Source organism: Bauldia litoralis (genome assembly GCF_900104485.1).
GTDB lineage: Bacteria > Pseudomonadota > Alphaproteobacteria > Rhizobiales > Kaistiaceae > Bauldia > Bauldia litoralis.
The window spans coordinates 165,379-620,250 of sequence record NZ_FMXQ01000001.1 but is presented as its reverse complement, the minus strand read 5'-3'; the positions used below and the strand labels follow the sequence as shown (position 1 = coordinate 620,250).

The following is a 454,872-nucleotide window of genomic DNA, read 5'->3' as shown; positions in this document are numbered from 1 at the left end:
GCAGTGCAATCTATGGGGCAAACTTGTGTCCCTGTAGCGCATCACGGTTGCGGTCTGCGTCTCCCTGGTCCAGTGCCGGTCAAGACTTGCGTCGAGTCCTTCCGCCTGCCGTCGACATTCGGAAGAAACACGGTGAGCAGGCCGACGGCCGGCAGGAACGAGCAGACCTTGAACACGAACGCGATGCTCGTGTGATCGGCAAGGATGCCGAGCGCCGCCGCGCCGAGGCCGCCGATACCGAAGGCGAGGCCGAAGAATAGTCCTGAAATCAAGCCGATCCGCGTCGGCACCAGTGTGTGGCCCATGACGACGATCGCCGAGAAGGCGGAGGCGAGGATGACGCCGATGATCATCGACAGCGCCACCGTCCAGTAAAAATCCGCATAAGGCAGGGCGAGGGTGAAGGGCAGGGTGCCGAAGATCGAGAACCAGATGACGATCTTGCGGCCGTAGCGGTCGCCGACGAATCCGCCAGCCACCGTTCCCGCCGCGACCGCGAAGAGGAAGACGAAAAGCAGCACCTGCGACTGCTGCACGGATACGTCGAAACGGTCGATGAGGTAAAACGTGTAGTAGCTGGTCAGGCTGCTCAGGTAGACGAATTTCGAGAAGATCAGCGTCGTCAGGATGACCAGGGCGAAAACGATGCGGCGGTTGGGCAATGCGATCGCCGCCACCGACGTCGCCAGCGGGGCATCGCTCCTGGCGGCGGTGATCTCCGGGATGCGGTGGCGATACCATGTGCCGACATTGAACAGGAGGATCATGCCCAGCAGCGCTGCGACCGAGAACCAGGCGAGGCTCGACTGGCCGAAGGGCACGACGATCAGCGCCGCCAGCAGCGGGCCGACGGCGCTGCCGACATTGCCGCCGACCTGGAAGACCGACTGGGCGACGCCGTAGCGGCCGCCGGACGCCAGCCGGGCGACACGCGACGATTCCGGGTGGAAGATCGCCGAGCCGAGCCCGACCAGCACCGCGCCGAGGAGGATGACCGCATAGGTCGGTGCCATCGACAGGAGCAGCAACCCGACCAGCGTGATGCCCATGCCGCAGGTCAGCGAATAGGGCTTCGGCCAACGATCGGTATAGAGGCCGATCACCGGCTGCAGCAACGAGGCGGTGACCTGGAAGGCGAGGGTGATCAGGCCGATCTGCGCGAAGTCGAGGTGAAAGGAGTCCTTGAGCAGCGGATAGATCGCCGCCAGCAACGACTGGATCATGTCGTTGAGGAAATGGGCGAAGCTGATCGCCGCCAGGGTCGCGACGGCGGTGATCTGGACCGGGGCGGCCAGTTCGGTGTTTTCTGAAGTTGTCATCAGGCGGAATCGCTGGGGCGGGGGTCGCGCAATTGCGGCCGGCCTTTCTTGAGGTTGCAACCTAACCACAGAAAGCCCGGCGCGCCTATCCCGGTCGCTGAAACCAAAAACGGCCGCCAGTGGTGGCGGCCGTCTTCGCAGGTCTCAAAAGGCTGCGCGGCGCCTACATCACGGCGCCGATCTGCCACGGCACGAACTCGTTGTCGCCGTACCCGAATTCCTCGGACTTGGTCTTCTTGCCGGAGGCGACCGCGATGATCTCCTCGAATATCTGCCGGCCCTTCTCCTCGATCGACACGCCGTCGAGGATATCGCCGCAGTTGATGTCCATGTCCTCTTCCTGGCGATTATAGGTGTCGCTGTTGGTCGCCAGCTTGATCGACGGCGACGGCTTGAAGCCGAAAGCCGAGCCGCGGCCGGTGGTGAAGACCACGAGGTTGCAGCCCGAGGCGACCTGGCCGGTCACCGAGGCCGGGTCGTAGCCGGGCGAATCCATGAAGACGAAACCGCGTTCAGTCACGGGCTCGCCATAGAGATAGACGCCGCGCAGCGTCGTCGTGCCGCCCTTGGCCGCGGCGCCGAGCGACTTCTCGAGAATGGTGGTCAGGCCGCCGGCCTTGTTGCCGGGCGAGGGGTTGTTGTCCATCTCGCCGCCGTTGCGCGCCGTATAGTCCTCCCACCACTTGATCCGCTCGACCAGCTTCTCGCCGATCTCGCGGGTGCCGGCGCGGCGGGTGAGCAGGTGCTCGGCGCCGTAGATCTCCGGCGTCTCGGCCAGCACGCCGGTGCCGCCCTGTGCGACCAGGAGGTCGGTCGCCAGTCCCAGCGCCGGGTTGGCGGTGATGCCGGAATAGCCATCCGAGCCGCCGCATTGCAGCGCAACCATCAGCTCCGAAACCGGCACCGTCTCGCGCTTCACCGCGGCGACCTTGGGCAGCATCTCGCGGATCATCTCGACGCCGCGTTCGATCGTCTTGCGGGTGCCGCCGGTCGCCTGGATGGTCATGGTGCGGAAGAGGTCGCTTTCCTCGATGCGGTGATCCTCCATCAGGCCGGGGATCTGCATCACCTCGCAGCCGAGCCCGACCATCAGCGCGCCGCCGATATTCGGGTGCTTGGCGTAGCCCCATTCGGTCCGCTGCAGGGTGGCGAAACCCTCCGAGCCCTGGCCGGCCATGCCGCAGCCGGTGCCATGGACGAAGGGCACGACGCCGTCGATCTCGGGATAGTCGTCGAGCACGCCGGAGCGGGTCACCGCCTCGGCCATGAAGCGGGCGACGGAGGCCGAGCAGTTCACGCTGGTCAGGATGCCGATATAGTTGCGGGTGCCGACCCGGCCGCTGGCCCGCTTGAATCCCTCGAAAGTCCGCCGCTGCTCGACGGGCAGGATCTTCTCCTCGACCGCCGCCTCGGCGAACTTGTAGTCGCGCTCGAAGTCGTGGACGCCGCAGTTATGCGAATGGATGTGCTCGCCGACGCGGATCGGCGCCGTGGCGAAGCCGATGATCTGGCCGAATTTCAGCACCGGCGCGCCTTCGGCGATATCGACGATCGCCATCTTGTGCCCCTTGGGTACGCGCGCGACCGCCGTCACCCCTTCGGCAGTCGCGCCGGGCAGGATCGGGTCGATCGAGACCACCAGGTTGTCGTCGGCATGGAGCCTCAGGACGCGCGGGTTCTTGGCGCGTTCGGACATCTGGTTCATCGGCACAACAGTCGAATCGTCGGTTGGCGGGGCCATTTTTTCTTCTTCTCCGGAAAGGCAGGGGTCGCCCTGGCAACGGGCGCAGCTGACATTTTAGTATAATGACGAAGGTTACGCAAAGGCTGAGTTCAGATCGCTGCCTCGATCTCCGCCCGCGTCGGGAAGCTCGGCTGTGCCCCGTGCTTCGTGCAGGCAAGCGAGCCGGCGATCGCCGCCTTGGCCATCGCCGCCTCGAGCGTGGCGCCTTCGTCGAGATAGGCGGCCAGCACGCCGGCAAAGGTGTCGCCGGCCCCGGTGGTGTCGACCGGCGTCACGGCGAGCGCCGGCACGCGGATCAGTCCGTCCGGGCCGCTGGCGACCGCGCCTTCCGGCCCAAGCGTTGCGATGACCGTGCGGTTGAGGCGGCGGGCAAGCGCCGTCACCACCGCCGTTTCGCCGCGAGCGGAAAGGCCGAGATGCCTGGCGAAATCGGCTGCCTCGTGCTCGTTGACGATGACGATCGAGGCGGGGTCCAGTTGTTCCACGTCGATCGGCGAGAAGGGAGCGAGCGACAGGACGACCCGGGCTCCTGCCGCCGCCGCGCGCCTGGCGACCGCGCGGTTTTCGTCATGCGGCACCTCCATCTGCAGGAGCAGCGTATCCTCGGCGGAAAAGCTGTCCGGCGGCACCTGCGTCGCGGAAACCCGCGCATTGGCGCCCGGCGAGACGACGATGGTGTTCTCTCCGGCGTCGTTGACGGTGATGATCGCGACGCCGGTGGTGCCGGCCAGGTGGGCGACGTCGGAGAGATCGACGCCAGCCGGGTCGAGTTCGGTCAGGGCGCGCCCTGCAATGTCGTCGTCGCCGATCGCCCCGACCAACCGCACCTTCGCCCCCGCGCGACGGGCGGCGAGCGCCTGGTTGGCGCCCTTGCCGCCGGCGATCAATTGGTAGTCGGAGCCCATCACCGTCTCGCCGGGCTGCGGCGATTTGGCGACGCGCGAGACGATATCGACGTTGATCGAACCAAAGACGGTGATCATGGGACCTGCCGCACCTTACCGTTCGCTGAAGGGCACGCCGCCCTTGGCCTTGTTGATCTTCGGCGCTTCGACAATCTGCACCGTGACAACCTCGGACTTCACGTTGAAATTCTTGACCATGGCCTCGGTCAGGTCCTGCATCAGGCCCTTCTTCTGCTCCGGCGTGCGGCCTTCGGCGCAGTAGACGATGATTTCCGGCATGGGCGACTCCCCCTGTTTTCTGGCGCTCGTGCACATTGCACGATTGCGGTGGCACTGGACAATTGTCCTTCGGCGCGGGCAAGGTCCGCGCGGCTCGCTTCGCACTTGCACAGGCGGCCTTCGCAGGCGCACAATTGGGCCGATCGGCTGAATTCCAGCCGGTTTCGACGAACCTTCATTCGGGGCAAACCGTGCAGATCAAAAAAATCCTTGTGGCCAACCGGTCGGAAATCGCCATCCGCGTCTTCCGCGCCGCCAATGAGCTCGGCATGAAGACCGTCGCCGTCTTCGCCGAGGAGGACAAACTCGCCCTCCACCGCTTCAAGGCCGACGAGGCCTACCAGATCGGCCGGGGCCTCGGCCCGATCGAGGCGTATCTGTCGATCCCCGAAATCATCCGCGTCGCCCGCGAGTCAAAGGCCGATGCGATCCATCCCGGCTACGGCCTTCTGTCGGAGAATCCGGATTTCGCCGCCGCCTGCGCCGATGCCGGGCTGACCTTCATCGGCCCGTCCCCCGACACCATGCGCCGGCTCGGCGACAAGGTCTCGGCCCGCGAGCTTGCGGTCAAGGTCGGCGTCCCGGTGATGCCGGCGACGGACCCGTTGCCGGAGGATGCCACCGAGATCGCCAGGCAGGCCAAGGAAGTCGGCTATCCGCTGATGCTCAAGGCTTCCTGGGGCGGCGGCGGCCGCGGCATGCGCGTCATTCCCGACGAGGCGACGCTGCTCCACGATATCGACGCCGCCCGGCGCGAGGCCAAGGCCGCCTTCGGCCGCGACGAGGTCTATCTCGAAAAGCTGGTCGAGCGGGCCCGCCATGTCGAGGTGCAGATCCTTGCCGACCAGCACGGCAACATCGTCCATCTCTTCGAGCGCGACTGCACCGTCCAGCGCCGTCACCAGAAGGTCGTCGAGCGCGCGCCCGCCCCCTATCTCGACGATGCCCAGCGCGCCGAGCTAGCCGGCTATGCGGTGACGCTCGCCGAAGGCGCGGATTACTACGGCGCCGGCACCGTCGAATTCCTGATGGATTCCGATACCGGCGCCTTCTATTTTATCGAGGTCAATCCGCGCATCCAGGTCGAGCATACCGTCACCGAAGAGGTGACCGGCATCGACATTGTCAAGGCGCAGATCCATATCGCCGAGGGCAAGACAATCGGCGAGCCGGGGTCCGGCGTGCCGGCCCAGAAGGACATCCGCCTCAACGGCAATGCCCTTCAGTGCCGGATCACCACCGAGGATCCGGAGCAGAATTTCATCCCCGATTACGGCCGCATCACCGCCTATCGCGGGGCCACCGGCTTCGGCATCCGCCTCGATGGCGGCACCGCCTATTCCGGCGCGGTCATCACCCGCTTCTACGACCCGTTGCTGGAAAAGGTCACCGCCTGGGCGCCGACGCCGGAGGAGGCGATTTCGCGCATGGACCGGGCGCTGCGCGAATTCCGCATCCGTGGCGTGGCGACCAACCTCGCCTTCCTCGAAAACGTCATCAGCCACCCCGCCTTCCGCGATTCCAGCTACACCACCCGCTTCATCGACGAGACGCCGGAACTGTTCGAGGCGGTCAAGCGCCGCGACCGGGCGACGAAGCTCCTCACCTATATCGCCGACGTCTCGGTCAACGGCCATCCCGACACCCGCGACCGCATCCGGCCGCCGGAGGAGGGACTCATCGTGCCGGCGCCGCGCTTCGATCAGGCTCCGGCCGACGGCACCCGGCAGCGCCTCGACCGCGACGGTCCGGAAGCCTTCGCCAAGTGGATGCGGGCCGAAAAGCGCGCCCTGGTCACCGACACGACGATGCGCGACGCCCACCAGTCGCTGCTCGCCACCCGGATGCGGACCTTCGACCTTGCCGCCGCCGCCGAGGCCTATGCCAGCGCCCTGCCGGGCCTGCTGTCGCTCGAATGCTGGGGCGGCGCGACCTTCGATGTCGCCATGCGCTTCCAGACCGAGGACCCGTGGGAGCGGCTGTCGCTGATCCGCGAGCGGGCGCCCAACATCCTCCTGCAGATGCTCCTGCGCGGCGCCAACGGTGTCGGCTACACCAACTATCCCGACAATGCGGTCCGCTTCTTCGTCAAGGAAGCCGCCTCCGCCGGCGTCGATCTCTTCCGCGTCTTCGACTGCCTCAACTGGGTGGAGAATATGCGGGTCTCGATGGACGCGGTCTGCGAGGCCGGCAAGCTCTGCGAGGGGGCGCTCTGCTACACCGGCGACATCCTCGATCCCGACCGGGCCAAGTACAGCCTCAACTACTATGTCGATCTTGCCAAGCAGCTCGAGGCGGCCGGCGCCCATATCATCGGCATCAAGGACATGGCCGGCCTGCTCAAGCCGGCGGCGGCGACCAAGCTGGTCCAGGCGCTGCGCGATGCGACCGACCTGCCGATCCATTTCCACACGCACGACACGTCGGGCGTCGCCGCCGCCTCGGTGGTCGCGGCGGTCGCGGCCGGGGTCGACGCCTTCGACGCGGCGATCGATTCGATGTCCGGCCTGACCTCGCAGCCCTGCCTCGGCTCGCTGGTCGAGGCGCTCGACGATACCGATCGGGCGACCGGCCTCGACGTCACGGCGATCCGCCAGATATCCTTCTATTTCGAGGCGGTGCGCGCCCAGTATCGCGCCTTCGAATCCGATCTGCGCTTCGGCGCCTCCGAGGTCTATCTCCACGAGATGCCGGGTGGCCAGTTCACCAATCTCAAGGAGCAGGCCCGCTCGCTCGGCCTCGAGGAGCGCTGGCACGAGGTGGCACGCACCTATGCCGAGGTCAACATGCTGTTCGGCGACATCGTCAAGGTGACGCCGTCGTCCAAGGTGGTCGGCGACCTGGCGCTGATGATGGTCGCCGGCGATCTCACCGTCGAGGATGTCGCCAACCCGGCCAAGGATATCGCCTTCCCGGAATCGGTCGTCCAGATGATGCATGGCGACCTTGGTCAGCCGCCGGGCGGCTGGCCCGCGGCGATCCAGAAGAAGGTGCTGAAGGGCGCCGAGCCGATCGTCGTCCGTCCCGGCTCGCTGATCCCGCCGGCCGACCTCGATGCCGAGCGCGAGGCGGTCGAGGAGAAGATCGGCCGTCCGGTCGAGGATACCGAACTCGCCTCCTACATCATGTATCCCAAGGTCTTCACCGAATTCGCCGCCGCCGCCGACACCTATGGTCCGGTCTCGGTGCTGCCGACGCCGGTCTATTTCTACGGCCTGCCCGTCGGCGAGGAAATACTCGTCGAGATCGAGCGCGGCAAGACGCTGGTGATCCGCAACCAGGCGATCGGCGAAACCGACGAGGACGGCTTCGTCCGCGTCTTCTTCGAGATGAACGGCCAGCCGCGTGTCGCCAAGGTGCCGAACCGCATGGCGAGCGACGTGGTGATCCGGCGCAAGGCCGAGGAGGGCAACGCCCTCCATGTCGCCGCGCCGATGCCCGGCGTCGTCTCGACGCTGGCGGTCAGCACCGGCCAGACCGTCAAGGCCGGCGACGTGCTGCTGTCGATCGAGGCAATGAAGATGGAAACCGCCCTCCACGCAGAGCGCGACGGCACGGTCGGCGAAATCCTCATCCACGCCGGCAGCCAGATCGACGCCAAGGACCTGCTGATCGTCTACGAGGACTGATCCGCGCCTCACATGATCCTGCGAGCAAGGGGCCGCGGCATCGTCGTGGCCCCTTGTCGTTTCAGGCGGTGCGCAAGGTGGCCCGCCGGCTGCCCATGTACTGGAGTTCGGCGAAGACCCCGACCGCCGCCGCCTGGGCGAGGACGAAGGCGACGCCGAGCGCTGTCGGCGACAGGATGCCGCCGGCAAGCACCGCGATGCTGGCGACGACCCACAGCCCATTGCCAATGATGACGATCCAGGTGAGCGTCGCCGGCAGGACCGTCCGGCTGGCGAGATAGCCGACGAACGCCGCATAGGGGACGAGGAAAAGCCCGACACCGCGCAGGAAGCCCGGCGCCATGCCCAGCAGTTCGGCAAGGAGGCCGGCGCCGGCGATCAGCAGCAGCGCCATGGCGCCGCTTGCCAGTGCATCGGCGATGAGCGCCCCGCGCAGCAGGGGAGAGGCACGTAGCGTCGTCATCGCTCAGGCCTCCGCCTGCGCCGCCGGCTCGAAGAAGCCGGTGATCGACTGCAACCTGCCGTCGGCGACGACGCCGAAGTCGATACCGCTGACCATTGGCGGCTCATTGGGAACGGCGAGCGACCAGTTGAACCGGAGGCGGTCATTATGCGCATCGAGGGCGCTTGTCCGCTGGAACGCGTGGTCGGGGTATTTGGCATGGACGCGGCCGACCATCTCGTCGATCCCGTCACGGCCGTCGCCCTTCAGCATCGGGTCGACGTAGGATCCGTCCTCGCTCCAGATTTCGGCGATCAGGGCGGTTCGGCTGGCCGAGTCCTTCTCGTTCCACATTGCGATGTAGCGATCGGCGAGGGCAGTGAGGTCGGTCATCGATTCATCTCCACGGTTTGACCAATTGACCGTGGCAGGATTCTCCGTTTGGTGACGGCGGTCGATTACCTCGCAGGTAATGGCAGCGCCGTTCGTCGCCGCCTAAGGTGGGGCATGGACAACGCACGGCTTGAGATCGGGACCGAGATTCGCGCGTGGCGGCAGCGCCGCCGGATGAGCCAGCTCGACCTGGCGCTCGACACCGAGGTGTCGGCGCGGCACCTGAGCTTTCTCGAAACCGGCCGGTCCCGCCCGTCCCGCGACCTGGTCCTGCGCCTGGCCGAGCGACTGCAGGTCCCGATCCGCGAGCGCAACCGTCTGCTGGTGTCTGCCGGCTTCGCGCCTGTCTTTTCGGAGCGCTCGCTCTCCGACGAGGCCTTTGCCGGGGCGCGGCGGGCCATCGACCGCCTGCTGACGGCACAGGAGCCCTATCCGGCGCTGGCGGTCGATCGTCACTGGACCCTGCTCCAGGCCAATGCCGCCATAGCGCCGCTGCTGGCCGGGGTCGCGCCGTCCCTGCTGGAGGCCCCGGCCAACGTCCTGAGGATCAGCCTTCATCCGGATGGGCTCGCGCCGCGCATCGTCAATCTTGCCGACTGGCGGGCGCATGTCCTCGAGCGGTTGCACCGCCAGGTCGCGGCGACCGCCGACAGCGGGCTCGCGGAACTGCTCGAGGAACTCGCCGCCTATCCGTCGCCGCGCGCGCGGCAGCCGACCGTCGTGACCATGGCTGACGAAATCGCCGTCCCGCTGATGATCGAGACGGAGGCCGGCACGCTCTCCTTCCTGACGACGACCACCATCTTCGGGACGCCGATCGACGTCACCCTCTCCGAGATCGCGATCGAATCCTTCTTCCCGGCTGATTCCAAGACTGCCGAGGCGCTGCGGCGCCTCCAGTCGGGCTGACCGTCGACCGTCCGCCCGGCTACTCCTGCATGTAAATCGTCATTTCGTCGAAGTCGAAGGTCACCGCGTAGGGCCGGAAGAAGTCGTGGCCGACCATCCCGGCGAGGTGAAAGCCGAACATGGTTTCCCACGGGAAGGGCCCGTCATAGAGGCCGGCGACGTCCTCCTCGACAACGTCGCCGAACGAAAGGCGATCGACGACATAGGGCACGATCTTGAGGTCGCCGCCGCCGCCGGCGCCGGTCTCGGCCTTGTCTTCCTCCAGCTTGATGCCGGCGTCCCGGATCACCGATTCCGCCAGTTTGGCGCCGGCGCCGGCAAGGCCCGTGTCGACGAAAAGCAGCGTCGGCGGCAGGGATTCGACCTGGCCCCAGCCGACCATGAAATGGTCGCTGGCGATCCAGAAGGGGATGGCGGTGGCGTTCGCCGCCGATGCCTTGAAGTCGGCGAGGCTCTTCGCGTCCTTGCGGCGCAGCACCAGTTCGCCCTTCTGGAAGTCGAGGGTGGCAAGGAAGTGGTAGAAGAGCGTCGTGCCGACGATGCCGTCGATCCGCTTGGCGTCGAGTCCTTCGGAGAGCTGGCGGAGCGCCAGGGTCGCGACCGGCAGGTTCTTCACCGTCCAGTCACCGAGGGTCAGCGAGTCGATCCGCCCCTGGTGGACCGCGGCCTGCTGCCCGCCGGAAAACGTCCCCTGGATCGCGCCGAAGTCGGGGATGCCGAGTTCCCTGGCGAAGTCGCTGTCGAGGACCACCTCCGAACCGCCGGTGTCGATGAAGAAGGTGACTTCGTCGCCGCCATTGACGCGGACGCTGACCAGCGGCAGCGGGTCGGTCCGCAGGAATTTCACCACCGTGCTCTGGCCGTCGCCCTCCAGTTTATACGGCGTCTGGCCGTGGAAGCTCTCGAGCTTGGCGACATTCAGCGTCGGGTATTGCGACGCAACCAGCTTGTTGCTGGCGACATCGACGCCGTGGAGCGCCGCCGCGGCCTGATCGAAATCGTCCTGCCGGTAATAGGCCTCGGCCAGCATGACTTTCGCGTCGTCATCCGGCTTCAGAGCGATCGCCTTTGTCAGCCACGTCTCGGCCTCGTCGAGCCGGTTGGCGAGCAGGGCGATCCGGCCGAGTTGCAGCGTCGCGTCAAAGTCGTCGGGCTTCCCGGCGACGATCGTTTCGTAGATCGCCCCGGCTTCGGCGAACTTGCCGCTCTCGAATAGTTGCGCCGCGGTGGCGGCCGGCTTCTCGTCGGCCACCGCCTGTGCGGCAAGCCCGCCGGACAGGAACAGGAGGCCGAGCGCGAGGCAGAGTCTGGCGATCGTCATGATCCGAAACTCCACGTGCAATGAGGAGAAACAATCGTGATGATAGCAGCTTGCCGCCGCCGCCGGTACGGGATTTCCGTCAGCGCTCTCACACGTCGAAGAAGTGGTGAAGCGGGCCATGGCCGGAGCCGACGTCGAGGTCGTCGGCCGCCGCCAGCGCGCCGGTCAGGTAGGTCTTGGCCCGGCCGACCGCCTCCAGCCGCGGCATCGACGGCAGCAGCGCGGCGATCGCCGCCGACAGGGTGCAGCCGGTGCCGTGGGTGTTCTTCGTCGCGATCCGCGCGGCGCGAAATGTCTCCATCGTCTCGCCGTCGAAATAGACGTCGATGCTCTCCGGCCCCTCGGCGTGGCCGCCCTTGAGAAAGACCGAGGCGGGCCCGAGGATCTTCAGCGCGCGGGCCATCTCGATGGCCCCGGCAAGGTCGGCCGGCCCCGCCGCATCGAGAAGGGCGGCGGCTTCCGGCAGGTTCGGCGTGACGATCTCGGCCAGCGGCACCAGCCGGTCGCGCACCGCCGCGACCGCGTCTTCCGACAACAGCCGGTCGCCGCTCTTGGCGATCATCACCGGATCGAGGACGACATGCTTCGCCTCGTGGCGTTGAAGCGCCGCGGCAATGGCCTCGGCAATCCCGGCATTGGCGACCATGCCGATCTTCACCGCGTCGACCCGCACGTCGTCGAAGACGGCGTCGATCTGGGCGGTGATGAAGGAGGGCGACAGCGCTTCGAATGCGCGGACGCCCTGCGTGTTCTGGGCGACCACCGCCGTCACCACGCTCATGCCATAGGCGCCGAGCGCCGAGAAGGTCTTGAGGTCGGCCTGGATGCCCGCGCCGCCCGTCGGGTCGGTGCCGGCAATCGAAAGGACGTTGGCGATCATGCCCCGCCTCCCGGTCGGCAATGCCCGACCGTTTCATCCCACTCCAATCCCGCCCAGAACCGGGGAGGGTGGCTGCGGGCGGCGAAGCCGGCCGCAGCCAGGTGGGGTTCGGCAGGCCTGGCACGGTGTCGGATGTGGGAGAGGACCCCACCCACCACCGCTACGCGGCGGTCCCCCCTCCCCGGTCCGGGGAGGGATGGCGGTGACACCGTCGCGCTTTGCCGAGTCAGGTTGGCTATCTTTTGGGTCATGCCACACGTCCCTCCTGTATCGCCGCTCGCAGCTCCGCCGCGGCCGCGCGGGGATCGTCGGCTGCGGCGATCGCCGAGACGACCGCCAGCCCACTGGCCCCGGTCGCAATGATGGCGGCGGCGTTGCCGACGTCGATGCCGCCGATCGCCACCCAGGGCAGGCCGAGCGTCGCGCCGATCGCGCGGGTCCCGTCGAGGCCGAGCGGCGGCGCGGCGTCGGCCTTGGTGGCGGACGCGATCACCGGGCCGAGGCCGACATAGTCGACCACCGCCGGGTCGACGGTGGCGACATCGGCCGGTCCTGTCACCGACAACCCGAGGATCATCTCCGTCCCGATCCGGGCGCGGGCTTCGGCCGGAGACCCGTCCTCCTGGCCGATATGCAGACCCTCGGCCTCCGCCGCGATCGCCACATTGACGCGGTCGTTGACGATCAGCGGCACGCCGAGCGGCGCGAGGCTCTCCCGCAACGCCCGCGCCAGCGCGGTGAGGCTCTCGTCGCTTGCCGTCTTGTCGCGAAGCTGGACGACCGTGACCCCGCCAGCGACGGCGGCGAGCGACGTCTCCACCACCCCGCGCCGCGCCATCATCGCCGCGTCGGTGACCAGCATCAGCGTCAGGTCGGGAAGCCGCCTCATGCCCAGCGCACGCCCTCTTCCAGCGCCGCGTCGTCGAGCCGGTAGAGCGCGTCGATCAGCGCCACCTGGAAGCTCGCCGGCCCTTTGGCCCCGACGATCGCGGTCTCGGCTGCGACGCCGAGCATCGTCAGGCCCGCCGCGCAGGCGTCGAAGGGCGCAAGCCCGGCGCCAAGAAAGGCGCCGACGATCGCCGTCGCCATGCAGCCGGTGCCGGTTACGCGGGCGAGCATCGGGTCGCCATTGGCCAGTCCGACGATCCGCTCGCCGTCGGTGACGTAGTCGACCGCCCCGGTCACCGCGACCACCGCGCCGCTCTGCTGCGATAGTCGTTTCGCCGCGTCTTGCGCCGCGTCGGAGCCTTGCGTCGAGTCGACGCCCCGGGCGCCGCCGGCCTCACCGGCCAGCGACATGATCTCGGAGGCATTGCCGCGGATTATGGTCGGCTTCAGCGCCACCAGCCGGGTCGCCGTCTCGGTCCGGTAGGCGGTGGCGCCGGTTGCGACCGGGTCGAGGATCCACGGCACGCCGGCGGCGTTGGCGGCTTCCGCGGCCTTCTCCATCGCCGCCACCCAGGGCGGCGACAGCGTGCCGATGTTGATCACCAGCGCCTGGGCGATCGGCGCGAAATCGGCGACCTCCGCCTCGGCATGGACCATCGCCGGCGACGCGCCGACGGCCAGCAGCGCATTGGCCGTCGAGTTCATGACGACATAGTTGGTGATGTTGTGGACGAGCGGCCCGCGGGTGCGCAGGCGGTCGATGGCGGATGTCAGGTCGGGTCTGTTCACGGCGTTCCTCGCTTGGGCAGCGGAGCCGCGACCGGCGAGGCGGAAAAACACCGCAAGGCCGGAGGTGACGGCTCCCTGCGCTGGCATTATCCAGATCAGGTTCGGCGGGTATTTTCTCAGCCCCTCCTTGCGGACGAGCACCCCGTATCACCGGGGCCGACCATATGCCGTTGCGGACCTGCGTCAAGCCGTGGCGCGACGCGTGCGTCGCCGCTCAGTCGTCGAGGCCGGCAATGTCGCACCAGCCGCCACGGCCGCCGCCGTCATAGGCGCGGGCGAGGCCGGTGGCGAGCATGTGGGCGCCAAGATCGATTCCGTCGGCCGTCGCCACGTCGGCGATGACGCGGCCGGCATATTTGTCGTTTTCGACGGCGGTCAGCACTACCGGCCGCGCGTCGGCGAGGTCGGCCAGCGCCGCGCGCGCTGCCTCGGCCATCGCCTTTTCGCGTCGGCAATCGCCGCGAAGCTCCGGCGTGTCAATGCCGCGAATCCGGGCGCTGACGGTGATGCGCTGGCCGATCCAGATCGTCGCCTCGACGGTCAGCGTGTCGCCGTCGACAACCCGCAGCACGGTGGCCGCGACCGGCCCCGCGATCCGCTCGGCCGCGCCAGCCGCCGTCGGCAGGCAGAGCGCCAGAACAAGACCGGGCGCCATCGCCCACCGGCGAACCGCCGATGGGGCCTGGGAAAAAGAATCCGTGCAATGCGCGATCACGGGCGAATCCGGAGCGAATAGGAATAAATTCTCTATCGCAACGGCGAGGGACAGGCAAGGGGAGGCGTGCGTTTAATCTACTTAGGATTGTTTCGTCAGAAAAAGCACACGCGTCTCGTCAGCCGTTGTTTTTTCGCGCCTCGACCAGATCGTTGACGACGCCCGGATCGGCCAGCGTCGAGGTATCGCCGAGCGTGTCGAACTCGTTGGCAGCGACCTTGCGCAGGATGCGGCGCATGATCTTGCCGGAGCGGGTCTTCGGCAGGCCGGGGGTGAAGTGAATGAGGTCGGGTTGGGCGATCGGGCCGATCTCCTTGCGGACCCACTGCTTCAGTTCCTTCTGCAACTCGTCGCTCGGCTCCTCGCCGACCATCAGCGTCACATAGGCGTAGATGCCCTGGCCCTTGATGTCGTGCGGATAGCCGACCACGGCGGCCTCCGACACCTTGGGATGGGCGACCAGCGCCGATTCGACCTCGGCCGTGCCCATGCGGTGGCCCGAGACGTTGATCACGTCGTCGACCCGGCCGGTGATCCAGTAGTAGCCGTCCTCGTCGCGGCGGCAGCCGTCGCCGGTGAAATAGAGGCCCGCATAGGCGGAGAAATAGGTCTGCACGAAGCGCTCGTGGTCGCCATAGACGCTGCGCATCTGGCCGGGCCAGGAGTCGGTGATGACCAGGTTGCCGGAGCCGGCCCCTTCGATGAACTTGCCGTCGGCGTCGACCAGCGCCGGCTTGACGCCGAAGAAGGGTCGGGTTGCCGAGCCCGCTTTCAGCGCCGTCGCGCCGGGCAGCGGCGTGATCATGATGCCGCCGGTCTCGGTCTGCCACCACGTGTCGACGATCGGGCAACGGCTGTCGCCGACCACCCGGTAATACCACTCCCAGGCCTCCGGGTTGATCGGCTCGCCGACCGAGCCGAGCAGCCGGAGCGAAGCCCGCGAGGTCTTGGTCACATGGTCGTCGCCGGCGCCCATCAGCGCACGCAGCGCCGTCGGCGCGGTATAAAGGATGTTGATCTTGTGCTTGTCGACGACTTCCCAGATCCGCGACGGCGTCGGCCATGTCGGCACGCCTTCGAACATCACGGACAGCGCCCCGTTGGCCAGCGGCCCGTAGACGATGTAGCTGTGGCCGGTCACCCAGCCGACATCGGCGGCGCACCAGTAGATGTCGCCGTCGTGATAGTCGAAGACCATCCGGTGGGTCATCGACGCGTAGAGCAGGTAGCCGCCGGTGGTGTGGAGCACGCCCTTCGGCTTGCCGGTCGAGCCGGAGGTATAGAGGATGAACAGCGGGTCCTCGGCGTTCATCGGCTCCGCCGGGCAGTCGGCCGAGGTGCCGTCGATGACCTCGTGGTACCAGACGTCGCGTCCGTCCTTCATCGCCACGTCGGCGCCGGTATGCTTGACGACGATGACGTGGTTGACCCTGGCGCCGGCGGCCTCGGCGATGGTCACCGCCTCGTCGGTATTGACCTTGAGCGGCACGGTGCGGCCGCCGCGGCGGCCCTCGTCGGCGGTGATGACGTAGCCCGAGCGGCAATCCTCGATACGGCCGGCCAGCGCTTCGGCCGAGAAGCCGGCAAAGACCACCGAATGGATGGCGCCGATCCGGGCGCAGGCCAGCATCGCATAGGCGACTTCCGGGATCATCGGCATGTAGATGGTCACCCGGTCGCCTTTCTGGACGCCGTGCGACTTCAGGACATTGGCGAGGCGGCAGACATTCTCATGCAGCTCGCGATAGGTGATCGTCCGTCCCTCGGTCAACGGATCGTCCGGCTCCCACAGGATCGCGGTCTGGTCGCCGCGGGTGGCGAGATGGCGGTCGGTGCAGTTGGCCGAGACATTGAGCTCGCCATCCTCGAACCACTTGATCGAGACGTCGGGTGCGTCGAAGGAGGTGTTCTTGACCTTGGTGAAGGGCTTGATCCAGTCGAGGCTCTTCGCCTGCTCTGCCCAGAAACCGTCCGGATCGGCGACGGAGCGCTGGTACATTTCCTCGTACCTGGCGTTGTCGACAAAGGCGCGCTTGGCCCATTCGTCCGTCACCGGATGCACGGTCTCGGTCATTTTCAGTCCTCCCCTTCGCCTCCGGCAGCGTCAGGCCATGCCCGGAGCGTTCCTTCCGCCAGAATAAGCCCGGAGCGCCCGCCGGATGCAAGCCCGGCGGCCGCTGCCGAGTGTCGCGGCGGCAATCCGGGGAGACAGGATCGCCAGCCGCGAGGGGAGGGAGATTCTCTCCCGGCTACCCGGGTCGGCCGCCATCGTCGGGCGTCAGGATCGCCACCGCGAACAGGTCCTCCGCGTCGGTCCAGGTCTCGGCGACCGACCAGCCGGCGTCCGCGGCCAGCTTCCGCAAGCCGTCGACCGTGTATTTGTGGCTGCATTCGGTGTGCAGGCTCTCGCCCTTGGAAAAGCCGAACGACTGGCCCCCGAGCCGCACCGTCTGGTTCCGGCGGCTGACCAGGTGCATCTCGATCCGCGACTCGTCGGCATTCCAGCGCGCCTCGTGGCGGAAGGCGTCGCGGTCGAAATCCGCCAGTGCCTCGCGGTTGAGCCGCGCCAGCAGGTTCATGTTGAAGGCGGCGGTAACGCCGGCCGCATCGTCATAGGCCGCGATGAGCCTGCCGGTATCCTTGACCAGGTCGACGCCGAGCACGAAGGCCGAGACATTCGGCCAGTCGCGCAGCCGCGCCAGCAGGTCGCCCGCCTCGCTGCGCTCGAGGTTGCCGATGGTCGAGCCGGGAAAGAACAGGAGCTTCTGTGTCGCGGCCAGCGGTTCGGGCAGCGCGATCGGCGCCATGAAGTCGGCGACGATCGGCGTCACCGCCAGTCGCGGATAATCGGCGGCAAGGTCGTTCGCCGCCTGGGCCAGAAACTCGGCCGAGATATCGAGCGGCACATAGCTCGCCAGTTGCGGCAGCGCGTCGAGCAGGATGCGCGTCTTGACGCTGGCGCCGCTGCCCAGTTCGACAAGTGCCGCGCCTGCCTCCGCATAACCGGCGAGATCGCCGGCGCGGTCCCGCAGGATGCCCGCCTCGGTGCGGGTCGGATAGTATTCCGGCAGTTCGGTGATCACCTCGAACAGGGCGCTGCCGGCGTCGTCGTAGAACCACTTCGGCGACATCCGTTTCGGCGTGGCGGCAAGGCCTTGGAGGGCAGCTTCGAGCAGGTCGGGATTACTGGCGCGGGGACGGTCGAGCATCAGGAAGCATCCTTTGCGAGTCGCAGCCCCAGCATTTGCCAGCGCTGATGCGGATAGAAGAAGGTGCGGTAGGTCGGGCGCATCTGGGCGCGCGGCGTCGCGCAGGAGCCGCCGCGCAACACCAGCTGGTTGATCATGAACTTGCCGTTATATTCGCCGATCGCCCCCTCCGGCGGGCGGAAGCCGGGGTAGGGGGTGAAGGGACTCTGCGTCCATTCCCAGACATCGCCCCAGAAGCCGCCGCCCGGCAGCGGCCGGAAGACATCGCTTTCGAGGAAATTGCCGTCGATCGGCGTGTCGCGCGCCGCGACCTCCCACTCGGCTTCCGTCGGCAGCCGCGCCTCGGCCCAGCGGGCAAAGGCGTCGGCCTCGTAGTAGCTGACATGGACCACCGGCGCGTCGGGATTGACCGGCTGCGGCCCGCGCAGGGTGTAGGTCCACCACGCGTCGTCCTGGCGCCACCAGTAGAGCGGCGCCTCCCAGCCCTCGCGCTGTCGCGCCGCCCAGCCGTCCATCAGCCACAGCGGCGCGGTGTCATAGCCGCCATCGTCGATGAATTCGATCCAGTCGCGGTTGGTCACCGGCCGGTTGGCGAGGCGATAGGGCGCGACGAAGACCTGGTGGCGCGGTCCTTCGCAATCGTAGGAGAACCCCTCGCCGGCGTGGCCGATCTCGCTCACGCCGCCGTCGTGGCTGGTGAAGGCGAGCGGGATCTCCCTGGCGACGGCCACCGGCCCGGGATCGCGGTAGGCCGGCATCAGGGGGTTGAAGGAGAAGCCGTGCAGGAGGTCGGTAACCAGCAGTTCCTGGTGCTGCATCTCGTGGTGGCAGCCGAGTTCGACCAGCGCGGCGATCTCGTCGGCGTCGTCGCGGTCCTCGTTCATCAGGTCGCGGATCGCGTCCTCGACAAACGACCGATAGGCATGGACGTCGTCGACGCCGGGGCGCGACACCAGCCCGCGCTTGTCGCGGGCATGACGCGGTCCGGCCTGGACATAGTAGGAGTTGAACAGGAAGGCGAAGCGATCGTCCGGCGACGCGTAGCCGCCGACGCGCGGCTTGAGGATGAACTCCTCGAAGAACCACGTCGTGTGGGCGAGATGCCATTTGGCCGGGCTGGCATCTTCCATCGACTGCAGCATCATGTCCTCGGGCAGGAGCGGCGCCGTCAGCTTGCGCGTCTGCGTCCGGACCCGATCGAAGAGGACGCCCGTCTGCGAGATGTCCGGGCGGTGGCTTGCCTGCTGTCTCATTGCGCCATCTCCTCGGCGGTTACTTCGCCGGCAAGGAAACCGACGCGGTCGCTCAGCGCGGAGGCGAAGTCATGGGGTGCGGTGCAGCCCCAAGCGATATCGGTCACGATCACTCTCCCGGATTCGTCGCGGAGGTCTAGGGCGGGCGCCTCGCCCTTCAGCGAGCAATGCGACGTGCGGTTCGAGGGCGCGAGGCGCGGCGTCGCATCGGCCTTTGGCAGGTAGAACACCGGCGCGTCGAAACCGGTTCCGACCTCGAGCGGGCGGACGGCGTCGGTCGAATCGCCGATCGTGAAGCCGTCGCGCAGAATCCGGACCCGGTGGTCGACAGGCTTGATCTTCATGAAGGGACGCGGCTCCGCGGGGTGGTGACCAGTATCCCGCACGAGCGTCACAGACGTTGTCAGCATGGTTCCTCCCTCGCGCGCGCGGCGCCGGCCCATTCCTCGAACTTCCCTGTCCCTTCACCTAGTGCGCGATTATTCGCGCCTGAACCGGAAAATCAGCTACACAGTGGATCGATAACGATCCGCCCGGGCGACGGAGCATTGGCTGTGACGATGGATTGGGACGACCTGCGGGTTTTCCTGGCGGTGGCGCGGGCCGGCAGCCTGCGCAACGCCGCCGCACGCCTCAAGGTCAACCACGCCACCGTCAGCCGCGCCATCCAGCGGATCGAGGAGCGGCTGGAAACACGCCTCTTCGACCGGTCGCCGGGCGGGCTCGCGCTCAGCGCCCCCGGCGACCTGCTGCTTCCCCATGCCGAACGGATGGAGCAGCAGGTCTACGACCTGTCGCGCAAGGTCGCCAGCGTCGATTCCCGGCCATCCGGTACCGTCCGCGTCAGCCTGCCGCCTTTCATGGCGCAGGGCTTCATCGCCCCGATCGTCGCCCGCTTCGGCCGCGCCTTTCCCGACATCGAGGTGCAGCTCGAGATCACCAACACGATCGCCGATCTCAGCCGCCAGGAAGCCGATGTGTCGATCCGCGCCGCGCATGAGGTCACCGACAATGTCATCGGCCGGCGGCTGGTTCGCTACCTGATCTGCGCCTATGTTTCGCCGGCTTATCTTGAAGACCTCGGCACGCTGGCCGTCGGCGACGGCACTGGCGCCGCCTGGATCGGCTGGGGCGGTCCGGACGATCTCGCCTGGGTCGCCAACGGGCCGTTCCCCAATGCCGGCATCCGCCACGCCTTTCCCGAGGTGATCCCGCAGCTCGAAGGCGCCGCCGCCGGCCTCGGCATCGCCTGGCTGCCCTGCTTCATCGGTGATCCGGACGCGCGGTTGGTACGCGCCCCCGGCGTTCAGCCGCAGCCCGACCGTTCGATCTGGCTGCTCCTCCACGACGACCTGCGCAAGACCGCCCGCGTTCGCGCCTTCGTCGACTTCGTCTCGGCCGACATCGTGAGAACGATGAAACCCTACATCGCCTGAGCGCCCCGATCAGTGCTGGCGAGCCGGTTGCGCGTCACCACCGCGAGCACCATGACGACGGCTATGCCCTCGATCGCCAGCGGCGCGATCGCCGCCACCAGCGCAGTCAGACATGAAAGGCGGCGTGCTCCTGGACATCTGACGCTGCCCTGTCCTTACGACAAGATCGCGCCGACGACACCGCCGCCGGGCGCCGATCTCGCCCTACTCGAACATGCTCTTCGGCGTCTCGCCCTTCAGGAAGGGTTCGATGAAGCCGAGAAGCAGATCGACCTGGCCGATCACCGCGGTATGCGACGTCGCCGGCAGCACGGCGAGGCGCGAGGCGGGCAACGGCTTGCCCATGTCGCCCATCTCGCCGCCGCCGAGCAGGCGGAACATCGCCACCGAATGCTCGAGCGTCGCCACGTCGGAATCGCCGGTGATGATCAGCACCGGCATCGTCAGGGCCCTGACGTCGTCTTCCCAGGCCATCGGCTCCTTCTCGAGCTGGATCAGTTTCGCGGCCAGCGCCGGGAAGCCGTCGGGATCGGCGGCGAGGGTGCGATAGTCCTCGACGAAGGGCATGCCGACGAGCATGTCGACCGTCATCTGCGGGATGAAGTCGAGAAACGCCGGCTGCCAGCCTTCGACGTCGTAGGCGACGGACGCCGCGACCAGCTTGTCGACCTTTTCGGGGTGGCGGATGGCGAGTTGCAGCCCGGCGGTGGCACCCATCGAGTAGCCGAATATGTCGGCCTTCGCCAGGCCGACCGCGTCCATGAACCCGGCCACGTCGTCGGCGAGATTCTGGTTGGTGATCGGCCGGTCGATGTCGGTGGTGCGGCCATGGCCCTGGAACTCCAGGGCGTAGACCTTATGCGTCTCGGCGAGCTTCGGGATGATGTCGCCCATGGTCGGGATGTTCATGTAGGCGCCGTGCAGGACGACCAGCGGATCGCCTTCGCCGGACACCTCGTAATACATCTCCATGCCATTCACGGGGACGCGGCCGCCGACCGGGTCGGAGGCGGCAAGCGCCGCGCTGTGCGCAAGCAGCGCGGCTGCAACAAGGGTTGTGCGCAACATCGGTATCGCTCCTCTTTCTGGTCCATTCTGGTCGATGCTGACAACAAGACGAGCAAGCCCAGGCGATTTCGACAGGCCGATCCGATTGTCCGACGCGTAACGCCGGGGGCCGGTCCGGCGCGCCGATCGTATCCCCCCGGGAGCCGAAAGGGTGTAGGCTGGCCTCCAACGATCGGGGTGGCGAATTCCGTAGCTCGGGCCTGTCGGATGCAGCCTTTGAAGACGACGCCGACACCCTCGACGACTGCTACACCGAGGCCGGCCCGACGGCGTGCGCCGTCTGCGCCCGGCTGGTCCGCCAGCTTCGGCGCCGGGCCGACAAGAGAGCCTGACGGGAGGTCGCAATGCCGAAGAGTCTCAGCCCCGATCAGATCCGCCGCTACGAGGAGGACGGCTTCGTCTTCCCCGTCGAAGTGCTGTCTCCCGGCGAGGCGCTGGCGTGTCGGGCGCAACTCGAAGCCTATGAGACGGCGACCGGTGGCCCGATCAGCGCCGACCGCCGCCAGAAGGCCCACCTGCTCTTCCCCTGGGCCAACCGGCTCGCCCGCGATCCGCGTATCCTCGATGCCGTCGAGGATATCCTCTGCCCGGATATCCTGCTCTGGGCCTCGACCTTCTTCGTCAAGGAGGCCGGCAGTCCGGCCTTCGTCTCGTGGCACCAGGACGCCACCTATTGGGGCCTGTCCGGCAACGACGTCGTCACAGCCTGGGTGGCGCTGTCCGACGCACCGGTCGAATCGGGGGCGATGAAGTTCTGGCCGGGCAGCCACAAGCAGCCGATCCTCGCCCACGAGGATTCCTTCGCCGAGGACAACCTCCTGTCGCGCGGCCAGGAGATCGCCGTCGACGTGCCGGAAGAGGAAGCCGCGCTCATCCCGCTGAAGGCCGGCCAGATGTCGCTGCACCACGTCCTGCTGGTCCACGGCTCGGAACCCAACCGCACCGACGACCGTCGGATCGGCTTCGCGCTCCGCTATATCCCGACCCGGCTGAAGCAGACCAAGACCGAGGACTTCGCCATGCTGGTGCGCGGCGAGGATCGCTTCGGCCATTTCACGCTGGAGCCGGATCCGATCGACGCCCTCGACGACGCCGCTGTCGCCGCCCATGCCCGCTCGATCGACAGCAACGTCAAGGCGCTCTATTCGGGCACCCAGAAGACGGCCTTCCGCGCCTGAGGCGGCTTGCCTTGACGGACGCCCGGCCGCTGCCTCAAGCTGGCCGTGGTGGGCGTTTCGTTACCGCCACAGCCCGGGCGTCGTTGCATAAGGCAGGGAACAGGCCGTGACCGAAAGACTCTGGCTCGCCGGTCTGGCCGGCGATTGGCGCAACCCGGCCAACTGGACGCCCGCCGGCGTGCCGCAGCCCGGCGATCGTCTCGTCGTCGTCGAGGGCGCTCCGACCATCGATGGCGGCGCGATCCGGTCCGAAACCATCTTCCTCCTCGGGTCCGTTGCGCTCACCGCGATATCGGTCGATTTTGAGCCGGGCCCCTCCGGCATCACCAGGATCATCGTCTCGGGCGGCACCGGCGGCGACCCGACCCGGGCCAGCCTGCTCGTCGAGGGCGAGACCACGCTGCTCAGTTCGATCTATGTCGAGACCATCGGCGGCGGGCTGACGATCGATGCCGACGCCACCTTCACCATCGCCTATGGCGGCTTCCTGCTGGTCAGCCAGGAAAGCTTCCTGTCCTTCACCGGCGACACCATCGTCCATGACGGCCTTCTCAGCGTCGCGGGCGCGGCGACGATCGGGGAAGACGTCGCCTTCCTCGGCCACGGCACGGTCCAGGTCGATGCCGGCGGGCTGCTCGATATCGATGGTACCTTCGGCGACCACGAGATCGCCTTTCTCGGCGGGTCGGCCGAGGTGACGATCGCCGACATCGACACCTTCCAGGGCAGTCTGCGCTTCGCCGGGCTGGGCGGCGTCTCGGTGGTCATCGAGGACGTGCGGGCGAAGTCCGCTTCGCTCGATGGCGACGCGCTCCTGCTCTATGCCGGCAAGAAGCAGAAAGGCGGCGTCGTCGCCGAACTGTCGGTCGGCACCACCAACCCGGCGGGGCTCGCGCCGTCCGGGGTGAAGGCAAGGGACTTCGACCTCAAGGGCGACGGCGAAGGCGGCACGGTGATCACCTACGACCCGGCCGGTCCGACGATGCTGCAGGCGTCGCTGCCGGTCCCGGTCGTCGCGCCGCTCGGCGCCGAGGTGTCGCTGAAGGCGATCTTCAAGTCGGCCTTCGGGACCCGCCATCCGGATTTCCACGGCCTGACGCTGTTGCCGGCGGTGGCGGCGGACCTGTCCGATCCGAACCAGGGATTCTGGGGACAGGAGGCGGTCAACGGGATTCCCGGCGTCGAGAGCGGCTGGGTGGTCAATGGCAAGCTCATCACCCGGCCGACGGAGATCGGAAAGGGCGACACGGTCTCCTTTCTCGCCGGCAACAGCATCGGCTTTCCGCCACAGATCCAGGCGCAGGTGACGTCGAAGGCGAAGGGCGGCAAGGCGGAATATGTCACCTATGACGTCTGGTCGGTCGATCCGGCCGTCACCGGTCTCGTCGCGGCGACGCCGGGCAGCCCGACGCCCGACGATATCCTGGCCTCGGCCGCGGCCTTCCAGGCGGTCTATGGCACGCCCTTCAACAGCAACCTGTGCAACTGGATCGCCGACAATGTCGCGGCGGCCGCCGGCGCGCCGATGCCGCTGCCCGATGCCAATCTCGATCCCGCCGCCAATGTCCCGGGCGGCTTCTGGCGTGTCGCCTATCGCGGCAGCGACACCGACAGCCCGACCGTCGACTGGAACACGCTGGTCGAGCCCGGCGATATCGTCCGCCTCGAATGGGCGCGGGCCGGCACCGGCCATACGACCACCGTGCTGGCGGTCAACGGCGATGGCAGCCTCACGGTCTATGACAACGAGGACAAGGACGCCGCCGGCCACAACGTCATCGGTGCTCATGGCGACGTCGCCTACTGGAGCGAAACCAACCCGGCCGGCATCACCATCTACCGGCTCGATCCCGACCAGCAATACCGGATCGACGGCACCGGCCTCGGCGAATTCATCCAGGGCAGCATCTTCGACGACCTGATCCGCGCCCGGCCGGGGCGGGACAAGGTCAAGGGCTCGGTCGGCGACGACGAGATCCATGGCGGGCGCGGCCGTGACACGATCTTTGGCCAGGACGGCGACGATGTGCTGGTCGGCGGCTATCGCCACGACCGGCTGAAAGGCGGCGAGGGCGACGACGTCTTCGCCTATGCCTCGGTCCGGCAGAGCAAGCCCGAGGGTTCCGATCGCGACGTCATCGCCGACTTCCACCATGGCGACCGCATCGACCTCGCCGCGATCAACCTCAAGCTCGAGGCCAAGGGCAAGGTGCCGTTCCATTTCATCGGCGAGGCGCCCTTCGCCGGCACCGCCGGCGAACTCGTCACCCGGAAGAAGGCGGCCAAGACGCTGATCGTCGAGGGCGATCGCGACGGCGACGGTGTCGCCGACTTCGCCATCAAGGTCCACGGCGTCGCCGAACTCACCGAGGCCGATTTTATTCTCTGAAGCCGGCTGGTCGCGGCCTCAGCGGGTGACCACGACAATGGCTTCGCAGGGCGAATGGCCGGCGCGCCGGTAGCTGTGCGGATGGCCGGAATCGAAATAGATCGAGTCGCCTTCCCCAAGCGTCGTTTCCTCGTCCCCAATAGCGACGACGAGTTCCCCCTTGATCACGTAGATCACCTCGGCGCCGTCATGGGCGTGCGGCTCGGTCGCTTCCTGGGGCCCCTCGAAGGCGGCGAAATAGGCTTCCATCTTGCGGTCGGTTACGGGGAAGTCGAGGCTCTCGAAGAAGTAGGCGGGCGACGTTTCGCCGGGGCGATCCGGCAGCCGCAACCGATCCTCCTTGCGGACCACCGCGATGATCGGCGCCTCGCTGTCGTCGACGAAAAAGTGGTCGAGCCCGACGCCGAAGACCAGCGCGATCTTGAGCAGGGTCGGCAGCGTCGGGAAAAGCTGGCCGCGTTCGATCTTTGACAGCATGCCGGAAGAAATCCCGGTGTGCTCGCCCAACTGGACTAGGCCGAGGTCCTTTTTCTGCCGAAGTGCGCGGATTTTCGGGCCGATCCGATAGCTGGCAAGGCCGTCCGCAAGGGTGTCCGAGAGCATCCCAGGTCCTTTCCGTTTTCGTCCGGTGAAAAGCACGGTAGCTGTATTTTCTCTACAGGACAAACTATATTCCGTTCACGAAAATGTGCGTGGAAGGAAAAGCGATTTGCCCCACATTCACAATCACGGGCGGCAGGTGCCGTCGCGATCGTCCGCCAGAGAGCGGACCAACCTGTGAATGGAGGATACTGAGATGACGTTCGGAATCACGAAAATGGCCGCAGTCGCCGCAACCGTCGTTGGCCTGTCGGTGGCCGGAACCGCCACCACCTATGCCGCCGACATGGATATCGTCGACACGGCGGTCGGTGCCGGCCAGTTCGAAACCCTCGCGGCCGCCCTCGGCGCCGCCGGCCTGGTCGATACGCTGAAGGGCGATGGCCCCTTCACCGTCTTTGCCCCGACCGACGCCGCCTTCGCCAAGCTGCCCGACGGCACCGTCGAGACCCTGCTGAAGCCGGAGAACAAGGACCAGCTCGTCGGAATCCTCACCTACCATGTCGTCCCCGGCAAGGTGATGGCGGCTGACGTGGTCAAGATCACCGAGGCGGAAACCGTCAACGGCGCCGAGATCAAGGTCTCGGTCGATGGCGACACCGTGATGATCAATGACGCGACGGTCACTGCCGCCGATGTCGGTGCGTCGAACGGCGTCATCCACGTCATCGATACCGTCCTGCTGCCGCCGGAGATGTAATCCGGGGCCATCGCACTCATTCGGGCGGGCGTCGTCCCGCCCGGATGCTTCGAGGACCAGTTCGAGGACCAGAGGGAGAAGAAGAATGAACGCCATGCAGAACGCGATGTCGGAGTCCTATCGTGCCGTGATGGATCCGAGCGTCAATCCGCTCCGCCGCCTGCCGCCGATCCGGCGCTTCCAGACGATGCTGTTCCTCAGCATGATGTGGACGCTGATTTTCTGCGTCGGCACGGGCGCCTGGCTCTGGTATGGCGAGCTTGTCGCTTTCCACGTGCTCCTCGCCCTCGGCGTCTTCGTCACCGGCACGACATTCCACCGCGCCGGCCGGACGTCCGAATAAGGCGGGCCGGCGCCGACCCGGGACCAGCCCATGTCCGTCGTCCTCGTCATTGGCGCCAGCAGCGGTATCGGCCTCGAGACCGCGCGCCGGGCGCTGGCGGCCGGTTTCACGGTCCGCGCCATGGCGCGATCGAAGCCGCCGCTGAAGGCGTCGTCCGGCGCGCTTGAGATCGTGTCCGGCGATGCCCTTGATAGCGCGGCCATTGCCGCGGCGCTGACCGGCGTCGACGCGGTCATCCAGACATTGGGGCTGGGTTCGTCGGGCCGCTTTGGCACCGTGACCCTCTTTTCGCAGGCGACGCGCATCCTCATCGCGGCGATGCAGGACCAGTCGATCCGGCGCCTGGTCAGCGTCACCGGCTTCGGCGCCGGCGACAGTCGACGTGCCATGCCCTGGCTTCAACGCGTCCCGTTCGATCTCGTCCTCGGTCGCGCCTATGCCGACAAGAGCGAGCAGGAACGTTTGATCCGCGAGAGCGGCCTCGACTGGACGATCGTCCGGCCGGGGATCCTGATCGGCGACAGCCGCCCCCGCCCCACCGTGGTGCTCGACGACCCGGCGGATTGGCGGGCGGGCGTCATTGCGCGATCCGCCGTCGCCGACTTCCTCGTCGACCAGATCGACGACCGCCGCTATCTCCACAAGGCGCCGGTGCTGGTCGAGCAATGAGCCGGTCCGAAACCCCGACGCTGCCGGGCGACTCCGTCGAAACGACGTTCTCGTCCTTCCCCGAAGGCGGGGTCGCCGTTGTCTTCGGCGCAGGCGGCGGCATCGGAAGCGCCCTGGTCGAGCGGCTGCGCTCAGCCAATCGCTTCACGGAGGTGATCGCCTTCAGCCGTGGCGGCACGCCACCGATCGACCTGGTCGACGAGGCGAGCCTGGCCGAAGCAGCCGCCTTCGCCGCCGGGCACGGCGACATCCGCCTGGCGATCGACGCCACCGGCTTCCTGCATGACGATGCCCAGGGCCCCGAGAAGTCCTGGCGCGAGCTCGACGCGGAAAAACTCGCCCGCGCCTTCGCCCTCAACGCCATCGGCCCGGCGCTCCTGATGAAGCATCTGCTGCCGCGCCTGCCGCGCAGCGGCAAGGCGGTCTTCGCGACGCTGTCGGCCCGCGTCGGCAGCATCGGCGATAATCGTCTCGGCGGGTGGTACGGCTATCGCGCTTCCAAGGCGGCGCTGAACCAGCTGGTCCGCACGGCCTCGGTGGAGCTGTCCCGCCGCTCGGCCGAGGCGCTCTGCGTCGCCCTCCACCCCGGCACCGTCGCCACACCGCTGTCCGCCCCCTTTGCCGCGACCGGCCTTACCGTCCACACCCCGGACCAGTCCGCCGCCCACCTGCTCGCCGTCATCGACGCCCTGCCGCCGGAGGCGACCGGCGGCTTCTTCGACTGGCGCGGGGAGGTTGTGCCTTGGTAGCGCCGACGCGCTGCGCCCCGCGCCGGAAAGGTCTGCCTGTGGTGACGCACGGACCTAACCCACCCCCGCCCATCTTGCAGACCCGTTTCCACTCCGCCGGCTTCTACGATGGGCGGGAGGTGGTGGTGGGTTGGTAGTGGGGCGAGGCTTAATACAGCAACATCAAGGTGCTCTATGCCGGCACGCACCAAGACAACCTTCCGCGCCTGACGCGGCGGATGCGGGCGCGCCCGACCGGCGGACTCCTGTCGGGATCGCGTGGCACCAACGCCGGCCGTCCTTCAAGTCTGCACCTCGGTCGCGCTGTCGCCGGTCAGCGGCGGGGATGGGCTGAGGTCTGCAGTCCCCGCGCCCATGAACCGCGATCGCTTGAACCCGTTGAATGTCAGGTAGAGCCCGAGAAACAATTCCCACACGATTTCCGGGATCGTGAAGACGAAAGAGACCGGCGATACCTGTTCATAGGCGCCAAACAGAACTGCGGTCGCCGACGCGAAAGCGATGCAGCCGGCAACCATTCCCAGAATCGCCCAGGGCTTCGGAACAAGCTCCGAGCGATACATCAGATAGCCGAGCAGGATGCCGTTCCCGAACCCGGCGCAGAAAGCGGGACCGAGCAGGAACGTCCAGTCATGCAGCGCGACGAGCGCCTTGCCTGTCGCCACATAGAGAGCGGAGTTGTCACCGGAGCCGCCGAAGTCCTGCCGCAGCGTAACGATGGCAAGCAGGCTTATTACGCCGACGACGATGACCGTGGATTCGAGAATTCGGGTTGCGACGTAGCCCAGGGCAACGCTCTCGCTCGCCCTCTTGAGGACCGGAAACAGAACGACCGCTGTCGCGATATTCGCGATGGCCGTGAGGATCTCGAGGAAGGCGCCAAGATGGATGCGCGTGTCGGCGCCGTCGCCGACGACGAAGTTGGCGTCGTCCAATATTGGTCCATAAAGGATCAAGGCCGGGATCGAGAATATAAACGTGCCGATAAAGAACAGTCCGGCAAGCAGCGCAGTTCGCCTTGTAGTGTCCATGAAACGCCCCCAACCTCAGCTTCCATCGCTCAGGAAAACAGCGTGTCTGAGCCGCCCTAAACCGCGCCCATCTTGCAGACCCGTTTCCACTCCGCCTCGGTCACCGGCTGCACCGAGAGCCGCGACAGCTTGACCAGCGCCATCTCGGCGAGCTGCTTGTCGGCCTTGACGTCGGCCAGCGTCACCGGGTTCGGCACCGGCTTCACCGCGGCGATGTCGACGCAGTCGAACTTGCCCGTGTCGTCGGTCGAATCCGGGTGCGCTTCCTTGACCACCTCGACGATGCCGACGATCTGTCGTTCGCCGCCGGAGTGGTAGAAGAAGCCGAGGTCGCCCTTCTTCATTTCGCGCATGTTGTTGCGGGCCGTGTAGTTGCGGACGCCGTCCCACTCCTGGCCCTTTTTGCCCTTCTTCACCTGCATCTCCCAGGACCAGGTGTCGGGCTCGGACTTGAACAGCCAGTAGGCCATGGTTTTGCTCCCCGCTTCGGATGGCATTTCTTACGATGGCGGACTGGCAAGCGGAAGAGGCGGCGTCGGCCGTCGTAATCATCCTCAACCGCTCATCCCCGCGAAAGCGGGGATCCAGATGGTCAAAGGACACCTTGCCTCAGGCCGCCTGGATTCCCGCTTTCGCGGGAACGAGCGTGGGAGTGGGAGGCTTCCCCGTTCCCCAACCCCGGCCGGAGGTCGCACGGCCATTCGCCCAACCTCAACCGCTCATCCCCGCGAAAGCGGGGACCCAGATTCAGGCCAGAACTCGGCGGCGAGGTCGTTCCACTCCGGATTCGCCGCCTCGATCAGGTCGAGCTTCCACCTGCGGTTCCATTTCTTGATCTGGCGCTCGCGGGTGAAGGCCGCCTCCCGCGTTTGATGGACCTCGAACCAGACCAGCGTCCTGACACTGTATTTGCGGGTGAACCCGGGAAAGGCGCCCGTCTGGTGCTCCCACATCCGGCGCGCCAGGTCGTCGGTCATCCCGACGTAGAGCGTGCCGTTGCGGCGGCTGGCGAGAAGGTAGGTGCAGAACACCATCGCTGCCTCGTCCCTGGGCGAACGTGGTCTGGATCCCCGCTTTCGCGGGGACGAGCGGCATAGGGTATCGCGCGGGTACCTCGGCGATCATGCCGCTCCTCGGGCTAAGCCTCAACCGCTCATCCCCGCGCACGCGGGGACCCAGATGGTCAAAGGACACTCTGCCTCAGGCTAACTGGATCCCCGCTTTCGCGGGGACGAGCGGCAGGGGGTGCCTAGGCCGATTCCCGCTTCAGCGGCCGCGACATCAGGTTCTCGATCGTCGCGTCGACCGTCGCCTTGCCGGACAGAATCCTGACCACCGCGTCGACGATCGGCATCGAAATCCGGTGACGGCGGGCGAGGTCGCGGGTCACGGTGGCGGTGGCGATGCCTTCGACCAGCGGGTGGGGCGCGTCGAGCGGCAGGCCCTCGCCGAGCATCCGGCCATAGGCGAAATTGCGCGATTGCGTGCTCGAACAGGTCAGCACCAGGTCGCCGAGACCCGACAGGCCCATCAGCGTTTCCGGCTTGGCGCCCAGCGCCTCGCCGAGGCGGCGGAGTTCGGCAAAGCCGCGCGCGGTGAGGGCGGCCAGCGCCGAGGCGCCGAGGCCGCGTCCGTCGACGACGCCGGCGGCGATCGCCAGCACGTTCTTGACCGCGCCGCCGATCTCGACGCCGATCAGGTCGGTCTCGGCATAGGGGCGGAAGGTGCCGCCGCCGAGCGCGTGGCAGAGCGACAGCGCCAGCGGTTCGTTATCGGCGGCGATGGTGACGGCGGTCGGCAGCCCGGCGGCGACATCGGTGGCGAAGCTCGGGCCGGAGAGCACGGCGACTGCCGCGCCCGGCGCCACCTCGGCGACGACCTCGCTCATCCGCTTGGCGGTGCCGCGCTCCAGCCCCTTGGCGCAGATCACCAGCGGGTGGCCTTCGGCGATATAAGGAGCGGCGATGGTGGCGACGGCGCGCACCGATTGCGCCGGCACGGCGAGCAGCACCGCGTCGGCGCGGAGCGCCGCGCCGATGTTGCCGGTCGCCGGAATGTGGTCGAGCCTGATGCCGGGAAGGTAGCGCGGATTCTCGTGGGTCTCGTCGATCGCCGAGACCGTCTCGTGGTCGCGCGCCCATAGCCGCACCTTGCGCCCGGCGCGGCTTGCCACCAGCGCCAGCGCCGTGCCCCATGACCCGCCACCCAGGACCCCGATGGTTTCGATCACGCCTTGGCTCCCTTTGCCCCCGCACCAAGCACGGGAGCGGCCAGTTCATCAAGAGGCCAGCGCGGCCGAGCCGGCGCGTCAAGCGGATCGGTCAGCCCGAGCGCCAGCCGTTCGGCTCCGGCCCAGGCGATCATCACCGCGTTATCGGCGCAAAGCCGCTGCGGCGGCGCCACCAGCCGGAAGCCGTGGTTCGCCGCCTCGTGTGTCAGCGTGTCGCGGATGGCCTGGTTGGCGGCGACGCCGCCGGCGATCACCAGCGCTCGGTCATTCAGGTCTGGATGCTGACTGGCGAAGAGCGCCATCGCTTTCGCAGAGCGGTCGGCAACCGTGTCGGTGACGGCGGCCTGGAAGGAAGCGGCGAGGTCGGCGACATCCTGGTCGGACAGCGGCGCGATCTTTTCGGCGGCGAGCCTGAGCGCCGTCTTCAGTCCTGACAGCGAAAAATTCGGTTCCGGCCGGCCGCGCAGCGGGCGCGGCAGGGCGAAGCGGTCGCCGTCGCCGCTCTTCGCCGCCGCTTCGACCGCCGGTCCGCCGGGGTAGCCGAGGCCGAGGAGCTTGGCCGCCTTGTCGAAGGCCTCGCCGAGCGCATCGTCGATGGTTGTCCCCAGCCGCCGGTAGCGGCCGACCCCCTCGACGGCGACAAACTGGGTGTGGCCACCGGACACCAGAAGCAGGAGATACGGAAAGGCGAGACGGTCGGTGTACCGGGCCGTCAGCGCGTGTCCCTCGAGGTGATTCACCGCAACCAGCGGCCGTCCGGAGGCGACCGCGACTGCTTTTGCGGTGGTCAAACCGACAATCACCCCGCCGATTAGCCCCGGTCCGGCGGTCGCCGCAACCGCGTCAAGATCGCCGAAACCGATGTTTGCGCCAGCCATCGCCGCCTGAATCAGTCCGTCGAGTGCCTCGACATGGGCGCGGGCTGCGATTTCCGGCACGACGCCACCGAAATCGGCATGGTCGGGCTGCGAGAGGATGATATCGGACAGTATCCGCCCGCTGCCGTCCGGCAGCCGTTCCACCACCGCCGCGGCCGTCTCGTCGCAGCTTGTCTCGATGCCGAGGACTTTCATCGGGCGGCTCCAGCCGATATCAAGGCGCCGCAATCGTTCGGCGTGTCGCAGCGCGCCGTCCCATCTCGGCCACGCCTCGCCAGAGGCCCTAACACCCGGACGCGGTCCCTTGCAATCGGCTGAAATCATTATCGGAACCCGCGGCAGCCCGCTGGCGCTCGCCCAGGCCGAGGAGACCCGGGCACGTCTGTCCGTCGCACTCCGTCTTGAGCCCGAGGCGATCGCCATCCTGCCGATCCGCACCACCGGCGACCGGATCACCGACCGGTCGCTGATGGAGGCCGGCGGAAAAGGGCTGTTTACCAAGGAAATCGACGAGGCCCTGCTCTCCGGCGCGATCCATATCGCCGTCCATTCGGCCAAGGATCTGCCGACCCGGCTGCCCGACGAGATCGTCATCGCCGCCTGCCTGGAGCGCGAGGACGTGCGCGACGCCTTCCTGTCTCCGGTGGTGTCCCGTCTCACCGATCTCAAGCAGGGCGCGGTCCTCGGCACCTCCTCGCTCCGCCGCCGCGCCATGGCGCTGAGCCTCCGCCCGGATCTGCGGATCGTCGAGATGCGCGGCAATGTCCAGACCCGCATGAACAAGCTCGCCGAAGGCCATGCGGATGCTACGCTATTGGCCATGGCCGGGCTCAAGCGCCTTGGTCTGGTTGATCATTCCCGGGGCGCCATCGATATCGAAGACTGGCTGCCGGCGGCGGGGCAGGGCGCCATCGCCATCGCCGCCCGGGTCGGCGACACGGCAACGCTGGAGCGGCTTGCCGCCATCGACCACGCGGCGACCTCGACGGCGCTGGCGGCCGAGCGCGCCTATCTGGCGGTGCTCGACGGGTCATGCCGGACGCCGATCGGCGGACTGGCGCGGATCGAGGGCGACGCGCTCGATTTCCGGGGCATCATCGTCCGGCCGGACGGTTCCGAGGCGCATGCGGTGGTGCGGCGCGGCGCGGCGCGTGATGCGGAGCGGATCGGCGCCGAGGCGGGCGCGGAGCTCGCGGCGCGCGGTGGCCCGGCCTTCTTCGCCGAGGCGTGAGATGCGGCTCCTTGTCACCCGTCCACAACCGGACGCCGATGAGACAGCCGCCCGTCTCGAAGCCCTTGGCCATACCGCGATCGTCGAACCCCTGACGACCATCGCCTTCCGCCCGCAGCCGCATTTCGAGACGGCGCCGGCGGCGATCGCCTTCACCAGTTCGAACGGGGTCCGCGCCGCCGCCAAATGGCCGGCAACCGCGGCCTGGCGCGGGCTCCCCGTCTTCGCGGTCGGCGCGAAGACCGGCGCGGAAGCGCGACAGGCGGGGTTCACCGACGTCCGGATCGCCGGCGGCGACCTGACGGGGCTTGTCGAGACGATCGTCGAGGGGTTTCAGCCGGATACCGGCCGTCTCATGCATGTCGCCGGTCACGACCGGTCCGGCGATCTCGAAGGCGAACTCAGGGCGCAGGGGTTCGACGTTGCGACCCTGGAGGCTTATGCGGCGGTGTCGGCAGATGCGTTCGGGCAGGAGACCCGTGACGCAATTTCGAGCGGCGCTGTCGACGGCGCCTTGTTCTTTTCCCGGCGGTCGGCGGCAATATTCGCCGACCTGATCGCTGAGGCCGGTCTGGAGGAGTCCGCGAAAAAGCTGGCTTTTTATTCGATTTCCGAGACGGCGGGCGAACCGCTGCGCCGCTTCGGGGTTGTCCAGATCGCGGCCCATCCCGACGCCGCAGGCCTGATTGCGCTGATCGGTCGTTAGCCCTCTGCAGTGAAATAGCTATATACCTGTTGGAGGGGCGCCGACGGCCTGAGGAGAAGCATGAGCGCGGACGAGGACGACAAGAACGCCAAGGTGTCGAGTGCCGGGCCGCAGGGGCAGCGGAACCGCGAGAAACCGCCGGTTACAATCGACCTGACGGCCGAGAAGAAGGCCGAGAAGAAGGGCGATGCACCGCCGCCGGCCGATAGCGACGAGCCCTCGGCGGCGCAGGACGCCGTGGAGGGACGCACGTCGCCCACGCCTCAGCCGCCACCAGTGCCGCCCCGCGCCCCGCCGCCTGCGAAGGGCGGTTCGGGAGGCGTCGGGATTGTCGGCCTGGTGATTGCCGCCGTCATCGGCGGTGTGATCGCCACCATTCTCGGGATCGCCTATCACGCCAGCGGTGTCGTCCCGACCCGGTCCGAAACCGCGGCGCAGGAGGCCCTGACGAAGGTCGACGGCCTCAGCGCCACCGTCACCGCGCTCGACAAGCGCCTCGCGACCGTCGAAGCCGCGCCGGCCGGTCCCGCGGCGACTGATGTCACCGACCTGACCGACAAGCTGGCGGCGCTCGAAAAGCTCGAAACCGAAAACCGCGCGCGCATCGAGAAGCTCGAAGCGGCCCCGCCGCCCGCTGCCGCAACGCCGGGCGAGAGCGGAGCAAGCACGGCCGCGATCACTGCCTCGCTGGACGATATCAAGACGCGCATCGCCAAGCTGGAGGCGGATGCCGCCTCGGGCGCGGACACCGCGACAGCCTTGTCGGCTCTCACCGAGCGTGTCACCGCGCTGGAGGCGTCGACCAAGGACCTTGGCACGCAGCTCGCTGCCGTTGCCGCTCGCCCGGCTGAAAGCGAACGGGCGGCCCGCGCCGCGGCGGTCGCCATGCTTCAGCAGGCGGTCGAAGCCGGCGGGCCGTTTGCCACCGACCTTGCCATGCTCAAGGCCATGGGCCTCGACGCTGACGATCTCGCCGAACTGGAACCGCTGGCGGCGAAGGATACGCCGAGTGTCGCCGCCCTCAAGCAGCAATTCCCGACGGTTGCCGACGCAATCCTTGTCGCATCGGCGACCGATGACTCCGACGGGGGCTTCCTCGACGGTCTGGCTGCCTTCGGCCGAGGCCTGGTCACGGTCCGACCCACCGGCGCCATTCCCGGCGATACGCCCGAGGCGGTGGTCTCGCGGATGCAGGCAGCGGTCGATTCCGGCGACCTTGCGTCGGCGCTGACCGAACGGGCAAAACTGCCGCCGGAGGGCCAGGCGGCCTCGGCGGATTGGGCACAAGCGGCGGAGGATCGTGTCGCGATCAACCGCCTGGTCGACAAACTGGCGCTGTCGGTGACGGCGCCCGGCAACTGACGGGGCATTGATGCTACGCGTCCTGGTCTTCATTGCGTTCATCTTCCTGGTTTCCGCCGGGCTGGCATGGCTGGCCGAGCGGCCGGGCGACATCGTCCTCAACTGGCAGGGCTACGAGATACGCTCGTCGCTGATGATCGCGGCGCTGGCCGTCGCCATCCTGTTTGCCGCGCTCGCCATCCTGTGGACCGTGATCCGCGCGATCCTGCGGGCGCCCGGGTCGTTCGAGTCCTACCTTGGCCGGCGGCGGCGCGACCGCGGCTACAAGGCGTTGTCTGACGGGATGATTGCCGTTGGCGCCGGTGACGCGCGCTCGGCCCGCAAGGCGGCGAAGGAGAGCCGGACGCTTCTCGGCGCCGAGCCGCTGCCGCTGCTCCTCACCGCCCAGGCCGCGCAGCTGTCCGGCGAAAGCGCTGACGCGCGCACCGCCTTCGAGGCGCTGGCGGCGCGACCCGACACGAAGGTGCTCGGCCTGCACGGCCTGTTCATCGAGGCACGCCGCCAGGACGAGCACGAGGCAGCGAAGCATTTTGCTGAGCAGGCGGCCGAGACGGCGCCGAAGATCGGCTGGGCCGGCGTCGCGCTGTTCGAGTACCAGTCCCGCGATGGCGACTGGCTCGGCGCGATGCGGACGCTCGAGGACGCCGTGCGGGCAGGCGCCGTCGACAAGGCGACCGCGCAGCGGCGCCGGGCGGCGCTGCTGACCGCACGGGCGATGGAACTTGAAGCCGGCGATCCGGCCGAGGCCCGCGCCGCGGCTTTGGAAGCCCATCGCCTGGACCCGGCGCTGGCGCCGGCCGCGGTCATCGGCGCCCGCCTGCTTAGCCGGGCGAGCGACTATCGCCGCGCCGCGCGCGTCCTTGAAACGACCTGGAAGGCGGCGCCGCACCCGGATGTCGCCGATGCCTATGCCGGGGTCCGGCACGGCGATTCCGTCCGCGATCGGCTGAAGCGGATGCGCAAGCTTGCCGAACTCCGCGCCAATCATCCGGACGGGGCGATGGCCGTCGCCCGCGCGGCGATCGACGCCCACGATTTCGCGGCTGCGCGCCAGGCCCTCGAAGGGCAGGTCAAGGCCGGCCCCAGCGAAGCGGTCTGCCTGCTGATGGCCGAGATCGAGGAACGCGAGCACAGCGACGAGGGCAAGGTCCGGATGTGGCTGGCCCGCGCGATCAATGCGCCGCGCAACGCGGTGTGGATGGCCGATGGCCGTATTCTGGACGACTGGGCGCCGGTCTCGCCGGTTTCCGGGGAGGTGGGCGTGGTCGCGTGGACAGTCTCTCCCGAGCCGCCGCCTTCGCGGGTGGCCTTGCAGATCGAGGCCGATCTCGCCGCAGAGCAGCGGATGACCGTCGAACCTTCCGATGCGCCGCGGATCGAGGCGAAACCAGCGCCGGAGCCGGAAATCATCGAGCCGGAACCCGAAGCTCCCGACGCCGGCGAGATCGTGGCCGACGACGCGTCGGTGGTGTCGGCCGACGAACCGCCGCCGGTCGCCGTGGCGCCGGCGCCAGAGCCCGTTCCGGCGCCCGAACCAGTCCCGGAACCGGAACCCGCGCCGCCGCCGCCCCGGCCTGAGCCCGAGCCTGTACCGGAGCCGAAACCTGCACCCGTCACGGCGTCGGCGGTCAGCGCCAAGGCAAGCGAACCTGCCCCCATCGAGGAGCCGCCGGAAGAGCCGGTCATCCCGCCCTCGCCGGACGATCCCGGCCCGATGCCGGACAACGACGAGCCCGACCAGCCGCGCCCACGGCGATTCGGCCTGTTCTGATCGCCGGGGTCCTTGAACCTTGGCGCGCTTATCGGTATCAATCGCCGCGAAAGCCGCTTTAGCTCAGTTGGTAGAGCACATCATTCGTAATGATGGGGTCAGGTGTTCGAGTCACCTAAGCGGCACCACCGCCTTCCCGATAAGACATCCTCAGATCTGTTCCGCGGCGTCGGTCGGCGCCCGGTCCTGCCTGCTCCGCATTGATCGGGGCATCATTCGGTCCTAGCGTGTCCGATGCACGAAGGCGCTCGACCTTTTTCAGGAGTAGTCGGTCGAGCCGGGAGGGGGAGGCCGTATCCGGTTCCGCCAACGGATCGGGCGCGCGGCAGGATCAATCCCGGACAGCGACCGTCGGGCAACGGTGGTTTCGCCGCAACGAGCCGCGAGAAGCGGCCGAACGGGATGGATCAGGGAGAGCAGCAATGAATACCGCAGAAGCACTGGCTGAGCTGGGGGTTTCGGTTGACGACCTCACCGCCGAGCAGCGCCGGTCATTCGACGAGAAGGGCTACTTCATCGTCGCGGACGTCTTCTCGCCGGACGAGGTCGCCGAGATGCGCGACGAAGTCGACCGGCTGGCGGCAATCGAAGGCGAGTTCGGTGGCCACGAGGTGCATATCGAGCCGGGCGCGAGCCGGCTCTCCAACCTGTTCAACAAGTCGCCGGCCTTTGACCGTTGCCTCACCTGCGCGCCAACGCTTGCCGCCGCGCATCTCCTCCTGGGCGAAATTCACGTTGGTTCGCTCAACGAGCGCAGCCCGGGCAAGGGCACCGGCCAGCAGATGCTGCACAGCGACCTGCCGCGCGCCCATGCGGCCGACTGGCGCGGGGTCAACAGCATGGTGATGCTCGACGACATGACCGAGGAGAATGGCCCGACGCGGATCGTTCCCTATTCGCACAAGTGGTCGCCGATCAACGTCCCCGATGTGAATATGGGCGAGATGACGAGCATCGTGATCGACGAAGCGACGCGCCCGAAAGTGCCCGCGGATCCGGTCGCGACCTATCCGGGCGAGGTCCATATCACCGGCAAGGCGGGATCGGTGGCGGTCATCAACGGCTGCCTCTGGCATGGCGGCACGACCAACTTCAGCGGCAAGCCGCGGCGCGTCCTTCATTTGTTCATCGGACGCCGCGACATCGATCAGCAACTCGTCGAGAGGGATCATGTGACACCCGAACTCCTCGCGCGAACCAATGCCGCACAGCGCTACCTGCTCGACATCGAGGGCGCCGAGGCAAAGGTCACTGGCTATCCGCCGATGCCCAAGGAAGCCCGTGTGTGGACGGTCACCGACGGCGGCAAGGGGCACTAGGCCGGGGTCGCTTGCGGCATGGCATCAGCGCCCGGGGGAATGCCGATGCGAGGCCCAAGTTCAGAAGTGCTCCTGAAGGGGCTGTCGGTGCTCAGTTGTTCAGGCCGCCGGTGCCTGTGCCGGCCGGGCCGCGGCAGCCAGGTCGGCAGCGCGTTCGAAAATGACGCGGTCTTCGGCGCAAAATGCCGTGAGACGCGCACGCTCTGACGTCGTGAGGTCCTTGACTTCGACCGGCTCGAATCCCCGGCGCCCCGCGAGGCTCACGCGGCTGTTGGCGATCGGGATCGCTTCCGGCGGTTCCAGTTTCAGCAGGGAAAACACGCGTCGGATGAAGCCGGGCAGATCATCGAAGGTACCCACGACCTCGCAGCCCGCGAGGAATGCGAGGGCGCGATCGGTATTGGCCGGACTGCCTGCACGGAAACCGGGATCGAGCTGTTTGAGGTAATAGCAGCCCAGCCACGCCCCAATTTCCGGATCATCTAGGATTTCTGAGATCGACTTTTCCTTCACCCGCATCAGGATCTCCCGCCCTTACCGCTTCAAATGGTCGGCGGTATAGGACTTCAGGAAATAAATGTGGGAGAGCAGACGGTCCTCGGGTTCGCGAAGGACCGTGCAGACCTGCGCCTTCGCAGCCGATCGGAGGATGTACGCAGCCGTGGTGTGGCCCGATACGATAACGCCGGGCTTGTTGCGAACGTCATTCCAGTCGACATACCCGGACTTGTCGCGCACGGCGAAACGGTCTTCCGGGTAATGAGCCTGCAGGAGTTCGTGAACCGTCGTACCTCCGCACTTCTGCAGATGGAGAAAGACGAACGTCTCTTCGGATACTCCTTTTCGCGGTGCCGTCGCCGTCGGTCGCACGAATGCGGACGGTGGCGGCCGGCGGCCGCAGGCGTCATCAGTTGCCTCGCTTCGCCCGGGCACAAGCGTGTCGGCAGTCTTGTTCAGGACTACGTCTTTCGGCAGGAGGGACCGGATGATACCGACCACGTGTGTCGCGACCATGGTCCGCGTCGCCTTGCCCTTCAGGAGCGGCGCGGCTCGCGCGGGCAGGTCGAGAAGGCCGAGGCGCTCCATCTGCTGGCCCGTCCCGTATCGCTCGGCCGCCCATGCCTGGCGGGACAGATGAAATGCCTGGGCCGGCGCAAAGCCCGCCCTCAATTCGCTCCAGATGTTTTCCGCCGACCGGCGATTATAGGTGCATTTGCCGCTGTAGATCCGGCTTTCCGCCCGGTTGATGTTGGCTTCGGTCAACCAGCCCGGGCCTCCGAAGTGGTCGTAGATGAAGACCGGAAGTCCTGCGGCGAGGCAGTAGTTGACAGTCTTGCCGATCGAGATGACCGCGTCGAAGTCGATGAGCGCGTCCGGCGTTATACGCCGGTAATCGTGTCCGCCGCGCCCGATCACCCGGAATGCGATCCCGTCCCGCGCAGCCAGGCCCTCCAGCGCGGCAATTTCCGGAGGGGCGTGGTTCGACACCACCGCCACGCTTTGAAGCCGGTCGCGCCGCGTCGTCTTCGCGCCCCACCATGGTTCCGGTGCGAGATTCCAGAGGAACCGGATCTTCGGCGTATTCGGGGCTGCCGCCGTTGCCGCCCTCCTGGTCAGGGGGCTGTTGGCAAGCAACGTCAGCGCTTGTTGCCGGATTCCTCCGATGGCGGCAGATGGAAAAGGGAGGGCCTCAATGGGGGCGATCGAAGAAAGCAAGCCATGGATATGCATTCGCGCGCGAAGTCGATGCTGCGTATGGACGGATGCGAAAGTGGTGATCTGGTTCGTCCAGACGAGGTCCCACTCAGGCTCCAGGTCGGCCGAGGACAGCGAGACCGGCTCGATTCCGATCCTGGCAAATTCGCTCGACATCGGATCGCCGAGGACGAAGGCAGCGACGGACACCGCGTGACCCTGCTCAACCAGGAAGCTGGCGAGTTCAAGGGTGTGCAATTCGGAGCCGTTGTAGTTTCGAAGGTGGTTGTTAGAGAGAAGGATCTTCAATCCGACCTCGCGAGGGACACCGATGGTCCGATTTCATCGACATCTACTGATGAATGTCCTGGAGCAGGATTTGATCAGTGCACCCCAACTCCACCTCCCCCCGATCAGCGGAATCCACGCACCATCTTTGCGCCTGGCGCTCGCGACACGCAAGCGCCCAGATGCTCCGGGGGGTGGCTTCTGCGCTGGCCCTGCCGGGGGCAGCGACTAAGCCGTTTCTAGCTTCGGATAGAGGGTCTTCAGGCGCTCGTAGGTCTCGCGCCAGTTGGCGTAGACCTTCGCGTAGCGGGCGCTTTCCTCCGGGCGCGGCGTGAACACCCGGCCGAGCGCGACATAGTCCTCGATCGCCGACCAGTCGGTCAGGGAGCCGGTGCCCATGCCGGCGACGAAGGCGGCGCCGAGGCAGGAGCCGGGGTGCTTGTCGATGCGCCGGACCGGGCGCTCGAGGACATCCGCGGCGATCTGCAGCCACAGGTCGCTCGCCGCGCCGCCGTCGGCCGCCTTGACGTTGGTAACCGCCAGCCCGCGTTCGACGAAGGTATCGACGTGGTGGCGCATGCCGAAGACGATGCCCTCCAGCGCGGCGCGCCAGATATCGGCGACGGTGTGGTGCAGCCCGAGGCCGACCAGCGTGCCGCGGGCATGCGGATCCATCAGCGGGGTCTTCTCGCCCAGGATATAGGGGAGGAAGAGCAGTTCGGACCGGCTGTCGACCGCCGCCTTGTCAAGCCATTGATGGGGCGAGATGCCTGCCTCGCGCGCCTTCGCCGCCTCGACCCCGGCGAAATTCTCGATGATCCAGTTGAGCAGGTTGCCGCCGGCGGCCATGCAGCCGTTGGGGAAATAGAGCCCCGGGACGATGTGGTAGTCCATGAACAGGCGGCGGTCGCGGACCGGGGTGTCGGAAGACAACAGGATATCCGCCGCGCCGCCGAACTTGATCACCAGGTCGCCGTTGTTCGATGCGCCGCAGACGAAGGCGGAGGCGACGTGATCGGCGCAGCCGGCGACGACGGGCACGCCCTCCGGCAAGCCAAGGTGGCTTGCGGCATCCGGCTGCAGGCGACCGACGATGTCCTGGCTCTGGCGGATCGGCGGCAGCAGCGCCGCATCGGTTTCGGACAGCGCCAGCAGGCGGGGATCGTAGGCGCCGGTGGCCAGGTCGACGAAGCCAGATTCCAGTGCCCAGTTGTGCTCGACCTGCAGCGTGCCGGTCAGGCGGAAGGTGATGAAGTCCGACGCGCCGACGACGACACGGGCGCGGCCAAAATTCTCCGGCTCGTGATCGCGGAGCCACATCAGCTTCGGACCGACGAGCTGCTGGCTGTAGCCGGTGCCGGTCAGTTCGAGAAAGTCGTCCTCGGGCATCCCGGCCGCGAAGCGATCGAGTTCGCCGGTGGCGCGGGCATCGTTCTGCTGGATGCTGCGGCGGATGGCGTTGCCATCGTCATCGACGAGGATCACCGCCGGCAGCATGCCGGTGACGCCGATGCCCGACACCTCGGTCGGCGCGATGCCGGCCTCGGTCAGCAATTCGCGCGAGACGGCGCCAACATTGTCCCACCACTGGCCGGCGTCTTCCTCGGCCCAGTTGGCCTTGTCCGAATGCAGCGTCGACGGGCGCTGCGCGGTCGCCAGCGTCCCGCCGCGGTCGTCGATCAGGATGCCGATCGTCGACGTGCTGCCGATATCGAGGCCGAGGAAAACCGGCATGCGTCAGCGCAGTCCCGAGACTTTATCCATGAAGCGCTTCACCCGGTCGCCGTCGACGTTCTTCCAGGTGTCGCCGTCGATCTTGAAGTGGGTGCCGACGATCGCGCCATCGCCGACCGACAGGATGTCCTCGACGCTGCCGAGGTTGACGCCGGTATTGGCGAAGACCGGGGTATCGGGGATCGCTTCCTTGGCCTCGCGGAGGTTGGAGAGTTCCACCGCCTGGCCGGTCATCGGACCGGAGACCAGGACGACATCGGCGAGCGAGGCGAAGACCGCGCTCTTGGCCCGCTGCGCCAGCGTCCGCGAGCCGACCGGCGAGGCAAACTCGGCGTTGATGTTGTACATCACCTTCATGTCGTTGCGGCCGCTGTTGGCGCGCAGCTGCAGCGCGCCAGCGGCATCGGGCACCCACAGGCCCATGTCGGAATCGTAGACGCCGGTGAAGATCTCGCGGACGAAGCGCGCGCCCGAGGCGACGCCGAGCGCGATGCTCGCCACCGGGTCCCAGAGGTAGTTGACGCCGAAGGGGATGGTGATCGAACCGCGCAATTCGCCGACGGCATAGGCGAAGGCGGCGAGCGTCACCGGGGATGCCTTCAGCACGTAGGGGCGGTCGCCCTCGTTGCCGAACATCACGGCATCGACGCCGCCGTCCTGCAGCGCGGCGATGTCCCTGGCGGCGCTGTCGACGATCTTCTGCATGCCGCCATCCGCATCATAGAGCGGTGTGCCGGGCAGCGGCGGCAGGTGGATCATCGCGACAATCGGCTTGGCGACGCCAAAAGTTTCCTTGAGCATGAAGGACTCCGTTCAGGGATGGGCAGGACGCGGGAGAACCCGCGTCGTCTCGGGATCGAAGAGCTGGATTTCGGCCAGGTCGAAATGAAGGGTCAGCGGCTGGCCGATCTTCGCGCGGAAGTCGCGCGGCATGCGGGCGTGAATCTCCGGCCCGGCGCCGGACGCCAGGTTGGCGACGAGAATGACTTCCGGGCCGAGAACCTCGGTGGTGATGGTCACGAGGTCGATCGGCGCGGTCCGGGCGGCGTCGCCGGCGGCGAGGTGGAAATCCTCGGGCCGCAGCCCGACGATCACCGGCTTGCCGGAATGACTCGCATAGGCCGCCTGGAACGCGGTGGGAACCGGCAGCGCGACGCCGTCCATCGCCACCACCAGCGCGCCGGCACCGACGCTTTCGATGCGGCCGGGCAGGAGGTTCATCGGCGGCGTGGCGAGGAAGCTCGCGACGAAGGTATTGGCCGGGTTGCGATAGACCTCCATCGGCTCGCCGACCTGGACGATATCGCCGTCCTTCATGATGCAGATGCGCTCGCCCATGGTCATCGCCTCGACCTGGTCATGGGTGACGTGGACGATGGTCGTGCCAAGCGTGTGGTGGAGCTTGATCAGTTCGGTGCGCATCGAGCTGCGCAGCGTCGCGTCGAGGTTCGACAGCGGCTCGTCGAGCAGGAAGGCCTGCGGCTCGCGGACCAGCGCCCGGCCGAGCGCCACCCGCTGTCGCTGTCCGCCCGACAGTTGCGAGGGCTTGCGCCCAAGCAGCGGCTCGATGCCGAGCAGGGCGGCGACGCGGTTGATGCGGGTCTCGATCTCGCTTGCCGGAACGTGCCGCAGCTTGAGACCGAAGGCCAGGTTCTTGGCGACGGTCATGTGCGGGTAGAGGGCGTAATTCTGGAAGACGATGGCGATGTCGCGATCGGCAGGGTCGACGTCGTTGACCCGCCGTCCGCCGATTAGCATGTCGCCCGACGAGATCGCCTCGAGCCCGGCGATCATCCGCAGCGTTGTCGACTTTCCGCAGCCCGACGGTCCGAGGAGAATCATGAACTCGCCGTCGCGGATGTCGAGCGACACGCCATTCACGGCGGTCACGTCGTTCGGATAGACCTTGGTGATCTTGTCGAGGGTGATGGACGCCATAGTCGCCTTCAGGTCAGCGATCGCATGTAGCGATACAGGTAGACGGTGAGCAGCAGGATGAAACCGAGCAGGATCGCCGACATGGCCGAGGCCTCGCCGACATTGAGGCTGACAAAGGCCGTGCGGTAGATCGAGTAGCTCACCAGGTCGGTGGCGACGCCGGGGCCGCCGCGGGTCATGATGTAGATGAGGTCGTAGGTCTTCACCGCGAAGATCATGCGGATCAGCAGCGTGACGATGATCACGGGCATCATCAGCGGCAGCGTGATGTAGAAGAAGGACTGGTAGACACGGGCGCCGTCGACGCGGGCCGCCTCGTAAGGCTCCTTCGGCATCGCGGACAGCCCGGCGAGCAGAAGCACGATCATGAACGATACCTGGTGCCAGATATCGACCATGATGATGGTCCAGATCGCCATCTGGGTGCTGCCCAGCCAGTTGACTGGCTCGAAGCCGACGACCGTCAGCAGGTAGTTGACGATGCCGAGCGAGGGGTGGAGGAACATCCGCCAGATCAGGCCGACGATGACCGGGTTCATCAGCAGCGGGCAGAGCAGGATGCCGTAATAGATCGGCTTGAAGCGCTCGACGCTGTTGAGCATCAGCGCGACGATGAAGCCGAGCAGGAATTCGAACAGGACGACCGCGGCGACGAAGAAGGCCGTCAGCCCGAGGCTGTGGCGGAACGCCGGGTCCTGGATCGCCGAGATGTAGTTCTCGGCGCCGGTGAAGGTGTCGAAATTCGGCGCGATCAGCGTGTAGTCATGGACGCTGGTGAACAGCGCCCAGAAGACCGGAAAAAGAATGACCGCGAGGAGCAGGGCAAGACTCGGCGCGGACATGAACCAGCCGAAACGGCGGTCGGCCGCTTCCATGGTTTTTGACTGGTTCATGTCGCGCGTCCGGGTCCTGTTGGCTTACTTCTGCTTGCCGTCTTTCTTGGCAAGCTCGTTCATTTCCGCCTCGACGGCGGCCAGTGCATCGGCCGGTGTCGCCTCGTCGGCGACCGCCAGGCTCAGTTCGCGACCAAGCACCTCGACCAACTGCGGCGTGTAGGTGAACACCGGGAAGTTATGGCTGGTCAGCAGCATGTCCTTCATCGCGCCCATGTAATCGAACTTGGCGTTGAGATCGGCATCGTCGAAGACGTCGATGCGGGTCGGCGAACCGCCCTGCATGGCGCGCTCCTTGGCGATCTTCTTGGACTCGACCCACTTCAGGAAGGTCCAGGCGGCCTCCGGATTGGGGCTCGACTTCGGAATCGCCCAGCCCCAGGCACCGTTGAGGCTGGCGCCGACACCCGGCTCCTGGCCCGGCACCGGCATGATCTCGACCTTGCCGGCGACCGTCGACTGCGACGGGTCGTCGATGGCGGTGCGGAAGAAGTTGTAGGTGATGTAGCTGTAGGCCTGACCCTGGGCCATCACGTTGAAGGCCTCGTCGAAGGAGAAGCTGGCCGAACCGAGCGGGCCATACTCGTTGACGTTGGTCTTGTACTGCTCCAGCGCGGCGACGCCGGCCGGGGTGTTCAGGGTCGCGTTCCAGTCGGCGTCATGGAATTCGCCGCCATTGGCGAAGAGGTAGTTGGACCACTCCATCGCGATCGGATCGGGACGCAGGCCCTGGTTGACGACGCCGTGCATGCCGTCCTTGGTGAAGAACTTCACCTGCTCCAGGTACTCGCCCCAGGTCTTCGGCGGCGCGAGTTCCATGCCCGTCGCCTCGAGATAGGCGGCCTTGTTGGCCTCGTCCTCAAGAAGGTCGGTCCGGTAGAGAAGGCCCATGGCGTAGTTGTAGAAGGGCAGCATGTAGGTGACGCCGTCGACCTGGCCGACGAGATCCATCATCTTCGGCACATAGACCGAGGTGTCGAAGTTGTCCGCCTTGATCATGTCGTCGAGTGGCGCGAGCCAACCGGCCTTGGTGAATTCGCCGACCCAGTAGAAGTCGACGACGATGGCCGAGTAGCTTCCCTTCGAGGCCAGCAGCTGCGGCACCAGCTTGGTGTGCATCTCGGCGTAGTTCACGACCTCGAGATTGACCTCGATGCCGGTTTCCTTGGTGAACTCGGGAAGCAGCGTCTTGACGTATTCGGTATCGGGAACACCCTCCATCAGAATGTTCACGGACTCGGCATGGGCAGCGGTCGAAAGGCCGGTGGCCAGTGCCAAGCTCAACAATGACTGTTTCAGCATGTTCATCCCCTTGCTTCGCCTATCCCCATTTGGTCGATCATTTCAGGGCCCCTAGCGACAGGCCCTTGATCAGGTGTTTGCGCAGGAAAGGCAGCAGCGCAAAAACCGGAAGAAGCGACACGACGGTCGCGGCAGCAAGCGGCGCGATTTCCACGCCTGCATGCGTCTCCAGGCTGGCGAGTCCGACCGGCAGCGTCTGCGTACCGGGTCCGGACAGCACCAGGACAAAGAGGAATTCGTTCCAGCTCAGGATGAAGCCGAGGAGGCCGGCGGCGAGGATGCCGGGCGCGGCCACCGGGACGGCGACGAGCAGGAAGGCCTGCCATCGGCTGGCGCCGTCGACGCGCGCCGCTTCCTCGAGGCGCGCCATGTCGCCCTCGAAGAAGGACACCAGCATCCAGGAAAGGAAGGGCAGCGAGATCGACAGGTGGGCGACGATCAGTGACACGCGGCTCTGGGTCAGGCCGACGAAGAGGAAGACGCCGAACAGCGGCAGCACGAGGATGATCGGCGGCAGCATCTGGCTGGCCAGGACGCCAAGCCGGAGCAGGGCGCCGCCGGTGTTGAGGCGGGCGAAGCTGTAGGCCATCGCGGTGGCCAGCGGCAGGGCGATCGCCGTCGAGACGATGGCGATGATGAAGCTGTTGGCGAACCAGGTGACGAAGGGGAAGCGCTCGAAGATGTCGACGTAGTTGTTCAGTCCGAGCGTGCCGATCTCCGGCGGAATCTTGTAGGCGGTGAGCTTGTCGGTAAGGCTGACGCGGACGATCCAGACGAGCGGCATCAGGATGATGAGCGAGAACACCGTAAGGATAATGTGCGGTACGATCTTCTTCGCCAGCCGGTTCATGTCGCGGTCAGTCCATCCTCACGCCGCCGGTGACGTTGAGCGCCTCACCGGTGATGAAGCCGGACAAGTCGCTGGCCAGGAACAGGATGGCCTTGGCGACATCCTCCGGTTCCTCGAGACGGCCCATCGGGGTCTGCGCGATATAGTCCTCGACGACCGCCGTTTCGGTCATGCCACGCAGCGTCGCCTCCCAGGCGACCTCGCGCTCCTGCATTCCGGTGCGGACGAAACCCGGGCAGACGCAGTTGACCCGGATGCCCTTGTCGGCGACTTCGCGGGCCAGCGCCTGGGTGAAGCCCATCACCGCGAACTTGCTCGCCGAATAATGGGCGAGCCACGGTGCGCCCCATTTGGCGGCCAGCGACGCGGTGTTGACGATGACGCCCTCGTTGCCGGTGGCGAGGAAGTGCCGGACCGCCTGCTGGTTGGTCAGGAAGACGCCGCGGGCGTTGACGTCGAAATTGAAGTCCCAGTCCTCGTCGGTCAGGTCGACGACCAGCTTCATGCTGGAGACGCCGGCATTGGCGCAAAGGAGATCGTAGCCGCCGAAGGCGGTCTCGACCGCCGCGAAGCACGATTCGACGCTGTCGCGGTCGCGGACGTCGATCTTGAAGCCCTGGGCGCCCTGGCCGATCGCACCGGCGAGATCGTTCGCGGCACCCTCGTCGAGGTCGGCGACGGCAACGCGGACGCCCTCGGCAGCGAGGGCGCGGCAGATGGCCTGGCCGATGCCGCGTCCGGCGCCTGTCACGATGGCCCGCTTGTCTGAAAGGCCCGGCAGCATACAAGGACTCCGTCTAACGATCGATATCGATCATTATGCGGGATGATGCTGGCCCTATCAAGTCGGTATCTGCTAGGATACAGGAAGAATCTTGACAACCGTAACGATTGGAAACGATCACAAGGTCATTATGGCGGCACGTCAACGCGATCCTGCATCCCGGCAAGCCAAGCTGGTCGGCCAACTCAACACCGCCGGCTTCATGAGCGTCGGCGACCTGGCGGCGGCAACCGGTGTTTCGGAAATCACAGTGCGGCGCGACCTGCTGGTGCTCGAGCGGAGCGGCGCGGTGCGCCGGACCCATGGCGGCGCGCTCGGGCTGAGGCGCGGCGACGCCAATGTCTATGACGCGCAGGAGCCGAGTTTCGAGGCGCGGCGCCGCCGCAACGGGTCGGCCAAGATCCGCATCGCCCGCGCCGCCGAGCGCCTGATCCAGCCCGGCCAGTCGATCGCCATCGATACCGGCACGACGACCTTCGAGCTTGCCCGTCTCGCCAGCGGCATCTCCGACCTGCGCATCGTCACCAACAGCACACGCATCGCCGGGCTTCTCGCCGACAACCCCAATCCGGTCTATCTGCCGGCCGGGCGGGTGCGCGGGCGGGAGCTGTCGATCTTCGGCAGGCGCGCCGTCGAGTCGCTGGAGAGTTTCAGCTTCGATGTCTTCTTTCTTGGCGTCTCCGGCCTCACCGCCGACGGCCTGTTCGACTATTCGCCGGAAGACGCCGAGGTGAAGCGCGCCTTCATGGCCCGCGCGGCCAAAGTGGTGGCGCTTTGCGACTCGGCCAAGTTCAACCGCCAGGCGATGGTGCGGGTTGCCGAGCCGAAGGAAGTCCACATGGTCGTCTGCGACGCCGCGCCGCCGGCGGCGCTGGCAGAGGTGTTGTCCCGGGCCGGGGTCGAACTGGTGGTCGGCTGACCCGTCCCTCGATTGCGCGATTGATCTCCCTCAATGCCGCCAGATCCGGGCGTTCGACACTCATCCCCCTCGGTATACGAGGGGGGAAATCGTGGACGCATCAGGCGGGCTGCCGCCCGTAAGGACGATCGACTCGCGGGCGCCGCTGCGATGGCTGCGCGGCGGCTGGAGCGATCTGGGCAAGGCGCCGGTCCCCTGTCTTCTCTATGGGCTGGGGCTGGCGGCGGTCAGTTTCGGCCTCAGCTACGGGCTGGTCGTCTCCGACGGCGCCTTCTGGGTGGTGGCGCTGACGGTCGGGTTCGTCTTCGTCGCCCCGATGCTGGCGATGGGCCTTTACGAGGCCGGCCGCCTGATCGAACGCGGCGAGACGCCGACGCTGCGGCAGATGCTCTTCGTCCGCGCCGCGATCCGGCAGGACATCGCCTATCTCGGCCTGGCGCTGGTGCTGATCTACCTGCTGTGGGGGCGGATCGCCCAGATCGTCTATGGCCTGTCGACCTACCAGTTGCACCGGACGGTCGATGCCTTTGTCGGCTACGCCGTCGGCACGGCTGACGGCCGCGCCATGCTCCTGGTCGGATCGCTGGTCGGCGGCGCGATGGCCTATGGCGTCTATTGCCTCGTAGTGGTGTCGGCGCCGATGCTGCTCGACCACCGGTCCAACGTCTTCTACGCGACGGCCGCGAGCGTCCGGGCGGTGGTCACCAATTTCGGGCCGATGACCCTGTGGGCGGCGATCATCGCGATCCTCATCCTGCTCAGCGCGGCGACCGGCTTCCTCGCTCTCATCGTCGTCTTCCCCTGGCTCGGCCTGGCGACGTGGCGCGCCTATCGCGACCTCATTCCCGACGCAGAGGCGGTGTAGAAACGCGCGTCGCTCAGTCGGCGCGGGTTGTGCAAACCAACCCGTTAACCGAAAATAACGTCGGACGGTGCTAGTGGACCCTGCGGTCGCTGGCGCTGTCTTTGGCGGATTGCGGCTGTCGGGACGACGAACGCGCCAATACCGGCACGTCCGTGACATCAACAACGCTTCATGCTCTTTCAGGTGGTCGTCGGATGAAACGCTGGTTCATACGGATTGTCGTGATTCTGGCGATTGTCGAAGTGGCATATCTCGCCGTCGTCAACGTCGTCCTCAACCTTCAGGCGACGCAGGACTATGTCAATCAGCTCAAGCCCGAGCGGATCACCTACAAATGGGACCGGGCGTGGAGCTGGTTCCCGTTCCGCGTCCATGCCACCAACCTGGTTCTCAACGGCCAGTCGTGGTCGCAGCAGTTCGAACTGTCGGCGCCAACCGTCTCCCTGTCTGTCGCTATCCTGCCGCTGTTCACGAAGACCGCCCATCTTTACGACGTGACGTCGGCCGATGTTGACGTCCGGTTCCGCCCGCGGCCGATGGCGTCGCGCAAGGACGCCGCGCTTCGCCCCTTCTACCCGACGATCGAGGGGCGCGATCCGACCCTCGAGGCCGACCCGGTGCCGACCCAGTCGCCCGGCTGGATGCTGATCTATGACATTGCCGAGATCAGCGGATCGAACAAGGTCTGGCTCGGGCCGACGCAGATGACGCTTGACGGCGACGTTCGGGTGACGGTCGCCCGCCAGAATCTCAACGGTCCGCTGACGATCAGCAACGGCGACGCCGATGTCGCGATCGAGGGGCTGACCATTGCCGGCCAGAAGGTCACCGACAAGGGATCGATCAAGGGCACCTTCAGCACCGACACCTACATGCCGCAGGACAATCGCGGCTTCAAGGTGCTGGGGTTCCTGACGCTCGACGCCGATATCGAGCTGCCGGTCAACGGGCTCGAATTCCTCGACATCTACCTGAAGGAGGTGAGCGGCCTTAATCTCGGCGGCAATGGCGGCCTGAAGGGCCACATCGCCTTTGCCAACGGCGATCTGGTCGCCGGAACCGATCTCGCCCTCTCCGCCGATACGCTGACCGTCGACCTGGCGCCGTATTCGGTGAAGGGGGGTGGCGTCGTCTCCGTCACGGTCGATGCCGACACGTCCGATACGCTGGACGCGAATTTCAAGCTCTCGACACTGAGCGCCCTGCGCCAGCCCGACAACCAGACGCTGTTCACCGGCACCGACCTCGTCATCGACGTCGAGCGTACGCCCCGCCTGTTGCCCGGGGCGATCAAGGAGAAGGTGCCGCAACGCGTCGCTCTCACCATCCCGAAGGTCACGGTGCCGGACGTCAGCGTCTATCAGCGCTATGTGCCGGAGAAGTGGAAGGCCCAGGTTCTCAGCGGAACCGGCGAGCTTGACGGTCACGCCGAGCTGTCGGCCAACAGCCTCGACTTCGACCTGACGCTTCGGTCGGAGAATGCCGACGTCAAGCTGCGCGAGGATTCCTTCGAGACCGGCCTGGTGCTGGGCATCAAGGCCAAGGGCACGGTCGATGGCAAGACGGCGGAAGTCGATGTCTCCGGCAGCTATCTCGATCTCGACGATTCCCGCGTCACCAACCGCAAGGGCGACTCCGATCCCTGGCAGACGAAGCTGACGATCGGCGAGGGCAAGGCGCAGTTCGACCTGCCGGAGGAATCCGACGCAGCCGCGGGATATGTCGGCTTCTGGAGCCTGTTCCACGACCGCGATTTGAAGGCGATGCTGGCAACCGCGGATGCCAAGCTGAAGGCGACGCTCTTCGTCTCCGACCTCAACTGGGTGAACTTCCTGTTCAAGAATCCCTACTCCCTGGCGATCTACAATTCGGCCGAGGTGACGGCCGATGTGACCGTCGTGAAGGGCGCGCTTGCGGAGGGTTCGACGGTCAAGATGCCGGATCGCGAATTCCGGGTGGAGGTGCTGGATTATGTGGCGGTGGGGCAGGGCGGCTTCGACCTCGTCGTCGAGTCGGGCGGCGAGGAGCCGGATATCCGCCTCGACGCCAATCTCGCCAATGCGTCTTTCCGGCTCCAGGACGAGAAGGCGGCGGTCGTCGAACAGATGACGCTCGCGGTCACCGCCCATGCCAAGGGCGTTTCGCTCAAGGAGGGTGGATCGGTCGAATCCGTGGTGATGAACGTGCCCACCGCGAAGATCACCGACATGACGGCCTATAACGCCTACCTGCCGAAGAGTTCGCCAGTCCGGATTCTGAGTGGCACCGCCAACCTGTCGGCGAAACTCAACATGCAGGAGAACAGCGCTACAGGCTTCGTCAAGATGAAGACCGCGGGGGTCGAGGCCGATGTCGGGGGCGACCGGATTTCCGGCACGATCGGACTCGATGTCGCGATCGGCGGCGGCTCGGCAAAGGAGAAAACCTTCGACATCGGCGGCTCGTCCCTCAGCCTCGATGGCCTCAGGGTGTCCGGCGGGTTGCCGACCGACGGCAACTGGAACGGGCGGATCGATATCAGCAAGGGTCGGGTCGTCTGGAAGCGGCCGATGACCCTCGACGTCACCGCAGGCATCTACATGGCCGACGCCCGGCCCCTGGCGGCCTTCTTCAACGACCATCGCAAGGAACAGAAGTGGCTTGACCGGATCCTGAGCCTCAAGAACATTCGCGGCAACGCCACCATCAAGGTGTCACCGAAGGAGATCGTCATCCCCTATGCGATGGCCAAGGCGGAGCCGGTCGAGGTCGGCGCCAAGGGCATCTTCGCCCAGGGGAACCGGCAGGCGATGTTCTTTGCCCGCTATGGCAAGCTCTCGGGCATTCTCGAAATCGATGGCAGCCACAGGCGTTTCGGGCTATTCGGCGCGGCGCGGAAATTCCAGGACTACGTGCCGGGCGGACCGCTGCCCGGACTGACCGGGTCGTCGCGCACGACGGCCCCGGCCAGCACCCGCAAACCCTTCTCGATCTTCAAGCGCAAGTAACGGACGTCCCCGAAGGGGAGGAGACAACAGGAACCGGCGCGCCCGCCGGGCAACCGGAGGAAGACACTGACGATGAAATACAATGCTTTCGGCAATACCGGCATCAAGGTCTCGCAGCTCTGCTTCGGCACCATGTCCTTCGGCGGTGACGCAGACGAGCAGGAATCCGCCCGCCTCTATGCCGCCTGCCGCGACAGGGGGATCAACTTCTTCGACACCGCGGACGGTTATTCGGGCGGCCGCTCGGAGGAGATCCTCGGTCGCCTGATGGCGAAGGAGCGGGACAACCTGATCGTCTCGTCCAAGTGCTTCAGCCCGATGAGCGACGACATCAACAACCGCGGCACCAACCGGCGGCATATCGCCAGTGCCGTCGAGGCGAGCCTCAAGCGGCTGGGGACCGACCGCCTCGACATCCTGTTCATGCATCAATGGGACTCGAGCGTCGCGCTGGAGGAAATCCTGCGGGCCCTCGAGAAGCTCGTCGCCGACGGCAAGGTACTCTATCTCGGCGCTAGTAATTACGCGGCATGGCAGGTCGCGAAGGCGCTCGGCATCTCCGACCATCGCGGCTGGCCGCGCTTCGATGTCCTCCAGCCGATGTATAATCTGGTCAAGCGCCAGGTCGAGACCGAGATCCTGCCGCTGGCGGCGGCAGAGAATCTCGCAGTCATGCCTTACAGCCCGCTCGGCGGCGGGTTGCTGACCGGCAAGTATGCCGGCGGCGCCGATGCCGCCGCCAGCCGCCTGTCGACCAACAAGATGTATACGAGCCGCTATCGCGAGGAATGGACGCACGAGGTTGCGGCGTCCTTCACCGCCTTCGCCCGGGAGCGTGGCCTCAACCCGATCAGTCTCGCGGTTGCCTGGGTCGGCGCCCATCCGGCCATCACCTGCCCGATCATCGGGGCCCGCAACGTCAAGCAGCTCGGGCCGTCGCTCGATTCGATCGATATCGAGATGACGCCGGAACTGCGTCGCGAGATCTCGGCGCTGTCGCGGACGCCGCCGCCGGCCACCGATCGCCTCGACGAACAGGAAGACGAAGCGCGCTAGCGCGTCCCGTCGCCCGCGCCGGCGGCTCGCCTTTCGAGTTCGGCGAGCTTGTCGACGCGGCGACGGAAATGCTCCTCGGTGCTGAAGTCGGACGCCAGGAAGGTGCGGACGACATCGGCGGCGATCTGGGGGCCGATGATCCAGGCGCCGATGCACAGCGTGTTGATGTTGTCATGCTCGACCGCCTGGCGGGCAACGAAGGTGTCATGCGCAACGGCGGCGCGAATGCCGGGCACCTTGTTGGCGGCGATGCAGGCGCCGGCGCCGGTTCCGCAGACCAGGACCACCCGCTCGACCTTGCCGTCGAGCAGCATCGAAACCGCCTTGTCGGTGACGTCGGGGAAATCGACCGGCTCGGCCGATGTCGCCCCGACATCGATCACCGCCTCGCAATGCTCGGCCAGCAGGTCGGCGATGAATCCCTTCATCGGGAAGCCGGCGTGATCGTTGGCGAGGCAGATCGCGCCGCGCTTCGGCACGGATATCGTGTTGGGCGAACGGGCTTCGTCGGTTGCCATCGGGGCTGTCCATCTGTTGCGTGACCGGCGGCGAAGCTCTCACACTCCGCCGCGACCGCCAAATCCGGTCAGCCGAGTTCGAAACTGGTGATGCCGTAGATTCGCTCGATCGGCAGCGAGGGCGCCGCGCCGCGGTACATGCGCGCCGTCTCGAAGACCGGCTGCAGTCCGAGGCGGCCGGCGAGCGCCACGGCTTCGCCATTCGGCTCAGGCACGTCGATCATCACCGCGCCGCCCCCTTCCGGGCCGACCAGGCCGTTGAACAGCGCCTCGGCAACCGTCGGCGTATCGGCGAAGAGCGGCCCGATCTTGTGGCCCTCCCGGCAGGGGCGGATCGTCCCGTAGCCCCGGATCCGGCCGTCCTCGACATAGCCGAGTGTCCGGCGGTGCTCCGGGTTGACCCAATGCCTGAGGAAGCCGTCGCGCGGCGCCGGCACGAGGTCGGCATCGTAGGCGGACAGGTCTGGCGAGAGGTCGGCGAGTTCGACCAGCGGATGATCGCCGGCCGGCTCGAGGCCGGGCACGCCGGCGAAACGGACATTCCGTTGTGCCAGATTGAATCCCGACCGGGCGTAGTTCGGCTGCTGGTCGACGACGCCGTCGAGGCCGATGGTGCGCTTGCCGAGGCGTTCGATTCCGGCATTCCAGGTCGCAATCCCGTGGCCTTGCCCGCGATGGTCGGGGTGGGCGATGTAGAAGCCGAGAAAGCCGTAGGCGTCGTCATAGGCGACCACCGAGATGCAGGTGACGGGCTTGTCGCCGAGCCAGCCGATGAGGAATCCCTCCGGGTCGGTCGGAAAAAACGCGTCGGCGTCGTGAAGGCCGGGATTCCAGCCTTCGGTGGCGGCCCAGTCGGTCATGGTGGCGAGGTCCTGGCGCGATGCCGGTCGGATCTCGAGATCGCTCATCTCATCTTTCCCGTCTGTCGTTTCCCCTTAGCATACCGGTTTTTCGTCGCCGGGCTTGCTTCCGATTGAGGTCGATGGCGGCAGGGTGCTAGCTTCGCCGGCATGAGCCGAACCGACCTCCCATCCCCCGCCAGGATCGTCTTTCTCGATCGCGAATCGCTGCCAACCGAAACGGTGCTGCGGTCGCCCGATTTTCCGCACGCGTTCGTTGCCTTCGAGCGCAGCGCGCCGGACGAGGTGGCGGAGCGCATCGCCGACGCCGACATCGTCATCACCAACAAGGTGCCGGTCAGGGCCGAGGCCATTGCCGGCGCCGACAGGCTCCGCCTCATCGCAGTCTCGGCGACCGGCACCGACATGGTCGACCTCAAGGCCTGCGCCGCCCATGGAATCGTCGTGTCGAATGTCCGGGACTATGCGTGCACCACCGTGCCCGAACACACCTTCGCGCTGATCTTCGCCCTGCGTCGCAGCCTGCTCGCCTATCACCAGTCGGTGCGGGGCGGCCGCTGGCAGACGGCGAGCCAGTTCTGCTTCCTCGATCATCCGATCGGCGATCTCGCCGGCTCGACCATCGGCATCATCGGCGGCGGGGCGCTCGGCGGTGCGGTCGGCGACATCGCCCGGGCACTCGGCATGACCGTGCTCTTCGCCGGGCGGAAGGGCGCGACGCCGGCGGAGGGCAAGGTGGCCTTCGAGGAGGTGCTGGCCCGCGGCGACGTCATCACGTTGCATGTGCCGCTGACGCCGGAGACCCGTGGGATGATCGGCGCGCCGGAATTCGCCCTGATGGCGCGCCATCCGATCCTGATCAACACGGCGCGCGGCGGGCTGGTCGATGAAACCGCGCTCGGCGCGGCGCTGGCCAGCGGCCAGATCGCCGGCGCCGGCTTCGATGTCGCAAGCGCCGAGCCGCCACCGGCCGATCACCCGCTGATGGCGCTGCTCGACCATCCGAATTTCATCCTGACGCCACATGTCGCCTGGGCGAGTCGCGACGGGGCCCAGGCGCTCGCCGACCAGACCATCGACAACATCGAGGCCTTCCATGCCGGCGCGCCGCGCAACGTTGTCGGCGGCTAGGTCCAGCCGGCCAATTGCCATACAACCTTTGCGCCAACCGACGGTGTCGGTGTATGGATCGTTCAGGACACCCGATCGAACGGTTGGCGCGCCAACCTGCTTCAGAGGACGTCAATGGAAGCCTTCAACGCCGGCGGAATCCTTGCCGCGATCCCGCTTTTCGGCGAGACGCTCGACAAGCGCCAGCTCGCCCATCTTGCCGCGCAATGTCACCTTGTCATCTATCCGCCGCGCTCCGTGCTGCTTGCCGAGGGTGATTTCGGTGACGCGATGTACGCCATCGTCAACGGCGAGGTCACCGTCTCCCTGCAGGACAAGCATGGCGGCGAACATGGTGTGGCGTCGCTCGGCGTCGGCGAGATCGTCGGCGAAATGTCGCTTCTCACCGGCATGCGCCGCAACGCGACGGCGGTGGCGCGAACCGAGGTCTCGGCGCTGGAAATCAGCAAGGTGACCTTCGAGGAGATGTTCAGCCGGGCGCCGGACCTGATCGACCGTTTCAGTGGTGTCCTCGCCAGCCGGCAGACCGAACTGGACCGCATCGCGGCCGGTGCCGATGCCAGCGCCGATGCGATCGGTGCCCGGATCAGGCGCTTCTTTTCGCGCCGCTAGTCGTTCGCCCGCTGTCGTGCTCCTGCGCTATTGCTCCAGCGCGCGTATCTCGTCATTCGCGCGGCGAAGGCGCTCCGAGAAGTCGCGCATCATGTTGCCGAGGATGGTGGTGAACAGCGCCGGGTGGGTCTTGCCGACCTCGCGCAACTGCTCGACGGAAAAGCCGTAGCACACGACCCGCTCGTCGGCGACGACGTCGGCGGAGCGGTAGCCGCCGTCGAGGAGCGCCATCTCGCCGAAGGTGACGCCGGGCCCCATCGAAGCGACGCGGACGAGGCGCTCGCTCTCGTTCTCGCTGTCGAGGCGAAGCTGGATGGTGACCGTGCCGCGCGCCACGACGAAGAAGAGGTTGGCTTCGTCGCCTTCCCTGACGATCGTCTGCCCCGGCTCAAAGACCATCGGCCGGACCAGACCCTCGAGGACCCGCAGGTCGTCGCGATCGAGCCCCTTGAAGATGTCGAGCTGGCCGAGCGAGAACTTGGTCCGGTCACCGCCCTCGTCGAATTCCGCGATCAACTGGTTCTCGCACCATTCGAGGGCCTGGTCGCGATGGTCGAAGACCCGTGCTGCGGTGTCATCATCCGCCGTCATTTCGTCCCGCAGCGAAGCGAGCGGGCCGTCGTCGGGAAGGTGGGCGAAGACCAGGTGGCGGTCCCGCGCCCGGAGCCAGGCCAGCAGGTCGCGCAGGAGGCGCCGCGCCGCCTTGTCGGCGTCGTGGACGCGGCGCAGGTCAAGGACGATGAACTCGGCTTCGGCAGCGATGGCGTCGACCCGCCGAACCAGGCGTTCCGTCGAGCCGAAGAACAGGCCGCCCTGGACCTCGACGACGGAGATCAGATCGCCCTTGTCATCGAGGAGCGAGCGTTCCTGCGGCGAGCGAACACGCTTCGAACGGACGACCGTGCCGCTCAGTTCGCGGCGGATCACGGCGCCGCTGTTGGTGTGGTTGCGGAAGACGTGGAGGCCGAAGGTCTCCGATATCTCGGCGCAGACCCGCACCCCGCGCACGCTGTGGCCATGGGCGTCGAGGCGCGGCGAGAAGACCCCGATGCCGATCTGTCCCGGGATCACCGCGATGATGCCGCCGGCGACGCCGCTCTTGGCCGGCATGCCGATCTCGTAGGACCACTGGCCGGCATAGTTGTACATGCCGCAACTGTTCATCACCGTCAGCACGTCCTGGATATAGTCTCGGTCGAGCGCCGTCTCGCCGGTCAGCGGGTTGACGCCGTCATTGGCGAGCGTCGCTGCCATCACCGCGAGGTCGGTGCAGGAGACGCGGACCGAGCATTGGCGGAAATAGATGTCGAGGATGGTTTCCGGCGCGCTGTGGATCATGCCGGAATTCAGCATCATGTAGGCGATGGCGCGGTTGCGGTGGCCAGTCGCCTGTTCCGATCGCAGCACCGATTCGTCGATATGGAGGCTGCGGCCAGCATGCTTCGACATGGTGCCGAGCATCGTCGCGATCCGGGCTTCGGGCGTGTCGCCCTTGATCAGTTCGGCGGCGGCCATCGCACCGGCATTGACCATCGGGTTGTACGGCCGGTTGTGAACCTCGTCGAGAACGATGGAGTTGAACGCCTCGCCGGTCGGCTCGACCCCGATATGGGAGAGGACGAAGTCGCGGCCATATTCGGCCAGCGTATAGCCGTAGACGAAGGCCTTGGAGATCGACTGGATGGTGAACGGGTGGTCAGCGTCGCCGACGGTGTAGACCCGGCCGTCGACGGTGGCGATGGCAATGCCGAAGGTTTCCGGATCTGCCCGGGCGAGTTCGGGAATGTAGGTGGCGATCTCGCCGTCAGTGACACCGGCGATGCGCTGATGGAGATCGGCAAGGTAATGGTCGATGGGGCCGATCGACGATTGGGCGCCGAGCGGCGATTTGGCTTCCATTCTCTAGACTTGAACCCCGTTCGCTGGCGCGGCGGGCCGCGATTGCTCTGACCGAACCAAGTTCCGTGCCAGACGAACTGCGGCGCCTATCCCGGTGTCGCGTCGGTTCCTTTGCCTATGGAATAAGCAAATGACGTTTTTTGCAGTCATTCTCGGGCATCGGCGGAGGTTTACTTCGCCGGCAAAGCGGCAATCGGTGCCTCTGGCGTCTCGACGTGTTCGGGCCTGACGCCGATGCCGACCAGCCGTCCCATCCGGCGCTGGACAAAGGAGAAGTCGCTGCCCATCCGGACCGGCAGGGGCGGCTGGAAGTCGTCACCCTCGGCCAGGGCCTTCCTGATGATGTTGTCCTGCGCGAGAATCTGGAGACGCTGCGTGAGGCGGGCCGGAAACTGACGACGCTTCTGCACCGCCGCCAGATCGTCGGCGCTGACCGTGCCGGCGGCAAGCGGCGCGGCGAGCCGGTTGGCCGCGGCGACGGCGTCCTGCACCGCCAGATTGACCCCAACGCCGCCGATCGGCGACATGGCGTGGGCGGCGTCACCAATGCACAGCAGCCCCGGCCGCGACCACTGCTCGAGACGGTCGACCCGGACGGTCAGCAGCTTGATCTGATCCCAGCTCGTCAGGCCCCCAGTGCGATCGGCGGCGAAAGGCGCGATCGCCGCCAGCCTGGCGCGGAACGCCGGCAGGCCTTCGGCGACCAGCGCATCATAGCCGCCCTTGGCGATCAGATAGGCGCATTGCCAATAATCGCCGCGGTTGATCAGGACGAGGATTCGTCCGGCCTTGGCGATCAGCGCCGGCTCATCCCCTTCGTTGGCCTCGCGTGGCAGCCGCATCCACAGCACGTCCATCGGCGCGCCAAGGTTTTCGACCGACAACCCGGCGCGCTCCCGGACGATCGAATGCCGGCCATCGGTGCCGGCGACGAGGTCGGCCCGAACCTCGATTTCGCCGTCGGCGCCTGTCGCCCGGACACCGACGACGCGGCCATCCTCCTCGATCAGGTCGGTGACCTCGGTCCCCATCAACAGCCGGAAGCCGGGGTAGCGGCGTCCATGCCCGGCCAGGAAGTTGAGAAAATCCCATTGCGGCATCAGGGCGATGTACTTGCACCGGGTCGGCAGGTGAGAGAAGTCGGCGCTGAGCCGGGTCGTGCCGAGATGCAGATCGAAGCGATGCGCTTCCTGGTGCGGGAGCTTGAGAAAGGCGTCGAGCAACCCGAGTTCATGCATGACCTCCAGCGTCGAGGCATGAATGGTGTCGCCGCGAAAGTCGCGGAAGAAATCGGCGTGTTTCTCCATCACGGTGACATCGACGCCGGCGCGGGCCAGCAGGAAGCCGAGCATGACGCCGGCCGGCCCGCCGCCTACGATGGCGCAGGTCGTCTTGCGTTTCGCGTTGGCCATGACTGATCCCCCCGGGCGCTGACGTCAGGTCGGTTTCGCTACGTCGGATGCATCTTGATGCCTCCGGCGCCGCATCGCCAGCCCTGGTTGCGCGAATACCGGGTTGAATTGGCATCGCTGGCCCGTGATGCTCCGTGGTGTATTCCGGGGTGACAGGATATGTCGGGACTGGTGAATGGCAATGCGCATGAGGCTGGTCTACGCGCTGATGATCGTCGCGGTCCTCGCCGGCACCGTCTGGCTGCGGGTCGCCGATCCGGTTTTCCTGCAGGCGCTTCGATCGCTCGCCTTCGATACCTACCAGCGGCTCCAGCCGTCATCCTATAACGACAACACGGCTGTCCGCATCGTCGCCATCGACGACGAGTCGCTCGATCGCATCGGCCCGTGGCCGTGGCCGGGGGAAGTGATGGCCGCGTTGCTGGCGGACGTCGCCGACAGGGGGGCGGCGATCGTCGCCTTCGATGTTCCTTTTCCGCACGGCGACGACGAAGCCTTCGCGGCAACGGTCGCGGCGTCGCCGTCGGTCCTGCCGGTCGTCCTCACCAATCTGCCGACGGACGATCCGGTGCCGCCGGCCAAGGCGTCGTTCGTCTTTTCGGGCGACGATCCGCTGCCCTACATGCCGTCCTTTGCCAATGTCGCCACCAACGGCCCGGCCCTCGATGCGGCGGCGGCCGGGCTCGGCGCCATTACGCGCCCCACGAGCGGGGACGGTGTCTTTCGCAGGCTGCCATTGGTCTCGCGCATCGGGTCCACCATCCTTCCGGCCCTGGCGCTCGAGGTCATGCGGGTCGCCCAGGGCGCGGGCAGCTACACGCTGACCGCGTCGGCCGACGGCGGCGGCTGGTCCTTCGGCCGGCCGCCTGGCATCACCGGCATCGCGGTCGGCGACGTCGCCGTGCCGACCGATCCCGACGGCGGCATGCGGCTCGACCTGCGCCCGGCCAACCCGGCAGCGCATGTCCCCGCGTGGCAGGTACTGGAGGGGACGGATGACGGCGCGACGATTGCCGGGCGGATTGTCGTCGTCGGCCTGACCGCGGCGGCCCATGCCGACTTCCGATCGACGCCGCTCGAAGCGTCGATCACCCGCGTCGAACTTCAGGCCGAGGCGATCGAGCATATTCTTTCGGGACGAACGGTCACCCGGCCCGGCCATGCCCTCGCGATAGAGATCGGCGTCGTTGTCGTTGTCGGGCTTCTGCTCGCATGGCTACTCCCGCGCCTTCGACTGGTGGCAGGCGTTGCGGCCAGCGTTGTCGCCATCGCCGGCATCGCGGTGGCGGGCTGGTTCGCCTATCGCGATCTCGGCCTGGTCTTCGATCCGACATGGCCGGTCCTGTCGGTCTGGGTTCTGGCGGCGCTGGCGGCGCTTCTGCTGCATCGCCGCCTCGAGGCGCGGCGGGCGGAAATCCGGGCCGCCTTCGGCGGTGCGCTGTCGCCCGCCGCGATCGACGCGGTGATGGTTCGGCCGGACCGGCTGGTGCTTGGCGGCGAGACGCGGGAACTGACCGTGTTGTTCTGCCAGATCCGCAACTTCGCAGCGATCACCGAGCAGCTTGAGCCGCGCGACCTGGTGGCGTTCGTCAATCGCATCTACACCGCGACCAGCGACGCTATCCTCGCCCATCACGGCACCATCGCGCGCAATATGGGCGACTCCCTCCTGGCCTTCTGGAACGCGCCGCTCGACGACGAGGAGCACGCCGCCAATGCCTGCCGCGCGGCGGCGGCGGTGCTGCGCGACATGCGGGGCATCGATGCCGGGTTGGGAGATGGCTCGATCCCCGGCGAGGAGTCGGCCTGGGAGGCGGTCGGTATCGGCGTAGCCACCGGAAACTGTGTTGTTGGCAATCTCGGTGGCGGCGAGCGGTTCGACTACACGGCGATCGGCGACGACGTGGGGCTGGCAGCGCGGCTCGAAAGCCTGTCGCGCTTCTACGGTGTCGGCATGGTCGTCGGCGAGGCGACGGTCGACGCCATGACCGAGCCGCGAGTCCTCGAGCTGGATCTTGTCCGGGTAAGGGGGCGACGACGCCCGTTGCGCCTGTTCACCACGGTCGAGGCGATCGACGCCGATGCGGCAACCCTCGACCAGCTGGCGCCGATCCACGCTGCGATGATCGCCTGTTTTCGCAACCGGGACTGGGACGGCGCGGAGGCGGCCCTGCACGATTGCCGGGCCTTCGGCGTGCGCGGGCTGACGACCTTCTACAGCCTCTACCGAACCCGGATCGCGACCTTCCGGGAGATTGCCCCGTCCAACGATTGGGATGGCGCCGATGCGACGACCTTGCAGTGAGGGGATCGTGTGACCTAGGTCATATCTGCCGCGACGGAACGGTCGCAGGCTCGGTGGCGCGGCGCGCCACCGGTGTGGGAATTTGGGGGTAAGAGTGACGGATCCGTTTATTGCGCTGCTGGTGGTATTCACCATCCTGCAGGTCAAGCATTTCATCTGCGACTACCCGCTGCAGACGCATTATCAACTGAAGAACAAGGGAACATACGGTCACCCGGGAGGGATCCTCCACTCGGGTATCCAGGCGCTGGGAACCATCGCGGCCTTCATCGCGGTACCGCCGACCCTGGGGCTCGGCGTGGCGATCGTCGTCGGCGAATTTCTGGTCCACTATCACGTCGACTGGATCAAGGCGAACGTCATGCGCCGGGCCGGCTACACATCCGATCAAAGCCAGTTCTGGTGGGCGATCGGCGCCGACCAGTTGATCCATCATCTGACCTATGTGGCGATCGGCGGCATTCTCGTCGGGGTGATGATCGGCACCAGCTAGCCGGCAGCCGTGCGAACCCGCCTGGGTGTGGCCGGGGCCTTCGCCTTCGCGCCGGCATACTCGGCGACACTGTCGCGGATGAGGAGCGAGCAGGGCAGGCGGGCGCCCTTCGATTCGACCTGGGCGCCCGACATGCGAAGCACCAGGTTCTCGGCGCCCAGCCGCCCCATCTCGGCGCGCGGCTGGAGCATCGTGGTCAGGGCGGGGTCGTACATGGCCGAGTATTCGATCCCGTCGAAGCCGGCGACCGATACATCTTCGGGCACCCGCAGCCCCGCGTCCTTCACCGTCTTGATGAAGGCGATGGCGAGTTCGTCGCTGGCGGCGAAGACCGCGGTCGGCCGCTCGCATTCGAGGCCGAGGAAGGTGCGCGCCGCCTTGACGCCGGCGGTGAAGTTGAACTTGCCCGGCCAGATCAGGTCGTCGTCGACGGCGATGCCGGCGTCGATCAGCGCATCGCGATAGCCGTTGAGCCGCTCGCCGGTTTCGACATTGGCTATCGGGCCGGTGATGTGGGCGATCCGCCGATGGCCGAGCGAAATCAGGTGCTCGGTCATCGTCCGGGCCGCGGCGTGGTTGTCGACCTCGAAGACCGGCAGTCCGCTCGACGGAATGTCGTTGGAGATGAGGGTGATCGGCACCACGCGGTCGAGTTCGGCAAAGTCGGCGCCGGGCAAGCGGCCGTTGAACAGCAGGACGCCGTCGACCTGGCCGGCGCGGACAATGCGGTCGTAATGCGCTTCCCGTACCGGGTCGCTGCGGGTGTCGCCGAAGATCACGCCGTATCCGGCGCGGGTCAGAACCTCCTCGACCGCGTTGATGATGACATTCCAGAAGGAGTGTCCCAGCCCCGGCAGCAGGCACAGCACGATCTTGGTCGAGCGGGCGCGCAGGTTCCGTGCCGTGGCGTTCGGCGTGTAGCCGGTCTCCGCGATTGCCGCCATCACCCGGCTGCGGGTCGGTTCGGCGACGCGCTCCGGGTCGGTGAGCGCCCGGCTGACGGTCGCCGTCGATACGCTGGCGCGCCTGGCGACGTCGAGAATCGTCGCGCGTCGGGTCGCCCCGCGGGGCTGCGTGCCGTCGGACCTTGCCATGGCGAGCGTGAAAATCCCTGTCTTTTCCCGGCGCGACGCACCGGGACCGGCGCCCCGTATATCATTTTCCGCGGTCCGCGTTGACATCAGTTTGCACGAGGCTAAAATTGATGTAAACGTTTTCACCTTGCGGTGGAGAAAGTGAGTTGGGGAGTTGACATCTTTTCTACTTCCCATAATGTCGATGTAAACGATTACAGGATCGCGCATCTGGGAGGATGTTCCTGTGATCTGATGTTGCAGTGCAATAAGCGCTTGTGCTTTTGCCAAAGGGAGGAACGGAATGAAGACTTTTACGAAAAAGTTGCTCGGAACCATGGCTTTCAGCGCGCTGATGGCCGGGAGCGCAATGGCGACCGAATGCGAGGTCACGCACTGGTGGACGTCCGGCGGCGAAGCCGCTGCCGTGGCTGAATTCGCCAAGGCTTTCGATGCGACCGGCAACAAGTGGGTCGATGGCGCGATCGCCGGTTCCGGTGGCGTCGCCCGCCCGATCATGATCGGCCGCATCACCGGCGGCGATCCGATGTGCGCCACCCAGTTCAACCACGGCCGTCAGGCCGAGGAACTGGTCGAGGCCGGCCTGATGCAGGACCTTACGGAACTCGCCGAGAAGGAAGGCTGGCGCGATGTTGTCCATCCGTCCTCGCTGCTCGACAGCTGCACGCTCGACGGCCGTATCTACTGCGTGCCGGTCAACATCCATTCATGGCAGTGGCTGTGGCTGAGCCGCCAGGCGTTCGAGGATGCCGGCGTCGATGTACCGACCAACTGGGATGAGTTCGTCGCGGCCGCTCCGGCGCTCCAGGCGGCTGGCAAGATTCCGCTGGCGATGGGCAATCAGGCCTGGCAGGCCTCGGGCGCCTTCGGCGTGATCACCGTCGCCCTTGGCGGGATCGACCTGTGGACGAAGATCAACGTCGACAAGGATGGCGATGCGGCAGCCGGTCCGGAAATGGCCAAGGTCTTCAACGCCGCCGCGGCCGCGCGCGAGTTCCGCAAGAACTCGAACGTCCAGGACTGGAACCAGGCCACCAATCTCGTCATCACCGGCAAGGCCGGCGGACAGATCATGGGTGACTGGGCGCAGGGCGAATTCCAGGTTGCCGGCCAGGTGGCCGGTGAAGACTACGAGTGCCTTCCGGGTCTCGGCGTCAACCAGGTGATTTCGACCGGTGGTGACGCCTTCTACTTCCCGAAGCTTGACGATCCGGAGAAGACCAAGGCCCAGCTGGAGCTTGCTTCGCTGATGCTGTCGAAGCCGGTCCAGGTCAACTTCAACCTGAAGAAGGGCTCGCTCCCGGTTCGTGGCGACGTCGATCTGGCCGCCGCCAACGACTGCATGAAGAAGGGTCTCGCGATCCTCGCCGACGGCAACATCCTGCCCGATGGCAACCAGACCCTCTCGCCCGACACGACGGGCCAGATCGAGGATCTGATGACCGAATTCTGGAGTGATGACAGCATCACTGCGGAAGACGCCCAGGCGCGTTACGCGGAAATCATCGCCAACGCCGACTAAGCGCTGGTTCACGAAGCTGTCCGGCGGCCCCCGAAAGAGGGGTCGCCGGGCGACTTCCCCATATTTCCCGCGTCGCATAAGGGGCTGGGCGTGTCGAGACCTGCTGGAAGCCGGCTCTTCCGAAATCTGAGCGCCAAGATCGCCGCCTTGCCGATGATCGCCACGGCCCTGGTCGTGTTTGTCGGCGGCACCGTCTGGACGGTCGTCTATTCCTTCACCGACTCCAAGCTGCTGCCGCGGCTGAACTTTGTCGGTCTGGAGCAGTATGAGCGGCTGTGGGCGACAAACCGCTGGCTGATCTCGATCGAGAATCTGCTGATTTACGGCACGCTGTCGCTGATCTTCTCGCTGGTCATCGGCTTCGTGCTGGCGGCCTTGCTCGACCAGAAGATCCGGTTCGAGAACACGTTTCGCACGATCCTGCTCTATCCCTTCGCGCTCTCCTTCATCGTCACCGGCCTGGTCTGGCAATGGGTGCTCAATCCGGATTTCGGCATTCAGCACATTGTCCGTTCGCTGGGCTGGGAGAGCTTCGCCTTCGACCCGCTCTACAATGCCGATATCGTCATCTACGGCCTGCTGATCGCCGGGCTATGGCAGGGCACGGGGCTGATCATGTGCCTGATGCTCGCCGGGCTGCGCGGCATTGACGAGGATATCTGGAAGGCCGCCCGGGTCGATGGCATTCCGATGTGGCGAACCTACATCTTCATCGTCATTCCGATGATGCGGCCGGTCTTCATCACCACGCTGGTGATCATCGCCTCGGGCATCGTGCGCGTCTACGACCTGGTGGTCGCCCAGACCAGCGGCGGACCGGGGATCGCGTCCGAGGTGCCGGCCAAATACGTCTACGACAAGATGTTCCTCGGCCAGAACCTCGCCCAGGGCTTTGCCGGGTCGACGATGATGCTGCTCGCGGTGCTCGTCGTCATCATCCCCTGGGCCTATCTCGAATTCGGTGGCAAGAGGCGTCCGACGTGAACAATCCCGCAACGCTCTCCGTCGCCGTCGCCTCGGCCGATGTCATCAACGAAAGGTCCGGCGCGTCTGCCGGACCGCGTGGGCCGCGTCCCAAGCGACGCTTCTCGCGGCGCAACATCATCATCTACGGCACGCTGATCGTCGTCGCGCTCTACTACCTGCTGCCGCTCTACGTGATGGTCGTCACGTCGCTGAAGGGCATGCCCGAGATCCGCGTCGGCAATGTCTTCGCTCCGCCGATCGAGATCACCTTCGAGCCATGGGTGAAGGCCTGGGCCGAAGCCTGCACAGGGCTCAATTGCGAGGGCCTCAGCCGTGGCTTCTGGAACTCGGTGCGCATCCTCATTCCGTCGGTCATCCTGTCGATCATTATCGCCTCGATCAACGGCTATGCGCTGGCCAACTGGCGTTTCAAGGGCGCCGATGTCTTCTTCACCATCCTGATCTTCGGCGCCTTCATTCCGTATCAGGTGATGCTCTATCCGATCGTCATCCTGCTGCGCGAACTTGGCCTCTACGGTTCGCTGACCGGCCTGGTCATGGTCCACACTATCTTCGGCATGCCGATTCTCACTCTTCTGTTCCGCAACTATTTCACCTCGCTGCCCCAGGAATTGTTCAAGGCGGCGCGGGTCGATGGCGCGGGATTCTGGGGCATCTACCTGCGGATCATGGTGCCGATGTCGCTGCCAATCTTCGTCGTCGCCATCATTCTGCAGGTGACCGGGATCTGGAACGACTTCCTGTTCGGCGTCGTCTACACGAAGCCGGACCTCTATCCGATGACGGTTCAGCTGAACAACATCGTCAATTCCGTCCAGGGCGTGAAGGAATACAACGTCAACATGGCGGCGACGATCTTGACCGGCGCCGTGCCGCTCATCGTCTACTTCATTTCGGGCAAACTGTTCGTCCGCGGCATCGCCGCCGGCGCGGTCAAGGGTTAGAGCGGTGGCAAGCGTATCGGTTCGCGATCTCGACGTTACCTTCGGTCATCTGAAGGTCCTCGAAAAACTCAATCTCGAAGTCGAGGAGGGCGAGTTCATCGTCCTGCTCGGTCCTTCGGGTTGCGGCAAGTCGACGTTGCTCAATTCGGTCGCCGGTCTGCTCGACATCACCGATGGCGAGATCTGGATCGCCGGCGACAATGTCACCTGGAAGGAGCCGAAGGACCGCCACATCGGCATGGTGTTCCAGTCCTATGCGCTCTATCCGCGGATGACGGTCGAGGGCAATCTGTCCTTCGGTCTGAAGGTGGCGCGGGTTCCCAAGGACGAGATCAAGCGGCGCATCGACGGCGCGGCCAGCTTGTTGCAGATCGAGTCGCTGCTGAAGCGGCGTCCGTCGCAGCTCAGCGGCGGCCAGCGCCAGCGCGTCGCCATCGGTCGTGCTCTGGTCCGCGACGTCAATGTCTTCCTGTTCGACGAGCCGCTGTCCAACCTCGACGCCAAGCTGCGCACCGAGCTTCGTGTCGAGTTGAAGAAGCTCCACCACAAGCTCAATTCGACGATGATCTATGTCACCCACGACCAGATCGAGGCACTGACTCTCGCCGATCGCGTCGCGGTCATGCATGGCGGGGTCATTCAGCAATTGGCGCCGCCGAAGGAGATCTATCGCCGGCCGGTCAATCGTTTTGTCGCCGGCTTTGTCGGTTCGCCAGCGATGAACTTCATCGAAGGGACGCTGGTCGGCGGCAAGGGCGCGCCGGCCTTGCGCCTCCCCGACGGATCGGAGGTCGTTCTCGCCGGTTACGATTTCATCGACGTTCCCGGTGAAGGCCGTCCGGCGGTGCTCGGGGTGCGTCCGGAACAGGTCGAGCTCGCCTCGAGCGAAGCCAATTCCGGCATTTTCAGGATCGAGGTGTCTCTGGTCGATCCGATGGGCGCCGACAGCCTCCTGTGGGGCTCGGTCGGCGCGGATACGGTATCGGTGCGCATCGGGCCGGACGACGACTACAAGGTCGGCGAAACCGTCACCGGGCATTTCTTCCCCGACCACGCATCCGTCTTCGACGCCGCGACCGGCGCTCGACTCTAGCAAAAATCGTTCAACAGATCGGACTGACGATGACGAATTATCGGATTTCGTTCCAGCTTTACAGTGCGCGCAATTTTCCTCCCGTCGATGCCCAGCTCGCTTTCCTCGCGGAGCTCGGCTTCGACGCGGTCGAGCCCTATCGCGGCGCCTATGGCGACGACCCCGCCGGCTTCCGCAAGATGCTTGACGCCGCCGGGCTCGCCTGTCCGACCGCCCATATCGGTCTGGCGGACCTCGACGCGGACCGCACTGCGGTGGTCGGGACGGCGAAGATCCTCGGCCTCGAGACGGTCATCGTGCCGGCGGTGCCGCAGGACCAGCGGTCCAACGATGCCGACGGCTGGAAAGCGCTCGGCCAGAAGCTTCAGGAGCATGCCGCCGCCCTTGGCGAGGCCGGTCTGAAACTCGCCTGGCACAATCACGCCTTCGAGTATGTGACCCTCAGCGACGGGTCGCGGCCGATCGAGCATCTGCTTGCCGGCGCGGACGTCCTCTGGGAGCCGGATCTCGGCTGGATTCTGCGCGGCGATTGCGACATCCCGACCGAGCTCAACAAATTCCTCGGCAAGATCGTCGCCTTCCACATCAAGGATGTGGCGCCCGAGGGCGTGACCGAGGACGATGGCTGGACCAATGTCGGCGCGGGCATCATCGACTGGCCGGCGGTGTGGCCGACCATTCAGTCCGCCGGCACCAATCTTCTGGTTCTCGAGCATGACGCGCCGTCGGACTGGCGCGACTTTGCCGAGAGCTCCTTCAAATTCCTCACCGGTCTCACCGGCAAGTAACAGGGGCGGGACATGGCGCGACGCGCGGCGATCGGCATCATCGGATGCGGAGTGATTTCGGACACCTATTTCAAACTCGCACCGCTGTTCAAGGGTGTCGAGATCGTCGCCTGCGCCGATATCGCGCCGGCCTATGCCAAGGCCAAGGCCGAACAGTTTTCGGTGCGGGCGCTGTCGGTTGACGAGATGCTCGCCGACGCGGGCATCGATGCCGTCATCAACCTGACGGTCCCCGACGCCCATTACGCGGTCAGCCTTGAAGCGCTCACCGCCGGCAAGCATGTCTATTCCGAGAAGCCGCTGGCGCTGACCTACAAGACGGCGAAGAAGCTGGTCACCGAGGCCGACAAGCGTGGCCTCAAGATCGGCGCTGCGCCGGATACGTTTCTCGGCGGTGGCGGGCAGACGGCGCGCAAGCTGATCGACAAGGGCACGATCGGCGAGGTCGTTGGCGGTTCGGCCCATGTGCTCAGCCATGGCATGGAGCACTGGCATCCCAATCCCGGCTTCTTCTTCAAGCCGGGCGCCGGTCCGATGTTCGATATCGGCCCCTATTATCTCACCGCGCTCGTCAACCTGCTCGGTCCGGTCAAGACCGTGGCGGCGATGGCCAAGAAGAGCTTCCCCACCCGCACCGTGTCGGCCGAAGGGCCGATGAAGGGCAAGCAGATCAAGGTGACGACGCCAACGACGATCAACGGCGTCCTCGAATTCCGCTCCGGTGCCCAGGTCACCATCGGCACCAGCTGGGACGTGTGGAAGCACGGTCACGCCAATCCGATCGAGCTATACGGCACGAAGGGCAGCATGCTGGTGCCCGACCCGAACTTCTTCGGCGGCATCGTCTCCTGCTCGGATGGCGACGGCGACTACGTCGAGACAGATACCGCGTCGGTTGCCTTCGGTGCCGGCAACTGGGAAGGCCGGCCCGGAACGCCGAAGCGGTCCAACTACCGGATGCTCGGCGTCGCCGACCTGATCGACGCCGCCAACAAGGGCCGCGAGCCGCGCTGCTCGGGGCGGCTTGCGGCGCATGTCGTCGACATCATGGAATCGGTGCTGGTCTCCGCCGCCGACCGCAGCTTCGTCAAGGTTCGCTCGACCACCGATCGTCCCGCGCCGTTGACCGCTGCCGACGTCAGGCGTATCGCGAAGTAGAGGGGAGGCTTCAACCGGGGAGGCTCAGCCTTTCCCGGAATCCCCGCCGACCAGACGGCGATACCGCTCGCGGCCCTGGACGAGGTGGGTGCGCATGGCGCCGCGCGCCGCCTCGGAGTCGCCATCGGCGATGGCGGCGATCAGCGCTTCGTGTTCCTTATGGATGCCGGCCAGATACGGCGCGAGGTCGCTGGCGCTATGGTCGTCGATCAGCACGGTTCGCCGCGGGATGATGATCCGCCCGATGAAATCGAGAAACGACGAAAAGTAGAGGTTGCCGGTCGCCGCTCCGATCGCCGCATGGAGATCGAAGTCGAGATCGCTCGCCGGGTCGCCCTTGGCGATCTCGCGGGCCATCGCCCGGTTGATCCGCGTCATGCGGGTGATATCGGCCTTCGAGCGTCGCTCGGCGGCGATGCCGGCGGCCTCGACTTCGACGCAGAGCCGCAACTCCATCACGTCCAGCACCTGGCCGATCGAATCGAGTCCCTGCGGGTCGATGCGGAACGGGCGGCTGCGCGCCTCGGCGGCGACAAAGGCGCCGGAGCCCTGGCGGGTTTCGACCAGCCCTTCGGCGCGCAGCGCGGCGATCGCCTCGCGGACCACGGTGCGACTGACGCCATAGGCCTCCATCAGGGCGCGCTCGGTCGGCAGCCGGGTGCGTGGCGGCAGCTTGCCGGCGACGATCTGCTTCGTCAGGCGAGTGGTCAGCGTACTGGTCAGGTTCGGCTGCGAGCGATTGCGCCCCGGTCGGGCCGCGCGTGGTTCGGTCAAAACGATATTCCCGGATATTTCAGGCTTGGGATCCAGAGCGAGAAGACCGGAAAATAGGTCACAAGCATCAGAACCACCAGCATGGCGATCCAGAATGGCCACAAATGCCGCGACGCCTTCTCGATCGGTATCTTGCCGATCGCGCAACCGACGAAGAGAACGGTGCCGACCGGCGGCGTCACCAGGCCGATGCCGAGGTTGAGCATCATGACGATTCCGAAATGCACGGGATCGACGCCAATCGCCTTGATCACCGGCAGCAGGATCGGCGTACAGATGAGGATCAGCGGCGCCATGTCCATGAAGGTGCCGAGCACCAGCAGCATGACGTTGATCATCAACAGCAGCGCATACTTGTTGTCGGACATCGACAACAGCAGTTGCGTGACCTTGGCCGGCACCTGCATCAGCGTCAGCATGTAGCCGAAGCTGGCGGCGAAGCCGATGACGATCATCACCATCGCCACCGTGCGAACGCTGGCCGCCAGCACGGCGGGCAGGGCGCCCCATTCGAGGTCGCGGTAGATGAACATGGTGACGAAGAAGGCCCAGACCACGGCGACCGCGGCGGATTCGGTCGGGGTGAAGACGCCGCCGACCACGCCGCCGACGATGATGACCACGGTCAGCAGCCCGGCCAGCGCCTCCCAGGTGATGCGCAGCGCCTGGCGCATCGTCACCGCTTCGCCCTTGGGATAGTTGTTCTTCTTCGCGACGATGTAGGCAAGCACCATCAGGGCGAGGCCGATCATGATGCCGGGGATGATACCTGCGAGGAAAAGCTGGATGATCGAGACGGTGCCGCCGGTGGCGAAGGCATAGATGATCGCATTGTGGCTCGGCGGGATGATGATGCCCTGCGTCGACGACGTGATGGTAATGTTGACCGAGAAATGGTCCGGGTAGCCCTGCTTCCGCATCATCGGGATCATGATCGATCCGATTGACGAGGTGTCGGCGACGGCCGAGCCGGAAATACCGCCGAAGAACATCGAGGCAAGGATGTTGACCATCGCCAGCCCGCCGCGCATGAAGCCGACGAAGATGTTGGCGAAGGCGACCAGCCGCCGCGCCATGCCGCCTTCCGCCATCAGCACGCCGGCGAAGACGAAGAAGGGGATGGCGAGCAGCGTGAATTCGTCGACGCCGTCGGAAACCTTGAGGAAGATCGCTTCGAGCGGGATACCGCTCCACAGCGCCGCCAGCAGCGCGGCGATGCCGAGGGCATAGGCGACGGGAACGCCGAGCAGCAGCATCACAAGCAGGCTGCCGAGGAGAATAACCGGTCCGAAGGGTCCGCCCATGATCTAGTCCGCCGATTCGCGTGCTTGTTCGATTTCGGTCTGCGCGATGGCGCGCTTCAGTTCCTCCGCCTCCGCGTCGAGCCCCTGCTGGCCGAACAGGAATCGTTCGATGACGAAGAGCAGGAAGATGACGCCGCTGATCGGGATCGCGGCATAGACCGTGCCGACCCGGATGTATTCGAACTCCGGATAGGCCTGGAACCATGTCGTCCGGGCGAGGCTGGTGCCGTAGTAGATCATCGCGACGGCGACCGCGCCGAGCATGAGTTGCACCAGATGGTCGACGAGATAGCCGAGTCTTTCGGGAAGCAGGTTCACCACCACCATCAGCCGGAGATGGGCGTTGGTGCGATAGCAGGCCGCGGCGCCGTACATCGCCAGCTGGACCGCGAAGAAGATCGACATCGGCTCGGCGAACCGCGCGCCGGTCTCGAAGACATAGCGCATCACCACGCCGGTGAAGATCATCAACGTCATCGCCACGATCGCCAGACTGCACCAGGCGACGCACAGCCATTGGAGGCGATCCATCACGCGAATGTAGGAAGCCCGCATCCCCTGCCTCTCGTGTGGGACGAAGCGGCCGCCCGCCCCCGTGTCGGAGCGGACGACCCTCAGTCTTGGCCGATCCCGGGGATCGGCAAATCGTCGGGAATCCCGGCCCGGTCGAGCCGGGCCGGTTCAGAGGTCGGGAGGCCTAGCCGCCCACCGCTTCGGCGCGCTTCAGGATATCGGCGAAGTCCGAGCCGTATTTTTCACGCACCGGCGCCGTGGCCTCGATGAACGGCCCCTTGTCGATGTCGGTGATGACCTCGATCCCGGCCGCCGCCAGCGCGTCCAGCGACTTCTGCTCGCGCGCCTTCCACAGCTCGCGCTCCTTCTGGATGGCAAGCACGGAGGCGTTGCGGATGAGCTGCTGGTCGACGGGCGTCAGCGTATCCCAGACGGTCTTCGAGAAGACGAGGATCTCGGGAACCATCAGATGCTCTGTCAGGGAATAGAAGCCGGCGATCTCGTAATGCTTGCCGGATTCGTAGGACGGCGGGTTGTTCTCCGCGCCGTCGACGACGCCGGTCTGCATCGCCGGGATCAGTTCGTTATAGGCGATCGGCAGGCCGTTGCCGCCCAGCGCGTTGACCATCTCGACGAAGATGTCGTTCTGCATGACGCGCAGTTTCAGGCCCTTGAGGTCCTCGACGGTCCGCACGGGATGGACGGTGTTGTAGAAGGACCGCGATCCGGCATCCATGTAGCCGAGGCCGATCAGCCCGCCCTCGGCGAGCTTCTGAAGCAGCTCCTCGCCGATCTCGCCGTCGACCACGTTGAACATGTGTTCGCGGCTGCGGAAGAAATACGGCAGGTTGAACGCGTTGAAATCCGCGACGATCGGGCCGACGACGCCGACCGAGACGCGGGTCATCTCAAGTGCGCCGAGCTGGACCTGCTCGAGAGCTTCCTTCTCGCCACCAAGCTGCATCGAATGGAAGATGTTCACCGTCAGGCGGCCATTCGTCCATTTGTCGAGAAGCTCGCCCATGTAGTCGACTGCGGCCACGGTCGGATAATCCGGCGGATGGACGTCGCTCGACTTGATCTCGAGGCCGAAGGCGGGTGCGGACGCGAGACCGGCGATCATTGTGGCGCCGGCAATTCCACCAAGGAATCGCGCTGCGGCGCCAGTCAGGTTCAGGCTGTGTAGGGTCATGGCTTTCCTCCCATTGATCAGGCCATACGACTTGTGGCAGGTGTTGGTCCCTGTCCTTGAAGTTGTCGTACAACTTCAATCACCATAACACAGTCGCCGCGCTGGACAATATCGACGTGCATCTAGGTCGGGATTGCGGTCGGCGCGGCCGGGAGGAGTGAAATCGGCATGAAGCGCATCCTGATCACCGGCGCATCCGGCGGAGTCGCCACCCTCATCAGGCCGCTGCTGCGCGCCGACTATCGGCTCAGGCTTTCCGACCGCCTGCCGGTGCCCGACCCGGTCGATGGCGAGGAAGTCGTCGAGGCGGATCTCGGCGATCTGCCAGCGCTGCGGAAAGCCGTTGCCGGCGTCGATGGCATCGTCCATCTCGGCGGCTACTCGGTGGAGGCCGACTGGGAGACGATCCAGGCCGCCAATATCGTCGGCTGCAACAACCTGTTCGAGGCGGCCCGCCTTGAGCGCGTCAAGCGCATCATCTTCGCGTCAAGCAATCATGCCGTCGGTTTCTACCCGCGCTCGCAGACCATCGGTATTGACGCACCGGTCCGTCCCGATACCCGCTACGGCCTGAGCAAGGCCTTCGGCGAGGCGCTGGCCGCGCTCCATGCCTACAAGTATGGGGCCGAGGTGCTCAGCATCCGGATCGGCAATGTCGGCGAGAAGCCACTCGACCGTCGTCGCCTGGCGATCTGGCTCAGTCCCCGCGATCTCGTCCAGCTCATCGGGATCGGGCTGGAGCATCCGGATATCCGTCATGAGATCGTCTTCGGGATGTCGGACAATGACCGTGCCTGGTGGGACAACAGCAATGCGTTGCGCCTTGGCTACAAGCCGCAGGACCGGTCGGAGGATTTTGCCGAGGCGGTGCTGGCGGCGGATGACGGCAAGTCCGGCGACGATCGGGTCGATCTCAACCAGGGCGGCGGCTTCTGTATCGCCGAGAAGATGTGAGGGAGCCGGCCGCGAGGCCGCCCGCGTCTACCAGTTGAAAAGACGGAGGGATTTTCCGCTTGTCGGTCGGGGATGCCTTTTGTAGATTCGAATGCAGGCGGTGATTCGCAACCTGCTTTGGAAGGCGCACCGTCGGCGGCCCCTGATTAGGGGATTTGCGGGGAGTTGGGGAACCTAGTTGTACTGATAGATCTAGTCTCAAGTTATCGGTCCGGCTTTTATGTCCGGGCGAAAGATTCTAAAAGTTCTGCGTTTTATTTTGAAAAAAATCCTGAATGAGACCGCCGGCCACTGGCCGGCGGTTTCGTTTTGGGTGTCTGGTCCTCCAACGGCTCGACGGGCTATTGTCCGCCGGGTGAAGGACAAATCCGAATGATATCCGCTTTCAAGCAGTTCCTGGCCGATCTCACTGGCGACAAGCAGACCGAGGACGTCGGCGAGGACCGCTGTCGTCTCGCCGCTGCTGCGCTGCTGTTCCATGTCATCGCCATCGATGGCGAGGTTTCCGACGAAGAGAAGGCCACGCTGCGCGACCTCCTCAAGCGGCGCTTCGAACTCGACGACGCCGATGTCGACGAGCTGGTGGCCGCGGCGGAAGTCGCCGACAAGGAAGCCGTTGATCTCTATGGCTTCACCAGCGTGCTCAAGCGCCAGCTCGACGAAAAGGACCGTGAACGCATCGTCGCTATGATGTGGGAACTGGTCTTCGCCGATGGCGACGTCCATGAGTTCGAGGACAATCTCGTGTGGCGGGCCGCGGAGCTTCTCGGCGTTTCGTCGCAGGCCCGCATCAGGCTCAAGCAGGCCGCGCGTGCCGATGACGCCGGCTGATCGCTCACGGATTCTCGTTGTCCTCCACCAGGAGCACTCGACGCCGGGCCGGGTCGGCCTGCGGCTGGCGGAGCGCGGCTACCGCCTCGATATCCGTCGCCCGCGCTTCGGCGATCCCCTGCCCGATTCGCTGGCGGATTACGCTGGCGCGGTGATCTTCGGCGGGCCGATGAGCGCCAATGATCCCGACGATTTCATTCAACAGGAAACCGACTGGGTCGACGTGCCGCTACGCGAGGGAGCGCCCTTCCTTGGCTTGTGCCTTGGCGCGCAGATGCTGGCGCGGCATCTCGGCGCCGCGGTGACCGCTCGCGAGGATGGCAGCGTCGAGGTCGGGTATTATCCGATCTGGCCGACCGAGGCCGGCCGTCGGCTGATGGAGTGGCCCGACCGGGTCCATCATTTCCACCGCGAGGGCTTCGATCTTCCGGATGGCGCCGTGCTGCTCGCCGAAGGCGAGAAGTTCCGCAACCAGGCCTTTTCCTATGGTCCGTCGGCCTTCGCCATCCAGTTCCACATCGAACTGACCAACGCGATGGTCGGTCGCTGGACGTTGCGGACAAGCGAGCGCGCGCCGCAACCGGGTGCGCAGGAGGCCGCCGAGCATTTTGCCGGCCGTGCCCTCCATGACTGGAAGACGACGCGGTTTCTCGAGGCTTTTCTCGATCACTGGCTGGCCAGCGATCCGCGACCGGCACGCGGCTAGCCTCCCATGCCGGTCTTTGCAATTTGCGAAAGATTTTCGCAAATTGCGTCGCACGGCTGGTTACCAGAATCCTAACAATTTCAATAGATTGTGATTCAAGTCTGGCCCACCACCAGTCATGGGGTCGGGCGGCTTGGCAGGCCCTTTGCGACAGGGTGGCTACGCTGACCTTCAGGTTCTTGCGTAGTCAGCAACATCTGGCGGGGAAGGTGAGCCGTCGACCCCCGGCTTCGCCTTCCCCGTCCAGTTGCTTCTCTTCCCGCCAATCAGTTTCGCGCCGCGTGGCGGCCTACCAGTCCGGATCGCCGGCGATCGCCGCCTTCAGGTCCTGGTATGCGTCGCATTCGGTGCCGCAGATCGATGCGATCCGCTCGAGTTCGCCCTCGGCGAGGTCGAAGCGTCCCATCATCACGTAGCCCTCGCCGAGATATTCGCGGGTCAGGACATTGTCGGGCTCGATGACCAGGGCCTTCTTGTAGTAGCCGATGCCTTCGTCGACGGCGCCCATCTTGCGCTTCGAATAGCCGATCATCGTCAGCACCATCGCGTCGTCCTGGTTGCGAACCGAGGTCAGGAGATCGAGGGCGCGTTCATATTCGCCGGCGACCGCGAGGGCGCGTCCCTGCGCGTAGAGGTCGCTGTCGAGCGCCGCGTCCTTGCGGACGCACATCTGCTTCGCCTTGTCGTAGACCCAGCCCTCGTTGCACTTCACCTCGTCGTCATTGTCGCTGCCGCCGCTGCTGGCGGCGAGGGATGCGCCGGTTGCAATCATGCCGGCAATGCCGAGTGCCGCGATGGTGGTTCCAACGCGGGCGAAGATTCTGTTCGGTTTCATGCGTTCGTCTCCTCGTGAAAAGGGGTTGCGTCCACAGACTGGTCTTCGTCTAGACTGCGACATGCAAACACCGGCCCCGGCCATTCTATTCACAGCGCCATGAGCAAAAGTCCTCACGATGCCGTGAAGCAGGGGCTCGGCGATCACCTTGCCCGTCTGTGGCGCTATGGGCTTGTGCTGTCCGGCAGCCGCGACATGGCCGAGGACCTTGTCCAGGCGACCTGCCTGAGGGCGCTGGAGCGCGCCCATCAGTTCACGCCGGGAACCCGGCTCGACCGCTGGTTGATGACGATCCTGCACCGGACGTGGCTGAACGAGCTGCGGGCGGCCCGCTATCGGCGTGGCGAGGGGCTGGTCGACGCCGAATCGGTTCTCGTTTTCGACGGCGCCCGGGCGATCGAAGCGAATATTTCGGCGGCTCAGGTGTTGAACCAGGTGCAGGCGCTGCCCGAGGCGCAGCGGGAAACGGTTTTTCTCGTCTATGTCGAAGGCTTTACCTACCGCGAAGCCGCCGAGACGCTGGACGTGCCGATCGGCACGGTGATGAGCCGACTGGCGGCGGCGCGCGCGAAACTGTCGAACCCCGAAAGCAACCCGCAGGTCAGGCGGGTGACATCATGAGTACGCCCGAGACCCCACTGCCGATCGATGTCGAGCTCACAGGCTATCTCGACGGCGAACTCGACGCGGACGCCCGGCACGCGCTGGAGGCGCGGTTGGCGGCGGACGCGTCGCTGCGGGCGCGTCGCGATCGCCTCGCCGCAGGCCGGCCCGACGCGGCGGCTTTCGACCGCCTGCTCGACGACGCGCCGCATGACCGGCTGGCGGCGCTGCTCGCCGCGGCCGAGCCACGGCCGCAGCCGGCGCGCCGGACCGCAAATCCCCTTCTCGCCATCGCGGCGGCGCTTGTCCTCATCGTCGCCGGCGTCGCCGCCGGCTTCGGCATCGCCCGCTTCGCCCTCCCGCCCGAGGTCCAGGTGGTGCACGGCCCGCCGGCAAGCTGGCGCGAGGCGGTGGCCGAGTATCTGGCGCTCTATACGGACGAGACGCTGGCCATCATCCCCGACGATCCCGATCTCCGCCGCACGGAACTCGCCGCCGCCGGCGAGCGCCTCGCCATTGCGCTGACGCCGGATAGCGTGGCGTTGCCGGGGATGACGCTGAAGCGCACCGAACTGCTCGATTTCCGCGGGCTGCCGCTCGCCCAGATCGCCTACCTGTCGCCCGAGGCCGGGCCGGTCGCCTTCTGCATCATCGCCAATGGCAAGCCCGACGCGCCGCTCGCCTTCGAGGAGCGTGACGGCTTCAACGTCGGGTTCTGGACCGTCGGTGGCATCGGCTACATGGTGATCGGCAAAATCCCCCAACCCCGGCTCGAAATGCTGGCGACGAGCCTCGAGAGCCGCGTCTAGCCCCAACGCAGCCGGCGCGGCCTCCCCCCAATCATGCCTTGCAATCGGGGGCCTGCGGGCTACCCTGCCGGCGGCAAAACGGAGGGTGCCCGATGCATATCCTGTCTCGCATGATGGTCTTTCTGGCGCTGACGCTCGGTGCTGCAACCGCGTCCGCTGCCGAGCGCGCCATCATCGTTCTCGACGGGTCTGGCTCGATGTGGGGCCAGATCGACGGCACGGCGAAGATCAGCATCGCGCGCGAGGTGCTGGGCAGCGTGCTTTCGACGATCCCGGCCGACCTGGAACTCGGCCTGCTCGCCTATGGCCATCGCGAGAAGGGCAACTGCTCGGACATCGAATTGATGATCCCGCCGGCGCCCGGCTCAGCCGCCAGCATCGTCGACACCGCCAATGCCATCAGCCCGAAGGGCAAGACGCCTCTCAGCCAGGCGGTCGGCCAGGCGGCGGAGATCCTCAAGTATACCGAGGAGAAGGCCACCGTCATCCTGATCACCGACGGGCTCGAGACCTGCAACGCCGACCCCTGTGCGCTCGCCCGCCAGCTTGAGACCAGTGGTATCGATTTCACCGCCCATGTCGTCGGCTTCGGCCTGTCGGCGGAGGAGGGGCGTCAGGTCGCCTGCCTCGCCGAGGAGACCGGCGGCAAATACATCCAGGCCGACAATGCCGAGGCGCTCAGCGATGCGCTGACCGAGACGGTCGCCGAGGTCGTCGAGCCGCCGCCGCCTCCGGTCGAAGAGCCGGAAGAGGTCGCCGAGTTGCCCGAGGCGAGCCTCGACGCGCCGGACACGATCGAGATCGGCAAGCCCCTCACCGTCACGTGGGACGGACCCGGCGAACGCCGCGACTACATCTATCTCGTCGATCCGGCGGGCAACAATGGCGAAGGCCGCAACCTTCGCGGCCTGCGCGTTATCCATGGCGATATCGACAACAGGCAGGTCCGGATGACCGCGCCGGTCACGCCAGGCGCCTACGAGCTGCAATATCGCTATGACAATCGCGACGTCATCGCCACCCGGCCGATCGAGGTCATCGATGCGCTGGTTTCCCTGTCGGCGCCGGCCAATGCCGAAATCGGCTCGACCGTCACGGTCGAGTGGGTAGGCCCCGGTGGCAATCGCGACGCCATCGAACTGTTCGATCCAGCGGCGAAGCAGGGCGAGGGCGCCGTTGTGCGCGGGAGCCGGCTGGTCCACGGCGATTTCGAGAATCGCACCGTGTCGATCGTCGTGCCGACAGAGCCTGGCTTCTATCAGTTCCGCTACTGGAACGGCGAGGACCGCAAGGTTCTGGCCAGTCGCGAGATCGAGGTGCTGGAGGCCGATGTTTCGGTCTCGGGTCCGGAATCGGTCGACATGGGGCGGACGTTCGAAGTGAGCTGGGTCGGCCCCGGCGCCAATCGCGATGCCATCGAGCTGTACGATCCCGAGGGCAACAACGGAAACGGCAAGGTCGTTACCTCGACCCGGCTGGTCAATGGCGACTTCGATGCCCGCACGGTCACGCTCCTGGCGCCCGTCGAACCCGGCGACTATCAGCTTCGCTACTGGAACGGCGACAGCCGTGCGGTTCTCGCCACAAGTCCGATCGTCGTGGTTGCGACCGCGGTTTCGGTCGCCGGTCCGGAATCGGCCGACATGGGGCGGACGTTCGAAGTGAGCTGGGTTGGCCCCGGCGCGAACCGCGATGCCATCGAGCTCTTCGACCCCGAGGGCAACAACGGCAACGGCAAGGTCGTTGTCTCGCAGCGCGTGCGCAACGGTGATTTCGATGGCCGGACCGTCAAGCTGGTGGCCCCCAACGATCCGGGCGACTTCCAGCTGCGCTATTGGAGCGGCGATGGCCGCGAGGTTCTGGCCACCGCGCCGATCACGGTGGTGGCGACCCAAGTCTCGATTTCCGGGCCGGAGTCGGTCGACATGGGCCGCACCTTCGAGGTCGCCTGGGTGGGACCGGGCTCCAATCGCGATGCGATCGAGATCTTCGACGCGGATGCCAGCAACGGCAACGGCAAGGCCGTGCATTCCATGCGCCTGACCAATGGCGACTACGACGGCCAGACGGTCAGCCTCATCGCCCCGATTGCCGCCAAGACCTACGAGTTGCGCTACTGGGACGGCAATGGCCGCAAGGTCCTGGCCTCCGCGCCGCTGGTGGTGGTCGCCACCGAGGTGACGATCTCGGCACCGGACGTCGTACCGGCGGGCGAGGCGTTCACCGTCGAATGGGTCGGACCCGGCGCCCGCCGCGACTCGATCGACGTCATGTCCGGCGATGCCGAGGACGGCAAGCGGGTTGGTTCGGGCCGCCTGACCAACGGCGACTACGACGGGCAGACGGTGAAGATCAAGGCGCCGAAGGAGCCCGGTTCCTACACGCTCCGCTACTGGAACGGCGACTACGGGGTGATGCTGGCCACGCGCCCGATCACGGTCGAGTAGCAACCGGCCGGACCCCGGCTCAGGCGATCACCCGCCGGCGCGCAGCCATTTCAGCGCGCCGGCTTCCATCCCCTTGAACTTCGGGTGGCCGTCGGCGCGGGCGACCAGCAACCGCTTCGGCGCCAGCCGCCGCTTGACGGCGTGATAGAGCTGCGACTGGGTCTGGTCGGTCCGCACGAGGAAGAGCCCGTCGGCAAGGACGGCGACATCCGGCCCTTCCGCCATTGACGACTGGGTGGGTTCGCCCACCCAGACGACATAAATCTTCGATGTGTCCCCGGCGCTCATCGGGGCGGTAACCGCGTCCGGCGACTTCGGTTCCATTCAGGCTGTCACACACCTGTCGCATTATGTCGGTATGTCTCGACATATGGACGATCAATCAGCGATCGAAGCGCTTGCGGCGCTCGCCCAGCCGACCCGCCTGAACATCTTCCGGCGACTGGTCGCGGCCGGGAATACGGAACTGCCCGCGGGCGAGATCGCGCGGTTTCTCGACGTTCCCCACAACACGCTCTCCACCCACCTGTCGGTGCTTTCGCGGGCCGGGCTCGTGTCGTCGACGCGAGACGGGCGGATCATTCGCTATCGCGCCGAGCTCGACCGGATCCGGTCCCTGGTCGCCTTTCTGACCGACGACTGCTGCGGCGGTCGACCCGAACTTTGCGCGCCGCTGATCGACGACCTGTCGCGGTCGGCGGGCCTCTCCCGAATGCAAGACGAGACCACCGATGGCTGAAATCGACGAACCCCTGAACGTCCTGTTCCTCTGCACCGGCAACTCGGCCCGGTCGATCATCGCCGAGGCCATCCTCAACCGGGCTGGCGCCGGCCGCTTCCGCGCCTTCAGTGCCGGCAGCCAGCCGAAGGGCGAGGTCAATCCCCACGCCATCCAGCTCCTCGAGAAGCTCGATTTCGACGTTGGCAACTTCCGCTCCAAGTCGTGGGAGGAACTGATGCAGCCGGATGCGCCGAAGATGGATTTCCTCTTCACGGTCTGCGACGACGCGGCCGAGACCTGTCCGGTCTTTCCCGGCCAGCCGATGAGCGCCCATTGGGGAATCGAGGATCCCGCCAAAGCCACCGGCACCCCGGCCGAAATCGCCTTCGCCTTCAGCGAAGCCTTCCGCATGCTCAATGCCCGAATCACCGCCTTCATCTCCCTGCCGATGCGGGCGCTCGACAATCTGTCGCTGCAGAACAGGATTCGCGATATCGGCAGGCAGGATGGCGCGACGGAGAAGGCGAAAGGCGGGGTGAAGGACACCGCCTGAGCGCGGCCGTCCTCATCGCCGGGCCGCTGCGGGCATCTCGGCCCACGGAACCGTTCGTCTCCTGATGCCGTCGCCTGCGCTCGCGCCTTATTCGGCGGCCTGGGGAGCGGCCGTGCTTCGGGCGTCCGTCATGGCCCGTTCGGCATCGACGATATAGTCGCGAACGATCGGCACGGCATCCCGCTGGCGCGACAGCAGCAGCTGGAACACCATGTTGGAGCCGTGCAGGAAGCCGAGTTCGACGGCCGACAGGTAGAACTCCCACATCCGGCAGAAGCGCTCGTCATAGAGCTTTGCCGCTTCCGCGCGCCTCGCCGCGAAGCGCTGCCGCCAGTGCCGGATCGTATAGTAATAGTGCAGCCGCAGGATCTCGTTGTCGGCGGCCCACAGGCCGACCCGCTCGAGGGAGGCGAAGACCTCCGACATCGCCGGCACGTAGCCGCCGGGAAAGATGTATTTGCGGATGAAGGGTCCGGTCGTCCCCGGCGGGGTCATCCGGCCGATGGCATGGATCATCGCGAAGCCGTCGTCGGTCAGCATGTCGCGGACCTTGGCGAAATAGGTGTCGAAATAGGCGGTGCCGACATGCTCCATCATGCCGACCGAGACCACCCGGTCGAACCGCCCCTCGATGTCCCGGTAGTCGCGCTCGAAGAAGGTGACGCGGTCGGCGACGCCGGCCGCTTCGACCCGCTGGCGGGAGATGGCGAGCTGTTCCGGCGAGACGTTGATCGCCGTCACCTTCGCCCCGCACTGGCTCGCCAGGTGGATCGCCAGCGACCCCCAGCCGGAGCCGATCTCGGCGACATGCATGCCGGGTTCGAGGCGCAGTTTGGCGGCGATGTGGACCAGTTTGGCCTGCTGGGCATCCTCCAGCGTGTCCGTCTCGGGATCGCGGTAATAGGCGCAGGAATAGTTCAGTCCGTCATCGAGGAAGAGCCGGAAGAGATCCGTCGACAGGTCATAATGGTGGCGGACATTCTTCGCAGCGACCCCGAGCGGGTTGGCCTGCTGCCAGCGTTTGACGCCGCGCCAGGCGCGTCGCAGGAGCTTCTGCGAGCCGGCCGAGGCGAGGCCGGAACGATTGACCGAAAACAGTTCGAGGAAGTCGTGGACGGTGGCGCCGTCCTCGCAGGTCAGCGTGCCGTCCATATAGGCTTCGGCAGCGACGAGTTCCGGGTTGAGCGCCAGCTTGCGGGAGAGCGCCTTGTCGTGCAGCCGGATCGTTACCGTCGGCCCGTCGATGCCGGAACCGAAGTCATGCACCGCGCCGGCGGAATCGTAGACCCGCAGGCGCCCGTTACGAATGAATTTCTTGAGAAGCCCGGACAACAGCCGCATCAACCGCATCCAAATCAGTCGCCATGATTGCAACCGATGTTAGAGCAGTTTCGCGGTGGCTGCTAACCCCCATCAGTGGTCAGGAAGCCTGTTTGCGGCGTTGCCGTTGCTGGCGAAGCCGAACCGCGATTGCTGGCTGCGGAACCGTGCCATGACGTCGTCCTCGGTCCCCGGCGTCGAGCCCGTCAACAGGGCGTCCCTGTCGTCGGGCTTGCGAACCGAACTGTAGACGAGGTGCGGCTTGGCGGCCGGACGCCGCGGGGCCATTGATCCACTGATTCTGTGACGCGGCATCTTCGAAAGTGACATTGAATCGACTCCTCCTGTGCTTGCATCGAAAACGCGCAGAAGGGGTCGACGGTTCCGATCACAAGACGAAAACCGGCGGGACAATTGGGCGCAGTCGGCATGTCTGTGAAGCGGGGCCGAACCGGGTTCAATGGTCCGACACAAGAGCCAGGATCTGGTGCGTCACGAACCTGGCGGACGTCGCACCGCAACGCCGTTGAGGTCGGCAAGGATGGCTTCGGCAATCGCGGGGGGCGTCAGTCCAACTTCGGCATAGAGCTCCGGTCCCGATCCCGAGTAGCCGAAGGTGTCGACGCCGAAGACACGGCCTCGGTCGCCGGTGTAGCGGTGCCAGCCGTGGGAGGAACCGGCCTCGATCACGTAGCGCGGCGCGGAGCCGAGCACCTGGTCCCGGTATGCCTGCGGTTGGCGCTCGAACACCTCGACCGAGGGCATGGAAACGACCGCTGCGTGGATACCGCTCTCAGCCAGGATCGACCGCGCAGCCACGGCGATCTCCACCTCCGAGCCGGTGGCGAGGATGGTGGCGTGTCGTTGGCCGTCCGCCTCGGACAGGACGTAGCCGCCACGCCGCGAGGGGAGGTCCTCGCGCGGGGTCGTCCGTACCGGGACGACTTTCTGCCGCGCGACGACCATGACCGAAGGGCCGGCGTCGGCGACCGCGTCATACCAGCATTCGAGCGCCTCCACCGCGTCTGCCGGGCGATAGACCCGGATGCCCGGCATGGCCCGCAGCGACGCCAGATGCTCGATCGGCTGGTGCGTGGCACCATCCTCTCCGACGCCGATCGAATCGTGGCTGAACAGGAAGATGACCTTGATCCCCATCAGCGCCGCGAGGCGGATGGCGGGCCGCGCATAGTCGCTGAAGACGAAGTAGGTTCCGCCATAGGGGATGAAGCCACCATGCAGCGCCATGCCGTTCATGGCGGCGGCCATGCCATGTTCGCGGATGCCAAAGGGCAGGTGCCGGCCGACGAATGAATCGGTGTCGAGCTGGGCGAGTTCGGCCGGTCGCGTCAGCACGCTCCCGGTCAGGTCGGCCGAGCCGCCGATGAGTTCCGGCATGTGGCTGGCGAGCAGACCGATGGCTGCCTGGCTTCCCTTGCGGATCGGAATCGCTTCCGCCGCCCGGGCCGTTTCATCGGCGGCGCGTTTCACGACGTCCTCGATGCCCGCGGGAAGGGCGCCGGAGATCCGGCGATCGAATTCGGCGCGCTTTTCGGCAGGGATCGCGGCGAGGCGCCCATCCCAGTCATGACGGGCGGCCGCGCCCCGGCTGCCGGCGTCGTGCCAGGCCGAGCGGAGGTCCTCCGGAATGTCGAAGGGTGCGTGCGGCCAGCCGAGCTTCTCGCGCATGCCGCTGATCTCGTCGGCACCGAGCGGCGAACCATGGGCAACCGACTTGCCCTGCTTGGTCGGCGCGCCATAGCCGATATGCGTGCGGGCGGCGATCATCGTTGGCTTGTCTGACTGGCGCGCCAGAGCGAAGGCGCGATCGACGGCGTGCGGGTCGTGACCGTCCACCGCGATCGTTTCCCAGTTCGATGCCTCGAAGCGCTTGCGCTGATCGTCCGATGTGGCGAGCGCGGTGGGACCGTCGATCGTCGTGCCATTGTCGTCGAAAACGACGGTCAGCTTTGCCAGCTTCATGTGTCCGGCAAGGGAGATGGCTTCCTGGCTCAAGCCTTCCATCAGGCAGCCGTCACCGGCGAAGACCCAGGTCCGGTGATCCACCAGCTTGGAGCCGAATTCGGCAGCGAGCAGGCGCTCCGCGATCGCCATGCCGACCGCGGTGGCGATGCCCTGGCCGAGGGGCCCGGTCGTGGTCTCGATCCCGGGCAAATGGCCATATTCGGGGTGCGCGGCGGTCGGCGAACGACTCGTCCGATAGCGCTTCAGCGCGTCGAGGGTTACCTCCTTGTATCCGGTGAGATGCAGCAGTCCGTAGAGGAGCATCGAGCCATGGCCGTTCGACAGGACGAACCGGTCGCGGTCCGGCCAATCCGGCACGGCGGCATCGTATTTCAGGTGCCGGGTGAACAGGACCGAGGCGATGTCGGCCATGCCCAGCGGCATGCCGGGATGTCCTGTCTGCGCCTTCTCGACCGCATCGGCAGCCAGGAAGCGCAGCGCGTTTGCCATCTCGTTGATACGGGCGTCGATGGGGGGCAGGGACAGGTCCGGCACGTGCTTTGATCCTTCCAATGAGTCGTCTCTTTTCCGGGGGTGTACCACACTCTTTCTCCGGTCGATTCTTTCCCGTCAGCGCCTGTGGCCGAGAGTCGCGTTTGCGACGTGAGAGCGGTTTGATCCGCGTCGCATCGGCGAAGCTTCCCGGGGGCCTCGCCCGCTGCCCATGACCTTGCAGAAAAGCCGAGGCACCCGCCATGCGATTGGAAACAATCGGACTATCGGGCGCGGGGCGGGTGCGTATCTTGACTGGGAGCCAAGGGCGTGTCCCACTCGATGACAGGCATGAAGTGCAGGCATCGGAGCCTTGCCCGAGCCAGCAAGGTGTCGATTGCGACGGTCATGCGCGAGCCGCACGATCCTGGTGAGGAGGGCGGCAATTGAGGGAGCATCTCGTGGCGGACGACAAGAGCTCCGGGTGGCGATCCATCATCCCCGGGGTGGAACTCTATTCCGACAGTTGCAACGTCTATGCGGTGAGCCATCCCGGTGGGACGATCTTCATCAACGCCGGGACCGGCTATTGGCTTGACGATTTGCCCGCCCGCTTCCGGCCGCCCTTCACGCTGCTCTGCACCCACTTTTTCCGCGACCATTCCGCTGGCGCTGCGCGCGCCGGCCGCCAGGGCATGCGGGTTTTCGCGCCGGCGGGCGAACTCGAGATCTTCAGCGATCCGGCGCAGCATTTCCGGGAGCGGAAGACCTACATCATTTATGACAATGTCTGGGACACCTTTGCCCCGATCGAACCGACCGCGGCGCTGCCGGCGCATGACTACGAGACGCTCGACGTGGACGGCCTCGCCGTCACGGTGGTCGCGCTTCCCGGCGTCACGCCAAACCACGCTGGCTATGCCCTGACGCTGCCCGATTCGGGCCGCCGGATCGCCTTCTCGGGCGAAGCGATCCATTCGCCCGGCCGCATGGCGCGCATCGCGCCGCTGCAATACGACTACAACGACCTCGGCGGCGCGGTGAACGCCTACTGGTCGGCGGGAGAACTCCGCCGCGGTGCCTACGACGCGTTGATGCCGAGCCTCGGCACGCCAATTCTCGAGACGGTGGATGCGGCCGTTGCGGCATTGGAGACGTCGCTGGAGGCGCTCTGCGCCGGCCGGCCGCTGGAGAGAAAGCTTCTACCGCTGATTGGCGAGGACACGCTCGAGCGGGTCACCGACCATGTCTGGGTCGAACCGCTTGCCGAGGCGTCGAGCTGGTATCTGATCAGCGACGGCGGCAAGGCGCTCGCGATCGACTATGGCTACAAGGGTGGCTTCGGCCTCCGCCCGGTTCCGACAGGCGAGAAGAACTGGCAATGGCCCGCCTATTCCTACCGCGCGCGCCGGCGTGTCCTTCTCCACGGATTGCCAGCCCTGAAGCGCCAGTTCGGCATCGACCGGATCGACGTGGCGCTGATCGGGCACTTCCACGACGATCACGTCGCGGGCGTGCCGCTCCTCCAGCGCATCTCCGACACGCAATGCTGGGTGCCGGAGAATTTCGCGCCCCTGCTCACGCATCCGGAAGCGCACCGCTTCCCCTGTAACTGGCCCGAGCCGGCGCGAATCGATCGTGTCCTCGGTCTCGGTGAGACCTTCACGTGGGAAGAATACACGATCCGCATCGAGCCGATGTCCGGCCACACGCGCTTCTCCGTCGCCATCCTTTTCGAGGCCGACGGCAAGCGCTTCGCCCATACCGGCGACCAGTATTTCTTTCGCGATCGCCGATGGCCGGAACCGGAAGACTGGTCCGCGACGGCGGTCATCCAGAATCACGTCTACCAGAACGGCGCGACGGTCGAGAGCTATCGCGAGAGCGCCCGGATACTGGCGGAATGGCGCCCCGACATCGTCATCACCGGCCACCAACAGCCGATGTACACCGATGACGCCTTCTTCGACATGGTCGATCGCTGGGGTGAGACCTATGCCGAGCTCCACGAAAACGCGATGGTGCTTGGCGCCGACGAGCGGCATTTCGGGCTCGACAGCTGGGGCGGCTGGATCTGGCCGTATCGCAGCCATGTGGCAGAGGGCGAGCCGGTGAACGTCAACGTCACCGTCCGCAACCCCTTGAATGAACCTGCGAAACTGACGGTCCGCCTGGTCGGTCCGCCGGGTTGGTCCGGAACCACGGCATCAGTCGACGCCGGTCCCCGCGCCGAGGTCTCCTGCGACCTTTCCATTCATCCGTCCGGCCCGTGCCGCCGCCAGCCCATCGCGGCGGAGCTTTCGGTGGGCGCGGATCATTTCGGACAGGTGGTGGAAGCGCTTGCGACGGTCGGGGGAAGCCAGTTCTGAAATCAGGGCTCAGACTGGTCGTTTGTGCGGGGCGTTGTGGCCGCGTGGCCTGAGATCAAGGCGCTGATGGGCAGCGTATGCGTTGCGTCGGTTTTCACGTCGCCGCCCAAATTCAGTATTCGTCGCTTGGTCGCGTGTCTCGCAGCGGGAGTGGTGGAGCCGAGGGGAATCGAACCCCTGACCTCTGCATTGCGAACGCAGCGCTCTCCCATCTGAGCTACGGCCCCTCCGGTACGGCGCCATTTACGGTTTGGGCCGCTACCGTGTCAAGGACGCCGATGGCGGAATGCCAAGGGTTGCGGCGCGGGCCCCCGACAGCTACATGACCAGACATCGAACTGTTCCACCAGACAGCGGGAATCTGCGATGATTGAGCTACTGGGCTTCATTTCCTATGTCCTTCAGCTCTATGTCTATGTGCTGATCGCGGCCGCGGTTCTGTCCTGGCTGATCGCCTTTGGCGTGGTCAACACCAGCAACCAGTTCGTCGCCGGCCTGCTCCAGCTTCTCTATGCGATCACCGAGCCTGTGCTCCGGCCGATTCGCAACATGCTGCCCAACCTCGGCGGCATCGACATCTCGCCGGTCGTCGTCATCCTCATCATCATTTTCATCCAGAGCGTCATCCTGCCGAATCTGGCGCGCGCCTTCATCTGACGCGGGTCGTTCCGGTGGCGCGCTGCTTCCGGGTCGAGACAGGCGCCGTGACGGTCGCTGTCCGGCTGACGCCCAAGGCGTCGCGCAATGCCATGGACGGTGTCGCAGCCCTGTCCGATGGCCGTCCGGTGGCCGTCGCAAGGGTGACCACGCCGCCCGCCGACGGCGCCGCCAACAAGGCGCTGTCGCTGCTCCTCGCCAAGACCTTCAAGGTTCCGAAATCGGCGGTTTCCATCGTTTCCGGCCATACATCGCGGCTGAAACAGGTTAGGATCGAGGGCGACCCCGACGCGCTTTCGGAGATCATCGCCGCATGGCCAGTCCTTTCCTGATTCCGCCCCTGTTTCTCGCCATTTCGCTGGCCGTCGCTGCGCCGGCGCTTGCGGAGAATTCCAGCACCTATACCAAGCTGATCCTCGACCAGTGCCAGCAGGAACCCCTTGATCCCGAAGACGAATTGCAGGGCGGCGTGTGGTGGTGCGAGGGCTATGGCGGGATGCCGGTCCGCGTCGCCGAGGGCGACCTGCGGTTCCTCGTCTCCTATGGCGCCAACGCCGCCGAGGAGCTCGCCGCCTCGCAGACCGTGCCGTCGTTCAACACCATCAACGAAACGCTGGAGTGGCGGCTGGACGCGTCAGGCATGCCGATTGCGACGATCCTGCGGTTCTTCACCGACCTGGTGGAGGGGCAGAAGGGCCAGGTGCTGGTCATCACCAAGCTCGGCCCGCCCGGCCAGATCTGCCACGTCGGCTATGTCGACGCCCTGCTCAACCCGGATGCCAACGTTGTCGCCCGCGATGTCGCGGACAATGCGGCGCCGGGGTTTGTCTGCGGTGAGGAAATCGCGCCAGCCTTCGGGCTGACAGGCGACGACGCGCGGGAGTAGCGCCGTCCGCGGCTCAGCGGTCGTTGTTCCAGGCGTAGGCGATCTTCGACAGTTGGACGGTCCCGAACCGTTCGCTGGCGCGGGCCACCTTGCGGCCGCCGGCGTTGCGGTAGAAGCGGCAGGCGCTTTCGTTATCGGCCAGCGCCCAGACGACCGCGGTCTCGAAACCGAAGCGCGACAGTTCCTTGCGGGCCGCGAGAAACAGGCGCGTCCCGAGGCCGACGCCCTGGTACTCGGGCAAGAGGTAGATCTCGTAGACCTCGCCCTTCTGCGCCAGGTTGCGCGCCCGGTTCGGGCCGAAGGTCGCGTAGCCGCAAATCTCGCCGGCAACCTCCATCACCAGGATCGCGGTGCCGCGGCGGATGGCGCGATTCCACCAGCGCGGCCCGCGCCGGGCGATGATCCGCGCCAGCTCCTGCGCCGGGATCACGCCGTCATACGCATAACGCCAGGCCGCGTCATGGACCTTGGTGATCGCGTCAGCATCTGAGTTTTCGGCCCGGCGAACGCCGATGGTGAACGTGCTCATGGAGGTGAGCTTATGACCACCGGCCGGCCCTGCAAAGAGGGCTCGGACATCAGCACGAACAATTTTTGCGACACTGTTGCATGGCTGCTTGTGTCGCCCGCTACTCGCGTGTCGCGGCACGCATGACTGCGCCCTCCGATGTCGCGGACAGGTGTGGTCGAGAGCGCTGGATTTTCAGGACCTTGTCCAGGCTTCGCGAACGGAGCGGTCCCATGCGACGCTTGCCAAGTCCCGATATTGCCGCCACAGTTTGCCGATGATTTGCCCGCGGTTGCCGCGCGCCGCCGACGATGGCGGTGCGGTCACCGCCGACACGGTTCTTGGGGGGAGATGCATATGTTGCGAAGGAAATTCGTGGCGGTCGCCTTGGCTGCGGCTGTCCTGACGATGGGGACGGCTCAGGCCGCCACCATCAGCTTCGGCGACGCGATGTCCGTCATGGCTCGCGACTGCGGCGCCGATGTCGAGAAATACTGCAAGAATCTCAATCTCGGCAACAACCGGATCGCCGATTGCCTCGTCCAGAACCAGGACAAGGTGTCTCCGGTGTGCATCAATACGCTGGTCGCTGTGACCGCCTCGCTGAAGCAGCGCCTGGCGGCGCAGGCGAGCGTGGTCAAGGTCTGTCGCGGCGATGCCGCCCGGCGGTGCACGGGCGTTGTCCAGAAAGACGCCCATATCCTCGATTGCCTCATCAAGGCCCAGCGGCACGTCACCAATAAGTGCAACGCGGCGATCACCGACGCAGGGTGGCGGTGATGCGGAACCGGGGAATCCGCGGCATGGCCGCCAGGCTCGCCGGCGGCGCGGTCGCCGCTGCACTCCTTCTGCTTCCGGCCGGCCAGGCCATGGCGCAGGCACTCACCGCCGAACAGCTGATCGTCGGCCTGCAGGGACCGGGAACCCTGACGGTGGCGGTCGATCCGCGGGCGCTGGCGGCGGAGGTCCAGGCGAATGTCGGCAAGGGTGCTGCGGCGCTGCCGACCTGGAGCAAGCTCAACAGCCTGACGCAGCTCGTCGTCGACATCAATTTCCAGTACGATTCCGTGGCGATCGTCCCCGGGTCCTACCGGACGATCGGGCTGATCGCCGATGCGCTCCATCATCCGCTGCTGCAGCGCTACAAGTTCCTGATCGTCGGTCACACCGACGCCAGGGGCGACCCTGGCTACAACCTCAATCTCAGCCTGAAGCGCGCCGAGGCAATCCGCGAAGCGCTGGCAACGACCTTCGCCGTGGCGCCCGACCGGTTGTTCGCGGTTGGCGTCGGGGAGGAATTGCCCTTTGACCCGGGCAATCCGGATGCCGCCGTGAACCGTCGCGTCCAGCTGGTCAATATCGGGCCGGTGGATTAGCGGCGCTGGCCGCCGCCATCGCATTCGACGGCGATTGCCGGTGAGGGGGCCCGCGCCATGGAAGGCGCGGCCACCCTTCAATCACTCCAGTCGGGCGGATCGTGCCTTTCGCAGGGCGTGAGCCACTACGTCCCTTCCGACGCCGACGCGGCGCTCCGTCAGGCTGCGCCGGCGCGCTCGGCCCGCTTGCGGTCGTTGGGATCGAGGAGCGCCTTGCGCAGGCGGATCGAGTGGGGGGTGATCTCGACCAGTTCGTCGTCGCGGATATAGGCGAGCGAGGCTTCCAGCGAGTGGCGGATCGGCGTCGTCAGGCGTACCGCCTCGTCCTTGCCGGCCGAGCGGATATTGGTGAGCTGCTTGCCCTTGAGGACATTGACCTCGAGATCGTTGCCGCGGTTATGCTCGCCGACGATCATGCCGCGATAGACCTTGACGCCGGGATCGATCAGCATCGGGCCGCGATCCTCGAGGTTCCAAAGCGCATAGGCCACGGCTTCGCCGCTAGCATTGGAGATCAGCACGCCATTGCGCCGACCAGCGATGTCGCCGCGATACGGCGCATATTCGTGGAAGACCCGGTTGAAGATCGCCGTGCCACGGGTGTCCGACAGGAGCTCGGTCTGGTAACCGATCAGGCCGCGGGTCGGGGCGTGGAAAACCAGACGGACGCGGCCGCCGCCGGAAGGTCGCATCTCGAGAAGGTCGGCGCGGCGCTCCGAGAGTTTCTGGACGACGGCGCCGGAATGCTCTTCGTCGACGTCGATGGTCACTTCCTCGATCGGCTCGAGGCGCTGGCCGGTGTCGCTCGTCTTGTAGAGGACCCTCGGCCGGGCCACGCAGAGTTCGAACCCTTCGCGGCGCATGGTCTCGATCAGGATGGCGAGCTGCAACTCACCGCGGCCGGCGACGACGAAAGCGTCGGCTTCCGACGTCTCCTCGATCTTGAGGGCGACATTGCCCTCCGCTTCCCGCATCAGGCGCTCGCGAATGACGCGGCTCTGCACCTTGTCGCCCTCGGTTCCGGACAGCGGCCCGTCATTGACGCGGAAGGTCATCGAAAGCGTCGGCGGATCGATAGGCTGGGCCGCGATCGGCGTTGTGATCTCCGGAGCAGCGAGCGTGTCGGCGACGGTCGCTTCCGCCAGGCCAGCGATGGCGACAATATCGCCGGCGACGCCTTCCTCGATCGGTTGGCGCTCAAGGCCGCGGAAGGCGAGCACCTTGGATATCCTGCCAACCTCGACGACCGAACCGTCGCGGGCCAGCGCCTTGATGGGCATGTTGGCGCGCGCCGTGCCGGACGATATGCGCCCGGTGAGGATCCGGCCGAGATAGGGGTTGGCCTCGATGGTGGTGGCCAACATCCGGAAGGCGCCATCCTCGACGGTCGGCTCCGGCACGCGCACCAAAACCATGTCCAGGAGCGGCCCTGTCGACTCTGTCGGGCCCGCCGGTTCTTGGGCCATCCAACCATGCTTGGCGGAGCCGTAGAGAATCGGGAAGTCGAGCTGCTCCTCGGTGGCGTCGAGGGCGACGAACAGGTCGAAAATCTCGTTCAGGACTTCGACGTGGCGTTCGTCCGGGCGATCGATCTTGTTGATCGCAACAATCGGCTTAAGCCCCCGGCGCAGCGCCTTCTGGAGGACGAACTTGGTCTGCGGCATCGGTCCTTCGGCTGCGTCGACAAGCAGAATGGCGCCATCGACCATCGACAGGATACGCTCCACCTCGCCGCCGAAATCGGCATGGCCGGGCGTGTCGACGATGTTGATGCGGGTGTCCTTCCAGACCAGGGAGGTCACCTTGGCGAGGATGGTGATGCCGCGTTCGCGCTCGAGATCGTTCGAGTCCATGGCGCGTTCCGCGACACGTTCGTTGTCGCGGAAGGCGCCAGACTGGCGCAGGAGCACGTCGATAAGCGTTGTCTTGCCATGATCGACATGGGCGATGATGGCGATGTTGCGCAGGGGCATGGGATGCTTTTTTTCCGGATGAATTCGGGCGCAATATAGGTTGCGCTGCAACAAACACAATCTCTGCGTTGGAATTGCTGCTATTCGCCCGGAGACCTGCTGACTGGACCGGTCGTCGGCATGCGCCTTCAAATCGGGCTTTCTGGGCCACGACTTGGGCTTGCATCCTAGAGCTTGCTGGCCCAAAACTCCACACTTCTAGCCCAGAAGGATCGGCTGAATGCAGCGCGCGCCGCGCAAGCTGACGGTGTTGGCCTCGCTCGATGTCGCCGGTTACTCGCGGCTTGTCGAGCGGGACGAGCGCGACACGCTGGTCGCTTTGGCGCGGATTCGGCGCAGTATCCTCAAGCCGACGGTCGCCAAACACTCCGGTAACCTGTTCAAGACGATGGGCGATGGCGCGCTGGTCGAGTTTCCCAGCGTCGAGGACGGCGTCGAATGGGCGCTCGCCTTCCAGACCGAAATGGCGAAATTCAACGAAGCGCGCTCCGGCGATCCGATCCGCGCCCGCCTCGGGGTCGGGCTCGCGGATGTCTTCGTCCAGGGTGAGGACCGCTTCGGCGCCGCAGTCGGCTTCGTCGTCCGCCTCCAGGAATCGGCACCGCCCGGCGGCATCGCGATTACCCACTCCGTTCGCTGGCAACTGGCGTCATCACTCGCCGCCCGTTTCGCGGTTAGTGAGTGGGTCCAGTTCAAGGGCAAGAAGGACGAGCAGTTCGAGGTCTGGACCTGGGCGGGCGAAGGCCCGGGCGAATCGGCCGCGACGGCCGCGACCGGCATCGGCTACCGACGTCGCGCGAACGCCGACGCACCCTGGCCCGCCGACCCATCCCGGTCGCCTTCGCCCGCGCCGCCTCCGATCAAGGCGATGCCGCGGGCCGATCAGGCGTCGATCGTTGTCCTGCCCTTCGACAACATGTCGGGCGACCCGAGCGTCGATACGATGATCGACGGTATCATCGAGGAGATCACGGCGTCGTTGTCGCGGGTTCGGGACTTCACGGTGATCGCGCGCAATTCCGCCTATGTCTACAAGGGGCGGCCGGTCGACGTCCGCAACATCTCGGCCGAACTCGGCGTCCGCTATGTGCTCGAGGGGAGCCTCCGCAAGTCCGGCAATCGCGTCCGGGTGACCGCGCAGCTCATCGACGCGGTCTCGGGCGTGCATATCTGGGCGGATCGTTTCGAGGGCGTGGTCGCCGACCTTTTCGATTTCGAGGACGAGATCGCGATGCGGGTGACCGGCGCCCTGCGGCCCTCGATCTGGGAAGCGGAGATCGCGCTTGCCCGCCGCAAGCGGCCGGAAAACGTCGCCACCTACGATCTCGTCCTGCGCGCTCTCCCTCATCTGTGGGCGCATCGGAAGGCCGACAACGACGAGGCGATCCGCCTCCTCGACGAGGCAATGACCCTCGATCCGGGTTATGCGCGCGCCAAGGCGATCGCGGCCTGGGCGCGGGCCCAGTCCGCCGTCTACAACTGGACGGATGACCTTGCCGCGATCCGGGCGGAGGGTGACCGGCTCGTGGCGGAAGCCTCGCCTGTCGTCGGCGACGATCCGACAGCGCTGACCGCCCTTGCGACCGCCACGATGCTGTTGTTCGGCGACCTCGATCGGGCCCGCGTCTTTGTCGATCGGGCGCTGGCGCTCGATCCCAACAATGCCTGGGCAATGACTCGCCGCGGCTTTTTGGAAGCCTATGGCGGCGATCCGGCGGAAGCCCAGAAGTGTTTCGAGAAGGCGATCAAGCTGAGCCCGCTCGATCCCTTCAGCTTCAACGGCTATATCGGCCTCGGTTTCGCACGCTTTGCCGCCGGCGATCCGGTCGAGGCGGCGCAATGGGCGCGCCGGGCGCTCGGCGAGAAGGTCGGAATGACCTGGGCCTATCGCGACCTGGCTGTGTTCCTGGCCAGAGCCGGCGACCTCGAAGGGGCGCGGGAGGCGCTCGATCGTTTCGTCGACGCGCGGCCCGAGATCACGGTCACCCACATCGCCGACGCGATGCAGTTCGTCCAGCCTAGAATTCTGGAGATGTACCTCGACGGGCTGCGGCTCGCCGGGCTGCCGGAATAGGCATCCGTCTTCGGCAGCCGCTTTGGTTCACGACGCGTTCAGGCGTGTCGGCTGCCGGTCTTCGCCACTGCCGGTCTCCGTGAAGAAGGTGGCGACGGCATTTGCCGGCAGCGGCGGGCTGAACAGGAAACCCTGGATTTCCGAGCAGCCCTTGCGACGCATGAGATCGAGCTGATCGATCGTTTCGACCCCCGCGGCCGTCGTCTCCATCTCGAGGCTCTTCGCCAGCTCGATGAACCCGCTGACAATGACCATGCTGTCAGGCCGCGAAAGGATGTCCTTCACGAAGGAGCGGTCGATCTTCAACTTGTCGAAGCGGAAATTGCGGAGGAACTGCAGTGCCGAGTCTCCGGTTCCCAGGTCGTCGAGCGCCAGTCGAACGCCGATCTGACGGAGCTGGCGCAGCGTTTCCATTGCGGTCGGATTGTCGCGAAGCGCTGCCTCTGACACCTCCAGCTCAAGCCGGTCGGGGGCAATGCCGGACATGGCCAGCGCGTCAGCGACCTGCCGCGGGAGATCGCGGAACCGGAACTGCGCCGGCGACAGGTTGACCGCGATGCGCACGGTGTCGGCCCATTTGGCTGCTTCGCTGCAGGCCTTGTTCAGCACCCATTGGCCGATCGGAACGATCAGCCCGGTCTTCTCCGCAACCGGCAGGATGTCGTTCGGCATGACCACGCCGCGTGTCGGATGATTCCACCTGAGCAGGGCCTCGAGGCTGCAGATGCGCTGGTCGTCGAGGCTGAGCAGGGGCTGGAAGACGACCTCCAGCTGGCCCGCGGTGAGCGCCAGCCGAAGGTCCATCTCGAACGCCATCCGCAGTTGCGCGGCAGCGCCGAGCGACGGCTCGAAGACCCTGTAGGCGCCGCGGCCGTCCTCCTTCGCCTGGTAGAGCGCGAGGTCGGCGTTCTTCATCAGGGTGCTTGCGGTCTGGCCATCCGTCGGCGCCGTGGCGATGCCGATGCTCGCCCCGATCACCACCTCGTGCCCGTCGATCAGCATGGGTTCCGCCATCAACGCGACCAGCCGCGCCGCCAGCCCCGCGGCGTCCTTGTCGGTCCTGAGCGGACCGTGGAGGATGGCGAATTCGTCGCCGCCGAGACGGGCGACCACGTCGTCCTGGCGGCAGGATTGCCGCAACCGGGATGCGACCCTGACCAGGACCGCGTCGCCGATCGCGTGGCCGTAGATGTCGTTGACCGTCTTGTAGAAGTCGAGGTCGATGAACAAGAGGGCAACCATCTCGCCCCTTGCGATCCGGTTTTCGGCCATCGCCATGCATTCGTTGAACGCCATGCGATTGGGCAGGTCGGTCAGCGCGTCGTGGCGGGCGAGATGGCGGATCCGCGCCTCCGTCCGCCGTTCGTCCGTGATGTCCTGGTGAGTGGACACCCAGCCGCCATCGGCCATCGGATGGTGGAGGACCGAGATGATCTGTCCGTCCTCCATTTCAACCACATCGACCGTGTCGCTCTGTCTCGCCGCGAGCTTGATCCGGCTCTCAAGATAGGCCTCGGCGCCCTCCTTCGGGTGCAGCCCCTTGTCGATACGGTCCTGCAGGATGTCCTCCAGCCGGGTCCTTGGCCTGACAAGATCTGGAGCCGTGCCGTAGAGATCGGCGTAGGGCTTGTTGCAGACGATCAGGCGGCGGTCCTTGTCGAACATGCACAGGCCCTGCGACATGTGGTTGACGGCCGCCTCAAAGCGCATGTTCTGCTGGGCGAGTTCGCGCTCGCGCTGCTGCAGCGCCTGCACCTGGTCTTTCTGCTCCGTCACGTCCTCGTAGGTCGCGACCCAGCACAGGTCGGAGGTCTGGTGGAAACCGACCTTGACGATACGGCCGTTGGCCAGGACCTCCTCGGTGACGAAGGAGCCATCGCCGCTGACGGCGGCGAGGCGGGTCAGGTAGAGTTCATGCAGTTCGGATGCGGATCGTCCCTGGTGGTTGCCGGCCTCGGTGCTGCCCAGCAGAACCTCGAAGAGGCTGGCGCCGATCCAGTCGGCGGTCGGGTCGAGGCCGAGCAGTTCCACGAAGCGCCGGTTGCAGAGCACTAGCTTCAGGTCTTTTCCCCACAGGGAGAAACCGTAGAGCATGCTGTCCAGCGCGGCATCGAGCTGGAGATTTCGCTGGCGCAGCGCCGCTTCCCGCTGCCTGCGGTCGGTGACGTCCTCATGGGTGACGATCCAGCCGAGTACCGGATGACGGGTATGGGTGGTTTCGATCGTCCGGCCGCGGATCGACCGCTCGTCGACGCGCGGCTTGGCCGGGTCCGTGGCCTGCAGCAACCGTTCGCGGTAAGCGGGAAGGAGATCGGCGACCGATGCACCCGGGTGATTGCCCGAGGCGACGATCAGGCCGACCATGTCCTCCAGCGGCATGCCGCGGTGGACCTTGTCGGCGGGCAACCGATAGATGTCGAGATAGCGCCGGTTTGCCAAGATCAGCCGGAACTCGTCGTCCCAGACCGAGAAGCCGCACGGCAAGCTGCTCAGCGCGGCATCGAGATACTCGATAGCGTCATCCTTTTCAGGATGCGTCGACGCACGGCTGGAAAACGTCATTTGCGACTCCGGTGTGTCGCATAAGTTGCATCGACGGCTTAACGTGCGATTAAGCCGGCGGGGGCACGGCGGCCCCCGCGTCGACCATGGTTAACGGCGATTAAGGGCGGCCAGCGTCCGGAGCCGGAGTGCGTTCAGCCGGATGAAGCCCTCGGCGTCCTTCTGGTCGTAGGCGCCGCGGTCGTCCTCGAAGGTGACGAGTTCGTCCGAGTAGAGGGATTTGGCGCTCTTGCGGCCGGAGACGATGACGTTGCCCTTGTAGAGCTTGAGCCGCACCGTGCCTTCGACATGCTCCTGGCTGTTGTCGACCAGCGCCTGCAGCATGTGCCGTTCCGGGGCGAACCAGAAACCGTTGTAAACCAGTTCCGCATAACGCGGCATCAGCTCGTCCTTGAGGTGGGCCGCCTCGCGGTCGAGGGTCAGCGATTCCATCGCCCGGTGAGCGGCAAGCAGGATGGTGCCGCCGGGGGTCTCGTAGATGCCGCGCGACTTCATGCCGACGAAGCGGTTCTCGACCAGGTCGACACGGCCGATGCCGTTGTCGCGGCCGAGCGCGTTGAGACGGGTGAGGATCGTTGCCGGGCTCATCGCCTCGCCGTCGATGGCGACTGGGTCGCCGTGGCTGAACTCGATCTCGACCAGGGTTGCCTCATCGGGCGCGTCCTCGGGCGCGACGGTGCGCTGGAAGACGTAGGGCGGCGGGTCGGTCCACGGGTCTTCCAGCACCTTGCCTTCGGACGACGAGTGCAGAAGGTTGGCATCGACCGAGAAGGGGGCTTCGCCGCGCTTGTCCTTCGGCACCGGGATCTGGTGCTTCTCGGCGAAGTCGATCAGGTCGGTCCGCGACTTGAACTCCCATTCGCGCCACGGCGCGATGACCTTGATCGAGGGGTCGAGCGCATAGGCGGTCAGTTCGAAGCGAACCTGGTCGTTGCCCTTGCCGGTGGCGCCATGGGCGATCGCGTCGGCGCCGGTCGCATGGGCGATCTCGACCAGCCGCTTGGCGATCAGCGGGCGGGCGATCGAGGTGCCGAGCAGGTAGATGCCCTCATAGACGGCATTCATCCGCATCATCGGGAAAACGAAGTCGCGGACGAACTCCTCGCGCAGGTCCTCGATGTGGATATCCTTGATACCCATCAGCTCGGCTTTCTTGCGCGCCGGCTCCAGTTCCTCGCCCTGGCCGAGATCGGCGGTGAAGGTCACCACCTCGGCGCCATAGCTGGTCTGCAGCCACTTGAGAATGATCGAGGTGTCCAGTCCGCCCGAATAGGCGAGAACCACCTTCTTTACGTCAGCCATGTCGTTCGGCGCCCCGGTTTAAATTGGTCGGCGGCTTATAGGACGCGGCGGTCATGCGGGGCAAGCGGGGAGGCCCTCAGGCGTCCGGCGGCCGTCGGCCCTGGAGCCGTTCGCCGAGCCGGGTCAGCCCTGCCTCGAGCCGCTCGTTCGCCAGCCATTCCGGCGGATTGGTAACGATCAGCCGGTAGCCGATGACGACGACGGTGAGCGTCAATCCGACCGAAATCAGCACATCGGAGAGGAAATGCCCGCCAAAGGCGATGCGATTGGCTGAAAGGATGGCTGCGTAGACGCCCGTCGCGACCGCCGTCGGCACCCGCAATCGCCGCGGGACGACGAGGGCCAGCGCCATCAGCCAGAAGGCGGAGGCGGTCTCGCCGGAAACGAAGGAACAGTTGGTGTCGCAATGGTCGGTGATCCGCCAGACGGCGACATACGGGGAATCGCCGCCGAACAGGTCGACCGAGTTCGGCCGCGGCCGACCCCAGTTGTTCTTCAGCACGATATTGACCAGGAGCAGCGGCCCGGCGATCAGGGTCGACAGAAGGAACAGGGTGGTGCTCGGCCGGACGTAACTCGGATGGCCGGGATTGGCGAGCTTGAGCGCGATCTGGACGATCAGCCAGACGACGACCAGGATGACGGCCAGCGATCCGAGGTCGCGCACGACCTTCAGGATGCTGTTGCTGCGCAGGAAAAAGCCCTTCGGTTCCGCGTAGAACAGCCCGCTGAACCAGGTATCGACGCCGGGGAAGGCGAGGAAGAAGGCGGAGACGAGGAGCACGAAGACGACGCATGTCCCGAGCGGATAGGCCGTCGGCAGGCGCGCGGCCTGCCGCCAGATGTCCCCCGGCGTCGTGTTCTGGCTGTGGTCCAAGGCCGTCCGATCCCTCCATCCGCCGGTGCTGGCATGCCCCACCCGCGTTTCGCGACGGCCGGCTACTGCCCAACGGACGCCTGATCGGATAATCTGCCGGCCACCTCACGACAAGGTCTGGCCGAGATGTTTGCCGATTTTGTGCCCGCGCTGCCGGTTCTCGCGGCTTACACCCTTGCGGCGATCGTCCTCGGCATCACGCCGGGCCCGGACATGACGCTGTTCCTCTCCAAGACCGTCGCCCAGTCCCGGGCGGCGGGGCTCGCGGCCTTCGGCGGTGCGACGACCGGGCTGGTCATCCATTCGGTCCTGATCGCCGCCGGGCTTTCGGTGCTGCTGGCCGCGTCGGTGACGGCGTTCACGATCCTCAAGATCGTCGGCGCCGCCTATCTCGCCTACCTTGCCTATGACGCGATCCGCCACGGCTCGGCCCTGTCGCTCGACAAGAAAGGTCGCGTCGAAACGCTGCGGTCGGTCTATCTCAAGGGCCTGATGGTCAACCTGCTCAATCCGAAGATCATCGTCTTCTTCGTGACCTTCCTGCCGCAATTCGTCTCGCCGACGGACCCGGAGGCGGCGAAGAAACTCCTGTTCCTCGGGCTGTTCTTCGCGGTGGTCAACACGCCGATCTGCGTCGGGCTGATCGTGTTTGCCGACCGCATCGCCGGCTTCCTTAAGCGTTCGCCGAAAGCGACCCGGCTGGTCGACTGGGCCTTCGCCACGGTGCTCGGCGCCTTCGCGGTCCGGCTGGTGCTGGCGGAGTCGCGCTAGCGCTTTCTACGGCTCGTTGTCTGGCTCGTTGCCGAATAGCGGCGGGATACCGGCGCCGGCGACACGGCCGGCGACCAGCCAGTAGGCCAACCCTCCGACAAACCCGGCGCCGAGGTAGTAGAGAACGCGTTCGTCGTCGAAGGTTGGCGTCGCCATCTGGTCATTGGCGACGTACCCCGCCAGGCCGATCCCGCCGCCGACCGCCAGCCAGTAGAACACCGAGCGCCATCGGAAGGCTTCGGCAAGCGCGATCGCGACCAGCGCCGGGACAAAGGCGAACCAGGCGGCAAACAGCGCCGTGGCGTAGGCGATGCCGAAGAAGACGACCGATACAGCGACGCTTTGCGACGGGGTGCCGGGCTCCTGGATGAGAATCGCCACGGCGATCGCCCCACCGGCGGCGGCGCAGGCGAGGATGAAGGCGATCGGATCGAGAATGAGGATGCGGAGGAGGGCGCTCAAGACGGCCTTCCCGTCGCCTTCCCCGCACCCAACGTCTCACCGGTCAGGGCAACTCCTGCACCGCCCAGCGATTGCCATCCGGATCGGCGAAAAAGATGAACTTTCCCCACGGGAACTCCTGAATCTCGCCGACGTCGACACCGCGGGCATCGAGTTCGGACCTGGCGACGGTGATGTCGGAGACGACGATTTGCAACCCCTCCACCGAGCCGGGCTTCGCCTCCGTGATTCCCTTGCCGAAGGCGATCGAGCAAGCGGAACCGGGCGGGGTCAGCTGGACAAAGCGGATGTCGTCGCTGACCGCGTGGTCATGGTCGGCAACGAAGCCGATCTTCTCGGTGTAGAAGGCCTTGGCGCGGTCGACATCGGTGACCGGCAGGGCGACCAGTTCGAGTTTCCAGTCCATGGCATTCGTCTCCATCGCGGGTGGGGCATGGATGGAGTCTGGATCACGGTGGTGTCAGATCGTGTCAGGAGAATGCCGAGCGCGGTTCAGCCGGCGATCATCGCTTCGAGCGCCATGCGCTCGCGGATCTTCAGCCGCTCGCTCTCGCTCTTCAACTGGCCGCAGGCGGCGAGGATATCGCGGCCGCGCGGGGTGCGGATCGGCGAGGCATAGCCGGCGCGGTTGACCACGTCGGCAAAGCGCTCGATCTGGTCCCAGTCGGAGCATTCATAGGCGGTGCCCGGCCAGGGATTGAACGGGATCAGGTTGATCTTGGCCGGCATGCCCTTGAGCAGGCGGACGAGGTCCCGCGCCTCGGCGAGCGAGTCGTTGACCCCCTTCAGCATCACATATTCGAAAGTGATGCGGCGGGCGTTGGAGATGCCGGGATAGGTGCGGCAGGCCTCGAGCAACTGGGCCAGCGGGTATTTGCGGTTGAGCGGAACGAGTTCGTCGCGCAGATCGTCGCGCACCGCGTGCAGCGATATGGCCAGCATCACGCCGGTTTCCTCGCCGGTGCGCGGGATCATCGGCACGACGCCGGAAGTCGAGAGGGTGATCCGCCGCCGCGACAGGCCGATGCCCTCGCCGTCGGAGGCAATCAGCAGCGCCTGCTTGACGTTGTCGAAGTTATAGAGTGGCTCACCCATCCCCATCATCACGATGTTGGAGACCAGCCGGCCGGTCTCTGGCACGGCGGCGCCGTCGGTCGCGGTGAGGCCCGGATAGTCGCCGAGCCGGTCGCGGGCCATCATCACCTGGCCGACGATCTCGCCGGCGGTCAGGTTGCGGACCAGTTTCTGGGTGCCGGTGTGGCAGAAGGTGCAGGCCAGCGTGCAGCCGACCTGGCTCGACAGGCAGAGCGTGCCCCGGCCTTCCTCGGGAATGTAGACGGTCTCGACCTCGACCGGCCGGCCGGCGCCGCGCGACGGGAAGCGGAAGAGCCACTTGCGGGTTCCGTCCTCGGACACCTGTTCGCTGACGATTTCGGGCCGGCCGACCGTGTAGTGACGGTCGAGATCGGCGCGGAGCGCCTTCGACATGCTGGTCATCGCGCCGAAATCGGTGGCGCCGCGGACGTAAATCCAGTGCCAGAGCTGCGCGATGCGCATCCGGGTCTGCGCCGCCGGCACACCGATGGCGACCAGCGCCTCGGCCAGTTCCTCGCGCGACAACCCGACGAGCGCCGGCTTTTCCGCCGTGGCGATCGGTTCGGGTCGGGAGAGTGTGGTCAGGTCAGGCATGGCGATCCGCGAAGCGTTGTATCCGGCGATCATATGGGAATGGCGCGGGCAATTGCCCGCGCGCTTGCCGCCGGTCGGTCGCGGTTATAGCAGCAGAATGCCGCTCAGGGGCATTCCTTGGCCATCGCCTCGAGCGCCGCCGTGACGCCCGACAGCGAATAGGTGTCGGTGGTGATCGTGCCGCGCCGCGAGGTGCCTTCGACGATCATCCGGCTGCCCTTGCGCATCGCCGTGATCAGGTCTGCTTCCTGGGCCGGGTTCTCGATCCAGGCGCTGTCCTTGTCGGTGAACATCGTGAACGTTCCGCCGCCGACGATCTCGACCTTCACCTTGCTGTTGTCGGCGAAGGGGTAGCCGATGATCGTCGAGGCTTCGTTGCGGATATTCTTGTTCGGGATGGTGGTGACCATAAAGAAGGCCGGGTCGCGCCCGCTGATGTCCTTCGAGTATTTCTTCTCGGTCGGTTGCGAGGCGACGAAGCACATCTTTCCGCCGTTCTCGGTCGAGGTGTAGGCGCCCCATTGCCTGAAGGTGCCGATGCTCGTCGCGGCCAGCGCGGGCGCAATCGCGGTCAGTCCGACCGACAGCGCCGCGGCCGTGAAAAGGATACGTGCATTCATCGTCCTACCCAGTCTCTTCCTGTCGATAAGCAGATCGGATTCCCCCGTTGACCAACGGCAACCCCGAACCAGAACTGCGGCAAACGAAGTTACTTTTCTATGAACGCAGCGACGTCGCTACGTTGGCCGGGGTCGTCTTCGTCGCGATTGGTGCCGAGAAAAATCGACAACAATGTGGTCAAGCCGCCTGACAGCAGCTCCTGATTCGTCATGCCGAGTTTCACCCGAAAATACCGCGTTTGTCTCGATAAACGGGCAAAAAAATCACTGATACGCGCGAATTGAGACAAACGGAATGCGACTTCGGGCCGCGAGCGACCTTGCTCAGCGCCCGCCGGGCCAGCTCGGTTCCTCGTCGGCGAGGGCGTCGCTGGCGGCCTTGCGGTGCGCCGGAGTGATATGCGCCCGGACGATCGACAAGGCGGCGAGCAGCACGGTTATGTCATCCGTGAAGCCGACGCCGACCAGAAGATCAGGCACCGCGTCGATCGGTAGGACGAAATAGGCGAGGGCGGCGAGAATCGTCCCCTTGACGCGCGGCGGCGTCGCCGGGTCGAGGGCGCAATAATAGGCGGCAACAACCTCGTCAAGGAACGGAATCGCCCGCGCCGCCTTGCGGATGGTCCCCCAGAACTTGCTCCGCACGCGCTTTTCGCGGCGGTCGTCGTCCTCGGGACCCAGGATTTCGCCGTAAAGAACTTCGTTCACCGCGTCGTCTCCCTCGGTTTCACCCACGAGATGGGGCTGCGGCGGCGTTCGTGCAACGGTTCAGGCTCCGGCGAGCCGGTCGATCGTCCCGGCAAGGTCGATGTCGCGGCGGGTCACGCCGCCGGCGTCATGGCTGGTGAGGGAGATTTCGACCCGGTTGTAGCTGTTCGACCAGTCGGGATGATGGTCGATCTTCTCGGCGGCCAGCGCCACCTTGGCCATGAACCCGAAAGCCTCGACGAAATCGCCGAACTTGAAGGTCCGGGCGATGGCCTTGCCGTCGGCGCTCACCGCCCAGCCAATGAGGCCGGCAACCGCTGCGTCGCGTTCGTCAGGCGCTAGCGGCGCGGCCATCGAAGCCTCCGTCATTGGCCGGCGCCTGCCGCATCAGCGGGTAGGCCTCCTCGGCGATATAGGGGCCGCCGCCGATCGAATCGCGCGCCGAGAAGAGGACGAAGCGGGTGACCTCGAAGGGCCGGGAGACCAGGCCGCCGCGCAGGTAGAGATAGTCGGCAAGGTCGCGTCCATTGGCGCCGCGAATCCGGGCCAGCGTGATATGCGGGCTGAACTTCCGCTGCTCGGCCGGCAATCCCAGCCGCTGCATCAGCCTTTCCTGCTCGGCCTGCAATTCGAGAAGCGGCCGGGTCGGCTGGACCCGGGCAACGATCGAATGGGGCTTGCGCGTCCCCAACGAGCCGATGCCGTCGATGGTCAGCGTCAGGGGGTAGCGATCGACGCGCCCGAGCGCCTCGGCGACATCGTTGGCGATCGAATAATCGACATCGCCGATGAAGCGGAGCGTCAGGTGGTAGTTTTCCTTGTCGATCCAGCGGGCGCCCGGAATACCGCCGCGAAGGAGCGCCAGGCGCTCACTGATTTCAGCGGGGATTTCGATGCCGGTAAACAAGCGCGGCATGAGTCACCTCCATCGCGAATCACCTACAGGATCGGTCCTTGTCCGGCTGGCTGTAAAGCCCCTGATTGGGTCGGGGCGCCAATCCGCTCGATCAGTCCCTCGACAGAGGGCAGGATCCGCTCGACGATGATGTCGACGCCCTCGGCGGTCGGGTGAATGCCGTCCGGCTGGTTGAGGTCGGCCTCGGCGGCGACGCCATCAAGGAAGAACGGGTAGAGCAGGGCATCATACTGCTCGGAGAGATCGGCGTAGATCGTGTCAAAGGCCTCGCCATATTCCCGGCCGAGGTTGGGCGGCGCCACCATTCCCGCCAACAGCACTGGCAGGCCGCGCTCATCGAGATTGCGGACCAGTTCGTCGAGCGCCTGGCGGGTTATCGCCGGATCGACGCCGCGAAGCGCATCGTTGGCGCCAAGTTCGACGATCACAGCGTCGGCGTCCGGGCCGATCGACCAGTCGAGCCGGGCAAGGCCGTCGCTGGCGGTGTCGCCGGATACGCCGCCATTGATGATGACCACGTCATGGCCACGCTCCTGCAGCGCCCGTTCGAGGCGCACCGGAAAAGCAGCCTCGGCGTCAAGCCCGTAGCCGGCGGTCAGGCTGTCGCCGAGCGCGACGATCCGCATCGGTTCGGCCGCTGCCGGCGCTGCCGCGGCGATCGAAAGCGCGAGAAGGAAGGGAAAGGGCTGGATCGACACGGTAACTCCACCATATGAGGCACTTGTTCGCGAGGACTGCACAGACATATGGGGCGCGTTGCGTGATGGGAACAGTCATCCTTTGCAAGGATCTGCACATTCGGCTCGGCTCGGGTGCCAGCGAGGTGCACGTCCTCAAGGGGATCGACCTCGAGGTCGAAGCCGGCGAATCGCTGAGCCTTGTCGGGCCCTCCGGCAGCGGCAAGTCGACGCTGCTGATGGCGATGGCCGGTCTTGAGCGGCCGGATTCCGGCCAGGTCGCGATCGAGGGCACCGACATCACCCGGCTTGGCGAGGACGATCTCGCCCGGATCCGCGGCCGATCCGTCGGCATCGTCTTCCAGTCCTTCCACCTGATCCCCAACATGACCGCGCTGGAGAATGTCGCCGTTCCGCTCGAACTGGCCGGCGAGAAGGACGCCTTCGAGCGGGCGGAAGCCGAACTCGCGGATGTCGGCCTCGGCGACCGCATCACCCATTATCCGGCGGAGCTTTCCGGTGGCGAGCAGCAGCGCGTGGCGATTGCCCGCGCCCTGGTGCCACGACCGGCGCTGCTCCTCGCCGACGAGCCGACCGGCAATCTCGATGGCGCCAACGGCAAGATGATCGCCGATCTGCTCTTCGAGGCAGGCGCCCGGCGCGGCACGACCCTGGTGCTGGTGACCCACGACCCGGGACTGGCCGAACGGTCGAGCCGGGTGGTGCGTCTCCAGTCGGGACGCATCGTCGATGACGGCGCCCGCGAGCGGCCGGCGGCCGAACTCGCGATGAGTTCCTGAGCGCATGGCCTCGGCAACGACCGACGCGCTCGCGGCGCAAGGCTCCCTCGCGCGGACCCCGGCCAACCGGCCCGGCCTCCGCGTCGCGTCGCGTTTCGCGGTGCGCGAACTGCGCGGCGGCCTGCGCGGCTTCGGCGTCTTCCTCGCCTGCATCATTCTCGGCGTCGCGACGATCGCCGGGGTCGGCTCGGTCGCCCGTGGCATGACCGATGGCCTCGCCCGCGAGGGGCAGGCCATCCTTGGCGGCGACCTCTCGGTCAGGCTGATCCAGTACCAGGCGACCGAGGAAGAGCGCGCCTATTTCGAAAGTCTCGGTGCGGTCTCGGAAGTGGCGACGCTGCGGGCGATCGCCCGGGGTCTCGACGGCGAGAGTCCGGCGCTGGTCGAACTCAAGGCGATCGACAATGCGTATCCGCTGGTCGGGACGCTCGATGTCGAGGGTGGCGGCGACCTCGCATCGCTGCTGGCAGAGTCCGACGGCATGTTCGGCGCCGTCGCCGAAGCGGAATTCCTCACCCGCGCCGACGTGGCGGTGGGCGACGTGCTGAAGCTCGGCGAGGCCGAGATCGTCCTGCGCGGGGTCATCGCCAAGGAGCCGGACCGGCTGTCGGACGGCTTCTCCTTCGGGCCGCGGCTGATGGTCAGCCAGGATGTCCTCGGGGCGACCGAACTGGTCCAGCCGGGATCGCTCGCCAACTGGAACTACCGCATCCTGCTCTCCGGACGACCCGGTGACGGCGCCGTCACCGAGGCCGCCGAGTCGATCCCGGAGGCTTTCCCCGATGCCGCATGGCGGGTGCGGACCCGCGCCGAGGCGGCACCATCGCTCAACACCAATATCCGCCGTTTCGCCGAGTTCCTGACCCTGATCGGTCTCACGGCGCTGGTCGTCGGCGGGGTCGGTGTCGCCAACGCGGTGTCGAGCTATCTCGAGGGCAAGCGCGACGTCATCGCCACGCTGAAATGCCTTGGCGCCCCGGCCGAGTTGCCGGTCGTCGTCTACCTGATCGAGATCATGATCATCGCCGGTGTCGGTATTGCGGTCGGCTTGGGGCTCGGGGCCGCGATTCCCTTTATTGCCGGCCCCCTCCTGTCCGGCTTCGTCCCTGTCGATATCGCGGGCCTCTATCCAATCGACCTGCTGATGGCAGCGGTTTATGGCTTCCTCACCGCGTTTGCCTTTGCCCTCTACCCGCTCGGCCGGACCCGGCAGGTCAGTCCCAGCGCGCTGTTCCGTGACTCGGTCGCGCCGATCCAGAAGCGGCCGCCGACCGTCTATCTCGTCGCGGTCGCCGTCGCTCTGCTGGTGCTCGCTGGTCTGGCGATCGGCCTCGCCTTTGACCGACGCATCGCCGCGGTCTTCGTCGGCGGCGCGGCGGCGGCTTTTGTCATGCTGCGCTTCGTCGCCCTCGGGGTCACCGCCCTGGCCCGGCGCGCACCGCGGGTCCGCTCGACCTCGGTTCGCCTCGCCATTGGAAACATCCACCGGCCCGGCGCGCTGACACCGGCCATTGTCATGTCGCTGGGGCTCGGGCTGACGCTGCTTGTGTCGCTGGTGCTGATTGACGGCAATTTCCGCCGCGAACTTTTCGGCACCATCCCGAAGACCGCGCCGAGCTTCTTCTTCCTCGACATCCAGGGCCCGGAGGCCGATGCCCTGCGCACATTCGTCGCGGAGAACGAACCGGACGCGGAACTCGAAATGCAGCCGATGCTGCGCGGGCGGATCACCCAACTGGCCGGCATCCCGGCCGAAGAGGCTGAGATCGATCCGGAAGCGCGCTGGGTGCTGCGCGGCGACCGCGGCATCACCTACTCGGCGACCCAGCCGGACAATAACGACCTGACCGCCGGCGAATGGTGGCCGGCCGACTATGACGGGCCGCCACTGGTGTCCTTCGGCGCCGAAATCGCCGAAGAGCTGCGAATCGGGATCGGCGACAGCATCACCGTCAATGTCCTCGGTCGCGAGATCACCGCCGAAATCACCAGTCTCAGGACGATCAACTGGCAGTCGCTGTCGATGAATTCGGTGATGATCTTCTCGCCGAATGCCCTTCGCGGCGCCCCCTTCACCAGTCTCGCCACCCTTGCCTATCCGGACGGCGGCACCGACGAGCAGGAGCTTGCCTTCCTCAAGGGAGTGGTCGACGCGCTGCCGGCGATCACGGTGATCCGGGTCAAGGAAGCGCTGGAAACCGCCACCGATATCGTCAGCCAGATCGGCTGGGCCGTCCGCGGCGCTTCGGCGGTGACGCTGCTTGCCTCGATGCTCGTCCTCGGCGGCGCTTTCGCGGCCGGCAGCCGGCGCCGGGTCCATGATGCGGTGGTGCTCAAGACGCTGGGGGCGACCCGCGGCAAGCTGATCGGGGCCTTTGCCCTCGAATTCCTGCTGCTCGGCGCCGCGACCGCGATTTTCGGCCTTGTCGCCGGCTCGATCGCCGCCTGGTTCGTTCTCGGCGCGATCATGGACGTGCCCTTCGCCTTCCTGCCCGTGCCGGCGCTCGGGGCGGCGGCGCTGGCGCTGGTGCTGACCCTCGTCTTCGGTCTGGCCGGGACGTGGCGGGTGCTTGGCCAGAAAGCCGCGCCCGTCTTGCGGAATTTGTAAGGAAAAGCGTTTACCCGGTTCAGTCGGAGGCTGTCGAAGGGCCCTTGTTTGCCTTTCGCTCTGGCCCCATATTGATTGCCAAGTCTGTAAGGTTCGGGCGTGGCCCGGCCAAGGCTGAGAGAGGAACCGAATTCCATGGCTAATTACGACAACGGGTCGGCACGCTACGGCACGACGACAGTCGACCGAACCGCTGCCGGTATCGACGAGGGCCTTCGGGCCCACATGCTGCGCGTCTACAACTACATGGTCATGGGCCTGGCCCTGACCGGCGTGTTCGCGCTCGGAACGTTTTCACTTGCGGTGACCAATACGCCGACCGCCTATCAGGTCGGCCAGGGCATGTACCTGACGTCGCTCGGTACGGCGATCTTCACCTCGCCGCTGCAGTGGGTGATCATGCTGGCGCCGCTCGGTCTGGTGTTTTTCCTGAGCTTCCGCATCCAGAAGATGAGCGTAGCCGCCGCCCAGATGACCTTCTGGGTCTTCGCGGCGCTGCTCGGCATCTCGCTGTCGTCGATCTTCGTGGTCTACACGGCGACGAGCATCACGCAGGTCTTCTTCATCGCCGCCGGCACCTTTGGCGCGATGAGCTTGTGGGGCTACACCACCAAGCGTGACCTGACCGGGATGGGCTCCTTCCTGATGATGGGCCTGATCGGCCTGATCATCGCGATGGTGGTCAACATCTTCCTGCAGTCCAGCGCGCTCGGCTTCGCCGTCTCGGCGATCGGCGTCCTGATCTTCGTCGGCCTCACCGCCTACGACACGCAGAAGATCAAGGAGATGTACTACGTCAACGACGACGGCACCGTTGCCGGCCGGAAGGCGATCATGGGGGCGCTGCGCCTCTATCTCGACTTCATCAACATCTTCCTGTTCATGCTGCAGCTCTTCGGCAACCGTAACTAGGCCGACAGCGCTTCAGTCCAGGATCAAGGGCGCGGCCTCGGCCGCGCCCTTTTTCGTTTGTCGATCGTTCGGGGGGCTGGTGCGCCAGCGGGCCGGCGCCTTGTCGTCAGGCGACGACCCGCAGCGCCGGCTTGTCGATCACCCGCAGCACATTGGCGAGGTCGTGGCCGCGCTTGAGGATCTGGCCGCTGGCGGCGACCAGCGAATAGGCGCCCTGGCGGCGGGCAAGCTTGGGCTGCTTGACGATCTGGTAGAGCGGCACCTCGGAGGTACGGCGGAAGATCGAGAAGACCGCCCGTTCCCTGAGATGGTCGATGGCGTAGTCCCGCCAGCCGCCGTCGGCGACCTTGCGGCCATAGACCCTGAGGATCTGGTTGAGTTCCCTGCGATCGAAGCTGACCGGCAGGCTGTTCGGGGCGGTGCGTTGCGAAGTCCGGGCGGCGAGAGCGAAAACACTGGCGCCGCCGCTGGAGGACTCGTCGTCGTCCACCTCTCTCATGTTCCCTCCTCCGTCATCCAGCCGTCATGATCGCTCTACCGGCGCATGATGGCAACCCTTCAACGGGCGGCAATTTCCCCGCTTTCCGGCGGATTTCCGCGCGATTCCGCGATTCCGCAGAATTCACGATTTCGCCCATATTCGGCCGTTGACCGGCCATTTTGGGCGGCGATGCTGTCAATGTTACCTCAGACGGTTCGGTTCGGCGGAGGCACCGGTAATTCTCAGCCCCCCAGCCCCCCGGGGTCTCTTGCAGGACCGAACCACCTGGTGTTTGTGTCCCTGAGGTAAAAAATGGCCGGCGCTCGCGTCGGCCATTTTCTTTTTCATCGCCTTGAAACGTGCCGCTCAACCGGCGATATCACCGGCCGACGTTTGTCTTTCGGTATCGGGATTTTCGAAGATGGTTGAGCAAAAGGATCAGGGCGGCGAAACCCTTCGCTTCGAGGCGGAGGTCGCCAAGCTTCTCTCGCTGATGGTGCATTCGGTCTATTCGAACCGCGATGTCTTCCTGCGCGAGTTGATCTCTAACGCCGCCGACGCCTGCGAGAAGCTGCGGATGAAGTCGCTGCAGCAGCCGGACCTGCTCGGCGACGACCCCGACTTCAAGATCGTCCTTTCAGCCGACAAGGATGGTGGCACGCTGTCGATCGCCGACAACGGCATCGGCATGGATCGCACCGAGCTCGTCGAGAATCTCGGCACCATCGCCCGTTCCGGCACCAAGGCCTTCCTCGACGGCATGACCGGCGGCGACGGTTCGGCGCTGATCGGCCAGTTCGGCGTCGGCTTCTACTCCGCCTTCATGGTCGCTTCCTCGGTCGAGGTCGTGTCGCGGCCGGCCGGTTCGGACGAAGCCTGGCGCTGGTGGTCGGATGGCGCCGGCACGTTCCAGCTCGAACCGGTTCCGCTCGAGGAAGCCCCGGCGCGGGGAACGCGGGTTCTCCTGACCCTGACCGACGAGGCCAAGACCTACGCCGAGCAGGCGACCATCGAACGGGTGGTGGCGGAATACTCGGCCCATGTCCCGGTGCCGATCGTCCTGCGCATCGGCGGCGACGGCGTTGGCGAGAAATCGCTGGCCGATGGCAGCGCCCTGTGGCGCAAGGCGAAGTCGGCGGTCGAGACGAGCGAATACAACGAGTTCTACGGCCATGTCAGCGGCCAGTATGACGAGCCGGCCGTCACCATCCACTACAAGGCCGAGGGCCGGCACGAATATTCGGTCCTGCTCTTCGTCCCGTCGATGAAGCCCTTCGACCTCTTCGATCCTGAGCGCCGGGGCCGGGTCAAGCTCTATGTCCGCCGGGTTTACATCACCGACGAGGCCGATATCCTCCCCGGCTGGCTGCGCTTCGTCCGCGGCGTCATCGATTCCGAGGACCTGCCGCTCAACCTGTCCCGCGAGATGCTGCAGAAGAACCCGATCCTCGACGCGATCGGCAAGGGCGTCACGAATCGCATCCTCTCCGACCTCGACAAGCTGGCGGAGAAGGAAGCGGAGACCTTCGAGAAGGTCTGGGAGGCCTTCGGCGCGGTCATCAAGGAAGGCCTCTACGAGGACGCCGAGCGCCGCGACGGCATCTACAAGATCGCCCGCTTCCGCAGTACAAAGGGTGACGGCTGGCGTAGCCTGGCCGACTATGTCGCCGACCTCCGTCCAAACCAGACCGCGATCTACTACGCGCTCGGTGACGATCTCGACGCGATCAAGGCCAGCCCGCAGCTCGAGGGCTTCGCCCGGCGCGGCATCGAGGTTCTGCTGCTTGCCGATCCCGTCGATGCCTTCTGGGTGCGGACTGCGCTCGGCTTCGACGGCAAGCCTTTCCAGTCGGTGACGCAAGGCTCGGCCGAGCTCGACACGATCCCGGTCGCCGAGGGCGAAGCCGAGACCGACGCAGCGAGCGAAAGCGCCATCGGCACGCTGGCGGCGCTCTTCCAGCAGGCGCTCGGCGAGCGCGTCAGCGCCGTCCGCGCCTCGTCACGGCTGACCACCAGCCCGGTCTGCCTCGTCGCCGGCGCCGGCGGCCCGGACCGGCAACTGGAGAAGATCCTGTCGGCGCAGAACCAGACGATGCCGCGCGGCGCGCCGGTTCTCGAACTGAACCCGGGACACGCGTTGATCAAGGGACTGGCGGAGAAAGCCGCTGCCGGCGGTCACGCCGAGGTGCTGGAGGACGCAGCCGTCCTCCTCTACGGCGAGGCCCGCATCCTCGACGGGGAGGCTCCCGAGAACGCCGCCGACCACGTGGCGCGGGTCGGCCGGCTGCTGACGGCGGCATTGGGCTAGGGCAGGCTGGGGGTACGGTCCTCGGACATCCGGTCCGGGGCTTTTCGCCGGTCGGGTCGGGCTACATCGCCGGATAGTCGATGGCGGCGGCGCCCAGGATCGGGCCGGGCAAGCCGTCGGGAAGCTCGGTCTGGAGGATGACGGCGCAGCGCGATACGTCGGCGTGGACCAGTTCGCTCTTCGGCAGCTCGACGGTCATTTCCTCGCCCTTCCACATCGCGATCGGGCGGAGCTTGCGGACGACGTTGGTGTAGGTGATCGACTTGCCGGTATTCTCGCCGCGACCGATCGGCACCGTGACCGGATCGTCATACATCGCCAGCCAGATCATCCCCTTGTCGGGGGTACTGTTGTTTGCCGCGCCAATGGTCACCGTGGTCGCGTCGGACCCGGCTGTCATTGTGATCGGCACGCTGAGCGCGCCGTCCATCGTCGCGATGGCGTTGTCGATCTTGGCCTTGCTGCTGCCGACCATGTGCTCGACGCCGTTGACGATCACCTGGGGCGTATAGACCTGCCGATCGCCACGCGCGGTGGCATAGGCGCGCTGGCGTTCGGTATTCTCGTGGCTGGCAAGCGTGTCCTTCCAGCCGAGATAGTCCCAGTAGTCGACCGGGAAGGACAGCGCGAGAACGTCGTCCCGCGCCGCGTATTCGGCCAGCAATTCGTCGGCCGGCGGGCAGGACGAGCAACCCTGGCTGGTAAACAGCTCGACCACCGCCCGGGTGTCGGCAAAAGCCGGCATCGCACCCGCCGAGAGGCTGGCGCTCAGGATAACGGTCGCAATGGCGCGTGCTGTTGCGGTCATTGTCGGGTTCCGATCGGACAGCCGGGACGGCCGGTCACTCTCTTCATCAGGCGAAGTTATGGACCGGCTGTCTCAATTGCGAGTCACGTTCGGGTGAGATTTTCGTCAAACCCTCACGATCAGGCGGCCAGGCGGCGCAGGACATACTGGAGGATGCCGCCGTTGTTGAAGTATTCGAGCTCGTCGAGCGTGTCGATCCGGCAAAGCAGGGGCGCGACCTTGACCGTACCGTCGGCGAAGGTGATTTCCGCCTCGAGCGTCTGGCGCGGCTTGAGCCCCTCCGAGATCCCGGAGATCGTCACCGTCTCGCTGCCGTCGAGGCCGAGCGACTTCCACGACTGTCCGTCCTGGAAGACCAGCGGCAGGACGCCCATGCCGATCAGGTTCGAGCGATGGATACGCTCGAAGCTTTCGGCAATGACCGCCCGAACGCCGAGGAGCCGCGTGCCCTTCGCCGCCCAGTCGCGGGACGAACCGGTGCCGTATTCCTTGCCGGCGAAGACGACCAGCGGCACGTTGTCGGCCAGGTAGCGCATCGCCGCGTCGTAGATCGGCATGATCTCGCCGTCCGGCTGGTGGACGGTGACGCCGCCTTCGACCCCCGGCACCATCTGGTTCTTGATGCGGATATTGGCGAAGGTGCCGCGCATCATCACCTCGTGGTTGCCGCGGCGGGTGCCGTACTGGTTGAAGTCGGCCGGGCGCACCTGGTGCTCGATCAGGTATTCGCCGGCCGGGCTGTTGGTCTTGATCGCGCCGGCAGGCGAGATGTGGTCGGTGGTGATCGAGTCGGCGAACAGTCCGAGGACACGGGCCCCGGCAATGTCGGCGACCGGCTCCGGCTCCTTGCCCATGCCCTCGAAATAGGGCGGGTTCTGCACATAGGTCGAGCCCATGGTCCAGGCATAGGTCTGGCCGCCCTCGACCTCGATGGTCTGCCAGTGTTCGTCGCCGGTAAAGACGTCCGCGTATTTGGTGCGGAACAGGTCGCTGGTGATGTTTGCCCGGACGAATTCGGCGATCTCCGTGGTCGAGGGCCAGACGTCCTTGAGATAGACCGGCTGCCCGTCGCTGCCCGTGCCGAGCGGCTCGGTCGCCAGGTCGACCTTCATCGAGCCGGCCAGCGCATAGGCGACGACCAGGGGCGGCGAGGCGAGGTAGTTGGCCCGGACGTCCGGGTTGATGCGGCCCTCGAAGTTGCGGTTGCCCGAAAGCACCGACGCGGCGACGAGGTCGCCCTCGGCGATCGCCTCCGAAACCGGCGCCGGCAGCGGCCCCGAGTTGCCGATGCAGGTGGTGCAGCCGAAGCCGATCAGGTTGAAGCCGAGCTTGTCGAGTTCCGGCTGCAGGCCGGAGCGGTTGAGGTATTCGCCGACCACCTGGCTTCCCGGCGCCAGCGAGGTCTTGACCCACGGCTTGACCTTCAGGCCCTTGGCCGCCGCGTTGCGGGCGAGCAGCCCGGCGCCGATCATCACATAGGGGTTCGAGGTGTTGGTGCAGGAAGTAATCGCGGCGATGACCACGTCGCCATGGCCGACGTCATAGTCCTCGCCCTTGACCGGCACCCGGAGGTCGTTGCCGTTGCCCTTCTTGAACTCGGTTTCCAGAGCCGAGGCGAACTTCTGCTTGGCCTCGGACAGGAGGACCCGATCCTGCGGCCGCTTCGGGCCGGCGATCGACGGCAGGACGGTGTCGAGATCGAGCGACAGAGTATCGGAGAAGACCGGCTCGGCCGCACCGGCGTCGCGGAACATGCCCTGGGCCTTGGCGTAGGCCTCGACCAGCGCAATGCGCTCGGGGTCGCGCCCGGTATGCGTCAGGTAGCGCAGCGTTTCGTCGTCGATCGGGAAGATCGCGCAGGTCGCGCCGTATTCCGGCGCCATGTTGCCGATCGTCGCCCGGTCCTCCAGCACCATGTGGTCGAGGCCCGGTCCGTAGAATTCGACGAACTTGCCGACGACGCCCTTCTTGCGCAGCATCTCGGTGACGGTCAGCACGAGGTCGGTCGCGGTGATCCCCTCGCGCAGCTTGCCGGTCAGTCGGAAGCCGACCACCTGCGGGATCAGCATGGAGATCGGCTGGCCGAGCATCACCGCTTCGGCCTCGATGCCGCCGACGCCCCAGCCGAGGACCGATACGCCGTTGACCATGGTGGTGTGGCTGTCGGTGCCGACCAGCGTGTCGGGATAGGCCACCGGCCGCTCGCCATCCTCGTTCACCCACACCGTTTGCGACAGGTATTCGAGATTGACCTGGTGGCAGATGCCGGTGCCCGGAGGCACGACCCGGAAGTTGTGGAACGCCGACTGGCCCCAACGCAGGAAGCGATAGCGCTCACCGTTGCGCTGGTATTCGAGGTCGACATTGTGGGCGAAGGCTTTCGGATTGCCGAAATCGTCGACGATGACCGAGTGATCGATGACGAGGTCGACCGGGACCAGCGGGTTGATCCGCTCCGGGTCGCCGCCAAGCGAGGCCATCGCATCGCGCATGGCTGCAAGGTCGACCACCGCCGGCACGCCAGTGAAGTCCTGCATCAGCACGCGCGCCGGCCGGAAGGCGATCTCGCGGTCGCTCGACCGGTCGGTCAGCCAGGCGGCCATCGCCTGGATGTCGCCGTCGGTGACCGTCCGCCCGTCCTCGTTGCGCAGAAGGTTTTCGAGGAGCACCTTGAGCGAGAAGGGCAGGCTCGCAATCTCCGGCAATCCGTTCTTCTCGGCCTGCGGCAGGCTGAAATAATCATATTCGCGGGCGCCGACGGTCAGGGTGGCGCGGCTCTTGAACGTGTCGAGGGACGGGTTGCTCACGGTGGCTAGGCTCCTAGATTGCGCGCCGGGTTCCATCGACCGGGAGGGGTCGCTCGGACCAGGCTTTGACGGGGGGATTTCCCGCAGGCGACGGCATGGATTACCGGCCTTATAGTGAATTTCATGGAGCTGTTCCAGAATATCGATTCCGGGCCCTGTCTGGCGCCCGGAAACCGCCGGCGGCAGCGGGCAGGGAGCCGGATTTGGCCGCCTTGCGCCTGACCGCCGAAGCCCTTGCCGCGCGCCGTGGCGACCGTACCGTTTTCGAGGACGTATCTTTCTCGATCGGGCCGGGCGACGTGCTGGCTGTTACAGGGCCGAACGGCGCCGGAAAGTCGACCCTGCTTCGGATTGTCGCGGGCCTGCTGGCCCCGGCCAGGGGCTCGATTGTCCTCGACCCGGCGCCGGATGCCGGTCGCGGCGTCGCCGTCCACTATCTCGGCCACCTCGAGGCGCTCAAGCCGGCCTTTACCATCGCGGAGAATCTTGCCTTCTGGCGGCGTCTCTATGGCGGTGCCGGCGACCTTGACGAGGCGCTGGAGGATGTCGGCCTCGGCGGTCTCGCGCATCTGCCGGTCGGTCGCCTGTCCGCCGGCCAGAAGCGCCGGGTCGCCATTGCGCGCCTCCTTGTCATCGATAGACCCATTTGGCTGCTCGACGAGCCCACCACCGCCCTCGACGCCGCGGCCGAGGCGACGCTCGGTCGCCTGATCGAGCGCCATCGCACTTGCGGTGGGCTGGTTCTCGCCGCGATCCACCGGCCACTGCCGGTCGACCCGACCGCCACCATCGTGCTTGGCAAGGCAGCGGCATGAAGCCGGTGTGCGGGTGGCCCCGCTCCCTGCTGCTGCGTGCTTCGAGGCTTGCTGCGCTCGCACCTCAGCATGGCGATGTTGTTTCTTGTGGAGGCAAACTCCTTGGCCATCCTGAGGTGCCCGGGCGAAGCCCGGGCTTCGAAGGACGCAATGCCGAGGGACCAGTTCGATTGCGCGATTGCCCCGCCACCGGAGGCCGGCCATGATCGCCGCGCTTGCCGCCGTCGCCGGGCAGACCGCGCGCCTCCAGCTCAGGACCGGGGGCGGTGCGCTGGTCGGGCTGATCTTCTTCCTCACCGTCGTCACCATCATCCCCTTCGGTGTCGGGCCCGATCTCAACCTGCTGTCGCGCATCGGCCCGGCGATCCTGTGGATCGGCGCGCTGCTGGCGACGCTGCTCGGCCTCGACCGCCTCTTCCAGGACGACCGCAGCGACGGGTCGCTCGACCTCCTGCACCTCTCCGGCCATCCGCTGGAACTGATCGTGTTGGCCAAGGCCGCCGGCCATTGGCTCGCCACCGGCCTGCCGCTGGTCGTTGCCGCGCCGTTCCTCGGCCTTCTGCTGGCGATCGAGCCGGTGGCGCTTGGTGCCGTCACGCTGACCCTGCTTGCCGGCACCCCGGCGCTGACCCTCGTCGGCACCGTCGGCGCGGCGCTGACTACGGCGCTCGGTCGGGGCGGCCTGCTGATCGCCGTGCTGGTCCTGCCCTTCGCGATCCCCGTCCTGATCTTCGGCGTCAGCGCGGCGTCGTCGGTGATCGTCGGCCCGGCGCCGTTCCTGCCGCCCTTCCTCATCCTCGTCGCCCTGTCGCTGGTCAGCGCCGTGGTCGCAGCGGTGGCCGGGGCGGCGGCGCTGCGGTCGGGGCTGGACTAGCGGCTGCCGTCAGGCGAGTTCGGACAGGGGATTGGCCGGTGTCGGGGTCTTCATCGTCCGACGGACATGGCCGGCCAGCAGGATGCTGGCGACGATCGCCGGCATGGTGATCGCCAGGCCGATGCGCAGGCTGCCGCCCCACTCCGCGCCGTAGCCGACAAGCGGCGGCTCGACCAGGAAGCCGGCGAAGGAGATCAGCGACAGCGCCGCGACGTTGACCGAAGCGGGGCGGTCGCCGCGGCTCGCCGCTGCGCTGACCGCCAGCGGCACGGCGACCGAGACGCCGAGCCCGATCGCGGCGAGGCCGACGACCGCCTGCAGGAAGACCGTCGCGGTGACCAGCGCCAGCAACCCGGCAAGGCCGATGATGCCGCAGGTCCGCGCCACCGCCACCGGCCCGAACCGGCCCGCCGCCCAGTCGCCGAGGAACCGGCCGACCGCCATCGCGATGGTGAAGGCGGCGAAGCCTATACCGGCGCCGAAGGGCGTCGTCTCCATCACCGAGCGCATGAACAGCGAACTCCAGTCGAGCGCCGCCGCCTCGACCAGCAGCATGCCGAAGGAGAAGATGCAGAGCGGCAGGAGCGCAAGCGTCGGCAGCGCGACGCTGAAGCGCCGTCGCCTGCCGCTGTCGGCGCCCTCCGCATCGCGCGCCGGCAGGCGCGGCAGCCGCGCGGCGACCGTCAGGGCAATCGGCACGCTGATCACAGCGACGATGGCCAGGTGCCAGCGGATGTCGATCTCGAGGCTGGCGAAGCCGGCGCCCATCAGGCCGCCGAGGATCGAGCCGATGCTCCAGAAGCCGTGGCAGGTGTTCATGATCCGCCGGCCGAGGCTGGCCTCGATCCGGTCGGCCTCGACATTCATGGCGACGTCGACAACGGGGAGAAACAGGCCGCCCAGGAACAGGAAGGCGAACAGGCTCGGCACGCTCCACGCCCAGCCGACCAGGGCATAGCCGAGGCAATAGAAGACGAAGGCGATGAAGATGGAGCGCCGGGGCGACAGCCATTCGATGATCTGACCGGCGAAGGGCAGGGCGACCAGCGTGCCGACGGCGGCGCCCAGCAGCCCGAGGGACAATTCGCCGGTGCTTACGCCGAGCTTCGCCTGCATGTCCGGAATGCGCGGAAACCAGTTGGTCAGGACGAAGGAGTGCAGCGTGAAGATCGTCATGATCAGGCGGGCGGGCGTGAAGAACATCGGGAGCGCTTCCTGATGCCGTGCCGAGGATGGCAGGGCGGCCTTCTGAGGGGGCGTGCGCCGGTGGCGGCGCTTTCGGGCGAGTCTAGTGGGATCGGTGGCGGATTGATATGGCGTCGACGCGCTGCCGTGTCCCATTGCCGCCACCGCGATCCGACCCTAAAACACCACCCATGCCGATCAGCGATCTCGCCAACCCGACCCGCTTTCTCGCCTTTGCCGGCCGGCTGCTGCCATGGCTGTGGGCGGTCACGGCGATTGGCCTGGCGGTCGGGCTCTATCTCGGTCTGTTCGTCGCCCCTGCCGACTTCAAGCAGGGCGACATGGTGCGGATCATGTTCATCCACGTCCCCTTCGCCTGGCTGTCGATGGCCTGCTACGGGGTGATGGCGGTCGCTGCCCTCGGCACGCTGGTCTGGCGCCACCCCTTGGCCGATGTCGCGCAGAAGGCCGCCGCGCCGATCGGCGCCGCCTTCACCTTCCTGGCGCTGGTCACCGGCGCGCTATGGGGCAAGCCGACCTGGGGCACCTACTGGGTGTGGGATGCGCGGCTGACCTCGGTGCTGATCCTGTTCATCATCTACCTCGGCCTGATCGCCCTGTGGCAGTCGGTCGAGGATCCGGGCAAGGCGGCCCGCGCCGCGGCGATCCTGACCCTGGTTGGCACCGTCAACATCCCGATCATCAAGTTCTCGGTCGACTGGTGGAACACCCTCCACCAGCCGGCCAGCGTCTTCCGCCTCGACGGACCGACCATCGACCCGTCGATGCTGTGGCCGCTGATGATCATGGCGGCGGCGATGACCCTGCTTTTCGCCTCGCTCCTCTTGATGGCGATGCGCAACGAGATCCTCCGGCGCCGGGTCCGCGCCATGCAGATCGTCGCCGCGACGGGATGATCGAGCCCGGCATCCATCAGGGCTTCATCCTCGCCGCCTACTTGCTGGCGGCGGTGGTGCTCATCGGCATGGTCGTGTGGATCGTCCTCGACGGGCGCAGCCAGCGCGCGCGTCTCGCCGAGCTTGAGGCCCGCGGCGTCCGCCGTCGTTCGGCCGGGAAGGCCGGGTCATGACGCCAACCGACGACAAGGCCGCGCCGCCCCGGCGTCCGCGCCTCATCATGCTCCTGCCGCTCTTCGTCTTCGTGGCGCTGGCGGCGGTCTTCCTGATCCGGCTGGAGACCGGCGGCAATCCCGACGCCATTCCCTCGGCGCTGATCGGCAGGCCGGCGCCCGATTTCGACCTGCCGCCGCTGGAAGGCATCGCCCGGCCGGGCCTCGCCCGCGCCGATCTCGAGGGCGGCGTCACCGTCGTCAACGTCTTCGCCTCGTGGTGCGGCCCCTGCCGGATCGAACATCCGCAACTGATGGAACTGGCGAAGGATGATCGCTTCCAGGTCGTCGGTATCAACTACAAGGACCAGCCGTCCAACGCCCGCCGTTTCCTCACCGATCTCGGCAATCCCTATGCCCTGATCGGTGTCGACCCCAACGGCCGCGCCGGCATCGACTGGGGCCTCTACGGCGTACCGGAAACCTTCATCGTCGATGCGAAGGGGATTATCCGCTACAAGCATATCGGCCCGATCGGCGTCGACACGCTGTCGGAGGTTATCCTGCCGGAGATCGAGAAGGCGATGCAGCCGGACGGCTGATCCTTACCCGCCCGATTGCCAGGCGAGGATGCCGTCGATCGGGTAGACCAGCATGATGACGTTGAGGGTCAGGTTGTCGCGGATCACCCAGGCGGCGACCAGCTCCAGCACGATCGCCAGCACCACCGTCACCCAGACCGGCAGTCGCGCCGCGAGGTAGAAGCCGACCAGCATCGCCGCCAGGTCGGAGGTCGAGTTGAGCACGGTATCGCCGACATAGTCACCGGACACTGTCACGTCGCGGTAGCGATCGATCACCCAGGGGGTGTTCTCGAGGATCTCCCAGCCGGCCTCGATGACCATGGCGATCAGCGCCCGGACGCCGAGCGACTGCCGGCGCGCCACCAGCCACAGCAGCAGGTAGAACAGGAAGCCATGGATGATATGGGAAAGCGCGTACCAGTCGAGCAGGTGCAGCGAAGTGCCGGCGCCGCTGTCCCACAGCCGGATCGTCCCGTCGGGTGCGATCCACGGCTGGCCCATGGCGGCCAGCACGATGGCGGTGACGACGAAGATCGCCAGCCCGCAAAGGAGCAGTATCAGCCCGCGACGATTGCCGCCGGCCGCCTCGCTCAACTGCCGGCGTCCTTTTCAGGCAGCGTGTAGCGGTTGATCAGCGGCAGCTGGAACAGGGTGAAGACAAAGGTGATCGGCATGATGCCGAAGACCTTGAAGTTCACCCACATGTCGGTCGACACCGAGCGCCAGACGATCTCGTTCAGCGCCGCCAGCACGAAGAAGAACAGCCCCCAGCGCAGCGTCAGTTTTTCCCAGCCCTCGTCGCTCAGCCTGAACACCGAATCGAAGACATAGCCGAGCAGCGACTTGCCGAAGGCGAGGCCGATCAGCAGCGTCGCCCCGAACAGCACGTTGACGATGGTCGGCTTCATCTTGATGAAGGTCTCATCCTGCAGCCACAGCGTCAGCCCGCCGAAGATCAGCACGACGACGCCGGTGATGAGCGGCATGATCGGCAGCCGCCGGGTCAGGATCAGGGAGACCGTCAGGGCGATCAGCGTCGCAACGATGAACAGCGCCGTCGCGACGAAGAGCGGTCCGCCAAGCTGCTCGAGTGCCGGAAACCGCTCGGCCAGCCATTCGCCGCGCGCGTTGGCAAAGAAGAAGACGCCAAGCGGCCCCAGCTCCAGCGCCAGCTTGAGCAACGGGTTGATCGGCTTGCGACCGGCTTCGTTGGGGCCTTTCTCGAATTCCATGGCGACTACTTAGTCAATGAGCCATCGGGAAGCTAGTCCGTGCGTCCTTCGAGGCTCGCTTCGCTCGCACCTGAGGATGGCGGCGCGGTGTTCCTGTCCTCGGGCAAGATTGGATCCGAAGTCCGTCCGTCCTAGCTATCCTGACGTGCTCCGGTCGCGTCTCAGGATTTCGGCGAAGCGTTCCTGTCCCGGGGCAAGATTGGATCCGAAGTCCGTCCATCCTGGCCATCCTGAGGTGCTCCGCGAAGCGGAGCCTCGAAGGACGCACCACTGCCCCCGGTTCACACCAGCCGGCGCGGCGCGGCGGTCTTCGGGTCGCCCGAGTTCGGCGTGCCGGTGGGCTCGATCAGCATGATGTGAACCTCCTCTCGGGCAACTGGCCGATGCTCGACACCCCTGGGGACAACAAATACCTCGCCGGGACCGAGCGTCACCGTGCGGTCGCGCATCTCGATGTCGAGGATGCCCTTGAGGACAAGGAAGAAATCGTCGGTCTCGTCGTGCTTGTGCCAGACGAATGGCCCCTTGAGCTTCGCCACCATCACGTCGTGGCCGTTGAACTCGGCGACCGTGCGCGGCGCATAGTGCTGGTCAAAGCCCGCCAGCTTCTCCGCCAGGTTGGCCTTGTCGGTCATCCCGCCCCTCCGTCGCTCAGATGCCCGAACCGCGCCAGTTCGCCGGTGACGATACGGGTCACCGTTTCGCGACTCTTGGCGTAATGGTTGCTCACCCCCTGGTCCCAGGTCCAGAAGAAGGTGCGGTCGATCAGCCCGAAGGAAACGACGGTCGCGTCGGCGCTATCCTTGACCGACCATTGTTGCGGTGTTCGGCCGGGATTGTCGCGGACGATGGCCAGCCCCGCGACAAGGCGCGGCGCGAGGCTGGCGCAGAGCGCGTCGATCGCCTCGAGCATTGCATCGGCTTCGCGCGTCGACGGTATCGGCAGTGGCTTGTCCGCGCTTGCGCAGTTGTCGGGTGTCGCTTCGGCGGCGGCGGTCACTGCCCGCCCACCATCGCCTGGGCGAAGTCGCCGGCCTCGAAGGGTTCGAGGTCGTCGATGCCTTCGCCGACGCCGATGAAATGCACCGGCAGGCCGTATTTTGCGGCGATGGCGACAAGGATGCCGCCGCGCGCCGTGCCATCGAGCTTGGTCATCACCAGCCCGGTGACGCCGGCCCGCTTGCCGAAGATCTCGACCTGGCTCAGCGCATTCTGGCCAGTCGTCGCGTCGAGCGTCAGCAGCACGCTATGCGGGGCGGTCGGGTCGACCTTGCGGACGACGCGGACGATCTTCTCCAACTCGGCCATCAGTTCGTCGCGGTTCTGCAACCGGCCTGCGGTGTCGATCAAAAGCACGTCGGCCTGCTCGGCCCGCGCCTCGGTCAGCGCGTCAAAGGCAAGGCCGGCGGCGTCCGCCCCGGTGTCCTTCGCCACCACCCGCGAGCCGGTACGCTCGCCCCAGATCTTCAACTGCTCGGTCGCCGCGGCGCGGAAGGTGTCGCCGGCGGCCAGCACCACGCGCTTGCCTTCCGCCGTCAGCTTGGCGGTCAGCTTTCCGATCGTTGTCGTCTTGCCGGTGCCGTTGACCCCGACGATGAGGATGACATGCGGCTTCAGCGCCGGGTCGATGGCCAGCGGCATGGCGACCGGCGCCAGCCGCTTCTCGATCTCCGAGGCCAGCACCGCCTTCACTTCCTCGCCGGAGATTTCCTTGTCGTAGCGGCCCTCGCCGAGCTTCTCGGCGATCGCCATCGCCGTGTCGACGCCGAGGTCGGCCCTGATCAGCATGTCCTCGAATTCTTCCAGCGCCGCCGCGTCGAGCTTGCGCTTGGTGAAGATCGAGGTGATGCCCTCGGACAGCGCGCTGGAGGACCGGGCAAGGCCGCTCTTGAGCTTCTGGAACCACGACCGCTTCGGCTCGGGCGCAGGCGGCTCGGCGACCACCGGCGGGCGCGCGGGCGGTTCAGGTGGGGCGGCCGGCGGGGTCTCCCGGATCGGCGCGTCGGTCGCCGCCTCCGGCGCATCCTGCTTCTCGCTCTCAGCCGGCTTGCCGCCGCCGAAGACCCGGCGGAAAAGACCCTTGCCTTCAGCCATGATGTCGACTCCACGCGGCTGACCGATGTGCGTGCTTCGAGGCCCGCGTATCACGCGGGCACCTCAGCATGGCGATGGGGGTGAGAAACTCAGGGACACGCGACGAGGTCTCCGCTCCGGAAAGCCCCCAACCCGCCATTCTGAGGTGCGAGGCCGCGACAGCGGCCGAGCCTCGAAGAACGCACGACCGCGCCAACACGACCTTTGAGTCGGCGGCCACGGTCACGCCGCCTCGGCGATCAGCGAGCGGCCGGAGTGGCCGGTGATCCGGGCGGCGATAACCTCGCCCGGGCGGCCGGCGTCAATCTCGGCCGGGGTGTAATACTCCGTCCGTCCAACGCCGTTGCGCTCGACAAGCACCTGACGCGCAGCACCCTCCTCCGCCGCGAGATGCGCGGCGAGCACCTGCTCGCCCTTGGCGCGCAGCCGGGCGGCGCGCTCCTTGACCACGGCGCGGTCGAGTTGCGGCATCCGTGCGGCCGGAGTGCCGGGGCGCGGCGAAAACGGAAAGACATGGAGGTGGGTGAGGTCGCAGTCGTCGACGATGGCGAGCGTGTTGTCGAACATCGCCTCGCTCTCGGTCGGGAAGCCGGCGATCAGGTCGGCCCCGAACACCACGTCGGGCCGCAGCCGGCGCACCGTGTCGGCGAAGCGGATCGAGTCGGCCCGGCTATGCCGTCGCTTCATCCGCTTGAGGATCATGTCGTCGCCATGCTGGAGCGACAGGTGGAAGTGCGGCATCAGCCGTTCTTCCTCGGCGATCGCGGTGAGCAGCGCCGTGTCGACCTCGATCGAGTCGATCGACGACAGCCGCAGCCGCTCGAGTGCCGGGACATGCCGCAGGATCGAGCGGGTGAGGGCGCCGAGCTTCGGCTTGCCGGGCAGGTCGCTGCCGTAAGAGGTGATGTCGACGCCGGTCAGCACGATCTCGCGGTAGCCATTGTCGACCAGCCGCCGCACCTGCTCGACCACGGCCCCCATCGGCACCGAGCGGGAATTGCCGCGCCCGTAGGGGATGATGCAGAAGGTGCAGCGATGGTCGCAGCCGTTCTGGATCTCGACGAAGGCGCGCGCGCGTCCGTCCATCCCCTCGATCAGGTGGCCGGCGGTTTCCTGCACCGACATGATGTCGTTGACCCGCACCGGCGCCGTGTCGCCGACGCCGAAATCCGGCGGCCGGTAGCTCTCCGCGATCAGCTTCTCGGCATTGCCGAGGACGAGGTCGACCTCCTCCATGGCGGCGAAGGTCTCGGTTTCGATCTGCGCGGCGCAGCCGGAAACGACGATCGGGGCGTCCGGGTTTTCGCGCCGCGCGCGGCGGATCGCCTGACGGGCCTGGCGCACCGACTCGTTGGTCACGGCGCAGGTGTTGACGAGGATGGCGTCCTCCATCCCGGCCGCGTCGGCCCGCGCCCGCATCACTTCCGATTCCAGCGCGTTCAGCCGGCAGCCGAAGGTGATGACGCGCTCCGCCATTACGCCGCGCCCTTGCGGCTCGCGGACCAGGCAAATGTCTCCGGGTCGATGGTGCCGTCGAATTCGAACTCGATCGCGCCGGTCATCATCACGTGGTCGTCGGCGCGCCAGGCGATGGTCAGCGGGCCGCCGGGCAGCGTCACCGTGACCTCGCGGTCGCAGAACCCCTTGCGCATTGCCGCGACCGCCGAGGCGCAGGCGGCGGTGCCGCAGGCCCGGGTCAGCCCGACGCCGCGCTCCCAGGTCCGGACGGTGAGCGCCGTGCGGCTTTCGACCCTGGCCAGCGAGATGTTGGCGCGCTCGGGAAAGATCGGGTGGTGCTCGAGCAGCGGCCCGAAGCGCTCGAGGTCATAGGCGTCGACGTCGTCGACCCAGAAAATGGCGTGCGGGTTGCCGATGTTGACCGCCGAGGGCGAATGCAGGATCGGGGCATCGATCGGGCCGATCTGCAATTCGATGGCCCGGGTGTCGTGGAACGGTTCGGCCAGGGGAATCTCCTGCCAGCCGAAGCGCGGCTTGCCCATGTCGACGGAGATCATGTCCGGCGTACCGGTGTCGAAGGCCTTGAGCAGGCCGGCGGCGGTCTCGATCGTCGCCGACTTGCCGCCGCTCTCCCCCATCAGGATCCAGCCGACGCAGCGGGTGGCGTTGCCGCAGGCCTCGACCTCGCCGCCGTCGCGATTATGGATGCGCATGCGGGCGTCGACGCCGTTTCGGGACGGCTCGATGGTAATGAGCTGATCGAAGCCGATTCCATCCCGTCCGCCGAGCGTCCGGATGGCGTCCATGGGGAGATTCACCCCCGTTTCACGCGCGTCCAGAATGGCAAACGCGTTGCCGAGGCCGTTCATCTTGCGAAAGCGGATCGCCGGGGCGGACATGGTCTTCAGGCCGTTTGTTGGGTCCCGCGTTATATGGCGGAAAGCCAAACGAATTGCCAGCCGGTCGCAGCCACTGTCATCGCGACTACACGGCCGGATCAACAGGAATTGAGTACTGCGGAGCGACTGACCGGCCTATCGTTTCCACAGACGGCCGAAGGGAAATGATCCCGGCCGGTCAGATCCGTTGGAGGGGTTACCATGGTCGCGCAAAGTCTTTCCGCCCGGTTGCCGGCGCTGTCAATCGCCGTTGTGCTTGGCGCCGGTGTCATCGGCCTCGATCTTCTTTGCCAGAGCATGGGCGCCCATGCCGCCGAGAAGGCGACCCAGATCCCGCCGCCGGCCCTCGACCAGATGGCCGCGGCCGACGGCAAGCTTGCGACGGCCGTCGTCGCCGGCGGGTGTTTCTGGGGCGTCCAGGCGGTGTTCCAGCATGTCGAGGGCGTCACCAACGCCGTCTCGGGCTATGCCGGCGGCGAGTCACCCGACCCGACCTATCCCGAGGTCAGCGCCGGCGTCACCGGCCATGCCGAAGTTGTTGAAATCACGTACGATCCGTCAACGATCAGCTACGGCAAAGTACTCCAGATCTTCTTCTCGGTCGCCCACGATCCGACCCAGTTGAACCGCCAAGGGCCGGACGTCGGCACCCAGTATCGCTCGGCCGTCTACTTCACCGACGAAGAACAGGCGAAGGTGGCGAAGGCCTATGTCGACCAGCTCAACCAGGCGGCCGTCTTCCCGGCGCCGATCGTTACAGAACTGTCTGATCTCGACGTCTTTCACCCGGCCGAGGACTACCATCAGGACTACGCCTTCCACCATCCGAACCAGGCCTACATCGTCTGGAACGACCTGCCGAAGGTCGAGAACCTGCGGACGATGTTCCCCGATGTATGGCGTGCTGAGCCCAAGCTCGTCGGGGCTGGCGGGAACAGCTGATCGAGAGGTCGCAAGCGCCTGACATGAAACGATTTTCTGTCCTGTCAAACCAGTGTCACCAAAGAACGATAGCGACTGACTGAAGGGCATCGCCCTTCTTTCAGCACCAGTGTTCTTCATTACATTCTCTCGCGGTCCGGGATCATATTGTGCCGGACCGCGAGTCTTTTCGCGCTGAGAAGCGCGGTGGCAACCCGTTCCCAAGCGGCCTGCCGGGCCGGTTTGGTTGACTTAGGCGCGCCGGAGCCGTAGAAACCCGCCAACTCTGAGAAGAGCTGCGACTTTCGATACGCCGACCGGGACGGGATCCCGGAGGTCAACGTCCGCCAGCGCGATGCGCCCGCGGGCGCCGAAAGCGCATGTAATTCATGGCTCCGCCGGTTGCGGCAGGGCCGGACGGCGACGACTTTAGGCGACCCGACAACGGTCAACGGCGAAGAAACGATGTTTGATACCCTTTCGGAACGCCTCGGTTCGATTTTCGACAAGCTCACCAAGCGTGGCGCCCTGTCGGAATCCGACGTCAACGAGGCGATGCGCGAGGTGCGCCGCGCCCTGATCGAGGCCGACGTGGCGCTCGATGTCGTCCGATCCTTCACCGACAAGGTGCGCAGCCGCGCTGTCGGCCAGGAAGTGATCCGCTCTGTGACGCCGGGCCAGATGGTCGTCAAGATCGTCAACGACCAGATGGTCGAGATGCTTGGCTCGGACGCCGAGACCATCGATCTCAACGCTGCCGCGCCGGTGCCGATCATGCTGGTCGGCCTTCAGGGCTCGGGCAAGACGACGACCACCGCCAAGATCGCGCGGCGCCTCACCGATCGCGAGAAGCGCAAGGTACTGATCGCCTCGCTCGATACCCGCCGTCCGGCCGCGCAGGAACAGTTGAAGATCCTCGGTGAGCAGGCTGGCATCGACACGCTGCCGATCGTCGCCGGCCAGATGCCGGTCGATATCGGCAAGCGGGCGCTCTCCGCCGCCCGCCTCGGCGGCTACGACGTGGTGATGCTCGACACCGCGGGCCGCACCCACATCGACGAGTCGCTGATGGCCGAGATGGCCGAGATCAGGCGGACGACCAATCCGCACGAGATCCTGCTCGTCGCCGATGCGCTGACCGGCCAGGACGCGGTCAATGTCGCCAAATCCTTCAACGACCGGGTCGGGATCACCGGCATCGTGCTGACCCGCGTCGATGGCGACGGCCGCGGTGGTGCGGCCCTTTCGATGCGGGCGGTGACCGAGAAGCCGATCAAGCTGATCGGTGTCGGCGAGCGGCTCGACGCCCTGGAAGAATTCGACCCGAAGCGGATCGCCGGCCGCATTCTCGGCATGGGCGACGTCGTCGGGCTGGTCGAGAAGGCCGCCGCCAATATCGACGCCGAGCAGGCGGCGAAAGCGGCCGAGCGCATGCGCAAGGGGCAGTTCGACCTCGACGATCTCGCCGAACAGCTTGGCCAGATGGCCAAGATCGGCGGCATGTCCGGGGTGATGGGCATGCTTCCCGGCGTCGGCAAGATGAAGAAGCAGATCGACGCGATGGGCGTCGACGACTCGGTCTTCAAGCGCCAGACCGCGATCATCTCGTCGATGACCAAGCAGGAGCGCAAGAAGCCGGACATCCTCAAGGCGAGCCGCAAGCGGCGCATCGCCGCCGGCTCGGGAACCCGGGTCGAGGAAATCAACAAGCTGCTGAAAATGCATCGCCAAATGGCGGACATGATGAAGCAGATGGGCAAGGGGAAGGGCATGTTCAGCCGGATGGCGGGCATGGCCGGTATGGGTGGCATGCCCGGCGCCGGTGGCGGCGGCATGCCGCCGATGGACCCTGCGACCCTGGAACGCCTGACCAAGGGCGGCGGCCTGCCGGGCGGTCTGCCTGGCGGTTTGCCGGGCCTTCCCGGCATCGGCGGCCCCAAGCTTCCTGGCCTCGGCGGTCTGCCCGGCCTGCCCGGAAAGAAGAAATAGACAGAAACCATCGCCGCGCGGCATTTCGCGACCGGCTCAAACACCTCAACAGGAGTAACCGAATGTCCCTGAAACTTCGCCTTGCCCGTGGTGGCGCCAAGAAGCGTCCCTTCTACCGTATCGTCGTCGCCGACTCGCGCTCGCCGCGCGATGGCCGCTTCATCGAGATCGTCGGCACCTACGATCCGATGCTGCCGAAGACCGACGAGAACCGGGTGGTGATCAAGACCGAGCGGGTCCAGCATTGGCTCGGCGTTGGCGCAACGCCGACCGACCGCGTCCTGCGTTTCCTCGACGCCGCCGGCCTTGCCAAGCGCAAGCCGCGCAACAACCCGAACAAGGCGAAGCCGGGCGAAAAGGCCCAGGAGCGCGCCGCCGCGGCTGAAGAAGCGAAGGTCAAGGCCGCCGAAGCGGCTGCTGCTCCCGCCGAGCCGGCCGAAGAGCCGGCGGCCGAAGCGCCCGCGAGCTGACGATGAGCGCGTCGGCGGCGGACCGGGTCGTCATTGCCCGGATCGGCGCCGCGCACGGCATCAAGGGCGAGGTGCGGGTCAAGGCGTTCACCGCGACGCCGGCCGACATCGCCGCCTATGGACCGCTGGAGGCGCCCGACGGGCGCCTCTTTGAGGTGTTGGCCCTCAGGCCGGCGGCCGGCACCAACCCCGACCTGCTGGTCGTTCGCTTCAAGGGCGTCGCCGACCGCAACCAGGCGGAGACGCTGAACGGCATCGAGCTCAGCGTACCGAAAGAGCGACTGCCGAAGGCCGGCGACGACGAGTTCTATTATGCCGACCTGATCGGCCTGGCCGCGGCGACCGTCGACGGCAGGGCGCTCGGCACCGTGGTCGGCGTCCAGAATTACGGCGCCGGCGATCTCCTCGAGATCGCACCGCCGCGCGGCGATACCCTGCTGGTGCCGTTCAGCCTTGCCGTGGTGCCCGAGGTCGACATTGCCGGTGGGCGAGTCGTCGTCGATCCGCCGGTGGGGCTGCTTGACGACGAATCCGATCAGGACCCGACGCCATGACGTTCGCGGCGACGATCCTCACCCTCTTCCCCGACATGTTTCCGGGACCGCTCGGCCGCAGTCTCGCCGGGCGGGCGCTGGAGGAGGGGATCTGGTCGCTGGAGGTCCGCGACATTCGCGATTCGGCCACCGACAGGCACCGCTCCGTCGACGATTCGCCGGCCGGCGGCGGGCCGGGCATGGTGATGCGGGCCGACGTGGTGGCGGCGGCGATCGATGCCGCTTGCCCCGCAGGCGACGAACGGCCGCGGCTCCTGATGAGCCCGCGCGGCCGTCCCCTCGACCAGGCCCGGGTCCGGACACTTGCCACCGGCGGCGGCGCGGTGATCCTCGCCGGGCGGTTCGAAGGCGTCGACGAACGCGTGATCGCAGGGCGCGGGCTTGAGGAAGTCTCGCTGGGCGACTTCGTGCTGTCGGGCGGTGAAATCGCCGCGATGGCGCTGCTCGACGCGGCGGTACGCCTGCTTCCGGGTGTCATGGGCAATGCGATATCGGCCGAGAGCGAGAGCTTTGCCGATGGGCTGCTGGAATACCCGCAATACACCCGGCCGGCGGACTTCGAGGGCCAGCCGATCCCCGAGGTGCTGACCTCCGGCAATCACGGCCGGATCGCCGAATGGCGACGCAGGGAGGCGCTTCGCCTGACGGCTGAACGCCGGCCCGATCTTATCGCGCTTCGGGAATCGACAAAGCCCGCCGATTAGCGTATGGAACCGCCGGCTTTCATATATTGACCGCGGGGTAAACGGCCGGATCGCACTTTTTGGTGCGCCGCCGCCTGTCGTGAGAAGAGGTTCCGACCATGAACATCATACAGCAGCTCGAGAAAGAGCAGGCCGAATCGATCGCAGCCGTCCGCGCTGTGCCTGAATTCGGCCCCGGCGACACCGTCCGCGTCAACGTCAAGGTGACCGAGGGAACCCGCAGCCGCATCCAGGCCTATGAGGGTGTCTGCATCGGGCGTTCCGGTGGCGGCCTCAACGAGAGCTTCACGGTCCGGAAGATTTCCTACGGTGAAGGCGTCGAGCGCGTCTTCCCGGTCTACTCGCCGGTCATCGATTCGATCGATGTCGTTCGTCGCGGCAAGGTCCGGCGGGCGAAGCTCTATTACCTGCGTGGACGTCGCGGCAAATCGGCGCGTATCGTCGAGAAGCAGGACCGCCGTCCGCCGCGCGCTGCCGCCGCGGCCGAATAGTCCGCACCTCTTTCTTTGCCGGATACCGCCACCCGGCGACGCTCGTCGTCGGGCGTCGGCGTGTGCGCTGCAAGCGGCATGCGCGGACGCGTCGTTTACTATTCCGCGAAAGAGTCGGCCCGGGCGCACGTTTGAGACAAACTCGCCGCCTATCTTTGGCGGATGATGTCACGTCGCTCCTTCCTCAAGCTCACTGGCCTGACCGCGTTGGCGGGCGTCGGCCTGAGTTCCTACGCCCTTGCCATTGAACCGCGCTTCCGCCTCGAGGTGACGCGTTACCGGCTGACGCCGCCCGGCTGGCCGGCGGGTCGCCGGCCGGTGCGCATCGCGGCGATCGCGGATCCCCACATCTGCGATCCGTGGATGCCGATTTCGCGACTGGAGGAGATCGTCGCGGTCACGAACGGGCTGCAGCCGGATGTCATCGTGCTGCTCGGGGACTTCATCGGCAGCATGTCGCGGTTCGGCACCAGCGCGGTGCCCATCGCGGACTGGGCGCGGGTGCTCGGTCGGCTGGAGGCGCCTCTCGGCGTCCGGTCGATCCTCGGAAACCACGACTGGTGGACCGATGTCGACGGAATACGCGCGGCCCTTGTCGATAACGGTATCCCGGTGATGGAGAATACCGTGGAACTCATCCCGGCGACCGACAGTTCGGCATTCTGGCTGGCCGGGCTTGGCGACCAACTCGCCCGCCAGGTTGGCCACAGCCGGTTCGTCGGGGTTGACGACCTGCCGGGGACGCTGGCGCAGGTCACCGACGACCGGCCGGTGGTGCTGCTCGCCCATGAACCGGACATTTTCACGCAGGTCCCCGCGCGGGTCAGCCTGACCCTGTCCGGCCATACCCATGGCGGACAGGTCAATCTCCCCTTCCTCGGGCGTCCGGTCGTTCCTTCGGCCTATGGCGACCGTTTCGCCTACGGCCATATCGTCGAGGAGGGCCGCCACCTGCTTGTTTCCGGCGGCCTCGGTTGCTCGAAGATGCCGATCCGCTTCAGGGTGCCGCCGGAGATCGTTCTGGTCGAACTTGGCGGCGACGCCGTCGCATCCTGACTATTTCGGCTCGACCACGGCGATGATCGGCCCGTAGCCACCATGGCCCGGCGGATCGTCGCGCCCGAGGTCCGGCGCATAGATGCCCGGCGCCGAGCCGCCATCGAGAAACAGGGCGTTGTCGCAGCCAAGGTGGTCGCGGAAGAAGCGGCCGAAATCGTGGAAACTGACGCTGCCTTCGGTGATCGCGAAGCGCACCTCGCCGGGCGTCGGGGCGCAGACCCCGTTGCGCGGCTTGAGGGATGTCGAGCCGGGGATGAAGGCCGGGTGCAGCTTTCCGTCAATCACCAGCATCGGGCCGGACTGAGTGGCGAAGGCGGCCTCCGGTGGTTGCGCGAGGTAGTCGTCGGTCGCCATTACCCCGGCCGCGTCGGCGGTAAGATAGAAGATGCCGTTCGGCTTCTTGTAGAAGTTTGGTTCCGGCCGGATGTCGGAGGTTTCGGTGTTGACGGACCGCAGTTCCTCGCCGCCCTCGACATAAAGGCCGATCGGACTGAGGTCGTCGCCATACATACCGCCGTTCATGGCGAAGGCGAGGGCCAGTCCCTCGGCCTCGAGGCCGGCCGCCAGCGCGGAGAATGTGGCATGGGGCGCGTCGTCGGCGCCGCGCCAGAACAACCGGACATCCGCCTCGGCGAGATCGAAGCCGCAGACGATATAGGCGGCGTCCTCGAAGCTCTGGCGCTCGCAGGCCGCGGCGGCCGGTGTCGCCGAGAGAACGGCGCCTGCGGCCAGGGAGACGGCGACGGCCGCGAATGATTTCCAGTCAAACCGCATTTTTCGACTTTCCCTCCGTGAATCATCCATTCGGCCCACCATATGAACGAGGTATTCCAAACTGATGATGCCTTGCCGTATATAGACCGCATGAACGCAATCGGACACGTGGCGAAAAGCGACGGGAGTGCCGTGATGGCCGGGGTCGGTGTAATCGCCGACCATTTCCGGCTGCCTTGGCGATTCCACGCTCGGATCGTTGCCGCGAGGGGGCCGGGCGACCTTTGACCGCCCGCGTCCGGGCGCGGTGTCCGTGACAGTCCAGCTATTCGGCGATCCATGCGGATCGCGCAGCTTTGCAAGGCATATCCAATGAAGCCGAGAACCCTCTACGACAAGATCTGGGACGACCACGTTGTTCATCAGGACGACGATGGAACCTGCCTGCTCTATGTCGACCGCCACCTCGTCCATGAAGTCACCAGCCCGCAGGCCTTCGAGGGCCTTCGCCTCGCCGGTCGCAAGGTCCGTGCGCCGCAGAAGACGCTCGCGGTCGTCGACCATAACGTGCCGACCACCGACCGCAGCGGCGGGATCGCCAACGAGGAGTCGAAGATCCAGGTCGACGCGCTGGCGAAGAACGCCGAGGATTTCGGGGTCGAGTATTACAACGAACTCGATCACCGGCAGGGCATCGTCCACATCATCGGCCCGGAGCAGGGCTTCACGCTGCCCGGCATGACGATCGTCTGCGGCGACAGCCACACCTCGACGCATGGCGCCTTCGGGGCGCTCGCCCATGGCATCGGCACCTCGGAGGTCGAGCATGTGCTCGCCACCCAGACGCTGATCCAGAAGAAGGCGAAGAACATGCGGATCACCGTCGACGGTACGCCGCCGCCCGGCGTGACGTCGAAGGACATCATCCTGGCGATCATCGGCGAGATCGGCACCGCCGGCGGCACCGGGCACGTGATGGAATATTCCGGCGAGGCCTTCCAGGCGATGTCGATGGAAGGCCGGATGACGGTCTGCAACATGTCGATCGAGGGCGGTGCCCGCGCCGGCCTGATCGCGCCGGACGAGACCACCTACGCCTATATCAAGGGCCGGCCGAAAGCGCCGAAGGACGGGCACTGGGATGCGGCGCTTCGCTACTGGGACACGCTGAAGTCCGACGAAGGCGCCGAATTCGATCGCGAGGTCCGTCTCGATGCGTCGAAGCTGCCGCCGCTGGTGACCTGGGGAACGAGCCCCGAGAACGTCACCACCATCGACGGCAGGGTGCCGGATCCCGCCGATATCGCCGATCCCGACCGCCGTCGCGCGGTCGAGCGGTCGCTGGCCTATATGGGGCTCGCGGCCGGTACGAAGATCACCGAGATCCCGGTCGAGCGGGTCTTTGTCGGCTCTTGCACCAACGGCCGTATCGAGGATTTGCGCGCCGCCGCCAAGATCATCGGCGACAAGCGGGTCCGCGATGGGGTCAGCGCGATGGTTGTTCCCGGCTCGGGGCTGGTGAAGGAGCAGGCGGAGGCGGAAGGCCTCGACAAGATCTTCCTGGCCGCCGGCTTCGAGTGGCGCGAGCCGGGTTGCTCCATGTGCCTTGCGATGAATGACGACCGCCTCAAGCCGGGCGAGCGCTGCGCGTCGACCTCGAACCGGAACTTCGAGGGACGGCAGGGCTTCAAGGGCCGCACCCACCTGGTGTCGCCGGCGATGGCGGTGGCGGCGGCGATCGCCGGGCATTTCGTTGACATCCGGGACTGGAGCTAGGCGACACATGTCGGGAGGGGGCGCGATGCCGCGTGTTAGGGCGGTCAGCCTCTCTCCCGCGCATACCTTCAGCAAGCCCGAGGCTGCCGCAATTCGCCTGCTGGCCGGGCTTGGCGTCGAGGGTGATGCGCATTGCGGCGAGACGGTGAAGCATCGCTCGCGTGTCGCCCGCGATCCGACCCAGCCCAATCTCAGGCAGGTTCACCTGATCCACGCCGAGCTGTTCGACCAACTGCGCGGACGCGGATTCACCGTCACACCCGGTGTCATGGGCGAGAATGTCACGACGGAGGGGATAGACCTGCTCGGACTGCCGGTCGGCGCCCGCCTCGCGCTCGGCGAAACGGCGGTCGTCGAGATCACCGGCCTCCGCAATCCCTGCCATCAACTCAACGACTTCCAGCCCGGACTGATGGCCGCGGTTCTCGACCGCGATGCCGCGGGCAACCTTGTTCTCAAGGCCGGGATCATGGGGGTGGTCGTCGCCGGTGGCGACGTTCGTCCGGGGGACGCGATCGCCGTCGCCCTCCCTGAGGGTCCGCAGCGGCCGCTGGAGCGCGTCTGAGGGGTCTTCGGACGGCTGACAAGCGAACGGCCCCGCGGGGGCGCACGGGGCCGTTCTTTCTACTGGCAGCTTTGGAGGTCGGGGTGGGGGATAAAGCCGCTCAGTGATACTTGCGTCCTTCAGTCGGCCGAGCCGGCATTTCGTCGGCAGGCGCCAGCCTGATGGCGTCGGTGTCCTTGATGAAGGCGACAGGCGTATCCGCGAAGCGGGTCACGCGCTCGGCCGGGGCCGGGAACATGTCATAGGCGCCTTCCTCGAAGAGTGCGGCAGCCGGTCCGATCGGAATCCTGTAGCTCATGGCACCATTTCCCTGTTGGGCTGTATTTCGCCCTTGAACTTATTATGGCGTGTCCCGCCGCGTTCTTCAGTGAAGTCAATCACAGCGGTCTTGAAGACATATGAACGATCACGGTTCACGCAAGGTTCCATTGCGACATAAAACTTCAGGAAAGCGGCTGCGCTAGGGCGCGTCCGTGACCATATCCGGGCAGTTTTGTGGAGATTTTCACCACCTCCGATACGTCGGCTGCCATCGGCACACCTTGCCGGCATAGACCCGATAGGTCACCCATCCGCGGCGTGGCTTCCAGGCGCGGACGGTCCTGAACCGCGGCGTGCACACCTGTCTTTTGGCCGGTACGCGGTACTTTCGCGGGGGTGAACGCGGGTAGAACCGGGGCGGCGGATGGGGCGTGTAGCGCGGCGTGCTCCAGCCGAACCAGACGCCGCCGCCATTGTAATAGCCGGCCGAAGCCGGGGTCGATGCGATGCCGGTCGCGCCTGCGCCAACCATGATGGCGGCGGCACCGGCGATTATCGTTTTCTTCAGCATGCGCGCAATCCTTTCGCCTGTGGACGGGAAAGTCGGTCCGTATCGCGTCGCCCTGATGGTCATTCTGGGCCGTCGCGCTGAACCGCGACTGAGACGCCGGTTCAGCAGCGGTTCAGCTTCGGCTTGACCCGCGCCGCGAAGCGATGAAACTGGCGTCCATGAGCACGATTGACACGACACGACTTTCGATTGGCGACGCCCATGAACTGGCGCCGCTCCTGGCGGCCTGCGCGCAGGAGCGAAACCGCGGCGCCCCGAGGCGGCCCGACGAGTTTTACGCCGAACTGCTGCTCAACGACCGAACCGCGGAAATCCTCGGGGCGCGGCTCGAAGGGCGGCTTGCCGGCTTCGCGGTCTTCTTCGACCTGCCCGACATGATGAACGGCCGGCGGATCGGGCAGCTCAACGAGATGTTCGTGATCCAGGATTCGCGCGAGCAGGGAGTCGAGAAGGCGTTGCTCGACGCGGTCGCCGGCGAGGCCGCCAAGCGCGACTGGGACAACCTGCGCTGGCTCGTGCCGGAGAAGCCGCCAGTCGCGCGGGCGCTTGCCGAGCGGTTCGGTCATCCCGGCGGGTGGGCCGCCTTCTCGGTCGCGATCAGGTGACCGGACCGAGAGGGGAGGCCGTCGGGACTCCTCCTTCAATGTTGTCGACGCGCCAATGAACCTCACCTCCGAGGCGCTGATCGGCAACGGCGCGATGATCGGTCACGCAAGCTATGTGCTGCTGATCGCCTCAATGCTGATGACGCGCATGGTGTGGCTGCGCATCCTGGCCATCGGCTCCGGAGTTCTCGCCGCTGTCTATTCAGCCTACTGGCTGGACGATCCGGTCTCGGTCTTCTGGGAAATGCTGTTCGTGCTGACCAATGTCGGCCAGTTGACCATCACGTCCTATCTCAATAGGCGGACCCGGTTCACGACGGAGGAACGGACATTCTACGAGATCGCCGTGCCGGGGCTTGAGCCCGCCCATGCGCGACAACTGCTTCAGGCCGGCCGCTGGGTCGATGCAGAACCCGGCGCGGTGCTCACCCGTCAGGGCGAGCGGGTATCCGATCTCGTCTTCATCACCAGCGGCGAGGCGCGGGTTGAGGTCGACGGGCAACCGGTCGGCTCCTGCGCGACCGGCGACTTTGTCGGTGAGATCAGCGTTTCGACCGGGATACCCGCGACCGCAACCGTGACGGCGGTGGCGCCGATCCGCTATCTTGCCTTCGAGAGAGGCGTCCTGATGAAGCTTCTCGGCCGTTCGTCCGAGATAGCCCAGGCGGTCGAACTCTCGTACCGGCATGGCCTTCGGGACAAGTTGATCCGGGCGAACATGGCGATGGCGAAAGCGACGGGAGGCTCCGCGCAGTGAGCGGCGATCAGGACAACATCCGACCCTCCGAGCCGCCGGACCAGGTCGAGATCTGGGCCAAGCGGACGGGGCGAACGCTTGGCTTCATCGCCCTCTTCGTCCTCGCCCTCTATCTTCTGGTCACCTACGCGCCATGACCGACAAGTCCACCGCGACGAACTGGGTCAAAGCGCGTGCGCCATCGCTCGACGATCTCGAGATCATGGCCCGCGATGCCTTCGCCGCGCTGCCCGAGACCTTCCGGGCGCTGACCGGCAACCTCCCGATCCAGGTGGCGGACTTTCCGCAGGACGATGTCCTTGACGACCTCGGTATCGAATCCGAGTTCGGCCTGCTCGGCCTCTTCCAGGGTATCGGCCTCGCCCATGCATCCGCGGTGCCGACCACCGGCGAGATGCCGAACATGATCTGGCTCTACCGGCGGCCGATCCTCGACTACTGGGCCGAGCACGACGAGTCGCTGGGGGGTATCGTCACCCATGTCCTCATTCACGAGATCGGCCACCATTTCGGGCTCTCGGACGAAGACATGGAGGCGATCGAGCGGGCGGCGGGCTAGTCCGTGGCGGTCGGCTCGGTCGGCGCGGCATCGCTCCCCGAGAAGATCTCTTCGATCTCGGCCATGTGGGGATATGAAACGCCGGCGTCACGCAAAGCCGCGAAGTCGGTGACGACGACATCTTCCCAGCGCCGGTCCCCGACCATCGTGCCGCGCCGGCCGAGATAGATCGCGTCGGCTTCGGCGATCCTCCCGGACGCCATCAGCGCATGGGCGAGCCTGGTCAGGAAGACGGCCTCGCCCGGCACCAGCGCCAGCGCCTCCCGGGACGCGGCCTCCGAGCGGTCGAGATCGCCGGTGAAGAGGCTGGCCCAGGCGACATTTGCGAAGGCGCCGGCAAGCTTGCGGCCCCGGCCAGGCTCGGCCGGCGCGGCGTCAACCAGCGCACGCCACACGCCGACGCTCTCCTGCCAGGCGGACAAGGCCCCGGCCGCGTCGTCGAGCACCATCTTGAGATGGCCAAGCCGTTCCAGATTGCCGGCAAGCTGCATCCGGTCCCCGTCGCTGTCCGGCACCGCGGCGGTCAGATCGCGGCCCGCTGCAACGATTTCCTCCATCAGCACGATCGCCGCTTCGCCATCGCCGGCCCGCGCCTTGAGGTAGCCCAATCGTTCCAGATCGCCGATCAGCGCCCGCAGCCGGTCCGGGTTGCCGGGGTCGGCCGCGACGAGCGCGCGCCGCAGGTCCAGCGCCTCCCCGTAGGCCTCTTGGGCGCCGGCGTCGTCTCCCTCGAGCTTCAGGTTGCCGATCCTGTCGAGCGTCTCGGCGGCGTCGGCTTGCCAGACCGCATCCCGCGGGTCCGCGGCAAGCAGCATGCGGGCCGCGGCAAGGGCTGTCTCGTAGGATGCAAGCGCACCGTCACGGTCTCCGGTGCGGAGGCGCGTGTCGCCCTCCTTGCCCCGGCAAACCACCACGACGCGCCGGGCAGCATGGTTGTCCCGCCGGTCGGCAAGAACCGTTTCGGCCATGCCGGCGGCTTCCTCATAGGCGCTGATCGCCTCGGCGTCATCGCCGGTGGCCAGGCGGGCATCGCCGAGCCGTTCGAGACCGAACGCGGCCTCCAGTTGCAGCGTCGTGTCCTCGGGATCGAGCGCTGCAAGCCGTTTGAGGATATCGGCGCTTTCGCTGAAGAGGGCCAGCGCGGTGGGGGCGCTGCCATTTGCCATCCGCGCCTCGCCGAGTCTTTGCAGGGCGACTGCCATGTCGTGCTGCCAGACGGCGTTCTCCGGATCGATGGTGGTCAGGCTGCGCGAGATCGTCAGGCTTTCCTCCCAGGCGGCAAGCGCTGCCGCCGCGTCGCCAAGCCGCGTGTCGATGTCGCCGAGGCGCAGGAGGCGCAGCGCCAGGTCCCGCCAACGCAGCACGTTGCCGGGGTCGATGTCGTGCAGCCGGCGGGTGATGGCGAGACTCTCCGCCAGCGTCGCCCGTGCGTCTTCCAGCTCGCCAGTGAGTTCCAGCGCACCGGACATGTTCTCGAGGATCGCGGCGATGTCGCGCTGCCACAGGGTGTTGTCCGGATCGGTGGCTGCCAGTTCGCGGTGAAGGGCGAGGCTCTGTTCCTGCACCTCCAGCGCCCCGGCACCGTCACCTGCCGCCATGCGTGCAAGTCCGATGCGTCCGAGTCCGATCGCCACGTCGCGCTGCCAGGTGGTGTTGTCCGGTTCGAGCGTCGTCAGTTTGCGGGCGGTTGCGAGATACCCCTCGAAGGCCTCGAGCGCCGCCTCGACGTTGTTCCGTTGCAGTTCGATGTCGCCGATCTTCGACAGGTTGACCCCGATATCGGCCAGCCACCGCGTGTTGGCGGGATCGGTGGCGGTCAGCGTCTCGGCAATTTCGAGGCTTTCGCGATAGGCGGCGAGTGCGCTGCCTCGGTCCCCCGCCGCCCGGTAGGTGTCGCCGAACTCGCCGAGCATCGCGCCACGGCTTCGCATGATGTCGGTGTCGTCCGCCGCCGCCTCGGACAGGCGTCCGACGGCTTGCTCGACCCGCTCGAGGATGATGCGGAGGCTCTCGATCCGCATGCCCTCGACCTCGCGCAGGCCCTGGGCAATGTCGAAGACGACATCGTCGACGGTGCCTTTGGCGATGTCGAAATTGCGCGTTGCGCGCTCGGCTTCCGTGGTCGCGATCCAGGCGGCGATGCCGGCGGCGATGCCAAGGCCGGCCACCACGACCACGACTCCGTAGGCGAGGCGGACACTGCGCCGCTGCTGGCGGACCTCCTCCGAATAGAGGTCGGCTTTCTCGACGCTGTGGATCGTCGCGGCCAGGTCGAGCGAGGCGTGGAGGAAGCCCTGGTTGCTCTTGGTCGCCAAGGCCGGGTCGGTGCGGAAGGCGCGGAGGTCGACCCATAGCGGCTCCTCGGCGAAGCGGCCGTGCAGGCTCGGCGGCAGCGGCAGAGCGGCGTCCGACCGGAAGTCATGGATCTCCTCGTCCCATGCCAGTTCGCCGTCGGTCAGCGCGATCAGCAGCCGGTCGATCCCGTTGGCGGCGATGAAATGGGCGACTTCCCGGTCGACCCATTTCGATGCCGCCGCCTCGGGAGAGGCCAGCAGGATCAGGTATCGCGACCGGTCGAGCTTGTCGGCGATCCCCTGCCACAGGCTCGGGGCGGCCGAGAGGCTAGTCGCGTCGAGGAAGACGTTGAGGCTTCGCACCTTCCACCACGGCTTGCCGATCGTCTGGATGACAGTCCGGAGCGCACGGGCGACCGCCTTGTCGCCGCGCTGGCTGTAGGAGATGAAGGCGTCGTAGACCGGCTTGACCGCGCCGGTCGCCGGCGGCGACCCCGCGATGGGGGAAGGGTGCTTCATCAACGGATCATACGTCCCGAGCGCCCGCCCTCAATGGCCATGACACCAGACGAATCGGACGATACTCGGGCGGATCTGTCCTGAGCCATCCTGCGCACGTCTTGACGTCGGAAGCCTTCCGTCGCACATGATGCGGCGGAAAAGGAAGCTCCCCATGCAGAAATTCGACAAACTCACCGCCGTCGCCGCCCCGCTGCCGATGCTCAATGTCGACACCGACATGATCATCCCCAAGGATTACCTGAAAACCATCAAGCGCACCGGGCTCGCCAAGGGTCTTTTCGCGGAAATGCGCTTTCAGGACGATGGCAGCGAGAACCCGGATTTCGTGCTCAACAAGCCGGCATATCGCAAGGCCGAGATCCTGGTAGCCGGCGACAATTTCGGCTGCGGGTCGAGCCGCGAGCATGCGCCGTGGGCGCTGCTCGATTTCGGCATCCGCTGCGTGATTTCGACCAGCTTCGCCGACATCTTCTATAACAACGCCTTCAAGAATGGCGTCCTGCCGATCGTGGTGTCGAAGGAAGATCTCGACAAACTGATGGACGATGCGAGCCGCGGCGCCAACGCCACGATTTCGGTCGACCTGGAAGCGCAGGAAGTGCGCGGCCCGGATGGCGGCGTCGTCAAGTTCGAGATCGACCCGTTCAAGAAGCATTGCCTGCTGAACGGCCTAGACGAGGTCGGCCTTTCGCTTGAGAAGAGCGAACACATCGACCGCCACGAGCAGCGGTTCGCCGAAGAGCGGCCCTGGCACTAAGCAGTTCCGGCGGGCCTTTGGCCCGCGTTCACTCGTCCGGCAGGATCGCGGTCACGGTCTCGATGACCCGGAGCGCCATGCGCTCGTGCATGCGCTCGACCATCTGGCCCTCGACGGCGATCACCGCCTTGCCGTGGTTTTCCGGCCGGTCGAAGGCGGCCAGAACCTTCTCGGCCCATTCAACCTCGTCATTGCTCGGCGCGAAGGCCTCGTTGGCGATCGGCACCTGGCGCGGATGGATCAGGGTCTTGCCGTCCATGCCGAGGTCGCGCCCCTGCTGGCATTCGGTGTCGAAGCCCTTCCAGTCAGTCAGGTCGTTGAAGGTGCCGTCGAGGACGGCGAGTCCGTAGGCGCGGGCGGCGAGGACGCAGTGCGACAAGGCAGGCGTCAGCGCCGCGCGGCCCGGAAGCAGGCGGACCCCCATTTCGCGGGCAAGGTCGTTGGTGCCGATCACCAGCGTATCGAGCGCCGCGCCGGCGCCGTTGTTGGCGGCGGAGGCGATGCCGGCGGCGTTGAGGACGGCGAGCGGGGTCTCGATCATCGCCCAAAGGGCAAGGCCTTCAGGGGCTTGCGCGGCGGCCAGGGCGGCGCGGGCGCGGCGGACATCCTCCATCCGCGAGATCTTCGGGATCAGGATGGCATCCGGCATGGCGGCGACGACGGCGGCGATGTCGCGGGCAATCCACGGGGTGCCCAAGCCATTGACCCGGACCACCACCTCGCGCTTGCCATAAGCATGGACATTCACCGCCGCGGCAACCGCGGCGCGGGCCATTTCCTTGGCTTCCACGGCCACCGCATCCTCGAGATCGAGGATCAGGACGTCAGCCGCGATGGTGCGGCCCTTGTCGAGGGCGCGGGCGTTCGAACCCGGTATGTAAAGTGCACTTCTACGCGGTCGCGGCGCTGCCGCCATGCTAAGTATTCTCCCCCAGGGCCGGCGAGAGACTAGCTTCCCCGGGACGATCCCAAAAGCCCTCTCGTGCCGGATTCGGCACTGTTGCTCCGGGAGCCGGGTCGGACCAGGCGGCGGCAAAGGCGGAACGAAGAAAGTGAAAGCAAAGCAAGCGGTTATCGTCGTCAACAGCCAGGTGGCGCGCGGTTCGGTTGGCGGTCGGGCGGGTGTCTTCGTCCTTCAACGGATGGGATTCCCGGCATGGTGGGTGCCGACGGTCCAGTTCCCGTGGCATCCGGGTCATTCTCCGTCGACACGGATGGCGCCGGAACCGGCGGTTTTCAGGGCTTTTCTGGCAGATCTCGCCACCGCGCCATGGCTTGGCGAGGTCGGGGCGGTGATGAGCGGCTATCTTGGCGATGCCGGCCAGGCCGAGGCGATCGCCGATCTTGTCGACGCGGTCAAGGCGAAAAACCCCGACGCTACATACCTTTGCGACCCGATCATCGGTGACGCCGGGGGGCTTTTCCAGCCGGAGGATGTGGGCGTGGCGATCAGGGAGGTGCTGCTGCCGCGCGCCGACACGGCGACGCCGAACCGTTTCGAACTGGCGTGGCTGTCCGGCAAGTCATTGGAAACGAACGATGAATTGATCGCGGTCGCGCGCGGGATCGGCGTCGGCGAGATGGTGGTCACGTCGGCCTTTGCCGGCGAGGGGGCGATCGGCAACCTCCTGGTCCGACCGGAAAGCGCCAGTCTTTTCAGTCACCTGGCCTATCCGTCGGTGCCGCATGGCAGCGGCGACCTGCTGGCGGCGCTCTACCTCGGCAACCGCCTCGACCGGCTTCTGCCTGAAGTCGCGCTGGAGCGCGCGGTAGCCTCGACTCACGATCTGATCACCCTCGGACGGGCGATGGGCGACGATGAGATGCCGCTGGTCGCCGGTCAGGCGCTGTTTGAATCAGCGCCGGACGGCGTGACCGTCGAGACACTGTCCGATGCGTCTCACATGCTGTCGCAATCGCGATCCGGATAGGCGCCGATGAAGCGATCGGGGATGACGCTGACCTCGACGCTATCGCCTTCCATCGCCGGCCGCTCCTCGATGCGTCCCTCGATCCTGACCAGCACCTCGGCGCCGGCCTCGGGGACGACGGCGAGGTATCCGGATTCGAGCGCGATGTTATCCGCCTCGAAGGAAACCGGGTAACGCTCGCCGGAGGCGCAGTCGCGGAACAGCGCGGCATCGGCGATGTATGAATACATGCCGGCCATCGGCACCGGGGTGCCGAGATCGGCGGCCGGGGCTGCGGTGGAAAAGCCGGCAGCGGCGAGTGTCGCCGCGACCAGGACAATCGGTACCGGGGATGTCATCAGGTCGCCCTCCTCGTCGGTGAGGGAGGAAGACTAGCGGCGATTGACGGCGACAGGGAGGCGGTGCGCCCGCAATGGTGAAGGGGGCGTTGCCGGAGCGGCGCGCCTAGCCTTCGCTCTTCTCGAGGACCGCGATAGTGACGCCGGCATCCGTCAGGAGTTCCAGACGGTTGCCATCCACCACCCAGCGGGAAACGTCCCGCAGGCCCTTGAGCAAGGCGCGCTCGGTGCGGGCGGCTTCCTGGCAATACATGCGGGTGGTCACGATCGGCCCGAAGGCGATCTGCTCGCCGTCGAGGGCGTACACGGCGGCGAGGTTGTTGCAACCGGTGCTGCCGGCGAGGCCGCCGCCGGGCTTGAAGACCAGATGCGCCTCGCGCCGCCCGACCTCGGCGGCGACGCCGCGGACCGAAACCAGTTTCCAGTGCGTATCGAGGATCGCGGTGTCAGGGGCGCTGGCGGCCATGGTGTGTGTCGCGGCGATGAAGGTCAGCCCGATCAGGGCGATCAGCGGTGCAAGAAGCTTCGGCACGGGAACCGTCTCCGTATTCTCATGCCCCCTTGGCCCGGACCCTGACACGGGAATTAAGGCAACACTTGGGGCCGGTGGCGCGCAGGGGGCGGGGCGGCCAACAAGAAGGGCCCCGGCATGACTGCCGGGGCCCTGAGCGCTTTGGGGGCGAGCGCTCCCGGGGAAGGAGCGCTGCCGGTAGACTTGCGAGCCTAGTGAGGGCCGGGCTGCACGACCTGCACCGGCTGGCCATCGATCGCGGTGGCTTCGCCAGCGGCACCGTCGGTCGCGGCGGCCTGTGCGGCGGTGAGCTTCTTGATGTCGTCCTCGCTGAGAACCGGACGGTCGATCTTGAGCGTCAGCTTGTCGAGCCTGGCGGTCAGGGCGAACGGCGGCTTGTAGTCGGCATCGTTAACGCCGGTCAGCGTGTCGGAGCCAATGTCGAAGCTCTCGTCCCATTGCAGGATCATCGGCATGGTGCGCTCCAGCTTCTCGGTACTCACGACCTTGCCGTCGACCGACAACGTGCCGGTTCCGCCACGTCCGAGGCCGCTCATGCTGTTGTAGACGAGCGTCCCGACCCCGAGGCCGTCATACTTGAAGTCGAACTCGATCGTGTGCTTGCCGGGCGCCAGCGCGTCCGGGCCTTCCCACTTCGGCCGCTTCAGGTCGACGAGATTCCACAGGAACACCGGCTTGCTGTCCTTGAGGTAGAAGCCGTAGCCGCCGAAGCGACCGCCAGACGTGACGATCATCCCCTCGGCCCCGCCTTCCGGCACCTCGATCTCCGCGGTGAAGGTGTAGGAGGTGTTGAGGATCGACGGGGAGTCGCCCTGGGGCAGCCCGGTCATCGGGTGGGTATAGGTGAACTCGGTCCGCCCGGCGGTAATGTTGGGGCGGGGCGCGACGATGCGCGCGGCGACCGAAGCATCCATCGGGAAGACTTCGTATTCTTCCGCCTCCCGGATGAACAACTCCTTCATCTCCTGCACCTTGTCAGGATTCTTGTCGGCGATGTTCTGAGACTGGCTGTAGTCCCTGGTCAGGTCGTAAAGTTCCAGCACCTGATTGTTGAGCGGATCGGGGTTGGCCGGGCCGAACGCCTCCCACGGCGCACGGTTGACCTTGGTGCTCAGCAGCCAGCCTTCGTGATAGAGCGCCCATTGGCCCATCATCTCGAAATACTGGGTCTTGTGCCGGGAGGGCTCCTTCTCGTTCTCCTTGTCGAAAGTATAGGCGAAGCTGGTACCTTCGATCGGCGCCTGGGTGATGCCGTCGACGGTTTCCGGAGCCGGGATGCCGGTCACCTCGAGGATGGTCGGCACCACGTCGATGACGTGCATGAACTGGTCGCGGTGTCCGCCCTTGTCCTTGATCCGCGCCGGCCAGGCGACGGCCATGTTCTGGCGGATGCCGCCGAGCTTGGAGGCATTCTGCTTGAACCAGGTGAACGGGGTGTCGAAAGCCCAGGACCAGCCCGCCGACATGTGATTGTACGTCTCTTCGGTGCCCCAGACGTCGTACCATTTCATCTGCACGTCGATCGGCATCTTGCTGATACCGTTGAAGTAGGCGACCTCGTTGGGCGTACCCCACAACCCGCCTTCGGCGCTCGTTCCGTTGTCGCCGTTGATGTAGATGATCAGCGTATCGTCGAGCTTGCCCATGTCCTCGATGGTCTGGATGACCCGCCCGATCTCGTGATCGCTGTAGGCCGCATAGGCGGCGAAGATCTCGACCTGACGGATGAACAGCTTCTTCTGCGTTGCGTCCAGCTTGTCCCAGTCCTCGATCACATCCGAGGGCCATGCCTCGAGCTGCGTGTCCTGAGGGATCACGCCGAGCTTCTTCTGGTTCTCGAAGATCTGTTCGCGCAGCTTGTTATAGCCCTCGTCGAAGAGATGCATGTCGCCGATCTTCTTGACCCACTCCTTGGTCGGGTGGTGCGGCGCATGGGTGGCGCCCGGCGCGTATTTGATGAAGAATTTCTTGTCCGGCTGGGTCTGGTTCACCCGGTTCAGGTAGTCGATGGCGTCGTCCGCCATCGCCGTGACGAGGTTCCAGCCCGGCTTGCCCTCGAACGGGTAGATCTGCGTCGTATTGCGGAACAGGTTGGGCTGCCACTGGTTGGCGTCGCCGCCGACGAAGCCGTAGAAATACTCGAAGCCCATGCCGGTCGGCCACTGGTCGAACGGTCCGACCGAACTGGCGGCGAAAGCCGGGGTGTTGTGATCCTTGCCGAACCACGCGGTGGCATAGCCGTTGTCGAGCAGAACGCGCCCGACCGTCGCCTTGTCCTCCGGAATGATGCTGTTGTAGCCGGGGAAGCCGGTCGACTGTTCGGAGATGACCCCGAAACCGGCCGAATGGTGGTTGCGGCCGGTGATCAGCGCCGCACGGGTCGGCGAACAGAGCGCAGTCGAGTGGATATTGGTGTAGCGCAGGCCCATCTCGGCCACGCGATCGAGCGCCGGGGTCGGAATCACGCCACCGAAGGTGCTCGGGACGCCGAAACCGGCGTCGTCGGTGATGATGAGCAGGATGTTGGGAGCGTCTTCGGGCGGAACGATGCGCGGCGCCCACCATGGCGTCGACTTGAGTGCATCGTTCTCGATCTCGCCGCCAAACTTCGGTTGGGGGGCCGGCAACTGGTCGCCGGGTATCGTGGTCGTGGCGCTTGGCGAGCCGAGCTCGCCCGTGACCGTCTGCGCCGCCGCGGGCGCGATAATGGCCATGCCCAACAGACTGGCGGCGAACAGTGCGACAGTGGATTTCATCAAGTGGCGCTCCCTTTGACGGCTCGATGCGCGCATTCTTGCGCACACGCGATCCAGACCAGTGCCCAGTAATTCCCTTTCCGGGATCAGGCGCCACGTATCGAACGTGGAGTCACGTGGAGACGGCTGGCCGAATGGATCGCGATCCATTATTCAACGAAGCCAACGTGGGCCTGGCGACCATCCATGCGGTTGGATGACGCCGGGATCGACAATCGACCCGGTCCAACCGCTGGTTGCCGGCCGCAAACCATGGCTTGCAAGCGCTGTTAAGATTGGGGAAACCGCAAGCGTGGCAATGTCCGTCGATTCGTTCGACGCCGGAGGGCATCCTATCCGGATGATGGCGCAGTGATCGACCCACCAACGATGTTCATGGCGCTCATCGCTTCGACGATGGCGGCGGTGGTCCTGTTGCTGTGGTGCTACTGGCTCAACGCGAACCAGCGCTGCCTCTTGTGGATCGCCGCCAGCTTCTTCATCGCCTCGGTCGCGACCTTCCTGCTGGGCGGACGCGGCAAGATGCCGGACTGGCTGTCGATCGATGCCGGCGTCGCCCTTCTCCTCTTCGGAATCAGCCTGACCTGGGCGGCGATGCGGGTCTTCAACGGGCGGGCGGTGAAGCCCTGGGTCCTGCTGATCGGTCCCGTCGCCTGGGTGATCGCCTGCCGGGTGCCCGCCTTCTACGATGCCGCCGGCCTGCGCGTGATGATCGGCTCGCTGATGAGCGCCGCCTATTTCGCGGCGGCGGCATGGGAGATCGGCTCGACCAAGGACGGCCTCCGGACGCGATTCGCGGTGGCCGCGATTCTCCTGCTCCATGCCGGATTCGTGTTGATGCGTGCGCCGCTGATCCTGATGGACCAGCCATCGCAGGGCGTCTTTTCAGGCGTGTGGTTCGGCATAGCGACTCTCGAATCCGCGATCTTCATTCAGGTCATCGCCTTCCTGATGGTGTCGATGATCAAGGAGCGGGTCGAGAGCCAGCTCCGCGCGGCGGCGCTGACCGATCCGCTGACCGGTATCGGCAATCGCCGGGCCTTCTTCGAAGCCAGTTCGGCGGTCGTCGCCCACAACGCCCGCCATAGCCGGTCAACGGCGACGATCGTCCTCGATCTCGACCGGTTCAAGGACATCAACGACAGGTTCGGCCATCCTGTCGGCGACGCCGTGATCCAGGCTTTCGCGGCCACAGCGAAGAAGCGGCTTCGGGCCGCCGACGTCATCGGTCGGCTCGGCGGCGAAGAGTTCGCCGTCACCCTGTCGGAAACGACAAGCGAGCAGGCGTCGCTGGTCGCGCAGCAGCTGAACGACGCCTTTGTCGCCGCGGTCAAGGCGATGGCCGTTCCCGGGCTTCGGTGCAGCGCGTCGGCCGGCGTCTCATCGTCGCCGGGAACGACGGTCTCGCTGGAGGACCTTCTGGAACTTGCCGACTGCGCGCTTTACGAGGCCAAGACGCTTGGCGGCGGCAAGGTGTGCTCCGATTTTTCGCGCGAAGGCCTGAAGGCCAGCGCCGCGTGATCCTCAGTCCGGTTGGCGCAGGACGGTGTGGGTCTCCTGAGACGGTGGCGATGCCGTCGCGGTTTCCGGTTCAGGATACGGCGAGGCGAATGCCGTTCCTCGCAAATGCGGTCCGCGCCGTTTCGCTCACCCGCTCGACCTCGGCCGGCAGGGACCCGACGGGCACCGGCCGGGAGAAGAAGTAGCCCTGGATGGCGTCGCAGCCGGCGGCGCAGAGGACCACCACCTCGGCCTCGGTCTCGGCACCCTCGGCGACGATCTGCATGCCGAGGCCCTTGCCGAGGGCGACCATGCCGTTGAGCAGGTTCTTCCTCTGCTCGTCGCTGTCGATATCGGTGACGAAGCTTCGGTCGATCTTGAGCTGGTTGAAGGGCAGCCGGTTGAGATAGCCGAGCGAGGAATAGCCCGTGCCGAAATCATCGAGCGACAGGGAAACGCCGAGTTCGCGCAGCGCCTCGACGGTGCGCAGCACCGTCCGATCGCCATGATTGACGAAAACGCTTTCGGTGACCTCCAGGCAGAGATAGCGGGCCGGCAGGTTCGCGGCCTCCAGCGCCGCGACCACGACCGCCCGAAAATCCGATTGCCGGATCTGTGTCGGCGAAACGTTGACGGAGATCCGTTGAAAGTCGAAGCCGTCGTCGAGCCATTGGCGCGCCACCCGGCAGCTATGGTTGAGCACCACCTTGCCGAGATCGATGATCAGGCCGGATTCCTCGGCGATCGGAATGAACTCCGCCGGGGGGATGTCGCCACGGGTCGCGTGATGCCAGCGGGCCAGCGCCTCGACGCCGAAGAGGCCGAAATCGGCCGACCGGATCTGGGGCTGGAAATGCAGGGTCAGTTCATCCGCATCGATCGCCTCGCGCAGGGCGCGGGTTGTCACCGCGCGGTTGCTGGCGGCTTCGCTCATCTCGTCGGTGAAGAAGCAGTAGCGGCCCCGGCCGCCGGTTTTCGCCTGGTTGAGCGCCAGCTCGGCATTGCGGATCGCGTCCTGCGTCGACCGGGCATTGGCGGGAAGCAGGACGATGCCGATGCTGCAGCCGGTCTGGACTTCAGCCTGCGGCAGGCGGAACGGCTTCGCCATGCGTTGCAGCACGGCGGCGGCGAGGGCCTCGACATCTCCGGCCCCGGTGCGGCCCTCCGTGACAATCGCAAATTCGTTGCCGCCGATGCGGGACAGGGTTTCGCCGGGACGGAGCTCGGCCTTGAGGGCCGCGGCGACCTGCGCCACAAGCGCGTCGCCGGCGGCGTGGCCGAAAGCCTCGTTGACGCCGCGAAAACCGTCGATGTCAACGACCAGCAGGGCCGCCGATGACGGCTCCCCCGCCTCGAAGATCGCGTCGAGGCTGCGCAGGAAGCGCGATCGGTTGAAGACGCCGGTGAGCTGGTCGTAATAGGCCAGCTGCTCGAGCTTGTTCTGCATGGAGACCACTTGGGCCATGCCGGCGGCAAGCGTGCCGATCTCGTCCTTGCGGCCCAGATACGGGACGTCGGCGTCAACCTCGCCGATGGCGACGCGATGGGCGAAGGCGCCGATGGCGCGCAGCGGACGGAAGGCGCGGTAGAGGAGATACGCGCCGATCGTGGTGACGACAAACAGCAGGAGAGCGGTCGAAATCAGGATGTCCGACTGCAGTTCGGTCCGCGCCCGGACCAGATCGTCGACCCAGCCGACGTCGACGGCGAGGGCGCCGACGACCGTCCCGCCGGAATCGAGCATCGGCGTCAGGTAGGCGAGGCGGAAACGGTCGAGGACCCTGACCTCGCCGGTATAGTGGCGGCCGGCAAGCAGCGAGGCGTAGGCGGCGTGCGCCTCGCCGAGCGATGCGTTGCGGGCGAGCGATCCGTCCGGGTTGCGCAGGGTCGTCGCGAAACGATCGAACAGCATGGTCTCGCGGTTGAGGCAGAAGACGTTGGCGCTGCCCTGGTTGGTCGCGGCGATCTCCTCGACAAGCGCGTCGAATTTCGGCGAGGTCTTGAGGAACGCGGCGTCGAGGCCGGGCGACAGGCGGATGGCGAGCGGCGTTCCGGTGTCGTCACGTTCGATCAGGAACATGCCGGCAAAGGTGCCGGCGGTGATCGCCGCGGCCGCCCTGGCGGCTCGATCGATCCGGACCTCGGCGTTGTCCCGGGTGGCCTCGTCGAGCTTGAGATAGCCGACGCAGCCCATCACCACGATCCCGATGCTGACGAAGGTCAGCAGAACCAGGGTGGCGCGCGCCGGAAGCGAGGAAAAGGCCGACCTGATGCGTCCGAGGGTGGTGTTCACGGCCTCGATTGGACCTTTCGTTCAACGGCGAAGTATCGCGTAATTGTTTCACTGAAAGGATTAACGGGCCAGTCCTCGCCGAAGCATGGCGCGGTCGGGTTAAGCGGACATTGCTTCGATAGCCGAGAAAACAGATTTCGCTTTTTTTATCAATGAGTTCAAGACGGGGCGGGGCGAAGCCGCCGGGGTCAGGCGGCCTGGCGCTTCGGCTGGATCAGCTTGCGGTTGATCAGCAGCTCGGCGATCTGGACGGCGTTGGTCGCGGCGCCCTTGCGCAGGTTGTCGGAAACGACCCACATCATCAGGCCATTCTCGACGGTCGAATCCTCGCGGATGCGGCTGATATAGGTGGCGTCCTCGCCGACCGCCTCGATCGGCGTGATGTAGCCGCCGTCCTCGTGCTTGTCGATGACCAGGCAGCCCGGCGACTCGCGCAGGATATTGCGCGCCTCGTCGGCGCTGATCGCCTTTTCGAACTCGATCGCGACCGCCTCGGAATGGCCGACGAAGACCGGCACGCGGACGCAGGTCGCGACCAGCTTGATCTTCGGGTCGAGGATCTTCTTGGTCTCGGCCATCATCTTCCATTCCTCCTTGGTCGAGCCGTCTTCCATGAAGACGTCGATATGGGGAATGACGTTGAAGGCAATGCGCTTGGTGAACTTGGTCGCCTCGATGGGATCGGCGACGAAGACGGCGCGGGTCTGGTTGAACAGCTCGTCCGAGCCCTCCTTGCCGGCGCCGGAGACCGACTGGTAGGTCGAGACGACGACGCGGGTGATGGTGGCGGCGTCGTGGAGGGGCTTCAGGGCGACGACGAGTTGGGCGGTGGAGCAGTTGGGATTGGCGATGATGTTGCGCTGGGTGAAGCCGGCCACGGCGTCGGCATTGACCTCCGGCACGATCAGCGGGACGGCGGAATCATAGCGCCAGGCAGAGGAATTATCGATGACGACACAGCCCTGATCGGCAATGCGCGGCGCCCATTCCTTCGAGACCGAACCGCCGGCCGACATCAGGCAGATGTCGGTGTCGGAGAAATCGTAGGTGTCGAGCGCCTTGACCTTCAACGTCTTGTCGCCGAAGGAGACCTCGGTGCCCTGGCTGCGCCGGGAAGCCAGCGCGACGACCTCTCCTGCGGGGAAGCCGCGCTCTTCGAGAACGGTCAGCATCTCCCGGCCGACGTTGCCGGTGGCGCCCGCTATCGCGATCTTGTAACCCATGATGTCTTGCTCCGGTTCGTTGTCGTCAGGCGTCGACGCTGCTTGTGGAATTCGATCGCGACCCGTCGCTGCCCACCGGCAGACCGACGGAGAAGGCCGGCGGCGGGTGGCTCCGAGTCAGTTGGATTTCGAGCGCGGTTTCGGCATAGGATCGCCGCGGCGGGCATCTGCCGATCCGCAGGGATCAAATATTAACGCCGGGCGCGAGATCATGGGCTCTTCCAGAAATCCGCGCTCCTTCTACGCGAACCCCCGATTGTGTCAATGTTCATGCGTATCGCCCTGTTCTTCCTTGCCTTGATCGCCACCCTCGCTCCGGTGGAGGCTGGCGGCGGCAAGCGCCTGTTCGGCTCCGAAATCCGGCTGGCGCTGAGCGGGGTGACGCTTGACGGCGTCTACAGCGACAGCCTGTTCTTCAGCGAGACCTATTTCGAGGACGGGCTGATCCGCTATCACGACGTCAACGGCGCCGATTCCGGCGAATGGACGATCGAGGACGATACCTTCTGTACCTTCTACGAAAGCCTGAACGGCGCCTGTTTCTTCGTCGAGCGGCATGGCGCGAACTGCTTCAGCTTCTTCGAGGCGCTGGAGGACGATAACGGTCGCATCCGGCCGGCGGCCGACTGGACCTCGCGCGGCTGGAACCGGGACGAGGACCCGACCTGCCCGACGCCGCCCGAGGCGGAGATCTAGTCGAAAGGGCTTCCGCCGCTGAGAACAGGCGCGGAACTTCGGCTCAGCGCGTCGGGATCGGGGTTTCGCCGCTGTAGTCGTAGAAACCGCGACCGGCCTTGCGGCCCAGCCACCCGGCCTCGACATATTTCACCAGCAGCGGGCAGGGCCGGTACTTGGAATCGGCGAGACCTTCGTAGAGCACCTGCATGATCGACAGGCAGGTATCGAGGCCGATGAAGTCGGCAAGCTGCAACGGGCCCATGGGATGGTGGGCGCCAAGCCGCATGGCGGTGTCGATGGCATCGACCGTGCCGACGCCCTCATGCAGCGTGTAGATCGCCTCGTTGATCATCGGCAGCAGGATGCGGTTGACGATGAAGCCGGGGAAATCTTCCGCGACGACGATGGTCTTGCCGAGCCGGGCGACGAATTCGCGGGCGGAATCGAAGGTTGCCTGGTTGGTGGCAATGCCACGGATGACCTCGACCAGCTCCATCACCGGCACCGGATTCATGAAATGGATGCCGATGAAGTGTTCGGGCGAGGTTGTCTCGGCGGCCAGCCGGGTGATCGACAACGATGACGTGTTGCTGGCGAGGATGGCGCTGGGCTTCACGATCGGCTTGAGGTTGGCGAAGATCTCGCGCTTGACCGCCTCTTCCTCGGTGGCGGACTCGATCACCAGGTCGCAGCCGGCGAGCGCGTCCATGTCGGGCGCCGCGGCGATGCGGTCGAGGGCGGCATTTCGATCGGACTCGGTGATCTTCTCGGATGCGGCCTGACGCGCCATGTTGCCGCTGATCGTCGCGAGGCTCGACTTGATGCGGTCCTCGGAAACATCGTTGACCAGGACATCGAAGCCGGCCAGCGAGCAGACATGAGCGATGCCGCTGCCCATCTGTCCCGAGCCGATGATGCCGATCGTCTGAATCTGGTGCGCCATTTATTCCTTGCCGGTCACTCGCGCCGCAATGCAGCAATCGGCATCCCGGCCCTGCTTGTCAAGGAGAGCGCGCCAACATTGCCCCAAAATCGGCCGGCTCGCCACCGTGGGTGGATCAAAGCGCCTTTTCGAGTTCCGGCAACAACTCGAAGATGTCGCCGACGAGGCCGTAATCGGCAACCTGGAAGATCGGCGCTTCCGGATCCTTGTTGATCGCGACGATGACGCGCGAGTCCTTCATGCCGGCGAGGTGCTGGATGGCGCCGGAAATCCCGCAGGCGATGTAGAGTTCCGGGGCGACGACCTTGCCGGTCTGGCCGACCTGCAGGTCGTTGGCGGCATAGCCGGCATCGACGGCGGCGCGCGAGGCGCCAATCGCGGCGCCGAGCTTGTCGGCGAGGGGTTCGAGATAGGCCTTGAAGTTTTCCGCCGACTGGAAGGCGCGGCCGCCGGAAATGATGATCCTGGCCGAAGTCAGTTCCGGTCGCAGCAGTTCCGGAATCTCGGCCGAAACGAAGGTGGAGGCGTCGCCCGAGGCGGCCTCGGTGGCGACGGTCTCGATCGGCGCGGGGCCACCGGCGGGCGCCGGGGCGAAGGCCGAGCCACGGACGGTGACGACTTTCTTCGCGTCGGCCGAGCGGACCGTCTCGATGGCGTTGCCGGCATAGATCGGCCGCACGAAGGTGTCCGGTCCCTCGACCCCGATGATGTCGGAGACCTGGGCGACGTCGAGCAGCGCGGCGACGCGCGGCATGACATTCTTGCCGAAGGTCGTCGCCGGGGCGACCAGCGCATCATACGGACCGGCCATCGCAACGATCAGCGCGGCAAGCGGCTCGGCCAGGCGATGAGCCAGGCTGTCGGCATCGGCGGTCAGCACGCGGGAGACGCCGGCCAGCCCGGCGGCGGCTTCCGCCGCCTTGCCGCAATCCTTGCCGGCGACCAGCACATCGACGTCGCCGCCCATTTCGAGCGCGGCGGTCAGCGTCCGCGCGGTGGCCTCGGTGAGCGTTCGGTTGTCGTGCTCGGCGACCAGAAGCGTCTTCACAGGACCCCTGCCTCGTTCTTCAATTTGTCGACCAGTTCGGCGGGTGATGCGACCCGGACCCCGCCGCCGCGTGCCGGCGGCGCCTCGACCTTCAGCACCTGCAGCCGTGGCGCGAGATCGACGCCGAGCTCCTCGGCGGTCGTCTCGTCGACCGGCTTCTTCTTCGACCGCATGATGTTCGGAAGCGAGGCGTAGCGCGGCTCGTTGAGGCGAAGGTCGGTGGTGACGACCGCCGGCAGGGTCAGCCGCACGGTCTCGAGGCCGCCGTCGATTTCGCGGGTGACGGTCACCGTCTCGCCGTCGATGACGACCTTCGAAGCGAAGGTGCCCTGCGGCCAGCCGAGAAGTGCTGCGAGCATCTGTCCGGTCTGGTTGCAATCGTCGTCGATCGCCTGCTTGCCGAGGATGACGAGCGTCGGCTCCTCCTTCGCCACCACCGCCTTCAACGCCTTGGCAACGCCGAGCGGCTCGACGGGCTGGTCGGCGCGGACGAGGATGCCGCGATCGGCACCCATCGCCAGCGCCGTGCGGATGGTGTCGATCGCCGCGGCAGGGCCGATCGAGACGACGACGATCTCCTCGGCCTGTCCGGCTTCCTTCAGCCGCAGGGCTTCCTCGACGGCGATTTCGTCGAAGGGGTTCATCGCCATCTTGACGTTGTCGAGGTCGACGCCGGAGCCGTCCGGCTTGACCCGGACCTTGACGTTGAAATCGACGACCCGCTTGACGGGAACGAGAATTTTCATTGGAGCAAACGCTTTCGGAATTTGCAGCTGTCGCGAGGGCGCGCGGACCCTATCGGCGGTCCCGGTTATCGTCAATCTTGCCCAAGGGTGCCGGCGCTGGCAGGGCCCGGGCGCGGTCGAACAGCGGCACGCCGCGGCGGCGCAGGAAGACGACGAGGATGGCGCCGGTGATCAAGCCGCCGATATGCGACCACCAGGCGACCTCGTCGCCGGGCTGGGCGACAAGGATCGCGTAGACCTGGAACAGCACCCAGAAGCCGAGGACCCAGAAGGCGCTGAGGCGGAGCGGGACGCGGGCGAGGACCAGCACCCAGACCTTCTGCCGGGGATGCAGCATGAGATAGGCGGCGACAATGCCGGCGACGGCGCCCGATGCGCCGATGACCGGCGCCTGGCTGGTCGGGTCGGTCAGGACATAGGCGTAGCCGGCGCCGATCGCGCACAGCACGTAGAAAATGATGAAGCGGACGTGGCCGAAGGCGTCCTCGACATTGTCGGCGAAGACCCAGAGGAAGACCATGTTGCCGACCAGGTGCCAGAGGCTGCCATGGAGGAAGGCGTAGGTGAGCAGGGTCATCTGGTCGGAAACGACCACGAGATCGTCGGGCAGGACGAAATAGTCGTTGAAGACCCCCGGGATCAGCCCGAAGGACAGCACCGCCGCCTGGCTGACCTCGGTGACGCCGCCGGATTCGACGAAGAAATAGACGAAGACGTTGATCGCGATCAGCGACCAACTGGCGTAAGGCCGACGGATATGGCTGAGAGCCTTGCCGTCATGGAGCGGAAAGATCGCCAGGTCGGCCTCCGCTCACCGTGTCCCGCCGGGAACCCAGAGCACGTCGCCGGCGCCGCCGTCATTGGCGGCGCGGGAAGCGACGAACAGGAAGTCCGACAGCCGGTTGACGTAGGTGACCGCGGCCGGATTGAGCGGCTCGTGGGCGTCGAGCTCGACCATGATGCGCTCGGCCCGCCGCGCGACGGTGCGGGCAAAATGGGTTGCCGCGGCGAGCGGCGAGCCGCCGGGCAGGATGAAGGAGGTCAGCGGCGCGAGGGCGTCGTTGAGTGCGTCGATCTCGGCTTCGAGGCGGGCCACCTGGGTCTCGATGATCCGCAGGCGCTCGCGCTGCTTGGCCTCGTCCTGCGGCACCGCGAGGTCGGCGCCGAGGTCGAACAGGTCGTTCTGGATGCGGGCCAGCATCGGATCGAGCGCGCCGGCCGCCGCATGGACGCGGGCGAGGCCTATGGTGGCGTTGAGTTCGTCGATGGTGCCGATCGCCTGAAAGCGGAGATCGTATTTCGGCCGGCGTTCGCCGGTGCCGAGGGCGGTCGTGCCGTCGTCTCCGGTGCGTGTGTAGATCTTGTTGAGAACGACCATCGGATCTGCCGGGCTAGCGTGTCGAGAAATAGAGCGCGATCATCATTATCACGATGGCGGCGAATTGCAGGATCACGCGCCAGCGCATGAAGGTCTGCGAGCGGTTTCCCGCCTCGCCGCGCGCCATGTTGACGATGCCGAGGATCAGGACGATCAGCACGGCGGCAAGGGCGACATAGGTCGCGATCTGGAAGATATTCTCCATCAGGTCCGCCCGTTGCTGGCCGCGGCGGCGCGGCGAATCCCGGTGTGTTTCATGCGCCTGATATAGAGCCTCTGGCGGTTGCCGGCCATTGACGCAATCGCCACACCGGAAAAAGGCGTTTGGCCGGGCTTGCCGACGGGCGCGGGGCGGCGCAAGCTTGGCGCGAAGCCATGCGGGGGCCGACGATGCGGGGACTGACGGGAAAGCGGGTTCTGATCACCGGGGGATCGACGGGAATCGGCCGGGCGGCCGCGATCCGCTTCGCCGAGGAGGGGGCCAGCGTCGCGGTCAACTTTATCGGCGATCCGGAACCGGCGGAGGACCTGGTCGACGAACTCGGCGAGCTTTGCCCAGAGGGCGAGCACTACCTGGCGCCGGCCGACATTTCCGACGAGGACGCGGTCGATTCCCTGTTCGCCGGGGTGGTGGAGGCCTTTGGCCGACTCGACATCCTCGTCGCCAATGCCGGCATCAAGGTCGTCCACGAGCCGCATGAGGTGCTGATGGCCGACTACGACCGGCTGATGGCGATCAACCTGCGCGGCGCCTTCCTGACGGCGCAGGCGGCGGTCCAGCATTTCCTCGACACAGGCCACCCCGGCGCCATCGTCTTGACCTCCTCGATCCAGGCGCATTTCCCGGTCGAGGACGGGGCGATCGCCTATGTCATGTCGAAGTCGGGGATGACCGGGATGATCAAGGCATTGGCCCTGCGCTATGCGCGCGAGGGGATCCGGGTCAACGGCGTCGGCCCTGGTGCGACGCGAACGCCGATGAATGCCGATTTCGAGGAGGATCCGTCGATCGAGGCGGCGGTGATCCGGATGATCCCGGCGGCGCGGATCGCCGAAGCCGAGGAGATCGCGGCGGCGATCGCCTTCCTGGCCTCGGACGAGGCGTCCTATATCCACGGCCAGACGCTGCTGGTCGACGGCGGCATGGGGATCGGGCGGACCGGGTAGGTCAGGCGGCGCGGCGGCGGGAGCTTCCGGCGATCGCGGCCAGCGACAGCATCGCCTGACCGACGACCTCGGCCGAGATGGCGCTCTTGAGGCGGCTGTCGATCACCGCGCGGTTGAGGATGGCGAGCGCCCGCTCGATGCGCGGCACCGTCCAGATCGACAACTGTCGGGTGACCAGCGGCTTGCGGCGAAAGAAGATCTGCGGGCCGAGGGCGCGGTCGGCCGGCGTGCCGCCATCGACGGCGGCGCGGGCGCGGTGGAGCATGTCGAAATGGCGGAGCGCCGCCCCGGCGACGGCGAAATCGCCGGTGCCGGCGGCAATCAAGCGGCGGAAGAGGCGCGAAAATCCGTCGGCATCGCCGAGCGCCGCCGCGTCGACGGCTTCATCGACGGCGAAGGCTGAGGCATCGCCGACCACGGCGCGGACATCGTCGACGGTGATCTCGCCGTTGCCGGTGGCGTAGAGGCAGAGCTTGGCGATCTCGGAACGGCTGGCGAGGCGGTCGCCGCCGATCAACTCTTTCAGGGCGGTGCGGGCGTCGTTGCCGATACGCAGGCCCGCTGTCTCCGCCTCCTGATCGATGATGCGGTCGAGCGCCCGGGCGTCGTCGGCGTAGCAGACGATGGCGGCGGCATTCTTCGCGGCAGTGAAGAGCTTGCGAAGCGGCGCGGTCTTGCGCAGGTCGCCGGCGGAGATGACGACATAGGCGTCGGTCGGCGGGGCGGCGAGCATCGCCTCGACCGGGGCCAGCGACCAGTTGCCGGAGGCATGGACGCTGATGCAGCGGGTGCCGCCGAAAAGCGGGATCTCGTAGGCTTCGTCGGCGAGGCGCTGGGGATCGGCGGAGAGATCGGAGGAATCGAGGCGGACCTGGCTGAGCGGATCGGCGCCGGGTCCGGCGACACGGGCGGCGAAGGCCGCGGCCCGCTCACTGACAAGGCCGCTGTCGTTGCCGCAGATCAGGACCAGGCGAACAGACGGGTCGGGGCGGGAGAGGAACCGATCGATATCGGCGGCGCGAATCTCGACCACGGCCGCTCCGGCCCCTCAGGAACCCCTGGCGATCGCTGCGGCGACGCGAATGGCGATCGCCTCGGCGACGACGCCGGCGGCGCGATCCTCGGCGTCGATCTTGGCCCGCGAATTGGCGAAGGCCTGGTTGCTGCGGCTGTAGGAGGCCGTGCCACGGGCGGTATGCTTGACGATCGACTCGCCAGTATCGACCTTGGTGACCTCGTAGGTGGCGGCGACCTGGATCTGGTAGATCGGCGAGGCGTCGGTGCTGGTCAGGCCGAGGCCGACCTCCTTCGACGAGACGCTGAGCTTCATGCGGTAGATCGGATCGGAAATCGCGGCGCCGCCGGTCATCTGGAAGATGACCTCGTTCCGCACCTGCTGTCCGACGCGGGTGTTGACCGGCTGGACCGAAATGCGGGTCAGCGTCGCCTGGACGCGGCCGCCGCCGGCCGTCGGGCCGTAAAGCGGCTGCACCGTGCAGGCGGCAAGCCCGAACGTCGCCGCAAGGACGAAAAGGAAACCCCGGACGCCAAAGCGGCGCGACCTGCCGTGGTCAGACGACAACATTGACGATCCTTTTCGGTACGACAACGATCTTTTTAGGATCATTTCCCCCAAGCGCCCGAACGACGAAATCCAGCGCCATAACTGCCCGCTCTACGTCACCTTGTGACGCGTCCGACGAAATTGTCAATTCGCCACGCTTCTTCCCGTTCACCTGCACGGGCAAGACTATCACGTCCTCGACCAGAATCGAGCCGTCAAATTCAGGCCATGGGCTGTCGGCGACAAGATTTTCGTGACCGAGGGTGGCCCAGCACTCCTCAGCCAGATGCGGCATCATCGGCGCCATCATCCGGGTCAGGAGTTCGAGCGCTTCGCGCAAGGCATTGTCCAGCAAGGGGTCTTTGCCGGGCGGCGTGGAGGCTGCGGCGCCGATGGCATTGACCAGTTCGTACATCCGCGCCACCGCGACGTTGAAGCGAAGCAGGCCGATGCTGTCGCCGACCGCGGCAAGCGCCTTGTGGGCGGCCTTGCGCAGGGCGTCGGCGGCGTCGCTCTGACCGGCGGGAGCCTGCGAATCGGCGGCCGGAAGGTGCGGTGCGGTCTCCGCGACCAGCCGCCAGACGCGCTGGACGAAGCGAAAGGCGCCGGCGACACCTTCCTCGGTCCAGATCACGTCGCGGTCCGGCGGGGAATCTGAGAGCATGAACCAGCGGGCGGTATCGGCGCCGTAGCTGTCCATGATGTCGCTCGGATCGACGGTATTGCGCCGCGACTTCGACATCTTCTCGATCGGGCCGATCTCGACGGGTTCGCCGGTCGACAACAGGGTGGCGCTGCGCTTGCCGTCGTGCTCCTCGAGCCGGATTTCGGCCGGCGACAGCCACTTGCCGTTCTGGCCGGTGCCGAGGCGGTAGGTCTCGTGCACCACCATGCCCTGGGTGAACAGGCCGGCGAAGGGTTCGTCGAGGTCGAGATGGCCGGTGGCCTTCATCGCCCGGGTGAAGAAGCGGGAATAGAGCAGGTGCAGGATCGCGTGCTCGATGCCGCCGATATACTGGTCGACCGGCAGCCAGGCATTGGCGGCGTCCGGTTCGGTCGGCGTCTTCGCCCAGGGGGCGGTGAAGCGGGCGAAATACCAGGACGAGTCGACGAAGGTGTCCATGGTGTCGGTTTCGCGGGTCGCCGCGCCACCGCATTTCGGACAGGTGACGTGCTTCCACGTCGGGTGGTGGTCGAGCGGGTTGCCGGGACGACCGAAGGTCACGTCATGCGGGAGTTCGACCGGCAGGTCGGCGTCCGGCACCGGGACGATGTCGCAGGTCGGGCAGTGGATCACCGGGATCGGGCAGCCCCAGTAGCGCTGGCGCGAGATGCCCCAGTCGCGGAGGCGGTAATTGACCTCGCGGACACCCTGGGCATGGCCGTTGAGGGTCATCGCCTCGAGCCGCGCCGCCATCGCTTCCTTGGCGGCGGGGACATCCATGCCGTCGAGGAAATCGGAGTTGATCAGCCGGCCGTCATCGACATAGGCCTCGTCGCCGGTCGAGAACTGCTCGATCCAGGCGGCGAATTCCGCGCCGGTGTCGATCACCTCGAGGGGGGCGACCACCGGCTTGATCGGCAGGTGATACTTGGTGGCGAAATCGAAATCGCGCTGGTCGTGGGCCGGGCAGCCGAAGATCGCGCCGGTGCCGTAGCCCATCAGCACGAAATTGGCGACATAGACCGGCAGCTTCAGATTCTTGTCGATCGGGTGGGCGACGGTCAGGCCGGTGTCGAAGCCATGCTTCTCGGCGGTTTCCAGCGCTTCCTCGCTGGTGCCGGCGCGGTGGCATTCGGCGATGAAGTCGGCCAGGTCCGGCCGGTCGGCGGCAAGCGCCGTGGCCAGCGGGTGATCGGGCGAGACGGCGAGGAAACTGGCGCCGAACAAAGTGTCGTGGCGGGTGGTGAAGACCTCGATATGGTCGAAACCCTCCGGCGGCCGGTCATTGATGGCGAAACGAACGCGCATCCCCTCGGAGCGGCCGATCCAGTTCCGCTGCATGATGCGGACTTTTTCCGGCCAGCGGTCGAGGCCGTCAAGGGCGGCGAGCAGGTCATCATTGAAGGCGGTGATGCGGAAGAACCACTGGGTCAGCTCGCGCTGCTCGACGAGGGCGCCGGAGCGCCAGCCGCGGCCGTCGATCACCTGCTCGTTGGCAAGCACCGTGTTATCGACCGGATCCCAGTTGACCCGCGACTTGCGGCGATAGGCGAGGCCGGCCTTCTGGAGGTCGAGGAAGAGCTTCTGCTGCTGGGCGTAATAGTCGACGTCGCAGGTGGCGAATTCCCGCGTCCAGTCGATCGACAGGCCCATCAGTTTCAACTGATCGCGCATCGCCGCGATGTTCTGGTAGGTCCATTCGCGCGGGTTGATGCTGTTCTGGATCGCCGCGTTCTCGGCCGGCAGGCCAAAGGCGTCCCAGCCCATCGGATGGAGGACGTTGTGGCCGCGGGCGCGCATGTAGCGGGCGACGACATCGCCCATCGCGTAATTGCGGACATGGCCCATGTGAATGCGCCCCGACGGGTAGGGGAACATCTCCAGGACGTAGTATTTCGGCCGCGGATCGTCGTTGCGGGTTTCGTAGATGTGCCGCTCGGCCCAGGTGGACTGCCACCGGGCCTCGGCCTCTTTCGGATTATATCGTTCGCTCGCCATTACCGGAAACGCGTCGAAAACCTTGTTGGCGCGGCAGTTTATGCCAGCCGCGCGCCGGACACTCACCAGAATCGCCGTCGGGGGTCAACCGGAAAGGGGCGAAACAGCCCCATTGGCGGGCGAAAGAGCGTAAACTGGCGGTCGATCGCAGGGAGCCCCGACCATGTCCGACCATGACAGCCACCGCATCGCCGAGATCCACGAGGACCTGCACAGCCACCTGCCGCCGGAGCCGGCGCTGAGGGTCAAGGCGCTGGAAAGCCTGCTGGTCGAGAAGGGGATGCTCGACCCGGCGACGGTGGACGCCTGGATCGAACTCTTCACCGAGGAGATCGGGCCAAAGCGCGGCGCGGCGGTGGTGGCCAGGGCGTGGACCGATCCGGACTACAAGGCGCGCCTGCTGGCAGATGGCACCGCGGCGATCACCGAACTCGGCTTCGAGGGCTGGGCGGGCGGCCACCTGAAGGTGGTCGAGAACACGCCTGACACCCACAACCTCATCGTCTGCACGCTCTGCTCCTGCTACCCGCATTCGGTGCTGGGGATTCCGCCCAACTGGTACAAGACCGCCGCCTACCGGGCCCGCGCCGTGCGCGACCCGCGCGGCGTAATGGCCGAATTCGGCGAGGCGGTGCCGGAGGATGTCGCGATCACGGTCTGGGATTCGACCGCCGAGCTTCGCTACATGGTGCTGCCGCAACGGCCGGCGGGGACGGAAGGCTGGGATGAGGCGGCGCTCGCCGCGCTGGTGACGCGCAACGCGATGATCGGCACGGCGCGCGACCTGACGCCGGGACCGGGAGGGCCGGACTGATGGACGGTATCCACGATCTTGGTGGCAAGCAGGGGTTCGGGCCGATCGACGTCGGCGAGGACGACAACCCGTTTCATGCCGACTGGGAGGCGCGGATGCTCGGCATCGTCCGGGCGATGAGCCGCCCGGTGCCATGGAGCATCGACTGGTTTCGCCATGTCCGCGAACTGATCGGGCCGGTCGATTACCTGACCCGGCCCTATTACGACCAGTGGCTGCAGACCTACGCGGCGATGATGGTCAATTCGGGCGTCGCCACCGTCGACGAGCTGGCGAGCGGCACGTCGGTCGCGGACATCCCGGGGCTGGGGCCGCCGAGCCCGCCATCGGCCGTAGCCGGGGCGATCCGCAACACCGCACGCTTCGACCGGCCGGCGACCGAGCCGCCGCGATTCGCGGCGGGCGATCCGGTCCGCGCCTCGCTCAACGCCAATCCCGGCCATACGCGGCTGCCGCAATATGTGCGCGGCCGCCGGGGCATGGTGACGGCGATGCACGGGGCGCATGTCCTGCCCGACGCAAGCGCGGCCGGTGTCGAGAAAGCAGAGACGCTCTACTCGGTCGCCTTCGCGGCGACAGAGCTCTGGCCCGAGGCGACGGCCGGAGGGGATCGCGTCATCCTCGACCTGTGGGAGCGCTATCTTGAACCCGCGTGACTCCCTGGCGATCGATCCGCGAACGGAGGCGCGCGCCGGCGCCGGGACATTCGCCGAGCCCTGGCACGCGCAGGTGCTGGCCATCGCGAACGGGCTGACGGTGGCCGGGCTGTTTTCGCGCGACGACTGGGCGGCGGCGCTCGGCGCTGCCTTGCGCAAGGCGGAAGCCGCGGGCGAGCCGGACACCGATGCGACCTACTACGCCGCTGCGCTCACGGCGCTGGAAGGGTTGGTGGCGGCACGCGACCCGGCGACCGGCGGGGCCCTGTCGCCGAGGATCGAAGCCTGGCGCCAAGCCTACCTCCATACGCCGCACGGCAAGCCGGTGGTGCTGGGCGCGGGGAGGGGCGGGGCCAGTGACGACGGCGCCGGCTGATCTTCCGCTGCGACCAGCGGCCACTGCCGGGATGATCGCCCGGCGCGGCCGGTTGTCGTAAGAAGGACGGATGACAAACCAGACGATACGGCATGACGGGCTCGACGCGGTGCGCGAGCAGGTGGCGGCGGCGGAAAAGGCGGCCGGCCGGCCGGCCGGTTCGGTGCGCCTGATCGCGGTTTCGAAGACCTTCGACGCGGACGGTATCCGGCCGGTGATCGCCGCCGGCCAGCGGGTGTTCGGCGAGAACCGGGTCCAGGAGGCGCTGGCCAAGTGGCCGGCGCTGAAGGCCGAGACGCCCGACATCGAACTGCACCTGATCGGGCCGCTGCAATCCAACAAGGCGCGCGACGCGGTCGCGTTGTTCGACGCGATCCACACGATCGACCGCGACAAGATCGCTCGCGCGATCGCGGCGGAGATCGCGCGGGCGGGCCGGTCGCCGCGGCTGCTGGTCCAGGTCAACACCGGTGCGGAGCCGCAGAAGGCCGGCGTGTTGCCGGAGGACACCGATGCCTTCGTCGAACGTTGCCGCTCGGTGCACGGCCTCGCCATCGACGGGTTGATGTGCATTCCGCCGGTGGAGGAAGCGCCGGCGCCGCATTTCGCGCTGCTCGCCAAGATCGCGGCGCGGCTTGGCCTCGCATCGCTGTCGATGGGGATGAGCGCCGATTTCGAGACGGCGATCGCCTTCGGCGCCACCGATGTCAGGGTCGGCAGCGCGATCTTCGGGACGCGACCGCCGATCGCCACCTGAGGTTCAGCGGATATCCATCACCGTCGCCGGGCCAGAGCGGGAGAGCAGCCGTCGCATGGCGTCTTCGCTGACGGCGACGCAGCCGGCTGTCGGGGCGTAGCCCGGGGCGGCGAGGTGGAAGAATATGGCGCTGCCGGCGCCACGGCGGGGGCGGATCAGGTTGTAGTCGAGCACCACCAGCAGGTCGTAGAGGTGATCGTCGCGCCACAGTTCTTCATGACTGGCGGGGTAGGGGAGGCGGACCGGGCGGTTGTAGCGGCGGTCGCCGGGGTCGTCGCACCAGCCGGCGTCGGGGCGAATCGGCGCCACGGGCAGCGCGGTGTCGGGCCGGCGCAGGCGATCGGCGCGATAGAGCACGGAAACCAGCGCGAATCGGCCGATCGGGGTGACGCCGTCGCCCTCGCGCTTGAGCCTGCCAATGCCGCCGCGGCCGAGGGCGCAGGGGACAAGAACGCTGCCGGCCCTGACCAGGCCACGGGTTGGCTCGCCGCCGGTCGAGGCGACGACAATGCTGCCGATCGGGGCAATCGAGGCCAAAACGGTCCCTTTCACGAATTTGCCATGCGGGTCGCCTTTGCTTGCGCCGCCATGGGATTGAGGTCTACACCACCTTACTACGCTGATTCCGATGGATTCCGCCGGTTTCGCCTGCAAGCCGGCAAGACGAAAAAGGCGAATGATGCCCGCCCGAAAGATTCTGGTCGTCGACGACGACGAAGTGCTCCGCGATAGTCTGGTCGAACAGCTCTCGCTCTATGAAGAGTTCGACATCGACCATGCCGAAAACGCCACCAAGGGTGTGCAGGCGGCGCGCGCCGGGCGTGTCGACCTGGTGATCATGGATGTCGGGCTGCCGGACATGGACGGTCGCGAGGCGGTCAAGCTCCTGCGCAAGAGCGGCTTCAAGGCGCCGGTGATCATGCTGACCGGGCAGGATTCGGAGTCCGACACGATCCTCGGCCTGGAGGCGGGGGCCAACGACTACGTCACCAAGCCCTTCCGCTTCGCCGTGCTGCTGGCCCGCATCCGGGCGCAGCTTCGCCAGCATGAACAGAGCGAAGACGCGGTGTTTACCATCGGCCGCTATACCTTCCGGCCGAGCGCCAAGATGCTGGTCGACGATCGCGGTCAGAAGATCAGGCTGACCGAAAAGGAAACCGCGATCCTGAAATTCCTCTACCGGGCCGGCGAGAAGGTGATCAGCCGCGACGTGCTGCTGCACGAGGTGTGGGGCTATAACTCCGGAGTGACGACCCATACGCTGGAAACCCACATCTACCGGCTGCGGCAGAAGATCGAGCGGGATCCGTCCAAGGCGGAAATGCTGGTCACCGATGTCGGTGGCTACAAGCTGGTCCCCTGATGGTTCGACGGTGCGGTCGGCAGGCTGAAGCATGAGTCTCGATCGCGACATCTCGCTGCTATCCCGGATTCCGCTGTTCGCCGGGCTGTCGACCGAGCAGTTGCGCCTGCTCGCCTTCAGCGCGGTGCGGCTCGAATTGTCGCCGGGCCAGGTGCTGTTTCGCGAAGGCGCGACGGCGATGTCCGGCTACGTGGTCGCCTATGGCGGTGTCGAGCTGTCGATCGGCCATGCCGGCAAGCGCAAGATCCTGATGACCTGCGAGGCGGGCAGCCTGATCGGCGAGACGGCGCTCTTCATCGAGACGCGCCGGCCGGCGACCGCGACGGCGATCGTCTCCTCCGAGGTGCTGGAGGTCGATCGCAAGCTGATGAGCCGGATGCTCAACGAATATCCGCATGTCGCGCTGAAGCTGCGGGCGACGCTGGCCGGGCGGCTTGTCGCGACGGTCGGCGAACTCGGCAAGGTCGACAAGATGCTCAAGGGCATCGACGACTCGCCGCTCAGGCGGAAAGACTAGGCGGCGCCGATCCGGGCGATGACCGGGACGTGGTCGGACGGGCGCTTCCAGGACCGGGTGGCGCGGATGACCTCGGTGCTTTCCAGGCGGTCGACGAGATGCGGCGTGACCCAGACATGGTCGAGCCGCCGCCCCTTGTTGGCGAGCGCCCAGTTGGCGGCGCGATAACTCCACCAGGTGTAGAGCTTCTCCTCCGGCGGCACGAAACGGCGCATGGCGTCGACCCAGCCGCCGGCGGCGCGGACCTGTTCGAGGCGCTCGGTCTCGATCGGGGTATGGCTGACGATCCTGAGAAGCTGCTTGTGCGACCAGACGTCATTCTCGAGCGGGGCGACGTTGAGGTCGCCGACCAGGATCGAGCGGCGGTCGGTCTCGGGGCCGGTCAGCCAGGTCGTCATCTCGTCGAGGAAGGCGAGCTTGTGGGCGAACTTGTCATTGATCGTCGGATCGGGGATGTCGCCGCCGGCCGGGATGTAGAAGTTGTGGATGAGGATGTCGTCGCCGCCATCGGCGACGGTCACGGCCGCGTGCCGGGCATCGCCCTTCTGGCAGAATCCGCGCTTCGAGGTGGAGAGGAATGGAATCCGCGAGAGGATGGCGACGCCGTGATAGCCCTTCTGGCCATTCAGCAGGACATGCTCGTAGCCGCGACTGCGGAACGGCTTCAGCGGGAAGCGGTCGTCCGGGCACTTGGTTTCCTGCAGGCACAGGATGTCCGGCGCGTAGCGGTCGAGGAACATGCCGACCTGGCGGATGCGGAAGCGGACGGAATTGATGTTCCAGGTCGCGAGGGTGAAGCTCATGAGGCGGGGACGGCTGGTCTGGCGGGAGCGCGGGCAGGTCACCCACATGGATTCCGGGCTTAACCCACGGAGCCCGCCAGGCCAAAAGAAAAAGCGCCCAACCCCGGGGGAGGTTGGGCGCTTTGCGCGTTACTTTGCGCGACACCAAATACACCGGTGTCGGCGGACCGTCCTCGGCGAGACGGGGGGCGCTACCGATATCAGGGCGGCCCGCTCTCTCAATCAGATGGTGCTGGATTCCCGCGTTTCAAGAGGATCGTCGACAAGGCCGTTCAGAGCCGAATCCTGCTTGAATATCAGGATTTTGACGCCAAAACCGCGCGAAACATGGACTATTGGTAATAATTGATATTGAACAGCGCGGGATCGAGACGCTTGCCGGTGGTGGTATTGTAGACGGCAACCGATGTGTTCAGCCCCTGCGCGTCGGTGACGATCCACTGCTTCAATTCGTAGGTCTGGCGGTCGAAGATCAGGGTCAGCTTGCCCTTCACGAAGCGCGAATCCTCGACGATGATCAGGGCGATCAGGTCCGGTTCCTCGCGCACCTCGTTGACCACGCCGGAGGTCAGGTCGATGTTGTCGGCCAGAAGGTAGCGGAGCGGGGTCTTCGACAGCGGGTAGTAGTCCTGCGTCGCCGTCCGGGTGTTGCGCACGGCGACATTGCGGCCGTCGGCGATGACGTCGAGGGTCACCGGCGGGCTGTATTTGAAGCGGATCTTGCCGGGGCGGTCGATGAAGAAGTCGCCTTCCGACTGTTCGCCATGCGGGCCGAACTGGATGAACTGGCCCTCCATCGTCTTGAAGCCGTTGAAATAGGCGTTGATGTTGGACAGCGAGTCGCCGCGGTTTTCGCGTTTGCGGAGCGCTGCGGCGGGCGCCGCCTTGGCCGGCGTCGCGGCGGCGGTGGCGACCGGCGCCGAAGCCGGGCGGGGGCGCGGATCGGGGACCGGGTCGATCGGTGCGCCGGCGACCGCTCCGAGACCGGTGGCGCCAACGATAACGGCAGCGCCGACCGTCCGCAGGACGATCCGCAACACCGACTTCAAACGATCGCCAAGACAGGCCGCAATCAAATCAATCCTCCATCGGATCGGCGGGGACCAGGGGGCCGAACAAGCCGGTCCTGCCGCGTAACCTATCAGCCTATGTGGCGAATTGGCGGCGCGGCGATATCCGAGTCGATGGATGGCACTCTAAAGCAACGCGTCGGCGATTTGAATCGAATGGTTTACGACCGGTTTCGACGTCGTTACGCCCCGCGGACTGGCGCCTAGCGGAATTCCTCGTCTTCTTCCCGGACGAGGATCTCGCGCTTGCCGGCGTGGTTGGCCGCGCCGACGACGCCTTCGTTCTCCATCCGCTCGATGATCGAGGCGGCGCGGTTGTAGCCGATCGACAAGCGACGCTGGATGTAGCTGGTCGAGGCCTTGCGGTCGCGGGCGACGATGGCAACGGCGCGGTCGTAGAGGTCGTTGGATTCGTCATCGCCACCGGCGGCCGCGTCGTAATTCGAGGCGTCGACCTCGTCATCGTCGGCGGTGATCGCGTCGAGATATTCAGGCACCCCTTGCGTCTTCAGGTGGGCGACGACGTCCTCGACTTCCTCGTCGCTGACGAAGGGGCCGTGGACGCGCTGGATGCGGCCGCCACCAGCCATGAACAGCATGTCGCCCATGCCGAGGAGCTGCTCTGCGCCCTGCTCGCCGAGGATTGTACGGCTGTCGATCTTCGAGGTGACCTGGAAGGAGATGCGGGTCGGGAAGTTCGCCTTGATGGTGCCGGTGATGACGTCGACCGAGGGACGCTGGGTCGCCATGACGACATGGATGCCGGCGGCGCGCGCCATCTGGGCGAGGCGCTGGACGGCGCCTTCGATGTCCTTGCCGGCGACCATCATCAGGTCGGCCATCTCGTCGATGATGACGACGATGAAGGGCATCGGCTCGAAGGAGAGTTCCTCATGCTCGTAGATCGCCTCGCCGGTCTCGCGGTCGAAGCCGGTCTGCACGGTGCGCGTCAGGGTCTCGCCCTTGGCCTCGGCCTGGACGACGCGGGCGTTGTAGCCGTCGATATTGCGGACGCCGAGCTTCGACATCTTGCGATAGCGGTCCTCCATCTCCCGGACGGTCCATTTCAGCGCGACGACCGCCTGCTTGGGATCGGTAACGACTGGGGTGAGGAGGTGGGGGATGCCGTCATAGATCGACAGCTCCAGCATCTTCGGGTCGATCATGATCAGACGGCACTGGTCCGGGGTCATGCGGAACAGGATCGACAGGATGAAGGTGTTGATCGACACCGACTTGCCGGAGCCGGTGGTGCCCGCGACCAGCAGATGCGGCATGCGGGCGAGGTCCGCGATGACCGGCTCGCCGCCGATGGTCTTGCCGAGGCAGAGACCGACCTTGGCCTTTGACTTCTCGAAATCCTCCGACGATAGCATCTCGCGGAGATAGACGGTTTCGCGGCGGGCGTTGGGGAGTTCGATGCCGATGGCGTTCTTGCCGGGGATGACGGCGACACGGCAGGCGATGGCGCTCATCGAGCGGGCGATGTCATCGGCAAGGCCGATGACCCGCGCCGACTTGATGCCCGGCGCCGGCTCGAGTTCGTAAAGGGTGACCACCGGGCCGGGGCGGACATTGACGATCTCGCCGCGGACGCCGAAATCCTCCAGCACGCCTTCCAGCAGGCGGGCATTCTGCTCCAGCGCCGCCATGTTGACGTTGGACTTGCGTTCCGACGGCTTGGGCAGGGACAGGAGGTCGAGCGGCGGAAGGATGAAGCTCTCCGGCTCAAGGAAGGACGCCTGGGCTTCGCGCGCGGCGCGCCGGCCGGGCTTCGGCTTCGGCGCGGGCGGGGCGACGCGGGTCGGCTTCCTGGCCGCGGCACGGGGCCGGGCGACCGGGGCTTGCGGCTCGGACTCGGGCTCGGGATCGTAGTCCGGCTCGCCATCGTCGATATCGGGGGCTTGCCAGTCCTCGGTCTCGTCGAGGGCCGGTTCGAGTCGCTCGTCGGCCGGGCCGTCGTCCCAGGGTGCGTCCGGGAAGTCGTCATATTCCGGGGCGAGGCGCGGCGCCTGTCGCCGGGCCATGCCGGCCGGGCGACGGCGCCCGCGAAGACGGCGACGGAGGGCGCTCCACATCCGCAGGCCCGAATGGGTCAGGGCGCCGTAAAGGATGACGCCGCGATTGCCGTCGCGCTCGTCTTCCGCGTCGTCATCGATGTCGAGGTCGCCTTCGTCCTCATCTTCCTCGTCCTCGAAGACCTCCTCGACGACCGGGGCGACCCGCTTGGCCGGGCGAACCCGCGGCACGACCTCTTCCTCGACATCGGCGGCGCGGCGGCGGAAGGCGAAGCCGCAGGCCTTCATCGTCAGGACGACGGCAAGGACGGCGAAGCCGGTGCAGATCGCTGCAGCGGTGACGCCGGTCGGCGTGCCGCCAAGCAGGAAGCCGGGGAGATTGAGCAGGAGGTCGCCGACAACGCCGCCGATCCCGGTCGGCAGCGGCCAGGTGCCGAAGACCGGCAGCGTCGCCAGCGCCAGCGAGGCGGAGAAGATCGACGTTATCCAGGCGGCAAGCGTCCACCAGCCGAACCCGGTCGGGCTGCCGAAGATCAGCCGCCAGGCCCAGACGACCGGCGCCAGCAGCAGGACGACGCCGGCGATGCCGAAAAACTGCATGGCGAGGTCGGAAACGATCGCCCCGGCGAAACCGAGGGCGTTATGCGGTCCGCGCGAGGTGGCGTGGCTGAGGCTCGGGTCATCGACCGTCCACGTCGCCAGGCTCGCCGCGATCGCGGCGATCAGCGCCAGCAGGACCAGTCCCAGGACGGCGCTCAGGTTTCGCTTGAGGAGCCGCCGGACCGTTCCGTCGCCGGAAATGGAGAGAGGTACTGATCGACTAGAACGCATAGGGCCGCCCCTGGCTCGGCAATATCACAGCGGCCGGGGCCGATACCGCCGACCGCCAGCCAGGCCCCGGGCCGGCCGCGATCCTGTCCTGGCGGACGGTCACGGACGTGCGGGGCAGGGGGACCGTAGCCCGGCTTTGGTAAAGCCGGCATTAACCATCGGGGAACCGGCCGGAACGCCGAAAGGCTTGTTCCGGCCGGAGAATGCACGGGCAGAGAGGCTACTGGATCACCTCGCCGTGGAGGTTGATGTCGAGACCCTCGACCTCGACCTCCTTGCTGACCCGCAGGCCGACGATGACATCGACGACCTTGAGGATGATGAAGGAGGCGACGACGCTCCACAGGATGGTCGCCAGGATGCCGTAGATCTGGGTGCCGACCTGGGCGGGGTTGCCCTCGAGCAGGCCGGGGGTGCCGCCGATCGCCTCGACGGCGAAGACGCCGGTGAGAATCGCGCCGACGATGCCGCCGACGGCGTGAACGCCAAAGGCATCGAGAGAGTCGTCATAGCCGATGCGCGGCTTGACCCAGACCACCATCCAGAAGCAGACGATGCCGGCGACGATGCCGATAACCAGGGCGCCGGTCGGCCCGACGAAGCCGGAGGCGGGGGTGATGGCCACCAGTCCGGCGACGGCGCCGGAGATGATGCCGAGGATGCTGGGTTTGCCGCGGCTGACCCATTCCGCGAACATCCAGGCCATTGCCGCAGCCGCGGCGGCGATCTGGGTGACAATCATCGCCATGCCCGCCGTTGAATTGGCGGCTAGCGCCGAGCCGGCGTTGAAGCCGAACCAGCCGACCCACAGCAGCGACGCGCCGATGAGCGCATACGTGAGGTTGTAGGGGGCCATGTTCTCGTGGCCGAAACCGACGCGCTTGCCGAGGACGATGGCGCAGACCAGACCGGCGACGCCGGCGTTGATGTGGACGACCGTGCCGCCGGCGAAGTCGAGAACGCCGGCCTCCGCGAGGAACCCGCCGCCCCAGACCCAATGGGTGATCGGCGCGTAGACGATCAGGCTCCACAGGGCCATGAACCAGAGCATGGCGGAGAATTTCATGCGATCGGCGAAGGCGCCGCAGATCAGCGCCGGTGTGATGATCGCGAAGGTCATCTGGAAGGTGACGAAAACGGTCTCGGGGATGGTGCCGGTGACGCTGTCGACGCCGACATTGGCGAGGAAGAAGTTCGACAGGCCGCCGACATAGTCGTTGACCGAGCCGCCGTCGGAGAAGGCGAGGGAGTAGCCGGCGACCATCCACAGGATGGTCATCAGGCAGGTGATGGCGAAGCTCTGCATGGCGGTGGAGAGGAAGTTCTTCTTGCGCACCATGCCGGCATAGAAGAGGGCGAGGCCCGGGATCGTCATCATCAGGACGAGCGCCGTGGACATCAGCATCCAGGCGGTGTCGCCGGCATCGACCGTCGGCGCCTCATCCTGGGCGAAGGCCGCTGCCGATGCGGCAAGCAGGAGGCCGGCCGCTCCGGCGAACGACCACAGACTGTTCCGTTTCATATTCCCCGTCCTCACTGTGAAGTCAGCACTCAAGCCGGTCGACCGGCGGGCTCTTCGCCTGAAGGCACGGATGCAATCCACGTGCCGCGTGCCGATTAATCGAGCAGTCAGCGAATGCGCCGGGGGGCGGGGTGAAAATATGCCTATGAAGTGTGCAAATTGCCGTTCTGGCTGGCAAGACCGGCGTGGCATACGAAGAAGGGGCCGGCTCTCGCCGACCCCCTGTCTTTGGCTACGAACGATCCCGCCGACCGAGGCGGCGGGATCGTCCGGATCAACCTAGTGCTGGTTGGGTGCGAAGTCGGGGTAGGCCTCGACCCCGATCTCGGCCTTGTCGAGGCCCATGATCTCGTCTTCTTCCGAGACCCGGACGCCGACCGTTGCCTTCAGCACACCCCAGATGATCAGGCTGGCGATGAAGGTGAAGGCGCCAACGGCGGCGATACCGATGATCTGGGTGCCGAAGCTGGTCCCCGGATTGGTGATCGGAACCGCGAGGGTGCCCCAGATGCCGGCGATCAGATGGACCGGAATGGCGCCGACCACATCGTCGATCTTCATGCGGTCGAGGAGCGGGACCGCGATGACGACCAGGATGCCGCCGATGCCGCCGATGATGGCCGACCAGAGGATGGTGGGCATCAGCGGTTCGGCGGTGATCGCAACAAGGCCGCCGAGGGCGCCGTTGAGCACCATCGTGATGTCGACCTTCTTGTAGAGCAACTGGGTCAGGACCATCGCCGCGATGACACCGGCGGCCGCGGCCGTGTTGGTGTTGACGAAGATCTTGGCAACCGACGAGGCGTCGGCCATCGAGCCGAGGGCGAGCTGCGAGCCGCCGTTGAAGCCGAACCAGCCGAGCCACAGGATGAAGGTGCCGAGGGTCGCCAGCGGCATCGAGGAACCCTGGATCGGGTGGACGCTGCCGTCAGGGCCGAACTTGCCCTTGCGCGCACCGAGGATGAGAGCTCCGGCAAGCGCCGCCCAGCCACCAACCGAGTGGACGAGGGTCGAACCGGCGAAGTCGGAGAAGCCCATCTCGGCGAGCCAGCCGCCGCCCCACTGCCAGGAGCCGGTGATCGGATAGAGAACACCGGTGAGGATGGCGATGAAGATCATGAAGGGCCACAGCTTGATGCGCTCGGCAAGGGCGCCGGATACGATCGAGGCCGTGGTGGCACAGAAGACCATCTGGAAGAACCAGTCGGAGGCCGCCGCATAGTCGCCGGGATCGGCATCGGGCGCAGGCAGGACAACCCAGCCGAGGGAGCCGATGAAGCCACCGTCGACGCCGTCATACATGAGGTTGTAGCCGACCAGCCAGAACATCAGGCCGGCGGTCGCATAAAGCGCGACGTTCTTGGTGCACTGCATGGCGACGTTCTTGGAACGCACCATGCCAGCTTCCAGCATAGCGAAACCGGCGGCCATCCACATCACCAGGAAGCCGCAGACGAGGAACAGGAAGGTATTGAAGATGTAGGCGGTGTCCGCAGCAAGTGCGAATTCGGACACCACTTCTTCCGCGACTTCGGCATCCTGGCCGAAGGCTGCGCCGGCGAAGGCGAGCAGGGTTACCGCGGCTGCGCCGACAAGTGTCGACTTGCGGGTCAGGTAGTTCATTTAATCTCTCCTCTGGGAACCACGACGTTCCGTCAGTGCCGGGAGGTTTGGCAGCGCGGATGGCTTCACAGCAGTTCACCGTCTCGGTTCGTTGCACAGCTATTGGGCGGCGAAATCCGCCACTGCCAGAGAGTTTGCAATCGCCATGCCATGCTGCTTGGCAGGGTTATTATGTATTAAATTTCAATTTATTAGTTGGATAAGAGGGATTGCATTCAATCGCTGTGCAGAGGGCAATGCCTAAATGGAGTGCAGCGATTCAGGCGAGTCGGGGCGGTGCCGATACGCGGCTCCGCCCCGCTCCGGGTTCACCCGATGATTTCGGCTTCCGGATTGGCGCCGATCTTGTGGATGGAGAGGTCCGCGCCGCGGCGCTCCTCGTCAGGCGTCAGGCGCAGGCCGATGACCGCGCCGATCACCGAATAGACCACCAGACCGCCCGCAAAGGCCCAGGCGATGCCAACCGCCGAACCGGCCAACTGGGACAGGAAGCTGACGCCGCCGAGACCGCCGAGAGCCTCAAGGCCGAAGATGCCGGCCGCCAGCCCGCCCCACAGGCCGCAGAGGCCATGCAGCGGCCAGACGCCCAGAACGTCGTCGATCTTCAGGCGGGTCTGGCAGATCTCGAAGCCCTTGACGAAGACCAAGCCGGCGATCGCGCCAACGACGAAGCTGCCGGCGGGATGCATGATGTCGGAGCCGGCGCAGACCGCGACCAGCCCGGCGAGCGCGCCGTTATGGACATAGCCCGGATCGGCGCGGCCGATGACCACGGCGGCAAGGATTCCGCCGACCATCGCCATCAGAGAATTGACGGCAACAAGCCCGGATGCGCCGTCGAGCGCCTGGGCAGACATGACGTTGAAGCCGAACCACCCGACGCAGAGCAGCCAGGAGCCCAGCGCCAGCCACGGAATGCTCGACGGCGGGAAGCCGGTGCCGCCGCGCTCGAACCGGCCGAGCCTCGGACCGAGGCGCAGGACGGCGGCAAGCGCCACCCAGCCGCCGACCGCATGGACGACGATCGACCCGGCGAAATCATGGAACGGTGCGCCGAAGGTGGCGGCGAGCCAGTCCTGCCCGCCGTAAGCGCCGCCCCAGGCGAAGGCCTCGAAGAGCGGGTAGAGGAAGGCGACCAGCAGCGCGGTGGCGAGGCATTGCGGCAGGAACTTCATCCGCTCAGCGATACCGCCGGAAATGATCGCCGGGACCGCCGCGGCAAAGGTGGCAAGGAAGAAGAACTTGACCAGGAGGAGCCCCTGCGGCCCGTAATCGGCGCCATTGACCAGCGTCTCGGCGCTCTGGAAGAAGCCGACGCCGTAGGCAAGGGTGTAGCCGATGAGAAAGTAGGCCGTGGTCGAGATGGCGAAATCGACGAGGATCTTCACCAGGGCGTTGACCTGGTTCTTGTGACGCACGGTGCCGACCTCGAGGAAGGCGAAGCCCCCGTGCATGGCGAAGACCAGAATGGCCCCCATCAGAATGAAGAAGAGATCGCCACCGACTGACTGGTCTTCCATTGTCCTGCCTCCCTATTGGGCGTCGTTGCGCCCATTTTGTGCTTTTGGAGGCAGTCACAATTCAATCCGCATGCCAGACAGGCGACATGCCGATTTTTCAGTCGCTACAACGCCTGTGCGCGCGTGAAGTATGGGGGCGAGCCAAAATCTGCCGAGAAATCAGGCAGAAAACATAGGCAAACGCCAAGTTGGTGAGCAGAGTGACGCCTCGGGCGAGGCGTCACTCTGGCTTGGGAGAAGCGGCGGGTCACGGTTCGGCACGTGCGCCGACGGCCCCTTCGCTCCGGAGTTCCCTGCCTGCCGACGCTCAGAGAGCGTCGGAGTCGGTCTCGCCGGTGCGGATACGCACCGCGTGGTCGATGGCGAAGACGAAGATCTTGCCGTCGCCGATCTGGCCGGTCTTGGCGGAGGCGGAGATCGTCTCGACGACCTTGTCCAACTGGTCCTCGGCGACTGCGACCTCGATCTTCAGCTTGGGCAAAAAGCTGACCGCATATTCGGTGCCGCGGTAGATCTCGGTATGACCCTTCTGACGGCCATAGCCCTTGACCTCGGTGACCGTGAGGCCCTGCACACCGACCGTCGTCAGGGCGTCGCGTACCTCGTCGAGTTTGAATGGCTTGATAATGGCCATCACGATTTTCATTGGCGTGGTTCCCGTTTCCATCCGGACTCCGCGATAAACGGACGCGGAATCCTAGTGATCCATGCCGGACCGACGACGGTGTCGCCGATGTCGACTGGCCCCCAACAATCAAGGTCTGTGCCAATTGGCGGGCAAGCTAGGGAAAACGCCAATTTCGCAGGCGATTGGCCGCTTTGCCGACGCAGCGCGGGCGACCAGACGCTGCGATGGCTAACTTTTGGGCAGATTCGGGCGTCGCGCCGGCTCACTGCTCTTCGGTACGAAGCCGGATCAGGCCTTCCTGCGCCACCGACGCGACCAGCGTGCCATCCCGCTTGAACAGGCTGCCGCGGTTGAAGCCGCGGGCGCCGGATGCCGAGGGACTGTCCTCGGCATAGAGCAGCCACTCATCGGCCCGAAAGGGGCGATGGATCCACATCGAATGGTCGAGGCTGGCGACCTGGAGATCCTTGTCGAAGATCATCCGGCCATGGGCGAAGAGCGATGTGTCGAGGAGCGTCATGTCGGAGGCGTAAGCGAGGACGCAGCGGTGGATTTCGGGGTCGTCGGGAAGCGGTCCGGTTGTCTTGATCCAGACCCTCTGGGCGGGCGGGAGCTTCTCGCGACTGACATAGTGGCGAAGATCGACGGGGCGGAGCTCGATCGGCCGCTCGCGCTCCCAGTAGACGCGCACCTTCTCCGGCGCGTCCTTGAGGAACAGAGCCTTGAGGTCGGCTTCGCTCGGCAGGTCTTCCGGCGCCGGCACGTCGGGCATCTCCACCTGGTGATCGAGGCCGGTCTCCTCGATCTGGAAGGACGCGGACATCGAAAAGATCGCCTCGCCGTGCTGGATGGCGACAACGCGGCGGGTGGTGAAGCTCTTGCCGTCGCGGATGCGGTCGACCTCGTAGATGATCGGCACTTCCGGGTCGCCGGGCCGCATGAAATAGCAATGGAGGGAATGGGCGACGCGGCCCTCGACCGTGCGGGCCGCAGCGACCAGCGCCTGGCCGATCACCTGGCCGCCGAACACCCTTTGCCAGCCGACCTTGGGGCTGCGGCCGCGGAACAGGTTGTGTTCGAGCGTCTCGAGGTCGAGAATGGAAATCAGTGTTTCGACGGCGCTCGACATAGGCTTTCCGGCCCCCCTTCAGGTGGTCTGTTCGACCAGTCCGGCGCCAGCCTGTCAAACAAGGGCGACGATCGCAAGAATGGCCAGTCATCCGACACAGACTGTCACGGAAGCCGATGTCCTGATCGCCGGCGGCGGCCATGTCGGGCTGTCGCTGGCCCTGGCGTTGCGCGCCGCCATGCCGTCGCTGCGGGTCGTGCTGGTGGACGCGACGCCGCCCGAGGCCCAGGCCCGCGACACCCGTGCCTCGGCGGTCGCCGCGGCCGGGCGCCGGATGCTGATGCGGCTTGGCGTGTGGGACGAGATCGCGGCCAGCGCGCAAGCGATCAACGACATGGTGGTCACCGACAGCCGCACCGGCGACGTGGCGCGACCGGTGTTCCTGACCTTCGGCGGACGCATCGAGGACGGCCAGCCCTTCGCCCATATGGTGATGAACGCGACAATGATCGGCGCCCTGCGCCGCGGGGCGGAGGACGCCGGCGCGACGATCGTGGCGCCCGACACGGTGCGCGACTTCACCATCGGCGCCAACCGCGTGACGGTGAAGCTCGGCAGCGGCGAGGCCATTGCCGCGCGCCTGCTGGTGGCGGCGGACGGTGTGAAGTCGCGGCTGCGCGATCTCGCCGGCATCACCACCGTCGGCTGGTCCTACGGGCAGTCGGGGATCGTGGTGACGGTGGCCCACGAGCGGCCGCATAAGGGGCGGGCGGTCGAGCATTTCCTGCCCGGCGGTCCCTTCGCCATGCTGCCGCTTCCCGACAACCGCTCGTCGCTGGTGTGGACCGAGCGAACCGAGACCGCCGAGCGGCTGATCAAGGGCGATCCCGATATCTTCCGTTTCGAGCTCGAAAGGCGGTTCGGCCATCAACTCGGTGCGATCGAGCCGGTCGGCAAGCCGCGGGCCTTTCCGCTCGGCCTGACGCTGGCGCGCGACTTCGTCAAGCCGCGGCTGGCGCTTTGCGGCGACGCGGCCCACGGCATCCATCCAATCGCCGGACAGGGGCTCAACCTCGGCTTCCGCGACGTGGCGGCGCTGGCCGAGACGATCGTCGAGGCGGATCGCCTCGGCCTCGATATCGGCTCGATGGCGGTGCTGGAGCGCTACCAGAGCTGGCGGCGGTTTGACACCGTCGAGATGGGCGCGACGACCGATATTCTCAACCGCCTGTTCTCCAACGACAATCCGGTGCTGCGGCTGGGCCGCGACATCGGGCTGGGCCTTGTCGACCGGTTGCCGTCATTGAAGAAGATGTTCATCGGCCAGGCGGCGGGGAATGGCAGCGACCTGCCGAGGCTGCTGCGCGGCGAAGCCATCTGAACGACGGCTCTCAGACCGGCGCAACCAGCTTGCGGGTCTCCGTCGCCATCCGCCAGTGCGACACGTCGCCGAGCATCGCGTCGGCAAGGGCATTGGCTCGCGAGCGCAGGACCGCGAGGTCCGGCCGGTCGCCGCGAAGCGCCTGGCCGATCGCGCCGAGATGGGCGGCGGTACGGGACGAGCGCTCGGCCGCTCCCTCGAAATCGCCGATCAGCCGGATGCCGAAGGTGGCCGAACCGAGCGCGGGCAGCGCCGCGGTGATCCCGACCAGCACGTAATTCCAGCTGAAGGGCAGGTCGATGCCGAGGAGCGCAATGACCAGGGCGACCGCGCCGAGGAGGAGGGTCAGCGCGAACAGGACGTTGCCGATCGTCAGCAGCCGGTGCTCGATGCGGACCATCAGGGCGGCGGTGCCGGTGTGATAGGCGCATTGGCCCTCAACCAGCGCGATCAGCGCCTGGCGCACGGCCTCGAGCCTCGGACGATCGAGGGAACCGGACCACAGGCCGAGGGCGCGGAGATGGGCGCGGGCGTACCATGCCGGCCAGTTCGGCTCGGCGCCCGTCGCGTCCTCCGCGGTCTCGCCGAGCAACCAGAGCGGAATGGCGACGCGCAGGCGCTCGGCGACCTCGCGCGACTCGCGCCAGCGGCCGTGCCAGTCATGCCGGCGGACGATGGCCGTGTTGACGAGGACCAGGGCGACGAGCGCGATCTGCAGGGTGGCAAGCGGCCAATCCTCCCAGTCGAACAGTTGCTGGCCGACCAGCGCGACGGCGGCGACCACCACCGCCAGGGCGGAAAGGAAGAAGGTCGTCACCGAGGCGCCACGGAATTTCTGGGCGTAGCGCATCGCCAAGGCATCGGCTGCGCCGTAAGCGTCCGCGACGGTATCGAAATGGCGGGCATTCGAATCGACGCCGCCGACAGGCGAAGGCGGCACGACCGCATCGACTTCCCGACGAACCACCGCGGGCGCAGGCGCGAGGATGTCGGTCCGGCGGAAACGGCGCAATCCGAACATGGCGAGGGTGAGCGGCATCTCGATCCGCCAGTTGAGCCGCTTCCAGCGATCGTCGAGGAAGCGGACCAGCTTGTCCTGTTCGGCTCGCTCGATCGGCGGCCGGACGATGTTGTCGACCAAGGTGCCGAGAACCTCGGCCGGCGGCGCGCCCGGGATGTCGTCGAGCTTCGCGCCGCTTACCGGGTGATCGGCAAGGCCGGCCCAGAGCAGGCAAGGCGGCTCGGCGTCCGCGGCGTCGACATGGAGGATGGGCAGGTCCATCGCCGCCGCCCGCTCGAGCAGTTCCGTGGTGCCGCCTCGACCGCCCGACGCGCCGCCGTCCCAGACCGCGAGGATGATATCGGCGTGGTCGAGGATCACGTGCCCGACGGGCTCGTAGTCACGGCGGGCGGCGTCATAATTGCCGGGCAGGACGAGGCAGCGGGCGGCCTGGTCGAGCAGGCTCCGATACTCGGCCCGCGAGGCGGCGTCGGCGAAGTCCTTCTCGTAATCGTCGACCGCGAAGGGCAGCGGCACGTCGAGCGACAGGCCGTTGCGAAGGGCCGAGCGGGCGGCCATGCGGTCGGCGCCCTCGGCCAGCGCCGAGATCATGGTCAGCGAGGACGGTGCCTCTGACAGGACGCCGGCATAGCGGGCATGGGCGGCATCCATCGCCTGCCTGAGCGTTGCCAGCAGCGCGTCGATCCGGGCTTCGACCCCGGCGCGCGCCGCCTCCGGCAGCCGGTTGGGGCGGTGGCCGATGACGCCGATCGACAGCGCGAGACGCGGACGTGCAGGCTTAATGGTCATCCGGCGGGGCGCGCTTTTCTTGTCGTCGCCATCCCGGTCCCTTCCTTTTTGGCGTGTCGACGATGATAGGCGGGTTTCGCCTCGCGCAGAAGCATGTCGGCGATGCAGCGCTAGACCACGCCACCGCTGTCCTTGACCGGCGGGTCGGATCGATGACTGTGGAAACGCGGGCTGCGGATGCCGAAGTGGATGACCGCCATCCGCGTCGCGATGGTGCCGATCACCGTCACCACGATGCCCAGCAGGATCTGGTCCGGGTTGAGGTGGTGCGTCTGCCAGATCAGGTAGGCGGACAGGATGCCGCCCCAGACGAAGGCGATCTCCGGGTAGAGCTCGCCGCGCAGCGCGGGGATTTCCGGATCGGAGCGCAGGACGTCGCGAAGAATGCCGCCGCCTGACGATGTCAGCGCGGCGAGCAGCGGCCCCCACAGCCACAGCGGTTGCGAATGGGTGCCGAGGGCGACAACCACGCCGGTCACGGTGAAGGCGCCGAGGCCAATGGCGTCGAATAGCTTGATGAGGAAATTGCCATGGTCGCGGAAGCGGCCGAAGACGGCGAGCAGACGGGAATCCGGACGGTCGCGCTTGATCTCGGTGCCGAGGCGCAGGACCAGGAAGCCGACGATGACCAGCATCATGATGATGATGATGTAGATCGAATTGGACAGGACGCCGACCGTCTCGCGATTGGTGAGCAGGTCGCGGGCAATGCCGCCGCCGACGGCCGGCAGCGATGCCAGCACCAGCGCGCCGAAGATGTCGTAGTCGTATTTGTACGCGATCAAGAGCCCGGAAAGGGCGAAGGCGATGGTGCCGCCGATGTCGATGATCAGGAACCAGCGGGTGTCGAGGGTCTGGGCGAGGAGGATCGGGAACATGTAGTCGAGATTGATCCGGTTGAAGGTGCCGTCGTCGCGGATCGACCGGATCGCCTCGTTGAAGTCCGCCACCACCTCGGGCGAGACCGATGCCTTGCTGAACATCAGGTGGACATCGCGTTCGACCAGCAGCGGATGCTCCTCGACCGCATCCTGCTGGCCGTTCATCCAGACGATTGTCGCCGCGCCGATCCGGTCGGCGAGAAAGCCGTCGATATGGCCGGCGAGGAGGTTGCGGAGAAGGTCCTGCTGCTGCTGGACGACGACGATCTGACCGCCGTTGCCGGGATCGGCGAGGAAGGCCTCGATGGCGGCGCTGGGGAAGGCGATGCCGTCCTGGACTCCGAGCCGGAACCCGGTCTCCTTGAAGCTCGCGACGAGTTCCTCATCGGTCTCGGCAGGGAGTTCGCCGCCGGCGCCGCGCGGCAGGATCAGCGCCATGGTCTCCTTGCGATAGGGCGCCGAGAAGTGCGCGAATTCCTCCCGCTCCGGCGTCCAGGTGGCGGAGGTGGCGAGATCCGTTTCGCCGATTTCGATCCGATGGACATGCTCGTCCCACGGAATGTCCTCGGACTCGATGTGATAGCCGGCGCGCTCCCCGATGACGCGGAGCAGTTCGACATCCAGCCCGGTCCAGATGCTGAAGCCGCGATCCGTCTCGACATAGGAATAGGGTTCGTAGGGGCTCCAGGCGTTGCTGAGCTGGCGGTCGCCGTCCTGCGCTGTCGCAACGGCGACCGGCGAGGTCGCGACGACGAGAAGGGCGAAACGGAGAAGCCCGACGATGCGGCGGATCGGTATCATGCGGCGTGCCTCCAGACCACTGACGGGCGGAAGCCCGCGCAGACGCGAAGGGGTGCGACCAGCGCGTATCCCTGCGTAATCGGCACGCAACACTATCGGACAGGCCGTTGTGGAAAGGTTAGCGTCGGCGCTGGTCAGCAATCCGGAGCAGGTGGTTCAGCGCAGTCCGTTCTGGGCGGCCTGGACTTCGGCCAGCCCGCGGATCGCATCGGGAGAGCCGGTTCCGGCGGCGGCCTGGAAGATCCGCTTGGCGTCGGCGTAGCGCCGCAAATTCAGGTAGGCGAAGCCGCGCAGCACGAGCAGGTCGTTCTGCTCCTGCGCATACTGGTTGCGGGCATCAAGGGCCAGGATGGTTTCGTTGTAGCGGCCTTCGCCATACATCGCCAATGCCTGCTGGGTAAGGATGCTGACGGTGAGTTCGGTCCGCTGCTTCTCCGTCTGCGGTGCCGCGGCGGCCGCCACGGCGGCCTTGTCGGTGACGCCGGAGCGAAGGTTTGCCAGCGAAGCGCCATAGGCGGCGTCGGACCGCGTGCCGGCGTCGGAGGAGCGAAGCGCGATCTCGAAGGCGGCGGCCGCTTCGACCGGGCGGTTGAGATCCATCAGGCACCAGCCGCGCGGGAGAGCCGCCGCGGGCGACAAGGTGTTGACCGGGCCGCTGCCGCCGCATCGGGCGGATGCCGTCGATTTCACCGGCGCAGGCGCGGTGGATCGGCGAACCGGCGCGGCGACAACCTCGCCCTCGCGATCGTAGGTCGGCGCATCGACCACGTAGCGCGGGCCGCGCAGGTCGGCCTTGACCGGCTTGAGGATGTTGGCGATCCGCTCGGAGCGGTCTGACCAGGCGCGGATGATCTCGTTGGCGCCTGCCTTGTCCTTGAGCGCGAGCAGCGTGGTGGCGAGGCCGAAGGCGGCCGGCTCGTAATCCGGCGCCCATTTCAGGACCGTGGCGAACCAGCGCTCGGCGGTCCTGGTCTGGTTGAGATTGTAGGCGTACCAGCCCAACTGCTCGCCAGCTTCGGGGTTGCGCGCCTTGACGACGACCGCGACGATGCGATCGAGAACCGACTCGGAGACCTTGACCGGCGGGTCAATGGAGAGCAACCCGACGACCGATCCAAGATAGGCGGCCAGATTGTCTTCAGAACTCTCTATCCAGTCATAGCCGATGGTCTCGGCTTCGGCGTAACGCTCCAGGTCGTTGAGGGTGAGCGTGTAGCCTTCAGCCGACTTGGCGCTCTCGGGGTCCCTGGCGCGCGCCTTATCGAACCATTCGAGGGCAATGGAGGGCTTTTCGCGGCGATAATAGTACCAGCCAAGGACCTGGGGATCGGCGGCTTCGGAGCCGGTCGTCGCAAGGGCTTCCAGCCGGGTCAGATCGGCGGCGTCCGCTGCGCCTTCCTCGGTTTCGGCGATCTTGCCGACGCGCTGGCGAATGCGGTCGTCGCGAGCCGCCTGGAATTCATTGCCGCGCTCGAAGCTGAAGAGCTTGTCTGCCTCGGCCTGAGGCAGGAGTGCGACGGCCTTCTGTACGGTGGCGACTCGCTCGTTCGGGTTCTCGCAATTGGTCAGGATGTAAGTGTAGACGTCCTCGGCCCGATCGATCCGAGCCGTACTGGCGAACGCTTCGGCCACCCGCCACAGCGCATCGACATAATCACAGGTCAGCAGGCTGGGCGTGCCGGCGGCGATCTCGACAACGGCGTTCCACTGCTTGGCGTCCGAGGCATTGGTCAGCCGAATGCGGGCATCGGCCTGATCGAGCAACTGGACAAGGGCATCGGGCGCCACCCAGTCCGGCTCCTTCGCCCGGCGATCGGCGATGGCGGCACGGACGTCCGCATAGCGGCCATCGGAGAAGAGCGCCCACATCCGGTCGAGTTCCGGATCGGAATAATCCTCCGGCGCCAGCGGATCGCTCGGCGGTTGCCAGTTGGGATAAATGGCTTTGAGGCGCGCGATCTCTGCGTCGAGACGACGGGTGTCGCCCTGGCGGGCAAAGTATCGCAGCGCCGATTCGTCGACCGAGTCGGTGGAGCGGCGCGCAGCCGCGGCGGGGGCGGAAAGCTGGGTCTCGACCGGCAGTTCCTCGGGCATCGCCTGGCTGACCACGATCGGGTCCTGGCGGGCGCGGGGCGGCGGATTGGTGGCGCTGATCGAGCCGGTGGTGATCGCATCGACCGTGGGTTCGCGCGGCGGCGACAACGCCTCCATGACGATGAATGTGGAGACTGCGGCCACCAGGGTCAGTTGTCCGAATGCCTTCACAGACATTGGGGCTGCCTCTCCTTCACGTAGGACATGGCGAGCAGGTAGAGCGTCGACGGGTAGTAGAGCGTCGGCTCGAAACGCAGCAGGTCCTTCGGGATGGGTGTTCCACTGGCGCAGGCAAGTGCCGCATCAAGCATCCGGTAGCCGGGATCGCTCAATTTCTCGAGGGCGCGACCGCTCGGCAGTTCGATGATCGCCGGTCCGATCGTCTGCGCGGCTTTCTCGAAAGGCTCGAGCAGTGGACCGGGCGTGGCACCGGCGCGCAGGAGGTACAGCGGAATCCGGATGGCGTTATAGCCGTAGACTGGCGGGAAATTCGGCGCCGGTGCGAGGCCGGCAGGCGAGATCGCCACCCAGTCGGCGGGAAGATTGGCCGGCCCGAACCGCGCGGCGCCGATCAGTTCGGCCCCCGAGGATGCGAGGGCCTCCCACGGATGGTCGGGGGCGAGCTTCTGAAGAACGGGGAAAGCTTCGAAGATCCAGTAGGACGGATTGACGACCAGCGAACCGTCCTGCTCGGATCGCCGGAACCCTTCGGCGCCCGGGCGCAGGACGACGCGCTCGTTGGCGTCGGTCAAGAGGTTCTTGCCGATCGACACCGCGAGGCTCATCGCCGCGTCGCGGTACCGCGACTCGCCCCATGCCTCGGCGGCCAGCCCAAGAGCGTAGGCGATGAGGACGTCGCCGTCGCTGGCGTTGTTGACGTCGACGATGTGCGGTTTGGCGGCGGCATCCCATTTCCAGGACGCCAGCCCGTCGTCGCGGATCAGGAGTTCGTTGAGGGTGAAGGTCCAGATGCGTTCGAAGGCCGCGCGGTCGCCGGCGGAGAAGGCAAGCAGCAGGCCGTAGCCCTGGCTCTCGCTGTGGCTGATCCCGCCGTTGGCGTCGTCGACCACCCGGCCGTCCTCCTGGACGAACCGGTCACTGTAGGCGATCCAGTCGCTGCTGCTGACGGTGCCCTGAAGCGTAAGGCCGGCGGTCGCCGGGCCCGACAGGCCGGTGGCGAGGGCGACGGTCATCAGCAGGCGCCGGAGTGTCGAGCCGATCAAGAGCGCCTCCCCAGGCGGGCAAGGAGGGCGGCCGTGCAGATTCCGAGAATGGTGCAGAGCAGGACGAGTGCGAAAGCATAGCCGACGATGTTGATCGACAGCCAGTTGGCGGCGACAAGCCGCATATTCTGCAACGAAAAACCGTCACCGAAGATGAATCGCTGGCTGAGTGCGGGCACGTCGGTCACGCCGGTCGCGTCGTCGAAGCTCGATGCGCGTCCGTTGAGGATGGACCAGTATTGCCGGATCGACAGTTCGGTGACGCCTTCGACCAGCGCCTCCTCGGTCGGGCCAGCGACCATGGTCCAAAGGCGATCGGAGGCGGCTGGCGACTGCGCGATGATCGCGGTCGCACGGCCCGGCGGGGAGTAATCGGGTTCCTCCCTGGAGCCGACGTTCAGCGAGGAGAAGGACAGCTCGAAGGTTTCCTCGAGCCAGTTCTCGAACGCGAACCACGTGCCACGCAAGCCGGACGGATTGACGAGTTCGTTCTGCCAGCGGTCGTAGACCCCCTTCGTTCCCGTGGTGACGCCGAAGGTTGCAGGCGGCGACGACAACGGATCGATTTCGAAGGGCGTGCTGCTGAGTTCTCCCGACGACTGGCCGGTCCAGCTGTTGCGCGCCGTTTCCGATATGCCGATCTCGGCGAGGGTCGGCGCGGCAAACTGGTCGAGTGCTCCGATGAAGATCGCGGGAGCATCGCCCAATGCCTGGGTCCGGCCGATGGTGGTGGGGATGACGCCGTCGGATGAAATGGCGAGCCGGGTGAGGAAAGTAGCGGCGGCGGCGTAGACATTGGCGTCGACACGGCCGAGGACAATCTGAACCGGCGTTTCGCTGCGGCCGTAGGGCGCGCCGGCGCCGGCCAGCGCCGCGAGGTTCGGCCAGCGGTCGATGCGGGCGAAATCGGGCATGCTGAACTCGCTGCTGTCGAACAGCGCGAAACGGGCGGGTTCGTCGTTCGAAGCGCCGGGAGCACAGATGTCGTCGGCTTCGGTGTCGAGGACGGCTTCGATCGTCACCCGGTTGACGCCGGGCCGGAAATGCGTGAGCGCCACGCTGATCGGAAGATGCCGGAAGATGTCGCCGGAGGCTGACGTCAGGGGCGTATTGGCGGCGATGAAGCCGTTGACGTAGATGTCGAGGTGACTGCCCGGCCGGACTTTCTCGGTATAGGCGGCATCCAGGTAAATCGTCGCCGTTCCGTAGGCCTCGGCGTAAAAGTCACCCGGCAGCGCGACGTGGAATTCGGCATGCGAGCGACGGCCGGTGAATTCCTCGGTCGGGATGGCGAGATCGGCGAAGGTGATGCTCTGTTCGCCGGTCAGGATCGGCACGGTCGGCAGGAGCCACGGGGTGGTGTTGACCACCGTCGGCGCGGCAGTGGGCGGACGTTCGACGCCGACGGCAAGCTGGGCGATCGCGGCAATGACCGCCGTGCGGTTGGGACCCGAAACCACCAGCATCGGCGAGGGGGCGTCGCCATCGGCGAAGTCGACGACAGCGGATGTCGCGGCCTCGGCCGGAACGCCTGGCAGGGCCGACAGTTCGCTCGTCGTGCCGACGGCGATCTGCAACGTTCCCGGCGGGGTTTCCGGCAGCAGGGTGGAGGCGATCTCGACCTTCTGCTGGCGGTAATTTCCCAGGAGGGCCACCGCCTGAACAAGGCGAAGGAGATCCGCTTCCGCCAGCATCCGGTCGCCGCCCGGGAGGACGACGCGCAGCGTGGTGGTGCCGTTCGGGGACGTCCCGACCGCGCGCAGATCGTCGACCGTGACAAAGCCGTTGCCGGCGCCGCCGTCAAAGACGAAGCCGGTCCCGGCGCTCTCGATATCGGTCCACAACTCATATGTGGATTCGATCGTGCAATCCGTCCGGTGGCGCTGGACAACCTCGAGGGTCACGACATTGATCCCGGCCTTCAGCGTACCGGGCAGGAGGGAGATCGTGGCGCGCTTGTCGTCGCTCTCGGCCGAGAGCGGCTGATCAAGCACGAGCCGGTCGTTGATGCTGATGCGCATCGACGAGTTCTCCGGCGCAACGTAGATCGAGCTGTTGTGGGTGACGGCCAGCGTTGTTGCCCGCGCTGCCTGGGCGGCAGTCAAAGCGATGCCCCAGGAACGACGCCCGCTTTCGCCTTCGAATCGCAAGTTGGCAGCCGGCAGAATGAAGCGGTCGATGTCGCTGGCCGAGGCGGTTCTCTCGGGTGGCGGTTCGGCCGGAACGGGTGCGACGGGCGCAACCGGCTCTTCCGGGGCGATCAGTCTCGGACCCTCCTCCGGGAGGGTGAAAGGAACCGGGGCGGCCGGCAGGAAATCCAGCTTCGGGCCGGCATTGGGCTCCGTGTCGAAGGGCATGACGAAAGCACCATCGGGGCGCTGGTCCCTGACCGTGGGGGCGCTGCCGCCGCGCTCGGGCGACATGTCGAACGGTGTCTGCGCGACGGCCAGTGTCGGCAATGCGAGGACCGAAGCCATGAGCACCATCTTCAGGCGCGGCGTCCGGGTCATTGCCGGACCTCCTCGGCAATAGCCTGGGGCTCGGGAATCGGCGCCTCGCGCAGGGCCCCGATGCGGCGCATCAGGTAGATCATTCCACGACCGCTCTGGATGATTGAAAGCTTCAGGAACCAGAGTGTCCCCTTGATGATGCCGATGTTGACCCGACGCGATTCCTGGAAGTCGCTCCACTGCTTGGAGTTGGCGAAGAGCAGGTCGGCGATCAGTCGGTAGTGGCTGGCATTCGCCGGGCTGAAACGGCCGCCGATGATGAGGGCGTTATCCTCCATGACCGAACTGCGGATGGTCAGCGGCAGGCAGGTCTCGCCGATATCGGACAGGGGTTCGAAGCAGATGCTGCAGGACCGGGTCTTGTCGATATGCGGGATCGCGGTACCGAGAACCTTGATGCGCGCGCCGCCGATCGAAACGTCCTCGATGGAGGCCGGAATGACTTCATCGCCATAGCGGAAGTCGCAGCGGCGCGAGATGACGACACGGTGGCTGCTCTGCGGATTGCGCCTTTCGGACACGACGCCGAGCGCGCAGCCCACCATCAGCAGGTTCATGATATTCCACGCACCGACGACCAGGGCGACATCGGCATCGTAGGGCTGGGTGACGAGCCGCCACACGGTCATCGCGACGCCGGCCAGCAGGATCGCGAAGATGATGTAGAAGGGACCGCCGAGCTCCGAGATGTAGTTGCGATCGAGCTTCTCGTCCTTGGCCGTCACCTTGAAGGTTGGCCGCGCCGGATTCATCAGCACCGAAATCAACGCCGGTAGCAGATAGACCGACTGAATCAGTTCGTAGAGTTCCGATATCCACGGCCAGCGGTAACGGCCGTAGAGGTAGTTCTGCATCATCAGGTTCACGATCATGTACATCAGCGTGTAGGCGGCGAACTCGCCACCCGACGCGACGAAGATCTCGGCGCCGAAGAACAGGTAGAACAGCGGCGAAACGAGGAAGATGATGCGCGGGATCGGGAACAGCCAGAACAGCGTGCTGGACATGTAGGACAGGCGCTGGGACAGCTTGAGGCCGCGCTTGCCGGGCGGGAAGCGGAAGCGCAGGATCTGCATCATCCCCTGCGCCCAGCGCGTGCGCTGGCCGATGAAGCTGGCGAAGGTGGTCGGCTGCAGCCCGGCGATCAGCGGCTTGTCGACATAGACGCTGTGCCAGCCGCGTGCGTGAAGTTCGAGCGCAGTCTCGCAGTCCTCGGTGATGCTGACGCCCGAAAAACCGTTGGTCTCGGCCAGGGCCGTGCGCTTGAGGACGGCGGCCGAGCCGCAGAAGAAAGACGCGTTCCACTTGTCGAGGCCGCGCTGGATGATGCCGTAGAACATCTCGTTCTCCGACGGCATCTTCTCGAAGGTCCGCAGGTTGCGTTCGAGCGGGTCGGGATTGATGAAGAAATGCGGGGTCTGGACGAGGAACAGCTTTTCGTCCTCGGAGAAGTAGCTGACGGTCTCGACGAGAAAGTCGCGCGCCGGCGCGTGATCGGCGTCGAAGACAGCGACCAGTTCGCCGGTCGAATGGTCGAGGCCATTGTTGAGATTGCCGGCCTTGGCGTGCTCGTTGCGCGCCCGGGTCAGGTAGTTGACCTCAAGGTCCTCGCACAGCTTCTGCAACTCGGCGCGCCGCTGCTGCGCCACGACCGCTTCCTCGACCTTGTCGGAGTTGCATTTCTGGTCGGTGCCGCCGTCGTCGAGCAGCCAGATCGTGAACTTGTCGGCCGGGTAGTCCATCCCCTTGGCCGCTGCCAGCGTCGTCGCCAGCAGGTCGGCGCCTTCGTTGTAGGTCGGAACGTAGATGTCGACGGTCGGCAACTCGTCCGGCATCGGCGGCGGCCGGCGGCTCGGCAGCGGCCTTGCGACGACGAAGAGGCTCAGGAAGAGCATGAAGACGTTGTAGAGTTCGGCCCCGTAGAGCAGGGCGCCGGGAACGAAATTCTCGAGCTGGTTGATCGGGGGAATTGTCTGGGTCGTGCGCCAATAGACGTAGCGCAGGACGATCGCGGTCCCGAGCGCCAGCGCCATCAGCCGCCAGATTCCTTCCGGCCGGACGACCTTGAGAGCGATCATCGCCGCGACAACCAGCGAGCCGGCGATCAACTGCGCCTGCAAGCTGATGGGCAGGGTGATCAGGAACAGAGCCGCTGTCGCAGCCACCGCCCAAAGCAATCCCAATCCGATCTTCGTCATACGTCCCTACAACTCCGCCTGCCGCGGTGCCCCGAACCGGTTATCCACCGCAGGTCGTTTTATGTTCGCTAACTCAGGCGAGACCCGGGGCGTAACCGCCCGCGATCCACCGACATGCTTAATAAAGTCTTGATTTTCCTCATCTCCTCAGCTTTCCGGGGGTGGGACCAACGCAAAATCTTCGTAGCGCCCGGACTCGGGGGGCGGCACGATCGGTCCTTCGACGACCGGTGCCTTGACCGGCGGCGCCGGCTTCGGCCGGACCGGGGTCTTGCGCACCGGCGCCTCGACGACCGGCAGCGTCGGCTCATACGGCGCCGACAGTGCGCCAAGGCTCTGGCTGACCTTCGGGGCGTTGCCGTAGGGGTTCCACAAGGGCGAGGGCAGGTATCCGACGATGGTGAAGCCGTACATCACCGACAGGAGTTCCTGCTCGCTGGCATCGGCGTCGCACAGTCTCAGCCGTATGCTGACCGAGCCAGTGGTCGGCAGGACGGTGTCCTGGTGGCGGCCGATGTGCTGCCATGCGTAGAGGCAGCGGTCGCCGGTCCGGGCGGTGCCCAACGCGAAACCGAAGGAGCCGTACTTGTTCTGCGCGTAGAGCTGCGACCGCATCATCGGCACGCCGAGCAGATACCACTGAAACTCCTTGGCAATCTGGGACGGGGTGATCGAGTCCGGGCCGAGGGCGTTGTCCCGGGTCGTGCGGTAGCCGACCGGGCCGCGAATCGTCGCGGTCAGGAAATTCTGGCCGGGAACGCGGGAGTCGGTCGCCAGAATGGTTTCGCGAACGATGGCGTCCTTGTAGCGCTTCTCCAGGATGCTGATCGTTGCGGGACCGCCTGGCGGCAGGGTGACGAAGGACTCCGCGGCTGGCAGTTCACTCTTCACCGACGCGATGCGGGGGCCGGAAACGCACCCGGTGAGGCCAAGTCCGACGATGAGCACGGCGAGCAGCGGTGTCCTGCACCTCGACTGGCGGGCCCGCCGGGCGACAAGCGCTGTTCCTGAGCGGTTAATGTCGGACAAAGGTTAAATCACACGGTTCGGCTCAGTCGCGCGATCTCCGGAGGCGAAAGCGACTGTTTTCCAGCCGTTCGACCGTGTCGAATTATGCTTAACGAAGTGCTAATTCCGGCTTGCCGGGCCCATTCCAGGTGCCGATCCGGGCAAGTATTTCTCGTGTGGCGCAGTCGGTCGCTTATCCGGCCAGCGCAATGCACAAAATACCGACCGCCGGCCCCCGAATCAGGAGGCCGGCCGAATCAGCGGAAACGGGGGAACGGCCTCAGGCCGCAACCAGCGGAACCAGCCGGGGTGGCTTGCCGGAGATGCCGAACAGGTCGAAGGCGAGGTCGACGGTCAACCGGTTGACCCGATCGACCGCTTCGGCCGTGTTCGAGCCGTTATGGGTGCCGAACATCAGCTGCTCGAACTTGCGAAGCGGGCTGTCAGCGGGCAGCGGCTCCGTCTCGAAGACGTCGAGCGCAGCCGTGGCCACCTTGCCGCTTTCGAGCGCCGCGATCAGTGCCTGCTCGTCGACGACCGGACCGCGGGCGACATTGACCAGGCGGACTCCGTCCTTCATGCGCGCGAAGGCCTCGGTCGACAGGAGATGGTAGCTCTCGGGCGTCAGCGCGCAGGTGACGACGACGAAATCACCCCGGGACAGAACCTCGTCAAGGCTGGCCTGTGTCACGCCCTCGCGGGCCAGCAGTGCCGGATCGATCTCCGCCGGATCGTAGCCGATGACCGTCATGCCGAAGGCGTTGAGCCGGCGGCAGGTGGCGCGGCCGATGCCGCCGAGGCCGATCACGCCGACGGTGCGGCCGCTCAGCGACATGCCCTCGACCTTGAGCCAGCCGCCCGATCGGACCGACGCGTTCATCAGGTGCAGGCCGCGAGCCAGGTTGGCGACATAGCCGGCGGCACAATCGGCGACTTCCTCCGAGAAAACGCCCGGGGTGTTGTAGACGGCGATGCCGAGTTCGGCCGCGGCCGGCTTGTCGATGCCGTCGGTTCCGATGCCCCATTTGATGATGGCTTCGAGGCCGCTCGCCTTGCCGGCCTCGAGCACCGGACGGTCGATGACGTCGTCGCCGGCGATCACCAGGCGCTGCCCGACAATCGCCTCGCACATCTCGGCCGAGTCCAGCTGCTGTCCCTTGACGGGAGGAATGCTGACGACGATTCCCTGGGCTTCGAGGTCGGCAGCAAAGCGCTGGTAGTGGCGCACAAGGTGGCCACACGTCACGAGCAAGGTTCGGTTCATGGCTTAAGACGCCCTTCCGCGCGTTCCCGGTAGACAACCTCGGCAATGCGGAAGTTGATCTCTTCGTCGATATCGACCGCTTCCCACGGCGACATTTCAAACATGTAGGGCCGCCGTCCGAGACGATTGCGCGACTCGCGCAAGGTGTCGTCGCCGAAGATGTAGAGGCAGGAATTTTCCTCGTAGAGCGGCGGCAGGTCCTGCGTTCTCAGGAGGATGTTGGCGTTGTGATTGATCGGCCGGCAAAGCTGATCCCACAGCCGGGTCTGGTGAGCGGTCACCGAGAAGAGGCTGTCGTAGTTCGGGTAGTTCTTGAGGAAGGTCTCGACGGCGCTGTCGATGGTCGCCGCGGTGATCAGCGGATTGGTCGAATGGGTCTGCAGGTAGAAGCGCGACGGCACCTGGTCCATGTCATGGAGCAGCACCTCGTTCATCGGCGTGGTGCCGTCGACAAGGTGCGGCGGGCGATCGATCAGGACGACCGACGGGTAGCTCTCGGCGCACTGCTCGGCAATGATCGGCGAGTCCGTGTCGATCACCACCTTCTCGATGGCCTTGCAGGCCAGCAGCACGTCGAGGACGTGCTGGTAGAGCGGCCGACCGTCACCGAAGGCGCGATAGTTCTTTCCCGGCACCCGCTCGGAACTATGCCGCATCGGCATCAAAGCAACGAGTTCGTGTTTCATGCTGAGGTCGACACTTTCGATACGGAAGGAGAAGCGGCCCGGGCCGGCACGGAGGGGGCGCCGTCGTCATACAGGATTCGGGCGCGGGCTTCGTTGGCCACGGTCGTCTCGGTTTCCGGATGACCGTTTGGTGTCCCAACTGCCGGCGGAAAGTAGAAGCGATTCTTGATCTCGCTGGTCACCTCGGTCTGGAAGCGATGGCCGAGATAAGTCCCCCAGAACTGATTGAACCGGAAGAGCAGGATGCCGCCCAACTCCCGGCGCAGCACCTGTTGCCGGGCTGCCTGCCTGGAATCCGCGAAGACCGTGCGCATCGTCAACGTGGCGAAATCGAGAAACGAGAAGCGCAGGCCCGGCTCGATGCTGCGAAGCGCCATGGCTTCGCGGCGGTAACGGTTCCTGACACGGCCCCAGGATTCGTCGTGGACGTGGATCACTTCCGCTTCGTTGGCATAGGTGATCTGCATGCCGCCACGCTTCAACTGCTTCGACCAGGCGATGTCCTCAAGCCCGGTGAGCGTCTCGTCATAGGGGAAGGATTCCCACAGGCTGCGTCGGATGGCGCAATTGGCGTTGTTGCAAAAGTAGCTCGACTGGCGCGGCGCCGGTTCGTCGGGGAACCATTTGACGAAGATCTGGCGCTCCGAAAACTTGGTGATCTCGTTGCCGCGCTGCATGCCGTAGACGAGGCCGACGCGGTCGTCGTCGAAGGGCTCGACCATTCTTTCCAGCCAGTCGACGCGGGCGGGATAAACGTGGGCGCTGACGAAGACGAGGATGTCGCCGCGGGCGGCTTCGCAGCCGATGTTCAGCGAGCGCCCGAAGGAGAATTCCGCCTTCGGAATCTCGATGATCCGAGCGCCATGAGCAACGGCAATGGCGACCGTGTCATCGGTCGACCCGGAATCGACAAGGACGACCTCGAAATCCCGCCGCGACTGAAGCGCCAGACCGGCGAAGAGTCGGCCGATGAAGCGCTCTTCGTTATAGGCCCGCACGACGATCGAAATTTTCGGGCCGGCGTCGGAAACATGATGCAAATCTGACATTTACCCGTCTCTGTCAGTGCGCCCCGTCAGCCTTCCACGCGGCGTCGCGGCTGCCAGCCGCGGGTCCTCGATCCTCAATCCCCCGTCCGTCGTGGTATATCGGAGCGGGGTTCGGCTTGTAAAGCGGCCCGGGTGCCGGCAATCCGGTGCCGCGCACTCGCCGGGGAGCGCCAGAATTCAGGGCTTTTGCCTATGGCGGCGTCCGACTGCTCAACGCTGAATGGCGTGACGTCCGGACAGTCCTGGTGAAAGGACCGCCTCGCCCCGTGAATTCGATTGCCGGGGCTGGTGTCCGCGTGTTCAATGGTCGGAGTATGCGGCGGACAGGCGGCCGGCCGAAGGGGGGGCATTGGGAAAGACCAACGGCATGGCGGAGACCGGGATACCGAAAGCCCAGATCGAGGCTTTCGCTATCATTGACGACGCTCAAGACGTCGACCTCGCGGTCGCCGGGCTTCGCGATTTTTTCAGCGTCGATCACCTCGTCTATCATTCGTCGAAACTCGGTACGAGCCCCTCGGTCGAGCCCTATATCCGGCTGACCTACCCGGCAGACTGGATCAAGCGTTACCTGACGATGAACTACGTCGATGTCGATCCTGTCCTGCATGAGGGATTCAATCGCACGCTGCCGTTCGACTGGAGCGAACTGAAGGTGGAGACGGCGGAGCAGGGGGCCTTTCTCCAGGACGCCCTTGCCCATGGCGTCGGGCCGTTCGGCCTGTCGATCCCCGTCCGGAGCAAGCAGGGCCATCGCGGGCTCTTCTCGATTTCCTTCTCGGGTAGCGAGAAGGATTGGCGAGCCTTTACCGAGGCTCATCTGGAAACCGCCATCGAGGCCGGGAATCGACTTCATCGTCGCGTCATCAAGGAGGTCTTCGGCGAGGACCATCCACACCTCACCCAGCGCGAAATCGAGTGCCTGAAGCTGACCGCGATCGGCAAGGACGCCGGCGACATCGCGACGATCCTCGGGATCTCGCCCCATACGGCGCGCGATTATCTGAAGTCGGTCCGTTTCAAGCTCGACTGCATCACGTCGGCCCAGGCTGTCAGCAAGGCGGTCAAGGCGGGGATCTTCGCTCTCTAGATCGCTAAAATCAGCTCTTTTCCACCCGCCGTTTCTTAACACCCGACACCTAACGATTCCTTCCGTCGAGCGGCCAAAGGTCGATGGGCGGCATGGCGCCGTCCGCAGGCTTTCGGAGTCCGGATCGTCCGACGCTTAGTGAAGGAGTTGAAACGATGCTGGTGGTTATCCAACGACACAATGCCCACGACTATCCGCATTTGCTGGACCAGATGTTCCGGCTGCGGGCGCGGGTGTTCCAGGAAAAATTGAACTGGGACGTTGTCGTGACAGCCGGCCTTGAGCGCGATCGCTACGATGACGAAGATCCGGTCTATGTTCTGATCTGCGACGAGGAAGCAACGCAGGTCCGGGGTTCTCTGCGGCTCCTGCCGACGACGGGACCGACGCTGCTGTCGGAAGTGTTTGGCGAGACATTGCCGGATCCCGCGCTTCTCACCGCGCCGTCGATCTGGGAATGCACGCGGTTCTGCGTCGACGACCGGCTGCTGAAGGGCGAGCCCCGAGCCGCCCTGGTCCATGAGTCCGGCGTGCTGTTCGCCGGTCTTGGCGAGGTCGCGCTGGCGAACGGCATCCGGACCGTTCTCGGCAATTTCGATGCGGGGATGTATCGGCTCTATCGCCGGGCAGGCGTCGAGGTCGAGATCCTCGGAAGTGCGCCGGTCAACGGTCAGGCGATCTACCTCGGCTCGTTTCCCGTCAGCGAGGAAATCCTGCAACGGGTCAAGACACGCCTCGACGACCCCGAACGCCAGCTTGCCCGTGCGGCCGGCAGGCGGCCGCTGGCGGCATGATCGGCGGTCCAGCCCCTCATTTGGGGGATAGTAACGACTCTGGCGCAGTGTCAGCCTTTGACCGGGATGGCGGCAAAAGATGCCGTCACCGACGCGACGGCGGGGACCAGATGTCGAGTTATTCCACAGGTAGACCTGTTCATCCGGCCCCCCGGTATTCCGGGGATGCCGTCGTGGCGGCCACCCCCACACCGACGCTGCCGGTGGGGGTTGCTCTCCTGCTCCTGGTGCCGCCCGGGATCGCCGTCTGGGCGTTTGTCATCGGCCAGGTCACCCGTCTCCTGGGATACTGACCTCCATTTCAACAGGACACGCGCTCGCGGCGGCACGCGTCGCCAGACCGTGGCCTCACGGCTCGATATGCACGCCGATGGAACCAAGATCGCCGTAGTCGACCTCGACCCGGTCGCCCGGCTCGATCTCCAGCGGCACCATGCAGGTTCCGGTCGTCACAAGCTCGCCGCGCCGCGCGCCGATGCCCAGCCCCGAAAGCTCGTTGACCAGCCATGTCAGTGCGATCGCCGGGCCGCCGAGGACGTTGGCGCCGGCCCCTTCGCGATCGTAGCGCCCCGCCACCCGGGCGCTGACCGGCTGCGTCGACAGGTCGAGCGCCCGCCAGTCGGCCGTGACCGCTTCGCCGACCACGAGGTCGCGGGTGCAGGCATTGTCGGCGATCAGCGAGGGGCCGCCGACCAGGGTGAAATCCGTGTAGCGGGAATCGGGAAGCTCGATCGTCAGGTGCAGGTCGGCGACAGCGGCCATCACCTCGGGAATTTCATAGGGGCTGCTCCGCGCCGGCAGGTCGCTGCCAAACCGGAAACCGAATTCGGGTTCGCAGACCCGCATGCGGTTACCGGCGATGGACAGCCGGGCGCCACTCCCGTGCAGCCGCTCGGCGAGAAGTCGTCCGGCGAGGGGGCCATCGACATTGATGTGCTTCTGGCCGGCGGCGCTGGTCGCGGCGATCTTCCATCCGGCAAGCGGCTTCGCGGAGTAGCTCTCGAAATGCGCCTGGATCGCATAGCCGCCTTCCCGCGTCGCAGGAACCAGTTCCGCCGGCAGCGCGTCGAGGACAGCGCCGTCCTGCCAATGGCGCCACAGCATGGCGCAGGCCTTTTCCTGGTTTGAACGCAAAGTCGCTGCCTCCCCTTGCTGGCATGGCTTGGTGTGGGTCATGAAGCTCCACACGAGTATAAGGTCGTAAATCCGACAAGGAGAATGCAGATGAAGGCGGTCCGCGCCCATTCCTTCGGCGGTCCCGAGGTGCTTCAGGTCGACGACGTGGAGGATCCGGTCGCCGGCAAGGGCGAGGTGGCGATCGACGTCCGCGCCGCCGGGGTCAATCCGGCCGACACCTACATGCGCACCGGCGTCTACGCCATCGTTCCGGACCTTCCCTACATTCCCGGCGGAGACGCGGCGGGGGTTGTTTCGGCCGTCGGCGCGGGCGTCAGCGATCTCGCGGTCGGCGACCACGTCATTGTCAGCGCCGGCATGGGTGTCCGAATGACCGGCTGCTATGCCGAGAAGGTGGTGCGGCCGGCGGACCTCGTCGTGCCGCTGCCATCGGGAATCGATTTTGCCGCCGGCGCGGCGATCGGCGTGCCCTATGCGACCGCCCACTACGCGCTCTTCGCCCGCGGCGGCGCGGTCGCAGGGGAGACTGTATTCATCCACGGCGCCAGTGGCGCCGTCGGCACCGCGGCGGTGCAATTGGCCAAGCGCGCCGGCCTGACGATTATCGGCAGCGGCGGATCGCAACGCGGCAGGGACCTGATCCTCGAGCAGGGGGCCGACCACGTCGTCGACCACACGGAAGTGGGATACCTGGACGCGGTGGCGGAACTGACGGGTGGCAAGGGGCCGTCGATCATCCTGGAAATGCTGGCGAACGTGAACCTTGCCGCTGACCTCGAACTGGTCGCCAAACATGGCCGCATCATCATCATCGGCGCCCGCGGGGAGGTAACGGTCAATCCACGTCGGACGATGATGAAGGAACTCGACCTGCGTGGCATCGCGCTGTGGAACGCAGGACGGCCGCTGGTGGGTGAGATCCTGGCCGACATCACGGCGGGACTCGCCGACGGATCGCTGCGCCCGGTCATCGGCAGGGAGATGCCTCTCGAGAATGCGGCGGAGGCCCATGCCGCGATTCTAGAGCCCGGTGCCTACGGCAAAATCGTCCTGACCACCCGATGACCTGCCATCCATGCCTGTGACACCGAGCGGGGACGGGGGCTCGCCTGCCGGCGAGCGGCCGGCAGGTCATGCCATGCCCTTGGACGCGGTGGCGGAACTGACGGGTGGCAAGGGGCCGTCGATCATCCTGGAAATGCTGGCGAACGTGAACCTTGCCGCTGACCTCGAACTGGTCGCCAAACATGGCCGCATCATCATCATCGGCGCCCGCGGGGAGGTAACGGTCAATCCACGTCGGACGATGATGAAGGAACTCGACCTGCGTGGCATCGCGCTGTGGAACGCAGGACGGCCGCTGGTGGGTGAGATCCTGGCCGACATCACGGCGGGACTCGCCGACGGATCGCTGCGCCCGGTCATCGGCAGGGAGATGCCTCTCGAGAATGCGGCGGAGGCCCATGCCGCGATTCTAGAGCCCGGTGCCTACGGCAAAATCGTCCTGACCACCCGATGACCTGCCATCCATGCCTGTGACACCGAGCGGGGACGGGGGCTCGCCTGCCGGCGAGCGGCCGGCAGGTCATGCCATGCCCTTGACCGGCGACAATCCCAGTACGTAAAGTCAAATTTCAAAGTTTACGCGGCGAAAGTTTAAGCCGAATCAAGGGAATGACGATGGAAGGGCCCAAAATCAAGAATATGGAGGAGTTTGCCGCCGCCAGCGGCATCTCCCGGCCGACCGTCTCGAAGTATTTCCACGACATGAACAGCGTCCGGGCGTCGACGCGGCGGAAGATCGAGGAGGCGCTGGAGCAATACGATTATCGCCCGAACATCTACGCCATCAACCAGAACCGCCGGCTGACGAAGAACATCGGGATCGTCGTTCCCTACCTCGCCGATCCGTTCTTTGCCGAGATCGCCCGGAACATCGAGCGCCGCTGCCTCGATCGTGGATTCTGGCCGATCCTGTTCAGCTCACACGGCGAGCCGACGCTGGAAAACGACATCCTCGACAGCCTTCGTTCGCTCAAGCCGGCGGGGGTCCTTCTCGCGCCGCTGGGCCGTGCATCAGACAAGGGTGTGATCGCGAAATTCTGCAACGACGTGCCCACAGTCCTGTTCGACAGCAACGTGGAAGGCGTCGGCAAGGCTTTTATCGGATCGGACAATTCTCAGAGCATTTCGCTGATCGTCGAGTATCTCTGCCGGACCGGCGAGCCGCCGTGCTTCTTCGAAATGCCGCCGATCAACCCCAACGCCAACAAGCGACGCAACGCCTATATCCAGGCGATGGAGCGGCTTGGACACCCTCCCCATGTCATTCACGTCAAGGGCGAAGGCTGGGGATTCGAGGAGGTCGGTTATCGCGAGGGGATCCGCATGATCAAGTCGCGCGAGTTGAGCACGAACACAGTGCTTTGCAGCAATGACCGGCTTGCGATCGGCGTCCTGGCGGCGGCCTACGGGGAGGGCTTGCGCGTCGGGCGCGGCGGTGGCTGCGCCCTGCGGATCGCGGGACACGACGATCACCCCTTCTCCCGGTTCACCTGTCCGCCCCTGACGACCGTCGCCCAGGATTACGCCTCGATTTCGGATCGCAGCGTCGAGACGTTGTTCGATGTTATCGAGAATGGCGGGCCGACGGAGAAGCGCGTCGACACCCTGTTCGAAGGCAAACTGGTGATGCGAGAGTCCGCCTGATCGGACAGAAAAGCCTCCTGTAAATTTACGCGTGTCAAATATCGATTGACATCGCGGCAAAATAGTAATTGTCTGGGGTCGGACATCCAACCAAGGGAGGATACGGATGCACCTCAGAAGCACACTTGTGTCTGCTTCCGTCATGGCGCTTGTCGCCGGCGGGGCTTTGGCCGAGGAACTCACCATCGCGACGGTGAACAACTCCGACATGATCATCATGCAGGAGCTGTCGTCGAAGTGGGAAGAGGCGACCGGCAACACGCTGAACTGGGTCGTTCTTGAAGAGAATGTTCTGCGTCAGCGCGTCACCACTGACATCGCCACCAACGGCGGTTCCTTCGACATCGTCACCATCGGCGCCTATGAGGCACCCATCTGGGGTGCACAGGGCTGGCTTGTGGCGCTCGACGATCTTGGCGACGCCTACAATTACGATGACATTTTCGAGCCTGTCCTGAACGGCTTGTCGGCGGACGGGACGCTTTATGCCGTCCCGTTCTACGCGGAAAGCTCGTTCACCTTCTACCGCAAGGACCTGTTCGACGCAGCTGGCGTCGAGCTGCCCGACGGTCAGATGACCTACGACCAGTTCGCCGAGATCGTCGCCAAGGTCCACGATCCGGACAACGGCGTGTTCGGCACCTGCCAGCGCGGCAAGGCCGGCTGGGGCGAGAACATGGCGTTCGTCGGCCCGCTGGTGAATGCCTTCGGTGGCCGCTGGTTCGACATGGACTGGAAGCCGACCATCGACAGCGACGCGTGGCACAACGCCGTCACCTACTACGTCGACCTGATGAACGAGTTCGGTCCTCCCGGCGCCACGGCGAACGGCCACAACGAGAACCGTGCGCTTTTCGCCGACGGCAAGTGCGCGACCTGGGTCGATGCGACCTCGGCGGCCGGCTACATCTTCAACCCGGACGAATCCTCGGTCGCCGACAAGACCGACTTCTTCCAGGCGCCGAAGCAGGTGACCGACAAGGGAACCGGCTGGTTCTGGGCCTGGGCGCTGGCGATCCCGAAGAGCTCGCAGAAGGCGGATGCAGCGAAGAACTTCCTCGCCTGGTCGACGTCCGAGGACTACGTCAACCTCGTCGGTGAGACCAAGGGCTGGGTCGCCGCACCTCCCGGCACCCGCAAGTCGACCTACGAGAACCAGGCGTATCTCGATGCCGCTCCGTTCGCGAAGACGGTCGAGAACTCGATCCTGGCGGCGAACCCGGCCGACGCAACGCTGGAGCCCGTGCCTTACACCGGCGTCCAGTTTGTCGCGATCCCCGAGTTCCAGGGCATCGGCAACTATGTCGGCCAGCAGATCGCTGCCGCGCTTGCCGGCCAGATGACGGTCGACGAAGCGCTGAAGAACAGCCAGCAGTTCGCCGAGCGCGAAATGGCCAAGGCCGGTTACCCCAAGTAGTCGTCTCCCAAGACGGGTCGGCGCGTCCGCGCGTCGGCCCACCCAACTGATCTTGCCGGTAAGCGCTTGCGGCTGCCTGTCCGGTCGCGCGCTCTTTGAGGAACGGGGAGGGCGTCACTCATGGCTACCCAGCATTCAAGAACGGCTGCACGCCTGATGATCTCGCCAGCGGTGATCCTGCTGCTGGCCTGGATGATCGTCCCGCTGGCCCTGACCATCTATTTCTCGTTCCTGCGCTACAACCTGCTGATGCCGGGCACCGAGGCCTGGACCGGCTGGACCAACTACTACTACTTCGTCACCGATCCGAGCTTCACCGACGCGATCTGGAACACCCTCGCCCTGGTTGGCGGTGTCCTGATCATCACGGTCGGCGGCGGCACCCTGTTCGCCCTTCTCCTCGACCGCCCGATGTGGGGCCAGGGGATCGTCCGGATCCTGGTGATCGCGCCCTTCTTCGTGATGCCGACCGTCTCCGGTCTGGTGTGGAAGAACATGTTCATGAACCCCGTGAATGGCATCTTCGGCCACATCGCGACGAGCTTCGGATTCGAGCCCTTCGACTTCTTTGGCCAGGCGCCGATGGCATCGATCATCTGGATCGTCAGTTGGCAATGGCTTCCCTTTGCGACGCTGATCCTCCTCACCGCCCTTCAGTCGCTCGACAGCGAGCAGCTCGAGGCGGCGGAGATGGACGGGGCCAGCTGGCTGAACCGTTTCTGGTTCATCATGCTGCCGCACTTGGCCCGCGCGATCACCGTCGTCATCCTGATCCAGACGATCTTCCTGCTGTCGATCTTCGCCGAGATCCTCGTCACCACGAATGGCGGACCGGGAACGGCGACGACCAACCTCACCTACCTGATCTACGTCCAGTCGCTGCTGCAATACGACGTGGGAGCCGGCTCCGCCGGTGGCGTCATCGCCATCATCCTCGCCAACATCGTCGCGATCTTCCTGATGCGGATGATCGGCAAGAATCTGGACGCCTGAGGGGGGATCGGACCATGGCACGCGCAGTTTCCAACCGCGAGAAGACCGTCACGACGATCGTCGCCTGGACGCTCGGGATTCTGATGTTCTTTCCGATCCTGTGGATCGCCATCCTGTCGCTGAAGACCGAGGTGGATGCGATCCGCGGGCCGATCGAAGTGCTGACCTCCGGATGGACGACGGAGAGCTACGGCGCCGTGCAGGCGCGCTCCGACTATTTCAAGCACTTCACCAACTCGGTCGTGATTGCCCTCGGCTCAACGCTGCTGGGGCTCCTGATCGCGGTCCCGGCGGCCTGGGCGATGGCCTTCGTGCCGGCCAAGCGGACCAAGAATGTGCTGATGTGGATGCTGTCCACCAAGATGCTGCCGCCGGTCGGCGTGCTGATTCCGATCTACCTGATCTTCCGCGACACCGGACTGCTCGACACGCGGACGGGCCTGGTGATCGTGCTGATGCTGATCAACCTGCCGATCATCATCTGGATGCTCTACACGTATTTCCGCGAGATACCGGGCGAGATCCTCGAGGCGGCCCGGATGGACGGGGCCTCGCTGCGCAAGGAAGTCCTCTATGTCCTCACGCCGATGGCGGTGCCGGGCATTGCCTCGACCGTCCTGTTGAACGTCATCCTGGCATGGAACGAGGCATTCTGGACGCTTAACCTGACGGCGTCGAAGGCCGCGCCGCTGACCGCGTTCATCGCCAGCTATTCCAGCCCCGAGGGGCTTTTCTACGCGAAGCTGAGCGCCGCGAGTGTGATGGCGATCGCGCCGATCCTCATCATCGGCTGGTTCAGCCAGAAACAACTCGTCCGGGGCCTGACCTTCGGCGCAGTGAAATAGGGAGGCGGGTATGGGACGCATCACACTCGAACAGGTCACCAAGAGCTTCGGCGAAGTCGATGTCATTCGACCGCTGGACCTGTCCATTGAAGACGGTGAGTTCGTCGTCTTCGTCGGCCCCTCGGGCTGCGGCAAGTCCACTCTGCTCCGGCTGATCGCCGGACTGGAGGATGTCAGCAGCGGCCGGATCGAGATCGACGGACAGGACGCCACCGAGTTGCCGCCGGCCAAGCGGGGGCTGGCGATGGTGTTCCAGTCCTACGCGCTCTATCCGCATATGTCGGTGCGGAAGAACATCGCCTTCCCTCTCCGGATGGCGAAGATGGACAAGGCGGAGCAGGACCGGAAGGTCGAGCAGGCGGCCGCGGTCCTCAACCTCGGGGACTATCTCGACCGCCGCCCCGGCCAGTTGTCGGGTGGCCAGCGCCAGCGGGTCGCCATCGGCCGCGCCATCGTCCGCGAACCAGCAGCGTTCCTCTTCGACGAGCCGCTGTCCAACCTCGACGCGGCGCTTCGCGTCGGCATGCGGCTCGAGATCAGCGAACTGCACAAGCGGCTGACGACGACCATGGTCTACGTCACCCATGACCAGGTCGAGGCGATGACGATGGCCGACAAGATCGTCGTCCTGCGGGCGGGAAACATCGAGCAGGTCGGCTCGCCGCTCGATCTCTACCGGCGTCCGCTGAACGAGTTTGTCGCCGGCTTCATCGGGTCGCCGAAGATGAATCTCCTCAAGGGCGCGGAGGCCGCAAAGGATAATGCGGCGACGATCGGGATCCGTCCCGAGCACATCGGCATCTCGTCGGACGGCGGGGAATGGGCCGGGAAGGTCGGGGTGTCGGAGCATCTGGGGTCCGACACGTTTTTTCACGTTCATTGCGATGGAATGGCAGAGCCAATCACCGTACGCTCCGGCGGTGAAGTCGATTTCCACCGCGGCGATCAGGTCTATCTGACACCCGATCCGGCGCAGCTTCACAGGTTTGACGACAAGGGGCTGCGTATCGAATGAAACGACTGGAGGGAAAGGTCGCGCTGGTCACCGGCGGCGGCCGGGGAATCGGCCGCGCCATCTGCGAGGCCTATGTGCGAGAAGGCGCGAAGGTTGCCGTCGCCGATATCGGTGGGGCGGAAGAGACGGCCGCGGACCTTGGTCCCAATGCGATGGCGCTGAAGATGGACGTGACCGATCTCGGTTCCATCGCCGACGGCGTGAAAGCGGTCGAGGACGCCTGGGGCGGCATCGACGTACTGGTCAACAACGCTGGCATCTTCACCATGGCCCCGATCGAGGAAGTGACCCACGAGGCCTATCGCCGCCAGTATGACGTCAATGTCGGCGGAACCATCTTCGCCACCCAGGCGGTCGTCCCGGGCATGAAGAAGCGCGGCAAGGGCGGCGTGATCATCAACTTCTCGTCGCAGGCCGGGCGGCGGGGTGAGGCAAACATCGTCCTCTACTGCTCGACCAAGGCGGCGGTGATCTCGATGACCCAGTCGCTGGCGCTCGAACTGGCGAAGGACAAGATCCGTGTCAACGCCATCGCGCCGGGCGTCGTCGACACGCCGATGTGGGATGTCGTCGACTCGCTGTTCGCGAAGTACGAGGACCTGCCGATCGGCGAGAAGAAGCGGCTCGTCGGCGAAGCCGTGCCGCTCGGCTATATGGGCGAGCCCGACGACATCGCCGGACCATGCGTGTTCCTTGCTTCCGACGACGCAAGGTATGTCACGGCGCAGACGCTGAATGTCGACGGCGGCAACTGGATGAGTTGATGCGACTGTCGAACGCCACGCTCGGCGACGTTCCCGCTTCGATACGTGTTCCCGGCTACGACCGGTCGACGCTCACCCCGGGAATCGTCCATATCGGGCTCGGCAATTTTCATCGCGCGCACCAGTCTTGGTATCTGCACCGGCTGATGGATCAGGGGCTCTGCCACGACTGGGCCATCGTCGGTGCCGGGGTTCGGCCGAACGATGCGGCGCAGCGCGAGAAGCTTTTGGCGCAGGACTGCCTGACCACCCTGATCGAACTCGATCCCACCGGCTCCTCGGCAGAAATCGTCGGTTCGATGATCGACTATCTGCCGGTCGAGGACGGCAACGGGGCGCTCATCCGCCAGATGGCCGATCCGGCGATCCGGATCGTCGCGCTGACGGTGACGGAGGGCGGATACTATGTCGATCCCGCCACCGGCGGCTTCGACGCGGACCATGCCGACATCAAGGCCGACGCGGCCGACCCGACGCGACCGCGAACCGCTTTCGGCGCGATGGTGGCCGCGCTGAAACAAAGGCGGGATGCCGGAACCCGGCCCTTCACCGCGCAGTCCTGCGACAATCTGCAAGGCAACGGCGCGATCCTCCGACAGACGGTGGTGTCGCTCGCCCGGCTGTCGGATCCGATCCTGGCCGACTGGATCGACGGCAACTGCACCTTCCCGAATTCGATGGTGGATTGCATCGTGCCGGCCACCGGGCCGAAGGAGCTGGCGCTGGCCAGGGCGCTCGGCATCGACGATGCGGTGCCCGTCACCCATGAGAATTTTCGCCAATGGGTGATCGAAGACGATTTCTGCGCCGGCCGGCCCGACTGGAACAAGGCCGGCGCTGTCTTCTCCGACCGGGTCCACGACTACGAGACGATGAAGATCCGCATGCTGAATGCCGGCCACCAGGTGATCGCCAATCCCGGCGAGATCCTGTCGGTGGAGACGATCTCGGCCTGCATGGAGCATCCGCTGATCGGCGCGTTCTTCCGCAAGATCGAGCGTGACGAGATCGCGCCGCACGTCAAGCCGGTGCCCGACATGACGCCCGAGGCCTATGTCGACCTGATCGACCGCCGCTTCTCGAACCCGGCGATCGTCGATACCACGCGCCGGGTCGCTTTCGATGGTTCGTCGCGACACAGCGGGTTCATCCTTCCCATCATCCGCGATGCGCTGGCGGCCGGAACCTCGATCGAGGGACTCGCGCTGGTCGAGGCGCTGTGGGCGCGCATGTGCGAGGGCACGCGGGAAGACGGCAGCGCGATCGCAGCCAACGATCCGTTCTGGGATGACCTCGTCGTCGCGGCGAAGGCAGCCCGGGACCGGCCCCGCACATGGCTGGAGCAGAAACGCTTCTACGGCGATCTCGCGAGCGACCCTCGGTTTGCCGACGCCTTCGATCGCTGGCTCACGGCGGTCTGGGCAGACGGTGCCGAGGCGGCGCTGGCGGCCTTCCTGGGCGACGGTACCCGACCGGCATGACAAGGGGCGTTTTTCCTGAGCGGTCCGGATCCTGGAGCGGAGCCGCCGCGACGATCTGAATTTCACACCGTGCTGCCCAGCAATCACGAAGTGAACCGCGTTGGCCGGAAGCCTGTACTTGCCTGACGTCTTGTTGAGGATCGCATAGCCGCCCGAGGCGTTCTCGACGCGGCGCCTGTTTGCGCCGCTGCGCGTGACCAACGCCTCGGAGTTCGGGCGGAGAGATCTCAAGTTCGTGGGCCGCCGGGCGCCTCGCCGCATCATAGGCGACCGCGAGCGCCTCTCGTTTGGGACGGCAACCCACTAAAGCCGATCCTCGCGATGGCCAGTGGGCCGGTGTCCGCTTACCCATGTTGTGGCCGGCAGCTCGGGATTGCCAGCAGCGATCTCAAGACGTGATTGAGTCCGTGCCCTAGTCGAGCCTTGCCGTCGACGCAGCGAATGACTCGACCTGCGCGAGGTCGACGACCCCGGCGTCCGAGCCGAGCGCAGTGGCGACCAGAGCCGATGTTGCCGTGCCGAGCTCACAAGCCTCCCGGAGGGTGCGCCCATAGGCCAGGCCGGCGACGAACCCGCCGCAATAGCTGTCGCCGCAACCCGTCGTGTCGGACACCTTGACCTGGAATCCCGGGACCCGAAATTGTTCGGAGCCTGTCTGGACGTACGATCCCTTTGCGCCCCATTTGAAGACGCATGCACCGGCCCCCATCGCGAGGAAAATCTCCGCGATCTCTGCTGGCTCCGTCTTGCCCGAAAGGAAAGCCGCTTCCTCCATCGCCGGCATAAAGTAGTCCACATGGGGCAATATATGCGTCAGGAGGCCCATCGTGTTCCCGTCCGGTGCGAGTATGTCGAAGGATGTCGTCAGACCCTTCGACTTGGCGTGCGCCAGCAGCGCGGCACTCGGCCCGGCATCCATCGCTTTCAAGAGCCCGGTACCGCCATGGTGCAGGAAGCGCGCGTCACACACCGCATCAAATTGATCGGGCGTCACCAGCAGGTCGTCGGAGGCGCCCCGGGCGTGGAGGGCAGGACGGTCGCCGTTCGGCCGAATGGTGAGGATGGTGGCAGAGGTGCGCGTGGTCTCGCTTCGCTGCATCATCGAACAGTCGATGCCCATGCGCCCGTATTGGTCGATGATGAAATCGCCCATCGAGTCCTTGCCGACGCAGGCGACAGTCGCCGTCGATATGCCGAGCTTGGCAGCGTTCATGACTGCGCCGGCCGCGGTTCCCGCCGGATTCATCCGGATTTCCTCGATAAAGGCGACATTCCCCCCTCCGGGAATCGCCTCCACCGGCCGGCCGGCGATATCGAGGATGGTGAGGCCCACGAAGGTCGCGTCGAATTTGGGCATCGGCTCTCTCTTGATCCAACTGACGTTCCCAGGATGAACGACAATTTCTGGCGACACGATAGGCCCTCATGGCCGTCCCGGACAATGTCGACCCCGGGGCTGGGGGGCTTTGCTTTGATTGGCCGCCAACCCGCCCGAGGCATGCCTTCCGAGGCCGATCGTTAGCGCCGAATCGCGTCTTCAAGGCGCTCATGAGCCTATGACAACTGGCCGCGTCACGCCGACGCTGGATCGGGCGTTGGCCGCAATTGCGCGATCAGTTCCAGAATGTTGGCAAACAGCCCCCAAGTACCGCGACCCCTGCCATCTGAAAGTCACGTACCGGCCGGAGGTAACGATCTTGACGAGCCTCTCCTTCAGGCTGGTCAGTCGCCAGTGGGCTCTACCGAGCTTGGAGCGGTTGGCGGTCTGGCATGGAAGGCGAGCGGAGAAAGCGGCGCCGGTGCTTGCTATGTGACGACTGCCATCGAAATCGGCTTTGCGCCATGTCTACAGGCGTCCAAGAAAATGGTGACCCCGGCGGGATTCGAACCCACGACCCTCAGATTAGGAATCTGATGCTCTATCCTGCTGAGCTACGGAGTCTCACCGTGGACGACCGATCGCGGATGCGGTCGTCCAGCATTCGTGAAATGTAATAGCTTTCCCTTCTGCCAGCCGCAACATCGTGTGGTTGGCGGCATCGGCTGATGCTTGGGAGAGTTTCTTGCGGATGCAGGACGGTCGCGGAAGAACGGTGATTGCGCAGGCTGGTGTTCCGGCGATCGCACTTGTCGCCTGCCTTAATTGGGCGCCGGTGGCGGCCGGGGAGGGGGGATGCGCCTTGCCGGTGACCGAAACGGTGCGCGTCGCCGGGGCGATCGACGGCGATACGATCGAGACGGAGGACGGCGCCAGGGTTCGGCTTGCCGCGATCGAGGCGCCGAAGGCCCTTGGTTTTGGCGATACGGCGATGGCAGCGGCCGCCCGCGCGGCGCTGGACGGACTGGTGGCCGGCGCGTCGATTTCGCTTGCCCGGGTCGGCGCCGGGCCCGATCGCTACGGCCGGGTGCATGCGCAAGGGTTCCTGCCTGACGGGCGGTCGCTGCAGGCGGTCCTGGCGGAGGCCGGACTGGTGCGCATTCGGCCGCTGGAGGGCGAAACAGCTTGTGTCGCATCGCTCCTGGCCGCCGAAGACCGCGCCCGAGCCGCTGATCGGGGCGTCTGGAAGGGCAAGCGCCACGACCCGCTGAACCCTGATGATCCTTCGCTTTTGGCGCGAAGCGGCTTATATGAACTCGTCGAAGGGCGGGTGCTTTCGGTTGGTCACGGTTCGTATATGATATTTCTCGATTTCGGGCCGGTTTATCGCCGCGATTTCACCGTCATGATCCCGCCTCCGGTTGCCGAACGCCTTGCTGCGGCCGGATTTCCGGCCGATTCGTTGGAAGGTCGGTCAGTCAGGGTTCGTGGCGTGATCGAGGAAAGCGGCGGTCCGGCGATCCGGATTCATGATCCGGTCGCAATAGAGGTGTTGGACGGCGGGTGATGGGCTTGACGGCGGCAGCGAAGCTTCGCGGCAGCGGGCAGCGACGGAAGCGGGTCTTGACGGCGTGCGGGCTGGTGCTTGCCGGCGCGCTGCTGGCCGGCTGCAATGCCTTGCTCAATGCCGGAAGCGTTGGCCCCAATGCCGCGATCGTCGGTACCGACCTGTCGGCCGGGCCGGAAGAACACGCGCGGATCGTCGCGGCCTATGGCGGCATCTATCACAACGACAAGCTCGAGCAGACCGTGGCGCGGATTGTCGGCCGTATCGTCGCGGCCTCCGACCAGCCGGATCAGCCCTACCGGATCACCATCCTCAACGCGCCGGCGATCAACGCCTTCGCGCTTCCGGGCGGCTATCTCTATGTCACCCGCGGCCTGCTGACCCTTGCCAATGACTCGTCCGAAGTGGCGGCGGTGCTCGCCCATGAGATGGCGCATGTCACGGCGGACCATGCGATCCAGCGACAGAACAAGGCGCGGAACGCGGTCATCGTCAGCCGCGTGGTGACCGATGTTCTGGACGGTGACAGCGGCGGCCAGCTGGCGCTCGCCTCCAGCCAGCGTTCGCTTGCCAGCTTCTCGCGGCAACAGGAACTCGAAGCGGACGCAATGGGCGTCAAGACAATCGGGCGGGCGGGCTATGACCCGTTCGCGGCGGCGCGCTTCCTGGCGACGATGGCGCAATTCGCCAACTACCGCGTGGCGGCCGGCCCGACGCTGGAGAAAGCGCCGGACTTCCTCGCCTCGCACCCCTCGACCCCGGAACGCGTCGACTTCGCCGCGCGCGCCGCGCGCCAGTTCGGGGCGCCGGGCATCGGCGACCGCGACCGCGATCGCTATCTCGCCGGCATCGACGGCGTGATCTTCGGCGACGATCCGAGCCAGGGATACGTCCGCGACCGGACGTTCATCCATCCCTCACTCGGGGTCGGCTTCTCGGTGCCGGACGGTTTCGTGATCGACAACACGAGCGATGCCGTCCTCGCCACCGGGGCCGATGGCACGGCGCTCCGCTTCGATGCGGTCGCTCTCGTCAAGGGGGCGGATCTCGGCCAGTATCTTGCCTCGGGTTGGGTCAACGGCCTCGACGAGTCGACGATCAAGCGCTTCTCGGTCAACGGCATGCCCGCTGCATCAGCCAGCGCCAGCGCCAAGGGCTGGGAGTTCAGGATCGCCATCGTCCAGGCGGAAAGCGGCGCCACCTACCGCTTCATCTTCGCGAACGAGGACGCGACTAAGGGACTGGCCGCCGCGACGTCGACGACAGTGTCCAGCTTCCGCATGCTCGATCAGCGGGCGCTCGCCTCGCTGCGCCCGCTCAGCATCAAGATCGTCAAGGCGCGGCCGGGCTCGACCGTCGACTCGCTGGCGGCGCAGATGCAAGGTGTCGATCGGCCGAGGGAATTGTTCCGGGCCCTCAACGACCTCAGCGCAAACGCCGAGATTCCGGCGGGGATGCGGGTGAAGATCGTCGCCGATTAGGAGACCGCGATGCCTGCGCGGCTGGCTAGACGAATGTCGCCCGGTCGGGGTTTTCGCGAAGCAGCGCCGTGCGGAGTTTCTCGAGGGCGCGGCTTTCGATCTGGCGAACGCGCTCCTTTGAGATGCCGAGGCTCTCGCCCAGCGATTCCAGCGTGGCGCCATCGTCCTGGAGGCGTCGCTCGCGGACGATCTTCAACTCGCGCTCGTTGAGTACGTTCAGCGCAGACCGGAGCCAGCTCAGCTTCCGCTCGGTGTCGATCGTGTCGCCGACGGTTTCATCCGGCAGGGGAACATTGTCGACGAGGAAGTCCTGTCGATCGCTGGTGCCGCCGTCGGCTTCGTTGAGCGGGGCATTGAGCGAGGTGTCGGGGCCCGACAGACGGGAATCCATGACCTCGACATCCTTCTTCGACACGCCGACCGCGGTGGCGATCTCGGCAAAGACCAGATCGCGCGGGCGGGGGTCGGACGATTGGGCCAGACGCGCCCTGAGACGGCGAAGGTTGAAGAAGAGAGCCTTCTGGGACGAGGAGGTGCCGCCGCGCACGATCGACCAGTTGCGCAGGATGTAGTCCTGGATCGAGGCGCGGATCCACCACGTGGCATAGGTCGAGAAGCGGACTTCGCGCTCCGGTTCGAACCGCGCCGCCGCCTCGAGCAGGCCGACATGGCCTTCCTGGATCATGTCGCTCATCGGAAGGCCGAAATTGCGGAAACGGGCGGCTATGGCGATCACGAGCCGCATATGGGCCTGGGTCAGGCGGTGGAGAGCGGCCTGATCCCTGGCCATGCGCCACTGGACCGCGAGGTCATGCTCCTCGTCGCGCTCCAGGTACGGCGCCTTCATGGCCATCCTGACGAAATCGCTCGATCCTGCTGCCCTGCCCATCGAATTTCTCTCGCTCGGGATTTCCCATGAGTCGCCTGAACCTTAACGACCGGGAGAGCGGTTCGGATCACACAATGCCGTGAGGTTTTGCGTGATAACCTCGAAGTCCTTTGAATCGTTGCCGGAATAGAAAACGGGCGCCGGCTGGCTGGCCGACGCCCGTTCAAAGTGTTCGTCGCGAAAAGCGAGGATCAGGCAGCCTTGTCCTGGGTCTCGGTGGTCTCGGTTGCCTCCGCGGCCTCGTCCGGCTTGGCGCCGCGACGCGGGCTCTTGGCCAGGTTCAGCTCGATCTGGCGGATCGCTTCGGTTTCCGAGATTCGGTTGACCGAAGAAATCTCGCGCGCCATGCGGTCGAGGGCTGCCTCGTAAAGCTGCCGCTCGCTGTAGGATTGCTCCGGCTGGTTCTCCGAGCGGAATAGGTCGCGGACGACTTCGGCAATGGCGATGAGATCGCCGGAATTGATCTTTGCCTCATACTCCTGGGCCCGGCGGCTCCACATCGTGCGCTTGATCCGCGCGCGACCGCGCACGGTCTCGAGCGACCGCTTGACGGTTGCCGCATCGGCAAGCTTGCGCATGCCAACGGAGGTGGCCTTGGGAACCGGCACGCGCAGCGTCATCTTGTCCTTGATGAAGCTGATGACGAAGAGTTCGAGCTTGATGCCTGCGACTTCCTGGGTATCGATGCCGACGATACGGCCAACGCCATGGGCCGGATAGACGATATGTTCTCCGGTCTTGAACTCGGAACGCGTGGTCGGCTTCTTCACGGGCATGCTTGTCTCAACTCCATTCGGCGCGGGAGGGCGCACTTTTGTGGGAACTGGCTTACTTGAACTCTCCGGCGCTGCCGGCTTGGCGGGCGCGGCGGCGGCCTGTTTCGCAGGCGCCGACTTGATCGTTTTCGGCGTGGCGGCTTTTGCCGCCGAAGCCTTGACCGGCGCCGCCTTCTTCGCAGCGGCCGGGGCATTCGTCGTCTTCTTGCTCGCCGCCGGCGTCGCGGCTGCCTTTCGTCCGGTCGACTTCGGCGTCACGACCGGCTTGCGGGCGTTCGACTTCGCGGCCTTCTTTGCCGCGGGCTTGGCAGCCGTCGTCGCCTTGCGCGACGCGGCGGCGCTCTTCGTGGCCGCCGGCTTCCTGGCGGCGGTCGTCTTCCCGGCGGCCTTGGCTGCGGGCTTCTTTGCGGCGGCCGGCTTCTTCGCCGCCGGCTTGGCGGTCGTTGCGGATTTCCGCGGCGTCGCCGCAGGCTTGGTCGCGGCGGACTTGGCTACGCCCTGAGCCTTCGGAGACTTTGCCGCCTTTACCGTCGCCGCCTTTGCCGTCGTCCTGCTTGCGGCCGGGGACTTCTTCGCCTTGGATTTGGTCGTCGACATGGCTACTTCACGCCTCCACTCGGCACCAGCGCACACTATCCTGCACCGCCTCGGCGGCGACACGATCCCTTCCGGCGAAGAAGCCGGTCATACAGCCGAGCGCTGGGGATTAGTCATGCAGAAAAGGCGCGCGTCCCGCGCGCAAAGCGCCTATTTACTCCAACTAAGGAGTGAATATAGCACAAATACGGGAAAATTCAATGATTTAACATCGCCACGGTAAACCGCGGCGAGTCATTCATGGTTTTCAGCGGGAAAGGATGTTGCAGCGCGCAATAAAATTGCGTGTCCGGCCTGTCGACTAATCGCCTTCACCGGGCTCGGGAGAGAAGAATTTCTCGAACTTTCCTTCGACACCTTCGAATTCCTTGGCGTCGGCCGGCGGTTCGCCCTTGGCGGTGATGTTGGGCCATTTTGCCGCATATTCGGCATTCACCTTCAACCACTTCTCCAGGCCCGGCTCGGTGTCGGGCTTGATCGCGTCGACGGGGCATTCCGGCTCGCAGACACCGCAGTCGATGCATTCGTCCGGATGGATGACGAGCATATTCTCGCCCTCGTAGAAGCAGTCGACGGGGCAAACTTCGATGCAATCCATGAATTTGCAGCGAATGCAGTTGTCGTTGACGATGTAGGTCACCGGAGTTCCTCGATTGGCGGACGGGCGTTCTTCGCGGGGATCGGTCGATCTTCGGCCGTTTGGGTATCCGGTTTGGCGGAATCGCGCAAGAAATGCCGATGCGGCCTGCGGGCGCGTGGCAGGCGCCGCGTTCCGCTCAGTCGGTGGTTGACGAAAAATCCTCGTCGATTGCGACGGCAGAGCGCATTTCGTCCATCACGCGGCGGTCGCGCTTGGTCGGGCGCGGCCCGACGCGCTGCCCCTCCGAGCGGTCGCGCGGCGGTTCCGGCGGGGTGAGATCCTCATAGAGCAGGCGGGCCTCGCTCGCCGGTCCCCGGCGCTCGCCGAGGTCCACGACGCGAAGCACCCGGACGCCTGATTCCTGCGCGACGGTCAGCACGTCGCCGATGCGGATGCTGCGGCTGGCGCTGGTGTTCTTTTCGCGATTGACGCGGACCTGACCCGAGAGCGCCAGCTTCTGCGCCGCCGTTCGCGTCTTTGCCAGCCGGACGAACCACAGCCACTTGTCGATGCGGCGTTTGGGTTCGGCCGTCATCGCGCGCCGGTCAGCGGTCCGTTTCCGGCGATTCCAGCTTCGCCTTCAAGGCAGCAAGCGCGGCAAAGGGCGAATTGGGATCCATCGGCTTCTGCCGTTCCTCGCGCTGGGCCGGCACGCGACCCTTTTTGCCACCGCCGGGGCCGTCGGCCCCACGGTCGCCACGGCGAGGACGGCGTGGCCCCTTCTTCTGGCCATTGGCATTCTCGCCACCATTCGGACGCCCGCGACGTGGCCCATCAGGGCGCTTGTCGCGGGTTTCGCCGTCGCGCGCCTGCCGGTCCTGGCCCTGCCTGTCGCGTCCCTGGCGATCCTGCGTGCCGCGGCGTCCGCCGGGACGGCCAGCGCGTTGCGGCCGCCAGACTTCGATGAAGGCCGGCTCCTCGGGTTCGGTGACCTCGGCCCATGGCGCGGCGGGCGTGTCGGTTTCGGAGGCAGGCACTGCATCCGACGTTTCCGCCGCGACGACTGGCTCTTCAGACCGTTCCGGCGCGAGCGAAGCGTCTGGCGTCTCGGGAGCGGCTTCGGCGGGCGGAGCGGTGGCTGCGGTAGCCTCCGGGGGAGCGGCTTCGGCCGGAGCCGGGGGCGTCTCTTCGATGCTGTCCGCCGGTGCGGCCTCAGGTGCGCCATCCGTGGCCGGGACGGGGGCAGGCGACTCGCCGGTCGTTGCCGCTGCCTCGCCGGGCGCGCCTTCAGCGGGCGCGGCCTCGACGGTCGGGGCTGCCTGCGCTGGCTTGGGCTTCCGTTCCATGCGGTAGCCAAGCGCCCGCAGCACGGAGGCAAAATCCTCGCCCGAACACCCGAGCAGCGACGTCATGGCGACGGTGACGGTGAAGCCGTTGCCGGCAACGGCGCCGTCCGGCGGTTCGGGGCTTTGCGGCGATGCCCGCCAGGCGATCAACGGACGGATCTGGTCGGCCAGTCGCTCGAGAATATCGATGCGGATCGCCATGTTGCCCGCGACCCGATAGCCGACCACCCGGTAGAGCGCCTGGGGGATCGCCGGATCGACACGAACGCTCGTCCGGCCGGAGGCGGCCAGCGTGGTCAGCCCACCGACTTCGTCGAAGCCGCCATGCTTAAGGACCCAGAAGGTTGCGAGAAGGGCACTTGGCCCCGGCTTCAGCAGCGCGGGAACGTAGATGTGGTGGGCGCCGAAGCGGACACCGAGGGCGCGCAGGCCGGCCCGCGCGTCCTGGTCCAGTTCCCGAACTTCCTCGGCGATCTCAGAGCGTTCGATGACGCCGAAATTCTCGGTCAGGCGAAAGGCGATACCGCGTGCGGCCGGTGCGAGATTCTCGGCGGCGCGGAGATCGAAAAGCGGCTTCAGCAATTCGCCGGCGCGGGTGGTCAGCCAGAGGTCGACGCGGGTCTGGACGCGTTCGCGCGAGGCAGGCGTCAGCGCGTCGTCGGCGAGCAGGATCAGGCGGGGCTTCAGCGCGTCCTCGGTTTCGACCAGACGACCGATCGCGGCACCCTGCCATCGCAAGGTGCCGTCGGTCGCCAGGGCGAAATCGGCATTCGGCGCGGCGGCCACCTGCTCGGCGCGCTTGGCGATCTCACCGGCCAGTGACTTGGCCGCCGTGGCGCGTAGCGCTTTTGCATCCGGCCCGTCCGCTCCCGCATCGGGCGCGAAGCGGAAACCGGACAGGGTTCCGATGTGCTGGCCCTCGACCAATACATCGCCGACGGACGTTATCTCCGCTTCGAGCATCGCCTTCTCTTTCAGTCGTCTCATCAGCACGCTCGTCCGACGATCGACAAAACGCGCGGTCAGTCGTTCATGCAGCGCGTCGGACAGACGATCCTCTATCGCGCGCGTGCGCTCCTGCCAATGGGCAGGGTCGGCAAGCCAGTGCGGGCGATTGGCGGCAAACGTCCAGGTTCGGATATGGGCGACGCGATTGGCGAGCGTATCGATGTCGCCCTCGACATGATCGGCGAAGGCGACCTGGCGTGCAAACCAGTCGTCGTCGATCCGTCCGCCATTGGCGAGGAAACCGAAAATCGTCGTCACGAGTTCGGCGTGATTGGCCGGGGCGATCTTGCGATAATCGGGGATTTGGCAGACATCCCAGAGAAGCGCGACATTGGCCCTGGACGACGCGGCGTCGCGCAGACCCGGGTCCCTGGTCACCGTTTCAAGGACAGACACGTCGACGGTTGGCGGCGCCTTGGTCAGGGCCGCGTGCGGCGGCGCCTGGTCGAGGCTCGCCTTCAGGGTTTCGATCGACGCAAAGTCGAGGTCGCGGCTCCGCCACTGGATTGTCTTGACCGGATCGAATTCATGGCTTTCCAGCGCGGCGATCAGTTCGTCGGGAAGCGGATCGACGCGGCTGGTGACGCCGAAGGTGCCGTCGCGCATGTGGCGACCGGCGCGTCCGGCAATCTGGCCGAACTCGGCGGCGGTGAGCTGACGGAACTGGAAGCCGTCGAACTTGCGGTCGGCGGCGAAAGCAACGTGATCGACGTCGAGATTGAGGCCCATGCCGATCGCGTCGGTGGCGACGAGGAAGTCGACATCGCCCGACTGGAAGAGCTCGACCTGGGCGTTGCGCGCCCGGGGACTCAGCGAGCCGAGCACCACGGCGGCGCCGCCGCGCTGCCGGCGGATCAGCTCGGCAATCGCGTAGACCTCGTCGGCGGAGAAAGCGACGACGGCGGAGCGACTCGGCAGCCGGGTGATCTTCTTGGAGCCGGAATAGCTGAGCACGGACATTCGCGGCCGGGTCACGACATTGGCGCTCGGGAAAAGTCGCTCGACGATGCCGTGCATGGTGGCGGCACCGAGAAGAAGTGTTTCCTGGCGGCCGCGAAGATGCAGCATCCGGTCGGTGAAGACGTGGCCGCGCTCGAGGTCGCTGGCGAGCTGGATCTCGTCGATGGCGAGGAATGCCGCGTCGGTCTCGCTCGGCATCGCCTCGACGGTGCAGACCCGGTATTTCGGATTGGGCGGGACGATCTTCTCCTCGCCGGTGATCAGAGCGACCTGATCCGCGCCAACGCGGGCGGCGACGCGGGCGTAGACCTCGGCGGCCAGCAGGCGAAGGGGAAGGCCGATGACCCCGGACTCGTGGCCGAGCATCCGCTCGATGGCGAGGTGGGTCTTTCCCGTATTGGTCGGTCCAAGGACGGCGACCAGCTTGGCACCGCCGGAGGGGGCGCCTGAAATCGACTCGAAACTCATACTGCCGTTACGGCTCCAATGGATTTCTTCGTGGCGACCGACCCAAGCCGTGTAGCACGGGAAGCCACGGAAAACGGGAGGTTTTTTCCCGAGCGCCCCTACACGTAGAACGAGTCTGGAACAAAACCGGCCCGAATCGCTGACTCGCGATCTTTCATGCTCCGTTCCCTACGACATATGCGCGCGGCCGAGGAACAGCCCCCACATCTGGGAAAAGGGCTTCGAAAGCATGGTGGCCGAAGGGTTTGCTTCGACCGCTCGCGCCGCTCTCGAAATGTGGCGAAAATACGGCATGATCGTGCCGAGACGCTTGTGGATAACGGGGAAAACGATCGCGGGATCAGTCCGCCTCGGCACGTTCTTCGGTCGCCGTGGTGGTGAACCGCGTCGCATACACGATGAGATCGCCCCACGACGTTCCGATGAGAATACGGAAGGGGACGAGCAGGGCCGTGTTCTCGACCGGCACCAGCCAGACTTCGAGCCGATCATTGTCGACAAGATCGTTCAGGGAGTCGCCCTGGGCCCGGTGGCCGGCGACGGGGACGTAGCGGGCGCCGCAGACGATGATCCTGCCGGCATAAGTGTCGGCGCCGCCGTCGACTGCCTTGGTCTGCTTGTAGAAAAGCTGCACGTCGAAGCGCGTCCAGCCGTCGAATACCTTGATGGTCCGGTCGCAGGCGGCGCGGCCGGAGGGAACGCCCGGCCGGTCGAGGGGGACGATGAAGGCGCTGAGCGGGTCGACGATACCGGTCTTGTGGCTCTGGGTTATCGGTATCCGGTCGGCCGCCGCCGAAAGCCGCGGCACCGCCACCAGGTTGGTGATCCGGCCGCCCTGCATGGCCATGCTGACATGGGTTCCGAAGCCGCGTTCCACGGTTTCGAGGTTGAAAGTCGCGGGCAGGACGGTCTTGCCGGAGATCTTTCCCGAGCCGGAAAGGCTGGCGCGCGCATCCGACACGAGCCGCGATACGCCGCCGGTCGAACCGTTGATGGCGGCGGTGTAGTTTTCGCCCGAGAACCGGCTTTCGGCCGTGGCATGGCCGATGACGGCAGTGCCGATGGCAATCACGTAGGTCGCCTTGAGAGTCGTGATTTCGCGGGCCAGGAGCGCCGACGGGGCGATGGCAATAGCCAGGGAAAGCACCGCCGCGGAGAGCCGCGCAGTGGTTTCGTAGCGTCGATCCTGGCCGTTCATTGGCATGACGATGCTACAGCAGCCTGTCGTGGCCGGCAGTCCCGTTGGAAGCCTGTGAAACGCGAACGATTCGTGCTTTTCTTCTTAAGGTAATTGGCGGCAGGCGTCACGCGCCCATGCTGCGCCTTGACGCTTGCGCGGCGGCTGACTATAGGATGCGGCCTTTCATAAGGTGTCAGACGCAGCCATGCCGTTCGGGCGTGGCGCGAGCATGATCAAAAGGACGTATCCCATGGCGCGCCGCTGTGAATTGACCGGAAAAGCGGTCCTGGCCGGCAACAATGTCAGTCACGCGAACAACAAGACGCGTCGGCGGTTCTTGCCCAATCTCAATCATGTGACGCTGCTGAGCGACGCCCTCGGCCAGAAGGTGCGGCTCAAGATCAGCACCAATGCCCTGCGTTCGGTCGAGCATCGCGGCGGACTGGACAAGTTCCTCCTCGCGTCGCGCGACACTGACCTTTCGATCAATGCACGCCGCATCAAGCGGCTGGTCGAGAAGCGCGTCGCCGCCTCCGAAGCCGCTGCTGCCTGATCGGCTCCGATCCGGGACCGATCGCCCGAGCGACGGTCGACTCCGTCAGTCCTTGAGCGCGAAATAGAGAAGCAGCGTCCGCTGCAGCGGACTCTCGTTGTCGTCCGAAACAATGGCGATGATCGTTTCGCCCACTTCGTTGCGGCCCACCGCCAACCCTTCCATGTTGTCGATCTGATAGCGGAGATCGGCTTCGACGAGGATCTCTCCGTCGACGGTCGCGCCGGGCGCCAGGTCCTGCCCGGCAATCCGGCGAAGGCGCATCGTGAAGCCAAACGGGAAGCGCAGGCTCCGTTCGAGGAGCAGCAGATCACCATCGGGCAGGAAAGCGGCATCGGTGATGCTGTAGGTGCCTGCGCTCTCGATGGAAAAGGCCCCGGCCTCGGGCCCGCCGACGATCCAGCCGCCGTGGCGGTCGCTGTTGCCGAGCGCTTCCTCGGCGATGACGACGATGGCGCCGCCAAGCAGCCCGGCCTCGGGCGCAATCGCCAGTCCCTCCAGCCCCTCGTTATGGGGCAGGTCCCGCGCCGCGCGTGGCAAGGCGACTGAGCGGGAACTGGCCAGTACAAAGTCGTCGCCACCGAATTCCCGCAGGTCGTTGACGCCTTCGAAGGTGACATAGGCGACATCGCGGTCGCCGTCCCGCCTGATACGCAGTCCCTCGGCGTCGCCCCAGGCCTTGCCCGAAAGCGGCTGGCCAGCGTTGTTGAGGATCGGTGCAATCCGCGGGTCTTCCAGCCCGACCAGGCGGCCGTCCTTCTCGACCGGGCGCGCGGCGAACCAGCGGCCCCGGTCGGCGACTGCGTAGAGCGTGCCGTCGGAGGCGAAGTCGAGCCCGGAGAGCGAACCGAATTGCCGGTCGGTCGATGTCAGCTCCAGGCCGCCGCGAAACTCCAGCGGACCGAAGACCTGCTCGGGCAATGACGGCAGGAAGTCGTCGATCTGCCGTGCCTCAAGCGCGATCGGCCGGAAGCCGGGGGAGACAGCCAGGGCCGCGAGCGGAGCCGCCAGGACGAGAAACGCTCCGGCCAGCGCCGCGCGGTAGCGGTGGCGCCAGCTGCGTCGGATCATTGGGTCTGGGCGCGGGGGCGCGCGCGCCGGGGCCTGAGCTCCGGCGAACCTTCCTCGGAAAAGAGTTCGGCCAGCTTCTCGGTCATCGCGCCGGCCAGTTCCTCGGCATCGACGATGGTCACGGCGCGGCGATAGTAGCGGGTGACGTCGTGCCCGATGCCGATGGCGAGGAGTTCGACCGGCGAGCGGGTCTCGATCTCCTCGATGACGTAGCGGAGGTGGCGCTCGAGATAGTTGCCCGGGTTGACCGAAAGGGTGGAATCGTCGACCGGGGCGCCGTCCGAGATCATCATCAGCACCTTGCGCTGTTCGGGGCGCGTGATCAGGCGCGAATGCGCCCAGGACAGGGCTTCGCCGTCGATATTCTCCTTGAGCAACCCCTCGCGCATCATCAGGCCGAGGTTGCGGCGGGAGCGGCGCCATGGCGCGTCGGCGGACTTGTAGACGATATGGCGCAGGTCGTTGAGCCGGCCGGGATTGGCCGGCTTGCCGGCCTGCAGCCACGCCTCGCGCGACTGGCCGCCCTTCCAGGCGCGGGTGGTGAAGCCGAGGATCTCGACCTTGACGCCGCAGCGCTCCAGCGTGCGGGCAAGAATGTCGGCGCAGGTCGCGGCGACCGTGATCGGCCGGCCGCGCATCGAGCCGGAATTGTCGAGGAGCAGCGTGACGACCGTGTCGCGAAATTCGGTGTCGCGCTCGGCCTTGAACGAAAGCGGATGCATCGGATCGGTGACGACGCGCGACAGGCGGGCGGCATCGATGACGCCTTCCTCGAGGTCGAATTCCCAGGCGCGATTCTGCTGGGCCATCAGCCGCCGCTGCAGACGGTTGGCGAGCCGGCCAACGGCGCCTTGCAGATTGGCGAGCTGCTTGTCGAGATAGGCGCGAAGCCGGTCGAGCTCGGCCGTGTCGCACAGGTCCTCCGCCCGGATGGTTTCGTCGTAGCGGACCGTGAAGGGACGATAGTCCGACGTCGGCGGCATGTTTGAGAAAGGCGCATCCGAGCGGCGCGATTCGCCGGCTTCGCGGGCGTCGGACAACTCGCTGTCCTCGATCATGTCCTCGGCTTCGGCTTCGCTCGATTCGCCTTCGCCTTCCTCGGCATCCTCGGCCGCCGCATCGACGTCCTCGGGGCTCGAGGCTTCCGCGGCCTCGCTGGCGTCTGCGGCGCCGTCGTTTTCCTCGGGCTCGCCGGCCTCGCCGTCGTCCTCGCTGTCGTCGCCCTTTTCGCCGCCGAGTTCGTCGGCCATGTCGAGGGACGCGATCAGGTCGCGCAGCGCCAGGGCGAAGCGTCCCTGGTCGGCGACCGACTGGTCGAGCTTGTCGAGGCTTTCGCCGGCGCGTTCCTCGATCCAGTCGCGCCACAGGTCGACGACCTTGAGGCTCGAGGCCGGCGGCGGCTGGCCGGTCAGCCGCTCCCTGACGATCATCGCGACCGCGTCTTCGAGCGGGGCGTCCGCCTGTTCGGTGATCTCGTGGTAGTTGCCGCGGTGGAAGCGGTCCTCGAGCATGGCCGCGAGGTTGTCCGCGACGCCGCCCATCCGCAGCGATCCCAGCGCCTCGACACGGGCCTGCTCGACGGCATCGTAGACGGAGCGGGCGTTCTTGCCCTCCGGCATGTTGGCCCGATGGACCGCGGCGTCATGGCAGGCCAGCCGCAGGGCGATCGAATCGCCGATGCCCCGGGTGACGGAAATATCGGCCCGGGTCAGCTTGCGCGGCGGTTCCGGCAGCCGGGCCTTGTTGCCGCTGAGCAGGGGACGGTCGGCGGCGAAGGTGACCTCGAGTTCGGGATCGGCGGCAATCGCGCGCATGCAGCCCGTGACCGCCCGCTTCAGTGGATCGGAAGGGCTCTCGGCGGTCTTCCCGCGCGTTGTCTCGTTGGATCCAGCCACCCGCGCACCGTCAGCTCAGGACGACATTGGCCGCCGACTGAGGCAGTTCCTCATTGAAGCAGCGCTGATAGAATTCGGCGACCAGCGGCCGTTCGAGTTCGTCGCACTTGTTGATGAAGGTTACCCGCAGGGCGAATGCCACGTCCGAGAAAATTTCGGCATTCTCGGCCCAGGTGATCACCGTTCGCGGGCTCATCACGGTCGACAGGTCGCCATTCATGAAGGCGTTGCGTGTCATGTCCGCGACCCGCACCATCTTGGAGATCACGGCGCGCTGCTCGGGGTCGCGATACTTCGGCACCTTGGCGGCGACAATGTCGACCTCGTTGTCATGCGGCAGATAGTTCAGCGTCGTGACGATCGACCAGCGGTCCATCTGGCCCTGGTTGATCTGCTGGGTGCCGTGATAGAGGCCCGACGTGTCGCCGAGCCCGACCGTGTTGGCGGTGGCGAAGAGCCGGAAGGCCTCGTGCGGGCGGATGACCTTGTTCTGGTCGAGCAGGGTCAGCCTTCCCTGGACCTCGAGCACACGCTGGATGACGAACATCACGTCCGGCCGGCCGGCGTCGTATTCGTCGAAGCACAGGGCGATGTTGTGCTTCAGCGCCCAGGGCAGGATGCCGTCGCGGAACTCGGTGAACTGCTGTCCGTCGCGGAGCACGATCGCGTCGCGGCCGATCAGGTCGATACGGCTGATGTGGCTGTCGAGGTTCACCCGCACGCAGGGCCAGTTGAGCCGGGCCGCGACCTGTTCGATATGCGTCGACTTGCCGGTGCCGTGATAGCCCGAGACCAGGACGCGCCGGTTGTGGGCGAATCCGGCGAGAATCGCCAGCGTCGTCTCGCGGTCGAACAGATAGTCCGGATCGGCGTCCGGGACGTGCTCGTCGCCGAACGAATAGCCCGGCACTTCGAGATCGGTATCGATCCCGAAAACGTCACGGACCGAAACCTTGATGTCGGGCGCGGGCGCCCGGTCTTCCTGTGCTTCAATCATATTCCCCCCGCGGGGCCATCGGGCGCCCTCGGTTCGAGGTGGCAAAGGATGCTGTGATCGCGGAAAATCTGGCGCGGACCAACAGGATTGGCCCGCCTTATATAGGACCTCAGCGGGAATTGGGAAATCGGTTCATTGCCGCAGGAGATACGGCAACGGGTCCGGTTCGGCATTTCAGCAGAAGCCGGCGGATTTCAGATAGTTATAGGCTTGGATGATCTCGCGCAACTTGTCCTCCAGGCTCCGGTCGCCGCCGTTGGCGTCCGGGTGAAGGCGTTTGACGAGTTCCTTGTAGCGGGCCTTGATCACGGTTCCGCTCTCGGTGCCTTCGAGATCGAGTGCCTCGAACGACCGGCGCTCAAAGTTGCCGAGCGGGCGCCGCGCTGGCTCCGGTTCGCCATCGCCGTCCGGCTTGCCGCCGAAGAAACCGAAGGGATCCGTGAAGGCGTCGGTGTATTTCTGGCGCGGCGGGCCCTGGGTGCCCATCTTGTTGACGCCGACATTCCAGGTCGGTCGATGGCCGGTCGACGCGGAACGCTGGTAGTCGGCGATGTCGTCATCGCGCATCCCGGCGAAGAAGTTATAGGACTTGTTGTACTCGCGGACGTGGGCGATGCAAAAGTTGTGGTACTTGCCCTCCTGACCACGGCCTTTCGGCGCGCGGTATCCGCCGGCGTTGCGGCAACCTTGCCACTCGCAGCCGGGCGGTTCGTCGGGCTTGACCTCGGATTCCGGCTTGATCCGGATGCTGTCGAAGTATTTGGAGTTCAGATTCATGGCCGGGAGTATTATCTGCCAATGCGCGGCCGACAAGACGTGGGTCGGCTTCAGAGGATGATTCGATGACGATTGGTGCCGAAGAGAGGATCACACGGACGTTAACCGAGGCTTTTCAGCCGGCACAAATCGATGTGGTCGATGAATCGCACCTGCACAAGGGGCACGCCGGTCATCGGCCCGAAGGGGAGACTCATTTCCGTGTCCGAATCGTCGCCGAGGCCTTCCGGGATCGCAGTCGCGTCGACGCGCACCGCATGGTCAACGCGGCGCTGAAGCCCGAATTCGATCGTGGGATGCATGCCCTGGCGATCGACGCCAAGGCGCCCTAGGCGGGCTTCTTGTCTTCCTGCGGTTCGCGCTGCCGCCGGGTGTTGGTCTCGAAGTCCTCGACAGCCTCCGGCGCGATCTGACGCAGCGCGTCGGGGATTTCGCCGCCGACCAGCATCTCGAGATAGATCGGCCGCGGATAATCCGGCACGGTGACTACGATATAGTGCGTCCGGACATTGCGCTTGGCGACCTTGATCCAGTGACGCCAGCCGGTCATCTGGTCGACATCCTGCTCCAGCACGAGCGGCTTGAAGGGCCGCCAGACCGCCAGGGCGGACTTGCCCGTGTCGAGATCGACGTCCAGCCATTGGGACTGGTCGCGGCCGTCGTTCCAGATCGTGTAGGCGCCGATGATGCCGCCACCGACGAACAGGACGCCGAACATCGCCGACGTCGTATCCTGCGATCCGGTCCCGAAGGCATTCCACAGGTCCCAGAAGCCGAACAGGATCACCACGACCAGGACGACTGCCGAGATGTTCGACGTCTTGGGTAGCCGGCGGTTCTCGAAGAGGCGGGTCATGGCGGGGCCTGGAGGGTTCGGGGAGGGACGGTCAAGCGGTGGCGTCGAGTTCGGCAACGATCGCGGCGGTCATGCCGTCGGTATCGACCTTCGTCATGCCTTCGCTCATCAGATCGGGCGTCCGGACGCCCTTGTCGAGGGCTGCCGCGATCGCGGCGTCGAGACGGTCGGCCTCGGCGATCATCTCGAAGGAGTAGCGGAGCGCCATGCCGAAGCTGGCGATCATCGCGATCGGGTTGGCGTTGCCCTGGCCGGCAATGTCGGGCGCCGAGCCGTGGACGGGCTCGTAGAGGGCGCGGCGCTTGCCGGTCAGCGCGTCCGGCGCGCCGAGCGACGCGGAAGGCAGCATGCCGAGCGAGCCGGTCAGCATCGCGGCGACGTCCGAAAGCATGTCGCCGAACAGGTTGTCGGTGACGATGACGTCGAACTGCTTCGGCGCCCGGACCAACTGCATGCCGCCGGCGTCGGCCAGCATATGCTCCAGTTCGACATCCTCGTACCCGTGCTTGTGGGTCTCGGTCACGACCTCGCGCCACAGCACGCCCGACTTCATGACGTTGCGCTTCTCCATCGAAGTGACCTTGTTTCGCCGGGTGCGGGCAAGCTCGAAGGCGACCCGGGAGATACGCTCGATCTCGTAGGTGTCGTAGACTTGGGTATCGATCGCGCGCTTCTGGCCGTTGCCGATGTCGGTGATCGTCTTCGGCTCGCCGAAATAGACGCCGCCGGTCAACTCGCGAAGGATGAGGATATCGAGCCCCTCGACCAGCTCGCGCTTCAGCGACGATGCGTCAGCGAGCGCCGGATAGACGATGGCCGGACGAAGGTTGGCGAAGAGTTCCAGCTCCTTTCGCAGGCGCAGAAGCCCGGCTTCGGGGCGGACATCGTAGCCGACATCATCCCACTTCGGTCCGCCGACGGCGCCGAAGAGGATCGCGTCGGCGGCGACCGCCTTCTGCATTGTCTCGTCGGTGATCGCCACGCCATGCGCATCGTAGGCGCTGCCACCGACGAGCGCTTCGTCGCAAGCGAAGCCGGCGCCGTGGCCGTTGAACCAGTCGATGACGGTCCGGGTCGCTGCCATGACTTCGGGACCGATGCCATCGCCGGGAAGGAGGAGGAGAGTCTTGGTCATCTTGCGCCTTCTCAGAAACGAAAGCGCTGGCGTACCGGCGACACCTCGCAAATGCAAGAGCGGCTTGATTCGGGGGCGCGACTGGCAGGTGCTTCGCCGGCTCTGTTCACGCTCTTTCGCGATCCGGGCGCCCGGACCGCCTTCGTGCGGCCGTTCGGCGCAACGTCTTTGACGCGGTGCGGCATCGGCGCTAGAACCGTTCCAACACTTCCGCTTCGACGCCGAGGACCATGTCTACCGCCGACACCAAGGCGAACCGTCCGCTTTCGCCGCACCTTCAGATTTATCACTGGCACCTGACCCTGGTGATGTCGATCGTCCATCGGGCGACCGGAATCGCGCTCTATGCAGGGATGGCGCTCCTGACCTGGTGGCTGCTGGCGGCGGCAACCGGGCGCGGCCATTTCCGGTTTGTCGACGGCATTTTCGGCTCGTGGATCGGAATGATCATCCTGTTCGGTTTCACCTGGGCGCTGATCCACCACATGCTCGGCGGACTGCGCCACTTCATCTGGGATACCGGGCACGGGCTCGACAAGCCGATGCGGGATCAACTGGCGCTGGCGAATATCGTCGGTTCCGTCGCGCTGACGATCGTGGTGTGGATCGTGGGACTGGCGGTGCGCTGATGGCAAACGACATGCGCACACCGCTACATCGCGTCCTGGGCCTCGGCTCGGCGCATTCCGGCACCGAGCATTTCTGGCGGCAGCGGCTGACCGGGCTTGCCAATGTGCCGCTGACCATCGGCTTCGTGATCGTCGTGATCGCCATTGCCGGGCGGCCCTATAGCGAGGTCGTCTCGGTGCTCTCGTCACCGTTTGTGGCGATCCTCCTGCTTCTGCTGGTTCTGTCGGTCGTCGTCCATATGCGACTCGGCATGCAGGTCGTGATCGAGGACTACATTCACGGGGCACTCACGCGTCCGCTTGCCCTGATCGCCAACACCTTTTTCGCGGCGGTCGTTGGCGCTGGCTCGGCCTTCGCGATCCTGAAGCTCGCCTTCGGAGGCTGATTCGACATGGCAGACGGCTCAAACGGCAGTGGCAACGGCGCGCCGGGCGTCAACGGCCGCGCCTATCCCTTCATCGATCACACCTTCGACGTGGTGGTGGTCGGCGCCGGCGGCTCGGGCCTGCGGGCAACGCTCGGCGCCAGCGAGGGCGGCCTCAAGACCGCCTGCATCAGCAAGGTCTTTCCGACCCGCTCGCACACGGTCGCCGCGCAGGGCGGCATCGCCGCCTCGCTCGGCAACATGAGCAAGGACGACTGGCGCTGGCACATGTACGACACCGTCAAGGGCTCCGACTGGCTCGGTGACCAGGATGCGATCGAGTATTTGTGCCGGGAAGCGCCGGCGGCGGTCTACGAACTCGACCACTACGGGTTGCCCTTCTCGCGCACCGAGGACGGCAAGATCTACCAGCGGCCATTCGGCGGCATGACCACCGAATTCGGCGAGGGACCGCCGGCCCAGCGCACATGCGCCGCAGCGGACCGGACCGGCCACGCCATGCTGCATACGCTCTACGGCCAGTCGCTGCGGCACTCCGCGGAGTTCTTCATCGAGTATTTCGCCATCGACCTGATCATGGAAGATGGCGCCTGCCGGGGCGTCGTGGCGCTGTGCCTCGAGGACGGGACGCTGCATCGCTTCCGCGCCCACAAGACGATCCTGGCGACCGGTGGCTATGGCCGCGCCTACTTCTCCTGCACTTCGGCGCATACCTGCACCGGCGACGGCAACGGCATGGTGCTGCGGGCGGGACTGCCGCTGCAGGACATGGAGTTCGTCCAGTTCCATCCGACCGGCGTCTTCGGCGCCGGCGTGCTGATCACCGAGGGCGTGCGCGGCGAGGGCGGTTACCTGACGAACTCGGAAGGCGAGCGCTTCATGGAGCGCTATGCGCCGCACGCCAAGGACCTGGCGTCCCGCGACGTGGTCAGCCGGGCGATGACGATCGAGATCCGCGAGGGACGCGGGCATGGGCTCGACAAGAACCACATGCACCTGCACCTCTCCCATCTCGATCCCGAGGTGATCCATCAGCGTCTGCCGGGCATCGCCGAATCCGCCCGGATCTTCGCCGGGGTCGACGTGACGCGCGATCCGATCCCGGTGCTGCCGACGGTGCACTACAACATGGGTGGCATCCCGACGAATTATCACGGCGAGGTACTGAACAAGGTCAACGGCGATCCCGACCAGACGGTGCCCGGACTGATGGCTTTGGGCGAGGCCGCCTGTGTCTCGGTGCATGGCGCCAACCGGCTTGGCTCGAACTCGCTGATCGATCTGGTCGTTTTCGGCCGGGCCGCGGCGCTCCGCTGCATCGAGAGTATCGAGCCGAATACCAAGCACCGTGACCTTCCCGGCGATGCCGGCGAGTTGGCGGTCTATCGCCTCGACCATTTCCGCTACGCCGAGGGAGGCACGCCGACGGCGGAACTCCGGCTCAAGATGCAGATGGCGATGCAGGAGGATTGCGCGGTGTTCCGCACCGGCGATGTCCTGCAGAATGGTCGCGACCGGGTCGAGGCGATCTGGAAGGGGACCGACGACATCAAGGTCACCGACCGGTCGCTGATCTGGAATTCCGATCTCGTCGAGACGCTGGAATATGACAACCTCATCGTCCAGGCGATGGTCACTGTCCAGTCCGCGCTGAACCGGGCCGAGTCACGGGGCGCCCATGCGCGCGAGGATTTCCCCGATCGCGACGACGCGAACTGGATGCAACACACGCTGGCCTATATCGATCCCGAGAAGCACACGGTGCGGCTCGACACCCGGCCGGTCCACAACTACACCCTGAGCAACGATATCCAGTATATCGAGCCCAAGGCGCGGGTGTATTGAGGGGCGGTTCGCAGAGCCACCGCTTCACATGATTCTCAGTCACAAGCACCGATTCATCTTTCTGAAGACGGCCAAGACCGGAGGCACCAGCACCGAACTGGCGCTGTCGCCGGTCTGCGGGCCGGACGACATCCTGGCGCCGCTCAGCCGGCCGGAGGAAAGGAAGCGGAAGGAGTCTCCGGCGCGCAACTACGCGCTCGGCATCGGCAAGCTCGGCATCCGGCTTCCCGGCGAGTTCCGGCATCACTTTCCGCAGGTCTACGGCTACTACAATCATATGCCGGCGGGGCAGGTGCGGCGTCTGGCCGGCGAGGACGTCTGGCGCGACTATTTCAAGTTCACCATCGAGCGCAATCCCTGGGACCGGCAGGTGTCGTTCTATTTCTGGCGAACGCGGCACAGCAAGCCGCAGCCCGACTTCCGGACCTTCCTGATGTCGCCCCGCCATCGCGGCAAGGCCTTCCGTTCGGCGCGGATGAAGAACTGGCTGACCTATACGATCGACGACCGGATCGCGGTCGATCGCGTCATCCGCTACGAGGAACTCGAGGACGGGCTGGCCACCGTCTGTGCCGAACTCGGCATCGCGGAACCGGTGTCGCTTCCCGGCGCTAAGGGCCATACGCGCAAGGATGTCCGTCATTATCGCGACTTTTACGACGACGAGACCCGCGACCTCATCGCGACCTGGTATGCCCGGGAGATCGAGGCTTTTGGCTTTACGTTCTGAGGGTGAGGGCTGGAGGGAAGGGACCTGCGGATGACCGCTTCATCGGCCGGCTATTCCGGCAAGCCACTTCCGGTCAAGCTCGGCTTCAAGCCGGGCATGGCGGCGGCGTTTGTCGCCCTGCCGCCGGCGTTCAGCCATCTGGCCACCTGGGCGGATTTCGCGACGGTGGAGGAAGCGGAAGACTGGGACGGGCAGTTCGGCTCGCGCCGCTTCGACCTGATCCATGCCTTCACGTCCAGCCGCCTGGAACTGGTCGGCGGCCTTCTCCGGCTGCAGGCGGCAATCAAGACGGACGGGATGATCTGGGTATCGTGGCCAAAACGGGCGTCGAAGGTGGCGACCGACCTGACGGAAGACGTGATCCGCAGCCTGGCGCTCGAGGGGGACCTCGTCGATGTGAAGGTGGCGGCGATCGATCCGGTCTGGTCGGGCCTCAAGCTGGTCATCCGCAAGGATCGGCGATGATCGGTCGCGTTCGCCAATCCTGTCGTTTGCGCTATACCTTTTTCCGGTAAACCAAAGGCCGACGGCAGCCCGTCGCCGATGAGGGATTGAGAATGGTCGAGATCACCCTGCCCAAGAACTCCAGGGTCAAGGACGGCAAGGTCTGGGACAAGCCGACGGACAGCGGCAACTTCCGGGAGTTCCACGTCTACCGCTACGATCCGGATACCGCCGGAAACCCGGCCATCGACACCTATTATGTCGATACGGAGGACTGCGGCCCGATGGTCCTTGACGCTCTGATCTGGATCAAGAGCAACGTCGATCCGGGGCTGACATTCCGCCGGTCGTGCCGCGAGGGAGTGTGTGGCTCCTGCGCAATGAACATCGACGGCACCAACACCCTGGCCTGCACGCGGGCGATGGAGGATGTCGACGGTGCGGTCAACATCTATCCGCTGCCGCATCTTGCGGTGGTCAAGGACCTGGTTCCCGACCTCAGCAATTTCTACGCCCAGCTTCAGTCGATCGAGCCGTGGCTGCAGACCGAATCGCCGACGCCGCAGGCCGAGTGGCGCCAGTCGCCGGTCGAGCGGGAGAAGCTCGACGGCTACTATGAATGCATCCTCTGCGCCTGCTGTTCGACCTCCTGTCCGTCCTACTGGTGGAACGGCGATCGCTACCTTGGCCCGGCAGTCCTGCTGCAGGCCTACCGATGGCTGATCGATTCGCGTGACGAGGGGACTGGCGGACGGCTGGATCATCTGGAGGATCCGTTCCGGCTCTATCGCTGCCACACCATCATGAATTGCGCCCAGACCTGCCCCAAGGGCCTCAACCCGGCCAAGGCGATCGCCGAGATCAAGAAGATGATGGTCGAACGGCGGGTCTGATCCGCCTTGCCCTAGCGGCCGGGTAACGTGCCGTCGTGGCCCGCGAAAACACCGGGTTTCGCGCATTTGATATTCCTGGAAAGTGGTGGCTGGCGGCCGCCGCGCTGTCGTCGATTTCCGGGGGCTCCCGAAAGGTGGCCTTGAGCGGGGTCAATGACAGGTCATGGCTTCATTCGCGACACCATTGTCCCCATATCGAGACTGTAACCCACCTTCCAAGGAGGCGAAGTCATGACGGACAATGTCACTTTGAACGCCGGCACGCCCTGGACCATCACTGCGGTCGAGAAACTTCAGGAACTGTGGAATGGCGGCGTCGCTCCCGAAATGATCGGCCACGCGCTTGGCCGGCCGGAAGACGAGGTCCGGGCGAAGGCGGCTGAACTGAAGCTGCCCCAGCACGTGGAAGCGCCCGACTGAGGGGCCTTATTCACAGCACATTCGTCCCCGAAGGGACAGGCGCTGCGGCTTCTGGCATCGGGCGACCTGTGGGTCCGGGCCATTAAGGGGTTGCCAAAATACGCGGATTGCCCGAAACCCGCTATAATTCGGCGCTAGGTTCGGGATTCGCTCGGTCGTGCCTGGCCGGATAAGGGGATATTGCTGATGCCGGTTAACCGTCTCATCCCGGTTGTGTGTGCGCTGACTCTCGGTGGCTGTGGCTCGATCGGGGCGATCGGGATCAACAGCCCGAGTAACCAACCGCCGCCCGGGCAAGTTGCCGGTGGCCTGCCGCCTCCAATGGCGCCCGGTGTCGGAGAGCCCCCTGGCGGGGCGGTGATCGCCGAACCGCTGCCGCCGGCGGCCGGGGGTACCGCGACACCTGTCGCCGCGGCGCCGCCCGCTGCTCCGGTTGCCTCGGGTACGGTTGGCCGCACCGATCTTCTCGGCGGCTGGACCATCGCATCGAGCGGCGAATCCTGTCAGTTGTTCATGACCCTGACGAGTTGGACCGGGGGATATCGCGCCTCCACCCGCGGTTGTTCCTCCGACATGCTGAAGTCGATCTCGGCGTGGAATCTCCAGGGTAGCCAGGTCGTCCTCGCCGGTCAGGGCGGAACGCCCATCGCCCGGTTGCAGTCGTCCGGCGGCAGCCGTTTCGACGGCTCGGCTGAGGGTGGCGGAGCGGTCTCCTTCTACCGCTAGTCCAGTCCGGTCGGCGAGCATGACCACCAGATCCGGCGACGGAACGGCCGGTGAGGGGCGGGTTGTCGCCCGGTATCGCGCGCTGGTTTCGTCCGGCGAGATATCGGAAGATCAGGGGCAGCTTGCCCTTTGTCGCCGCCTTGACGAGCTCGACCGTCAGGTTTCCAAAATTCCCGACGGCAAGGCAGGCGGCCTGTTCGGGTGGCTGTTCGGCGCGCGGCCGGAAGCGCCTCCGACAGGTCTCTACGTTCATGGCGGCGTCGGTCGCGGCAAGACGATGCTGATGGACGAGTTTTACGCGGCCGCCGACCTGCAGGCGAAGCGTCGCGATCACTTCCACACCTTCATGGCCGACGTCCACGACCGGATTCATGCCTTCCGTGCAGGCAGCCGGAATGGCGACGCTGCCAGCGACGATCCGATAGCGCCGGTCGCCGCGGACATCGCGGCTGCCACAAGACTTCTCTGCCTCGACGAATTCGCGGTCGAGGATATCGCCGATGCGATGATCCTTTCGCGGCTGTTCAGCGCGCTGTTCGCCCAGGGACTGGTGCTGGTCGCCACGTCCAACACCGCGCCGGAAGACTTGTACAGGCACGGTCTGAACCGACCTCTCTTCCTGCCGTTCGTTGATGTGTTGAAGCGCCATGTCGAAGTCGTCGAACTCGATGCGGGGACGGACCATCGGCTGGCGAAGCTCGGTGGCGCCGGGGTCTATGTGACGCCAGCCGATGGCGCGGCCCACACCGTCCTCAACGGCTTCTGGCGAAGTCTCACCGGTGGTGCCGCCGCCGTCCCGGCCGCACTGACCGTCAAGGGCCGCACACTCGAAGTCCCGGCCGCCGCCGGCCGCGTCGCCCGTTTCGGATTTGCCGATCTCTGTGACGCGCCGCTCGGAACCGCCGACTTCGCGGCGATCGCCGATGCCTTTGATACGGTGATCATCGACGATGTTCCGGTGATCGCCAGCGAGCGCCGCGATGTCGCCCGCCGCTTCATCAACCTCGTCGATGTCTTCTACGACCGGGGAATCAAGCTGATCGCTTCTGCGGCGGCCGAACCGGAAGGCCTCTATGTCGCCGCCCAGGGCAAGGAAGCCTTCGCTTTCCGCCGGACCGTGTCACGGCTCATCGAAATGCGCTCCGAAGCCTACCTTTCGGCCGATCGGGCCGACCGCGGCGCGGCCGCGCGGAGCAGTCCGGCCGTCTAGCGGACGCCGGGGCCGACAATCCGGGGCAATTTCCGGCTCTGTCGCCGGAAGCACCCGGCCGGGGCGGGCGGCGCTTGCAGTGCAGCATCAATCGGGCTAGTCAATCCGGGACTTTCCCTCAAGGATTTTCCCACCATGGCCCGACCTAAAATTGCGCTCATCGGTGCCGGTCAGATCGGCGGCACGCTTGCCCATCTCATCGGTCTCAAGGAACTCGGCGACGTCGTCCTCTTCGACGTGGTCGAGGGTGTTCCGGATGGCAAGGCGCTCGATCTTGCCGAGTCTTCGCCGGTCAGCGGTTTCGACGCAAAACTCGTCGGCACGTCGGCCTATGCGGGGATCAAGGGCGCTGATGTCTGCATCGTCACCGCCGGCGTGCCGCGCAAGCCGGGCATGAGCCGCGACGATCTCCTCGAAATCAATCTCAAGGTGATGGAACAGGTTGGCGCTGGCATCAAGAAGTACGCCCCCAAGGCGTTCGTCATCTGCATCACCAACCCGCTCGACGCGATGGTCTGGGCGCTGCAGAAATTCTCTGGCATGCCGCGTGATATGGTGGTTGGCATGGCGGGTGTCCTCGATTCCGCCCGGCTGCGCCACTTCATCGCCTCCGAATTCGACGTCTCGGTCGAGGATGTCAGCGCCTTCGTGCTTGGCGGCCATGGCGACACGATGGTGCCGCTTGCCCAATACACGACGGTCGCCGGCATCCCGCTGCCCGATCTCGTGAAGATGGGATGGACGACGAAGAAGCGCGTCGACGAGATATTCCAGCGGACCCGCGACGGCGGCGCCGAGATCGTCAACCTGCTCAAGACCGGCTCCGCCTTCTACGCGCCGGCAGCTTCGGCGGTGGCAATGGCCGAGAGCTACCTGAAGGACAAGAAGCGGGTGCTGCCATGCGCCGCCTGCCTGAAGGGCGAATATGGCGTCAAGGACCGCTACATCGGCGTGCCGGTGGTAATCGGGGCGAAGGGCATCGAGCGGATCATCGAGGTGAACCTCGCCAAGCCGGAACGCCAGATGTTCGAAAAATCAGTCGCTGCGGTTGACGGTCTGATCGAGGCCTGTCAGCGCATTGTTCCGGCGCTCGGCAAGTAGCCGGCGACGGGGGGTGGGGAAGTCATGAATATTCACGAATATCAGGCGAAAGCCGTTCTCGCCGAATTCGGCGCGCCGATCGCCAAGGGCGTCGCGGTGTTCTCGGTCAAGGAAGCCGAGGCGGCTGCCAATGAACTCGGCGGTCCGGTCTGGGTGGTCAAGTCCCAGATCCACGCCGGCGGTCGCGGCAAGGGCCGCTTTACCGAGGATGCGGCTGGCGAGGCTGGCGGTGTTCGCCTGTCACGGTCGGTCGCGGAAGTCGTCGCCAACGCCCAGCAGATGCTCGGCAACACGCTGGTCACGCATCAGACGAGCCCGGCCGGGCGACCGGTCAACCGCCTCTATATCGAGGAAGGTTCGGCGATCGCGCGCGAACTCTATCTCTCCTGCCTGGTCGACAGGGAAAACGGTCGCGTCGCCTTCATCGTCTCCCAGGAGGGCGGCATGAACATCGAGGACGTCGCGGCCGAGACGCCGGAAAAGATCGTCACCGTCCATGTCGACCCGGCAGCCGGATACACATCCCATATCGGCCGGTCGATCGCCTATGCGCTCGGCCTCGAAGGCGGCCAGATCAAGCAGTGCGACCGGCTGATCGCCGCGCTCTATCGCGCCTTCACCGAGAAGGACATGAGCCTGCTCGAGATCAACCCGCTGGTGGTGACCGAGTCCGGCGACCTGCTGTGCCTCGATGCGAAGATCAACTTCGACGATAACGCCCTGTTCCGCCATCCGGACATCGACGAACTCCGCGATCCGGGCGAGGACGATCCGAAGGAAGTCGAGGCGGAGGAGAACGACCTTTCGTATGTCGCGCTCGACGGCGATATCGGCTGCATGGTCAACGGCGCCGGACTGGCGATGGCGACCATGGACATCATCAAGCTCTACGGCGCCGAGCCGGCCAACTTCCTCGATGTCGGCGGCGGCGCTTCCAAAGAGCGGGTGGCGATCGCCTTCAAGATCATCACCGCCGATCCCAACGTCAAAGGCATCTTGGTCAACATCTTCGGTGGCATCATGCGCTGCGATGTCGTGGCCGATGGCATCATCGCCGCGGTCAAGGATGTCGGTCTCGAGGTGCCGCTGGTGGTTCGCCTCGAGGGAACCAATGTCGAGGAAGGCAAGAAGATCATCGCCGAGTCCGGCATGAACGTGATCTCCGCCGACGACCTCGACGATGCGGCGCAGAAGATCGTCGCCGCGGTCGGTGGCGGGGTGCAATGATCCCGGCGTGCGTGGATCGCGGCCCTCGGTGAGTGGAGCGACGATGTCGAAATCGCTGATCGGCGTGTCGTTCGTGACGGCCGCAATCGGGGCGTTCTCGCTCCCGCTTGCGGCGGAAGCGGCCACCGATCCGCGCATCGATGCCTTCCGCGCGACCTGCGTACCCGATCGCCAGAACTACGAGGCGCTGAAGCTTCGCGCCCTTGAGCAGGGGTGGGCGCCGGTCAGGGCCGGGGTCAATGACGAACTCGACGCGATGCTCGGGCGTTCCGCCGAGACGGTGTTCGAGCCCGGCATGGACGCGTCTCTGGCAAGCTACGCTGCGACCGTCGCCGGCGGTGAGGCTTATCTGGTGCTGACTTCGGTGACCGGAGAGCCGATCGACCTGGTTGGCTGCTACCTCTACGATTTCGCGGCGAGTGTGCCGATTGAACCGGACATCGTCACGGAGTGGCTCGGCGCGCCGCCGACCGATGCCATCAACGAACCCACCGTCATCGTCGGCTACACCTGGGAAACGCCCGCGTCGCTGCCCGGCACCTGGGACGTCTACCTCGCCTTCCTGCCGGAGGGCGGCGGTGCCAGCGAATTTGCCGGTTTCAGCGGCGTCCTGATCAAGATCACCTCGGTAGAACCGAAGGAAGAATGAATGTCCATCCTCATTGATGCCAACACGCGGGTCATTTGCCAGGGTTTCACCGGCAAGACCGGTACCTTCCATTCCGAGCAGGCGGTTGCCTACGGGACGAAAATGGTCGGCGGCGTTTCGCCGGGCAAGGGAGGGCAGACGCACCTCGACCTTCCCGTCTACGACACGGTCGCCCAGGCCAAGCAGGCAACCGACGCCGACGCGACCGTGATCTATGTCCCGCCGCCCTTCGCGGCCGACGCCATTCTCGAGGCAATTGACGCCGAGATCGCCCTGATCGTGTGCATCACCGAGGGCATTCCGGTGGGGGATATGGTCAAGGTCGGCCGGGCGCTCTGCGGCACCAAGTCGAGGCTGGTCGGCCCCAATTGCCCGGGCGTGATGACCGCTGGTGAGTGCAAGATCGGTATCATGCCGGGCAGCATCTTCCAGCCCGGTTCGGTCGGCATCGTGTCGCGATCGGGGACGCTCACCTATGAGGCGGTCTTCCAGACCACGAATGTCGGCCTCGGCCAGACGACCGCCGTCGGAATTGGCGGCGATCCGGTCAAGGGCATGGATTTCATCGAGGTGCTCGAGATGCTGCTCGCCGACGACGCAACGCAGTCGATCGTCATGATCGGCGAGATCGGCGGTTCCTCGGAGGAAGAGGCCGCCCAGTTCCTCAAGGACGAGGCCGCCCGCGGCCGTTCCAAGCCGGTGGTCGGCTTCATCGCCGGTCTGACCGCGCCCCCCGGCAGGCGCATGGGCCACGCTGGCGCGATCATTGCAGGAGGCAAGGGCGGCGCGGAGGACAAGATCGAGGCGATGCGGTCGGCAGGAATTCATGTGTCGGAATCGCCCGCCCGGTTGGGTTCGACCCTCGCCGAAGCCTTGAAGGTGTGAGCCTGAAGACCATTTGAACCACAGTGGCAAATGAGTCGTTGATTTCGACAGGACCGGCCGGTAGAGCGTGGCACGTCGCCGCGCGTTAACATAGAGAGCGAGCGCCCTCCGCCTCGCGGGAAGAGAATGGCACGCCAGGATTCCAACGCCGCGCTTGCGGCAACGTCTTTTCTCTACGGCGCCAACGCTCCCTATATCGAAGAATTGCAGGCGCGTTTCAGTCGCGATCCGGCTTCGGTCGACGCCGAATGGCGCGCCTTCTTCGAGGGCCTTGAGGACGTTGCCGGGAACGGCGCGACCGGTGACCCGGCGCCGTCCTGGCGCCGACCCGACTGGCCACCGCTCGCCAACGGCGAACTCGTCGCCGCACTCGACGGCAATTGGGGCGCGACGGAAGCGGTCATCGGCGACAAGATCCGGAAGAATGTCGCGACGCGTGGCGCCGAGATCAGCGACGATCATGTCCAGCAGGCGACCCGGGATTCGGTTCGCGCGCTGATGATGATCCGCGCCTACCGGATGCGCGGTCATTTCCACGCCAACCTCGATCCGCTCGGCATGCAGGATATCCCCGCCGAGTCCGAGCTCGACCCGGCGTCCTACGGCTTCACCGAGGCGGATTACGACCGCAAGATCTTCATCGATTACGTCCTCGGGCTCGAATTCGCGACCATTCCGGAGATGGTCGAGATCCTGCGCCGGACCTACTGCTCGACGCTGGGCGTCGAGTTCATGCATATCTCCGACCAGGCCGAGAAGAGCTGGATCCAGGAACGGATCGAGGGTCCCGACAAGGCGATCACCTTCACCAAGAATGGCAAGAAGGCGATTCTCAACAAGCTCGCCGAGGCCGAGGGCTTCGAGCGCTTCCTCGACGTCAAGTACACCGGCACCAAGCGGTTCGGCCTGGACGGTGGCGAGTCGCTGATCCCGGCGCTTGAGCAGATCATCAAGCGCGGCGGGCAGCTCGGCCTCAAGGAGATCGTCCTCGGCATGGCCCATCGCGGCCGGCTCAACGTGTTGTCGCAGGTGATGGGCAAGCCGCACCGCGCCATCTTCCACGAATTCAAGGGCGGCTCAGCATCGCCGGACGAGGTCGAGGGTTCGGGCGACGTCAAGTATCACCTCGGCGCCTCGTCGGACCGCGAGTTCGACGGCAACAAGGTGCATCTGTCGCTGTCCGCCAACCCGTCGCATCTCGAGATCGTCGATCCGGTCGTCCTCGGCAAGGCGCGGGCCAAGCAGGACCAGCACGCCGACAAGCCGCGCGGCGATATCGTGCCGCTCGACCAGCGGGCGCGTGTGCTGCCGCTCCTGCTGCATGGCGACGCGGCCTTCGCCGGGCAGGGCGTCGTCGCGGAGTGTTTCGGGCTGTCGGGCCTGCGCGGTCACCGCACCGCCGGCTCGGTCCATTTCATCATCAACAACCAGATCGGCTTCACCACCAATCCGCGCTTCGCGCGCTCGTCGCCCTATCCCTCGGACATCGCCAAGATGGTCGAGGCGCCGATCTTCCACGTCAACGGCGACGACCCGGAGGCGGTGGTCTACGCGGCCAAGGTTGCGATCGAGTTCCGGCAGAAGTTCCACAAGCCGGTCGTGATCGACATGTTCTGCTATCGACGCTACGGCCACAATGAAGGCGACGAGCCAGCCTTCACCCAGCCGTTGATGTACCAGAAGATCGCCAAGCAGCCGACCACCTTCGAGATCTACTCGAAGAAGCTGGTCGAGGAAGGCGTCGTCTCGGCAGAGGAGGTCGACACCCTCAAGGCCGGCTGGCGCTCTACCCTCGACGAGGAGTTCGAGGTGGCGTCCGGCTACCGGGCGAACAAGGCGGACTGGCTCGACGGCGCCTGGTCGAAGGTCAAGGTCGCGGAGACGGGCGACGGACCGCGCCGCGGCGTGACCGGCGTGGCGATCGACGAACTGAAGGAGATCGGCGACCGGCTGACCGACGTGCCGGCGGGCTTCAAGGTCCACAAGACGATCGGCCGTTTCCTCGCCGCCCGCCGCAAGGCGATCGACACCGGGCAGGGGATCGACTGGGCAACGGGCGAGGCGCTGGCCTTCGCGACGCTGCTCAGGGAAGGCCATCCGGTCAGGCTGTCCGGGCAGGATTCCGAACGCGGCACCTTCTCGCAGCGTCATTCGGTTCTCTACGACCAGGAGACCGAGGAGCGGTTCATTCCCCTCAACCACCTGGCGTCCGACCAGCCGCGGTTCGAGGTCATCAACTCGATGCTGTCGGAAGTCGCGGTGCTCGGTTTCGAATACGGCTACTCGACCGCCGAGCCGAATGCGCTCGCCCTGTGGGAGGCGCAGTTCGGTGATTTCGTCAACGGCGCCCAGGTCGTCATCGACCAGTTCATTTCATCCGGCGAGCGGAAATGGCTGCGGATGTCCGGGCTGGTGCTCCTCCTGCCACATGGCTACGAGGGCCAGGGGCCGGAGCATTCGTCGGCCCGGCTGGAGCGGTTCCTCCAGCTTTGCGCCGAAGACAACATGCAGGTCGCCAACTGCACGACGCCGGCCAACTATTTCCACATCCTGCGCCGGCAGTTGCGTCGCGAGTTCCGCAAGCCGCTGATCGTGATGACGCCGAAGTCGCTGCTTCGGCACAAGCGCGCCGTGTCGCGGCTCGATGAACTGGGGCCGGATTCCTGCTTCCACCGGCTGCTTTGGGACGACGCCGAGTGCCGGCCGGGCGAGAAGACGACCCTGGTCGTCGACGGCAAGATCCGGCGCGTCGTGCTGTGCACCGGCAAGGTCTATTACGACCTGCTTGAGGAGCGCGAGAAGCGCGGCATCGACGATGTCTATCTTCTCCGCGCCGAGCAGCTCTATCCCTTCCCGGCAAAGGCGCTGATCACCGAGCTGTCCCGCTTCCCGCAAGCGGAACTGGTCTGGTGCCAGGAAGAGCCCAAGAACATGGGTGCCTGGGCATTTGTCGAGCCCTATCTCGAATGGGTGCTTAACCAGATCGGCGCAAAGTCCCAGCGTCCGCGCTACGCGGGTCGCGCCGCGGCGGCGGCCACCGCGACCGGCCTGATGTCAAAGCACCTTGAACAACTCAAAGCTTTCCTCGACGAAGCCCTCGGCGAGTAGAGAACACGACGGCCAGGAGAGATCGATGGCGACGGAAATTCGGGTCCCCACCCTAGGCGAGTCCGTGACCGAGGCGACGGTCGGGACGTGGCTGAAGAAAGTCGGCGACCCGGTCAAGGTCGACGAGCCGCTGGTCGAACTCGAGACCGACAAGATCACCCTGGAGGTGCCTGCGCCGACCGCCGGGGTCATCGAGTCGATCTCGGTCGGCGATGGCGAGACGGTAGAGGTTGGCGCTCTCCTCGGTGCGATCGCCGCCGGCGAGGGGGCATCGGACGGCAACGGCGCGGCCGGGCACCCGGACGCCAAGTCCGATCATCCGGCGCCGATCGACGCCGGTCCGGAAGTCACCAAGCTGCGCGAGCCGCCGACGGACAAGGCTTCGGCTCCGGAGGGGACGGCTCCCTCGGCGGCGAAGATCATCGCGGAGAAGGGGCTTGAAGCCTCATCGATCGAGGGCACTGGCAAGGGTGGCCGGATCACCAAGGGTGACGCACTGGCCGCGGCCGACGGCGGCGCCAAGAAGCCTGTCGCCGCCCGCGCTCCGTCCGCTCCCGACGACGAGGCGCGCGAGGAGCGGGTGCGGATGTCCCGCCTTCGCCAGACCATCGCCCGCCGCCTCAAGGAGGCGCAGGACACCGCCGCCATGCTGACGACCTTCAACGAGGTCGATATGGGCGCGGTGATGAAGATCCGGTCGGAATATCGCGATCTCTTCGAGAAGAAGCACGGCGTCAAGCTCGGCTTCATGGGCTTTTTCGTGAAGGCCTGCGTGCAGGCGCTGAAGGAATTGCCGGCGGTCAATGGCGAGATCGACGGGACCGATATCGTCTACAAGAACTACTACAACGTCGGTGTCGCGGTCGGCACCGAGCGCGGCCTTGTCGTTCCGGTCGTGCGGGATGCCGATACGATGACGATCGCCGAGATCGAGAAGGAAATTGGCGACCTGGCGCGCAGCGCCCGTGACGGCTCGCTGTCGATCGAGTCGATGCAGGGCGGCACCTTCACGATCACCAACGGCGGCATCTACGGTTCGCTGATGTCGACCCCGATCCTCAACGCGCCGCAGTCCGGCATCCTCGGCATGCACAAGATCCAGGAGCGGCCGATGGTCGTCGCCGGAAAGGTCGAGGTGCGGCCGATGATGTATCTGGCGCTGTCCTACGATCACCGCATCGTCGACGGCCGCGAGGCGGTGACCTTCCTGGTCAGGGTCAAGGAAAGCCTCGAGGATCCGCAGCGGCTCGTGCTCGATCTCTAATCGCGCGCCGGAGCGGGGAACGCTCATGACCCAAACCGGCCATCACCTTGCCTACGGCACGATGCTGGTGGCGGCGATCCTCTTCTTCGCCGCTTTCGTCGCACTGTTCCGCCGCGACCTCGGCGATCCTTATGTCGCCGCGTCGGTCTTTGCCGGCGTCGGCCTCGCGATCGGGATTGCGGGACAGTTTGCTGCCCGCGCGGCGGATCGGCATGCCAGGCGCCGGGCGCCTGGCGCAGACCTGTCCTGTCGCACGGGCGCTTGAACATCGACGCCGGACAACCCATACCGGCTTCACGAGAGACAACCGGCAGGGGAAGCTTCAAATGTCTTATGATCTCGCCATCATCGGCAGCGGCCCGGGCGGCTATGTCTGCGCCGTCCGCGCCGCCCAGCTCGGCCTCAAGGTCGCGGTGGTCGAGAAGGACGGAACGCTCGGCGGCACCTGCCTGAATGTCGGCTGCATCCCGTCCAAGGCGCTGCTGCATGCGTCCGAGCTCTTCCAGAAGGCCGGGCACGATTTCGTTACCTTCGGCATCAAGGTCGGGACGCCCGAGCTCGATCTCCCGGCGATGATGGCGCACAAGTCGTCAGTCGTGGAATCGAACACCTCCGGGGTCGAATACCTGTTCAAGAAGAACAAGATCGACTGGATCAAGGGCCATGGCGCCGTCGCCGGGCCGGGCAAGGTCGCCGTGACCGGCGCGGATGGCGAACGCCAGACGGTCGAGGCAAAGGCGATCGTCATCGCCACCGGCTCGGAATCGACACCGCTCCCCGGCGTGACCGTCGACGAGAAGCGCGTCGTTTCGTCGACCGGGGCGCTTGCGCTCGACAGCGTACCGAAGCGGCTCATCGTTGTCGGCGCCGGTGTGATCGGGCTCGAACTCGGCTCGGTCTGGCGGCGCCTCGGCAGCGAGGTGACGGTGGTCGAATATCTCGACCGTGTCCTGCCGGGCCTCGATGGCGAGGTGGCGAAGCAGTCGCAGAGGATCTTCACCAGGCAGGGCATTGCCTTCAAGCTGGCGAGCAAGGTCACGTCGGTCGACGACTCCGGCGATACCCTCAAGGTGACGATCGAGCCGGCCGCCGGCGGCGATGCCGAGACGCTTGAGGCGGACATCGTGCTGGTCTCGATCGGCCGCAGGCCCTTCACCGAGGGGTTGGGACTCGAGGAAGCCGGCGTCACGATGGACGAACGCGGCCGCATCGCCATCGACGATCATTTCCAGACCAGTGTCCCTGGAATCTACGCGCTTGGCGACGTGGTCCGCGGGCCGATGCTCGCCCACAAGGCCGAGGACGAGGGCGTCGCGGTTGCCGAGATCGTCGCCGGTCAGGCCGGGCACGTGAACTACGGCGTCATCCCCAACGTCGTCTACACGCACCCGGAGATCGCCTCCGTCGGCAAGACCGAGGAAGAACTCAAGGATGCCGGCGTCGAATACCGGGCCGGCAAGTTTCCCTTCTCGGCCAATGCCCGCGCCCGGGCCATGCTGGAGAAGGACGGCTTCGTCAAGGTGCTCGCCGACGCCAAGACCGACAAGGTGCTCGGCGTCCACATCGTCGGCCCCTTTGCTGGCGAACTGATTGCCGAGGCGGCGGTGTTGATGGAATTCGCCGGCGCGGCCGAGGATCTCGCCCGCACCTGCCACGCCCATCCGACGCTGTCGGAAGCGGTCAAAGAAGCGGCGCTCGCCGCCTGGTTCAAGCCGATCCACATCTGAACGGTTGGCGGCGGCAGGCGGCCACTCTCAAGTTGCTCGCGTAGCCTCGGCGCCAGGAGGGTCAGGGTGAGCAGGCCGTGGATGCGGCGACAGGCGTCCGACACCATCGAATTGCGCAGCGAGTAGATGATGTCGTGGGGCAGGTCGTGGTCGCTCTGCTCAAGAGCGCGGATGTCGTCGGCATCCGGCTCGCGGCTTTCCAGTGGTCCCTTGTGCGGGGATGGCGTCGACCGGTGCCGCATCCCTGCGGCCGGACTCTCGGGCCCGTGACCGACGGGGCGGGCGGTTCACCGAAACGTCAGAAGCGCCGGCTTTGCCGCCGACGCTTCCAAACGTTACCATGGTGCCAGGTCGTAGTTACTTCGCTGCGGCTTCGAGAGCTTCTACTTCGGGCTTGCGGGGCACGAGCGCCTCGCCTCCCATATCGGCAATCTGCATCGGATCGATGGTGGTCGCAGGGGCGGCGACCTCCTCCTTGACCGGGGCCGGCCTTGCCGCTGCGGTGACATGGCTCTTGTGCCATTCACAGGCCGAGGCGGCGACGCTGGCGCCGGCGATGATGCCGAAGGCGGTGAGCGCGGTTACGGAGGTGGATACGATTTTCATCAGGTCCTCCGGTGTTGATGCGCCGACCGTTGCCGACGCCCAGGCAGCGTATGCCTGATCGGTTCAGGCGGGAAGCCTCGTATCATCACAACCGCGCGATCAGGCTCCGGCACGACGCCGCGCCGCCTGGTCGGCAAGGGTGAACCACCCAACACCGGCGAGAACCAGGGCGGTCCCGGCCACATCGATCAGCGTCAGCTTCTCGCCGAGGATCAGCACCGCGAGCAGGATCGTCATCACCGGTGACAATGTCCCGATTGTCGCGTTTGCCTGGGCGGAGATGCGGTGCAGCGCGGCGTTGAGGAAAAAGGACGGCAGGACGGTCGCTCCGATGGCGATGAGCAAGGCATAGGCATAGAGGGTCGGCGTGACAATCAGGTCGGCGGGAGCGTGGGTGAACAGGAACTGGGCAAACGCGCCGACCGCCGCGCCGCTCATCGCGATGCAGGTGAACAGACGCGGGCCGATCGTGGCGATCAGGTCCTTGGCGAGAAGTTGATAGAGCGCGAACGAGATCGCGGCGGCCAGCACCAGACCGGCGCCGAGGGTCGCGTCATGGCCGAAGGTCGAGACCTTCTCGCTGAAGATCACCGCCAGGCCAGCGTAGCTGATGCCGATCGCGGCAACTGCCCTGAGCCGGATCGGCTGGCGGAAGAACATTGCCCCGAAGATCACGACGAACAGCGGATAGGTGAACAGGATCAGTCGTTCGAACTGGGCGGAAATGTATTCGAGACCGAGGAAGTCCGTGTAGCTGGCGAACCAGTAGCCGAGCAGCCCGACCGCCGCTGCCCCGGCCACCTGCCGCGCCGGCGGCAGGGCCTGGCCGCTCCGCTTCCGGTCGCGGATCGAGAGCCCGCCAATCCCGATATAGAACGGAAGCGCAAAAGCCATGCGCAGGGCGAGCAGCGTCTCGGCGTCGATGGTCTCGGCGTAGGCGAGCTTGATGATGACCGCCTTGGTCGAGAAGAGCAGCGCCCCGACCGCGGCGAAGACATACCCCATCCGCACGTAGGACTGGGTTGGCGCCGGCGTGGTGAGCGGCAGGGGCGGCGCCTCGGTGGCGGCGCTTGCCGGGGTGGGCGTCGGTGTGTTGATGGCCATCGCGATCGCTTCCGTTGCGGTCGGCGGTTCGGGCAATCGCGGCGGTGATCGTGAGGCCCGGCGCGAAACCTTTCGCGCGCCGGCCGGTCGTCCCTGGGGTCAGACGCCGGTCCCGTCGCGCGTGGCGCGAAGGCAAATAAGCCAAAGGGTTTTCGGGGCCGTCATCATGGCGTCTGTCTACCACGACCGGCGGCCGACGCCAGTCCAAAAAAGGGCCCGCCGGTTAGGGCGGGCCCGGAGTTTGGGTCAGGGAGGAGAGAGAATGGAGGCGAGGGAGGGCGCCTTCATTCGCCCGCACTCTAGGATTCACGCGGTGAAGCGGGCCTGAAGCGGCGGTTCATCGGCTGTTCAGTGAAACGGACCGGTGTCCCAACCCTGTCACGCCCGGGGATGGGCGGCGGTGAAGGCGGCCATCAGGCGGTCGGTGTCGACCTCGGTATAGACCTGGGTTGTCGACAGGCTGGCGTGGCCGAGGAGTTCCTGGATTCCCCTTAAATCTCCGCCGCTTGCGAGGATATGCGTGGCGAAGGAATGGCGCAGCGCATGCGGCGTGGCGGTGTCGGGAAGGTTCAGGGCTGACCGCAATTTCTCCATGGCGCGCTGGACCATGCGCGGGTTGAGCGGGCCGCCGCGGGCGCCGAGAAACAGTGGTGAATCGGGGCCGGGCGTGTACGGACAGAGCCGGAGATAGTGCGCGACGGCGGCCGAGATGGCGGGCAGGACCGGGACGATCCGCTGCTTGCCGCCCTTGCCGGTGATGCGCAGTGCCTCATTGGCGTTTCGCGGCGCCTCGGACCGTTTCAGCGCCAACGCTTCCGAGATACGCAGGCCGCCGCCGTAAAGCAGGGCGAAAATCGCGGTGTTTCGCGCCGCGATCCAGGGCTCCTCGTCGAGCGCCTGGTCGAGCGAAACGACCTTTGAAGCGGCCTCGGGCGGCAGCGGACGGGGCAGCGAACGCTTCTGGGCGGGTGGGCGGACGGCGCGGAACGGCGCGCCCGTGGCTGTCCCGTCCCGCTCGAGGAACCGGATCAGCGATCGCACCCCGGCGATGCCACGCGCCACCGTCCGCGACCCGGCGCCGCCGTTGCGGCGGGCGGCGAGGAAGGCGCGGATGTCGGAGACCCGCATGTCGGCAAGGTCGGCGAGCTTCGGCGGTTCGCCGAGGTGGCCGGTGAGGAAGCGGAGGAACTGGTCGACGTCGCGGGCATAGGCCTCGACGGTATTCGCCGCCAGCCGGCGCTCCTGGGCCAGATGCCGCCGCCAGCGCTCGACCGCCTTCATCAGGTCGGGCCGGGCAATGACGAGGGGGGCGTCGGTGGGTTTCGCTTTCACCATGCCATCATACCCGCGCCAGTCCGGTTAACGGGGGGTTAACATTGGCGCCAGTCGCAACCGTGGCGCGGCCCTTCCCAATCGACCGGGGCCATGGGAGGTTTCACGCGAAAAATGCCGGGGAGGAAACGATGACGACAATCTCGATGGTCAATGCAAGGGTGATCGACGGCAGCGGCGTCGACCCGTTCCTGGCCACGATCGACATCGTCGACGAGCGCATCGTCGCGGTGACGCGACAGGATGGCGCTAGCGCCGGTCCGACTCGAGGCGCTTCTGCCGACGCAACCGTCATCGACTGCACGGGCCGCACGGTGATGCCCGGGTTGACCGAGGCGCATTGCCATATCTCCTTCAACGATATCGTCTCGATGGAGGCGGTGGTGGCGATCCAGCCGGAGGACCACGCGCTGATCTCGCTCGCCAACGCGCAGATGCTGATGGAGCGCGGCTTCACCAGCCTCTACAGCGCCGCCGCCGCCAAGCCCCGGCTCGACGTCGCGGTGCGCAACGCGATTGCCGCCGGCCTGTTTGCCGGCCCGCGCATCCGCGCTGCCAGCCAGGAGATCTCGCCCTCGGGCAACCTCGGCGACATCGACACCAACTACCTGCAGCTTCCCCGCAGCCTTGCCTTCGCGATCACCGCCGACGGCGCGGACGAGTTCACCAAGGCGGCGCGGCTGGCCGCCCGCGACGGCGTCGACAACCTCAAGGTCAACGTTTCCGGCGACCGCGACTGGGGCCACATGCATGCCGACGACCAGACGACGGTGATCGCCGAGGAAGAGGTCGCGGCGGTGGTCGCGGTGGCGCGCCCGCGCGGGCTGATGGTCTCGGCCCACTGCACCAGTTCCGAGGGCGTCAAGATGTGCGTCCGGCAGGGGGTGCAGGTGATCTACCACGCAGTCCATGCCGACGAGGAGGCGCGCGACATGCTGGAGGCCGCGAAGGATCGCGTCTTTGTCGCACCGGCGCTTGGCCTGCCGCTGACCATGCTGCGCGAGGCCGCCGACTACGGCTTCAAGTGGCCGGCGTCGCGCTATGCCAGCCTCGAGCAGGAACTGGAGACGACGCGGGCCTGCATGCGCGATCTCCACAAGCGCGGCGTCCGCGTCCTGCCGGGCGGCGATTACGGCGCCTTCGTCACCAACCCGATGGGGACCAACGCCCGCGACCTCGAACACTTCGTCGACTTCGTCGGCTTCTCGCCGATGGAAACGCTGGTCGCGGCGACGAAGCACGGCGGCGCACTGATGCAGCGCGGCGAGGATCTTGGCCAGATCCGCGAAGGGTATCTGGCCGACCTGCTGATCGTCGACGGCGACCCGCTGGCCGACATCCGGGTGCTCCAGGATTTTGACCGGATCGAAGCGGTGATGATCGGCGGGCGGTTGGTGAAGGACCGGCTGGGCGAGAGGCGGGGCGTGGAGCGGCGGGAGGCGGCGGAGTAGGCGTGGCGCTGCTGATGTTGTGATGGATCTTCGCGCGGGGAGGGGCGTGCGCCCCCTCCACCATGCTGCGCATGGTCCCCCTCCCCCGTAAACGGGGGAGGATAAGCCAGGGCGACGTTGGTGGACTTCACCATGCGACGAGGTGGAGCGGCGGTCGCGCGGTCTAGCGTCCTTCGAGGCCCGATCGCCTGGGCGATCGAGCGCCTCAGGATGGCGGGGTGTGCGCAACGACCCGCTTTCGATCGGGCACACACCCCCGTCATGCCCGGGCTTGACCCGGGCATCCATGCCATCGCGGTGCCGCTTCCGAGAGCGTGTGGCGTTGGCATGCCCGTCATGACGTGGATGGCCGGACCAAGCCCGGCCATGACGGTGGGTCGGTTCTGGAGCGGCGGAAACGGGATCCCCGCTTGCGCGGGGATGAGCGGGTGGGCCGTGATGGCGCGGAACTGGCAATCGCCTGGGCGGAGGCGCGATCAGGTGGGCGTCAGGGCCTTGTGCGCTGCCTCGGCGAGGGTCGTGTCGCGCTGCTGTCCGGCCTTGTTGAACAGGTGAATCGGCATGTCGGGGTCTTCCGCGAATTCCAGCAGGGTTTGCAGGGCCGATAGCTGTGGTGTCACGAAGGCATCGTCGGGGTCCCCCGGGTAGCCTTGGGAGAAGGACCACATTTCGGTAACGGTGATCCGGCCGAAGGCGGCGTTGGCGATGGCGGCGGCGCACTGGATGGCGTTGACGTCCTGGAAGGCGGCTTCCTCGATCTTGACGCCGGCGACCAGCGTGCCGTCCGTCAGCTTGAGGACGACGGCGTCCGAGGTGCCGGACGCGGCATTGGCCGATTCCAGCGACCGGAGCCAATCGAAGATTTCGGCGGATGTCGGCGCCAGGCCGGTGCGGACCAGCCGTTGCTCGATCTCGGCAGCGGTCGGGGCCGGCGGCAGTGTCGCGTCGTCCTCGGCGGCCGCGGGGCGGAACTGGCGGAAGCTGAACTGGTCGGGGAGGTAGCGGCCCATGGTGGTGGTCGAGGCCGATCCGTTCAGGGCGACCGAGTGGATGACGACGTCCTCGCTGGCGAAATTGGCAATCTGCTGGCGGCATTTGCCGCAGCAGGAGACCTCGACATTGCCGAGCGGATTGTCGGTGCCCTTTTCCAGGCCGCGCGGCGCGCCCATCACCCAGCCCTCGACCAACTCGGCCTTCCTGCCGAGCGCTACGACCATCGCGGCGATCGCGCCCTCCTCGCCATGGGTGCTGACCCGGTGATCCGGATTCTCGACATTGACGCCGGCGAAATAGAAGGTGTCGGCGGCGCCGAGACGCGCCCTGAAGACCGACGTGACGTCAAAGCCGGATTCGATCGAATAGGGCTTGCCGCGCAGGTCGCGCAGCCAGTCGCCGATCTCGTCGTCGGTCAGGGGGCGGTCGGCTTCGCGAAAAATGGTCATGTCTGCTCCAGAATCTGCGACCTCAACTTCGGCACACCGCCGCCGGTCGTCAACCGGAAAGGATGATGCCGGTGTCGCGCCGGGCGTCATCGGTCGGGCAGGGCGAAGTGCGCCGGCGGCCCGGTGCGCTGTGGAAACACGTCCGGAATTGGCCTCGGCACGGCTCCGGCGGGCTTGGCAAGGCCTGCCGGGGGCTTCATGGTCGCGCCATCACGCCATCCGGGGGGACTGACATGCCGACCGATATCGAGATCGCCCGCGCGGCGAAGCCACGGCCGATTGCCGACGTGGCGGCCGGGCTCGGCATTCCGGCGGAGGCGGTGTTCGCCTACGGGCCGCACAAGGCCAAGATCGCGCTGCCATGGCTGACCGGGCTCGATCGGCCGCAGGGCAAGCTGGTGCTGGTCACGGCGATCTCGCCGACGCCGGCCGGCGAGGGCAAGACGACGACCACCGTCGGGCTCGGCGACGCGCTGAACCGGATCGGCAAGAAGGCGGTGATCTGCCTGCGGGAACCCTCGCTCGGGCCTTGCTTCGGGATGAAGGGCGGGGCGGCCGGCGGCGGCCATGCGCAGGTCATCCCGATGGAGGAGATCAACCTCCACTTCACCGGCGACTTCGCGGCGATCGCCGCCGCCAACAACTTGCTCGCCGCGATGGTCGACAACCACATCTACTGGGGCAACGCGCTCGACATCGATGCGCGGCGGGTGACCTGGCGGCGGGTGGTCGACATGAACGACCGGGCGCTGCGCGGCATCGTCTCGTCGCTCGGCGGCATCGCCAACGGGTTTCCGCGCGAGGACGGCTTCGACATTGTCGTGGCGTCGGAGGTGATGGCGATCTTCTGCCTCGCCACCGACCTCGACGACCTGGTGGCGCGACTGGGGCGGATCGTCGTTGCCGAGACCCGCGACGGCGAACCGGTGACGGCGAAGGATCTCAAGGCCGACGGCGCCATGGCGGTGCTGCTCAAGGACGCGCTGGCGCCGAACCTGGTGCAGACGCTGGAAGGCAACCCGGCCTTCGTCCATGGCGGGCCCTTCGCCAACATCGCCCATGGCTGCAACTCGGTGGCGGCGACGCGGGCCGGGCTCAAGCTCGGCGACTATGTGGTGACCGAGGCGGGCTTCGGCGCCGATCTCGGGGCGGAGAAATTCTTCGACATCAAGTGCCGCAAGGCGGGGCTGCGGCCCGACGCGGCGGTGGTGGTGGCGACGGTGCGGGCGCTGAAGATGCATGGCGGCGTGGCGCGTGGCGACCTCGGCAGCGAGGACGCGGCGGCAGTGACGCGCGGGGCGGTCAACCTCGCCCGCCACCTGCAGAACGTGAAACGCTACGGCGTGCCGGTGGTGGTGGCGATCAACCGCTTCGCCGCCGATACCGAGGCGGAAATCCGCGCCGTCGAGGCGGCGGCCGAGGCCGAAGGCACGACGGCGATCGTCTGCACCCACTTCGCCGATGGCGGCAAGGGCGCCGAGGCACTGGCCGAGGCGGTGGTCGGGCTGGCGGATTCCGGCGCGGCCGATTTCGCGCCGCTCTATCCGGACGGCATGCGGCTCCTCGACAAGATCTCGACCGTCGCCGTCAGCCTCTACGGGGCGAGCGAGGTGGTCGCCGACAAGGCGATCCGCGACCGGCTCGCCCGTTTCGAGGCGGCGGGCCATGGCGACCTGCCGGTGTGCATGGCCAAGACGCAGTATTCCTTCTCGGCCGATCCGGCGCTGATGGGGGCGCCGTCGAACCATGCGGTGCCGATCCGCGAGGTGCGGCTGTCGGCCGGGGCCGGCTTCATAGTCGTCATCTGCGGGACGATCATGACCATGCCCGGCCTGCCGCGCCGCCCGGCGGCGGAAGCGATCCGCCTCGACGCGGACGGGAATGTCGAGGGGCTGTTCTGATGGCGGGCAAGATTTTCCGCATCGTCTGCTATGTCGCGCTGGCGGTGGTCGCCGGCAGCATCGTCGCTCTCGCCGCGGCGACGGCCTTTGGCGGCTGCACGCAAAGCGGGGAGAGTGTCGCGTGCACCTCGTCGCTTGCCCAGCATGCGGCGAACGGCGCGAACATGGTCTTGCTCACAACCGTCTTCACCGGCCTGCCGATGCTTCTCGCCCTTGGCGGCGTCTTCTTCCTGGCCCGAGCCGGTATCCGGAGTGTGCTGCAACGCTGAGGCGCTGCGTCCGGCCGAATCGGCAAAAAGGTCACGCTGCGACGAACTTGCGTCCGGGGGCGTTGCGGCGAGTCCGGCGTGTGGTATGAGCCTCCCGCCCGCGCGAATAGCGGGCCCGGCGAATCAACAAGCCGGTGGAACGGATTGTCGGGCCGGCACGGCCGAAGCCCGACACGAGGGGGCAAATGCGCAGTATTTTCCTGAGACTTTGCGGCTTCGTTGTCGCAACGCTGATCGCAACCGCCGTCCTGGCCGTTCCCTACCTTACCATCCAGTAGACCGCCTGGTTTCACGGGCCGATCGACGCGACGCGCGTCCGCTGGTTTCCGCGCCATCAGTAATGACGGGCGAGGTGCCGGCGCGCGGTCCCGGCGACGTCCGGGGCCGGGTCGGCGGCCAGGCGTTCGAGCACCGGGCCCATGCCCTCGACGGGATCGTCGATCTCGGTGGCGCACATCATCGCAATCCAGGCGTGGCCATGGTCGATGAGCCGGGCGACGAACGCCGGATCGGCGGCGTAGTGCTCGTGGACGTGGAACCACAGCGCCTGGGCGTTGGGGATGTAGGGGGGCGTGTCGTCGGGTGCCAGGCAGGCGACGATCCAGTCGTCGAGATCGAAGCCGGCCGCCGCAAGTCTCCCGTCGTCGGTTAGGGAGGCGAGGCCCCGGCCCGACGTGTCGAAGCCGTTGACAAAGCCGCCGGCGATCGCTGCGCGGTTGACCGGGTGTTCGGCGAGACGGTTCAGCAGCGTGGCGAGGTCCGGCGCGTCGGGATAGCCGAGAACGCCGGCCGCGCATAAGGCACCGAGCCAGCGACCGGCCCCCGCCGCCACCATCGGGTGGGGATCGTCGAGCAGCGGCAGCACATCGCGCTGGCATTCGGACCATGACAGCGGCTCGGCCTTTTCGGCCCGGTCAAGCAGGATGCCCGCCGTGCCGATGGCCGCGACCGTGCCGGGGACGCCGATCCCCCGCGCCTCGAGCCCCTCGGCCCAGCAATGGACAATCGGCTGGAACACCGGATAGCCGAGGCGCGCGACGTCCCAGCAGAACTTGAAGTGGCCGGCGGGCTCCGTGGCGAGGTTTGCTTCCTGGCGGTCGAGATAGGGCCGGATGCGCTCGGCCGCAGTCCGCGCGTCGAAGGGGATGACGAGGCGCGGCGGTAGCTGGCTGTCGTCGAGACCTTCCGGAATCGGCCGGCCGCGGGCGCGCAACCGCTCGATCCGGCGGGCGATCCAGGCGCGGGTCGTGGCGTTGCGATCGACCATCGTCCGCTCGACGACGTCGGCGGCGACGGCGACAAGGTGTCCGGCGCGCCATTCGGACAGGTGGGGCTCGAGCGGGACAGGCGGGCCGGCCGTCGCGATGCCGAGGAGGCGGTAGCAGACGGTATAGAGCCGGGTCAGGTCGCCGGCCGTCACGTCGGCGGGCACCACCAGCGCACGGAACAGGCCGATCAGGGTGTCGTAGTCGGGAACCGGCGCCGCCAGCGCAGGCTCGAATGCGTCCAGCACCTCCTGGATCGGCTTTGTCATGACTGCCTCCCCCACCGCCTCGCCGCTTGCCACCTCGCGACCGGGTTATCCAACCTTGAAGTCGGTGGTCTGGGCAAGCGAAGCCGGTCACACTGCGGGCCTGCGGTCCGTGACGGGGCGGGGGTTGCCGATCGGCGGCGGTGGCCCAAGTTGTGACAAGGCCGGGCAGGCCGGCGAAACAAGGAGACCCCGCGATGAAGACCCTTTCGACAACGGTCCTGGCCGTCGTGGCGCTTGCCGCCGCCGGTGGCGCTGCGCTTGCCCATCACGGGTGGTTCTGGACGGACGATGGCGACTTCGTGCTCGAAGGGACGATCGAAGAAATCTACCTCGGCAACCCGCATGCGACGCTGAAGGTGATGGCGGAGGGCGAGCTCTGGCATGTCGACCTGGCGCCGCCGTCGCGCACCGCGGCGGCGGGTTTCGTCGAGGGTGTCGCGGCCGTCGGCGACGAGGTGATCGCGCTCGGCCAGCGCTCGGCGGATCCGGACGAGTTGAAGATGAAGGCCGAACGGCTGACCATCGACGGCGTCAATTACGACGTTTACCCCGACCGCGTCGGCTCGTAGCCTCGGCGGCATGGAAAGCCTGCTGGTGGCGATCGGATCGTCCGACATCGCCGCCTTCATCCGCGGGTCGCGCTGGGTCTACCCGCTCATCAACGCCACGCACATTCTCGGCGTGTCGCTGGCGGTCGGCACCATCATCGTGCTCGACGCGCGGATCTTCGGGATCGGGCGATCGGTGCCGCTGTCGACGGTGGCGCGCTTCCTGATCCCCTTCACCGTCACCGGCATCCTGCTGGCAGTCGCCGCCGGGCTGCTGCTTTTCTCGGTCAAGCCGCACGACTATGCCGGCAACCCGGTCTTCCAGCTCAAGATGGCGCTGCTGGTTCTGGCGCTGGCCAATGCGACATTGCTCAGGCGGCGATCCCTGCATCGGGCGGAGGCCGACCGCGTGCTGATTATCGGCGGGGCGGCGTCGCTGGTGCTGTGGACCGGGGTGCTGTTCTGCGGCCGGCTGATCGCCTTCGTCGGCTGAGCCCAGCTACATCTCGAAGGGCAGGCTGAGCAGATTGGTGACGAAGATGCGCAGCATGATCTTCGACTGGGTCGGCGGCAGCGCGGCGGCGAAAGACGGCCAGTCGGCCTCGACCAGCGCCTTGGCGTCGGCGCGGGCCGCCTCGAGCGCGCCGGATCGCTCGACCAGTGCAATGCCCTCGGCGAGGCCTGCCTCGGACATTCTCAGGTCCGTGTCGTCGAGGATGGCGATCAGTCGCGCCCGGTCGTCGCCGTCGAGGCGAGCGATCGCCTTGTGGGTGACGTAACTCGCCTTGCCGGCGGCGATATCCTCGCCGCGCACCTTGCCCCAGCGCGGCGCCTTCGTGAAATTGTTGACGTCGTCGACCACCTGGAAGGCGACGCCCCAGCTCTCGCCGAAGCGGGTGCAGGCGGCGCGCAGCGCCGGGTCCGCGTCGGCGATGATGCAGACGATCTCGGAGATGACGCGGACGGCCGCGGCGGTCTTGTAGGCATGGGCCTGGAGGATCTGGCCGGCGAGGTCTTCCGACCGCCAGAAGGCGTCGCCGCGCGGATGGCCGGGGCGCGACCAGTGGAGGTCCTGGGCCTGGCCGAGATGGGCCTGGACGAACATCGTGACAATGACCCGGTAGATCTCGTCGCGCTGTGCCGGCGTCAGCTCCGGGTGCTCCGACAGGGCGAGCAGGGGGAGGAAGTAGAGCTGGTTGCCGGCGTTGATCGCGGTCGGCAGCCCGTAGCGACGGTGGATGGTCGCCTCGCCGCGCCGGGTCTCGGACCCGTCCTCGATATCGTCGACGATGACCGAGCCGTTATGAACGAATTCGGGAATTACCGAGATCAGGGTCTCGTAGGGCGCGACGTCGATGCCCAGCGCATCGAGCAGGATCAGCCCGTAGACCGGACGCCAGTGCTTGCCGCCGCGACCGATCAGGTCCCAGACCGGGGTGGCCAGCATCTCGGTCTGCGCGCCGCAGTCGAAGGACCAGCGCGGCGCGCCGACATAGGCGGCGAGCTGGCGGTCGTCGAGGCGTTCGGGGAGGAAGGTGCGCAGGGTGTCGTCGATGCGGTCGACCCAGCGGCGCTGCCACGCCTCGGTGTCGAGGGCGAAGCCGTAGCCGTTGAGTTCGAGCCGGGCGCGGCCGGTGGCGGGCTTGCCGCCGACGGTGCCTTCGACACGGCCGACACCCTCCCAGATGCCGTTGATGACGCCGAAGACCGGAATCTCCTGGTCGTCGATTGCCGGGCTAAAGACGAGGTCGACGCCGAGCGACGGAATGGCGATGTCCCATTCGACCGGGTAGTCGATCATCGATCGCCGGCTCAGCCACCGACGCCGCTCGGTCAGGTCGACATCGTCGACCATCCGTGGCGGCGCGCCGGGGGCATAGAGCACGGCAAAGCGGCTGACCGGTTCCATGGTGCGCATGTTGCGGCGGACGCCTATCATCAGGTCGGCGCCATCGGCGAGGTTGATGCCGAGCCAGTCCCAGCCGAGGATGTCGCCGCCGTCGTCGCGGGTCTTCAGCCAGCCATAGTCGCCCCACTGATGGTCGATCCAGGCCTCGCCGGTGACGGCGGCGCCATCGACCACGCCGGTCAGGCTAAGGCGCGGGCAGCTCTCATAGGCCATCGCGCCGAAGGGACGGGGGCCGTCGCCTTCGGGCTCGCGCAGCCAGGCGGCTTCAGGCGTCAGGCGCAGGTCGCAGAGCGTGCCGGTATCCGGCATGCGGAAACCCAACGTCAGGTCGTCGCCCCGATGGGCCAGCGACAGGTCGCCCCATGACAGGCGCAGCGGGTCCGCGGCGATGGCGACCGGGTCCGGCAACAACCGGATCGGCGACGGGACGCCGTCGCGGGCGATCTCGGCGGTGTAGGCGGCGATCAGGTTCGGATCGACACCGGCCTCTTCCAGTTCATCACCGGCGGTCGCGACGAAATGATCGACGAGTTCCGGCGAGACGTGGCTGGTGGCGGTGTGCCTGCCGGTGGCCTCGTCGTAGACCGACAGCAGCAGCATGTGGCCGTCGGCATCCTCCGGACGCGGGGACTGCCGGAAGACGGACAACATGAACTGCCGGCGTCCGACGGTCGCGCTTGTCACATGCCCGTGGACGAACCACCACTCGAGCGATGCCTCCCGGCGCGGCGAAAGATCTGGATTCACGAAACGATGCCCCCCGGCATTAAGCAGGATCATCTGATATCGCAGCGACCGGGGAAAGTAATGGCTTAATCTCCCGGCAGAAACGGCGGCTTAACCACCGTAATCGGCGTGTGGTTCAAATCCTGCGCAATTCCCGGTACAGTCTACCATCCGGGCCGTGACCTCGGCAGACCTCAGACATCGGTAGCGACATGACCGATCGTGGACCTGACGACACAGCAGACCCGACGGCGCCTCCGCCGCCTGAGCCGCGCCCCGAGGAGCGGGCGCCGGGCTCGGTCTTTGCCGGGATCGGCCTCGGCCATGCCGGGCTGTGGCTGGTGCTTCTCTACGTCGTGTTCGTCTCGCTCGTCGTGCTGTCGCTCGGCGCCCACCAGCTGCAATACTCGATCCGCGCCTACCGGGCCGAGGAGGGCAAGTCGCTGCCGCTGTGGGCGGTCGCGCAGATCTATACGAACTGGATCAAGGCCGAGCGGCTGGTCGACGATGTCGAGGGACGGCTGTGGACGGCGCGCTACGATCTCGAGGAGATGAACAAGAAACTCCACAACATGCGCCAGGACGACGAGAGCTCCCAGGAGGACGTCATCGCCTTCGGCAAGCTCATCGATCTCAAGCAGGCTGAAATCAACGTCCTCGATACCCGGCTGACGACGGCGACCGAACAGCTCGGCCACGTCCTCGTCTTCCAGACCAAGCCGCTCGACCCGATCGTCGGCGATTTCATCAGCGCTCTGAAATTCTTCCGGAATATCGAGGAGAATGACGACGAGATCTTCGGCATCGTGCCCGACCTCTCGTCGCTGCCGCCGGAGGTGCTGACGGTGATCCTCGTGCTGTCGATGGGGGCGCTCGGCGGGACGATCCACCTGACGCGACTCTATTTCGACCGACGAAGAGACCGCGAGGCGACGCGCCTCAGCATCGTCAAGCGGGTCGGTTACTACGTCTTCCGGCCCTTCCTCGGGGCGATCACGGCGTTGTCGGTCTATATCCTGGCCAAGGCAGGCGTGCTGATCGTATCGACGCCGGCCGATACCGGATCCGGCGCGGCGCTCAGTCCATTCTTCGTCTCCTTCCTCGGCATCGTCTCCGGTCTGCTCGCCGAACAGGCGCTCGACACCATCCAGACGGCCGGCCGCAACTGGTTCTCGGCCAGCCCGCAGGGCGGGCCGGAGCGCTGGGCCTACCGGGTGAAGGAATTCATGGTGACCAAGGAAAAGCCGGCACTGGCCAATGCGCTCGGCACCTCCGGCGAGATCCTCAACAGCTGGATCGACGAGAAAGCGCCGGTGCCGGAGAAGGAGCAGGCGATCATCGCCGCCTGGCTCAAGAAGCCGCCCCGCGACCTGTTCACCGACATGCCGCCGGCGGCCCGCGCGTAGGTGGCGGTGCGCGATCGTCGGGGATTCAGATCTTTGCCACGCAAAAAAATATTTGCGTGGCAAGCCGATGTTGATAAGCTTGCCACGCAACAATATTATTGCGTGGCAAAAAAGCCTTGGCCGAAATCGTTCGCCGACATTCATTAACAGCGCAGGCCGCCTACCACGATCTGGTCTCGCTGCTCCTCGACGACGCCGTTTCCGATATCCGGGGGAAGCCGACATCCCGGATCCGCGGCGGGCGAACCTATTGGTACGATCGCTACCGGATTGGCTCCGACATGAAGGAGCGCTACCTCGGCGAGGATTCCGATGCGCTGCGCGTCCGCATCCAGCAATCCGCGATCTTGAAGCAGGCAGAAAGTTCGCGACGGGCCGAGCGAGCGCGGCTGGTGCGACTCCTGCGCGGCGAGCGCTTCCTGGGCATGGATGGCAAGACGGGAAGTCTCGTCGCCGCTCTGGCAAAGGTCGGCGTTTTTCGTCTTGGCGGTGTGCTGGTCGGCACCGTTGCTTTCCGCGTCTACGAGGGGGAACTTGGATTGCGCCTTTCCCTCGATCAGGCGGCGACGACGAATGACATCGACATCGCGAGCTTCGAGAAGCTGTCGCTCGCGCTGGACGACACCGTTCTGCAATCGCTTGACGAGGTTCTCGGTGATTTCGAGTTCACTTCGGTGCCGAGCCTGGATCGCGGCAAGGTTTGGCGCTGGAAGCAGCGCAATGGCGAATCGCTGATCGAATTCCTGACGCCATCATTTCAGGAAAGCGAGGGAATTCGCGACCTGGCGGCGCTCGGTGTCAGCGCGCAATCGTTGCACCATCTCAATTACCTTATCGCCGAACCGATTCCCGCCGCAGCCGTCTATCGCGACGGCATCCTCGTTCGGGTGCCGCGGCCAGAGCGCTTCGCCATCCACAAGCTGATTGTCTCGGACCGGCGCCGCAATGGTCCCGACCGCGCCAAGGCGACCAAGGATCTTATGCAGGCGGAACTCCTCATCGCGATTCTCGCCGAGGACCGGCCGAGCGATCTTTCGGCGGCTTTCGAGGATGCGATGGAGCGGGGTCCTCGCTGGCGGGAACGAATCGGGCGAAGTCTCGAGCGCTCCCCGGTCTCGGCCAGGCTGATCCAGGAGAGCGGTCGATAGGCAGCGCGCCGTGGTTTGACCGTTCGGGCTTTTCTTTCAAGGGCCGGGCGGTCATCGTCGGCGTGGGAATCGAGCCCGACAATCGAAGATTCGGAGAAAAGGTGCCTGCCGCGCAGACGGTTTCCGTCCTCCTGCCCGTCGCCGTTGCCGGGACCTACAGCTATGGCGTTCCGGCCGAGTTGACGGTCGCGCCCGGCGATATCGTCGCGGTGCCGCTTGGCACCCGCGACGTGATCGGCGTCGTCTGGGACGATCCGCCGGACGCGGAGATCGGGCATAACCGGCTTCGGCCGATCGTCGAGAAACTCGACGCGCCACCGCTGCTCAAGGACCTGCGCGCCTTTGTCGACTGGATCGCCGACTACACGCTGACGACGCGGGGCATGGTGCTGCGCATGGTGCTGCGGGCGCGCGGCGGGCTGGAGCCGGAGCCGCCGATCGTCGGGGTGCGGCTTGCCGGGCCGCCGCCGGAGCGGATGACGGCGGCGCGGCAGCGGGTGCTTTCGGTTCTGGAGGATGGCGGGGCGTGGTCGAAATCGGGCCTGGCCGCCGCGGCGTCGGTCAGCACCGGTGTGGTCGCCGGGCTGGTCGAGGCGGGGACGCTGGCGGCGGTCGCGATGCCGGCGCGGCCGGTGGCGCAGCCGCCCGACACCCATCACGCGGTGCCGGTACTGAATACCGAGCAGCAGGCGGCGGCGGACGCATTGCGCAAGGCGGTCGCCGATGGCGGCTTCTCGGTGACGCTGCTCGACGGCATTACCGGCTCGGGCAAGACCGAGGTCTATTTCGAGGCGGTCGCGGCAGCGCTCGACGCGGGCAGGCAGGTGCTGATCCTGATCCCGGAGATCGCGCTGACCGGGGCCTTCCTCGAACGCTTCGCGGCACGCTTCGGCACCGCCCCGGCGGAATGGCATTCGGAGGTCGCGCCGCGGCTGCGCGACCGGGTGTGGCGCGGCGTGGCGACGGGCGCGATCCGGGCGGTGATCGGGGCGCGGTCGGCGCTGTTCCTGCCGTTCAGGGAGCTTGGCCTGATCGTCGTCGACGAGGAGCACGACCTCGCCTACAAGCAGGAGGATCGCGTCTTCTACAATGCGCGGGACATGGCGGTGGTGCGGGGGAAGCTGGCCGGATTCCCGCTGGTGCTGTCCTCGGCAACGCCGTCGATCGAAAGCCGGGTCAACGCCGATTCGGGGCGCTACCGGCGGATCGTGCTGTCGGATCGCTACGCCGAGGCGAAGCTGCCGGAGATCGCGTCCATCGACATGCGGGCAAATCCGCCGGAGCGCGGGCGGTTCCTGTCGCCGCCGCTGGTCGCGGCGGTGGCCGAGACGCTGGAGCAGAAGCAGCAGGCGCTGCTCTTTCTCAACCGACGGGGCTATGCGCCGCTGACGCTCTGCCGGACCTGCGGTCATCGCTTCCAGTGCCCGAACTGTTCGACATGGCTGGTCGAGCATCGGTTTCGCGGGGCGCTGCTCTGCCACCATTGCGGCCACTCGGAGCCACGGCCCGACCATTGTCCGAACTGCGGCGATACCGAGAGTCTGGTGGCGGTCGGTCCCGGGGTGGAGCGGCTGGCCGAGGAGGTCGCGGCGCGGTTTCCAGAAGCGCGGACCATCGTCATGTCGAGCGACATGGCCGGCGGCATCCAGCGCCTGCGGCTCGACCTGCAGGCGATCGCCAAGGGGGAGGTCGATATCGTCATCGGCACCCAACTGGTCGCCAAGGGGCACAATTTTCCGCTGCTGACGCTGGTCGGGGTGGTCGACGGCGACCTCGGCCTGGCCTTCGGCGACATGCGGGCGGCGGAGCGGACCTTCCAGCTCCTCAGCCAGGTGACCGGCCGGGCCGGGCGGGCCGGCGGGGCGAGCCGGGCGCTGCTCCAGACCTATGCGCCCGAGCATCCGGTCATCCGCGCGATCGTCTCCGGCGACCGCGAGGCCTTCTACACCAGCGAGATCGCGGCGCGGCGGGCGGCCGGTCTGCCGCCCTTCGGCCGGCTGGTCGGCATCGTCATCTCCGGTATCGACCGCGGCGAAACCCAGGCTTATGCGGGCGCCTTCCGGCGGGCCGAGCCACGGGCCGAATCGATCCAGGTGCTGGGGCCGGCGGAGGCGCCGCTGGCGGTGATCCGCGGCCGGCACCGGTTCCGGCTGCTGGTCCAGGCGCCGCGCAATACGGATATCCAGACGTTCCTGCGCGACTGGCTGGCGGCGGCACCGCGTCCGCGCGGGAACCTGCGGGTGCAGATCGATATCGACCCGCAGAGCTTCATGTGATCGAGGCGATCGGGCGCGCCCGGGTTTGCCTCCGGTGCAGGCAAAGGAGGCGACTTTCGCTGCACCGCGACAAGTCGACCGGATTCTAGGCGTCTGGCCATGTTGCCCTGACTAGGGGCCTATGCTAATCGAACCGGCGAATAAGGGGTGGGTCTGACGTGGCGAAAGTCACCTCATTCCAAGAACTCAATCCGTTCAAGGCCTTGAACAGAAATTAGCCAGGCTTCGCTTCAGAGGCCTCGCGCGTCGGAGAACTGGGAACAGGTGGCGGACAATTCATCTCCCGTTTCGGGGCTTGCAGAGCGCTACGCGACGGCTCTGTTCGAGCTTGCCGAGGATGACAAGGCACTGGCCGAGCTCGAGGCGGACGTGGGGCGTTTCGCCTCCATGCACGACCAGAGCGACGACCTGCAGAGCTTCATCCGCAGCCCGATCTATTCGGCCGAGGAGCAATTGCGCGGCGTCAGCGCCGTCCTCGAGAAAGCCGAGATCAAGGGACTCGTGGCGAACTTCTTCCAGTTGGTGGCGAAGAACCGGCGGCTTTTCGCCGTGCCGGGCATCATCACCGCCTTCCGCCGGATGATGGCGGCCCACCGCGGCGAGACGACCGCGGAGGTGACCAGCGCCGAGCCGTTGACCGACGCCCAGGTGTCGGCGCTCAAGGCCGCATTGAAAGACTCTCTCGGCAAGGACGTCGCTCTCGACGCCCGTGTCGATCCCGCGCTGATCGGCGGGCTGATCGTCAAGGTCGGTAGCCGCATGATCGATTCTTCGCTGAGGACAAAACTCAGCTCACTCAAGCTCGCTATGAAAGAGGTCGGCTGATGGAAATCCGGGCCGCAGAAATCTCCGCGATCCTCAAGGACCAGATCAAGAATTTCGGCAAGGAGGCGGAAGTCTCCGAAGTCGGACAGGTCCTGTCGGTCGGTGACGGTATTGCCCGCATCTACGGGCTCGACAACGTCCAGGCGGGCGAGATGGTCGAATTCCCCGGCGGCATCCGCGGCATGACGCTGAACCTCGAGACCGACAATGTCGGTGTCGTGATCTTCGGCGACGACCGGGACATCAAGGAAGGCGACACGGTCAAGCGGACCGGCGCCATCGTCGAGGTGCCGGTCGGCAAGGGCCTGCTCGGCCGCGTCGTCGACGGTCTCGGCAATCCGATCGACGGCAAGGGGCCGATCGAATCGAGCGAGCGCAAGCGGGTCGACGTCAAGGCGCCGGGCATCATTCCGCGCCGCTCGGTGCATGAGCCGATGCAGACCGGCCTCAAGGCGATCGACGCGCTGATCCCGGTCGGCCGTGGCCAGCGCGAGCTGATCATCGGCGATCGCCAGACCGGCAAGACCGCCATCGCGATGGATGCGATCCTCAACCAGAAATCGGTCAACGCCACCGACGACGAGTCGAAGAAGCTCTATTGCGTCTATGTCGCCATCGGCCAGAAGCGGTCGAGCGTCGCGCAGCTCGTCAAGGTTCTCGAGGAAAATGGTGCGCTCGAATATTCGATCGTCGTCGCCGCGACCGCCTCCGAGCCGGCGCCGCTCCAGTATCTGGCGCCGTTCACCGGCTGCACGATGGGCGAGTTCTTCCGCGACAACGGCATGCATGCGCTAATCGTCTATGACGATCTGTCCAAGCAGGCCGTCGCCTATCGCCAGATGTCGCTGCTGCTTCGTCGTCCGCCGGGCCGTGAAGCCTATCCGGGCGACGTGTTCTACCTCCATTCGCGCCTGCTCGAGCGGGCCGCGAAGCTCAACGAGGAAAACGGTTCGGGCTCGCTGACGGCGCTGCCGATCATCGAAACCCAGGCCAACGACGTGTCGGCCTATATCCCGACCAACGTCATCTCGATCACCGACGGCCAGATCTTCCTCGAGACCGACCTGTTCTACCAGGGCATCCGCCCGGCGGTGAACGTCGGCCTCTCGGTGTCCCGCGTCGGCTCGGCCGCCCAGATCAAGGCGATGAAGCAGGTCGCCGGACCGATCAAGGGCGAACTGGCCCAGTATCGTGAAATGGCGGCCTTCGCCCAGTTCGGCTCGGACCTCGACGCCGCGACCCAGCGGCTGCTCAATCGTGGCGCCCGGCTGACCGAGCTTCTCAAGCAGCCGCAGTTCTCGCCGCTCAAGGTCGAAGAGCAGGTCGCCGTGATCTTCACCGGCGTGAACGGTTATCTCGACACCCTGCCGGTCAACAAGGTCGGCGAGTTCGAGACCGGCTTCCTCGCCCTGATGCGCACCGAGCACAAGGACCTGCTCGACGAGATTCGCGAGAAGGGGGCCCTGAACGACAGCTCGACCGAGCGCCTGCGGGCGGCGGCTGACGCCTTCGCCAAGGCTTTCGTGTGAGGCTTGAACCCAAACGGATGACAGGCTTCTGAGCCATGGCTAGCCTCAAGGAACTGCGCAATCGCATCGCCTCGGTCAAGGCGACGCAAAAGATCACGCGAGCCATGCAGATGGTGGCGGCTTCCAAGCTGCGCCGGGCGCAGGCCGCGGCCGAGGCGGCGCGTCCGTATTCGTCGCGGATGAATGCGGTGCTCGCCAACCTGGCGACGACCTTCTCCGGCCGCGACGACGCGCCGGCGCTGCTGTCCGGTACCGGCCGTGACGATGTCCACCTGCTGGTCGTCTGCACGGCGGAGCGCGGGCTTTGCGGCGCGTTCAACTCCTCGATCGCCCGTCTGGCGCGCGACCATGCGGTTCGCCTGACGAGCGAAGGCAAGACGGTCAAGATCCTCTGCGTCGGCAAGAAGGGCTATGACATCCTTCGCCGGCGCTTCCCGAAGCAGATCATCGAGTTGATCGACCTGCGCGCCGTCAAGCGGCTGGCTTTCACCGATGCCGACAAGGTTGGCCAGAAGGTTCTGGACCTCTACGCCGAGGGCGCTTTCGACGTCTGCACCGTCTATTACGCCGAGTTCAAGTCGGTGATCAGCCAGGTGCCGACGGCGCAGCAACTCATCCCGGCCGAGATCAAGGTGGATCCCGAATCGGCCGGCGAGGGCGCCGCCTACGAATACGAGCCGGACGAGGAAGCGATTCTCGCCGACCTGTTGCCGCGCAACCTTTCGGTCCAGATTTTCCGGGCATTGCTGGAGAACGCGGCCTCGGAGATGGGCGCGAAGATGTCGGCAATGGACAGCGCGACCCGCAATGCCGGCGAAATGATCGATGCGCTGACGCTGAACTACAACCGGACGCGTCAGGCGCAAATCACCAAGGAACTCATCGAAATCATTTCGGGCGCCGAGGCGCTCTGAACGGACTCCAGCAGAGGTAGGTCATGGCAAAGACGAGCAAGACCAAAGAGAACTTTCCCGGGGTCACCGGGCGCATCACGCAGATCATGGGCGCCGTCGTCGACGTGCAGTTCCCGGAGAATCTGCCGGCGATCCTGAATGCGCTCGAGACCGACAACCATGGCAACCGCCTGGTTCTCGAGGTCGCGCAGCATCTCGGCGAGAACACCGTCCGCACCGTGGCGATGGATGTCACCGAAGGCCTGGTCCGCGACCAGGAAGTCGTCGACACCGGCGAGCCGATCTCGGTGCCGGTCGGCGAGGAGACCCTCGGCCGGATCATGAATGTCATCGGCGAGCCGGTCGACGAAGCCGGCCCGGTGAAGTCGCAGCAGAAGCGATCGATCCACCAGCCCGCGCCGTCCTATGTCGACCAGTCGACCGAGGCGCAGATCCTGGTCACCGGCATCAAGGTCGTCGACCTGCTCGCACCGTATGCCCGAGGCGGCAAGATCGGCCTGTTCGGCGGCGCCGGCGTCGGCAAGACCGTGCTGATCCAGGAACTGATCAACAACGTCGCCAAGGCGCATGGCGGTTACTCGGTGTTCGCCGGCGTCGGCGAGCGGACCCGCGAGGGCAACGATCTCTATCACGAGATGATCGAATCCGGCGTGAATGTCGATCCGGCCAAGAACAATGGTTCGACCGAAGGGTCCAAGTGCGCCCTAGTGTTCGGCCAGATGAACGAGCCGCCGGGCGCCCGCGCCCGCGTCGCGCTGTCCGGGCTGACGGTCGCCGAATATTTCCGCGACCAGGGGCAGGACGTGCTGTTCTTCGTCGACAACATCTTCCGCTTCACCCAGGCCGGCTCCGAGCTTTCGGCGCTGCTCGGCCGCATCCCGTCGGCGGTGGGCTATCAGCCGACACTGTCCACCGACATGGGCGCGCTGCAGGAGCGGATCACCACCACGACCAAGGGCTCGATCACCTCGGTGCAGGCGATCTACGTGCCGGCCGATGACTTGACCGATCCGGCGCCCGCGACCTCCTTCGCCCATCTGGACGCGACGACGACGCTCAACCGCTCGATCGCCGAGAAGGGCATCTACCCGGCGGTGGATCCGCTCGATTCGACCTCGCGCATGCTCGATCCCCGCATCGTCGGCGACGAGCATTACGAGGTGGCTCGCCAGGTGCAGGAGGTGCTTCAGCGCTACAAGCAGCTCCAGGACATCATCGCCATTCTCGGCATGGACGAGCTGTCGGAAGAGGACAAGCTGGCGGTTGGCCGGGCGCGCAAGATCGAGCGCTTCCTGTCGCAGCCGTTCCACGTCGCCGAGGTGTTCACCGGTTCGCCGGGCATCTTCGTCGACCTGGCCGACACGATCAGCGGCTTCAAGCGGCTGGTGAGCGGCGAGTTCGATCACCTGCCGGAGCCGGCCTTCTACATGGTCGGCACCATTGAAGACGCGGTCGAGAAGGCCAAGAAGCTGGCGGCCGAAGCCGCCTGATCAGGCGCTTGTCGTGTGCGACCAGCCGGCCTCGCCGGCCGGTCGTCGCCCGCGTGAATTAGGGAACGAAGATGGCTGATCCGTTTCAGTTCGAACTGGTAGCGCCGGAGAAGCTCCTGGTGTCGGAGCCGGTCGACCAGGTGGTGGTTCCGGGGACCGAGGGCTATTTCGCGGTGCTCAAGGGCCATGCGCCCCAGATGTCGACGCTGCGGCCCGGCGTGGTCGAGGTCCAGCGTGGCGGCGACACCGAACTGATCTTCGTTCGCGGCGGCTTTGCCGATGTCGGCCCCGACGGGCTGACCATTTTGGCCGAGCAGGCGATGCCGCTGTCGGAACTCGACGCGGCGACGCTGGCGCAGGAAGTGCAAAACGCTCAGGAAGACGTGAACGACGCCCCCGATCCGGTAGCCAAGGCGGCGGCGGAGATGCGTCTCAACCAGCTCCAGGAAGTCCAGGCGGCCAAGGCCGCCGCCTGATCCGACAGAACACCGGCGGTCGCCGCCGGGTTTTCTGCGCTCCGGCAAAGCCGGTTTGACCGGCGTCAACGCGCCGGCTCCCGCCACAGGCGATGCTGCTCCCGAGGGAGCGGGCCATGAACCGGCGACAACTCTTGACGATCGGAGCGGGACTCGGCGGCGCAGCGGTTGCCGGCGGGCTTGGATATGCCATGTGGGCACGGCAAGGCGCGAGCGCCTGGGCAGCCGAAGTCGAGGCGATACGGCGTCCGCTGACCGTGGGGCCCGGCCTTGAGCGCCACCGCGAACTGGTTCGCTACGCCACGCTCGCCGCCAACAGTCACAATACCCAGCCGTGGCGCTTCGCCATTGCAGCGAATTCGATCACCGTCACGCCCGATCGCGAACGGCGGTGCGCGATCGTCGACCCGGACGATCATCATCTCTTCGCCAGTCTCGGCTGCGCGATCGAGAACATCGTCCAGGCGGCGCCGCTGGTCGGTCTGGCGGCGACGCCGCGATTCGACCCGGCCGGCTCACGCATCGTCATCGATCTGGAACCGGGTGGCGGAGCCGGCACGCAAGGACTCGCCGAGGCGATTCCGCGCCGGCAATGCACGCGCTCGGTCTATGACGGGAGGAGCGTCTCACCAGCAGATATCGCAAGGCTCGAAACGGCCGGCCGCGGCACCGGCGTCGAAACGATCTCGATCACCGACCGCGGCGCCATCGACCGCATCGTTGCCTTTATCGTCGACGGCAACACGCAGCAGATCGACGATCCGGCTTTCGCCGCCGAACTGACGCGATGGATCCGGTTCAGCTATGGCGAGGCGCTCAGCACCCGCGATGGGCTGTTTGCCGCGGTTTCGGGGAACCCGGTGCTTCCGGGGCCGATCGGAAAGATGATCTTTCCTCTGGTCTTCTCGGCCAAGTCGGAGAACGCCAGGATCGTCGAACAGGTCGACTCCTCGGCCGGCCTGATGGTGTTCGTGTCGGAGACCAATGACGAGGCCAGCTGGATCGAAGCAGGGAGGGCGTATCAGCGCTTTGCGCTGACCGCGACCAGTCTCGGCATCGCGCACGCCTTTCTCAACCAGCCGGTGGAAGTGGCGGCAGTTCGGCGACGGTTTGCGGATCACCTCGATCTCGGCGACCGGCGTCCGGATTTCGTCGTGCGGTTCGGCTATGGGCCCCGGATGCCGATGTCGTTGCGGCGTCCGGTCGAGGCGGTGCTGGCCGAGGCCGGCTAGGGGATGTCTGCGAAAGCCGAGACGACGCCTTCATAGACCTGACGCTTGAACGGGACGATCAGGTCGGGGAGACGGTCGAGCTTTTCCCAGCGCCATTCGGAGAATTCCGGCGTGTCGCCGTCGCCGGGATCGAGGACGTCGATCTCGGACTCATCGCCCTCGAAACGCAGGGCGAACCATTTCTGCTTCTGGCCGCGATACCGTCCCTTCCAGGCAATGCCGATGAGTTCCGGCGGCAGGTCGTAGGTGAGCCAGCCGGGCGCCTCGCGGATCAGGCTGACGCTCTTCACCGAGGTTTCCTCGTAGAGTTCGCGCAGCGCCGCCTGGTACGGGTCCTCGCCGTCGTCGAGGCCGCCCTGGGGCATCTGCCACCAGTGGCCCTCGCCCTCCGCCTCGGCCGCGCCATCGTCGGCGCGGCATCCGACCCAGACCCGGCCGGCGGCATTGAATAGGGCGATGCCGACGCACGGCCGGTAGGGCAGGTCTTCCACGGCGCGCGCTCTCTTCTGCTTCTTCGGCTTCCCGGTCTTCTTGCTCATGATCCGTCGGCACGGACAAGGGACGAAACCGGCACCAGGGCAATGCCGTTCTCCTCCGCCACCCGGGCGAAGGCCGAAATGCGGGCTATCGTCGAGGGGAAGGCCGTGGCGGTGGCGACGGCATAGCCGCGCTCCCTGGCGATGGCGACAAGCTGCTTGATCCTCGCATCGATCGCCGCCGGCGCCGTGTCGCCATCGAGGACGAGATCGGCGCGGATCACCGGGGCGCTGTCGGAAGCGAAGGCACCGACGCGGCTGCGCGCCGAGGAGCCGTCGTCGAGAAACAGCAGGCCGCGATCGGCGATATCGCCAAGGATCGGCGCCAGCGCCCGGTCGTCGCCGGTGAAGCGGGCGCCCATATAGTTCATGACGCCGACATAGGTCGTGGTCTGGGCGAGCAGCCAGCGCAACCGGTCGAGGTTCTTTGCGGTGCCGCCGGCGACGGTCAGCGTATTGGGGCCGGGGTCGATGTCGGGGTAATTATAGGGCTCCATCGGCAACTGGAGCAGGATCTCGTGGCCGAGGGCGCGGGCTTCGGCGACGGTGGCCGGCAGGTCCTCGCCATAGGGGACGATGCCGAGGGTGACTTCGCCGGGCAGGCTGGCGATCGCCGACTGGCCGGCCTCGCCCTCGATGCCGATGCCGCCGACGACGATGGCAATCCGCTTCATGCCCTCGGTCGCGCCGGCCGGGCGGGCATAGGCGTCGAGCGGGCGGGTGCCGTCGTCGCCGATCCGCGGGAGCAGGCCGTTCTCGTCGGCCTCGATCAGGTCCTCGAACGGAGCGGCGGCGAGGCGGATGGGCCGCGGCTTGCTCGGGTCGCTGATGATGACGTCGTTGCCGCGGACTTCGCGCAGCCCACCAGTCGGCTTGACCTCGACCAGCGGTTCGCTCTGGGCCTCGTAGACCGGGGTAAGGGCGGGGCCGACGCTGCCGGTCTGGTCCGGGGAGGTGTCGTCGATCGCCGCGACGACGTTGCCGGGATCGTCCGGGCCGTCGCCGAAGGCGAAGAAGGCGATCAGGCCGATGGCGATGAGCAGGGGTGGGGCGACCAGCGCGACAAGGGGAGTGCGATGCGCCTTGCGCTCTCGCGGCAGCCCCAGCGGCTTGTTCAGGTCATCCGTCGCCATCAGCGTCCGCGATGAAGAGGAAGGCAGGGCCGGTGGCGCATGTCAGGCGCGCCACCGGAATCGGGGTCTGGCGATCAGTTCGGGATGCCGCGGGACGGATCCGGCGGGAACTCGCTGTTCACCTGGAGGCCGTTGAGGAGGTCGAGCGCGTAGTGAAGCTGCTTGTCGTCCTCCGGATCGGACGGGACATAAGCCAGCGAGCCGGACTCTTCCTCCTCGCCCGCTGCGGCGTCCTCGCCTTCAAGGTGTCCCTTGAGGCTGGCTTCGCCGCGCGGCTCGATGCCGGCCGCTTCGGCCAGTTCCGGGGGAAGCTCCTGGATGACCTCGATGTCGGGGTCGATGCCCTTGGCCTGGATCGACGTGCCCGACGGCGTGAAGTAGCGGGCCGTGGTCAGGCGGAGCGCGCCGTTGGCGCCGAGCGGGATGATGGTCTGCACCGATCCCTTGCCGAAGGAGCGCGTCCCGATGATCGTCGCGCGACGATGATCCTGGAGCGCGCCGGCAACGATCTCGGAAGCCGAGGCCGACCCGCCATTGACGAGGATGATCACTGGCTTGCCCGCGGCGAGATCGCCGGAATGGGCATTGTAGCGCTGGGTTTCCTCGGCGTGGCGGCTGCGGGTCGAGACGATCTCGCCGCGATCGAGGAAGGCGTCGGACACCGCGATCGCCTGATCCAGAAGACCGCCGGGATTGTTGCGAAGGTCGATGATGTAGCCCTTGACCTTGGCCTTGCCGATCTTCTCGTTGATCTCGTCGATCGCCTCTTTCAGGCCGTCGAAGGTCTGCTCGTTGAAGGAGGAGATGCGGACATAGCCGACATCCTCTTCCTCGCGGGAGCGCACCGAATGGATGGTGATCTCCTCGCGGGTGAGCTCGACCTCGAAGGGCTTGTCGACATTCTCGCGCTTGATGGTCAGCGTGATCGGGGTGTTGATCGGGCCGCGCATCTTCTCGACCGCCTCGTTGAGGGACAGGCCCTCGATGAGTTCGCCGTCGAGGGCGATGATCAGGTCGCTGGCGAGGATGCCGGCACGGGCGGCGGGCGTGTCGTCGATCGGGGAGACGACCTTGATGACGCCATCCTCCATCGTCACCTCGATGCCGAGGCCACCGAACTTGCCGCTGGTCTGGACCTGCATGTCCTTGAAGTTCTTCGGGCTGAGGTAGCTGGAATGCGGGTCGAGCCCGGCCAGCATGCCGTTGATCGCCGATTCGATCAGGGCGTTCTCGTCCGGCGTCTCGACGTAATCGGCGCGGATGCGCTCGAAGACGTCGCCGAAGAGATTCAGTTCCCGATAGGTATCGGCAGAAGCCGCGTTCGCCGAACTACCGGCGAGAAACTGTGTCTGGGTGAACGTAACGGCGACAATCGCGCCTAACGCCGCACCGGCGAGGAGTAGTGAGGCCTTGCGTATCATCCGCCAACCTTTTCATCATCTGTTGCGGCCCACCACGGGGCCGGGTCGATCGAATTTCCATCTTTCCGGAACTCGATATAGAGCACAGGCTGGGTCGAAACTATGTCCACCGCCCCGGCACTCGCAAGTTTCGGCGAAGCCATCATCGCCACTGGCTCGCCAGCAAGCACGAACTGACCCAATTCGACGTTGATCTGGTCCATGCCCGCCAGGAGGACATGATACCCGTCGCCGGCATTGATGATCAAGAGTTTGCCATAGCTGCGAAAGGGCCCGGCGTAGACAATCCAGCCATCTGACGGAGAATTGACCTGTGCGTTGGGCCGGGTCGCTATGGAAATGCCCTCGCTGCGGCTGCCGAGGCCGTCATCCTCGGCGTAGCGGCGGGTGATGCGGCCGCTGGCCGGCAGAGGCAGCAGGCCGCGGGCATCTGCAAAGGAAACCGAGGGGCTCAACCGATCCGATTCGCCGAGCGACTTCGGCGGCGTCGTGGTGCGGGCGATCTCGGCCGCTTCCTTGCGTTTCGCGGCAGCCGCCTCGGCCTCGGCCTTGGCGCGGGCGGCAGCGGCGACCTCCTTCTCCATCCGGGCGATCAGGTCCTTGAGACTGGTCGCCTGTTCCGCAAGCGCCCCGGCCCGCCTTTCCTGCTCGGCAAGCTGGGCTGCCGAGGCATCGCGCTTGCCCTGCCGTTCGGCGATCAGGAACTCGACCCGGGCGCGGTCCTCGGCCAGCTTCGACGCGTCTTCCTGCATGCGGTCGCGTTCGCGTGCCAGCTCGTTCTTCAATGAAACCAGCTGGTTGAGGTCCGAGGCCAGCTTGTCGGCGGCCTTGCGGAGGTCGGGGACGACCGCGCCGAGAAGAATGGCGCTATGGACGGAGGCGAGCGCATCCTCGGGGCGGACGAGGATCGCGGGCGGCGGACGGCGGCCGATTCGCTGCAGCGCCGCCAGAACCTCGCCGAGGACATCACGCTGAGCCAGCAGCGAAGCGCGGATGGCATCCTCGCTGCGCACCAGCGCGTTGATCCGCGTCTCGGTCTCGCCGATCCTGGTCTCCAGCGCCTGGACCCGCTTTCCGGTGTCGATAAGGGTCTGGTTGAGGGTGCCTCGGTCCTGGTCGAGCGCGTCGATCTCGGACCGCAATTCGGCGAGGCGCTCGTCGGTCAGGGCGATGGCGCGGGCCACGTCTTCGAGCTGGGCCTGCCGGGCATCGCGCGCCGCCTCGGCCAGCGCCGCCGGATCCTCGACCTGGCTCGCGGCCGGTCCCGCGGCAACGAGCAGCGCGGCCAGTGCGAGACAGGCACTCCGTCGAAGAGAGAGGTCGAGCACGATGGGCCCCAAATGCGTCCTTGGCCCGAACCCTAAGCCCGGACAATTAACGGTCTGTCAACCAACCCCTAGCGGCCAGAGGCTGGCTGGAAAATAAGGCTGAACAACGGCTTCTGGCCTGATTCGGGGGAGCGGCCGTTTGCCTCAATCCCGGTGATAGGGATGGCCGGCGAGGATGGTGACCGTCCGGTAGAGCTGTTCGGCGAGCATGATGCGAACCAGTTGATGCGGCCAGGTCATGGCGCCGAAGGCGAGGCGAAGGTCGGCGCGGGCGATGGTGTCGGGCGCCAGGCCGTCAGGCCCGCCAATGACAAAAGCCATGTCGCGGCCGGAATCCCGCCATTCGGCGATCCTGTCGGCCAGGGCACGGCTGGTAACGGGCTTGCCGCGCTCGTCGAGCACGACGACGACGGCCCCTGGCGGGATCGCCGCAGCGATGCTCTCGGCCTCACCGGCCTTGCGGGCCGCAGGCTGCCTGGCGGCGCTTTCGGCAAGTTCGCGAAGGTCGAAGGAAAGGCCGATCTGGCGACCGGCCTTGTCCGCCCGGTCGAGATAGCGGTCGAGCATTTCGCGCTCGGGCCCCGCCTTGAGGCGGCCGACCGCGACCATCGTGATCTTCACTGCCCGATGTCCCGGCTCGGGGCCAATTCGCGCGGTTTTCCATCACGCGGCCACCGATCGCTCGCGCTGGATGTCGCCGGCAGGCCGGGCGGGTCGCCAATCCAGCGGTGTCTCAAGCGATCAGGCCGCCTCGACGCCGCGCCACATCTTCTCGATGTTGTAGAAGTCCCGGACTTCCGGGCGGAAGATGTGGACGATGATGTCGCCGGTATCGACGAGCACCCAATCGCAGGACTTCTGCCCCTCGATCTTCAGATCGCGGAAGCCCGCCGATTTGAGATCCTGAACGAGGCGATCCGCCAGCGACCCGACGTGCCGATGGGAACGACCCGAAGCAACGACGATGAAGTCGCCGATCGTGGTCTTGCCGGTGATGTCGATTGAGGTCAGGTCCTCGGCTTTGGAGTCTTCAAGGCTCGCGAGGACAACTCTTAATGCGTCCGCAGCTGTGAGGTCACTGCTCGCAGGCGCAATTGGGGGAGAACGGTGAACCGCGCTCTCGCTCCGAAGTGCCGTGGTCAGTGTCTGGTCCCTTCCCAGGTTATCGTCAGCGCAGCGCCGACAAGCAAAAGATAAGCCTTTGTGGGTGACGGTTTCAAGACGTGCGTCGGCGTTCCCTGAGAAGGGTTGACGAAAGCGGGATATGGGGGCTGGGCAAGAAAACCCATGCCGGGGGGGGCATTTCCGGCAATTTTGCCGCCATGGCATGGGGAATCCGGCCTCGCGCCAGCGCTTTCGCCGCAGGCGAGGACAGTGCCTTGAGGGCCAGTCCCGGCCGGTTGAACACGGCAATCGGCACGGTTGCGGCGATTCCCCGCCAGTCCCGCCAGTGGTGGAAGGTCGCGAGATTGTCCGCCCCCATCATCCAAACGAGATCGACATCCTCAAGACGTTCGGAAAGCCGCCGCAGGGTCTCAGCGGTATAGGTCGTCCCTAACGCGGCCTCGACGCCGGTGACCTTGATGCGGGGGTGATTCGCCAGCTTGCGGGCGGCGGCGATGCGCCGGGCCTGGTCCTGGGAGGGGGCGTTCGGCTTCAGCGGGTTCCGCGGCGAGACCAGCCACCAGACCTGATCGAGGCCGAGGGCGCGCATCGCGACGAGGCTGACCTCGCGATGGCCGTCATGCGGCGGGTCGAAGGAGCCGCCGAACAGGCCGATCTTCATGCCGGGCTGGAAGGAGGGCAGGCGGACAGGCCCCGCCGGAGCTGTTCGATCGGCCATGCGGGCGCCGATCAGGGCCGTACCTGGCCGGTTCCCCGCACCCTGTACTTGAAGCTGGTCAGTTGCTCGACGCCGACCGGGCCGCGCGCGTGCATCTTGCCGGTGGCGATGCCGATCTCCGCGCCCATGCCGAACTCGCCGCCATCGGCGAACTGGGTCGAGGCATTGTGGAGGACGATCGCGCTGTCGACCTTGGCGAGGAATCGGTCGGCCGCCGCCTGGTCGTTGGTGACGATGGCGTCGGTATGGTGCGAGCCATAGCGCTCGATGTGTTGCAGCGCTTCCTTGATGCCGTCAACGACCTTCACCGAGATGACCGCGTCGAGATACTCGGTCGACCAGTCGCCCTCGGTCGCCGGGGTGACCCCCGGCGCGACGGTGCGGCTCCTCTCGTCGCCGCGCACAAGGCAACCGGCGTCCTTCAGGGCGACGATCAGCGGCCTGAGGTGGGTGTCGGCGACCTTGGCGTCGACGAGCAGGGTCTCGACGGCGCCGCAAACGCCGGTCCGCCGCATCTTGGCGTTGAGGACGATCGCCTTGGCCATCTCGAGATCGGCGTCGCGGTCGACGTAGATGTGATTGACGCCTTCGAGGTGGGCGAAGACCGGGACGCGGGCCTCGGACTGCACCCGGGCGACGAGGCTCTTGCCACCGCGCGGCACGATGACGTCGATCGCGCCTCGCAGGCCGGCGAGCATGTAGCCAACGGCGGCGCGGTCGCGGGTCGGGACGATCTGGATCGCTTCAGCGGGCAGGCCGGCGGATTCAAGGCCCTCGACCAGGCAGGCATGGATGGCGCCCGAACTGCGGAAGGAATCCGAACCGCCGCGCAGGATAGCGGCGTTGCCGGCCTTCAGGCAAAGCGCGCCTGCATCGGCGGTGACGTTGGGCCGGCTCTCATAGATGACGCCAATGACGCCGAGGGGTGTGCGCACCCGCTCGATGTGAAGACCGTTGGGCCGTTCCCAGGCCGCCAGAACGGTGCCAACGGGATCGGCCAGGGCGGCGATTTCCTCGATGCCGGTCGCCATCGCCTCGACCCGCGCCGGATCGAGCGTCAGGCGGTCGATAAAGGAGCCGGTGGTCCCGGCCTCCTTCGCATCGGCGACGTCGCGGGCGTTGTCGGCGAGAATCGTTTCGGCGTTTCGACGGATGGCGCTGGCCATCGCCTTCAGTGCTGCGTTCTTTTCCTTGGTCGTGGCGTTGGCAAGGCGGTGGGCCGCCGTCTTGGCCGCCCGGCCGATCGCCGTCATCTCGGCTGCGATATCGCCGCCGGTGCTCGCATCGGCGCGTGCTTCGGCAAGGCTCATGACGCTGGTCCTTCACGGGGATTTGGCCGGAAGCACGCTGTTTTGCACGCAATTCGCCGGCGCGCAAGCTTTCCACGGCTGGACTTGGCCATGGCTTCGGGCGATGTACGGTGCCCCGCCGCCGCGGGACATGGTCAGACGGTATTTCATCATGGCGACGGCGCCCGGCCCGGCCACATCCAATCAAGGCGAGAACATCCCCCTTGGCATCGGTCTGATGGTGCTGGGGATGTTCCTGTTTTCGGTCAATGACGCGCTCGGCAAGTGGCTGGTCGCCACCTATGCGGTGACCCAGTTGCTGCTGGTGCGGAGTGCCGCGGCACTGGCGGTGATCACCCCGGTGCTCGGCCGGCGGGGAATTGTCGAACTCGGCCGGATGCCGCGCCCGGTCCTGCAGGCCGTCCGGATCTTCGTGGCGACGGCGGAGACCGCGTGCTTCTATTTCGCCGTCACCGTGCTGCCGCTGGCCGACGCCTTCACCTACTACCTGGCGGGGCCGATCTACGTCACCGTGCTGGCCGTGATCTTCCTCAAGGAGAAGGTGGGCTGGCGGCGGTGGGCGGCCGTGCTGGTCGGCTTCATCGGCGTGGTGATCGCGTTGCAGCCCGGCGCCGGCGCCTTCGGCTGGTACGCCCTGATCGCCTTCGTCGGAAGTCTCTTTTATGCGGTCCTGATGATCATGACGCGGGTGCTGCGCGGCATGTCGCCGACGGTGATGGCGACCTCGCAGATGTGGGGCGGCCTGCTGTTCGGCGTCCTGGCGGCGCCCGTCGACTGGGTCCCGATCGCCAGCGTGAAGGACGGGCTGCTGCTGGCGCTGGTCGGCGTGGTCGCGGTGGTGGCGATCGTCTGCGTCAATCGCTCGCTGAGGCTGGCGCCGGCCTCCGCCGTGGTGCCGTATCAATACACGCTGATCGTCTGGGCGGTGGTCTTCGGCTATTTCGTCTTCGACAACCTGCCCTCGGTGCCGACCATGGTCGGCGCCCTGCTGATCGTCGGCTCCGGGCTCTTCATCTTCTTCCGCGAGCAGAAGGTGGCGAAGGTCGAGCCGGACGTGGTGACCGGGCCCTAGACTCTCCCTTCGTCCGGGTTGGCCGAAAGTGATTCGTCGCGCGAAAGTGCGCCGAAGAGACGCCGACGCGTGTCGCTTCATGGCAGCGGGACGGCCCTTCGATCGACGATCGAACGATCCTGAAAGTCAGGTTTTCCGCGGCTATTTCGCCGGCGAAGCGAATCCGCATGAGTCGCGCCCGGTTGCCGCTTGCCAACTTCCTGCGCCATCGACACTGTCGAATTTGCGAAACCGGGCGCCGGGGCGGATCGCCGCGTTTTCGCGTTGGTGCGGACGGGTTGTCGTGGCGGCCCTGGTCTGGCCGCCGGGGGCCTTGTCCCGTCCGGCACGAGGGGGAAATGCCGATGCCTGTCGATCGTTCCGCTGGACGCAACACCCTGACGTCCGTCCGTTCCCGACTCGCCAGCGCGCTGCTGCTTGGCACCGCGATTGTCCTGCCGTGGTCGCCGGGCGTTGCCGATCCGCTGCCGCCGCTCGACTACATGACGCTGGATTTCGGTGACAACCAGACATTCCTCACCGGCATCCGCGGCGACAATATCGTCGGCAACTACGTCGTGCCGGGCACCACGGCCACAGGCGGGCTCCTCTACGATTCCGCCACCGGTACATGGTCGCCGTTCCCCTATGCGACGCCGGACGGGGTCAACTATCCCGGAGCGGATACCGCCTCGCCCTATGGGCCGAGCTTCGGCTCGCCGGGCGGGATCCTGCGCGTCGTCGGCAGCTACAAGGCGAAGGGCGGCACGGTCGATCTCGGCTATCTCTACGATGGCGCGGCCGCACCGGGGAAAGAGCTGACGACGCTGGTCTATCCCGATCCGGACGTGCTCTTCACCATCCTGCACAGCAATTTCGGCAATACCGCCGTCGGCAACTACGACACCGGACCGCTGACCGGCAACGCCTTCATCTACGACATTCCGACCGGCGCGTTCACGACCAACAACAAGCTGGGCGCCATCAGCACGACCGCCTATGGCGTGTGGGGCGACAAGATCGCCGGCGGCTACGGTGATTTCGGGCCTGACGGGGAGCCCGGCTTCGAGCACGGCTACATCTATGACCGGACGACGGATACCTGGAAGACCTATGACCATCCGGGCGCGCTCGTCACGCATTTCGAAGGCATCACCGGCGCCGGCCGGACCGGCGAATATAACCTGATCGCCGACTGGGTCGGCATCGACGGCATGCATGGGTCGGTCCTGCATGTCGACGCGGACGGCAACGAGACCTGGATCCCGATCGAGGTGCCCGGCGCATCCTCGACATCGGTCAACTCGATCCACCAGAACAAGGTGATCGGCGTCTACACCGATGCCGACGGGGTGCATGGCTTCATCGTCGAGGTGCCCGGCATCTACAATCCGATCCACAATCTCGGAACGCTGAAGACCGTCGCGCCGGGCGCGGCGGCAATCTCGGCCGGCGTCGGCGACGACGTGGTCAATGACGGCGTGATCCGCGCCAAGGGGATCAAGAGCGTCGGCGTGGCGAGCGACACCTATGGGGTGATCTACAACAACGGGCTGATCGCGGCGCGCGGGGCAGGCGGCGCCGCCGTCGACATGGGCGGCGACTTTGGCACGCTGCTCAATTCCGGAATCCTTCAGGCCCGGGCCGGCGCCGTTGCGCTGCGCGCCACCGGAAACGCGTTTGGCACCGCGGTCGTCAATACCGGGCTCATCGATGGCCGCGTCAAGGTCAAGGCCGGCCCCGACGCCCGCTTCGAAAACAGCGGCGTGATGGGCGTTTTCCGCAAGGGGGTGGGCGTGCGCCACGTCGTCAGCGGGACGTATGCCCAGACCGAGGAAGGCGCGCTGGCGCTCCGGGTTGCCGGCCGGCGCAACGACATGCTCAAGGTCGACGGCGCGGCCCGACTGGGCGGCACGGTCGCTCCGCTGATCCGGCGCGGGGACCTCAAGAATCGGTACAAGCTCGTAACCGCGAGCGACGAAATCACCGGCACGTTCGACGAACTGGACGCGATCGGGCTGCCGCGCTTCCTGTCGGCGTCGCTCGACTATTCCGACACCAAGGTCGTGCTCGACCTCAAGGCGCAGTTTGCCAAGCAGAAGGACCTGGACCGCAACCAGCATGCGGTTGCCGGCGGCCTCGACGATGCCTTCAACGAGGGCGGCGGCATCGATGACGGGCTGAATGTCGCGCTGTTCGACATTGCCGGGAGCCCGGCCGATGCGCTCGACATGCTGTCCGGCGAAGTCTATGCGAGCGAGCAGTCGGTGCTGATCAACGAGGCGCTGTTCGGACGCAAGGCGCTGCTCGACCGGATCCGCCAGGCGGGCGGCGGCGGCGGTGCAACGGGCTCGGATCTCGCCCTCGGCTATGCCGATGCGCCGGCCGGCAACGCTCCGCCATTCCCCGGCACGCAAACCGCGTCGCCCGACCCGGCGCTGTGGGCACAGGGCCTCGGCTCCTGGAGTGATATCGACGGCGGCAAGAATGCAGAGGATGTCTCCAGCAGTTTCGGCGGCATCCTTGGCGGCGTCGATTACCGGGTCAACGACTGGCTCGTCGGCCTGGCCTGGGGCTACTCCCAGTCGAATACCGACATCGACGGGCTGTCGAGCTCGGCCCGGGCCGACACGGGAACGATCGCCGCCTATGCCGGTACGACGATGGGCGCCTGGAGCCTGCGGGCCGGCGCGTCCTATGGCCTGAACTTCATCGACAGCAACCGCACGGTGAGCTTCGCCGGCTTCAAGAACAACGTGAAGGCGGATTACCGTGCGGGGACGACGCAGGTCTTCGGCGAGATCGGCTACCAGGCCATGGTCCAGGGCATCGAACTCGAGCCCTTTGCCAACCTCGCCTGGGTGCATCTGCAGACCGAGAGCTTCAAGGAATCCGGTGGCGCAGGGGCGCTCGACGGATCGTCGGGATCGTCCGATGTCGGCTACACGACGATCGGCTTCCGGGCGGCGCGGGACTATGGGCTGCCGAATGGACAGATCCTGACGCCGCGGGTGTCGGTCGCCTGGCAGGCGGCTTTCGGCGACCTGACGCCGACCGCGGTGCTGGCGCTTGCCGGGACGCAGGGCGCGAACTTCACCGTGGCGGGCGCGCCGCTGGCCGCCAATACCGCGCTGATCGACGCCGGCTTCGACCTCGGGGTCGGCGGCAATGCCAAGGTCGGCCTGTCCTACCTCGGCCAGTTCTCGAGCAGCGACAGCAACAACGCGGTCTGGGGCAGCTTCACCAAGGCGTTCTGATCCGTCGCGCCATCGATCGCGGACCGCGCCCGGCTATTCGCCCCTGAGGGCCATGTCGTCGCGGTGGATCATCTCGGCGCGGCCGGCATAGCCGAGGATCGCCTCGATCTCGCGGCTGTTGCGGCCGGCGATGCGTTCCGCATCGGCGGCGTCATAGGCGACGAGGCCGCGGCCGATCTCGGCGCCTGCGGGCCCGACGATCGCGACCGCGTCGCCGCGCTGGAAGCGGCCGCGGATTTCCCTGACCCCGGCGGGCAGCAGGCTCTTGCCGGCGCGCAGCGCCTTCATCGCCCCGTCATCGACAACCAGGGCCCCTTGCGTCTCGACGTGGCCGGAAATCCATTTCTTGCGGGCGCGGACCGGCGTGGTCTGCGCGGCGAACCAGGTGCAGCGTTCGCCCCCGGCGATGCGGCGGAGCGGGTTGCCGGCATGGCCGCTGGCGATCAGCATCGCGGTGCCGGCGGAGGTGGCGATCTTCGCCGCCTCGATCTTGGTCAACATGCCACCGCGCGACAGTTCCGAGCCGGCACTGCCGGCCATCGCCTCGATCTCGGGGGTGACCCTGTCGACCATCGGCAGGTGGCGGGCGTCGGGGTCGTCGCGGGGCGGCGCCGAATAGAGACCGTCGATATCGGAGAGCAGCACCAGCAGGTCGGCGCCGATCATCGTGGCGACCCGCGCGGCGAGGCGGTCGTTGTCGCCGTAGCGGATCTCGGTGGTGGCGACGGTATCGTTCTCGTTGATCACCGGCACCGCGCCGAGGCGGAGCAGCGTGGCGATGGTCGAGCGGGCGTTGAGGTAGCGTCGGCGCTCCTCGGTGTCGTCGAGGGTGAGCAGCACCTGCCCGGCGACGAAGCCGTGGCGGTGCAGCGTCTCGGCCCAGGCGCGAGCGAGGGCGACCTGACCGACGGCGGCGGCGGCCTGGCTTTCCTCAAGCTTGAGGACGCCGCGCGGCAGCTTGAGGACGCGCCGGCCAAGGGCGATTGCTCCCGAGGAGACGATCAGCAATTCCTTGCCAGCCGAGACCTCGGCGAGATCGCTGGCCAGGGCATCGAGCCAGTCATGGCGAATGCCGCTGTCCTCGACCAGCAGCGCGGAGCCGATCTTGATGACGATGCGGTGGAACTGATCGAGAGACGGGGTCACGGAGAGGCCGGGCTGGTTGGCGCTGTTGGCACTGGCCGGGTCTAAGCCGGCCGGGCGCGGGATTCAACGGACATCGCGCATCAGGGTTGCCAGGTCTCGTCCAGTTCCGCGGGGATGGCGTTGGGATCGACGGTCTTGGTGACGCCGATCTGGCGGCCGAGGAGACGGAGGACTTCGGGAACGCCTTCGCCGCTGACCGCGGAGACGACGGAGGGCTTTCGCCCCACCGCCTCGGCGAGGGCGGCGGCTGCCGTCTCGCGCTCCTCGTCGGAGAGGGCGTCGACCTTGCTGAGCGCGACGATCTCGGGCTTCTCGGCCAGGCCGTGGCCGTAGGCCTTGAGCTCTTCGCGAACCGTGCGATAGGCACCGGCCGGGTCGTCCTGGGTCCCGTCGACGAGGTGCAGGAGGACGCCGCAACGCTCGACATGGCCGAGGAAGCGATCGCCGATGCCGGCGCCCTCGTGGGCGCCTTCGATCAGGCCTGGGATGTCGGCCAGGACGAAATCATGGCCGCCGACGACGACGCCGAGATTGGGGTGGAGGGTGGTGAAAGGGTAATCGGCGATCTTCGGTTTCGCTGCCGAGACGGCGGCGAGGAAGGTCGACTTGCCGGCATTCGGCAGGCCGACGAGACCGGCATCCGCGATCAGCTTGAGGCGCAGCCAGAGCCAGTACTCCTGGCCGGGCGCGCCGGGATTTGCGCGGCGCGGCGCGCGGTTGGTGGAGGACTTGAAACGTGTATTGCCGAAGCCGCCGTTGCCGCCCTTGGCCAGCAGCACCCGCTGGCCAACCTCGGTGAGATCGGCGAGCAGCGTTTCGCTGTCCTCGTCGTAGATCTGGGTGCCGACCGGGACCTTCAGAACGGCATCTTCGCCGCCGGCGCCGGTGCGGTCCTTGCCCATGCCGTGGCCGCCCTTGGCCGCCTTGAAATGCTGCTGGAAGCGATAGTCGATCAGGGTGTTGAGGCCGTCGACGCATTCGGCCCAGACGTCACCGCCGCGGCCGCCGTCGCCGCCATTCGGACCGCCGAACTCGATGAATTTTTCCCGGCGAAAGGAGACCGCGCCCGCACCGCCATCGCCGGAGCGGATATAGACCTTCGCCTGATCAAGGAACTTCATGGCTGCAGGCTTTCAAAGCGCGCGCGGGTCAGGACGGTGTCGATATGCTCGACGGTGCGCCCGCGCGCAAGGGAATGGCGCATCGAAGTGCCGGTCTGCTCGAAGCCAAGTTTGCCCTGGACCTTGAGCGATGCCGGGTTGTCGAAGAAGACGCCGGACTTGATGGCGTCGGTGTCATAAGTGTCGAAGGCAAAGGCGAGGAAGGCGCGACCGGCCTCGGTCGCATAGCCCCTGCCCCAATGGGCCTGGCCAAGCCAGTAGCCGAACTCGCAGTCGCGGCGGATATCGGACAGCCCGATCCCGCCGATCAACCGGTCGTCGAGGGCGATGGTCAGCGGAAGGTCGCGCCCGCCGCAGGCCGCGACCGAATCGAGAAAGGCCTCGGCGTCCCTGCGGCGGTAAGGGCAGGGCACGCGGGCCAGCATGCCGGCCACCGCGATGTCCGAGATCTCCTCGACCAGCGCGTCGATGTCGTCCGACGACGCGGGCCGCAGGACGAGTCGCGATGTCTCGATGTGCGGTTCAGCAAAGGCTGTCGCTTGCAGCACTGCCTTCTTCCTTGTCATCGGCACCCCACGACTTGAGGCTCGCCCAGTTGCGGCGCTCCAGAACGAAACGCTCGACGGGAATGGCCCCCAGCGACACCGGCGACCGGGCCATGCCGGTCTCGCGGAACTGGAAGCCGCATTTCTCGATCACCCGCCGCGCCCGGCTGTTGCTGACCCGGTTGGCGCACCATAGCGCCAGGGCGCCGGTTTCGGCGAATGCCAGGTCGACGACGGCCTGGGTCGCCTCGGTCGCGTAGCCCCGACCCCAGTAGGATTCGCCGATCCATGTGGCGACCTCAACTGTCTCCGGACGATCGATCATCGGTCCGTAGCCGGAAACGCCGATCGTCGTGCGGACGCTACGGCTGATAACGACCAGCGTCCGGCCACCCTGTTGCCAGTAGTCGCCTGGCGCCGCTGCCAGATTGGTCGAGACGACCGGGTCGGCGGCGAGGGTGACCGCGAGGTTGCGCTCACTTTCCTCCGGCGACTTCAGCATCAGGCGCCTTGTGATGATCGGCCTTTGGTCTGGTTCGTCGTCATCGGCATCTTCGGACATGATTTCCTCCGAACGAACACGAAAAAGGGGAGATGGCGCCCATCTCCCCTTTGAATCCGCTCGAATCGCCGGGTCGATGTGACGCCGGCGGGAATGCGCATGCCGGCTAGTCGGTAGCTTCTGCCATGGTCGGGTTGACCGATACGTAGCTGCGGCCGCCGGCTTTGGTGCGGAACGCAACGGTGCCTTCGACTTTGGCGAAAATCGTGTGGTCCTTGCCAAGGCCGACATTGTCACCGGGGTGCCACTTGGTACCGCGCTGGCGAATGATGATGTTGCCCGGGACGACAGCTTCGCCGCCGAACTTCTTCACGCCGAGACGGCGGCCAGCAGTATCGCGACCATTGCGCGACGATCCGCCTGCTTTCTTATGAGCCATTGCCGGTTCTCCTGTCTCTTGTCTGTCTTACTTGTCTTCCGCGATCAGCGCGTTGGCCTGGCCGATCCAGTCCTCGCGCTCGATGCGGCCCTTGAAGTTCAGCTCGCCGTCGATGCGGGCGATGTCGTCCGCCGTCCACGCCGCGACCTGGGCGAAGGTGGTGACGCCGAGGGCATGGAGCTTCTTCTCCAGCACCGGGCCGACACCGCTCAGCCGCTTGAGATCGTCGGTCTTGCCGGCCGGCGCGGCTTCCGCCTTGGGTGCCGGAGCGGCCTCGGCGGCCGGTGCCGCCTCGGGCTTGGTCTCGGCCTTGGCGGGCTTTGCCTTCTTCTCCGGCGCCTTGCCGTCGGTGAGGATCTCGCCGATCCGCACGACCGTCACCATCTGGCGATGGCCGCGGGAGCGCCGGGAATTCTGCCGCCGGCGCTTCTTGAAGACGAGGATCTTGGCGTCGCGCGTCTGATCGACGATCTCGCCGGTCACCGTGGCGCCGGCCACGAGGGGGCCGCCAACGGTGGTGTCCGAGTCGCTTCCGACCATCAGCACTTCGTCAAAGGAGACGGTGTCTCCGGCATCGCCGTCGAGCTTGTCGATCCTGACCAGGTCGGCCGGCTCGACCCTGTATTGCTTTCCGCCGGATTTGATCACTGCGAACATGAGTACGATCCAAGTCGATTTCCCCGATCGGCGACCGGGGCGGCAAAAATGCCCGAATATCCAGAAACGAAAGGGCGCGACCTTACAGCCGCGCCAGTTCCGCGCGCACTATAGGCATGGCGACCCCGCTGTCAAGGATTGTCGGGCCGTGTCGGGCGACTGGCAGAGTCACCCTTTTGAAGGCATTCTGTCCGCCTTCACGGGGAGGCAGAAAGACATCCATGTCCGAAAGATTTCATACCATCAATGTCGAGGGCGCGCGACTCGTCCTCGATCTGGCGGGCGGGCATATCCGCTCCTTCGCGGTCACCGTCGACGGCCGGGAGATCACGCCGCTGCATACGGCGCCCTGGGTCGACGACGCGACGGTGACTGACGACCCGGAGGTTCCGGAGAATCTCAAGTATCTTTCGGGCGACTTCTTCTGTGCCCCGTTTGCCGCCAGCGACGTGGAACCCGACACCCCCGGCCATGGCTGGCCCGCCAACTCCGCCTGGACGCTGATCGACGAGACGCCGGCGGCCGGCGGCGGGACGACCGCCCGGTTCGGCTTGGAAAAGCGGGTAATGGGGGCGCGGGTGATCAAGGAGATCACGCTGCGCGACGGCCATCCCTTCGCCTACCAGCGGCACATCTTCGAGGGCGGCAAGGGCGCGGTTTCGGCCGCCAGCCACGCCATGACGCGTTTCACGGCGCCCGGACGGGTGACCTTCTCGCCCAAGGCCTTCGGCGAATTGCCGACCATGGTGCAGGAGGGCGATCCCGCCCGCGGGCGCTCGCTCTTCGCCACCGGCAAGCGCTTCGAGGACCTGACCAAGCTGCCGCTGGCCGATGGCAGCCTCGTCGACCTGCACGGCTACCCGGTGGCCGATGACCACGAGGACTTCCTGATGCTGGTCGAGGCGCCCGATTCGCCGCTCGGCTGGGCGGCGGCGGCGCGGCCGGATTCCCGCGACATCGCGATCAGCCTCAAGAACCCGGCCGACTATCCGGTCACCTTTCTGTGGTTCAGCAACGGCGGCCGCTACTACGCGCCGTGGAACAGCCGTCATCGCGGCGTCCTCGGCATGGAGGAGGGGCGGGCCTATTCGGCCTATGGCCACAAGGCGTCGATCGAGCCAAACCCGCTGTCGGAAGCGGGCATCCCGACGGCCGTCGAACTCAGCCCGGACGGGTCGGCCTCCCTCAGCCATGTCGTCGGCGGCTTGCCGCTTCGCGACGGGGCGACGGAGGTCTTCGCCGTCGATGTCGTCGACGATACCCTGCGGGTGACCCAGAATGACGGTCACGCCTACGTCTATCCCTTCGACGCGGCGTTCCTGAGGCTCGCCTAGCAGCCGCGCGTCGCGGCGAGGTGGCGGACGAGGGCGAGGACGGAATCGATCGACGGCGTCGGCACGTCGACCAGGCGGCCAAGCTCCTGGACGGCGGTGACGAGGGCGTCGATCTCCATCGGCCGGCCGAGTTCGAGATCCTGCAGCATCGAGGTCTTGTGGGCGCCGACGGCGCCCGCCCCCTCGATGCGGCGGTCGACATCGACCGGGAACTTGACGCCGAGCTTCTCGCCGATCGCCTGCGCCTCGACCATCATGGCGCGAGCCACGGCCCGGGTGCCCGGATCGTCATAGAGGCCGACCAGCGTGCCGCCGGTCAGGGCCGAGATCGGGTTGAAGGCGAGGTTGCCCCACAGCTTGACCCAGATGTCGCTGCGGATATCGCCACGCACCGGCGCCTTGAGGCCGGCGGCGACGAGGATTCTGGAGATCGCGGCGATTCTTTCGGTCTTCTCGCCGGACGGTTCGCCGAGCGGAAACCGCACGCCCTCGACATGACGGACGACGCCCGGCGCATCGACCTCGGCGGCCGGGTAGACGACGCAGCCGATCGCCCGTTCAGGGCCGATGCGGTCCCATATCCGGCCGCCGGGATCGACCGCCTCGATCCGCGTGCCTTCCAGGGCGCCGCCGGCGCGATAGAAATACCACCACGGCACGCCGTTCTGGGCGGTGACGACGACAGTCTCCGGGCCAATCAGCGGCATGATGGCGTCGAGCGCCGGCGAGATCGAATGGGCCTTGAGGCAGAGGATGACGCAATCCTGCGGACCGAGTTCGGCCGCGTCGGCACTGGCCGTGATCCGGTGGACGGATTCCGCGCCGTCCTCGATCAGGCGCAGGCCATCGGCCTTGATCGCGGCGAGATGGGGGCCGCGCGCGACCAGGGACAGGTCGATACCCTCCACCGTTGCCAGCCTGGCGGCGAGGTAGCCGCCGATCGCGCCGGCGCCGAAGACGCAGAGCCGCATCAGCCCAGCCCCAGCTTGGCGGCGAGGCCGATGCGCTGCAGCTTGCCGGTGGCGCCTTTCGGTATCTCCTCGAGGATCAGCACCTTGCGCGGCACCTTGAAATCGGCGAGGCGCGTCGCGCAGAAGTCGCGGATCGCCTGCTCGCTGGTCTCCGCGCCCTCGCGCAGGACGACGGCGGCGGCGACGTCCTCGCCGAGCTTGGCATGCGGCATGCCGAAGGTGACGACCTGGGCGACCGCCGGATGGTCCATCAGGATCTCGTCGACCTCGCGCGGCGAGATCTTCTCGCCGCCGCGGTTGATGATCTCCTTCAGTCGTCCGGTCACCCGGACATAGCCATCGCCATCCATGATCCCCTGGTCGCCGGTATGGAACCAGCCATGGGCGAAGGCAGTGCTGTTGGCCTCGGGGTTGTTCTCGTAGCCGGCGGTGACATTCGGACCGCGGATGACGATCTCGCCCTCGGCGTCGGGTGGCAGCATCGCGCCATCGGCCGTCATGATCGCGACCTCGGGGCCGGCCGCCGGGCCGACGCTGCCGGGCTTGCGGTCAGCGGGGGGAAGCCGGTTCGAGGTCATCTGGTGGGCGGCCTCGGTCATGCCATAGGACTCGATCACCGGGCAGTCGAAGGTCGCCTCCAGTTCGGCCATGACCTGCGGCGGCAGCGACGAGGATGAGGAGCGGATGAAGCGAAGCTTGCTTCCCGCGACCGCGGCTTCGTTGCGCCCGGCCCGGGCGAGGATCGCCTGATGCATGGTCGGGACGGCGGTGTACCAGGTCGGGCCGACCTCATCGAGCCAGGCGAAGAAGCGCAGCGCGTTGAAGCCCGGCGTGCAGTGGACGCTGGCGCCGGCGGCGAGCGACGACAGCACCGCCGCGATCAGGCCGTGAATATGGAACAACGGCATGATGTTGAGGCAGCGGTCGTCGGCCGTGAGGCCGAGCGTCGCGCCGATATGGGCGGCTGAGGCTGCGAGATTGGCGTGACTGAGCGGCACCAACTTCGGCCGCGAGGTCGTGCCGGAGGTGTGGAGGAGCAGGGCGATGTCTTCTGGCTCGGCAAGGCCCGGCCGGTCGGCTGCACCGGGCTCGCCGCCCTCGATGGTGAAGGCGCCCGCCGGGGCGGCCGGGTCCGCGACCAGCCGCAGAACCGCGATGCCGAGCTTGCCGGCGACTTCGACGGCCGGGCCGTCGTCATCGGCTGCCACCAGCACGGCCCTGGCGCCGATATCGCCGAGGTAGAATTCCAGCTCCTCGGCGCGATAGGCCGGGTTGAGCGGCGCAGTGGTCGCCGCCGCTGCGACCGCGACGAAGGCGGTGGCCATCTCCGGGCTGTTGGGAAGGACGATCGCCACCCGGTCTCCGCGCCCGATGCCAATCGCATTCAGGCGTTCGGCAGTCGCCTGGATGAGCGTGCGCAGGCCGTCATGGGAAAGCGGCTGGCGGTCCGGCGCGCCGATGGCGGGCGCGGTGGCCGCGCCGGTCGCGAGGCGTTCGATGATGGTGGACATGGGGCTCCCTGTCGCTGGCTCGACCGATCGAAGAGAATGCGTATAGTCCCTCGACCGGGAAGGACCAAACAACCAGGGGGCGACCATGAACACCACGGAAACCGGAACAGCGGGCTATCAATCGCTTCCGTTCGACGCCGCGAAGCTCGACGAGCTGCTCGAGGAAGCGGGCATCGACGTGCTGGTGGTCTCCTCGAAGCACAACATCCAGTATTTCTTCGGCGGGTACCGGTTCTTCTTCTTCGACCATTTCGACGCGATCGGCCTTAGCCGCTACCTGCCGCTGCTGGTCTATGCGCGTGGCCGGCCCGAGGACGCCGCGTATTTCGCCAACCCGATGGAGGGCTACGAGGAGGCACTTGGCAAGTTCTGGACGCCGCGGTTCGAGAAGGGCTGGGGAACGGTGCCGATCATGGAGCAAGCGGCCGCGCATATCGCCCGCCTCGGCAAGTCCGCCGCACGGATCGGTGTCGAGCGCTCCTTCCTGCCGGCCGATGCCGAGGAGGCGCTGCGCCGATCGCTGCCCGATGCGACGATCGTCGAGGCGGTGGTGCCGCTGGAGCGGCTGCGCGCCGTCAAGACGCCGGAGGAACTCGATTACCTGCGCGAGGCGTCAAGCCGGGTGGTCGATTCGATGCTGGCGGTGATCGCCGGGCACGGACCGGGTTCGACCAAGCTCGAACTGACCGAGGCGCTGCGCCGCGAGGAGGTCCAGCGCGGGCTGAATTTCGAGTATTGCCTGATCACCGCCGGGACCAGCAACAACCGGGCGCCGTCCGAGCAGGTGTGGGGAGAGGGCGACATTCTCTCGCTCGACTCCGGTGGCAACTACAAGGGCTATATCGGCGACCTTTGCCGGATGGCGATCCAGGGCGAGCCGGATGCCGAACTGGTGGACCTGCTGGCCGAAATCGAGGCGATCCAGCAGGCGGCGCGGGTGCCGATCCGGGCCGGAGCGCGGGGTGGCGACATCTTCGCCTCCGCCGAGCCGCTGGTGCGCCAGTCGGCCCACGGCAACACGCTCGACTTCGTCGCCCACGGCATGGGCCTCATCAGCCACGAGGCGCCGCGCCTGACCGGTAGCGGGCCGGTGCCCTATCCGGGCGACGACGCCGACCGGCCGCTCCAGGCCGGCATGGTGCTGTCGATCGAGACGACGCTTGCCCATCCCCGCCGCGGCTTCGTCAAGCTTGAGGATACCGTGGTGGTAACCGAGGATGGCTGGGAAGCCTTCGGCGACGGAGCGCGCGGCTGGAATCGGGGCGGCACCGCGGTGGCGTAGCCGTCTCCGCCCAACCCTAATCGAAGACCAAGGAAACGTGGCGGACTGCCGTCCGGCCTGACAGAGAGCCATTCATGCGCATCGACATCTATACGCACTTCTTTCCGCCCCGCTATTTCGAGAAACTCCAGACGCTGGTCGATCCGGCGCGCATGACGCCGTGGTTCAAGAATCCGCCGCTGAGGCTGCTGGACGAGCGGCTCAAGCTGGTCGATCACTTTCCCGACTATCAACAGGTGCTGGCCAACTCGATGCCGCCGCTGGAAGTGCTCGGTGGCCCGGAGGTGACGCCGGAACTGGCGCGTCTGGTCAATGATGGCTTCGCGGAAATCTGCGAGCGCTATCCCGACCATTTCCCGGCCTTCATCGCGGCGCTGCCGATGAACAATCCCGAGGCGGCCGTCGTCGAAATCGACCGGGCGGTTACCCAACTCGGGGCGCGGGGCGTGCAGATCTTCTCCAACGTCAACGGACGGCCGCTCGACGAGCCGGACTTTTTCCCGATCTTCGAGCGGATGGCGGCCCACGACCTGCCGATCTGGCTACATCCGGTCCGCACCGCCGACTGGTCGGACTATCCCGCGCTCGAGCGGTCGCAATATGCCGCCTTCTTCACCTTCGGCTGGCCTTACGAGACGTCGCTGGCGATGACCCATCTGGTCTTTGCCGGGCTGTTCGAGAAATTGCCGGCCATCAAGATCATCACCCATCACATGGGTGCGATGATCCCCTTCTTCGAAGGGCGGGTCGGTGTCGGCTTCGACGAGTTTACCGAGAACATGACCGACCCGGTGCTGGCCGCGGCGCTGGAGGGACTGACCAAACCGCCGTCCGACTATTACAAGATGTTCTACGCCGACACCGCGATGTTCGGCGCGGCTGCCGGGACCCGCTGCGGCGTCGACTATTTCGGGCCGGGCAAGACGCTGTTCGGCAGCGACGCGCCGTTTGGCTACGGCATTCCCTCGGTGGCCAATACGATCCGGATCGTCGAGGAACTGGATATCAGCGAGGCCGAGCGTACCGACATATTCGAGGGCAACGCCCGGCGGCTGCTCCGTCTCTGACGGGGGTGCCCTGAATCCCCGAGGTCAGGTGACCTTGACCGTGATGTCGCCGACCCCGTCGATGTGGCCGTGCATGACGTCGCCGGCCGCGATCGCGGCGACGCCCGACGGCGTCCCGGTGAAGATCACGTCGCCCGGTGCCAGGGTGAAGAGCCGGGACAGGTAGGCGATCATCTCCGGCACCTTCCAGATCAACTGGTTGATGTCGCCGGTCTGGCGACGCTCGCCATTGACGTCGAGCCAGATGGCGCCGGCGTCGAGAGGGCCGGTCGTCGATGCCGGGACGATCGCCGAGCAGGGGGCCGATGCCTCGAAGGCCTTGGCGACTTCCCACGGCCGGCCGAGCTCCTTGGCCTTCGCCTGGAGGTCGCGGCGGGTCATGTCGAGACCGACGGCATATCCGTAGACGCAGCCGGTGGCCTCGCCGACCGGGATGTCGCGGCCGCCGGCGCTCAGCGCAACGACCAGCTCAATCTCGTGATGGACGTCAGTAGAAGCCGGGGGATAGGGGAAATCGCCGGTGAGATTGAGGTTGTCAGGGTTCTTCTGGAAGAAGAAGGGCGGCGACTTGTCCGGGTCGTGGCCCATCTCGACCGCGTGGGCGGCGTAGTTCCGGCCGACGCAATAGACCCGGTGGACCGGGAACAGTGCATCGGAACCGGCGACGGGCAGCGCCGTGCCGGGCGGCGGATCGATGACGTAGCGGGGGGCGGCTTCGGTGTTCATCGGGCGGTTCCTGCGTGTCCCGGTCGGGGTGCCGGGAAGGACGAAGGACTAAAGCCGATGGCCGGTTCATGCAATCGACGGTTGGGAAAGCGGTCCAGAAGAGAACGCGCCCGCCGGGCGGGCGCGTTCCGGTCGGGTCGGTCGATCACTGCTTGCAGGTGATATCGGCGAAGCCGTCGCAATAGGCCTGGTCGCAGACAGCACCGGTACTGATCAGGCGGGTCGGTGTGCTGGCGCCGATGTCGGCGGCGAGATGAAAGGCGACGGCGCCATTGGCGAAGCCCTTGGCCTTGCACCATGCGGTCGCTGCCTGGGCGCCGCAGCCGGTCCCCCAGCTATGGCACCAGTCGAGGCGGTTGCCGCCTTGCATGGGGTTGTTGAAGACCTGTGTCGGGTCTGGCCGCGTGCAGGTGATGTTGGCGAAGCCGTCGCAATAGGCCTGGTCGCAAACCGCGCCGGTGCTGATCAGGCGCGTGGGCTGGCTGGCGCCGATGTCATTGGCGATGGCGAAGGTAGTGGCGCCGCCGGAATAGCCCTGAGCCTTGCACCAGGCGGTCGCCGCTTGGGCGCCGCAGCCCGTGCCCCAACTGTGGCACCAGTCGAGGCGGTTCGGCCCCTGCATGGGGTTGTTGAAGCTCTTCGTCTCGGCCGAAGCCGGGGCGGCGATGAGGAGAAGGAGCAGCCCGCCAAAGGCGGCGGCACAGAATGATCTGATCATGACTTCCGGTCCTTTCGGTGAAGCCATTCACGGCGGAGCGACGACGCTCTGGGCGGGGTGCTGCGGGGAATGGCGGGTTCGATCCACTTCATTGACGATGCAGAACTGCCCCGGACGGGTGGCGATCGACCTGGCCTTTCGTGACGCCAGCCTCTCGTCGCCGCCGCGGTCATCGATCCTCCGGATGTCCTCCCGACCGCTTCGCCACCATACGCCCGCGCCGTTCGCGGCGTTGTGACGGCGCTCACATCCTGATCGTCCCTCAGGCCGACACCGACGGCCCGATCAGCGCTCTTGGGCTTCCCGGCGCCTCGGCTCTATAACCGGCGAGATCCGGCGCGACGTTGCCGGGGCGATCCCATCGGCGGCAGGCGCTTGGTCCAGGAAATCATCATCATCTTCGCCGCGCTGGCGTTCGGCGGGTTCGTCAAGGGCGCGACCGGCGCGGGCATGCCGGTGGCCGCCATACCCGTGCTGGCGAGCTTCTTCGGCGTTCCTTTCGCCATCGCCATCATGATCGTGCCGGTGATCGTCACCAACGTCATGCAGATGGCCCAGTTTCGCAGCGAATGGCCGGCGGTCGGCTGGCTCCGCTGGATGTGGCTGCTCGCCGGCCTCGGCATCGTCATCGGCACGTGGCTGCTGACCACGGTGCCAGAGGCGGGACTAAACGTCGCGCTGGCGACCGTCGTCCTGATCTATGTCGTACTGCGGCTGGCGAAACCGGACTGGCATGTACCGGCAGCAATGGCGCGGCGCGTGGCGCCGGCGGTTGGGTTCGTGTCCGGGATGCTGCAGGGGGCAACGGGGATTTCCGCGCCGATCAGCATCACCTTCCTGACCTCGATCCGGCTGACCCGGCCGCAGTTCGTTTTTGCGGTTTCGACCCTGTTCGTCACCTATGCGGCGGTGCAGCTTCCGTCGCTGATCGTGGCGGGAATCCTGACTTTCGAGCGCGCGGCCTACAGCACGGCGGCGCTCGTGCCGGTGCTGATCGCCATGCCGGCGGGGCGGTGGCTTGCGGCGCGCCTCGACCAGCGCGGCTTCGATCGGCTGATCCTTATCCTCCTGGCCGGGATCGCGGTGAAACTCTTTGCGGAATCCGGCGTGTTTGGGTAGCCTGAAAAGGCTGGACTTTGACTTGGGCGAGGGGGCTTTCGGGACCTTCGGGGATAGCCGTGGGGGCTATCCACAGGCGCCAACAAGTGCCGCAATCTCGGCTCGTAGTCGCCGCATTTTCCGGTCAATCTGCTTTCGGGTAGCGGTGGCCAGGGGGCGTGACCAGGTGTTGGAGTGCAGTCGTGGGCGAAAGTGGCGGAACGAAACCTCCGGCCAGAGTGTCCCCTATGTCCTTAGGCGATGCCGCGTTCCTGCGATTGCAGGCGCGGAAAGGGGGATCGGTGGCGCGTAAGTCGCTCATATCCGATGGAAAAATGGCGAAAACGGCAGGAACGCGCGAGACCATCGCTGCGCCGCCGGCGGATTCGTCAGGCCTGGAATCCGACCTCAAGGACCAGCTGATGTCGCTTGCCGCGGTGCTCGGCGGCGAGGATGCGAACCCGGCCGCGCCGGTGCCCGCGCGGCCTGCGCGCGTCGAGATGAAGCCGGCTGTGCGGGAGAATCCCGGCCGGCAGATCACCGGCAAGGAGGCGTCGGCTGCCACAAAGCGGTCGGAATTTGCCCCCGATCCGATCCGCCAGCGGACACATATTGATCTGCGGACGCCCGCGAAACAGGTGCGGGCGGCCCCGGACGGCGCGCCGGACACCGCGAAACGGGTGGCGAAACAGGGCGCCCGCCCGAATCAGGGTCACCGTCGCTGGCTGCCGGCCAGTTCCAAGTTCTACGACGACGTTCCGAAACGGGCGGCGCCGATTTCCCGACCGAAGCAGCCGCTCGCCGACCAGCCCGAGGCCGCTGGCGCCCAGGGGCGCGGCCTCGACGCGCGGACGCTGTCGATCGCGGCGCTGGTCGGGATCGGCCTCGGCTTCGCCGGCCTGACCGCGGTGACCCAGTTCGGCTCGTCGGATACCCCGACGGAAGTCGCGGCGTTGACGCCGGTGCCGAAGAGCGCATCGGCATCGGGGGATCAGCCGCCCGGAGCCGGGGTCTTCGCCCAGGATAACAGCGGGTTGGTCAAGGAACAGGATCGGCTGATGCCGCAGATGCCGCCGCTGCGTGGCGGGATCGCCGGCGAAGGCAAGACCGAGGCAAGGACGATAGCGCCGACTGACGCGGAAGCACCGGCGGTGGTTCCTGTCGAAAAGACCGTGGCCGCGACGAAGCCGGTGGAGCCACGACGGCAACAGCCGGGCTGGGAAGCTGCCTCGCCGCAATTCGAAAATTCCGATCCGCCGCAGGTCCTGTCCTATGCGCCGGTCGAGAGACAGGCCGCACCGGCGAGAAAGCCGGCGGGCAATTCGTCCGAGACCCTGCCGGCCGCCAACAAGGGCGCGGGGACGGCGAAAGTGAATACCGCCGTCAACATGCGCTCGTCCCCGAACAACGGCGCCTCGGTCGTCGCCGTCCTCGGCGTCGGGACCACCGTGCAGATCGCCCGGTGCGACTTCTGGTGCGAGGTCGTCGCCGACGGCAAGCGCGGCTACGTCTTCCGCAAGTTCGTCGGCCGGTAGCGGCCGACGCTGGCGCCCTTGCCAGTCAAGCCGGTCTGGACCAGTCTCCCCGTCCTGTTGCTCACACGGACCCGGAGATTCCCCCTTGGACCAGACGCTTTCCCAACTCGGCCATGCGGCCCTTGCCGACCTTTCGAAGGTCTTCGACGCGCTGCCGGATGACGCCGCCGACCCGCTGATCGAGGCGATCCTCGGGGCGAAGCGGATCGCCATCCACGGTCTCGGCCGCGAAGGTCTGGCGATGAAGGGCTTCGTCATGCGCCTGTTCCACATGGGGCGCGACGTTCACGTCGTCGGCGACATGACGACACCGCCGCTTGGGCCGGGGGACCTGCTGATCGTCAGTGTCGGGCCGGGCTCGCTCGGCACGATGGACGCGCTGCTCGACATCGCGTCGGCCGCCGGTGCAACGACCGCGGTGGTGACGGCGGTGCCGGATGGCCCGACCTCGCGCCGCGCCGATATCCTCCTTGTCATCCCCGCCCAGACCATGGCCAACGACCAGGGCGGCGCGGTCTCGGTGCTGCCGATGGGCTCGCTGTTCGAGGTCGCCCAGACGATCCTGTTCGAGCTGATCATCCTCAATCTGCGCGAACGGACCGGGGAGACCGCCGAGACAATGCGGGCGCGGCATACCAACCTCGAATAGGGCGGCGGGAAAACCCCTCCGGTCATGTCCGGAGCCGTTGGGATTTGGCGCGCGGTGATGGTATCCCTCGACGCCCCGCGGCAAGAGAGGCGTCCAGGCGAACATGACCGGAAATTTCAAGTCAGTCTTCGGCGAGACCAAGCCGGTGATCGCGATGGTGCATCTCGGCGCGCTGCCGGGGTCGCCGCTGCATGACGCGGACAAGGGACTCGACGGCCTTGTCGCCGACGCGGCGAAGGACCTGGCTGCGCTGCAGGCGGCCGGCTTCGACGCGGTGATGTTCGGCAACGAGAATGACCGGCCCTACGAGTTCGACGTCGACACCGCGTCGACGGCGACGATGGCCTATGTCATCGGCCGGCTGCGTTCCGAGATCACGGTGCCCTTCGGCGTCAACGTGCTGTGGGACCCGATGAGCTCGATGGCGCTGGCGGCGGCGACGGGCGCGGCCTTCATCCGTGAAATCCTGACCGGCACCTACGCCTCAGACATGGGGCCGTGGAACCCGGATGCCGGCAAGGCGATCCGCTACCGCGACCGGCTCGGCCGCTCCGATCTTGCGGTGCTGTTCAACGTGTCGGCCGAATTCGCCTGGTCGCTCGACCAGCGCAGCCTGGCCGACCGGGCGCGCAGCGCGGTATTCTCGTCGGTTCCGGATGCGGTGCTGGTCTCGGGCGCGATCACCGGCGAGGCTGCGGCGATGACCGACCTGGAATCGGTGAAGGCGGCGCTGCCGGATACACCGGTGCTGGCCAATACCGGGGTGAAGCACGACACCGTCGCCGACGTGCTGCGGGTCGCGGACGGCTGCATCGTCGGCTCGTCGCTGAAGGTCGACGGCAAGACGTGGAACGCGGTCGATCCGGAGCGGGCGGCTGAGTTCATGCGCATCGTTCGTGAAACGCGGGGTGGGTGAGATGCCTTGCGTCCTTCGAGGCTCGACGCAAGCGCGGCGAGCACCTCAGGATGGCGAGGTTGGAGTGTGTGACCGGAGTGGGGCGGCGCGTGCTGTGCGCGGCCAATCCCGTCGGGGGCAGGTCCTTCGAGGCTCGCCGCAAGCGCGGCGAGCACCTCAGGATGGCGAGGTTGGAGTGTGTGACCAGAGTGGGGCGGCGCGTGTTGTGCGCGGCCAATCCCGTCGGGGGCGGGTCCTTCGAGGCTCGCCGCTGGCGCGGCGCGCACCTCGGGATGGCGAGGTTGGTGTGGGCGACAATTGGCGGAAGGATGTTTCGATACCCGTCCTGTTATCGTTCACGGACTACCGCATACCATTCACTGAACACCACGCAGCCATCCTGAGATGCTCCGCGAAGCGGAGCCTCGAAGGACGCACATTTTGTCGTGATGACCCGGAATTCGGGCGGAGGACACCATGAAAGACCGGTTGCGGACACTGACCAGCGACCTGATGCTGATACCCGGACTGGCCGGGTATGAGGGACGGGTTCGCTCCTATCTGGCGAAGGAGCTCAAGGCGCTTGGGCTGACGACGCGGACCGACCGGCTCGGCAACCTGATCGCGACGATTGCGGGGGACGCGGCGGCGCCAGGCGTGATGCTGTTCACGCATATGGATCAGCTCGGCTTCGTCGTTCGCAAGATCGAGGCGGATGGGCTGGTGCGCGTCGAGAGGCTGGGCGGGGTGCCGGAACGGGCGCTTGCCGCGCAATCGGTCCTGTTCTCGATTGGCGAGGGGCGCGACGTGCCGGGCGTCATCGCCAACAAGAGCCACCACGCCACCCGGCCGGACGAGAAATACACCGTCCTGCCCTACGCCGAGGTCTTTATCGACGCCGGGTTCGACAGCGCCGAGGCGGTGATGGCCGCCGGCATCGATATCGGCACGCCGGTCGTCTATGCGCCGAAGGTGGTGCAACTGGCCGGCGACCGCCTGGCCGGAACCTCGGTCGACGACCGGGCCGGCTGCGCGGTTGTGCTCGAGGCGGCGCGGGCGCTGGTCGCGGCGCCGCGCGGGCCGACGGTCCACATCGTCTTTTCGGTGCAGGAGGAATTCAATCTGCGCGGCGCGGTGACCGCGGCGCAGGCGCTGTCGCCGGATATCGCCATCCAGATCGACCTGACGCTGGCGACCGACACGCCGGACATGGCGGCGCGCGGCGATGTCCGCCTCGGCGGCGGGCCGGGGATGAGCATGTATTCCTTCCACGGCCGCGGCACGCTGAACGGCACGCTGCCGCACCCGGCGCTGGTGGCGCTGTTCGATGCGACGGCCAAGGCGGAGGGCATGACGCTGCAGCGGGCGGCGACGGTCGGCGCGCTGACCGAGACCTCCTATGTCCAGCTGATCAACGAAGGCGTGGCATCGATCGATCTCGGCTTTCCGATGCGCTACAGTCATTCGGCGCTGGAGGTCTGCGACGTTGGCGACCTGGAGGAACTGACCCGGCTGCTGGTCGCCGGCATCCAGCGGATCGGCCCCGGCTTCAGCCTCGATCGCGACGACTTCGAACAATGAAATACTATCTCGGAATCGATATCGGCACCTTCGCCTCCAAGGGCGTGCTGGTCGACGGCGACGGGCAGATCGTGGCGAGCGCCGACACGCCGCACAAGATGATCGTGCCGCAACCGGGCTGGGCCGAGCATCGGCCGAACGAGGACTGGTGGGGCGACTTCACCCTGCTCAGCCGCAAGCTCCTGGCCGACAGCGGCGTCGACCCGAGCGACATCCGCGCGGTCGCCTGTAGCGCGATCGGACCCTGCATGCTGCCGGTCGATGCCGATGGCGAGCCGCTGATGAATGGCGTGCTCTACGGCGTCGATGCGCGGGCGGCGCGGGAGATCGACGACCTGACGGCGCGCATCGGCGAGGACGTGCTGCTCGACCGCTGCGGCAACGCGCTGACCAGCCAGTCGGTCGGCCCGAAGATCCTGTGGCTGAAGCGGAACCGGCCGGAGATTTATGACGCGGCGGACCGGATCGTCACCGCCAGCACCTTCCTGGTGCGCAAGCTCACCGGCGAGACGGTGATCGACCACTATACCGCTGCCAGCTTCAGCCCGCTCTACGTGGTCGACAAGCTCGACTGGAGCGACGAACTGGCCGACGACATCGTCGATATCGGCAAGCTGCCGCGCCTGTTGTGGTCGACCGAGATCGCCGGGACGGTGACGAAGCAGGCGGCGGAAGAGACGGGGCTGGCCGAAGGCACGCCGGTGACCGCCGGGACGATCGACGCGGCGGCCGAGGCGCTCAGCGTCGGGGTGCTAGAATCCGGCGACATGATGATGATGTATGGCTCGACCATCTTCATCATCGCGCTGACCGAGGCGCGGGTGCGCGACGCGCGGCTGTGGTACGCGCCGTGGCTGTTCGAGGGGCTGCACGCCTCGATGTCCGGGCTGGCGACCAGCGGGACGCTGACCCACTGGTTTCGCGACCAGTTCGCCCGCGAGCTCGATCCCGAAACGGCGTTCATCACGCTGGCCGAGGAAGCCGAACAATCGCCGCGCGGCGCCAACGGGCTGGTCTTCCTGCCGTATTTCTCCGGCGAGCGGACACCGATCCACGATCCCTTCGCCAAGGGCGTGCTGTTCGGCCTCAACCTGACCCATACGCGGGGCGACATCTACCGGGCGGTGCTGGAGGGCATCGCCTATGGCACCAACCACGTCGTCGAGACCTATGGCGATGTCGGCGAGAGCCCGAAGCGCATCCTGGCGGTCGGCGGCGGCACCAAGAACCGGGTGTGGTCGCAGGCGACCTCCGACATTTCGGGGCGCGACCAGATCCTGCGGGGCCGGACGGTCGGCGCTTCGTATGGCGACGCCTTCCTGGCGGCGATGGCGGTGGGCGACGTGGAGCGCGACGACATCGCGACGTGGAACCCGGTCGCGTCGACGATCGTCGCCGACCCGACCGAGGTCTATGCGCGCCAGTATCGCGTCTTCAAGGGCATCTACGAGCAGACCGCCAACCTGATGCACGACCTGGAGGCGTAGGGCGCTCAACCGGGGTTTGGCGGTCGCCGTGTCGAGGCGGTGCGTCCTTCGAGGCTCGGGCTGCACCCTCGCACCTCAGGATGGCGAGGGTGGGGTGTTGACCATGGAAGCACGCGTTGCGGCGAGGCCCATTCAGGGCCGCTACCGTCTGCACTGATTTCGAACAGGACCCTTTTGTCTTTCCCTCCCCGAACCGGGGAGGGTGGATGCAGGCGGCGGAGCCGACTGCAGACGGGTGGGGTTCCTGATCGGTGAGGCGGTGCCGTCTGGCGCGAACCCCACCCACCATGCTGCGCATGGTCCCCCCTCCCCGGTTCGGGGAGGGAAAGGGGCGTGTTGCCGGTCTGCATCTGGGCGGGACTGTGGGGTGCACCCCCTCCACCACCCTTCGGGCGGTCCCTCCCCGATCAAGTCGGGGACAGGCTCTCCCCCGTGTCACGGTGGAGGATAGGCGGCGCGCCCGTTTAAAGGCGTTGCCGCTACTTCACGGCGCCGGTGGCGAGGCCCTTGATGATGTAGCGCTCGAGCAGGATGCCGACGACCATCAGGGGCAGGATGGCGGCTGTCGAGAGCGCGGCCATCGACCACCAGCTGATGCCCTGCGAGCCGGTCTGGCTGGCGACCATCACCGGCAGGGTCTGGGCGTTGGCGCCGGTCAGCAGGGCGGCGAAGAAGTATTCGTTCCAGCACAGCACCAGGGCGAGGATCAGCGCGGCGACCATGCCGGGCAGCGCCAGCGGCAGAACGATCCGGAGGAAGGTGCCCCAGATCGACAGGCCGTCGACGAAGGCGGCTTCCTCAAGCTCGACCGGGATGTTGGCGAACTGGTCGCGCATGATCCAGATGACGATCGGCAGGACCATCAGCGTATAGACGAGGATCAGGCCGGGCAGCGAGTCGAGGAGGATCAGTTCCTTGTAGAGAACGAGGAAGGGCATCGCCAGGACGACCGGCGGCAGGATGAGCTGCGAGATGAAGAAGAAGGAGATGTCGTCATTCTTCAGCGGGCCGAAGCGGTAGGGAAAGCGGGCGAGGCCGTAGCCGGCCAGCGCGCCCAGCGCCAGCGCCAGCAGCGAGCCGCCGATCGAGGCGATCAGGCTGTTGCCGAGGCGCTTGAGGAATTCGTCGCGCACCGTCGAGGTTTCCCAGATGGTGTCGGGCGACAGGCCGAGCGAGCGCCAGCCCTTCCAGTCCGGGACGAAATCGAGGAAGGGGATCAGCCGGCCCTGCATGACGTCGGGCGCCGACTTGAACGACGTGGTGAACGTCCAGAAGATCGGGAACAGGCAGATGAAGGCCCAGAAGATCAGGACGCCGTAGATCAGGACGCGGGTCATGACATGGCCGGCGCCGCGGCCCGGCTGGTGAAGCTCTGCGTTGAAGGTCGATGCGGTGGTGGCCACTGTCGCCTCCCTAGGACTGTGCGACGGTGGGCAGGGCGCCATACCGCCTGGCGACGCGCCGGCCGATGACGAGCAGCACCGTGATGAAGATGATGATCGCGATCAGATAGACCTCGGCCAGCGCCGTGCCATAGCCGACATTCGATCGGTCCCGATACTCGCGATAGATGAAGCTCGACACCGTGTCGGTGGCCCCGCCGGGACCGCCGGAGGTGACGTTGATGACGATGTCGGCGAGCTTCAGCTTGAAGATGATGCGGATGATGATGGCGGTGATCGACACCGGCAGCATCAGCGGGAAGATGATCCGCCAGAAGGTCTGCCAGCCGGTGGCGCCGTCGACCCTGGCGGCCTCGAGGCATTCCTTCGGCAGCGCCTGGAGGCCGGCGAGCAGCAGGATCATGATCAGCGGGATGAACACCCAACCGTCCATCATCTCGATCGACATGCGGGCGATCCAGGGATCGCTGAAGAAGGCGGGACGGTCCCAGCCGAGCGCACGGGCGAGGCGGGCCATCGGGCCGAAGCGGTTTTCCATGATCGACTTGCCGACCATCCAGCTGACCGCCACCGGCGACAGCATGAAGGGCAGGAGGAAGACGACACGGAAGAAGCGCCGGGCGCGAATCTCGGTGTTGAGGATCAGGGCCAGGCCGAAGGCGATGGCGTATTCGACCAGCACCATCAGGCTGTAATAGATCATGTTGGTGAGCGCGTTCCAGTAGAACGGGTCGTTCCACATGGTGCGGATGTTGTCGAAGCCGTTGAAGACGCGGCCGGCGTCGGAGCCGAGGTTCCAACTGGTGAAGGCGATGTAGAAGCCGAACAGGGTCGGGAAGATCACCAGCGCGACGGTGAAGAAGACGGCCGGCAGGACGAAGGTCGCCCGCAACCCGCGTTCGCCGCGGACGAGGACCTGGCCGACGACGATCGACGCCGCCCACAGGATGTAGGCGTAGAGCACCGGCAGCCACGAGGCGAAGCCGGTTTCGGTGACGCCGGAAGCGTAGAGGATCTGGAAGGCCAGGACGGCTACGAACAGGATCGAGCCTGCCGCGATCATCAGCTTGCCGGCAGCATGCTGGCCGGCCTTGTTGGCCGGTTGCACCATTTCGAGCGGGCGCCGGGCGCTTGCGGTCATCGTCGTGTTCATCGTGCGGTGATATCAGACAAAGCAGTTTCCCAGAAAAATATAGACTGGTGGCGCCGTCATGCGCCACCAGTCCGATGCTTGCCAACCGGTTGCCCGGCCATGATTACATACCCAGTGAAGCCTTGTAGAGCCTGATCTGGCTTTCACGTCCGATCTGGTCGGTGATCTTCTCCCATGCAGCCGCGATCGCGTCGGCGGTTTCCTGGGCCGAGCCATACTGGCCGGCAAAGCCCTTGGCCAGTTCGTCCTCGGCGACCGAGTAGTACTGGAAGATGCCGGGGATGCGCGGCTCGATGGCGGCGTTCGGGTGGTTGTAGCTGTCGAGGTTCGAGCCGAGATAATTCTCGATATAGTCCCGATTGTATCCGGCCTCTTCCCATTCGTCATAATTGAAGTGGGAGTTCCGGTAGGGCTGGAAGCCCGACGGATAGGCGGACATCCACAGCGAAATGTCCTTGCCGCCGAGGTGCGCCGCGGCACTCCAGGCTGCCTTGCGCTTCTTCTCGTCGCCCGACACGCGGCTGGTGACGTAAACGCCCCAGCCGAGATAGGCCATGTTCGGCGCGAAGTTCGGCTCGGCCGGCGTCTCCCACTCACTGGTCCTGGCGTTGTAGACCCGCTTGGCGCCGGGATTGATCGAGAAGCCGACCACATCGCCGACCACGGATGAATCCGTGGTGCGGGCGCTCGAGCCGATGTCGCCCCACCAGCACAGGCTCGACCCCGTGCCGGCGAGGTACTGCTGGAAGCCGGTGCCGCCCGGATCCATGTTGATCTGGTCCGGCGGATACGCATCGGCGGCGATCAGGTCCATGACGTCCTGGATCGCCTGGACCCAGCCCGGGTTGTTGATCCGCGGCTTCATTGTCTCGGGATCGAAGAGCCATGCCGGATCGTCGGGATGCTTGACGTAGGCCGTTGCGCGGTCCTCGAGGAAGTAGAAACCGAAGCCGCCCCAGCCCTTCAGCGGGTCTAGGAAGCCGTAGGCCGGCAAGCCGGAAAGAGGGTCCGTCTGACCCTTGACCTTGACCGTCATGTCGTCGACCACGTCCCAGGTGGTTGGCGGCGAGGTAACCCCCGTCGCGGCGGTGATCGCCTCGTCGGTGAGGTAGTCGGTGCGGTAGGAGAAGGTGTGGCAGTCGCCATCGATCGAGATGCGATACGTCTTGCCATCCCAGGTGCCGACGGGCGCCTTGAGGTAGTTGACGTAGTCGTCCATGTCGATGAGCGTCTTGACCCATTCGGGCATCTCGTCGAGCAGGCCCTTGCTGGCCGTGTCACCCTCGAAAGGCGCGCCCATCTCGATGATGTCGAAGTCCACGGTGCCGGTGGCGAGGGACTGCTGGAGACGCGGATTGTAGTCGGCCTGGGCGAGATCGATCCAGTTGATCCTGGCGCCGGTATAGGCCTCCCATGGCTTGAGGAAGCCACGGAACAGGAAGTTGTGGAGGTTCTGGGTGTTGAGACCCATGAAGGTCAACTCGACGCCGGCGAACTCGCCTTCCTCGACGGTTTCCCTGGTGCCGCCGAGGCACAACTCACCGACCTTCTGCCAGTCGGCGTCCGTCGGCGATCCCATGCCGACACCCGGGATCTTGAGAATTTCGGCCCGGATGTTGTCCTGTGCCTGAGCGCTGCCCATCAACGGGCCGAACGGGCTGGCGATCCCGGCCGAGCCCAATGCCGCCGCGGCGCCAACGCCAGCGGCGCCCCTGAGGACGGCACGGCGGCTCGCCTGCGTCCTCAGCAACTGATTGTATACTTCCAGCTTCACGGTAATTCCTCCCTCTGGAACATGGTCACAGCCTTCCCGATCGTCGATTTCTCAATCGTCGATCGCCAATCTCGGGTCATCGAGACCGCCGATATGGCGCCAGAAGGCGAAATTCCATGAAGGCAGGGCGGGAGGAAGCGATCAACAAATCCTCTCGCTACCAATGAGTAATAAGGGGTAATCGCGGAACTGCGACCGAGGCCAGGCAACGCGTTCATTGAGCCGTGGTGTCAGTCAAAAGGTGTGCCCCGAAAATTTTGACTGGTGGCGCGGTGTGCGCCACCAGTCCGATTCATGCCTGGCCGGTTACCCGGCCGCGGCTACATGCCCAGCGAAGCCTTGTAGAGCTTGATCTGGTTCTCGCGTCCGATCTGGTCGGTGATCTTCTCCCAGGCGGCCGCGATCGCATCGGCGGTTTCCTGGGCCGAGCCATACTGACCGGCAAAGCCCTTGGCCAGTTCGTCCTCGGCGACCGAGTAGTACTGGAAGATGCCCGGGATGCGCGGCTCGATGGCGGCGTTCGGATGGTTGTAGGATTCCGCCTCGGAGCCGAGGTAATCGCTGATGAATTCGGAATCGTAACCAGCCTCGACCCACTCCTCGATGTTGAAGTGGCTGTTCCGGTAGGGCTGGAAGCCCGACGGATAGGCCGAGCACCACAGCGACAGGTCCTTGCCGCCGAGATGGGCCGCGGCACTCCACGCTGCCTTGCGCTTCTTCTCGTCGCCCGACACGCGGCTGGTGACGTAAACGCCCCAGCCGAGATAGGCCATGTTCGGCGCGAAGTTCGGCTCGGCCGGCGTCTCCCATTCGCTGGTCTTGGCGTTATAGACCTGCTTGGCGCCGGGGTTGATCGAGAAGCCGACGACATCGCCGACCACCGACGAATCCGACGTGCGGGCGTTGGAGCCGACGTCGCCCCACCAGCAGATCATCGAGCCGGTGCCGGCAAGGAACTGCTGGAAGGCGGTGGTGCCGGGATCGGCGTTGATCTGGTCCGGCGGATAGACGTCGGCGGCGATCAGGTCCATCACGTCCTGGATCGCCCGGACCCAGGCCGGGTTGTTGACCATCGGCTTCATGGTCTCGGGATCGAACAGCCATGCCGCATTGTCGGGATGCTTGGCATAGGCCGAGGCGCGATCCTCGAGGAAGTAGAAGCCGAAGCCGCCCCAACCCTTCAGCGGGTCGAGGAAGCCATAGGCGTCGAGACCGGTGAGCGGGTCCGTCTCGCCCTTGACCTTCTTGGTCACTTCGTCGACCTGGTCCCAGGTCGTCGGCGCGTCGGCCATGCCGCTGATCGAGCCCTCGCCGAAGTAGTCGGTGCGGTAGGCGAAGGTGTGGCAATCGCCGTCGACGGTGACGCGATACGTCTTGCCATCCCAGGTGCCGACCGGCGCCTTGAGGTAGTTGACGTAATCGTCCATGTCGATGAGCTTCTTGACCCAGTCGGGCATCTCGTCGAGCAGGCCCTTGCTGGCCGTGTCGCCCTCGAAGGGCGCGCCCATCTCGATGATGTCGAAGTCCACCGTGCCGGTGGCGATCGACTGCTGGAGACGCGGGTTGTAATCGGCCTGGGCGAGATCGATCCAGTTGATCTTGGCGCCGGTATAGGCCTCCCACGGCTTGAGGAAGCCACGGAACAGGAAGTTGTGGAGGTTCTGGTTGTTGAGCCCCATGAAGGTCAGCTCAACGCCGGCGAACTCGCCTTCCTTGACAGTTTCCTTGGTGCCGGCGAGGCACAACTCGCCGACCTTCTGCCAGTCGGCGTCCGTCGGCGATCCCATGCCGACACCCGGTATCTTGAGGATTTCGGCGCGGACCGAATCCTGTGCCGAAGCGCCGCGCATCAGCGGGCTCATCGGGTTCATCAGCCCGGCCGAACCGAGCGCTGCAACGGCGCCAGCACCGGCGGCACCCTTCAGGATGCTCCGACGGCTCGCCTGCATTTGCAGCAGCTTGTTATAAACGTCCAACCTCACGGTAGTACCTCCCACTGTTTCACTGCCCCGCGCCGTCGGGTGCGACGGTTGCCGTGACGATCGGATCGTTCCCGGCAGAGGCGACATTTTAGTATGCAGGAGGCTTGGAAGGTGTCAACAAACCCGGAGTCACAGCGGGACTTTTGAAGGGAAACACGATCTCATGGACTACCTGTTTGCCAGTCGACTGAACTCGTTCCGCTCGCATGGCGGCACCAGGATATCGGTGCCGGAGGCGATCCGGATCATGGCCAAAGTGCCCGGCATGTCGGCTCTCGAACTGAATTTCCCGCAGCATTTCGGCGATGCCGCCGACGAGATCCTCGCGGCGGCGGCCGACGTCGGGATGCCGATCACCGCGCTGAACCTGCGCTGGGACGGGCCGGATTTCGCCGATGGTGCCTTCACCCATCCGAAGCCTGAAAACCGCGCGCATGCGATTGCCACGGCGATCGCCGCGGTCGATTGCGCAGCGGCCAACGGCATTCCGCATGTCATCCTGTGGATGGGGCCGGACGGGTTCGATTACCTCTTCCAGGCCGATTACACCACGCTTTGGGACATGGAAGTCGACGGTTTCCGCCAGGTTGCGTCACGCAATCCCGATGTCCGGGTGAGCGTCGAATACAAGCCGAGCGATCCCCGTCGCGTGTCGCTCCTGCGCAGCATGTCGGATTCGCTGCTGGCGGTTCACGAGGTCGGCCTGCCGAATTTCGGCGTGACGCTGGACGTCTGCCACGTGCTGATGGCCGGCGAGCAGCCGGCCGCGGTCGCGGCCCAGGCGCTGCGCGCCGGGCGGCTGTTCGGCGTTCACATCAACGATGGCTACGGGCCGGCCGACGACGGCATGATGGTGGCGTCGATCCACCCGTTCCACATGCTCGAACTGCTGCTTGAACTCCGCAAGGGCAAGTTCGGCGGCACGATCTATTTCGACACCTTCCCGGAACTGGTCGACCCGACCAGCGAATGCGCCAACAACATCCGGATGGTGAAGCGGCTGGAAGCGCTCCTCGACCGGATGCCGCTGGACGACCTCAGGGCGATCCAGAAAAAGCAGGACGCGATGGCGGCGACGGCGCTCGTCCAGGATCTCGTCTTCGGCGATGGCAATGGCTGACGACCGACGCGGCCCGGGCGTCGTGGTGCTCGGCAGCGTGCACATGGACCTGATCGCCGCGGCCGACCGGCTTCCCGGACCGGGGGAATCGGTGGGCAACGGGGTGTTCACCAGGGCGGCCGGCGGCAAGGGCGGCAACCAGGCCTGCCAGTTCGTCCTGGCTGGCGGCGCGGCGCGGATGCTGACGCGGCTCGGTGACGACGATTTCGGCCGGTTTTTGCTGCATGGCCTGGAGGCGAAGGGTGTCGACACGACGCTGGTTGTTCGCGACCCGGATGCGCCGACCGGGGCCAGCACCGTGTTCGTCGCGGACGAGGACTACTGTTCGATCATCGCGCCGGGTGCTGCCGCCAACCTGTCGGAAGCCGATGTCGAGGCAGCGCGGGCGGCGATCGAGGCGGCGGATGCGCTTGTCTTGCAACTCGAACTACCGGCCGCGATCTCGGCCTATGCCGCGGCGATCGCCGCAGAAGCCGGAACGCGGGTGATCTTCAACGCCTCGCCGGCGCCCGAGGGCGTGGCGGCGCTGCCCGGGGCGCTGCTTGGCGCGACGTCGCTGCTGGTGGTCAACCGCGTCGAAGCCGGGCGCCTGCTCGGGCGCGGGGTGGAAAGCGCCGACGCCGAGGCGGCAGTCGCGGCGCTCAGCGCGGACCTCGGGATCGGGACGGTTGTCGTCACGCTGGGCGGCGAGGGAATCGTCGCAATCCAGGACGGCATCATCCGCCGTCAGCCGGCCTTTGCCGCCACGGTCGTCGACGCGGTCGGGGCGGGGGATGCGTTCCTTGGCACCTTCGCGACCGGGTGGCTCGAGGGCATGCCGCTCGACGCGGCGCTCTGCCGTGGCGCCGCCGCCGGGGCGCTGGCGGTTTCGCGGAGCGGCGTCTACGACGCGCTGCCGGACCGCCAGTCGGTGGACCGGTTCCTGGCCGAGACTGCCGCGTCCTGATCAGTGCGGCGCGGCGAGCAGCGCCTCGATTTCGGCGAGCGTCGGCATGGACGGCGCGGTGCCGTGGCGGGTCACCGAGAGGCCGGCAACCGCACAGCCGAATCGAGCGGCCTCGGCCGGCGGCATGCCCATGGCAAGGGCCGCGGCGAAGCCGCCGTTGAAGGCATCGCCGGCGCCGGCCGTCTCGACCACAGGGTCGACGGCGAACGCCGGGATGAGGGTCGATTCGACCGGTGTATGGAGCAGCGCACCGGCTTCGCCGAGGGTGATCAGCGCGGTGCCGACGCCCTTGTCGAGGAAGGCATCGCCGGCCTTTCGCGCCTGCTCGATGTTGGTGACCGGCAGGTTGGTGAGGAAGGCGGCCTCGGTCTCGTTCGGCGTGACGTAATCGCACAGCGCGTATATGGCGTCGTCGACGGGCGCCGCCGGCGCCGGGTTGAAGACCGTGATGACGCCGGCCTCGCGGGCGATCTCAAGGCCGCGATGGGCGGTTTCGGCCGGCTGCTCGAGCTGGGTGACGAACACCGCGGCGCCGCGGATCGCGTCGGCCGCCGCGTCGACATCGGCCGGGCTGATGCTTTCGGCGACGCCGGGCGAGACGATGATGGCGTTCTCGCCGGTCTTGTCGTTGACGTAGATGAAAGCGGCGCCGGTCGGCTGGTCCGGCGTCTCGACGACACGGGCGGCGATGCCCTCATTCTCCCAGGTGGCGCGGGCGACGGCGCCGAAATCGTCGGCGCCGAGGCGCGAGATGAAGGTGACGGCGGCGCCGGCCCGCGCGGCCGCGACGGACTGGTTCGACCCCTTGCCGCCCGGTCCCATCTTGAAGCCGGTGCCGAAGATGGTTTCGCCCATCGCCGGCATGCGGTCGGCGCGGAAGGCGAGATCGGCGACGAAGACGCCGAGAATGGCAATGCCGCGTTTTTCGTCGGTCATGTCAGCGGTCCCGGCTCAATCGGCGTCGGGCGGGATGACGCCCTTCTTGAAGGCGAAACAGCCATAGAAGCGGCGTTCGCCGGTCTGGATGACGCAATAGGCCTTCTTGGCGAGGTCGTAGAAGGCGAAGCGCTCGATCGAGCCCATCGGCATGGCGCGGCCCTCGGCGGCGTCGACTTCCTTCTGGACCTCCGCCTGCACCGGCGGCACCTCGTCCGGCTTGTCGACGATCTCCATCCGCAGCGCCGGCTCGGGGACGAAGGAATCGAGCGGCATCACCGAAAGGATCGCCCTGGTGGCGCGGGCGGCGGAGACATTGTCGATCCGCAGCAGGGTGCCCAGCACGGTCTGCCGCGCCACCGAATCGGCCGGGAAGTTGGTGTCGCAGATGATGACGTCGTCGCCATGGCCCATGGCGCGCAGGGCGCCGAGGACTTCGGCGTTGAGAGCGGGATCGATCGATTTCAGCATTGCGGTTTCCCCCCGGGTGTTGTTCAGCGTGATTGGCTTGCCTGTTCCGATAACGTCAAACGGGCCGATTGACCATGCCCATGACGCCGGTCAGGCGCCCATGTATTCGCGGCGGGCGATCTGCTCGCCGAGGGTCAGCCAGCGCCGGGCGACCTCGCCGTCGCCGGCCATCGACGCGGCGAGCGTCGTGGCGCGGAGTTCGGCGAGGCGGGACACCGGCAGGGTCTGGTTGGCGTCGATCTCCTCGGCGATCTCGACGAAGCGGCGGGCCGCCTCGCCGCCGCCGAGGCGGGGAGCGAGATCCTCGTCGAGGAAGCGCTCCCAGGTCAGCGTCGGGTCCCAGCAGAAGCGGGCGAAGGCGAGGTAGCTGAGTTCCGCCGTGGCGCAATAGGAGGAAACCTCGCCCCAGACGGTGAGGCCGTCCATGCCGACCTTGTCGGCGACCGTCGCCATGTCGGCGAAGACCCGGGCGTTGAGGGCGTAGCGCTCGGTGCGCTCGTCGCCGTTCCACTGGCAGGCGAACTGGCAGCGCAGCACGTTCGGCTGGGTCGGCAGCGCCTCGACATAGTCGCGCTTCAGCTCGGTGCGGAGCCGGTTCCAGAAGCTGCGGTTGGCGGTGTGCTGGTAGATGGCGCCGGGCGGCAGGCTGGTCTGGGCATCGCTGGCGACGGGATCGAGCAGGTTGTCCCACTGCATCTCGCAATAGATCCACAGATCCGGCTTCTTCGCCTTGGCGGCGCGATAGAGGCGCGGGAAGTTCTCGGCCATGTCGGTGTGCGACCACGAATCGCCGTGGTCGTCGCGGCGGCGGGCGGCTTCGGCGTCGTTCTTGCGGCGGGCGACGCAGCGGTCGCAGCCGCAGACGCCGTAGTCGCCGCTCTCGATGTTGATGCCGCCGATGTCGAAGGTCTCGGCCAGCCAGGACACCGCTTCCTCCATCCACTCAATGGTCTCCGGCGCGCTCGGGCAAGCGCTGACCGTGTAGTCGGAATGGGGGAAATTGAGCGGGAAGGAGAGATCGGCGAGCTGGAAGCCGACACCCTTTTCCATGGTCGCGGCGAATTGCGGGTTCTTCTTCAGCCAGGTCGAGAGATTGTAGGGGTGGTCGCCTTCCCAGTAGACGCCACCATAGGCGCCGATGGCGATGCCGGGGATGATGCGGACGCCGCGCTCGTTGGCGTAGCGGCAGAGTTCCTGCGCGGCCTCGATGCCGCCGTGGCTGTCGCGGAGGAAGCCGTAGATGACGATGCCGGCGATGCGGTTCAGGCTGCAGAAATCGACCAGCCGGCAATAGTCGGCGAGGAAGCCGCCGGGCGGCTTGCTGTAGGGATTGAAGACGCCGATCTCCTGGACGCCGACCTGCGACAGCTCCCAGTTGGTCGAGTGGTCCCAGGTCCAGAAGGTGCGGTAGGCGAGGCCCGGGGCTTCGCTGACGGTGCCGGGCGCGACGGCCAGCGTGGCCGGGTCGGTGCCGCCATTGGCGATGAGGTGCTCGACCGCGTAGATGACGCCGGAGAGGCTGCCGCCGGCGATGGCGATGGACGGGGCGGTGGTCGTCTCGATGCGGAAAGCCCCTTCGGCCAGCGCGTCGTCGATCGACAAGGAGACGGTCGCGGCGGCGTCATTGGCCTGCCAGTCGACCCCCGGGAACGCCTCCTTGAAGCGGCGAAGGGCATGCGGGAAGGCTTCGGCGCCTGAGACTGCGACGTTACCGGCGAGGAGGGCTTGGTCCGAACTGCTCATGGAAATGGGGATCCCGGTTCACTGGCTGGTCATTGTGGCCGACGATGCGGCCCTACGACTGACTTGATGCCACACCAGTTCAGCGATGCAATCAACCGGAGCGCGTTGTCGCGGGCCGTACCGGGCATGGTGGTGGCAAGGGCGGCCGGCGGTCAACCGGCTGCCGGAAGGTCGACGCGGAATCCGCTGAGGCGCAAGGACGGGTCGCTCCAGACGGCGACGTCGCCGCCATGGAGGCGGGCGATCTGGCGGACCAGCGACAGGCCGAGGCCGGCGCCGGGGCGGTCGCCGCCAAGGCGGTGGAAGGGGGTGAAGACCTTTTCGCGTTCCGCCTCGGGAATGCCCTCGCCGGTATCGAGGACGCGGATCGCGGCGCGGTCGGCTTCCTTGTGCAGGGTGACCGTGATCGGCGGGCGGCCGTGGCGTTCGGCGTTTTCGAGCAGGTTGCGGATCAGGCGGCGGAGGAGGAGCGGGTCGGCGGTGACAATGACGCTGTCGCCGGTGAAGTCGCAGTCGTCGAAGCGGGCGCATTCCTCGGCGCAGAGCGCTTGCAGGTCGACCACCTCGACGGGGCCGAGGGCGGGGCTGGCTTCGAGGCGGCTGAACAGCAGGATCTCGTCGATCAGACGGTCGAGCTCGACGATGTCGGACTGCAACTCCCGCTTTAGCTTCGCGTCGGGGCGCTTGTCGAGGAGATCGAGGCCGAGCCGGATGCGGGCCAGGGGTGTGCGCAGTTCGTGCGAGGCGTTGGCCAGCATCATCCGGTTGGCGGCGACCAGGGTCTCGATGCGGGCGGCGGCCTGGTTGAAGCTTTCGGCCAGATGGGCGACCTCGTCGCGGCCCTCGACCCTGACGCGGGCGGCGAGGTCGCCGGCGCCGAGGGTCTCGACGCCGGCCTTGAGGCGCTCCAGCCGGCGGGTCAGGCCGCGGGCGACGGGATAGGCGGAGACGCCGACGACGAGGGCGATGATGCCGAGGAAAAGGATGAGGCCGATGACCGGGTTGCGCTTGTCGGCGCCGAGATCGACGACCAGCCAGCGGCCGTCGTCGAGGGCGAAGGCGTAGGCCGGGCCGTGGGCGCCATGGGACCAGCCGCCGTCATCGCGCCAGCGCGGCAGCGGCAGGTCCATGCCGGTGGAGGCGACCAACTGGCGGGCGCTGTCATAGAGGGCGATATCGGTGTCGAGCCTTGCGGCCAGCGTGTCGAGAGCCTGCTGCTGGGCGGTGGCCGGGGCGGCGGCGGCGGGGAGAGCGGCGAGGGCGATGTCACCGGCCAGATCGAGCGCCGCGCCGACGGTCGGCTGCTGGGCGCCGAGATGCCAGACCGAGCCGGCGACCAGAACGACGAGCAGCAGGCTGCCGATGATCGTCAGGTAGATCTTGCGGTAGAGGCGCTTCATGGCGGGCGGTCAGTCCTGCGCCCTGGCGAAGAGATAGCCGGCGCCCCGCACCGTGATAACGCGGCGCGGCTTCTTCGGGTTGTCCTCGATCGCGGCGCGGATGCGGGAGATGTGGACGTCGATCGAGCGGTCGAAGGCTTCCAGCCGCTCGTTGCGCAGGCGATCCATCAGAATATCCCGCGACAACACCCGGCCGGCGTGGCGGGCGAGTTCGAGGAGCAGGGCGAACTGGTAGCCGGTGAGGTCGACGGCGACATCGTCGAGACGCGCCTGGCGGGCATCGACGTCGATCTCCAAGCGGCCGAAGCGAAGGATTTCGGTCGCCGCCGCGCCGCGACCGCGGCGCAGGATCGCCTTGATGCGGGCCAGCAATTCGCGCGGTTCGAACGGCTTCGGCAGGTAGTCGTCGGCGCCGAGTTCGAGTCCGACGACCCGATCCATGGCGTCGCCGCGGGCGGTCAGCATGAGGATCGGCGTGTCGGCGCGGGCGCGGATGCGCTTGCAGACCTCGAGGCCGTCGATGTCGGGAAGCATCAGGTCGAGGACGACGAGATCGAAGAGGCCGCCGGCATGGGTGGCGACGGCGTCCTCGCCGGTCGGGGCGACGGACGTGCGATACCCGGCCTCGCCGAGATAGCCGGAAACCATCTCGGCAAGGCGGGCATCGTCTTCGACCAGGAGGATCTTTCCGGTCACGTGTCGTCCGGGCTAGCCACGGTGGAACGCGCTGAGCCTAGCAAGAAACTCCAGACGGTCGCCGATTTTCTCCCGCTGCTCCGCGGTGAGAACCTCCGACGCCTCGACCAGTGCGCCGGCGACGACGCGGCTGGCTTTGTCGGCGACGGCCAGCTTCTCGGCCCGGAACGCCTCGACGGCGGCGGGATCGACGGTCGGCGCCGTGAGCATGTCGATCAGTTCCTTGGCGGTTTCGGCGCGATCGCCGATCTCGCCGCGAAGGGCGATGAGATCGGTGGCGGCGCCGGTGAAGATGACGGTCAGCTTTTCTTGCTGCTCGCCGGTAGCGTCGACCTCGACGGCGATCTGCCCGACGACCCTGCCGATCCGCTCCTCGACCTCGGCCGGATCGAGGGAGGCCTTGAACATCATGCCGTGGCGGGCGCCGTCCGAATGGTTCCAGCGGCTGTGCCAGCCGCCTTCGTCGCTCAGCGCGGTCCGGGCGAAGACGCCCGCGGTGCCGACGGCGATCACGGTGACGGCGAGAATACCGAGGAAACGGCCGCGGTGACGCGGGCCGCGGACGGGCGTTGCGGGGGTGTTGTTATCGCTGACGCTCATTGTCTGTTCTCCATGATCAGGGCGCTGTATGGCGCCGGGGACAGACAGGAAAATGGTGGATCGAGGTTTCGCCCGCTTCTCGCCAAAGTAAAGTTTTGTAAAGGCGCGGACACCGGATCCCGGGCAAGCGGCCATCGCGGCCAATCGTCCACCGACCTTGCCGGCAGGGCCGAAATGCGCGATTCTTCATCATCGGAACCGGTTCGGTCCGGTCACGATCGATTTCATCAGGGCCCGATCCCGTCCGAGGGCGGCAGGGTCGGGATTTTCATGCATTCCGCTCTTCGTTTCGTCTTTCTCCTGATCGCATCGCTGTTCATCGCCGGCACCGCGCCGGCGGGCCTGTTCGCGCCCGGTGGCAGCGAGGCCCGGGCCGAGACGCCGGCGCCGGTGATCGGCACGGTCTATGTCTTCCGGCCGATGGGCGGACGGTTGGCCAGTCCGGAGATGGACAACCTGGCGGCCAAGATCCGGGCCCGCGGCCTCGAGGCCGATGTCTACAATTACACCAACTGGCTGCGCCCGGCGAAGGATGCGATCGCCCGTTACAGGGCCGAGGAATGGAAATCGCCGATCATTGTCATCGGCCATTCGGCCGGCGGCGATTCGGCGATCCGCTTCGCCCTGTGGCTCAAGCGCTCGGGCGTGCCGGTCAACCTGATCGTGACGCTCGACCCGACGCGGATTGCCGGCAAGGTGCCGGCCAATGTCGAGCGCTTCGTCAATATCTATTCGTCGGTGAATACGCTGGGCGGCGGCGACCCGGAGCCGGCCCGCGACTATCGCGGTCATTTCGCCAGCGTCGACCTCAAGGATTTCTCGGTCATGCACCGCTACCTGCCGGGGATTGCCGGCCTGCAGGAGACGGTTGTCGAGAAGATCGCCGCCGTTGCCGAGCGCCCGGCGGCGGTGGACGGCCCGGCGATCCAGATCGCCTATGCGATCCCGCGCGGCGAGGCGATCGTCCTGTGGGACGGTGGCGTGCCGGTCGCCGCGGCCGCCGGCGACACGCCGGCTTCCGTCGCAGCTCAATTCGGCGTGCCGGCATGGGCGATCGCCGCGATCAACGAAGTCGATCCGGCACGCCCGCTACCGGCGGGAAAGCGCCTGACCGTGCCGCATCATTTCGAGGCGGATGCCGGCCAGTAGCGGCTCTAGCCGGTGCCTTCGGCGCCGGCCCCGCAAACCAGGGCGCAGATGTGCTTCGCGTCCTCAAGCCCGGGAACGCCCTTGTTGAGGGCCGCCAGCGACGCGGCGCCCGACAGGTCGGCGGCGACGCCCATCTCGAACCACAGCCATTCCGAGGCCGCCTGCATCTCCTCGTCGGAAACCAGCACGATATCGTCGACATTGCGGCTGACGATCTCGTAATTGATCTCCTCGGTCTTGCGGCAGGTCATGGTCGGGACCTTCGAGGTCACTTCCGGCAGTTCGACCAGGCGGCCGGCGTCGAGGCAGGCCTTCAGGGTCGGTGAGCCGGTCGGCTCGACGCCGATGATCCTGACGCCCGGCCGGCGGGCGCGGATGGCGGTCGACATGCCCGATATCAGGCCGCCGCCACCGATGGCGATGAGGATCGCGTCGACGTCCGGCAGATCGTCGAGGATCTCCAGGCCGACGGTGCCCTGGCCAGCGATGACCAGCGGATCGGCGAAGGGATGGAAATAGATGGCGCCGGTCCTGGCGACGAGATCGAGGGCAGCGGCATTCGACACCGTCCACTCGTCGCCGACGACCTCGACCTTTGCCTCCCAGGCCTTCATCTTGGCAACCTTGGCGGGGGAGACGCCGGTGGGCACGAAGATGGTGGCCGGGACGCCGGCGGCATAGGCGGAGCGGGCGACGGCGAGACCGTGATTGCCGCCCGAGGCGGTGACGATGCCGCTGGTGAGCTCCTCCTTCGGCGTGGCGAGCAGGCGATTCATCGCGCCGCGCGCCTTGAACGAGCCGGTGACCTGCAGCAGTTCCAGCTTCAGCGAGACCTTCGCCTCGGTTGGCGGCCGGGTCTTGAGCTGGTCGAGCGCGGTGACCGGCGTGTGCCGGACCTTGTCGGCGATGCGCTGCCGCGCGGCTTCGATATCGGCGATTTCAATCATCAGATCTTTTCCTGGTAGGGCGCGGCGACGACGAGACAGCAGTTGCCGGGTTTGACGCGGCCGGGCTGACGCCGACCGTAGAGGATGCCGTCGGCCTGATAGGTGAGGGTTTCCGGCGGGCGCGTCGGATCCCACGGGCAGTGGATGCGGCCGGCTTCCTCGCCGGCGCGGACCTCGCGGCCCTTCTGGTGGAAGCCCTCGAACACGCCATCCATTGTCGCGTAGACGAAAGCCTTCGAGCCGGGCAGTTCGAGGACCTTCTGGTTCTCGTGGCGGATCTCGATCGTGTGGCCCGGCAGCACGCCGAGATGGGACAGGACGTTGCGAACGCCGCGGCGGCAGATTTCGAGCGCCTCGATCGACACCGTGCCGCAGCCGCCCATTTCGGTGCCGACGGTGATCAGTCCGGAGGCGATGGCCGACGCGGTGGCGGTGCGGGTGTCGCCGAGATTGCTGATGACGACGATGGCCGGGGCGTCGAAGGCGCGGTTGGCGGCGATGCTCTTGCGTTCAAGCTCGGCATCCTCGGCCGGCTCGACAACCGAACTGGGCAGGATGTCGAGCGACGAACCGCCGGAGTGAAGGTCGATGAAGGCGTCGCCGCGCGGCAGGATCTCGTCAGACATGAAGGCGGAAATCTGCTGGGTCATGGTGCCGCGCGGATCGCCCGGAAAGGTCCGGTTGAAGTTGAGCCCGTCGACGGTGGATGTGCGCTGGCCGGCGATGGCCGCGGGAACGTTGACCGACGGCATCAGGATCAGCCGTCCCTCGACCTGATCGGCGGGGAGGTCGCGCATAAGCTCAGCAATGGTGATCGGCCCCTCGTACTCGTCGCCGTGGTTGCCGCCTTCGAGGATCACCGTCGGTCCCTTGCCATTGGAGATGACGCCGATCGGGATGCGGGTCACGCCCCAGGCGTCGTCATGCGGCGAATGCGGGATCATGACGAAGCCGTTCTGCTTGCCCGGCTTGTCGATGTCGATGGTGGTGAAAGCGGTGCTTGCCCGCGGCCCGGTGATGCGGCGGCCCATGGCGTTCCCTCTCGATTCGATTGGCGGCTGGAGGTTAGTCCGATCGTGCGCGGTTCAACATATACCCGAACTTGCAGGCGATCGCCGGCAACCCGTTGTCGCTGCGGATTTCATGTCCGACCCATCGGGCGTCGGTCAGCGCAGGAGCAGATAATCGCCGTCGAGGGTCGCCTGGAAAATCTTGCGCGCGGCGTCGAGGGTGAGCGGGACGGGATTGCCGCCGGCGGTGGGATCGACGATCGCCATCTCGGCAATCGTCTCGGCGCGGAGGCCGTCGATACCGAAATCGGCCAGGGTCTCCGGGACGCCGATCTGCCGGCGAAGGGCGATCACCGCTTCGAGGAAGCCGTCGAAGCCGCCGTCGATGCCGAGATAGGCGGCGAGACGGGCGATGCGCGCCTCGATCGCGGACCGGTTGAAGACCAGGACGAAGGGCATGAAGACCGCGTTGGTCATGCCGTGGTGGGTGTTGTAAAGCGCGCCGACCGGATGCGACAGCGAGTGAATGGCGCCGAGGCCCTTCTGGAAGGCGGTGGCGCCCATCGCCGCGGCGCTCATCATATGGGCGCGGGCCTCGATGTCGGCGCCGTCGGTGAAGGCTCTGGGCAGGTTCTCGAAGACGAGTCGTATGCCCTCGACGGCGACGCCATCGGCGATCGGGTGGTAACCCGGCGAACAATAGGCCTCGAGGCAGTGGGCGAAGGCGTCCATGCCGGTGCCGGCGGTGATGACCGGCGGCATGCCGACGGTGAGTGCGGGATCGCAGATGACGATCTTCGGCATCATCGCCGGGTGGAAGATGACCTTCTTGGTGTGGGTCGCCTCGTCGGTGACGACGCCGGCGCGGCCGACCTCGGAGCCGGTGCCGGCGGTGGTCGGCACCGCGACGATCGGTAGGATGCCGGCCGGATCGGCGCGGGTCCACCAGTCGCCGATATCCTCGAAGTCCCAGACCGGGCGGGTCTGGCCGGCCATGAAGGCGATGAGCTTGCCGGTATCGAGGCCGGAGCCGCCACCGAAGGCGACGACGCCGTCATGGCCGCCGGCGCGAAGGGCCGCGACGCCGTCGGTGACGTTGCGCTCGACCGGGTTGGGCTGGACATCGGCATAGAGGCCGGGGGCGAGGCCGGCCTGTTCGAGCAGGGCCATCGTCTCTCGCGTGATGTCGAGCTTCGCCAGCCCGGCGTCGGTGACCAGCAGCGGTTTCGTGATGCCGGCGGCGGCGCAGACGGCGGGGAGTTCGGCAATGCGGCCCGGCCCGAAGCGGACGGCGGTCGGGTAGTTCCAGTTGGCGGTGATGGTCGTCATGATGGTTCCGTGGGGAGGGCGCGGTCCGGTCAGATCTCGCGGAGGTGGAAGCTCTTCGGCTGGGTCAGCGTCTCGAAGCCGAATTTCGACAGGGTGACGCCGCGGCCGGTATCCTTGACGCCGGTCCAGACCAGTTGCGGGTCGAGATAATCGCAGCGGTTCATGAAGACCGTGCCGGTCTCGATGCGGCTGCCGAGGGCGGCGGCGCGATCGGTATCGGCGGTCCAGATCGAGGCGGTCAGGCCGTAGGGGCTGTCGTTCATCAGGGAGACGGCCTCGTCGTCGCCGCGCACCTTCATGATACCGACGACCGGGCCGAAGCTTTCCTCGCGCATCACCGCCATCTGGTGGTTGACGTCGACCAGCACCTCGGGGGCGAGGTAGGGCGAGCCCGGACGGTCGGCGGCGACCTTCATGTCAACCAGCGGCGTCGCGCCCTTGCGCTTCGCCTCGGCAACCTGCTCGCGCACCGTGTCGGCGACGGCGCCGCGGGCCATCGGACCGAGGGTGGTCTCCGCATCGAGGGGGCTGCCGACGACATATTTCTTCGTCAGGTCGGCGAAGCCGTCGACGAAGTCGTCATAGACGCGCTCGTCGACATAGATGCGTTCGATGCCGCAGCAGCACTGGCCGGAATTGTAGAAGGCGCCGTCGACGAGATTCTCGATGGCGTGGTCGAGCTTGGCGTCGGCCATGACATAGGCCGGGTCCTTGCCGCCGAGCTCGAGGCCGAGAGAGGCGAAGGTGCCGGCGGCGGCGCGCTCGATGACGCGGCCGCCGGAGACCGAGCCGGTGAAGTTGATGTGGTCGATCTGGCCGGAGCCGACCAGTCGTTCGGTCTGGGCGTGGGAGAGGACGATGTTCTGGAACAGGCCTTTTGGCAGGCCGCTCCTGGCGAAAGCCTCGGCGAAGCGCTCGCCGACCAGCAGGGTCTGGGTGGCGTGCTTGAGGATCACCGCGTTGCCGGAAAGCAGCGCCGGGACGATGGTGTTGACGGCTGTGAGGTAGGGGTAGTTCCACGGTGCGATGACCAGGACCAGGCCGAGCGGGTCGCGGGCGACGTAGCGGCGGAAGCCGGGCTTCTCCGGCGGGTAGTAAGGCGCCAGCGCTTCCTCGGCCATGGCGACGGCGGCGCGGGTGCGCTCCTCGACGCCGCCCTTCTCGCCGCCGAAGCGGGTGGGGCGGCCCATTTGCCAGGCGAGCTCGGTGACGATGTCGTCGTTCATCGCCATGAGTGCGTCGAGAAAGGCCAGGATGTACTTGCTGCGCTCGGCGACGGTTGTGTGGCGCCACTCGGCCTGGGCGGCGCGGGCGGTGGAGACCGCAGCCTCGACCGCGGCGTCGGTGGCGATCGGCCGCTCGGCATAGATCGAGCCGTCGACCGGGGAGATGATTTTTGCGGTGTCGCTCATGGCGGTGGTCTCTCGGTGGAGCCGTTCAGTATTGCTCGAAGCCGCGCTTCAGTTCCCAGTCGGTGACGCGGCGGTCGTATTCGGACTGTTCCCACTCGGCGGTGTGGACATAGTGATCGACGACGTCGTCGCCGAGGGCGGCGCGGAGCATCTTCGACTTCGTCATCAGGGCGGTGGCTTCGCGGAGCGTCTTGGGGACTTCGCGGAGGCGCTTGCCCTGGTAGGCGTCGCCGACGAAGGCCGGCTCGAGCTCCAGCTTCTCGTCGATGCCGGCGAGGCCGGCGGCGATCAGCGCGGCGATGGCGAGATAGGGATTGAGGTCGGCGCCGCCGATGCGGCATTCGGTGCGGATCGACTTGCCGTTCTCGCCGACCAGCCGGAAGCCGGCGGTGCGATTGTCGCGGCTCCAGATCGCCTTGGTCGGGGCGAAGGTGCCGGCCTGGAAGCGCTTGTAGGAATTGACGTAGGGAGCGAGGAACCAGGTCATCTCGCGGGCGTATTTGAGGTGGCCGGCCATGAACTGGCGCATCAGCGTCGACATGCCAAGCTCGGCGGCTGAATCGAGGAACAGCGGCTTCTTGCCGGCCTTGTCCCAGAGCGAGGCGTGGATGTGGCTGGACGAGCCGGCCAGCGCCGTGTCCCACTTGGCCATGAAGGTGACCGCCTTGCCCTGACCGTGAACGATCTCCTTGATGCCGTTCTTGAGGATGGCGTGGCGGTCGGCCATCGCCAGTGCGTCGGCGTAGCGGATGTTGATCTCTTCCTGGCCCGGACCCCATTCGCCCTTGGAGCTCTCGACCGGAATGCCGGCGCCTTCCAGCCCGAGGCGGATGGCGCGCATGGTGCCTTCCTCCTTGGTGGTCTGGAGGATGTGGTAATCCTGGATGTAATGGCCGGAGGTGGCGAGGTCGGCGTAGCGCTTCCGACGGATCGCCTCGTAGTCCTCGTCGAAGAGGTAGAATTCGAGCTCGGTGGCGACGAAGGCCGACATGTTGCGCTCGGCCAGCCGGGCGATCTGCCGGCGCAGGATGGCGCGCGGGCTGTGGCTGAGGTCCTCGTGGGTGTGATGATCGAGGACGTCGCAGAGGACCAGCGCCGTTCCTTCGAGCCATGGAATCCGGCGCAGCGTCGCCAGGTCGGGCTTCATGACGAAGTCGCCATAGCCCTTTTCCCAACTCGCCGCCTTGTAGCCCGGCACCGGCTCCATATCGATATCGGCGGCGAGGAGGTAATCGCAGCCATGGGTCTCGGTATGGGCTTCCTCGACGAAGTACCCGGCCTGGAAGCGCTTGCCGATCAGCCGCCCCTGCATGTCGACCATGCAAGCGAGGACCGTGTCGATCTCGCCGGCGGCGGCCGCCTTCTTCAGTTCCGCGAGTGTCAGCATGCCTGCCATGGAGCGATGGTGCCCGTTTCTGTGCCGTCAGGAGGTGGCCCGGGGGGCAAGATGATCCCCCCGGGCCGTTCGATCAATCGCCATGTTGCAGGCGACCGGACATCGCCTAGCCGTAGCGGTAGGGCGGTCCTGCCTTCTCCATGACGCCGGCGTAGTTCTTGAGGATCTCGACGACGCGGGCGCTTCGGTCGCTCTCCTTGGCGATGTCCGCCCAGAAGGTCTCGGCCGCCTTGACCACCTGGTTCCATTCCGATTCCGGAATCGAGGTGAGCTCAAGCTTGTCGCCCTCGACGCGGAGCTTGGCTTCGCCGCCCCAGTACCACCACTGGCGGTAATAGTGCGAGGAATCCATGGTCAGCTGGAACAGCGTCTTGAGGTGATCCGGCACCTCGGCCCAACGCTCGCTGTTGGCGAAGAAGGAACCGATCCAGGCGCCGGTGATGTTGTTGGTCAGGAAGTACTTGGTGACGTTCGCCCAACCGACCGTGTAGTCCTCGGTGATGCCGGACCAGGCCATGCCGTCGATCTCGCCGGTCTGCACCGCGACCTCGGCATCCTCGTAGGGAATGTTGACCGGCACGACGCCGAACTGGCTGAGGAAGCGGCCGGCGGTCGGGAAGGTGTAGACCCGGAGGCCCTTGAGGTCTTCGAGGCTGCGGATCGGCTTGGTGGTGTTGAAGTGGCAGGGATCCCACGAGCCGGCCGACAGCCAGGTGACGTTCTCGACTTCCGAATAGGCTTCTTCCCAGATCTCCTTCAGGCCGTACTGGTTGAACAGCACCGGCACGTCGAGGGAGTAGCGGGTGGCGAAGGGGAAGTAGCCGCCGAAGACCGAGACGTCGACGGGCGCGGCCATCGAGTCCTCGTCGCTCTGCACGGCGTCGATGGTTCCGGCCTGCATGGCGCGGAAGAGTTCGCCGGTCGGCACAAGCTGATCGGCGGTGTAGAGCTCGATTTCCATCTCGCCATTGGCGACCTTGTTGAAGGAATCGATCGCCGGCTTGATGACGTGCTCGGCCAGCGATGCGCCGGCATAGGTCTGCAGCCGCCACTTGATCGCGGTCTGGCCGAGGACGGCCGGTGCGGCCAGGGTCGAGGCAGCCGCCGCACCCGCGGTGGTGACGCCGGCCTTCTTCAGAAACTCGCGTTTGCTGATCTTGGATTGCTGGGTCATTTCACGAAGACTCCTTTCATCGTGTTGGTCCGAAGACACGTGATGCGGTCCCCCGGACTAAAAGGGACCAGTCTCGCCGCAAGACCTGCTTCTTCCCTGGCTCAACGATCGCTCGCAGCATTGTCTCTCACTGGCCATAGACGGTCCTCGGCAAATACAGAGCGATCTCAGGGAAGGCCATGACCAGCGCCAGCGCGGTGACCATGACAAGAACGAAGGGGAGGATGGAGCGGTAGATGTCGCCGAGCGTCACTTCCGGCGGCGCCATCGCCCGCATCAGGAAGAGGTTGTAGCCGAAGGGCGGCGTCATGTAGGCGATCTGGCAGGTGATCGTGTAGAGCACGCCGTACCAGACGAGATCGAATTCGAGCGCCCTGACCAGCGGCACATAGAGTGGTGCGACGATGACCAGCATGGCGGTGTCGTCGAGGAACATGCCCATCAGGATGAAGGAAAGCTGCATCATGATGAGGACTTCCCAGCGCGTCATGTGAAGCTGGCCGAGGAAGAAGCCCTCGATCGCCTTGACCGCGCCGAGCCCGTCGAAGACGGCCCCGAAGGCCAGCGCCGCCAGGATGATCCACATGAACATGCAACTGATGCCGAGGGTCTTCTTCACCGTCGAATGGAGGACCGAGAAGGTCAGGCGCCGCTTGATCAGGGCGGCGACGGTGGCCGCCGTCGCGCCGACCGCGGCGCTTTCGACGAGGCTCGTGTAGCCCATCAGGAAGAGGCCGGTCATGAAGAAGAAGATCAGGAAGGGAAGGATGCCGGCCCGCAGCAGAAGGAGCTTTTCCTTCAGCCCGATGTCGCGCTCTTCCTTCGGCAGCGGCGGCCCGAGCTCCGGCCGAAGCTTGCAGCGGACGAGGATGTAGAGAATGAAGAGGCCGGCCATCATCAGGCCGGGGAAGACGCCGGCCATCCATAATTGGCTGACCGGCTGGCGCGCAATGATGCCGTAGAGGACGAGGACGACGCTCGGCGGGATCAGGATGCCGAGCGAACTGCCGGCCTGGATCACGCCGGTGACCATGATCTTGTCGTAGCCGCGCCGCAGCAATTCGGGCATGGCGATGGTGGCGCCGATCGCCATGCCGGCGACGCTGAGGCCGTTCATCGCCGAAATGACGACCATCAGGGCGATGGTGCCGATCGCCAGCCCGCCTGGCACCGGCCCGAACCAGACATGGAACATCCTATAGAGATCGTCGGCGATGCCGGTCTCCGACAGGACGTAGCCCATGTAGATGAACAGCGGCAGGGTCAGCAGCGGATACCATTTCATCAGCTTCATGGCGGCGCTGAAGGCGATTTCCGAACCGCCGTCGCCCCACAGCAGCATCGCCGAAACCGAGGCGACGAAGCCGATGGCGGCAAAGACCCGCTGCCCCGTCAGGAGCATCAGCATCATCGACGAGAACATCAGGATGGCGATGAGCTCGTAACTCATGACAGCGGCTTCCCACGGGCTTCGGCGACATTCTTGAAGAAGGTCGCGATCGCCTGCAGAAGCATCAGGAAGATGCCGATGGTCATGACGATCTTGATCGGCGCCATCGGCGGCGCCCAGGCCGAATAACTCTCCTCGCCATATTGCAGGGCATAGCTGGTGCTGCGGATCGCGCCGTAGAGCAGGACACCGAGATAGAAGAGCAGGAAGAGGATGGTGACGGAATCGACCGTCGCCCGGGCTCGCGGCGACCAGCGGCCGTAGAGCAGGTCCATCCGGACGTGGCTGTTGGAATCCATCTGCATGGAGTAGCCGCCGCCGAGCAGAAAATAGGCAACCATGACGAACTGGGCCATCTCAAGCGTCCAGAGCGGCGGCATGGCGAAGGTCTTGGCAACCGAGGAATAGAGAAGCACCGCGACCAGCGCGAAGATCAGGTACATCGCGATCAAGCCGACGAAGCGGTTCATCGCGTCGACGAAGCGCACGAAGGCTCTTATCGGTGCGGGCATGGCCCCATTCCCCGTTCGATCAGCATTTAGGTCGTTGGTCCCCTGGCTACGATCGTCTTCCCGTCTTCATCTTGTTCCATTCCCTCCATCCGGGTCGCCGGCCGATGGCGGACGATCCGGTCTTGCAAGAATCGTTCACGCGGCCGCCGGTCCCGCCGCCTGTCCATCGATTGCGAAGTCCCGGACAATCGTTGCGAGGCGGCTTCCCCACTGCTGTTGCGCCGTGGCGTCGGCGATCTCGTCGTTGCGGATTTCGATCATTACCGCGGCAAGGGCGTCCTGCGCGCGGTGCCGGGAAAGCGTGTAATAGACACGGTCGGCCGGCGAATAGGGTTCGTTGACGCCGACGGTCAGCGTCGGGTCGGCGCGCAACGCGCCGATCAGGGTGTCGGCGAGGCGGCGGTCGTCGTCGAACAGGATGCCGATCTGCCACGGGCGGTGGCGATCGCGCCAGACGGGGGTGAAGGAGTGGACGGCAATCAGCGACGTCTGCCGGCCGGCGGCGCGGCGCGCGGCAAGGCAGGCTTCGATCGCCGCGTGATAGGGGGCATGCACCGCCGCCAGTCGCCGGGTCCGTTCGGCCGCATCGAGATTGCTGTTGCCCGGCACGGTGAGCCCGTCGCCCTCGGCGACGATCAGGTCCGGCGCGGCCGGGTCGCGGTTGCAGTCGATGACGAGGCGGGAAACATCGGGCCACAGCAGCGGCGCGTCGAGATCGGCCGCCATCTGCCGGGCTACGCCGAGCGCGCCGGGATCCCAGGCGATGTGCCGGTCCAGGGCCTCGGGCGCGAGGCCGAGCGAGGCGTAGTCCAAGGGGACGGTCTGCGAAGCGTGGTCGCAGACGATCACGAAGGCGCCGGCACCGTCCGCATTCTCGATTTCGATGGGGTCGCGGTCCCCAGCGGCCATCCGGTTGCCCCCAGCTCCGTCGGACATGACCGACGTGAATGGAACGTTACAAAGTGGTATGTTGCGACCACTTCTGTAACATCTCATACGGTGCCCGGCGGATTGTCAATCGCCCCGGCGCCACGGTGTGGACGAGGTGGGGAAGAATGAAGGGGATCGAGATTTCGCTGGCCGAGCGTATCCGCGACGGGCTGTCGGAGATGACCCGCTCCGAGCGTCGCGCGGCGCAGACGCTGCTGGCGAATTACCCTCTGCAGGGGCTCGAGAGCGCGGCCCAGTTCGCGGAGCAGGCCGGTGTCAGCACGCCTTCGGTGCTGCGCTTCGTGGCGCGGATCGGCTTCGCCTCCTATCCGGATTTCCAGCGCCGCCTCAAGGAGGAGGTCGAGGCGCAGCTACGTTCGCCGCTGGCGAAATCCGACGACGGGCAGGGCGGCGGCGACCGGAAGGATCGGCCGCACCAGGTCTTTGCCGAGGCGGTCGCCGAGAATGTCGTCGGCACCTTCCGCCACCTGCCGGCCGACGAGATGGACGCCGTCGGCGGTCTTCTCTCCGATCCGCGACGACCTCTGCATTGCCTTGGCGGCCGGTTCACCGATCCACTCGCCCGCTACATGACCGCGCATCTGAGGATCATCCGGCCGAATGTCAGCCACTTCGAGGGGCAGCCGGACAACTGGCGGGACCAGCTGGTCGACATGAACGGCCGCGACGTGTTGTTCCTGATCGACATTCGCCGCTACCAGGCCGACCTCCGCGATCTCGCGGCGGCGGCGGCCAAGCGCAAGGTGACGACGATCGTGCTCACCGACCAGTGGCTGTCGCCGGCCGCACGTTTCGCCCGGCACGTGCTGCCGGCGCGGGTGTCGGTTCCCTCCGCCTGGGATTCGAACGCGGCGCTGCTGGCGGTGATCGAGGCGCTGATCGCCGACGTGATGACCCGGCGCTGGGGCGAGAGCCGCGAGCGCATGGCGGCGATCGAGGGATTGCGCGGCCGCTCCGAGTCGGGTGAAACATCCGCTGGCGACTAGCGGGGGAAACCAGTGTGAGCAGCGTGAGGAGCGACGGGATCGACGGGGCGGGGGAGCCGGTCCTGATCGGCATCGACGCGGGGACGACGTCGATCCGGGCGATCGCCTTCGACCAGCGGGGACGCAAGGTCGCGGTCGGGGCGCGGCCGACGCCGATGCGGATCGTCGAGACCGGGGGCGAATACGAGCCGGACGAGATCTGGGGCCTGGTGGTCGAAGCCCTGAGCGAGGTGGGCGCGGCGCTTGCCGGCCGTCCGGTCGGGGGCATCGCGGTCGCCAGCGTCGGCGAAAGCCCTGTGCTGATCGGCGATGACGGGCAGTCGCTGGCGCCGTCGCTGGTCTGGTACGACCGCCGGACCGAGCCGCTGGTCGAACAGATCGTCGCGCGGGTCAGCGAAGACCGGATCTTCGGGATCAGCGGCCACGCGGTCCAGCACTATTACACGCTGCCGAAGCTCATCTGGATGCGCGCGCACTGGCCCGAGGAAATGGCCAGGGCGCGCCATGTGTTGATGATGGCCGACTGGATCGCCTATCGCCTCAGCGGCGAAATGGCGACCGACCCGTCGCTCGCCTCGCGGACGCTCTATTTCGACATCGCGGCGCGGCGCTGGTCGGCCGAGATGCTGGCGCTGGCCGATGTCGATACGGACTTCCCGGCGCCGGTCGCCGCCAGCGGCACGGCCCTCGGCCGACTGCGCGACGACGTGGCGGCGGCGACGGGGCTCGTCGGCGCGCCGATGGTCGGTGTCGGCGGGCACGACCATGTCGTCGGCGGCTTCGCCGTCGGGCTGCGCGAGCCCGGGACGATGATCGACAGCATGGGCACCGCCGAGGCGATGATGCTGGCCAACGCCGCGCCGCTGTCGGACCCGGAGATGCTCAACCGAGGCTTCTACCAGGGGGCGATCGGCGCCGACCGGACGATGTCCTATCTCGGGGCGGGGATCTTCAGTTCCGGCGGGGCGATGGAATGGCTGCGCTCGATCGTCGGCGGCATTCCGGTCGAGACGCTGATCGCCGAGGCCGCCACGATCCCCCCCGGCTGCCACGGCGTCGCCTTTCTCGCCGATCTCGGCGGGCTGTCGCCGCCCGAGCCCGATCCGTATGCGCGCGGCGCCTTTGTCGGCATGACGCCGCAGACGACGCCGGCGACGCTTTATCGCGCGGTTCTCGAGGGGCTTGCGATGCAGTCGCGGATGATCTTCGACGGGATGGTGTCGCTGCCCGGGGTCGAGACGCCGCGGGAGCTGCGGCTGATCGGCGGCGTGTCGCGCAACCGGCTGTTCCTGTCGATCAAGGCCAGCGTGCTTGACCGTCCGATCATCGTCGTCGAGGAGCCGGAGGCGACGGCGCTCGGCGCGGCCCTGCTCGGCGGTATCGCCGGCGGTGTCTTTCCGTCGCTCGATTCGGCGCTTGCGGGACTCGACCGGACCGAGTTCGTGGTCGAGCCCGGGGCCGATACCGGGCAATACGGCCAATTGCGCGCGATGGTATTTGAGGGGTTGCATGCTAGGATGCGCCCCATCAACCGGAGCCTCCATGCGTACCTGGGAGGGTTGGAGGCCCGCTGATGTCGGGTGGCCGGCGCCGAAACGCCGGCCGAACATGGATGTCATCGGGACGTTTGTCGCCGTGGGATCCGACAAAGAATGGGAGGAATACATGATTCAACGCAGGTCATTTCTCGGTCTGATGGGCGCCGCTGGAGCGGCGGCCGGCACCGGACTCCTGACGACGCAGGCAGCGCTCGCGCAGGACAAGAAATTCACCATCGCCCTGGTTCCGGGCCTTACGACCGACGCCTTCTACATCACCATGCATCGCGGCGCGCAGGCGGCCGCCGACGCACTGGGGCAGGATCTTCTGTTCCAGGGCGCTTCGGAATGGAACGTCACGCTTCAGGTGCCGGTGCTTGACGCGGTCATCGCCCGCAACCCGGCCGCGATCCTGATCGCGCCGACCGACAAGGTGCAGCTCGTCGAGCCGCTGAAGAAGGCCCATGCCGCCGGCATCACGGTGGTCTGCGTCGACACCTTCATCGGCACCGGCGTCTTCCAGACCGGGTCCGGCGACGCCGACTTCCCGATCTCCTATGTCGCGTCCGACAACGTCCTCGGCGGTGTCATGGCGGCGCGGGCGCTGGCCAAGTCGATCGGCGAGAAGGGCAAGGTCTACGTCTCCAACGTCAAGCCCGGCATCTCGACGACCGATCAGCGCGAGGAAGGCTTCAAGAAGGAGATGGCCAACCACCCGAACATCGAGATCCTCGAGACCCAGTTCAACGACGACGACGCCAACAAGGCGGCGGCCCAGGTCCAGGCGGTCATTGGCCGCGTACCGGATCTCGCCGGCGTCTTCGGCGCCAACCTGTTCTCCGCCTCCGGCACCGCCAACGGCGTCAAGCAGGCCGGCAAGCAGGGCGTCGTCAAGATCGCGGCCTTCGATGCGCCGCAGTCGGTGGTCCAGGAACTCAAGGACGGCACCTTCGAGATCGTCATCGCCCAGCACCCGGCCGAGATCGGCTATTTCGGCTTCGTGTCGGCCTTCGCCCATCTCACCGGCAACCCGGTCCCGACGCTGATCGGCACGGGCTTCACGGTGATGACGAAGGACAACATCGACGATCCGGATATCGCGAAGTACCTCTACACCGGCTAGGTGCGGAGTTACCGGTTCTAACGACGTTGGACCGCCGGCCTCCCGGCCGGCGGTCTCTCTGACCGTCACACCAACGCGGATTGCCGATGACTGCCATACCTCCTGCCGGCGGCCCGATGGGGCCGGGCGTCCTGTCCCGTATCGCCGATCTCCGGGCGTGGATATTCCTTGTCCTGCTCCTGATCTTCTTCGAGACCTGGGCGAATGTCGCCTATGGCGTGACCTTCATCGGCAACACCTACAATCTCCAGTCGATCGGCATCTTCGCCACGGCGCCGCTGCTCCTGGCGCTTGGCCAGACCTTCGTCATCATATCCGCCGGCATCGACCTGTCGGTCGGGTTCACGATGGGGCTGGCGGCAGTGGTTTCCGCCCATGTCGCCAACCTCGGCATGAGCCACTTCGGTTTGAATCCCTTGCTGGCCATGCTGCTCGGCCTGCTCTCCGGCATCGCCGTCGCCTTCATCCCGGGACTGGTCAACGGCTGGTTGATCGCGCGGCTCAGGGTGCCGCCCTTCATCGGCACACTCGGCATGTACGGGATTGCCCGCGGCGCCGCCTTCCTGATCGCCGGCGGCATGACCGTGCCGGTGTCGAATGAATGGTTTGCCTACATCGGCAATGGCCGGATCTACGGGGTTCCGATCTTGGTGATCATCGCGGTCGTCGTGATCTTCCTCATGCATTACCTGCTGTCGCAGACCAAGTTCGGCCAGCACACCTATGCGCTTGGCGCCAGCCGCGTCGCGGCGGTCCGCTCCGGTATCAATGTCGGCGGGCTGACGATGCGGATCTACCTGCTGGCGGCGGTCTGCGCCGGGCTGGCGGGCGCGCTCTACTCGGCCCGCTTCACCGCAGGCGCGGCGCAGGCCGGCGAACCGCTGCTGCTCAGTTCGATCGCGGCGGTGGTGATCGGCGGCGCCAGTCTGTTCGGCGGCTCGGGAACGATCGCCGGAACGGTGGCCGGCGCGTTGGTCATCGCGGTGATCGAATACGGGCTGGTCTTCATCAATGTCGAGCCGTTCTGGCAGTTCATCGCCGTCGGCGTCGTCATCATCATTTCGGTCCTTGTCGACCAGAGCCAACGCAAGCTCCTGGGAGGGCGGCAGGATGACTGAACCGCTTCTCGACGTCCGCGGCGTGTCGAAATATTTCGGCGGCGTCCACGCGCTGGAAGACGTGTCGATGGACCTCCATGCAGGGGAGGTCGTGGCGCTGGCAGGCGACAACGGCGCCGGCAAGTCGACGCTGATCAAGGCGATTTCAGGGGTTCACAAGGTCGATCGCGGCGACATCCTGCTCGAGGGCAAGCCGGTCACCTATGAGAGCCCGCAACAGGCGCGCGACCACGGCATCGAAACGATCTACCAGGACCTGGCGCTGGCCGACAACCTGTCGATCGGCGCCAACATCTTCCTCGGCCGCGAGCCGAAGCGGAAAGCCTTCGGCTTCCTGCCGGTCCTCGACCGGGGGCTGATGGCCGACGCCGCCAAGGAGACGATGCGGCGCCTCGACTTCCATGTCGATCGCCTGTCAGCGCCGGTTTCCGCCTTCTCGGGCGGGCAGCGGCAAGCGGTAGCGATCGGCCGGGCGATCTACTGGAACGCCAAGATCCTGATCATGGACGAGCCGACCGCGGCGCTTGGCGTGCCGGAGCAGCGCAAGGTCATCGCGCTGATCAAGTCGCTCAAGGAGCAGGGCAAGGGCGTCATCTTCATCTCGCACAATCTCGGCGACATCTTCGCGGTGGCCGACCGGATCGTCGTCCTTCGTCGCGGCATCAAGGCGGGCGAGCGCAAGCCGGACGAGACGACCGGCGACGAGATCGTGCGGCTGATGGTCGGCGGCTGATAACGGATCGGCACCACGCCGAATCTCGCTTACATTGCCATGTGAGTCTTCGAAGGACGGTCCCGTCCTTCGGCAATCCATCAACGCCCCAACCGACCTGTCGTCTCGATGCCCCGCGCTGACAAAGCTCCCCGTTCCATTTCCATCTCCGAGGCGCGACGCATCTGGCTGCACGCGCAACGTCTCGACGTAGCGGCGCCGTTCGGCGATGGCGCCGAGGCGACACGCCGGGCGACGGAGCACCTCGGCTATGTGCAGATCGACACGATCAACGTCATCGAGCGCTGCCACCACCACATCCTCTACAGCCGGATTCCCGAATACCGGCGGGCCGACCTTGCGCAGGCGCAGAGCGTCGACAAGTCGGTCTTCGAGTTCTGGACGCACGCGCTGTCCTATGTGCCGTCGCGCGACTACCGCTTCTTCATCCGGGCGATGAAGAAAGACTGGAAGCGACATGGCTGGTTCGATTCGGTGAAGCCGGCCGACCTTCGAAAGGTGCTGACGCGACTGCGCGAGACCGGCGCGTTGACGATCCGCGATATCGACGACGACGTGCTGGTCGACAAGGACCATCCCTGGGCGAGCCGCAAGCCGTCGAAGCAGGCGCTGCAGGTCGCCTTTCAACGGGGCATGGTGACGATCAGCCAACGCACCGGGATGCTGAAGACCTACGAGCTGACCGATCGGCACTTCGGCTGGGAGACCCCGCCCAAGCCGGCATCGGAGCGCGAGATCGTCGCCTATCGGCTGGAGCGCGGCTTGCGTTCGCAGGGACTCGTCAGTCTCGATTCGCTCTGTCACCTCAATGCGCCGATGAAGCCGGCGATGCGCCGGCTGATCGAGGCGCGGGTGCGGCGCAAGGAATTGCTGCCGGTCGCGATCGAGGGCGCGGAGAAGGTCGAGCACTGGGCGCCGCCCGAGGTGCTGGACGGCGTCGAAGCGCCCGACGAGGACCTGGTCCACATCCTGTCGCCCTTCGATCCGCTGATCATCCAGCGCAAGCGGCTGGCGCTGTTCTTCGGCTACCAGCACCTGTTCGAGGCGTATGTGCCCAAGGCCAAGCGGGTGCTCGGCTATTTCGCCCTGCCGGTGCTCGTCGGCGACGAGGTTGTCGCGGCGCTCGACCTCAAGACGGACCGGGCGAATCGCAAGCTGCTGATCCAGGGGTGGACGTGGGTCGGCGGCGGGACGCCGCGACGCCACAAGAAGGCGATCGAGGAAGCCCTCGATCGCTTCGAGCGATTTCAGCTCGATACTTAGGCCTTGGGTGCAGCGACCGTCCGGCAGACTTGCCCGGGATCAGGGGATGATCCGTTCCCGCCGCAACCGCTCGAACAGGTCGATGAACGAACCCGATGAGCGCTGATAGCCGGTGAATCCGCGCTCGCGGCTAAGGCTCATGTCCGCCATGGTTTCCATCGTGCGGCCAAGGTCGAGATCGACGTGCCACCAGGGGGCGACCGTGTCGATCGGGTTCGGCTTCAGCCCGTGCTGCGCGACGATGCGGTCCCAGACCGGACCGGCATCGGCCAGATACTCGATCAGCGGCACCATCTTTCCCGGATAGGGCGCTGCCTCGAGACCGAACCAGTCGGCGATGTGCGTCCACATGCGGCGCCAGCGGAAGACGTCGCCATTGACGACGTTGAAGGCGGTGTCGGCGGCAGCCGGTGTGTTGGCCTCCCAGATCATGTGGCTGGCCAGCAGGCGGGCATCGGTGACGTCGACCAGGCCATCATGCTGCTGGGGCGTGCCGGGAAACTGGAAGGGAAGGCCGGTTTCCTTTGCGATTGCCGCATAGACGGCGATCGACGTGCCGAGGTTCATCTGGTTGCCCGGCGCGTAGCCGATGACGGTGTGGGGGCGGGCGACCGACCATGTAAAGCCGTGCTTCTCCGCGGCGGCGAACAGTTCGTCCTCCTGCGCGTAGTAGAAGTTCTCGCCCGGCACCCGCGGCATGTCCTCGGTGAAGGGCGTTTCGATCGCGGTCTTGGCGTAGTTGTCGAAGGGACCGAGATAGTGCTTCAGCCCGGTGACCAGCGCGACGTGCTTCAGCGTGCCGGCGGCGACGACCCCGGCGATCGCGTTGCGGACCATGCCGCCATTGACCTCACAATTCTCATGTTCGGTCGGCCGCCGCGCCCAGGTTGTAAAATAGGCGTGCTCGGCGGCGATGCCGGCAAGCGCTTGCTGGCATGATGCCGGATCGGTGAGGTCGCAGGCGACGAAGTCGAGGCCGGGAATATCCGCGATCGGATTGCGGGCGACGCCGACCACCCGCCAGCCGCCCGTCGTCAGCAGGTTTTCCGCGATCGCCCGGCCGATGATGCCGGAGGCGCCGAAAATGACCGCTGTCCTGGTGTCCGTCATGATTCTCTCTTTCGCTTAGGCGGGCCGCATAGTTTGCACGAAACGGCCGGCCCTGGGCGATGGAATCACGAGTGCCGGCGGGCGCCCGGATTCAGGGCGTCCGCGACCTGCCGAGACTCAGCGCTCCAGCAGCATCCGGATCGAGTTGCCGAGGAACGCGTTGCAGGCGGGGTTGATGCCGACTTCCGAGAAATGGCCCCAGGGGCCAGGAATCGGCCGCACTTCGGCATTGGGCATTTGGGCGACTTCCCAGGCCATGTCCTCGGGCGGGAAGTAGAGGTCCTTCTGTCCCGGGCTGGCGACCGCCTTCGCCTTGATGGCGCCGAGGGCTTTCTCCAGATCGCCGTCGTAGCCGGGGGTCAGGGAAATGTCGGCGGTCTGCCAGGTATGAAGCTGGCTGAGCAGGTCGTTGGCGTCGATGCCGACCCAGAAGGCTTCCCAGAAATCGACGAGGAAGGCATCGACGGTGTCGAAGCCCATCTCGCGGTAGAGGCCGTCGCGGAAGAATTCCTGGGAGAGCGCCCAGCCGGCCCAGACCCGGCCGAGGGCGCGCAGGCCGGCGTCCGGCACCGTCTCGTAGTCGCCGCCGGCATAGACCGGGTCGGCCAGCAGGGCGGCCTTGGCGCCGGCGAGGAAGACGTAGCAATGCGGGCTGACGCGGGCGGCGCCGCAGCACGGCGCGATGCGCTCGACGAGATCGGGATGAGCAAGGCCCCATTGATAGGCCTGGAAGGCGCCCATCGAGCCGCCGATGGCGAGCTGGATCTTCTGGACATCGAACTGCTCGCTCAGCAGGCGGTGCTGGGCGCGAACGTTGTCCTGCATGGTGATCGCCGGGAACCGGCCGCGATCGTAGGGCGCCGGGGTGTTGGACGGCGACGACGACAGGCCGTTGGCGAACATGCTCGGCACGACGACGAAGTATTTCGACGTATCGAGGGGCTCGCCGTCGCCGATCAGCCATTCGAGATCAGCGTGGGAGCCTACGAACCATGTCGGGAAGACGATGACGTTGTCACGGGCGGCGTTCAGCGTGCCGTAGGTCGTGTAGGCGATCTGCGCGGCGGGCAGGGTAACGCCGCAATCGAGGGCGAAATCGCCGAGTGCGAAGTGGGATACCTCGGTCATAGCGCCGCCATGCCTCCGTCGACCATGAAGTTGCCGGCAGCGACGAAGCTTGCCTCGTCGGAGGCGAGGAAGACGAACATCGGCGCCAGCTCCTCCGGCTCGGCGCGGCGGCCGAGGGGGGTGAATTCCATCAGCATCTTCGACTCCTCGGGCGTCACCGTCCGCGACATCGGCGTGTCGACATAGCCGGGCAGCACGCAGTTGATCCGGATGTTGTGCGGAGCATAGGTGACGGCGGCGTTCTTCGACAACATCACCGCGGCGCCCTTGGCGGTCTGGTAGGCGACGTTGTTCTTGATGCCCGACCAGCCCCAGACCGAGGAGACATTGACGATGGCGCCGCCGCCCATCTCGATCATGCCGGGGATGACGGTCTTCATGCCGAGGAACATGCCGAGCACGTTGGTGTCGAAATTGGCGCGCATCGCCTCGAGCGATTCCTCGTGGACCGGCTTGCCGCTGGAACCGAGGCCGGCGTTGTTGATCAGCGCATTGGGCTGGCCGAAGGTCTCGACGCAGGCGGCGAGCGCCTCGGCCCAGGACTCCTCGCTGCGAATGTCGAGCGTCCGGAAGACCAGGGAACCGGCGTGTTCGGCAAGTGCCGCCCGCATCTCCTCGCCCGGCTCCTTGATGTCGGCCGCCAGCACCTTCGCACCCTCGGCGACGAACAGGCGCACCGTGGCCGACCCGATGCCGGTCGAGGCGCCGGTGATGATTGCGATCTTGCCGTCGAGCCGTCCTGTCATGCCCCGTCCTTCTTCATGCGTTCTCGAAAGTGATTCAACTGCCGGCGCCGGCGGAGCCGCGGGCGCGTCGTCCCGTCAGGCCGGCGAAGACGGTGTCTTCGAGCCGCAGGCGGCCGGCGAGAAATTCGATGGTGATCACCGTCAGGAGCAGGACGCCGGTGACAAGCTGGACCAGCGATGCGGTGCTGCCGCGCGCGGCCAGTCCGGCGCCGACGACCGAGAGGACCGCGACGCCAAGGGCAACGTTGAACACCGTGCCGCGGCCGCCATAGAGGCTGATGCCGCCAAGCAGCGCGGCGGCGGCGCCACTGAGCAGAAGGTCCTCGTAATTCTGGGGGGCGGCGCTGCCGCCACGCATCGCGGCCAATGCACCGGCGAGGCTGGCGCAGCCCGCTGACAGGGCGAAGGCGATGGCCATCGGCCGGACAACTGGTACGCCGGCAGCGATAGCCTCGTTGCGCGCGCCGCCGATGGCGAAGATCTCGCGGCCCCATCGGGTGTAGGTGAGGAAGAGCCCGACGATGGCGAACATCACCAGCGCGGTGAGGCTGCTCAGCGAGAAGATGCCGTAGCGCTCGAGCAGCGGGTCGGTGATCTCATACGCGTCGATCATGATCGGCGCGCTGTCGCTGAGGATGTAGGTGATGCCGCGCAGGAAGATCAGCGTGCCGATGGTGAAGACCAGCGAGTTGATGCCGAGACGGCCGATCAGCGTGCCCTGAATGGCCCCGAGCGCAGCACCTGCCAGCGTTGCGATCAGCACGGCGCCGACGAGGCCGGCGCCTTCGCACAGGACCGCGATCACCGCCGCGACGGCCGCCATCGAGCCGACCGACAGGTCGAACTCGCCGGCGATGATGGTCGCCGCCAGCCCAAGCGCGACGAGGCCGACCAGCGAGAAGCCCTCCAGCACCGAGAAGATGCTGGCGGCGCCTCGGAAGGTGGGGGTGATGCTGGCGATGACGAGCCACGTCACCGCCAGCACCAAGGCCGGGAGGAAGTACGGCCGCAGGGTTGTCAGGATGCCGGGCTTCATCGGCGGAAGGCTCCCCGGCGCATGAGGTCTAGGACGACGACGACGATAACGACGACGCCGCCCTGCACGGCCAGCCGGCCACCGGTGCTGAAGTCGTTAAGGACCATCATGTTGGAGATGACGGCGATGAGGATGGCGCCGCCGGCCGAGCGCAGCGGCGACCCCTGGCCGCCGGCGATCGCCGTGCCGCCGACCAGCAGGGCGGCGATCGAGTCGATGGTGAGATCGGGGAACGACTTGGCCGTCGCCTGGCCGAAGGCCGCGCCGTTGAGGATGCCGGCGATGGCGAGGCCGACGGAGAAGATGGCGAAGGCGACGATGGTGACGCGGGTGAAGGAGATGCCGCTGACTTCCGCCGTCGGGCGGTTGGCGCCGACCAGCGTGGTTTCCCTTCCGGTGACGGTGCGCGACATCAGCAGCGTCACGGCGATCGTAACGATCAGGAAGACCAGAACCTCGATGGGGATGCCGGCAACGGTGCTGCCGCCCCAGGAGAGCGGCGCGTCGCCGGCCCGGACGATGCCACCGCCCGAGACCTCCGAGACGACGCCGAAGATGATGGCGCCGGCGGCGAGCGTGGTGATGACCGGGTTGAGGCCGGCGGCGACCACGGCGCCCTGAAGGACGCCAACGGCGACGAGGCCGGCAATGACCAGGACGATGGCGAAGACCTGCGGCATGCCGGTGCCGACCAGGGCGACGAAGGACACCATCGCCGCCATCGCCGACTGGGAGATGCCGAGCGAGACGAAGTTGCCGGAGAGCGTGATCGGCGTCATCGAGACGGCGACGATGCCGACGATCGCCGCGTTGCGCAGGATGGCGCGGATGTTGTCGACGGTAAGGAACTTCGGGGTCACCGCCACGGCGATGACGATGGCGACGACCGTCAGCCCGATGACCAGCGCCATCGGCAGCCAGTCGGGCCGGTTCGGCTTGTCGGCTTGTTGTAACGTCGGCGACATCCCGGCGGTCACGCTCCCTGACGGCTCGCTCATGCGGCCGTCTCCTGGTGCATCACTTCGCGGACGAGGGAATCCTCGGTCCACTCCGCCTGCGGTTTGAAGCTGGTCAGGCGGCCACGATAGAAGGTGCCGATGGTATCGCATAAACCGAGAATCTCGGCGGTGTCGGAACTCGATACGACGATGCCGAGGCCGGCGTCGCAGAGATCACGGAGCCGCTGGTAGATCTCGGCGCGGGCGCCGATATCGACGCCGCGGGTCGGCTCCTCGAGAAGCATGACGCGCGGCGTGGTGCCGAGCCACTTGCCGACCGCGACCTTCTGCTGGTTGCCGCCGCTCAGGGTACCGACATTGGAGCCGAGGCGCTTGACGTCGATGGCGAAGCGGGCGGCGATCTCGCCGGCGCGTTCGGTCTCCCGGCGCGTCGAGATCCAGCCGCCGGAGGCGACCGAGCGGATCCACGGCGATGACAGATTCTCGCGGATCGAGCGTTCGGCAAAGATGCCGTCGCGCTTCCGGTCGGCGGAGCAGTAGGCGATGCCGTCCTGGAGCGTCGCCGAGCGGCTCTTGAGGGAGAGCTCCTTGCCGCCGAGCAGGACTCGTCCCGCCGATGGCGGCGCCATGCCGGCCAGCGATGCGACAACGCCGCTGGCGCCGCTGCCGAGCTGGCCGGTCAGGCCGACGATCTCGCCGGGACGGACATTGAAGCTGACGGGCTCGACAAGACCGGCGCTCAGCAATCCTTCGACCCGGTAGAGCGGATCGCCGGACAGGGTGCCATGGGCCGGAAACATCGTGTCGAGGTCGCGACCGAGCATCATCGCGATGACGCGGTCGACATCGAGCTCGCTGGTCGGGCAGGCCGGCAGGCTGCGGCCGTTGCGGAAGACCGTGACACGGTTGGCGATGCGGAAGACCTCGGGGAGGCGGTGGGTGACATAGATGACGCTGCGCCCTTCGGCGGCGAGCTTCTGGATGACGGCGAGGACGCGCTCGATCTCGCGATCGGCGAGCGCGGCTGTCGGTTCGTCGAAAATGAGGATGCGCGCGTCGCGCACCAGCAGGCGGGCGATCTCGAGCAGTTGCATCTCGGCGACGCTGAGGTGCTCGACCCGCGTGCCGGGATCGATGTGATCGAGCCCGACGGCGGAGAGCAGTTCCCTGGCGCGGGCATTGAGGCGGCCGGGGAGCCAGAGCGCCGAAACGCCGGTCTGGCCTAGGACCAGGTTCTCGGCGACGGTCAGCGTCGGGACGGAGCTGTATTCCTGGTGGACGACGGCAACGCCGGCGGCCTGCGAACGTGCGCTGGGAAAGAGGGTTGTCGACGTGCCGTCGACTTCGATGGTGCCGGAATCCGGCTCGACAAGCCCGGAAACGACCTTGACGAGGGTACTCTTGCCGGCGCCGTTTTCACCGAGGAGCGCCATCACTTCGCCGGGTCGCAGCTCGAAATCGACCTCGTCGAGGGCCTGGACGCTGCCGTAACGCTTGGAGAGGCCGCGGACCCGAAGGCGCGGCTTTTCAGCCGCGCCTCCGATTGTCGTGGATGTTGATGTGTTGATCACCAGGCAGTCGCTTAGCTGGCGCAGATCTCGTCGGCGTTATAGCCCCAGATCTTGGTGTTGGCCACGCCATCGGCGCCGATCGCCGGGGCGTGCGGCATGAAGTTGAACTTCGCCGGCGGACCGGGATCGATCTCGGGGGCCTCGGCCTCGACTTCCATCTGGATGACATCGCCTTCGATGCCGCCATTGGCGACGAACTTCGCCGCGGTGCGGACCGCAAGCGCGCCCTCGACCGCTGCCGGCTGGATGCCCGTGCCGAAGGTCTCGCCATTCTTGACCGCCTCGAGGGAGCCCGAGCAATCGCCGGAGACGATGTAGACGTCCTTGCCGGGGGTGATGCCGTTTTCCTTCAGGGCGCGGATGACGCCGTTGGCCGCCTGCTGGTTCGAGACCCACAGGAAGTCGAACTCACCCTTGTATTTCGGGACTACCTGGCTGCCGATCTCGTAGCCGCTCTCGGGGCTGTTGGCACCGTATTCGAGGTGAATCTCGTTGAACGGAGCGTCCTTGGTGGCTTCGATCATGCCCTTGTAGCGCTCGGTACCGGTCTTCTCGCCTTCCGGATGCTGGAAGATGAGGAGGTTGCCTTCGGGGCTCTTGAACTCCATGCCGGCTGCCTTGGCGGCGTCGCGGGCCTGGATGAGCATCTCACCGACGGTCTTGCCGATCAGGATCTGGTTGGCGCCGGAATAGGCCTGGACGAAGGGCCAGGACTTCTCGTTGGGCTCCTGGGTGAGCTGGATGACCGGGGCGAGGCGCGACAGGAGCCGCACGTCGTTGATCGCCGCATCGGCGACCCATGGCCAGAAGATCACGGCAGCCGGCTTGGCGCCGCTGGCGATATACTGCTGGACCTGCTGGTCCTGCTCCGGCTGGGAGAAGTTGTTCTGGAAAACCGTGAGCTTGTAGCCGAGCTTCTCGGCCTCGGCGGTCGCGCCCTTGATCTGGTTGGCGCCGTAGACGTTGGAAGCCGTGATGGTGAACATCACCAGTTCCTTGCCTTCGCCCATGACCGATCCGGTCCCTTCCTGGGCCTGGACGCCGCCGAGCACTGTGCCCAGCGATAGTGCGGTCGCGCAAAGGACCGCTGCCATTCTCGTCATCGAAGTCATTCGTACCTCCTGGTGCGTGGGTGAAATTGGATCGCACAAGTAAAAGAACAAAAGCTTTGATCTTTGGTTTTAGCTGCGACCTTTTATGGAGTCAAGCGCACCACGTCCGGTCGCCCCTGAATTGCCGCGACCTGTTCACCTCCCGGCAGTCCCATCTTGACAGGTCAGCACGCCTGTCCAATGATCAAAAATCTTTTTCTTTGTTCTTAGTGCGAGGAGAGTCGACGGTGATTAGCTTCAACTGGGTCATCACCCTGCCTTCCCACATGACCGCCGATCAGTTCGACGACTGGTATCTTGGCATTCATACGGAACTGGCCAAGGTTGCCCACAAGATCATCCGCTATTCGATCAACCGTCGCGTCGACCGGCAACCGGATGTCGCGCATGGCGAGTTCTTCCGCATTGCCCAGGAGTACTGGGCCGACTGGGATTCGATGGTCGCGTGCTGGAACCATCCGACCGGATGGGCGCTGCTCGGCGACGGCATGGTCAACATGGGTCTCCAGCCCGGCACGCTGCCCGGTATCGCACTGACCGAGCACACCCAGTTCGACGTTGCGCAGCCGGCGCAGTTCAGCACCTTCCAGCGCGGCTACCGCGCGCGGGAGGACGGCACCATCACCAAGTTCATCGCCTTCGGCATGGCCAGGGACAAGGCGGGTCTCAAGGACTGGTACGCCAGGACCTTCGGCGACCTCGGCCAGGACCCGCTGGTGCGCGAGCACGTCTTCGGGACCAGCGTCGACAAGACGATCAGGCTCGGCCAGGTCGGGACGCTGCCCAGCGAAGGGCAGTTGCTCTACGACTGGAACCTGGAACTGTGGTTCGACTCGAACGACGACGCGCTGGCCTATCTCAACTCGGATGGCTTCAAGGCGAAGTTCGCTGAGTTGAAGGATGCGAGCACCGATACGCTCGGCGGCCTGTTCCGCGGCCAGGAGATGCTGATGCTCAACACCGCCCTGCCGCACCGCGACGACTAGGTCTGGTTATCCAGACCGGCCCCCTCGCCGGCTTCAGCAACCACGGTTTCGAGCGGCTTGAGATGGACGTCGATCGCTTCGGCGATCGCCGCGGGATCGCGTGTGCGGATCGCGTCGAGCGTCATCTCGTGCAGTCGGATGACGGACTCAACCTCCTCGATCTCGGCGAAATAAGGCCCCATCCGGACGTAGAGATTCTCGAGGATCTGGTGCTGGTAGAGGGCGAGGGCGCGGCTCCGCGCCGTCCGCCCGATCGTGTAGTGGAAGAGGTGGTCGAAGCGGATCCGGTTCGAGAGATCGCTGTTGCGATGCTCGCGCAGCCGGTCGATGCAGACCTGCATCGCCGCGAAATCAGTCTCGGTCGCCCGTTCGCCGGCGAGCAGGGCGACCTGGAGCTCGACCGGGCGCCGGGCCTCGACGATCTCGCGGACCTCGAAGTGACTGAGCGGCGCGGTGATGGTCAGCACCGAGTCGGGCACATCGACATTGTCGACGCTGAGGCCGCCATGGATGCCGCGCTGCGCCTTGACGACGCCAGCCTTGGTCAGGACCTTCAGCGCCTCGCCGATGACGGGCTTGCTGACCCCCATGGTGCGCGCCAGCGCCTCGACATTGGGAAGACGTTCGCCCGAACCGAAGGCGCCCGACAGGATCGCAAAGGTGATCTGCTCGACAACCTCCTCATGCGCGCGGGGATTGGCGATGGGATGAAAATGCCAACGGTCGAGCGGGTCGGTGTCGGCGCCGGACACTGCGCACCTCCCTTTGGTTATGCCGGATTGGCCAGCCTGATGACGCTCGGATGCTGCCGCGACTCAACCACGGAGCTAAAGCGCCGGTACACCCAAGCCGTGCCATCGCGGGCGTAAAAAAACAAGTTCCTTTGTTTTTTGGCCCGATCCCGGCGTCAGGCCGTCAGTTTTTCGATATACGGGGCGAGATCGGGCTTCTGCTCGAGCCCGAAGCCCGGCTTGTCGCCGGGGGCGATGGCGCCGCCCTCGAGCGTGCAGTCCGGGGCATAGCCGCCGACCGGTGCGAAAACGCCGGGATAGGCTTCCGAGCCGCCAAGGCCGAGGCCGACGACGATGTGCAGCGCGATGTTGTGGCCGCCATGCGGGAAGAGCTGCTTGCGCGAGAAGCCGGCTTGTTCCATCGCCGCGACCATGCGTCCGAACTCGCCGAGGCCGTAGCTCAGACCCGGATCCATCTGGAAGAGATCGCGGCCCGGCCGCATGCCGCCGTAGCGGATGAGATTGTCGACGTCGCGGCAGGAGAAGAGGTTCTCGCCGGTGGCCAGGGTCTCGTCATAGACCTTGGCCAATTCGTCCATCAGGCGATAGTCGAGCGGGTCGCCGGGCTCCTCGTACCAGCGAAGGCCGAAGCCGGCCATCGCCTTGCCGTAGGCGATCGCAGTCGGGGTATCGAAGCGGCCATTGGCGTCGACGGCAAGGCATTTGGCATCGCCGATTACCGCCAGGGCGGCCTCGATGCGGGTCATGTCCTCGGCAAGGCTGGCGCCGCCGATCTTCATCTTGAAGGAGGTGTAGCCGAGATCCTGGTAGCCGCGCATCTCGTCCTGCAGGCGGCCGACGCTGTCCTCGGGATAGTAGTAGCCGCCGGCGGCGTAGACCGGCATCCGCGCCGCCGCGGTGACGCCGAACCTGTCGGCGATGAGACGCCATGCCGGCACGCCGGCGAGCTTGGCGTTGAGGTCCCAGAGGGCGAGTTCGACCGCCGCGACGGCATGGGCACGGTCGCCATGGCCGCCGGGCTTTTCGTTCCGCATCATGATACGGAAGGCCTTCTCCGTGTCGATGCCGGTGCCGGCGTCGTCGGAGAGGTCCTCCGGCGCGGCCTTGGCGAGCCTGGCGATGAAGCGCTCGCGCAACAGGCCGCTCTGCGCGAAGCGGCCGATCGAATCGAAGGCGACGCCGACCACCGGGCGGCCGTCGCGGATGACGTCCGAGACGACGGCGACGAGCGAGACGGTATGCTCGGCGAAGTTGACGACGGAATTCTGGATGTTCGCTTGCAGCGGAATCGACTGCTCGCGAATCTCGACAATGCGCATTGGTGGAGTCCCTGGTTCAGACCTGGCGGAGGGCGGTTTCGAGGCCCCTGACGCCGTCTTCGATGTCGCGCTGGCCGACCACCAGGGCCGGATAGAAATGCGCGCTCATGTTGGTGCCGTCGCGCGCGATGCGGACCAGCAGGCCCGCGTCATAGGCGTCCTTGCGCACCTTGCGGATGGTCGCGTCGGGATCCTCGACATCCGATATGTCGGAGATGACGCTGGACAGAAGGCCGATGACCGAGATGTCGCGGACCCGCTGGACGCTCTGGCTCATCCGGTTCAGTTCGTCGCGCAGCACCTGCTCCATCACCGCGGCGTGGTCGACGAGGTTCTCGGCCTCCATGATGTCGAGGGCGGCAAGGGCAGAGGCGCAGGCGACCGGGTGGCCGGCATAGGTGTTGAGGTGGAGGAGGGGAGTCTTGAGGAAGACCTCGTTGACCCGCCCCGAGACCGCCACCGCGCCCATCGGGATGTAGCCGCTGGTGAGGCCCTTGGCATAGGTGACGATGTCGCCGCGCACGTCGAAATGGTCGGCGCCGAACATGCGTCCGGTCCGGCCGAAGCCGCAGACGACTTCGTCGATGATCAGCAGGATGCCGTGGGCGTCGCAGAGCTTGCGCAGGCGGGCGAAATAGCCCGAATGCGGGATCTTGACCGCGCCGGGGATCGCGATCGGCTCGGCGATGATCGCCGCGACGGTCTCCGGCCCCTCGCGCTCGATCATCGCTTCGAGATCGGCGAGCGACAGTTCGGCGGTCGCGGTCTCCTCGCGATGGCCGAAGGGGGATCGGGTCGGCGGGGTGGTGTGGAGGAAATCGGGCGCGAGCGGCCCGAAGCCGGTCTTGAAGGCGTCGACGCCGGTGGCGGCGGAAGCGGCGATCGAGGAGCCGTGATACGAGCCAAGCCGCGAGATCACCTTTGTCCGCGATGGCTCGCCGCGCCGGGCGTGGTAGGTCCGGGCGATCTTGAAGGCGAGTTCGTTCGACTCGCTGCCGCTGTTGGTGAAGGAGAAGACGGGGTCGTCGCAGGCGACGATGGCGGCGAGCCGTTCGGCCAGTTCGACGACATAGGGATGCGAGACGCCGGCATCGAGGGCGATGAATTCGAGCTGGCGCACCTGCTCGGCGATGCGATCGGCGACCTCCCGCCGGCCATGACCGATCTGGCAGGCGCCGAGGTGGCTGCCGGCGTCGAGCAGGCGGTGGTCGTCCGCGTCGAAGACATAGGCGCCTTCGCCGCGGACGATCATCTTGGGATAGCCGGCCGGATATTCACGTTCCAGCGCGGCGAAATCCGCCAGGAAATGGCGGACGTGACGCTTGGCGCGTTCGCCGAGAGAGGTCGATGCCGCGGGGACGGGTCTTGTGTCCATGATCAAGGTCTCGTTCTCAGGACCGCATGACGAATGGATCCTGAACGTCATCGCTCAGCTCGCACCACACGCTCTTGGTCTGCAGGTATTCGTCCATCGCCTCGATGCCGTTCTGGCGCCCGGTGCCGCTGGCCTTGTAGCCACCGAAGGGCGAGTTGAAGGTCATCGCGCGGTACATGTTGACCCAGACCGTGCCGGCCTGGAGTCGTCTTGCCATGCGGTGGGCGCGCCGAATGTCGAGCGTCCACACGCCTGCCGCGAGGCCAAACGGAGTGCCGTTGGCCAGAGAGATCGCCTCCTCCTCGTCCTCGAAAGGAATGACCGAAAGGACCGGGCCGAATACTTCATTCTGAGCGATGAAGCTTGTCGGCTCGACCTTGGTCAGGATGGTCGGCGAAAAGAAGAACCCGTTCGGAAGCGTTGCTGGGTTGGCGCGGTGTCCGCCATAGACGATCTCTGCGCCTTCCGAGACCGCCCGTGCCACCATGCTCTCGTCTTTCTCGAGTTGCTGGCGGGTGGCGACAGGGCCCATCTGCGTGTCGGCTTCCAGTGGATCACCGATCTTGATTGCAGCTGCGCGCCTGGAGAGCATCTCCATCACGTCGTCGTGGATGGAGCGATGAACGAGGGCCCGCGAACCGGCGACGCAAGTCTGTCCGGCCGCGGCGAAGATGCCGGCCAGCAGACCGGCTTCGGCCTGCTTGAGATCGGCATCGGGGAAAACGATGTTGGCGCTCTTGCCGCCGAGTTCGAGCGTCGCCCGGGCCAGTCGCGCGGCGGCGCGGACGCCAACGGCGCGGCCGGCTTCGACGCCGCCGGTGAAGGCCACCTTGGCGACGTCGGGATTGTCGATCAGGGCTTCGCCGGTGGTGCGGTCGCCGGTAACGACGTTCAGCACGCCCCTGGGGATGCCGATCTCCTCGGCGATCCTGACCGCCTCGATCATCGAGGCCGGGGTGACTTCCGACGGCTTGATGACGACGGTGTTGCCAGCGGCAAGCGCGGGCGCGACCGCCATGACGGTGAGGAACAGCGGCGAGTTCCACGGCATGATGACGCCGACGACGCCGAGCGGCTCGCGGAGCGTGTAGTTGAGCACCGAGGTGCGGTCGATCGGGATGACCCGACCCTCGATCTTGTCGGCCAGCCCGCCATAGTAATAGAGCCAGTCCGGCACGATCCGCGCCTGGAGGATCATCTCGTTGAGCAGCTTGCCGTTCTGGGCGGTCTCGATCCGGCCGATCTTCTCGGCATTCTCGTTGATCGCGTCGGCCCAGCGCATCATCAGCCGGCCGCGCCGCGTCGGCGAGATTTCGCGCCATTTGACGAAGGCGTCGCGGGCCGCCTGAACGGCGTCGGAGACGTCGTCGGCGTTGCCAAGCGCGAAGTGACCCCAGACGTCGCCCGACGTCGGATTATAGGTGTCGAAGGTCTTGCCCGAAGATGCCGACTGGGCCGCGCCGCCAATCCAGTGGGTGTAGGTTTCAGGTTCTCGAGCGACTGCCTCGTTCACGGGCAACTCCCAAAAATAAAAACATTTGATCTTTTATAAAACGCTCCACGGGAGAGTGTCAAGCCGAAGGCAGATCGCTCAAATCGTAGGCAACTCCGGGCTTTCCCGGGCGGTTTGCGTTCTGGCGGAGACGAGGGAGCCCTGTTGACATCCGGTCCCAACCTCATTCACATTGAAAAAATAAAGAGTCTTGATCTTTCGACTGGACAGAGTCTCCGATACGGAAAATTCCAGGCGGCTTTGGGAGCACTGGCCCGCAATGATTGAAGTGCTGAACGGCGGACTCCAGACGACGATCCAGGACGGCGGCCGCCCGGGATACCTGGCACGTGGCATCCCGCCTGCCGGGGCGCAGGACTTCTACAGCCTGGCGATCGCCAATCTGCTTGTCGGCAACGAGTTGACGCCGCCGCCGCTCAGCCGGGCCGCGCCCGGTGGCGCGGGACTGGAAATGCTGGTCAAGGGCGTCAGCCTTCGCTTCGGCGCGGACAGCGTGGTGGCGCTTGCAGGCGCCGACATGCCGGCGACGCTCGACGGCGAGCCGGTGGAGCGGTTCAAGCCGATCAGGATTTCGGCCGGCAGCGTACTGACCTGCGGCGCGGCGCGCTCGGGCGCGCGGGGCTACCTCGCGATTGCCGGCGGGATCGATGTGCCCGAAGTGCTCGGCAGCCGCGGCACCTATGTGCGCGGGTCGCAGGGCGGGCTCGAAGGCCGGGCGCTGAGAAAGGGCGACACGCTGAAGACGCTGGCGCCATCCGCGGATCTCGAGCGCCTCGCCGGGCGCAGCCTTGGCGATCTGCCGACCGGACCCGAGGAAGCGACGGTGATCCGGGTGGTTCTCGGCCCTCAGGATTTCATGTTCACCGACAAGGGGATCGAGACCTTCCTGTCGGCCGAGTGGCGGCTCTCGCCAGTATCCGACCGCATGGGCATGCGGCTGATCGGGCCGCCGCTCGAACTCCATCCGCGACCGGATTATCTCACCCGCGACGCCGGCTCCGGCCCGGCCGACATCGTCGACGACGTCATCCCGGTCGGCGGCATCCAGGTGCCGGGCGGCATCGAGCCGATCGTCATGGGTGTCGAAAATCCGACTGCCGGCGGCTACGCCAAGATCGCCACCGTGATCTCCGCCGACATCGGCAAGATGGGGCAGATTCCGCCGAAGGGCGCTCTGACCTTCCGCGCCGTCGATGCCGCGGAAGCGACCGCCGTCATCAAGGACATCTGGCAGCGCCTGCGCGACGCGAAGGCCGCGCTCGACGGCGGCCGGTGAGGGACGACAGCATGGCCGGCACGATCGATATCAACTGCGATTGCGGCGAGAGCTTCGGCAACTGGTCGATGGGGGCCGACGAGGCGCTGATGCCGCTGATCACGACGGCCAACGTCGCCTGCGGCTTCCACGGCGGCGACCCGCTGGTGATGCAGCGGACGGTGGCCGACGCTCACCGCAACGGGGTCGCCGTGGGCGCCCATCCGGGCCTGCCCGACCTGGTCGGTTTCGGACGACGGCGGATGGATATCTCGCCGGCCGAAGCCTACGCCGCTGTCGTCTATCAGGTCGGTGCGCTGAAGGGGTTTCTCGCGCCGCTCGGCATGACGCTTCATCACGTCAAGCCGCATGGTGCGCTCTACGGCATGCTCAACGACCAGGACGACCTGGCCGCCGCCGTTGCCGAGGCGATCCGCGATACCTGCCCGTCGCCGCTGCTCTACTGGCCGGCGCCGGTCGAGCGCCATGCACTGCCGAGGGCGGCTGCGAAGCTCGGCATTCCGGTCGTCGGCGAGGTCTATTTCGACCTCTCCTATTCGGATGAAGCCAACCTCATGGTCGAGCGCAAGAAGTCGGTCAAGGACCTCGACGACGTCGCGAGCCGGCTTCGGCGGTACCTCGACAAGGGCGAGGTCGTGTCGGTCAGCGGCAAGGCGATCCCCCTTGATGCGCAGACGATCTGCATCCATGGCGACGGCCCCAACGCGGTCGAGATCGCCCAGCGGGTGCGGGCGGTCCTCGAAGAGGACGGCATCGCGGCGGCAAGCTGGCAACCGCCTGCCGGCAGCATGCAACGGAGTGCGACAGCGTGATCTACGACGAGCCCAAATTCCGGCCGCTTGGCGATTGTTATCTCGCCGTCGAGTTCGGCGACGAGGCCGACCTGTCGCTGAACTTCAAGGTGCTGGCGCTGGCCGAGCAACTGCGCAAGGCCGACCTGCCCGGCATCATGGAGATCATCCCCTCCTTCCGTGAACTCGGCGTGCTGTTCGACCGGTTCGAGACCGACTATGACACGCTGCGCGACGCGGTCGGCGCGATCCAGAAGACCGTGGTCGAGGTCGATGAACTGCCGTCGCGGCTGGTCGAATTGCCGCTCTGGTACAACGACCCCTGGTCGGCCGAACTGGCCAATCGCTTCGATGTCCAGAACAACATCGAGTTCGTCGCCGAGTGCAACGGCATCACCGTTGACGAGGTGATCGCGCGCCATACCGGCACCGACTACTGGATCGTCTGCGTCGGCTTCACGCCGGGTTGTTACTTCTCGCTGCCGCTCGACCCGAGCAAATGGCTGAAGGCGCCGAAATACAAGACGCCACGCAGTTACACGCCGGCGCGGCTCGTCGCGCTTGCCGGCTTTTCGACCGGCGCCTATCCGGTCGCCAGCCCCGGCGGGTACCAGGTGATCGGCCGGCTGGCGGTCAACATCTTCGAGCCGAACTCGAAGAGTTCTGTCTTCCCGGAGGATGGCGTCCTGCTCCAGGCCGGCGATCGACTGCGCTACTACAACGTCAATGCGCTCGAGTATGACGACATCTGGGAAGCGGCCCAGGCCGGGACCTTCAAGTACCGGATCACCGAAGAAACCTTCAACGTCAAAGACTACCTGGAGAACCGTCCGTCATGACCCTGACCGCCCGACGGGACATCGCCACGTGAAGCGGGTCCTGATCGCCAACCGCGGCGAGATCGCCTGCCGCGTCATTGCCGCCTGCCGGACGCTGGGGCTGGAGTCGGTCGTCGTCTATTCGGATGCCGACGCAAAGGCCCGACACGTTCGTCTCGCCGACCGCGCGGTGCATATCGGGCCGTCCCGGGTCGATCGCAGCTATCTCAATGTCGAGGCGATTCTCGAGGCGGCGCGGGCGGAATCGGTCGATGCCATCCACCCGGGATACGGACTGTTGTCGGAGAGCGCGGCCTTTGCCCGCGCGGTCGCCAAGGCCGGCCTGATCTGGGTCGGGCCGGCGGCCGAAACCATCGACGCTATGGGCGACAAGGGACGCGCCCGTGCGATCGCCGAGGCGGCCGGCGTGCCGGTGTTGCCCGGCACGGAACGCTTCCTCGAACTCGATGTCGAGGAACTCGCGCACCGCGCCGCGCCGATCGGTTTCCCGCTGCTGGTCAAGGCGGCGGGTGGCGGCGGCGGCATCGGCATGCGCCAGGTCGACCGGCTGGAGGATCTTGCCGGCGTCGTTCAGACGACGCAGGGCATGGCGGCGCGCGCCTTTGGCGACGGCACCGTCTATCTCGAACGGCTTGTCTCGCGCGCCCGTCATATCGAGGTGCAGGTCTTCGGCTTCGGCGATGGACGCGCGGTCCATCTCTATGAACGGGAATGCTCGATCCAGCGGCGCTTCCAGAAGGTGATCGAGGAAGGGCCGTCGCCGGTCGTCGACGAGTCGACTCGCGCCGAGATGACCGCGGCTGCCGTGGCGCTGGCCGAGAACCAGTCCTATGCCGGGGCGGGGACGGTCGAGTTCATCTTCGATGATGAGACCGGCAAATTCTATTTTCTCGAGATGAATACCCGCATCCAGGTCGAGCATGCGGTGACCGAGATGATCACCGGCGTCGACCTGGTGCAGATGCAGTTGCGCCTGGCGGCGGGCGCTCAGCCGACGCTGACCCAGGACGATATCGGGCGCAGCGGACATGCGATCGAATGCCGGATCTATGCGGAGAACCCGGCGAAGAAGTTCATGCCGTCGCCCGGGCGGCTGGATCGCGTCGTCTATCCGGCGGCGAGCGATCACGTCCGAGTCGATACCGGTTTCGAGCAGGGCGACGAGATCACGTCCTTCTACGACCCGCTGATTGCCAAGATCATTGTCCGCGGCGAAGATCGCGCCGATGCGCTGGCGCGCTGTCGGGTGGTGTTTGGCGATATCGCGGTGGACGGCGTGGCGACCAACATCGCGCTGTTGCGCACGGTGTTCGATCACCCGGCCTTCATCGATGGCACGACTTTCACCGATTTTCTCGACAGGCACAGGGACGATCTCCTGGCGCCTGCCTGATTACCGACCAACCTGACGCCGCGATGCGCGGCGATCTGCGGAGACCATTCCCATGGCCGAACAAGTCAAGACCGAATCCCCGGGCAATGTCTGGAAAGTGCTGGTCAAGGAAGGCGACACGGTCGCCGAGGGCGACGTCCTCTTCATCCTCGAAGTGATGAAGATGGAATTTCCCCACGAGGCGCCGCGCGCCGGAAAGGTGACCAAGGTGACCATCACCGAAGGTCAGGAAAATGTCGACGGCGACTTCGTCGCTGTCGAGATCGAATAGCGGTCGAGAGGACAGTCACATGGCGATGAAGACGAGCGGTGCGCACCCGGGTGCGCTGGTGACGAGGGCTCTGCCTGACGGGGCGATGCGGCTGGTGGTTTCGGTCCTGCTGATCCTTGCCGGTACGGCGGTGCTCGCCATCGCGGCCAAGATCAAGGTTCCTTTCTTTCCGGTGCCGATGACCCTGCAGACGCTTGCGGTCGTGGCCCTTGCCTCGGCCTATGGCGCCCGCCTCGGCGTCCTGACCGTGCTGGCTTATCTCGCCGAAGGCATGCTTGGCCTGCCGGTCTTCACCAATACACCGCCGCTGATCGCCGGCCCGGCCTACTTCATGGGGCCGACCGGCGGCTTCCTGGCCGGTTTCGTCGCCATGGCGGCGATCGTCGGGGCGGCCGCGGACCGTGGCTGGGCGGCGTCCTGGCCGAAGATGTTCGGCGCGATGCTGGCCGGCGAGGTGCTGATGATGGCGCTCGGCCTCGTGTGGCTCGCCTGGTTCGCCTCCCTGTCGAGCGGCGCTTCGGGCCTCGGCCTTTCTACGGCCTTCTCGGCCGGCGTGATGCCGTTCATCCTCGGCGACCTGTTGAAGATCGCCCTTGCGACGCTGTTCGCGCTGGCCCTTTCATCGGGCACCCGCCGGGCGCGGTAGCCCGGACTTGCGACGCCCCTAGGGCGCCGCGCCCTCCATCATCAAGGTCACGGCGCGGTCGGCAACGGCAAGTGCTGCGGCGTTGGTGTTGCCGGAGACGATCGACGGCATGATCGAGCAGTCGAAGACGCGCAGCGACTCGACGCCGCGCACCTTCAGCCGCGCGTCGAGCACGGCGGTCGGGTCAGAGTCCGGCCCCATGTGGCAGGTGCCGACCGGGTGGTAGTTGGTCTTCACCGTTCGCTTGCAATGGGTTTCCAGGTCGGCGTCGCTGACCCGGTCCTTGCCGGGGAAGATTTCCTGCGAGACGAGTTCACGAATGGGATCGGTGGCCAGAACCTCGCGGCCGAAGCGGACGCCGGCCATCTGCAGCTTGAGGTCGTCGGGATCGCCGAAGAAGTTGCAGTCGACCACCGGCATGTCGCCCGGATCGGCGGAGCGAAGCGTGACCGAGCCGCGGGCCTTGGGGCGAAGGACGCAGGGCGTGAGGGTGATGCCATGCGACGGTGCGACGCCTGAGACATCGCGGTCGAGATAGACCGACGGCACGCAATAGAGCTGGATCGAGGAATCCTCCTCGTTGCCGAGCGGGTCGATGAAGGCGCAGGCCTCGACGCCGGTCGAGGTCACCGGACCGGTCTTGAACATCAGGTATTGCAGGCCGTTCCGCAGCATCGCCAGGCCCTTGTCCTGGCCGAAATAGCCGAGCGGCTGGTTGATCGAGGCGATGACCGGGACCTCGTGATGGTCCTGCAGGTTCTGGCCGACGCCGGGCAGGTCGACGGCGACGTCGATGCCGTGCTGGCGCAAGTGATCGGCCGGGCCGACGCCGGAGAGCATCAGGAGCTTTGGCGTGATGTAGGAGCCGGCAGTGAGGATGACCTCGGTCGCGGCATGGGCGCGACGCTCGGCGCCGTCATGGAAGTAGCGGACGCCGGTGGCGCGACCGTCCTCGATGATCAGGCCGGTGGCGCGGGCGTCGGTGAGAAGCGTCAGCCGCGGATTGTCGATCACCGGGGCGAGGAAGGCGTCGACCGCATTGCTGCGGCGCTGGGTGACACCGTTGATGGTGTGCTGCATGAAGCCGACGCCACGCTGGTGGGCGCCGTTGAAGTCGGGATTGAAGGCGTAACCGAGCCGCTGCAGCGTCTTGACGAAGGTCTGGCTGACGATGTCGTGGTGGCCGAGATGCGAGACCTTGAGCGGGCCGTCGGTGCCGTGGAATTCGCCGCCGAGGTGGTCGTTGCCCTCCAGTGCCTTGAAGTGGGGCAGGAGGTCGCGATAGCTCCAACCCGACCCCTGGCCGAGATAGCGATCCCAGCGATCGTAGTCGGCGGCGTTACCGCGCATGTAGACCATCGCGTTGACCGAACTGCCGCCGCCGAGCAGTCGCGCCTGCGGGATGATCGGCGCGCGCCCGTCGAGCTGCGGCTGCGGCGTCGAGTGGTGCATCGTCAGGAATTCGTCGCTGCCGAGATACTTCATGTATCCGGCCGGCATTCCGAGCAGCCGTGGCGACTTGCGCGGGCCGGCCTCGAGCAGCAGGACGCGAGCGCCGTAGCGGTCGACGAGCCGGTTGGCGGTGACGCAGCCGGAACTGCCACCGCCGACAATGATGTAGTCGTAGTCAGTTCGGGTCGTCACAGTCGACATTGCGTCGTCACCAACTGATGAAGCCGGCGTCGGCGGAAACGATCGAGCCGGTCATGATGCTGGAGGCATCCGAGGCGAGGAAATGGACGACTGAGGCGATTTCGTCGGGTCGGCCGAGACGTCCCATCGGTGTGTCCCGAAGCCAGTCCTTCATCATCTCCTCGACGCCTTCGACAGCCCAGACAAGGGGCGTGTCGATATAGGTCGGCGCGACGGCGTTGACCCGGACACCCCGGTCCGCCCATTCGGTGGCGAGCGAGCGGGTCAGGTGATGCACGGCTGCCTTGGAGGCGTTGTAGTAGGACTGCTGCTGCGGCCGGTTGACGATGAAACCGGACATCGAGCCGATGTTGACGATCGCGCCGCTGTTGCGGGCCAGCATGTGCCGGCCGAAGGCACGATTGCACCAGAAGACGCCGTTGAGATTGACGTCGTTGACGTTGAGCCACAATTCGTCCTCGACCTCCTCGGCCGGCGTGCCTGAGCGGGCGATGCCGGCGTTGGCGACAAGGATGTCGACCGCGCCGTGGCGCGCCACGACATCGTCGGCGACCCTGGTGACCTGTTCCGAATTGGTGACGTCCATGATCTCGACATCGGCGTCGAAGCCCGCGCCCTTCATCTCGGCGCGGCCGCTCTCGGCGACATCGCGATCGACATCGGCGATGACGACTTTGGCGCCGGCCTCGGCAAGGGCGTGACAACAGGCAAGGCCGATCGCCCGGCCACCACCCGTGACGACGGCGACGCGGCCGTCGAGGTTGAACTTTTCAAGATACATTGACGCCTCTCCCCTGGGGGAGGGACACGGAATCGATCGATCCGTGTCCCTCTACTCTTCTTTTCGTTGATCGTCGCGCCGAGGTCCGGCGTGACGGCATTCTGGCGCCGGTCAGGCAGGCATCTCGATCTGGATCTTCACCGATCCCTTCGGCTGGCTGGCAGCCAGTTCGAAGGCCTGGACGCTCTCCTCGAAGGGGAAGGTCTCGGTGATCAGCGGCGCGACGTCGATCGAGCCGGAGGCCAGCATGGCGATGCAGCGCGGATAGACATGGGCGTAGCGGAAGACGTGCTCGATGCGGACTTCCTTGACGCAGCCGAGCGACACGTCGTGCTGGAACGGCGACAGGGGGATGCCGATCATCACGGCGACGCCACCGGGGCAGACCACATCGAAGATCTCGCTGGCCGCCTTCTCGTTGCCGGAGCATTCGAAGACCACGTCGGCACCCCAGCCGTCGGTCTCGCGGGACACCGCGTCGGCAAGGCGCTGGGAGCGGACGTTGATGCCGACCACCGCGCCGGGGACCTTGGCAAGGCTCTCGGCGATGGCGAGCTTGGCGTCGTCGACATCGGCAATGATGACGCGGGCGCAGCCGGCGGCGAAGGCGGCGAGCAGCGTGACGAGGCCGATCGGCCCGGCGCCGATGACGACCGCGATGTCGCCCGGTGTGATCCGCGCCTTGACGGTGCCGTGAACGCCGACGGCGAGCGGCTCGACCATGGCGGCGGCGGCGAAGGAGACGTTGTCGGGAAGCTTGAAGGTGAAGTCGGCGGGATGGACGACGGAGGGGCGCAGCACGCCGTGGACCGGCGGCGTGGCCCAGAAGCGCACGGCCGGATCGAGATTATACATGCCGAGGCGCGAGGCCTTGCTGTTGGGATCGGGAATGCCGGGCTCCATGCAGACGCGATCGCCGACCTTGAGATCGGAGACCTCCGATCCGGTCTCGGTGATGACGCCGGAGGCCTCGTGGCCGAGGATCATCGGCTCACGGACGATGAACTGGCCGATGCCGCCATGGGTGTAATAGTGAACGTCGCTGCCGCAAACCCCGACGGTCTTCATCGCGATGCGGACATCGCGGGGCCCGAGCGTCTCCTCGATCGCGATATCGCGCAGCGAGAGGTCGAGCTTCTTTTCCAGGACAAGTGCTTTGGTCATTATTCCGTTCTTTTCTTCAACCGCGTTTGATGATGAACCAGCCGAGGACGATCGATATCGCGGTTGCGAAATAGAGCGATAGCCCAAGTGGTTCGAGGAAGCGCATCCACAACAGATTTAATGCGATGAAGACGACCACGGCAATGAACCCACGGTCGAAAGCGTTGGTCTCGATCGGCAGGAAACCGGGCTTCTCTTCGTCGTCGGGTCCGCTCATCGCGTTATCCCTTCACTGCGCCAAAGGTCAGGCCGGCGACAATGTGCTTCTGGACCAGGCCAAGGAAGATCAGGGCGGGTAGAAGCGTCAGCATCGCCGTCGCAGCCATCAGGCCCCAGTTGGTCCCGGTCACGGTGACGAATTCGGCCAGGCCGGTAGTGATTGTCCGGGCGTCGACGCTGGTCAGCGTTGCGGCGAAAAGATACTCGTTCCAGGCAAAAACCCAGGTGAGGATGGCGGTCACCGCCAGACCCGGCCGCGCCAGCGGCAGGATGATCCTGGTCATCACCTGCCAGAGACTGGCGCCGTCGACCAGGGCCGCTTCGTCGAGTTCCTTCGGAATTCCGTCGATGATGTTGCGCAGGATCCAGATGGCGAAGGGCAGGTTGAAGACGCAATAGAGCAGGATCAGCCCGAGCCGCGTGTCGTAGAGCCGCCATTCGCCGATGGAAAAGGCCTGGGTGTAGAGCAGGAAGAGCGGCAGCAGGAAAACCGCCGGCGGCGCCATCCGGTTGGTGATCGTCCAGAAGAAGATGTTCTCCTTGCCGACCAGCGGAAACCGCGACAGGGCATAGGTCGCCATCAGCGCCAGGGTCGTCACCAGGAACGAATTGCTCGTCGCCACGACGATCGAGTTGAACATGTATTTCTGGAAGGTCGGATTGTTCAGCGTCTCGATGTAGTTCTGCCAGTAGATGCTGTCGAGGATGAAGCTCGGCCGACCGAACAGTTCGGCCCGGCTCTTCGCCGAAATGACGAACATCCAGTAGATCGGGAACAGCGTCACCAGGCTGGCGCCGCACCAGAAGAGAAGATTGATACCGCGTCGGGGCTTGAACATCAGTTCACACTCTTCTGCCCACGGCGGGCGACAAGGCCGACATAGAGCAGCCAGCACAGGACGATCGTCAGGAACAGCGTCACCAGCGAGACGGCAGCGCCGTAGCCGTAGTCGGTCTTCGGGAAGACCACCCGCCAGATGTAAAGACCGATGTAGCGCGTCGTGGCCGCCGGACCGCCGCCGGTGAGCATCCAGATCTCGTCGACGGTGCGAAGCGCGTCCATCATCCGGATGAAGACGGTGGCAAGGATCGCCGGCCGCAGGAAGGGCAGGGTGACGTACCAGAAGATCTGGAAGCGGCTGGCGCCATCGATCTGGGCCTGTTCGAAGGGCTCCTTGGGGAGCGACGACAGGGCGGCCAGCAGCGTCAGGGTGACGAGCGGCGTCCAGTGCCAGATGTCCATGACGACGGTGGTGAAGAACGCCTGGTCGGCGAAGCTGCCGATCCGGTAGTCGTAGCCGAAGAACGTGTCGAGAAAGTAGGGCAGGGGGCCGAGGCCGGGCACGGTCAGCAGGCGCCAGGTGGCGCCGACGGCGATCGGGGCGACCATCAGCGGCAGGGCGTGGATGGTGCGGAACAGGCCCTTGAAGGGGAAATCCGAGAGCATCAGCCGGGCCAGCATATAGCCAAGCACCAGTTCGCTGAGAACGACGAAGAAGGCGAAGCGCGCCGTCTGCCAGATCGAGAAGATGAACTGATCGTCGAAAACCAGCTGCCGGTAATTGTCGACGCCGGCAAAATGGGGCGTCGGGTCGGCCGCGAAGGCGTTCCAGTGGACGAAGCTCGTCACCAGGACATAGAGGAACGGCACCACCCCGAAGATGAACAGGATAACCAGGGTCGGCGCCAGCAGCAGCCAGCCGGTCTTCTGCGAATTCATTTCGTGTTGCCGCCGAACTTGTGGCCCGAAGCAGGAGCCGTCGCACAGAATCTGGAGCGGGAAACCGGGGCGGCCGAGGCCGCCCCGGTCCCGGGAGGAAGCGCTTACTTCCGGTAGCCGAGCTTGGTCAGTTCGGCCTCGGCGGCTTCAGCCATCTTGTCGAGTGCTTCGTCGGCCGTAAGCTGGCCGATGATCGCCTCGTAGAAGAACGGAGCCGTCGCTTCGCGAACCTGCGCGTGGAACGGATAGGGAGGCGCGCCCGCGAAGAGCGGACCCTTGTCCTTGAGCAGGGTGTAGTAGCCGTCCAGTTCGGCGTCCATCTTCATGACATCCGGATCGGCGTAGGTGGCGGTGTGCGTGATGCGGGGTGCGGCGATCGCCCATCCCGGCTGCACTTCGTCCTGGCCGATATACTGGAGGAACAGGAGAGTCGCTTCCTTGTTCTTCGAGGAATGCGGGATGCCGAACGCGCCGCCATCGTAGTAGCCGATATAGCCGGTTCCGCCTTCGACTTCGGCCATGACTCCATCGGAGAGCGGCGGCAGCGCCACGCCGACATTGCCGACGACGTTGGACTTGGTGTCGTCCGCGGCAATCCATGCGGCGTTCTCGCCATAGACCAGGCCCTGGGCGGCGCGGCCGGCGGCGAAGGTAGCCGCAACCTCGTCCCAGGTGCTCTGGGTGGCCTCAGGCGGCGCGTCGTTGAGCAGGTCGAGCCAGTAGGCCAGCGCTTCCTTGGCCTTCGGGCCATTCATCGATCCGCCATTGGCGACCGATGCCGCATAGTTGTTGCTGGCGTCGATGCCCCAGTTGTAAACGCCGAAGGTCGGGCCCCAGCTTTCGAAGAACTCGTACCACGACGCCGGGTGGCCTGAATGCGCCTGGACCGTCGTGCCCCACAACTCCATGTCGTGGTCCTTGCCCCACTGGGTGAAGAAGTCGGCGATGTCCTTGTACTGCTGGTGGGTGGTCGCTGGGGCGAGGTCGTAGCCGTATTTGGCCTTGAACGCGTCCTTGGCTTCCTGGTCGCCGAACAGGTCCTTGCGGTAGAGGTAGATCTTGACGAAGGCCTCCATCGGAACGCCGAAGACGTCGCCGTCGTCGTTCTTGAAATAGTCGATGAAGGAGGTGAATTCGTCGAAGTTGAAGGTCGGCGCCTTCAGGTCCGGGTTGTCGGCCAGCGCCTTGGTCAGGTCGACGAGGAAGTCGCGGGACAGGTAGCTGTAGACGATGTCCTGCTCGATATAGACGAAGTCATAGATGCCGGTATTGGCCTCCATGTCCTTGATCGCCTTGTCGTACATCTGGTCCCACGACGTCGCCTCGAACTCGACCTTGATGCCGGTCGCTTCGGTGAAGGCGGGGGCCAGCACGTCCTTGACGTAGTTGGATGGCGGTGTGCTTTCGGAGACGCCGCGAATGGTGACGCCCTCGTAGGCCTTGCCCGCATCCGACCAGAAATCGGCATGCGCAGCGGAGGCCCCCACCATCATCGCGATGGCGGTCAGTGCGGTAGATGCCGCAAATTTCCTCATGTCATCCCTCCCAATTCGGAACCGCCGCCACACTCGATGCCGTGGCTTGGATCACCATCCGAACGTAGTCGGTGGCGCGGTTCATTCTTGCCCGTCACCGCGGCGCGGTTCTCCCTGGGCAGGTCGGATGATGACGCCGAGGCGGCTCCGTCGGCCACACAGATTCAGGCTGCCGACTATGCAATTTTTGGAAATCATCATTTCACGGAGTCTTTGTCCCGACGGTCCGGAGCGCAGCGTTCAGGCCAAAACCCATGATACGAAAACACCATCGGTGTCCTGACGAGAAGCTGATAGAGGCGGGCCTCACCATAAAAAAGTATCAGTTGAGCTGCCTGGCATGATACAATCCTGCTTGCGGCACTGCCTATGAATGGAAGGAAGAAGACGAGAATCCAGGGGAAAACCGCTCGCCATCGGTTCGCAAAGAAACCGGGGCGGCGTTGTTCGGAGGAAACGAATGGGACATCTTCAAACCGGTCCACGCGGACCGTCCCGCCGGGCGGAGACGATAACCGAATGGCCCGGCGGCGCCGGGCGCGCTGCTCCCGGCGGACACAGCGCAGACATCGTTCCCGACTTCGAATTGATCGTCGGGCAGCCACGACAGTCCTTCCGCTGGACCGTTCACGACCATCCCTATCCCTTCGCCAAGTGGCACTATCATCCCGAATACGAACTGCACCTGATCCAGAAGACCAGCGGCAAGATGTTCGTTGGCGACTACATCGGCAATTTCGAGCCGGGCAACCTGGTGCTGACGGGACCGAACCTGCCCCATAACTGGGTGAGCGATAACGTCGTCGGACTGACGATTCGCGATCGCGACATGCTGATCCAGTTCAGTGACGAGACCGTCCGCGACATGATGCGCGTCGCGCCGGAACTCGAGGAGGTCGAGCCGCTGCTGGACGACGCGCGGTTCGGCATCGAGTTCCACGGCGAGGCGGCACGGTTTGGCGCGCAAGTCCTGCAACGGATCGGCACGGCCGGCCCTACCCGCCGCATGCTGTATTTCCTCGAACTGCTGGATGAACTGAACCGCACGCGCGAGAAGACGATCCTGTCGAGCCGCAACTATGCGCCGACGCTGGACCACGCGGTCTCCGATACGATCAGCCGGGCAATCGATTTCCTGATCGGCAAGCTCGGCGAAGAGATCCGGCTGTCGGATGTCGCCCATCACTGCGGAATGTCGGACGCCGCCTTCTCGCGTTTCTTCAAGAAGAATACCGGCCACGGCTTCGTTCGCTACGTCAACCGGATGCGGGTCAACCGGGCGTGCGTCCTCCTTACCCAGCAGGACCGGCCAGTCACTGAAATCTGCTACGATACCGGCTTCAACAACCTGTCAAACTTCAACCGCCAGTTCCTGGCTATGTGCGGCATGACGCCGTCCGAATACCGTCGGCACGCGAAGCGGAACCTCAAGAAGTCGCCCGATCCCTATCGCCGCGATCCCGACAGTCCGCATGTCCACACCGACAACGCCGCGACGCTCCAGCGGGGACTTGCCGACGATGCCGGGTCGTCGCACACGGCGGCGGGGCGCAGCGATCGAGGCCGCCGGGTCAACGCGTGAAGGACTGAACGTTGCCGCCGTCGATGTTGAGGATGTTGCCGGTCGACTTCCGCGATCCCTCGGTGACGAAGAACAGGATGCCCTCGGCGATATCCTCCGGATACACGCTCTCCTTGAGCATGGTGCGCTGGCGGTAGAAGTCGTCGAGGTCCTCGGGCTGGACCTTGTAGGATTCGGCCCGTTCCTGCCGACGCTCGTCCGACCACATCTTTGAGCCGCGCAGCACGCCGTCCGGGTTGACGACGTTGACGCGGATGCCATGGGGCGCGCCTTCCAGCGCAACGCAACGGGCGAGATGAATCTCCGAGGCCTTGGCCGCGCAATAGGCGGAGGCGTTGACCGAGGCGGCCAGCCCGTTCTTCGAGGCGACAAAGACGATGGCGCCGCCGAGCGCCTGCGCCTTGAGGAGACGGAAGGCGGCGCGGGTGACGAGGAAGTAGCCGGTCGACAGGACGTCGACATTGAGTTGCCACTGGGCCAGCGTCGTCTCGTCGATGGCGCCACCGGTGACGATGCCGGCGTTGGAGACGCCGAAATCCAGGCCGCCATATTCGACAGCGGCCTCGGTGATCGCCGCCTCGACGGAGTCCTCGTTGGTGACATCGCAGACGACACCACGGATCATGTCCTTCGAGAACTGGCCGGCGAGATCGTTGACCGCGGTTTCGAGGGACTTCGGGTCGATATCCGAGATCACGACGCAGGCGCCTTCGCCGATCAGCCGCTCGGCCGTCGCCCGGCCGATTCCGCCGGCGCCGCCGGTGATGAAGGCGATGCGCCCGGCCAGTGGCTTCGGCTTGGGCAGCCGCTTGAGCTTGGCCTCTTCAAGGAGCCAGTACTCGATGTCGAAGGCTTCCTGCTCCGGCAGGCCCTGATAGGTCGAGACCGAGGACGAACCGCGCATGACATTGATGGCATTGGTGTAGAACTCGGCCGCGATACGGGCGGTCGGCTTGTCCTTGCCGAAGGTGATCATGCCGACGCCGGGCACCAGGTAGACGACTGCGTTGGGATCGCGGATCGCCGGGCTGTCGTCGTGGCGGCAGCGTTCGTAATAGGCGGCATAGTCCTCGCGATAGGCCGCGATGGCCTCGCCGAGGGCGTCGATCGCCGCTGCGGCGTCCGGCGCCGCCGGATCGAAGGGGACGACGAGCGGGCGAATCTTGGTGCGCAGGAAATGATCGGGACAACTGGTGCCGAGCGGCGCCAGGGTGTCGAGGGCTTTGGAATTGACGAATTCCAGAACCGCCGGGCTGTCGTCGAAATGGCCGACCTTGCTCTCGGTCTTGCCGATCCGGCCGCGGATCGCCGGCATCAGCTTCGCGGCGATGGCGCGGCGCTCCCCGGCGGGCAGGGCGGTGTGTCTTGCGCCGTCGAAGATAACCTTGTCGGCGGTCGTGTCGGCGAACCAGGCGATCGCCCGGTTGATGATGTCGAGCGTGATCTCGTAGCTTTCCTTCGCCGTCGCGGCCCAGGTAAACAGGCCGTGGCCAGCGAGGACAACGCCCTTCGAATTCGGATTCTCCTCGGCATAGCGGCCGATCCACAGGCCGAGTTCGAAGCCCGGCCGCCGCCATGGCAGCCAGCCGATCTCACCGCCGAAGATATCCTCGGTCAGTTGCTTGCTGTCCTTCGACGCTGCGATGGCGATGACCGCGTCGGGATGCATGTGGTCGACATGCCGGTGCGGAACGAAGGCATGGAGCGGCGTGTCGATCGAGGCGGCGCGGGCGTTCAGGTTGAAGGTACAGTGCGGCAGGTAGCCGACCATCTCGTCTTCGTGGTCGGGGCCCCGATAGATGCCCTTGAGAGCCTCCAGCCGATCCATGTAGAGCGTCGAGAAGCCATCCATCCGGATGGTGCCGAGATCACCGCCAGACCCCTTCACCCACAGGACCTGAACAGTCTCGCCGGTGAGCGGGTCGGTTTCCTCGATCTTGGCGGAGGTGTTTCCGCCGCCAAAGTTGGTGATCCTGAGATCGGAACCGAGCAGATTCGAGCGATAGAGCAGTTGTTCGCTCTCGCTCATCGTCTCCGCGAGACTGTCGTCCCACAAGCTTGCGAGCAGCGACACATCGGCGTTTGCGGCCACGACGTTCCTCCGAGGATAGTTTTTGTTATTGCCCTTTGAATGATCCGAGATGACGCCAAAGTCAATCATTACCGATCAAACATGACTATATTGCAGTGCAACATGCTTGATAATGATCGTTTCTGATTGACACGTCGCTGCTTTGTTGAAAATCTCGCATCACAACTGGGCGGTGATCCAGGGAGGAAACATGCACGAACGTGAGCGCCACGACGTGATTCTGGCGACCGTTCAAGAAAGCCCGGTAGCGACCGTGCAACGTCTGGTGGAGCTGACGCAGTCGTCGGAGGCCACCATTCGGCGCGATATCGCAGCATTGCATCTGCAGAAAAGAGTTCGAAGGGTGCGCGGTGGCGCGGTAGCGCTGGCGGCGGCGCCGTTTCATGTGATGGCCGGCCGGCCATTTTCCGATCGCATGATGATCAACATGGAGCAGAAGCAGGCGATCGCCGAACGTGCCGTCGCGCTATGCACCGACAACGAGCCGATCATCATCAATGGCGGCACGACCACCTTCCAGATGGTGCCCTTCCTCCGCGATCGGCGCCTGCAGATATTCACCAATTCCTTCCCCATCGCCGAAGCGCTGCTCAAGCAATCGCAGAACACGGTCATGATGCCGGGCGGCACCATCTATCGCGAGATCAACATCATCCTCAGTCCCTTCGAAAACGACGTGTCACGCAACTTCTCGGCCCGACGCATGTTCATCGGCGGGCAGGGGGTCAGTCACCTCGGTCTGATGGAAACCGACCCGTTGCTGATCCAGGCCGAGCAGAAGCTTCTCGGCCAGGCCGACGAACTGGTCGTGCTGGTCGATTCGACCAAGTTCAGTGTCCGCTCGAGCCTGATCGTCTGCGGACTTGACCAGGTGTCAACGCTGATCACCGACACCGGAATCAGCGACGACACGCGGACGATGCTGCTCGACGCCGGTGTCCGGCTGATCACGGTGGAGACGACTGCGCGGGATGTCGCGGGACGGGTTTCGGGGGTGGCGCAATGAGCGCTGAGAGCGAGAGCGGCGGCACGGCGGCCAAGACGGTTGCGCCGCTGCTCGAACTGAAGGGCGTCAGCAAGTCTTTCCCGGGCGTCAAGGCGCTCGACGACGTCAGCTTCAACGTGCGCCAGGGCGAGGTTCATGCCCTGCTCGGCGAGAACGGCGCCGGCAAGTCGACGCTGATCAAGATCCTGTCGGGCGTGCACAAGCCCGATTCCGGAGTCATGTATCTCGACGGCAAGTCGGTCAATTTCGCAACGCCGTTCGAGGCGCAGAAGGCCGGCATCGCGACGATCTACCAGGAATTGCTTCTGTTTCCGGACCTGACCGTCGCCGAGAATATCTTCATGGGGCACGCGCCGCGCACGGCGCTTGGCGCAATCGACTGGCCGAAACTCCGGGAGAATGCGGCGGCGCTGCTCGCTTCGCTCGACAGCCACGACCTCGATGTCAGCGCTGTCGTCGGGTCGCTTTCGGTCGGCAATCGCCAGCGGGTCGAGATCGCCAAGGCGCTTTCCCACGACGCGCGCGTGCTGATCATGGACGAGCCGACCGCGGCGCTGACCGAGCACGACGTGGAACGGTTGTTCGATATCGTCCGGCTGCTCCGCGATCGCGGCGTGGCGGTCATCTATATCAGCCACCGCCTGGAGGAGGTGTTCCTGCTCGCCGACCGGGTGACCGTGCTGCGAGACGGCACCTATGTTGCGACCAAGGACGTCAAGGACACCGACCAGGACGACCTCATCCACATGATGGTCGGCCGGGTGCTCGATGCGCTCTTCCCCAAGACCGAGGCCAAGATCGGCGAAGTCGTCCTCGAAGGCCGGTCGATCGTCCGGTCGCCGACGACAAACGACGTCAGTTTCCAGCTGAGGGCAGGGGAGATTCTCGGAATCGCCGGCCTCGTCGGCTCGGGCCGAACCGAACTCGCGCATGTGCTCTTCGGCGTCACGCCGCCGGACAGCGGCACGCTGCTGGTCGACGGAAAAGAAGTGTCGATCCGCAGTCCGGCCGAGGCCAAGGAACTCGGCATCGCCTATGTGCCGGAGGACCGTGGTCGGCATGGACTGGTCCGGGCGATGCCGGTGGTCGAGAACGTCTCGATGTCGGTGCTGCGCCGGATCGCGCCGGGCTGGTTCATCGATCGGTTCGAGGAACAGAAGCTGGCGGAGGCGAGCGTCAAGACGTTCCAGATTCGCGCCAGCGGAATATGGCAGATCGCCGGCAAGCTGTCGGGCGGCAATCAGCAGAAGGTCGTGTTGTCCAAGTGGCTGGCGACCAACCCGCGCATCCTGATCATGGACGAGCCGACGCGCGGCATCGATGTCGGCGCCAAGGCCGAAATCCACCGTCTGATGAGCGAACTCGCCGGCAAGGGGCTGGCGATCCTGATGATTTCCAGCGAACTGCCGGAGGTTCTCGGCATGAGCGACCGCGTGCTGGTCATGCGCGGCGGTCGCATCGTGGCCGAGGTCGAACGGGCCGATGCGACCCAGGCCGCCATCGCCACGGCAATGATGAGCGATTCCGAAACACAAGAAGCGGCGGCGGTATAGGCATGGCAACGGCGGCGTTCAGTACTTCGGCCGGCTATCGCGACCTGCGACGGATGGTGCTCGGACAGGAGATGGTCCTGTTCATCGCCATCGTCCTGCTGTTCGTCGTCGTCGGGCTGATCAATCCGCGCTTCGTCGCGGAGCGCAACATCAGCAGCATTTTCCTCGGCAATGCCTATATCGCGGTTGCTGCCATCGGCATGTCGATGGTGATCATCTCCGGCAATATCGACATTTCGGTCGGCTCGTTGATCGGCGTGCTGGCGACCATTGCCGGGACGCTGGCGCTTAACGGCGTGCCGATCATCATCTGCTGGCTCGCGCCGCTGGTCATCGGCATTGCGATCACCTCGGGGATGGGGGCAATTGTCGCCTATCTTCACATCCCCTCGATCGTGGTGACGCTGGGGATGCTCAGTATTCTGAAGGGTGGGTTGATCAGCGTCACCGGCGGTGCCTGGTTGACAAACCTGCCGCCGGAATTCTTCCTTTCCCAGACACGGCTGTTCGGCATTCCGACGCCGATCTATTTCATGGTCGGGTTGACGATCGCGGCGGCGTTCTGGATGCGGCTGAGCGCCACCGGGCGGGCGATCTACGCGGTCGGCGGCAACGTCGAGGCAGCGCGGCTTTCGGGCATCGATCCGGCCGCGACCGTCGTCAAGGCCTTCGCCATCCACGGCTTCTTCGTCGGCATCGCCGCAGTCCTCTTCGCGACCCAGCTCAGCGTCATCCAGTCGACCGTGCCGCCGAACCTCGAACTGACGATCATCACGGCTTCAGTCGTCGGCGGCGTCAGCATCCTCGGTGGCACCGGAACGGTTATCGGCTCGACACTGGCGGCGGTGCTGATCGCGGCGATCGCCTCGTCGATGATCTTCGTCAACATATCGCCATTCTGGATGCGGGCGGTGCAGGGCATCCTGATCCTGGTGACGGTGCTCGCCGATCTCTGGCGGCGGCAACGCCAGCGGATGGGGACGTGACGATGTCGGTCGAAGCCCGCGCCACGCGCGCCCCCTTCGCGTACCACCATGAGCTGCTGCTGCTGATCGTGCTGGTCCTGGTGGTCGGCTTCCTCGCGGTCGGTACGGACAAGTTCCTGACCGTCGACAACATGCTCAACCAGGGCCGGTTGATGACCGAAGTGGCGCTGGTGGCGCTGCCGATGACCTTCATCATCATCACCGGCGGCATCGACCTTTCGGTCGGTTCGATCATGGGCCTTGCCGCGATCATGCTGGGCGTCGCATGGAAGAACTTTGGCCTGCCGCTCGAACTGGCGATCGTCTTTTCCGTCGCCGTCGGCGCGGTGGCGGGCTTCTTCAATGGCCTGCTGATCATCCGGGTGCGGGTGCCGCCGCTGATCATGACGCTGGCGACGCTCGCCCTCTACCGCGGCCTCGCGGAGGGCATCAGCCAGGCGCGGTCGGTGCGCGGTTATCCGGAATGGTTCTTCGTCCTGGGGCAGGGGGAAGTCTTCGGCGTGCCGACACAGTTGTGGATCCTGCTGGTGGCGATCATCATCTTCTGGATCGTGCTGGCCAAGACCACCTTCGGACGCTCGCTCTACGCGATCGGCTACAACGAGGAGGCCGCCCGTTTCTCCGGCATCCCGGTCGATCGCATCAAGCTGATCATCTACTCGCTGTCCGGAACGATGGCCGGGCTGGCGGGCTACATCTTCGTGTCACGGGTGTCGACCACCCGCTCGGACATGGGAACAGGCCTCGAACTCGACGCCATCGCGGCGGTGGTTCTCGGCGGTACGAGCATTTTCGGGGGGGTGGGAACGATCGCCGGCACGGTGATCGGCTTCACGCTCATCCAGCTTCTCAAGAACGGATTGGCCCTGTCGGGCGTCAAGGGCGACGCGACAATCGTCGTCATCGGCACCGTGCTGATCCTTTCGATTCTGGTATCGAATTTCCTTCAGCGCCGGCGGGGAGCCGGTGGCTGAAGGAAGGTGCGCACCGCAACGGTGCTTGGCGTAATGGGAGGATCCCTATCATGAAGAGACTCGCGATCATCATTGCAACGACAACCGCGCTCACCGGAGCGGCCCTGGCGGCCGATCCGTGGGATGGCGGCGACGACCTGCCGACCAATCCGCTTGCCTGCGACGACACGCCGGGCACGGTTGCCGCCAAGGACTATGACGGTGGCCAGACGACCGGCGCTGCCGACAAGTCCGGCAAGGAAATCACCCTCATCGACATTCCGAAGCTTGTCGGCGTCGGCTACTTCGCCGCGACGACAGAGGGCATGCGGCAGGCCGCGGAAGAACTCGGCAACGTCAAGGTGACCACCGACGGGCCGACCGAAGCCAACATCGACGACCAGATCACCTTCATCGACAACTACGTGACCCAGGGCGTCGATGGCGTGCTCTTCGCCGCCAACGACCCGGTGGCGATCGCGCCGGTGTTGAAGAAGGCCCTTGGCAAGGGCATCCACGTCGTCGGTTATGACGCGAACTCGGACCCGGATGCGCGGGAATGGTTCGTCAACCAGGCCGAATTCAACGGCATCGCCAAGTCGCTGATCGACCAGATGGCCGCCGAAATCGGCGACGAGGGCAAGTTCGCCATCGTCACCTCGACCTTCACCACGCCGAACCAGGCCCGGTGGATTGCCGAGATGCAGGCCTACCAGGAGTCCTGCCATCCCAAGATGGAATGGCTTGAGACCGTCGAGGCCCAGGAGGACAACATCCTGTCCTTCAACCAGGCCAACACGCTCATCAACAAGTATGGCGACGACCTCGACGGCATCTTCGGCATGACCTCCGTTGCGACCCCGGCCGCGGCCGAGGCGGTGACGCAGGCCGGTGCCTGCGGCGAGACGGCGGTTGTCGGCCTTGCCACGCCGAATGCGATGCGTCCGTATGTCGAGTCCGGCTGCGTCAAGTCGGTGGTGCTGTGGAGCCCGGTCGATCTTGGCTACGCGGCGGTCTACGTCATGCGCGCCGTGGTCGATGGCGACCTTTCGCCCGGCGACACCGAAGTCGAGGCCGGACGTCTGGGCAAGCTGCAGGTCGTGAACGGCAGTGAAATCCTGCTCGGTTCGCCCTTCGTCTTCGACAAGAGCAACGTCAACGACTTCGACTTCTAGGTCGATCCGAAACCGGTGGAGCCTCGGCCTCGTCGAGGCTCCACTCCTTTCCCTGTCCGGCCGAGATGCAGCAACGGATGAGCGCATCGCGATTCATCGCCGTTCTCGATGTCGGCAAGACCAACATCAAGTTTGCCGTCGTTGACCTTGCCGACCGATCGGAGATCGCAACGGTCACCGAGGCGAACCATGTCCGGCTCGACGGGCCCTATCCACATTTCGATGCCGACGCGATCTGGTCCTTCTTCGCCGACCAGATGAGGGCGCATGCCGCCAGCCATCCGATCGACGGTATCGCGGTCAGCGCCCATGGCGCGTCGATCGTGGTGATTGGCGATGACGACCTGGCGCTGCCGATCCTCGACTACGAATACGAGGGCCCCGACGAATTCACGGAAGCCTATGACGCGGTCCGCCCCGATTTCGCCGACACGCTGAGCCCGAGGCTGCCGAAAGGCTTCAACGTCGGGGCGCAACTCTTCTGGATGGAGAAGCGCTTCCCCGCGGCCTTCGCGGGCGCCCGAGCGATCCTGACCTACCCGCAATACTGGCTGTGGCGGATGACCGGCGTCGCCTCCAACGAGATCACCTCCATCGGCTGCCACACGGACCTCTGGGACCAGCGGCGCTGGCGGTGGTCCGTGCTTGCCGAGCGCCAGAACTGGACCGGGAAGCTTGCGCCGCTGCTTCCGGCGACCGCGCCGATCGGCCTGCTTCGCGAGGACCTGGCCCGCGCCTGGGGGCTCCCGGGCCCGATTGTCGTCGCCGGGGGGCTGCACGATTCCAATGCCTCGCTGGTGCCGCATCTGATCGATCGCGAGCCGCCCTTCACGGTGCTTTCGACGGGGACCTGGGCGATCAGCTTTGGCGTCGGCGCGTCGCCGATCGCTCTTGACGAGCAGCGGGACACGCTCGCCAATATCAACTTCCGCGGCGAGCCGGTGCCCGCCGCCCGCTTCAAGGGCGGGCGGGAATTCAGCATCGCGACCGAGGGCGACGTGATCGCGGTCGACGATGCGACGCTGGGCGCGGTACTGGACAAGCAGATCATGCTGCTGCCGTCGGTCGCGCCGGATTCCGGACCGTTTCAGAATATCGAGGCCGAATGGCTGCCGGCGGGCGGATCGGTGGCGCCGGCGGAGCGTTTCTGCGCGGCGAGCCTCTACCTGGCGCTGATGAGCGACACCTGCCTCGGCCTGATCGATGCCGGCGGGCCGACGATCATCGACGGGCCGTTTACCGCCAACAAGACCTATCGCGATGCCCTGGCAACGCTGACGGGACGGGACGTCGTCTGGTCGCAGACCAGCACCGCCGGACCGAGCCTCGGCGCGGCGCTCCTGTTCGACATCCAGGCCGGCGTTTCGCGGAAGACGACGGCGAATTTCGCCCGGGCGACCGGACTGGCCGGGCCGCCGGCGGCCGCCTTCGCGCGCTACGGCGCCCGCTGGCGGGATCAGGCCGATAAACGAATGCGCGAGCGGAAGCTACAGACCGCGGTGACCGGGACATCGCCACATTGAACGGGCGGCGCCTCGTCGGTGGCGCGACAGACACAACAATGGAGACGGATCATGGAAGACTGGACAAAGCGCTTCTCGCTCGAGGGCCGTACGGCGCTCGTCACCGGCGCGTCGAAGGGACTTGGCGCCGAAATCTGCCGCGTCTTCGCCAATGCCGGGGCGGACATCATCGCCACGGCGCGCGATGCCGACGGGCTGAAGGACACGGCCGAAGCGGTCGCTGGCTACGGACGCAAATGCGTGACGCTGGCCGGTGAACTTGCCAAGGTCGACGACGTCCGCCGCATCGGTCGCGAGGCGCTGGAGGCGGTCGGGACGGTCGACATCCTCGTCAACAATGCCGGGATGTCGCATGTCGAGCCGGCGCTGGAGACGACGGTGGAGCACTGGGACCACACCTTCGCCGTCAACACCCGGGCGCCCTTCCTGCTTGCCCAGGCGCTGGCGCCGCAGATGATCGCCCAGAAGTGGGGCAAGATCATCAACGTCTCGTCGCAGACCGGGCCGCTGGCGATCGACGACCACGCCGCCTACGCCGCCTCGAAGGGCGCGCTGAACGCGCTGACCAAGTCGCTGACCTGCGAGTGGGCGAAGCACAATATCCAGGTCAACGCCATCTGCCCGACCGTCGTCATGACGCCGATGGGGATCCGGGTGTGGAGCGAGGAGGAGAAGGCGGCGCCGATGCTGGCCCACATTCCGGCCGGTCGCTTCGGCCAGCCGGTCGAGATCGCCGATATGGCGCTCTATCTCGCCTCGCCGGCTTCCGGCTTCGTTAATGGCGCGCTGATGATGATCGAGGGCGGCTACTCGTCGGTCTGACGGTCTGCCGGCGACTCGCGAAGGGCGTCATCGCTTGCCGTCAAGACGGAGGAAGCCGCGGGTGAAGGTCGCTTCCGACTCTTCCATGTAGCGGCGCGCGGTTTCCATGTGCTCCTGCATGATCCGCCGGGCGGCGTCGGCGTCCTCCGCCTTGAGGGCGCGGATCAGGCTGATCTGATAATGCAGCGCCTGCTCGCGCAACACCGGGTTCGGCGAACCGTAGATGTGCCGGCAGATGGTCAGGTTGCGCAGCAGGTTGTGCATGAAGCCGCAGATGAAGCCGAGGATCGGGTTGGGGCAGAGCTCGGCCAGCACCGAGTGGAAATCGAGCTCGGCCAGTCGCTGCTGGTATTCCTCGCCACGGTCGCGCGGCGGCCGCTCGTAAAGGTTCATCGTCCGCTGCAGCGTCTCGTAGTCCGCGTCGGTGAGATGGCCGATGACGCTTGCGGCGAGGTCGGGCTCAAGCTTGATCCGCACGGCGTAGATGTCGCCGATCGAGGGCTGGCGGAAGAAGAAATAGTTGCCGAGCAGTTCCATCGCCCGGCTGCCGGACAATTCGCCGACGAAGGTGCCGCCGCCGGGGCCGGTGCGGGAGCGGATCAGCCCCTGCGTTTCCAGTGACTTCAGCGCCTCGCGCACCGTGCTCTTGGAGGCGTGGAAAAGGTCGATCAGTTCGCGCTCGTTGGGCAGGCGGTCACCCGGCGACAGCGACTTCTCGACGATCAGGTCCTTGATGCCCTCGGCAATGTCGTCGGTCCGCTTGAGCCGCCGCTCCGGCTGCAGCCGCGGTGGAACGATGATCGACTCCTGCTTGTCGACGCCAGGCGCGATGTCGGTCGCCGCTTCCCTGCCGTGTTTGTCGCCCGGGGTCTTCATGCCTCGACCGGGAAGAAGCAGGCGGCGGCGTGAGTCGGCGACGGCTGGTCGGCGGCGAGCGTCGGCCGCTCGCTCCGGCAGCGATCGCGGACATTCGGGCAGCGCGGGGCGAAGGCGCAGCCAGGCGGCGGCGCGTAGGGATCGGGCAGTTCGGCCGGCTCGGCCTCGCCGCGCACGCTGCGCTTGCCCGGTACCGGTGCAGCATCGAAGAGCAGCTTCGTATAGGGATGCCGCGGCTGGCGAAAAAGCTCGCGCGCCTCGGCATGCTCGACGATACGGCCGAAATACATCACGGCGACGCGGTCGGAAACGCTTTCGACCACCGACAGGTCGTGGCTGATGAAGACGTAGGTGAGGTCGAAGCGCTGCTGGAGGTCGGCAAGCAGGTTGAGTACCTGCGCCTGCACCGAGACATCGAGCGCGGAAACCGGCTCGTCGAGGATGATCAGCTCCGGCCCGGCCGCGAGCGCCCGCGCGATGCCGATCCGTTGCGCCTGGCCGCCGGAAAATTCGTGCGGGTAGCGGTCGAGGAATTCCGGCGACAGCTTCACCGCCTGCATCAGTTCCTCGAGACGCGCCTCGCGGGCCGGCTTGTCGAGGCCGAGCAGGTGGATCATCGGTGTTTCGAGGATGGTGCGGATCGTCTTGCGCGGATTGAGCGAGGACACCGGATCCTGGAACACGTACTGGATCTTCTTCGCCAGCACGCGGGTGTTGCCGCGTTCGAAGTCGGACGGGTCGATGCCTTCGATGCGGATCGATCGCGCCGACGGGCGGTCGAGGCCGACCAGCATCCGGGCGAGGGTCGACTTGCCGCAACCGGATTCGCCGACGATGCCGAGCGTCTCGCCCTTGTTGACGGCAATATCGACACCCTGGACCGCGTGGACGGCGCGCTTCGCGCCACCAAACAGGCTGCGGCCGCCGCCGAAGCGTTTCTCGACATTCTCGACGGTGAGCAGCGCGGTCATTCTTCCGTCTCCACCAGCGGATAGAGGCAACGTACCTGGCGGTCGCCGATGTCGGCGAGCGCGATCTCGCCGGCCCGGCAATCGTCGCGAACCCGCGGGCAACGGTCGGCGAAGGCGCAGCCCGGCGGCAATCGGTTGACCGTCGGCGGCAGGCCTTCGATCGCGTCGAGGCGGCGGTCGGGATCGCCGAGGATCGGAACGCAGTCGATCAGCTTGCGGGTATAGGGATGGGCTGGCCGGGACAGCACGTCGTCGGTGGTGCCGAGTTCGACGATACGCCCGGCATACATCACCGCGACGCGGTCGCAGATCTCCGAGACGACGCCGAAATCGTGGGTGATGAACAGCACCGCCGCGCCCTTTTCGCGGCGCAGGTCGTCGAGCAGGCGAAGCACCTGCGCCTGCACCGTCACGTCGAGCGCCGTCGTCGGCTCATCGGCGATCAGGACGTCGGAGTCATTGGCCAGCGCCATGGCGATGCAGACCCGCTGGCGCATGCCGCCGGAAAGCTCGTGCGGATAGCTGCTCGCCCGCTCGCGCGCATTGGGGATGCGGACCAGTTCAAGCAGCGCGACCGACCGCTTCCACGCCTCGGCATGGCCGACCGGGTGATGCGAGCGGATCGCCTCGGCGATCTGGTCGCCGACCGTGAAGAGGGGATGCAGCGTCGACAGCGGGTCCTGGAAGATCATCGAGATCTTGCCACCGCGCAGGCCACGGAGCGTCTCGTCGGAAACTTCCAGCAGGTCCGCCCCATCGACGACCACCCGGCCGCCGACAATGGCGCCCGGCGGGGTGGCGACGAGGCCGAGCACCGACATGGCGGTCACCGACTTGCCAGAGCCGGATTCGCCGACCAGCCCGAGGCATTCCTTGTCCTTGAGGTCGAGGCTGACGCCACCGACCGCGCGGTAGACGGACGAACCGACGGTGAATTCGGTCTTGAGGTCGATGACGTCGAGCGCGTCGTCGGTCTCGCGATCCGGCATCGCCGGGACTTCGCGGCGGTCGACGCGGGTCCGCGCCGAGGGGCGCGCCAGGGCACCGGACCTGAGTCGGGGATCGAGGACATCGCGCACGCCGTCGCCGATCAGGTTGATACTCATCACCAGGGCAAAGATCATCAGGCCCGGGATGACCGAGACGAAGGGCGCGTTGAACAGCAGCTTCCGGCCCTCGCCGAGCATCGAACCGAGGTCGGCCTGCGGCGGCTGGACGCCGAGTCCGAGGAAGGACAGACCGGCAGTCTCCAGAATCATCCAGCCGACCGTCGACGACATGGTGATGACGATGACCGGCAGGACGTTGGGCAGGACCTCGGTAAAGAGGACGCCGGCGTGGCCCTTGCCCGACAGTCTTGCAGCGTCGACGAACTCGCGGTGGGCGAGGCCTCGGGTGACGCCGCGGATGTTGCGGGCGAAGAAGGGGATGTTGACGACGGCGATGGCGTAAAGCGCGTTGAGGAGGCCGGGGCCGAGGACGGCGACGATGCCGAGCGCCAGCAGGATGTAGGGGAAGGCCATCAGCATATCGATCGAGCGCATCAGCAGCGCGTCGGTCCGGCCGCCGAAATAGCCGGCGACCAGGCCAATCAGCGAGCCGAAGAAAGCGGCGATCAGCGTTGCCGACAGGCCGACGGCCAGCGACACCCGCGTGCCCCACAGGAGCCGGGAGAGGATATCCCGGCCGAGGTGGTCGGTGCCGAGCAGGTGGCCGGCGGTGCCGGGGGGCAGCAGGCGGTCGGCCGGGTCCGTCACGTCAGGATTGTCCAGCGGCAGGATCGGCGTGAGCAGCGCAAGGGCGACGACGATGCCAAGGACGATCAGGCCGAGCGCCGCCAGCCGGTTGTTGGTGAGCAGGCGGAAGGAGCTTGGCCGCGCGCTCTTGGCCGGTTTCGCCACGACGGTGTCGCTGGCGGCGGTCATGACTTGAGCCTCGGGTCGAGGATGGTTTGGACGATGTCGGCGGCGAGGTTGATCAGGACGTAGGTCACGGCCAGAAGCAGCACGCCTCCCTGGACCAGCAGGATGTCACGCGTCGAGATGGCGCCGACCAGCATCCGGCCGATGCCCGGCCACTGGAAGACGGTCTCGATATAGACGGCGCCACCGATGACCAAGCCGGCCTGGACGCCGATCAGAGGAATGACGGTGACCAGCGCCGACTTGAAGGCGTGGCGATAGATGACGCGGCGCTCGGTCAGGCCCTTGGCGCGAGCCGTGCGGATGTAGTCCTGGCGCAGCACCTCGAGCATCGCGGTCCGCGTCAGCCGGGCAATGACGCCGGTGGCGACCACTGCCAGCGTCACCGCCGGCAGGACCAGATGGTCGAGCAGGTCGAGGATGCCGCCGCCGCCATAGGCGAGGTACATGCCGCTTGGCGGGAAGATCTGCCACTCGACGGCGAAGAGCATGATCAGGAGCAGCCCGAGCCAGAAGGACGGGGTCGAGATGCCGATCAGGACGAAGAAGGTGACGAGGCGGTCGCCCCAGCCGAACTGGCGAACGGCGGAGACGATGCCGGCCAGCAGGCCGAAGATGGAACAGAGGATCAGCGATGTGCCAGCGAGGATCGACGTGGCGTAGAAGCGTTCGAAGACCTCGTCGATGACGGGCCGCTTGAGGCTGTAGCTGCGGCCCATGTCACCCTGCAGCAGGTTGCCCATCCATGACAGGTACTGCTCGACCAGAGGGCGGTCGAGACCGAGCTCGGCGTTGAGCTTGGCGACGGCATCCGGCGAGGCGAGGGGGCCGAGAATGGCGACGGCCGTGCCGCCGGGGATCAGCGCGATCATCAGGAAGACGATGATGGTCAGGCCGATGATGATCGGTATCAGCGCGAGAAGGCGCTTGAACACATAGGCCAGCATCACCTTCCCTCCGTTGATGGGGTATCGCTCAGGTCAGCAGCCCGGGCCGCCGGGTGGCCGGCGGCCCGATGCCATGTCGTCGGTATCAGCCCTTGGAGACGTCCCTCAGGATGAGGAAGAAGGACGGCTGCAGCGAGAAGCCCTCGACGGCGTCGGTCGACACCGCGTTCTGCTTCCAGTTGGCGATGAAGGCCCAGGGCGCATCATCCTGAACGATCGTCTGCATCTCCTTGTAGAGCTTCGCCCGTTCGGCCTGGTCGGTCGAACTGCGGGCCTTTTCGAGGAGCGCGTCGACGTCCGGGTTGGAGTAGTAGCCCGAGTTGAACCCGCCCTTGTCCGGGAAGGCGTCGGTGCGCAGCGCGAGGAAGGGCAGGGTGTCCGGATCGTTGGTCATCCATGCCATCTCGGCCATGTCGGCCTTGCCTTCGAGGCCCGGGTTCACTTCGCCGAGGAAGGTGTTCCACTCATAGGTCTCGATCTTGACGTCGAGGCCGACCTTGGCGAGATCCGCCTGGATGGCGGTGCCCATGGCGATCGGATCGAGCATGCCAGAGCCGCCTTCGGTGACGTAGAAGGTCAGTTCGGCACCCTCGGCGCCGGCTTCCTTGAGGAGCGCCTTGGCCTTTTCCGGATCGTAGGGGTAGGGCTGCAGTTCCTCGTTATAGGCCCAGGCGAAGGCCGGCGGCGTCGGGCCGGCGGCGACCTCTGCGGTGCCCTGCAGGACGTTGTCGACCAGCGTCTTCTTGTCGATCGCGTAGTTGACCGCCTGGCGGACCTTCTTGTCGGCGAAGGGGCCTTCCTTGGCGTTGAGGATCAGGAACCACAGGTGCGGTCCCGCCTGCTCATAGACGTCGAAGCTGGCGTCGTCGCGGAACTGGGCAAGGTTGTCCGGCGGCACCTCGACCATCAGGTCGATACCGCCCGACAGCATCTCGGCGACGCGGGTGTTGGCGTCGGTGATCGGCCGGTAGACGACGGCCTCGAGCGGCGGCGCGCCATCCCAGTAGTCGTCGTTTCGGGTGATGACGACGGCGGTGTTGGAGTCCCAGTTCTCGAACTTGAACGGCCCGGTACCGGACGGATTCCGACCGAAATCGGCGCCGTGTTCCTTGACCGCGGCGGGCGAGACGATCAGGCCGGTCGGGTAGGCGAGGTTCGACAGGAAGGGCGCATAGGGTTCCTTCAGCTTGAACTCGACCGTCGCATCATCGACCGCGGTGACGGTGTCGATCGACGAGAAGAAGAAGGCCAGCGGGAAGGGGCCGGTGTCGTGGAACGGATGGTTCTCGTCGAGCATCCGGTCGAAGGTGAACTTGACGGCATCGGCGTTGAGCGGCGTGCCGTCGTGGAACTTGACGTCGTCGCGCAGGTGGAAGGTGTAGGTCAGGGCGTCGTCGCTGATTTCCCAGGACTCGGCGAGGGCTGCTTCCGGCTCCAGTGTGCCGTCCTTGTAGCGGACCAGGCCGTCATACATGTTCATCAGGATGCGGAAGTCGTTGACGGCTGTGTCGACGCTTGGATCGAGCGATTTCGGCTCGGCGATCTGGCCGACAATCAGGACATTCGGTGGGGTCTGGGCAATCGCCGGCGCGGTGATCGCGCCGCCGGCCAGGGCGGCGAAAGCCAGCCCGGCAAGGGTATTTCTGAGGAGCGGTCTCATCGCTGTCTCTCCGTTGGAAGGCGGGAGGCCATATAATCATGGTGGATTGACTGTGCGCAATAATTGATAATGATTAATTTGTGGGCGATGGGTATAAATCCGGCTCATTTGAAATGAGCAATCGGGAGAAAACGTTGTCGAAACAAGAGATTGGCGGCCAATCCCAAAACCTCGCCATCGACCTCGATCGGCTGCGCGCGGAGATGGACGACCTCGGCGCGATCGGCCGGATCGCGGGGGTGCCGGGGATCAACCGGCCGGGATTTTCCGACGCCGATATGGAAGTGCGCGCATTCATGGCGGATCGCATGAAAGCCTTGGGAATGCTGGTTTCCATGGATGCGGTCGGCAATCTTTCAGGGCTCTGGCAGGTCGGCGAGGGGCCGGCCGTGATGGCAGGCTCGCATCTCGATACGGTGCCGATGGGCGGCTTCTATGACGGCGCGTTGGGGGTTGCGGCGGCGATGGAATGCGTTCGGACGCTGATGGACGCCGACGTGACGCCGCCCTGTCCCATCGAGGTCATCGTCACGGCGGAGGAGGAAGGGCGGTTCGGCGGCATGCTCGGCAGCCAGGCGCTGGCCGGCGCGGTCGATCCGGGATGGCTTGAGACGGCCGTGGACGAGGGTGGGACGCGCATGGTCGATGCGATGACGGCCCAGGGACTGGCGCCGGACGCCTATGAGACGGCCCGTCGCGAGCGGGACAGCGTCAAGGCGTTTCTCGAACTCCATATCGAGCAAGGACCGGTGCTGGAATCCGAGGGCGTGCCGATCGGCATCGTCGAGGGGATCTCCGGGGTGTTCAAATGGTCGGTGCGGCTCTCCGGCGTCGCCAACCATGCCGGCACGACGCCGATGGACCTGCGCAAGGATGCCTTCGTCGGGCTGGTCGAATTCGCGCGACGGATTCCGGAGATCATCGCCGCGGTCGGCACCGACCAGAGCCGGGTGACGATCGGCGCCGTCGACCTGACGCCCAACCACCCGCACACGATTCCCGGCGAGGCGGTCTTCACGCTGATCGGCCGCGACACCGATCTTGCGGTGATGAAGGCGATCGCGGCGGCGGGCCGTCAGCAGCTCGAGGATGTCGCCTCGGCGATGGGACTGGGGCTGGCCATCGACGAGCAGAGCTGGCTCGATCCGAAACCCTGCGACGCGACGATCGTCGCGGCCTTCCGGCGGCAGGCGGAGAAACTCGGGCTCGGCTACCGGCTGATGCCGAGCGGGGCCGGGCACGACACCCAGTTCATGGCGGAGCTGACCCGCGCCGGACTGATCTTCGTGCCGAGCATCGGCGGCATCAGCCATGCTCCCGAGGAAGAAACCGCCTGGCCCGACATCGAGGCCGGCGCCAACCTGCTGCTCCACACGATGATCGACGTCGCCAACGGCTGAGCAACCGGGACGACACCGGAAAGGAACCGGCGAGGAGGGGAAGCAAACCTCCGACGGGCAGCCAGGGCTGGCCTGCGCCGGTTTGACAGATAGAGTATTGTATACGATAAGCGCGGCACACCCTCTTGCAATCAGGACCACGCCCCGTGTCGGAAGCCAGCGTCAAAAGCCGGATCACAACGGACATCGATTTCGACCGGGAAGGGCGCCAGGCGTCCTATCTGCGGGCGCCGCTGTCGCGCAACACATCCGGCTGGGGGACGATCGAAATCCCGATCGTCGTCGTCAAGAATGGCAGCGGCCCGACGGTGCTTCTGACCGGCGGCATCCACGGCGACGAGTATGAAGGCCAGATCTCGATCTCGCGGCTTGCCGCCTCGCTCGATCCGGCCGACGTATCCGGCCGGGTGATCATGATGCCGGCGGTGAACATTCCGGCGGTGATGGCCGACAAGCGGCTCAGCCCGATCGACGACCGCGATCTCAACCGCTGCTTCCCCGGCAATCCGCGCGGCACCTTCAGCGAGATGCTCGCCCACTTCATGGACGGCGTGGTGCTGCCGCATGCCGACATTTCGGTCGACGTCCACACCGCCGGGCATTCCTTCGATTCGGCGCTGTCGACCAACATGCATTACCTGCCCGACGAAGCGATGCGCGGCCGGACGATGGCCGCCGCCGGCGCCTTCGGTGCGCCGTATAACGTCGTCTTCTGGGGCGTCGACGAAGGCGCGACCTTCACCTCCTGCGTCGAGCGGCGGGGCATTCTGTCGCTTGGCACCGAACTCGGCGGCTGGGGCCGGGTCAATGTCGAGGGGGTGCGGATCGCCGAGCGCGGGCTGCGCAACGTGCTCCGGCATGCCGGGGTGCTGGCCGGCGAACCGGAGACGGCGCAGCGCGATGGCAGCGCCGCGACCCGGCACATGATGGTGCGCCACCAGGACAGCTTCAGCTTCGCCCCGACGGCCGGCGTCTTCGAGCCGCGCCACATGGTCGGCGACGCGGTCGAGGCCGGCGAGACCGCCGGCTTCATCCACTTCGTCGAGGATGTCGATCGCCCGCCGATCGAATTGCGCTACAAGCGCTCGGGTCTGATATGGATGAGCGCCGGTCCCGGCCGGGCCGCCCGCGGCGATTGCGTCGCGGTGGTGATGACGGATTACGCGGAGCCGACCGACTCCGACTAGCTGAGGCCGGCCAGGGCGCCGCGGTGGATCGATGCAGAGACCCTCATTGCGGATTGCGGCTTCGCAGATGACCGACGCCCAGCGCGAACTCGAACCCCTGACGCCGAAGACGCTGGTCGACCAGGCGGTCGAGGCGATCATCCAGGCGGCGGCCACCGGCGTCTTCCTGCCCGGCGACCGGGTGATCGAGGCGGAGGTCGCACGCCGGCTCAATGTCAGCCGGGTGCCGATCCGCGAGGCGCTGCGCCTGCTCGAAAGCCAGGGCATTCTCGTCAACGTGCCCTATCGCGGCATGCGGCTGATGGAGGTCGATGCCGGCCGGTTGCGCAAGATCCTCGAGGTGCGGCTGGCGCTGGAAACCTTCGCCGCGTTCAAGCTGCAGGAAATGTGCAAGACCGATCCGGCGACGATCGCGCCGCTCGACCGGATCTGCGCCGACCTCGTCGCGGCGGCCAAACGCGGCGACACCTATGGCATCGCGACGCTCGACACCAAATTTCACCGGACGCTCTGCACGTTGACCGGCAACGAGGTGCTGGTCGCGACCTGGGAACCGCTGTCGAGCCAGCTGACGATCATCTTCGGCCTTGCGACGCTGCAGATCGACATGGAGTCGATCGCCCGGGAACATTCCGACCTCGCCGACCTGATCCGCTCCGGCCGCCGCAGCGCGCTGGAAGCGAACCTGCGCCTGCATATCCTCGACTCGCCGCAGTCGATCGATTTTGATGCGCTGATCGAACGCCGCAAGGCGTCGGCGGGGCGGAAGAAGCGGTAAGTGCTGCGGCACGCAACTTAGTCGATCGGTAATATCCGTCCGGCTTTTCCGCTTTTCACGCTAGCTTTTGCATCATGGCCTCCGCGGCTTCGCGCGGAAGCGAGGTGACAACGTGCTCCGGTAGCCCGCGGGCCATTAGGAGACGATTGGCGACATTCAGGGCTAGGTTTGTCAGGTCCCGCAGTTCATCGGGTTTTACGGCGGCCATTTTGAACACGTCATCATATGAGGTGTGGGCGCTTCGATGGGCGAAAGCGTTGTGACGCAAAATAGTGACTTTATCCGCGATCGGTTTCGCCTGCGCTAGAAGCGCTTTGACGGCGGCAGTATCACCCGCATTCAAGCACCCCGCTGCTTTTACCTCCCGAAACAGAGAATAAAGACTGATCGTGCCTCTGTTCTTGTCGAAGACACCTGCGATATAAATCACGTAGGTGGCGAAGTAGGCATGAGGCGTGAAACGAAAGAACTCATTGTAGTGCCGCATCGTAGCGATGAGTTCACGTCGAGAGTCCTGCTCCTCAAAATAGAACCACAAATCCAGAAAAATTCTCGCGCGCGAAATATGCTGGGCGATGCGATCCAAACGCCTATTCAAGGGCAGCGGCTTCATCCACCAGAGCTATCCGATTCTGTCGATATCGGGTAGCCGCGTTTTGGTTTCCCGGTGCGCGGGACGAGGCGTATCACCTGACGTCATGCCTCATTCGGGTGGTGGCAGGCGACGAGGCGGCCTTGGCCGGCTTCGCGGAGGGGCGGTTCCTCGCTGCGGCAGATGTCGGTGGCATAGCGGCAGCGGGGGTGAAAGCGGCAGCCGGGGGGCGGGGCGATCGGGCTTGGGACGTCGCCGGTGAGCGGGGCGCGGCGGCGGGTGGCGCGGTCGGGATCCGGCACCGCGATGGCTTCCAGCAGCGCCTGCGAATAGCGATGGAGCGGGCGGGCATAGAAGGCCTCGGCCGGCGCCAGTTCGACCAGCCGGCCGAGATACATGACGCCGACGCGATCCGACACCTGGCGGATGACGCCGAGGTCGTGGGAGATGAACAGGTAGGTGATGCCGAACTCGACCTGGAGGTCCTTCAGCAGGTTGAGGATATCGGCCTGGACGGAAACATCGAGGGCGGAGACGGGCTCGTCGGCGACGATGAATTCCGGTCCGAGGGCGAGCGCCCGGGCGATGCCGATGCGCTGGCGCTGGCCGCCCGACAGCGCGCCCGCCAGCCGGCCGGCCATGTCCGGCGAGAGGCCGACGCGGGCGATCAGGTCGTCGACCTTGCGGCGGCGCTCGGCGGGCGTGCCGATGCCGTGGATGGCGAGGCCGTCGCCGACGATCTCGCCGACGGTCTTGCGCGGATTGAGGCTCGCCATCGGATCCTGAAAGATCATCTGCATCCGGCGGCGAAGCGGCCGCAGGGCGCGCGTGCCGAGATGGGCGATGTCGGCGCCATCGAAGCGCAGCGCGCCGCCGGTGGGCTCCATCAAGCGGACGATGCAGCGGGCGAGGGTCGACTTGCCGCAACCCGATTCGCCGACGAGGCCGAGGGTCTCGCCGCGGGCAATGGTGAAGCTGACATCGTCGACGGCGTGGACCTGCGCCCTGGAAAAGCCGAGGCCCATGCGGACGGGGAAATGCTTGACCAGGCGGTCGAGCGCGACGAGGGGGGCGGGCGCGCTCACGCCGGCGACCCCGCGGTGCCGCGGGCGGGGTCCAGACCCCATGGGCGGTCGCCGGCCGGAAGCCAGCAGCGATCGCGGTGATCGGGCGCGGCGTCGTGCGCGGCGAGCGGCGGCATCTCGCTGCACCGGGCGAAGACGTGGTCGCAGCGTGGGGCGAAGGCGCAGCCGGACGGGAGTCCGGCGGTCAGTCGTGGCGGCGATCCCTTGATGGCGCTGAGCCGCGCGACCTTCGGGCGATCGGCCGACGGCATCGCCGCCAGCAGGCCGGCGGTGTAGGGGTGCTTCGGCGCGTGGAAGACGTCGCGGGTGGTGCCGTATTCGACGCACTGGCCGGCATACATGACCATGACGCGGTCGGCGATTTCGGCGACGACGCCGAGGTCGTGGGTGATGAGGATGACGGCCATGCGGTAGTCGTCCTTGAGCCGGGCGAGCAGGTCGAGGATCTGGAGCTGGGTCGTCACGTCGAGGGCGGTGGTCGGCTCGTCGGCGATCAGCAGGGCGGGCTCGCAGGCTAGCGCCATGGCGATCATCGCGCGCTGACGCATGCCGCCGGAAAACTGGTGCGGATAGTCGTCGACCCGGCGCTCGGGATGGGGGATGCCGACCTGGCGCAGCAGGTCGATCGTCCGGGCGCGGATGGCAGCCTTCGACAGGGCGGTATGCTCGCCGAGCGTCTCGCCGATCTGGGCGCCGATCCGGTGCAGCGGGTTGAGCGAGGTCATCGGGTCCTGGAAGATCATGGCGATCTCCTTGCCGCGAATGGCGCGCATGGCATGTTCGTCGAGGGCGAGGAGGTCGCGGCCGCGGTAGAGCATCTGGCCGCCGAGGCGGAAGCGGCTGTCGGTGCGGTCGAGGCCGATGATCGAGCGGGCGGTAACGGTCTTGCCGCACCCGGACTCGCCTACGATGCCGAGAACCTCGCCATCGTCAAGCGTCAGCGACAGGTCGCGGACGACTTCGGCGGGGCGGCCGCCGATCTCGATGGTCACGCCGAGGCCGCGCATGTCGAGCAGCGGCGCTTGCTCCCCGGTCGAAGGCTCAGGCTCGGTCAATCGGAACTCCTTCGCATGATGCAGCCGCCATCATGACGCATCGCGCGGCGATCGGGCAGCGCGGATCGCCGGTTCCAGCCGTGTGGCGCGCTCCGCAGGATCGCTTGCGGCAGGGCATCGGCCGGCTTCATCTGCTGCCTTCACGGATCAGGGCGTCGCTTGACGGTTCCATCAAAATCGTATACAAAACTACGCTTCTACTTGCAACGGCTCACCATACAAAACGCCGCTGGCGGCGGAATCGGGTGGGCGAATGTGGCGTGTCGCCACGCAACGGGCTGGGGGACGACGACATGCAGGACACTGGCAATCCTTCGAAGACGACGCGCGCGGCAGGGGCGGCGACCGGCATCAACCGGGCCGAGTTCCTTCGCCTGTTTGGCGGGCTGACGCTGTTTGCCGCGACGACGACGGTGGCGGGCGGCCGGTTCGCGGCGGCGCTGGCGGCGGGCGCCGGCACGCTGACGGTCGGCATCAGCAGCGACATCAAGACGCTCGACCCGCAGATGTCGACGCTCGACGTCTTCCGCCACACCATCCGCTCGACGGTTTTCGAGAGCCTGGTCTTCATCGATCCCGACACGCTGCAGGCCGATCCGATGCTGGCGGAGGCCTGGACGCTGAGCGACGACGGGCTGGAACTCACCTTCACTCTGCGTGAGGGGGTCACCTGGCATGACGGCTCGCCCTTCACCGCCGGCGACGTCGTGTTCAGCATCAAGCGGGCCAAGGATCCGGAGGTCGGCAGCCCCTTCTCGGCGCAGCTCGAGCCGGTCACCGACGTGGTGGCGGTCGACGATCGCACGGTCAAGGTGACGCTCGCCGCGACGACGCCGGGCATCCTGTCCAACCTCGCCGTGGTGGCGATCGTCAAGGAAAGCAACATCGCCGACATCGGCACCGCGCCTATCGGCACCGGCCCGTTCACCTTCGTCAACTGGACGCCGGGCGATCACATCCGGGTCGAGCGCTACGACAGCTACTACCGGGCTGAACAGCCGGAACTCGCCGCGATCGAGTGGCGGATCGTGCCGGACTCGCAGGCGCGGCTGGCCGGTCTGCAGGACGGCTCGTTGCAGCTCCTGGCGCTGGTCGAGGCCAAGGACGTCAAGCAGGCAGAGACCTTCGCCGACGTCCAGGTGCTGACCACCAAGCCGTATATCCTCTACGAGAATTTCAACATCAACACCAAGCGCGCACCGTTCGACGACAAGCGCGTCCGTCAGGCTCTCGCCCATGCCTTCGACCGGGAGGCCTATACCAAGGCCGTCTGGTTCGGCCTCGCCCGGCCGACGATCAATCCGGTGCCGGAGGAGATGGAGACGTATCTGCCGGATTCGTCGTCGCGCTATCCCTTCGATCTCGCCAAGACCGAGGCGCTGCTCGCCGAGGCCGGCTTCTCGAAGGACAAGCCGCTGAAGATGGAAATCCTGACCATCGCCGGCTTCGACTCGCTGAAGTCGATGGCGCTGCTGCTCCAGGACAACCTCAACCGTCTCGGCCATGACGTGACGGTCCGCGATCTCGACGTGACGGTGTGGATCGACCGGATCGTCACCAATCCTGACTTCGACATCACCACCGACAACTTCAACACCGGGCCGGAAGACGCGGCGAGCATGTTCAACTCGCCGAACTTCGCGCCGACCTCGAACGTCAACCAGTGGAACCCGCCGGGCTATGCGGAGCTGCTGGCCAAGGCGGTGTCGGAGAATGACAAGGAAAAGCGGATCGCGCTCTATCGCGAATTGCAGGAACTGGTGCTCGACGAGATGCCGCAGATCACGGTCGACCACCTGCCGCTGTTCTTCCTCGCCACCGGCGGCGTCGAGGGCCTGGTCATCGGGCCGAGCGGCATCGACGATTACGGGCAGGTGACCGTCGAAGGCAGCTAGGATGGCGCCGGGCGCCGACTTGGCGCACCGGCGAGGTCATGGGGAATGCTTGTCTATGTAGCCGGACGAATGGCGGGCGCGGCCCTGACGCTGCTTTGCGTCAGCGCGCTCGCCTTCTTTGCCACGGCGCTGGCGCCGGGGAACCCCGCCGCCGTGCTGCTCGGCACCATGGCGACGCCGGAGCGCGTCGAGGCGGTCACGCGCCAGCTTGGCCTCGACCGGCCGCTGCCGACGCGCTTCGTGATCTGGCTCGGGGAAACGGTGCAGGGCAATCTCGGCGTCTCCAATCTCAGCCACAAGCCGGTGACCGGGCTCCTGATGGACGCCCTGCCGGTGACGCTGGAACTCGCCGGGCTGTCGCTGCTGCTGGCGGTGCTGGTGGCGGTGCCGACCGGGCTGATCCTGGCGCAGAAGCGCGACCGGTGGTGGAGCAAGCCGGCCATGGCGGTGATCACACTCGGCATCTCGGTGCCGGGCTTCTGGGTCGGGCTGATGCTGATCGTTCTCTTCGCGGTGACATGGCGCATCCTGCCGTCAGGCGGCTATGTGCCGGTTTCGCGCGGGCTCGGCCTCAACCTGCGCAGCATGATCCTGCCAACGCTGTCGCTCGCCATCTATCTCGCGCCGGCGCTGATCCGCTTCGTCCGGGTGACGGCGCAGAGCGTTCTCAAGGAGCCGTTCGTCGACACGGCGCGGGCCAAGGGGCTCGGGAATTTCCGCATCCTCTTTCGCCACGTCGCGCCCAATACCTGGATCAACACGATGACGTTCGTCGGGCTGCAGCTTGGCGTGCTGATCAGCGGCGCGATCGTCATCGAGGTGATCTTCAGCCTGCCGGGGATCGGCCGACTTGGTCTCAATGCCGTGCTCAACCGCGACTATCCGGTGGTCCAGGGCGTGGTGCTGGTGGCGGCGGTCGGCTACGTCTTCGTCAATCTCGCCATCGATCTCGCCTATGGACTGGTCGACCCGAGGGTGCGGACCCGATGAGCGAGAACGCGCCAGCGGCCGACGCCGCGATGCCCGGCTCCGTCGCGCGCCAGCCGCGACGGGCGAGCCTACTGCGCTTTCTCATGCGGCGGCATCCGCTGGCGCTCGGGTTGGTGACGCTGTTTCTTATCGCGGCGATCTTCGGGCCGTGGATCGCGCCGCATTCGATGACCGATACGGATCTTGGCGCCGCCCTGCAGGGATCGAGCGCCGAACACCTGCTCGGCACCGATCCGCTTGGCCGCGACGTTCTCAGCCGCCTGCTCGGCTCGACGGTGGTCGCCGCGGAAGCCTTCCTCATCGTCGTGCTGATCGGCGGGATCTTCGGCACGCTGCTCGGCCTGCTCGCCGGCGGGCTTGGCGGCATCCTCGACCTGGTCGTGTCGCGGGTCACCGAAGTGGTGCAGGGCTTTCCGACGGTGCTGGTCGCCATCGTCATCGTCGCGCTGCTCGGACCCTCGCTGGTCAACGCGATGGTCGCCGTCGGGATCGCCGCGATACCGGACTTCGCCCGGGTGTCGCGGGGCGTTGCGATCCAGCTCCGCGACCGCGAATTCGTCCAGGCGGCGCGTGGCCTCGGCGCCAGCGAACTCCGGATCCTTCGCACCGAGATCCTGCCGGGAATGATCGGGCCGCTGGTCGTCGTCGCGAGCTTCGACGGCGCCCAGGCGGTGATGTGGGAAGCGGCGCTTTCCTTCCTCGGCCTCGGCATCCAGCCGCCGGCGCCATCCTTCGGTTCGATGCTGCGGGAAGCGCAACAATATCTCAGCATCCAGCCGCAACTGGCGATCGTCACCGGCGTCGCGGTGACCGCCGTGATCCTCGGACTGAATCTCTTCGGCGATGCGATCAGCGACTATTTCGACGGGGATGGCCGCTGACCCCCACCGCCGCAAAACCATCATCCCCATTCCATTCCGCCGGCCGTTGGCTTTTCCGGCACCATTCAAGGACCTGACCATGAAGATTGATGACGTCGATTTCTTTTACCTGTCGATGCCGGAGGTGACGACCGACGCAGACGGCAGCCAGGACGCGCTCGTCGTGCGGGTGGTGGCCGGCGGGCGTGTCGGCTGGGGCGAGTGCGAGGCGTCGCCGCTGGTCTCGATCGCCGCCTATGTCACGCCGATGTCGCACGGTGTCTGTCGGCCGGTGCGCGACTCGGTGCTCGGCGAGACGATCGACAAGCCCGACGACATCCGGCGCATCGCCGCCAAGGTTGCCTATAACAGTATGGACCTGCTGCAGGCCCCCCACACCTGGTCGGGCATCGAGATGGCGCTGTGGGACCTTTTGGGCAAGGCGCGCGGCGAGCCGGTCTACAAGCTTCTCGGCATCGAACGCCCGGCCAGGAAGACGCCCTATGCATCGCGGCTGTTCGGCAACAGCCCCGACGAGACGCTGGCCGGCGCCCGCGAGAGCCGGGCCGCGGGATTCCGCGCGGTCAAGTTTGGCTGGGGGCCCTTCGGGACCGGCCCGGTGCAGGACGACGTCGATCATCTCGACGCGGCGCGCGAAGGCCTCGGCGAGGACGGCATCCTGCTGGTCGACGCCGGGCAGATCTGGATCGACGATGTCGAGGCGGCAGCGCTTCGCCTGCCGGCGCTCGAACGTAACCGGACGGTCTGGCTCGAGGAGCCGTTCCATGCAGGCGCGCTGGACGCCTACGCGGCGCTCGGCGCGCGGACCGACAAGCTGAAGATCGCCGGTGGCGAGGCCGCCCATGACGTGTTCATGGCCCGGCACCTGATCGATTTCGGCAAGGTCGGCTTCATCCAGATCGACTGCGGCCGGATCGGCGGCATCGGCCCGGCCAGGCAGGTGGCGGAATATGCGGCCGAGCGCGGGGTGACCTACGTCAATCACACCTTCACCACCCACCTCGCGCTGTCCGCCTCGCTGCAGCCCTATGCCGATCTCGCCAGCGACACGATCTGCGAGTTTCCGGTGACGCCGCGCCAACTGGCGATCGACCTGACGACCAATCACCTCAAGCTCGACTCCAATGGCGAGCTGTCACTGCCCGAAGAGCCCGGGCTCGGCATCGATGTGAGCCCGGAGGCTTTGGCGAAATACCGCGTCGACGTGGAGATCAAGGTGAACGGCAAGAGCCTGTTCAAGTCGCCGGCCTGAGCCCCGCTGTTGCGTGACCCACGGGTCACGCAACAGGTCAGCCGACGATCGAATCGAGGTCGTCGACGACCGCCGCGATGTCCGCTTCCGAAGTGCGGCGGCTGATGATGCCGAGCCGCAGGGCGGGCGTCTCGCCGGGGCGCAGAGTCTCGGCCTTGGCGAGGATGCCGGCCTTCGCAAGGCGCCGAACAATCGTCGCCGCCGAGATGTCGCCGGCCGCCATCTTCGGATGGACGGCGGTGACGACGGGAAGCGGGGTCTTCGACGCAATCGTCCAGCCGCTCGCCCGCAGCTTGCGGCGCAGGAGGTCGCCGAGCCGCGCCTCGCGCTCGACGCGCGCCGCCAGCCGGCGGGGCTCGACAAGCTGGCTCAGCACGCGCAGGCCGTTATTCGCCCGCGATCCCTGGAGCGACATATACGCATAGTCATGGGTCGCCACCGGCTGACCCGAGACGTTGAAGGACCGCGCCACGGCGTCGCGATGGCGCGTCAGGAACATGCCGCTGCCGCCGGCGCCCAGCGGCACCAGGGTCTTGTGGGGATCGAAGGTGATGGAATCGGCCAGCTCGATGCCATCGAGGCAGGTCTTCTTCAGGGCCGGAGAGAAGGCGGCGATGCCGCCCCATGGCGCATCGACATGCAGCCAGACACCCTGGCGCGCGCAGACATCGGCGATGCGTCGCAGCGGGTCGACGATGCCGGAGCCGGTGGCGCCGACCGTGCCGACGACGAGAAAGGGTGCGAAGCGGCCGCTCTTGCGGTCGGCAACGATCATCCGCTCCAGCGCCCGGGGATTCATCCGCAGGTCCTTGTCCATCGGCACGTCGCGGATCGACGCGATACCGACAAGGGTGCGGGCATTCTTGTCGATCGAGGCATGGGTCTGGGCGGTGACATAAACGGTCGGCCGCACCTTCAGCGGCACGACGCCGTGATGGACGTATTCGAAGGGCTGCGGCTTGCCGTCGGCGTCGAGGCAGAGGCCGGGATCGTAGGCCGACTTCGGCAGCTTGCGATTGCGATGGCTGATGCGGTCGCCGAGGGCGACGATCATCGCGGTGAGATTGGCCTCCGTGCCGCCGGAGGTGTAGTGGCCGTGGCCGGTGGCGGGGTCGATGCCGAAGGCGCTGAGGACGCGCTCGACGCTGTGAAGCTCGAAGGCGAGGGCGGCGGGATGCTGGCCCTCGACGGCGATATTGGCAGCGCGACGCTCGGTCTCGTCGAGCGCCGCAAGCGAGGCAACGTCGGCGTCGATGCAGTAATAGCCCATGTTGAAGGGGCTGTTGACGTCGGTATCGTGCTTGTCGGCGAGCGCCTTGAAGACATCCAGCAGCGTTTCGGGAGAGAGGTCCGCCGCGGTCGTGTCGAGGGTTTCGCCGATCGCCTGGTGGAGTTTCTCGAAGGAGGCGGCAGGCCTCGTGCACGGGATCCGATTCATTCGTATTCCTTCCGCTTGCGCCGGGTCGGTTTTCACGGTCATGATCATGTCATGCGGCAAGGTGCGTGGACAGTCTTCAAGCAAGCCGGATCGGCTTCCGGCGATTGCGGATGCGGCTGTCGATCGGCGAATGACAAAAGGACATCGGAATGACGGGCAGACTGAACGGTGAGCACATCGTGGTCACCGGGGGGAGTCGCGGCATCGGCGCGGCGATCGTCGGCAAGTGTATCGCGGAAGGCGCCAGCGCATCCTGGATCGACATCGACGAGCCCGCCGGACTGGCGCAGGTCGACTCACTCGACGCGCCGGAGCGAACCTTCTTCGCCAGTGGCGATGTGCGGTCGGCGGCCGACATCGGGCGCTTTCACAAGGCCGCCGTCGCCAAGCTCGGGCCGGTGACCGGCCTCGTCAACAATGCCGGCCGGAACTCCTATGCCGATCCGGTGAAGATGACGGAGGCGCAATGGGACGACGTGTTCGGCGTCGACCTCAAGTCGGCCTGGCTGATGGCCCGGGCCGTGCTGCCGGCGATGATCGAGGCGAAGCGGGGATCGATCGTCAACATCGCCTCAGTCCATGCCGACATGACCTACAAGGGGATGTTTCCCTACGCGGCCGCGAAGTCCGGGCTGGTCGGGCTGACCCGGTCAATGGCGCTGGAAGTCGGTCCGCAGCAGATCCGCGTCAACGCGGTATCGCCGGGCTATACCGAGACCCATCTGGTCAAGGAATTCTTCGATCGCAACCCGCCGGACCTGCGCGAGACGGTGCTTGGCGTCCACCCGATGGGGCGGATGGGGGTGCCGGCCGAGATCGCCAACGTGGTGGCCTTCCTCCTCTCCGATGAAGCGAGTTTCGTCACCGGCGCCAACTGGCGCGTCGACGGAGGGCTGACCAGCCGGTTTGCCGGATAGGGTTCAGCCGCGCGGGCTCAGCCGCTCCATTTTTCGCCGTTGATGGCGGCGCGCATGTCGCGTGCAGCATCGGTGAGGTGCACCCGCATCGCCGCCTCGGCGCCGGGGGTGTCGCCGGCGATGATGCAGTCGAGCACGCGCTGGTGGGCGAGGATCGTGTGCTCCGCATTCTGGCCGCGGATCTGGCGCCCGCGCCGGCTGAGAAAGAAGGAGCGCTTCAGCGCCGGCGCCATCGCCTCGAAGAGACTGGTCAGGATGCGATTGCCGGAAGCCATGGCGATCGCCTGGTGAAAGGCGACGTCGGCTTCGTGAAAGAGCTGTTCGTCCTCGTCGCCGGCCGACGGGCCCTGGGCGGCGCGCATGTCCTTCAGCGTATGTTCGATCGCCGCCAGCGCCGGGCCGGTGGCGCGCTGGGCGGCGAGCCCGGCCGACTGGACCTCGAGCGACATGCGGATCTCGACGAGATCGAAGACGCCTTTCGGGTCGCTGTGGACGATGTAGATCATGAACTCGCCGAGGGCCGCGGCGTCCGGCGCCTTGACCACCGCGCGGCGGCCGCGGGCGAGGTCGAGCAGGCCCTTGCCGGCGACCATCTTGACCGCCTCGCGGACGGTGACCCGGCTGACACCATGCTGGATGGCGAGCTCGGCCTCGCTCGGCAAGCTCGCCCCCGGCACCATGTGGCCGAGGATCATCCGCACCAGTTCGTCGGCGACGGTCGAGGTCGCCGTGCCGGGTTCTTCGCGCTTTCTTGAAACGGGGTCGGTCATGCCGATCCTTCAGACATGTAACATAACTCGGCCTCGTGATGACCAAGGCCGGCCCGCGTCCAAATCCCCGGACAATCGCGCGCGAGCCTAGAGAAAGAGTGCATTCTTGGCAAACGCCGAGACTGCCGATGTGCGGGTAGGCGGGGCCGGAGCCGGCGGGACTTTACAGACCTATACTATTCCCATAACCATAATCGGACACCTTGATGAGGTGTTGTGAGCTGGCCGCGGGGAGCGGTGGCGCTATGGGAGGATACCAATGACCGAAGGTTTTGCGCGGCTCCGGCCGCTGATCGGTGCCGCTGCCCTGCTTGGGCTGGGCACCACGGGCGCGCTGGCGCTCGACCCGACTCCGCAGTGGTGCGAAGGCGTCAAGATCGCCGCGTTCCCGGGCGGACCGCAGGGCGGCGTCTTCGCCAACAACGTCTATAACGGTTTCCGCCAGGCCGAGCTCGATCTCGGACCGGAGGTCACCTACTACTTCTCGGACTGGGATCCGAACAAGATGCTGACCCAGATCCAGCAGGCCGTGGCGACCGGTGTCGACGGCATCGCCACCTACGGCTTCGCTGGCGAGGCGGCGACCGGGCCGGTCGTCGAGCAGGCCTATGAGCAGGGCATCGTCTTCACGACCCTGAACACGTCGCTTCCCGAGAGCCAGGCGAAATTCGCGCCGCAGGGCTTCGGCTTCGTCGGTGCGCCGAACTACGACGCCGGCTTCGCGCTGGCGACCGAGGCGGCCAACCGCGCCGGTCTCAAGGAAGGCGAGCAGGTCTTCGTTTGGGGGCTCAAGGGCCAGGGCGGCGACCGCGGGCAGCGCACCGTCGGCGTTATCGACGCTTTCGAGAAGGTCGGCGCCGAGGTGATCTACCAGGAGATCGACCAGGCGACCAACGCCGACCCGAACGCAGGCACCGCGACCTTCGTCGGCCTGATGGGCGCCAACCCGGACGTCAAGATCGTCGTCACCGATCACGGCGGACTGACCTCGAATGTCGGCGTCTATGCGCAGGCAGCCGGCCTTGAGCCGGGCCAGGTGTTCTTCGCCGGCTTCGACATGTCGCCGAACAGCGCCCAGGCAATCGAGCAGGGCTACCAGAGCCTCGTCATCGACCAGCAGCCCTTCCTTCAGGGCTACCTGTCGATGGTCAACATCTGTCTGACCAAGAAATACGGCTTCTCCGGCCTCGACATCAACACGGCCGGCGCCTTCGTCGACAAGTCGAATGTCGCGGCCGTCGCGCCGCTGGCGGCCGTCGAAATCCGCTAAGTCGAACAACCGGCGCGGGGCCCAGCGTCCCGCGCCGCTTTCCTTTCCGGGGCACCCAGCGATGGCCGATACCGCAACCGCGACCGCAACAGCCACGAAGGCGGAAGCGAAGACGCCCGTCATCGAACTCAAGAACGTCACCAAGACCTTCGGCGAGGTCCGGTCGCTGTCGGATGTCAATTTCGCCGTCTATCCCGGCGAGATCGTCGGGCTGCTCGGCGACAACGGCGCCGGCAAGTCGACGCTGGTCAAGACGATCATGGGCTTCCACAGCCCGGATCCCGGCGGCGAGATCTATTTCCACGGTGAGCGCATCCACGAATGGTCGGTGGCGCGCGCCCGGTCGCTGGGCATCGAGACCGTCTACCAGGAACGGGCGCTCTGCGAGAAGCAGCCGATCTGGCGCAACATGTTCATGGGCCGCGAACCGCGGACCAAGTGGGGGCTGCTCGACGTCAAGCGGATGCGCGAGGAATGCTCGCGGCTGATGAGTGACCACATGGGCTTCACCTCGGCCGCCGTTCACCCCGACAACGTGGTGACGACGATGTCGGGCGGCGAGAAGCAGGGCGTCGCGATCACCCGGGCGCTGCATTTCGACGCCGAACTGGTGATACTCGACGAACCGACGATGGGCCTGTCGCTGACCGAGACTAAGAAGACGCTGGACTTCGTCTCCAGCATCAAGAAGGCCGGCAAGTCGGCGGTCTTCATCGATCACAACATCTTTCACGTCTATCCGGTCGTCGACCGGCTCTACGTGCTCGACCGCGGCCGGGTCGCGGGCGTCTACAACAAGTCGCAGATCTCGATGGACGACCTGATCGACCGGCTCTACCGCGTGGCGCGGACCGGCGAGCTGGAATAGGGGGCAGGCATGACCGATACCGCGGCGGGGAAGCCCGCCAACAACCGGGTTGCGCCTCCCTCGGCCCTGCGTCGGCACGGCAGCCAGCTTGGCATCATCAGCGTCGGGCTGGTGATGTGGCTGAGCTTCGTCATCGCCGCGCCCGCCGTCTTCACCAACGTCAACATCTATGCCGCCTTTGCGCAGACGACGCCGCAATTCGGCATCATCGCGCTGGCGCTGACCTTCGTCGTCATTACCGGCGAGATCGACCTCAGCTTCCCCTCGGTCATGGCGCTCGGCACCGCGGCCTTCTGCCTGGTCACCGCCTATGGCGGGGCGCCGTGGTATCTCGGCCTCGTCGTTGCCTTCGCCACGGGTGCCGCCTGCGGGCTGCTCAACGGCTTTCTCGTCGCCAAGCTCAACATTCCGTCGCTGGTCATCACCATCGGCACGTCGTTTCTCTTTCGCGGGCTTGAACTCGTCCTGATGAACGGCACCGGCGTGCCGCTGACGGCGAAGGAATACCCGGCGATGCATGCCATCTTCCGCGAGCCGGTCTTCGGCTTTCCGGTCCAGACACTGTGGATGATCGTCATTGCCGGCGTGCTCTGGGTGCTGCTCAACCGGACCCGCTTCGGGGCGCATGTCTTCCTTGTCGGCGACAATCCGACCAGCGCCCGGCTGATGGGCATCAACGTCGTCGGCGTGAAGACCGGCGCCTTCGTGCTGGTCGGCGTGCTGGCGGTATTCGCCGGCATCCTGACCTCGATCTACGGCTACTATTTCTGGCCGACGACCGGCGACGGCTTCCTGCTCAACACGATCGCCTCCGTGTTTCTCGGCGGCACGTCGGTGTTTGGCGGCACCGGCTCGGTGATCGGCACCTTCGTCGCCTCCTACATCATCGGCGCGATCAACGCCGGCATCGTCTCCGCCGGCATCAACGCCTTCTACACGCAGCTTGCCTTCGGCTTCGTCATCGTCATATCGGTGGTGCTGCAGATCATCATCGAACGCCGCATTCGCCGGCAGTCGCTGACCGGTCGGTAGAAGGACGAGCCTTCTCACGCAGAGTATCGCAACGATCGACCGGACCGGTCGCCGGCAAGCGCCGGCCCGGCCCCGTCGATCACATACGCTTCGCGCGGCGCATGGCCGCGTTCAACAAAGGGACTGCACATGACTATCGAACGGAAGCACGTCAACCAGCGCATGAGCCAGGTCGTTACGCATGGTGACGTGGTGTATCTCGCCGGGCAGGTCGCCTCGCGGGCGCCGGGCGCCAGCGTCGCCGACCAGACGCGCGACATCCTTGCCCGCATCGACGAGTTGCTGGCGGAAGCCGGAACCGACAAGTCGAAGCTGCTGGCCGCCAACCTGTGGCTGGCCGACATGAGCACCTTCGACGAGATGAACGGCGAGTGGGACAAGTGGGTGGCGGAAGGCCAGCCGCCGGTGCGCGCCTGCGTCGAGGCGAAGCTCGCCGACCCGGCCTTCACGGTCGAGATCATGGTGACGGCGGCGCGTTCCTGAACGCTGGAATGAATTGAAGGATGGCTGGCCGAAACGGATCGGCCATCCTTCATGCCGGGATCGACAGGCGCTCCGCCGCGACCGGCGGGACAGGCCGGTTTCCGGCGCTCTCCATAACGACAGAATCGAAGACCTTGCCGATGCCGATCAGAACCGGTTCGTCGTAGCCGATCGTGCGCATGCCGTCGGCGAGATCGGCGAGGCGACCGGCCCAGCGCTTTTCGGCGGGGCGAGAAATGGCTCTTGCGACGACGACGGGCGTCGCTGACGACGCGCCGTTGGTCATGAGGCAACTGGCGATCGCGCCGGCGGTGCGGCCGCCCATGTAGAAGATCGTTGTCGCCGTCGGATCGGCAATCGCCCGCCAGTCGACATCCTTCGGCAGTTCGCCCTTGCGGCTGTGGCCGGTGACGAAGCGGACCGACTGGGCGCAGTCGCGGTGGGTCAGCGAGACGCTGAGGGACGACGCCATGGCCAGCGCCGAGGTGATCCCCGGCACCACCGAGACCGGGATGCCGTTGGCCCGCAGGCGGCCGATTTCCTCTCCGGCGCGACCGAAGATCATCGGGTCGCCCCCCTTCAGCCGCACCACATGCTTGCCGGCCTTCCCCAGCGCGATCATGGTTGTGTTGATGTCCTCCTGGCGGCAGCTTTCGCGCCCGCCACGCTTGCCGACCAGCATCCGCTTCGCTTCGCGGCGCGCCAGTTCCAGCACGTCATCCGAGACCAGGTCGTCGAACAGGATGATATCGGCCGACTGCAGCGCGCGCACGGCCTTCAGGGTGAGCAATTCGGCATCGCCCGGCCCGGCGCCGACCAGCGTCACCCGACCCTGTGACGCATGGGTGTTGGACGCGATTGCGCTGGCGTCTGCCATCAGGGCGTCGACGGCGCCTTCTCCCGGGGTGGATCCGAAGGCGCGGTCGACGAAGCGCTCCCAGAAGGCGCGGCGCTGGGGGCCGGCGGCGAGGGTGGCGGCGATCCTGTCCCGCATGGCGCGGGCAAGGTCGGCCCAGCCGGCGAGCGCCGGGGGCAGCAGCGTTTCGATGCGTCGCCGGATCGCCTGACCGAGGATCGGCGCGGCGCCATCCGTCGAGATGGCGACGACAACCGGCGACCGGTTGACGATGGAGCCGAACTGGAAGTCGCACCAGGCCGGCTTGTCGATGACATTGACCGGCACGCCTGCGGCCCGCGCCGCGTCGGCGAAGGCCTTCGCCTCGGCCTCGGTGGCTGCATCGCAGATGGCGACGGCTGCGCCAGGCAGGATGGCCTGGTCCCACCGCCGGGCGTGATGGACAAGGGAACCGGCGGCGATCAGCGCCTCGAAAGCCGGATCAATGTCTTCCGCATAGATATGAACCTCGGCACCGGTCGCAGCGAGAAGCTCGGCCTTCCAGGCGGCCGCTTCCGATCCGCCGGCGACGATCGCCTTCCTTCCCGCCAGCCTGAAGAAGACCGGCAGGGTTGCCAGAGCCTCCATGCGGCGCGGCGCAGGTGGTGTTTTGGACAGTGTCGCGGCGATGGCCATCGGGCGGCTCCCTGTCACCAGGCGCTGTAGGCGAGGAGCTTGCCGCTCATCCGGACCTCGATCCGGTCGCCCTTCGGGTTCGGCAGCCGGTCGACGCTCATGTCGAAATCGATGGCGCTCATGATGCCGTCGCCGCCCTTTTCCTGGATCAGTTCCTTCAGGGTCTGGCCGTAGACGCCGACGATCTCGTAGAAGCGATAGATGCAAGGATCGGTCGGGACCGTCCTGTCGAAGGACTTGGTCGGGTATTCGGCAAGGACGGTCGCGGCTTCGGGCGGCAAACCGAGGTTGGCGGCGAGCGCCTCGGCCTTGTCCTTCGGCAGCGAATTCATGCCGAGGCAGGCGGAGGTGACGAAGACCTCGCTCATGCCGATATCGGCGGCGATCGCCGCCCAGGTCAGGCCGCCAGCGCGCTTCTTCTCGTAGATCATCGCGGTCACGTCGGACTTGGTCATCATCGTCGGTACTCCTTCGATTCCCATCGTCATCCGAGGTCGACGGCGAGCAGGACGCGGCCGTCGTCGACCCGGACCGGAAACGCCTCGACCGAGCCCTCGTCGGCACCCTGCGCCTTGCCGGTCTCCAGCGAGATCACCCAGTTGTGCAGCGGGCAGGTGACGCAGCCGTCATGGACGATGCCCTGACTGAGCGGCCCCTGGCGGTGCGGGCAGCGATCCTCAAGGGCGAAGACGTGGTCGTCGGTCGTGCGGAAGACGGCGATAGTCATGGCGCCGTTCCTGATGCAGCGGGCGCCGCGGCGGGGGATGTCTTCCAGCGCGCCGACGTCGATCCAGTTGCGGGTCAGGGCGTTCATTGGGCGGCCTCCAGCACGAGGTTGGCCATCGGCTTGAACTCGTGCTTGTCCTTGCCGGAGACGCGCTCCGACCACGGGTCGACCTGGGCGAATTTCTGGGAGAAGACGAAGCGCTCGAAATAGGCGGCGCGTCGTTCCGCGTCGTCCATGATCTGGCGGCGAACCTCGTCATAGCCGATGCGCTTCGCCCATTTGTAGATGCGCTCGAGGTAGCGGCCCTGCTCGCGATACATCTGGACCACCGCGACGATGTGTTCGAGCGCCTCGGTCTCTGTCTTGACCATGCCCAGCACCTCGGTGCCCTTGATGTCGAGGCCGGCGGCGCCGGCGAAGTGGATCTCGAAGCCGGAGTCGACGCAGATGACGCCGACATCCTTGCAGGTCGCCTCGGCGCAATTGCGCGGGCAGCCGGAGACCGCCATCTTGACCTTGGCCGGGGTCCAGGAGCCCCACATGAACTTCTCGATGCGCACGCCAAGGCCGGTCGAATCCTGGGTGCCGAAGCGACACCAGTCAGTGCCGACGCAGGTCTTCACCGTGCGGACGCCCTTGGCGTAGGCGTGGCCGGAGACGAAGCCCGCCTTGCCGAGATCGCTCCAGACGGCGGGCAGGTCTTCCTTGCGGATGCCCAGCATGTCGATGCGCTGGCCGCCGGTGACCTTGACGGAGGGGATGTCGAACTTGTCGACGACATCGGCGATGGCGCGCAACTCCGCCGAAGTGGTCTGGCCGCCCCACATGCGCGGGACGATCGAATAGGTGCCGTCCTTCTGGATGTTGGCGTGGACGCGCTCGTTGATGAAGCGCGACTGGTAGTCGTCGGCATATTCGTTGGGCCAGTCGCAGACGAGGTAGTAGTTGAGGGCGGGCCGGCATTTGGCGCAGCCGCAGGAGGTCTTCCATTCGAGCTCCTGCATGACGGCCGGGATGCTCTTCAGGCGCTTTGCCTTGATCAGGCGGCGGACGTCGTCATGGCCGAGATCGGTGCAGGCGCACATCGGCGTGACGGCGGCGGGATTGTAGCGGTCGCCGAGAGTGAGGGCCATGAGTTGCTCGACCAGCCCGGTGCAGGTGCCGCAGGAATTCGACGCCTTGGTATGGGCGCGGACCGCGTCGAGCGAGGTCAGCCCCTTGGCCGCGATGGCGCCGGTGATGGTCGACTTGCAGACGCCATTGCAGCCGCAGATCTCGGCATCGTCCGGCAGCGCGGCGACGGCGGCGGTGGGATCGAGCGCCGCGCCGCCCTGGTAGGCCTGGCCGAAGATCAGCGTGTCGCGCATCGCGGAGATGTCGGTGCGCTTCTTCATCAGGTCGTTGAACCAGGCGCCGTCGGCGGTGTCGCCGTAGAGAACCGTGCCGATGATGCGGTCGTCCTTCAGCACGACGCGCTTGTAGACGCCGGCTGTCGCGTCGCGGAGGACGATCTCCTGACGGTCGTCGCCCTCGGCGAAATCGCCGAGCGAATAGAGGTCGATGCCGGTGACCTTGAGCTTGGTCGGCGTATCCATGTGGGCGAATTCCGCCGACGGGTCCTCGACCAGGCGGGCGGCGGCGACCTCGGCCATGCGGTAGAGCGGCGCGACGAGGCCGTAGACCTGTCCGCCGACCTCGGCGCATTCGCCAAGGGCGATGATATCCGGGTCGCTTGAGCGCATGCCGGCGTCGACGACGATGCCGCGACCGGTTTCGAGGCCGGCGTCTTTCGCCAGGGCGACATTCGGCCGGATGCCGACGGCCATGACGACGAGCGAGGCGGGGATGACGGTGCCGTCGTCGAGTTCGACGCCCTCCACCTTGCCGTCACCGACGATCGCCCGGGTGTTGGCGCGGGTGACGACTTCGATGCCGCGGTCGACGAGTGCGCGCTCGAGCAGGTAGCCGGCGGCGGGATCGAGCTGCCGCTCCATCAGCGTCGGCATGACATGGAGGACCGTGACCTGCATGCCGCGTTCGCGCAGGCCCGCCGCGGCTTCGAGGCCGAGCAGCCCGCCGCCGATCACCACCGCCTTGGCGCGGGACTGGGCGGCGAGCAGCATGGCGTTGACGTCGTCGAGGTCGCGATAGCTCAACACGCCGGGCAGGTCGTGGCCGGGGACCGGAATGATGAAGGGGTTGGAGCCGGTGGCGACGACCAGCTTGTCATAGGGCGCCACCTCGCCGGCATCGGAGGTGACGGTGCGGGCATCGCGGTCGATGGCGACGACCTTGTGGCCTTTGTAGAGGGTGATGCCGCGGTCGATGTACCAGCCATCGCCGTGGATGATGATCTCGTCGTAGGTCTTGGCGCCGGAGAGGACCGGCGACAGCATGATCCGGTCGTAATTGACGCGCGGTTCGGCGTTGAAGATCGTCACCTGGTAGCGATCCGGCGCCAGCTCGAAGAGGCTTTCGAGCATGCGGCCGGGCGCCATGCCGTTGCCGATCACCACCAGCTTCTGCTTGCCGCTCATTCTGTCACTCCATCTTGTCCGGTGTGGCGGGCGTCTCGCCGGCGGGCGGGTACGACTGGCGAACCATCGTCCCCGCCCGGGCAGGTGCTGCGCGCTTATTCGGCGGGGGCCGCGACGCCGTCATATTCGGGCGAGCGACGCGGCGCGGTGCGGGCGTGCGTCGCGTAGAGCGTCAGCCCGACGAAGGCGAGGCCGCCGACGAGATTGCCGATGACGGTCGGGATCTCGTTCCAGATGAGGTAGTCGCTGACCGAGAAGTTGCCGCCGAGCATCAGGCCCGAGGGGAAGAGGAACATGTTCACGATCGAGTGCTCGAAGCCCATGTAGAAGAACAGCATGATCGGCATCCACATGCCGATGACCTTGCCGGGGACGGACTTCGACATCATCGCCGCGACGACACCGGTCGAGACCATCCAGTTGCACAGCACGCCGCGGATGAAGAGCGTCAGCATGCCGGCCGCGCCGTGATCCGCGTAGCCGACGGTCCGGCCTTCGCCGATGGTGCCGATCTTCTGGCCGACGATGTTGGGCTCGACGGTGAAGGCGAAGGTGAAGATGATCGCCATCATCACCGCGACGGTGAAGGCGCCGGCGAAGTTGCCGACGAAGACGAGGGTCCAATTGCGCATGACGCCGCTGAGGGTGACGCCGGGGCGCTTGTCGAGCAGGGCCAGCGGCACCAGCGTGAAGACGCCGGTGAGCAGGTCGAAGCCCATCAGGTAGAGCAGGCAGAAGCCGACCGGGAAGAGGATGGCGCCGGCGAGCGGCTGGCCGGTCTGGACGGAGATGGTGATGGCGAAGGCCGCCGCGAGGGCGAGGATCGCGCCGGCCATATAGGCGCGGATGATCGTGTCTCGGGTCGACATGAACACCTTGGCCTCGCCGGCATCGATCATCTTGACGACGAATTCGGCTGGAGGGACGTAGGACATGGGAGGATCCTTCGGTTTGACTGGGCCTGAAACGAAAAATGCCGCCAAACCGACCCCTTCCGAGCGGGAAGAGGCAGGTTTGGCGGCATCGCCTGGAGCGCCCGTCAGTGGACGCGGATATGGCAGCCGTCGATCGGCTGTCCCTATTCAATTGACCAGAAGCGGATTCGAGTCAACTGGAATAAGCGAGAGATTTCAGACTGTTACGCACAAAGAATAGGCGCGATGCTGCCCGCTTGCGCAGGCGTTTGCCTGTTGTTTGGGCGAAATCGATTCTGGCTAGCGTTTATGCGGAAGGGGTTCGGAGCGGCATCTGGGTGGCGATGTAGTCGTCGAGCCGGTCCGGATCGAAGACGGCGCCGTCGAAGAATCCGTCGGCGGCCAGCACCAGCGATCCGGCGGTGGCGCCGACGGGCGACGGCTGCTTCAGGGCGCCTTCGACCTTGGCATTGGCGCCGGGGAGCGCGCCCCCCAGCGGGGTGAGCGCGGCGCGGTAGATGTCGGGCCGGAAACACAGCCGCGCGGCTTCGGCGTTGGCCGGCGTATGCGCGACCTGACCCCAGCGGACCATCTGGCTGTAGAACCACAGGGCGTGGCTTTGCCAGGGGAAGGTCGCGGCCCCGGCGAAGGGCTCGAAGAAGGCGATGCCGGACCGGGCACCGCGCCCGCCGAGGATCGATCCATCGATCGCCTTGATGACCAGCGAGGCCGGCTGGTCGAGGTAGTCGGGGCGGGCGAGGATATGGGCGAGGGCGGCGTGGTTCTCCCTGGTCGAGCACCACTGCGCTGCGCGGTAGAGGGCGCGGATGAGACGGGCGAGGGCTTCCGGGTTGCGGCCAGCCCAGTCGGCATGGACGCCGAGCACCTTCTCCGGGCTGGAGTTCCAGATCGCCGATTTCACGGTGGCGATGCGCCCGGCGCCGGAGGCGACCGCGACGGAATTCCACGGTTCGCCGACGCAGTAGCCGTCGACGCGTCCGGCGGCCAGCACGTCGGGCATGAAGGGCGGCGGGGCGATGACGATTTCGACATCCTCGTCCGGGCGGATGCCGGAACTGGCCAGCCAGTAGCGCAGCTCGAAATTATGCCCCGAATGGGGATGGACGACGCCGAAGCGAAGGCGCGGCCTGCCGGTGTCGCGCCGCTGCCTAACCAGTTCCCGCAGCGCGGCGCCGGAGGAGGCGGGGTCGAGCATGTCGACGGGGTTCACCGCCTGCATCTCGTCGAACAGGGCGAGGCTGACGGTGACCGCGTTGCCGCCAAGGCCGAGGGCCATCGGCGCCAGCACCGCCTGGCTCAGCGGCGTCAGGCCAAGGGCGGCGGCGATCGGCATCGGCGCCAGCATATGGGCGGCCTGAAAGTGGCCGATGGCAATGCGGTCGCGGATATTCGCCCATGACGTCTCGCGGATCAGAGACAGGGCGATCCGCTCTTCCTCGGCGAAGCCGCATTCGCGGGCGGCGACGAGGATCGCGGAATCGGTCAGCGGAATGAATCCGGCGAAGATGTCAGTCGTTGCTGCCATCCCTGTCCCCCAGCATCTCGGCCGCCAGAACGAGGCTTTCTGCGACCTCGCCAATCTTGCGGTTCTGGTTCATCGCGGTCTTGCGCAGGAGCGCATAGGCCGCGTCCTCGGACAGCCCGCGACTGCGCATCAGGAAGCCTTTTGCCCGATCAATGATCTTGCGGGACTGCAGCGCGCCGCGCGCGTCCTCCAGTTCGCGTTCGAGGCGCGAATAGGCGTTGAAGCGGCTGATAGCCATGTCGAGGATCGGCTTGACGCGCTCGCGCTTCAGGCCGTCGACGACATAGGCCGAGACACCGGCGTTGATCGCGGCCTCCATCGAGTCGCGGTCCGAGCGGTCGACGAACATGGCGATCGGCCGCTTCACGGCGCGCGAAAGCTGGAAGACGTTTTCCAGCATGTCGCGGTTGGGGTTTTCGAGGCCAATGACGATGACGTCGGGCTCAAGGATGGCGATCTCGCCGGCAATGCCCCGGACGTCGGCGACGATGGTGACATTTTCGTGCCCGGCCTCACGGAGTCCGGCCTCGATGATCGCGGCGCGGACCGCGTTCTCGTCAACGACCAGTACAGAGGGCAGGCGGGTGGACATTGCGCTTCAATCAGGCCGGAGGGCGTGTTTGTGCAATGCAATATGCGGGCCATCCCCGGTTGTGGAATCGGGTGGGAGCCGCTGGCCGCAGGGGGCGTCAAACGCAATGGGGACCGGCTGTCGGGCGGCTCGGGGCCGCGCCCGGACGTGTTGGCCGGACGGTGTCGAAAAGCAAGGAACCGGGCCTCGAAAGACCCGGTTCCAGACGTCTTTGTGAAGACGGCGAGGCTAGTTGAAGATCGCCTCGTATTCACTCTTCAGCATCTCGACCGCGTCGTCGGTCGTCATGTCGGGATCGCCCTGGAAGGTGAACATCGTGTTCCAGACCGAATTGATCCAGTCGGAATCGCTGATGTAGAAGGGATTCAGGACCCAGTAGTTGTCCTTGGCCAGCGACTCCAGCACCAGCGTGTTGCAGGCATCGAGCTTGTCGGCCGGTGCATCGGTGCGGACCGGCGTCGAGCCCTTGAAGGATGCGAATTCGGCGTTGCGGACCGGGTCGACGACGATCTCCGCCATCTGGAATTCGGCCTCGAGCTGCTCCGGTGAGACCGGCTCGCCGCCAAGGATGCCCATGGCGTCGACGGTGACCGACAGCGCCTTGGTGCCCGGCAGGTTGATGCAGCCATAGTCCTCGCCGAGAACCTTGTCGTTGGCCCGCCACTGGCCCTTCATCCAGTCGCCATGCAGGTGCATGAGCGTCTTGCCGGAGATGACGGTGTTGGTCGACTCGTTCCACTGGCGGTTCACCCAGCCTTCGTCGGCCTGGCCGGTGATCTGGCGGAAGACCTCGATCGCATCGCGCAGGCCCTGCTCCTCGAAGACCGAGGGATCGGGCTGGCCATCGGGGCCGACCTCATAGAACTTCTTGTAGACCTCCGGCCCGGCGATGCCGGCCATCAGCGCATGGAACAGGTAGCCGGCCTGGAAGGTGTTGCCGCCCATGGCCATGAAGTTGTAGCCGGCGTCCTTCACCTTCCCCATGTCGGCGAACATGTCCTCGACCGATGTCCAGCTTGTCGGATCGACACCGGCGGCCTCGGCGACCTTCATGTTGTAGTAGATGATGCCGTCGATATGGATTCCGGTCGGGATCTTGCGGACCTCGCCGTCGACCTTGATGGCTTCGCGGACGGGTGCCGCGAAGTTCGGCGTCGCGCCGATCTCGTCGAACAGTTCGCCGACCGTCTGGCCAAGGTCGCGATCCCGGATGTCGCGGTAGATGTCGGCGTTGCCGGTCAGGAAGATGTTGGGCGGGGTCCCGGCGATCACCAGGCTGACGATCGGTCCGCCGGCGCCCGATTGCTCGTGCGGGACGGCGAGTTCCTTGATCGTGTGGCCCTTGTCCTTCAGCGCGTTGACGAAAACGTTGAGGGCGGCGATCTCGCTCTCATTCGACCACGAGTGGAAGATCGTCAGTTCGGCGGTGTGCGCCACCGGCGCGGCGCTCAAGGCGAATGCAAAGCCAAGCCCTGCGAGTATGGATCTCTTCATTGATTTCCTCCCTGGGTTGCTGGCCACTCCTGGCCTAGATGCGTCGTTCCGAAGCGGCGTCGAACACGTCGAACCGATCCTTCGGGAACCACACGGGGGGCGCCTCGCCTGTTATTGGCACGTGGTGGTGTTTGTGATCGAAGCGCACCGAGATCAGGTCTTTCTCTCCGTTGTCGAGAAACATGGTGACGTCGCTGCCGGTCTTTTCCGTGTAGCGAACGGGCAAGGTGAAGACGGCGCCGGTCGGTTCGGCGGTCTCGCCGACGATGAAGTGTTCGGGCCGCAGGCCGACGACCACCGTGTCGCCGTGCTTCGGAGGCGTCCTGAAGGCGTAGTCGGACAGGTCCATTCGGACGCCCGATGGACCGTGGATGGCCGCGATCGCCTGCCCGCTGGTTTCGATCCGCGCCGCCAGCGTGTTCATCGCCGGCGATCCGATGAAGCGGGCGACGAAGAGGTTGGCGGGCCGCTCGTAGATCTCGTCCGGCGTATCGATCTGCTGGATGACGCCGCCGTTCATCACCGCGATGCGATGCGCCATGGTCATCGCCTCGACCTGGTCGTGGGTGACGAAGACGATGGTCTTTTCGAGTTCCTGGTGCAGCCGCTTGATCTCGAGCCGCATCTCGGTGCGCAGCTTGGCGTCGAGGTTGGAGAGCGGTTCGTCGAAGAGGAAGACGTCGACATTCTTGACCAGCGCCCGGCCGATGGCGACGCGCTGGCGCTGGCCGCCGGAGAGCTGCGCCGGCTTGCGGTCGAGCAACTGGTCGATCTGCAGCAGGCCGGCGGCCCAGGTGACGCGGCGCTCGATCTCGGCGCGGTCGAGCTTCTGCGCCGAGAGGCCGAACTTGAGGTTTCCGCGCACCGTCTTGGTCGGGTAGAGGGCGTAGGACTGGAAGACCATGGCGAGGCCCCGGTCCTTGGGATCGAGGTCGGTGACGTCGCGGCCGCCGATGGTGATCGTCCCCTCGGTGACGTCCTGTAGCCCGGCCAGCATGTTGAGCAGCGTGGTCTTGCCGCAGCCGGAGGGGCCGAGCAGCACCAGAAACTCGCCATCCTGGACGGTGAGGCTGAGATCCTCGAGGACGGTCACCCGACCGAAGCGCTTGACGATATTGCTGAATTCGACCTGCGGCACGTGCTACCCCTTGATTGCCCCGGCCGTGATGCCCTGGACGAAAAACTTGCCGAGGGCGAAATAGACGACCAGCGGCGGAATGGCGGTGAGCAGCGCGGCGGCCATGTCGACGTTGTATTTGACCGCGCCGAAGGAGGTGATGACCGTATTGGCGAGGATCACGGTCATCGGCTGGGTTCCGACGCCGCCGAAGGTCAGGCCGATCAGGTAGTCGTTCCAGACCGTCGTGATCATCAGGATCAGCACGACGATCATGATGTTGGCCGACATCGGCAGGATGATCTCGATGAAGATGCGCCAGAAGGAGCCACAATCCATGATCGCGGCGTTGACGATCTCCTCCGGCACATCCTTGTAGAAGTTGCGGAAGATCAGCGTCAGCAGCGGCATCGCCAGGATCGAGTGGACGATGGCGACCGCCCATATGGAGCCGAACAGCCCGATGCTGGAATTCAGCACGACGAGCGGGATCATGATGATCTGGAAGGGCACGAAGGCGCAGAGGAACAGGACGAACAGGAAGGTGCCGGCCCAGCGGATCTTCCACAGCGCCAGTGCGTAGCCGGTGACCGAGGAGACGCCGATCGACAGGATGAGGCTCGGGAACAGGATCTTCATCGAGGTCCAGAAGCCGTGGCTGACGCCTTCGCAGGTCATCCCCGCGCAGACCTCAGACCAGGCGGTGATCCATGGCTCGATCGTCCATGTCGTCGGCAGGGCGAAGACATCGCCCAGCGCGATCTGGTCCATCGTCTTGAAGGAGGTGACGATCACCACGTAGAGCGGCACGGAGACGAAGGCGGCGCACATGGTGAGAAAGACCATGATCGTGATGGACGACCCGCTGATGCGCTTCTTCTTTCGCGCCTTTGAGCGAACGCCCGCCGCCGCCGTTGCCGCTGTCGTTGCCTGTGTGCTCATTGGACCCGTGCCTCCCGGCGCCGGGCCTGCCATGCGGTGATCAGCACCAGCGGCAGGAAGATCACCAGGGTCATGACCAGCATCATCACCGCGGCCGCCGAGGCGAAGCCGATATTGCCGCGCGACTGGAAGGAATTGACGACGAAATAGGCAGGCGTCCAGGTCGAGGTGCCGGGCCCGCCGCCGGTCATCGCCAGCACGATATCGTAGGTCTTGACCACGCCGAGCGACAGGAGGATGGCGCAGGTCAGGAAGGTGAATTTCAGCATCGGGATGATGATCTCGGCATAGAGCCGCCAGAAGCTGACGCCGTCGAGCCGGGCGGCGCTCCAGATCTCGGTGTTGATCGATTTCAGCCCGGCCAGCATCAGCGCCATGTAGAAGCCGAGCCCGTGCCAGATCGAGGCGAGGATGACGCCGTACATCGCGGTGCGACGGTCGCCGAGCCAGTTGAAGTCGGCGCTCTCCCAGCCGAGCTGGTGGAGAAAATTCTCGATGCCGAGGTCCGGATTGAACAGCCAGCGCCAGACCAGTCCGGTGACGATGAAAGATACAGCCAGGGGATAGAGAAACAGCGTGCGGAAGAAGCCTTCGCCGCGTTTCTCGCGCTCGATCATCGCGGCGAGAATGAAGCCGAAGACGATGGCGAGGCCGCTGCCGAGGGCGAGGATGACGACGTTTTCCAGCGACGTCGCCCAGGCGTTGTCGCCGAACAGTCGGTCGTATTGCCGGGTCAGGTCTTCGAAGTCGATCGCGTATTCGGGGAAGCGCCGGGAGCGGGTGAAGGAAACCCAGATGGTCCACAGAATCGCGCCGAAGAAGGCCACCAGCGTGACGGATACAGCCGGCACCAGCGCCAGTCTCGGCGATGCCCAGCTCCACCGAATGGCCATGTCTCCCTCCCGGATTACAGCGGCGCGAACCGCCTGCTTCCTCCTGTCGCGCATGTTTTCATGCGTCTTGTATTAACGTTAGTATAGGTTTAGCTTTTTTGTCGCGTCAACGCCTTTCTGACGGCGAAGCGCGCGCGCCGCCTCCAGGAAGCGGCCACGGGGAGGGATGAATTGTCGACGGGTGAGGGCGCGCTGCCGCGGATCGGACTGGGCACTTTCGGCCTGACGGGCGCCGGCGGACTCGGCGCGTTGTTGTCGGCGATTTCAATCGGTTACAGGCATATCGATACGGCGCAGAGCTACGGCACCGAAGAGAATGTCGGTCGGGCGATCGCGCGATCCGGGATCCTGCGCAACGACTTTTTCGTGACGACGAAAGTCACCACCGCCAACCTTGTACGGCTGGAGGAGAGCGTCGACGACAGCCTGAACCTGATGGGGCTGGGCTACGCCGATCTCGTCCTCATCCACTGGCCCGGGCGCTACGACGATCCGCCGGTCAGCGACTATATCGGAAGGCTGGCGCGGGTTCAGGACAGCGGCAAGGCGTCGCTGATCGGCGTCTCGAACTTCACGCGGGCCCATGTCGACCAGGCGATCGCCGAGATCGGCCTGGGACGGCTGGAGACGAACCAGTTCGAGCAGAATGTCTTCCTGCAGAACCGGGTGCTGGCCGACCATTGCCGCGACGCCGGGATCGGTGTCACCGCCTATATGCCGCTGGCGGGCGGCCGTCTCGACCAGACCCCGTTGCTTGCGGAGATCGCGGCCCGGCACGACGCCGGGGTCAACCAGATCGCGCTCGCCTTCCTTCTGGCAATCGGCTCCGTCGTCATCCCGAAATCAGCGACGCCGGAGCGGCAGAAAAGCAATCTCGAGGCAGCGACCATCACGCTGGATGACGCGGAGGTGGCGGCGCTGGCGGCGCTCGATCGCGGCCAGCGATTCATCGATCCCGAATGGGGGCCTGACTGGGACTGATCGACACCGCCGCCGGGCGCGGCTTTGACAACGACACAAACACACAAGGGAGATGGAAATGATCAAGGTGAAGCAAGTCGCGCATGTGTGCATTTTTGCGCGGGACCTGGAGGCGACGCGGCGATTCTACGAAGACGTGCTCGGTCTGGACATCCAGTTCAACTTCCTGCGCGACGGCAAGATCTTCGGCTTCTATCTCAACTGCGGCGGGCGCAGCCATGTCGAGGTCTTCCAGAAGGACGGCACCTCCTATGGCGACCTGAACCAGATCACCCACTTCTGCCTCGAGGTGGAGAATATCGACGCGGCGATCGAGCACATCCAGTCGAAGGGCGTCGAGGTGACCAAGAAGAAATTCGCCTGCGACGACACCTACCAGGCCTGGGTCCGCGACCCGAATGACGTGAAGATCGAGCTCTTCGAATACACTGACAAGAGTGCGCAGTTCACGGGAGGGGATCGGGTTGCCGACTGGTAGGCGGTGACCGACCGTCGGGCCGGTCGCTGACGAAACTGGGAGAAGGCAAGCGCCGGTCATGGCAAAACCGCCCGTCAGGCTGAAGGATATCGCGGAGGCCACAGGCTTCTCGGCGAACACCGTCTCGCTCGCCTTGCGGGGAAGCCCCCGGCTGCCCGTCGAGACGCGCGAGCGGGTGCTCGAGGTCGCCGAGCGGCTGAACTATTTTCCCAACCATGTCGCCCGGTCGCTGGTCAGCGGCGCGACCCGGACGATCGGGCTCCTGATGACCGACATCATGAACCCGACCTTGACGCTTGCGGCGCGGACGATCGAGCGCGAACTCTCGCGCGCCGGCTACGGGATGATGTTCGCCGCCTCGGATGCCAGTGTCGAAAGCGAGAAGCGGGCGATCGGGCTGTTCCTGTCCTATCGGGTCGACGGAATGCTGATCTATCCCGCCAGCCACAACACTTATGCGCATATCAGCGCGGTGGCGGATGCCGGCATCCCGGTGCTGATGCTGGTGGAACTGCCGGGGTCGGGGTTCGACACCGTGGCCATCGACGACCGCGCCGGCGCCTTCAAGGCGGTCAGCCATCTCTGCAAGGCCGGCCATCGGCACATCGCGATGCTCGATGGCGGCAAGGCGCACGGCAATCTCGACAAGATGAAGGGGGCTCAGAAGGCGATCAGGGCGGCGCGGCTGCCCAAGGGCGCGCTCAGCCTGTTCGAGCCGGGCGGCCACTCGCTTGCGGACGGCTCGGCCATCATGGCCGAGGTGATGGCCACTGATCCGCGCCCAACGGCGCTGTTCGCGTCGACGGATTCGCTGGCCATCGGCGCCCTCCACTGGTGCCGGGAGAACGGAGTCTCGGTGCCGCGGGACCTGGCGGTGATCGGCTATGACAACACCGAGATGGCGGCCTATGGCGCGAGCCCGCTGTCGACGGTGAACTATGCCGCAGACGAGATCAGCCGGCTGGGCGTCGACAGGATCCTGCGGCGGATCGCGCAGCGCGAGGATGCCGCCGATCCGGAGACGACGCTGATCGAGCCGGACCTGATCATCCGGGGCACGACGTAGGCGCAGCAAGCCGCTCTCAGGTCTCCGGGTCGGATGTGGCGGAGATCTTCCGTACATAGAGCTGCTTGGTCGCCACAATGGCCACGACCGCGAGCGGGGTGGCGAACAGGATGCCCATGGGGCCAAGCAGGGCACCGAATCCGATGAGCGAGAAAAGGGTCAGGGCCGGGGGCAGGTTCACCGCCTTTTTCTGGATCAACGGCTGAACGATGTTGCCCTCGATCTGCTGCAGCAGGACGTAGAGCCCGATCACCCACAGCGCGGTCGTCGGGCTGACCGAGAAGGCGATCAGCACGGCGGGGATCGCGCCGAAGATCGGGCCGATGACGGGGACGAAATCGGTGACGCCGGCGATGAAGCCGAGGGCGAGCGCCGAGGGGACGCCGAGCAACGTCAGGCCAAGCCAGCTCAGAAAGCCGATGATCGTCATCGCGACCAGCTGGCCGATCAGCCAGTAGCGCAGCGCCTTGCCGCTGAGGTCCAGCGTCCGGCCGACATTGTCGCGGGGACCGTCGGGAAACAGGGCGAGGAAGCCGTTGCGATAGGTGTTCGGGTTGGCGGCGAAATAGATGCCGGCGACGATCACCAGGGCAAATGACAGGACCATGTCGAAGATGGTGAAGGTGAGCCCGGCGAAGTTGAGCATCGTGTCGCCGCGTGACAGGAAGCCCTCCAGCCGGTCGGTCACCATCTGCGTCAGGTTCTCGACTCCCAGTTGATCGCCGAGCGATTTCAGAAGGGCCGGAAGCTCCGAGAACAGGCCCTGGATTTCGGAGCTGATCTCCGCTCCTAGGAGCGTCAAGAATCCAGCGATGAAGATCGCAACGAGCCCCACCGAGACGGCGAGGGCGGCCGCACGGGAGAGGGGCGTCAGCCGCTGGATCGGGTCGGCGATGCTGCTCAGCAGGATCGCGACGAGGATCGAGGCGAAGACCAGAAGGAGTACATTGGAGAGCGTCCACAGGACGATCAACAGGATGGCGACGGCCGCGACGACCAGGCTGGCCTTCAGAATGCGGCCGCTGTTCGACCAGCGGTCTGCGTCATTTGTCTCTGCCATGGGCTGCCCCTCTGTTGGTTTCAACACATGAAGAGCCGGTCGGTTGCATGCGGCGCGCGCAAGCCGCGCTGGACGTCGGGTCCGATCGAGGCCGGCGGCGCAAGGAGTTGCTGCCGTAGACCGAAGAATCCTGAGGGATTCCGCCGCAGAACGTTGTCGGCTCGTGGGTCTCGAATGGACAGCCAAGGGGCCGGGGCTTTCTGCTCGTCATGATTGTCTGGCGCGATGTTGCAATGCGAAGGTTGCCTGGCAGCTTCGGGCGCCGCGACGATGGCATTCGCCCTCGCGGCCACTTGCTGCGCGCATCAGGGCGATTTGCAGACAGCGACATTTACGCCTATTTGATGCCTTGTTCCGGGCGGCGACCCTCGTGTATGGTCCGCCGCGCTGACCAGAGTGCCAGATGGAGAGGTGCCGGAGTGGTCGATCGGGGCGGTCTCGAAAACCGTTGAGCGTGCAAGCGTTCCGAGGGTTCGAATCCCTCCCTCTCCGCCATGATATGCGCTTAACTATCTGATTTAATTTATGGTTTGTTAGCCGAGGTCCGCATGGCCCCACCATCGGCCCCACCGCTGACCTTTGTGTTGCGCTGCCGTCGGCTTGAGACCCATCCGCATTGCAGGATGGCGGCGGCTAATGCCGAGCCCCCGCGACGCCCGTCTGTCTTGGAGCATGGCACCCCCCACCCCCCGGCCTGCCCCGGCGAGGCGCATTTATCTCGTACCCCCCTCGCACACAAATTATGGATTTTTCAGACTTTTCCCGCCGCGCGTTTCAGCCCTGCTTGCCGGGGCATCTAGCATCGAACAGACAGGTTGGGCCTACCGATCCGAGCAGGCTGTAGCCGTCCAGCCCCGCGCCAACCGGCAACGATGACGAGGGAGCGGTCCGAAACAAGCCAAGCCCGAGGCCTTGTCGTCCGGGGTGCGGTTTCAAACGCGCCCGGCGGCGCAACCAGGACACACGAGGACAAGGCTGCAGAGCGAATGGTCTCAATCCCTCGAGGACCAACGGCGGCCGCACATTGCCGAACACCACGAGGTGGGCCAACCTCGCCGGAGCCTCGTGGTGGATTTCACGGTCGGGACCTTATCCGCGACACGCCATAATACGCGATTAGATGACGAAATCGTCGACCATGAAGTCCTTGTGGTCGATGGCGGGATTGCCTTTCAGCTTGGCAAACAGAACCTGGCCGCTGCCACCCTTGCCATCCTCGTCGTAGTAGAGCTTGCCGTTTTTATTTATTATGTGATCGTTGCCGTCCTGGGCCTTTTTCCCTTCGACATACTCTTTCTTGCCCAGTTTGGTGCCGATCGAGGCGAAGATGTCCTCGTCGAGGAAAATCTTGTCCTTGTTGGGCTTGAAGTCCTTGACGATGCCCTTGTTGCCGGGGCCGAGTTCCGTATCAAAAACGAACCAGTCCTTGCCGCCGTTGCCCCACATCTTGTTCTTGGCGAGGCCGCCGGAGATCATGTCCTTGCCGCCGCCGGCCTTGATGATATCGACGCCGTCATCGCCGAGCAGGATGTCCTTGCCGGCCATGCCGTTCATCGCGGCGCCTTCCTTGCGACTGGTCAGGACATCGGCGCCGCTGGTGCCATCGATCGGACCGGTGCGCGGATCGAAGATCGTCGCCATCGAATTGTCATCGCCAACCTGCTCCTCGAAGGGCACGATGAACCGACCGTCACCGAGCTGCGCTACCGTCGGATCGGTCGGGTTGCCGGTACCGGCAAGGAATTCCGTGCCGACCTTGTTGCCCGCCGCGTCGTAACGCTGGCCCCGAACCTGATCCGTGTTGTCATCGTCCCAGACGATCACGAAGCCTCCATCTGCAAGGGCAGTGATATCAGGCTCGTTCTGGTTACCGGTGGTTGATGTGTTGACGGTAAAGGCGGCACCGAGCGCGACGCCGCTGTTGTCGTAGATGCGGGCCCTGATGCCGGGGTCGCCTGCACCGTCGCCCTCGTCATCCGCCCAAACGGCGACAAAGCCACCGCCCGAGAGTGCGGTAACATGGACATCGTCTTCCAGAGTGGTTCTCGACGCAATCGTGCCGGATGTCACAACCGCGCCCACAGGATTGACGATCGTGAATTTCACGTCGATATCCGTATTGCTGCCACCGAACTCGTCCTCATATACGACGACGTAGTTGCCGTTGGTGAGCGCAGCAGCGTCTGGGTTCGTCGAATTATCCGTCTGGCTGAAAATCGTAAACTGGCCGCCGACAACTCCGGAGGTGCTGACGATCCGGCCGACAATGTCAGTGTCCAAAGCTCCGTCAAAGGTCTGGTAGGTGACCAGATAGCTGCCGTCCGGTCGCATGGCAATTTCCGGATTGGATATTATCGTCGCCCCGCCCGGATCGCCGGCGATGGAGGTCGGCACGCCGGTGGTAATCCGCACGCCGTCGATATCGTAGGTCTCGGCGCGGATTGACGTCCCGCTGCCGTCGGTGTCCTCGTAAACCATGACGAAACCGCCGCCGGGACGGGAGGCCAGCGAGGCATCGGTCTCGGTATCGACAGCGAAATCCTGGTTCACCTGAAACTGGCTGCCGATCAGGTTGCCCCTCGCGTCGAAAATCTGCCCGACGAGATCATCGCCCGGCGAAGATCCAAAGGTATCGTCCTCCCAGACCACGACATATCTGCCCATGCCAATGTCGATGGCTATCGGATCTTCCTGATCGCCAGTGTCGGCGGTGTTGACCTGATGCTGGGGTTTCCAGACAGTGGGGGTGTCAACCATGATGATTTCCTCCAATGTGGATGGCCAAGCCACCCGGCCATGCAGGAAAAGGAGATACCGCACAAGCAGCGTCGGTATTCGTCTACCGTCGTCCTGCACTGTGCAAACATACTACTCCCCTATGGTCGCCTTAGCGAGATATTTGGCGCACGCTCTGCAAATTGAGGATCGACCTAACGCCGTTGCGTCGCATCCCCGCAAGATTGATGGTGACACATGACATTTGTTGTTTGGCCCGGTCACGCCGATCCTGAGCTTGCCCGACGGTATTACGAGGGAAATGCCCGCCGACGGTCCGAACTCGGTGGTCGCCTCGGGTTTGGTCGCCCGGACCTGCCGAAGTGCGGCGTCACCACGAGGGCGGGAACTTCTTGCCGATGCCTGCGGGTCCGGGGTTTCGAGCGGTGTTACACGCACCTGCGCCTCGCCGACCGCAAGAAGCTCAACGCGCGGCGTGAGGACCTGTTCAGGCGGGGGAAGTTGTCGCCGGCCAAGCGCCGGCTGCTTCTTGAGAGGCGGAGCCGGACGACACTCGCCGCCGCATGGCAGCGGGACCCTTGGATACCGGGCGCAACGATCGACCTCGTGGACTTTGAGCCGGAGTTCCGGCAGGCGATGGCCTACGCCGGCTTCGCCGTGGACGACTTGCCGCCAGCGCTGGCGGACAAGTCGCGATGGAAGTGGCGGCGGGTCCAGCTCGATGGACAGCCCGACGACGCATGGCGAACGTTCTTGTCCTTCGATCTGCCGAAGCGGGTGGTCAAGGCCGGCGAGCGGCCTGCGGACACCGACAGCCGCCGACCGCCGATGATGCCGGTCCCGCTTGTCGTGAAGGCCCCCGGACCGTACAGCAAGCGCCGCCGTCCTTCTCCGACGCCGCTTCGGAAAGTGACGCCAATGAAGCCGGTCGCGAACGTCGCGACGGACGACGACATGGTGTCGGAACTTTTTCCCAGGTACGCCGCCGAACTGCGCGCGCCCCTCGCCATGTGCGAAGGACCAAAGGACGAGCGGGCCGTGCTGACGGCATTTCTCGCGCTCATGCGGGATCCCGGGTCCGCGGACGCGTTGCGGTGCTGGCACGGCGTCCTACGGACCTTGTCCGACAGGTAGCTGGGGCCGACCCCGCTTGTTTTTTGTCGTTCGCGGCCACAGAGAGGCACCGCCAGCGGCCGTTCTCCTGCCGGCGGTGCTTTAGGTGTTACGACGCCGGGTGGTCAGGCGAGCCAACGTCAAGACGGAGGTTGGGACCCGGACCATTGATAAGCCAGTCCGGCCCGTGCCCCACATAGTCTTGGAGGCGATCCACGTCCTCCGCCGCCTCAAGGAGCGCGGCGGCCAGAGCAAGGGCAGCCGCGCGGTTCCGGGGCTGGATGCGCAGGCGACCAACGCCCGGAAGCCGCACGATCTTCGTCTCGGCGTATTCGTACCAAGGGTGCTGCTCGACAGCGAAGTTGTCGGGCAGTTCGCCCCTTTCGGCATCGGCCCAGAAAATGAAGTCTTCGGGGTTGAGGTCGATGGACACGAACCGGTCGTCCACCGGCCCGTCCTTGAAGTCGGGCTCGGACAAGCCGTGATACACGTGAGCGACCTTCCTGCGTTCGAGCAAGGCCCTGCTCGGTTCTTTCTCTTCAAAATGCATGGCTTCATTTCCTTTCCTTTTTCGGGTCGTAACGACCGGCGACGGCGTCGCGCGGCGATGGGACAAAGCGGGTTTGATCCGCGCCTTGATTGTCGTGTCCCCTGTTCTTGTTCCTCCGACTTCTTGCCTTCCAGAGAACACACCGCATCCTTTTGGTTGTGTTCCGCCGCCGCCCTCCGCCCTGCTAGCCCGGCGCGCTCCTTGCGCCAGTGGTGCGCCGGTAGGCACCACTGCGCCAGTGCGCCGGTCAGCTAGTAGGGCGGGAACTGACTGGCGCACTTTTTTGCGCCAGTGGTGCGCCGGTCGTGCGCCAGTCAGCAGGGCGGTTAGTGCTGCGAAAGGGAGCGGTCACCCGAACATGCCCTCATCGCCCTCGCCAACCCTGAGTTGGTGCTCGACACCAGCAGAGACGGTGGCGGTTATCTTCAAAATCCGGGCCTCCGCGTCGGCGGCCACAACAACAATTTGACGGGCCTTCCGTGCCAGCGGGTCTCGCCCCTGTTTGATGGCGATGGCTCCCGCGTCGAGCAGCTTGGCGACGACCGCCGTCGTCGCCTCGGGGGAAATGCCGAAGGTGCCCGTCAGCAGCGACTGTATCGACCGCGCGCCCGACCGGGTGTTCCCCGAGAACGGATGATCGGGATTGCCGCCGTAGCCCTCGCGCAAGGTCTTTATGATCGCGGCGAAGTCGATCCCGGCGGTGACGGGCACCACCATTTTCGAAAGGTCCACCGGCACGAGCGCGACGATGTTCTCGGACGGGAGGCCGGTCGGGTCGTCGGGGTCATCGACGAGGATGCTCACCCCGCGCTTCTCGAAAAAAAGCGGCTGGTGGGCCGGGGCATGGTTTCCCTTGATGATTTCCAGCCGGGCATAGCGAGCGGCCTCGTCTGGCGGGATGCCGAACTTGGCCGCCTCGTCCCGGGTCAGCTGCGAAATACCGAAGACATTCCGCACCGAATTGGTGATCGCGCCCGACCCACGAACGGCGTTGGCGGATCGATCAGCGCCGGCCTTGGCGACGTGGTGGAGGACAAGGACAGCCGCGTCGGTCGCCCGGGCCAGTTCTAGAAGGAGAGCCACGACACGGGTCATGTCCCCGGCGTCGTTTTCCTCGATGCCCGAGCAGACGGACGCGAGCGTGTCCACGACGATCAAGGCGTAATCCTCGATGGCCAGCAGCGCCAGGTACAGGGCGGTCGTCACGAACGGGCCGCCGGCCTGCCGCCGCTCAAACAGAACGGCGTGGTCGTTACCCAGAACGTCAAGTCGGTGCTTCTGCCCCGTGAAGGCCGTGTAGCCGTGGGCCTTGGCGTTTGCCAGACTGCGCTTGGTAATGTCGGCGAAACTGTCTTCGTTCGAAATCAGCAGGACTTTGCCGGCTCGCTTAATTTCCTGTTGGCCAATAAGGGCGGCGTCTTCGTGAACCACGGCCAAGGCTAAGGTCAAAGCGTAAGCCGACTTGGCCCCGCCGCCGGGAGCAGCAAGAACCGTCACCTCTTTACGAACCAGGCCAGGGATAATGGAGGGGCGGACCGGCGGCAGGCCAGCCGCCATCCCGACTTGCAGCAAAGGGAGGCCCGAGGGCGCGATCTCCGCGCCGGCAACCGAAGACAAGCCGGACAAAGCCGATCGGGCCCCGGTGGTGTCGATGCCGAGGGCGTCGAGGTCTTCTAAGGCGGTCGTGATATCGGCATGCCCCCCAAGGGCGTGAAGCTCGGCAATCTCGGCCATCTGATTGTCGGCAATTTCCCCCGCCGCCATGACTTCGCCGATAACGGACCGAAGCCTGCTGTCGTCGTCGGCCGCAAAGACGACGGCGGCGGTGAGCCGGTCCACCGTCAGGCCCGCCGCCGCGAGTTTCTCGCGTTCGGCGTCCTCGTGGACATGCGAGAGCAAATGTTCAAGCTTCATGGTTCTGCCTTTCGATAATGCGCAGGACATCGGCGGCGGTGAGCGTGATCCGGTAGCTGATGCCGCCGTGGGCCTCGCTCTCGATCCTGATGGCGCGGGGATTGTCCGAATAGATCACTGCCTTGTTCCGGCCTCCGCCGTAGGCGGGTTCGTCCGGATCGGCGCAGGTCGCCCGATGGTAGGCAGCGGGCGCGAGAAAGATGTCGCTGGCCCGAACCTTCTTTCCGGTGTCGAGGTGGATGATGCAATCGCCCCGCAACCGCACAATCGCCCTTCCCTTGGCCGTCAGGCCCTGATCGGCAGCGCGAGAGGAACGAACACCACCGGTGCCCGGCGACAGCTTCACGGTGCCCCTCAGGGCGTTCTCGATGGCAAGAAGTTCGTCGGCTTCTTCGCCCGTCAGGTCCGCTAGACAGGTCGTGTCCAGCACATGCCCTTTCCGGACACGAGGGCGGCGCACACCCGCCTCATGTTCGAGGGCCGGGTTGAGCAGTTCCGCGTGCGCCTCGTAGACGAGGCGCGAGCCGTCACCGGACGCCGCCTTGTCCACGAGAGTACGGAGGTGGGCTTTGCCGTCCGTGCCCGGAAAAATGAAGCCGTAGCCGGCGAGCAGGAGGCGATTAAAGAGGACAACGGAAAAGCGTCGGGCATCGCCTCCGTCTTTCACGAATATCCAGAAATGAAGCCCCCGGATGCCGGTCCTCTCGCCGGTCCTCTTGCAGCGGATGCCGGACGAAACCGAGTGTCGCCAGACCAGTTCCGCGCCTGCAAGCTCCGGCACGAGCAGGGTGAGAACGGCAAATATGCCACCGGCCGTCGTGACCTTGGCCTTGATGTGATCGGGCCAACTTGCATAGTCGATGTCGAGGACCATCGCGGCCGGCTGCCCGGCGTTATACAGAAACTGGTCTTTCGTCCGGGTGATGCACGACGGGTTTGCATCGAGTTTTGCCCTGGTGGTGAGAAGATGCCCGTCGCCGGGCTTCTGCATCTGGCGGGGGACGTAGACTTCGTTGGTTTTTGTCTTTTCGAGAGTGTCCGCGAGGTGTTCCCCGTCCCTGAGTTGGCCACGAAACGCCTGCCCTCTGGACAGCGGCGGCTCCCCCTCCTTCTTGATCTTGCCGTTCGCTTCGAGCGTGAACGCCTTCGTCGCCCGCTCGTGGGAGCGAATGATGCTCACCTCGAAAGGGCCGATTGCACCGCAGTTTTCTTGAAGAACAGTGTCGGACTTGCTATCTATGCCCACGGTCAAATCTCGCTGGACAGGGGTTGGGCCTTTGAAGTATCGGCCCGCCGGGTTCGCCCCCGCGCGGGCCGTTTCATGTTCAGGCGGCGCGTGACCGTAGCTGGCGGACTATCCAGTCCTGAACCTCGCGGTAGGACCACAGCGTCCTCGAACCGACCTTGATCGGCCGGGGGAACTCGCCGGCAGCAATGCGGGCGTAGATCGAGGTGTGGCCGAGGCCGACGATCCCTTTCACCTCGGCGATGCGGAGAAGCCTGTCGGGGTTGTCAGACATGGACCGGCTCCTCGCGCTGCGACCGCGACCTGACGGGGGCACCGTCCACAAGCCGGACCAGCGAGGCCGTATCAACCATCGTCCGAGAGCCGAGGCGGCGCGGCACGAGTTCCCCTCGGCGAAGCAAAGTCCAGATGCTGTTCTGACAGACCCCAACGATGATGGCGGCGCGACGGACGGGATGGTGGGGCAGCGCGCGCCAGCTATTCAGCGCGATTTCCTCGGGCGTTTTGGGGGACATGTTTTTCTCTCGCTCAGCCTTGGGGCGGTCTGTGCACGTGACACCATGCGTCGCGGGGAAGGGTCAACCCTAACAAGAATGAATACCCCCCTAAACCTAACACGGGTGTTAGGTTTAGTTAGTCGGCTATTTATTGTTTCACAATCAGATAGAGCGTTTAGTGCAGGAGAAATTTATTTTTTGGTCAGTATGTGCGGGACATTCACGGCGCTCGCGGCAAGAACCTTGGAAACCGTCGGTCCAAAAACACTGGATGAACCGGCAGCTGCCTTCCCCCGAATTAGGCGGCCAACCAAGGGCGTGCTTGAACTCGATCACGGCGGCAGCTTCACCACGAGCTTCATCCCTGACGACAGTCAATTCCCCGTCTTTCACCAAGGTCCACCGCTTCCGACAAACGGCAGATCATGCGTTTCAAGGCGGCTTTGTTCCCGGCGACCATTTCGAAAGACCGCATGTGCTGCCCGCCGGCCGCGATCCAACTGGGACCGGCGTCAAACCTGCGCTCCCATGGCAGAGGGAGGCCCTAGACGGCTTGGGCTCCCCTCATCGGGATGACGTTGGTCGTGCCGGCCTCGGGGGCGACGAAATCCGCCCACGCCTCCATCAGCGCGCGGCGCTTGTCGAGGGCATCGCCGCGCCGGTAGGCCCGCTCGGTACTGTCGCCGACGACATGGGCAAGCGCCGCCTCGGCGACCTCACGGGGGAACGTTGTCGTCTCGCCGGCCCAGTCCCGGAACGAGGACCGGAAGCCGTGGACGGTGATGTCCTGCCGGGCCATCCGCCGCAGCACCATCGTCAGCGCCATGTTGGACAGGCTCTTGCCGGGGCGCTGACCCGCGAAGATGTGCGGGTTGTCGTCCTGGCGGACGCGTTCGACTTCGGCGAGGATCGCGCGGGCGCGGTCTCCGAGGGGGACACGATGCTCGCGCCCCGACTTCATCCGCTTCGCCGGGATGGTCCAGATCCTGCGGGCCTCGTCCAATTCGTCCCACCTGGCACCAAGGGCTTCGCCGGAGCGTGTCGCCGTCAGGATCGTGAACTCCAAGGCGCGGGCGGCGGTGCTGGACTGGCAGCGAAGGTCCTGGATGAAGTCCGGCACCTGATCGAATGGCAACGCCGCGTGGTGCCCTCGCGTGAGTTTCTGGCGTTTCGGTAGAAGGCTCGACAGGTGACCGCGCCAGCGGGCCGGGTTCTCTCCTGTCCTCAGGCCCTTGGCCTTGGCCGCATCGAGTACGGCCTCGATCCGGCCCCGCAGCCGCGAAGCGGTTTCGGGCTTGGCCGACCATAGCGGCGTCAGCACACCCAAGACGGCGGCGGTGTCCACCGCGTCCACCGGCATGTCCCGGATCGGTGCCGCGTACACTTCAAGGGTCATGCCCCATTGGGCGCGATGCTTGGCGTTCCGCCACGCCGACTTGTGCGCGGCGATGTAGTCGTTGGCGAACGCCCCGAAGGTTGGCACCCGGACGGCATCGGCAACGCTGGCGGCTTCGGCTTCACGGCGCGAGGCTAGAGGGTCGCCACCGGCCGCCATAACTGCGCGGGCGTCGTTGGCAGCGGCACGGGCATCGGCCAGGGACACCCCGCCAGGGCCGGCCGAGCCGAGGCCCATTTCGATCCGTCGCCCGTCTTTCCGGTAGAGAAAGACCCAGCGCCGACGGCCTTCGTTGCTGATGTTTAGGTAAAGGCCGCCCCCGTCCGCGTGCCGACCCGGGTTGGACATCGTGGCCACCCCGCGCGCCGACAGTTTGTTGATCGCTCTTGCCATCGTCTTGCTCCATTGCGGCCCTACCGGCCCCACCGTCGGCCCCACCAAATGACACGGATTGAGACGGAGAGCAATGGACAGCAGCGGACGACAACGGAAAACAAATAGCTGAAATATAGACGATTTCCTGAACAGAGATGCAGGAAGGCGGAGAGAGGCGAAAAGGTATTAGGCGGTCTCCCTCTCCGCCATGCTTCTGCGCAAGATACTGAAATTTTTTTGGTATTTTGACGTCGGCTTTGCCTGCGCTGACTTCCATTCCAACGTGGGACGATCCCCAGGCTCGCCGCCTGCCGGCCGGTTAAGGCATCGTCGATTCTTCCTCACGCATTCTTCGTTAGATTTCGAGATGGCGATTCAAGCCTTCGTGGATCCTCGCGTAGGTCGCTGCGGCGTCGTCGCCGTTCCGAAGTGCAGCGTTGATCGCATTGCCCACGACTTCGCAAACAGCGATGCCGTGGTCGGAGAATGGTCGTTCCTCACAGGCGATCGCGCGGGAGGCGCGCACGGTGGACAGCAGATCCTCGCGAAAGTGCCGGTCGAACGCCGCGCTGTAGAGCACAGGCAATGACGAGGTCTCCACAGCGTTGCTCTTCAGTCCGTCTTCAGTGAGTTGCGCGTTGGATGTCAGGAACTTTGCCAGCTCCCACGCCTCATCCGGCATATCGGTGCCGACAGGAATGGCCCAGGGCGGCGTGTACAGGTTTGGCGCGCGACCGGCCGGACCCGCCGGTACCAGCGCCACACCCACCTTGTCGGCGAGTTCCGGATCGCGGTCGAGGATGTGCGCATATTCGTTGCCGACATCCATCACCATTCCGACCCTGCCGTTCTTCATGTCGCGGCGCATCTCGACGAAGCTGATGACGTCCTGATCGGGCGGGCACACGCCGCGGATGATGTCGAGGTAGGTGGCCAGGGCCGTGATGTGCGCGTCGGTCGTCGGGGCCGGCGCATTTCCGTCGAGCCATCGCGCGCCGTAGGAACCAAGGAACGAACTCACCGACCACACGGCATGGCCGCCGCCCGCGGCTCCGCGCGTCTCGAAGCCGTAGAATTCGCGTCCCTCATCGCGCCGCACGGCGTCCTGCAACGTGCCAGCGACCTCGCGAAGCTCCGTCCAGTCTGCCGGCACCGGCAAGCCGTAGCGATCGAACAGGTCCCTCCGGTAGAGCAGCATCGAACAGGTGTTGATGCAGGGAAGGCCCAACACGGCGTCACCGAGGGAGACCGCCTCCCGGGTCGCCGGCGTCACGGTATCGAGGGTCAACTCGTCCCGCCGCATCAGCGGAGCCAAGTCAAGCACACGGCCCCTTTGCGCCATGTCGCGCAGGATGATCTCGTCGGTGCAAATGATGTCATAGGCCGGGTCGTCGGCGGTGAACGAGCCGATCATCTGCTCGAACATGTGTTCGATCGTGCCGACGCCGACGGTGTCCCACCCAAGTTCAGTCGGTATGCCGGTCTCGTCGCTGAAGCGCTTCAGCGCCGCCGGCAAGTTCTGGAACGGGTGCCAGTCCTCCTGGTAGACCCTGAGCACACCTTTACCCATTCTCGTCCTCCTGTCTGGCAGGGTGAAAGCACCGCGCTGACCTCGCCCCGGGCCATGGACACAACGCGACCATAGCACTCGAACACGCGATTGCGGTTTGTGGCTGAGGAAGATGATAGTCATGATCCCTCTTTCAGGGAGGGCTATCCCTGGAACTTGAGCGACGCGACTGATCAGGTGGTCTGGTTTGCCGGCGTGGAATCTGACGCCCCGCACGCATGGCAACTGGTTCTCGTCCCCCATTCAGCGTCAGGTGGTGGTCGTGGCGAGAATGAGCCTGGACAACAGCGGCTGCGCTCGCTGCCGGCAAGGCGAACAAGGGCCCCGCGTTGTCGCCAATCTGGACCAGACTGCACTCCTGGACCTGCAATGCCCGGGTGAGGTGGACATGGAGAAGCCCAAGCTGACCAAACAGCAGATACTCCAACGGCTGAAGGAACGGTTGGAGACGCTGTTTCTTGTCGACACCGCGTCGATTCATGCCGACGTTTGGCATGTGCCGCAGCGTGACCCGAGTTATCCAAACTGGGACGTGTCCTTTACGGGCGTTTCGTTCTCCGATCAACGCGCCGTCGAAGCCACCGCCGATCTGGTCCGTCGGGAAGTTGATCTCGAATAGTAGCGAGCGGATGCCGGCGGCGCCGGGACCAAGAGTTCAAGATGACACCCGGCCAGGGTCGCAGGATGTGGGGCTCGGTCTTTAGGCCGATACCGCTTGACCGGGACCCGTGCAGACGGCCCGGGATCAGTCGATTGTCCGGCCGCCGGGGTGCTTCCTGAGAAAATCGAAGTCGCAGCCGTCCTCGGCCTGGAGGACCTGGTCGAGATAGAGCTTGAGGTAGCCGCGATTCGACCCCGGGACCTCGGGGGGGCGCCACTTCGCCCGTCGCTCGGCGAGGGTGGATTCGCGGACCAGCAGTTCGATCCGGCCGGCGGCGACGTCGAGGGAGATCTGGTCGCCATTCTCGACAAGGGCGAGGGGGCCGCCGATCGCCGCCTCCGGGCTGATATGGAGGACGATGGTGCCGAAGGCGGTGCCGCTCATCCGTGCATCGGAGATGCGGACCATGTCCTTCACGCCGGTCGCGGCCAGCTTCTTCGGGATCGGGATGTAGCCGGCCTCGGGCATGCCGGGCGCGCCTTTCGGGCCGGCGTTGCGCAGGACGAGGACATCGTCCGGCCCGACATCGAGGTCGGGTGAATCGATCCGTTCGGCGAGGTCCTGAAGGGAATCGAAGACCACGGCGCGGCCGGCATGCTTGAGCAGAGCCGGGGTCGCGGCTGCCTGCTTGATCACCGCTCCCTTCGGCGCAAGGTTGCCGCCGAGAACGCGGATACCGCCGCCCTGATGGATCGGATCGGCCATCGTCCGCACGACGTCCTGCGGCCAGGGGGCGGGTGCGTCGGCGATGTCTTCGCCGAGCGTCTTGCCGCTGACGGTCCGGCAACCGGTGTCCAGCAGGGCTTCGATCTCGCGCAGGACCGGCGCCAGCCCGCCGGCCTTCTCGAGGTCCTCCATGTAGTGCTGGCCGGAGGGCTTGAGGTCGACCAGCACCGGCGTCTCCGCGCCGATCCGGTTGAAGGTCGCGAAATCGAGCGAAATGCCGAGGCGGCCGGCGATCGCGGTCAGGTGGATCAGACCGTTGGTCGAACCGCCGATCGCCTGGAGCACGCGCAGCGCATTGGCGAAGGCGGCTTCGGTCATGATGTCGCTCGGCCGCAGCTTCTCCGCCGCGATCGCCACGGCGCGGGCGCCGGTCGCTTCGGCATGACGGAGGCGGTCCGCGGCGACAGCGGGGATGGCAGCGCCGCCGGGCAGCATCATGCCCAGCGCCTCGCTGACCAGCGCCATGGTGCTCGCCGTGCCCATCACCATGCAGGTGCCGGCGCCCGGCGCGAGCTTGCCGCTGATCTCCTCGGTCTCCGCCTCGCTGACCTCGCCGGCGCGGTGCATCGCCCAGAAGCGGCGGCAGTCGGTGCAGGCGCCGAGCTTCTCGCCGCGATAGCTGCCGGTCATCATCGGGCCGGTGACCTCGATGATCGCCGGCAGGTCGACGCTGGCGGCGCCCATCAGCAGCGCCGGTACGGTCTTGTCGCAGCCGCCGATCAGCACCACCGAATCCATCGGCTGAGCGCGGATCATCTCCTCGGCATCCATCGCCATCAGGTTGCGCAGGAACATCGATGTCGGATGGGAGAACGACTCGTGCATCGAGACGATGGGGAATTCGATCGGCAGGCCGCCGGCCAGCATCACCCCGCGCTTGATCGCCTCGATCAGGTCGGGGACGTTGCGGTGGCAGGCGTTGTAGCCGGAATAAGTGTTGGTGATGCCGACGATCGGCCGGTCGAGGGCCGAATCCGAGTAGCCCATCGCCTTGATGAAGGCCTTGCGCAGGAAAAGCGAAAAGTCGGCGTCACCGTAGTTGGCGAGGCCTTTCTTCATGCCGGAGGGGCTGTCGGTCATGGCGTTTCATCGTTGTCTGGACGGAGGGCAGGGTGCGCCGGTCATAGGTCATGGCGCCGGGACTGTCGATTCCGCAAGCCGGGGGTCCGGGGTGTCGCGCAGACCATGATCCTGCCGCGCGGCAAGGACGTTAAAGCTTTGCGGAACATTTGCGGCTATGCTGCGTTTTACCACTTGAAGGGCGGGGCAGGACTCCGCTTGGCGAAACAAGAGGGACAGCGTCATGGCGACCACCACAGACAAGGAGATGTCGGAGAACCTGGACAAGCTCCGGGCCGATATCGCGGCACTTTCGGCAACAGTGAAGACCCTCGTATCCGATACGTCGGGGATCCAGTCGACGCTCAAGAAGAAATTCGACGAGACGACGCAGCAGGCGAGCTCGATGGGCGAGAGGATCATCAAGGACGCGACCGGTATGGGTAACGACGCCCTTGCCGCCGCCGCCAAGCAGGCGTCGAGCACGATCGACGAGGTCGAGGTCAAGATCACCAAGAACCCGTTCGCCTCCGTCCTTATCGCCCTCGGTGTCGGCTTTGCGGTCGGTCTCCTGAACCGCCGGTAGAAACGATGAACCTGGGGGGCGTTCTCAAGGCGGCAAGCCTCGGGGTCAGCGTCGCGCGTAACGAGGCCAAGGCGGCCATCGCGCGCGCCGTGACCAACGCCGCGTTCGCGGCCGGCGTGGGGATTCTCGCGATTTTCGCCTTTGCCTTCGGGCTGGCGACCTTCACGGTGTGGCTGGCCCATGAGATCGGGACCGTGCCGGCGCTCGGATACATCGCGCTCGGCTTCCTGGTGTTGACCATCATCGTCTTCATCGTCTGGCGTGTTTCGACGCGCGAAAAGAAGCCGCCGCCGCGCGCCGAGTCTCCCTTGGCCGCCGCGTTTAACGAACAGCCGCGCCGAGCGGGCGAAGAGCCGCCGCCGGGATCGGCGATCGGTTCGCTGGGCGTCGTCGCGCTCGTCGGGTTTTTGATGGCGCGACAGATCTTTCGCCGCTGATCGACAAGTCGGCGGTGGGGCAGCCGGCGAAGGAACCTTTGCCCGCGACCCTGCGTTATCTCTTGTCACGTGCGTAACCAGGCGCGCGCGGCTTTAAGAGATTCAGACCATGGGCGGCATTGTTGAGCGACCGGGCGACGGGAATGACGCCGAGGCAGTGGCTGCGGCTCCGGTCAGGCGCTTTCCGCCGCTGATCACCTTTTCGATCGTCGGCACCTTCCTGATCCTGCTCTGCGGGGCGCTCTATCTCGGCCGTGCCCTGGTCCTGCCCATCATCCTGGCACTGCTGCTGGCGCTGACCTTCATGCCGACCGTTCGCGGTCTGGCGCGACGCGGCATCCCCGAGGCGATCTCGGCCATCCTCATCATCGTCATGATCGGCGGCATGAGCCTGGCGGCATCTGTCCTGCTTGCAGGGCCTGTTACCCAGCTGATCGAGGAGGCGCCGCGGACGATCAGCGCGCTGCGGGAGAAGTTCAGCTACTCCGGCGGCACCGTTTCGGCGCTGATCGAGGCGAGCAAGCAGGTCGAGGAAATGGCCGATGGTCCGGACGCGCCGGACAAGCCGGCCAAGGTGGTCATCGCCCAGCCGGGCATCCTCTCCTGGGCGGCGGATACGCTGTCGGGGATCGGCTCGACGCTTGCCGCCACCTTCGTCCTCGCCGCCTTCCTTCTCGCCTCCGGCGATCTCTTCCTGCAAAAGGTCGTCCGCATCCTGCCGACGCTCCATGACAAGAAGCGATCGGTGCGGATCGTCCACGACGTCGAGTTCGAAGTCTCGCGTTACCTGCTGACGATCTCGGTCATCAACATCTGCTTCGGCGTGATCATCGGGCTCGCGATGGCGGCTTTCGGCATGCCGAATCCGGTGATGTGGGGAATCGCGGCGGCGGCGCTCAACTTCGTCCCGTATCTCGGTGCGCTTGTCGCGGTTGCGCTTGTCGCGGCGACCGCGATCGTCACCTACCCGACCCTGACCATGGCCGCCTTTCCGCCGGTCGCCTACCTGATCATCAACCTCGCCGAGGGTACGGTGATCACGCCGCTGATCCTCGGCAGGCGCCTCGAACTGAATGCCGTCGTCATCCTGATCGCGCTGGCCTTCTGTGGCTGGTTGTGGGGCATCGTCGGCGTGCTGATCGCGGTGCCGATGCTGGTGGTGATCAAGGTATTTTGCGACCACCTGCCGAGACTCGCCAACTTCGGCGAGTTCCTGTCGGGCGCCGCTCCGGCGGCCGTCGACGCCGCGCCCTCGGCAGAGGGCGAACGGCCGGCAGTGGCCGGCGACCGGCGCGACAGGGCCTGAGAAACCAAACAGCCTTTTCATTTCCACGGCTGATGCGGTATTGACCGGCAGCGGCGTTCGCCGCCTGTCTTCCCACCCAAACTGCCGGAGTATCACGATGATCGTCGTTACTGGAGGAAGCGGCAAGCTTGGTCGGGCCTGCGTCAAGGACCTGATGGAGCATGGCTACACCGTAACATCCGTCGACCTGGCGCCGCCGCCAGGCCAGCACAACCCGCCGCTGCCGGGCGATGTCACCTTCAGCAGGGCGGACGTGACGGATTTCGGGCAGGCGATGGCGGCCTTGTCGATGATCGACGAGCGGGTCGAGAAGGTCACCGGCGTTGTCCACCTGGCGGCGATCGCAGCCCCCGGCCAGGCGACGAACCACGTCACATTCCAGACCAATACGGTTTCGACCTACAACGTCTTCGAGGCGGCGCGGCAGCTCGGCATCAAGAATGTCGTCTGGGCGTCGAGCGAGACAGTCTTCGGCATTCCGTATCCGAACGGTCCGGCCTATGCGCCGGTCGACGAGGGGATCGAACATCCCGAGACCGCCTATTCGCTATCGAAGCTGATGGGCGAGAAGATGGCGGAGCAATTCTGCCGCTGGGATCCGGAGCAGAAGATCATCGGCCTGCGCTTCTCCAATGTCATGGAGCCGGGCGACTATGTGAACTTTCCGGGCTTCGACGAGGATCCCCGTTCGCGTCACTTCAACCTGTGGACCTATATCGATGCGCGTGACGGGTCTCAGGCGATCCGTCTGGCGCTGGAATCCGATATCAAGGGCGCGGAAGTCTTCGGCATTGCCAACGCCCAGTCGGTGATGACCAAGTCCAATGACGCGCTGCTCGACGAGGTCTTCCCCGGTACCGAGCGCAAGCGGCCGCTCGAGGATAACGAGTCGCTGATCGCGATCGAGAAGGCGCGGCGCATGCTCGGCTATGAGCCGAAATACGCCTGGCGCGATCTGGTCAAGTCGTAAGCCCCCGCCAATGTCGGAAACCGCCGTCGGCGAAAATGGGATGGTTGTCGCCCCGCATCGGGCGGCAGCCGAGGCCGGAGCGGATGTGCTCAGGGCGGGGGGCAACGCGGTCGAGGCAATGATCGCCGCCGCCGCCAGCATCGCCGTTGTCTATCCGCACATGAACGGGATTGGCGGCGATGCCTTCTTCCTGATCGCCGAGCAAGGCAAGCCGCCGCGCGTCATCGACGCCTGCGGCCGGGCAGGGTCGCTCGCGACGCTCGAGCGCTACAGCGGCAAGGGTCACGACACGATCCCGTCGCGGGGCGCCGACGCCGCGTTGACGGTGGCGGGTGCCGTCTCCGGCTGGATCCTCGCCTCCGAGATCGCTGCGGCTCTCGGCGGGCGGATGCCGCGCCGCGACCTTCTGGGGGCGGCCATCCAGCAAGCCAAGGAGGGCAGCGCGGTCACCCGGTCCTTCGTGCGCTGCATTCTCGACGACCGCTCCGAGATGACGGCCGTTCCGGGTTTCGCCGATCACTACCTGATCGATGGCAAGCCGCCGGAAGTCGGCTCGCTCTTCGTGCAGGAGCGGCTCGCCGACACGCTGGAACAATTGTCGCGCGCCGGGTTTGCCGACTTCTATCGCGGGGACATCGCCGCCGAGATCGCCGCCGATCTCGAAGCGGCCGAGGCACCGGTAACGCGGGACGATCTCCGCAGGCAGGAGGCCGTGTTGCGGCGGCCACTGTCGGTTCCGCTGGCGGACGCGACGCTGTTCAATACGCCGCCGCCGACACAGGGGCTGGCGTCGCTGATTATCCTCGCCCTGTTCGACCGGCTCGGCGTCAAGCGTGGCGAGAGTTTCGAGCATGTCCACGGACTGATCGAAGCCGCCAAGCAGGCCTTTGACGTGCGCGACAGGGAAATCCGCGATCCAGATCATGCCGGCGACATCGACCGGTATCTCGATGCCGGCTGGCTCGACGAGACGGCAGCACGGATCGACATGAAGCGTGCGGCATCGCAGCCGGCGGGCAATGGCGACGGCGACACGATCTGGATGGGTGCGATCGACGGCAACGGGCTTGCCGTCTCCTTCATCCAGTCGCTCTACTGGGAGTTCGGCTCCGGCGTCGTGCTGCCGAAGACCGGCATCACCTGGCAGAATCGTGGGATCAGCTTCTCGCTTGATCCCCGCTCGGACAATCCGCTCATGCCGGGGCGCAAGCCGTTTCACACGCTCAACCCGGCCTTCGCGCGGTTCAAGGACGGCCGCAGCATGGTTTACGGGTCAATGGGCGGCGATGGCCAGCCACAGTTCCAGTCGGCGATCTTCAGTCGCTATGCCCGTTTCGGCATGGAGCCGGCCGAGGCGATCGCCGCGCCGCGCTGGCGCTGGGGGCGGACATGGGGCGAGGGCCAGTCCGGCATTGAGGTCGAGAACCGGTTCGACCCGGATCTCCTCTCCGCCCTGGAACGCGCCGGCCACACGTTGAACCGCCTGGATGAAGCCTATTCCGACGGGATGGGTCACGCCGGTATGATCATCCGCCGCGCCGACGGTCGTTTCAGCGGCGCTTCCGATCCACGCTGCGACGGCGAAGCCGTCCCGGCGTGATACTCCAACGATAGGCTTCCGCCATGCTCGTCCCCGCCGATCCCGTCAAAGCGTTTGTCGACTATCCCGACACGCCGGTGGCGAACGCCGATGACGGACCGCTTTCCGGGCTGACCTTCGCGGTCAAGGACATCTTCGACGTTGCCGGATATCCGACCGGTTGCGGCAATCCGGACAAGCGGGCCGAGAGCGGGCCGGCAGAGCGGAACGCGCCGGTGGTCCAGACGCTGCTCGACGCCGGGGCGCGCTTCGTCGGCAAGACGCATACGGCGGAACTGGCCTTCTCGCTCGATGGGACCAACACGCATTACGGGACGCCGATCAACCCGGCCGCTCCCGATCGGGTACCCGGCGGTTCGTCGTCGGGTTCGGCTGCCGCGGTGGCCGCCGGTCTCGTCGACTTCGCGCTGGGCAGCGATACCGGCGGATCCGTGCGCGGACCGGCGTCCTTCTGCGGCATCATCGGACTGCGACCGACCTATGGCCGGATCGCGATCGGCGGCACCATGCCGCTCGCCGAGAGCCTCGATACGGTCGGCTGGTTCACCCGCGACATCGATACCTATGACCGGGTCGGCGCCGTTCTCCTTGGCGACGATGCCGAGGGCCCGGCGCTGTCGCGGATGATCGTTGCCGACGATGCCTTCGCCTGCCTGCTTGGCGACGAGCCGGCGGCGGCCCTGCGCCCGGTGGTGGAGCAACTGGCGGCCTTGTCCGACGGTCGCGAGTCGGTGACGCTGGCGCCCGAAGGTCTCGAAGCGTGGCAGGCGGTCTTCCGCACCACCCAGGGGTTCGAGGCGTGGCGACATCACGGGCCGTGGATCGAGGGCAGCAAGCCCAGGCTGATGGACGCCGTGCGCGGCCGGTTCGAGGCCGGCAGCCGGGTGTCGCAATCAGACTACGAGGCGGCGGCCGCGAACCGCGCATCCATTCGCGAGCGCATTCACGGCATCCTCGGTGACGACGGGTTCATCGTCCTGCCCACTTTCCCGACTATCGCTCCCCCGCTGAAGTCGGACGACGCGGCGCTCGAGGCGTTTCGCTCCCGGGCCCTGTCGATGATGTGCACCGCGGGGCTCGCCGGTGTGCCACAATTGTCCCTGCCGATGGCGATTGTCGACGGGTGTCCGCTGGGGCTGTCGCTGATCGGACCGCCGGGTCGTGACCGGGCGCTGATCGCGCTGGCAAGGCGACTGCTGGACGCCGTCTAGGGCGCCAATCCGAGGGTGAGGCTATGAAGCCGCTCTGTTTCGTGCTGATGCCATTCGGGCGAAAGCCGGAAGGAACCGGGCGGATCATCGACTTCGACGCGGTCTATAACCAGATCATCAGGCCCGGCGTCGAAGCGGCGGGAATGGAGCCGATCCGGGCCGACCAGGAAGAGATCGGCGGGACCATCCATAAGCCGATGTTCGAGCGGCTGATGCTGTGCGAATACGCGATCGCCGATGTCACCGGCGCCAACCCCAACGTCTACTACGAGCTCGGCATTCGGCACGCGCTGCGGCCGCACAGCACGGTGATCATCTTCGCCGAGAACACGACGCTGCCCTTCGACATCGCTCAGCAGCGCGGCGCGCCTTACCGGCTCGATGCGAATGGCGGTGTCGTCGACGGCGAGGGCGACAGCGCGATGATCGCCCAGCGGCTCCGCACCGCCAACGAAAACACCCACGACGACAGCCCGCTGTTCCAGATGATCGACGGCATGCCACGCATCGAGGTCGACCACGCGAAGACCGACATCTTTCGCGACCGCGTCGCCATCGCCAGGGAATACCGCGATGCGCTGGAGGTCGCGCGCAGGCAGGGTGTGGATGCGGTGCGGGCCGTCGCCGCCGACCCGCGGCTGGCCGAGCTTCGCAACGTCGAGGCAGGGATCATCGTCGACATGCTGCTTTCCTTCCGCGCCGTCGGCACGGCGGAGGGCTGCCAGGAGATGGTCGCGCTCCATGCCCGCATGCCGAAGGAGTTGCAGCATGCCCGCATGGTGCGCGAGCAACTCGGCTTTGCGCTCAATCGCCTCGGGCGATCGGACGAGGCGGAGAAGGTGCTCGTCGAGGTGATCCGGGAATTCGGCCCGAACAGCGAGACCAACGGGCTGCTCGGGCGGGTCTACAAGGACCTGTGGGAAAAGGCGAAGGCGGATGGTCAGCGGATCCCGGCACGTGGCTATCTGAAACGCGCCATCGAGACCTATCGCGCCGGCTTCGAGGCCGACTGGCGCGATCCCTATCCGGGCATCAACGTCGTCACCCTGATGGAGATCCAGGACAAGCCCGATCCCGGGCTGGAGGCGCTCCTGCCGGTGGTGCGCTACGCGGCAAACCAGCGCGCCACGCGCGACGGCGGCAGTGCCGGCGACTATTGGGATCACGCGACGCTGCTCGAGCTGGCGGTGCTCGCCCGGGACGAGGAAGCGGCGGAGGAGGCCGCGGCGACGGCGCTGGCGCTGGTGCGGGAACCGTGGGAGCCAGCGACCACGGCGCGCAACCTGCGGCTCATTCGCGAGGCGCGGGAGACAAGGGGCGAAGACGTGGCGTGGCTTGCCGAACTCGAGGAGGCGCTTGCCGATGCCGAAGCCCGGATGATGGCGAAATGACATTCGTCAGGCGGAAAAAGGACAGGCTGCCTCCATGCTGCCGCAGTGTCTTGGCCTGAAGGAAGGGGGAGTATCCGGATGCGATTTGCAAACAGCGCCATTGCCATAGCGATCCTCGTCGCCAGCGGAGCGGGCGCGACCGCGCATCCGCACATCATCGTCGACGCGCGGGCGGAGATTGTTTTCAACGTTGACGGCAAGATGGCTGCGATCCGCAACATCTGGCAATTCGACGAGGCGTTCACTGCCTTCGCGATCCAGGGCCTGGACGGGGACGGCGACGGCACATTGACCGACGAGGAACTCGCGCCGCTCGCCAAGGTCAATGTCGAATCCCTGCAGGAATTCGGCTTCTTCACCTATCTCGCGGCAGGCAAGGAAGAGGCGACCTTCTCGCCGCCGGACGAATACTGGCTCGAATTCTACGATGGCCGGCTGACGCTGTTCTACACCCTGCCGCTCGGCGCGCCGCTCGCCGTCGGCCCGGACACGACGCTGGAGATCTTCGACCCGGAATATTACGTCGCCTTCAACTTCGTCCCGGACGCGCCGGTCGGGCTGGTCGATGCGCCGGCCGGATGCGACGCCACCTACCAGCAGCCGGGCGAGATCGATGCGCAGACGATGACGATACTCGGCAGCCTTCCGGCCGACCAGCGTGACCTGCCGCCGGAGTTGCAGGACGCGGCAGCCGATCTCGCCAGCCTGATCAGGGTCGCCTGCAAGTGAAGCGACGCCATCTGGCACTGGTCGCCGTCGCGGCGGTCTGCCTGTTCGCGCTGGATGCTTCGGCCGCCCAATCTCCCTTCGGGGTCGGGACGCCGGATACCGGCGGTGGCAGCTTCGGCGGTCCACTCGGTCCCGTCTTCCTCTGGATCGCCCAGCGACAACGCGAATTCTACCAGAGCCTGACCGCGGCCCTTTCGGCCTTCAAGGACAGCGGCGCCGCGGTCTGGGCGTTGCTGGGACTGAGCTTCCTCTACGGCATTTTCCACGCCGCCGGGCCGGGGCACGGCAAGGTGGTGATCAGCTCCTATGTCGTGGCGTCGGGCGAAACGGCCCGGCGCGGCGTTATCATCGCCTTCGCCTCCGCTTTCGTACAGGCGGTGACGGCTGTCGTCGTGGTCGGGATCGCGGCGGCGATCCTCAACGTCACGGCGCAAACCATGACGGTGGCGACCGACTGGCTGGAAATCGGCAGCTATGCGCTGATCGTCGCGGTCGGCGCCTGGCTCTTGTGGTCGAAGACCATTGGCGGCGGGCACCATCACCACCACCATCATCACGGGCCAGTCGGGGACGGACATCACCACCATGGCCACGACCATGGACACGACCATCACGGCCATGGCGAGGCGCATGCCCATGCCCCCGCCGTTCAGTCAGGGCCGAGGCCGCTGCACCGCAACCCGCTGGCGCGCGCCTGGTCGGCGGTGCTCAGCGTCGGCATCCGGCCCTGCTCGGGTGCGATCATCATCCTCGTCTTCGCGCTGTCCCAGGGCCTGTTCATGGCCGGCGTCGCCGCGACCTTCGTCATGGCGCTCGGCACCGGGATCACCGTCGCGGCGCTGGCGACGCTCGCCGTATCGGCCAAGGGCCTTGCCCTGCGGCTGGCGGGAGCGGAGAGCGGCGCCGGGCGCTGGATGCTGCGCGGGGTCGAGATTCTCGGCGCCCTGCTCGTGTTGCTGCTTGGGCTCCTGCTGCTCGGCGGCGCCCTGTCGACGCAATTCGCCAGCTAGCTACTCCGCCGCGGTCGCAGGCGACGTCCGGGCAGCCATATGCGCCCTGACCGCTTCGCCAAAGGCCGCGAAGAGTTTCGCCGAAGGCGCGTCACTTTTGACCCAGTATTCCGGATGCCACTGGACGCCGATGGCAAAGCCCGGCGCGCCGACGACCCGCACCGCCTCGATCGTGCCATCGGGCGCGAGCGCCTCGACCGCGAGGCCCGGCGCGAGATCGCCGATCCCCTGCCGGTGCAGCGAGTTGACGCGAATGGTGCCGGGGCCGAGGACGCCGGCCAGTTGGCCATCGGCCGCGATCGCCACATCCTGATGAATGGCGAACCGCTCGGCCTGGATGTCGGAGACCGGCGCGCGATGATCGTGCCGTCCTTCCCGTTCCTGAAGTTCGGAGATCAGCGTGCCGCCAAGTGCGACATTCAGTTCCTGCATGCCGCGGCAGATGGCGAAGAGCGGAACCCCCTTGCGCAGCGCCGCCGCGATCAGGCCGAAGCTGGCGGCGTCGCGGGCCGGGTCATAGGGCTCGGAGGCCGGGTCGGCCTGCTGCCCGTAGCGTTCGGGATGGACGTTGCTGCGGCTGCCGGTCAGCAACACCCCATCTATCCGGTCGAGGAAGCTGCCCGGGTCGATGGCGTCGGCCATCGACGGCAGGATCAGCGGCACTCCGCCAAATCCGCTGACGATGGCGCGGAGATAGGGCTCGGCCGCAGCGTGCCAGCGATAGCCGTCGATTTCCTTGACGTCGGCCGGGACGCCGATGAGCGGTGCTTGGGGGGTGTCCGGCAACTTCGGCGCTCCGTGTCGGTCAGTTGACAGATTTTGCAAAACCTACTCTTGCTTGCCTACGGCCGGGGCACGCTGGCTTCCGGACCGACCGTGGAGGAGAAACAAAATCATGGATCGTCGTTCCTTTATCAAGAAGGCGGGCATGGCAACAGGGGCGGCCGCTGTCGGCGCCTCGACGCTTGCCGCGCCGGCCATTGCCCAATCCCAGCCAAAGATCACCTGGCGACTGACATCGTCATTCCCCAAGGCGCTCGACACGATCTTCGGCGCCGCGGAGACCATGGCGAGGTATGTCAGCGAAGGGACCGACGGCAATTTTACCATCCAGGTCTTCGCGGGCGGCGAGATCGTCGGCGGCCTGCAGGCGGCCGATGCCGTGACCGCCGGTACCGTCGAGATGGCGCATACCGCCACCTACTATTTCTGGGGCAAGGACCCGACCTATGCGCTGGGGACCGCGATTCCCTTTGGCCTCAATGCCCGCCAGCAGAACGCCTGGTTCTACTACGGCAACGGCAATACCCTGATGAACGAATTCTTCGCCACCCAGGGGCTTTACGGGCTGCCCTGTGGCAACACCGGCGCCCAGATGGGCGGGTGGTTCCGCAAGGAGATCAACGGCCTTGAAGACCTCAAGGGCCTCAAGATGCGCATCGGCGGAATGGGCGGCAAGATCATCGAGAAGCTCGGCGTCGTGCCGCAGCAGATCGCCGGCGGCGACATCTATCCCGCTCTCGAAAAAGGCACCATCGATGCAACCGAGTGGGTCGGTCCCTATGACGACCTGAAGCTCGGCTTCTACAAGGTCGCCAAGTACTACTATTACCCCGGCTGGTGGGAAGGCGGTCCGGTGCTCCACGCGCTCGTCAATCTCGACAAGTGGAACGAACTGCCGGAGTCCTACAAGTCGATCCTGACCGCGGCCGCGCAGGCGGCCAACTCGGACATGATGGCGAGCTACGACTACAAGAACCCGGGAGCGCTCCGGCAACTGGTCGCCGAAGGCGCCCAGCTTCGCCCCTTCAACCAGGAGATCCTCTCAGCCTGCTTCGACGCGGCGGAGGAAACCTATGCCGAGATCAACGCGGTGAACCCGACCTTCAAGAAGATCTATGACGATCAGGTCGCCTTCCGGAAGGACGCCTACCTGTGGGCTCAGTTGTCTGAATACACCTACGACACCTTCATGATGCTGCAGCAGCGGGCGGACAAGCTGTAGGGCTCAGGATGTCCTGACGATCGGCTCCGGGGCTTCCGTCCCGGGGCTCTTCCGGGCAGGCGCTCTGTCGCGGGGATGACGGTTTCGGCCATGGCGACGGACTACCATTGGCGTCCGGCCGGAGCGGACGACCTCGCGGCGATGATCCGGATCGCGGACATCGTCCATCCCGACTACCCCGAGGATCCCGCCATCTTTGGCGAGCGACTCGCGCTCCACCCCCAAGGGGTGCAGGTCGCCGCCAATGGCGCGCCCGGGGGCTACGTCCTCAGTCACCCGTGGATGCTCGGCCAACCGCCGTCGTTGAACCGCCTACTTGGGGCGATACCGGCCGACGCCGACACCTACTACCTGCACGATATTTCGCTGCTGCCCGACCTGCGGGGTCGTGGCCTAGCGCGGGCTGCGATCGAAGCGCTGGTCGACCGGGCCGGGCAGGCCGGCCTGCGGTCGGTGTCGCTGGTCTCGGTGATCGGCGAAGCGTATTGGCAGGCGTTCGGATTTCACGACTCCAGCGCTCGCATCGCGCCGGGCAAGCTCGCGAGTTATGGCGCGGACGCGCGCTACATGGTGCTCGACATCGACGGGGATTGACGTGCCGACACAGCGTCAGTCGAAGCTCGGCGGCTGTGAAAGGTCGAAAGCCGGGGCCTCCGCGGGCTCCGCGGAGTCACCTTCGTCGGGTGGTTGGCCAAGGCCCGGCGGCGGCATGCCAAGGTCTGGCAACTGCAGCCCGCCGGGCGGGCCCTCCAGTCCGCCGCCGCTTCCGCCCAGCGGCGGCAGTTCGAACTCGACATCGCCTGGATCGACCGTCGTTGCTTCGTCCTTGTAGTGGGTGACGATCGGCGGGTAGGCGATGACGATGGCGATCATCAGGATCTGGATCCCGATGAAGGGCAAGGCGCCGCGATAGATCTCGGTCGTCTTGATGCCCGGAAGCGTTCGGCCCGAGACGGCGTCCAGCCACGGTCGCGGCGGCGCGACCGAGCGCAGGTAGAACAGCGCGAAGCCGAAGGGCGGCGTCAGGAACGAGGCCTGGAGGTTGAGCCCGAGAATGATGCCGAACCAGACGAGGTCGATGCCGAGCTTGTCGGCGACCGGCGCCAGCAGCGGCACGAGGATGAAGGCGATCTCGAAGAAATCGAGGAAGCAGCCGAGGATGAAGACCAGGATGGTGACGGCGATGAGAAAGCCGTATTCGCCGCCCGGCAGGGCGAGCAGCAGTTCCTCGACCCATATGTTGCCGTTGACGCCGTAGAAGGTGAGCCCGAAGACGCGCGCGCCGATCAGGATGAACATGACGAAGGCGGAGAGTTTGGTGGTCGAGTCGAGCGCCTGTTTGAGGGTCGACAGGTCGAGCCGCCGCTTGGCGAAGGCGAGGACAAGCGCGCCGGTGGCGCCCATCGCACCGCCCTCGGTCGGGGTCGCGATGCCGAGAAAGATCGTGCCGAGGACCAGGAAGATCAACGCCAGCGGCGGGATCAGCACGATGATCACCTGCTCGGCCAGCCTCGAGAGCAGGCCGAAGCCGAAATGGCGATTGGCGAGGCTGAAACCGTAGACCGCCAGTGTCGCGATGACCGCGGACCAGACGAGGCGGACCTCGTAGCGAAGGTCGGAGAAGACGAAGGTATAGGCGATGGTGTAAAGCGCCACCGCGACGAGTAGCGCTGCGACCACCGACGTGACGCCGCCGCCGAGGGTCCGCGCTTCCTTAGGCAGGGCCGGGGCTGCCCCAGGCCGCAGAATCGTGACGATGAAGACGTAGACGCAGTAGAGCGCCACCAGCAGCAGGCCGGGATAGACGGCGCCGACATACATGTCGCCGACCGACCGGCCGAGCTGGTCGGCCATGACGATCAGCACAAGCGATGGCGGGATCACCTGGGCCAGCGTGCCGGCGGCTGCGATGGTGCCGGCGGCGACGCGGCTGTTGTAGCCGTAGCGCATCATGATCGGCAGGGAGATCAGGCCCATGGCGATCACCGAGGCGGCGACGACGCCGGTGGTGGCGGCAAGGAGCGCGCCGACCAGGATCGCCGCATAGGCCAGTCCGCCGCGGACGGAGCCGAAGAGCTGGCCGATGGTGTCGAGGAGATCCTCGGCCATGCGCGACCGTTCGAGGATGATCCCCATGAAGGTGAAGAAGGGAATGGCGAGCAGGGTGTCGTTGCTCATGACCCCGAAGACGCGCTCGGGATTGGCCTGGAGGAGCGGCCAGAACAGGGTGATCTGGTCCGGCGCGAGTTCAGCCAGTTCGACGCCGACTACGAAGAAGATCAGGCCGCCTGCGGCGAGGGTGAAGGCGACCGGATAGCCGAGGAGCAGCATCGCCATCACGGAGATGAACATGATCGGCGCGAGGTTGTGGGCGATGAGATCGATCATGCGCCGGGCCGCTCGTCACGGCCGGGCAGGCGCCGCATGGTCTCGGGGTCTTCCATCTCGACGATCGGCACTGGCAACGCGTGCGACGGCGTGTCGTCGGGCATCCGCCCGGCAAGGATCAGGCTCCGCTTGATGATCTCCGAAATGGCCTGGGCGCAGAGCAGCACGAACCCGGCAAGCACCAGGAACTTGGCAGGCCAGAGGATCAGGCCGCTGGCATTGGGCGAATTCTCCCCGGACCGGAAGGAGAGCAGGAAGAAGGGCAGCGAGAGATACGCCATCAGGAAGACGAATGGCGACAGGAAGAGGACGTGGCAGACGAGGTCGATCCAGTCGCGCGTCCGCTTCGAGAAGGTCGCCGAGACGACATCGATGCGGATGTGCTCGTTGCGGAGCAGCGTGTAGGCGGCGGCCAGCATGAAAACCGCGCCGAACAGGTACCATTGCAGTTCGAGGAAGGCGTTCGACGACATGTCGAAGGCCTTGCGGATCGCGGCGTTGCCGGCGCTGACCAGAACGGCGACGAGGATCAGCCAGGACACCGAGCGGCCAACAAAGGTCGTGATCGCGTCGATCGTGCGGCTGATCGCCAGCAGGACTCCCATTCAGTACTTCCCCCGGGGCGTTTTTCGCCGCCAACTTTTGCCAGAGCCTGCGCTGGTTACAGGCGCTTGGCAAGCGTCCGTGGCGGTGAGGAACCGGCAGCGCCGGCCGGGCATTATCGAATGGCAACCGGCCGTGAACGAGGAGAACAGGGATGCCTGCGAAATCCAAGGCCCAGCAGAAGGCGGCGGGAGCCGCGCTGTCGGCGAAACGAGGAGACACCAAGGTTGGCGACCTCCAGGGCGCGTCGCGCGAGATGTATGACTCGATGAGCGAGGCTCAGCTGGAGGACTTCGCCGAGACGAAACGGAAGGGCAAGCCGGAGCACGTCGACGACGATTGACCGCCTTCCGCCGTGCCCGGACTTCGCCATCGAAGACCAGCGATTGAACCTTTCCGCCAAGGCCGTCATCATGGCTCCGCCGGTGCCCGGCGGACGGAGGATCGATGGCTCTCGCGGCCGTTTCCCTTGGAGATAAATACGATCTTGGCAGGAGCCGGATTCTTCTGACCGGGACTCAAGCGATCGTGCGGCTGGCGCTGATGCAGCAGGCGCGCGACCGGCGAATGGGGAAGAATACCGCGGGTTATGTGACCGGCTACCGGGGTTCGCCGCTGGGTGGGCTCGACCAGCAATTTGCCCGCGCTGCCAATGTGTTAGCGCCGACCGACATCGTCTTCCAGCCGGCCGTCAACGAGGATCTGGCGGCGACTGCGCTGTGGGGGACGCAGCAGGCGGAGATGCGCGGGGAGGGCCGTTTCGACGGGGTTTTCGGCATCTGGTACGGCAAGGGACCGGGTGTGGATCGCTCCGGAGACGCCCTGAAACACGCGAATCTGGCCGGTGTGTCACCCTGGGGCGGGGTGCTGGCGCTGATGGGCGACGACCATACCTGTGAATCATCGACCACCGCCCACCAATCCGAATACGCCTTCGTCGATGCGATGATCCCGATCCTGTCGCCGGCGGGTGTGCAGGAAATTCTCGACTACGGGTTGTTCGGCATCGCCATGTCGCGGTTCACCGGCCTGTGGGTCGGGCTGAAATGCGTCAAGGACACGGTCGAGTCGACCGCGACCGTCGACGGCTCGCTCGACCGGGTGACGACGGTCATTCCGGGCGCCTACCGGATGCCGGCGGGGGGGCTGGGCATCCGTCCGGGCGATCCGCCGCTGGCGCAGGAAGAGCGGCTGCATGAAAGCAAGATCGCCGCGGCGCTCGCCTTCCTGCGGGTCAACGTGCCGGACCGGCTGGTGCTCTCCGGCGGACGCGAGCCGCGACTGGGGATCATCACCGCCGGCAAGAGCTACCTCGATACCCGGCAGGCGCTGGACGACCTCGGCATCGACGAGGCGCGGGCGGCGGCGCATGGCATCAAGCTGCTCAAGCTGGCCTGCACCTGGCCGCTGGAACCCAACACCATCCGCCACTTCGGCCAGCGGCTGGAAAAGATCATCGTCGTCGAGGAGAAGCGCGGCCTGATCGAGGCCCAGGTCAAGGAGATCCTCTACGGGACGCGAAACCAGCCGGTCGTCGTCGGCAAGCGCGACGAGGCCGGCGAATGGCTGCTGCCGTCGAAGGGAGCGCTCGATTCCAACCAGATCGCCATCGCCATCGGCGACCGGGTCATGGAAAAATTCCAGGACATGCAGGTCGACCGCAAGCTGGCCAGCCTCAAGGCGGCCGAGGCGCGCCTGTCGGAAGGGCGCGACATCGCCAGCCGCGGTTTCTACTTCTGCCCTGGCTGCCCCTACAACACCTCGACCGTGGTGCCGGAGGGGTCGCGGGCCTATGCCGGGATCGGCTGCCACTACATGGTCCAGCGGATGGACCGGTCGACCGAGGGCTATACCCAGATGGGCGCGGAGGGCGCCAACTGGGTCGGCGAGGCGCCGTTCTCGACCCGCCGCCATGTCTTCCAGAATATCGGCGACGGCACCTACAATCATTCGGGCAGCCTGGCGATCCGCGCCGCGGCGATTTCCGGCGTCAACATCACCTACCGCATCTATGTCAACGACGCGGTGGCGCTGACCGGTGGCCAGAAGGTCGACGGCGAAATGAGCGTCGACCGGCTTGCCGCCGAGGTTCGGGCAGAGGGTGCCGGGCGGATCATCATCGTTTCGGAAGAGCCGGAGCGCTACCCGGTGAACGGCATGTGGCCGCCGGGCACGACCATCCTCCATCGCGACGATCTCGACACGGCGCAGAAGGAACTGGCGGCGACCGACGGTCTGTCGGTTCTGATCTACGACCAGACCTGCGCCGCCGAAAAGCGCCGGCGGCGCAAGCGCGGCAAGCTCGCCGATCCCGACCGCCGGGTGGTGATCAACGAGCTGGTCTGCGAGGGGTGCGGCGACTGCGGCGTCCAGTCGAACTGCGTCGCGATCACGCCGCTCGAAACCGAGTTCGGCCGCAAACGGGCAATCGACCAGTCCTCCTGCAACAAGGACATGTCCTGCCTCAAGGGCTTCTGCCCGAGCTTCGTCACCATCCACGGCGCGCGGCCGCATGAGCGCAGCACCGAGACCGGCTTCGACCTGCCGGAGCCGGTCCTGCCGACGCTTGACGGCGATTACGCGATCCTCGTCACCGGGGTCGGCGGCACCGGCGTGGTGACCATCGGCGCGCTGATCGCGATGGCGGCGCACCTCGAGGGCAAGGGCGTCGGGGCGATCGACATGGCGGGGCTTGCCCAGAAGGGCGGGCCGGTGACCAGCCATATCCGCATTGCCGCGACGCCGGCCGGGATCAGCGCGATCCGGGTCGCCGCCGGGGGCGCCGATACGCTGCTCGCCTGCGACATGGTGGTCGCCGGCTCGGCGCGGTCGCTCGCGGCGATCAACCCCGGCCGCACCCGCGCCTTCGTCAACAGCCACGAGACCTATCCCGGGGAATTCACCCACGACGCCGACTTCACGCTGCCGACGCGCCGGCTGCTCCAGTCGATCGCCGAGCGGGCGGGCGAGGGCAATACGCGAACGATCGAGGCGACCCGCACCGCCACCGCGCTGCTCGGCGACGCGATCGCCACCAACATGTTCATGCTGGGGCTGGCGCTGCAGTCCGGCGCGATCCCGCTGTCGCCGGCATCGATCGAGCGGGCGATCGAACTGAACGGCGTCGACGTGGCGATGAACAAGGCGGCGCTGGCCTGGGGGCGCCGGGCGGCGATCGACCCCGTCGCGGTCGCCGAGGCGTCCGACCGGCTTGGCGGGCGGCCGACGGAACCCGGCCGGCAAAGCCTCGACGCCATCGTCGAGCGTCGCGTCCAGTTCCTCACCGCCTACCAGAACGCAGCCTATGCCAAGCGCTTTGCCGAGGCGATCGGGGCGATCCGGCAGGCCGAGCGCAAGGCGTCGCCGGGGCGGGACGATCTCTCCGCCGCCGCCGCGCGCAATCTCTTCAAGCTGATGGCGATGAAGGACGAGTATGAGGTGGCGCGGCTGTTCACCGACACGTCCTTCGAGCGCCAGCTCCGCCGCGACTTCGCGTCGTGGGACAAGCTTGAATTCCACCTGGCGCCGCCGCTGCTGGCGCAGACCGATCCGGAGACCGGACGGCCGGTGAAGTCCAGCTTCGGCCCATGGATGCGGACCGGCTTCCGGTGGCTGGCGCGCTTCAGGCGCCTGCGCGGCACGCCGTTCGATCCCTTCCGTTATTCCGCCGACCGGCGGCTGGAACGGCAACTGCTGGCCGACTACCGCGAGACGCTTGCGCTGATCGCCGGGCAGGTCACGCCCGGCAACTACGGCGCGGCGGTGGCTCTGGCCCAGTATCCCGAAAAGATCCGCGGCTACGGCCCGGTGCGGCAGGAAGCCGCCGCGACGGTCGCGCCCGAGGCGGCGCGGCGACGGGCGGCTTTTGTCGCCGGTCGCGCGCCAGTGGCTGAGGCGGCGGAATGAGGGTTGGTGGCCGCCGGTCGCGGCGAGGAGCACGACAGGCGGGGAAGCAGACTTGACACGCTCACCGATCAATCGTCGCGCATTTGTGACGACCGGCGCCCTGGCGCTGGCCGGTGGCGCGCTCGGCGTCCAGCCGGTGATCGGCCAGGAGTCGGTTGTCGCGACGCGGCCGCTGGGCAAGCTTGGCAAGGTCGACATCGCCACCAATCGCATCATCCGACAGGTCGCTGGTCTCCGTCCATTCCGGCCGTCGGGATTCGTCGTCCGCGCCGAGCAACGCGGCGACAAGACGATCATCCACAATTACGGGCATGGCGGCTGCGGGATAACCCTGTCATGGGGGACGGCGAAGATGGCGCTCGACCTTGCGCTGGCGACGCCGCACCGGACCGCTGCGGTGATCGGCGCGGGCGTCATCGGCCTGACCACCGCCCGGCTGCTGCAGGACCATGGCTTCGATGTCGCGGTCTACGCGAAGGCGCTGCCGCCCGACACCACCTCGAATGTCGCGGCCGGCGTCTTCGGCGTCACGTCGATTGCCGACACGGACGAGCTCGAAGGACCTTTCCGGGCCAGGCTCCAGGAAGCGGCGCGGTTCGCCCATCGATATTTCCAGCCCTTCGTCGGACGATCCTACGGGGTCAAGTGGATCGATTTCTTCCTGCTCGGCGACGAGCGGCCGGAACAACCGCCGGACTTCGCGGTGACACCGGAACTCTATCCGCTGACCGCCTACGAGCCGGGGCAGCATCCGTTCCCGACCCGATACGCCGCCAGCTTTCCGACGCTGTTCGCCGAGACGAATGTCTTCATGCCGCGGCTGCTCGACGAGGTCATCGGGCGGGGTGCGGCGGTCAAGGTGCGGGCCTTCGCGTCGGTCGAGGATATCGGCGGGCTGGCCGAGCCGCTGGTTTTCAATTGCACCGGGCTGGGGGCGAAGGCCCTGTTCGGCGACGCCGAGCTTACGCCGGTGAAGGGGCAACTCACCCTCCTGCTGCCGCAGCAGACGGTCGACTATTGCTATCTCGATGGCGCGCGCGACCTCTACATGTTTCCGCGGAGCGACGGGATCGTGCTGGGCGGCAGCCACCAGCACGACGTCTGGTCGACAGAACCCGACCCGGAGATCGCCCGGGCGATTTTCGATGGTCACCGCGAGATCATCGACGGCATGGGCTGAGCGACGGCTGCGGGCCTTGCCAGGCCGGCCCGCGTCTCAGCCATCGATACCATCGGCGACGAGAAGCCGTCGCGCCATGGCGCTTACCTTTTCGATATAGAGCGACTGCGACCAGCCGCAGTCGATCGTCAGGTGCTCCCAGTTGCGCACCGAAAGCAGGGTCCAGAGGATATCGGTCGCCCGCTCGACCGAATGCTCGGCCGTCAGCCGGCCGTCGCGGTCGAGGGCGTCGATGGCGGCGTGGCAGCCGTGGCGCACGGCGCCCATCCGGCCGGCCCAGGCGTCCTTCGCGCCTTCGTCGGATTCGCCCATGATCATCAGCGCCTTCCCGACCCCGTAGATCTCGGGGATGTAGTTGCCCCAGGCGTCGATGAAGGCGTCGAGGCGCTCGATGCCGGTCCTGGCCGAACGGCTGCGGACCAGCCGCGCATCGACATCCTTTACCTCGTCGATGTGCAGCGTCGTCGCCACCAGCAGGTCCGACCGCGCCGGAAAATGCAGGTAGAGCGCCTGCCGGCTGACGCCGGCTTCCCTGGCGATATCCGTCATCCGCACCTCGCGGCCCTGGGCCGCCTCGAGGAGCTTCCACGCGGAATCGAGGATTCTTTTTCGAGTTTCGGGATTTCCACTTGACACGGTGTAAAGCAACTCCTATTGAACGCCTCGCAACTTGACACAGTGTCAAGTGAAAGGGAAGACGGCTCCGAGCGATTGGCCTTCCTCCCGCGAAACCAAAGGAGAAAGACCATGCAGAACCAGACCATTCTCGTCATCGGATCGACCGGCAAGACCGGATCCCGCATCGCCGCCATCCTGGCCGAACGCGGCTTTTCGGTTCGCCACGGCTCCCGCAAGGCGGCCATTCCCTTCGACTGGGAAGCCCCGGAGACCTGGGCGGCGGCGCTCGACGGCGTCTCCTCCGCCTACGTCTCCTACTTTCCCGACCTCGCCTTTCCCGGCGCGTCCGAGAAGATCGAGGCGCTGACCAAGGTGGCGGCCGAAGCCGGGGTGAAGCGGCTGGTGCTGTTGTCCGGTCGCGGCGAAAGCCACGCCCAGGCGGCCGAGGCGATCGTCGCGAAGAGCGGCCTCGACTACACGCTGGTGCGGGCCTCGTGGTTCGCCCAGAATTTCAGCGAGGGGTATCTCCGCGACCAGGTCCTCGACGGCATTGTTGCCGTGCCGGCCGGCACGGTGCGGGAGCCGATCGTCGATGTCGACGATATCGCCGACGTGGCGGTCGCGGCGCTGACGGAGGACCGCCACTCCCGGCAGTTCTACGAAGTCACCGGGCCGCGGCTCCTCGGCTTCGACGAGATGGCGGCCGAGCTTGCCGCCGCCACCGGACGGCCGGTCCGCTACATGCCGATCACCTTCGACGCGTTTCACGCGGCGATGACCGAGGCCGGCGGCACCTTTGTCGCCGACGTCTTCACCGCCATCAGCCGCGAGGTTCTCGACGGGCGCAACGAGTCGCTTGGCGACGGCGTGCAGCGGGCGCTGGGTCGCGCGCCGCGCGATTTCACCGATTTCGCCCAGGCCGCGGCCGCGCAGGGCGCGTGGCGCAAGGCGGCGTGACCACCCGGAGCGATGCGCTTCGGGCCCTCAAGACATGAAAGGAAAGACGATGAAGAACGCAAGACTGGTCAAGCTCGCGCTGTCGCTGAGCGGGGTAACGGCGATCGCCATCGGCGGCGCCATCCTCCTCGTGCCGGCTGCCTTTTACGCGACCTACGGAATCGAACTCGGCAGCGATGCAAACCTGGGGAGCGACATCAGGGCCTCGGGCGGCGCCCTTCTGACTACGGGGTTGCTGATGCTGGCGGGACTGGTCGTGCCGAGGTTCACCTTCGCCTCGATCGTGATCGCGGCTGCGGTCTTCCTGTCCTACGGGCTGTCCCGCCTCGCGGGCGTCGCCATGGACGGGTGGCCGGACAGCGGGCTCATCTGGGCCGGCGCGTTCGAACTCGCCATCGCGGCGGTCAGCCTGCTCGCCCTGTCGCGCTACCGGACAACCGCCTAGCGCGGCGGGCGGCAGCACCGCCAACGCGGCGGCTATCCCTCACAACACCACTTCACACTTGGAAAAGGCAAAGAACATGTCGACCTGGTTTCTCATCCTCAGTCAATTCTCGATCATCGCCTTCGCGCTGGTCGGCGGCGTCTTCCTGGCGTTCTCGGACTTCATCATGCGCTCGCTCGCGACCGCGCAGTCGCCGGCCGGCATCGAGGTCATGCAGTCGATCAATCGCGAGGTCTTCCGCTGGGTCTTCATGACCCTGTTCCTCGGCATGGCCGTCGTCTCGGCCGGCATCATCGTCTACACCTATTCCCACCTTGCGGGGATCGGGGCGGTGCTGATCGGGGGGGCGGCCGGGCTCTATCTCCTCGGCGTCTTCGGCGTGACGGTGGCGTTCAATGTGCCGCTCAACAACCTCCTCGAGTCGCTCGACTTCCGCTCGGCCGCGGCGGTGGATTTCTGGAAGGCGCGCTACCTGCCCCACTGGACCTTCTGGAACAGCGTGCGGAGCGTCGCCAGCATCGGGGCGGCGGGGTTGGCACTGGTCGGACTGGTCCTGGTCGTCCAGGGGTGAGGCGTGGCGGCCGGGCCGACTTGACGGCGGGGGAGTCAGATGCAGACTTTGCCCGCCGTCAATGGTTCGGTGCCCCTCATCCGGGACGACTTTCGGCTGAAAGCGCCCGGAGTTCCCTGACAATCTCGATGCGGAGGAAAACTTATGGTCAAGCTTGTTGCGCGACAGGCGATCGACACGAGCGATCTCTACCAGTTGAGCATGACTCCAATCGGGTCGACGAGCATCTCCGTCGAGATCAAGGGCAAGAACGGATACGTCACCCGGATCGTCGTCGAGCAGGACGGGTCGCTGGCCTACAAGATGACCAAGCTCGACCTCAAGACGAGCAAGACCGACACCTTCTTCCAGGGCAACTTCGAGCCCAAGCTTTTCTCCAAGGCGGACACCTTCTCGGGGTCGGGGGCCGGCGACACGCTCTACAGCTATCGCGGCAACGATGCCGTCAAGGGGCGCGGCGGCGACGACATGATTTTCGGCGGCAACGGCAAGGACATGCTGAAGGGCCAGGCCGGCAACGATTCCGTCTCCGGCGACAACGGCAAGGATTCGCTCGAGGGCAACGGGGGCGACGACGTGCTTGACGGCGGCAACGGCAAGGACCTGCTCAACGGCGGCGTCGGCGCCAATACGCTGACCGGCGGCAACGGCAAGGACCGTTTCCTCTTCGACGCCACGCTCGACGACAAGAACAATTCGTCCATCACCGATTTCGAGACCGGCGTGGACACGATCCTCCTCGCCAAGAGCGCCTTTCCCAAGATCGGCAAGAAAGGCGACCTCGGCAACGCCAAGTTCGTGCTGGCGGACGATTATGCCGGGGAGAAGAATGTCGTCGTCTACGACAAGGCGACGGGGCTACTGTCTTATGCGACCGGCGGCGATACCACCGCCTTCGGCGCGGTGAGCACCGCTCTCAGCCTGTCGCACGACGACTTCATGGTGGTCTAGGCGAGCCGGACGCGGAACGGCCGGGCAGCGCCATCTGGGCGCCCGGCCGTCTGCATTGTCAGAGGATGGTGATGCGGCCCTCGACCTTCGGCTCGACGGTGCCGCGCGCGGCGATGAAGTCGATCACCTGCGAAGCCATCAGCGTCGCGTCGATCGGGGTGATCAGGACCTTGCCATTGCCGAAGGCGGTATAGCCATCGCCGCCGCCGGCCATGTAGTCGTTGGTGGCCAGCGTGTAGGTCTTCGCATCGTCGAGCGGCTCGCCGCCGATCGTTACCGACCTGACCCGCTCGCCGGCCGGGCTGCCGACGCTGACCTCGACGGTCAGGCCCGAGACCTGCGGGAAGCGCCCGGCGCCGTTCTCGACCTGGCTGAAGCCATTCTCAAGGGCGGCGCGGATATCGGCGCCGGTCAGCTCCAGCTTGACCGTCTTGTTGCCGAAGGGGAGCTCGGCGAGGATGTCGCCGCGGGTCAGTTCGGTGCCGGGCTCGTATTCGCGGTCGGCGCGGATGCCGCCGCCGTTGGTGATGGCGATGTCGGCATCGACCGCTTCGCGCATCGCATCGGCGATCAGGTTGCCGATGGCGGCTTCCTCGCCGCGGACGACAGCGCGGCGGCTGTCGAGGGCGGTGGCGGTGGTGCCGATCCCGACCTTGAGTTCGGCGTCCAGCTTGTCGGTATAGGTCTTGACCAGGGCCGCGATCTCCGGATCGGGCGTGACGGTCGCGGTGTCGACGATCTCGAATTCGGGCCGCCAGTGGACGTCGAAGCCGCCGTCGTCGGTCTCTTCCTTGTCGACGATCATGCGGGTGATGGTGACGTAATTGGCCTGCGACTCCGACTCCGTCATCGCCGTGCGGCCGTTGTAGAAGGTCAGCAGGTGCTCGTCGTGGCCGGTAAGGATGAGGTCGCCGGCGCCGGCGCGGGCGAGCGCCATGTCGTCGTCGATCGGGGTGTGCATGACGCCGACGACGATGTCGGCGCCGGCTTCGCGCAGCTCCGCCGCCTTCGCGATGCCGACCTCGACGGCCGGGGCGATGGCGATGTCGCCGGGGCTGGACACGACGACCGTGTCCTCGGTGGTCAGGCCGTAGAAGCCGACCTTGACGCCGTCGACGTCGATCACCTTGGTGTCGATGGTGTTGGCCGGGGCGGTGCCATCGGGTTCGGTCAGGTTCGAGGAAATGACCGGGAAGGTCGCCTCGCCGAGGCGGGTCCGGAAGACCTCGGGGCCGAAGTCGAATTCGTGGTTGCCGGGCACCATCATGTCGACGCCCATGTGGTTGAGGATGTCGATGACATGGGCGCCCCGGTCAAGGCCGGAGAGCAGGGACGGCGAGATCGTGTCGCCGGAATGGATGAAGAAGGTCGGCCCCTTGGCCCGCTCGGCATTGATGACGGCGGCCAGCCGGGCAAAGCCGCCGCGCCCGTCCTTTTCCTCCATGCGGTCGATGTCGTTGGTCTGGACGAAGGTCAGCGTCACTTCCTCGGCGAGCAACGGCCCGGCGGACAGCATCAGCCAGGCGGTTGCGCCCAAAGCCCGGAACAGCGGTTTCATCGGCCTCTCCTTGGTTGCTGCCTCCGCGACCGGCGGAGGATATGTGCAGTGTGTGATGGCGAAATCTTACAGGGCTATGACGCGGTGTCACGCCCCCGTGGACTAGCGGCCGTGCGACCCTATGCTAGGAGCATCGACATCCGAGAAGCGACGAATCCCGCACGATGAACGAACCTGCCTCCCCCGGTCACCTGCCCGCCGGTCACCCGCCCGTCCGCTTTGGCCGCGTCGGCGTGCTGCTGGCCAATCTCGGATCGCCGTCGGGGACCGATTTCTGGTCGGTCCGCCGCTACCTCAAGCAGTTCCTGTGGGACCACCGGGTGATCGAGGTGGCGCGGCCGCTATGGTGGCTGATCCTCAACGGAGTGATCCTGACGATCCGGCCGTCGAAGACGGCGCATGCCTACAAGCTTGTGTGGAATACGGAGCGGGACGAGGCGCCGCTGATCACCATCACCCGCAGCCAGTCGGAGAAGCTGGCGGAGCGGCTGGCCGGCGACGGGATCGTCGTCGACTGGGCGATGCGCTATGGCGAACCGGCGATCGGCGAGCGGATCGAGGCGATGAAGGCGCAAGGCTGCGACCGGATTCTGATCGCGCCGCTCTATCCCCAATATGCTGCGGCGACAACCGCGACCGCCAATGACGCCGCCTTCGATACGCTGAAGGCGATGCGCTGGCCGCCGGCGGTCCGGACGCTGCCGCCTTACCATGACGATCCGGCCTATATCGACGCGCTGGCCGAGACGCTGACCACGAGCCTCGCCGGGCTCGATTTCGAGCCGGAGACGGTGCTGGCCTCGTTTCACGGGTTGCCGCGCGAGTATCTCGACAAGGGCGACCCCTATCACTGCCATTGTCACAAGACCACGCGGCTCCTGCGCGAGAAGCTTGGCTGGCCGGAAGACCGGTTGAGGATCTGCTTCCAGTCACGATTCGGCCGGGCCGAGTGGCTGCAGCCTTACTTCGAGGAGACGGTGACCGATCTTGCCAAGGGCGGGATGAAGCGGCTGGCGGTGATCATGCCGGGGTTTTCGGCCGACTGCCTGGAGACGCTGGAGGAGATCGCCATGCGGGGCGGCGAGACCTTCCGCGAAAACGGTGGCGAACATTACGCGGCGATTCCCTGTCTCAATGACAGCGAGCCCGGGATGCGGATGCTTGAACACCTCGTCCGTCGCGAAGTCGCCGGCTGGCTCTGACACGCCGCTTCGGCGCGGGATTTTCGTCAGGAGCCGCCGATTTATGTGGCCGCGGTAGGACGGACTTCATACATCATGGTGTGAATGTGCCGGAGCGCCGCAGGCTTGGCGCAATCCGCGCTAAACTGCGCTTCCCGCCGCGTGCCGCGGCCTGAATTGATAAGGAGGACCCCGGAATGTTCGGCTTCGATTGGGTCGTTATCGCCGTCGTCGTGCTCATCATCCTGGTGCTCTTTGCCGGGATCAAGACCATTCCGCAGGGGTCCAACTACACCGTCGAGCGTTTCGGCCGCTACACGCGGACCCTGACGCCCGGCCTCAACCTGATCGTGCCCTTCATCGATCGCATCGGCGCGAAGATCAGCATGATGGAGCAGGTGCTCGACGTGCCGACCCAGGAGGTCATCACCCGCGATAATGCGACGGTGTCCGCGGACGGCGTCGTCTTCTACCAGGTGCTCGACGCGGCGCGGGCCGCCTATGAGGTGAAGGGGCTGGAGAACGCCATCCTCAACCTGACCATGACCAACATCCGGACGGTGATGGGGTCGATGGACCTCGACGAATTGCTGTCGAAGCGCGACGACATCAACGATCGGCTGCTCCACGTCGTCGACGCCGCGGCCTCGCCCTGGGGCATCAAGATGACCCGCATCGAGATCAAGGATATCGAGCCGCCGCGCGATCTCGTCGAATCGATGGGACGCCAGATGAAGGCCGAGCGCGACAAGCGCGCCAACATCCTCGAAGCCGAGGGTGAACGGGCTTCCGAGATCCTCAAGGCGGAGGGCGAGAAGCAGGCGCTGATCCTCCAGGCCGAGGGCCGCCGCGAGGCCGCTTTCCGCGACGCCGAGGCGCGCGAGCGCTCGGCCGAGGCCGAGGCGATGGCGACCAGGGTCGTGTCGGAGGCCGTGGCCAACGGCGATGTCCAGGCACTGAACTATTTCGTCGCCCAGAAATACACCGAGGCGCTTGGCAAGCTGGCCTCGGCGCCGAACCAGAAAGTCATGATGCTGCCGGTCGAAGCGGCCTCGCTGATCGGCTCGCTGACCGGCATCGCCGAAATCGCCAAGGCCTCGTTCAGCGATGAAGCGGTCCAGCGCCGCGCCGCCGCGCGGGTGCCGACGACCGGAGGCGAGTCGTCGTGATCCTCGATCTGCTCGACGACCTCGGACCCTGGGCATGGTGGATCGCCGGCCTGGTTCTGCTTGGCCTCGAGATCATCCTGCCGGGCAACGTCTTCGTCTGGTTCGGCATCGCCGCGATCCTCACCGGGGCGGTGGCGCTCTTCGCCGACTTCGGATGGCAGGTCGACCTGATCCTCTTTGCCGTCCTGTCGCTGGTGCTGGTGATCGTCGGGCGCCGCTTTTTCGCGCGCCGCTCAAGGAGCGACGAACCGATGCTCAACCGCCGCCTCGACGGGATGGTCGGACGGCAATACGTCCTGCCGGAACCGATTGTCGGCGGTGTGGGCCATGTCCGGGTCAATGACGCCAACTGGCGGGTTACCGGGCCCGATCTGCCGTCCGGGACACGGATCAAGGTCGTCGGGCATGACGGGGCCGTGTTGAGAATCGACCGTATCGACGACTGATCGTCGTCCGGCCGGAGTCGATCAGACGACGCCGATCCGCAGCAGGTCGTGCATGTGGACGATACCGACCGGCCTGCCGTCCTCGACAACGAAGACGGCGGTGATCGCGGCCTGGTTGAGGGTATCGATCGCGGCGCCGACGAGAATCTCCGGTGGCACCGTCTTCGGCGCCTTGGTCATCACTTCCTCGACGCGACGGGTCAGGAGGTCCGGGCCGAGATGACGACGCAGGTCACCATCGGTGACGATGCCGATCAGCCGTCCGTCTTCACCGACGATGCCGAGGCAGCCGAAGCCCTTTTCGGTGGTGCGGACGATGGCCTCGCTCATCTCGGTGCCGATCGAGGCCAGCGGCAGCGCGTTGCCGCGATGCATGATGTCGCGAACGAATTTCAGGTTGGCGCCGAGCTTGCCGCCGGGGTGGAAAGCGTGAAAGCTCTCGGCGGTGAAGCCACGGCTTTCGAGCAGGGCAATGGCCAGCGCGTCGCCAAGCGCCAACTGGATCATCGCCGAGGTGGTCGGCGCGAGACCATGCGGGCAGGCTTCGTTGACCTGGGGCATCAGGAGGACGATGGCCGACTCGCGGGCGAGCGAGCTGTCCTCGGTCGCCGTCAGCGCGATCAGCGGGATATGGAAACGCCGGGAATATTCCACGATACCGCGTAACTCGGCCGTCTCGCCCGACCACGACATCGCCAGGACGACGTCGTCGCGGGTGATCATGCCCAGATCGCCGTGACTCGCCTCCGACGGGTGAACGAAGAAAGCCGGCGTACCGGTCGAGGCGAGCGTGGCGGCGACCTTGCGCGCGACATGGCCGCTCTTGCCCAGGCCAGTGACGACGACGCGTCCCCGCCCGTCGCGGATCAGATCGACAGCCTGGCCAAACGGCGCTGACAGGCCATTGTCGAGGGCGGTCAGGAGCGCGACCAGTCCGGCGCGTTCCGTCTCGATGGTGCGGCGCGCCGATCCGGCAGCCCCCGAATCCGATCGAGAAACTGCCGTTTCCCCTATTCGCCTGCCTGTTGCCGTTGCCACGCCTGAACTCGATTCCCGTTATTCGCAGACGCCGTGTCTAGCAGGTTTGAGGCTCCTTGCGGAAGCCATGCCGGTGGACCCGCAAAGGTTCGTTAACCAAGAGTATTTACCGTTCGGCAACCATGAGCGCGGCCTTAGCCGCGCCATTGCTCCAGGGCCGATGCATGCGTCTCAGTGCCATCATACCCCTGCAGGCCGCCTTCGTCGCGTCGCTTCTGGCCGCTCCAGCGGCAAGAGGTGAGGCTGCAAGTCTGGCCGAAGTGGCGGGGCTGCGCGCTTCGAGCGCCGATTTCGGCGTCGCGGGCGTGGTTGCGCCCGCGGGAGGCGAGGCGGAGGATGCCGGTGACGCGGAGCAGGTGGCCGAGGAAGCCGCGCTCACCGCGACGACCGACGTGCAAGCCAATGGACTCGAAATCAACCGGAGCGTGACGACCGCCAATCCACGACTCGCGGCCGAGGCGATGATCGACACTTCCGATCCGCCGTCCCTTATTGCGGGCAACGCCCTGCGCCGGACCGTCGACGACGATCCCTATGCGCCGCTCGGCATCCGGGCCGGGAGCTTCCTGTTGTTTCCCGAAGTGGGTTTTGGCACCGGCTACACGACCAACGCGACGGATTCCGCGGGCGGCGGCGATTCGGCGCTGGCCGTTGTCGAGCCGCAGTTGCTGATCGAATCGGACTGGTCGCGCCACGGAGCGTCGCTCTTTCTCCGCGGCTCCCAGGAGACCTATTCCGACGGCTCCGAGAACCAGCCCGAAGCAGAAGCAGTGGCGACCGTGCGCCTCGACTTTGCCGACCGATGGAACGCGGACCTGTTGTCGGGCTATCGCTACGGCCGGGAAAGCCTGTCCGATCCCAACCTGCCGGGCGGCGTAGACAAGCCGCCGGATGTCTACCGGTTTGACAATTCGGCGGCCCTGTCGGGGGCCTTCGGCCGGCACGTTTTCACCCTCGGGGCGAGTTCGAACCGGTCGACCTATGGCGACGCCCGATCGGGCGGCGAGCGCATCGATCAGGGCGACCGCGACAACACGCTCTACACCGGGCGCCTGCGCGCCGGCTACGAGGTGACGCGGGCCTTCGTGCCGTTCGTGGAGGGCGTGCTGACCAACCGCGTCTACGATCGCCGCACCGACGACGACGGGATTGTCCGCACCAGCCATGGCGACGGATTGCGCGCCGGATTCGCCTTCGACCGGTCGCCGGTGACATCCGGCGAGATCGCGCTCGGCTACCTGCGGGAGACCTTCGACGACAAGGCGCTGGACCCCCTGTCGGCGATGACGGTGGATGGCGAACTGGCCTGGTCGCCGACCGAACTGGTGACGGTGACAACGGTGCTTGCGAGTTCGCTCAACCCGACCACGGATCGCGATTCCTCGGGCTCTGTCGTCTATGACGGTGCGCTTGGCCTGTCCTATGCGTGGCGGGCGAATGTCGAGTTCGGCGCTGACGCCGGCGTTCGCTACGAGCGCTTCCAGGGGACCGACGAGGTCGACTGGACCTACCAGATGGGCGTCGACGCGACCTGGCAGATCAATCGCTACACGGAACTCGCAGCCGGATTCGTGCATGAGTGGCGACAGAGCACCGACCGCTCAAGCGACTACACCTCTGACACCCTGCGCATCGACCTTCGGGTCTATCGCTAGAGTCCGGCTCAGCGTCCCGAGGCTTCGAGGAGAGCGCGAACCTCGGCAGCGAAATCGCCGGCCAGCTCCTCGCGCTCCAGCGCAAAGGCGACGTTTGCCGCGAGGAAGCCGAGCTTCGAGCCGCAGTCGAAGGTCCGCCCCTTGAACGGGGAGGCGTAGAAGGGCTGGGTCTCGAGCAGGCGCAGCATGGCGTCGGTGATCTGGATCTCGTTGCCGGCGCCGC

The 454,872-nt window shown here is 66.1% G+C and carries 420 protein-coding genes, 4 tRNA genes and 1 riboswitch (1 of these 425 only partly in view); of the genes, 202 read left to right on the top strand and 222 right to left on the bottom strand.

The features are described 5' to 3' along the window. Positions 1-41 precede the first annotated feature (41 nt). The 4 genes from BLT60_RS02935 to BLT60_RS02920 form a co-directional block, all read right to left on the bottom strand. On the bottom strand, positions 42-1,319 hold the full coding sequence (locus tag BLT60_RS02935; protein WP_090874688.1) for an MFS transporter: 1,278 nt from the start codon (positions 1,317-1,319) through the stop codon (positions 42-44). A gap of 163 nt (positions 1,320-1,482) precedes the next feature. Further along, positions 1,483-3,024: a UxaA family hydrolase gene (locus BLT60_RS02930; RefSeq protein WP_425284962.1), complete on the bottom strand. Its 1,542-nt coding sequence runs from the start codon at positions 3,022-3,024 to the stop codon at positions 1,483-1,485. 128 nt (positions 3,025-3,152) lie between these two features. Then, positions 3,153-4,046: a ribokinase gene (locus tag BLT60_RS02925; protein ID WP_090874687.1), complete on the bottom strand. Its 894-nt coding sequence runs from the start codon at positions 4,044-4,046 to the stop codon at positions 3,153-3,155. A 15-nt stretch (positions 4,047-4,061) separates the two neighbouring features. After that, a complete protein-coding gene (locus tag BLT60_RS02920; protein WP_090874686.1) occupies positions 4,062-4,247 on the bottom strand; it encodes a tautomerase family protein in 186 nt (61 codons plus the stop codon). Positions 4,248-4,438: 191 nt separating this feature from the next. Here BLT60_RS02920 and pyc point away from each other — a divergent pair, with 191 nt between their 5' ends. Further along, entirely contained in the window at positions 4,439-7,876 is a 3,438-nt protein-coding gene (pyc, locus tag BLT60_RS02915; protein ID WP_090874943.1) for a pyruvate carboxylase, read from the top strand. A 61-nt stretch (positions 7,877-7,937) separates the two neighbouring features. Here pyc and BLT60_RS02910 read toward each other — a convergent pair whose 3' ends face one another. Further along, a complete protein-coding gene (locus BLT60_RS02910) occupies positions 7,938-8,339 on the bottom strand; it encodes a hypothetical protein (RefSeq protein ID WP_090874685.1) in 402 nt (133 codons plus the stop codon). A gap of 3 nt (positions 8,340-8,342) precedes the next feature. Beyond that, positions 8,343-8,711 carry a nuclear transport factor 2 family protein gene (locus BLT60_RS02905; RefSeq protein ID WP_090874684.1) on the bottom strand — a complete coding sequence of 123 codons (369 nt, stop codon included), beginning with the start codon at positions 8,709-8,711 and terminating at the stop codon, positions 8,343-8,345. A gap of 114 nt (positions 8,712-8,825) precedes the next feature. On the opposite strand from BLT60_RS02905, the gene BLT60_RS02900 reads away from it, so the two are divergent. Beyond that, positions 8,826-9,620, top strand: a complete 795-nt coding sequence (locus tag BLT60_RS02900; protein ID WP_090874683.1) for a helix-turn-helix domain-containing protein — start codon at positions 8,826-8,828, stop codon at positions 9,618-9,620. A gap of 19 nt (positions 9,621-9,639) precedes the next feature. On the opposite strand, the gene BLT60_RS02895 is transcribed toward BLT60_RS02900, so the two are convergent. The 9 genes from BLT60_RS02895 to BLT60_RS02855 all read right to left on the bottom strand — a co-directional run bounded on the left by BLT60_RS02895 (position 9,640) and on the right by BLT60_RS02855 (position 19,118). Beyond that, positions 9,640-10,941, bottom strand: a complete 1,302-nt coding sequence (locus tag BLT60_RS02895; protein ID WP_175478267.1) for an aspartyl protease family protein — start codon at positions 10,939-10,941, stop codon at positions 9,640-9,642. A gap of 88 nt (positions 10,942-11,029) precedes the next feature. After that, a complete protein-coding gene (thiD, locus tag BLT60_RS02890; protein ID WP_090874681.1) occupies positions 11,030-11,821 on the bottom strand; it encodes a bifunctional hydroxymethylpyrimidine kinase/phosphomethylpyrimidine kinase in 792 nt (263 codons plus the stop codon). 247 nt (positions 11,822-12,068) lie between these two features. Beyond that, the gene (gene thiE, locus BLT60_RS02885) at positions 12,069-12,710 is read right to left on the bottom strand and encodes a thiamine phosphate synthase (protein WP_090874680.1); all 642 of its coding nucleotides are present in this window, start codon (positions 12,708-12,710) and stop codon (positions 12,069-12,071) included. Further along, positions 12,707-13,498, bottom strand: coding sequence for a hydroxyethylthiazole kinase (gene thiM / locus BLT60_RS02880; RefSeq protein ID WP_090874942.1), 792 nt, complete (start codon positions 13,496-13,498; stop codon positions 12,707-12,709). The genes thiE and thiM overlap by 4 nt, the downstream gene beginning before the upstream one ends. Positions 13,499-13,551: 53 nt before the next feature. Beyond that, positions 13,552-13,653: riboswitch (TPP riboswitch) on the bottom strand. A 59-nt stretch (positions 13,654-13,712) separates the two neighbouring features. After that, positions 13,713-14,153, bottom strand: coding sequence for a thermonuclease family protein (locus tag BLT60_RS02875; protein WP_090874679.1), 441 nt, complete (start codon positions 14,151-14,153; stop codon positions 13,713-13,715). A gap of 178 nt (positions 14,154-14,331) precedes the next feature. Continuing rightward, complete coding sequence (gene acs, locus BLT60_RS02870) at positions 14,332-16,287, bottom strand: acetate--CoA ligase (RefSeq protein ID WP_090874678.1); 1,956 nt, start codon at positions 16,285-16,287, stop codon at positions 14,332-14,334. A 175-nt stretch (positions 16,288-16,462) separates the two neighbouring features. After that, positions 16,463-17,422, bottom strand: a complete 960-nt coding sequence (egtD, locus tag BLT60_RS02865; protein ID WP_090874677.1) for an L-histidine N(alpha)-methyltransferase — start codon at positions 17,420-17,422, stop codon at positions 16,463-16,465. Continuing rightward, positions 17,422-18,675, bottom strand: coding sequence for an ergothioneine biosynthesis protein EgtB (gene egtB / locus BLT60_RS02860; protein ID WP_090874676.1), 1,254 nt, complete (start codon positions 18,673-18,675; stop codon positions 17,422-17,424). Before egtB ends, egtD begins: the two co-directional genes overlap by 1 nt. Next, positions 18,672-19,118: a DUF427 domain-containing protein gene (locus BLT60_RS02855; RefSeq protein ID WP_090874675.1), complete on the bottom strand. Its 447-nt coding sequence runs from the start codon at positions 19,116-19,118 to the stop codon at positions 18,672-18,674. The genes egtB and BLT60_RS02855 overlap by 4 nt, the downstream gene beginning before the upstream one ends. A gap of 111 nt (positions 19,119-19,229) precedes the next feature. On the opposite strand from BLT60_RS02855, the gene BLT60_RS02850 reads away from it, so the two are divergent. Further along, entirely contained in the window at positions 19,230-20,111 is an 882-nt protein-coding gene (locus BLT60_RS02850) for a LysR family transcriptional regulator (RefSeq protein WP_244521135.1), read from the top strand. 204 nt (positions 20,112-20,315) lie between these two features. On the opposite strand, the gene BLT60_RS02845 is transcribed toward BLT60_RS02850, so the two are convergent. Then, positions 20,316-21,179 carry an alpha/beta fold hydrolase gene (locus tag BLT60_RS02845; protein WP_090874673.1) on the bottom strand — a complete coding sequence of 288 codons (864 nt, stop codon included), beginning with the start codon at positions 21,177-21,179 and terminating at the stop codon, positions 20,316-20,318. Between the two features lie 344 nt (positions 21,180-21,523). Here BLT60_RS02845 and BLT60_RS02840 point away from each other — a divergent pair, with 344 nt between their 5' ends. Together BLT60_RS02840 and BLT60_RS02835 are read left to right on the top strand one after the other, a co-directional pair. After that, entirely contained in the window at positions 21,524-22,357 is an 834-nt protein-coding gene (locus BLT60_RS02840) for a phytanoyl-CoA dioxygenase family protein (RefSeq protein ID WP_090874672.1), read from the top strand. A 106-nt stretch (positions 22,358-22,463) separates the two neighbouring features. Beyond that, on the top strand, positions 22,464-24,746 hold the full coding sequence (locus BLT60_RS02835; RefSeq protein WP_090874671.1) for a calcium-binding protein: 2,283 nt from the start codon (positions 22,464-22,466) through the stop codon (positions 24,744-24,746). Positions 24,747-24,764: 18 nt separating this feature from the next. Here BLT60_RS02835 and BLT60_RS02830 read toward each other — a convergent pair whose 3' ends face one another. Continuing rightward, on the bottom strand, positions 24,765-25,349 hold the full coding sequence (locus BLT60_RS02830; RefSeq protein ID WP_090874670.1) for a helix-turn-helix domain-containing protein: 585 nt from the start codon (positions 25,347-25,349) through the stop codon (positions 24,765-24,767). A gap of 214 nt (positions 25,350-25,563) precedes the next feature. Between BLT60_RS02830 and BLT60_RS02825 the strand changes: the two genes are divergently transcribed. From BLT60_RS02825 to BLT60_RS02810, 4 genes are all read left to right on the top strand, one after another. Further along, a complete protein-coding gene (locus BLT60_RS02825; protein ID WP_175478265.1) occupies positions 25,564-26,046 on the top strand; it encodes a fasciclin domain-containing protein in 483 nt (160 codons plus the stop codon). Between the two features lie 85 nt (positions 26,047-26,131). Then, positions 26,132-26,389, top strand: a complete 258-nt coding sequence (locus BLT60_RS02820) for a hypothetical protein (protein ID WP_090874669.1) — start codon at positions 26,132-26,134, stop codon at positions 26,387-26,389. 30 nt (positions 26,390-26,419) lie between these two features. Then, entirely contained in the window at positions 26,420-27,058 is a 639-nt protein-coding gene (locus BLT60_RS02815) for an NAD(P)-dependent oxidoreductase (RefSeq protein WP_090874668.1), read from the top strand. Continuing rightward, positions 27,055-27,807 carry an SDR family NAD(P)-dependent oxidoreductase gene (locus tag BLT60_RS02810; protein WP_090874667.1) on the top strand — a complete coding sequence of 251 codons (753 nt, stop codon included), beginning with the start codon at positions 27,055-27,057 and terminating at the stop codon, positions 27,805-27,807. Before BLT60_RS02815 ends, BLT60_RS02810 begins: the two co-directional genes overlap by 4 nt. 281 nt (positions 27,808-28,088) lie before the next feature. Here the strand turns inward: BLT60_RS02810 and BLT60_RS02805 are convergent, their stop codons facing one another. From BLT60_RS02805 to tsaD, 5 genes are all read right to left on the bottom strand, one after another. Continuing rightward, entirely contained in the window at positions 28,089-28,838 is a 750-nt protein-coding gene (locus tag BLT60_RS02805) for a DUF4386 domain-containing protein (protein WP_090874666.1), read from the bottom strand. Positions 28,839-28,894: 56 nt separating this feature from the next. Then, on the bottom strand, positions 28,895-29,308 hold the full coding sequence (locus BLT60_RS02800) for an EVE domain-containing protein (RefSeq protein WP_090874665.1): 414 nt from the start codon (positions 29,306-29,308) through the stop codon (positions 28,895-28,897). A gap of 249 nt (positions 29,309-29,557) precedes the next feature. Further along, positions 29,558-29,872: a GIY-YIG nuclease family protein gene (locus BLT60_RS02795; RefSeq protein WP_090874664.1), complete on the bottom strand. Its 315-nt coding sequence runs from the start codon at positions 29,870-29,872 to the stop codon at positions 29,558-29,560. A 215-nt stretch (positions 29,873-30,087) separates the two neighbouring features. Beyond that, positions 30,088-31,068 (bottom strand): NAD(P)H-dependent glycerol-3-phosphate dehydrogenase, encoded by a 981-nt coding sequence (locus tag BLT60_RS02790; protein ID WP_090874663.1) that lies wholly within the window; start codon positions 31,066-31,068, stop codon positions 30,088-30,090. Continuing rightward, positions 31,065-32,141, bottom strand: coding sequence for a tRNA (adenosine(37)-N6)-threonylcarbamoyltransferase complex transferase subunit TsaD (tsaD, locus tag BLT60_RS02785; RefSeq protein ID WP_090874662.1), 1,077 nt, complete (start codon positions 32,139-32,141; stop codon positions 31,065-31,067). Before tsaD ends, BLT60_RS02790 begins: the two co-directional genes overlap by 4 nt. Before the next feature lie 109 nt (positions 32,142-32,250). On the opposite strand from tsaD, the gene hemC reads away from it, so the two are divergent. The 6 genes from hemC (at position 32,251) to BLT60_RS02755 (ending at position 38,335) form a co-directional block, all read left to right on the top strand. Next, entirely contained in the window at positions 32,251-33,177 is a 927-nt protein-coding gene (gene hemC / locus BLT60_RS02780; protein ID WP_090874661.1) for a hydroxymethylbilane synthase, read from the top strand. A 1-nt stretch (position 33,178) separates the two neighbouring features. Beyond that, positions 33,179-33,883, top strand: a complete 705-nt coding sequence (locus BLT60_RS02775) for a uroporphyrinogen-III synthase (protein WP_175478263.1) — start codon at positions 33,179-33,181, stop codon at positions 33,881-33,883. 60 nt (positions 33,884-33,943) lie between these two features. Then, on the top strand, positions 33,944-35,245 hold the full coding sequence (locus tag BLT60_RS02770) for a COG4223 family protein (RefSeq protein ID WP_090874659.1): 1,302 nt from the start codon (positions 33,944-33,946) through the stop codon (positions 35,243-35,245). 10 nt (positions 35,246-35,255) lie between these two features. Then, the gene (locus BLT60_RS02765; protein ID WP_090874658.1) at positions 35,256-37,016 is read left to right on the top strand and encodes a heme biosynthesis protein HemY; all 1,761 of its coding nucleotides are present in this window, start codon (positions 35,256-35,258) and stop codon (positions 37,014-37,016) included. A gap of 52 nt (positions 37,017-37,068) precedes the next feature. Next, positions 37,069-37,144, top strand: a tRNA-Thr gene (locus tag BLT60_RS02760). A gap of 294 nt (positions 37,145-37,438) precedes the next feature. Beyond that, the gene (locus BLT60_RS02755) at positions 37,439-38,335 is read left to right on the top strand and encodes a phytanoyl-CoA dioxygenase family protein (RefSeq protein ID WP_090874657.1); all 897 of its coding nucleotides are present in this window, start codon (positions 37,439-37,441) and stop codon (positions 38,333-38,335) included. 99 nt (positions 38,336-38,434) lie between these two features. Here BLT60_RS02755 and BLT60_RS02750 read toward each other — a convergent pair whose 3' ends face one another. The 9 genes from BLT60_RS02750 to BLT60_RS02710 all read right to left on the bottom strand — a co-directional run bounded on the left by BLT60_RS02750 (position 38,435) and on the right by BLT60_RS02710 (position 47,819). Beyond that, positions 38,435-38,854, bottom strand: a complete 420-nt coding sequence (locus tag BLT60_RS02750; protein ID WP_090874656.1) for a hypothetical protein — start codon at positions 38,852-38,854, stop codon at positions 38,435-38,437. Between the two features lie 15 nt (positions 38,855-38,869). Beyond that, complete coding sequence (locus tag BLT60_RS02745; RefSeq protein ID WP_090874655.1) at positions 38,870-40,339, bottom strand: hypothetical protein; 1,470 nt, start codon at positions 40,337-40,339, stop codon at positions 38,870-38,872. Positions 40,340-40,546: 207 nt separating this feature from the next. Next, positions 40,547-42,052: an FGGY-family carbohydrate kinase gene (locus BLT60_RS02740; protein WP_090874654.1), complete on the bottom strand. Its 1,506-nt coding sequence runs from the start codon at positions 42,050-42,052 to the stop codon at positions 40,547-40,549. A gap of 3 nt (positions 42,053-42,055) precedes the next feature. Further along, positions 42,056-42,853 carry a BtpA/SgcQ family protein gene (locus BLT60_RS02735; protein WP_090874653.1) on the bottom strand — a complete coding sequence of 266 codons (798 nt, stop codon included), beginning with the start codon at positions 42,851-42,853 and terminating at the stop codon, positions 42,056-42,058. Between the two features lie 12 nt (positions 42,854-42,865). After that, entirely contained in the window at positions 42,866-43,990 is a 1,125-nt protein-coding gene (locus BLT60_RS02730; protein ID WP_090874652.1) for an ABC transporter ATP-binding protein, read from the bottom strand. Positions 43,991-43,998: 8 nt separating this feature from the next. After that, a complete protein-coding gene (locus tag BLT60_RS02725) occupies positions 43,999-44,883 on the bottom strand; it encodes a carbohydrate ABC transporter permease (protein WP_090874651.1) in 885 nt (294 codons plus the stop codon). A gap of 24 nt (positions 44,884-44,907) precedes the next feature. Beyond that, on the bottom strand, positions 44,908-46,185 hold the full coding sequence (locus tag BLT60_RS02720; protein WP_210185523.1) for an ABC transporter substrate-binding protein: 1,278 nt from the start codon (positions 46,183-46,185) through the stop codon (positions 44,908-44,910). A 37-nt stretch (positions 46,186-46,222) separates the two neighbouring features. Beyond that, positions 46,223-47,035 (bottom strand): carbohydrate ABC transporter permease, encoded by an 813-nt coding sequence (locus tag BLT60_RS02715; RefSeq protein WP_090874650.1) that lies wholly within the window; start codon positions 47,033-47,035, stop codon positions 46,223-46,225. Between the two features lie 7 nt (positions 47,036-47,042). Next, positions 47,043-47,819, bottom strand: coding sequence for an SDR family NAD(P)-dependent oxidoreductase (locus tag BLT60_RS02710; protein WP_090874649.1), 777 nt, complete (start codon positions 47,817-47,819; stop codon positions 47,043-47,045). 130 nt (positions 47,820-47,949) lie between these two features. Here BLT60_RS02710 and BLT60_RS02705 point away from each other — a divergent pair, with 130 nt between their 5' ends. The 4 genes from BLT60_RS02705 (at position 47,950) to BLT60_RS02690 (ending at position 53,646) form a co-directional block, all read left to right on the top strand. Then, positions 47,950-48,738 carry a DeoR/GlpR family DNA-binding transcription regulator gene (locus tag BLT60_RS02705; protein ID WP_090874648.1) on the top strand — a complete coding sequence of 263 codons (789 nt, stop codon included), beginning with the start codon at positions 47,950-47,952 and terminating at the stop codon, positions 48,736-48,738. 91 nt (positions 48,739-48,829) lie between these two features. Further along, positions 48,830-49,603, top strand: coding sequence for a DUF2189 domain-containing protein (locus BLT60_RS02700; RefSeq protein ID WP_090874647.1), 774 nt, complete (start codon positions 48,830-48,832; stop codon positions 49,601-49,603). 194 nt (positions 49,604-49,797) lie between these two features. After that, positions 49,798-52,590, top strand: a complete 2,793-nt coding sequence (locus BLT60_RS02695; protein WP_090874646.1) for an AsmA family protein — start codon at positions 49,798-49,800, stop codon at positions 52,588-52,590. A 72-nt stretch (positions 52,591-52,662) separates the two neighbouring features. Beyond that, positions 52,663-53,646 (top strand): aldo/keto reductase, encoded by a 984-nt coding sequence (locus tag BLT60_RS02690; RefSeq protein ID WP_090874645.1) that lies wholly within the window; start codon positions 52,663-52,665, stop codon positions 53,644-53,646. Here the strand turns inward: BLT60_RS02690 and BLT60_RS02685 are convergent. Together BLT60_RS02685 and BLT60_RS02680 are read right to left on the bottom strand one after the other, a co-directional pair. After that, the gene (locus BLT60_RS02685) at positions 53,643-54,164 is read right to left on the bottom strand and encodes an RpiB/LacA/LacB family sugar-phosphate isomerase (RefSeq protein WP_090874644.1); all 522 of its coding nucleotides are present in this window, start codon (positions 54,162-54,164) and stop codon (positions 53,643-53,645) included. The genes BLT60_RS02690 and BLT60_RS02685 overlap by 4 nt on opposite strands. A gap of 68 nt (positions 54,165-54,232) precedes the next feature. Next, on the bottom strand, positions 54,233-55,072 hold the full coding sequence (locus tag BLT60_RS02680; protein ID WP_090874643.1) for a GNAT family N-acetyltransferase: 840 nt from the start codon (positions 55,070-55,072) through the stop codon (positions 54,233-54,235). A gap of 102 nt (positions 55,073-55,174) precedes the next feature. Here BLT60_RS02680 and BLT60_RS02675 point away from each other — a divergent pair, with 102 nt between their 5' ends. After that, positions 55,175-56,155: a D-2-hydroxyacid dehydrogenase gene (locus BLT60_RS02675; protein WP_090874642.1), complete on the top strand. Its 981-nt coding sequence runs from the start codon at positions 55,175-55,177 to the stop codon at positions 56,153-56,155. A gap of 114 nt (positions 56,156-56,269) precedes the next feature. Then, the gene (locus BLT60_RS02670; protein ID WP_090874641.1) at positions 56,270-56,767 is read left to right on the top strand and encodes a cyclic nucleotide-binding domain-containing protein; all 498 of its coding nucleotides are present in this window, start codon (positions 56,270-56,272) and stop codon (positions 56,765-56,767) included. A gap of 27 nt (positions 56,768-56,794) precedes the next feature. Here the strand turns inward: BLT60_RS02670 and glsA are convergent, their stop codons facing one another. Next, positions 56,795-58,666 carry a glutaminase A gene (gene glsA / locus BLT60_RS02665; RefSeq protein WP_090874640.1) on the bottom strand — a complete coding sequence of 624 codons (1,872 nt, stop codon included), beginning with the start codon at positions 58,664-58,666 and terminating at the stop codon, positions 56,795-56,797. Positions 58,667-58,836: 170 nt separating this feature from the next. Beyond that, the gene (locus BLT60_RS02660; protein ID WP_090874639.1) at positions 58,837-60,078 is read right to left on the bottom strand and encodes an FAD-dependent oxidoreductase; all 1,242 of its coding nucleotides are present in this window, start codon (positions 60,076-60,078) and stop codon (positions 58,837-58,839) included. A 175-nt stretch (positions 60,079-60,253) separates the two neighbouring features. Here BLT60_RS02660 and BLT60_RS02655 point away from each other — a divergent pair, with 175 nt between their 5' ends. Both BLT60_RS02655 and BLT60_RS02650 read left to right on the top strand, forming a co-directional pair. Next, on the top strand, positions 60,254-62,383 hold the full coding sequence (locus BLT60_RS02655; RefSeq protein WP_090874638.1) for a CHASE2 domain-containing protein: 2,130 nt from the start codon (positions 60,254-60,256) through the stop codon (positions 62,381-62,383). A 94-nt stretch (positions 62,384-62,477) separates the two neighbouring features. Then, a complete protein-coding gene (locus BLT60_RS02650) occupies positions 62,478-62,876 on the top strand; it encodes a DUF3307 domain-containing protein (protein WP_175478262.1) in 399 nt (132 codons plus the stop codon). On the opposite strand, the gene BLT60_RS02645 is transcribed toward BLT60_RS02650, so the two are convergent. Next, complete coding sequence (locus tag BLT60_RS02645; RefSeq protein ID WP_175478261.1) at positions 62,873-63,970, bottom strand: LacI family DNA-binding transcriptional regulator; 1,098 nt, start codon at positions 63,968-63,970, stop codon at positions 62,873-62,875. The genes BLT60_RS02650 and BLT60_RS02645 overlap by 4 nt on opposite strands. 283 nt (positions 63,971-64,253) lie before the next feature. Between BLT60_RS02645 and BLT60_RS02640 the strand changes: the two genes are divergently transcribed. The 6 genes from BLT60_RS02640 (at position 64,254) to BLT60_RS02615 (ending at position 70,462) form a co-directional block, all read left to right on the top strand. Beyond that, positions 64,254-65,492: an ABC transporter substrate-binding protein gene (locus BLT60_RS02640; RefSeq protein ID WP_090874635.1), complete on the top strand. Its 1,239-nt coding sequence runs from the start codon at positions 64,254-64,256 to the stop codon at positions 65,490-65,492. 90 nt (positions 65,493-65,582) lie between these two features. Further along, positions 65,583-66,476, top strand: a complete 894-nt coding sequence (locus BLT60_RS02635; protein WP_425284951.1) for a carbohydrate ABC transporter permease — start codon at positions 65,583-65,585, stop codon at positions 66,474-66,476. Between the two features lie 44 nt (positions 66,477-66,520). Further along, positions 66,521-67,423 carry a carbohydrate ABC transporter permease gene (locus tag BLT60_RS02630; RefSeq protein ID WP_244521133.1) on the top strand — a complete coding sequence of 301 codons (903 nt, stop codon included), beginning with the start codon at positions 66,521-66,523 and terminating at the stop codon, positions 67,421-67,423. 4 nt (positions 67,424-67,427) lie between these two features. After that, positions 67,428-68,516, top strand: a complete 1,089-nt coding sequence (locus BLT60_RS02625; protein ID WP_090874632.1) for an ABC transporter ATP-binding protein — start codon at positions 67,428-67,430, stop codon at positions 68,514-68,516. 29 nt (positions 68,517-68,545) lie between these two features. Next, positions 68,546-69,304 carry a sugar phosphate isomerase/epimerase family protein gene (locus BLT60_RS02620; protein ID WP_090874631.1) on the top strand — a complete coding sequence of 253 codons (759 nt, stop codon included), beginning with the start codon at positions 68,546-68,548 and terminating at the stop codon, positions 69,302-69,304. Positions 69,305-69,316: 12 nt separating this feature from the next. Beyond that, the gene (locus BLT60_RS02615) at positions 69,317-70,462 is read left to right on the top strand and encodes a Gfo/Idh/MocA family protein (protein WP_090874630.1); all 1,146 of its coding nucleotides are present in this window, start codon (positions 69,317-69,319) and stop codon (positions 70,460-70,462) included. A gap of 24 nt (positions 70,463-70,486) precedes the next feature. Here BLT60_RS02615 and BLT60_RS02610 read toward each other — a convergent pair whose 3' ends face one another. The 4 genes from BLT60_RS02610 to BLT60_RS02595 all read right to left on the bottom strand — a co-directional run bounded on the left by BLT60_RS02610 (position 70,487) and on the right by BLT60_RS02595 (position 74,245). Further along, the gene (locus BLT60_RS02610; protein WP_175478260.1) at positions 70,487-71,236 is read right to left on the bottom strand and encodes a FadR/GntR family transcriptional regulator; all 750 of its coding nucleotides are present in this window, start codon (positions 71,234-71,236) and stop codon (positions 70,487-70,489) included. Next, complete coding sequence (locus BLT60_RS02605; RefSeq protein WP_090874628.1) at positions 71,233-72,540, bottom strand: TRAP transporter large permease; 1,308 nt, start codon at positions 72,538-72,540, stop codon at positions 71,233-71,235. The genes BLT60_RS02610 and BLT60_RS02605 overlap by 4 nt, the downstream gene beginning before the upstream one ends. A 3-nt stretch (positions 72,541-72,543) precedes the next feature. Continuing rightward, positions 72,544-73,095 carry a TRAP transporter small permease gene (locus BLT60_RS02600; RefSeq protein WP_090874627.1) on the bottom strand — a complete coding sequence of 184 codons (552 nt, stop codon included), beginning with the start codon at positions 73,093-73,095 and terminating at the stop codon, positions 72,544-72,546. A 142-nt stretch (positions 73,096-73,237) separates the two neighbouring features. Then, positions 73,238-74,245: a TRAP transporter substrate-binding protein gene (locus BLT60_RS02595; protein WP_090874626.1), complete on the bottom strand. Its 1,008-nt coding sequence runs from the start codon at positions 74,243-74,245 to the stop codon at positions 73,238-73,240. A 168-nt stretch (positions 74,246-74,413) separates the two neighbouring features. Here BLT60_RS02595 and BLT60_RS02590 point away from each other — a divergent pair, with 168 nt between their 5' ends. The 3 genes from BLT60_RS02590 to BLT60_RS02580 all read left to right on the top strand — a co-directional run bounded on the left by BLT60_RS02590 (position 74,414) and on the right by BLT60_RS02580 (position 76,736). Then, entirely contained in the window at positions 74,414-75,199 is a 786-nt protein-coding gene (locus BLT60_RS02590) for an NAD-dependent epimerase/dehydratase family protein (RefSeq protein ID WP_090874625.1), read from the top strand. A gap of 372 nt (positions 75,200-75,571) precedes the next feature. After that, complete coding sequence (locus BLT60_RS02585; protein WP_090874624.1) at positions 75,572-76,030, top strand: tellurite resistance TerB family protein; 459 nt, start codon at positions 75,572-75,574, stop codon at positions 76,028-76,030. Then, positions 76,017-76,736, top strand: a complete 720-nt coding sequence (locus tag BLT60_RS02580; RefSeq protein ID WP_090874939.1) for a glutamine amidotransferase — start codon at positions 76,017-76,019, stop codon at positions 76,734-76,736. Before BLT60_RS02585 ends, BLT60_RS02580 begins: the two co-directional genes overlap by 14 nt. A 289-nt stretch (positions 76,737-77,025) precedes the next feature. Here BLT60_RS02580 and BLT60_RS02575 read toward each other — a convergent pair whose 3' ends face one another. Then, the gene (locus tag BLT60_RS02575; RefSeq protein ID WP_090874623.1) at positions 77,026-77,571 is read right to left on the bottom strand and encodes a tetratricopeptide repeat protein; all 546 of its coding nucleotides are present in this window, start codon (positions 77,569-77,571) and stop codon (positions 77,026-77,028) included. Between the two features lie 99 nt (positions 77,572-77,670). Between BLT60_RS02575 and BLT60_RS02570 the strand changes: the two genes are divergently transcribed. The 3 genes from BLT60_RS02570 to BLT60_RS24990 all read left to right on the top strand — a co-directional run bounded on the left by BLT60_RS02570 (position 77,671) and on the right by BLT60_RS24990 (position 81,430). Continuing rightward, the gene (locus tag BLT60_RS02570) at positions 77,671-78,192 is read left to right on the top strand and encodes an RNA polymerase sigma factor (protein ID WP_090874622.1); all 522 of its coding nucleotides are present in this window, start codon (positions 77,671-77,673) and stop codon (positions 78,190-78,192) included. Next, on the top strand, positions 78,189-78,983 hold the full coding sequence (locus BLT60_RS02565) for an anti-sigma factor family protein (protein WP_090874621.1): 795 nt from the start codon (positions 78,189-78,191) through the stop codon (positions 78,981-78,983). The genes BLT60_RS02570 and BLT60_RS02565 overlap by 4 nt, the downstream gene beginning before the upstream one ends. 92 nt (positions 78,984-79,075) lie before the next feature. Further along, positions 79,076-81,430, top strand: a complete 2,355-nt coding sequence (locus tag BLT60_RS24990) for a vWA domain-containing protein (protein WP_090874620.1) — start codon at positions 79,076-79,078, stop codon at positions 81,428-81,430. 27 nt (positions 81,431-81,457) lie between these two features. Here the strand turns inward: BLT60_RS24990 and BLT60_RS02555 are convergent, their stop codons facing one another. After that, positions 81,458-81,754, bottom strand: coding sequence for a hypothetical protein (locus BLT60_RS02555; protein WP_090874619.1), 297 nt, complete (start codon positions 81,752-81,754; stop codon positions 81,458-81,460). Between the two features lie 46 nt (positions 81,755-81,800). Here BLT60_RS02555 and BLT60_RS02550 point away from each other — a divergent pair, with 46 nt between their 5' ends. Both BLT60_RS02550 and BLT60_RS02545 read left to right on the top strand, forming a co-directional pair. Then, positions 81,801-82,169, top strand: coding sequence for an ArsR/SmtB family transcription factor (locus BLT60_RS02550; protein ID WP_090874618.1), 369 nt, complete (start codon positions 81,801-81,803; stop codon positions 82,167-82,169). Then, entirely contained in the window at positions 82,162-82,704 is a 543-nt protein-coding gene (locus BLT60_RS02545) for an arsenate reductase ArsC (protein ID WP_090874617.1), read from the top strand. The genes BLT60_RS02550 and BLT60_RS02545 overlap by 8 nt, the downstream gene beginning before the upstream one ends. A gap of 87 nt (positions 82,705-82,791) precedes the next feature. On the opposite strand, the gene BLT60_RS02540 is transcribed toward BLT60_RS02545, so the two are convergent. From BLT60_RS02540 to tkt, 3 genes are all read right to left on the bottom strand, one after another. Further along, complete coding sequence (locus BLT60_RS02540; protein WP_090874616.1) at positions 82,792-84,045, bottom strand: SAM-dependent methyltransferase; 1,254 nt, start codon at positions 84,043-84,045, stop codon at positions 82,792-82,794. 72 nt (positions 84,046-84,117) lie between these two features. Beyond that, positions 84,118-84,312 (bottom strand): hypothetical protein, encoded by a 195-nt coding sequence (locus BLT60_RS02535; RefSeq protein ID WP_090874615.1) that lies wholly within the window; start codon positions 84,310-84,312, stop codon positions 84,118-84,120. 204 nt (positions 84,313-84,516) lie between these two features. Then, on the bottom strand, positions 84,517-86,544 hold the full coding sequence (gene tkt, locus BLT60_RS02530) for a transketolase (RefSeq protein ID WP_342028565.1): 2,028 nt from the start codon (positions 86,542-86,544) through the stop codon (positions 84,517-84,519). 383 nt (positions 86,545-86,927) lie between these two features. Between tkt and BLT60_RS02525 the strand changes: the two genes are divergently transcribed. Beyond that, on the top strand, positions 86,928-88,850 hold the full coding sequence (locus BLT60_RS02525) for an MBL fold metallo-hydrolase (RefSeq protein ID WP_139167740.1): 1,923 nt from the start codon (positions 86,928-86,930) through the stop codon (positions 88,848-88,850). 151 nt (positions 88,851-89,001) lie between these two features. Here BLT60_RS02525 and BLT60_RS02520 read toward each other — a convergent pair. Further along, positions 89,002-89,077 (bottom strand) — tRNA-Ala (locus BLT60_RS02520). 139 nt (positions 89,078-89,216) lie between these two features. Between BLT60_RS02520 and BLT60_RS02515 the strand changes: the two genes are divergently transcribed. Genes BLT60_RS02515 through BLT60_RS02505 form a run of 3 tightly spaced genes read left to right on the top strand, consistent with a single transcriptional unit; the run spans position 89,217 to position 90,393 of the window. Continuing rightward, complete coding sequence (locus BLT60_RS02515; protein ID WP_090874613.1) at positions 89,217-89,507, top strand: YggT family protein; 291 nt, start codon at positions 89,217-89,219, stop codon at positions 89,505-89,507. A gap of 47 nt (positions 89,508-89,554) precedes the next feature. Continuing rightward, complete coding sequence (locus BLT60_RS02510; protein WP_244521112.1) at positions 89,555-89,839, top strand: DUF167 family protein; 285 nt, start codon at positions 89,555-89,557, stop codon at positions 89,837-89,839. Next, a complete protein-coding gene (locus BLT60_RS02505) occupies positions 89,821-90,393 on the top strand; it encodes a hypothetical protein (protein WP_090874612.1) in 573 nt (190 codons plus the stop codon). The genes BLT60_RS02510 and BLT60_RS02505 overlap by 19 nt, the downstream gene beginning before the upstream one ends. 13 nt (positions 90,394-90,406) lie before the next feature. Here BLT60_RS02505 and BLT60_RS02500 read toward each other — a convergent pair whose 3' ends face one another. Beyond that, complete coding sequence (locus BLT60_RS02500) at positions 90,407-90,922, bottom strand: GNAT family N-acetyltransferase (RefSeq protein WP_090874611.1); 516 nt, start codon at positions 90,920-90,922, stop codon at positions 90,407-90,409. A gap of 336 nt (positions 90,923-91,258) precedes the next feature. On the opposite strand from BLT60_RS02500, the gene BLT60_RS02495 reads away from it, so the two are divergent. Next, positions 91,259-91,681, top strand: coding sequence for a hypothetical protein (locus BLT60_RS02495; RefSeq protein WP_090874936.1), 423 nt, complete (start codon positions 91,259-91,261; stop codon positions 91,679-91,681). A gap of 23 nt (positions 91,682-91,704) precedes the next feature. Further along, complete coding sequence (locus BLT60_RS02490) at positions 91,705-92,277, top strand: OmpA family protein (protein ID WP_090874935.1); 573 nt, start codon at positions 91,705-91,707, stop codon at positions 92,275-92,277. Between the two features lie 158 nt (positions 92,278-92,435). Here BLT60_RS02490 and typA read toward each other — a convergent pair whose 3' ends face one another. Continuing rightward, entirely contained in the window at positions 92,436-94,250 is a 1,815-nt protein-coding gene (gene typA, locus BLT60_RS02485) for a translational GTPase TypA (protein ID WP_090874610.1), read from the bottom strand. Between the two features lie 220 nt (positions 94,251-94,470). On the opposite strand from typA, the gene BLT60_RS02480 reads away from it, so the two are divergent. Continuing rightward, on the top strand, positions 94,471-96,324 hold the full coding sequence (locus tag BLT60_RS02480; protein WP_090874609.1) for a tetratricopeptide repeat protein: 1,854 nt from the start codon (positions 94,471-94,473) through the stop codon (positions 96,322-96,324). A gap of 27 nt (positions 96,325-96,351) precedes the next feature. Here the strand turns inward: BLT60_RS02480 and BLT60_RS02475 are convergent, their stop codons facing one another. The 3 genes from BLT60_RS02475 to BLT60_RS02465 form a co-directional block, all read right to left on the bottom strand. Next, a complete protein-coding gene (locus BLT60_RS02475) occupies positions 96,352-98,886 on the bottom strand; it encodes a PAS-domain containing protein (RefSeq protein WP_090874608.1) in 2,535 nt (844 codons plus the stop codon). A gap of 90 nt (positions 98,887-98,976) precedes the next feature. Then, complete coding sequence (locus BLT60_RS02470) at positions 98,977-100,188, bottom strand: argininosuccinate synthase (RefSeq protein ID WP_090874607.1); 1,212 nt, start codon at positions 100,186-100,188, stop codon at positions 98,977-98,979. 76 nt (positions 100,189-100,264) lie between these two features. Then, a complete protein-coding gene (locus BLT60_RS02465) occupies positions 100,265-101,065 on the bottom strand; it encodes a phosphatase PAP2 family protein (protein WP_139167739.1) in 801 nt (266 codons plus the stop codon). Between the two features lie 126 nt (positions 101,066-101,191). Here BLT60_RS02465 and BLT60_RS02460 point away from each other — a divergent pair, with 126 nt between their 5' ends. Next, on the top strand, positions 101,192-101,836 hold the full coding sequence (locus BLT60_RS02460; protein ID WP_090874605.1) for a LysE family translocator: 645 nt from the start codon (positions 101,192-101,194) through the stop codon (positions 101,834-101,836). A gap of 6 nt (positions 101,837-101,842) precedes the next feature. On the opposite strand, the gene BLT60_RS02455 is transcribed toward BLT60_RS02460, so the two are convergent. The 4 genes from BLT60_RS02455 to BLT60_RS02440 form a co-directional block, all read right to left on the bottom strand. Then, positions 101,843-102,298 (bottom strand): hypothetical protein, encoded by a 456-nt coding sequence (locus BLT60_RS02455; protein ID WP_090874604.1) that lies wholly within the window; start codon positions 102,296-102,298, stop codon positions 101,843-101,845. A 43-nt stretch (positions 102,299-102,341) separates the two neighbouring features. Further along, positions 102,342-102,704: a glyoxalase superfamily protein gene (locus BLT60_RS02450; protein ID WP_090874934.1), complete on the bottom strand. Its 363-nt coding sequence runs from the start codon at positions 102,702-102,704 to the stop codon at positions 102,342-102,344. 86 nt (positions 102,705-102,790) lie between these two features. Beyond that, complete coding sequence (gene rlmN, locus BLT60_RS02445) at positions 102,791-103,987, bottom strand: dual-specificity RNA methyltransferase RlmN (RefSeq protein ID WP_090874933.1); 1,197 nt, start codon at positions 103,985-103,987, stop codon at positions 102,791-102,793. Positions 103,988-104,091: 104 nt separating this feature from the next. Beyond that, positions 104,092-104,607, bottom strand: coding sequence for an invasion associated locus B family protein (locus BLT60_RS02440; protein WP_244521111.1), 516 nt, complete (start codon positions 104,605-104,607; stop codon positions 104,092-104,094). A gap of 47 nt (positions 104,608-104,654) precedes the next feature. Between BLT60_RS02440 and BLT60_RS24265 the strand changes: the two genes are divergently transcribed. After that, positions 104,655-104,798 carry a hypothetical protein gene (locus BLT60_RS24265; RefSeq protein WP_175478257.1) on the top strand — a complete coding sequence of 48 codons (144 nt, stop codon included), beginning with the start codon at positions 104,655-104,657 and terminating at the stop codon, positions 104,796-104,798. A 133-nt stretch (positions 104,799-104,931) separates the two neighbouring features. Here the strand turns inward: BLT60_RS24265 and BLT60_RS02435 are convergent, their stop codons facing one another. Genes BLT60_RS02435 through BLT60_RS02420 form a run of 4 tightly spaced genes read right to left on the bottom strand, consistent with a single transcriptional unit; the run spans position 104,932 to position 106,857 of the window. After that, positions 104,932-105,315, bottom strand: coding sequence for a YkvA family protein (locus tag BLT60_RS02435; RefSeq protein ID WP_090874931.1), 384 nt, complete (start codon positions 105,313-105,315; stop codon positions 104,932-104,934). 60 nt (positions 105,316-105,375) lie between these two features. Beyond that, positions 105,376-105,669, bottom strand: coding sequence for a 4a-hydroxytetrahydrobiopterin dehydratase (locus BLT60_RS02430; RefSeq protein ID WP_090874603.1), 294 nt, complete (start codon positions 105,667-105,669; stop codon positions 105,376-105,378). Then, a complete protein-coding gene (gene thpR, locus BLT60_RS02425) occupies positions 105,647-106,231 on the bottom strand; it encodes an RNA 2',3'-cyclic phosphodiesterase (protein ID WP_090874602.1) in 585 nt (194 codons plus the stop codon). The genes BLT60_RS02430 and thpR overlap by 23 nt, the downstream gene beginning before the upstream one ends. A gap of 23 nt (positions 106,232-106,254) precedes the next feature. Continuing rightward, complete coding sequence (locus BLT60_RS02420) at positions 106,255-106,857, bottom strand: arylesterase (protein ID WP_244521132.1); 603 nt, start codon at positions 106,855-106,857, stop codon at positions 106,255-106,257. 137 nt (positions 106,858-106,994) lie between these two features. Here BLT60_RS02420 and BLT60_RS02415 point away from each other — a divergent pair, with 137 nt between their 5' ends. From BLT60_RS02415 to BLT60_RS02405, 3 genes are all read left to right on the top strand, one after another. Beyond that, the gene (locus BLT60_RS02415; protein WP_090874600.1) at positions 106,995-107,708 is read left to right on the top strand and encodes an ABC transporter ATP-binding protein; all 714 of its coding nucleotides are present in this window, start codon (positions 106,995-106,997) and stop codon (positions 107,706-107,708) included. Positions 107,709-107,712: 4 nt separating this feature from the next. Then, complete coding sequence (locus tag BLT60_RS02410) at positions 107,713-110,316, top strand: ABC transporter permease (RefSeq protein ID WP_090874599.1); 2,604 nt, start codon at positions 107,713-107,715, stop codon at positions 110,314-110,316. A gap of 135 nt (positions 110,317-110,451) precedes the next feature. Next, a complete protein-coding gene (locus BLT60_RS02405) occupies positions 110,452-111,228 on the top strand; it encodes a Bax inhibitor-1/YccA family protein (RefSeq protein ID WP_090874598.1) in 777 nt (258 codons plus the stop codon). Positions 111,229-111,334: 106 nt separating this feature from the next. Here the strand turns inward: BLT60_RS02405 and BLT60_RS02400 are convergent, their stop codons facing one another. Beyond that, on the bottom strand, positions 111,335-111,727 hold the full coding sequence (locus BLT60_RS02400) for a DUF2794 domain-containing protein (protein WP_090874597.1): 393 nt from the start codon (positions 111,725-111,727) through the stop codon (positions 111,335-111,337). 403 nt (positions 111,728-112,130) lie between these two features. On the opposite strand from BLT60_RS02400, the gene htpG reads away from it, so the two are divergent. After that, on the top strand, positions 112,131-114,017 hold the full coding sequence (gene htpG, locus BLT60_RS02395) for a molecular chaperone HtpG (RefSeq protein ID WP_090874596.1): 1,887 nt from the start codon (positions 112,131-112,133) through the stop codon (positions 114,015-114,017). A 61-nt stretch (positions 114,018-114,078) separates the two neighbouring features. Here the strand turns inward: htpG and BLT60_RS02390 are convergent, their stop codons facing one another. Together BLT60_RS02390 and acnA are read right to left on the bottom strand one after the other, a co-directional pair. Continuing rightward, positions 114,079-114,825: a DUF1223 domain-containing protein gene (locus tag BLT60_RS02390; RefSeq protein ID WP_090874595.1), complete on the bottom strand. Its 747-nt coding sequence runs from the start codon at positions 114,823-114,825 to the stop codon at positions 114,079-114,081. 119 nt (positions 114,826-114,944) lie between these two features. Further along, on the bottom strand, positions 114,945-117,668 hold the full coding sequence (acnA, locus tag BLT60_RS02385) for an aconitate hydratase AcnA (RefSeq protein WP_090874594.1): 2,724 nt from the start codon (positions 117,666-117,668) through the stop codon (positions 114,945-114,947). A 167-nt stretch (positions 117,669-117,835) separates the two neighbouring features. On the opposite strand from acnA, the gene ccmA reads away from it, so the two are divergent. Next, positions 117,836-118,447: a heme ABC exporter ATP-binding protein CcmA gene (ccmA, locus tag BLT60_RS02380; RefSeq protein WP_342028564.1), complete on the top strand. Its 612-nt coding sequence runs from the start codon at positions 117,836-117,838 to the stop codon at positions 118,445-118,447. A gap of 202 nt (positions 118,448-118,649) precedes the next feature. Beyond that, positions 118,650-119,321 (top strand): heme exporter protein CcmB, encoded by a 672-nt coding sequence (gene ccmB / locus BLT60_RS02375; RefSeq protein ID WP_090874592.1) that lies wholly within the window; start codon positions 118,650-118,652, stop codon positions 119,319-119,321. 9 nt (positions 119,322-119,330) lie between these two features. Here the strand turns inward: ccmB and BLT60_RS02370 are convergent, their stop codons facing one another. Further along, entirely contained in the window at positions 119,331-120,524 is a 1,194-nt protein-coding gene (locus tag BLT60_RS02370; RefSeq protein ID WP_175478255.1) for an MFS transporter, read from the bottom strand. A gap of 173 nt (positions 120,525-120,697) precedes the next feature. Here BLT60_RS02370 and BLT60_RS02365 point away from each other — a divergent pair, with 173 nt between their 5' ends. Genes BLT60_RS02365 through BLT60_RS02355 form a run of 3 tightly spaced genes read left to right on the top strand, consistent with a single transcriptional unit; the run spans position 120,698 to position 122,177 of the window. Beyond that, positions 120,698-121,423, top strand: coding sequence for a heme ABC transporter permease (locus tag BLT60_RS02365; RefSeq protein WP_090874590.1), 726 nt, complete (start codon positions 120,698-120,700; stop codon positions 121,421-121,423). Continuing rightward, positions 121,420-121,596, top strand: a complete 177-nt coding sequence (gene ccmD, locus BLT60_RS02360; protein WP_090874589.1) for a heme exporter protein CcmD — start codon at positions 121,420-121,422, stop codon at positions 121,594-121,596. The genes BLT60_RS02365 and ccmD overlap by 4 nt, the downstream gene beginning before the upstream one ends. Then, positions 121,593-122,177, top strand: a complete 585-nt coding sequence (locus BLT60_RS02355) for a DsbE family thiol:disulfide interchange protein (RefSeq protein ID WP_090874588.1) — start codon at positions 121,593-121,595, stop codon at positions 122,175-122,177. Before ccmD ends, BLT60_RS02355 begins: the two co-directional genes overlap by 4 nt. A gap of 3 nt (positions 122,178-122,180) precedes the next feature. Here the strand turns inward: BLT60_RS02355 and BLT60_RS02350 are convergent, their stop codons facing one another. The 7 genes from BLT60_RS02350 to dapF form a co-directional block, all read right to left on the bottom strand. Next, on the bottom strand, positions 122,181-122,753 hold the full coding sequence (locus tag BLT60_RS02350; RefSeq protein ID WP_175478254.1) for a DUF2585 family protein: 573 nt from the start codon (positions 122,751-122,753) through the stop codon (positions 122,181-122,183). Further along, positions 122,750-123,391, bottom strand: a complete 642-nt coding sequence (locus BLT60_RS02345) for a septation protein A (protein WP_090874587.1) — start codon at positions 123,389-123,391, stop codon at positions 122,750-122,752. Before BLT60_RS02345 ends, BLT60_RS02350 begins: the two co-directional genes overlap by 4 nt. Positions 123,392-123,672: 281 nt before the next feature. Next, positions 123,673-124,026, bottom strand: coding sequence for a cupin domain-containing protein (locus tag BLT60_RS02340; RefSeq protein WP_090874586.1), 354 nt, complete (start codon positions 124,024-124,026; stop codon positions 123,673-123,675). Further along, positions 124,023-124,391, bottom strand: a complete 369-nt coding sequence (locus tag BLT60_RS02335) for a hypothetical protein (RefSeq protein ID WP_090874585.1) — start codon at positions 124,389-124,391, stop codon at positions 124,023-124,025. The genes BLT60_RS02340 and BLT60_RS02335 overlap by 4 nt, the downstream gene beginning before the upstream one ends. Continuing rightward, on the bottom strand, positions 124,388-125,485 hold the full coding sequence (ftsY, locus tag BLT60_RS02330; protein WP_090874584.1) for a signal recognition particle-docking protein FtsY: 1,098 nt from the start codon (positions 125,483-125,485) through the stop codon (positions 124,388-124,390). The genes BLT60_RS02335 and ftsY overlap by 4 nt, the downstream gene beginning before the upstream one ends. 222 nt (positions 125,486-125,707) lie before the next feature. Then, positions 125,708-126,961: a tRNA (N(6)-L-threonylcarbamoyladenosine(37)-C(2))-methylthiotransferase MtaB gene (gene mtaB / locus BLT60_RS02325; RefSeq protein WP_090874583.1), complete on the bottom strand. Its 1,254-nt coding sequence runs from the start codon at positions 126,959-126,961 to the stop codon at positions 125,708-125,710. Next, positions 126,961-127,842 (bottom strand): diaminopimelate epimerase, encoded by an 882-nt coding sequence (gene dapF, locus BLT60_RS02320; RefSeq protein WP_090874929.1) that lies wholly within the window; start codon positions 127,840-127,842, stop codon positions 126,961-126,963. The genes mtaB and dapF overlap by 1 nt, the downstream gene beginning before the upstream one ends. 201 nt (positions 127,843-128,043) lie before the next feature. Between dapF and msrA the strand changes: the two genes are divergently transcribed. From msrA to BLT60_RS02285, 7 genes are all read left to right on the top strand, one after another. Beyond that, entirely contained in the window at positions 128,044-128,784 is a 741-nt protein-coding gene (gene msrA, locus BLT60_RS02315; protein WP_244521110.1) for a peptide-methionine (S)-S-oxide reductase MsrA, read from the top strand. A gap of 444 nt (positions 128,785-129,228) precedes the next feature. Further along, the gene (gene ffh, locus BLT60_RS02310) at positions 129,229-130,752 is read left to right on the top strand and encodes a signal recognition particle protein (RefSeq protein WP_090874927.1); all 1,524 of its coding nucleotides are present in this window, start codon (positions 129,229-129,231) and stop codon (positions 130,750-130,752) included. A gap of 62 nt (positions 130,753-130,814) precedes the next feature. After that, entirely contained in the window at positions 130,815-131,222 is a 408-nt protein-coding gene (gene rpsP, locus BLT60_RS02305; protein WP_090874582.1) for a 30S ribosomal protein S16, read from the top strand. Between the two features lie 2 nt (positions 131,223-131,224). After that, complete coding sequence (rimM, locus tag BLT60_RS02300; protein WP_090874581.1) at positions 131,225-131,776, top strand: ribosome maturation factor RimM; 552 nt, start codon at positions 131,225-131,227, stop codon at positions 131,774-131,776. Next, complete coding sequence (gene trmD / locus BLT60_RS02295; RefSeq protein ID WP_090874580.1) at positions 131,773-132,480, top strand: tRNA (guanosine(37)-N1)-methyltransferase TrmD; 708 nt, start codon at positions 131,773-131,775, stop codon at positions 132,478-132,480. Before rimM ends, trmD begins: the two co-directional genes overlap by 4 nt. Before the next feature lie 98 nt (positions 132,481-132,578). After that, on the top strand, positions 132,579-132,971 hold the full coding sequence (gene rplS, locus BLT60_RS02290; protein ID WP_090874579.1) for a 50S ribosomal protein L19: 393 nt from the start codon (positions 132,579-132,581) through the stop codon (positions 132,969-132,971). A gap of 162 nt (positions 132,972-133,133) precedes the next feature. Further along, complete coding sequence (locus BLT60_RS02285; RefSeq protein ID WP_090874578.1) at positions 133,134-134,027, top strand: metallophosphoesterase; 894 nt, start codon at positions 133,134-133,136, stop codon at positions 134,025-134,027. On the opposite strand, the gene BLT60_RS02280 is transcribed toward BLT60_RS02285, so the two are convergent. Then, positions 134,028-134,804, bottom strand: coding sequence for a phosphodiester glycosidase family protein (locus BLT60_RS02280; RefSeq protein WP_090874577.1), 777 nt, complete (start codon positions 134,802-134,804; stop codon positions 134,028-134,030). 312 nt (positions 134,805-135,116) lie between these two features. On the opposite strand from BLT60_RS02280, the gene leuC reads away from it, so the two are divergent. Together leuC and BLT60_RS02265 are read left to right on the top strand one after the other, a co-directional pair. After that, positions 135,117-136,520, top strand: a complete 1,404-nt coding sequence (leuC, locus tag BLT60_RS02270) for a 3-isopropylmalate dehydratase large subunit (RefSeq protein ID WP_090874926.1) — start codon at positions 135,117-135,119, stop codon at positions 136,518-136,520. Positions 136,521-136,545: 25 nt separating this feature from the next. After that, positions 136,546-137,085, top strand: a complete 540-nt coding sequence (locus BLT60_RS02265) for an MOSC domain-containing protein (RefSeq protein WP_090874925.1) — start codon at positions 136,546-136,548, stop codon at positions 137,083-137,085. A 100-nt stretch (positions 137,086-137,185) separates the two neighbouring features. On the opposite strand, the gene BLT60_RS02260 is transcribed toward BLT60_RS02265, so the two are convergent. After that, positions 137,186-137,383, bottom strand: coding sequence for a hypothetical protein (locus BLT60_RS02260; protein WP_090874575.1), 198 nt, complete (start codon positions 137,381-137,383; stop codon positions 137,186-137,188). A gap of 207 nt (positions 137,384-137,590) precedes the next feature. Continuing rightward, positions 137,591-137,917, bottom strand: a complete 327-nt coding sequence (locus BLT60_RS02255; protein ID WP_090874574.1) for a hypothetical protein — start codon at positions 137,915-137,917, stop codon at positions 137,591-137,593. A 158-nt stretch (positions 137,918-138,075) separates the two neighbouring features. On the opposite strand from BLT60_RS02255, the gene BLT60_RS02250 reads away from it, so the two are divergent. Genes BLT60_RS02250 through BLT60_RS02240 form a run of 4 tightly spaced genes read left to right on the top strand, consistent with a single transcriptional unit; the run spans position 138,076 to position 139,838 of the window. Further along, on the top strand, positions 138,076-138,522 hold the full coding sequence (locus BLT60_RS02250) for a GNAT family N-acetyltransferase (RefSeq protein WP_090874924.1): 447 nt from the start codon (positions 138,076-138,078) through the stop codon (positions 138,520-138,522). 55 nt (positions 138,523-138,577) lie between these two features. Next, positions 138,578-139,279, top strand: a complete 702-nt coding sequence (locus BLT60_RS02245) for a cyclic nucleotide-binding domain-containing protein (RefSeq protein WP_090874573.1) — start codon at positions 138,578-138,580, stop codon at positions 139,277-139,279. After that, a complete protein-coding gene (locus tag BLT60_RS24260; protein ID WP_175478212.1) occupies positions 139,276-139,416 on the top strand; it encodes a hypothetical protein in 141 nt (46 codons plus the stop codon). The genes BLT60_RS02245 and BLT60_RS24260 overlap by 4 nt, the downstream gene beginning before the upstream one ends. Continuing rightward, positions 139,413-139,838: a metallopeptidase family protein gene (locus tag BLT60_RS02240; protein ID WP_090874572.1), complete on the top strand. Its 426-nt coding sequence runs from the start codon at positions 139,413-139,415 to the stop codon at positions 139,836-139,838. The genes BLT60_RS24260 and BLT60_RS02240 overlap by 4 nt, the downstream gene beginning before the upstream one ends. Here the strand turns inward: BLT60_RS02240 and BLT60_RS02235 are convergent. Next, positions 139,835-142,651 carry a TIR domain-containing protein gene (locus BLT60_RS02235; RefSeq protein WP_090874571.1) on the bottom strand — a complete coding sequence of 939 codons (2,817 nt, stop codon included), beginning with the start codon at positions 142,649-142,651 and terminating at the stop codon, positions 139,835-139,837. The two genes, BLT60_RS02240 and BLT60_RS02235, sit on opposite strands and share 4 nt — an antisense overlap. A gap of 154 nt (positions 142,652-142,805) precedes the next feature. Between BLT60_RS02235 and leuD the strand changes: the two genes are divergently transcribed. Then, positions 142,806-143,411: a 3-isopropylmalate dehydratase small subunit gene (gene leuD, locus BLT60_RS02230; protein ID WP_090874570.1), complete on the top strand. Its 606-nt coding sequence runs from the start codon at positions 142,806-142,808 to the stop codon at positions 143,409-143,411. 28 nt (positions 143,412-143,439) lie between these two features. Here leuD and BLT60_RS02225 read toward each other — a convergent pair whose 3' ends face one another. After that, positions 143,440-144,327, bottom strand: coding sequence for an HpcH/HpaI aldolase/citrate lyase family protein (locus BLT60_RS02225; protein ID WP_090874569.1), 888 nt, complete (start codon positions 144,325-144,327; stop codon positions 143,440-143,442). Positions 144,328-144,463: 136 nt separating this feature from the next. Here BLT60_RS02225 and pdxY point away from each other — a divergent pair, with 136 nt between their 5' ends. Then, the gene (gene pdxY / locus BLT60_RS02220) at positions 144,464-145,342 is read left to right on the top strand and encodes a pyridoxal kinase (RefSeq protein ID WP_175478253.1); all 879 of its coding nucleotides are present in this window, start codon (positions 144,464-144,466) and stop codon (positions 145,340-145,342) included. Here the strand turns inward: pdxY and BLT60_RS02215 are convergent. The 3 genes from BLT60_RS02215 to BLT60_RS02205 all read right to left on the bottom strand — a co-directional run bounded on the left by BLT60_RS02215 (position 145,312) and on the right by BLT60_RS02205 (position 148,968). After that, positions 145,312-145,680 (bottom strand): hypothetical protein, encoded by a 369-nt coding sequence (locus BLT60_RS02215; protein WP_090874567.1) that lies wholly within the window; start codon positions 145,678-145,680, stop codon positions 145,312-145,314. The two genes, pdxY and BLT60_RS02215, sit on opposite strands and share 31 nt — an antisense overlap. Positions 145,681-145,786: 106 nt before the next feature. Beyond that, positions 145,787-146,212, bottom strand: coding sequence for an META domain-containing protein (locus tag BLT60_RS02210; protein WP_090874566.1), 426 nt, complete (start codon positions 146,210-146,212; stop codon positions 145,787-145,789). A 191-nt stretch (positions 146,213-146,403) separates the two neighbouring features. After that, entirely contained in the window at positions 146,404-148,968 is a 2,565-nt protein-coding gene (locus BLT60_RS02205) for an arylsulfatase (protein ID WP_090874565.1), read from the bottom strand. Between the two features lie 351 nt (positions 148,969-149,319). Here BLT60_RS02205 and BLT60_RS02200 point away from each other — a divergent pair, with 351 nt between their 5' ends. Beyond that, positions 149,320-150,489 (top strand): GGDEF domain-containing protein, encoded by a 1,170-nt coding sequence (locus BLT60_RS02200; protein WP_139167738.1) that lies wholly within the window; start codon positions 149,320-149,322, stop codon positions 150,487-150,489. A gap of 70 nt (positions 150,490-150,559) precedes the next feature. Here BLT60_RS02200 and BLT60_RS02195 read toward each other — a convergent pair whose 3' ends face one another. Next, entirely contained in the window at positions 150,560-152,761 is a 2,202-nt protein-coding gene (locus BLT60_RS02195) for a putative bifunctional diguanylate cyclase/phosphodiesterase (RefSeq protein WP_090874563.1), read from the bottom strand. Positions 152,762-152,949: 188 nt separating this feature from the next. After that, positions 152,950-153,984, bottom strand: coding sequence for an aspartate-semialdehyde dehydrogenase (locus tag BLT60_RS02190; RefSeq protein ID WP_090874562.1), 1,035 nt, complete (start codon positions 153,982-153,984; stop codon positions 152,950-152,952). Between the two features lie 264 nt (positions 153,985-154,248). On the opposite strand from BLT60_RS02190, the gene BLT60_RS02185 reads away from it, so the two are divergent. After that, on the top strand, positions 154,249-154,680 hold the full coding sequence (locus BLT60_RS02185) for a hypothetical protein (RefSeq protein ID WP_090874561.1): 432 nt from the start codon (positions 154,249-154,251) through the stop codon (positions 154,678-154,680). 43 nt (positions 154,681-154,723) lie between these two features. On the opposite strand, the gene BLT60_RS02180 is transcribed toward BLT60_RS02185, so the two are convergent. From BLT60_RS02180 to BLT60_RS02155, 6 genes are all read right to left on the bottom strand, one after another. Beyond that, the gene (locus BLT60_RS02180; protein ID WP_090874560.1) at positions 154,724-155,605 is read right to left on the bottom strand and encodes a 3-hydroxybutyryl-CoA dehydrogenase; all 882 of its coding nucleotides are present in this window, start codon (positions 155,603-155,605) and stop codon (positions 154,724-154,726) included. 115 nt (positions 155,606-155,720) lie between these two features. Next, entirely contained in the window at positions 155,721-156,653 is a 933-nt protein-coding gene (locus BLT60_RS02175; protein ID WP_090874559.1) for an electron transfer flavoprotein subunit alpha/FixB family protein, read from the bottom strand. Beyond that, positions 156,650-157,399, bottom strand: coding sequence for an electron transfer flavoprotein subunit beta/FixA family protein (locus tag BLT60_RS02170; protein ID WP_090874558.1), 750 nt, complete (start codon positions 157,397-157,399; stop codon positions 156,650-156,652). The genes BLT60_RS02175 and BLT60_RS02170 overlap by 4 nt, the downstream gene beginning before the upstream one ends. A gap of 49 nt (positions 157,400-157,448) precedes the next feature. Next, on the bottom strand, positions 157,449-158,057 hold the full coding sequence (locus BLT60_RS02165) for a rhomboid family intramembrane serine protease (protein WP_244521109.1): 609 nt from the start codon (positions 158,055-158,057) through the stop codon (positions 157,449-157,451). Between the two features lie 153 nt (positions 158,058-158,210). Beyond that, positions 158,211-158,777, bottom strand: coding sequence for a cob(I)yrinic acid a,c-diamide adenosyltransferase (locus BLT60_RS02160; protein ID WP_090874556.1), 567 nt, complete (start codon positions 158,775-158,777; stop codon positions 158,211-158,213). 13 nt (positions 158,778-158,790) lie between these two features. Further along, positions 158,791-158,982, bottom strand: coding sequence for a twin transmembrane helix small protein (locus BLT60_RS02155; RefSeq protein ID WP_090874555.1), 192 nt, complete (start codon positions 158,980-158,982; stop codon positions 158,791-158,793). A 185-nt stretch (positions 158,983-159,167) separates the two neighbouring features. Between BLT60_RS02155 and BLT60_RS02150 the strand changes: the two genes are divergently transcribed. Further along, the gene (locus BLT60_RS02150; protein WP_175478252.1) at positions 159,168-159,944 is read left to right on the top strand and encodes an SDR family NAD(P)-dependent oxidoreductase; all 777 of its coding nucleotides are present in this window, start codon (positions 159,168-159,170) and stop codon (positions 159,942-159,944) included. Position 159,945: 1 nt separating this feature from the next. Here BLT60_RS02150 and holA read toward each other — a convergent pair whose 3' ends face one another. Genes holA through leuS form a run of 3 tightly spaced genes read right to left on the bottom strand, consistent with a single transcriptional unit; the run spans position 159,946 to position 164,170 of the window. Beyond that, on the bottom strand, positions 159,946-160,977 hold the full coding sequence (holA, locus tag BLT60_RS02145) for a DNA polymerase III subunit delta (RefSeq protein WP_090874553.1): 1,032 nt from the start codon (positions 160,975-160,977) through the stop codon (positions 159,946-159,948). A 15-nt stretch (positions 160,978-160,992) separates the two neighbouring features. Further along, entirely contained in the window at positions 160,993-161,529 is a 537-nt protein-coding gene (locus tag BLT60_RS02140) for an LPS assembly lipoprotein LptE (protein ID WP_175478251.1), read from the bottom strand. Next, positions 161,516-164,170, bottom strand: a complete 2,655-nt coding sequence (gene leuS / locus BLT60_RS02135; RefSeq protein ID WP_090874551.1) for a leucine--tRNA ligase — start codon at positions 164,168-164,170, stop codon at positions 161,516-161,518. The genes BLT60_RS02140 and leuS overlap by 14 nt, the downstream gene beginning before the upstream one ends. Positions 164,171-164,333: 163 nt before the next feature. On the opposite strand from leuS, the gene nthA reads away from it, so the two are divergent. The 4 genes from nthA to BLT60_RS02115 all read left to right on the top strand — a co-directional run bounded on the left by nthA (position 164,334) and on the right by BLT60_RS02115 (position 166,773). Beyond that, positions 164,334-164,984: a nitrile hydratase subunit alpha gene (gene nthA, locus BLT60_RS02130; protein WP_090874550.1), complete on the top strand. Its 651-nt coding sequence runs from the start codon at positions 164,334-164,336 to the stop codon at positions 164,982-164,984. Next, positions 164,984-165,640, top strand: coding sequence for a nitrile hydratase subunit beta (gene nthB, locus BLT60_RS02125; RefSeq protein ID WP_090874549.1), 657 nt, complete (start codon positions 164,984-164,986; stop codon positions 165,638-165,640). Before nthA ends, nthB begins: the two co-directional genes overlap by 1 nt. Then, a complete protein-coding gene (locus BLT60_RS02120) occupies positions 165,627-166,016 on the top strand; it encodes a nitrile hydratase accessory protein (protein WP_175478250.1) in 390 nt (129 codons plus the stop codon). Before nthB ends, BLT60_RS02120 begins: the two co-directional genes overlap by 14 nt. A gap of 70 nt (positions 166,017-166,086) precedes the next feature. Further along, the gene (locus tag BLT60_RS02115; RefSeq protein WP_090874547.1) at positions 166,087-166,773 is read left to right on the top strand and encodes a YggS family pyridoxal phosphate-dependent enzyme; all 687 of its coding nucleotides are present in this window, start codon (positions 166,087-166,089) and stop codon (positions 166,771-166,773) included. Between the two features lie 3 nt (positions 166,774-166,776). On the opposite strand, the gene BLT60_RS02110 is transcribed toward BLT60_RS02115, so the two are convergent. Continuing rightward, complete coding sequence (locus BLT60_RS02110) at positions 166,777-167,325, bottom strand: L,D-transpeptidase family protein (protein ID WP_244521108.1); 549 nt, start codon at positions 167,323-167,325, stop codon at positions 166,777-166,779. 127 nt (positions 167,326-167,452) lie between these two features. Here BLT60_RS02110 and BLT60_RS02105 point away from each other — a divergent pair, with 127 nt between their 5' ends. Both BLT60_RS02105 and BLT60_RS02100 read left to right on the top strand, forming a co-directional pair. Continuing rightward, on the top strand, positions 167,453-168,136 hold the full coding sequence (locus tag BLT60_RS02105) for a response regulator transcription factor (RefSeq protein ID WP_090874922.1): 684 nt from the start codon (positions 167,453-167,455) through the stop codon (positions 168,134-168,136). A 31-nt stretch (positions 168,137-168,167) separates the two neighbouring features. Beyond that, entirely contained in the window at positions 168,168-168,653 is a 486-nt protein-coding gene (locus BLT60_RS02100) for a cyclic nucleotide-binding domain-containing protein (RefSeq protein WP_090874546.1), read from the top strand. On the opposite strand, the gene xth is transcribed toward BLT60_RS02100, so the two are convergent. The 8 genes from xth to tesB form a co-directional block, all read right to left on the bottom strand. Then, positions 168,650-169,456: an exodeoxyribonuclease III gene (gene xth, locus BLT60_RS02095; protein ID WP_090874921.1), complete on the bottom strand. Its 807-nt coding sequence runs from the start codon at positions 169,454-169,456 to the stop codon at positions 168,650-168,652. The genes BLT60_RS02100 and xth overlap by 4 nt on opposite strands. A gap of 332 nt (positions 169,457-169,788) precedes the next feature. Continuing rightward, positions 169,789-170,532: an outer-membrane lipoprotein carrier protein LolA gene (locus tag BLT60_RS24675; RefSeq protein ID WP_244521107.1), complete on the bottom strand. Its 744-nt coding sequence runs from the start codon at positions 170,530-170,532 to the stop codon at positions 169,789-169,791. A 197-nt stretch (positions 170,533-170,729) separates the two neighbouring features. Next, positions 170,730-173,375, bottom strand: coding sequence for an FtsK/SpoIIIE family DNA translocase (locus BLT60_RS02085; RefSeq protein WP_090874545.1), 2,646 nt, complete (start codon positions 173,373-173,375; stop codon positions 170,730-170,732). Positions 173,376-173,595: 220 nt separating this feature from the next. Continuing rightward, positions 173,596-174,897 carry an ammonium transporter gene (locus BLT60_RS02080; RefSeq protein ID WP_090874544.1) on the bottom strand — a complete coding sequence of 434 codons (1,302 nt, stop codon included), beginning with the start codon at positions 174,895-174,897 and terminating at the stop codon, positions 173,596-173,598. 279 nt (positions 174,898-175,176) lie between these two features. Beyond that, positions 175,177-176,520: an ammonium transporter gene (locus BLT60_RS02075; RefSeq protein WP_175478249.1), complete on the bottom strand. Its 1,344-nt coding sequence runs from the start codon at positions 176,518-176,520 to the stop codon at positions 175,177-175,179. Positions 176,521-176,828: 308 nt separating this feature from the next. Further along, a complete protein-coding gene (locus tag BLT60_RS02070; RefSeq protein ID WP_090874543.1) occupies positions 176,829-178,040 on the bottom strand; it encodes an ammonium transporter in 1,212 nt (403 codons plus the stop codon). Positions 178,041-178,347: 307 nt separating this feature from the next. Beyond that, positions 178,348-178,686, bottom strand: a complete 339-nt coding sequence (locus BLT60_RS02065) for a P-II family nitrogen regulator (RefSeq protein WP_090874542.1) — start codon at positions 178,684-178,686, stop codon at positions 178,348-178,350. A 244-nt stretch (positions 178,687-178,930) separates the two neighbouring features. Then, entirely contained in the window at positions 178,931-179,797 is an 867-nt protein-coding gene (tesB, locus tag BLT60_RS02060) for an acyl-CoA thioesterase II (protein ID WP_090874541.1), read from the bottom strand. Positions 179,798-179,876: 79 nt separating this feature from the next. Between tesB and BLT60_RS02055 the strand changes: the two genes are divergently transcribed. After that, positions 179,877-181,118, top strand: a complete 1,242-nt coding sequence (locus BLT60_RS02055; RefSeq protein ID WP_090874540.1) for a ubiquinone biosynthesis hydroxylase — start codon at positions 179,877-179,879, stop codon at positions 181,116-181,118. Between the two features lie 10 nt (positions 181,119-181,128). Here the strand turns inward: BLT60_RS02055 and BLT60_RS02050 are convergent, their stop codons facing one another. The 10 genes from BLT60_RS02050 to BLT60_RS02005 form a co-directional block, all read right to left on the bottom strand. Beyond that, on the bottom strand, positions 181,129-182,928 hold the full coding sequence (locus BLT60_RS02050; RefSeq protein WP_090874539.1) for a hypothetical protein: 1,800 nt from the start codon (positions 182,926-182,928) through the stop codon (positions 181,129-181,131). 110 nt (positions 182,929-183,038) lie between these two features. Then, the gene (locus BLT60_RS02045; RefSeq protein ID WP_090874538.1) at positions 183,039-184,610 is read right to left on the bottom strand and encodes a TRIC cation channel family protein; all 1,572 of its coding nucleotides are present in this window, start codon (positions 184,608-184,610) and stop codon (positions 183,039-183,041) included. 156 nt (positions 184,611-184,766) lie between these two features. Then, a complete protein-coding gene (locus BLT60_RS02040) occupies positions 184,767-186,881 on the bottom strand; it encodes a tetratricopeptide repeat protein (protein WP_139167736.1) in 2,115 nt (704 codons plus the stop codon). Beyond that, entirely contained in the window at positions 186,872-187,927 is a 1,056-nt protein-coding gene (locus BLT60_RS02035) for a family 8 glycosyl hydrolase (protein ID WP_244521106.1), read from the bottom strand. The genes BLT60_RS02040 and BLT60_RS02035 overlap by 10 nt, the downstream gene beginning before the upstream one ends. Then, a complete protein-coding gene (locus BLT60_RS02030; protein WP_090874536.1) occupies positions 187,924-190,437 on the bottom strand; it encodes a cellulose biosynthesis cyclic di-GMP-binding regulatory protein BcsB in 2,514 nt (837 codons plus the stop codon). The genes BLT60_RS02035 and BLT60_RS02030 overlap by 4 nt, the downstream gene beginning before the upstream one ends. After that, positions 190,434-192,635: a UDP-forming cellulose synthase catalytic subunit gene (bcsA, locus tag BLT60_RS02025; protein ID WP_090874535.1), complete on the bottom strand. Its 2,202-nt coding sequence runs from the start codon at positions 192,633-192,635 to the stop codon at positions 190,434-190,436. Before bcsA ends, BLT60_RS02030 begins: the two co-directional genes overlap by 4 nt. A gap of 147 nt (positions 192,636-192,782) precedes the next feature. Then, positions 192,783-193,583 (bottom strand): cellulose biosynthesis protein BcsN, encoded by an 801-nt coding sequence (bcsN, locus tag BLT60_RS02020; RefSeq protein WP_175478248.1) that lies wholly within the window; start codon positions 193,581-193,583, stop codon positions 192,783-192,785. 340 nt (positions 193,584-193,923) lie between these two features. Continuing rightward, entirely contained in the window at positions 193,924-194,907 is a 984-nt protein-coding gene (locus BLT60_RS02015) for an NAD(P)-dependent oxidoreductase (protein ID WP_090874533.1), read from the bottom strand. Beyond that, entirely contained in the window at positions 194,904-195,593 is a 690-nt protein-coding gene (locus BLT60_RS02010) for an acylneuraminate cytidylyltransferase family protein (protein WP_090874532.1), read from the bottom strand. Before BLT60_RS02010 ends, BLT60_RS02015 begins: the two co-directional genes overlap by 4 nt. Next, positions 195,590-196,642 carry a glycosyltransferase family 2 protein gene (locus BLT60_RS02005; RefSeq protein ID WP_090874531.1) on the bottom strand — a complete coding sequence of 351 codons (1,053 nt, stop codon included), beginning with the start codon at positions 196,640-196,642 and terminating at the stop codon, positions 195,590-195,592. The genes BLT60_RS02010 and BLT60_RS02005 overlap by 4 nt, the downstream gene beginning before the upstream one ends. A 349-nt stretch (positions 196,643-196,991) precedes the next feature. On the opposite strand from BLT60_RS02005, the gene BLT60_RS02000 reads away from it, so the two are divergent. Next, the gene (locus BLT60_RS02000) at positions 196,992-197,732 is read left to right on the top strand and encodes a LuxR family transcriptional regulator (RefSeq protein WP_175478247.1); all 741 of its coding nucleotides are present in this window, start codon (positions 196,992-196,994) and stop codon (positions 197,730-197,732) included. A 155-nt stretch (positions 197,733-197,887) separates the two neighbouring features. After that, positions 197,888-198,526, top strand: a complete 639-nt coding sequence (locus BLT60_RS01995; RefSeq protein WP_175478246.1) for an acyl-homoserine-lactone synthase — start codon at positions 197,888-197,890, stop codon at positions 198,524-198,526. Positions 198,527-198,874: 348 nt separating this feature from the next. Here BLT60_RS01995 and BLT60_RS01990 read toward each other — a convergent pair whose 3' ends face one another. Continuing rightward, entirely contained in the window at positions 198,875-199,630 is a 756-nt protein-coding gene (locus BLT60_RS01990; protein WP_090874528.1) for a 2-keto-4-pentenoate hydratase, read from the bottom strand. A 120-nt stretch (positions 199,631-199,750) separates the two neighbouring features. On the opposite strand from BLT60_RS01990, the gene BLT60_RS01985 reads away from it, so the two are divergent. The 9 genes from BLT60_RS01985 to BLT60_RS01945 all read left to right on the top strand — a co-directional run bounded on the left by BLT60_RS01985 (position 199,751) and on the right by BLT60_RS01945 (position 208,887). After that, on the top strand, positions 199,751-200,728 hold the full coding sequence (locus BLT60_RS01985; protein WP_090874917.1) for an NADPH:quinone reductase: 978 nt from the start codon (positions 199,751-199,753) through the stop codon (positions 200,726-200,728). 73 nt (positions 200,729-200,801) lie between these two features. Then, on the top strand, positions 200,802-201,182 hold the full coding sequence (locus BLT60_RS01980; RefSeq protein ID WP_175478245.1) for a zinc-binding dehydrogenase: 381 nt from the start codon (positions 200,802-200,804) through the stop codon (positions 201,180-201,182). A 161-nt stretch (positions 201,183-201,343) separates the two neighbouring features. Next, positions 201,344-202,372, top strand: coding sequence for a LacI family DNA-binding transcriptional regulator (locus BLT60_RS01975; protein ID WP_090874916.1), 1,029 nt, complete (start codon positions 201,344-201,346; stop codon positions 202,370-202,372). Between the two features lie 106 nt (positions 202,373-202,478). Further along, the gene (locus BLT60_RS01970; RefSeq protein WP_090874526.1) at positions 202,479-203,789 is read left to right on the top strand and encodes an ABC transporter substrate-binding protein; all 1,311 of its coding nucleotides are present in this window, start codon (positions 202,479-202,481) and stop codon (positions 203,787-203,789) included. Positions 203,790-203,909: 120 nt separating this feature from the next. After that, positions 203,910-204,782 (top strand): carbohydrate ABC transporter permease, encoded by an 873-nt coding sequence (locus BLT60_RS01965; protein WP_090874525.1) that lies wholly within the window; start codon positions 203,910-203,912, stop codon positions 204,780-204,782. Positions 204,783-204,796: 14 nt separating this feature from the next. Next, positions 204,797-205,627: a carbohydrate ABC transporter permease gene (locus tag BLT60_RS01960; RefSeq protein ID WP_090874524.1), complete on the top strand. Its 831-nt coding sequence runs from the start codon at positions 204,797-204,799 to the stop codon at positions 205,625-205,627. Positions 205,628-205,637: 10 nt separating this feature from the next. Beyond that, positions 205,638-206,642, top strand: a complete 1,005-nt coding sequence (locus tag BLT60_RS01955; protein ID WP_090874523.1) for an ABC transporter ATP-binding protein — start codon at positions 205,638-205,640, stop codon at positions 206,640-206,642. After that, the gene (locus BLT60_RS01950; RefSeq protein WP_090874522.1) at positions 206,639-207,406 is read left to right on the top strand and encodes an L-iditol 2-dehydrogenase; all 768 of its coding nucleotides are present in this window, start codon (positions 206,639-206,641) and stop codon (positions 207,404-207,406) included. The genes BLT60_RS01955 and BLT60_RS01950 overlap by 4 nt, the downstream gene beginning before the upstream one ends. Further along, positions 207,406-208,887, top strand: a complete 1,482-nt coding sequence (locus tag BLT60_RS01945; protein ID WP_090874521.1) for a mannitol dehydrogenase family protein — start codon at positions 207,406-207,408, stop codon at positions 208,885-208,887. The genes BLT60_RS01950 and BLT60_RS01945 overlap by 1 nt, the downstream gene beginning before the upstream one ends. A gap of 412 nt (positions 208,888-209,299) precedes the next feature. Here the strand turns inward: BLT60_RS01945 and BLT60_RS01940 are convergent, their stop codons facing one another. Then, on the bottom strand, positions 209,300-210,244 hold the full coding sequence (locus BLT60_RS01940; protein ID WP_090874520.1) for a carbohydrate kinase family protein: 945 nt from the start codon (positions 210,242-210,244) through the stop codon (positions 209,300-209,302). A gap of 508 nt (positions 210,245-210,752) precedes the next feature. Beyond that, positions 210,753-210,829, bottom strand: a tRNA-Arg gene (locus tag BLT60_RS01935). Between the two features lie 88 nt (positions 210,830-210,917). Here BLT60_RS01935 and BLT60_RS01930 point away from each other — a divergent pair. Beyond that, the gene (locus tag BLT60_RS01930) at positions 210,918-211,772 is read left to right on the top strand and encodes a thermonuclease family protein (protein ID WP_139167735.1); all 855 of its coding nucleotides are present in this window, start codon (positions 210,918-210,920) and stop codon (positions 211,770-211,772) included. Then, positions 211,772-213,253 (top strand): M48 family metalloprotease, encoded by a 1,482-nt coding sequence (locus tag BLT60_RS01925; protein WP_090874518.1) that lies wholly within the window; start codon positions 211,772-211,774, stop codon positions 213,251-213,253. The genes BLT60_RS01930 and BLT60_RS01925 overlap by 1 nt, the downstream gene beginning before the upstream one ends. A gap of 25 nt (positions 213,254-213,278) precedes the next feature. Here BLT60_RS01925 and BLT60_RS01920 read toward each other — a convergent pair whose 3' ends face one another. Next, positions 213,279-214,142: an RNA polymerase factor sigma-32 gene (locus tag BLT60_RS01920; RefSeq protein ID WP_090874517.1), complete on the bottom strand. Its 864-nt coding sequence runs from the start codon at positions 214,140-214,142 to the stop codon at positions 213,279-213,281. Between the two features lie 191 nt (positions 214,143-214,333). Beyond that, a complete protein-coding gene (locus tag BLT60_RS24985) occupies positions 214,334-214,918 on the bottom strand; it encodes a CarD family transcriptional regulator (protein ID WP_342028561.1) in 585 nt (194 codons plus the stop codon). A gap of 79 nt (positions 214,919-214,997) precedes the next feature. Here BLT60_RS24985 and BLT60_RS24980 point away from each other — a divergent pair, with 79 nt between their 5' ends. After that, positions 214,998-215,420: a hypothetical protein gene (locus BLT60_RS24980; protein ID WP_342028560.1), complete on the top strand. Its 423-nt coding sequence runs from the start codon at positions 214,998-215,000 to the stop codon at positions 215,418-215,420. Between the two features lie 396 nt (positions 215,421-215,816). On the opposite strand, the gene fdxA is transcribed toward BLT60_RS24980, so the two are convergent. The 4 genes from fdxA to BLT60_RS01895 form a co-directional block, all read right to left on the bottom strand. After that, the gene (fdxA, locus tag BLT60_RS01910) at positions 215,817-216,155 is read right to left on the bottom strand and encodes a ferredoxin FdxA (RefSeq protein ID WP_090874515.1); all 339 of its coding nucleotides are present in this window, start codon (positions 216,153-216,155) and stop codon (positions 215,817-215,819) included. Between the two features lie 136 nt (positions 216,156-216,291). After that, the gene (locus BLT60_RS01905; RefSeq protein ID WP_090874514.1) at positions 216,292-216,690 is read right to left on the bottom strand and encodes an RNA-binding S4 domain-containing protein; all 399 of its coding nucleotides are present in this window, start codon (positions 216,688-216,690) and stop codon (positions 216,292-216,294) included. Between the two features lie 10 nt (positions 216,691-216,700). Beyond that, positions 216,701-219,877, bottom strand: a complete 3,177-nt coding sequence (locus BLT60_RS01900; RefSeq protein WP_090874513.1) for a helicase-related protein — start codon at positions 219,875-219,877, stop codon at positions 216,701-216,703. Between the two features lie 340 nt (positions 219,878-220,217). Continuing rightward, the gene (locus tag BLT60_RS01895; protein WP_090874512.1) at positions 220,218-221,081 is read right to left on the bottom strand and encodes a DUF3108 domain-containing protein; all 864 of its coding nucleotides are present in this window, start codon (positions 221,079-221,081) and stop codon (positions 220,218-220,220) included. Positions 221,082-221,307: 226 nt separating this feature from the next. On the opposite strand from BLT60_RS01895, the gene rpmB reads away from it, so the two are divergent. Then, a complete protein-coding gene (gene rpmB / locus BLT60_RS01890; RefSeq protein WP_090874915.1) occupies positions 221,308-221,610 on the top strand; it encodes a 50S ribosomal protein L28 in 303 nt (100 codons plus the stop codon). 45 nt (positions 221,611-221,655) lie between these two features. On the opposite strand, the gene BLT60_RS01885 is transcribed toward rpmB, so the two are convergent. The 4 genes from BLT60_RS01885 to BLT60_RS01870 form a co-directional block, all read right to left on the bottom strand. Further along, on the bottom strand, positions 221,656-222,681 hold the full coding sequence (locus BLT60_RS01885; RefSeq protein ID WP_090874511.1) for an esterase-like activity of phytase family protein: 1,026 nt from the start codon (positions 222,679-222,681) through the stop codon (positions 221,656-221,658). Continuing rightward, on the bottom strand, positions 222,678-224,495 hold the full coding sequence (cobT, locus tag BLT60_RS01880) for a cobaltochelatase subunit CobT (protein WP_244521104.1): 1,818 nt from the start codon (positions 224,493-224,495) through the stop codon (positions 222,678-222,680). The genes BLT60_RS01885 and cobT overlap by 4 nt, the downstream gene beginning before the upstream one ends. Positions 224,496-224,586: 91 nt before the next feature. Continuing rightward, entirely contained in the window at positions 224,587-225,573 is a 987-nt protein-coding gene (cobS, locus tag BLT60_RS01875; protein ID WP_090874509.1) for a cobaltochelatase subunit CobS, read from the bottom strand. Between the two features lie 174 nt (positions 225,574-225,747). Continuing rightward, positions 225,748-226,350, bottom strand: coding sequence for a J domain-containing protein (locus BLT60_RS01870; RefSeq protein ID WP_090874508.1), 603 nt, complete (start codon positions 226,348-226,350; stop codon positions 225,748-225,750). 65 nt (positions 226,351-226,415) lie between these two features. Here BLT60_RS01870 and BLT60_RS01865 point away from each other — a divergent pair, with 65 nt between their 5' ends. Next, positions 226,416-226,682 carry a BolA family protein gene (locus tag BLT60_RS01865; protein WP_090874507.1) on the top strand — a complete coding sequence of 89 codons (267 nt, stop codon included), beginning with the start codon at positions 226,416-226,418 and terminating at the stop codon, positions 226,680-226,682. Here BLT60_RS01865 and BLT60_RS01860 read toward each other — a convergent pair. Both BLT60_RS01860 and leuB read right to left on the bottom strand, forming a co-directional pair. Beyond that, on the bottom strand, positions 226,679-227,206 hold the full coding sequence (locus tag BLT60_RS01860; protein ID WP_090874506.1) for a hypothetical protein: 528 nt from the start codon (positions 227,204-227,206) through the stop codon (positions 226,679-226,681). The genes BLT60_RS01865 and BLT60_RS01860 overlap by 4 nt on opposite strands. Positions 227,207-227,237: 31 nt before the next feature. Continuing rightward, the gene (gene leuB, locus BLT60_RS01855; RefSeq protein WP_090874505.1) at positions 227,238-228,341 is read right to left on the bottom strand and encodes a 3-isopropylmalate dehydrogenase; all 1,104 of its coding nucleotides are present in this window, start codon (positions 228,339-228,341) and stop codon (positions 227,238-227,240) included. Positions 228,342-228,571: 230 nt separating this feature from the next. Between leuB and sdhC the strand changes: the two genes are divergently transcribed. From sdhC to lpdA, 17 genes are all read left to right on the top strand, one after another. Next, positions 228,572-228,970, top strand: a complete 399-nt coding sequence (sdhC, locus tag BLT60_RS01850; RefSeq protein WP_090874504.1) for a succinate dehydrogenase, cytochrome b556 subunit — start codon at positions 228,572-228,574, stop codon at positions 228,968-228,970. A gap of 11 nt (positions 228,971-228,981) precedes the next feature. After that, on the top strand, positions 228,982-229,356 hold the full coding sequence (gene sdhD, locus BLT60_RS01845) for a succinate dehydrogenase, hydrophobic membrane anchor protein (RefSeq protein WP_244521103.1): 375 nt from the start codon (positions 228,982-228,984) through the stop codon (positions 229,354-229,356). A 6-nt stretch (positions 229,357-229,362) separates the two neighbouring features. Beyond that, positions 229,363-231,201, top strand: a complete 1,839-nt coding sequence (sdhA, locus tag BLT60_RS01840) for a succinate dehydrogenase flavoprotein subunit (protein ID WP_090874502.1) — start codon at positions 229,363-229,365, stop codon at positions 231,199-231,201. 28 nt (positions 231,202-231,229) lie between these two features. Continuing rightward, positions 231,230-231,931, top strand: coding sequence for a sulfotransferase family 2 domain-containing protein (locus BLT60_RS01835; protein ID WP_090874501.1), 702 nt, complete (start codon positions 231,230-231,232; stop codon positions 231,929-231,931). A gap of 30 nt (positions 231,932-231,961) precedes the next feature. Further along, the gene (locus BLT60_RS01830) at positions 231,962-232,396 is read left to right on the top strand and encodes a DUF3052 domain-containing protein (protein WP_090874500.1); all 435 of its coding nucleotides are present in this window, start codon (positions 231,962-231,964) and stop codon (positions 232,394-232,396) included. Between the two features lie 92 nt (positions 232,397-232,488). Further along, positions 232,489-233,268: a succinate dehydrogenase iron-sulfur subunit gene (locus BLT60_RS01825; protein ID WP_090874499.1), complete on the top strand. Its 780-nt coding sequence runs from the start codon at positions 232,489-232,491 to the stop codon at positions 233,266-233,268. Between the two features lie 231 nt (positions 233,269-233,499). Beyond that, positions 233,500-233,688 (top strand): hypothetical protein, encoded by a 189-nt coding sequence (locus tag BLT60_RS01820; RefSeq protein WP_090874498.1) that lies wholly within the window; start codon positions 233,500-233,502, stop codon positions 233,686-233,688. A gap of 357 nt (positions 233,689-234,045) precedes the next feature. Next, the gene (locus tag BLT60_RS01815; protein ID WP_210185521.1) at positions 234,046-234,414 is read left to right on the top strand and encodes an AprI/Inh family metalloprotease inhibitor; all 369 of its coding nucleotides are present in this window, start codon (positions 234,046-234,048) and stop codon (positions 234,412-234,414) included. A gap of 19 nt (positions 234,415-234,433) precedes the next feature. Beyond that, complete coding sequence (gene zapE, locus BLT60_RS01810; RefSeq protein WP_090874496.1) at positions 234,434-235,624, top strand: cell division protein ZapE; 1,191 nt, start codon at positions 234,434-234,436, stop codon at positions 235,622-235,624. Positions 235,625-235,759: 135 nt separating this feature from the next. Next, entirely contained in the window at positions 235,760-236,725 is a 966-nt protein-coding gene (gene mdh, locus BLT60_RS01805; RefSeq protein WP_090874495.1) for a malate dehydrogenase, read from the top strand. A 24-nt stretch (positions 236,726-236,749) separates the two neighbouring features. Further along, positions 236,750-237,952: an ADP-forming succinate--CoA ligase subunit beta gene (gene sucC / locus BLT60_RS01800; protein WP_090874494.1), complete on the top strand. Its 1,203-nt coding sequence runs from the start codon at positions 236,750-236,752 to the stop codon at positions 237,950-237,952. Between the two features lie 43 nt (positions 237,953-237,995). After that, entirely contained in the window at positions 237,996-238,601 is a 606-nt protein-coding gene (locus tag BLT60_RS01795; protein WP_090874493.1) for a hypothetical protein, read from the top strand. Continuing rightward, positions 238,602-239,486 carry a succinate--CoA ligase subunit alpha gene (gene sucD / locus BLT60_RS01790; protein WP_090874492.1) on the top strand — a complete coding sequence of 295 codons (885 nt, stop codon included), beginning with the start codon at positions 238,602-238,604 and terminating at the stop codon, positions 239,484-239,486. A gap of 126 nt (positions 239,487-239,612) precedes the next feature. After that, a complete protein-coding gene (locus BLT60_RS01785) occupies positions 239,613-242,594 on the top strand; it encodes a 2-oxoglutarate dehydrogenase E1 component (protein ID WP_090874491.1) in 2,982 nt (993 codons plus the stop codon). Positions 242,595-242,619: 25 nt separating this feature from the next. Further along, the gene (odhB, locus tag BLT60_RS01780) at positions 242,620-243,858 is read left to right on the top strand and encodes a 2-oxoglutarate dehydrogenase complex dihydrolipoyllysine-residue succinyltransferase (protein WP_090874490.1); all 1,239 of its coding nucleotides are present in this window, start codon (positions 242,620-242,622) and stop codon (positions 243,856-243,858) included. Between the two features lie 25 nt (positions 243,859-243,883). Next, complete coding sequence (locus tag BLT60_RS01775; RefSeq protein WP_090874489.1) at positions 243,884-244,123, top strand: hypothetical protein; 240 nt, start codon at positions 243,884-243,886, stop codon at positions 244,121-244,123. Positions 244,124-244,184: 61 nt separating this feature from the next. Further along, a complete protein-coding gene (lpdA, locus tag BLT60_RS01770; RefSeq protein ID WP_090874488.1) occupies positions 244,185-245,585 on the top strand; it encodes a dihydrolipoyl dehydrogenase in 1,401 nt (466 codons plus the stop codon). 357 nt (positions 245,586-245,942) lie between these two features. On the opposite strand, the gene BLT60_RS01765 is transcribed toward lpdA, so the two are convergent. The 3 genes from BLT60_RS01765 to BLT60_RS01755 form a co-directional block, all read right to left on the bottom strand. Then, positions 245,943-246,191 carry a hypothetical protein gene (locus BLT60_RS01765; protein ID WP_090874487.1) on the bottom strand — a complete coding sequence of 83 codons (249 nt, stop codon included), beginning with the start codon at positions 246,189-246,191 and terminating at the stop codon, positions 245,943-245,945. 99 nt (positions 246,192-246,290) lie between these two features. Further along, positions 246,291-247,295 carry a DMT family transporter gene (locus tag BLT60_RS01760; RefSeq protein ID WP_244521102.1) on the bottom strand — a complete coding sequence of 335 codons (1,005 nt, stop codon included), beginning with the start codon at positions 247,293-247,295 and terminating at the stop codon, positions 246,291-246,293. Between the two features lie 378 nt (positions 247,296-247,673). After that, positions 247,674-248,630, bottom strand: coding sequence for a tyrosine recombinase XerC (locus BLT60_RS01755; protein WP_090874486.1), 957 nt, complete (start codon positions 248,628-248,630; stop codon positions 247,674-247,676). Between the two features lie 128 nt (positions 248,631-248,758). On the opposite strand from BLT60_RS01755, the gene BLT60_RS01750 reads away from it, so the two are divergent. Beyond that, positions 248,759-250,078: an amidohydrolase family protein gene (locus BLT60_RS01750; protein WP_090874485.1), complete on the top strand. Its 1,320-nt coding sequence runs from the start codon at positions 248,759-248,761 to the stop codon at positions 250,076-250,078. A gap of 476 nt (positions 250,079-250,554) precedes the next feature. Here BLT60_RS01750 and BLT60_RS01745 read toward each other — a convergent pair whose 3' ends face one another. Continuing rightward, positions 250,555-251,520 (bottom strand): hypothetical protein, encoded by a 966-nt coding sequence (locus tag BLT60_RS01745; RefSeq protein ID WP_090874484.1) that lies wholly within the window; start codon positions 251,518-251,520, stop codon positions 250,555-250,557. 233 nt (positions 251,521-251,753) lie between these two features. Here BLT60_RS01745 and BLT60_RS01740 point away from each other — a divergent pair, with 233 nt between their 5' ends. Both BLT60_RS01740 and BLT60_RS01735 read left to right on the top strand, forming a co-directional pair. Continuing rightward, complete coding sequence (locus BLT60_RS01740) at positions 251,754-253,421, top strand: formate--tetrahydrofolate ligase (RefSeq protein ID WP_090874483.1); 1,668 nt, start codon at positions 251,754-251,756, stop codon at positions 253,419-253,421. Continuing rightward, positions 253,421-253,690 carry a hypothetical protein gene (locus BLT60_RS01735; RefSeq protein ID WP_090874482.1) on the top strand — a complete coding sequence of 90 codons (270 nt, stop codon included), beginning with the start codon at positions 253,421-253,423 and terminating at the stop codon, positions 253,688-253,690. The genes BLT60_RS01740 and BLT60_RS01735 overlap by 1 nt, the downstream gene beginning before the upstream one ends. A gap of 334 nt (positions 253,691-254,024) precedes the next feature. Here the strand turns inward: BLT60_RS01735 and BLT60_RS01730 are convergent, their stop codons facing one another. Next, positions 254,025-255,224 (bottom strand): hypothetical protein, encoded by a 1,200-nt coding sequence (locus tag BLT60_RS01730; protein ID WP_139167734.1) that lies wholly within the window; start codon positions 255,222-255,224, stop codon positions 254,025-254,027. Positions 255,225-255,418: 194 nt separating this feature from the next. Between BLT60_RS01730 and BLT60_RS01725 the strand changes: the two genes are divergently transcribed. After that, entirely contained in the window at positions 255,419-255,793 is a 375-nt protein-coding gene (locus BLT60_RS01725; protein ID WP_090874480.1) for a DUF6152 family protein, read from the top strand. A gap of 25 nt (positions 255,794-255,818) precedes the next feature. Then, on the top strand, positions 255,819-256,265 hold the full coding sequence (locus BLT60_RS01720) for a hypothetical protein (protein WP_139167733.1): 447 nt from the start codon (positions 255,819-255,821) through the stop codon (positions 256,263-256,265). A gap of 6 nt (positions 256,266-256,271) precedes the next feature. Here the strand turns inward: BLT60_RS01720 and BLT60_RS01715 are convergent, their stop codons facing one another. Beyond that, positions 256,272-258,428, bottom strand: a complete 2,157-nt coding sequence (locus tag BLT60_RS01715) for a polyprenyl synthetase family protein (RefSeq protein WP_175478244.1) — start codon at positions 258,426-258,428, stop codon at positions 256,272-256,274. A gap of 191 nt (positions 258,429-258,619) precedes the next feature. On the opposite strand from BLT60_RS01715, the gene BLT60_RS01710 reads away from it, so the two are divergent. From BLT60_RS01710 to BLT60_RS01670, 9 genes are all read left to right on the top strand, one after another. Continuing rightward, positions 258,620-259,813 (top strand): coiled-coil domain-containing protein, encoded by a 1,194-nt coding sequence (locus BLT60_RS01710; RefSeq protein ID WP_090874477.1) that lies wholly within the window; start codon positions 258,620-258,622, stop codon positions 259,811-259,813. Between the two features lie 116 nt (positions 259,814-259,929). Next, positions 259,930-260,961, top strand: a complete 1,032-nt coding sequence (locus tag BLT60_RS01705; RefSeq protein ID WP_342028557.1) for a nucleotidyltransferase family protein — start codon at positions 259,930-259,932, stop codon at positions 260,959-260,961. A gap of 101 nt (positions 260,962-261,062) precedes the next feature. Next, positions 261,063-263,237 (top strand): primosomal protein N', encoded by a 2,175-nt coding sequence (locus BLT60_RS01700; RefSeq protein WP_090874912.1) that lies wholly within the window; start codon positions 261,063-261,065, stop codon positions 263,235-263,237. A 264-nt stretch (positions 263,238-263,501) separates the two neighbouring features. Then, a complete protein-coding gene (locus BLT60_RS01695; protein ID WP_090874476.1) occupies positions 263,502-264,062 on the top strand; it encodes a F0F1 ATP synthase subunit delta in 561 nt (186 codons plus the stop codon). After that, on the top strand, positions 264,062-265,591 hold the full coding sequence (atpA, locus tag BLT60_RS01690; protein ID WP_090874475.1) for a F0F1 ATP synthase subunit alpha: 1,530 nt from the start codon (positions 264,062-264,064) through the stop codon (positions 265,589-265,591). Before BLT60_RS01695 ends, atpA begins: the two co-directional genes overlap by 1 nt. 35 nt (positions 265,592-265,626) lie before the next feature. Beyond that, the gene (locus BLT60_RS01685; RefSeq protein ID WP_090874474.1) at positions 265,627-266,505 is read left to right on the top strand and encodes a F0F1 ATP synthase subunit gamma; all 879 of its coding nucleotides are present in this window, start codon (positions 265,627-265,629) and stop codon (positions 266,503-266,505) included. A 23-nt stretch (positions 266,506-266,528) separates the two neighbouring features. Continuing rightward, entirely contained in the window at positions 266,529-267,995 is a 1,467-nt protein-coding gene (atpD, locus tag BLT60_RS01680; RefSeq protein ID WP_090874473.1) for a F0F1 ATP synthase subunit beta, read from the top strand. A 71-nt stretch (positions 267,996-268,066) separates the two neighbouring features. Next, entirely contained in the window at positions 268,067-268,471 is a 405-nt protein-coding gene (locus BLT60_RS01675) for a F0F1 ATP synthase subunit epsilon (RefSeq protein WP_090874472.1), read from the top strand. Positions 268,472-268,587: 116 nt separating this feature from the next. Continuing rightward, positions 268,588-269,703 carry an Acg family FMN-binding oxidoreductase gene (locus tag BLT60_RS01670; protein WP_090874911.1) on the top strand — a complete coding sequence of 372 codons (1,116 nt, stop codon included), beginning with the start codon at positions 268,588-268,590 and terminating at the stop codon, positions 269,701-269,703. On the opposite strand, the gene BLT60_RS01665 is transcribed toward BLT60_RS01670, so the two are convergent. The 8 genes from BLT60_RS01665 to BLT60_RS01630 form a co-directional block, all read right to left on the bottom strand. Further along, on the bottom strand, positions 269,700-270,242 hold the full coding sequence (locus BLT60_RS01665) for an RNA pyrophosphohydrolase (protein ID WP_090874471.1): 543 nt from the start codon (positions 270,240-270,242) through the stop codon (positions 269,700-269,702). The genes BLT60_RS01670 and BLT60_RS01665 overlap by 4 nt on opposite strands. Beyond that, entirely contained in the window at positions 270,239-271,372 is a 1,134-nt protein-coding gene (locus BLT60_RS01660) for a divergent polysaccharide deacetylase family protein (protein WP_090874470.1), read from the bottom strand. The genes BLT60_RS01665 and BLT60_RS01660 overlap by 4 nt, the downstream gene beginning before the upstream one ends. Before the next feature lie 74 nt (positions 271,373-271,446). Then, positions 271,447-272,793, bottom strand: coding sequence for a S41 family peptidase (locus BLT60_RS01655; RefSeq protein WP_090874469.1), 1,347 nt, complete (start codon positions 272,791-272,793; stop codon positions 271,447-271,449). Continuing rightward, the gene (locus BLT60_RS01650) at positions 272,790-274,121 is read right to left on the bottom strand and encodes a murein hydrolase activator EnvC family protein (protein ID WP_090874910.1); all 1,332 of its coding nucleotides are present in this window, start codon (positions 274,119-274,121) and stop codon (positions 272,790-272,792) included. Before BLT60_RS01650 ends, BLT60_RS01655 begins: the two co-directional genes overlap by 4 nt. A gap of 144 nt (positions 274,122-274,265) precedes the next feature. Beyond that, positions 274,266-274,742: a 23S rRNA (pseudouridine(1915)-N(3))-methyltransferase RlmH gene (gene rlmH, locus BLT60_RS01645; RefSeq protein ID WP_090874468.1), complete on the bottom strand. Its 477-nt coding sequence runs from the start codon at positions 274,740-274,742 to the stop codon at positions 274,266-274,268. 120 nt (positions 274,743-274,862) lie between these two features. Then, complete coding sequence (gene rsfS / locus BLT60_RS25025; protein ID WP_090874467.1) at positions 274,863-275,450, bottom strand: ribosome silencing factor; 588 nt, start codon at positions 275,448-275,450, stop codon at positions 274,863-274,865. Then, positions 275,338-275,964, bottom strand: coding sequence for a nicotinate-nucleotide adenylyltransferase (locus tag BLT60_RS01635; RefSeq protein ID WP_090874466.1), 627 nt, complete (start codon positions 275,962-275,964; stop codon positions 275,338-275,340). The genes rsfS and BLT60_RS01635 overlap by 113 nt, the downstream gene beginning before the upstream one ends. 11 nt (positions 275,965-275,975) lie before the next feature. After that, positions 275,976-277,274, bottom strand: a complete 1,299-nt coding sequence (locus tag BLT60_RS01630; protein ID WP_244521101.1) for a glutamate-5-semialdehyde dehydrogenase — start codon at positions 277,272-277,274, stop codon at positions 275,976-275,978. A gap of 151 nt (positions 277,275-277,425) precedes the next feature. On the opposite strand from BLT60_RS01630, the gene BLT60_RS01625 reads away from it, so the two are divergent. Beyond that, complete coding sequence (locus BLT60_RS01625; RefSeq protein WP_244521100.1) at positions 277,426-278,346, top strand: DMT family transporter; 921 nt, start codon at positions 277,426-277,428, stop codon at positions 278,344-278,346. A 344-nt stretch (positions 278,347-278,690) separates the two neighbouring features. Further along, entirely contained in the window at positions 278,691-281,582 is a 2,892-nt protein-coding gene (locus BLT60_RS01620; RefSeq protein WP_090874907.1) for an autotransporter family protein, read from the top strand. Between the two features lie 33 nt (positions 281,583-281,615). Here BLT60_RS01620 and proB read toward each other — a convergent pair whose 3' ends face one another. The 6 genes from proB to BLT60_RS01590 all read right to left on the bottom strand — a co-directional run bounded on the left by proB (position 281,616) and on the right by BLT60_RS01590 (position 285,992). Further along, complete coding sequence (proB, locus tag BLT60_RS01615) at positions 281,616-282,728, bottom strand: glutamate 5-kinase (protein ID WP_090874465.1); 1,113 nt, start codon at positions 282,726-282,728, stop codon at positions 281,616-281,618. 80 nt (positions 282,729-282,808) lie between these two features. Beyond that, entirely contained in the window at positions 282,809-283,849 is a 1,041-nt protein-coding gene (gene obgE, locus BLT60_RS01610) for a GTPase ObgE (RefSeq protein ID WP_090874464.1), read from the bottom strand. Then, the gene (locus BLT60_RS01605) at positions 283,846-284,397 is read right to left on the bottom strand and encodes a GNAT family N-acetyltransferase (RefSeq protein WP_210185520.1); all 552 of its coding nucleotides are present in this window, start codon (positions 284,395-284,397) and stop codon (positions 283,846-283,848) included. Before BLT60_RS01605 ends, obgE begins: the two co-directional genes overlap by 4 nt. Continuing rightward, positions 284,372-284,956: a GNAT family N-acetyltransferase gene (locus tag BLT60_RS01600; protein ID WP_090874462.1), complete on the bottom strand. Its 585-nt coding sequence runs from the start codon at positions 284,954-284,956 to the stop codon at positions 284,372-284,374. The genes BLT60_RS01605 and BLT60_RS01600 overlap by 26 nt, the downstream gene beginning before the upstream one ends. 106 nt (positions 284,957-285,062) lie before the next feature. Then, positions 285,063-285,335 (bottom strand): 50S ribosomal protein L27, encoded by a 273-nt coding sequence (gene rpmA, locus BLT60_RS01595; RefSeq protein WP_090874461.1) that lies wholly within the window; start codon positions 285,333-285,335, stop codon positions 285,063-285,065. Positions 285,336-285,362: 27 nt separating this feature from the next. After that, positions 285,363-285,992, bottom strand: coding sequence for a 50S ribosomal protein L21 (locus BLT60_RS01590; RefSeq protein WP_090874460.1), 630 nt, complete (start codon positions 285,990-285,992; stop codon positions 285,363-285,365). A 221-nt stretch (positions 285,993-286,213) separates the two neighbouring features. Here BLT60_RS01590 and BLT60_RS01585 point away from each other — a divergent pair, with 221 nt between their 5' ends. Beyond that, on the top strand, positions 286,214-287,326 hold the full coding sequence (locus tag BLT60_RS01585) for a hypothetical protein (RefSeq protein WP_090874459.1): 1,113 nt from the start codon (positions 286,214-286,216) through the stop codon (positions 287,324-287,326). Here the strand turns inward: BLT60_RS01585 and BLT60_RS01580 are convergent. Together BLT60_RS01580 and BLT60_RS01575 are read right to left on the bottom strand one after the other, a co-directional pair. After that, entirely contained in the window at positions 287,323-288,297 is a 975-nt protein-coding gene (locus tag BLT60_RS01580) for a 2-dehydropantoate 2-reductase (RefSeq protein ID WP_090874458.1), read from the bottom strand. The two genes, BLT60_RS01585 and BLT60_RS01580, sit on opposite strands and share 4 nt — an antisense overlap. Next, entirely contained in the window at positions 288,297-289,808 is a 1,512-nt protein-coding gene (locus BLT60_RS01575; protein WP_090874457.1) for an acyl--CoA ligase, read from the bottom strand. The genes BLT60_RS01580 and BLT60_RS01575 overlap by 1 nt, the downstream gene beginning before the upstream one ends. An 85-nt stretch (positions 289,809-289,893) precedes the next feature. Here BLT60_RS01575 and BLT60_RS01570 point away from each other — a divergent pair, with 85 nt between their 5' ends. Further along, entirely contained in the window at positions 289,894-291,090 is a 1,197-nt protein-coding gene (locus tag BLT60_RS01570; RefSeq protein WP_090874456.1) for a M24 family metallopeptidase, read from the top strand. Between the two features lie 74 nt (positions 291,091-291,164). Continuing rightward, positions 291,165-292,157 (top strand): amidohydrolase family protein, encoded by a 993-nt coding sequence (locus tag BLT60_RS01565; RefSeq protein ID WP_090874455.1) that lies wholly within the window; start codon positions 291,165-291,167, stop codon positions 292,155-292,157. Between the two features lie 24 nt (positions 292,158-292,181). On the opposite strand, the gene BLT60_RS01560 is transcribed toward BLT60_RS01565, so the two are convergent. Both BLT60_RS01560 and BLT60_RS01555 read right to left on the bottom strand, forming a co-directional pair. Continuing rightward, entirely contained in the window at positions 292,182-292,883 is a 702-nt protein-coding gene (locus tag BLT60_RS01560; RefSeq protein ID WP_090874454.1) for a fumarylacetoacetate hydrolase family protein, read from the bottom strand. A 145-nt stretch (positions 292,884-293,028) separates the two neighbouring features. Next, positions 293,029-293,601 carry a hypothetical protein gene (locus tag BLT60_RS01555; RefSeq protein ID WP_090874453.1) on the bottom strand — a complete coding sequence of 191 codons (573 nt, stop codon included), beginning with the start codon at positions 293,599-293,601 and terminating at the stop codon, positions 293,029-293,031. Positions 293,602-293,976: 375 nt separating this feature from the next. Here BLT60_RS01555 and BLT60_RS01550 point away from each other — a divergent pair, with 375 nt between their 5' ends. From BLT60_RS01550 to BLT60_RS01525, 6 genes are all read left to right on the top strand, one after another. Further along, positions 293,977-294,720 carry a sulfite exporter TauE/SafE family protein gene (locus BLT60_RS01550; protein ID WP_175478243.1) on the top strand — a complete coding sequence of 248 codons (744 nt, stop codon included), beginning with the start codon at positions 293,977-293,979 and terminating at the stop codon, positions 294,718-294,720. Between the two features lie 314 nt (positions 294,721-295,034). After that, positions 295,035-296,234: an SH3 domain-containing protein gene (locus tag BLT60_RS01545; RefSeq protein ID WP_175478242.1), complete on the top strand. Its 1,200-nt coding sequence runs from the start codon at positions 295,035-295,037 to the stop codon at positions 296,232-296,234. Between the two features lie 85 nt (positions 296,235-296,319). Beyond that, positions 296,320-296,883 (top strand): SIS domain-containing protein, encoded by a 564-nt coding sequence (locus BLT60_RS01540; RefSeq protein WP_090874450.1) that lies wholly within the window; start codon positions 296,320-296,322, stop codon positions 296,881-296,883. Positions 296,884-296,986: 103 nt separating this feature from the next. After that, entirely contained in the window at positions 296,987-297,799 is an 813-nt protein-coding gene (locus tag BLT60_RS01535) for a BtpA/SgcQ family protein (protein ID WP_090874449.1), read from the top strand. A gap of 456 nt (positions 297,800-298,255) precedes the next feature. Next, positions 298,256-299,359: a M42 family metallopeptidase gene (locus BLT60_RS01530; protein ID WP_090874448.1), complete on the top strand. Its 1,104-nt coding sequence runs from the start codon at positions 298,256-298,258 to the stop codon at positions 299,357-299,359. After that, on the top strand, positions 299,356-300,846 hold the full coding sequence (locus BLT60_RS01525) for an FGGY-family carbohydrate kinase (RefSeq protein WP_090874447.1): 1,491 nt from the start codon (positions 299,356-299,358) through the stop codon (positions 300,844-300,846). The genes BLT60_RS01530 and BLT60_RS01525 overlap by 4 nt, the downstream gene beginning before the upstream one ends. A gap of 479 nt (positions 300,847-301,325) precedes the next feature. On the opposite strand, the gene BLT60_RS01520 is transcribed toward BLT60_RS01525, so the two are convergent. The 4 genes from BLT60_RS01520 to BLT60_RS01505 form a co-directional block, all read right to left on the bottom strand. Further along, the gene (locus BLT60_RS01520; RefSeq protein WP_090874906.1) at positions 301,326-302,183 is read right to left on the bottom strand and encodes a carbohydrate ABC transporter permease; all 858 of its coding nucleotides are present in this window, start codon (positions 302,181-302,183) and stop codon (positions 301,326-301,328) included. Positions 302,184-302,259: 76 nt separating this feature from the next. After that, positions 302,260-303,390, bottom strand: a complete 1,131-nt coding sequence (locus BLT60_RS01515) for a carbohydrate ABC transporter permease (protein ID WP_425284947.1) — start codon at positions 303,388-303,390, stop codon at positions 302,260-302,262. A gap of 115 nt (positions 303,391-303,505) precedes the next feature. Beyond that, positions 303,506-305,176, bottom strand: coding sequence for an extracellular solute-binding protein (locus BLT60_RS01510; RefSeq protein ID WP_090874445.1), 1,671 nt, complete (start codon positions 305,174-305,176; stop codon positions 303,506-303,508). Between the two features lie 320 nt (positions 305,177-305,496). Then, the gene (locus tag BLT60_RS01505; RefSeq protein ID WP_425284961.1) at positions 305,497-307,125 is read right to left on the bottom strand and encodes an extracellular solute-binding protein; all 1,629 of its coding nucleotides are present in this window, start codon (positions 307,123-307,125) and stop codon (positions 305,497-305,499) included. Between the two features lie 196 nt (positions 307,126-307,321). Between BLT60_RS01505 and BLT60_RS01500 the strand changes: the two genes are divergently transcribed. Together BLT60_RS01500 and BLT60_RS01495 are read left to right on the top strand one after the other, a co-directional pair. Next, the gene (locus BLT60_RS01500) at positions 307,322-308,278 is read left to right on the top strand and encodes a TIM barrel protein (RefSeq protein WP_090874443.1); all 957 of its coding nucleotides are present in this window, start codon (positions 307,322-307,324) and stop codon (positions 308,276-308,278) included. Further along, positions 308,271-309,224, top strand: coding sequence for a ribokinase (locus tag BLT60_RS01495; RefSeq protein WP_175478241.1), 954 nt, complete (start codon positions 308,271-308,273; stop codon positions 309,222-309,224). The genes BLT60_RS01500 and BLT60_RS01495 overlap by 8 nt, the downstream gene beginning before the upstream one ends. On the opposite strand, the gene rbsK is transcribed toward BLT60_RS01495, so the two are convergent. The 6 genes from rbsK to BLT60_RS01465 all read right to left on the bottom strand — a co-directional run bounded on the left by rbsK (position 309,225) and on the right by BLT60_RS01465 (position 315,070). Beyond that, on the bottom strand, positions 309,225-310,160 hold the full coding sequence (rbsK, locus tag BLT60_RS01490; RefSeq protein ID WP_090874441.1) for a ribokinase: 936 nt from the start codon (positions 310,158-310,160) through the stop codon (positions 309,225-309,227). Between the two features lie 15 nt (positions 310,161-310,175). Continuing rightward, positions 310,176-310,631, bottom strand: a complete 456-nt coding sequence (locus BLT60_RS01485; RefSeq protein ID WP_090874440.1) for an RbsD/FucU family protein — start codon at positions 310,629-310,631, stop codon at positions 310,176-310,178. A 90-nt stretch (positions 310,632-310,721) separates the two neighbouring features. Then, the gene (locus BLT60_RS01480; protein ID WP_090874439.1) at positions 310,722-312,374 is read right to left on the bottom strand and encodes a hypothetical protein; all 1,653 of its coding nucleotides are present in this window, start codon (positions 312,372-312,374) and stop codon (positions 310,722-310,724) included. Positions 312,375-312,526: 152 nt separating this feature from the next. Then, positions 312,527-313,774 (bottom strand): sensor histidine kinase, encoded by a 1,248-nt coding sequence (locus tag BLT60_RS01475; protein WP_090874438.1) that lies wholly within the window; start codon positions 313,772-313,774, stop codon positions 312,527-312,529. A gap of 9 nt (positions 313,775-313,783) precedes the next feature. Beyond that, positions 313,784-314,470, bottom strand: coding sequence for a response regulator (locus BLT60_RS01470; RefSeq protein ID WP_090874437.1), 687 nt, complete (start codon positions 314,468-314,470; stop codon positions 313,784-313,786). Positions 314,471-314,482: 12 nt separating this feature from the next. Continuing rightward, positions 314,483-315,070 carry a Spy/CpxP family protein refolding chaperone gene (locus tag BLT60_RS01465; protein ID WP_090874436.1) on the bottom strand — a complete coding sequence of 196 codons (588 nt, stop codon included), beginning with the start codon at positions 315,068-315,070 and terminating at the stop codon, positions 314,483-314,485. 270 nt (positions 315,071-315,340) lie between these two features. Between BLT60_RS01465 and BLT60_RS01460 the strand changes: the two genes are divergently transcribed. Next, positions 315,341-316,219, top strand: a complete 879-nt coding sequence (locus BLT60_RS01460; RefSeq protein ID WP_175478240.1) for a LysM peptidoglycan-binding domain-containing protein — start codon at positions 315,341-315,343, stop codon at positions 316,217-316,219. Positions 316,220-316,224: 5 nt separating this feature from the next. Here BLT60_RS01460 and BLT60_RS01455 read toward each other — a convergent pair whose 3' ends face one another. The 9 genes from BLT60_RS01455 to BLT60_RS01415 all read right to left on the bottom strand — a co-directional run bounded on the left by BLT60_RS01455 (position 316,225) and on the right by BLT60_RS01415 (position 326,358). Further along, positions 316,225-317,166 (bottom strand): threonine ammonia-lyase, encoded by a 942-nt coding sequence (locus tag BLT60_RS01455; RefSeq protein ID WP_090874434.1) that lies wholly within the window; start codon positions 317,164-317,166, stop codon positions 316,225-316,227. After that, positions 317,166-318,197, bottom strand: a complete 1,032-nt coding sequence (locus BLT60_RS01450; RefSeq protein WP_090874433.1) for a succinylglutamate desuccinylase/aspartoacylase family protein — start codon at positions 318,195-318,197, stop codon at positions 317,166-317,168. Before BLT60_RS01450 ends, BLT60_RS01455 begins: the two co-directional genes overlap by 1 nt. A 135-nt stretch (positions 318,198-318,332) precedes the next feature. Next, positions 318,333-319,505, bottom strand: coding sequence for an iron-containing alcohol dehydrogenase (locus BLT60_RS01445; RefSeq protein WP_090874432.1), 1,173 nt, complete (start codon positions 319,503-319,505; stop codon positions 318,333-318,335). 29 nt (positions 319,506-319,534) lie between these two features. After that, positions 319,535-320,917, bottom strand: a complete 1,383-nt coding sequence (locus BLT60_RS01440) for an aldehyde dehydrogenase family protein (protein WP_090874431.1) — start codon at positions 320,915-320,917, stop codon at positions 319,535-319,537. A gap of 25 nt (positions 320,918-320,942) precedes the next feature. Next, on the bottom strand, positions 320,943-322,313 hold the full coding sequence (locus BLT60_RS01435) for a glutamine synthetase family protein (RefSeq protein ID WP_090874430.1): 1,371 nt from the start codon (positions 322,311-322,313) through the stop codon (positions 320,943-320,945). A 106-nt stretch (positions 322,314-322,419) separates the two neighbouring features. After that, positions 322,420-323,487, bottom strand: coding sequence for a TRAP transporter substrate-binding protein (locus tag BLT60_RS01430; protein WP_090874429.1), 1,068 nt, complete (start codon positions 323,485-323,487; stop codon positions 322,420-322,422). 127 nt (positions 323,488-323,614) lie between these two features. After that, entirely contained in the window at positions 323,615-324,937 is a 1,323-nt protein-coding gene (locus BLT60_RS01425) for a TRAP transporter large permease (protein WP_090874428.1), read from the bottom strand. Beyond that, entirely contained in the window at positions 324,934-325,449 is a 516-nt protein-coding gene (locus BLT60_RS01420) for a TRAP transporter small permease subunit (protein WP_090874427.1), read from the bottom strand. Before BLT60_RS01420 ends, BLT60_RS01425 begins: the two co-directional genes overlap by 4 nt. Before the next feature lie 135 nt (positions 325,450-325,584). Next, positions 325,585-326,358 (bottom strand): N-formylglutamate amidohydrolase, encoded by a 774-nt coding sequence (locus BLT60_RS01415; protein ID WP_090874426.1) that lies wholly within the window; start codon positions 326,356-326,358, stop codon positions 325,585-325,587. A 146-nt stretch (positions 326,359-326,504) separates the two neighbouring features. Here BLT60_RS01415 and BLT60_RS01410 point away from each other — a divergent pair, with 146 nt between their 5' ends. The 6 genes from BLT60_RS01410 (at position 326,505) to BLT60_RS01385 (ending at position 333,161) form a co-directional block, all read left to right on the top strand. Next, positions 326,505-327,386: a MurR/RpiR family transcriptional regulator gene (locus BLT60_RS01410; protein ID WP_210185519.1), complete on the top strand. Its 882-nt coding sequence runs from the start codon at positions 326,505-326,507 to the stop codon at positions 327,384-327,386. 14 nt (positions 327,387-327,400) lie between these two features. After that, positions 327,401-328,960 (top strand): FGGY-family carbohydrate kinase, encoded by a 1,560-nt coding sequence (locus tag BLT60_RS01405; RefSeq protein WP_090874425.1) that lies wholly within the window; start codon positions 327,401-327,403, stop codon positions 328,958-328,960. 94 nt (positions 328,961-329,054) lie between these two features. Next, positions 329,055-330,047, top strand: a complete 993-nt coding sequence (locus BLT60_RS01400) for an ABC transporter substrate-binding protein (RefSeq protein WP_425284960.1) — start codon at positions 329,055-329,057, stop codon at positions 330,045-330,047. Positions 330,048-330,133: 86 nt separating this feature from the next. Further along, positions 330,134-331,165 carry an ABC transporter permease subunit gene (locus BLT60_RS01395; protein ID WP_090874424.1) on the top strand — a complete coding sequence of 344 codons (1,032 nt, stop codon included), beginning with the start codon at positions 330,134-330,136 and terminating at the stop codon, positions 331,163-331,165. Then, a complete protein-coding gene (locus BLT60_RS01390; RefSeq protein ID WP_090874423.1) occupies positions 331,158-331,898 on the top strand; it encodes an ATP-binding cassette domain-containing protein in 741 nt (246 codons plus the stop codon). The genes BLT60_RS01395 and BLT60_RS01390 overlap by 8 nt, the downstream gene beginning before the upstream one ends. A gap of 108 nt (positions 331,899-332,006) precedes the next feature. Beyond that, positions 332,007-333,161 carry a winged helix-turn-helix domain-containing protein gene (locus BLT60_RS01385; protein WP_090874422.1) on the top strand — a complete coding sequence of 385 codons (1,155 nt, stop codon included), beginning with the start codon at positions 332,007-332,009 and terminating at the stop codon, positions 333,159-333,161. Positions 333,162-333,200: 39 nt separating this feature from the next. Here BLT60_RS01385 and BLT60_RS01380 read toward each other — a convergent pair whose 3' ends face one another. The 7 genes from BLT60_RS01380 to BLT60_RS01350 all read right to left on the bottom strand — a co-directional run bounded on the left by BLT60_RS01380 (position 333,201) and on the right by BLT60_RS01350 (position 340,805). Continuing rightward, complete coding sequence (locus tag BLT60_RS01380) at positions 333,201-334,271, bottom strand: SDR family oxidoreductase (RefSeq protein WP_090874421.1); 1,071 nt, start codon at positions 334,269-334,271, stop codon at positions 333,201-333,203. A gap of 117 nt (positions 334,272-334,388) precedes the next feature. After that, positions 334,389-335,399 carry an alpha/beta fold hydrolase gene (locus tag BLT60_RS01375; RefSeq protein WP_090874420.1) on the bottom strand — a complete coding sequence of 337 codons (1,011 nt, stop codon included), beginning with the start codon at positions 335,397-335,399 and terminating at the stop codon, positions 334,389-334,391. Next, positions 335,396-336,145: an SDR family NAD(P)-dependent oxidoreductase gene (locus BLT60_RS01370; protein WP_090874419.1), complete on the bottom strand. Its 750-nt coding sequence runs from the start codon at positions 336,143-336,145 to the stop codon at positions 335,396-335,398. Before BLT60_RS01370 ends, BLT60_RS01375 begins: the two co-directional genes overlap by 4 nt. Before the next feature lie 34 nt (positions 336,146-336,179). Continuing rightward, entirely contained in the window at positions 336,180-337,181 is a 1,002-nt protein-coding gene (locus BLT60_RS01365; protein ID WP_090874418.1) for an ABC transporter permease, read from the bottom strand. Further along, complete coding sequence (locus BLT60_RS01360; RefSeq protein ID WP_090874417.1) at positions 337,178-338,179, bottom strand: ABC transporter permease; 1,002 nt, start codon at positions 338,177-338,179, stop codon at positions 337,178-337,180. The genes BLT60_RS01365 and BLT60_RS01360 overlap by 4 nt, the downstream gene beginning before the upstream one ends. Further along, positions 338,176-339,711: a sugar ABC transporter ATP-binding protein gene (locus BLT60_RS01355; protein ID WP_210185518.1), complete on the bottom strand. Its 1,536-nt coding sequence runs from the start codon at positions 339,709-339,711 to the stop codon at positions 338,176-338,178. The genes BLT60_RS01360 and BLT60_RS01355 overlap by 4 nt, the downstream gene beginning before the upstream one ends. Before the next feature lie 11 nt (positions 339,712-339,722). Continuing rightward, on the bottom strand, positions 339,723-340,805 hold the full coding sequence (locus BLT60_RS01350; RefSeq protein ID WP_175478239.1) for a sugar ABC transporter substrate-binding protein: 1,083 nt from the start codon (positions 340,803-340,805) through the stop codon (positions 339,723-339,725). Between the two features lie 245 nt (positions 340,806-341,050). Here BLT60_RS01350 and BLT60_RS01345 point away from each other — a divergent pair, with 245 nt between their 5' ends. Then, positions 341,051-341,809 (top strand): EthD domain-containing protein, encoded by a 759-nt coding sequence (locus BLT60_RS01345; protein ID WP_139167729.1) that lies wholly within the window; start codon positions 341,051-341,053, stop codon positions 341,807-341,809. On the opposite strand, the gene BLT60_RS01340 is transcribed toward BLT60_RS01345, so the two are convergent. From BLT60_RS01340 to BLT60_RS01325, 4 genes are all read right to left on the bottom strand, one after another. Then, the gene (locus BLT60_RS01340) at positions 341,806-342,561 is read right to left on the bottom strand and encodes a FadR/GntR family transcriptional regulator (protein ID WP_210185517.1); all 756 of its coding nucleotides are present in this window, start codon (positions 342,559-342,561) and stop codon (positions 341,806-341,808) included. The genes BLT60_RS01345 and BLT60_RS01340 overlap by 4 nt on opposite strands. Before the next feature lie 155 nt (positions 342,562-342,716). Continuing rightward, complete coding sequence (locus BLT60_RS01335) at positions 342,717-343,880, bottom strand: mandelate racemase/muconate lactonizing enzyme family protein (RefSeq protein ID WP_090874413.1); 1,164 nt, start codon at positions 343,878-343,880, stop codon at positions 342,717-342,719. A gap of 16 nt (positions 343,881-343,896) precedes the next feature. Further along, positions 343,897-345,255, bottom strand: a complete 1,359-nt coding sequence (locus BLT60_RS01330; RefSeq protein WP_090874412.1) for an aminotransferase family protein — start codon at positions 345,253-345,255, stop codon at positions 343,897-343,899. Between the two features lie 16 nt (positions 345,256-345,271). Then, positions 345,272-346,768 carry an aldehyde dehydrogenase gene (locus BLT60_RS01325; protein ID WP_175478238.1) on the bottom strand — a complete coding sequence of 499 codons (1,497 nt, stop codon included), beginning with the start codon at positions 346,766-346,768 and terminating at the stop codon, positions 345,272-345,274. 259 nt (positions 346,769-347,027) lie between these two features. Between BLT60_RS01325 and BLT60_RS01320 the strand changes: the two genes are divergently transcribed. Genes BLT60_RS01320 through BLT60_RS01295 form a run of 6 tightly spaced genes read left to right on the top strand, consistent with a single transcriptional unit; the run spans position 347,028 to position 351,984 of the window. Continuing rightward, entirely contained in the window at positions 347,028-348,044 is a 1,017-nt protein-coding gene (locus tag BLT60_RS01320) for a 5-oxoprolinase subunit C family protein (RefSeq protein ID WP_090874410.1), read from the top strand. A gap of 11 nt (positions 348,045-348,055) precedes the next feature. Further along, positions 348,056-348,856 (top strand): 5-oxoprolinase subunit PxpA, encoded by an 801-nt coding sequence (locus BLT60_RS01315; RefSeq protein WP_090874409.1) that lies wholly within the window; start codon positions 348,056-348,058, stop codon positions 348,854-348,856. Beyond that, positions 348,853-349,674 (top strand): 5-oxoprolinase subunit B family protein, encoded by an 822-nt coding sequence (locus BLT60_RS01310; RefSeq protein WP_175478237.1) that lies wholly within the window; start codon positions 348,853-348,855, stop codon positions 349,672-349,674. Before BLT60_RS01315 ends, BLT60_RS01310 begins: the two co-directional genes overlap by 4 nt. A gap of 28 nt (positions 349,675-349,702) precedes the next feature. Further along, complete coding sequence (locus BLT60_RS01305; RefSeq protein WP_090874407.1) at positions 349,703-351,067, top strand: acetyl-CoA carboxylase biotin carboxylase subunit; 1,365 nt, start codon at positions 349,703-349,705, stop codon at positions 351,065-351,067. A gap of 52 nt (positions 351,068-351,119) precedes the next feature. Continuing rightward, positions 351,120-351,338 carry an acyl-CoA carboxylase biotin carboxyl carrier protein subunit gene (locus tag BLT60_RS01300; protein WP_090874406.1) on the top strand — a complete coding sequence of 73 codons (219 nt, stop codon included), beginning with the start codon at positions 351,120-351,122 and terminating at the stop codon, positions 351,336-351,338. A gap of 19 nt (positions 351,339-351,357) precedes the next feature. Continuing rightward, positions 351,358-351,984, top strand: coding sequence for a biotin transporter BioY (locus BLT60_RS01295; protein WP_090874405.1), 627 nt, complete (start codon positions 351,358-351,360; stop codon positions 351,982-351,984). 18 nt (positions 351,985-352,002) lie between these two features. Here the strand turns inward: BLT60_RS01295 and BLT60_RS01290 are convergent, their stop codons facing one another. From BLT60_RS01290 to BLT60_RS01260, 7 genes are all read right to left on the bottom strand, one after another. Continuing rightward, positions 352,003-353,637, bottom strand: a complete 1,635-nt coding sequence (locus BLT60_RS01290) for a GMC family oxidoreductase (protein WP_090874404.1) — start codon at positions 353,635-353,637, stop codon at positions 352,003-352,005. 7 nt (positions 353,638-353,644) lie between these two features. Next, positions 353,645-354,418, bottom strand: coding sequence for an SDR family NAD(P)-dependent oxidoreductase (locus tag BLT60_RS01285; RefSeq protein ID WP_090874403.1), 774 nt, complete (start codon positions 354,416-354,418; stop codon positions 353,645-353,647). Between the two features lie 111 nt (positions 354,419-354,529). Next, complete coding sequence (locus tag BLT60_RS01280) at positions 354,530-355,582, bottom strand: NAD(P)-dependent alcohol dehydrogenase (protein ID WP_090874402.1); 1,053 nt, start codon at positions 355,580-355,582, stop codon at positions 354,530-354,532. 16 nt (positions 355,583-355,598) lie between these two features. After that, the gene (locus BLT60_RS01275; RefSeq protein WP_090874401.1) at positions 355,599-355,799 is read right to left on the bottom strand and encodes a DUF2160 family membrane protein; all 201 of its coding nucleotides are present in this window, start codon (positions 355,797-355,799) and stop codon (positions 355,599-355,601) included. Between the two features lie 4 nt (positions 355,800-355,803). Next, complete coding sequence (locus BLT60_RS01270) at positions 355,804-356,640, bottom strand: carbohydrate ABC transporter permease (RefSeq protein ID WP_090874400.1); 837 nt, start codon at positions 356,638-356,640, stop codon at positions 355,804-355,806. Then, positions 356,640-357,521, bottom strand: coding sequence for a carbohydrate ABC transporter permease (locus BLT60_RS01265; protein WP_090874399.1), 882 nt, complete (start codon positions 357,519-357,521; stop codon positions 356,640-356,642). The genes BLT60_RS01270 and BLT60_RS01265 overlap by 1 nt, the downstream gene beginning before the upstream one ends. A 104-nt stretch (positions 357,522-357,625) precedes the next feature. Continuing rightward, positions 357,626-359,056 (bottom strand): ABC transporter substrate-binding protein, encoded by a 1,431-nt coding sequence (locus BLT60_RS01260; RefSeq protein ID WP_090874398.1) that lies wholly within the window; start codon positions 359,054-359,056, stop codon positions 357,626-357,628. Between the two features lie 460 nt (positions 359,057-359,516). Between BLT60_RS01260 and BLT60_RS01255 the strand changes: the two genes are divergently transcribed. Further along, positions 359,517-360,638, top strand: a complete 1,122-nt coding sequence (locus tag BLT60_RS01255; RefSeq protein WP_090874397.1) for an AraC family transcriptional regulator — start codon at positions 359,517-359,519, stop codon at positions 360,636-360,638. Here BLT60_RS01255 and BLT60_RS01250 read toward each other — a convergent pair. Further along, complete coding sequence (locus BLT60_RS01250; RefSeq protein ID WP_425284959.1) at positions 360,628-362,667, bottom strand: bifunctional rhamnulose-1-phosphate aldolase/short-chain dehydrogenase; 2,040 nt, start codon at positions 362,665-362,667, stop codon at positions 360,628-360,630. The two genes, BLT60_RS01255 and BLT60_RS01250, sit on opposite strands and share 11 nt — an antisense overlap. Before the next feature lie 253 nt (positions 362,668-362,920). Here BLT60_RS01250 and BLT60_RS01245 point away from each other — a divergent pair, with 253 nt between their 5' ends. The 7 genes from BLT60_RS01245 (at position 362,921) to BLT60_RS01215 (ending at position 370,748) form a co-directional block, all read left to right on the top strand. Continuing rightward, a complete protein-coding gene (locus tag BLT60_RS01245) occupies positions 362,921-363,736 on the top strand; it encodes a DeoR/GlpR family DNA-binding transcription regulator (protein WP_090874901.1) in 816 nt (271 codons plus the stop codon). Continuing rightward, the gene (locus BLT60_RS01240; protein ID WP_090874396.1) at positions 363,733-365,289 is read left to right on the top strand and encodes a sugar ABC transporter ATP-binding protein; all 1,557 of its coding nucleotides are present in this window, start codon (positions 363,733-363,735) and stop codon (positions 365,287-365,289) included. The genes BLT60_RS01245 and BLT60_RS01240 overlap by 4 nt, the downstream gene beginning before the upstream one ends. A gap of 2 nt (positions 365,290-365,291) precedes the next feature. After that, positions 365,292-366,275, top strand: a complete 984-nt coding sequence (locus BLT60_RS01235; protein WP_090874395.1) for an ABC transporter permease — start codon at positions 365,292-365,294, stop codon at positions 366,273-366,275. 2 nt (positions 366,276-366,277) lie between these two features. After that, complete coding sequence (locus BLT60_RS01230; RefSeq protein ID WP_090874394.1) at positions 366,278-367,249, top strand: ABC transporter permease; 972 nt, start codon at positions 366,278-366,280, stop codon at positions 367,247-367,249. Between the two features lie 50 nt (positions 367,250-367,299). Next, on the top strand, positions 367,300-368,403 hold the full coding sequence (locus tag BLT60_RS01225) for an autoinducer 2 ABC transporter substrate-binding protein (RefSeq protein WP_090874393.1): 1,104 nt from the start codon (positions 367,300-367,302) through the stop codon (positions 368,401-368,403). Between the two features lie 77 nt (positions 368,404-368,480). Beyond that, positions 368,481-369,926 (top strand): FGGY-family carbohydrate kinase, encoded by a 1,446-nt coding sequence (locus BLT60_RS01220; protein WP_175478236.1) that lies wholly within the window; start codon positions 368,481-368,483, stop codon positions 369,924-369,926. 51 nt (positions 369,927-369,977) lie between these two features. Then, positions 369,978-370,748, top strand: coding sequence for an SDR family NAD(P)-dependent oxidoreductase (locus BLT60_RS01215; RefSeq protein WP_090874391.1), 771 nt, complete (start codon positions 369,978-369,980; stop codon positions 370,746-370,748). Positions 370,749-370,775: 27 nt separating this feature from the next. On the opposite strand, the gene BLT60_RS01210 is transcribed toward BLT60_RS01215, so the two are convergent. From BLT60_RS01210 to BLT60_RS01190, 5 genes are all read right to left on the bottom strand, one after another. Beyond that, positions 370,776-371,624, bottom strand: a complete 849-nt coding sequence (locus BLT60_RS01210) for a FadR/GntR family transcriptional regulator (protein WP_090874390.1) — start codon at positions 371,622-371,624, stop codon at positions 370,776-370,778. Further along, entirely contained in the window at positions 371,621-372,595 is a 975-nt protein-coding gene (locus BLT60_RS01205; RefSeq protein ID WP_090874389.1) for an ABC transporter ATP-binding protein, read from the bottom strand. Before BLT60_RS01205 ends, BLT60_RS01210 begins: the two co-directional genes overlap by 4 nt. Continuing rightward, a complete protein-coding gene (locus tag BLT60_RS01200; protein ID WP_090874388.1) occupies positions 372,592-374,520 on the bottom strand; it encodes a dipeptide/oligopeptide/nickel ABC transporter permease/ATP-binding protein in 1,929 nt (642 codons plus the stop codon). Before BLT60_RS01200 ends, BLT60_RS01205 begins: the two co-directional genes overlap by 4 nt. Continuing rightward, positions 374,517-375,464 carry an ABC transporter permease gene (locus BLT60_RS01195; RefSeq protein WP_090874387.1) on the bottom strand — a complete coding sequence of 316 codons (948 nt, stop codon included), beginning with the start codon at positions 375,462-375,464 and terminating at the stop codon, positions 374,517-374,519. Before BLT60_RS01195 ends, BLT60_RS01200 begins: the two co-directional genes overlap by 4 nt. An 85-nt stretch (positions 375,465-375,549) precedes the next feature. After that, entirely contained in the window at positions 375,550-377,124 is a 1,575-nt protein-coding gene (locus BLT60_RS01190; protein ID WP_090874386.1) for an ABC transporter substrate-binding protein, read from the bottom strand. A 134-nt stretch (positions 377,125-377,258) separates the two neighbouring features. Between BLT60_RS01190 and BLT60_RS01185 the strand changes: the two genes are divergently transcribed. The 3 genes from BLT60_RS01185 (at position 377,259) to BLT60_RS01175 (ending at position 380,489) form a co-directional block, all read left to right on the top strand. Continuing rightward, a complete protein-coding gene (locus BLT60_RS01185) occupies positions 377,259-378,524 on the top strand; it encodes a Zn-dependent hydrolase (RefSeq protein ID WP_244521099.1) in 1,266 nt (421 codons plus the stop codon). Between the two features lie 146 nt (positions 378,525-378,670). Then, the gene (locus tag BLT60_RS01180; protein WP_090874384.1) at positions 378,671-379,711 is read left to right on the top strand and encodes a succinylglutamate desuccinylase/aspartoacylase family protein; all 1,041 of its coding nucleotides are present in this window, start codon (positions 378,671-378,673) and stop codon (positions 379,709-379,711) included. A gap of 67 nt (positions 379,712-379,778) precedes the next feature. After that, a complete protein-coding gene (locus BLT60_RS01175) occupies positions 379,779-380,489 on the top strand; it encodes a GntR family transcriptional regulator (protein WP_090874383.1) in 711 nt (236 codons plus the stop codon). Positions 380,490-380,544: 55 nt separating this feature from the next. Here the strand turns inward: BLT60_RS01175 and BLT60_RS01170 are convergent, their stop codons facing one another. From BLT60_RS01170 to BLT60_RS01160, 3 genes are all read right to left on the bottom strand, one after another. Continuing rightward, positions 380,545-381,102 (bottom strand): AbiU2 domain-containing protein, encoded by a 558-nt coding sequence (locus tag BLT60_RS01170; protein WP_090874382.1) that lies wholly within the window; start codon positions 381,100-381,102, stop codon positions 380,545-380,547. 83 nt (positions 381,103-381,185) lie between these two features. Next, the gene (locus BLT60_RS01165) at positions 381,186-382,208 is read right to left on the bottom strand and encodes an ABC transporter ATP-binding protein (protein ID WP_090874381.1); all 1,023 of its coding nucleotides are present in this window, start codon (positions 382,206-382,208) and stop codon (positions 381,186-381,188) included. Beyond that, a complete protein-coding gene (locus tag BLT60_RS01160; RefSeq protein ID WP_090874380.1) occupies positions 382,163-383,173 on the bottom strand; it encodes an ABC transporter ATP-binding protein in 1,011 nt (336 codons plus the stop codon). The genes BLT60_RS01165 and BLT60_RS01160 overlap by 46 nt, the downstream gene beginning before the upstream one ends. Positions 383,174-383,481: 308 nt before the next feature. Between BLT60_RS01160 and BLT60_RS01155 the strand changes: the two genes are divergently transcribed. The 4 genes from BLT60_RS01155 to BLT60_RS01140 all read left to right on the top strand — a co-directional run bounded on the left by BLT60_RS01155 (position 383,482) and on the right by BLT60_RS01140 (position 388,239). Beyond that, positions 383,482-385,116, top strand: coding sequence for an ABC transporter substrate-binding protein (locus BLT60_RS01155; protein WP_175478235.1), 1,635 nt, complete (start codon positions 383,482-383,484; stop codon positions 385,114-385,116). Between the two features lie 45 nt (positions 385,117-385,161). Continuing rightward, positions 385,162-386,106, top strand: coding sequence for an ABC transporter permease (locus BLT60_RS01150; protein ID WP_090874378.1), 945 nt, complete (start codon positions 385,162-385,164; stop codon positions 386,104-386,106). Next, the gene (locus BLT60_RS01145) at positions 386,103-386,987 is read left to right on the top strand and encodes an ABC transporter permease (RefSeq protein ID WP_090874377.1); all 885 of its coding nucleotides are present in this window, start codon (positions 386,103-386,105) and stop codon (positions 386,985-386,987) included. The genes BLT60_RS01150 and BLT60_RS01145 overlap by 4 nt, the downstream gene beginning before the upstream one ends. A gap of 79 nt (positions 386,988-387,066) precedes the next feature. Further along, on the top strand, positions 387,067-388,239 hold the full coding sequence (locus BLT60_RS01140) for a mandelate racemase/muconate lactonizing enzyme family protein (RefSeq protein WP_090874900.1): 1,173 nt from the start codon (positions 387,067-387,069) through the stop codon (positions 388,237-388,239). Positions 388,240-388,276: 37 nt separating this feature from the next. Here BLT60_RS01140 and BLT60_RS01135 read toward each other — a convergent pair whose 3' ends face one another. Beyond that, positions 388,277-389,677 carry a pyridoxal phosphate-dependent decarboxylase family protein gene (locus tag BLT60_RS01135; RefSeq protein WP_175478234.1) on the bottom strand — a complete coding sequence of 467 codons (1,401 nt, stop codon included), beginning with the start codon at positions 389,675-389,677 and terminating at the stop codon, positions 388,277-388,279. Positions 389,678-389,826: 149 nt separating this feature from the next. Here BLT60_RS01135 and BLT60_RS01130 point away from each other — a divergent pair, with 149 nt between their 5' ends. Further along, positions 389,827-390,594: an SDR family NAD(P)-dependent oxidoreductase gene (locus BLT60_RS01130; protein ID WP_090874375.1), complete on the top strand. Its 768-nt coding sequence runs from the start codon at positions 389,827-389,829 to the stop codon at positions 390,592-390,594. Between the two features lie 17 nt (positions 390,595-390,611). Here the strand turns inward: BLT60_RS01130 and BLT60_RS01125 are convergent, their stop codons facing one another. After that, positions 390,612-391,364, bottom strand: a complete 753-nt coding sequence (locus BLT60_RS01125; RefSeq protein WP_090874374.1) for a FadR/GntR family transcriptional regulator — start codon at positions 391,362-391,364, stop codon at positions 390,612-390,614. A 259-nt stretch (positions 391,365-391,623) separates the two neighbouring features. Here BLT60_RS01125 and BLT60_RS01120 point away from each other — a divergent pair, with 259 nt between their 5' ends. The 4 genes from BLT60_RS01120 to BLT60_RS01105 all read left to right on the top strand — a co-directional run bounded on the left by BLT60_RS01120 (position 391,624) and on the right by BLT60_RS01105 (position 395,017). Beyond that, complete coding sequence (locus BLT60_RS01120) at positions 391,624-392,634, top strand: sugar ABC transporter substrate-binding protein (RefSeq protein ID WP_090874373.1); 1,011 nt, start codon at positions 391,624-391,626, stop codon at positions 392,632-392,634. Positions 392,635-392,695: 61 nt separating this feature from the next. Next, entirely contained in the window at positions 392,696-393,502 is an 807-nt protein-coding gene (locus tag BLT60_RS01115; protein WP_090874372.1) for an ATP-binding cassette domain-containing protein, read from the top strand. 9 nt (positions 393,503-393,511) lie between these two features. After that, positions 393,512-394,534 carry an ABC transporter permease gene (locus BLT60_RS01110; protein ID WP_090874371.1) on the top strand — a complete coding sequence of 341 codons (1,023 nt, stop codon included), beginning with the start codon at positions 393,512-393,514 and terminating at the stop codon, positions 394,532-394,534. A 129-nt stretch (positions 394,535-394,663) separates the two neighbouring features. Continuing rightward, positions 394,664-395,017 (top strand): RidA family protein, encoded by a 354-nt coding sequence (locus BLT60_RS01105; RefSeq protein WP_090874370.1) that lies wholly within the window; start codon positions 394,664-394,666, stop codon positions 395,015-395,017. Positions 395,018-395,066: 49 nt separating this feature from the next. Here the strand turns inward: BLT60_RS01105 and cysG are convergent, their stop codons facing one another. The 11 genes from cysG to BLT60_RS01050 form a co-directional block, all read right to left on the bottom strand. Continuing rightward, entirely contained in the window at positions 395,067-396,548 is a 1,482-nt protein-coding gene (gene cysG / locus BLT60_RS01100) for a siroheme synthase CysG (RefSeq protein ID WP_244521097.1), read from the bottom strand. A gap of 14 nt (positions 396,549-396,562) precedes the next feature. After that, positions 396,563-397,003 carry a cyanase gene (gene cynS, locus BLT60_RS01095; protein ID WP_090874899.1) on the bottom strand — a complete coding sequence of 147 codons (441 nt, stop codon included), beginning with the start codon at positions 397,001-397,003 and terminating at the stop codon, positions 396,563-396,565. A gap of 29 nt (positions 397,004-397,032) precedes the next feature. Continuing rightward, on the bottom strand, positions 397,033-397,362 hold the full coding sequence (gene nirD, locus BLT60_RS01090) for a nitrite reductase small subunit NirD (RefSeq protein ID WP_090874368.1): 330 nt from the start codon (positions 397,360-397,362) through the stop codon (positions 397,033-397,035). Beyond that, on the bottom strand, positions 397,359-399,812 hold the full coding sequence (gene nirB / locus BLT60_RS01085) for a nitrite reductase large subunit NirB (protein WP_090874367.1): 2,454 nt from the start codon (positions 399,810-399,812) through the stop codon (positions 397,359-397,361). Before nirB ends, nirD begins: the two co-directional genes overlap by 4 nt. A 95-nt stretch (positions 399,813-399,907) precedes the next feature. After that, positions 399,908-400,747, bottom strand: a complete 840-nt coding sequence (locus tag BLT60_RS01080; RefSeq protein WP_090874366.1) for a formate/nitrite transporter family protein — start codon at positions 400,745-400,747, stop codon at positions 399,908-399,910. A gap of 286 nt (positions 400,748-401,033) precedes the next feature. Next, a complete protein-coding gene (locus BLT60_RS01075) occupies positions 401,034-402,272 on the bottom strand; it encodes a CmpA/NrtA family ABC transporter substrate-binding protein (protein WP_090874365.1) in 1,239 nt (412 codons plus the stop codon). Then, complete coding sequence (locus BLT60_RS01070) at positions 402,256-402,864, bottom strand: ANTAR domain-containing response regulator (protein WP_090874364.1); 609 nt, start codon at positions 402,862-402,864, stop codon at positions 402,256-402,258. The genes BLT60_RS01075 and BLT60_RS01070 overlap by 17 nt, the downstream gene beginning before the upstream one ends. A 228-nt stretch (positions 402,865-403,092) precedes the next feature. Next, complete coding sequence (locus BLT60_RS01065) at positions 403,093-404,358, bottom strand: ABC transporter substrate-binding protein (RefSeq protein WP_090874363.1); 1,266 nt, start codon at positions 404,356-404,358, stop codon at positions 403,093-403,095. 34 nt (positions 404,359-404,392) lie between these two features. After that, entirely contained in the window at positions 404,393-405,496 is a 1,104-nt protein-coding gene (locus tag BLT60_RS01060; RefSeq protein ID WP_090874362.1) for an ABC transporter ATP-binding protein, read from the bottom strand. Between the two features lie 3 nt (positions 405,497-405,499). Then, positions 405,500-406,417 (bottom strand): carbohydrate ABC transporter permease, encoded by a 918-nt coding sequence (locus BLT60_RS01055; RefSeq protein ID WP_090874361.1) that lies wholly within the window; start codon positions 406,415-406,417, stop codon positions 405,500-405,502. After that, positions 406,414-407,310 carry a carbohydrate ABC transporter permease gene (locus tag BLT60_RS01050; protein WP_090874360.1) on the bottom strand — a complete coding sequence of 299 codons (897 nt, stop codon included), beginning with the start codon at positions 407,308-407,310 and terminating at the stop codon, positions 406,414-406,416. Before BLT60_RS01050 ends, BLT60_RS01055 begins: the two co-directional genes overlap by 4 nt. 171 nt (positions 407,311-407,481) lie before the next feature. Between BLT60_RS01050 and BLT60_RS01045 the strand changes: the two genes are divergently transcribed. The 3 genes from BLT60_RS01045 to BLT60_RS01035 are packed head-to-tail and all read left to right on the top strand — an operon-like array spanning position 407,482 to position 409,835. After that, entirely contained in the window at positions 407,482-408,291 is an 810-nt protein-coding gene (locus tag BLT60_RS01045) for an aldo/keto reductase (protein WP_090874359.1), read from the top strand. Between the two features lie 58 nt (positions 408,292-408,349). Then, positions 408,350-408,769 carry a VOC family protein gene (locus tag BLT60_RS01040; RefSeq protein WP_090874898.1) on the top strand — a complete coding sequence of 140 codons (420 nt, stop codon included), beginning with the start codon at positions 408,350-408,352 and terminating at the stop codon, positions 408,767-408,769. A gap of 58 nt (positions 408,770-408,827) precedes the next feature. Beyond that, positions 408,828-409,835 (top strand): LacI family DNA-binding transcriptional regulator, encoded by a 1,008-nt coding sequence (locus tag BLT60_RS01035; RefSeq protein ID WP_090874358.1) that lies wholly within the window; start codon positions 408,828-408,830, stop codon positions 409,833-409,835. A 16-nt stretch (positions 409,836-409,851) separates the two neighbouring features. On the opposite strand, the gene BLT60_RS01030 is transcribed toward BLT60_RS01035, so the two are convergent. Continuing rightward, the gene (locus BLT60_RS01030) at positions 409,852-410,895 is read right to left on the bottom strand and encodes an AI-2E family transporter (protein ID WP_090874357.1); all 1,044 of its coding nucleotides are present in this window, start codon (positions 410,893-410,895) and stop codon (positions 409,852-409,854) included. Between the two features lie 405 nt (positions 410,896-411,300). On the opposite strand from BLT60_RS01030, the gene BLT60_RS01025 reads away from it, so the two are divergent. Further along, positions 411,301-411,390: transfer RNA gene (locus BLT60_RS01025), tRNA-Ser, on the top strand. 621 nt (positions 411,391-412,011) lie between these two features. Here BLT60_RS01025 and BLT60_RS01020 read toward each other — a convergent pair. After that, on the bottom strand, positions 412,012-413,652 hold the full coding sequence (locus tag BLT60_RS01020; RefSeq protein WP_139167727.1) for a calcium-binding protein: 1,641 nt from the start codon (positions 413,650-413,652) through the stop codon (positions 412,012-412,014). 216 nt (positions 413,653-413,868) lie between these two features. Here BLT60_RS01020 and BLT60_RS01015 point away from each other — a divergent pair, with 216 nt between their 5' ends. Further along, a complete protein-coding gene (locus BLT60_RS01015; RefSeq protein WP_090874355.1) occupies positions 413,869-414,765 on the top strand; it encodes a hypothetical protein in 897 nt (298 codons plus the stop codon). Between the two features lie 88 nt (positions 414,766-414,853). Here the strand turns inward: BLT60_RS01015 and BLT60_RS01010 are convergent, their stop codons facing one another. From BLT60_RS01010 to BLT60_RS00985, 6 genes are all read right to left on the bottom strand, one after another. Then, complete coding sequence (locus BLT60_RS01010) at positions 414,854-415,294, bottom strand: hypothetical protein (RefSeq protein WP_090874354.1); 441 nt, start codon at positions 415,292-415,294, stop codon at positions 414,854-414,856. Between the two features lie 348 nt (positions 415,295-415,642). Further along, positions 415,643-417,208: an AAA family ATPase gene (locus BLT60_RS01005; protein WP_175478233.1), complete on the bottom strand. Its 1,566-nt coding sequence runs from the start codon at positions 417,206-417,208 to the stop codon at positions 415,643-415,645. After that, a complete protein-coding gene (locus BLT60_RS23945) occupies positions 417,198-418,454 on the bottom strand; it encodes a hypothetical protein (protein ID WP_139167726.1) in 1,257 nt (418 codons plus the stop codon). The genes BLT60_RS01005 and BLT60_RS23945 overlap by 11 nt, the downstream gene beginning before the upstream one ends. A 79-nt stretch (positions 418,455-418,533) precedes the next feature. Beyond that, positions 418,534-418,728, bottom strand: a complete 195-nt coding sequence (locus BLT60_RS00995) for a helix-turn-helix transcriptional regulator (RefSeq protein ID WP_090874351.1) — start codon at positions 418,726-418,728, stop codon at positions 418,534-418,536. Between the two features lie 767 nt (positions 418,729-419,495). Then, the gene (locus BLT60_RS00990) at positions 419,496-420,740 is read right to left on the bottom strand and encodes a tyrosine-type recombinase/integrase (RefSeq protein WP_090874350.1); all 1,245 of its coding nucleotides are present in this window, start codon (positions 420,738-420,740) and stop codon (positions 419,496-419,498) included. Positions 420,741-421,077: 337 nt separating this feature from the next. After that, the gene (locus BLT60_RS00985; RefSeq protein ID WP_175478232.1) at positions 421,078-422,292 is read right to left on the bottom strand and encodes an ABC transporter substrate-binding protein; all 1,215 of its coding nucleotides are present in this window, start codon (positions 422,290-422,292) and stop codon (positions 421,078-421,080) included. 271 nt (positions 422,293-422,563) lie between these two features. On the opposite strand from BLT60_RS00985, the gene BLT60_RS00980 reads away from it, so the two are divergent. Next, on the top strand, positions 422,564-422,911 hold the full coding sequence (locus BLT60_RS00980) for a hypothetical protein (RefSeq protein WP_090874348.1): 348 nt from the start codon (positions 422,564-422,566) through the stop codon (positions 422,909-422,911). 126 nt (positions 422,912-423,037) lie between these two features. Here the strand turns inward: BLT60_RS00980 and BLT60_RS00975 are convergent, their stop codons facing one another. Next, entirely contained in the window at positions 423,038-424,759 is a 1,722-nt protein-coding gene (locus BLT60_RS00975; protein WP_090874347.1) for an IlvD/Edd family dehydratase, read from the bottom strand. A 223-nt stretch (positions 424,760-424,982) separates the two neighbouring features. On the opposite strand from BLT60_RS00975, the gene BLT60_RS00970 reads away from it, so the two are divergent. The 9 genes from BLT60_RS00970 (at position 424,983) to BLT60_RS00930 (ending at position 433,978) form a co-directional block, all read left to right on the top strand. Next, complete coding sequence (locus BLT60_RS00970) at positions 424,983-425,324, top strand: ElaB/YgaM/YqjD family protein (RefSeq protein ID WP_090874346.1); 342 nt, start codon at positions 424,983-424,985, stop codon at positions 425,322-425,324. Between the two features lie 5 nt (positions 425,325-425,329). Further along, positions 425,330-425,761 (top strand): phage holin family protein, encoded by a 432-nt coding sequence (locus BLT60_RS00965; RefSeq protein WP_090874345.1) that lies wholly within the window; start codon positions 425,330-425,332, stop codon positions 425,759-425,761. Positions 425,762-425,870: 109 nt separating this feature from the next. Further along, entirely contained in the window at positions 425,871-427,067 is a 1,197-nt protein-coding gene (locus BLT60_RS00960; RefSeq protein ID WP_090874344.1) for an AI-2E family transporter, read from the top strand. Positions 427,068-427,164: 97 nt separating this feature from the next. Continuing rightward, on the top strand, positions 427,165-428,037 hold the full coding sequence (locus BLT60_RS00955; RefSeq protein WP_090874343.1) for an NAD-dependent epimerase/dehydratase family protein: 873 nt from the start codon (positions 427,165-427,167) through the stop codon (positions 428,035-428,037). A 10-nt stretch (positions 428,038-428,047) separates the two neighbouring features. After that, the gene (locus BLT60_RS00950) at positions 428,048-429,637 is read left to right on the top strand and encodes a gamma-glutamyltransferase family protein (RefSeq protein ID WP_090874342.1); all 1,590 of its coding nucleotides are present in this window, start codon (positions 428,048-428,050) and stop codon (positions 429,635-429,637) included. Positions 429,638-429,660: 23 nt separating this feature from the next. Further along, the gene (locus tag BLT60_RS00945; RefSeq protein WP_090874341.1) at positions 429,661-430,848 is read left to right on the top strand and encodes an amidase; all 1,188 of its coding nucleotides are present in this window, start codon (positions 429,661-429,663) and stop codon (positions 430,846-430,848) included. Positions 430,849-430,871: 23 nt separating this feature from the next. Beyond that, positions 430,872-432,239: a TRAFs-binding domain-containing protein gene (locus BLT60_RS00940; protein ID WP_090874340.1), complete on the top strand. Its 1,368-nt coding sequence runs from the start codon at positions 430,872-430,874 to the stop codon at positions 432,237-432,239. Positions 432,240-432,317: 78 nt separating this feature from the next. Further along, positions 432,318-432,968 (top strand): DUF1007 family protein, encoded by a 651-nt coding sequence (locus tag BLT60_RS00935; RefSeq protein ID WP_090874339.1) that lies wholly within the window; start codon positions 432,318-432,320, stop codon positions 432,966-432,968. Then, a complete protein-coding gene (locus tag BLT60_RS00930) occupies positions 432,965-433,978 on the top strand; it encodes a nickel/cobalt transporter (protein ID WP_175478231.1) in 1,014 nt (337 codons plus the stop codon). Before BLT60_RS00935 ends, BLT60_RS00930 begins: the two co-directional genes overlap by 4 nt. Here the strand turns inward: BLT60_RS00930 and BLT60_RS00925 are convergent, their stop codons facing one another. Then, the gene (locus tag BLT60_RS00925) at positions 433,979-434,764 is read right to left on the bottom strand and encodes a gamma-glutamyl-gamma-aminobutyrate hydrolase family protein (RefSeq protein ID WP_090874337.1); all 786 of its coding nucleotides are present in this window, start codon (positions 434,762-434,764) and stop codon (positions 433,979-433,981) included. It abuts the gene before it with no gap. 109 nt (positions 434,765-434,873) lie between these two features. On the opposite strand from BLT60_RS00925, the gene BLT60_RS00920 reads away from it, so the two are divergent. Beyond that, on the top strand, positions 434,874-435,983 hold the full coding sequence (locus tag BLT60_RS00920; RefSeq protein ID WP_090874336.1) for a TRAP transporter substrate-binding protein: 1,110 nt from the start codon (positions 434,874-434,876) through the stop codon (positions 435,981-435,983). A gap of 90 nt (positions 435,984-436,073) precedes the next feature. Beyond that, entirely contained in the window at positions 436,074-436,577 is a 504-nt protein-coding gene (locus tag BLT60_RS00915; protein WP_090874897.1) for a GNAT family N-acetyltransferase, read from the top strand. 15 nt (positions 436,578-436,592) lie between these two features. On the opposite strand, the gene BLT60_RS00910 is transcribed toward BLT60_RS00915, so the two are convergent. Together BLT60_RS00910 and BLT60_RS00905 are read right to left on the bottom strand one after the other, a co-directional pair. Continuing rightward, a complete protein-coding gene (locus BLT60_RS00910; protein ID WP_090874335.1) occupies positions 436,593-438,371 on the bottom strand; it encodes a TRAP transporter large permease in 1,779 nt (592 codons plus the stop codon). After that, complete coding sequence (locus BLT60_RS00905) at positions 438,368-438,976, bottom strand: TRAP transporter small permease subunit (protein ID WP_090874334.1); 609 nt, start codon at positions 438,974-438,976, stop codon at positions 438,368-438,370. Before BLT60_RS00905 ends, BLT60_RS00910 begins: the two co-directional genes overlap by 4 nt. Positions 438,977-439,128: 152 nt before the next feature. On the opposite strand from BLT60_RS00905, the gene BLT60_RS00900 reads away from it, so the two are divergent. From BLT60_RS00900 to BLT60_RS00890, 3 genes are all read left to right on the top strand, one after another. Then, on the top strand, positions 439,129-439,317 hold the full coding sequence (locus tag BLT60_RS00900; RefSeq protein ID WP_090874333.1) for a DUF3008 family protein: 189 nt from the start codon (positions 439,129-439,131) through the stop codon (positions 439,315-439,317). A 104-nt stretch (positions 439,318-439,421) separates the two neighbouring features. Further along, positions 439,422-442,880, top strand: a complete 3,459-nt coding sequence (locus BLT60_RS00895; RefSeq protein ID WP_090874332.1) for an indolepyruvate ferredoxin oxidoreductase family protein — start codon at positions 439,422-439,424, stop codon at positions 442,878-442,880. Positions 442,881-442,932: 52 nt separating this feature from the next. Continuing rightward, positions 442,933-444,060: an FAD-dependent oxidoreductase gene (locus tag BLT60_RS00890; protein ID WP_175478230.1), complete on the top strand. Its 1,128-nt coding sequence runs from the start codon at positions 442,933-442,935 to the stop codon at positions 444,058-444,060. Between the two features lie 36 nt (positions 444,061-444,096). Here BLT60_RS00890 and BLT60_RS00885 read toward each other — a convergent pair whose 3' ends face one another. Next, positions 444,097-444,696, bottom strand: coding sequence for a TetR/AcrR family transcriptional regulator (locus BLT60_RS00885; protein WP_090874896.1), 600 nt, complete (start codon positions 444,694-444,696; stop codon positions 444,097-444,099). A 111-nt stretch (positions 444,697-444,807) separates the two neighbouring features. Between BLT60_RS00885 and BLT60_RS00880 the strand changes: the two genes are divergently transcribed. The 4 genes from BLT60_RS00880 (at position 444,808) to BLT60_RS00865 (ending at position 447,602) form a co-directional block, all read left to right on the top strand. Continuing rightward, the gene (locus BLT60_RS00880) at positions 444,808-445,635 is read left to right on the top strand and encodes an NAD(P)H-binding protein (protein ID WP_090874330.1); all 828 of its coding nucleotides are present in this window, start codon (positions 444,808-444,810) and stop codon (positions 445,633-445,635) included. 49 nt (positions 445,636-445,684) lie between these two features. Then, the gene (locus tag BLT60_RS00875) at positions 445,685-446,080 is read left to right on the top strand and encodes a DUF4345 domain-containing protein (RefSeq protein WP_090874895.1); all 396 of its coding nucleotides are present in this window, start codon (positions 445,685-445,687) and stop codon (positions 446,078-446,080) included. Positions 446,081-446,156: 76 nt separating this feature from the next. Continuing rightward, positions 446,157-446,651, top strand: a complete 495-nt coding sequence (locus tag BLT60_RS00870; protein WP_090874894.1) for an anthrone oxygenase family protein — start codon at positions 446,157-446,159, stop codon at positions 446,649-446,651. A gap of 144 nt (positions 446,652-446,795) precedes the next feature. Continuing rightward, positions 446,796-447,602 (top strand): calcium-binding protein, encoded by an 807-nt coding sequence (locus tag BLT60_RS00865; protein WP_090874329.1) that lies wholly within the window; start codon positions 446,796-446,798, stop codon positions 447,600-447,602. 58 nt (positions 447,603-447,660) lie between these two features. Here the strand turns inward: BLT60_RS00865 and BLT60_RS00860 are convergent, their stop codons facing one another. Next, complete coding sequence (locus tag BLT60_RS00860) at positions 447,661-449,160, bottom strand: bifunctional metallophosphatase/5'-nucleotidase (RefSeq protein ID WP_244521095.1); 1,500 nt, start codon at positions 449,158-449,160, stop codon at positions 447,661-447,663. Positions 449,161-449,324: 164 nt separating this feature from the next. Here BLT60_RS00860 and hemH point away from each other — a divergent pair, with 164 nt between their 5' ends. From hemH to BLT60_RS00845, 3 genes are all read left to right on the top strand, one after another. After that, positions 449,325-450,362, top strand: a complete 1,038-nt coding sequence (gene hemH / locus BLT60_RS00855; protein WP_090874328.1) for a ferrochelatase — start codon at positions 449,325-449,327, stop codon at positions 450,360-450,362. A 176-nt stretch (positions 450,363-450,538) separates the two neighbouring features. Next, positions 450,539-451,510, top strand: coding sequence for an SPFH domain-containing protein (locus BLT60_RS00850; RefSeq protein WP_090874327.1), 972 nt, complete (start codon positions 450,539-450,541; stop codon positions 451,508-451,510). Next, a complete protein-coding gene (locus BLT60_RS00845) occupies positions 451,507-451,956 on the top strand; it encodes an NfeD family protein (protein ID WP_090874326.1) in 450 nt (149 codons plus the stop codon). The genes BLT60_RS00850 and BLT60_RS00845 overlap by 4 nt, the downstream gene beginning before the upstream one ends. A 21-nt stretch (positions 451,957-451,977) precedes the next feature. On the opposite strand, the gene BLT60_RS00840 is transcribed toward BLT60_RS00845, so the two are convergent. Continuing rightward, positions 451,978-452,970 carry a KpsF/GutQ family sugar-phosphate isomerase gene (locus BLT60_RS00840; protein WP_244521126.1) on the bottom strand — a complete coding sequence of 331 codons (993 nt, stop codon included), beginning with the start codon at positions 452,968-452,970 and terminating at the stop codon, positions 451,978-451,980. 188 nt (positions 452,971-453,158) lie between these two features. On the opposite strand from BLT60_RS00840, the gene BLT60_RS00835 reads away from it, so the two are divergent. Next, on the top strand, positions 453,159-454,649 hold the full coding sequence (locus tag BLT60_RS00835) for an outer membrane beta-barrel protein (protein ID WP_139167725.1): 1,491 nt from the start codon (positions 453,159-453,161) through the stop codon (positions 454,647-454,649). 8 nt (positions 454,650-454,657) lie between these two features. Here the strand turns inward: BLT60_RS00835 and galU are convergent, their stop codons facing one another. Continuing rightward, positions 454,658-454,872, bottom strand: the final stretch of a protein-coding gene (gene galU, locus BLT60_RS00830) for a UTP--glucose-1-phosphate uridylyltransferase GalU (protein WP_090874323.1). The gene runs 670 nt beyond the window's last position; 215 of the gene's 885 nt are visible here — the last part of the coding sequence; its start codon lies beyond the right edge, outside the window — the gene reads right to left on this strand; it ends in the stop codon at positions 454,658-454,660.

Bases quoted from the DNA above. Each gene is read 5' to 3' on its own strand.
- BLT60_RS02935 (WP_090874688.1), bottom strand. From the start codon at position 1,319: ATGACAACTTCAGAAAACACCGAACTGGCCGCCCCGGTCCAGATCACC.
- BLT60_RS02930 (WP_425284962.1), bottom strand. From the start codon at position 3,024: ATGAACCAGATGTCCGAACGCGCCAAGAACCCGCGCGTCCTGAGGCTC.
- BLT60_RS02925 (WP_090874687.1), bottom strand. From the start codon at position 4,046: ATGATCACCGTCTTTGGTTCGATCAACGTCGATATCGTCTCGCGCGTC.
- BLT60_RS02920 (WP_090874686.1), bottom strand. From the start codon at position 4,247: ATGCCGGAAATCATCGTCTACTGCGCCGAAGGCCGCACGCCGGAGCAG.
- BLT60_RS02910 (WP_090874685.1), bottom strand. From the start codon at position 8,339: ATGACGACGCTACGTGCCTCTCCCCTGCTGCGCGGGGCGCTCATCGCC.
- BLT60_RS02905 (WP_090874684.1), bottom strand. From the start codon at position 8,711: ATGACCGACCTCACTGCCCTCGCCGATCGCTACATCGCAATGTGGAAC.
- BLT60_RS02900 (WP_090874683.1), top strand. From the start codon at position 8,826: ATGGACAACGCACGGCTTGAGATCGGGACCGAGATTCGCGCGTGGCGG.
- BLT60_RS02895 (WP_175478267.1), bottom strand. From the start codon at position 10,941: ATGACGATCGCCAGACTCTGCCTCGCGCTCGGCCTCCTGTTCCTGTCC.
- thiD (WP_090874681.1), bottom strand. From the start codon at position 11,821: ATGATCGCCAACGTCCTTTCGATTGCCGGCACCGACCCGACGGGCGGC.
- thiE (WP_090874680.1), bottom strand. From the start codon at position 12,710: ATGAGGCGGCTTCCCGACCTGACGCTGATGCTGGTCACCGACGCGGCG.
- BLT60_RS02875 (WP_090874679.1), bottom strand. From the start codon at position 14,153: ATGGCGCCCGGTCTTGTTCTGGCGCTCTGCCTGCCGACGGCGGCTGGC.
- acs (WP_090874678.1), bottom strand. From the start codon at position 16,287: ATGACCGAGACCGTGCATCCGGTGACGGACGAATGGGCCAAGCGCGCC.
- egtD (WP_090874677.1), bottom strand. From the start codon at position 17,422: ATGCTCGACCGTCCCCGCGCCAGTAATCCCGACCTGCTCGAAGCTGCC.
- egtB (WP_090874676.1), bottom strand. From the start codon at position 18,675: ATGAGACAGCAGGCAAGCCACCGCCCGGACATCTCGCAGACGGGCGTC.
- BLT60_RS02855 (WP_090874675.1), bottom strand. From the start codon at position 19,118: ATGGGCCGGCGCCGCGCGCGCGAGGGAGGAACCATGCTGACAACGTCT.
- BLT60_RS02845 (WP_090874673.1), bottom strand. From the start codon at position 21,179: ATGTTGCGCACAACCCTTGTTGCAGCCGCGCTGCTTGCGCACAGCGCG.
- BLT60_RS02840 (WP_090874672.1), top strand. From the start codon at position 21,524: ATGCCGAAGAGTCTCAGCCCCGATCAGATCCGCCGCTACGAGGAGGAC.
- BLT60_RS02830 (WP_090874670.1), bottom strand. From the start codon at position 25,349: ATGCTCTCGGACACCCTTGCGGACGGCCTTGCCAGCTATCGGATCGGC.
- BLT60_RS02825 (WP_175478265.1), top strand. From the start codon at position 25,564: ATGGCCGCAGTCGCCGCAACCGTCGTTGGCCTGTCGGTGGCCGGAACC.
- BLT60_RS02820 (WP_090874669.1), top strand. From the start codon at position 26,132: ATGAACGCCATGCAGAACGCGATGTCGGAGTCCTATCGTGCCGTGATG.
- BLT60_RS02815 (WP_090874668.1), top strand. From the start codon at position 26,420: ATGTCCGTCGTCCTCGTCATTGGCGCCAGCAGCGGTATCGGCCTCGAG.
- BLT60_RS02810 (WP_090874667.1), top strand. From the start codon at position 27,055: ATGAGCCGGTCCGAAACCCCGACGCTGCCGGGCGACTCCGTCGAAACG.
- BLT60_RS02805 (WP_090874666.1), bottom strand. From the start codon at position 28,838: ATGGACACTACAAGGCGAACTGCGCTGCTTGCCGGACTGTTCTTTATC.
- BLT60_RS02800 (WP_090874665.1), bottom strand. From the start codon at position 29,308: ATGGCCTACTGGCTGTTCAAGTCCGAGCCCGACACCTGGTCCTGGGAG.
- BLT60_RS02795 (WP_090874664.1), bottom strand. From the start codon at position 29,872: ATGGTGTTCTGCACCTACCTTCTCGCCAGCCGCCGCAACGGCACGCTC.
- tsaD (WP_090874662.1), bottom strand. From the start codon at position 32,141: ATGAAAGTCCTCGGCATCGAGACAAGCTGCGACGAGACGGCCGCGGCG.
- BLT60_RS02775 (WP_175478263.1), top strand. From the start codon at position 33,179: ATGCGGCTCCTTGTCACCCGTCCACAACCGGACGCCGATGAGACAGCC.
- BLT60_RS02770 (WP_090874659.1), top strand. From the start codon at position 33,944: ATGAGCGCGGACGAGGACGACAAGAACGCCAAGGTGTCGAGTGCCGGG.
- BLT60_RS02765 (WP_090874658.1), top strand. From the start codon at position 35,256: ATGCTACGCGTCCTGGTCTTCATTGCGTTCATCTTCCTGGTTTCCGCC.
- BLT60_RS02755 (WP_090874657.1), top strand. From the start codon at position 37,439: ATGAATACCGCAGAAGCACTGGCTGAGCTGGGGGTTTCGGTTGACGAC.
- BLT60_RS02750 (WP_090874656.1), bottom strand. From the start codon at position 38,854: ATGCGGGTGAAGGAAAAGTCGATCTCAGAAATCCTAGATGATCCGGAA.
- BLT60_RS02740 (WP_090874654.1), bottom strand. From the start codon at position 42,052: ATGCCGGTTTTCCTCGGCCTCGATATCGGCAGCACGTCGACGATCGGC.
- BLT60_RS02735 (WP_090874653.1), bottom strand. From the start codon at position 42,853: ATGCTCAAGGAAACTTTTGGCGTCGCCAAGCCGATTGTCGCGATGATC.
- BLT60_RS02730 (WP_090874652.1), bottom strand. From the start codon at position 43,990: ATGGCGTCCATCACCCTCGACAAGATCACCAAGGTCTATCCGAACGAC.
- BLT60_RS02725 (WP_090874651.1), bottom strand. From the start codon at position 44,883: ATGAACCAGTCAAAAACCATGGAAGCGGCCGACCGCCGTTTCGGCTGG.
- BLT60_RS02720 (WP_210185523.1), bottom strand. From the start codon at position 46,185: ATGCTGAAACAGTCATTGTTGAGCTTGGCACTGGCCACCGGCCTTTCG.
- BLT60_RS02715 (WP_090874650.1), bottom strand. From the start codon at position 47,035: ATGAACCGGCTGGCGAAGAAGATCGTACCGCACATTATCCTTACGGTG.
- BLT60_RS02710 (WP_090874649.1), bottom strand. From the start codon at position 47,819: ATGCTGCCGGGCCTTTCAGACAAGCGGGCCATCGTGACAGGCGCCGGA.
- BLT60_RS02705 (WP_090874648.1), top strand. From the start codon at position 47,950: ATGGCGGCACGTCAACGCGATCCTGCATCCCGGCAAGCCAAGCTGGTC.
- BLT60_RS02695 (WP_090874646.1), top strand. From the start codon at position 49,798: ATGAAACGCTGGTTCATACGGATTGTCGTGATTCTGGCGATTGTCGAA.
- BLT60_RS02690 (WP_090874645.1), top strand. From the start codon at position 52,663: ATGAAATACAATGCTTTCGGCAATACCGGCATCAAGGTCTCGCAGCTC.
- BLT60_RS02685 (WP_090874644.1), bottom strand. From the start codon at position 54,164: ATGGCAACCGACGAAGCCCGTTCGCCCAACACGATATCCGTGCCGAAG.
- BLT60_RS02680 (WP_090874643.1), bottom strand. From the start codon at position 55,072: ATGAGCGATCTCGAGATCCGACCGGCATCGCGCCAGGACCTCGCCACC.
- BLT60_RS02675 (WP_090874642.1), top strand. From the start codon at position 55,175: ATGAGCCGAACCGACCTCCCATCCCCCGCCAGGATCGTCTTTCTCGAT.
- BLT60_RS02670 (WP_090874641.1), top strand. From the start codon at position 56,270: ATGGAAGCCTTCAACGCCGGCGGAATCCTTGCCGCGATCCCGCTTTTC.
- glsA (WP_090874640.1), bottom strand. From the start codon at position 58,666: ATGGAAGCCAAATCGCCGCTCGGCGCCCAATCGTCGATCGGCCCCATC.
- BLT60_RS02660 (WP_090874639.1), bottom strand. From the start codon at position 60,078: ATGGCCAACGCGAAACGCAAGACGACCTGCGCCATCGTAGGCGGCGGG.
- BLT60_RS02655 (WP_090874638.1), top strand. From the start codon at position 60,254: ATGGCAATGCGCATGAGGCTGGTCTACGCGCTGATGATCGTCGCGGTC.
- BLT60_RS02645 (WP_175478261.1), bottom strand. From the start codon at position 63,970: ATGGCAAGGTCCGACGGCACGCAGCCCCGCGGGGCGACCCGACGCGCG.
- BLT60_RS02640 (WP_090874635.1), top strand. From the start codon at position 64,254: ATGAAGACTTTTACGAAAAAGTTGCTCGGAACCATGGCTTTCAGCGCG.
- BLT60_RS02620 (WP_090874631.1), top strand. From the start codon at position 68,546: ATGACGAATTATCGGATTTCGTTCCAGCTTTACAGTGCGCGCAATTTT.
- BLT60_RS02615 (WP_090874630.1), top strand. From the start codon at position 69,317: ATGGCGCGACGCGCGGCGATCGGCATCATCGGATGCGGAGTGATTTCG.
- BLT60_RS02605 (WP_090874628.1), bottom strand. From the start codon at position 72,540: ATGGGCGGACCCTTCGGACCGGTTATTCTCCTCGGCAGCCTGCTTGTG.
- BLT60_RS02600 (WP_090874627.1), bottom strand. From the start codon at position 73,095: ATGCGGGCTTCCTACATTCGCGTGATGGATCGCCTCCAATGGCTGTGC.
- BLT60_RS02595 (WP_090874626.1), bottom strand. From the start codon at position 74,245: ATGACCCTACACAGCCTGAACCTGACTGGCGCCGCAGCGCGATTCCTT.
- BLT60_RS02590 (WP_090874625.1), top strand. From the start codon at position 74,414: ATGAAGCGCATCCTGATCACCGGCGCATCCGGCGGAGTCGCCACCCTC.
- BLT60_RS02585 (WP_090874624.1), top strand. From the start codon at position 75,572: ATGATATCCGCTTTCAAGCAGTTCCTGGCCGATCTCACTGGCGACAAG.
- BLT60_RS02580 (WP_090874939.1), top strand. From the start codon at position 76,017: ATGACGCCGGCTGATCGCTCACGGATTCTCGTTGTCCTCCACCAGGAG.
- BLT60_RS02575 (WP_090874623.1), bottom strand. From the start codon at position 77,571: ATGAAACCGAACAGAATCTTCGCCCGCGTTGGAACCACCATCGCGGCA.
- BLT60_RS02570 (WP_090874622.1), top strand. From the start codon at position 77,671: ATGAGCAAAAGTCCTCACGATGCCGTGAAGCAGGGGCTCGGCGATCAC.
- BLT60_RS02565 (WP_090874621.1), top strand. From the start codon at position 78,189: ATGAGTACGCCCGAGACCCCACTGCCGATCGATGTCGAGCTCACAGGC.
- BLT60_RS24990 (WP_090874620.1), top strand. From the start codon at position 79,076: ATGCATATCCTGTCTCGCATGATGGTCTTTCTGGCGCTGACGCTCGGT.
- BLT60_RS02555 (WP_090874619.1), bottom strand. From the start codon at position 81,754: ATGGAACCGAAGTCGCCGGACGCGGTTACCGCCCCGATGAGCGCCGGG.
- BLT60_RS02550 (WP_090874618.1), top strand. From the start codon at position 81,801: ATGGACGATCAATCAGCGATCGAAGCGCTTGCGGCGCTCGCCCAGCCG.
- BLT60_RS02545 (WP_090874617.1), top strand. From the start codon at position 82,162: ATGGCTGAAATCGACGAACCCCTGAACGTCCTGTTCCTCTGCACCGGC.
- BLT60_RS02540 (WP_090874616.1), bottom strand. From the start codon at position 84,045: ATGCGGCTGTTGTCCGGGCTTCTCAAGAAATTCATTCGTAACGGGCGC.
- BLT60_RS02535 (WP_090874615.1), bottom strand. From the start codon at position 84,312: ATGGCCCCGCGGCGTCCGGCCGCCAAGCCGCACCTCGTCTACAGTTCG.
- BLT60_RS02515 (WP_090874613.1), top strand. From the start codon at position 89,217: ATGATTGAGCTACTGGGCTTCATTTCCTATGTCCTTCAGCTCTATGTC.
- BLT60_RS02505 (WP_090874612.1), top strand. From the start codon at position 89,821: ATGGCCAGTCCTTTCCTGATTCCGCCCCTGTTTCTCGCCATTTCGCTG.
- BLT60_RS02500 (WP_090874611.1), bottom strand. From the start codon at position 90,922: ATGAGCACGTTCACCATCGGCGTTCGCCGGGCCGAAAACTCAGATGCT.
- BLT60_RS02495 (WP_090874936.1), top strand. From the start codon at position 91,259: ATGTTGCGAAGGAAATTCGTGGCGGTCGCCTTGGCTGCGGCTGTCCTG.
- BLT60_RS02490 (WP_090874935.1), top strand. From the start codon at position 91,705: ATGGCCGCCAGGCTCGCCGGCGGCGCGGTCGCCGCTGCACTCCTTCTG.
- typA (WP_090874610.1), bottom strand. From the start codon at position 94,250: ATGCCCCTGCGCAACATCGCCATCATCGCCCATGTCGATCATGGCAAG.
- BLT60_RS02480 (WP_090874609.1), top strand. From the start codon at position 94,471: ATGCAGCGCGCGCCGCGCAAGCTGACGGTGTTGGCCTCGCTCGATGTC.
- BLT60_RS02475 (WP_090874608.1), bottom strand. From the start codon at position 98,886: ATGACGTTTTCCAGCCGTGCGTCGACGCATCCTGAAAAGGATGACGCT.
- BLT60_RS02470 (WP_090874607.1), bottom strand. From the start codon at position 100,188: ATGGCTGACGTAAAGAAGGTGGTTCTCGCCTATTCGGGCGGACTGGAC.
- BLT60_RS02460 (WP_090874605.1), top strand. From the start codon at position 101,192: ATGTTTGCCGATTTTGTGCCCGCGCTGCCGGTTCTCGCGGCTTACACC.
- BLT60_RS02450 (WP_090874934.1), bottom strand. From the start codon at position 102,704: ATGGACTGGAAACTCGAACTGGTCGCCCTGCCGGTCACCGATGTCGAC.
- rlmN (WP_090874933.1), bottom strand. From the start codon at position 103,987: ATGCCTGACCTGACCACACTCTCCCGACCCGAACCGATCGCCACGGCG.
- BLT60_RS02440 (WP_244521111.1), bottom strand. From the start codon at position 104,607: ATGAATGCACGTATCCTTTTCACGGCCGCGGCGCTGTCGGTCGGACTG.
- BLT60_RS02430 (WP_090874603.1), bottom strand. From the start codon at position 105,669: ATGGCCGCGCCGCTAGCGCCTGACGAACGCGACGCAGCGGTTGCCGGC.
- thpR (WP_090874602.1), bottom strand. From the start codon at position 106,231: ATGCCGCGCTTGTTTACCGGCATCGAAATCCCCGCTGAAATCAGTGAG.
- BLT60_RS02420 (WP_244521132.1), bottom strand. From the start codon at position 106,857: ATGCGGATCGTCGCGCTCGGCGACAGCCTGACCGCCGGCTACGGGCTT.
- BLT60_RS02415 (WP_090874600.1), top strand. From the start codon at position 106,995: ATGGGAACAGTCATCCTTTGCAAGGATCTGCACATTCGGCTCGGCTCG.
- BLT60_RS02410 (WP_090874599.1), top strand. From the start codon at position 107,713: ATGGCCTCGGCAACGACCGACGCGCTCGCGGCGCAAGGCTCCCTCGCG.
- BLT60_RS02405 (WP_090874598.1), top strand. From the start codon at position 110,452: ATGGCTAATTACGACAACGGGTCGGCACGCTACGGCACGACGACAGTC.
- BLT60_RS02400 (WP_090874597.1), bottom strand. From the start codon at position 111,727: ATGAGAGAGGTGGACGACGACGAGTCCTCCAGCGGCGGCGCCAGTGTT.
- htpG (WP_090874596.1), top strand. From the start codon at position 112,131: ATGGTTGAGCAAAAGGATCAGGGCGGCGAAACCCTTCGCTTCGAGGCG.
- BLT60_RS02390 (WP_090874595.1), bottom strand. From the start codon at position 114,825: ATGACCGCAACAGCACGCGCCATTGCGACCGTTATCCTGAGCGCCAGC.
- acnA (WP_090874594.1), bottom strand. From the start codon at position 117,668: ATGGAACCCGGCGCGCAATCTAGGAGCCTAGCCACCGTGAGCAACCCG.
- ccmB (WP_090874592.1), top strand. From the start codon at position 118,650: ATGATCGCCGCGCTTGCCGCCGTCGCCGGGCAGACCGCGCGCCTCCAG.
- BLT60_RS02370 (WP_175478255.1), bottom strand. From the start codon at position 120,524: ATGTTCTTCACGCCCGCCCGCCTGATCATGACGATCTTCACGCTGCAC.
- BLT60_RS02365 (WP_090874590.1), top strand. From the start codon at position 120,698: ATGCCGATCAGCGATCTCGCCAACCCGACCCGCTTTCTCGCCTTTGCC.
- ccmD (WP_090874589.1), top strand. From the start codon at position 121,420: ATGATCGAGCCCGGCATCCATCAGGGCTTCATCCTCGCCGCCTACTTG.
- BLT60_RS02355 (WP_090874588.1), top strand. From the start codon at position 121,593: ATGACGCCAACCGACGACAAGGCCGCGCCGCCCCGGCGTCCGCGCCTC.
- BLT60_RS02345 (WP_090874587.1), bottom strand. From the start codon at position 123,391: ATGGAATTCGAGAAAGGCCCCAACGAAGCCGGTCGCAAGCCGATCAAC.
- BLT60_RS02340 (WP_090874586.1), bottom strand. From the start codon at position 124,026: ATGACCGACAAGGCCAACCTGGCGGAGAAGCTGGCGGGCTTTGACCAG.
- ftsY (WP_090874584.1), bottom strand. From the start codon at position 125,485: ATGGCTGAAGGCAAGGGTCTTTTCCGCCGGGTCTTCGGCGGCGGCAAG.
- mtaB (WP_090874583.1), bottom strand. From the start codon at position 126,961: ATGGCGGAGCGCGTCATCACCTTCGGCTGCCGGCTGAACGCGCTGGAA.
- dapF (WP_090874929.1), bottom strand. From the start codon at position 127,842: ATGTCCGCCCCGGCGATCCGCTTTCGCAAGATGAACGGCCTCGGCAAC.
- msrA (WP_244521110.1), top strand. From the start codon at position 128,044: ATGGTCGCGCAAAGTCTTTCCGCCCGGTTGCCGGCGCTGTCAATCGCC.
- ffh (WP_090874927.1), top strand. From the start codon at position 129,229: ATGTTTGATACCCTTTCGGAACGCCTCGGTTCGATTTTCGACAAGCTC.
- rpsP (WP_090874582.1), top strand. From the start codon at position 130,815: ATGTCCCTGAAACTTCGCCTTGCCCGTGGTGGCGCCAAGAAGCGTCCC.
- rimM (WP_090874581.1), top strand. From the start codon at position 131,225: ATGAGCGCGTCGGCGGCGGACCGGGTCGTCATTGCCCGGATCGGCGCC.
- trmD (WP_090874580.1), top strand. From the start codon at position 131,773: ATGACGTTCGCGGCGACGATCCTCACCCTCTTCCCCGACATGTTTCCG.
- rplS (WP_090874579.1), top strand. From the start codon at position 132,579: ATGAACATCATACAGCAGCTCGAGAAAGAGCAGGCCGAATCGATCGCA.
- BLT60_RS02285 (WP_090874578.1), top strand. From the start codon at position 133,134: ATGATGTCACGTCGCTCCTTCCTCAAGCTCACTGGCCTGACCGCGTTG.
- BLT60_RS02280 (WP_090874577.1), bottom strand. From the start codon at position 134,804: ATGCGGTTTGACTGGAAATCATTCGCGGCCGTCGCCGTCTCCCTGGCC.
- leuC (WP_090874926.1), top strand. From the start codon at position 135,117: ATGAAGCCGAGAACCCTCTACGACAAGATCTGGGACGACCACGTTGTT.
- BLT60_RS02265 (WP_090874925.1), top strand. From the start codon at position 136,546: ATGCCGCGTGTTAGGGCGGTCAGCCTCTCTCCCGCGCATACCTTCAGC.
- BLT60_RS02260 (WP_090874575.1), bottom strand. From the start codon at position 137,383: ATGAGCTACAGGATTCCGATCGGACCGGCTGCCGCACTCTTCGAGGAA.
- BLT60_RS02255 (WP_090874574.1), bottom strand. From the start codon at position 137,917: ATGCTGAAGAAAACGATAATCGCCGGTGCCGCCGCCATCATGGTTGGC.
- BLT60_RS02250 (WP_090874924.1), top strand. From the start codon at position 138,076: ATGAGCACGATTGACACGACACGACTTTCGATTGGCGACGCCCATGAA.
- BLT60_RS02245 (WP_090874573.1), top strand. From the start codon at position 138,578: ATGAACCTCACCTCCGAGGCGCTGATCGGCAACGGCGCGATGATCGGT.
- BLT60_RS02240 (WP_090874572.1), top strand. From the start codon at position 139,413: ATGACCGACAAGTCCACCGCGACGAACTGGGTCAAAGCGCGTGCGCCA.
- BLT60_RS02235 (WP_090874571.1), bottom strand. From the start codon at position 142,651: ATGAAGCACCCTTCCCCCATCGCGGGGTCGCCGCCGGCGACCGGCGCG.
- leuD (WP_090874570.1), top strand. From the start codon at position 142,806: ATGCAGAAATTCGACAAACTCACCGCCGTCGCCGCCCCGCTGCCGATG.
- BLT60_RS02225 (WP_090874569.1), bottom strand. From the start codon at position 144,327: ATGGCGGCAGCGCCGCGACCGCGTAGAAGTGCACTTTACATACCGGGT.
- BLT60_RS02215 (WP_090874567.1), bottom strand. From the start codon at position 145,680: ATGACATCCCCGGTACCGATTGTCCTGGTCGCGGCGACACTCGCCGCT.
- BLT60_RS02205 (WP_090874565.1), bottom strand. From the start codon at position 148,968: ATGAAATCCACTGTCGCACTGTTCGCCGCCAGTCTGTTGGGCATGGCC.
- BLT60_RS02190 (WP_090874562.1), bottom strand. From the start codon at position 153,984: ATGGGTTACAAGATCGCGATAGCGGGCGCCACCGGCAACGTCGGCCGG.
- BLT60_RS02185 (WP_090874561.1), top strand. From the start codon at position 154,249: ATGTTCATGCGTATCGCCCTGTTCTTCCTTGCCTTGATCGCCACCCTC.
- BLT60_RS02180 (WP_090874560.1), bottom strand. From the start codon at position 155,605: ATGGCGCACCAGATTCAGACGATCGGCATCATCGGCTCGGGACAGATG.
- BLT60_RS02170 (WP_090874558.1), bottom strand. From the start codon at position 157,399: ATGAAAATTCTCGTTCCCGTCAAGCGGGTCGTCGATTTCAACGTCAAG.
- BLT60_RS02160 (WP_090874556.1), bottom strand. From the start codon at position 158,777: ATGGTCGTTCTCAACAAGATCTACACACGCACCGGAGACGACGGCACG.
- BLT60_RS02155 (WP_090874555.1), bottom strand. From the start codon at position 158,982: ATGGAGAATATCTTCCAGATCGCGACCTATGTCGCCCTTGCCGCCGTG.
- BLT60_RS02150 (WP_175478252.1), top strand. From the start codon at position 159,168: ATGCGGGGACTGACGGGAAAGCGGGTTCTGATCACCGGGGGATCGACG.
- BLT60_RS02140 (WP_175478251.1), bottom strand. From the start codon at position 161,529: ATGTTGTCGTCTGACCACGGCAGGTCGCGCCGCTTTGGCGTCCGGGGT.
- leuS (WP_090874551.1), bottom strand. From the start codon at position 164,170: ATGGCGAGCGAACGATATAATCCGAAAGAGGCCGAGGCCCGGTGGCAG.
- nthA (WP_090874550.1), top strand. From the start codon at position 164,334: ATGTCCGACCATGACAGCCACCGCATCGCCGAGATCCACGAGGACCTG.
- nthB (WP_090874549.1), top strand. From the start codon at position 164,984: ATGGACGGTATCCACGATCTTGGTGGCAAGCAGGGGTTCGGGCCGATC.
- BLT60_RS02115 (WP_090874547.1), top strand. From the start codon at position 166,087: ATGACAAACCAGACGATACGGCATGACGGGCTCGACGCGGTGCGCGAG.
- BLT60_RS02105 (WP_090874922.1), top strand. From the start codon at position 167,453: ATGCCCGCCCGAAAGATTCTGGTCGTCGACGACGACGAAGTGCTCCGC.
- BLT60_RS02100 (WP_090874546.1), top strand. From the start codon at position 168,168: ATGAGTCTCGATCGCGACATCTCGCTGCTATCCCGGATTCCGCTGTTC.
- xth (WP_090874921.1), bottom strand. From the start codon at position 169,456: ATGAGCTTCACCCTCGCGACCTGGAACATCAATTCCGTCCGCTTCCGC.
- BLT60_RS02085 (WP_090874545.1), bottom strand. From the start codon at position 173,375: ATGCGTTCTAGTCGATCAGTACCTCTCTCCATTTCCGGCGACGGAACG.
- BLT60_RS02080 (WP_090874544.1), bottom strand. From the start codon at position 174,897: ATGAAACGGAACAGTCTGTGGTCGTTCGCCGGAGCGGCCGGCCTCCTG.
- BLT60_RS02075 (WP_175478249.1), bottom strand. From the start codon at position 176,520: ATGAACTACCTGACCCGCAAGTCGACACTTGTCGGCGCAGCCGCGGTA.
- BLT60_RS02070 (WP_090874543.1), bottom strand. From the start codon at position 178,040: ATGGAAGACCAGTCAGTCGGTGGCGATCTCTTCTTCATTCTGATGGGG.
- BLT60_RS02065 (WP_090874542.1), bottom strand. From the start codon at position 178,686: ATGAAAATCGTGATGGCCATTATCAAGCCATTCAAACTCGACGAGGTA.
- tesB (WP_090874541.1), bottom strand. From the start codon at position 179,797: ATGTCGAGCGCCGTCGAAACACTGATTTCCATTCTCGACCTCGAGACG.
- BLT60_RS02055 (WP_090874540.1), top strand. From the start codon at position 179,877: ATGGCCAGTCATCCGACACAGACTGTCACGGAAGCCGATGTCCTGATC.
- BLT60_RS02050 (WP_090874539.1), bottom strand. From the start codon at position 182,928: ATGACCATTAAGCCTGCACGTCCGCGTCTCGCGCTGTCGATCGGCGTC.
- BLT60_RS02045 (WP_090874538.1), bottom strand. From the start codon at position 184,610: ATGATACCGATCCGCCGCATCGTCGGGCTTCTCCGTTTCGCCCTTCTC.
- BLT60_RS02040 (WP_139167736.1), bottom strand. From the start codon at position 186,881: ATGTCTGTGAAGGCATTCGGACAACTGACCCTGGTGGCCGCAGTCTCC.
- BLT60_RS02030 (WP_090874536.1), bottom strand. From the start codon at position 190,437: ATGACCCGGACGCCGCGCCTGAAGATGGTGCTCATGGCTTCGGTCCTC.
- bcsA (WP_090874535.1), bottom strand. From the start codon at position 192,635: ATGACGAAGATCGGATTGGGATTGCTTTGGGCGGTGGCTGCGACAGCG.
- BLT60_RS02015 (WP_090874533.1), bottom strand. From the start codon at position 194,907: ATGAACCGAACCTTGCTCGTGACGTGTGGCCACCTTGTGCGCCACTAC.
- BLT60_RS02010 (WP_090874532.1), bottom strand. From the start codon at position 195,593: ATGAAACACGAACTCGTTGCTTTGATGCCGATGCGGCATAGTTCCGAG.
- BLT60_RS02005 (WP_090874531.1), bottom strand. From the start codon at position 196,642: ATGTCAGATTTGCATCATGTTTCCGACGCCGGCCCGAAAATTTCGATC.
- BLT60_RS01995 (WP_175478246.1), top strand. From the start codon at position 197,888: ATGCTGGTGGTTATCCAACGACACAATGCCCACGACTATCCGCATTTG.
- BLT60_RS01990 (WP_090874528.1), bottom strand. From the start codon at position 199,630: ATGCTGTGGCGCCATTGGCAGGACGGCGCTGTCCTCGACGCGCTGCCG.
- BLT60_RS01985 (WP_090874917.1), top strand. From the start codon at position 199,751: ATGAAGGCGGTCCGCGCCCATTCCTTCGGCGGTCCCGAGGTGCTTCAG.
- BLT60_RS01980 (WP_175478245.1), top strand. From the start codon at position 200,802: ATGCCCTTGGACGCGGTGGCGGAACTGACGGGTGGCAAGGGGCCGTCG.
- BLT60_RS01975 (WP_090874916.1), top strand. From the start codon at position 201,344: ATGGAAGGGCCCAAAATCAAGAATATGGAGGAGTTTGCCGCCGCCAGC.
- BLT60_RS01970 (WP_090874526.1), top strand. From the start codon at position 202,479: ATGCACCTCAGAAGCACACTTGTGTCTGCTTCCGTCATGGCGCTTGTC.
- BLT60_RS01965 (WP_090874525.1), top strand. From the start codon at position 203,910: ATGGCTACCCAGCATTCAAGAACGGCTGCACGCCTGATGATCTCGCCA.
- BLT60_RS01960 (WP_090874524.1), top strand. From the start codon at position 204,797: ATGGCACGCGCAGTTTCCAACCGCGAGAAGACCGTCACGACGATCGTC.
- BLT60_RS01955 (WP_090874523.1), top strand. From the start codon at position 205,638: ATGGGACGCATCACACTCGAACAGGTCACCAAGAGCTTCGGCGAAGTC.
- BLT60_RS01950 (WP_090874522.1), top strand. From the start codon at position 206,639: ATGAAACGACTGGAGGGAAAGGTCGCGCTGGTCACCGGCGGCGGCCGG.
- BLT60_RS01945 (WP_090874521.1), top strand. From the start codon at position 207,406: ATGCGACTGTCGAACGCCACGCTCGGCGACGTTCCCGCTTCGATACGT.
- BLT60_RS01940 (WP_090874520.1), bottom strand. From the start codon at position 210,244: ATGCCCAAATTCGACGCGACCTTCGTGGGCCTCACCATCCTCGATATC.
- BLT60_RS01925 (WP_090874518.1), top strand. From the start codon at position 211,772: ATGGGCTTGACGGCGGCAGCGAAGCTTCGCGGCAGCGGGCAGCGACGG.
- BLT60_RS01920 (WP_090874517.1), bottom strand. From the start codon at position 214,142: ATGGGCAGGGCAGCAGGATCGAGCGATTTCGTCAGGATGGCCATGAAG.
- BLT60_RS24985 (WP_342028561.1), bottom strand. From the start codon at position 214,918: ATGCCCGTGAAGAAGCCGACCACGCGTTCCGAGTTCAAGACCGGAGAA.
- BLT60_RS01905 (WP_090874514.1), bottom strand. From the start codon at position 216,690: ATGACGGCCGAACCCAAACGCCGCATCGACAAGTGGCTGTGGTTCGTC.
- BLT60_RS01900 (WP_090874513.1), bottom strand. From the start codon at position 219,877: ATGAGTTTCGAGTCGATTTCAGGCGCCCCCTCCGGCGGTGCCAAGCTG.
- BLT60_RS01895 (WP_090874512.1), bottom strand. From the start codon at position 221,081: ATGCCAATGAACGGCCAGGATCGACGCTACGAAACCACTGCGCGGCTC.
- rpmB (WP_090874915.1), top strand. From the start codon at position 221,308: ATGGCGCGCCGCTGTGAATTGACCGGAAAAGCGGTCCTGGCCGGCAAC.
- BLT60_RS01885 (WP_090874511.1), bottom strand. From the start codon at position 222,681: ATGATCCGACGCAGCTGGCGCCACCGCTACCGCGCGGCGCTGGCCGGA.
- cobT (WP_244521104.1), bottom strand. From the start codon at position 224,495: ATGCGCGCGATTGCCGCCGATCCCGAACTCGAGGTCACCTTCGCCGCC.
- cobS (WP_090874509.1), bottom strand. From the start codon at position 225,573: ATGATTGAAGCACAGGAAGACCGGGCGCCCGCGCCCGACATCAAGGTT.
- BLT60_RS01870 (WP_090874508.1), bottom strand. From the start codon at position 226,350: ATGAATCTGAACTCCAAATACTTCGACAGCATCCGGATCAAGCCGGAA.
- BLT60_RS01865 (WP_090874507.1), top strand. From the start codon at position 226,416: ATGACGATTGGTGCCGAAGAGAGGATCACACGGACGTTAACCGAGGCT.
- BLT60_RS01860 (WP_090874506.1), bottom strand. From the start codon at position 227,206: ATGACCCGCCTCTTCGAGAACCGCCGGCTACCCAAGACGTCGAACATC.
- leuB (WP_090874505.1), bottom strand. From the start codon at position 228,341: ATGACCAAGACTCTCCTCCTCCTTCCCGGCGATGGCATCGGTCCCGAA.
- sdhC (WP_090874504.1), top strand. From the start codon at position 228,572: ATGTCTACCGCCGACACCAAGGCGAACCGTCCGCTTTCGCCGCACCTT.
- sdhD (WP_244521103.1), top strand. From the start codon at position 228,982: ATGCGCACACCGCTACATCGCGTCCTGGGCCTCGGCTCGGCGCATTCC.
- sdhA (WP_090874502.1), top strand. From the start codon at position 229,363: ATGGCAGACGGCTCAAACGGCAGTGGCAACGGCGCGCCGGGCGTCAAC.
- BLT60_RS01835 (WP_090874501.1), top strand. From the start codon at position 231,230: ATGATTCTCAGTCACAAGCACCGATTCATCTTTCTGAAGACGGCCAAG.
- BLT60_RS01830 (WP_090874500.1), top strand. From the start codon at position 231,962: ATGACCGCTTCATCGGCCGGCTATTCCGGCAAGCCACTTCCGGTCAAG.
- BLT60_RS01825 (WP_090874499.1), top strand. From the start codon at position 232,489: ATGGTCGAGATCACCCTGCCCAAGAACTCCAGGGTCAAGGACGGCAAG.
- BLT60_RS01820 (WP_090874498.1), top strand. From the start codon at position 233,500: ATGACGGACAATGTCACTTTGAACGCCGGCACGCCCTGGACCATCACT.
- zapE (WP_090874496.1), top strand. From the start codon at position 234,434: ATGACCACCAGATCCGGCGACGGAACGGCCGGTGAGGGGCGGGTTGTC.
- mdh (WP_090874495.1), top strand. From the start codon at position 235,760: ATGGCCCGACCTAAAATTGCGCTCATCGGTGCCGGTCAGATCGGCGGC.
- sucC (WP_090874494.1), top strand. From the start codon at position 236,750: ATGAATATTCACGAATATCAGGCGAAAGCCGTTCTCGCCGAATTCGGC.
- BLT60_RS01795 (WP_090874493.1), top strand. From the start codon at position 237,996: ATGTCGAAATCGCTGATCGGCGTGTCGTTCGTGACGGCCGCAATCGGG.
- sucD (WP_090874492.1), top strand. From the start codon at position 238,602: ATGTCCATCCTCATTGATGCCAACACGCGGGTCATTTGCCAGGGTTTC.
- BLT60_RS01785 (WP_090874491.1), top strand. From the start codon at position 239,613: ATGGCACGCCAGGATTCCAACGCCGCGCTTGCGGCAACGTCTTTTCTC.
- odhB (WP_090874490.1), top strand. From the start codon at position 242,620: ATGGCGACGGAAATTCGGGTCCCCACCCTAGGCGAGTCCGTGACCGAG.
- BLT60_RS01775 (WP_090874489.1), top strand. From the start codon at position 243,884: ATGACCCAAACCGGCCATCACCTTGCCTACGGCACGATGCTGGTGGCG.
- lpdA (WP_090874488.1), top strand. From the start codon at position 244,185: ATGTCTTATGATCTCGCCATCATCGGCAGCGGCCCGGGCGGCTATGTC.
- BLT60_RS01765 (WP_090874487.1), bottom strand. From the start codon at position 246,191: ATGAAAATCGTATCCACCTCCGTAACCGCGCTCACCGCCTTCGGCATC.
- BLT60_RS01760 (WP_244521102.1), bottom strand. From the start codon at position 247,295: ATGGCCATCAACACACCGACGCCCACCCCGGCAAGCGCCGCCACCGAG.
- BLT60_RS01755 (WP_090874486.1), bottom strand. From the start codon at position 248,630: ATGGTGAAAGCGAAACCCACCGACGCCCCCCTCGTCATTGCCCGGCCC.
- BLT60_RS01750 (WP_090874485.1), top strand. From the start codon at position 248,759: ATGACGACAATCTCGATGGTCAATGCAAGGGTGATCGACGGCAGCGGC.
- BLT60_RS01745 (WP_090874484.1), bottom strand. From the start codon at position 251,520: ATGACCATTTTTCGCGAAGCCGACCGCCCCCTGACCGACGACGAGATC.
- BLT60_RS01740 (WP_090874483.1), top strand. From the start codon at position 251,754: ATGCCGACCGATATCGAGATCGCCCGCGCGGCGAAGCCACGGCCGATT.
- BLT60_RS01735 (WP_090874482.1), top strand. From the start codon at position 253,421: ATGGCGGGCAAGATTTTCCGCATCGTCTGCTATGTCGCGCTGGCGGTG.
- BLT60_RS01730 (WP_139167734.1), bottom strand. From the start codon at position 255,224: ATGACAAAGCCGATCCAGGAGGTGCTGGACGCATTCGAGCCTGCGCTG.
- BLT60_RS01725 (WP_090874480.1), top strand. From the start codon at position 255,419: ATGAAGACCCTTTCGACAACGGTCCTGGCCGTCGTGGCGCTTGCCGCC.
- BLT60_RS01710 (WP_090874477.1), top strand. From the start codon at position 258,620: ATGACCGATCGTGGACCTGACGACACAGCAGACCCGACGGCGCCTCCG.
- atpA (WP_090874475.1), top strand. From the start codon at position 264,062: ATGGAAATCCGGGCCGCAGAAATCTCCGCGATCCTCAAGGACCAGATC.
- BLT60_RS01685 (WP_090874474.1), top strand. From the start codon at position 265,627: ATGGCTAGCCTCAAGGAACTGCGCAATCGCATCGCCTCGGTCAAGGCG.
- atpD (WP_090874473.1), top strand. From the start codon at position 266,529: ATGGCAAAGACGAGCAAGACCAAAGAGAACTTTCCCGGGGTCACCGGG.
- BLT60_RS01675 (WP_090874472.1), top strand. From the start codon at position 268,067: ATGGCTGATCCGTTTCAGTTCGAACTGGTAGCGCCGGAGAAGCTCCTG.
- BLT60_RS01670 (WP_090874911.1), top strand. From the start codon at position 268,588: ATGAACCGGCGACAACTCTTGACGATCGGAGCGGGACTCGGCGGCGCA.
- BLT60_RS01665 (WP_090874471.1), bottom strand. From the start codon at position 270,242: ATGAGCAAGAAGACCGGGAAGCCGAAGAAGCAGAAGAGAGCGCGCGCC.
- BLT60_RS01660 (WP_090874470.1), bottom strand. From the start codon at position 271,372: ATGGCGACGGATGACCTGAACAAGCCGCTGGGGCTGCCGCGAGAGCGC.
- BLT60_RS01655 (WP_090874469.1), bottom strand. From the start codon at position 272,793: ATGATACGCAAGGCCTCACTACTCCTCGCCGGTGCGGCGTTAGGCGCG.
- rsfS (WP_090874467.1), bottom strand. From the start codon at position 275,450: ATGCCATGGCGGCAAAATTGCCGGAAATGCCCCCCCCGGCATGGGTTT.
- BLT60_RS01635 (WP_090874466.1), bottom strand. From the start codon at position 275,964: ATGGCCGATCGAACAGCTCCGGCGGGGCCTGTCCGCCTGCCCTCCTTC.
- BLT60_RS01630 (WP_244521101.1), bottom strand. From the start codon at position 277,274: ATGAGCCTTGCCGAAGCACGCGCCGATGCGAGCACCGGCGGCGATATC.
- BLT60_RS01625 (WP_244521100.1), top strand. From the start codon at position 277,426: ATGGCGACGGCGCCCGGCCCGGCCACATCCAATCAAGGCGAGAACATC.
- BLT60_RS01620 (WP_090874907.1), top strand. From the start codon at position 278,691: ATGCCTGTCGATCGTTCCGCTGGACGCAACACCCTGACGTCCGTCCGT.
- obgE (WP_090874464.1), bottom strand. From the start codon at position 283,849: ATGAAGTTCCTTGATCAGGCGAAGGTCTATATCCGCTCCGGCGATGGC.
- BLT60_RS01600 (WP_090874462.1), bottom strand. From the start codon at position 284,956: ATGTCCGAAGATGCCGATGACGACGAACCAGACCAAAGGCCGATCATC.
- rpmA (WP_090874461.1), bottom strand. From the start codon at position 285,335: ATGGCTCATAAGAAAGCAGGCGGATCGTCGCGCAATGGTCGCGATACT.
- BLT60_RS01590 (WP_090874460.1), bottom strand. From the start codon at position 285,992: ATGTTCGCAGTGATCAAATCCGGCGGAAAGCAATACAGGGTCGAGCCG.
- BLT60_RS01585 (WP_090874459.1), top strand. From the start codon at position 286,214: ATGTCCGAAAGATTTCATACCATCAATGTCGAGGGCGCGCGACTCGTC.
- BLT60_RS01580 (WP_090874458.1), bottom strand. From the start codon at position 288,297: ATGCGGCTCTGCGTCTTCGGCGCCGGCGCGATCGGCGGCTACCTCGCC.
- BLT60_RS01575 (WP_090874457.1), bottom strand. From the start codon at position 289,808: ATGTCCACCATCATCGAACGCCTCGCGACCGGCGCGGCCACCGCGCCC.
- BLT60_RS01570 (WP_090874456.1), top strand. From the start codon at position 289,894: ATGAACACCACGGAAACCGGAACAGCGGGCTATCAATCGCTTCCGTTC.
- BLT60_RS01565 (WP_090874455.1), top strand. From the start codon at position 291,165: ATGCGCATCGACATCTATACGCACTTCTTTCCGCCCCGCTATTTCGAG.
- BLT60_RS01560 (WP_090874454.1), bottom strand. From the start codon at position 292,883: ATGAACACCGAAGCCGCCCCCCGCTACGTCATCGATCCGCCGCCCGGC.
- BLT60_RS01555 (WP_090874453.1), bottom strand. From the start codon at position 293,601: ATGATCAGATCATTCTGTGCCGCCGCCTTTGGCGGGCTGCTCCTTCTC.
- BLT60_RS01545 (WP_175478242.1), top strand. From the start codon at position 295,035: ATGGCGAAAACGGCAGGAACGCGCGAGACCATCGCTGCGCCGCCGGCG.
- BLT60_RS01535 (WP_090874449.1), top strand. From the start codon at position 296,987: ATGACCGGAAATTTCAAGTCAGTCTTCGGCGAGACCAAGCCGGTGATC.
- BLT60_RS01530 (WP_090874448.1), top strand. From the start codon at position 298,256: ATGAAAGACCGGTTGCGGACACTGACCAGCGACCTGATGCTGATACCC.
- BLT60_RS01525 (WP_090874447.1), top strand. From the start codon at position 299,356: ATGAAATACTATCTCGGAATCGATATCGGCACCTTCGCCTCCAAGGGC.
- BLT60_RS01520 (WP_090874906.1), bottom strand. From the start codon at position 302,183: ATGACCCGCGTCCTGATCTACGGCGTCCTGATCTTCTGGGCCTTCATC.
- BLT60_RS01515 (WP_425284947.1), bottom strand. From the start codon at position 303,390: ATGACCGCAAGCGCCCGGCGCCCGCTCGAAATGGTGCAACCGGCCAAC.
- BLT60_RS01505 (WP_425284961.1), bottom strand. From the start codon at position 307,125: ATGCAGGCGAGCCGTCGGAGCATCCTGAAGGGTGCCGCCGGTGCTGGC.
- BLT60_RS01500 (WP_090874443.1), top strand. From the start codon at position 307,322: ATGGACTACCTGTTTGCCAGTCGACTGAACTCGTTCCGCTCGCATGGC.
- BLT60_RS01495 (WP_175478241.1), top strand. From the start codon at position 308,271: ATGGCTGACGACCGACGCGGCCCGGGCGTCGTGGTGCTCGGCAGCGTG.
- rbsK (WP_090874441.1), bottom strand. From the start codon at position 310,160: ATGACCGACGAAAAACGCGGCATTGCCATTCTCGGCGTCTTCGTCGCC.
- BLT60_RS01485 (WP_090874440.1), bottom strand. From the start codon at position 310,631: ATGCTGAAATCGATCGATCCCGCTCTCAACGCCGAAGTCCTCGGCGCC.
- BLT60_RS01480 (WP_090874439.1), bottom strand. From the start codon at position 312,374: ATGAGCAGTTCGGACCAAGCCCTCCTCGCCGGTAACGTCGCAGTCTCA.
- BLT60_RS01475 (WP_090874438.1), bottom strand. From the start codon at position 313,774: ATGAAGCGCCTCTACCGCAAGATCTACCTGACGATCATCGGCAGCCTG.
- BLT60_RS01465 (WP_090874436.1), bottom strand. From the start codon at position 315,070: ATGAGCGTCAGCGATAACAACACCCCCGCAACGCCCGTCCGCGGCCCG.
- BLT60_RS01460 (WP_175478240.1), top strand. From the start codon at position 315,341: ATGCATTCCGCTCTTCGTTTCGTCTTTCTCCTGATCGCATCGCTGTTC.
- BLT60_RS01455 (WP_090874434.1), bottom strand. From the start codon at position 317,166: ATGATTGAAATCGCCGATATCGAAGCCGCGCGGCAGCGCATCGCCGAC.
- BLT60_RS01450 (WP_090874433.1), bottom strand. From the start codon at position 318,197: ATGGGCCGCCGCATCACCGGGCCGCGGGCAAGCACCGCTTTCACCACC.
- BLT60_RS01445 (WP_090874432.1), bottom strand. From the start codon at position 319,505: ATGACGACCATCACCGCCAACTGGAACTACCCGACCGCCGTCCGCTTC.
- BLT60_RS01440 (WP_090874431.1), bottom strand. From the start codon at position 320,917: ATGAGCGACACCGCAAAAATCATCTCCCCGGTCGACGGCTCGATCTAT.
- BLT60_RS01435 (WP_090874430.1), bottom strand. From the start codon at position 322,313: ATGGCAGGCATGCTGACACTCGCGGAACTGAAGAAGGCGGCCGCCGCC.
- BLT60_RS01430 (WP_090874429.1), bottom strand. From the start codon at position 323,487: ATGACCCAGCAATCCAAGATCAGCAAACGCGAGTTTCTGAAGAAGGCC.
- BLT60_RS01425 (WP_090874428.1), bottom strand. From the start codon at position 324,937: ATGAGTTACGAGCTCATCGCCATCCTGATGTTCTCGTCGATGATGCTG.
- BLT60_RS01420 (WP_090874427.1), bottom strand. From the start codon at position 325,449: ATGCCCGCACCGATAAGAGCCTTCGTGCGCTTCGTCGACGCGATGAAC.
- BLT60_RS01415 (WP_090874426.1), bottom strand. From the start codon at position 326,358: ATGGCCGCTGGGGACCGCGACCCCATCGAAATCGAGAATGCGGACGGT.
- BLT60_RS01410 (WP_210185519.1), top strand. From the start codon at position 326,505: ATGAAGGGGATCGAGATTTCGCTGGCCGAGCGTATCCGCGACGGGCTG.
- BLT60_RS01395 (WP_090874424.1), top strand. From the start codon at position 330,134: ATGACTGCCATACCTCCTGCCGGCGGCCCGATGGGGCCGGGCGTCCTG.
- BLT60_RS01390 (WP_090874423.1), top strand. From the start codon at position 331,158: ATGACTGAACCGCTTCTCGACGTCCGCGGCGTGTCGAAATATTTCGGC.
- BLT60_RS01385 (WP_090874422.1), top strand. From the start codon at position 332,007: ATGCCCCGCGCTGACAAAGCTCCCCGTTCCATTTCCATCTCCGAGGCG.
- BLT60_RS01380 (WP_090874421.1), bottom strand. From the start codon at position 334,271: ATGACGGACACCAGGACAGCGGTCATTTTCGGCGCCTCCGGCATCATC.
- BLT60_RS01375 (WP_090874420.1), bottom strand. From the start codon at position 335,399: ATGACCGAGGTATCCCACTTCGCACTCGGCGATTTCGCCCTCGATTGC.
- BLT60_RS01370 (WP_090874419.1), bottom strand. From the start codon at position 336,145: ATGACAGGACGGCTCGACGGCAAGATCGCAATCATCACCGGCGCCTCG.
- BLT60_RS01365 (WP_090874418.1), bottom strand. From the start codon at position 337,181: ATGAAGCCCGGCATCCTGACAACCCTGCGGCCGTACTTCCTCCCGGCC.
- BLT60_RS01360 (WP_090874417.1), bottom strand. From the start codon at position 338,179: ATGAGCGAGCCGTCAGGGAGCGTGACCGCCGGGATGTCGCCGACGTTA.
- BLT60_RS01350 (WP_175478239.1), bottom strand. From the start codon at position 340,805: ATGGCAGCGGTCCTTTGCGCGACCGCACTATCGCTGGGCACAGTGCTC.
- BLT60_RS01335 (WP_090874413.1), bottom strand. From the start codon at position 343,880: ATGCGCATTGTCGAGATTCGCGAGCAGTCGATTCCGCTGCAAGCGAAC.
- BLT60_RS01330 (WP_090874412.1), bottom strand. From the start codon at position 345,255: ATGGACACAAGACCCGTCCCCGCGGCATCGACCTCTCTCGGCGAACGC.
- BLT60_RS01320 (WP_090874410.1), top strand. From the start codon at position 347,028: ATGATTGAAGTGCTGAACGGCGGACTCCAGACGACGATCCAGGACGGC.
- BLT60_RS01315 (WP_090874409.1), top strand. From the start codon at position 348,056: ATGGCCGGCACGATCGATATCAACTGCGATTGCGGCGAGAGCTTCGGC.
- BLT60_RS01300 (WP_090874406.1), top strand. From the start codon at position 351,120: ATGGCCGAACAAGTCAAGACCGAATCCCCGGGCAATGTCTGGAAAGTG.
- BLT60_RS01295 (WP_090874405.1), top strand. From the start codon at position 351,358: ATGGCGATGAAGACGAGCGGTGCGCACCCGGGTGCGCTGGTGACGAGG.
- BLT60_RS01290 (WP_090874404.1), bottom strand. From the start codon at position 353,637: ATGTCGACTGTGACGACCCGAACTGACTACGACTACATCATTGTCGGC.
- BLT60_RS01285 (WP_090874403.1), bottom strand. From the start codon at position 354,418: ATGTATCTTGAAAAGTTCAACCTCGACGGCCGCGTCGCCGTCGTCACG.
- BLT60_RS01280 (WP_090874402.1), bottom strand. From the start codon at position 355,582: ATGACCAAAGCACTTGTCCTGGAAAAGAAGCTCGACCTCTCGCTGCGC.
- BLT60_RS01275 (WP_090874401.1), bottom strand. From the start codon at position 355,799: ATGAGCGGACCCGACGACGAAGAGAAGCCCGGTTTCCTGCCGATCGAG.
- BLT60_RS01270 (WP_090874400.1), bottom strand. From the start codon at position 356,640: ATGTTCAAGCCCCGACGCGGTATCAATCTTCTCTTCTGGTGCGGCGCC.
- BLT60_RS01265 (WP_090874399.1), bottom strand. From the start codon at position 357,521: ATGAATTCGCAGAAGACCGGCTGGCTGCTGCTGGCGCCGACCCTGGTT.
- BLT60_RS01260 (WP_090874398.1), bottom strand. From the start codon at position 359,056: ATGAGGAAATTTGCGGCATCTACCGCACTGACCGCCATCGCGATGATG.
- BLT60_RS01255 (WP_090874397.1), top strand. From the start codon at position 359,517: ATGGGACATCTTCAAACCGGTCCACGCGGACCGTCCCGCCGGGCGGAG.
- BLT60_RS01250 (WP_425284959.1), bottom strand. From the start codon at position 362,667: ATGAGCGAGAGCGAACAACTGCTCTATCGCTCGAATCTGCTCGGTTCC.
- BLT60_RS01245 (WP_090874901.1), top strand. From the start codon at position 362,921: ATGCACGAACGTGAGCGCCACGACGTGATTCTGGCGACCGTTCAAGAA.
- BLT60_RS01240 (WP_090874396.1), top strand. From the start codon at position 363,733: ATGAGCGCTGAGAGCGAGAGCGGCGGCACGGCGGCCAAGACGGTTGCG.
- BLT60_RS01235 (WP_090874395.1), top strand. From the start codon at position 365,292: ATGGCAACGGCGGCGTTCAGTACTTCGGCCGGCTATCGCGACCTGCGA.
- BLT60_RS01230 (WP_090874394.1), top strand. From the start codon at position 366,278: ATGTCGGTCGAAGCCCGCGCCACGCGCGCCCCCTTCGCGTACCACCAT.
- BLT60_RS01225 (WP_090874393.1), top strand. From the start codon at position 367,300: ATGAAGAGACTCGCGATCATCATTGCAACGACAACCGCGCTCACCGGA.
- BLT60_RS01220 (WP_175478236.1), top strand. From the start codon at position 368,481: ATGAGCGCATCGCGATTCATCGCCGTTCTCGATGTCGGCAAGACCAAC.
- BLT60_RS01215 (WP_090874391.1), top strand. From the start codon at position 369,978: ATGGAAGACTGGACAAAGCGCTTCTCGCTCGAGGGCCGTACGGCGCTC.
- BLT60_RS01210 (WP_090874390.1), bottom strand. From the start codon at position 371,624: ATGAAGACCCCGGGCGACAAACACGGCAGGGAAGCGGCGACCGACATC.
- BLT60_RS01205 (WP_090874389.1), bottom strand. From the start codon at position 372,595: ATGACCGCGCTGCTCACCGTCGAGAATGTCGAGAAACGCTTCGGCGGC.
- BLT60_RS01200 (WP_090874388.1), bottom strand. From the start codon at position 374,520: ATGACCGCCGCCAGCGACACCGTCGTGGCGAAACCGGCCAAGAGCGCG.
- BLT60_RS01195 (WP_090874387.1), bottom strand. From the start codon at position 375,464: ATGCTGGCCTATGTGTTCAAGCGCCTTCTCGCGCTGATACCGATCATC.
- BLT60_RS01190 (WP_090874386.1), bottom strand. From the start codon at position 377,124: ATGAGACCGCTCCTCAGAAATACCCTTGCCGGGCTGGCTTTCGCCGCC.
- BLT60_RS01175 (WP_090874383.1), top strand. From the start codon at position 379,779: ATGACCGACGCCCAGCGCGAACTCGAACCCCTGACGCCGAAGACGCTG.
- BLT60_RS01170 (WP_090874382.1), bottom strand. From the start codon at position 381,102: ATGAAGCCGCTGCCCTTGAATAGGCGTTTGGATCGCATCGCCCAGCAT.
- BLT60_RS01165 (WP_090874381.1), bottom strand. From the start codon at position 382,208: ATGGGGTCTGGACCCCGCCCGCGGCACCGCGGGGTCGCCGGCGTGAGC.
- BLT60_RS01160 (WP_090874380.1), bottom strand. From the start codon at position 383,173: ATGCGCGGCCTCGGCGTGACCATCGAGATCGGCGGCCGCCCCGCCGAA.
- BLT60_RS01150 (WP_090874378.1), top strand. From the start codon at position 385,162: ATGCTTGTCTATGTAGCCGGACGAATGGCGGGCGCGGCCCTGACGCTG.
- BLT60_RS01145 (WP_090874377.1), top strand. From the start codon at position 386,103: ATGAGCGAGAACGCGCCAGCGGCCGACGCCGCGATGCCCGGCTCCGTC.
- BLT60_RS01140 (WP_090874900.1), top strand. From the start codon at position 387,067: ATGAAGATTGATGACGTCGATTTCTTTTACCTGTCGATGCCGGAGGTG.
- BLT60_RS01135 (WP_175478234.1), bottom strand. From the start codon at position 389,677: ATGAATCGGATCCCGTGCACGAGGCCTGCCGCCTCCTTCGAGAAACTC.
- BLT60_RS01130 (WP_090874375.1), top strand. From the start codon at position 389,827: ATGACGGGCAGACTGAACGGTGAGCACATCGTGGTCACCGGGGGGAGT.
- BLT60_RS01125 (WP_090874374.1), bottom strand. From the start codon at position 391,364: ATGACCGACCCCGTTTCAAGAAAGCGCGAAGAACCCGGCACGGCGACC.
- BLT60_RS01120 (WP_090874373.1), top strand. From the start codon at position 391,624: ATGACCGAAGGTTTTGCGCGGCTCCGGCCGCTGATCGGTGCCGCTGCC.
- BLT60_RS01115 (WP_090874372.1), top strand. From the start codon at position 392,696: ATGGCCGATACCGCAACCGCGACCGCAACAGCCACGAAGGCGGAAGCG.
- BLT60_RS01110 (WP_090874371.1), top strand. From the start codon at position 393,512: ATGACCGATACCGCGGCGGGGAAGCCCGCCAACAACCGGGTTGCGCCT.
- BLT60_RS01105 (WP_090874370.1), top strand. From the start codon at position 394,664: ATGACTATCGAACGGAAGCACGTCAACCAGCGCATGAGCCAGGTCGTT.
- cysG (WP_244521097.1), bottom strand. From the start codon at position 396,548: ATGGCCATCGCCGCGACACTGTCCAAAACACCACCTGCGCCGCGCCGC.
- cynS (WP_090874899.1), bottom strand. From the start codon at position 397,003: ATGACCAAGTCCGACGTGACCGCGATGATCTACGAGAAGAAGCGCGCT.
- nirD (WP_090874368.1), bottom strand. From the start codon at position 397,362: ATGAACGCCCTGACCCGCAACTGGATCGACGTCGGCGCGCTGGAAGAC.
- nirB (WP_090874367.1), bottom strand. From the start codon at position 399,812: ATGAGCGGCAAGCAGAAGCTGGTGGTGATCGGCAACGGCATGGCGCCC.
- BLT60_RS01080 (WP_090874366.1), bottom strand. From the start codon at position 400,747: ATGTCCTACGTCCCTCCAGCCGAATTCGTCGTCAAGATGATCGATGCC.
- BLT60_RS01075 (WP_090874365.1), bottom strand. From the start codon at position 402,272: ATGGCAGCAACGACTGACATCTTCGCCGGATTCATTCCGCTGACCGAT.
- BLT60_RS01070 (WP_090874364.1), bottom strand. From the start codon at position 402,864: ATGTCCACCCGCCTGCCCTCTGTACTGGTCGTTGACGAGAACGCGGTC.
- BLT60_RS01065 (WP_090874363.1), bottom strand. From the start codon at position 404,358: ATGAAGAGATCCATACTCGCAGGGCTTGGCTTTGCATTCGCCTTGAGC.
- BLT60_RS01055 (WP_090874361.1), bottom strand. From the start codon at position 406,417: ATGAGCACACAGGCAACGACAGCGGCAACGGCGGCGGCGGGCGTTCGC.
- BLT60_RS01050 (WP_090874360.1), bottom strand. From the start codon at position 407,310: ATGGCCATTCGGTGGAGCTGGGCATCGCCGAGACTGGCGCTGGTGCCG.
- BLT60_RS01040 (WP_090874898.1), top strand. From the start codon at position 408,350: ATGATCAAGGTGAAGCAAGTCGCGCATGTGTGCATTTTTGCGCGGGAC.
- BLT60_RS01035 (WP_090874358.1), top strand. From the start codon at position 408,828: ATGGCAAAACCGCCCGTCAGGCTGAAGGATATCGCGGAGGCCACAGGC.
- BLT60_RS01030 (WP_090874357.1), bottom strand. From the start codon at position 410,895: ATGGCAGAGACAAATGACGCAGACCGCTGGTCGAACAGCGGCCGCATT.
- BLT60_RS01020 (WP_139167727.1), bottom strand. From the start codon at position 413,652: ATGGTTGACACCCCCACTGTCTGGAAACCCCAGCATCAGGTCAACACC.
- BLT60_RS01015 (WP_090874355.1), top strand. From the start codon at position 413,869: ATGACATTTGTTGTTTGGCCCGGTCACGCCGATCCTGAGCTTGCCCGA.
- BLT60_RS01010 (WP_090874354.1), bottom strand. From the start codon at position 415,294: ATGCATTTTGAAGAGAAAGAACCGAGCAGGGCCTTGCTCGAACGCAGG.
- BLT60_RS01005 (WP_175478233.1), bottom strand. From the start codon at position 417,208: ATGAAGCTTGAACATTTGCTCTCGCATGTCCACGAGGACGCCGAACGC.
- BLT60_RS00995 (WP_090874351.1), bottom strand. From the start codon at position 418,728: ATGTCTGACAACCCCGACAGGCTTCTCCGCATCGCCGAGGTGAAAGGG.
- BLT60_RS00990 (WP_090874350.1), bottom strand. From the start codon at position 420,740: ATGGCAAGAGCGATCAACAAACTGTCGGCGCGCGGGGTGGCCACGATG.
- BLT60_RS00985 (WP_175478232.1), bottom strand. From the start codon at position 422,292: ATGGGTAAAGGTGTGCTCAGGGTCTACCAGGAGGACTGGCACCCGTTC.
- BLT60_RS00980 (WP_090874348.1), top strand. From the start codon at position 422,564: ATGAGCCTGGACAACAGCGGCTGCGCTCGCTGCCGGCAAGGCGAACAA.
- BLT60_RS00975 (WP_090874347.1), bottom strand. From the start codon at position 424,759: ATGACCGACAGCCCCTCCGGCATGAAGAAAGGCCTCGCCAACTACGGT.
- BLT60_RS00970 (WP_090874346.1), top strand. From the start codon at position 424,983: ATGGCGACCACCACAGACAAGGAGATGTCGGAGAACCTGGACAAGCTC.
- BLT60_RS00965 (WP_090874345.1), top strand. From the start codon at position 425,330: ATGAACCTGGGGGGCGTTCTCAAGGCGGCAAGCCTCGGGGTCAGCGTC.
- BLT60_RS00960 (WP_090874344.1), top strand. From the start codon at position 425,871: ATGGGCGGCATTGTTGAGCGACCGGGCGACGGGAATGACGCCGAGGCA.
- BLT60_RS00955 (WP_090874343.1), top strand. From the start codon at position 427,165: ATGATCGTCGTTACTGGAGGAAGCGGCAAGCTTGGTCGGGCCTGCGTC.
- BLT60_RS00950 (WP_090874342.1), top strand. From the start codon at position 428,048: ATGTCGGAAACCGCCGTCGGCGAAAATGGGATGGTTGTCGCCCCGCAT.
- BLT60_RS00945 (WP_090874341.1), top strand. From the start codon at position 429,661: ATGCTCGTCCCCGCCGATCCCGTCAAAGCGTTTGTCGACTATCCCGAC.
- BLT60_RS00940 (WP_090874340.1), top strand. From the start codon at position 430,872: ATGAAGCCGCTCTGTTTCGTGCTGATGCCATTCGGGCGAAAGCCGGAA.
- BLT60_RS00935 (WP_090874339.1), top strand. From the start codon at position 432,318: ATGCGATTTGCAAACAGCGCCATTGCCATAGCGATCCTCGTCGCCAGC.
- BLT60_RS00920 (WP_090874336.1), top strand. From the start codon at position 434,874: ATGGATCGTCGTTCCTTTATCAAGAAGGCGGGCATGGCAACAGGGGCG.
- BLT60_RS00915 (WP_090874897.1), top strand. From the start codon at position 436,074: ATGGCGACGGACTACCATTGGCGTCCGGCCGGAGCGGACGACCTCGCG.
- BLT60_RS00910 (WP_090874335.1), bottom strand. From the start codon at position 438,371: ATGATCGATCTCATCGCCCACAACCTCGCGCCGATCATGTTCATCTCC.
- BLT60_RS00905 (WP_090874334.1), bottom strand. From the start codon at position 438,976: ATGGGAGTCCTGCTGGCGATCAGCCGCACGATCGACGCGATCACGACC.
- BLT60_RS00900 (WP_090874333.1), top strand. From the start codon at position 439,129: ATGCCTGCGAAATCCAAGGCCCAGCAGAAGGCGGCGGGAGCCGCGCTG.
- BLT60_RS00895 (WP_090874332.1), top strand. From the start codon at position 439,422: ATGGCTCTCGCGGCCGTTTCCCTTGGAGATAAATACGATCTTGGCAGG.
- BLT60_RS00880 (WP_090874330.1), top strand. From the start codon at position 444,808: ATGCAGAACCAGACCATTCTCGTCATCGGATCGACCGGCAAGACCGGA.
- BLT60_RS00875 (WP_090874895.1), top strand. From the start codon at position 445,685: ATGAAGAACGCAAGACTGGTCAAGCTCGCGCTGTCGCTGAGCGGGGTA.
- BLT60_RS00870 (WP_090874894.1), top strand. From the start codon at position 446,157: ATGTCGACCTGGTTTCTCATCCTCAGTCAATTCTCGATCATCGCCTTC.
- BLT60_RS00865 (WP_090874329.1), top strand. From the start codon at position 446,796: ATGGTCAAGCTTGTTGCGCGACAGGCGATCGACACGAGCGATCTCTAC.
- BLT60_RS00860 (WP_244521095.1), bottom strand. From the start codon at position 449,160: ATGAAACCGCTGTTCCGGGCTTTGGGCGCAACCGCCTGGCTGATGCTG.
- hemH (WP_090874328.1), top strand. From the start codon at position 449,325: ATGAACGAACCTGCCTCCCCCGGTCACCTGCCCGCCGGTCACCCGCCC.
- BLT60_RS00850 (WP_090874327.1), top strand. From the start codon at position 450,539: ATGTTCGGCTTCGATTGGGTCGTTATCGCCGTCGTCGTGCTCATCATC.
- BLT60_RS00835 (WP_139167725.1), top strand. From the start codon at position 453,159: ATGCGTCTCAGTGCCATCATACCCCTGCAGGCCGCCTTCGTCGCGTCG.